A 448247-nucleotide genomic window follows, 5' to 3' on the forward strand; every position below is an offset into this window, starting at 1 on the left:
GGCCGCTGCTCGGCAGGCGTGTTGGCGAGGTCCCACACCTCCCGTTCGAGGAACAGCGAGTCCTGCGGATGGATGCCCAGACCCTCGCTGTAGGGGATGTACATGGCCTCGGCCGCGCGCTCCCACGCCTCGGCCTCGCCGACGCCGAGTCCGGTGCGGTCGACCAGCTTCACGTAGTCGTCGGGGTAGCTCTCCCGGATCTCGCGCACGACCTTGGCCGCGTAGCGGAGGTTGTAGCGCGCCATGACGTTCGTGTAGAGGTTGTCGTTCACGACGGTCGTGTACTCGTCGGGCCCTGTGACGCCGTGGATGTGGAACGTCTCGATGCCGTCACCGGCATCCGTCTCCTCCACCAGGCGTGTCGCACGCCAGAAGCCGAGCGTCGCCCACAGCCGCGCCGTCTCGATCGCGATGTCGGCACCCTCGCGGCGGAGGAACTCCTCGTCGCCCGTTGCGCGCACGTACTTGCCCAGTGCGAAGCTAATGTCGGCGTTGATGTGGTACTGCGCGGTGCCTGCGGCATAGTACGCCGAGGCCTCCTCGCCGTTGATCGTGCGCCATGGGAAGAGCGCCCCGGCCTCGTTGAGCTGCGCGGCACGACGACGAGCGGCCGGCAGCATCTTCACCCGCGCGCGCAGCGCGTTGTACGCCCACCGGGGCGAGGTGTAGGTGAGGAAGGGGAGCACGTAGATCTCGGTGTCCCAGAAGTAGTGGCCGCTGTAGCCCGAGCCGGACACGCCCTTGGCCGGCACGCCGGCGCCATCGGCACGGGCGGATGCCTGCGCGAGCTGGAACAGGCACCACCGTGTGGCCTGCTGCAGGTCGTCGCGCCCGCCGATCTGCACATCGCTGCGCTCCCAGAACGCGTCGAGCCACTCCCGCTGCCGCGTGAAGACCGTCTCGACGCCCTCGTCGGCAGCCCGGTCGAGCGAACGACGGCAGCGGTCGACGAGCTCCCGCGGAGGCACGCCGCGCGAGGTGTGATAGCTCACGAGCTTGGTGACCGTGATCGGCACGCCCGCCTTCGCCTGCACGCGGAACACGTTCTTCGCGATGTCGGGCTCGACGAGCGTGCGGGCGTTGTACGCGTTCTCGGTCTCGACGATGTGGTCGGCGACGACGGCGACCGTCATCCCGGAATCCGCGACGCGATACGACAGCGCGGGCGCAATCCGTCCTGCCAGTGCTCGGCCGGTTCCAGCACGCGGTCGGCGATCTTCTCGGCCTTGCGAGGGTCGAACGCCGCCGCCTTCGTGCCGATCGGCGTGCCCGCGTACACCCCGGCGCCGTCCTGCCGGTTCAGCAGCTGACAGCTGATCGTGACCGGTGCGTCGGAGTTCTCCACGACGACCTCGAGCCGGAGGACGGCGAGGTGGCGCTCCTCGAAGCTCACGATGCGCTCGTCGCGCATCCGCACCCGCTTGCCCGACGGCGTCTCCCACACCACATGGCGCTCCAGGACGCCGGTGCGCAGATCGAGGGTGCGCCGGTACTCCCGCACGTCGGCGTCGTCGAGCGAGATCGGTTCGTCGTCGACGTACACGCGCATGACCTTGGCATCGGGGGCGTTGACGATCGTCTGGCCGACCTCCGCGAAGCCGTAGGCCTGCTCGGCGTGCCGAATCGGCCAGGTCTCATGCAACCCGTTGATGAACGTGCCGTGCTCCTGGGCGCCGCGACCCTCGATGTGATTGCCCCGAAGGCCGAGGTAGCCGTTGCCGACGGAGAACAGCGTCTCGCCGACGCCCTCCTCCGAGTAGTGCGTGTCGATCAGGCGCCACGGGTCGACGGGGAAGCGGTCGCGATCGATCATGCGGTCTCCGGGATGTCGGTGCGGGAAGCGGGGAGGAGGACGGCGAGGTCGTCGACGACCACGGTGGCGCCTGCCGAGTGGAGGGCGTCGGCACCGGCGCCGCGGTCGACGCCGACGACATCAGCGAAGCCGGCTGCCGCGGCGGATGCGGCGCCCGAGGTGGCGTCTTCCACGGCGACGGAGCGCGAGGGGTCGACGCCGAGGGCGACGGCTCCGGCGGCGAACATGTCGGCGGCGGGCTTGGATGCGAGACCGTCGCGCTCGGCGACGACCCCGTCCACGACGATCCGGAAGAAGGAGCGGATGCCCGCGGCGCCCAGAACCTCTTCGGCGTTCTTGGAGCTCGACACGACGCCCAGCGGGATGCCGGCGGCGTGCAGGCTCTCGACGAGCGCGAGCGAGCCGGGGTACGGGGCGATGCCCTGACCGCGCAGCGACGCCGCGAACGCAGCGTTCTTGCGGTTGCCGATGCCGCACACCGTCTCGGCCGACGGCTCATCGTCGACCTGACCCCACGGCACTTCGACGTTGCGGCTGCGCAGCAGACTCGCGACGCCGTCGTAGCGCTTCTTGCCGTCGACGTAGTCGTAGTAGTCGGCATCGGTGTACGGCGGGGTGATGCCCCATCGCGCGAACACGTCGTCGAACACGGCCTGCCACGCCCGCATGTGGACCTCGGCCGTCGGGGTGAGGACGCCGTCGAGATCGAAGAGCACGCCGTCGGCGTGGAACAGGTCGGGCAGTGCTTCTGGCACAGAGCCTCCAGGGAGAAGGGCGATCAGCGGGCCGGCACCTCTCCGTGCCACTGTGCCAGCGTAATGCGGTCGCACGCCATGGGGTAACCCCCGCGGGAGGGTCAGAGCATCGCAGCGGTCTGGCGTGCGATCTGCAGCTCCTCATCGGTCGGCACGACGAGGACCGTCACGGCCGACGCGTCGGAGGAGATCCGGCGGATGCCGCGCTCACGGGCTTCGTTCCTCGCCTGGTCGATCTCGATGCCGGCGAACCCGAGCGTCGCCATGGCGGCCGCCCGCACGGGGCCGCATTCTCGCCGACACCGGCCGTGAAGGAGATGACGTCCACTCCCCGAGCTGCGCGATGTACGCGCCCGCATAGGCGCGCAGTCGATGCACATACACATCGAACGCGAGTGTCGCGGCGTCGTCTTCCGCCTCGATGCCCGCGAGGATGTCGCGCATGTCGCTGCGACCGGCGAGGCCCGCCAGACCGCTGCGCGTGTTCAGGAGCGCGTCGAGGTCGTCGATCGAGAGGCCGGCACGGCGCGAGAGGTGCACGAGCGCTGCGGGGTCGATGTCGCCCGACCTGGTCCCCATCACGAGTCCCTCCAGCGGGGTGAGTCCCATCGAGGTCTCCACCGACCGACCGCCGTCGATGGCGGTCACGGACGCGCCGTTGCCGAGGTGGAACACGATCTGCTTGAGCCCGGCGAGGTCGCGGCCGAGGAACCCTGCGGCCGCCTCGCTCACGTACTGGTGGCTGGTGCCGTGGAAGCCGTAGCGTCGCACCCGGTGCTCTGCGGCGAGCGCTGCGTCGATCGCGTACGTGTATGCCGCGGGCGGGAGCGTCTGGTGGAACGCCGTGTCGAACACCGCGACATGCGGCACCCGGTCGAACACGGCGCGCGCCGCGCGGATCCCGGCCAGGTTCGCGGGGTTGTGCAGCGGCGCGAGCACCGCCAGCTCGTCGATCTGCCGCTCCACATCGGCGTCGATCGGCGTCGGCGCGTAGAAGCGGGCCCCGCCGTGGACCACGCGATGCCCGACCGCGACCGGAGGATGTTCGTCGAGCGAGGGTCCGCGCTCGGCGAACTGCTCCCGCATGACCTCGAACGCCGTGGCGTGATCGGGGACCGGACGCTCGCTCCGATAGGTCGCGTCGAGCATGGTCGGCGCGGCCTCCGCCCCGCCCGCCGGCCGCACGGTGTGGGCGACCGGGCTCGCTTCCTGACCGATGCGCTCGATCAGTCCGCTCGCGAGGAGATCCTCCTGCTCGATGTCGATCAGGCTGTACTTCAGCGAGGAGGACCCGCTGTTGATGACGAGGATCGCACTCACGCCGCATCTCCCTGCGCCTGGATCGCCGTGATCGCGACCGTGTTGACGATGTCGTCGACGAGAGCGCCGCGGGACAGGTCGTTGATGGGCTTGTTGAGTCCCTGCAGCACGGGTCCGATCGCGACCGCTCCCGCGGAGCGCTGCACGGCCTTGTAGGTGTTGTTGCCGGTGTTCAGGTCCGGGAAGACGAAGACGGTCGCCCTCCCCGCCACGGCGGAGTCGGGGAGCTTGGCCTTGGCGACCGCGGCATCCGCCGCCGCGTCGTACTGGATCGGGCCTTCGACAGGCAGTTCGGGCGCGCGCTCGCGGACGAGGGCGGTCGCGGCGCGGACCTTGTCGACGTCGGCGCCTGACCCGGATTCCCCTGTCGAGTACGACAGCATCGCCACGCGCGGATCGATGCCGAACTGGCGGGCGGTCGTCGCCGACGAGATCGCGATGTCAGCCAGCTGCTCGCTCGTGGGGTCGGGGATCACCGCGCAGTCGCCGTACACGAGGACCCGGTCGGCGAGCGCCATCAGGAAGACGCTGGAGACCACGTTCACGCCCGGCTTGGTCTTGATGATCTCGAACGACGGCCGGATCGTGTGCGCGGTCGTGTGCACGGCGCCCGACACCATGCCGTCGGCCAACCCGAGGTGCACCATCATCGTGCCGAAGTACGACACGTCGGTCACGGTGTCCGCGGCCTGGGCGAGAGTGATGCCCTTGTGTGCGCGCAGCCGCGCATACTCGGCGGCGAAGCGCTCGACCAGCTCAGGGTCGGTCGGGCTGAGCACCTGCGCCGCGCCGATGTCGAGGCCGAGCTCCGCGGCACGCGCGCGGACGGATGCCTCGTCGCCGAGGATCGTCAGGTCGGCCACCTCGCGCGCGAGCACCGTGGCAGCGGCGCGCAGGATGCGATCGTCCTCTCCCTCCGGCAGCACGATGCGACGACGGTCGGCTCTGGCCCGCTCGATGAGCCCGTACTGGAACATCAGCGGCGTGACGACGTGCGCCTCGGCGAGCCCGAGCTGTTCCGTGAACTCGGCGATGTCGACGTGCGCCTGGAAAAAGGCCCAGCGCCCGGTCGTAGCGACTGCGCGAGTCGGCCGAGATGCGCCCACGGGTGCTCATGACGCGCACGGCCGTGTCGTAGGTGCCGAGGTCGGTCGTGATGATCGGCACCGAGGATGCGAACCCGTCGAGCAGCTTCACGATCGGCTCCGGCAAGGGGAAGGGGCCGTTGAGGATGATGCCGGCGATGCGCGGGAACGTCCCCGACGAATCGGCCAGGAGTGCGGCGAGAAGGACCTCGGTGCGATCCGCCGGAATCACGACGACCGCTTCTTCCGTGAGCCGCGGCAGCACGTTCACCATCGACATCCCCGCGACGACGATCGTCAGCGCCTCTCGCGTCAGCCGGTCATCGTCGCCCTTGAGCAGCGTTCCGTCGACGGCGGCCAGGATGCCGCGGATCGAGGGGCGACCAGCGCGCGGTCCTCCGGGATGGCCCACACCGGGGTGCGCTCGTGCGGGAGGGCGGCCCCGACGGTCTCGATGATGGCGTCGAGGGCGTCGGGGTCTGCGCGGTTCACGGCCACGGCGAACAGCTCCGCACGTTCCTGCGTGAGCTCGGGCAGGGCGAGCGCGGCGATCTGCGCGACGGCAGCGGCGGAGCGAGCCGTCGTGGTGCCGAGCTGCTCGGCCTGGCGCTGCTGGTCGCGGCCGCTGAGCACGAGGAGCACGGGCGAGCCGAGGTTCGCGGCGATCCTCGCGTTGAACCCGAGCTCGGCGGGACTCGCGACATCCGTGTAGTCGCTCCCGATGATGACGACCGAGTCGCACTGCGCTTCGACCGCCTTGTACCTCGCCACGATGGTCGCCAGCGCGGCCTCCGGGTCGGTTCGCACGTCGTCGTAGGTCACGCCGATGCAGTCCTCGTAGTCGAGGTGAACGCCGTCGTGGGCGAGCATGAGCTCGAGGATCTCGTCGCGATCGGTGACGGATCTCGCGATCGGGCGGAACACCCCGACCCGCGGCGATACGCGCATCAGGGCGTCGAGCGCCCCGAGGGCGATCGTGGACTTGCCGGTATGGCCTTCGGCCGAGGTGATGTAGATGCTCTGCGCCACGGCTTCAGCTTAGGCGCGGCAGCCTCGGCCCCAACCCGACGTCACCGGGACTATTGCTCGACCGTCACTCGCACGGCCCCGAGAGCGCGGCGACGACCGCCGTCGCATCCGCCTGGAATCGCGCGTAGTAGTCGCGATCGGTGTTGACCTGCACCCGGTGGATCGCGTGCGAGGGTTCCATCGACTGCCAGGCCGGCACCCGCCCCAGCCGTTCGAAGAACAGGGTCGTCGCCGTCGCGGGATCCATCCGCTGCTCGACGCTCCCCCACCAGTCCTGCTGTTGGAACAGCCCGATGCTGGACGTACGCGATCCGTCGGGGTTCGTGAACCCGCGCGTCTCCCAGTCGCCGTAGTCGATGTTGCGGAGGCTGCTCTCGCCCATCGCCGTCATCACCCCGAGGACCTGCCCCTCCCGGGAGTACCCGAGCGCCGCCGCCGTGCGGACGATGGTCGCCGCGTTGTCGAGCTGTGCGCCGCTCCAGCCCTCGATGCCCGCCTCAGGGAGCGTCTGCGGCTCATCGACGCACACGGGTGCCGGATCGTGCGCGAGCCCCCGCGGGATGAGCACCAGCAGGCCGCCGAGCACGGCGACGGCGCCGATCGACAAGAGCACGCGCTGCAGGGTCTTCCTGCGGCGCGCGCGGATCGCGGCCCGCTGCCGTGCGCTCGGACTCCTCCGTCGTGCGGTGCTCCGGCGGCGCGCTGCCGGCTTCTTCGCTGCGCCCTTCTTCGCCCCGGTGGCGCGCGTCGCCCGTGGAGCAGCGCGTCCCGTCGTCATGGTGCCGGCGCTCCACGATCGACGCGGGGGCGGCGGCCGATCAGCGCGGCGAGCCCCCGCCGACCGCTCCGAACAGGTGCCCCTGCCAGGAGATCCCCTCCGCGACGCCGAACACCCCGGCGATCATCGAGCCGCCGTAGAGGGCGACGACGACCACGGCGATCACGGCGTACAGGATGCGGTGTGCCACGCCCCCGGCGAACACGCGCATCACGACGTAGCCGAAGTACCCGAACACCAGCCCCGACGCGCCGACCGTCAGCGTGCCCGGCGCATTGACGATCCAGGTGCCGAGGCCGCCGACGACCGCGACGATCGCGGTGACGGCCCAGAATCGGCGGGCGCCCTCGACCGCGACCAGGCACCCGAGCACCAGGAACGGCACCGAGTTGGCGATCAGGTGCTGCCAGTTCGCGTGCAGGAGCGGACCGAGCACGATGCCCCCGAGACCGGACACATCCCACGACCGCAGTCCGAAACCGGTGAAAGAGCCCGGCAGGATCGCATCGGCGAACTGCACGCCCCACATCGCGACGAGCAGGAGCACCGGCGAGGCGAATCGGCCGAGAGGATGCGCCGGTCTCGGAGTGGGGGTGGCGGTCACCGGACGATTGTCGCAGGTGCGCCCCGGAGGAAGCTGCGTGTCGCGCGCCCTCGTCCGGGCAAAGAAAATGACTCTCCGCGCACCCAGCAGAGCCCGGTTACCCTTGCTGCGTTTCCGCCCTGGGGGAATTGGCCTGGATGCCGCCACGCGGAGAGCCGTCTCCTATCCTAACCCGATGCGTCCGGTGCTTTCGCACAGCACCCGGTCCGGCCCCGGAACCTCAAAGGAACCTGCCAGAGCGGCGGCCGCCGCACCGGGTTACGATCGAGTAACGCGCATCGCAGCGCCGACGCGAGAGGGAACGCATGCCAGAGAACGCCCCCCTGAACCCGGTGATGATCGACGCCGACACCTTCGCCGCGCAGACGTCTGCGATCCTCGGCTCCATCGGTCAGGTGATCGACGGGAAGCCCGATGCCGTGCGCAGCGCCCTCGTGTGCCTTCTCGCCGAGGGGCACCTGCTGATCGAAGACGTCCCCGGTGTGGGCAAGACGATGCTCGCCAGGGCCCTCGCCGCCAGCGTGGACGCGACGGTGCGCCGCATCCAGTTCACCCCCGACCTGCTCCCCGGTGACGTGACCGGCGTCTCGGTGTACAACCCGGTCGACCGGGAGTTCGAGTTCAAGCGCGGCGCGGTGTTCGCCCACATCGTGATCGCCGACGAGATCAACCGCTCCTCGCCCAAGACGCAGTCCGCGCTGCTCGAGGCGATGGAAGAGGGACAGGTCACGGTCGACGGCGCGACCCATATGCTCCCGACGCCCTTCCTCGTGGTGGCGACCCAGAACCCGCTCGAGATGGAGGGCACGTACGCTCTTCCCGAAGCGCAGCGCGACAGGTTCATGATGCGCATCTCCATGGGGTACCCGGATGCCGCTGCCGAGGCGCTCATGCTCCGGCAGCGCGATGTCGTGAATCCGCTCGCAGCCGTGTCGCCCGTCGCCGATGCGGCGTCCATCTCGCAGCTCATCGCGTGGGCGCGCTCGGTCCACGTCGCCCCCGCGCTCGAGGACTACACGGTCGCTCTCGCACAGGCCACACGCTCCGACCCGAACCTGCACCTCGGCGCGAGCCCGCGGGCGACGTTGCAGCTGATCAGAGCAGCGAAGGTCTGGGCCGCCCTGGACGGGCGCGACTTCGTCATCCCCGACGACATCACCGCCCTGCTCATCCCCGTGCTCGCGCATCGCCTACTGCCGGCGCGCGGGGCCCACCGCGCCGGGGCGCAGCCGGTCGAGGCCGCGCTGACCCAGATCGTCGAACGGGTGCGGGTGCCCGTCGCCACGCGCTCCTGACCGAGGACCCCATGCGACGACGCCGATCCCTCACCCTCCGCGGAACCGGTGCGCTCATCGCCGCCCTCGGCTGCCTGATCGCGGCCAACATCCTCGGCACCCGCATCCTGCTGTACATCGGCGTGCTGCTGGCCGCCCTGACGCTGTTCTCGCTCCTCGCCGTCCGTCTCCCCCGGCGCTCCGGAAAAGTCACCCGCCAGATATCCACCGATCTGCTCACGGTGTCGGAGACCTCACGGGTGACCGTGCGGCTCACTGCGGGCCCTGCGGGTGCCGCGGGGACTGTGGCACGACGTGCTGCCCCCGGCCGTCTCGGGAGACTCCGGCGGAGAGTACCCCTCCGAGACCGGGCAGCTCAGCTATCCGATCACCGGCGTCCGCCGTGGGGTCTGGCCCCTGGGTCCGCTGCTGCTGCGCACCGTCGATCCGTTCGGGCTCGCGCAGCGCGAGCAGGCGTTCGGCGACACGCGGAGCATCACGGTCGTACCGGAGGTCTTCGCCCTGGCGCCCCTGGCCGTGCGGGTCGGTGCGGCGGGCGGGACGGCGCACACCTCGTCGACACGGCTCGGGCAGGGCAGCGACAACCTGTCGCCGCGCGGCTACATCCCCGGCGACTCGATGCGTCGCATCCACTGGCGGGCCACCGCACACCGCGGCCAGCTCATGGTGCGCCAGGAGGAAGAGGAGTCCAGCCCCGACGCCGTCGTCGTGCTCGACCGCAGCAGCCGCCACTGGGACGCGCCGGGCGCCGACGCCGACCCCGCGTTCGAAGCAGCCGTATCGCTGTGCGCCTCCGCGGCCGTGCATCTCGCAGCGGAGGGCTACAGCGTCGATGTGATCGACAGCGCCGGGATGCTGCTGGGGGCGCTGCGCGGGCATGAGGACGACCGCGACGGTCTGCTCGTGGCCCTCGCGATGGTCGCTCCCCGCGGCGAGAGCCGCGACCTGGCGACGCTGATCGGAGGTTCCCCGCCCGGGCCGCTCGTCTTCATCACGGGCCGACTCGACGAAGAGGATGCCGCTCTGCTGCGTCCGGCCGGCGCCGCTGCCCCGATGCTGTTCAGCACCGAGCTGCTCCCCGGAGCGGCCGAGGCGTCGTCTCCGCACGGCTGGACGGTGGTGCCGCTCGGGCCCGACGTCGCCGAGGCCTGGGAAGAGGCCGTCTCGGCACGGATCGGGGTGGGCGATGTTCCGCGCTGAGCAGTCCGCACCGGCAGCGGCAGCGCCCGCCGTGGGGTCGCCGCGATGGCACCGCGACCGCGAGGAACGGTACGGTGTCGTCGCCCCGGCCGCGCTGGCCGCCGTGGCCACCATGGTGGCGATGTGGCCCTACACCTCGGTGATCTCTCCTGGCGCATGGTCGTTCGACGTCCTGCTCGTCGTGATCGCCGTCGCCGGTACCGGAATGCTGCTGCGCCGCCTGCTGCGCCGACGCGCCCCCTGGCTCCGCGACGTCGGCACGTTCGCCGGACAGATCGTGGTCGCGGTCGCCGTCGTGACGCTGCTCATCGCCGGTGACACCGCCTTCCTGGGGATCATCCCGACCTCGACGACGATCGCCCTGTTCGGAGCGCTCGGCGCGGCGGCGGTCGAAGCGGTCGTCTTCGGCTCCGCCCCCTGGACGCCTCGCCCGCACTCGCGGCCGCCATGAGCGTCGGCTTCGCCGTCGTCGCGATCCTGATGGATCACCTGGTGGCGCATCGCTCTGCGGTGCTGGCCGCCCTGCTCACCGGCAGCATCGGCGCCGTGCCGATGATCGTCACGCTGGGCGAGACCAACGTCGTCTGGTTCGTGCTCTTCGGCGTCACCGTCCTCCTCCTCTTCCACTTCACGGCACGCCGCCATCCGGAATCCCCCGACGCTCATCCACCCCGGTCGCCGTCGCGGTCGGCGCCGCCGCGCTGGTCACGACCGTCGCGATCGCCCCAGCCCTGCCCCTCGCGACCAGCGTGGCCGGCACGGGGGTCGGTGTGACGGTCGACGCGTCGCTGCGTCTGGGCGACGACCTGCGCCAGCCCAATCCGGTGGAGGTGCTGACCGTCGCGGCGGAGACCGACACCGCTCCGTACCTGCGGCTCACGACGCTCTCGCGTTTCGACGGACGCGTGTGGCAGCCCGATCAGGGGGATCTGCAGTCGCAGGACGACGGGTTCGGCGCACCGGAATGGACCGAGGACGTCGCGACGGAGGAGGAGAACACCTCCATCCGGGTGCTGCGCATGTCGAGCTCCTGGCTCCCGGTGCCGTATCCCGCCACGGATGTGCAGGGGCTCAGCGGCTCCTGGCGGGTCTCGCCCGACAACCGCACCCTCTTCTCCCGCAGTGCGGATGCCGTCGGCAACGACTACACGGTCACCTCATCGCGGCTCGCCCCCACCCTGGAGCAGATCCGTGCCGTCGATGCCGCAGCTCCGGTGAGCGACCCCGACACGGAATCGGTCGAGCTGCCCGGAATCGTCGATGAACTCGCCGCCGAGGTGACCGCGGCCGCGAGCACCGACTACGACCGGCTCATCGCCCTGCAGAACTGGTTCCGCTCGGACTTCACCTACTCCCTCGAGACCCCGGTGGAGGAAGGCTTCGACGGCACGGGGGCCGAGGCGGTCGGCGCGTTCCTCGAGGAACGTTCGGGGTACTGCGTGCACTTCGCGGGAGCGTTCGCCCTCATGGCGGAGAGCCTCGGCATGCAGGTGCGCATCGTCGTCGGCTACCTTCCCGGCTCGCTCACCGACGAGAAGCGCGGCACCGAATCCGTCTTCTCGGTGACCAGCGACCAGCTGCACTCCTGGCCCGAGGTCCGCTTCCCCGGCATCGGCTGGATCCCGTTCGAACCCACCGCCTCGCTGGGCGTTCCGACCGCCTTCAGCCCTGGCACCACCGAGGGCAGCGACCCCGGGAGCCCCGCCACGCCCGCACCGACCACGGCGCCGCAGACGGAAGAGACCTCGGGTCCGGAGATCGATCGGAACGATGCGGGCGGCGACTCCGCCAGCGGCGACGAACTGCGCACACTCGATCCGGCACCGGTGCTGTTCACGACGCTCGGCGCGGTGGCGCGCTGCTCCTCCCGGCGGCCATCCGCGTCGTCGAACGTCGGGGGCGGATGCGCAGGGCGCGCCGCGGCGACCCGGCAGCTGCCTGGGCCGAGATCCGCGACACGCTGATCGACCTGCAGCTGCCCGTGTCCGATGCGGAGACCCCGCGGGTGCGGGCCGCCGGGCTCGTCGACGACAGTCACGTGGATCCCGGGGCGATGCGTCGCCTGACCGATGCTGTCGAGCGGGCGAACTACGCCAGATCCGGTGACACCCCGACCGACCTCTCCCCGGCGTTGCGCGAGGTGATCGTGCAGCTGCGCCACAGTGTGGATCGTCCGACGCGTGTGCGGGCGACCTTGCTTCCCCGATCGCTGTACGCACCCCGCGCCGCCGAACCCGGCGTCGCGGTGTGACCTCTGCCCGTCAGCGAGCGTTCACGGTCGCGGCGCTCAGGCCGCGTGTGCGGTGCACGCGACGGCGTCGCAGGCTTCGCACACCACGAACTGCGAACGGCACGACGGGTCGGGGCAGTTCGCGGTGCGCTTCGTCGCCGCTCCGCACCCTGCGCACTCCCCGATGACCCGTGCATGGTCGGAGAAATCGACGGAACCGCGGCCGTCGAACACGTACAGCGACCCGTCCCACAGACCGTCGTCGCCGTACTTCTCGCCGTACCGGACGATGCCGCCCTCGAGCTGGTACACCTCGCCGAAGCCGCGCGACGTCATCAGGCTCGACAGCACCTCGCAGCGGATTCCGCCGGTGCAATAGGTGACGACGGGCTTGCCCTTGAGGTCGTCATAGGCGCCGGAGTCGAGAAGCCGCACGAAGTCTCTGGTGGTGTCGGTGTCGGGAACCACCGCGCCACGGAACCGACCGATCTGCGCCTCGAGGGCGTTGCGTCCGTCGAAGAAGACGACCTCGTCGCCGCGCTCCTCGATCAGGCCGTGCAGCTCCTCCGGGGTCAGTCGCGCGCCGCCGCCCACCACTCCGTGCTCGTCGACGCGCAGTTCACCCGGGGCGCCGAAGGAGACGATCTCTTCACGCACCTTGACGCTGAGCTTGGGGAAGTCGACGCTGCGCCCCTCGGCGTCCACGCCCGTCCCTTCACTCCATTTGATGTCGGCGTCAGCGAAGGGGGCATACGAGCGAAACGACCGGCGCCACTTCTTCACCGCGTCGAGGTCACCGCCGAGCGTGCCGTTGATCCCGTCCTTCGAGATGAGCACGCGCCCACGCAGTCCGAGCGCCTCGCCGAGGTCGCGTTGCCAGACACGGACCGCCTCGGGGTCGGGGAGAGGGGTGAACGCGTAGAAGAGGACGATCTTGGGGGTTGCCACCTAGGGATCCTACGTCGTGTCTCCGTGACGGTCGGCATGCGCCCGCCGAGATGCGCATCGGAGCCGCTCGGGGCGATTAGGTGACATCGCGTCTCAGGAAGAGGACTCCCCCGCCGAGCAGAGCCGAGGCCACCCACCCGCCGGCCACCAGCGCAGCCAGGGAGCCGTCGAGGCGGACCTCCGGCGCGATGCCCACGGCGGTGACATCGAACGGGAAGGCCTGGAGCATCGAGAGGAGGGGCAGATAGACGGCCCCCGCCCCCACAGCATCGCCAGGAGCACCGCCACCGCCATCGACATCGCGGCGACGAAGAGTGCCACGAGGTGGGACTGCACGACGAGTCCGATGCCCATCCCCCACAGGCCCGCGACCGCGCCGACCACGAGGGTGGATCCGACGGATGACCAGTTCACCGGGACCCCGCCCATCGCGACCGCCAACGCCACATGCCCGCCGACCACGCCCGCGAGAGCGACGAGTGCGCCCCCGACCGCAACAGCCGGCAGCCTGGCGAGGAGGAGCACCCAGCGCGGCTGCACTGTGAGTCGCTGCGCGATCACGCCGTCGCGCCGGTCGATCGTGTAGCGGAAAGAGCCGTAGACCGCCGCGAGCACGGCGCCGTAGGTCGCGAGCACGACGCCGAACGGGGCGGCGAGCGCCTCGCGGAGGTCGGCCGGCGCACCAGCGAGTTCGGGAGGGATACCGGCCGCCACCGACAGCGACACCACGAACGCCGCCGCGGCTGCCCCGAGGAGCACGACGTCGCCGCCGAAGCCAGCGGCCTGCGCACGAAGCGCCCGACCGATCACGCGACTCTCCTGCGTCCCAGAACCCACGCGCCGAGGACCAGCGCGATCGTCCACACGAGTCCGACGCCGAGAGCAGGCACGAACTCGAGCAGGCGACCCTGGTAGCCGGGGACGCTCAGAGCGACGAGGGCGAGCCCCGGCGAGAACTTCGCCACGTCCGGGGCCGTGCGCATCATCGCGAACTCCACGGCCATCGGAAAGACCAGGACGATGCCGGCGGTCAGATAGTAGTTCCGGGTGATCCAGCCGATGGCTCCTCCGATGAGAGCGCCGAGCACCGCACCGCACACGGCGCCGACATAGATGCGCCACGCGAGGGGGGTGAGCACGAGCGTCGACCCCTCGGGGATCAGGAGGAACAGGACGAGGACCGTCCACAGCGCGAAGATGCCGACCGACAGCGCGACGGCCACGAGAGCGCCCGCGATGAGCTTCGCGGAGAAGGCCCGACGGAAGCCGACCCCCGTGAGCGTCCGGTCCATCGAGTCGTAGTAGTACTCGCGGGTCACGGCGTACGCACCGACGAACGCTGCGGAGATGACGGACCAGGCGAGGGGCTCCAGCAGTCGGGTGGTGGCCGCAGCGGAGTCGAGGCCGGCGAGGTCGAACCGCGACCCGTCGGAGAAGAGCACGAAGAGGGGCATGAGGAGAGCGATGAAGTAGACCGCGATGACGGAGGTCCCGCTCACGGCGCGCAGAACCTCGCTGCGGACCGCGCCCCTCATGCGGACGCTCCTTCGACGAGCTCGAAGTACTTGCTCTCGAGCGTGTCGGTGTCTCGCGTGACGAGGTCATCGAGGCGTCCGGAGAAGAGCACACGCCGTCGGATGATGACGACCTCGTCCACCACGTGTTCGAGTTCGGCGAGCTGGTGGCTGGCGATCAGCACGGTGCCACCACGTTCGGCGAAGTCGCGGAGGAAAGCACGCAGCCAGCGGATGCCGTCGGGGTCGAGGCCGTTCGCCGGCTCGTCCAGCACGAGCGTCCGCGGCGAACCGATGAGGGCGGTCGCCAGCCCGAGCCGCTGGGCCATGCCCGTCGAGAAGGTCTTCACCCGACGTCGGGCGTCCGCCGTGAGCCCCACTTCCTCGAGCACCTCGTCGACGCGGCTGCGAGGTGCACCGCACGCGAGCCGGCAGATCTCGAGGTGGCGCCGCGCCGAGATACCGGCTTCGAAACCGAACCCGTCCATGTGCACACCGACGTGCGATGCCGGGTCGGCGAGAGCCGAGAACGCCACGCCGTCGATGAGGGTTTCGCCGCTCGTCGGCGCGAGCAGACCGACGATCGCCCGCAGCGTCGTCGACTTGCCTGCGCCGTTCGGCCCCAGGAGCCCGACGATCGTGCCCCGCGGTACGGCGAACGACAGCTCGTCGACCGCGATCCGGCGCCCGTACCTCTTCGTGAGCCCTCTGACTTCGATTGCGTGATCCTTCATCCTCATCCCTTCCTACTTCTCACTCCCCGGGAGCGACAGCGGCATCGTGACGCCCGTCGTCCAGAGGGTCTGCCACAGGTTGCGCACGCCGAGTCCGATCCGTGCCTGACCGGCGGACGGCAGGGTGTCGTTCTCTTCCGCGACTTCCAGCCGTGCGACGACCACCGCCGGGACCGACACCCCCGCGGCCGTCACCGGGAGCAGCGCATCGAGCGGGACCTTCGTCGGTGTCGGGCGCCGGGGTCGAGCGATCGCCGTGCCGACCTGATCGTTCGCGAGGATGCCGCTGCTCATCAGGACGACGTGCGCGCCCGCCGGCACCTCGACGTCGACGTTCTGCGCGGCTTGCACGAGGACCACATGGTCGTCGCGTACGACGAAGCCGAGCGTGGCCGTCACTGGAACAGGGATGAGGACGCCAGCCGTCACGACGCTCGCGACCAGCAGGGCGCTCACCGAGATCACGCGGAGCCGCGAGACGCCCGATCGGAGGACACGGAGCAACGCCCTGGCGAGGAGGGAGACCGCCGCCAGGACGACCACGGACTCCAGCGCGACCACCAGCACTCCGAGGATCGGCCCGCCCCCGGCGAGCGCCCGAACCGCACGGGCGACCGCGAACAGCACCAGCACCGCGGGTGCGACGAGACTGGCGAGTCCGAACGGGATGCTCCACCACCTCTCCAGACGCAGGTTCGACCGACGCGCGCCGAACAGGACACGGGCCAGGAGATCCGTGCCGTCGCGCATCGCGCGGACGCGGAGGTTCGGTTCGTCCACGGCGCTCATGAGCGCGATGTACCCGTCGAAGCGCACGAACGGGATCAGGTTGAGGAGGACCACGCCGACGCAGGAGACGGCGACGAGCAGCAGCGCCTCGTGGACCGCGGGTTGCGGGAGCATGACGGCGACGAGGAGCGCGACCGCGGCCGCGACGGCGTGCACCGCCGGACCCGCGAGCGCGACCGCGACGCGCTGCCTCCGGTCGCGCAGACGCCAGCCGTCCGTCACATCGACGAAGAAGGCGGGCGTGAGGTAGAAGAGCATGAAGCCCGCCCTGCGCGCCGTCCCGCCGAACCTCGTGAGCATGAGTCCGTGGGCGCACTCGTGGAGCAGCGTCAGGAGAGACAGCACGACGACGACGACCACAAGGCCGGGGAGAGCGATCGGCCGGGTGAGGACGTTCCGCAGTTCCGCCGCCTGAGCGATCGCGGCGAAGACTCCCCGCCCAGGAGCACGGCGACCGCCCAGAGGAGCACGCGGGGTGGGACCGGGACGAGCAGGCGGTTCATGCCGCGGAACAGGCCCGGAGCACGGAGGGTCGCGACCTGGAGGGTGAAGGGTGGTCGATAGCTCAGCCGACCGGGTGGGAGTTTCGCCTCAGCCCCGAGGAACCCCGCGGCGCTGAGGCGTCGGATCAGGTCCCCGAAGCTCTCCTCCGACTCCGACGCGGCGAAACGGGCGTGCAGATCACGGAGCGCGGTGTCGCCGTCCATCGCCGTCAACATCTCGACCATCGCGCCGGATACTCTCGCCGAGGGCACGCCGTGGAGCGTCGCGATCCACCCCTCTCCCTGCGCAGCCTCCTCGAAGACGACACCGGGGGCGAGGCGCGGGCGCGCGTCGGCCGTGAGGGGTGGCGCCTCGGCGGACGCCCGACGGCGAGCGAACCCGATCCCCGGCACGGTCACCCCTCCCCTTCCGCGGACCCCGCCCACGACGTCGTGAGCAGGAGGATGTCCACGCCGTGCGGGGTCCGGACCGGCGACACCTCCGGGTGGGCGAAGCCCGCATCCACGAGCTCGCGCGTGAGACGTTCGTGATCGAGCAGTCGCAGACGGCTGGTGAACACCGTCACCTCACCCCCGGGCACCACGTCGGAGACGCGCACCCAGTTGACCAGTCGCGCCGCACCGCCCTCCTCGATCTGCTGCGAGAAGAGATAGGTGTCGTCTCCGGCGGGCCCGGGCACCACGACCTCCTGGTCTGCCGACGTCAGGAGGCTCTGTGCAGAGGCGCCTCCTGCGACGGTGAAGGCGAACACTCCTCCGGCCGCGAGGTGACGTCGTACGTTCGCGTACAGCAGCGACCTCCCGGCACGGTCGAGCAGCGTGATGGATGTCGCACCGATGACGATGAGCCCGAATCGCTGCGGCAGCGAGAAGTCGCGCATGTCCGCGACGACGCACTGCACTCTGTCGTCGTCTGGCAGAGCGCGACGAAGGTGGGAGAGCATGTCGTCGGAGAGGTCGACGGCGGTCACATCCTTGCCGGACCTCACCAGCGGAATGGTCACCCTCCCGCTGCCAGCGGCGAGATCGAGGATCGGTCCCGCCGCGTCGCGTGCGAGCGCCAGGATCTCTCGGATCTCTGCGCGGTCGGGACCGACCAGCCGGTCATAGAAGTCGGTGCCCGCACCGGCGTACAGGTCCTGTGCTCGGGGAGATGCCCCCTCCCTTCCCAGGCGCGCCGCTACGGTTCGGGTTATCGAATCGGGAACTCGCATTTCGCCTCTCTGTGTGGAACGGGGTGCGGGCGCATGGGGCACCCGCACCCCTTCTCTCAGGTCGCGATCGCGGCCGCACCGCCGATGATGGCGATGATGTAACTGACGTGCTGCCACCATTCGAGGGGCGCGTCGATCTGTTCGAGCTCCTGGAACTCGAGCGTCATCGTCTGCACTGTGAACCTCCTCGGTCACTTCTCCGGTCTCGCTCCTACGTCAGGGCGAGGATTCCGATGATCACGCCCACGGCAAAGCCCCGGATGTAGTCGTCGGTGTCGTTCAGCGCTTCCATGGCCTCGAGTTCGGTGAACTCGAGCGTCGACATCTCGGCGTGCATGTGTACCTCCTTCCCTCTATCGATTCCCGCCGGGCGACGGCGTCACGTGGCGGCGGCGGCACCGATGCCGATGAGTACCAGCGCACCGATCACGCCTTGATAGAAGCTCTCCCAGCTGAGGGCTTCCATCTCGTCGAGTTCTTGGAAGCGGATCCGCTTCTCACCCTTCGTGTTCATTCGTTTCACCTCCTCGCAGATTCATCGAAGGCCGGCGATCGCCACCGACCGGTCGTGGGCTCCAGTCGGAGTCGCGAAGCAGATCGCCGAAATCGTCCGCCACGAGACCAGGGAGCATGGGGTGACGGTCTCCCCACGCCCTCTCCATGGCCTCGGCGATGCGATCGATCTCGGATGCCGTCGGTCGCGGCGCACGCGGGATCCCCCAGCGTTCGATGAGGGTCGCGATGCCCGACGGCGGGTCGAGGGGTGCCGCCATCCCGCACGCGACGCTCCGCCAGAAGAGTTCGAGGCTGTCCCGGTCGCCCCACCGCACGTCTCCCGCGCAGATCCGACGCCAGACCGCAGCGATGACGGTCGCCGTGGCGACCATCTTCCGCACCTCCAGGTGAGACGCCACCTCGTTCGCCGCGTACCAATGTCTGGCGCTGTACGGATCAGGTCCTCGCAACGCGGCAGTGCGCTGGGTGGCTGCGCTCAGGCGCGCGAGGCGCAGTCTTCCCGCCGCGGAACTCGTGTCGCGGGTGGCCGACTCCAGCAGCGCCCTCCCCAGGGCGACGGCATCCGTGTGCTGCCTGATGCTCCTCCGCGGACTCGTCGATGCGCCGGCCAGACGGAGGAAGGCCTCCATGACCCCCTCGCCGACCGCGAGGGGTGCGAGCGTGGCCAGGGCGCACGGATCGAGAACGGCGTGGCGCGGCGTGAGCGCGCGTCCGACGATGAGACGGTGACCGTGTTCGTTCTTCAGGATGCCCACGCTGTTCGTCTCCGACGAGGTGCCGAGCGTCGTCGGCACCGCGACGATGTCCACGGGCGGCGGAGCATCGGGGACGAACGTCAATGCGGCGCTCGATGCGTGTCCGAGGGTGTAGTCCAGCAGGCGTCCCCTGGCGGCCGCGAGCGCGGCGATCTTGCCGGCGTCGAGCACGCTGCCTCCTCCCACAGCCACGATCACGGCGGGCGGCCGGTGGGCGATCTCCCGTGCGATCGCGACCACGGTCGTCGCATCGACCGATGACGCGTCCACTCTCGACTCGCGTCGCATGTGCGACGAGAGACGCCAGAGGGAGGGCCGCGTCCGCGACCACGAGCGTCTCGCGACCCGCAGTCAACCTCTTCGTCATACGACGCGCGACACCGGCGCCGTGCCACAGCGTCGGCACTCGTCCCCCGAACGCCGTGCTCATACGGACGCCTCCCGCACGCGCGAGAGCCCGGCGCGCACGGCAGCCTCGGTGTCGCGCAGCTCGCTCGCCGTGAAGCCGTACGGCGGAATCAGCTCGATGGCGCTGGGACCCGGCTGCACGAGGACGCCGTTGTCTGCGATGGCCGAAACGACGCGAAGCACCTGGGTTCCGGAGAGCGGGCTTTCATCGGCATTGCGCAGTCCGAGCCCCACGAAACAGCCGCGTCCTGTCACCTCCGTGACCATGCCGTCCGCGGTCAACGACATGGCCAGGTCCCGCAGCTCGGTCGCGAGCGCGCGAGTGGTCGCCGTCACGTCGATGCGGTGCAATTCGTCGATCACCGCGAGGATGGCCGCCGCGCATGCCGGTGTCCCCGCTTGGGTCTCGCCGTGCACGAACGTCCATCCGCCGCGCACGAACGCAGACGCGATGCGGGGTCCCACGAGGAGCGCCGCCGCCCCCATCACACCGTTCGTGAGCGCTTTCGAGAGGATAAGGACATCGGGTGCGGCCTCCCATCCGTCGGTGGCGAACATGGTCCCGGTCCGTCCGAAGCCCGTCGCGACCTCGTCGGCCACCACCAGGAATCCGTGCTGCTCCCGCAACGTGAGGAGACGGCGGATGAAGGTGTCGGACAACGCGTACGCCCCGCTTCCGAGGACAGGCTCGACGACGACCGCCGCGACCCTGGATCCTTCGCGCGTCAGCAGCGTCTCGAGCTCGTCTCCGTCGTCGGTGTGAGTCACGTGCCGCATGGATCGGCGGTCGACGGAGTACGCGGACTGGAGGAGGTCGTCGCCGCTCAACGCATGACTGCCGTACATGGTCCCGTGGTAACTGCCTCGGAGTCCGACGACGATCGTGCGGGATCCGGCGCCCTGGTGCGCCCAGTACTGTCGTGCCAGTTTCATCGCGGCGTCGTTGGCGGCTCCGCCCGAGGTGGAGAAGATGATGCGGCTGTACCGACGCGGGTTCGCGAGCTCGATGAGTGCCTCGGCGGCAGCCTCTGCATATCGATGCGGTGCACGGAACAGCGACAGGTACGACGCGTCGTGCGTCGCCTTGCACACGGCCTCGGCGACGGCCGGATTGCCGAAGCCCAGCGGCACGTTCCACAGCCCGCTCGTGGCGCAGAGCCGCGTGGACCCGTCGGCGAACTCGATGCGGTGTCCGGCGGCACCCACGGCGATCCGGTCGGGCGAGAAGGTCGAGTCGGCGGGGAGCATCGACGTCCAGAGTGTGTGCGGAGCGCTCACTGCTCGACCCCGTCCGCCCGATACGAAGCGCCTGTTCGTCGGCCGAGGTGGACGTCGAGCGCGGTGAGGGCCTCACGGCAGAGGTTGCGCGCCTCAGACGCCGACACGCCGAGCTGTCGCGCCGTCCGCTCTGCTGCGACCTCCAGAGTGCTCGATGTCTGAGTGGCGGCGACCACCATGGCTGTCGGTCGTGACAGCAAGCGGCGGCGCAGGGTCGTCGTGTCTGCGAGCACGAACACGTCTGCGGTCTCGATGAGGAACGGATCCGCGGTGAGTGGTTCGGCGTCTGCGAGGTGATCTTCGAAGAACGCCCCGCCGAAGCCGGAGATCGTGGCGGCCCCGTTCGCCAGGCGGAGCATCTTCATGAGGTCCGTCGCGAGCAGGTACCGTCCGACCCACTCGCGCGCCGCCAGATCGGAGGCGAGCACATCGGCGGGCACGGCACCCGCCAGTGAGGCGGAGCGGGCTACGGGGTGGCGAGCAGGGTGGGAAGGTCATCGACCCTGCCGACGACCTCGCCGCCGATGCCGAGGCCGATGGCGCCGTCCCGATGCACCCTGATGGCGCTGGGCGTCACGAGTTCCGTCGGGTTCGTGAGGGCGCTGCGATCCGCGAGGAGCACCCGCGGATCGAGCAGCGCCGAGGGGAAGACTCCCGTGCGACGAGCGAGGTCCGCGTCGGCGAGAAAGGCCTGCCAGCCGGTCTCGTCGACCATGCTCACCGCCGTGGGACCGACGATCTGGACGAAAGCCGCCGCGACGTAGTCCTGCAGCTCGACGCCGCGATCACCGATGAACAGCTCGTCCCCGGCGTCGCTCAGGATCCCGCTGTAGCGGATCGCGGCACCCTGCCCGTCATACGCGCCGCACTCCACCGGCAGGAGCACCGCGTCGTCGGGACCGGCCACGCCCTCGACATTCTCCGTCGCGGCTCCGGGCTCGAGGAGGAACACCCGCGCGTAGTCGCGCCTCTCTCCCGTGATCCACTCGCGGAGCGCCCGCGCACCCTGTCGTTCAGTCTCGACCGCACGCCCGTCTGAGCGCATCAGGCAGCGTCCCGCCGGCGCTGGACGAGGTCGAGTCCCGCCGCCGCGAAGCCGTCCCGCACATCGTGCACCATCTGAGCGACGCTGCCCACCCCTGTGTCGAGCTCGGATGCGAGCAGTGCCGATGCCGCGGACTCGTCGGCCGTCGCGATGAGACATTCGGCCGCGCGAGCCGTGCCGGAATCGAGGGGAAGCGTCTGCCGCTCACGGGGTCGGCCAGTAAGTACTCCCCGTGTCGGCGGCGAGGAGGAAGGGTGCCTCGGGAGACAGGACGGAGGGGAGGCCGCACCGTGGTCGAGCGCCCGCACCAGGTGCCCGCCGAACCCCGAGACGATCGGTCGCCGCGGCGCATCGTCCCACCGTCGCAGCAGTTCGAGGAGCGCGGCGTACCGTCCGATCCACGGCCGGTCGTCGAGGTCTGCCGCGAGCATGGCCGGATCGACGATCCGTGCGAACGCCCGGCCGGGCCCGGCGCCGACGGCTGCGGACGCCTCGATGTCTGCCCGCTCATCGCCGACCCGGCCGAGCGGGAACCCGTCCACCCCGTCCCGGTACTCGCCGGCGGCGGACACATGGACCCGCACCAGCGCATCCCGTGCGGGGTCGGCGCCGACGAACAGCGCCCGCGCGTCCAGGAGCACGTGACGGTCGAGTAGCTGATCGACGAAGATCCCGCATTCCCTCGCGGTGTCGGCATCGCTGAGGAATGCAGCGACGCCCTCCGCGCTGCGCTGCCGGATCACGGTCGGACCGCCGATCGACAGGAACGGGGTCGCGACGTAATCCTGGAGTTCGACCGCGAGACGGCCGTCGACGGCGATCATGTCGCCCGGACGCCGGAACCCTCCGAGATATCCGACCATCCTCGGGTCCTCCTGCTGCGCCGTGTGGGAGGGCGCGAAGATCACGTCGGCGGGTTCGGCGATCTGCAGCACCGCTTCCGCGTGCGCGACCGATTCGAGGAAGAAGGCCGTTCCGTCCAGCAGCGCGCGTCTTCCGCTGACGTACTGCTCGAATGCCGTCGTCGTGCGATGGCCTGGCCGCGACGTCGTCGTCGAACTTCCCTGCATGCGTCCCCCCGAAGGTCCCGATGCTCGCGCATCGTCCTCGTGTGAGGTTAAAACGTCTGCGTCCGACATGCAATATGTTACATCTCGCAGGCGCGAGGGTCCGGGGCGGCCGTCTCGGGGCCCTGTCACGTCACGCCCGGGCGATCGGATAGGATGGACAGGTTGTTCCTTGGTGACGTGTCCGAGCGGCCGAAGGAGCACGCTTGGAAAGCGTGTGTTGTGCAAGCAACCGCGGGTTCGAATCCCGCCGTCACCGCCAGAAAGTCGAGAAGGGCCTCCGCATCAGCGGAGGCCCTTCTCGTTTGTCGGCCGTCCCGCCGTCAGTCGTCGAAGCGCACGCCGTAGATCTGCCCGCCCGGCTCGGCGGGGAGACGCGTCATGCCGAGGCGCTCATAGAACGCGGCGGCTCCGGCGTTGTTCGGGTCGATGCCCAGGTGCAGGCCGCGCACACCCCGCCGGGTCAGCTCGGCGAACAGCGTGTCCATGAGAGCGCGCCCGAGTCCCTGGCCCTGGGTCTCGGGGAGCAGGTCGATGTGCAGGTGGGCGGGATAGTCCGCAGCGTTCGGCTCGATGCCGGGCGCGCGCCCGTAGCCGTAGTCCACCATGCGGTCCTCGCGTGTGACGAGGTCGCCGGGTCGGGGGTAGCGCTCCTGCCGCGTCGGCCACCATTCGTCGCGGAACCATGTGTAGAACGCATCCGTGTCGTCGGTCGCGACGATGTAGCCGATCGTGCGGTCGTCGTCGCTCTCGACCACCCAGGCGAGGTCGGGATGCCGTTCGGCGTATGGCACGGCGAACAGGTCGCCCCAGAGTTCGTCATCGGAGAGGATGCCGGTCGCGTCTCCCCCGGCGTCGGCCGTCTTCACGCAGATCTCGTACAACGCGGCGCGGTCGGCGGGGCGATAGGGACGGATGCGCGACACGACGAACTCCTCTGGCTGGACGGGTCCGATCAGCCTATCGGCGCTTCGACCTCGGACTTCGTGCGCTGCACCCAGGGCAGCAGCCAGGCCGCGAGCACCAGGACGACGCCGGCGCCGACGAGGGCACCCCGACGGTGTCGCTCGCCCAGTGCACCGACAGGAACGTGCGCGAGAGCGCCATCGCCAGCACCCACACCGCCCCCGCGATCGCCATCCACACGCGGGGGAAGAGCACCCACAGCACGAGCGCGATCGTGGCGGCGTTCGCCGTGTGCCCCGACGGGAACGAGCCGTAGTCGCTCACGACCAGCATGTCGTCCGGTCGGGCGCGGCCGAAGATCGTCTTGAGCAACTGCACGGCTCCCGCACTCGCAGCGAAGCACACGGCGGCGAACACCGCACCCCGCCACCGCCGGGCGAGCACGAGCACGAGGATCGTGAGCAGCGGCACGCCGAGGATCGCGACCCAGCCGCCGCCGACCCAGTTCAGCGCGAGAGCGAAGTCGAGCATCCACTCGGCCCGCGCACCGGCGATGGTCTCGTTCCACCAGTGGTCGAACCCGGGCGTCTCCGGGTAGGCGAACACCACCACGGCGCCGAGAGCCGTCGCGAGCGCGAGGAGGCCCACCCCCCACCACAGCAGCGCGCGCCTGTTCATCGTCCCATTCTGTCGGATGACCCCTGAACGGTCAGGGAGTGAGCATGCCCACCGTGCGGGGGCGCACGACCAGCCACAGCGAGAGGATGCCGATCGCCGCGCAGCCGACCATGACCGACGCCATGGTCGTGGCCGTGATCCCTGCGCCGTGGGAGAGCCAGCCGACGACGGGCGAGATGAGTCCTGCGACGCCGAAGTTCGTGGCGCCGATGATCGATGCCGCGGTACCAGCGGCCTTGCCGTGTCGATCGAGGGCGAGCACCTGCACGTTCGGGAACGTGAAACCGCATGCGGTCATGAAGACGAACAGGGGCACGACCGTTCCCCAGAGCCCGAGCCCGAGCTGATCGGTGACGATGATCGCCACGGCGGCGAGCAGCAGCACGGCGGTCGAATAGGCCATGACCCATTGCGGACCGAATCGGGCGGCGAGTCGGGACGCGGTCTGCACCCCGACCACGACGCCGAGCGAGTTCACGGCGAACAGCAGACCGTACTGCTGGGCATCGAGTCCGTGCGTCTCCTGGAACAGGAAGGGCGAGGCGGAGAGGTACGAGAACAGACCCGAGAAGGTCATGCCGCCGATCACGAGCACGCCGAGGAACACCCGGTCGGTGAGCACGGAGCGGTACCGCTGGAGCATGGTCGCCCCACCGCGGTCCTGTCGGCGCGCCACGGGCAGCGTCTCCGGGACGAACAGGATCGTGCTCAGCAGCATCACGATGCCGTAGGCCGCGAGCACACCGAAGATGCCGCGCCACGGCATGAGTGTCAGCAGCCAGGATCCGATGAGCGGTGCGATCACCGGCGCGACACCGGAGACCAGAGCGAGCCGGGAGAGCATGACGACCAGACGCCGACCTCCGAACAGGTCGCGCACGATGGCCATGGCCACCACGCCACCGGCGGCCGCGCCGACGCCCATCAGCACCCGCGCCGCGCTGAGCAGACCGAGGTCAGGAGCGAATGCCGCGCCCACGCTCGCGAGGACGTGCAGGGCCGTCACCACGATCAGCGGCACCCGACGGCCGACCTTGTCGCTCAGCGGACCGACCACGAGCTGACCGAGGGCGAAGCCGATCATCGTGCCGGTCAGGGTCAGCTGGATGGCCGCCGCCGTGGTCTGGAAGTCTTCCTCGAGCACGGGGAAAGCCGGAAGGTACAGGTCGATCGTGAACGGACCGAGCGCCGTCAGCGCGCCCAGCAGGATGATGTAGAGCGTCCGGCGGCCCAGGGAGATCGCGTCTCCGGGGTGCAGCATGATCGGCGCGGTGGCCGGGTTCGCGCCCAGAGTGCGGATCGCGCCGGTAGGCGTCGAGGTGCGGATGCTGCCGGTCGCGGTGCGCTCGACCGGCGGGATCGCGGTTGCGTCGACGGAGGGCTCCGACGGTACGGCAGGGGTGGAGTCAGTGCGGGGAGCGTCGGACACGACGTCCTTCCAGAGGTCGGGGATCCACGGCTCGAATCGATTCGCCGCGGGGAAGACCCCATGCTACCGCCGTCTCACCCTCTCCCCCGGTCCACGGAGGCGATCCTCAGCGCGCGATGCGGTCCAGCCCCTGCTCGAGGTCGGCGATCAGGTCGCCGATGTCCTCGATGCCGACGGAGAGCCGCACCACGTTCTCCGGCACCGCGAGTTCGGTGCCGCGCACCGAGGCATGGGTCATGTCCGGCGGGTAGCCGATGAGCGACTCGACGCCGCCCAGCGACTCGGCCAGCTGGAAGAGGGTCGTGCTCTCCGCGAAGGCGCGTGCGGCATCGGCGCCCGCGGCCAGTCCGAGCGAGAGCATCCCGCCGAATCCGCTCATCTGCTTCGCGGCGATCTCGTGGCCGGGATGCGAGGCGAGGCCGGGGAAGAACACCTGCGCGAACTCGGGGCGAGCCGCCGCCCACTCGGCGATCGCCTGCGCGTTCTCGGAGTGCTGGCGCATCCGCAGCGCCAGCGTCTTGATGCCGCGGGTGGTGAGCCAGGCGTCGAGGGGCGCCGACACGGCGCCGACCGCGAACTGCTGGAACTTCACCTGATCGAAGAACCGGTCGTCGCGGAACACGACGGCGCCGCCGAGCACGTCGGAGTGCCCGCCGAGGTACTTCGTGGTCGAGTGCACGACCAGGTCGGCGCCGAGCGCGAGCGGTTGCTGGAGTGCGGGTGACGCGAAGGTGTTGTCCACCACCACGAGCGCACCGGATTCGTGCGCGATCTCGACCGTCAGCGCGATGTCGACGACCTTCAGCAGCGGATTGCTCGGCGTCTCGAGCCACACGATCTTCGTCTCCGGCCGGATCGCCGCGCGCAGCACGTCGACGTCGGAGAGCTCGACCGTCGTGGTCTCGATGCCCCAAGGCGCCAGCACCTTGGTGAGCAGCCGATAGGTGCCGCCGTACACGTCATTGCCGAGCAGCACGTGATCGCCGGGCTTCAGGATGCCGCGCAGCAGCGCGTCTTCGGCGGCGAGGCCCGATGCGAACGACAGGGCGCTCGCTCCACCTTCCAGAGCCGCGAGCTGCGTCTCGAGCGCGGAGCGCGTGGGGTTGCCCGCACGGTTGTACTCGTAGCCCTCGCGGAAACCGCCGATGCCGTCCTGCACATGCGTGGACGACTGGTAGATCGGCGGGATGATCGCGCCCGTGGTCGGGTCGGCGGCTTGTCCCGCATGGATGGCACGAGTGGCGAAGGCGTGGTCGGACATGAGTCTCAGCCTACGTCTGCGACCACCACGGCGACCGCCCCTGTTACGCCCGGCGTCGAGCGCGGCACCCGCACCGCCGCCGATGTCAGCGCGACAGGTACGCCAGCAGATCCTGTCGGGTGAGCACGGTGTGCGGCTTGCCGTCTTCCGTGACCAGCAGCGCATCGGCATCGGCGAGCGCGGCCCTGGCCTGGCCGACGGTGGCGTGGATGCCGATGAGCGGAAGCCGCTCGCCGACGTGCGATCCGACCGCGTCCGTGGCACTCGCCTCTCCGCGGAACAACAGATCGAGCAGCCCCTTCTCGTCGACCGTTCCGACGACCTCGCCCATCATGACGGGCGGCTCCGCACTGAGCACGACCAGTTGCGAGACGTCGTACTCGGTCATCATGCCGATCGCCTCCAGCACGGTGTCTGTGGGATGGGCGTGCACCAGATCCGGCATGCCGGCTTCCCGCCGAGGAGCGCGAGCGGCGAGCACGTCGGCGACGGTCTCCCCTTCTTCCACGTCGCTGAAGCCGTACGAGCGCATCCATCCGTCGTTGAAGATCTTGCCGAGGTAGCCGCGTCCGCCGTCCGGCAGGAGAACCACCATCACGGCGTCGGCCGGCAGCCCACGTGCCACGCGCAGCGCCGACGACGGCCATGCCACTCGATCCGCCGACGAGGATGCCCTCCTCACGGGCCAACCGGCGCGTCATCGCGAACGACTCGGCGTCGCCCACCGCCACGATCTCGTGCGGCACGGTCGGATCGTAGGCGCCGGGCCAGATGTCCTCCCCCACGCCCTCGACGAGATACGGGCGTCCCGTGCCGCCGCTGTAGACGCTGCCTTCGGGGTCGACGCCGACGATGCGCACCCGTCCGTCCGACACCTCGCGGAGGAACCGCCCCGTCCCGGTGATCGTGCCGCCGGTGCCGACTCCGGCCACGAAATGCGTGATCTGTCCGTCGGTGTCACGCCAGATCTCCGGACCCGTGGTCTCGTAGTGGCTGCGCGGACCGTTCGGGTTCTCGTACTGATTCGGCTTGAACGCACCGGGGATCTCCCGCGCGAGACGGTCGCTCACGCTGTAGTACGACTCCGGGCTCTCGGGGGCGACCGAGGTCGGCGTCACGACGACATCCGCGCCGTAGGCCCGCAGCACATCGATCTTGTCCTCGCCGACCTTGTCAGGGAGCACGAACACGCACTTGTAGCCGCGCTGCTGCGCCACCAGCGCCAGCCCGACGCCCGTGTTGCCGCTGGTGGGTTCGACGATCGTGCCGCCGGGCTTCAGATCTCCCGCGGCCTCTGCGGCGTCGATGATCCGTGCCGCGATCCGATCCTTCGACGAGCCGCCGGGGTTCAGGTACTCGAGCTTCACGAGCACGGTGCACGCGATGCCCTCTGTGACGTGACGGAGTTTCACGAGGGGCGTGTCGCCGACGAGATCGACGATGGAGTCTGCGTACTTCATGACTTCAGGGTAGACGCGCGGATGCCGCGACCGGGGCTGTGTTGCGCCAGCCGCGAACACGAGCGTGAAAAGTGAAATGTTACCGTGATCGGGTGGCGGGAATCACACCGAGCGCAAGCTCGCGAAGGAGTGCGTCCCCATGTTCTCGAATCATCATCCGTTCTGGATACGAGCAGCGGCCGTCGGAGCGGTCGGGCTCGTGCTCGCCGCCGGGTCGACCACGGCATCTGCCGCGGCACCGGACCCGGGACCGGCCAGACGCATCGCCGCAGCCCCGCACGACGGCCGAGGAGAACCCCTGATCGTGGCTCATCGGGCCGGAACGGCCGACTATCCGGAGAACACCGTCGAAGGCATCCGAGGTTCTCTGCGCGACGGTGCCGACGCCATCTGGGTCACCGTGCAGCTCTCCCGAGACGGCGTGCCGGTGCTGTACCGGCCCATCGACCTGGCGGCGAACACGAACGGGTCGGGAACCGTCTCCGAGAAGACCGCCGCCGAGCTGACCACGCTCAATGCAGGCTGGAACTTCCATCCTCGCGGGTCGGAGGAGACCCCCTACCGCGATGCCCCTGCGCTTCTCCCGACGCTCCGACAGGCACTGGACGACATCCCCGCAGACCGTCTCGTCTTCCTCGACCTCAAGCAGGCCGACCCGGCCCCGCTCGCCGACGCGGTCGTCGCCGTCCTGCGGAGCGTCGGCCGCACGGAGAACACCGTCATCTCCTCCACGGATGCCACGGCGACGGGACGAGCTCGCCTGGCCGGCGACGTCCAGGTCGCCGAAGACCGCGACACGACACGGGAACGCCTTCTCGACATCGCACTGGCCCACGAATGCCCGTCGCCACCGGCTCCGGGCACCTGGTTGGCGTTCGAGGACCGTCGAAAGGTCACCGTCAGCGAGACCTTCACCTTGGGCACCGCGAGCAGCGATGTCGAGATCACCCCGTGGGATCGCGAGGCCGTTCGCTGTGTCGACCCGGCGAACCGCGTGAACACGATGGCGATCGGGGTGGCGGATGAGGCACGATATCGAGAACTCGCACGCCTCCACGTGGATGCCGTGCTCGTGGACTCCCCCCGAGATGCGGTGGCGTGGAAGAGGAAGCACACCCGCTGACACCGACGACGCCGCGACGACCATCTCGAGTCGTCGCGGCGTCGTCGTCGAGGATCCCGACTCGCTATCCCTTCGTCGATCCGGCCAGCAGACCGCGGACGAAGTAGCGCTGGAGCGCGAAGAACACGATCAGCGGCACGATGATCGACACGAAGGCGCCTGCCGTGAGCAGGTACCAGCCTTCGCCACGGCCGGTGATCTCGGCGAGCACCTTCGTGATCGGCGACGCGGCTCCGTCGGCGAACACCAGCGCCACGAGCAGGTCGTTCCACACCCAGAGGAACTGGAAGATCGCGACGGACGCGATCGCGGGCATCGTCAACGGCAGCACCACACGGAAGAAGATCTGCCCGCGCGAGGCGCCGTCGACGCGCGCGGCCTCGATGATCTCGCCGGGGATCTCCGACATGAAGTTGTGCAGCAGGTAGATGGCCAGCGGCAGGGCGAACATCGTGTGCGCGATCCACACCTGCGCGTAGCCACCGGCGACATCCAGCCCCAGCGTCACCTGCACGCCGAACAGGTTGATACCCCGCGAGAACGACGACAACAGCGGGACCAGGGCCATCTGGATCGGCACGATCTGCAGTGCGAACACGAAGATGAACAGGGCGTTGCGCCCCTTGAATTCGATCCATGAGAACGCATAGGCGGCCATCGCGGCGATCATCAGCGGGATGAGCGTCGCGGGGATCGTGATGACGATCGAGTTGAAGAACGACTCCAGGATCGTCAGCTGCGTGGTGCCGGACTGCAGCACGGCCGCATAGTTGTCCAGCGTCAGCTGCGGGTTGGTGAAGACCGTCCACCAACCCGTCGTCTCGATCGCATCCCTCTCGCGGAACGACGAGATGAAGAGCCCGAGCGTGGGGATGGTCCACACGACCGCGATCACGATCGAGGCGACCGACGCCCACGGCCGGCTGAGACGCTTGCGCGCGCGGCCTGCTGAGGCCTCGAACCGGCCGGCGGTGGTGATCGACCGAGTGCTGGCTGCGGTGTCTGAGTTCACGGTGTCAGTCATCGGATCTCCCGCTGCTTCTTGATCTGGCGTGCGTTGTAGATGACGATCGGCAGCACCAGGATGAACAGGATGACGGAGAGCGCGGCACTGCGCCCCGCCTCGAACTTCGAGAACTGCGTGTACATCTCGTTCGCCAGCACCGAGGTGCCGTAGTTTCCGCCGGTCATCGTGCGGACGATGTCGAAGACCTTCAGCGAGGCGATGGAGATGGTGGTGAGGACGACGATGAGCGCCGGACGGATCGCCGGGATCGTCACCGACTTGAAACGCTCCCAGGCATTCGCGCCGTCGAGCTCTGCGGCTTCGAGAAGCTCGGCGGGCACACCCTTGATCGACGCGGAGAGCACGACCATCGCGAATCCGGTCTGCACCCAGATCAGCACGACGATGAGGGCGAGGTTGTTCCAGGGACCGTTCAGCAGGAACTGCTGAGGTTCGCCGCCGAACCAGACCAGGATCTGGTTGAGCAGACCGATCTGCTCGAACTCCGGGCCGCGGTACGCGTACACGAATCGCCAGATGATGCTCGCGCCGACGAACGAGATCGCCATCGGCATGAACACCAGCAGCTTGTAGATCTTCTCGCCGCGGGTCCGGTCGATGAAGACGGCGTAGGCGAGGCCGATGATCGTCGAGAGCGTCGGCACGAGCAGCACCCACACGATCGTGTTGATCACGGCCGTGACGCCGTCGGACTGGGTGAAGATCCAGAGATAGTTGGAGAAGCCGACGAAGTCGCTGCCGGTCGAGTTCCAGAACGACGCGTACACGGTCTGGATCGACGGGAGGATCAGTCCGGCGAGCAGCAGCAGCATCGCGGGAGCCATGAAGGCGACGAGCTGGATCAGGTATCCCGCGCCTTGACGGGATCGGTAGTCGAGGAAGAAGAACAGTGCTCCGACGGCGACCGCCACTCCCATCGCCCAGTAGTAGGAGTTGAAGAACCACATCACCGCGAGCGGGATGAGCAGGCACATCGCGAGGCGGATGCCGGTGTAGAGAGCACCGCTGCGCGGTGCGATATCGACGAGCAGCAGGATCACCACGACGACCACCGCGAACGCGATGACCACGGCGAGGGCCTGGAGGATCGGCGGGAGTGTCCCGATCCATTGGAAGAACACAGTCGCGTTCATGGATTCCCCTTCAGGAGACGGAGCTGATCAGCGGTCGGCGCGACGATGCGCTGACCGGGTGTGAGAAGGAGGGCCGCCCGTCCGGGCGGCCCTCCTCATCCGATCAGCTGGACGGCCAGCCGGTCTGGATCTGCGTGAGGACCTCGTCGGTGGAGGTGCCGTTGATCCAGGCGACCATGCCCTTCCAGAAGGTGCCGGAGCCGACCGCACCCGGCATCTGGTCGGAGCCGTCGAAGCGGAAGGTGACCGAGTCGTCCTGGAGGAGCTTGATCGACTCCTGCAGGATCGGGTTCTCGACGACGTCCAGGTCGACACCCTTGTTCGCGGAGGTGACCCCGCCCAGTGCCAGACGGCTGTTCGCCCACTCCGGGCTCGAGAGGTACTCGAGCACCTTCTGCGTCGCCTCGGAGTCGCTGAACGCGCCCACGATCTCGCCACCACCGGTGATGAACGTCTCGTCCGGGCTCTTGCTCGGCAGGAGGAACGCCCACACGTCGCCGTCTTCGGCGACATCCGTGCCCTCAGGGAAGAAGCCAGAGAGGAACGACGCCTGGTGGGTCAGCGCGCACTCGCCGCTGGCCACCTTGGGAGCCACATCACCGAAAGCCGTGGAGTTGATCGAGCGCACGTCACCGAAGCCGCCGTTCACGTACGCCGGGTTCAGCAGGATCTTGCCCGTCTCGTCGAAGGCCGACTTGATCTGCGGGTCCGTGAAGGGGATCTCGTTCTTCACCCACTGGTCGTACACGTCGGCGCCGGAGTTGCGCAGCACGAGGTCTTCGATCCAGTCCGTGCCAGGCCACCCGGTGGCGACGCCCGATTCGAAGCCGGCGCACCACGGTGCGGCACCGCTCTTCTCCTCGATCGTCTGGGTGAGGGTCAGCAGCTCTTCCCAGCTGGTCGGCTGCTCGACGCCCCACTCGGCGAACTTCTTCGGCGAGTACCAGACCCAGCCCTTGACGCTCGCCATCAGCGGCGCGCCGTAGAACGTGTCGTCGTAGGTGCCGAAGTCGACCCATCCCTGGGTCCAGTACTCCTCGGCGTTCTTCTTGACGGCCTCCGGAGCGGGCTTCAACAGGTCACGCGACGCGTAGTCCGCGAACAGACCCGGCTGCGGGAAGATCGCGATGTCGGGCGGGTTCCCACCCTGTGCGCGCGTGCCGAGCTGCGTCTCGAAGTCCTGGCTGCCCTCGTACTTGATCGTGATGTCGTTCTCCTTCTCGAAATCCGCCCAGGATTCCGCGAGGAGCTTCGCCTCGTCATCGACGATCGTGCCGTAGATCGTGACGGTGTTGTCTCCGCCGCCGCTTCCACCGCCCCCTTCCGGCGCCCCTCCGGGAGCTCCGCATCCGGCGAGCGCGATGCCCGCGACCCCCAGCAGGGCAAGTGGCGCGTAACGCCGGGAACGCTGTGACAGAGCCATGTGAATTCTCCTCTTCGAGTACAGGGTCCCGTGCGTCTGACGCCACCCCGCGGCATCGTTCGGGAACCGATTCCAGGCCAACATACTGTTGTACCGCCGCCCGGCACAACACGCGAGGGTCACAAGCTCACAACCATTCGGCGCCGTTCTCGAGCTCCGATGGGAGCGCTCCCTCGAGAGCCGTGTGGAACCGGTTCCTTTTTCGCGCACCACGGACTACGCTGTCACCCGGCGCGCTCAGCGCCGCCCCACGCAGGCGTGATCAGGTCGAGGAGGACCGGATGAGCACGATCGCGGATGTCGCGGCGCGCGCCGGGGTGTCGAAGGCCACGGCGAGTCGCGCCCTGAGCGGACGAGGCTACGTCTCGGAAGACACCCGTGCGCGGGTCGAGGGTGCGGCGCGCGACCTCTCCTACGTCGCCCATTCCTCCGCCACGAGCCTCGCGACCGGGCGGACCCAGACGGTGGGCGTGGTGATGCCGCCGGTGGATCGATGGTTCTTCGCGGAGTTGCTCGCCGGCATCCAGGATTCCCTGTTCGCACTCGACTACGACCTCGCGCTCTACGGAGTCCCCGAGGGCTCGCAGACGAGGGAGCGCATGTTCGAGAGCGTGCTGCCCGGTCGACGCTTCGACGGGATCATCGCCGTCGGAATCCAGCCGAGTGCGCACGAACTCGAGCGCCTGCAGCGCACGGCGCGCCCTCTCGTGAGCGTGGGCCCGTACAGCGAGGGGTCGAGCGCCGTCTCCATCGACGACACGGCTGCCGCCCGTATCGCCACCGAGCACCTGATCGAGCTCGGGCACAGCCACATCGCCTTCGTCGGCGGATCGACGGATGCGGCAGAGCTGAGCTTCGGCGACGCCAGGCGGCTCGATGGATATCACGGCGCCATGCACGCGGCCGGCCTCTCCGATCACGCACGGGTCGCCGGGTCCGCCCCGACCATGCCCGGCGGCTACACGGCGACGGCCGGACTCCTCGGGGACCGCCGGAATCGCCCCACCGCGATCGTGGGGGTGTGCGACGAGGCGGCGATCGGCGCGATCATCGCGGCTCGTCGACTCGGGATCGCGGTGCCGACCGAGCTCAGCGTCGTCGGCATCGACGACCACGAGCATGCCGACATGTTCGCGCTGACCACGATCGGCCAGTCACCCAGGGAGCAGGGACACGAAGCCGTCCGGCTGCTGGTGCGGCGCATGGAGCAGCCGGAGGCTCCACTGGAACACGTCGCCGCGGCATCCGCTCTCGTGGTGCGCAACTCGACCGCTCCCCCGCGCTGACTCCGGGGCGGGAATGCACGAAGGCCCCGGGCGAACCCGGGGCCTTCGTGAAGAACGCTGAAGCGTGATTACTTGAGGGTAACCGTCGCGCCGGCCTCTTCGAGAGCAGCCTTGGCCTTCTCGGCGGTCTCCTTGTTCGCGCCCTCGAGCACGGCCTTGGGAGCACCGTCGACGACAGCCTTGGCCTCGCCGAGACCCAGCGAGGTGAGCTCGCGGACGGTCTTGATGACCTGGATCTTCTTGTCGCCAGCAGCCTCGAGGATGACGTCGAAGGAGTCCTTCTCCTCTTCAGCCTCGGCAGCGCCTGCGCCACCCGCAGCGCCGGCGACGGCGACGGGTGCAGCAGCGGTGACCTCGAACTTCTCCTCGAACGCCTTCACGAAGTCGTTGAGCTCGACGAGGGTCAGGCCAGCGAACTGCTCGAGCAGCTCCTCGGTGGAAAGCTTCGCCATGATGTATCTCCTAGATAGATGGGGTTGTTGTACGAGAACGTCGGACGCTTACGCGGCCTCGGCGGTCTCGAGCTTTTCGCGAAGCGCGTCGATGGTGGCCGCAGCCTTGCCCATCGTCGCCTTCATCATGCCCGCAGCCTTCGCCAGCAGAACCTCACGGCTCTCGAGCGAGGCGTACTTGTTGACCTCGTCGGCGGTGAGGGCGTTGCCCTCGAAGATGCCGGCCTTGATCACGAGAAGCGGGTTGGCCTTGGCGAAGTCACGCAGAGCCTTGGCGGTGGCGACGAAGTCGCCGTGCACGAACGCGACAGCCGACGGACCCTTGAGGTCGTCGTCCAGCGCGGAGATGCCAGCCTTGTTGGCGGCGATCTTGGTCAGCGTGTTCTTCACCACGGCGTACTCAGCGTCCTGACGGATGCTGTTGCGCAGCTCCTTGAGCTGGGCAACCGTCAGACCGCGGTACTCGGTCAGCAGAACGGCAGTCGAGTTCTCGAATGACTTCGTGAGCTCGGCGACCGATGCATCCTTCTGCGCCATGGTCACTCCTTGGTGTGTACGAGGCGCCGCACGGTGGTGTGGCGCCGACCTGGACCACCTGCACAACAGAAAAGCTCCGGCGCAAGCGCACGGAGCTTTGGAAAGTTCGTGTCCTGCGCGGGCCCCTGCTGAGCAGAGCTTCGATCCTGCGTGCTCGCGCACGCACGATGACCAGCGGTCTTCGGTTACCCATACTCTACCCCACGCCCTTCCTTCCCCCAAATCCCCGCCCCGTCCCGTCCCTCCCTTCCCCCGCCCCTCCCCGCCGAGTGCACGGGGTATTGACGAGCGCACGGGGTATCGACGTCGACTCCCCGTGCACTCGGCAACAAGTCGTGCGCTCGGCGAGACGTTTCGGTGCGCAGTACGAAGTGCTCGGCGAGAGACTCGGCGCCGAGGGGGGTGCGGCGAAGACGGGAAGCTCGGGGACGGGTATAGGAACAGGGTCAAGGCGGGGAGATGTTGAACGCAGCGAGACGAGCGGCGAGGGCGGCGGGCGTCCTGATGTGCTCGGCTCCCCATCGGGCGAAGCGCCATTGTGTTCGACCGCGGATCCAATCCTCCCGCTGCTTCTCGGCGAGCAGCACCTGGTCGAGAGAGCGCCCCGATCGCATCGCCTCGTCGAGGTACTTCGTCTTGCCGTCGAACTCCCCGAAGCTTCTGACGTCGGCGAGCCCGAAATCGACGAGATAGCGACTGCCATCAGGGCCATCGATCGGCACCTGCAGTTCGGGCGCAGCGAACCCGAGCGTGTGCAGGTGCAGCCGGCTCACGCTCTCGCCCGGGAGTTGCGCCCGCCCGTCGGCGAACGCCGCCACCCAACGGGCCCGACGGATCCCTCGCGCTCCGGTCGCCTCCTCCAGCCTGCCCGCGAGGCCACGGCGCCAGGACAGGACGGCATCCATGTCCCACCCCGCTGCCGCAGGGCCATCTGTCGTTCTGCGGCATCCGCGAGCGCCACGGCGGCCCCCACGGGCAGGAAGCGCACGGCATCGAAAACGGTTCGTGACAGCGAGGTGCATCGGATGCCGGCGCGCACGACCACATCCGATGCCGGGAGCGGCGCGACATGGCGGAGCACATCGGGTGCGCTCGATATCCGCCTCGGCGTCGGCGTCGTCATGTGCACCCGCGCGAGCCGTACCCCGTGAAGCGGCAGATCCCAGAGCACGGCAGCCGACGAGTGCGACATGACCGCCGAACCCCGCGCGTCACGGGCCACCGCGATCACATGCGCGAGATGCTTCTCCTCTGCCCAGAGCGCCGTCCGGTCGACGGCATGCATGAACCATCCGCGCCGGATGCCGACGAGTGAACCGTCCGCCAGCGCGGCCGCGATCCGCCGGTCCGTCCATCCGTTCCGGAGAAGGTCTCTCCGCGAGCGGACGAGCTCGGACAGGACGGGCGCAGACGAGGTCATGCCTCATGGTGCCTCTCGCCGCCGTTCCGTCTCACGTCGTCCCCAACCTCCCGATCTTCTCGCGCTCCAGCCTCGTCCGTGGAGGACGAGTGGCCACGCCCCGAGTGCACCGGATGTTCCCCAGCGCACGGGATACGCACGCGAATACACCGTGCGCTCGACAGGAAGCCGTGCGCTCGACAGGAAGCGGGCGGCAAGCGGAACGGGAAGGGCGGGGGCGGCGTGTGAGGGAAGGAGGGTCGGCGGACGGGGTTAGGGTCGAAGAGTGAACCCGGAACTCGCAGCACGCATCGTCGCGGATTCACGCGACCGCGTGGCGTGGTTGCGGGCGCGATCTCGGGGCATCACCGCGACCGACGTCGCGGGTCTCACCTCCGAGAAGTCCATCGCCAGGGCGGCCGACTCGAAGCTCGGCGGCGGCCCCCGCTTCGGCGGCAACGCGTACACCGATCACGGTCGACGGCGTGAGCCCGAGATCGCGGCCTGGGTCGCGGCGACGCACGGCATCCTCCCCTCGTCCGCCCTCTTCCGCGCCGAGGTCGAGCATCGTCACCTCGCCACGCCCGACGGCATCGCGGTCGACGCGGACGGACGTGTGAAGCTCGCCGAGATCAAGACCACGAACAAGGCCTTCCGCGGCATCCCCCGCACGTATCTCCGCCAGGTGTGGTGGCAGCAGCATGTACTGGGAGCCGAACGCACGCTGTTCGTCTGGGAGGAGCACGTCGACTTCGCCCCGGTCCACGACGAGCCGCGCTGCGTGTGGATCGACCGCGACGACCGTGAGATCGCGAAACTCGTGGCCCTCGCCACCGACCTGATCGACGAGCTCTACCGCCGCACCACCGGCCAGCAGGTCCCGAGCCGGATCGTGGATGCCGCGGCGAGCCGTCGCGAGCAGCTCCGTGAGCGCGATGCCTTCCGCGCGCTGGCCCTCGCCGACTGATCGAGCGCCCGACCGGCACCGCACCCCGCTCAGGTACAGGTGTTGTTGCCGCCGAGACCCAGCAGGCCACCGACCGACAGCGTGCGCGTCACAGCCGGCGATGCCCATGACGTCCCGGAGTAGATGCTGTCGACGCGCACCGTGTTGGTCGAACCGAGAAGGCTGCCCAGGAGCGTGTTGAGCAGCCCGGAGCTGATGGTGGCCGAATAGGTGTACGGCCCCGTCCCGGTCTGCGTGACATTGGTGTTGTCGACCACCACATTGTTGATCGACAGCCGCTGCTGCACCTTCTGATACGGCGACGTCCACGTGATCGTGAAGCCCGTGAAGGTGCCCAGGAAGTTCGTGACCGTGCACGAGGTCACCGTGGGCGTCGAGAGTGTCGCCGCGGTGAAGGAGCCGGAGGCGTACTCGCTGTCGGTGAAGGCGGCATCCGTCAGCGGCACAGAAGGCGCGGACGCGATGCCGACGAGCACGGCGACTCCCACCAGGCCCGCAGCCAGACGTGCGCGTGTCGGCCGGCTCATGGTGCACGCTCCTCGTCGGGTGCCGCTCTTCCGCGACGCCGTAGCAGCAGGGACGCCCCCAGAGCACGAGTGCCGCACCGGCGGCGACGGCCCACGGGGCGCCCGGTGGCATTCCGGTGGTCGCGAGGCCTCCGTCCGCCCCGATGCTGACCGTCTCCCCGCGCCCTGTGCGAGCACACGGACGTCGGTGCTGCCGGAACCGTCCGCAGGATCGAGGACGATGTCGAGCCGGACGTGCGCGGTCTCGGTGTCCGCGATCTCGGCGAGCGGCACCTCGACACCGTCACGCGGGATGCTCCATCCGGTGCGCAGCTCGTCCGCGCCGCCCGGACACCCCGCCGGGGTCCACGCCTGCGAGCACAGGGAGATGTCCAGGAGGAGTCGGGCGTCTCCCCTGGCGCTGACGGCGATCCGCACCACCCGGGATCCGGGGCGCTCGCACTCACCGCGACGTCCCAGCGCACGGGCTGACCAGGGAGGAGACCGGCTGCCGCCTCCCAGTCGGCGACCGAGACGAGACGCAGCACGGATCCCTGGATGACCTGCGTCGACGGCGCCGCCCATGCGGTCGTCGGCAGCGCCGCCAGGACGACGGCGAGCGATGCGGCTGCGAGCACGCGTCTCATGGCCCGTTCCCGTCGACATCGACCCCGCTCCGACCGGATCGGCGCGGCCAGAACGCCCACACCACCAGCGTCGTGGCCGCCACCGTCAACGAACCCAGCACGACGGGGTTGCCCATGCCCGCGACGATCAGCGCGATGCCGGGAACCGCGAACAGCACCGTGCGCACGGACGTGACGGGGTACGGGAAGGGGTCGTCGGCGGCGTTCGCATCCCCTCGCATCGTGATGATGCGTTCGTCGGCGGCCGCACCGGGCGCGATCGTCGTGACGCGGTGCGTCACCGGAAGCTCGCCGTCGCGATCCACGGTGACGACGTCGCCGACCTCGATCTCGCTCGCGGGCACACGCTGCACGACCGCGACGGCACCGGCGGGGATCGTCGGCGACATCGAGCCGGTGCGGAACATGATGAGCGTGATCTGCGCGGTGAAGGCGAGCACGACGAGCAGGATGCACACGGTGCCGGCGATCGCAGCCAACCAGAGCAGGATGTCACCGAGGATCCGGCCGGGGCGCACCTGAGCACGGACGGGGGCCGAACCGGCGCCGGGACCCATGGCGGGCGATGGCGCGGACTCCCGCAGGCTCCGCCGTGTCGTCGGGATCGTCATCTCCTCCTCCTCTCCTCGGCGTCCGCGCTCCTGTCGATGAAGCACCCCGCTACGACGAGGTTCCCTGGATCTGCCAGGTCTGGGCCATCGTGAGCCCCTGGGCCCCATTGGGTGCGGTGCTCGGGAGCGTGACAGCGAAGCAGTAGTTGACCTGGGCCGCCCCGTTCGCGGTCACGACCTGCGCCGTCGATCCGGCTGCCGTCATCGCCGAGCCGTCGGCGACCACCGAGGTTCCCCCGGCGTAACTGGTCGACGTGCAGCTCGTGCCGGAGATCGTGCGCACCCCGTAGGTCAGGTAGGTCGCGAGCCCCGTGCCCGTCGGTGTTCCCGCCGTCAGCTGCAGCGTCCCGGCAACCGACGGGTTGGCCGTCTTGACGCTGAACAACGCGTAGGTCGTGTTGCCAGGCGCCATCGCGGTCGGAGCGAGCTGGAAGTTCAGCGCGGCCGCTGTACCGGTGGTGGCGTGACTCGAGAACGTGGTCCCGTCGACCGCACCGACGATGTCGAACTTCCCCGCGATGAAGTTCGCGGAACCGAACTCGGAGTCGTTCCATGCGGCGAGAGTCGCGGCCACGCCGATCCCGAGCACGAGTCCGCCCGCGAGGACGGCTCGCAGCCGAAGGGAGTGCAGCCGACGTCTCTCCCGCCCCTCTCTGCGGGTGACCATCGCGGACTCAGTTCGTCGAGGTCGCCGTGAACTTCCAGGTGGCGTTGGTCACCAGGCTGGGCTCCAGCGCGGCATCCGCCGTCACGGCGATGCACAGCTGCACCGCCGTCCCCGGGGCCGTCGCGGTGGCGCCTGCGGTCAGCGGCACCGTGGTGGCTCCGGTCTGGGCGTCCAGCGTCGCACCGCTGGCGATCGGGGTGCCCGTCGCCGTCGTCGCATCGCAGGTCGCCCCTGGCGCGAGCTGGTAGATCGCATAGGAGAGGTGGTCGGAGTTCGACGAGGCGGCGGCGTCGGCCGTGGTGCCGTCGGCGACGAGATCCGCCCCGGATGTGGTGCCTGCAGCAAGCCGCACCCAGAACCCGGCGTAGACGGAGTCGGTGGGCGACATGTTGTCGACCACGTCCGCCGGGAGGCTGAAGTCGAGCGTCGCCGCCGTGTCGCCGTCGTCGGTGTTGTGATCGGCATAGGTGGTGCCGTCGGTCGAGCCCTGCAGGTTGAACGCGCCGGCCGTGAACGTGCCGTTCGCGAACTCGGAGTCGTTCCACACCGCGAGGGTGACGGCGGTGCCGACCCCGAGCACGAGTCCTCCGGCGAGCACCGCCAGGACTTTGCGTTGGGTTGCCTTGGTTGCCATGTCGCTTCCCCCTCAGGAATCCGTGAACCACGTGAATGCCTGTGTTCCGGGTCGCTCCTCGACGGTTCGCATCCGCGTGTTTGCGCCATCCTCTCCCCGGCCCTCGCGCAGAACAAGGCGATTTCGCGCACGACCTTCGTCCATCGCGCGCAGTTCGACGCACTCTCCCGATTGTTGACGTTAATCAACGATCGCCGTATAGTTGACCCAGTTCAACCATCCTGTGTGCGCGCCAGAGCTGTCGCAGCATCCTCCCCGCGACTCACGAAAGGTCCCGCATGCCCACGGACTCTCCCGTAAAGATGACGCATCGCCAGGTGCTGGAGGCCCTCACGGGCCTCCTGCTCGGCATGTTCGTGTCGATGATCGCGACCACGGTCGTCTCCACGTCGATGCCCGTCATCGTGCACGACCTGGGCGGCGACCAGGCCGCGTACACCTGGGTCATCACGGCCACGCTCCTCACGACCGCGATCTCCACGCCGATCTGGGGCAAGCTCGCCGACCTGTTCAACCGCAAGCTGCTCATCCAGATCGCGATCGTCATCTTCGTCGGTGCCACCGCCGCGGCCGGATTCGCGCAGGACACGAACACGCTCATCGCCTTCCGCGCCATCCAGGGCATCGGCGGTGGCGGCCTCGCGGCGTTGAGTCAGGTCATCATGGCCGACATCATCAGCCCCCGCGAACGCGGCAGGTACATGGGGCTGTTCGGCGCCGTGATGGCGGTCGCCACCGTCGGAGGCCCGCTGCTCGGCGGATGGATCACGGACGTCGCGAACTGGCGCTGGAACTTCTTCGTCGCGCTGCCCTTCGCCGTCGCGGCCCTGATCATCCTGCAGAAGACTCTGCACATCAGCACCGAACGCACCCGCAGGGTGTCGATCGACTATCTCGGCATCGTGCTGCTCTCGGCTGCCGTCTCGCTGATCCTCATCTGGATCACCAACGCCGGATCGACCTTCGACTGGTGGGGCACCGAGACCGCGCTCATGGTGGGCGGCGCGATCGTCGCCGCAATCGCCTTCGTGATCGTCGAGCTCAAGGTGCGCGAGCCGCTCATCCCGCTCACGCTGTTCCGTGGGCGCACGTTCACCCTTTCCGTGCTCGCGTCGATCTCCATCGGCGTCGCGATGTTCGGCACCTCGGTGTACCTCGCGCAGTACATGCAGCTCTCCCGCGGCGCCACGCCGACCGAGGCCGGCCTCATGACCTTGCCGATGATGGCCGGACTCCTGATCTCCTCCATGGTCATCGGGCAGCTCGTGACCCGCTTCGGCAAATGGAAGGGCTACCTGGTCCTCGGCTCCGTGCTGCTGATCGCCGGGTCGGTCATGCTGTCGACACTGCACTACGACACGAACTTCGTGCTCGTCTCGATCTACATGTTCGTGATGGGCGCCGGCGTCGGCATGACGATGCAGAACCTCGTCCTGATCGTCCAGAACGTCGCGAAGCCGAGCGAGATGGGTGTCGCGAGTTCGGGCGTGACGTTCTTCCGGAGCCTGGGCGGCACGATCGGCGTCTCCGTCATGGGCGCCGTGCTCGCGAACAGCCTCACTGGCCTCTTCTCCGACGGGAAGGAGCGCCTGGGAGCGGCGATCGCGAAGCTCGGCGAGAAGGGCGCGGAGGTCGCCGCCCAGCTCTCCAGCGGAACGCTCCCCGAGGTCAGACTCCTGCCGGAACCCGTGCGCTCGATCGTCGAGGACTTCTACGCGCAGGCCATCTCGCACGCGTTCCTGATCGGCATCCCGCTCGCCGTGATCAGCCTGGTCGCGATCCTGTTCCTGCCGAACCGCCCCCTCACGACCATGACCACGACCGAGCGCGCACAGGCGGATGCCGCGAAGAAGAGCACGGTGGAAGATGCCGCCGACGTGGCGATCGCTGATGCGGCGGCCGTCTCCGGTGCGACGACCGGGAGCGTGGCTGCGGTCGGCCGGTCCGGCGACGGCCGCACGGATGCGGCGTCCGATGCCGGACGCTGAGCACGTCTCCGACACACCCGAGGCGCGGGCCGCTGCGGTCCGCGCCCTCGAGGCGGAGTTCGGCGAGCTGATCACGCACTTCCGCCGCGTGATCACCGAGAACGCGAACAGGGTGAGTCCCGGCATGCTTCCAGGCGCCTACAAGATCTTCACCACCATCGCGCGCTGCGAGAAGGCGACGGTCTCGACCCTGTCGGAGCGGATGCTCATGGACAAGGGGCAGGTCAGTCGCACCGTGCGCGAACTCGCGGAGCTCGGCCTGGTCGAACGCTCCACCGACCCGGTCGACGGCCGCTCCTTCCCCCTCCAGGTCACTGCCCTGGGCGAGGAGCGGCTCGCGGCTGCGCGCCTGCCTCAGGAGGGCAAGCTCCTCCGCACGCTCGAGGACTGGAGTCTCACCGACATCGGCAATCTCACCCGGCTGCTGCACGCCCTTGCGGCCGGCGTGACGCCCGCCTCTTCCGCGGCGGAGTGACCGGCCGGCGACCGAGCACCTGACGAGCCTCGGCCGCGATCTCCTCCGCGATCGTGTCGAGCAGCTCCGAGCGCAGATTCCACTGCTGCCAGAAGAGTTCGACCCGAAGCGCCGGTCCCCCAGCGGCACGAGTCCGGCGGACTCCTGCATCACGGGAAGCATCCCCCATCCGAGCCCGAGCTCGACGGCGAGCGCGTAGTCGTGGGAGGCCGGGACGTAGTGTCGCGGCACGCCGTCCTGGTTGACCGACATCGCCCGCAGCCATTCGTGCTGCAGGGTGTCCCGCCGATCGAAGTCGACGAACGGCGCGGATGACAGCGCCGTCGCCGTGACTCCGTCCGCGAACCAGCGCTCCGCGAAGGCGGGCTCTGCCATCGCGCGGTACTCGAGCACGCCGAGGGGTGTCACGGAACACCCGGCCACCGGAGTCTCCTCGCTGGTGACGGCGGCCATCACGGTACCCGATTCCAGCAGCCGAGCGGTGAAGTTCTGGTCGTCGCGGTGCAGATCGAAGTCGATGCCGTGCCCGGCCGACAGCCGGGCAAGAGGGGCGAGGAACCACGTCGCCATCGAATCGGCGTTCACGGCGAGGGGGATGCTGATCCGACGGGCGCCGTCGGCATCGTCGATCCCACACCGACGAGCGCGTCGTGTTCGAGCAGGGCGACCTGCCGCGCCAAGCGGACGACGGCCTCCCCTGCTTCCGTCAGGCGTGCCGGCTTCGCGCGGACGACCAGGATGCGACCGAGCTGCTGCTCGAGCGTCTTCAGCCGTTGACTCACCGCCGAAGGGGTGATCCGCAGCCGCCGAGACGCCGCATCCAGGGTGCCTTCGTCGACGATCGCGGCGAGCGTGGCGGCCAGATGCGGATCGATTCTCACATAAGCGATGCTAATGGTTCGGTAGGAATCTTTGCTTCTGCTGATGCGTCTCGGTTCCTAGGCTGGAGTCATGCTCACCGTCCTCGCCGGCCTCGGCCTCGGCCTCTCCCTGATCGTCGCCATCGGCGCGCAGAACGTGTTCGTGTTGCGGCAGGGGATTCGCCGAGAGCACGTGGTCGCCGTCGTCATCATCTGCGCGCTGTCCGATGCCGCCCTGATCGCGGCGGGCGTCGCCGGACTCGGGTTCGTGCTGTCGGCGGCGCCCTGGCTCGTGGTCGTGGCCCGGTGGGCGGGTGCGCTGTTCCTGGCGGTCTACGGCATCCTGGCCGCGCGTCGCGCCTGGCGTGGTGGCGAAGAGCTCCGCGTGGACGGAACCGACGTCGCGGACACCGGCTCATCGACGCTCCAGAGCCCGACGACGACGCTCCCCCGCACGAGGCTGGCACCGGTCATCCTCACCACGCTGGCACTCACCTGGCTCAATCCGCATGTCTACCTCGACACCGTGCTGATGCTCGGCTCGATCGCGGCCACTCACGGAGACGAGCGCTGGTTGTTCGCCGGAGGGGCGATCGCGGCCAGCATCCTCTGGTTCACGGCGCTGGGCTTCGGCGCCCGCTACCTGGGCCGGTGGCTGCGCACTCCTCGGTCGTGGCGGATCCTCGACGCCGTGATCGCGGTCATCATGATCTCGATCGCGATCAGTCTGGTCGTCCCGGTCCTCGGCGGGTGACGGACGTCAGGCGTCGTCGATCTGGGACAGACGCGCCCGGATGAGGCTCTCGAGTGCCTCGGTCGGGATCGGATGCTCGGGCTGGAAGCGGATCGTCCCCTTGTCGATCCCGATCCCCGGATGCTCCTCGAGGGCGCCGGTCACCGCGGCGACCGCATCCTGACTGAACGGATAGACGCCGATGTGCTTCTTCGCCCGCATCACCGACAAGAGGGGCTTGCCCCGGTGCACGAGGGCTGGCATGCCGTAGCCCTTGCCCTGCTCCGCATCCGGCGCCTCCCGGCGCGCGATCGCGTAGACCCGATCGATCGCTTCGCGATCTGCCTGGTTCTGTTCTGCGAGGTAGTCGTCGATGGTTCCCACGATCGCATCCTGGCACTGTTCGTCGAGCAGGTCGAGGGTCCCGGCGGATCAGGCGCCGTCGAGCGGACGCATGATGCGCGTGAGGAACCGTCGGGTGCGCTCCTGCTGCGGCGCGCGGAAGAGCTCGTCCGGAGGGCCTTGCTCGACGACGACGCCGTCGTCCATGAACAGCACCTGATCGGCGGCCTCGCGGGCGAAGCTCAGCTCGTGAGTGACGACGGCCATCGTCCACCCTTCGTCGGCGAGTTCCTTGATCACCAGGAGCACCTCGCCGACGAGCTCGGGGTCGAGCGCGCTGGTCGGCTCGTCGAAGAGCAGCAGATCGGGCTTCAGGGCGAGCGCGCGTACGATGCCGACGCGCTGCTGCTGTCCGCCCGAGAGCTGATGCGGGCGGGCATCGGCCTTATCGGCGAGTCCCACCCTGTCGAGCAGGGCGAGCGCCTCGTTCACGACCTCGGCCTTGGGCCGCCCCTGCACCCGCCACGGACCCTCGATCACGTTCTCGAGGACCGTCAGATGGGGGAAGAGATTGTGGTGCTGGAACACCATCGCCGAACGGTCCCGCAGGGCGAGCCGCTTCTGCTTCTGCTCGCGGGGTCGCGGCCTGGCGTCCGATGAGAAGTCGAGGTCGGGCCCGCCGGCGACCACGATGCTCCCGGCATCCGGGGTCTCGAGGCCGTTGAGCGCGCGCAGCACGGTCGTCTTGCCGGAACCGCTCGGACCGATGAGCACGACGACCTCGCCACGGTGCAGTGTCAGATCGATGCCGCGCAGCACCTCGTTGTCACCGAAGCTCTTACGCAGGCCACGGGCGGTCAGCAGCGCATCCGTGGTGTTCTCAGTGGGCGACACGGCTGTCGAGCCTCCTCTCGAGGGCGCTCTGACCGAACGACAGCACGAGACAGAACACCCAGTAGACCAGCGCGGCGGCGAGGTACACGATCATGAACTCGAGCGTCGTCGCGGCGATCTGCTGCGCGACTTTGAACAGTTCCGTCACCAGGATCAGCGATGTGAGGGACGTGTCCTTGACGAGCGAGATGAACGTGTTCGACAACGGCGGCACCGACACCCTCGCCGCCTGCGGCAGGATGATGCGCGTGAGGGTGCGCGTGCGGTTCATGCCGACCGTGTACGCGGCCTCCCACTGCCCCTTGGGGACGGAGAGGATGGCGGCGCGGACGACTTCGGCGCCGTAACCGCCGACGTTGAGCGACAGGGCGATGATCGCGCTCGGCCACGGATCGAGCGTGATCCCTATCGACGGCATGCCGTAGAAGATCACGAACAGCTGCACGAGCATCGGCGTTCCGCGGATCACCGAGATGTAGAACCGGGCGACGCCCGAGACGACCGGATGCACCGAGATCCTCATCAGCGCGACACCGACCGCGATCACGAGCCCCAGCACGAACGACAGCAGCGCGAGTGGAACCGTCGCCGTCAGACCCGCCCAGGCGATCGGCCCGAGCGAATCGAAGAACAGCTGCCAGGGGCTCTCCATCGACTACTGGGTGACGTCTTCGCCGAAGTACTTGTCGCTGATCTCCGCCAGCGTGCCGTCGGCGCGGAGCTCCTCGAGCGCGCCGTCGACCGCCTCGACGAGCGCCTCCTTGTCCTTGGTGAACACGAAGGCCTGCTCGCCCGCCTCATCGGTCTCGGCCGCGATCTTCAGACCGGTCGGGCTGTTCGTGGTCTCGTAGTCGAGGAACGTCAGCTTGTCGTTCACGGTCGCGTCGACGCGCCCCTGACGCAGCAGCTCCACCGCCTGTGCCCATCCCTCGACGGCTTCGACCTTGGCACCCGAGTCGGTGGCCAGCTCGTACCAGTTGCTCGTGAGCGACTGGGCCGTGGTCTTGCCCTCGAGGTCGTCGAAGGACGAGATCGAGTCGTCATCGTCTGCCACGACGATCACGCCGGGCGAGACCGTGTAGGGCGCGCTGAAGAGGTACTTCTCCTCACGCTCGTCGTTGATCGAGACCTGGTTCGCGATGACGTCGAAGCGTCCGGCATCGAGGCCGGCGAAGATCGCATCCCACTGTGTCTCCTGGAACTTCACCTCGAGACCCAGCTTGTCGGCGACGGCCTGGATGATCTCGACGTCGAAGCCGGTGAGGTCACCGGAGCCGCCGTCGTCGTGAAAGCTGAACGGGCGGTAGGTGCCCTCGGTCGCGACCGTCAACGTACCGTCCTGCACGAGCCCGAAATCGGGGCCTTCTTCGCTGCCGGAAGTGTTCGCGGGGGTGCTCGACCCGCTGCAGGCGGTGAGCGCGGCTGCAGCGACGACGAGTGCGGTGACGGCGATGAGACGACGGGACATGGACCCTCCTGGGGTGAGATGCGCGGGTGCGAGTTTACGCGACGGCCGCGGGAACCCCCTCACAGTACGCGGGATCGCGGCGGTTCGACGCATCCGATGACGATTCGTTTCCGAGGGTCGCGCGGACGCAGAAACGCCCCCGGGGTGAACCCGGGGGCGTTTCAGCGAGTCAGACTCAGATGGAGTTGACGTCCAGCGGGATGCCGGGGCCGAACGTGGTCGACACCGCACCCTTCTGGATGTAACGGCCCTTGGAGCTCGACGGCTTGAGGCGGACGATCTCCTCGAGGGCAGCGCCGATGTTCTCGTTCAGCTGCTCTGCGGTGAAGGAGGCCTTGCCCACGACGAAGTGCACGTTGGCGTGCTTGTCGACACGGAACTCGATCTTTCCGCCCTTGATCTCCTCGACGGCCTTGGCCGGGTTCGGAGTCACGGTGCCGGTCTTCGGGTTCGGCATCAGACCACGCGGTCCGAGCACCTTTCCGAGACGACCGACCTGACCCATGAGCTCCGGCGTGGAGACGGCGGCGTCGAAGTTGGTCCAACCGTCGGCGACCTTCTGGATGAGCTCGGCGCCGCCGACCTCATCTGCACCTGCGGCGATCGCGGCCTCGGCGGCGGGGCCGGTGGCGAACACGATGACGCGAGCGGTCTTACCGGTGCCGTGCGGCAGGATGACGGTGCCGCGCACCATCTGGTCGGCCTTGCGGGGGTCGACGGCGAGCTTCAGCGCGACCTCGACGGTCGAGTCGAACTTCGACGAGCCGGTCTCCTTCGCGAGGGCGACGGCCTCGGTCGGGGTGTAGAAACGGTCTGCCTCGATCTTCTCGGCGGCAGCCTTGTAAGCCTTGGACTTGGTAGCCATGATTATTCTCCTCAGCCCTCGACCGTGATGCCCATGGAACGGGCGGTGCCGGCGATGATCTTCGAGGCGGCCTCGATGTCGTTCGCGTTCAGGTCGGCCTGCTTGGTCTCGGCGATCTGACGGACCTGGTCCTTGGTGATCTTCGCGACCTTGACGGTGTGGGGGGTCGAGGACCCCTTCGGCACGCCTGCGGCCTTCTTGATGAGCTCCGCAGCCGGCGGGGTCTTCAGGATGAACGTGAAGCTGCGGTCCTCGTAGACGGTGATCTCGACGGGGATGACGTTGCCGCGCTGCGACTCGGTCGCGGCGTTGTACGCCTTGCAGAACTCCATGATGTTGACGCCATGCTGACCGAGCGCGGGGCCGATCGGCGGCGCCGGGTTGGCTGCACCGGCGTTGATCTGAAGCTTGATCAGGCCGGTCACCTTCTTCTTCGGTGCCATTCTCTTTCCTTTCGTCGAATCGGATGCCGGAGCATCCGTTTCTCCCACGAGTCCGGCATCTCCGGACCGTGGTCGCTTGCACACGCCGAAACGTCGCACAAACCACACAAGTATACCCGATCGGAGCGACGTGCTCGCGCGCCGCCTCCCGCCCTCACTCGCTCCCCATGAGGGGCCAAGACACGCCCCGTCTGTCGCATGCAACACGGCGTTTCCTGACCCCTCACCAGGGCCGCAGACATGAGAACGGCCGCCCCGATAGGGACGGCCGTTCTCGTGAGGACTGGTGTCAGACCATCTTGGTGACCTGGTCGAACGACAGCTCGACCGGGGTCTCGCGCTCGAACAGGGAGACGAGGACCGTGAGCTTGCCGCTCTCGGGCTTGATCTCGCTGATCGAACCGGGAAGCCCCGCGAAGGAGCCCTCCTTGATCGTGATGGTCTCGCCGACCTCGAAGTCGACCTCGGCCGGCAGCGGACGGGCGACGGCGACGCCGCCCTTCGATGCGATGTTCTTGGCCGTCGGAACGTCCTTGACCTCGACGAGCGACTTCAGCATGTTGAAGGCCTCTTCGAAGCGCAGCGGCGTCGGGTTGTGCGCGTTGCCCACGAAGCCCGTGACACCCGGGGTGTGACGCACGACCGACCAGGTGTCTTCCGTGAGCTCCATGCGCACCAGCACGTAGCCGGGGATGCGCACGCGGGTGACCATCTTGCGCTGGCCGTTCTTGATCTCGACGACGTCTTCCATCGGGACCTCGACCTGGTAGATCTCGTCCTCGACCTCGAGCGTCGACTTGCGCTGCTCGATGTTGGCCTTCACCTTGCGCTCGAAGCCCGCGTAGGAGTGGATGACGTACCACTTGCCCGGGAGCATGCGCAGGTCCATGCGGAAGGCCTCGTACGGGTCTTCCTCCGCGTCTTCGTCGGACTCGTCGTCCGAGGAGTCCTCGCCGTTCTGCTCGTCATCGGCACCCAGCTCGGGTCCGTCGTACGGGGTGACCTCTTCGGCCGCGGCCGCGTCGAGGTCGGCGGCCTCTTCGGCCACCGATTCGTTGAGGACCTCAGCGGCGGCCTCAGACTCAGCCGCTTCGTCCAGGTTGAGAGCGTCGTTCACGATGGCGTCCGCCTCCGGGTCGTCGATGTCGATGTCGATGTCTTCCGTGTCATCCTCATCGCCGTCCTCGTCTTCGACGTGGACCGCGACGTGTTCGGCCGAGGTGGCCGAGAGCTCTTCCTCGGCGAGGACGTTGCCCTCCTGGGCTTCGTCTTCCTCGCTGGACTGCTCTGCGGCGGTCGCCCAGTCGGCGTCGTCGGAATATCGTTCAGACACGTTGCTTCTTCTCCATAGCTGCGGCGCGAGCCGCGGGGGTCATCAGCCAGGGATTCCGAACACCCAGTGCGTCACGAATGCGAACAGAGTGTCCAAGCCGTAGACGATGCCCATGACGATGATCACGAAGACGAGCACCACCAGGGTGAACTTGAACAGCTCCTTGCGAGTCGGGGTGACGACCTTGCGGAGCTCGGCGATGACCTGGCGGATGAACAGGGCGATGCCCCCGAAGAACCGGGAGAAGGGGTTGCCCTTCTTCTCGCGGGTGGCGCCGGCCGCGACGACCTCGCCGCGCGGTTCGTCCTGATCCATCCTGAATGTACCTTTCGTGTGTCAGCGTTGCGCTGACGCGCAGGGCGGACAGGAATCGAACCTGCAACCTGCGGTTTTGGAGACCGCTGCTCTGCCAATTGAGCTACCGCCCTAGAGGCCGGAAGGCCTCGTGGGTGTCTTCCACTCTGCCACCGAATCTGCGATCGGGAGACCCCAGGCACGGCGAAAGAATGCAGAAAACAACTGCTCCACAAGCATACGGCATCGATCCGATGCTGCCGAACCGGAACCGGAATACGCGTTGTTGCTAGGCTCGGCGAGCGGGAAACAGGGGGAAGGGGCGCGTGTGAGCGCGGATGTGCAGCAGTTCCAGGTGGATCTGCGCGGAGTCGTCGACCTGCTCAGCAGGCATATCTACTCCAGTCCTCGGGTGTACCTGCGAGAGCTCCTGCAGAACGCCCGTGACGCGATCACCGCCCGCCGCGAGGTCGACGGCGGAGGCGGATGCATCCGGATCACCCCGCTGACCGCCGAGACGGGCGAATTCGTGCTGCGAGACGACGGCGTCGGTCTCACCTCCTCAGAAGTCGCCGACCTGCTGGCGACCGTCGGTCGCAGCTCCAAGCGCGACATCTTCGACCTCCCGCGCAGCGACTACCTCGGCCAGTTCGGCATCGGGCTGCTCAGCTGCTTCATGGTCGCCGACACCATCGTGATCCGCTCCCGCAGCGCCCGTGGCGGCGCCTCGGTGGAGTGGACCGGGAGCGCCGACGGCACCTTCCAGGTGGTCGAGATCGAGGAGGAGCTGCCGATCGGCACCAGCGTCCACCTCGTGCCGCGCTTCGACGCCGACGAGCTGCTGCGTCCAGCCGCGGTGCACGAGCTGGCGACCACCTTCGGCGAGTTCCTGCCGGTCCGCCTGACGGTCGACACCGCTGCGGGCGACATCGACATCACCAGGGATCCTCCCTTCCTCGACGCCGCGACCGACCCCGATGCGGCGGTGCAGTACGGACGCGATCTCCTCGGCGCGAGCCCGCTCGACGTGATCGAGCTGAGCGAACCGGCCACCGGCACCCGTGGTCTCGCCTACGTCCTCCCCTATGCCCCTCCGCCCGGCGCACGCCAGGCGTCGCGCATGTACCTGGGGCGGATGCTGCTGGCGGAACGCGTCGACGACGTGCTCCCCGAGTGGGCGTTCTTCGTGCGCGCGGTCATCGACTCCGCGGGCCTCGCCCCCACTGCCAGCAGGGAGTCCCTCGTCGAGGACGCAGCGCTCGAACGCGTGCGCGAACAGCTCGGCGCCGGCATCCGCCGTTGGGTCCTCGAACTGGGGCTGCGCGAACCGCATCGCCTCGCGCAGTTCGTCGCGGTGCACGAGGTCGGGCTCAAATCGCTCGTGCGACACGACGAGGAGCTCGCGCACTTCATCTCGCGCTGGCTGACCGTCGAGACGACGCACGGCACCGTGCGCATCGGCGACCTCGTGCAGCGCTACCCCCACGTCCGCTACGCACAGAGCGTCGACGAGTTCCGGCAGGTCGCCGGCATCTCGCCGTCCGACGAAGTGCTCGTCAACGGCGGGTACCTCTACGACGCCGACCTGATCAGGATGCTGCCGGACCTGTACCCGCATGTCACGGTGGAGCAGGTCGACGTCACCGGCGAGCTCGACCGTCTCGATCCGCCTCCCCTCGACGACCGCGATGCCGCCGTCGCCCTGGAGACCCGGGCCGGCGCCGTGCTCGCGGCATCCGAGTGCTCCGTCGTGGTGCGCGCTCGATCGACCGCCCCGACCTCTCGGGGCTCTACGTCGCCGACCCCGAAGTGCTCCGGGCCATCGACCGCAGCCGCACCAAGGGCATCACCGGCGCCCTGTGGGGCGGCGTCCTGGACCGCATCGACCAGACGCGATCCTCGGCGCGCGAGGAAGACCTGCGCGCGCGACTGTGCCTGAACTGGTCGAACCGGGTCGTCCGCGCACTCGTCCGCGTGCAGGACGACGCCGTGTTCGCCCGCACTGTGCAGCTCCTCTACATCCAGGCCCTGCTCGCGGGGCATCATCCCCTCTCCGACGCCGATCGCGCACTGATGACCACCGCGCTCGCCGACCTCGTCTCGCTCTCGGCCGGGCTCGAAGGGGATCAGCTCCCTTTCGGGGACGCCCGCTGACACTCTCCACCGAAGGGTTCCGTCCATGGCACGTCCGAAGAAGCGCTTCCAGCAGCTGATCGAGGAGATCGATCGCACGCCCTGGGGACGGGCCGAGCAGGCCCTCGTCGCGGACGCGGTGGCGCTCGCCGTCGAGATCGGCGATGAGCGCCTCGAGTACGAGGCGCGCATGCGGCAGACCGCCTCGGCGAACATGGGTGGCGCGACCGACGTGATGCTGAACTCGTTCGCATGGTGCCTGGCACATCACGACGCCGACCCGCAGCGTTTTCCCGCGGACCTCGACAACGGCGGCGCCGACCTGATGTGGCAGTTCAAGTGGATGGCGTCTTCGCTGCGCTCCTCCCCCGCGTTCTCGCAGGAGCAGATCGCCGCCGTGCTCGACGACATGGAGGCGCACTACCGTGCCGCGGGACTCGGCGTGAGCGGTGTGCTCACAGCCCGGTTCGAAGACGCCTGGGATGCCGGGCGCATGGACGACGCGGAAGCGCTGCGCGTGCAGCTGGAGACCACGCCTCGCGACGACCACAGCCACTGCGATGCGTGCGGACGCAGTCAGATCGCCGGGTTCTACGCGGACACGGACCGCGACGCCGAGGCGATCGTGCTCGTCGAGGAGATGATCGAGGGCGGGTTCTCCTGTGGCGAGGAACCCGAGCACGCGCTCTCCCGCGCACTGCTCCCCTACCTCCGCGCCGGACGCTTCGACGAGGCGAAGACCGCACATCTGCGCAGTTACCGTCTGGCCAAGGACAACCCGGACAACCTGCGTATCGTCGCGAACAACATCGTCTTCGCCGCGGTCACCGGCAACGAGGCACGCGCCCTCGCGCTGGTGGAGAAGCACATCGCCTGGCTCGCGCACGACGGGCTGAACGTCGACGCGCACTTCGCCGCCCTCGCGGCCCTCGCCGTGGCACTGGACCGCGTCACCGCTGCCGGACACGGCGACACACCGGTGCGCGGCGCGGAGTCCCCGGCGCTGGTGCCGTTCTTCGGCGCGCACGACGGCGCGTGGAGCGCCTCCGAACTCGCAGCGACGGCGTGGACCGCGGCCGAGCGCATCGGCGCGGCGTTCGACGAGAGGGACGGCACCGACGGACATGCGCGCAGCCTGGAGCGGATGCGGGCCCTCGCCGGCGAGCAGTACGACGTGCCGATCCGGTCCGACGCCTTCGTCGCCCCCACCACCTCCGCCGTCCCCACCGATGCGGACGCGTGGTTCGAGCGCGCGATGCAGCTCGCGCAGTTCGGCGCCGAGCACGAAACGCTCCAGGCTCTCCCGCACGCGCTCGAGGTCGAGGACCCGGCGAAGCGGGCTCAACTGCTGTCCATGCGCCTCGGCATCCTGATCGCACTGGAGCGGGCGGACGAAGCCCTCCAGCTGCTCCCCGAGCGCATCGCCGCGCTGCGGGCGGCCGGCCTCGACGCGCAGGCCGACCTCGAGCAGCGCCTGGGGCTGGCGACCTTCGGCCTCGACACACCGGAGGCGACGGCCGCTCTGGAAGAGGCCATCGCCGCCGCCGACGACCTCCCCGCCTGGTCACGCGGCGACCTCGCGATCAGCCGCGCAGCCCTGCACCTGCGCTCGAGCGAGCCGGATGCCGCACTGGATCACGCCGAGGTCGCGGCCCGATCGTTCGCCGAGGCGGAAGACGCACGACTGACCAACACCACGACGTTGCTGGCCATCTCGGCGGTGCTCAGCAAGGGCGACCTCGAGGCAGGATCCTCGCTCCTCGATCGCCTTCTCGCGCAGGACGACCTCAGCAGGGGGCATCGCGCGCAGGCGCTGCAGACGCGCGCCAGAGTCCGCGGCGGCACGGGTTCGTACAGCGAGGGCGCGGTCGACGCCGATGAGTCCTGCCGTCTGCTGGCCGACCTCGGCGCGACGCGGGCGCTCGGTGAGGCGCACCTCCTCGCCGGCGCCCTGTGGGAAGACGCGGACGACCCGGAGAAGGCGGTCTCCCGCTACCGCCTCGCCACCAGGATCGCCGGTGAAGAGGGAGGCGATGCGACCGGCGTGGACTTCCGCCTCGCGCGCGCATGCTGCGCGTCGGCGACGCGGAGGAGGCGGCCGAGCTCTTCGGTGACGTGCTGCAACGCGAGGAGGAGGCCGAGGCTCCTGCCGGCTCTCGCGCGATGACGGCGTCTATGCTCGCCCGTGCCCTGAGCGCCGCCGGCGAGTTCGGGCAGTCCGTCGGGGGCCCACGGCTATGCCTCCGAACTGTTCGGTCAAGCGGAGGAGCACGCGGATCAGGCGATGTCGATGACCGAGCAGGCCAAGATCCTCGCGCGTTTCGAGGAGCACGACGATGCGATCGCCCTGCTCGAGTCGGCTGCGGAGATCGTGCGGCGCGCGCCGGACGCGGTCGGCGCACTCACCGAGGTTCTGCACAGCCTGGGACAGGCGTACGGCGGACGCGGCGATGAGCGGGCGTTCGCGCTCTTCGACGAGGTCGCCGCCCTCGCACGGCAGCACGAGGCCGAATGGCTGCTCGCCGATGTGACCGACTCGCGGACGCGCCCTGGCCGAACTCGGCCGCGTGGACGAGGGCGTCTCCGCTGCCCTCACGGCCGCCGACGGATTCGCGGCACTCGGCGACCTGGGCTCCGCGGGAGGCTCGGAGCTCTTCGCCGCGCGCGTCCTCGCCGGCAACGAGCGCTCAGCCGACGCCGTACCCGTGTACCGCAGCGCGATCGAACACGCGGCAGGCCACCCTCCGCTGCACCAGGTCGCTTCGCTCGAGCTCGGCAACGTGCTCGAAGCACTCGGGCGCCACAGCGAGGCGGCCGAAGTGCGTGCCGTCGTGGAGAGCTGAGCGCCCGCTCAGAACAGCTGCCGCCAATTCGCCTTGGCGAGGTCGAGGAGCTCGTCACCGCGGCCCGACATCACGGTGCGGATCGCATACAGCGCGAAGCCCTTGACCTGGGCGGCCTCGATGGCGGGCGGCATGGACAGCTCCTGCCGCTCTGTGACCACGTCGAGCAGGGCGGGGCCGTCGTGCGCGAGCACCTCTCGCACCGCATCGGGAAGATCCTCGCTGCGCTCCACACGCCGTGCGAAGATGCCCATCGCCTCGGCGATCGCCGCGAAGCTGGGGTTGTCGAGGCCGGTGCCGTAGGTCACGAAGCCCGCGGCCTTCATCTCGAGCTCGACGAAGTTCAGCGAGGAGTTGTTCACGACGATCGTCTTCACCGGGAGCGCGTTCTGCGTGAGCGTGAGCAGCTCGCCGAGCATCATCGCGAGTCCGCCGTCGCCGGCCAGGGCGACGACCTGCCGGTCCGGATGCGCGACCTGGGCGCCGATGCCGTGCATCAGGGCGTTGGCCATGGATCCGTGCGTGAACGACCCGATCAGGCGGCGCTCCTCGGTCATCGACAGGTAGCGCGCTGCCCACACCGTCGGGGAGCCCACATCTGCGGTGAAGATCGCGTCGTCAGCGGCGTGCTCATCCAGCAGCCGCGCAAGATACTGCGGGTGGATCGGGCGCTTGGACTTGGCCGGGACCGCCAGCTCGTCGAGCTTCTTGCGCGTCTTGCGGTAGTGCGCGACCGCGTCGTCGAGATGCCCACGGTCGTCGTTCCTCGCAATCCGCGGCAGCAGTGCCTCCGCGGTGGCACGCACGTCGCCGACCAGCCCCAGGTCGAGGGGATGCCGTTTGCCCAGCTGCGCCCCGCGGATGTCGACCTGGATCGTGGTCGCGCCGTCCGGATAGAACTGCTCGTACGGGAAGTCGCTGCCCAGCACCAGGAGGGCATCGGACGCCTCCATGGCTCTGAATCCGGATGCGAAGCCGAGCAGGCCCGTCATCCCGACGTCGAAGGGATTGTCGTACTCGATGAACTCCTTGCCGCGCAGGGCATGCACGATCGGTGCGCCGAGCTTGTCGGCCAGGGCGACGACCTCGTCGTGCGCGCCCTCGACCCCGGCACCGGCGAGGATCGTGACGCTCTTCGCCGCGTTCAGGAGCGTCGCCGCCTTCTCGAGCTCTGCACCGCTGGGGACGATCACGGGGCGAGCGCGTTCGATCACGACGGCGCGGTCGTCGGCGATCTCGGCCAGCGCGACGTCACCGGGGATGACGAGCACGGCGACACCGCGCTCCTCGATCGCCGCCCGCATGGCGATCTCCAGCAGCCGGGGCATCTGCTTCGGATCGGCGACGTACTCGACGTAGACGCTGCACTCTCGGAAGAGCTCCTGCGGATGCGTCTCCTGGAAGTACCCGGTGCCGATCTCGGTCGTGGGGATGTGCGCCGCGATCGCCAGCACGGGGACGCGCGACCGCTGCGCGTCGTACAGGCCGTTGATGAGGTGCAGGTTGCCGGGACCGCAGGAGCCGGCGACGACCGCGAGCTCTCCCGTGGTGGCGGCATCCGCCGCGGCGGCGAACGCGGCGGACTCCTCGTGCCGGACGTGAACCCAGCGGATGGTGCCGTCCTTGCGCAGCGCATCCGTGAAACCGTTCAGCGAGTCACCCGGGATGCCGTAGACACGGTCGATCCCGTTGGCGTGCAGAGTCTTGACGATGTTCTCAGCGACGTTGGCCATGCTCCGACCCTACGCCCGGTGCGCTCGTGCAGGGCGGGGCTGCCCATGCCTCTGCGTCCTGCTGCGCCGCCAATGGCAGACCCCGCAGGCAGGCGGCCGTCGTGCCGCAGACGAAACGCGTGCGGCTCTTCGCCTCTGCGCGTGATTGCGGCATGCGCCAGCCCCGCGTGCTGTGGACACCCTCCCCACGCGTGCTGCCGTGCAGAGGGAGACATGCAGCAGGTGAGGAGCCAAAGAACGCCGCCTCCTGAGACCGGGAGGCGGCGTTCTTCGACTCTTCAGGGCGAGAGCCTCAGCCGACGCGGATGAGCTTCTTGTTCACGAACTCGTCCGCGGCCAGGTGCCCGAGCTCACGGGAGGTGCCGCTGCGCTTGATGCCGCCGAAGGGCAGCTCGGGGCTGTCCGCCAGGACGAGGTTCACGTAGACCATGCCCGCCTCGATCCGGTCGGCCACACGCTCGGCCTGCTCGGCGTCGGTCGTGAAGACGTACGACCCGAGGCCGAACGTGGTGTCGTTCGCGAGAGCCACCGCGGCGTCCTCGTCCGCGACGCGGTACACGACCGCAGCAGGTCCGAACAGCTCCTCGCGGTACACGTTCATCTCGGGGTGACGTCGGCCAGCACGGTCGGCGCGAAGAAAGCGCCCTTCCGCGTGCCGCCGGTGAGCAGCGTCGCGCCCTGCTCGACGGCCTGGTCGATCTGCTTCTGCAGGTTCTCGGCGGCCGCCTCGGACGAGACCGGACCGAGCACCGTGTCGTCGAGCATGGGGTCTGTCGCCTCGACCGCCGCCATCGCCGCCGTGAACTTCTCGGCGAAGGCGTCGTACAGCTCGTCGACGATGATGAAGCGCTTCGCCCCGTTGCACGCCTGCCCGTTGTTGTCGAGGCGCGCATCGACCCCCGCCTGCACCGTGGCGTCGAGATCGTCCGTGGAGAGCACGATGAACGGGTCGGACCCGCCCAGCTCGAGCGCGACCTTCTTCAGGTTGCGGCCGGCGACCTCGGCGACAGCGGCACCTGCGCGCTCGGAACCGGTGAGCGAGACGCCCTGCACGCGCGGGTCGGCGATCATGTCGGCGATCTGCTCGTTCGTGGCGAGGATGTTCTGGTACGCGCCCTTCGGGAAGCCCGCATCGTGGTAGATCGCCTCGATCGCGCTCGACGACTCCGGGCACTGCGGCGCGGGCTTCAGCAGGATCGTGTTGCCGACGATCAGGTTCGGCGCCGCGAAACGCACGATCTGATACGCCGGGAAGTTCCACGGCATGATGCCGACGAGCGGTCCGAGCGACGAGCGTCGGATGATCGCCGACCCGTCTCCGAGGATCTTGATGGGCTGGTCGGCCATGATGTCTTCGGCCTGGTCGGCGTAGTACTCGGCGATGTCCGCGGCGAAGTCCACCTCGCCGAGCGCGGCCTCGCGGGGCTTGCCCATCTCACGCACGAAGATGTCGGCCAACTCCTCGCGCCGTTCACGGTGCAGTTCGGCCGCGCGCCGCAGCAGGGCAGCCCGGTCGGCGACCGTGGTGGAACGCGACCACTCGCGGTGCGCCTCGTCGGCTGCCGCGACGGCCTCCTCGATCTGCTCGTCGGTGAAGGTGTCGAAGGACGCCAGCGTCTCTCCGGTGGCGGGGTTGATGACGGCGTAGTCGGTCATGACGTGTCCTCTCAGGAGATCGGGATCAGCGTGTACTTCGTGGACAGGTACTCGTGAATGCCCTCGAAGCCGCCCTCGCGACCGACACCCGACTGCTTGACGCCGCCGAACGGAGCCGCCGCGTTGGAGACCACACCGACGTTGAGACCCATCATGCCCGTCTCGAGGCCGTCGATCATCCGCTGACCGCGCTGCAGGTTCTCGGTGAAGACGTAGGAGACGAGACCGTACTCGGTGTCGTTCGCGAGGCGCACCGCCTCCTCCTCGGTCTCGAAGGTCGCGATCGCGAGGACCGGTCCGAAGATCTCCTCGCGGAGGATCGCACTGCCCGCCACGACGTCGGTCAGCACGGTGGGTTCGTAGAACGACCCCGTGCCCTCGACAGCCTTGCCGCCAGCGAGCAGCGTGGCGCCGCGCTCGACGGCATCGTCGACGAGCTCGCCGGCCTTCGCCACGGCATCCGCGTCGATGAGCGGACCGATCGCCACGCCCTCTTCCGTGCCGCGGCCGATCTTCATGCCGTTCACGCGCTCGGTCACGCGCTTGGCGAACTCGCCGGCCACGTCCTTGTGCACGATGAACCGGTTGGCGGCTGTGCAGGCCTGTCCGATGTTGCGGAACTTCGCGGCCAGCGCACCCTCCACGGCCTTGTCGAGGTCGGCGTCGTCGAACACCACGAACGGCGCGTTGCCGCCGAGCTCCATCGACACGCGCAGCACACCCTCCGCCGCCTGGGCGATGAGCTTGCGGCCGACCTCGGTCGATCCGGTGAAGGAGAGTTTGCGCAGACGCGGGTCGGCGATGATCGGCGCCGACAGCGCGCTCGACTTCGAGGTCTGCACGACGTTCACGACACCGGCGGGGGAGCCCGGCCTCTTCGAGGAGCTTCGTGAAGTAGATCGTCGTCAGCGGGGTCAGTGCCGGGGGCTTGATGACGACGGTGCAGCCGGCAGCGAGCGCGGGCGCGATCTTGCGCGTCGCCATCGCGAACGGGAAGTTCCACGGCGTCACGAAGAACGACGGTCCGACCGGACGCTGCGACACGACCATGTGGCCGGTGCCCTCCGGGTTGATCCCGTACCGGCCCGAGATGCGCACGGCTTCCTCGCTGAACCAGCGCAGGAACTCGCCGCCGTAGACGACCTCGCCACGGGCCTCGGCGAGCGGCTTGCCCATCTCGAGCGTCATGAGCAGCGCGAGGTCTTCCTTGTGCGCCTGCACGAGGTCGAACGCCCGGCGGAGGATCTCGCTGCGCACGCGCGGCGCCGTCGCAGCCCACGCATCCTGAGCGGCGACCGCGGCGTCGAGGGCGCGGATGCCGTCGGCGGGGGTCGCGTCGGCGATGGTCCGGATCACGGCGCCGGTCGCCGGGTCCTGCACGTCGAACGTGCCGCCGGTCTCGCCGTCGATCCACTCGCCGCCGATGAAGAGGCCGGTGGGGATGCTGTCGAGCAGCGCCTGCTCGGTCTGAGTGCTCATGGGTTCTCTTTCCGTGAGGAGGATGGGGCTGGGGGTCGGGTCAGCGGCGGCGTCGGCTGGGCGGGGCATCGATGCTCAGCGTTTCGCCGCGGAAGAAGGCGGGGCGTCGGACCGCGTTCCAGATCATCACCGCGATGCCGACGACGATGATGAGCATCCCGAGGATGAAGACGATGCCGACACCCCCGATCTGCGAACCCGAACCGTAGGCGGGGTCCATGGAGTCGATCAGCGTGGTGAAGAAGAGCACCGCGAGGATCGCTCCGCCGACGAGCGGGAACAGGAACGTGAAGAAGAAGTTCCTGGTGGAGTCGAACCACTGCTTGCGGAAGTACCAGACGCACGCGAAGGCGGTGATGCCGTAGTAGAAGCAGATCATCATGCCGAGCGTGAGGATCGTGTCCCACAGCGTGTCTTCGCTGACGACGCGCATCACGGCGTAGAACGCCGACGCGACGATCGCCGAGACGATGGTGGCATATCCGGGGGTGAAGAAGCGCGGGCTGACCTTCGCGAACGACTTCGGCAGCGCGCCGTAGTGTCCCATCGCGAGCAGCGTGCGTGCCGGTCCGACGAAGGTCGACTGCAGTGACGAGGCCGAGCTGGTGAGCACCGCGAGCGAGACCAGGAAGGCGAGGGGGCCGAGGATCGGACCGGAGAGGTGGAAGAACACGTTCTCCTGGATGTCCTCGTTGCCGAGGCCGAGGGCACCCGTGCCGACGCCGGCGAACATGATCATCGCGACCGCGAGCAGCAGGTACAGCGAGACGATCGTGAGCACGGTGACGGTGGCCGCGCGGCCCGGGGTCTTCTCCGGATCCTTCGTCTCCTCGTTCATGGTGAGGGTGACATCCCAGCCCCAGAAGATGAAGATCGAGAGGGAGAGTCCGGCCGCGATCGCGCTGAAGGACGAGATCGCGAACGGGTTGAACCAGTTCAGGTCGAACGGCTGGTAGTCGAATCCGTTCCCGCCCACCGCCTGCACGATCGCGGCGATGGCGAAGAACACGAGCACGAGGATCTGGAAGCTGACGAGCCAGTACTGCAGCTTCTGCGTCGTCTGCATGTCGCGGTACGAGATCCAGGTCGCGCCGAGCATGAACAACAGGCAGACGCCGATGTTGATCCAGGTGACGCTCGCCAACCCGGCGATGTCGGGGTTGCCGGTGATCTGCGAGATCAGCAGGAAGAGGAAGTCGACCGCGATGCCGGCGAGATTCGACAGCACCAGGATGGTGGCGACCACCAGTCCCCAGCCCGCCATCCAGCCCACCCAGGGTCCGAACGCCCGCGCGGCCCAGGTGAAGGATGTTCCGGAGTCGGGCATCCGGTTGTTCAGCTCGCGGTAGCCGAAGGCGACCAGGAGCATCGGGATGAAGCCGACCAGGATGATCGCCGGAATCTGCGCACCGACCGTGGAGGCCACGGGTCCGACGGCAGCGGTGAACGTGTACGCAGGCGCGATGCACGAGATGCCGATCACGACGGCGCCGATCAGGCCGACCGTGCCGGCGCTCAGACCCTTCGTGGAGATGCCGGTCGTGACGCCGGATTCGGGCTCCGTCGCCCGGTTGGTGCTGCTCATCAGCGGTCTCCTGCTTCGTTGCGGGTGCGCGGGACGACGATCATGGGTACGGGGAGCTCGTGCAGCATCTTCGCCGCCGTGGAACCGAGGAAGAGGCGACGCGGCTGGGCGAGCCGACTGGATCCGACGAGCACGACTTCACCGGGGAGCCAGGAGAGATGTGCGACGGCGTCCTCCACGGAGTCGCCCGGCGCCTTCTCGACGGCGGCGCTGCGTCCGTCCGGCAGCAGCTCGGATGCGACCGCGAGGACCTCCTGCGCATGCGTGTCGCCGACCGTGCGGATCGCGCCGGTGTCGAGACCGGGCGGTACGTCGAACGGCACCAGCGACACGAGCCGGAGATCGACCCCGCTGTCGCCGGCGAGCGCCACCGCCTCGTCGAGCAGGGCGTCGGCGCCCGGGCGGGAACCGACCGCGACGGTCACCCGCGGGATCACGTGGTCGTCTTCCTGGGCGGTGCCGACGGGCGCGAGCGCGACCGGGATGGTCGACGAGTGCAGCAGCTCGGATGCGACGCTGCCGAGCCGGTGACGCCCGAGGATCCCTCCCCGGCCGCACCGATCACGATCAGCCTCGCATCGAACTCCTCGCCCGCGGAGATGAGCCCCTCGGCGAACGACTCGGAGAATCGCACGTGGCCGCTGCGCGTCAGCTCCTGCGGGAGGCGGACGACGGCGTCGGAGAGCCATGTCCGCGCCTGCGCCTTGATGTGCTCCTCGTAGGCGCGCTCCGGCGGGACGGCCGCGCTGCGTGTGCCTTCGTTGGGCAGCACGATGACCAGGTGGAGCGTGGCTCCGATGCTGCGCGCGATCCGGGCGCCGAGGGCCGCGGCATCCGCTCCCGCGTCCGTCGCCGTGTATCCCACGACGATCGAGCCGGTCATCAGCCGATGCTCTCGACGGCGCCGGCGTCGCGACTCGCGTCGACGATCTGGGAGGCGACGAGGTGCCCCATGCGGATGGCCCCGTCGACGTGCTGGTACCCGGCACCGGCCATGTCGCTGCAGGCGAAGTGGATCGGGCCGACCGCCGTGCGGAGGTCTGGTCCGTACCGGTGGAGGCCGCCGAGGTCGAAGCTCGCGGCATAGGCCCCGCGGGTCCATTCCTCGCTGCCCCAGTCGCTCTCGTAGTACACGACCGGGTTCTTGGCCTCGGGGCCGTAGTAGTGCGACAGCGACTCGAGGATGCGCTCTTTGCGCTCCTCCGCCGACAGCTCGAACACGCCGTCGGCGTTGGCGTCGGACACGAAGCCCACCAGGGTGCCGCGCTCGTCGCCGTGGTTCGTGTTGTCGTACGCCTCGTGCGAGAGCTCGTACGGGCTGAACGCGGTGCCGCTCAAGCCCTGTTCACGCCAGAACGGCCGGTCGTAGACCGCGTGGACCTTGATGACGAAGCCCATCGAGAGATGCTGGTGCAACTGGTGCTGGCGGCGCGGGAGGGGCGGCACGAACGAGATGCGGTTATACAGGATGGGCGCGTGGGCGAGGATCGCGTGGCGGGCGCGGACCGTGATCTCGTCGGTCGTGGCCACCACGCCGGCGTCCGACCACTCGAGGCTGCGGACCGGCTGATTCAGCAGCACGTCGTCGCCCAGACGCTCGGCCAGGCGCAGAGGCACCTGCTGCAGACCCCGACGACGCGCTCGTCGAGGATGAAGTCCGCGTCGACGAGGTTCGAGTACGACCCGGCCGACGCCGCCATCAGCAGCGACTGCAGCAGCGAGAACGCGTGGGTCGGCTTGGTGAGCATCGCGGATCCCGTCGCGAAGGCCAGGTTGCGCACCGCTTCGTCGTCGTCGGTCTGCTGGCGCAGCCAGGCATCCCACGAGATCGAGTCCCAGTCGGCGGCGTTCGGGTGCTCCCACGGCTTGTCCGGGTCGATCTCCGCGACCAGCGCGTCGAGGATGTCGGTGATCCGGGCGATCTCCGCCTCGGTCTCCGGCGCCACGGGGAACATCTCGCCCGTGAAACGGTGCGCCTGTCCGTCCGGACCGACGTACACGCTGTCGCCCTCCCGGTAGCGGCTGTAGGTCTCGAGCCCGAGCTCCTCGATCGCCTCCTTCAGCGCGTCCTGATCGGGCGATACCCACTGGCCGCCGATCTCGAGCATGGCGCCGTCGATGACATCGGTCCACAGGCGCCCGCCGACACGGTCCCTCGCCTCCAGCACGGCGACCGACAGGCCGGCCTTCCGCAGGTCGTTCGCCGCCGTGAGCCCTGCGGCTCCGGCGCCGACGATGAGCACGTCGCGAGTGATCTCAGCCATCTGCAACTCCTTCGTTGGGGGAGGTAGTGCCGGTCGCGACCCGAAATCCCCCGATCAGGGTCGCGACCGGACGTAAGGGGTCAGGCTGCGGCGAGCGCAGCGGTGACGACGTCGAGACCCTCGTTCAGCAGGTCGTCGCCGATCGACAGCGGAGGAAGGAAGCGGATGACGTTGCCGTACGTTCCGCAGGTGAGCACGATGACGCCCTGGGCGATGCACGCCTTCGCGACCGCGGCCGTGAGTGCGGCGTCCGGTGCCTTGGTCTCGGGGTCGACGAACTCGGCGGCGATCATCGCGCCGTGACCGCGGACGTCGCCGACGCGCGGGTCGTCCTGCTGGATCGCCGCGAGACGGTCCGTGAGGATGCTGCCGATCTCACGCGCCCGCTCGATCACGCCGTCGTTCTCGAACACATCGATCGCGGCGAGCGCCGCCGCACAGGCGATCGGGTTCCCGCCGTAGGTGCCGCCCAGACCACCGGAGTGCGAGGCGTCCATGATCTCGGCGCGTCCGGTCACGGCGGCGAGCGGAAGGCCGCCGGCGATGCCCTTGGCGGTGGTGATGAGGTCGGGCTCGATGCCGAAGATCTCACTCGCGAACATGTGGCCGGTGCGGGCGAAGCCGGTCTGGACCTCATCCGCGATGAACACCACGCCGTTCGCGCGGCACCAGTCCACGATCGCCGGGAGGAACCCGTCGGCTGGGACGATGAAGCCGCCCTCGCCCTGGATCGGCTCGATGATGACGGCAGCGAGGTTGTCGGCGCCGATCTGCTTCTCGAGCTGGAGGATGACGCGGGCCGCGGCTTCGCCGCCCTCGAGCCCGTCGCGGAACGGGTACGACATCGGCGCGCGGTAGACCTCGGGGGCGAACGGGCCGAAACCGCTCTTGTACGGCATCGACTTGGCGGTGAGCGCCATGGTCAGGTTGGTGCGGCCGTGGTAGCCGTGGTCGAAAGCGACGACCGCCTGGCGACCGGTGTGCTTGCGGGCGATCTTGATCGCGTTCTCGACCGCCTCGGCACCCGAGTTGAACAGCGCGCTCTTCTTCGCGAAGTCGCCGGGCGTGACGCGGTTGAGTGCTTCCGCGACGCCGACGTACGACTCGTACGGCGAGATCATGAAGCAGGTGTGCGTGAACTGCGCGGCCTGGGCGGCGACGGCCGCGGCGACCTTGGGGTGGGCGTTGCCCACCGTGGTCACGGCGATGCCGGAGCCGAGATCGATGAGCGAGTTGCCGTCGGCGTCGACGACCACTCCGCCGCCCGCCGCGACGGCGGCGATCGGCACGGTGTGGCCGACACCGGCGGCCACGGCATCCGCCTTGCGCGCCAGGATCTCGGCCGAGCGGGGTCCGGGGAGGTCGGTGACCAGGCGACGCTCCTGCGGGAGGTCGGGTCCGCCGAGAGGGACTGCGGGGGCTGCGGTGTCGAGGAGTGCCATGTTCGCGAGCGTACGTCCGGGGCCGAGGCCCTCGCACTCACCGACCCGTACAATCTAGGAGACGGTTTCGCCACTCTGTACATTCGGGAGGATCTCGATGGTCACCACCGACCAGCCGACCCTGCGCGCCCTGCTCCGTCGACGAGATCTCGGCCTCACGCTCGTGCCGCGCGAGAGCGACCTGGCGGAGGGAGCGCTCGACCGCCCGCTGCGCTGGGTGCACAGCTCCGACCTGGCGGACCCGACGCCCTTCCTGTCGGAAGACCTGGCGTTGTTGACCACGGGGACCCAGTTCGACGAGGCGGTCGACGTCGACACCTACGTCGGTCGCCTCGCCGACCGGGGTGTCCTCGGGCTCGGATTCGGCACCGACGTGCATCGCTCCGGGATCCCGGACGAACTCGTCGCCGCATGCGACGCCCACGAGATGCCGTTGTTCGCCGTGCCGTACCGCACTCCCTTCATCGCCGTGGCCCGCGCCCACTCCGAGGCCATCGCCGCTCAGGCCTATGCGCGGCGCTCCTGGGCGCTGGACACCCAGCGTGCCCTCGCGCTCGCGGCGCTGCGTCCGAGCGGACTCGACGCCACCATCGCCGAGCTCGGGCGGCGACTCGGGGTCTGGGCCGGGATGTTCGATGCCGCGGGGGCCGCCGTGACCTCGCACCCGCGCGACAGGCTCGACGCGGACGTGCTCGACGCGCTCGGCGAGCGGGTGATGGAGATCCTCACCCGCGGGTTGGAGGCCGGGCAGTCGCTCACCCTCGGCGAGGACACGTTCATGCTCTTCACCGTGGGACGCGGCGGCCACCTCCGCGGAGTGATCGCGCTGGCCATCGATGCGCTCGACCCCGAGGCGCGATCCGTCGTCACCTCGGTGATCGCCATGGCCGGACTCGCGATGGAGCAGAGCGAGCAGCTCGCGAGGAGCCGTCGACGCCTGCACTCGCAGCTGCTCGGGTCGTTGCTCGCCGACGACCCCGCTCTCGCCAGAAGGGTGCTGGGCAGTCTGCCCCCTGCCCCGATCGTCGTCGCCGTCGCCGCAGACGCCCCGGCCGGTCCGCTCACCGATTGGTGGGAGAGACACCGCGCCGAGCACGGGACCGCGGTGTTCCTCGCCGAGTCCGAGGACGGCGTCACGATGTGCGTGTCGGCCGACGACGAAACCCTGCTCGACGAGGTGGCCGCGCGGTTCGGCGTCCGCATCGGCGCCTCCGACCCCGACACGTACGACTCGTTCGGCCGCGCGCACGCACAGGCGCTCACGGCGTTGCGGCAGCAGGGGGTGCACGGCGTCGCCCGGTACGCGGACACGGTGGGGTCGAGCATCCTCACGGCGCTCGCCACGGATGAGGCGCGTCTGGTCGCGGAGTCTCGGCTCGCCCCGTGCGCGAACACGACGCGCGCACCGGGGCCGAACTCGAACGGTCGCTGCGCACCTGGCTCGAGCACGACGCGAGGGCTGAGTCCGCGGCCGCCGCGCTCGGCATCCATCGGCACACCCTGCGCTCCCGCATCACGCAGGCCGGCACGCTGCTCGACGTCGACCTGTCGACGTTCCCCGCCAGGGCCGAGCTCTGGACCGTGTTGCAGACCGCCCGCGACTGACCCGCGCCCCCTCCCCCGGGTGCACGGCATCCTGCCGGGTGCACGGCGTGTTCCCGTCGTCTTCCCGTGCGCTCGGCAGCACCCCGTGCACTCGCGCGGGGGCGGGCGCGGGCGGACTAGCTCGGGGCGTGCGCCTCGAGGAACTCGTACACGTCGGTGGTGTCCACACCGGGGAAGGCGCCGGTCGGCAATGTCGCGAGCAGCGTCCGCGGAGTCTTCACGTTGGGCCAGGAGTTCTCGCGCCAGCGCTCCTCCAGGTCGGCCGGGGCCCGGCGGCAGCACACCTCGACCGAGTGCTTCGAGACGCCGCGATGCGGGGTGTCGCGCCCCACGAACCATTTCGTGTCGTCGAAGCGCACGCCGACGCTCACGGAGTGCAGGCCCTCGCTCGAGGACTCGACCCGGGCGGTGCACCAGTACGTGCCGTTGCCGGTGTCGGTGTACTGGTAGTACGGGTTGAACCGGTCGTCCTCGTCGAACACGACCCGCGAGGTCCACCGGCGGCAGCACATCTGCCCCTCGATGGCACCGAGGCGGTCGGTCGGGAAGTTCACGTCGTCGTTCTCATACGCCTTCGTGATGGTCCCCGACTCGTGCACCTTGAGGAAGTGCACCGAGATGTCGAGGTGGCGGGTGGCGAGGTTGGTGAAGCGGTGCGCGGCCGTCTCATACGACACGGAGTAGGCGTCTCGTAGATCTTCGATCGAGATCGCCCTCCGCTGCTTGGCGTCTTTCAGCGCAGGCACGACATGCGACTCCGGGATGAGGAGCGCACCGGTCAGGTAGTTGGTCTCGACGCGCTGCCGAAGGAACTCGGCGTAACTGCGCGGCTCGGAGTGCCCGAGGATGCGACTCGACAGGGCCTGCAGCACCGCGGTGCGAGCATCGCCCTTCGCCGGCACGCTGCTCGACAGATACAGTCGCCCGTTCGCGAGGTCGGCGACGCTCCGGGTCGTCTGCGGCAGGTCGGGGGCGTAGTGCAGGGTGAAACCCAGATAGGCCGCGATCTCGGAGGCCGTGCGCTGGGTCAGCGGGCCACCGGGGTGTCGGACCGCAGCGAGGATCTCGGCGGCCTTCTCCTCCAGGTCGGCGAAGTGATTGTCCTGCCGCCGCATCAGGTGTCGCAGTTCGACGTTCGCCCGCCGCGCTTCCTCCGGGGTCGCGGCGCGCTCGTCTTTGAGCCTGTCGATCTCTCCGTGCAGCGCGAGCAGCGCCTTCAGCGCATCCATCGGCAGACTCTTCGCGATGCGGAACGGCTCGATTCCGAGCGCCTGGAAGGTCTGCCCCTTCATCGCACGCTCCAGGGCGATCTCGACCGCGCTGCGCTCGTCGAGCGGCTCGCCCTCCAGCAGCGCCTCGATCGTGACGCCGAGCGCCCTGGCGATCGCCTGCAGCTGCGTGAGCTTCGGCTCGCGCTTGCCGGTCTCGATCATCGACAGCTGGCTGGGTGCCCGGTCCACGGCCGATGCGAGGTCATCCAGGGTCATGCCCTTCGCCGTCCGGAGCTGGCGGATGCGGCGACCGATCGTGAGGGCATCGGTCTCTTCTGCAACGTCGACGGTGCTCATGGGGCCGATTCTGTCACAGAAACAGAATTTCGAGCGATCTTCTCTGTGATATCGGTCGCCAAGGCCTCAGATCTTCACCCACAGTGGAACCACGCCACTCCGGCACAGCCGCCGGATCCACCGAGGAGACACCATGACGAACACCGCCAACACCCCGACGCCCCGCCCCGCCGGTCTGCGAGCCGGCGACCAGGTTCAGACGGCCGCCGAACTCCGGGAGGTCTGGGACACCGACCCCCGCTGGGACGGCGTCGAGCGCACCTACAGCGCCGAAGACGTCATCCGCATCCGCGGCTCGGTCAGGGAGGAGTCGACCCTCGCGCACCGCGGCGCCGACAACCTCTGGAATCTCCTGCACACCGAGGACTACGTCAGGGCGCTCGGCGCCTACACCGGAGGCCAGGCCGTGCAGCAGGTGCGCGCAGGGCTCAAGGCCATCTACCTCTCCGGGTGGCAGGTCGCCGCAGACGGCAACCTCGCGGGTCAGACCTACCCCGACCAGTCGCTCTACCCCGCGAACTCCGTTCCGGCCGTCGTGCGCCGCATCAACAACGCCCTCATCCGCCAGGACCAGCTCGAGCACGCCGAGGGCGAGACGACGCAGGACTGGCTCGCGCCGATCGTCGCCGATGCCGAAGCCGGATTCGGCGGACCTCTCAACGCCTACGAGCTCGCGCAGTCGCTCATCCAGTCCGGTGCGGCAGGCATCCACTGGGAGGACCAGCTGGCCAGCGAGAAGAAGTGCGGCCACCTCGGCGGCAAGGTGCTCGTGCCGACGCAGCAGCACATCCGCACCCTGAACGCCGCCCGCCTCGCGGCGGACGTCGCCGGCGTGCCGACCGTCATCATCGCCCGCACGGATGCCCTCGCCGCCGACCTGCTCACCAGCGACGTCGACGAGCGCGACCAGCAGTTCACCACCGGTGAGCGCACCACCGAGGGGTTCTATCGGATCCGCCCCGGCATCGAGTCGGTCATCAGCCGCGGACTCGCCTTCGCCCCCTACGCCGACCTGCTGTGGGTCGAGACGGGCGAGCCCGACATCGCCCTCGCCCGGGAGTTCGCCGCCGCGATCCACGCGCAGTTCCCCGGTAAACTCCTGGCCTACAACTGCTCACCGAGCTTCAACTGGAAGCGCCACCTCTCCGACGCGGAGATCGCGACCTTCCAGCAGGAGCTGGCCGATCTGGGCTACAAGTTCCAGTTCATCACCCTGGCCGGCTTCCACGCCCTGAACCACTCGATGTTCGACCTCGCCCGCGGCTACGCCGAACGCGCCATGAGCGCGTACGTCGAGCTGCAGGAAGCCGAGTTCGCCGCCGAGGCGGACGGCTACACCGCCACCAAGCACCAGCGCGAGGCGGGCACCGGCTACTTCGACGTCATCTCCACCGCGCTCAACCCCGACAGCGCGACGCTCGCCCTCGCCGGCTCCACCGAAGCCGCGCAGTTCCATTGATCCCCGCCGCCTTCTTCGCATCGCGACGCACACCGAAGGACTTCAGATCATGACCACTCCCACCGCTCCCCCGACCACGGCTCCCATCCAGACGACCCAGCAGGGTCCGGCGATCGAGGTCACCGGACCCCTCCGCGACCGCTACGACGAGATCCTCACCCCCGAGGCGATCGCCTTCCTCACCGAGCTGCACCACCGGTTCGCGTCCCGCCGTCACGACCGGCTCGCCGACCGGATGCGCCGCCGATTCGAGATCGGCAACGGACACGACCCCCGCTTCCGCGACGACACCGCGCACATCCGCGAGGACCGGGACTGGCGCGTCGCCGGCGCCGGCCCCGGGCTCGAGGACCGCCGCGTCGAGATCACCGGGCCCACCGACCCGAAGATGACGATCAACGCGCTCAACTCGGGTGCGCGGGTGTGGCTGGCCGACCAGGAGGACGCCACGAGTCCGACCTGGAAGAACGTGATCGAGGGTCAGCTCTCCCTCCACGACGCCATCCGCGGCGAGCTGTCGTTCACGTCACCGGAGGGCAAGGAGTACCACGTCACGGCCGAGCGCACCCCACGATCGTGATGCGCCCTCGCGGCTGGCACCTGCCCGAGAAGCACATCGCCTTCACGGACCGCGCCGGCCGTCGCACCTCGGCATCCGCCTCCCTCGTCGACTTCGGTCTGTACTTCCTGCACAACGCGCAGGCGCTGATCGAGGCCGGCCGCGGGCCGTACTTCTACATCGCCAAGCTCGAGTCGAGCGAAGAGGCGAAGCTGTGGGACGACGTCTTCTCGTTCAGCGAGGAGTACATCGGCATCCCGCACGGCACGATCCGGGCGACCGTGCTGATCGAGACCCTGCCTGCGGCGTTCGAGATGGACGAGATCCTCTACGAGTTGCGCGACCACTGCGCCGGCCTCAACGCCGGACGCTGGGACTACATCTTCTCGATCATCAAGAACTACCGAGGTCGCGGAGCGCGCTTCGTGCTTCCCGACCGCAGCGAGGTCACGATGACGGTGCCGTTCATGCGGGCGTACACCGACCTGCTCGTGCAGACCTGCCACAAGCGGGGAGCCTTCGCGATCGGCGGCATGAGCGCGTTCATCCCGAACCGCCGCGACCCCGAGGTGACGGCGCGGGCCATCGAGAAGGTCTCGGCCGACAAGAAGCGCGAGGCCGGCGACGGCTTCGACGGCACGTGGGTCGCGCACCCCGACCTGATCCCCACAGCTCAGGCCGAGTTCGACGCGGTGCTCGGCGAGCGCCCCAACCAGGTCGACCGGCAGCGGGACGATGTCCACGTCGAGGCGCGCGACCTGCTCGACCTGCACATCGGCCGTCCGATCACCGCCCAGGGCGTGCGCGACAACGTGTCGGTCGCCATCCGCTACCTGGAGGCCTGGCTGCGCGGACTCGGCGCCGTGGCGATCGACAACCTGATGGAGGATGCGGCGACGGCCGAGATCAGCCGCTCGCAGGTGTGGCAGTGGATCCACCAGGACCGCACCACGCAGGACGGCACCCCGATCACGGCGGAGTACATCGAGGGGCTGATCGCCCAGGTGCTCGCCCAGGCGACCCGCAGCCACGGCGACCGCTATGACGACGCGGCGGAGATCTTCCGCGAGGTCGCGCTGCAAGAGGAGTTCCCCACGTTCCTCACCCTGGGCGCATACAGCCGGTTCCTGGTCGACGAGGACTGAGCGCGCGGAAGAGCCCCCGGGCCATGGCTGATGCTGTGACCCGGGGGCTTCCGTGTCCGGAGCCGGCGCGGGCACGCGGGCGTAGCCTGGAAGCATGACCGACGTCTGGGCGGACATCGCCACCGAGTTCCTGCACTTCTACCCGCGCGGGCGGCGGCTGCTCACGGTGGCCGGGGCGGATGCCGAGCGCTCGCGACAGGCGGCCGACGAACTCGCCACCGCACTGACGGCGTCGGGACAGCACGTCGTCCGGGAGCACTCTCCGGAGGGCGAGGAGGGCGAGCTGCGCACCGTGGTCAGCGCGTTCCGGGAAGGACCGAAGAGCGACGACGTCCTGCTCGTCTCGGGCCCGGCCGCCCTGATCGGCGAACGCACCAGGGGCATGTGGAACTACGCGCTGTGGCAGTTGGCGGGCGACGAGCCGCCGCACACCGTCGCGGGTTCGATCGTCGATGTCTCCGACCCGGCCCACCCGAAGCGTCGGTTCGCCGACTACTGCGCGCTGCCGGCCTCGTACGGCGCCTGACGCACTCCCGCGACGTTCACCGGAACGACGCGGCCACCGAGTTGCGGTGGTAGTCGAACACGATGCTCGTGCGCGTGGAGGCGACGCTGCTCTGCGCCGAGAGGTGCTCGAGCACGAATTCGCGCATCTCCGAAGAGTCGGCGACCGCGATGTGCAGCAGGAAGTCGTCGTCTCCGCCGAGGAAGAACACCTGGATCACCTGGGGCAGCACCCGCACGCGGTCCGCGAACTCGACGATGCTCTCCCGCCGGCCACTCGGACGCAGCGTGACGCCGATGACGGCTTGGAGTCCAGCGCCCAGCATCCGCTCGTCCACGCTCGCGTGGAACCCCGTGATGACCCCCGGTCGACGAGGGCCCGGAGCCGGGCATGGGCGGTCGACGGCGCGACGCCGAGGCGACCGGCGAGTTCCGCGTTCGTCATGCGTCCGTCTGCTGTGAGAAGCTGCACGATCCTCGCGTCGATCGCATCGAGGGCCGGGGCCCGAACGGTGTTCGGCTCCGCGGCGTCAGAGGTCGTCTCCATACGAAGCATTATTCAGGATCTTTCGCCCTGACGAATGATCTTCACTGATTCTGTTGTTCCATCGATGTTTCTGCGATCCTGGGTGCCGACCCGCGCACATCACCCTGGAGGATCAATGAAGATCGGCGTCCCCACCGAGGTCAAGAACAACGAGAACCGCGTCTCCCTCACTCCCGCCGGCGCCGACCGCCTGGTGCATGAGGGCCACCGCGTGCTCGTGCAGTCCGGTGCGGGTCTCGGCTCGCGCATCACGGACGACGACTACCGCGACGCCGGTGCCGAGATCGTCGGAACCGCAGCCGAGGCCTGGGGCGAGGCCGACCTCGTCATCAAGGTCAAGGAACCCATCGCCCAGGAGTACGGCTTCCTGCGCGATGACCTCACGCTCTTCACCTACCTGCACCTGGCCGCCGACCGCGCGCTCACCGAGGCCCTCGTCGCGGCGGGCACCACCGCCGTCGCCTACGAGACCGTGCAGCTGCCCGATCGCAGCCTGCCTCTGCTCGTGCCGATGAGCGAGATCGCCGGGCGGCTCTCGGTCACCATGGGGTCCTACTCGCTGCTGCGCTCCCAGGGCGGTCGCGGGATGCTGCTCGGCGGCATCGCGGGAACTCCCCGCGCCAAGACCGTCGTGATCGGCGGCGGCGTCGCAGGCGAGCACGCCGCGGCGAACGCGCTGGGCCTCGGCTCGAAGGTCACCGTGATCGATGTCTCGCTGCCGCGCCTGCGCGAGCTCGAGCACCGCTACGGCGGCGCGCTCGAGACGCGCGCCTCGAGCCGCTACGACATCGCAGAGGAGCTCAAGACGGCCGACCTCGTGATCGGGTCCGTGCTCATCCCCGGCGCGGCCGCCCCCAAGCTCGTGACCGACGACATGGTCGCCACGATGAAGCCCGGCTCCGTCCTCGTCGACATCGCGATCGACCAGGGCGGATGCTTCGAGGGGTCGAAGCCCACCACGCACGACGATCCGACGTTCGCGGTGCACGACTCGATCTACTACTGCGTCGCGAACATGCCCGGCGCGGTTCCCGAGACGGCGACGCGGTCGCTCACCAACGCGACGCTGCCCTACGTATCGGCGATCGCGGGCAAGGGCTGGGAGCGCGCGGCGTCCGAGGACGCGGCGCTCGCGAAGGGCCTGAACGTGCAGGGGGGACGCATCACCCTGGACGCCGTCGCGCAGGCGCACGGCCTCTCCGCGGGCTGACCTTCCGAACCCGAAAGAACCTCGGATCTTGGCGGCATCCCACACCTCGCCGTACCCAGCGACCCGAGTACGCTCGTAACCGTGACCGAACGCGCTCCTCTCTCTCGCAAGCTGTCCGCCATCGCCGAGTCCGCGACCCTCAAGGTCGACGCCAAGGCCAAGGCCCTCAAGGCCGAAGGCAAGAACGTCATCTCGTATGCCGCGGGCGAGCCCGACTTCGCGACACCGCAGTTCATCGTGGATGCTGCGGCCGAGGCCCTGGCCGACCCGGCGAGCTACCGGTACACCCCCGCGCCCGGACTGCCTGCGCTGCGCGAGGCGATCGCCGCGAAGACCCTCCGCGACTCCGGTCTCGAGGTCTCTCCCAGTCAGGTGATCGTCACCAACGGCGGCAAGCAGTCGGTGTACCAGGCGTTCCAGGCCGTGGTGAACCCGGGCGACGAGGTGCTGCTCCCCGCGCCGTACTGGACCACTTACCCCGAGGCCATCCGCCTCGCCGACGGCACCCCCGTCGAGGTGTTCGCCGGAGCGGACCAGGAGTACAAGGTCACGGTCGCGCAGCTCGAGGCCGCGCGCACCGCGCGCACCACCGCGCTCGTCTTCGTGTCGCCGTCGAACCCCACGGGCTCGGTGTACACCGCCGACGAGACCAAGGCCATCGGCGAGTGGGCGCTCGAGCACGGCATCTGGATCATCAGCGACGAGATCTACCAGAACCTCACCTACGAGGGCGTCAAGGCCACCTCGATCGTCGAAGCCGTCCCCGAGGTCGCCGGTCAGACGATCCTCGTCAACGGCGTCGCGAAGACCTATGCCATGACCGGATGGCGTGTGGGCTGGATGGTCGGACCCGCCGACGCCATCAAGGTCGCAGGCAACCTGCAGTCGCATCTCACGAGCAACGTGAACAACGTCGCCCAGAAGGCCGCGATCGCCGCTCTCAACGGTCCGCAGACCGAGGCAGAGCAGTTCCGCGAGGCCTTCGACCGTCGCCGCCGCCTCATCGTCTCGGAGCTGTCGAAGATCGAGGGCCTCGTGGTGCCGAACCCGCTCGGCGCGTTCTACGTGTACCCCGACGTGCAGGGCCTTCTCGGTCGCACCTGGGGCGGTGTGACGCCGACCACCTCGCTCGAGCTCGCCGACCTCATCCTCGACCAGGCGGAGGTCGCGGTCGTCCCCGGCGAGGCGTTCGGCCCCTCCGGCTACATCCGTATGTCGTATGCGCTCGGCGACGACCAGCTCCTCGAGGGCGTGCATCGGTTGCAGCAGCTGTTCGCCTGAGCTGCTGCACCTCGCCCGAGACCCGTGCGAGGGGCGCATCGACGATACTGGAGGCATGGACGACGGCGAGGCAGAGGGTGAGCGGATGCCGGTGACTCTGCGGGTGGCCTTCGCCATCCTGATCACGGTGACCGTTCTGGTCTTCTTCCTCTCCCTCGTGGTCGCTTCCTTCCTCTGGTACTGGGGAGGAGAGTGGCGACAGTTGCTCAGCGTGCTCCCCTTCGTCCCGGTGGTCGTCTACACGACCATCACCGTGCTCGTCGCAAGACGAACATCGTGGGCCCGATACGCGACCCTGCTGTTCCCGCTCCCGCTCGCGCTCTACGTTCCGGCGGCAACGGCCACGACCTGGGAGTTCCCGGTCGGCCTCGCGGCCCTCGCTCTCACCACTGCGGCGGTCGTGTTGATCTTCCTCCCGTCTTCTCGTCCCCACTTCGGCAGCGGGATGCCTCAGTCCTCGGGGTGGAAGCCGATCAGCCAGCGGATGCCGTAGCGGTCGACGAGCGTGCCGTCGTAGTCGCCCCACGGGCGCTTCTGCAGCGCGTCGATCACGCGACCGTCGGCGGCGAGCGCGTCGTACCAGTCGGTCAGCGTCAGCGCATCGGCCGTGCCGAGCAGCGACAGGAACATGCCGCCCATCTGCACCGCGTCGTCGTCGGCGCCGGCGTCGGCTCCGGCGAGTTCGACGAGTCCGCTCAGCTGTCCGTGCGCGACGGCATCGCCCGGCCCATCATGCCGGCCGGCCGTCGCGTAGTCGAGCAGCTGCAGCTCACCGCCGAACACCGACTGGTAATGACGCAGCGCCTCCGCGGCGTTGCCGGGGAACAGCAGGTACGGGATCAGTCCGCTCATGCCGCGAGCGTAGCGCCACCGGCCGACGTCGGCCACCGAGACCAGCACGACGAACGGCCGCCACCCGAAGGTGACGGCCGTCCGTTGGCACGCGATCAGGCGACGGGGATCGCCGCGTACAGCACCCATGTGAGCGCGAAGCCTGCCACGCCCAGGACCGTGGTGAGCGGAGTCCAGGTGCGCAGGCCGTCCTTGACCGAGAGGCCGAGGTACCGCGTGACCACCCAGAAGCCCGAGTCGTTCACGTGGCTGAGGCCGAGCGCGCCGTAGCCGATCGCGACGGCGAGAAGCGCGGTGTGCACGGTGTCGAGCCCCATCGCGGCGACCGAGGGCAGCAGAAGCCCTGCGGTCGTGGCGATGGCGACGGTGGCCGACCCTGAGCGGCGCGCATGATGAGCGAGATCAGGAAGGCCGCCAGGAGCAGCGGCATCCCGCTCGAGGCGAGCACATCGGCGACCGCGCCGCCGATGCCGGTCTCGGTGAGGACGCGGCCGAAGGCTCCTCCGGCTCCCGTCACCAGGATGATGACGGCGGCGGCGGGCAGAGCAGATTCCATGACCTCGCCGAGGTGCGCCGCCGACCAGCCACGCCGGATGCCGAGCAGGTACATGGCTGCGGCGATCGCGACCATGAGGGCGAAGATCGGCTGACCGATCATGCTGAGGAAGCCGTTCCAGAACGACCCCTTCTCGAACAACGGGGCCACGGCGGTGCCGAGCATGATGAGCACGAGCGGCAGCAGGATGAGGCCGAGGACCGTGCCCGCGCCCGGAGCCTTCTCGCCCTCGCCGAGCCCGCCGCTGAGCGTGGACCGGTCGGTGCCGAAGTTGTCGTACATCTCCTTCGTGGCTGCGAGCATCGCGAACTCACGGGTGTTGATCCACTTGGCGACGAGATACGACAGCACGCCGAGCGGCACGGAGATCGCGAGCGCGAAGATCGTCACCCAGCCGATGTCGGCGCCGAGGATCGCGGATCCGCCGACGATGCCGGGGTGCGGGGGCACCGCGACATGGACGGCGAGCATGATGCCAGCGACCGGGAGCCCGAACTTGATCGGGTTGAGCCCTGCCACCTTCGAGAAGGCGAACACGATGGGGATGAGGATGATGAAGCCGGCGTCGAAGAACACCGGGATGGCGAGGATGCCGGCGGCGATGACGAGCGCGATGCCGACCCGCTTCGGGCCCAGCCAACCCGTGAATCGCCCGGCGAGCGACTCGGCGCCGCCGGAAAGCTCGATGATCTTGCCGAGCATGGACCCGAGGGCCACCAGCACGGCGACCGAGCCGAGAGTGCCGCCGACACCGGCGATGATCGCCTGGATGACGCCGAGCTGCTCGGGCGTATCGCCGTCGGCGGGGATCGTGGTGAGCGGCAGACCGGCCGCGATGCCGACGATGATCGACACCAGGATGAGGGCGTAGAACGCCTGCATCTTGAACCGGATGATGAGCAGGAGCAGCAAGCCGAGGCCTGCGAGGCCGATCAGGATGAGGATCGGAAGAGGAAGCATCTCTGGATCTCTTCTTTCAGTGAGGGCGCGACGTCGCGCTCAGGACAGTCGTTCGGGTGCGACGACGCGGATGACGGCAGAGTCGTCGAGGGCGCCAAGGCCCTGCGCTTCGCCGAGGAGGAACAGCTGCTCGGCCGCGGCGGCGACCGGCGTGGAAAGGTGTGCACGGCGGGCGGCATCGCCCACGATGCCCAGGTCCTTCACGAAGATGTCGAGGCGGCTCAGCACCTCGGCGCCTTCGGGGTCGTACGCCTCGAGCGCACGGGGGCCGCGGTTGCCGAGCATGAAGGAGTTCGCCGCTCCCGCGGTGAGCGCATCCAGCGTGCGGGCGCGGTCGAGACCCAGCGCATCGGCGAGGGCGAGCGCTTCGGCGGCAGCGGCGATGTGCACACCGCACAGCAGCTGATTGACGGTCTTCAGAGCCTGCCCGTCGCCGGGCTTGTCCCCCACGATGGACAGCGTGGACGCGAGCTGCTCCAGCACGGGGCGCGCGGTCTCCACGGCGGCGGGGGTCGCGCCGACGACGATGAGCAGATCTCCCTCGCCTGCACGCACGGGGCCGCCGGACAGCGGTGCGTCGACGAGCTCAGCGCCATGGATGGCGAGCTGCCGGGCGATCGCCTCGATGCCCTCGGTGCCGACGGTGCTGGTGAGGATCACGACCGCACCATCGGCGAGATGCGTGGCGAGTCCATCGTCTCCGAAGAGCAGTTCGTCCAGCTGGGCACCGGTACGAACGGCGACCAGCACGGCGTCGGCACCGTCGACGGCCTCGGCCGCCGATGCGGCGGGCGTGACGCCCGCTTCCGCGGCGAGGGCGATGCGTTCGGTGGCGATGTCGAAGCCGCGTACCGTGAAGCGCTGGGCGAGGCGTACGGCCATCGGCAGCCCCATGGCGCCGAGTCCGATGACAGCGACGGTGGTTGTCATGATTGTCCTTCCGGGTGGGTTCCATCGTCGCCTGCGAGAGTGGCGACGACCGTGACGAGGGAGTCCGCGTCGCCGACGTTTCCGGCGAACACGACGTAGGGGATGCCGACGGCGGGGCCGGTCTCCGGCTGCCACAGCGAGACGAGACCAGGGAGCATGGGCCCCAATACGGTCGCGCGACGGATCTCGAGGGCCTCGCTGGCGACGTCACTGAGGTGATCCCGCCCTTCGCGATGACGAAACGGGGAGGGGCGATCGCGAGCACGCGGCGCACGAGGTCGACCACTCCGCTCGAGACGCGACGGGCGATCGCGAGGCTCTCATCCCCGTCGGCACCGGTGACGAGCTCGCGCGTCGTGTGCACGATCACGCTTCCCTCGTCCAGCGCAGCCGCGGCGGCATGCGCCTGCTCCTCGAGATGCGCCTCGCGGTCGGGGCCGATGAGCGCCCGCACATCGAGCTCGATCGTGCGCGTGTTCGGGCGCGCGGCCTTCAGCGCGTCGAGCTGTGCGGTGGTGAGCGGCACGTGACTGCCCACCACGACCAGCCCGCCGCGGTCGTGGGCGAAGGGGATGTCCTTCGCGCGCATCGGCGCGGCGATCTCCTGCCCGATGTGGGCACGGACGTAGGGCGGTCCGACGCGGAGCAGCACGTTCTTCTCGCGGAGGCGATGCAGTGCGAGGGCGACGGTGCTCATGTCCGCTTCCTCGACGACGTCGACGGCGACGACGGCGCCTTCGGGCAGAGCGCCGAGGAACGCGATGACGGCGTCCACTCCCGCCCGGATGGTGCCGATGTGCAGGCCTGCCACCACGGAGGCCGGGATCTGTCCGCCGGTCTTCTCCGCCACCCAGTCGCGCAGATCGGAAGAGCGGTAGCCGAAGGTGGCATCCGCGGCGAACGGGGTCTCGCCGACCGGGGTGGCCTCGCCGTCGGTGACCCAGTAGTGGACGGAGTCGACCGTGAGCCGACCGGCGTCGGGGAACGCGGGGATGAGCAGCGTAAGCGAAGGAGTCCGCCCGGTGCGCGCCGCGACCTCTGCCGAGAGGACATCGGTCTCGAGTGGGAAATGCCCCCGGAGAGTGGAGTCGCTTCGGGAGACGAAGGTCACGTGGCGGCCCTGGGCGTCGGCGGCGTCGAGCGCCACCGCGACGATCTCCCGGTTGCGCGCAGCCGCGGCGTCTTCGTCGAGCGATCGGGTGTTCGTGAGCACGTAGACGGCGGATGCGCCTGTCGCGAGAGCCTCGTCGAGATCGGCGCGCTCCCATCGGGTGAGCACGGGAGATTCGCGACCGACTGCGTTCCGGTCGGGTCGTCGTCGAGCACGATGAGCACGTCGGTGGGATCGACCTCGGCGCGCACGTCGGCGGCGGTGACCTCGAGCGGTGCGGGCAGGGGCGCCAGCAGGTCGTCGATGTGCACTCGAACTCCTTCGTTCCGGGAGATGGTCCGTGGCTGGGGACCACGGACCTGGGGGATCTGCATCGTTATCCGATATCAGATATCGATGAGCGTACCTCAGCATCGCGCCCATCGCCAAAACGGCACAGCGACGCGGATGGCGCGTTGTCAGCGGCCGTGCACGTAGTGCAGCAGGTCGTCGCGGGTCTGCCTCATGTGGCTGCGCATCGCCTGACGGGCGGCCGCGCCGGAGCCCGTGCGCATCGCCTCGAGCACCGCGGCGTGCTCGGCCAGGGCGTGCTCGCGGATGTCGGGGACGGCGCTGGTCTCGCTGCGCGTCGCCTGCAGCATGGTCGTCAGCGGGCGCATCGAGGCGACCAGGATGCGGTTGTCCGCCGCCCGGATGATCACGTCGTGGAAGGCCAGATCGGCGGCCACGAATCCCTCGACGTCGGCCCGATCGTGCGCTGCACGCATCTCTTCCAGCAGCGACTCCATCTCCGCGAGGTGCGCGTCCGACCGCCGACCCGCCGCGAATTCCGCTGCGCCGGTCTCGAACATCATGCGCATCTCGAGCATCTCCACGGAGGAGCGCTCGCGGGCGCCGGCGCTCTGTGCGTGCCGGACCACCGCGTCGAGGCCCGTCCACTCGTCAGTGGGCGCGATGCGATGCCTGGTCCCGGGCACCGCGACGATGACGCCCTGCGCCTGCAGCAGCCGCACCCCTTCGCGCATCGTGAGGCGCGACACCCCGAACTGCTGGGCGAGCTCCCCCTCGGGGGCAGCGGTTGGCCCGCCTCGAGCCGGCCGGCGATGATCTCGTCGAGCAGACCGTCGACGACGGCCTGCGTCCGCGAGACCCGCTCGACCTTGGTCACAGGTCGACGCCCACCAGCACGGGCTCCGGCTGCAGCACCAGACCGAATTCCGCATGGACGCGGCTCTGGATGAAGCGGGCCAGCTCGGCGACCTCGGCGGACGTGGCCCCTCCGCGGTTCGTCAGTGCGAGCGCGTGCTTGGTCGACACCGACGCACGGGACCGCGGGAGCTTGAATCCCTTGCGGATGCCGGCCTGCTCGATCAGCCAGGCGGCGCTCACCTTGACATCGGAGACAGTGGCGGGCTTCGACAGCGGCACCTGCCCGTCGTACGAGGCGAGCGGGATCACGGTCACCGCGTCGAGGTCCGGGGCGACCGGCCACCGTGGGCACTCCGGAGGGAGCGCCGTCGCCACCGCGGCCGTCACGATCGCATTCTGGAAGAACGAGCCGACACCGTGGGTGTCGGGGTCGCTCTCGTCGAGCAGCATGCCCTTGGAGGCGCGAGTCGCGAGGATGCGCTCGCGCACCCACGCCAGCGGAACCGGGGCCTCGTCGACGAGACCGAGCGCACGACGCAGCTGCTCGCCGCGCACGATCCGCTCGTTCGCGACCACGAGGTCGACCGTCGCGGAGAGGATCACGGCGCGGCGCAGCGGCACGCTTCCGTGGTGATGCTTGAGCACCGAGGTGCGGAATCCGAGTCCGAGTTCGGCGGCGGGAACGGTGGATATCTCGCCGGTCGCCTCGTCGATCAGCTCGACCTCGACCAGGGTCTCCTGGATCTCCTGCCCGTATGCGCCGATGTTCTGCACGGGCGCCGCCCCGACCGTCCCGGGGATGCCGCTCATGGCCTCGAGCCCCGCGTAGCCATGCGCGACGGCGTAGGCGACCAGGTCGTCCCACCCGTGCCCGGCCTGAGCGCGCAGGCGGATCCGCCCCTGATGCGGGGACGGCAGCTCTTCGACGCCCTCCGTGCGCACGCGGATGACGGTGCCCTCGAAGGGATCGTCCCCCACGAAGAGGTTCGATCCGCCGCCGAGCACGAACCACTCGTCGCCGCGTCGCCAGGTCTCGCGCAGAGCCTCGATCAGCGCCGGGGTCGTCGTCGCGTCGAGCATCCGCTCCGGCGCCGCACCCGTGCGGAGCGTGGTCAGCTCGGAGAGCCGTACGGGTTCGATCTCCTGCATCACAGCGCCCTCATCAGACGGCGATGCGCAGCTGCGCCTTGACGAGCACGGTCGTCTCGTCGAATGTGACCTTGAGGTCGATGCGCGCCACCTCGTCGTCCACCGCACCCACCGTGGCGGTGACGTGGATGTCGGCGCCGTGGACGGGATCGACCACGACCGGCTTCGTGAAGCGCACGCCGTAGTCGAGCACGCGCGTCGCGGGGTCGAGCGCCGCGATCACCACGGACGAGGCGATGCCCATCGTGAGCATGCCGTGCGCGAGCACACCCGGCAGGCCGACCGACGCGGCCACGTCGTCGCGGTAGTGGATGGGGTTGAAGTCTCCTGAAGCTCCTGCGTAGCGCACGAGCGACTCGCGGGTCACGTGCACGGTGCGCTCCGCGAGCACGTCTCCGACGGTGTACCCCATCAGGCGGCCTGCCCTTCGACGGTGTTCTCCTCGGCCCCGACGAGCAGCACGCTCGTCGCGGTGACGACGTGAGCGCCCGCCACGTCGGAGATCTCGGCCTCACTCGTGATCATCGCGTTGCCGCCCATCATCCGGATGCCGGTGACGCGCAGCTGCCCCGTGAGCTCGTCTCCCGCGACGATGGGCCGGCTGTAGGTGAAGCGCTGCTCGGCATGGATGGTCCGCGCGAGCACGATGCCGGAATCCTCCTGCGCCAGCAGCTGCTGGAGCGTGAGGTCTTGGATCACCATCGCGAAGGTCGGTGGAGCGACCACGTCGTCGAAGCCCAGCGCGCGTGCCGCCTCGACGTCGAAGTGCTGCGGGGCGTCGGCGAAGACGGCGCGCGCGAACTCGCGCACCTTCTCACGGCCGACGAGGTACGGGGCCGTCGACGGGAACTCCCGGCCGACCAGTTCTTGGTTCACTGCCACCCCTCGATCCTACCGAGGCCCGACCGACAGTCCGCCGCGAAGGCGTCCGCCCGCCTCCGAGGAGGAGACGCGATCCCATGCTGGAATATCTGTGACATGTAACATGTCAGCTGTCGTAAAGTGAACCCACATCACACGGACATCGAGGATCGACTCCTCGCCCAGACAACGAACGGGAGCACGGATGCGCGCAGTCGTCTTCACGGCGGAGGGGCAGCTGTCTCTCGAGGAACGGCCCACTCCGACCCCCGGCTTCAAGGAGATACTCATCGCCACCGCTGCCGTGGGGATCTGCGGGACCGACACTCACGTCCTCGACGGCGAGTTCGAGGGGACGATCTTCCCGCTCGTACCGGGACACGAGGCGACCGGCACCATCGTGGCTCTCGGTGAAGGCGTCAACAGCGGCGTCTTCGACTTTCAGATCGGCGACCACGTCGCCGTGAATCCCAGCACGACCTGCGGCGAGTGCGAGTACTGCCAGAACGGACACCAGAACCTCTGCCGGTTCTGGAACGGGCTCGGCGTCGTCGCCTCCGACGGAGCCGCACAGCAGTTCTTCACCGCCCCGGCGGGCAATGTCCACAGACTGCGACCGGACACCGACCTGTTCGAGGCGGCGCTCATCGAGCCGCTCGCCTGCGCGATCAGAGGATGGGACGTGCTCCCCCGCCGTCTGGGTGACCACGTGCTCGTTTACGGCGCCGGAACCATGGGACTGCTCATGGCGCAGTTGGCGCACCGTGCCGGGGCAGCGACCGTGACGATCGTCGACCTCAACGAGGCGCGGCTGCAGACGGCGGCGGAGTGCGGCATCGAGCTGCGCTACACGAGCGCCGATCACGCCCGACGTGACAAGTGGGACGTGGTGATCGACTGCACCGGCAGTATCGCCGCGATCGAAGACGCTCTCACGCGGGTCAAGCCGGCCGGCTTCTTCCAAGACTTCGGCGTCGCGCCCGCAGACCGCTCGGCGCGGTTCTCCCCGTTCCGCGTCTACCGCGACGAGATCTCCATCGTCGGCACGATGGCCGTGCTGAACTCCTTCGGACGCGCGGTGGAGCTCTTCGAAGCCGGTGCCATCAACGCCGCCGCGATGATCAGCCACTCCTTCACCCTCGACGACTACGAGTCGGCCCTCGACATGTTCCGGCGCGGCGAGGGACGCAAGCTCCAGATCCGCCCGAACGACACCGCCTCCCGAGTGCTGCGGTGACGCTGCCCGCTGCACCCCGTGGAAGGACGCGCGATCGGGGGATGCGCAAGATCGTGCAGGCCGTGATCGTCGTCGCCCTCATCGCGTTCGTCGCCGTAGGCACGAAGGTGCTGCCGATCGACGGCGACAGCGCGCCCGGCCCCTCGGCATTCGACCCCGCGACCTTCGGCGCGACGCAGTTCCCGAAAATCGAGGACTTCGTATCCGCCCACGCCGTCGAGGCGAAGGAGCTCGCCGACGCGATAGCCGCCGACCTGGCGGACGCCGCCGAGAAGTACGCCACGACGGGCCCGAGCGGTCCCGTGTACAGCGTCGAGATCACCGGCGTCGTCGGCCAGGCCGACGCTGGGATCGCCCCGATCGCGGTGACGGGCCTGTCGCCGGACCTTCAGATCCGCGTGCAGTTCGGACCCGCCGTGAACGGCACCGACCTCCGCGACGTCGCCGGCGACATCGAGTTCGGACAGTTCAGGAACCAGATCGAGTATCAGAACGCCGCAGCCGCCATCAACGACGAGCTGAAGGCGAAGACTCTCTCGTCGATCGATGTCTCGTCGCTATCCGGAAAGACCGTGACCGTCGTCGGAGCCTTCACCTTCGTGAGCCCGACCGCCTGGTTCGTCACGCCGGTCGAGGTGCAGACCGAATGAGCGCTGAGACCGACGGTGTCGTGCTCGAAGCACGCGACATCACCAAGACCTACGGCGGCACGAAAGCTCTCAAGGGCGTGAACTTCACCGTCCGCCGGGGCACGGTCACCACGCTGTTCGGCGAGAACGGCGCCGGCAAGTCGACGCTGATGAAGATCCTCTCCGGGGTCGAGCAGCCGACCTCCGGCGAGATCCTCCTCGATGGGAAGCCCGTCGTGCTGTCCTCCGCGGCCGAGGCCCGGGATCTCGGCGTCTCCATCATCCACCAGGAGCTGTCGCTCGCCCCCAACCTCTCCGTGCGGGACAACATCTTCCTCGGGCGCGAACTTCACGGGCCCTTCGGGGTCGACTATGCCGAAGAGGAGCGGCAGACGAAGGCGCTCCTCGACGACATGCGCATCGGCGTCGATCCCGACACGCTCGTATCGGACCTGCGCGTCGGCCAGCAGCAGATCATCGAGATCGCTCGCGCCCTGTCGATCGACGCGCGCATCCTCATCATGGACGAGCCGACCTCGGCGCTCACCGCGGCCGAGGTCGAAGTGCTCTTCGGCATCATCAACAGCCTGCTGGCGCGCGATGTCGCGATCGTGTACATCTCCCACCATCTCGAAGAGGCGCTGGAGATCACCGATCACGCGGTGGTCCTCCGCGACGGTGTGATGACCGCTCGCGGCGAGCGCGCGGACATCGACCTGGCGTGGATCGTACGGACGATGGTCGGCGACGGATTCGACCTGGGTACGCCGCCCACCGGTTACGCGTTCGGCGATGTCGCGCTGCGTCTCGACGGTCTCGTCGTGCGCGACAGGGAGAACAGCGATCGCGCGGCCGTCGACAGAGTCGACCTCGAGGTGCGATCCGGCGAGATCGTCTGCCTCTACGGTCTGATGGGGGCAGGTCGCACCGAGATGCTCGAGGCCGTCGCCGGCCGAGAGCCCATGGCATCCGGGGACATCCTGCTGCACGGGCGCTCCGTCCTGCCCCTGTCCATCGCCGAGCGGATCGCCGCGGGCATCGGACTGGTGCCCGAAGACCGCCAGCGGGACGGCCTGGTCCAGACGTTCGACGTCGGCGCCAACCTCACGCTCGCCAGCGTGCAGCGCAGCATGTCACGCGGAACGATCTCACGCCGACTCGACACCGAGCGTGCCAACGCGCTGATCGCCGCCGTCACGGTCAAGACGCCCGGGCCCGACCTGCCCATCGGAGCCCTCTCCGGCGGCAATCAGCAGAAGGTCGTGATCGGCAAGATCCTCGCCACTCGACCGACCGTGATGCTCCTGGACGAACCGAGCCGCGGTATCGACGTGGGCGCGAAGGGCGAGGTCTTCCGCCTCCTCGCCGGCAAGGCGCGTGAAGGACTCGCGGTCGTCTACTCCACTTCCGAGGTCGGCGAGTGCTTCAGCATCGCGCACCGCATCATCGTGATGCGTCGCGGCCGCATCTCCGCCGAGTTCACGCCGGAGGCCACCAAGGACATGATCATGGCCGCCTCCGGTGAAGCACTGACCTGAACCACTCGATCGGATCCGACCATGACGACCACCATCATCCGGAATGCGCGTGCATTCTCGCTCCCGAAGCTGCTCCTCGAGGGCAGGGCGTTTCTGGCGCTGCTTCTCGTCATCGTGGTGTTCTCCTCGCTGACGCCGAACTATCTCACCGTCGCGAACCTGCTCACCATGGCCTCCCATGTCGCCATCTACGCGATCCTCGGCCTCGGCATGCTCGTGGTCATCCTCAACGGCGGGATCGACCTGTCGGTCGGGTCGACGCTCGGCTTCTCTGCCGTGATCGCGGGGTTCCTCCTCAGCGGCGTTCCGCTGACGTTGTTCGGAGTGGTCCTCTACCCGAGCGTCCCGGTCACCGTGTTCCTCGCGTGCGGAGTCGGCGCGCTCGCCGGTCTCGTCAACGGCATCCTCATCGCGCGGTTCAAGGTCGCACCCTTCGTCGCCACACTCGGAATGCTCTACGTGGTGCGCGGGCTCGCGCTCCTCATGACGAACGGCCTCACGATCAACGATCTCGGCGGAGATGCCGAGCGGGGTAACACCGGCTTCGACTGGCTGGGCTTCAACCGCATCCTCGGCATCCCGGTCGGCGTGGTGATCATGGCGGTCCTCGCCCTGGTGCTCGGTTTCGTCCTCGGACGCACCCGGTTCGGCCGCTGGCTGTATGCCTCGGGCGGCAACGAGCGGGCCGCAGAGCTCTCGGGCGTGCCGGTGCGAAGCGTGAAGGTGCGCGTGTACGTGATCTCCGGCGTGTGCGCTGCGATCGCCGGCTTGATCCTCGCCTCGACGCTCACCAGTGCGGGGCCGACCGCTGGGCAGTCGTACGAGCTCACGGCGATCGCCACGGTCGTCATCGGCGGCGCCGCGCTCACGGGCGGCCGCGGGACGGTTCGCGGAACCCTCCTCGGCGCTTTCGTGATCGGGTTCCTCTCGGACGGCCTCGTGATCGTCGGCGTCTCCGCGTACTGGCAGATGGTCTTCATGGGCGCCGTGATCGTCGTCGCGGTGCTGTTGAACACGTTGCAGTACGGGCGGCGGCGCCGGACGAACAGCGTCTCGCCGCAACCGCCCGCTTCTCCGTCCGGTCAGGATTCCGCGACGCGATCCGTCTCGAACCCCTGATCGACCGAACCGGCATCCGCCTGCGCTGTCGGCCCCAACCAGAAAGGACACACCCCATGATGAGAAAGAAGGCTCTCGCCGCCCTGGCCGTGGCCGGAACGCTCGCGCTCGGCTTATCCGCGTGCACGTCCGACCAGAAGCAGGCCGGACCGGTATCCACTGACGGCAAGGGCGGCCTCATCACCGTCATCGTCAACGACCCGGCGAACCCGTATTGGAAAGCGGAGGGCGATGCCGCGGCCGCGAAAGCGAAAGACCTCGGGTACACCTCCGTGGTGGGCGCGCACAAGGGCGACACGAACACCGAGAACACCCTCATCGACACCGCGATCGCCAACAAGTCGGCCGCGATCATCCTCGATCCCGCCAATGCAGACGGCTCCGTCGCGGCGGTGAAGAAGGCCGATGCGGCCGGAATCCCCGTCTTCCTCGTCAACGCCGAGATCAACCAGTCGGGGCTGGCGAAGGCTCAGCTCGTCTCCAACAACGCGCAGGGCGCCGCGCTGGGCGCGCAGGAGTGGACCACTCGCATGCAGCAGGCCGGCAAGTACATCGAGCTGCTCGGTGCGCCGTCCGACAACAACGCGCAGACCCGATCCAACGGCTTCGGGACGGTGTTGTCGCAGTACCCGGGCCTCGTGAAGGTGGGCTCAGACGTCGCCAACTGGGATCGGACGGAGGGTCGGAACAAGACGCAAGCGCTGATGCAGGCGAACCCCGATATCAAGGGCATCATCTCCGGCAACGACGAGATGGCGCTCGGCGCGATCGCAGCACTGAAGGAGGCCGGCCGCGAAAAGGGTGTCGTGGTGGGCGGTTTCGACGGCAGCCCAGACGCCGTCGACGCTGTCGAGTCGGGCGAACTCGCCTACACGGTGCTGCAGCCTGTCACCGTTTTCGCCGCGAAAGCCGTCGAGCTCGCCGACGACTTCCTGAAGACCGGGAAGGCCCCGAAGACAGAGAAGCAGTCGTTCGACTGCATCCTCATCACCAGCGACAACGTCGACAAGATGACCGGGCCGTTCACCTACACGGAGTGAGACAGTCCGTTCGATCGCGGATGCGGGACGGAGTCACACTCCGCCCCGCATCCGGAAGGAAGGCAAGATGAGCTACATCGTCAACGACCCGACCGACTTCGCGGAGGAATCGGCAATCGGGTTCTTCGCCGCACATCGTGACCGCGTGCGAGCGGTCGAGGGCGGCGCCGTGCGCCGCTCGGGCACACCTCAGGATCAGGTCGCCGTGGTCATCGGCGGCGGATCAGGCCACTACCCGGCATTCGCCGGACTCGTCGGACCAGGTCTCGCACACGGCGCCGCGATGGGCAACGTCTTCGCGTCGCCGAGTGCACCGCAGGTCCGCTCCGTCGCGGCCGCTGCGCACGCAGGGGCGGGAGTGCTGCTCTGCTACGGCAACTACGCGGGCGATGTGCTCAACTTCGACCAGGCCCAAGAGGAGCTGCGCGCGCAGGGCATCCCCTGCCGCTCCGTCGTCGTCACGGACGACGTGTGCAGCGCCCCACCGGCAGAACGGGGACGACGCCGCGGCATCGCCGGCGATCTGGTGGTGTTCCGGGCGGCGGCCTGGGCCGCTGAACAGGGGCGTGATCTCGATGCCGTGGCGGAGTTGGCGGCGCGCGCGAACGACCGCACTCGTTCCTTCGGGGTCGCATTCAGCGGATGCCGTCTCCCGGGTGCGAGCAAACCCCTCTTCACCGTGCCGGATGGGTGGATGGCGATCGGCATGGGCATCCACGGCGAGCCCGGAATCGACGTGCGGCCACTCCCCACGGCGCGAGAACTCGCTGAACTCCTCGTGGCCGGCTTGCTCGATGAACGACCGGAGGGCATCGAGGAGGTCCACGACCAACGGGTGGCGCTGGTGCTGAACGGACTCGGCGCCGTCAAGGCGGAGGAGCTGTTCGTCGTGTACGCCGACGTCGTCCGACTGCTCGAGGGCAGCGGCATCCGGATCATCGACCCCGAGATCGGCGAGTACGCGACCAGCTTCGAGATGGCAGGCCTGTCCCTCACCCTCGCCTGGCTCGACGAGGAGTTGGAGGAGGCGTGGCGTTCCCCCGCATCCACACCCGCGTATCGCAAGGAGTCGCTGCCCGCATCCACGGACGTCGACGACGAGACCCCACGCGGAGGTGCCGCCGGCGCTTCCGAGGAGATCCCACCCGCGACGGCGAGGTCACGACGCGCAGCGGTGCTCCTGCAGGAAGCCCTCCACGCGATCCGGTGTCGCATCGACGCCGAGGCGGACGCCCTCGGACGCCTCGACGCGGTCGCCGGCGACGGTGACCACGGAATCGGGATGCAGCGAGGTTCTCGCGCCGCCGATGAGGCCGCGACACTCGCTCTCGATCGCGGAGCGGGCGCGGGTACGCTCCTCGCTCGCGCAGGCGATGCGTGGGCGCTCCGCGGCGGAGGCACATCAGGAGCGTTGTGGGGTGCGGGGATGCGGGCAGCGGGCGAGTCGCTCGGCGACGACGCCCTCCCCGATGCCGCGAGGCTGGCCGACGCCCTCGACGCTGCGCGCGCCGTCGTTCAGGAGCGTGGGCACGCTGTGCTCGGAGACAAGACCCTCGTCGACGCACTGGTGCCGTTCGTGACCACCCTGCGCGCGGGCGCCGCCGCCGGTCGAGGCGTCGCCCGCTGCTGGACCGAGGCGGTGCAGGCTGCCGAGACCGCCGCTCAGGGCACCGCGAATCTGCAGCCGCGCCGCGGCCGTGCGAGGCCGCACGCGCAGAAGAGCGTGGGGTCGCCCGACCCCGGAGCGATCTCGTTCGCTCACGCGATGGCCGCGGTGTCGGCCGTCATCGACAAGAAGAAGGGACGAACATCATGACCGCATGGCGCGTGGTGATCGGCAGTGACGATGCGGGGTTCACCTACAAGGAGGCGTTGAAGGCCGACCTGGAGCGTGACCCCCGAGTGGCCCAGGTCATCGATGTCGGCGTGGACGCCGACGGGCACACGCCGTACCCTCAGGTGGCGATCGCCGCGGCGGAGTACGTGCGAGCAGGCGACGCGGACCGTGCCGTGCTGGTGTGCGGAACAGGACTCGGAGTCGCGATCGCGGCGAACAAGGTGCCGGGCATCCGCGCCGTCACCGCCCACGACAGCTTCAGCGTCGAACGCAGTGTGCTCAGCAACAACGCCCAGGTGCTCACCGTCGGACAGCGGGTCATCGGCCTGGAGCTCGCCCGTCGGCTCACGAGGGAATGGCTGGGATACGTGTTCGACGACTCCTCGCCGTCCGCGGCGAAGGTCGCGATCCTCGATGACTACGAGCAGTCAGGACGCTGTGACTGACGACGGGCTCTTCGCTCCTCCCGTGCTCCTCGGGGTGAACCTCAAGCTGTACATGGACACGGCCGAGAGCAGGGAGTGGCTCCGCGCCGTGGCGCAGATCTCCCGCGACACCCCCGCACTCCGCAGTGGGCGGGTCGGACTGTTCGTGCTCCCCTCGCTCCCCTCGCTTGCGGTCGCGGTGGATGCCCTGAGCGGGACCGCCGTCGAGGTCGGCGCGCAGGACCTGCACTGGACGGATCACGGCGCCGTCACAGGAGGAGTCAGCGGTGCCGATCTCGCCGATGCGGGCTGCCGTGTCGTCGCGGTCGGGCACGCGGAGCGGACCAGTGTGTTCGGAGAGGACGACACGATCGCTGCCCGCAAGGTGTCCGCGGCGGTGCGCAACCACCTCATCCCCTGATCTGCATCGGCGAGCTTGCGCGGGGCACACCGCACGACGCGGCGGCAGCATGTACACGACAACTCCGCAGCCGTCTGGCCACCCTCGCCGAAGATGAAGGGGCAGAGATCCTCGTCGCCTACGAACCCGTCTGGGCGATCGGACGTGCAGACGCTGCCGACGCCGCGCACGTGGCCGTCGTCCTCGGCGCGCTGCGCGAGATGCTGACGGCCGAGGCCAGAGTCCACCGTTTCCGATTGCTCTACGGAGGAAGCGCGAAACCGGGCACCCTCACCGAACTCGGAACCATCGTCGACGGACTCTTCCTCGGACGTTTCGCCCACGACCCCGCCGCGCTCGCGCGGATCGTCGACGAAGCTGCGGCGTGCACACCGCGCGGAGGCCGGAGATCGTGACCCCGGTCGAGCACCTCGAGCTGCCGCTCCTGCACGGCACGCGCGCCCGCGTGAGTCGTCGGAGCGCGCGACAGGGAGCGATCGCCGACGCCGTCGTGACCGCCGGGACGATCCGGATAGATGAACTCGCGGCACGATTCGACATCAGCACGATGACGGCGCATCGTGATCTGGATGAACTCGAACGACGGGGGTTGCTGCGCAAGTCCCGCGGGATCGCGACGGTGACGTCGACTGCCCTCGTCGAGTCGAGCGATCTCTATCGAGCCGGACGAGAGCTCGCGGAGAAGGAGGCCATCGCGATGTCGGCCCTCGAGTTCATCCATCCCGGCCAGGCGATCTTCCTCGACGATTCGACCACTTCCCTGCATCTGGTGCCCCATCTGGCGGCGAAGCGGCCGCTCACCGTCATCACCAACTCCCTCACGATCATGAATGCCCTCCGCTCAGCCGGAGGGATCACGGTGATCGGCCTCGGCGGGGAGTTCCACAACTGGTGCAGCGCGTACATGGGACGAGCGACCACCGACGCGATCGCCGCTCACCGCGCCGACACCGTGGTGATGTCGACCTCGGCGATCATCGACGACATCGCCTTCCATCAGACGCCGAAGACCATCGACGTCAAGCGCGCCATGTTCGACGCCGCCCTGACGCGGATCCTCCTCGCCGACCACACGAAGTTCGAGAAGCGGGCCCTGCACGCGATGCTCCCGCTTGCAGCATTCGATGCCGTCATCGTCGACGAGGGGACCGACCGGCGCCACATCGGTCATCTCCGAGAGGCGGGAACACGGGTGATCGTGGCACATCAGCGCTCCCCCCTCCGCTGAGGGGAACGTGCGATCGCGCGAGGACTCAGGCCGCTCTCGCCGGCACGGTTCGTTCAGCCGCGGGTGCGTCCGCGAACCGCCTTGATCGCCATCTGGACGGCGATGACCACGAGGTATGCCGCGAACAGCATGTTGCCGAGCGTGGGGTCGACGATCGTCGCGAGCCAGGCGCCGAGGGCGGTCGTGGTGCAGGCGGAGACCCCGATGAGCAGGGCGGCGAGCAGATCGACGTTGCGGTTGCGGAGGTTCCCGACGGTGCCGGAGATCGCCGTGGGGATCATCATGAGCAGCGAGGTGCCCTTGGCGACCAGGTCGCTCGTGCCGAAGGCCAGCATCAGCACCGGGACGACGATCACACCGCCGCCGACGCCGATGAGGCCGGCGAGGATGCCGGTGCCGACGCCGACGGCGACGAGCGCGACACCCGTGAACCAGGTGAGTTCGAAGGCGGCATCGCGCGAGGGGATCACCAGGAACAGACTGACGATCACCACGAGGAGGAAGCCGACGAAGCCCCAGCGGAGAGCGGTCTGCGAGATGCGCGGCAGCAGTCGCGTCCCGATCTGCGCGCCGACCACGGCCCCGGCTGCCAGGATGATCGCCGGGATCCAGGCCACCGAACCGGTCGTGGCGTAGGAGATCACCCCGACGCTCGCGGTCGGCACGATCGCGGCGAGCGAGGTTCCGGCCGCCAGCCGCTGGTCGAAGTGGAGCAGGAGCACCAGCAGGGGGACGATGACCGTGCCGCCGCCGACGCCGAACAGCCCGGACAGGAGGCCCGCGAGGAGGCCGATCCCGATGAATGCCGTGTAGGCGCGAGGCCCTCGTGCGGGGGCCTGTACGTCGCTCACCGGATCAGCCTACTCGCGGCCTCCTCCCCGCTCGAACTCACACCTCGGAGTCGGCCTTGATCGGTACGGCGATCGACTCGGTCAGAGCCTGCTCGTACCGACGCTGCCGGCGCCGCAGCCACAGCCCGCCGACGATCAGGAGCGCGAGCACCCCGTAGGCGATCGCCGCGAACGGCTGCATGACCAGAGTGCTGAGGTCTCCTTGGCTGAGCTGCAGCGCCTTGCGCAGCTGCTCCTCCGCCATCGGCCCGAGGATCATCCCGACCACCAGAGGCGCGACCGGGTAGCCGTACCTCCGCATGAAGTAACCGAGGATGCCGACGACCAGCAGGATCACGATGTCGGACGGCGAGCTGTGCAGCGCATATGCGCCGAAGGCGGCGAACAGCAGGATGCCCGCATAGAGATACGGACGGGGGATCTGCAACAGCTTCACCCACATGCCCACGAGCGGCAGGTTCAACACGATCAGGATGACGTTGCCGATGTACAGGCTCGCGATCAGCGCCCACACGAGATTCGACTGGCTCTCGAACAGCAGCGGTCCCGGCTGGATGCCGTACGACTGGAACGCCGTGAGGATGATCGCCGCGGTCGCGGTGGTCGGCAGCCCGAGCGTGAGCAGCGGGACGAGCACGCCCGCCGCCGCCGCGTTGTTGGCGGATTCCGGGCCGGCCACGCCCTCGATCGCTCCACGTCCGAACTCGTCACGGTGCTTCGACAGCTTGCGCTCGGTCGCATACGACAGGAACGTGGCGACATCGGCTCCCCCAGCCGGGATCGTGCCGATCGGGAAGCCGATCGCCGTGCCGCGCAGCCACGGCTTCCACGACCTCCGCCAGTCGGCCTTCGTCATCCAGGACCGCCATCCACGTGTGACGGGGATCACGTCGACGCCGCCGTGCCGCAGCCGCGCGGCGATGTAGAACGTCTCACCCACCGCGAACAGGCCGACCGCGACGAGGACGATGTCGACGCCGTCCGACAACGCGGGGAGCCCGAGCGTGTACCGCTGCTGGCCCGAGAGCCAGTCGGTGCCGACGAGCCCGAGGAACAGGCCGACGCCGAGGGAGAGCATGCCTCGTGAGATCGAGCTGCCGATGAGGGCGCCGACCGTGATGAAGGCGATGACGATGAGGGCGACGTAGTCTGCGGGTCCGAGGTTCACCGCGAACTGCGCGAGCAGCGGGGCCAGCAGCGTCAGCCCCAACGTCGCCAGGGTGCCGGCGATGAAGGAACCGATGGCCGCGGTGGCGAGCGCGGCGGCTCCGCGCCCGAGCCTGGCCATCTTGTTGCCCTCGATCGCCGTGACGATCGAGGCCGACTCTCCGGGGTGTTGAGGAGGATGCTCGTCGTCGAACCGCCGTACATACCGCCGTAGTAGATGCCCGCGAAGGTGATGAGCGCCGCGGCGGGATCGAGCGTGTACGTCAGCGGAAGCAGCAGCGCGACCGTCATGGCCGGTCCGATGCCCGGCAGCACTCCGACCGCCGTGCCGACGAAGACGCCGAGGAACGCGAACGCGAGGTATTGCGGCTGCAGTGCCGTCGCGAAGCCCTCCAGGAGCAGGGTCCAGCTGTCCATCAGAACATCCTTCCGAGCCAGCCGAGAGCAGGACCCCACGGCAGCGACAAGCCGAGCAGCCCGCCGAACACGACCTGGATCACGAGGGCCACGGCGATACCGATCATGAAGGCCATCCACCAGCGCTTGGCGGCGAGCGACCAGGCGACGCCGCCGAACAGCAGAGCGGCCGCGGGCGCCCACCCCAGCGGCTCGATCAGGAGCAGGTGAGCGACGACGAGCCCTGCCAGCTTGGCGAGTGTGACCCAGTCGGTGGGAAGGGTCTCGTCGATGTCCTCCGCCTCCTCCGCGCCGCCGCGTTCACCGCGCAGGACACCGACCAGCACCGCGACGGCGGAGGCGAGCAGGATGACCGAGACGAAGATCGGGAACACGGTCGGGCCGGCCTTCATGCCGACCGGGACATGGATCAGGAAGATGCCGACGACGGCGAAGACGCCGAGCGCGACCATGATGGCGGCGAACACCAGTTCGCCGACGGGGACGGAGGACGCTGATCGTGCGGGTCGGCCGTCCAGGCCGACCCGCACCCCCTGCTCCTCGGTCCCCGGTGAGGTGGGGACCGTCATGTCACTGCACCAGCCCGATGTTCTTCAGCGTCGCGGTGACCTCGTCGATGTTCCCCGTGAGGAATCCGTCGAATTCCTCACCCACGAGGAACGCGTCGGTCCACCCCTTCGTCTCGAGCTGCTCGGTCCACGCCTCCGAGTCGTGCAGCTCGGTGATCACGCGCACCAGTTCCGCCTTCTCCCCGTCGGAGATGCCGCCAGGGGCGATGACACCGCGCCAGTTCGTGAGGACGACGTCGTAGCCCTCCTCGGTGATGGTCGGGACGTCGGGCAGCTGCGGCACCTGCTCCTCGCTCGATACGGCCAGCGCCCGGAGCGCACCGCTCTCGATGTGCTGCGCGAACTCTCCGACACCCGAGATGCCCGCCGCGACCTTGCCGCCGATGAGCAGCGGCACGGCTTCACCACCGCCGGAGTTCGGGGTGTAGTTCAGCTTCTCCGCGATCTCCGCCCCGTCGAGGCCCGCCTCCTCGAGCATGAGCCCGGCGAGGATGTGATCTGCGCCGCCCGCGGAGCCCCCGGTGATCGTGACCGCCTGACCGTTGTCGGCGATGTCCTCGACGAGGTCTTCGAGCGTGTCGTACTCCGAATCGGCAGGGACGACCACCACGAGCGGCTCGTCCGTGAGCCGGGCGATGGGCGTGGTGTCCTCGATCCGCACGGCGGAGGCGTTGGTCTCCACCGCACCCACCATGACGAGTCCCATGACCATGAGAGTGGCCGGGTCGTTCTCGTTCGCGAGCTGTGCCAGCCCCACGGTGCCGCCCGCGCCGCCCACGTTCGTGACGGGAGCCGAGTTCACCACTTCGTCCTCGGTGAGCACCTGGGAGAGTGCTCGGCCGGTCTGATCCCATCCGCCACCCGGATCGGCGGGGACGACGATCGACACATCCGTGACGGTCGCGGTCTCGGCCTCGTCCCCACCACCGTCCGTTGCTGCGCCGCCCCCGGCGCACGAGGTGAGGGTGAGTGCGGCCACCGCCGCCAGGGCGGTCAGGGCTCCGATGCGTGCGTTCTTCATGTGCGCTCCTCCTTGAGCGTTCGTGAATGCTGTGGATCAACAGTGGAAGGCGGTGACGTCGCGCTCAAGCTTCGGAAACCATTGGTCGCAGTTACGGAACTATTGGTCGCGAGCAGTGCCCTCCCCTGCTCGCACCCCCTGCGTCGGACGACGACAATGGTCAGGTGGCCTCGAAGATGACGCTCCGTGTGCAGCTGTTGGTGCTGCAGGCGTTGATCGTGTTCCTGGTGACCCTCGCGACCGGCATCGTGGCTGGCGCGTTCCAGGAGCAGGCGCTCCGCGAGGCCTACAAAGACCGGATGCAGGCGGTCGCACAGTCGATCGCCGCCCTTCCGGCCGTGCAGTCGGCCTTCGACGACGCCGATCCCGCCGCCGCGATCCAACCCATCGCCGAGGTCATCCGTGAGGCATCCGACCTCGCGTACGTCGTCGTGGCCAACGAAGACGGCATCCGGTACTCCCACCCGAACCCGGCGCGCATCGGGGAGAAGGTCTCCACCGACCCGTCGATACCGCTCTCGGGCGAGATCTACGTGGGCACGCAGACGGGGACCCTCGGCACCTCCTGGCGCGTCAAGGTCCCCATCCGCGACGACGAGGGCACGGTGATCGGCACCGCATCCGTCGGCATCCTGGAGTCCGAGCTCAACGAGGAGTTCAGCGCGAACCTCGTGTGGCTGATCTCGGCGATGCTGGCCGCCGCCGTGCTCGGGGTGTTCGGTTCGGCGTGGGTGACGTCCGTGATCCGGCGCCGCATCTACCGGCTCGAGCCCCACCAGATCGCCGCGCTCGTGAAGAACCAGGAGACCACGCTGCACGGTCTCAGCGAGGGCGTGATCACGGTCGACGACAGGGGACGGATCACCCTCGTCAACGATGCGGCCGCGCGCTTCCTCGGCACCGACGCGGCCGACCTCGACGGCGCCTCCGCCGCCGAGGTCCTGGGAGAAGAGCTGGCGACGGTGCTGCGCGAAGGCGAAGCCGCGGGGCGCCCGGTGATCGTGGGCTCGCACGTGCTGGTCGCCCGGAGCACCGGAAGCGAAGCCGAGGACGGCGGCGTCGGGGCGACGCTGCTGCTCCGCGACCACACGGAGCTCCACGACGTCGTGCGCCGCGTCGAGGCCGCCGACGCCATCATCGCCTTCCGCCAGCGCTTCGGCATCCCCAAGGGCCTCAGCGCCGAGACGCTGGAGCGGGTGTCCTCCGCGCTGGCCGCACGCACCGACGCCACGGCGACCGAGATCGGCGACGACCTCGACATCTCCCGGGTCAGTGCGCGTCGCTACCTCGAGCACCTGGCCAGCTCCGGCAGGGCCACGCGCTCCCTCGACTACACGACCAAGGGCCGACCGAGCACCCGATACGGCTCCATCGACGCCGTCTGAGGGTCATCCGACTATGGGACGCAGTCCCGTTCTGTGCGACACTGGATCGCATTCGACGACGACGTCGGCCACCCGGATCGAAGGAGATCTCATGGTTCGCAGCACCTATCCCGACGTGGAGATCCCCGACATCTCCATCCACGACTTCCTCTTCGGCGACCTCGACGACGCCGAGCTCGACACGGTCGCCCTCGTCGACGGCGCGAGCGGAGCCACCACCACGTACCGACAGCTCGTGGGCCAGATCGACCTCTTCGCCGGCGCCCTCGCCGCCCGGGGCGTCGGCGTCGGCACCACGGTCGGGGTGTTGTGCCCGAACATCCCCGCGTTCGCGACCGTGTTCCACGGCATCCTCCGCGCCGGGGCGACGGCCACCACGATCAACTCCCTCTACACCGCGGAGGAGATCGCGAATCAGCTCACCGACGCGGATGCCACCTGGCTCGTGACGGTCTCTCCACTGCTTCCCGGAGCACGCGCTGCCGCCGAGAAACTCGGCCTCCCGGCCGACCACCTCATCGTGCTCGACGGCGCCGAGGGACACCCCTCGCTGCCGGCGCTGTTGGGGGAAGGACGGCCTGCTCCCGATGTGACGTTCGACCCGGCCACCCATCTCGCCGTCCTCCCCTACTCCTCGGGCACCACCGGGCGCCCCAAGGGGTCATGCTCACCCACCGGAACCTGGTGGCCAACGTCTCGCAGTGCCGTCCGGTGCTCGGCGTCGAGGCGAGCGACCGCGTGCTGGCCGTGCTCCCCTTCTTCCACATCTACGGCATGACGGTGCTGCTGAACTTCGCCCTGCGCCAGCGTGCAGGACTCGTGACAATGCCCAAGTTCGACCTGCCGGAGTTCCTACGCATCATCGCCGAGCACCGGACGACCTGGGTGTTCGTCGCTCCCCCGATCGCGGTCGCTCTGGCGAAGCATCCGATCGTCGATCAGTTCGACCTCTCGTCCGTCAAAGTGATCTTCTCGGGCGCCGCCCCTCTCGACGGCACCCTCGCGGCCGCCGTGGCGAACCGGCTCGGCTGCATCGTCACGCAGGGCTACGGCATGACAGAGACGAGCCCCGCCGTGAATCTCACCTCCGAGACGCGAGACGACGTCGACCGTTCGGCGATCGGTCCCCTCGTGCCCAACACCGAGGCGCGACTGGTCGACCCGGAATCGGGCGAAGACGTGGCGACGCCCACGGAGGGCGCCAGCGAGCCGGGCGAGCTGTGGGTGCGCGGTCCGCAGGTCATGGTGGGGTACCTCAACCGCCCCGACGCCACGGCCGAGATGCTCGACGCCGACGGCTGGCTGCACACCGGCGATGTCGCGACCGTCACCCCCGACGGCATCTACCGCATCGTCGACCGGCTCAAGGAGCTCATCAAGTACAAGGGGTACCAGGTCGCCCCCGCAGTGCTGGAGGCCGTGCTGCTCGAGCACCCCGCCATCGCCGACGCCGCTGTGATCGGCGCACTCGACGAAGACGGCCAGGAGGTTCCGAAGGCGTTCGTGGTGCGGCAGCCGGACGCCGACCTCGACGCGGATGCGGTCATGGCGCACGTCGCCGCCCACGTCGCGCCGCACGAGAAGGTGCGACAGGTCGAGTTCATCGACGTGATCCCGAAGTCGAGCTCCGGGAAGATCCTCCGCAAGGACCTGCGCCTCCGCTGACGTCGGACGTGCGGGTCCGGACCGGACTGCGCTCAGTCGCCGTCGAGGAGCTCGGCGTACGTCTGCAGCGGAACCGGCTTCACCGGCAGCTGTGCGGCGAAGCGACCGGCAGCGGCGACCGTCGTCCCGCGCGCCGCGGCGACGGCACCAGCCACGGTCGTCTCGCAATACCGCCCCTGACAAGGGCCCATTCCGGTGCGACAGCTGAGCTTCACCGCATCGACGGTGTCGGCATGCGGGTTCGCCTGCAGGAAACCGTCGATGTCGGAGCGCGGGATCGCCTCGCACCGGCACACCGTGGTGGCCGGTGTGGCGAGGGCCGTGAGGCCGGGGCGTTCCGGGGCGAACATCCGCTGCACGACCGCCGCGAATCTCCGCGATCTCCGCAGGTCACGCTCGAGGGCCCTGGACCGTACGGCGGTCACGGGGCGGCCCAGACGTGCGGCGATGACCGCCGCCGCTGCGGCCCCCTCGGCGCGCGACTGCTCCGCGCCGGACACCCCGGTGGGCTCGCCCGCGGCGAAGACCCCGGGGACATCCGTCTCGAAGTCGCGGTCCACGGCCACGAGCCATCCCCCGCGGCGGAATCCCAGCGCACCGCGCACCCGAGTTGACGCGCGAGCTCGGTGGAGGCGTGGAAGCCGTAGCCGAGCACGACGGTCCTGGCCGGAACCTCACGTTCGGGGCCGCGTACACGCCACGCCCGATCGGCTCTCGCGACACGGATGCCGCCCACGCCCCCGTCGCCGAGGATCGCGGTGGGAACCGTCGCCGTCCTGATCCGCACGCCGCGTCGCACGAGGGTGAGCACGCAGCCGGCGAGCTCGGCCAGAAGTCGCGCATGCCCGGGAACGGCCGGAGCGGCGAGGAACAGCTCACGCAACGAGGGCAGTCCCCTGGCGAACACCACCTCCGTCACCTCGGCCCCCGCACGCGCCAACTGGGCAGCCACGATCAGCATGAGCGGATGCGACCCGGCCAGCACGACGGGCCCGGCGGCACGCAGGTGCTGGGACTTCAGGAGCCCCTGCGCCGCACCGGCCATCAGCACCCCCGGCAGCGTCCACCCGGGGAACGCGACCGGCATGTCGTACGCACCTGTCGCGATGAGCAGTCGCCTGGCGGGTGCGCGCCGTGCGCCCTGCGGCCCCGCGACGAGCACCTCGAACTCGTCGCGGCCGGTCGACCGGGTGTCGAGGATCCCGAACACGGTCGACTCGAACCACCACTCGACCCCTGGCGCGTCGGCGGCGTCGGCGAGCAGCCGAGCTGCCCACGGATAGCCCACCGGTGAGCGCACCGGCTCGCCGAACTCCGCCGGAGGCTGCCGGAAGATCTGTCCGCCCGCGGCGCGCTGCTCGTCGATCACGAGCGTGTGCAGACCCTGCGCGGAGGCTTCGACGGCGGCGGCGAGACCCGCCGGTCCCGCCCCGACGATGACGAGGTCGTACGGCTCGGAGCTCATACGTCCGTCCGCACGTCCATGCCCTCGCGGACCGTGGTCAGGCATGTCCTGGTGAGGGGCGCATCGTCGACGGTGACGGCGCACTCGAAACAGGTCCCCATGTTGCACAGCGGCGCACGCCGCTCGCCGTACCTCCGGGCGAAGGTCCGCTCACCCGCCGCGAGCATGGCCCCGGCGACGGTCTCGCCGGCAGCCGCGATCACACGGCGACCGTCGACGGTGAAGGCCACGTCGCACCGACGGGGTGCGGTGCGTTCGGCGAGGGGTTCGTTCTTCATGCCATGACTCCGAATCTGTCCGGCGCGTACGGCCGGAGGTCGACCTGGGGCGCCCGCCCGGCGGCGAGATCGCACAGCGCGCGGGCGAAGCTCGGTCCGAGAGTGAACGCCGACCCCCGGTGGCCACGAACATCCCGGGCACCCCGGCACCTCCCGACCAGCGGGAGCTGGTCTGGCGTGATGGTCGTGGTCCCCGCCCAGGAGCGGACGACCGGGAGTCGCGCGGTACCGGGGACCACGCCGATCGCTGCGCGGGCGTTTCCGACGATGGACTCCGCCAGCAGCCGCGGGCGCACCTCGAGATCCGGCGCTCCCGCCCTCCGGCCGAGGGCGGCAGGCCAACCGCCCCCGATCAGCACCGTCCCCTCCTTGGTCTGCTTGAGCGACAGTTTCGTCCCGGCGTGCTGCACCAGGTGGTCGATGAACGGCGCGGTGGGCGCGGTCACGCTCATCATCAGGGCGAGCGGGATGGTCGGCAGCTGCGCTCCGGCGATCTCCCCCACCTCGGTGGTCCACACGCCCGCCGCGATCATCACGGTCGTGGCATGGACGTGCAGCTCGCCTTCCGGACCGCGCGCGGTGACCCTCCAGCCGCCGGCGTCGCGCTCCAGCGCCGTCACCCGGGTGTGCGTGCGGACGTGCGCCCCTCGCCGCACGGCGCCGCGGACGAGAGCGGGACCGGCGATGCGGGTCTCGGCCTTGCCCTCCAAGGGGCAGTAGGCGGCGGCGACGACCGAGTCGGACAGGTACGGCGCGACCCGACGAGACTCGTCTCCGTCGAGCAGCGACACATCCAGGCCCCACTCCTGCTCGAGGCCGACCTTGCGTTCGAGCACCGCGACCTGCTCCGCGGTCTCCGCAAGCATGAAACCACCGCGTTGCACGACGCCGACCGACTCGCCGAGCTCATCGCCCAGCCGCGTCCATGCCTCCGCCGCGTGCAGGTGCAACGGCATGGCCGCGGCAGCCGTGCGCGCCGACTCCCAGCCGTTCTCGACCATCCGGTACTCGAGCTGGAAGTGCAGGCTCCCGGCGTTCTGCCCCGAGGCGTGCTGGTTCAGCTGATCCTTCTCGAGCAGCAGCACGGAGGCGCCCTCGCCCGCCAGCATCCAGCTCAGCGCGCCGCCCAGCAGACCGCCGCCGATGACGACCGCGTCGTACCGCACGGTCACGACAACGGCACGGTCGTGATGCCGAGCCCCTCCAGCGTCGCGCGGACCCGGTCGACCTGCTCCTCCGAGAGCTCGAGAAGGGGGCGGCGCACGAAGCCCGCCGGCACGCCCTGCAACCGCAGTGCGGTCTTCATGATCGCCTGCTGGTTTCCGAACTGCGCGCCGTAGTCGGGGCCGAACCAGCTCGTCATCACCACCCGGTCGCGCGCGCCGAGCTCGATCGCGCGCGCACGGTCTCCTGCGGCGAGCGCGTCCCAGAATCCGGGGTGATCGCGTCCGAGCGGAGCGCCGGAGCCCATCAGTCCGTCCCCGTGCCCGAGCGACACGAGGTCGGCGCCCAGCGCGTTCGTGGGGACGCCGAAGTAGCGGACCCGATCCTCGACGAGGTACATCGCGTCGAGGAACGCCCGGAAGTCCCCCGTGGAGTTCTTGATCGCCACGACGTTCTCGATGTCTGCGAGCTCACCGAGCAGATCGGGGCTCAGGTCGACGATGCATCCGCGCGGCCAGTTGTAGACCGTGAGGGGAAGCGTCGTACCGTCGGAGATCTCCTGGTAGAACGCCACGATCTCCTCGCGGGTGGGCACCATGTACGGCGGCGGGGTCACGAGGATCCCGTCGAGCCCCGCCTCTTCGGCGGCGTGCGCGTGCCGGATGGCCTCGGCCGCCGTGAACGCGTTGCATCCGCCGATCACACGCATGTCCGCGCGGAAGCGGCCGCCGAGCGCGAACAGCTCCGCCCGCTCGGCCTCGGTCATGCTGAACCACTCGCCCGAGGTCCCCGCGAGGATGACGCCGTGCATCCCCTGCTCCGCGAGCCACTGCATCTGCCCCTCGAACGCGGTCGCGTCCAACGCGCCCTCACGGGTGAAGGGCGTGGTGATCGCGGGGATGTACCCGTGCCAGTCGACGGTGTTGCGGTCCATCTGTGTCTCCTTCTCCGACTCGGCCGCTTAAGCGACGGGCATGTCCTGGGCGTGGTGGTGCACGATCCGCCAGCCGCCCACGTCGCGGCGCACCACGTCGGTGACGCGTACCCGTTCGACCAGTCGATCGTCGTCGGCCGGGCGCACCTCCAGCTCGTAGCGGATCACTCCGGTGTCGCCGAAGTCGCTCGTCACGATCCGGGTGGGCACGACGCGCGGCAGGCTTGCACGTCGCTCTTCGGGAGAGACGGCGGGTCCGCGCAGCTGGTCGAGTTCGGCGATGCCGTGCATGAGCGTCGGCCACGGCGTCTCCCACACGGTCACGTCGGCGGCGAGTCGCGCGTCGAAGGCCGCGCGATCGGCGAGGTCGCGGTACAGGTCGAGGACGAAGCGCTCGAGGTCCGTCTGGGTGGTCATGCGTCTTCCTTCATCGAGTCGTGCAGCAGGCTGTCGCGCAGCGGCGCGAGGCCCATCGGCCCGAGCGCGAGAGCCCGGGTGTGGAAGTCGAGCGCCGAGGCCCCGCTCGCGGTGCGGGCCTCGTCCCAGAGCTTGGCCCCGACCTTGAACGCGAGCGCCTGACCGGGCCAACCGAGGTAGCGGTCGACTTCGAAGCGCGCGGTCGCCGGGTCGACGAGGCCGTAGTGCACGAGGAAGTCCCGCGCGATCTCGGGCGTCCACTCGGTGCGGTCCGTGACCTCGTTGCGACGTACCGGACGACCGGTGTGCAGCCCGATGTCCGCGACGATCCGCACGGTGCGCCACAGTTGACCCAGCAGCATCCCGAGGCGCTCGGCCGGGGTGCGCAGCAGCCCGAGCTCGTCCGACAGCGCCTCGGAGTAGTGGGCCCACCCCTCCGCGTAGCCGTGGATCTCGCACAGGTAGCGCTGCCACGGGTGCAGCGACGTGTTCGCCCTGTTGACCGCGTGCTCCAGGTGGTGCCCCGGCACGCCCTCGTGATGCAGGCTCGTGAGCTCCTGCCAGGTCGGCACCGAAGTCGCACCGGCGGGGAGCGTCCATACGATCTTGCTGCGGACCGAACCGTCTGGTGCGCCTGGGGTGTAGTACACCACGCCTTTGGCCGCCCGCGGCACCACGATGTCGACCTCGCGGATGTCGGCCGGAAGGAGGAAGGCGGTGCCGTCCACCCGCTCCAGCGTCCAGTCCAGGCGGTCCCGGAGCCAGCCGACGACGTCGTCCGCATCCACACGGCTGCCGGTGTCGGTGGCGAGCATGCGGGCCGCCTCCACCACGTCGGCCTGACCGGAGACCCCGACGATCTCTCCCGCGACCGTGCGGGCGGCGCGCCACAGGCGTTCCAGCTCGCTCCAGCCGTAGTCGTACACCTCGTCGAGATCGAGCGTGGTGCCGAGGAAGCTCTGCGCCGTGGCGCGGTAGACGGTCTCCCCACGGCATCCTGCTGCGGCGCGGCGGGGAGCAGCTCCTCGCGCAGCATCCGTTCGAACTCCGCCATGGACGCGGTGGCGGCCTGCGCCGCCCGGTCGAGCGCGGACCGTCGAGCAGGAGACAGCGCTGCCCTGCGGAGGGAGCCGAAGTAGTCGACGCCGTCGGGGTCGATCCACCCGGCCACCTGATCTGCGACCTCGTGCACCTGCCGGGCGGCAGCGACGCCCGTCCCGGAGAATTCTCCCCGCTCCCCGCTGACCGCGCCCATCGCAGTCGCTCCTGCAGCTGGGTGATCGCGTGGGGCACAGCGGCCAGCCGCTCGATCACAACGTCGCCCGAGGCATCGTCGGCGACCTCGACGTCGTCGAAGGCCTCGCGGATCTGGTGCACCGGTGTCGCGAGCGGGGCGAGCAGTCGGGCGGAGAACCCGGTGTCGAACAGCGCGACGTCGCTGTCCATGCGCTCGCGCAGAGCGGCATGCAGCCCCGCGTCCTGCGGTGCCGGCTCCACGGCGGCGAGCTCCGCCCGAGTGCGCGCGGCCAGGTCTCGTCGCTCGACAGCCCAGGCAGCGCTGAAGTCCGGCAACCGGTCGCCCGCGGCGACGCCGAGCGCCTGTGCGGCGGTCGGCTCGTGCGCCGCGAGGGCAGCCACGTAGGCGTCCGCGATGCGGATGGTCGGACGAGTCATCGCGGGGCCCGGTCGTCTCGCACCACGACGCCGCCCTGCATCACCCAGTCGATCCCGCGGAGCGCGGCGACGTCCGACGTCGGGTCGGCCGCAGTGACGATGAAGTCCGCGCGGGCACCTTCGCGGATGACACCGAGGTCGTCGGCGCCGAGCAGCTCCGCGGCATGCGAGGTCGCCGACCGCATCACGTCGAGCGACGTCATGCCCGCGTCCACCATGAACTCCATCTCGCGCACCGTGGCGGTCGTCCCGTCGAAGGCCGCGGCCGGGGGCATGTCCGTCCCCATCGCGATGCGCACACCGCTGGCGATCGCGTTCTCCAGGCTCTCCCAGTGCCGGGGCCCCGCGCCGAGCGCACGCTCCTTCATCCAGGCGGGCACTCCCTGCGCGTCGAAGAACTCCTCGCAGCGGCTCACCGTGATGGTCGGCACGTACCAGACGCCGCGCTCGCTCATCAGGTCGGTGACCTCGCGGGTGAGCTCGTACCCGTGCTCGACGCAGTCCAGTCCCAGCTCGATCGCGCGGCGGAGAGTCTCGGACGGCCCCACGTGCGCAGTCACCTTGCGACCCCAGTCGTGCGCGGTCTGGATGACGGCAGCCATCTCGTCGTCGGTCAGCTGCGGGGTGTCGATCTGCTCGTGCTCTCCGGCGATCCCGCCTGAGATGCAGACCTTGATCAGGTCGGCTCCGTGCCGGATCTGCAGCCTCGTCAGGCGCCGGAGGTCGTCGGCACCGTCGCCCTCGAGCGCATCCGACTCCCAGCCGTGTCCACCGGTGCAGCACAGGGCGTGGCCCGCCGTGTAGAGGCGCGGTCCGGCGACGATGCCCGCGTCGATGCCTCGGCGCAAGGCGAAGTCGAGGTAACGGCTCTCGCCGACGAGCCGCGCGGTGGTGACGCCGGCGTGCAGGGTGCGCCGCGCGCTGTCCGCCATCACGAGCAGCAGGTCGGGGTCGCCCTTCGAGGCGATCGCCGCACCGGCGGTGCCGGGCAGCGCGAGGCCGAGGTGCACGTGCATGTTGATGAGCCCGGGGCTGAGCACGCGCCCCGAGAGGTCGACGACACGGGCGTCGCCCGCGTCCAGCGTGCCGGTGGCTCCGACGGCCGCGATCCTGCCCTCGGCGTCGACGAGCACGTCGAGGTCGTCGTGCAGGCGGTCGGAGCGTCCGTCGAAGATCCGCGCCCCGGTGAGGAGGATGCGGCGGTCCTGGTCGATGGCGATCATGCTTCTCCTCCTCGGGTGGGAACCGTTCCGGTCCCCGCCAGGTCTTCTTCTCGGCCGGGCAGCTTCTTCGTGGTCCCGATCTCCGGGATCGCCTCGATGAGACGCTGCGTGTACGGATGCTGCGAGTTCTGCCACAGCTGCTCGCTCGGTCCGCGCTCGATGATCTCACCCGCGTACATGACCGCGGTCTCGTCGGCGATCGCACGCACGAGCGACAGGTCATGCGAGATGAACAGCATCGCCATGCCGAGGTCGCGCACGAGGTCCTGCAGCAGCTCGACGATCTGCGCCGAGGAGAAGGCGTCGAGTGCGGTGACGGGCTCGTCGGCGACCACCACGCTGGGCTTCGCGGCGAGCGCGCGCGATCGCGAGGCGCTGGCGCTGGCCGCCCGAGAACTGCGCGGGGTAGCGCGACGCCGCGGACTCGTCGAGGCCGACCAGACGCAGCAGACGTGCCACCTCCGCGGCACCGGCCGCGCGGTCGAGTGCGGTGGGGGCACCGTCCAGCAGCTGCGCGCCGATCGAGCGGCGCGGGCTGAGCGAGGCGTATGGATTCTGGAACACCATCTGCAGGCCGCGGTCCCTGCGAGGACGACGCCGCATCGTCAGCGGATGCAGCGACTCCCCCTCGAAGCGCACTGCACCGGAGGTGGGGCGATCGATGCCGACGGCGACCCGGGCGAGCGAGGATTTGCCGCACCCCGACTCGCCGACGAGTCCGACGATCTGACCGCGCTCGACGGTCAGCGAGACGCCCTTGACGGCGTGCACAGGGGCGCGCCTCGCCGACGATGGGTGACGACGACGTCCTCGATCTCCAGCGCGCTCATCGTGCCTCTCCTCGATGGGTCCGCTCGGCCGCGAGCGACTGCGCGCGCGAGGCGATCAACGCCCTGGTGTACTCGTGCGACGGGGTGTTGAGGATCTCGTTGGTGGCGCCGTGCTCGACCACCGTTCCGTCCTTGAAGATGTAGGTGCGGTCCGCGATCGCGCTCATGACGCCGAGATCGTGAGTGATGAAGAGCATCGACACCCCTGTCTCGCGGGCGAGCCGGTCGAAGAGGCGCAGGATGCCGGCCTGCACGGTGACGTCGAGCGCCGTGGTCGGCTCGTCGGCGATCAGCAGCCTCGGCTCGCACGCGAGGGCGATCGCGATGGCGGCGCGCTGCCGCATGCCACCCGAGAACTGGTGCGGGTAGGCGGTGATCGCCTGACGCGGGTCGCGGATGCGCACCAGGTCGAGCAGCTCGATCGCGCGCCGCCGTCGCCTGCTTCTTGCTCACACCGGTGTGGTGGATCAGGTGCTCGGTGATCTGGGTGCCGATGCGCAGCAGGGGTGCAGCGCCGCCGTCGGGTCCTGGAAGACGATCGAGATGCGGTTTCCGCGCACCTCGTCGAGCTCGCGCGTGCTGAGGGTCAGCAGGTCGCGCCTCTCGAACATCACCTTCCCTGACGCGGTCGCGCCCTCGGGCAGAATCCCCATCACGGCCGACGCGGTCATGCTCTTGCCGGAGCCGCTCTCGCCCGCGAGGCCGACGACCTCGCCCTCGGCGATGCGGATGTTCGTGTCGTGCACGAGCTCGACGTGCCCGTCGGGTGTCGGCATCACGACGGAGAGGTCCTCGATCGAGAGGAGGGGCGCGGCGGTCATCGCTTCCTCGCATTCCGGGAGCGCGGGTCGAGGTAGTCCTGGATCGCGTCGCCGAGCAGGTTGAAGGCCATCACGATCGTGAGGATCGCGAGGCCGGGGAACAGGCTGATCCACCAGTTGGCGAGGTTCTGCGACCCCAGAGCGATCATCGCGCCCCACTCCGCTGCCGGGGGTCGAGGCCCGAGGCCGAGGAACGAGAGCGCCGCGAGCATGAGGATCGCGTTCCCCAGCTCGATCGTGGCCATGACCAGCGCCGGACCTGCACTGTTGGGGATGACGTCCTTCACGATCGACTTCATCGTCGTCGACCCGAGAAGGCGCCCCGAGAACACGTACTCCTGCTCCCGCACGCTGAGCACGGAGCTGCGGATGATCCTGGCGTACAGCGGCCACGACACGATCACGAGCGCGAGCACGGCGTTGCCGACACTCGGCCCGAACGCGGCGGCGACCGCCATCGCGAGGATGATCTGCGGGAAGGCGAGCACGAGGTCCGCCACACGCATCAGCACGTTGTCGGCGGCCTTGCCGAAGTAGCCGGCCGCGAGCCCGACGGTGCCGCCCACGAGCAGCGAGAACACGACGATGGCGAGGGCGAGCGGGAGCGAGAGCTGCGCGCCGTAGATGACGCGGGTGAGCACGTCGCGACCGAGGTCGTCGGTGCCCATCCAGTGCTCGGCGGTGGGCTCCTGCAGGAACGGACCGCTCGTCTCGAGCGGGTCGTACGGCGAGATCACGGGCGCGAGAAGCGCTGCGAGCACCCACGCGGCGATGACAGCGGTCGACACCACGGTCACCGGGGTCCAGAACGAGGTCCGCGGAGTGAACCTGCGGCTGCGGAAGAAGCCGCGTCGGCGTGGCTCCTTCGCCACGGCGAGCCGGTCGGAGGACAGGATGGTCATTTCGCTCCGATCCGGGGGTCCACGATCGTGTACAGCACGTCGACGAGGAGGTTGATCACCGTGTAGACCACGGCGATGAAGAGCGTCACGCCGAGGATCGCCTGCAGGTCGAGCGAGAGTGCGCTCTTGTAGGCGTACTGCCCGAGCCCCGGCCAGGACAGCACCTGCTCGACGAGGACGGCGCCGCCGAGCAGCGAGGCGAACATCAGGCCGGTCACGGTGAGCACGGGCAGCAGGCCCGCCTTGAAGACGTGCCGCCAGGTGATGGTGCGACGCGGCAGGCCCTTCGCGGTGGCGGCGCGGATGTATTCGGCGTCCAGCACCTCGATCATCGCCGACCGCACGAACCGCAGCAGCCCGGAGACGGTGAGCGCTGTGAGGATGCCGACCGGGAGCACGAGGTGCCATACCGCGTCGGCGAACACGTCCCACTGCCCGGCCAGGACGGCGTCGAGGCTGTACATCCCGGTGACGGTGGGCGGTGGGTCGTACTCGTTGCTCAGGCGACCGCCGTTGGGCACGACGCCCAGCACGTAGAAGAAGACGTACAGGGCGACCAGAGCCAGCCAGAACGGAGGGGTCGACAGACCGACGAGGGACACTCCGCGGATGCCGCCGTCGACCGCCGATCCCTTGCGGGTGGCGGCGATCATGCCGAGGGCGACGGCGATGACGATCGCGAGGATCATCGCCGGCAACGCGATCTCGAGCGTCGCGGGGATGTACTGCGCGAGGTCCTGGGTGATCGGCCGATGCGTCTGCTGCGAGACGCCGAGGTCGCCCTGGAACAGGTTCATCATGTAGCGGCCGTACTGCACCCAGACGGGTTGATCCAGGCCCCACTTGCGCTCGAATGCGGCGCGCAGCTCGGGATCGTCGTACGCCTGCTGGGACAGGTTGGCCGCCGCGGGGTCGCCGGGCACGATGGTCATGAGCGCGAAGGTCACCACGGTGACGCCCCAGAGCAGGATGATCGCGCTGATCAGCCGTCGGCCGATCATGTGCAGGAGAGCTGGCATTGCTCGTTCGCCTTCGGTGAGGGAGAGAACCGGAGGTCGGCCGCCCGAAAGGAGCGACGGGCGGCCGACCGGGGCGGGTTACTTCGCGGCGATGGCCGCGAGGTCGACCGTCCATCCGGCGGGCGTGTAGTCCGCGCCGACCAGGTTGGCGGTGGCGACCACGATCCCCGCGTTGTTGGCGAGCACGACGTACGGCGAGGTCTCGTTCATGACCTTCTGCCACTCGATCATCGCCTCGGTGCGTCCCTCGGGCGTCACCTCGGCGTTGACGGCGTCGCTCGCTTCGACGGCACGCGGGTCGGCACGCTCCGTGGTCCAGCCGACGCGGGTGGAGGTCGAGGCCCCCGGTGCCATGTTGTTCACGAGCGAGTCGGATGCCGGGTAGTTCAGGCTGTTCGGCGAGAAGTTGATCTCGTTCTTGCCCTCGGACTGCGACTGCAGGAAGACGTTGATGGGCTGCGGCTGGAGTTCGATCTCGATGCCCGCCTTCTTCGCGTCCTGCTGCACCTTCGTGACGATGGTGCCCAGATCGACACCGCGGTAGGTGATGGCCGGATAGATCAGGTCGACCTTCGGGGCGCTGATGCCGGCCTCCTCCAGGAGCGACACGGCGGCGTCGATGTCCTGTGGCTGCACCTCGGACTCGTCCAGGGCGCCGCCGAAGGCGGGCGGCACCAGACCTGCGGCGGCGGTGGCCCCTTCGCCGAAGAGCTCCGCGATGCCTGCGCCGTCGACGGTCGCGCGCAGCGCGGCGACGAAGGCGGGGTTGGAGCTGATCTCCGATACCGCGGGGTCCTGGTTCAGGCTGAGGAAGTACGAGGTGTCGGCGACGCCGGAGACCTGCAGGTCGTCGGAGAGCTCGGCTGCCTGGGGGCCGGAGAGGTCGAGCGCGATCTCGTCGGCCTTGGCCCGCGAGATCGTGAGCTTCTGGTTCTGCACGTCGACGTTCTGCACCACCACGCGGGAGTACGCCGGAGCGTCGCCCCAGTAGTCCTCGTTGGCTTCGAGGACGACCTTGGAGCTCGCGTCGTAGCTCTTGATCGCGTACGGACCGGAGCCGAGGCTGAACTCGTCGAGCTGCGTGCCGATCCCATCGGTGGTCGCGGCGTCCGCTGCATCGGTGGCGCCGAGCTTCTCGGCGGCCTCGGCGTTGAGGATGCTGGCGGCCGGCATCGCGAGGACGACCGGGACGTTCGGGTTCGGCGTCGGGCTGGTGACGACCACGGTGTCGTCGCCCTCGGCGGCGAAGCTCAGACCCTGCACCGTCTGCGACGACGAGCCCTGCAGGTTCTGCAGGCGGGTGAGGCTGAAGACGACGTCGTCAGCCGTGACCGCGGAGCCGTCGGCGAAGGTGGCGTCGGGGTTCAACGTGAACGTCCAGGCGGTGCCGTCTTCGGACTGCTCCCATTCGCTCGCGAGTTCGGGCACCACGGTCGTGACGTCGGAGCCTTCGTAGGTCACGAGCGTCTCGTACAGTGCATGCACGATGATGTTCCCGGTCTGCTCGTAGACGAATCCGGGGTCGAGCGTCTTCAGGACGAAGGAGGTGTCGACCGTGAGCGTGCCTCCCCCACTTGCAGCAGCGTTGTTCGATGAAGCTGAACAACCGGAAAGGGCGAGCGCAGCCACGACGAGCGAGGACGCCACGGCAAGGGGTTTCGCGAAGGATGAGTTCATCGTCGATACTTCCTGTGATCAAGGGGAAAGACGCAGTAGAGTGCTGGAGTGTTGGTCCGGTGGCTCGTGCGCTTCGGGAGCGGATTTCAATCTGATCGAGATTTTCAATGCGATTAAAAGATACAATCACATTGAAATCGAACGCGCAAGACGGACCCCGTTCGATCGAAAGGACCGATGAACCACGTGCTCGGCGAACGCCTCAAATCCCTCAGAGCCGCCAAGGGTCTCACCCTCCGGCAGCTCTCCGACCTCTCCGGACTGTCGGTGAGCATGCTCAGCCAGATCGAGAGCGGATCCGCGGATCCGAGCCTCGGCTCCCTTCGCAGACTCGCGCAGGTGTTCGAGGCCTCGATCGCGACGCTCTTCAGCGATCCGGACGCACCCAATGTCGCCGTGAGCCGACCGGGCGCACGCCACCGCCTCAGCGGATCGGATGCCGGTTTCGTCTACGAGCGGCTCACGCCCGGTCGCGGCGACCTCGAGGTGCTGACGGCCGACATCCCTCCGGGAGCCGCGAGCTCCGAGCATCCGTGGGGGCACCCGTCGACGGAGTGCGCCTATGTGATCAGCGGCGAGCTGACCGTCGAGATCGCCGGCGAGACGCACACGATCGCCGCCGGTGAGTCGATCACCTTCGACTCCCGTCAGCCCCACCGCTACCTCAACGCGAGCGATGACACGACCTCGATCGTCGTGTCCGTCACTCCCCCGTCGCCCTGATCCCTCGAGGTTCACACCGCAGGAACACGAAGAAGCCCGCCACCCCGAAAGGGGCGGCGGGCTTCTTCGTGAGTGAGATCCTTACTCGGACTTCTTCTCGACAGCGTCCTCGGCGGCAGCCTCAGCTGCTTCGCCCTCGGCCTGCGACTCGGCACCGGCGTCGGCAGCCTCCTCGGCGGGAGCCTCGTCAGCGGCGGGAGCCTCCTCTGCGGGAGCCTCCTCGACGACCTCGGCGGGCTTGTCCGCCTTCTCGGCCTTCGGAGCAGCAGCCTTCTTGGTCGACTTCGCCTTCGGGGTGACGGGCTCGAGGACGAGCTCGATCACGGCCATCGGAGCGTTGTCGCCCTTGCGGTTGCCGACCTTCGTGATGCGGGTGTAGCCGCCCTCACGGTCGGCGACGAGCGGCGCGATCTCGGAGAACAGGACGTGCACGACTTCCTTGTCACCGATGACCGACAGCACGCGACGACGCGCGTGCAGGTCGCCACGCTTGGCGAAGGTGATCAGACGCTCGGCGAGCGGGCGGAGGCGCTTGGCCTTCGTCTCGGTCGTCTTGATCGACTTGTGGGTGTAGAGCGCCGCTGCGAGGTTGGCAAGCATGAGGCGCTCGTGTGCGGGGCCGCCTCCGAGGCGGGGACCCTTGGTGGGCTTGGGCATAATCGTCTAACTCCTGGTCAGGATGTCGGGTTTCAGAAGGACTCGTCTTCGCTGCCGCCGTAGAAGTGGGCGCCGTCGAAACCGGGCACCGAATCCTTGAGCGACAGACCGAGCGAGATGAGCTTGTCGCGCACCTCGTCGACCGACTTCTGGCCGAAATTGCGGATGTTCATGAGCTGCGTCTCCGAGAGGGCGACGAGTTCGGAAACGGTGTTGATGCCCTCGCGCTTCAGGCAGTTGTACGAACGGACCGACAGATCGAGGTCTTCGATCGGCATCGACAGCTCGCTGGAGTTCACAGCCTCCACCGGCGCCGGGCCGATCTCGATGCCCTCGGCCTCGACGTTCAGCTCGCGGGCGAGGCCGAACAGCTCGGTGAGCGTCTTGGCAGCCGAGGCGACGGCGTCGCGGGGGCTGATCGCCGACTTGGTCTCGACGTCGAGGACGAGCTTGTCGAAGTCGGTACGCTCCCCGGCACGGGTCGCGTCGACGCGGTAGCTGACCTTGAGGACCGGCGAGTAGATCGAGTCGATCGGGATCTGACCGGCCTCGGCGTACTCGTTGCGGTTCTGCGTCGCGGAGACGTAGCCACGGCCACGCTCGATCGTGAGCTCGAGCTCGAACTTCGCGGTGTCGTTCAGCGTCGCGATGACGAGCTCGGGGTTGTGCACCTCGACACCGGCGGGAGCCGAGATGTCTGCCGCGGTGACTTCGCCCGCACCGGTCTTGCGCAGGTACGCGGTGATGGGCTCATCGCGCTCCGACGAGACGACGAGCTGCTTGATGTTGAGGATGATCTCGGTGACATCCTCCTTCACGCCGGGGATGGTGCTGAACTCGTGCAGCACGCCGTCGATGCGAACGCTGGTGACAGCAGCACCGGGGATCGACGACAGCAGGCTGCGGCGCAGCGCGTTGCCGATCGTGTAACCGAAGCCGGGCTCCAGAGGCTCGATGATGAACCGGCTACGGTTCTCGACGATCATTTCCTCGGTCAGTGTGGGACGCTGTGCAATAAGCACTCTGTGTTCCTTTCGATCACATGCCCGCTATATGACATGTGGTGGGGTGAGGTTTTGAGTTGTGGAAGTCGATGCCCGTACGCGGGCGACGAGCCGCTCGAACCCCGAGGGGTCGAGCGGCTCGGCACGCGTATCAGACGCGGCGGCGCTTCGGCGGGCGGCAGCCGTTGTGCGCCTGCGGGGTGACGTCCTGGATCGAACCGACCTCGAGGCCTGCGGCCTGCAGCGAGCGGATCGCGGTCTCGCGGCCGGAGCCCGGACCCTTCACGAGGACGTCGACCTTCTTGACGCCGTGCTCCGCAGCCTGGCGGGCAGCCGACTCGGCGGCCATGCCGGCGGCGTACGGGGTCGACTTGCGGGAGCCCTTGAAGCCCACGCCACCCGACGATGCCCAGGCGATGACCGCGCCGGACGGGTCGGTGATCGAGACGATCGTGTTGTTGAACGTCGACTTGATGTGGGCCTGGCCCAGCGCGATGTTCTTCTTTTCCTTGCGGCGCGGCTTGCGCGCGGCGGCCTTGGGTGCAGCCATGAAAGTGTTCTCCTAGTCCCTGGGGCCGCGCTTAGCGGGCCTTCTTCTTGCCTGCGACGGTGCGCTTCGGGCCCTTGCGGGTACGGGCGTTGGTCTTGGTGCGCTGACCACGGACCGGGAGACCACGACGGTGGCGGATGCCCTCGTAGGAGCCGATCTCGACCTTGCGGCGGATGTCTGCGGCGACCTCGCGGCGCAGGTCACCCTCCACCTTGTAGTTGCCTTCGATGTGGTCGCGGAGGGCGATCAGCTGGTCGTCGCTGAGGTCCTTCACGCGGATGCTCTCGTCGATGTCCGTCGCCTTGAGGATCTCGACCGAGCGGGTACGGCCGACGCCGTAGATGTAGGTAAGGGCGATCACCACGCGCTTGTCGCGCGGGATGTCAACGCCGGCAAGACGTGCCATGCGGTTCTCCTGGGTGTTGTGGAGGTGTGGAACAGGATCGGTGCCCGGGCCTCCGCCCGAGGTGTCCCCCGCTTGCGCGGGTTCTGATCCTGCCGTTATGTATTCAGTTGTGAGATGTGCGCGAGCGATGCCGCGCAGCGGGGGACTCAGCCCTGGCGCTGCTTGTGACGCGGGTTGCTCTTGCAGATCACCATGACGCGGCCGTGACGGCGGATCACCTTGCAGTGATCGCAGATGGGCTTGACGCTGGGGTTGACCTTCATGATGTTTCCTGTTCGCTGTCTTCGTACCGCCCCGGTCCGGGGCAGGCCGTTACTTCTCGACCGATCAGCGGTAGCGGTAGACGATACGGCCGCGGGTCAGGTCGTAGGGGCTGAGCTCCACGACCACACGGTCCTCGGGGATGATGCGGATGTAGTTCTGCCGCATCTTGCCGGAGATCGTTGCAAGGACCTTGTGTCCGTTGCTGAGCTCAACGCGGAACATCGCGTTGGGCAGAGCCTCGGAGATCACGCCCTCGATCTCGATGACACCGTCTTTCTTAGCCATAGCCTCGCTGACGCTTCTGCAGACCGGTCGATCTGCGGTGGGTGATTGGATTGTGGTGCTGCGCCGACGGACACGCCGAATCAAGGCACAAAGCACCAAAGATCTATGTTAGACGCTCTGGAGGCATCCGGCAACTCGAACGCCGGTGCGAGCTGCCCGGCTCAGCCGAGCAGCTTCTCCATCTCGGTGATCTCGCCGGCCTGCAGGTCGAGGCGCTTGCCGTTGACCTCGACGGTCGGCGTGCCGGCGATGTCGTTGGCCTTGGTCTGGTCACCGACGAAGTCCATGTAGGTCCCGTCCGCGATGCAGTCCGCGGCGGCTCCCCCGCCCGCCTGCTCGGCGAAGGCCGCAAGCTCGTCGTCGGTGAGACCTGCGGTGTTCTCTTCCGGCTGGTTCGCGAACAGGAGGTTGAAGTAGTCCAGCGCCGCCTCCGGCGCCTTCTCCGCCACGCAGTACACGGCTGCGGCCGCGCGCGTCGAGTACTTGGTGTTCTGCGAGTAGCGGTCGAGGATCGAGATCGGGTGCAGGTTCAGCGTGATCTTGCCGTCGGCGGCCGCGGCCTGCAGCTGCTCGCCGTACTGCTTCTCGAAGTCACCGCAGATGGGGCACATGAAGTCGACGAACGTGTCGACCTCATCCTCGCCGTCGCCGAAGGAGATCGCGCCGGTGTCCTCGTTGATGATGTCGCTCTTCGGGGCAGCGCCGGGCGCGGTCGCCTGGTTGTTGAGGAACACCACGAGTCCACCGATCGCCACCAGCACCACGACCACGGCGATGGAGACGCCGATCGCGAACCAGTTGGTGTTGCTCTTCGCCGCTGCCATTACTTTCCGATCTCTCGAGGCTCGACCCCGAACGGGGCGAGTCCGGCTCTTCCACCATCGGGCGCGGTGAGCACCCAGATACCACCATCATGCAGGGCGACGCTATGTTCCCAATGAGAGCCGTCTGTGCCGTCGACGGTCGTGACCGTCCAGTCGTCGTCTTCGATGAACGTCGCATCGCCGCCTGCTGTCACCATCGGCTCGATGGCGAGCACCAGGCCCGGCTTGACCTCTTCGCCGCGGTCCGGAGTGCGGTAGTTGAAGACGCTGGGTGCTTCGTGCATCTTCCGACCGATGCCGTGGCCGACATACTCGCGGAGGATGCCGTACGGCTCGCCCGAGACCGCCGAGGGGCCCTGAGCTTCGATGTAGTCCTGGATCGCGGCCCCGATCTCATCGATGTGCGCCACGGATGCCATCGCGGCGATACCGGCCCACATGGAGCCCTCGGTGACACGCGAGAGCTCCTCGCGCTGCGCCACGAGCTCAGGTCGCTCCGGGTCGGGCACGACCACCGTGATCGCGCTGTCACCGTTCCACCCGTGGTACTGCGCTCCGCAGTCGACGGAGACGATATCGCCAGGCTGCAGGACCCTGTCGCCGGGGATCCCATGGACGACCTGCTCGTTGACCGAGATGCACGTCGTGTGGTGATAGCCCCGCACGAGCTGGAAGTTCGACTCCGCCCCGCGCTCGAGGATCGTCCGGTTGGCGACCGCATCCAGCTCGAGCGTGGTGATCCCGGCGGTGATCAGCGGTCGCACCGCGTCGAGCGCTGCCGCGGTGATGAGTCCGGGTTCGACCATAGCTCGCAGTTGAGCCGGGGTCTTGTAGATCGACCGCCGGAACATCTCAGGCTGCGAGGCGCAGACCGCGCGCGGCGAGAGCCTTGGCGATCCGCTCGGTGATCTCGTCGAGGCTGCCGACGCCGTCGATCCGGTCGACGATGCCCTTGGCCCCGTATACCTCGAGGATCGGCGCGGTCTCGCGCTCGTAGATGTCGAGTCGATGGCCGATCGCCTCGGGGGTGTCGTCGGACCGCCCCTGCTCCGTCGCGCGGAGCGACAGGCGGGAGAGGCTCTCCTCGCGCGGTACGTCGAGGAGGATGACGGCGTCGAGCGCCTCCCCCCGCTCGGCGAGGAACGACTCGAGGTGCTCGACCTGCGCGGTGTTGCGCGGGTACCCGTCGAGCAGGAAGCCCTGCGCCGCATCGGGCTGGGAGAGCCGGTCGCGCACGATCTCGCTCGTCAGCTCGTCCGGAACGAGGTCACCCTTGTCGAGGATGGCCGTGACCTGCTGGCCCAGCGGCGTCCCCTCCTTGATGTTCGCGCGGAAGATGTCGCCGGTCGAGACGACCGGGATGCCGTAGGACTCCGCGATGCGCACGCCCTGCGTGCCCTTGCCTGAGCCCTGCGGGCCGACGATGAGAAGACGTGCGGTAGCTGTCATCGGAGAAGCCCTTCATAGTGACGCTGCTGCAGCTGAGCATCGATCTGCTTGACGGTCTCGAGACCGACACCCACGATGATGAGGATCGACGCGCCGCCGAACGGGAAGTTCTGGTTGGCGCCGACCGTGGCCAGCGCGATCAGCGGGATGAGGGCGATCAGACCGAGGTACAGCGAACCGGGAAGCGTGATGCGGGTGAGCACGTAGTCGAGGTACTCAGCGGTCGGACGCCCGGCACGGATGCCGGGGATGAACCCACCGTACTTCTTCATGTTGTCGGCGACCTCGACCGGGTTGAAGGTGATCGCCACGTAGAAGTACGTGAAGCCGATGATCAACAGGAAGTACGCCGCCATGTAGACGGGGCTGTTGCCCGTCGTGAAGTGCGTGCTGATCCAGGTGACCCACTCGGGCGGCGTCGAACCGTCCTGCGGAGTGTTGAACTGCGCGATGAGAGCCGGGATGTACAGCAGCGACGAGGCGAAGATCACGGGGATCACGCCGGCCATGTTCACCTTGATCGGGATGTAGGTGTTCGTGCCGCCGTACGTGCGACGACCGACCATGCGCTTGGCGTATTGCACGGGGATGCGGCGCTGCGACTGCTCGACGAAGACGACCAGTCCCATCACGACGATTCCGACGAGGAGCACGAGGAGGAAGATCTCGAAGCCCTTGGTCTGCCAGATGAGGCCCATCGCGCCGGGGAACGTCGCAGCGATCGACGTGAAGATGAGGAGGGACATGCCGTTGCCGATGCCGCGCTCGGTGACGAGCTCGGCGAACCACATGATGAGGCCGGTACCGGCGGTCATCGCCATGATGATGAGCAGCTGTGCCCACCAGACGTCGTTCGTGAGCAGCTGCTGGCAGGCGGCGAGATCCGTCGACCCGAACAGCTGCCCGCTGCGCGCCACGGTCACGAGGGTCGTGGACTGGAGCAGCGCGAGGGCGATGGTGAGGTAGCGCGTGTACTGGGTCAGACGAGCCTGGCCGGCCTGACCCTCTTTGTGCAGCGCTTCGAAGTGCGGGATGACCACGCGGAGGAGCTGCGTGATGATCGTCGCGGTGATGTAAGGCATCACACCGAGGGCGAAGATCGACAGCTGCAGCAGTGCGCCACCGGAGAAGAGGTTGACGAGTCCGAGCAGACCTTCGGTGCCCGCGTTCTCGGCGAGACATGCCTCGACGTTCGGGAAGTTCACGAACGGAGCCGGGACGTTGGAGCCCAGTCGGTAGATCGCGATGATGGCGAGGGTGAAACCGATCTTCCGACGCAGGTCTGGAGTGCGGAAGATCCGCGCGATGGCGCTAAACAAGGACGTTCCTCCTGAAAAGGTTGCCGATTCCCGAAGGACGGCTGAAAGACCAGGGTAACGCAAACCGGGGTTGCCGAATCGCGTCACCGATATCCAGGCCGCGGGATGCGGCGCCGGAGCCTGGGCTCGAGGTGTGCAACCACAAGAGGGGCCGGAGAATCTCCGGCCCCTCTTGTGCTGCGGTTACTTGACGGATCCGCCTGCCGCCACGATCTTCTGCTCGGCAGAACCCGAGACCTTGTCGACCGAGACGGTGAGCTTCACGGCGATGTCGCCGCCTCCGAGAACCTTGACCTTCTCGTTCTTGCGAACGGCACCCTTGGCGACCAGGTCACCGATGGTGACCTCGCCACCCTTCGGGTACAGCTCCGCGAGCTTCTCCAGGTTCACGACCTGGTACTCCACGCGGAACGGGTTCTTGAACCCGCGCAGCTTCGGGGTGCGCATGTGCAGCGGCATCTGCCCACCCTCGAAGCCGACGCGAACGGTGTTGCGCGCCTTGGTGCCCTTGGTACCACGACCCGCGGTCTTGCCCTTGGAGCCCTCACCACGGCCGACGCGAGTCTTGGCGGTGTTGGATCCGGGGACCGGACGCAGGTGGTGCACCTTCAGCACGCCGGGGCGGGACGCGGGAGCATCCTTCGCCGGCGCTGCCTTCTTGGCGGCGGGCTTCTTAGCAGGAGCCTCAGCCTTGGCGTCGGCCGCGGAGGTCTTGGCCGGAGCCTTCTTCGCGGCCGGCTTCTTCTCAGCCGGCTTCTTCGCGGCGGCAGCCTTGGGAGCTGCAGCCTTCTTCGTGGCCTTCTCAGCCTCGACGGCCTCGTTCTTCTCAGCCATTAGTCGATCTCCTCAACCTTGACGAGGTGTGCGACGGTCTTGACGTAACCGCGCGTCTGCGCGTCGTCGGGGCGGACGGTGGTGTCACCGATCCGCTTCAGACCGAGGCTGCGCAGCGTGTCGCGCTGGTTCTGCTTCTCGCTCACCTTGGACTTGATCTGCGTGACCTTCAGTCGCGCGGCCATCAGGCACCTACCTTCTGTGCGGCGATGGCGTCGGCCTCTGCGCGCACGAGGCGTGCAGGGGCGACCTGATCGAACTCGAGGCCACGACGAGCGGCGACCGCACGAGGCTCCTCGAGCTGCTTCAGGGCGGTGACCGTCGCGTGCACGATGTTGATCGTGTTCGACGAGCCGAGCGACTTCGACAGCACGTCGTGGATACCGGCGCACTCGAGCACGGCGCGGACCGGACCACCGGCGATGACACCGGTACCGGCAGCGGCCGGACGGAGCAGGACGACGCCTGCGGCGGCCTCACCCTGCACCGGGTGCGGGATGGTGCTACCGACGCGCGGGACGCGGAAGAAGTTGCGCTTGGCCTCTTCGACACCCTTCGAGATCGCCAGGGGGACCTCACGGGCCTTGCCGTAGCCGACGCCCACCAGACCGTTGCCGTCACCGACGACCACGAGGGCGGTGAAGCTGAAGCGACGACCACCCTTCACGACCTTCGAGACGCGGTTGATGGTGACGACGCGCTCCAGGAACTGGTTGTCTCCACGGTCGCGCGAGTTGCGGTCGCGGCCACCCTGGTTGCGGTCACCGCGGCCACCGCGGCGGCCATCACGCTGATCGCGAGCCGGCTCTGCCTGCGTGGTGCCGGCAGCCGTCTCGGAAGTGGCAGCAGCCGCTTCGGTCACTTCGTTCTCCTTGTTGTCACTCACAGTGCCAGACCCCCCTCGTGGGCGCCGTCGGCGATGGCGGCGACACGACCAGCGTAGCGGTTGCCGCCACGGTCGAACACTGCCTCGGAAACGCCAGCGGCCTTCGCACGCTCGGCGAGGAGCTCGCCGACCTTGCGGGCCTTGGCGGTCTTGTCACCCTCGAGCGAGCGCAGGTCGGTCTCGAGCGTCGAAGCCGACGCCACGGTGTGACCCTTGCTGTCGTCGACCAGCTGCACGAAGACGTGGCGGGCCGAACGGTTGACGACGAGACGCGGACGCGCCTCGGTGCCGACGACCTTCTTGCGAAGGCGGGCGTGACGACGCGCGCGGGCGTCAGACTTTGACTTGAGAGCCATGGTTACTTACCACTCTTTCCGGCCTTGCGACGCACGTTCTCGCCGGCGTAGCGCACACCCTTGCCCTTGTACGGCTCGGGCTTGCGGATCTTGCGGATGTTCGCAGCTGCCTCACCGACAGCCTGCTTGTCGATCCCGCTGACGGTGAGCTTGGTAGTTCCCTCGACCGTGAGCGTGATGCCGGCGGGCGGGTCGATCAGGACCGGGTGCGAGAAGCCGAGGGCGAACTCGACCGAGCTGCCCTTCTGCTGCACGCGGTAACCGGTGCCGACGACCTCGAGACCCTTGGTGTAGCCCTGGGTCACGCCGATGATGTTGTTGTTGATGAGCGTGCGGGTCAGGCCGTGAAGCGACCGCGACTCGCGCTCGTCGTCGGGACGGGAGACCAGAACCTGGTTCTCCTCGACCGCGACCTCGATGGGGTTGGCCACCGTGAGGGTGAGCTCACCCTTGGGGCCCTTCACCGAGACCACGCGGTTGTCGACCGAAACGGTCACGCCCGCGGGAACGTCGATGGGAAGTCGTCCAATACGCGACATTTCGAATTACCACACGTAGGCGAGAACTTCTCCGCCCACGCCCTTCTGCTCAGCCTGACGGTCGGTGAGGAGACCGGAGGAGGTGGACAGGATGGCCACGCCGAGACCGCCGAGGACCGTGGGAAGCTCGGTGGACTTCGCGTAGACGCGGAGACCGGGCTTCGAGACGCGCTTGATACCAGCGATCGAGCGCTCACGGTTGGGGCCGTACTTCAGCGTCAGCGTGAGGTTCTGTCCGACGCGGGCGTCAGAGGTCTCCCAGCCGGCGATGTAGCCCTCCTGCTGGAGGATCTGAGCGATGTTCGTCTTGAGCTTGCTCGACGGCAGAGTCACGGAATCGTGGTGCGCCGAGTTCGCGTTACGCAGACGGGTCAGCAGATCTGCGACCGGGTCTGTCATTGTCATTGTTGTTTTCCTTTGTTCATGAGGTTCCGGCTGCCGTTACACGACAGACGGCCTGCGATGACACGCAATCTTCAATTGTACGTGCACATCGACGGGCTCAGTGACATGAGACCACTGAGCCCGTCAGAGGCGTTACGCCTGTGCGTCTTCCGAGCGGAACGGGAAGCCGAGGTGACGGAGCAGCGCCCGACCCTCGTCATCCGTCTTCGCGGTGGTGACGACGGTGATGTCGAAACCGCGAACCCGGTCGATCTTGTCCTGATCGATCTCGTGGAACACGCTCTGCTCCTGGAGACCGAAGGTGTAGTTGCCGTTGCCGTCGAACTGCTTGCCCGAGAGACCGCGGAAGTCGCGGATACGGGGCAGGGCCAGCGACACGAGACGGTCCACGAACTCCCACGCGCGGTCACCGCGGAGGGTGACGTGCGCGCCGATGGCCTGACCCTCGCGCAGCTTGAACTGCGCGATGGACTTGCGGGCCTTCGTGACGATCGGCTTCTGGCCGGTGATCTTGGTGAGGTCGTCGACCGCGCCATCGATCACCTTGCTGTCGCGAGCTGCCTCGCCGACACCGGTGTTCACGACCACCTTGACCAGTCCGGGGATCTGCATGACGTTCGCGTAACCGAACTCTTCCTGCAGAGCCTTCTTGATCTCGCTGTTGTACTTCTGCTTCAGGCGCGGCTGGATCTTGCCAGCCGGCGCGGCAGTGTCGGTGCTCATCAGAGGTCCTTACCGCTCTTCTTCGCGTACCGCACGCGGACGGTGCGCTTGACGCCGTCCTTGGTCTGCTCCTCGACCCGGTGGCCGACCTTGGTCGGCTTCTTGGTCGAGGGGTCGACGAGTGCGACGTTCGAGATGTGGATGGAGGCTTCGACGGTCTCGATGCCTCCGGTCTTGGTGCCACGCTGCGTCTGTCCGACGCGGGTGTGCTTGGTGACGTAGTTCACGCCTTCGACGATGACGCGGTTCTTCTCGGCAAGGACGTCGAGGACCTTGCCCTGCTTGCCGCGGTCGCCGCCACGCTCCTGCGTGGCACCGGTGATGACCTGAACCAGGTCACCCTTCTTGATCTTCGCCATGATTAGATGACCTCCGGCGCCAGCGAGACGATCTTCATGAACTTCTTGTCGCGAAGCTCACGACCGACCGGACCGAAGATACGGGTGCCACGGGGCTCCCCGTCGTTCTTCAGGATCACTGCGGCGTTCTCGTCGAACTTGATGTAGGAGCCGTCCGGACGACGGACCTCCTTCTTGGTGCGGACGATGACCGCCTTGACGACGTCGCCCTTCTTGACGTTGCCACCGGGGATCGCGTCCTTGACGGTCGCGACGATGGTGTCACCGAGACCGGCGTAACGACGCTTCGAGCCGCCGAGCACGCGAATCGTGAGCAGCTCCTTGGCGCCGGTGTTGTCGGCGACCTTGAGTCGGGATTCCTGCTGGATCACTTGGCCTTCTCCAGAATCTCCACCAGGCGCCAGCGCTTCGTGGCGCTCAGCGGGCGGGTCTCGTTGATCAGGACCAGGTCGCCGATGCCGGCGGTGTTCGCCTCATCGTGCGCCTTGACCTTCGAGGTGCGGCGGATGACCTTGCCGTAAAGCGGGTGCTTCACGCGGTCTTCGACCTCGACCACGATGGTCTTGTCCATCTTGTCGCTGACGACGTAGCCGCGACGCGCCTTGCGGTAACCGCGGGCAGCGGTGTCGCGGACGTCGTGCTCGGACGACTCGTGTCCTGCGGCCTGCGTCTCCGCAGTCGCTTCCTTCTTGGTGGCCATCACTCAGCCTCTTCCTTCACGGCGTCGTCGGCGGAGTCCGCCTTCTTCGCCTTCGACTTGGTCGCCTTCTTCGCGGGAGCCTCGACCGGAGCGGGCGTCGCACGGATGCCCAGCTCGCGCTCACGGATCACCGTGTAGAGACGTGCGATGTCGCGCTTGACGGCGCGGATGCGGCCGTGGCTCTCCAGCTGGCCGGTGGCCGACTGGAAACGGAGGTTGAACAGCTCCTCCTTGGCCTTGCGCAGCTCCTCGACGAGGCGCTGGTCTTCGAATGTGTCGAGCTCTGCCGGAGCGAGCTCCTTGGTGCCGATCGCCATTACGCGTCGCCCTCCTCGCGCTTGATGATGCGTGCCTTGAGCGGCAGCTTGTGAATTGCACGGGTCAGAGCTTCGCGAGCGAGCTCCTCGTCGACACCCGCGACCTCGAAGAGGACACGGCCCGGCTTGACGTTGGCGACCCACCACTCGGGCGAACCCTTACCGGAACCCATGCGGGTCTCGGCAGGCTTCTTCGTGAGCGGACGGTCGGGGTAGATGTTGATCCACACCTTTCCACCACGCTTGATGTGACGGGTCATCGCGATACGAGCGGACTCGATCTGACGGTTCGTCACGTAAGCGGGGGTGAGAGCCTGGATACCGTACTCGCCGAAGGAGACCTTCGTGCCGCCGGTGGCCTGACCCGAGCGACCCGGGTGGTGCTGCTTGCGGAACTTGACCTTACGGGGGATGAGCATTATGCCGACGCTCCTTCTGCGACAGGTGCCTCGTTACGCGGGGCACGGCGGCGGTCGCCACCACGGTCGTCACGACGAGCCTTGGGTGCGTTGGCCTGCTCGCGAGCGAGCTCCTTGGCGGTCAGGTCGCCCTTGTAGATCCAGACCTTCACGCCGATGCGGCCGAAGGTGGTCTTCGCCTCGTAGAAGCCGTAGTCGATGTTCGCGCGCAGCGTGTGCAGCGGCACACGACCCTCGCGGTAGAACTCCGAGCGGCTCATCTCGGCGCCGCCGAGGCGGCCGGAGACCTGGATGCGGATGCCCTTGGCGCCGGCGCGCTGAGCGCCCTGCAGACCCTTGCGCATCGCACGACGGAACGCCACGCGAGCAGAAAGCTGCTCGGCGATGCCCTGTGCGACGAGCTGAGCGTCGGCCTCGGGGTTCTTGACCTCGAGGATGTTCAGCTGGATCTGCTTGCCCGAGAGCTTCTCGAGGTCGCCGCGGATGCGCTCGGCCTCGGCCCCACGACGACCGATCACGATGCCCGGACGGGCGGTGTGGATGTCGACGCGGACGCGGTCACGGGTGCGCTCGATCTCGATGTTCGAGACACCGGCACGGTCGAGCTGCGTCTTGAGCAGGTTGCGGATCTTGATGTCCTCGGCGACGTAGTCGGCGTAACGCTGACCCGGCTTGGTCGAGTCAGAGAACCAGCGCGAGACGTGGTCCGTCGTGATACCGAGACGGAAGCCGTACGGGTTTACCTTCTGTCCCATTACTTGCTCGCCTTCTTGTTGCTGTCGCCCGTGGCGGCCGGAGCTGCCTCAGGCGTCGAGAGCACGACCGTGATGTGGCTCGTGCGCTTCTTGATCTGGAAAGCGCGACCCTGTGCACGAGGCTGGAAACGCTTGAGCGTCGTGCCCTCGTCGACGTACGCGTTGGCCACGTACAGGTCCTGCTCGTCGAGGAACTCGCCGTCGCGATCTGCCTTGACCTGTGCGTTGGCCATGGCCGACGCAACAAGCTTGTAGATCGGCTCACTGGCGCTCTGCTGAGCGAACTTGAGGATCGCCAGAGCCTCCTGGGCCTGCTTGCCCTTGATGAGCGCGACGACACGACGAGCCTTCTGAGGGGTCACGCGGATGTGTCGCACGCGTGCGATCGATTCGACCATTAGCGGCGCCGCCCCTTCTTGTCGTCCTTCTCGTGGCCGCGGAAGGTGCGGGTGGGCGCGAACTCGCCCAGCTTGTGACCGACCATGGTCTCGGACACGAACACAGGGATGTGCTTGCGTCCGTCGTGGACCGCGATCGTGTGACCCAGCATGGCCGGGATGATCATGGACCGACGGGACCAGGTCTTGATGACGTTCTTGGTGCCGGCTTCGTTCTGCACGACCACCTTGCGAAGCAGGTGATCGTCGACGAAGGGGCCCTTCTTAAGACTGCGAGGCATCTTCTCTTACTCCTACTTACGCTTCTTGCCGGCGTTACGACGACGCACGATGTACTTGTCGCTTTCCTTGTTGGCGTGACGGGTACGACCCTCAGCCTGGCCCCACGGGGAGACGGGGTGACGACCACCAGAGGTCTTGCCCTCTCCACCACCGTGCGGGTGGTCGACCGGGTTCATCGCGACACCACGCACGGTCGGGCGGACGCCCTTCCAGCGCATGCGGCCGGCCTTACCCCAGTTGATGTTCGACTGCTCGGCGTTGCCGACCTCGCCGATGGTCGCGCGGCAGCGCGCATCGACGTTGCGGATCTCGCCCGAGGGGAGACGCAGCTGGGCGTAGGGGCCGTCCTTGGCGACGAGACGGACGGATGCACCGGCCGAACGTGCCATCTTCGCGCCGCCGCCGGGGCGGAGCTCGATCGCGTGGATGACCGTACCCGTGGGGATGTTCTTCAGCGGGAGGTTGTTGCCCGGCTTGATGTCAGCCCCGGCACCCGACTCGACGATGTCGCCCTGCTTCAGCTTCGCCGGAGCGAGGATGTAGCGCTTCTCACCGTCGAAGTAGTGCAGCAGCGCGATGCGCGCGGTGCGGTTGGGGTCGTACTCGATGTGAGCGACCTTGGCGTTGACGCCGTCCTTGTCGTTACGACGGAAGTCGATGACGCGGTACTGGCGCTTGTGGCCACCACCGATGTGACGGGTCGTGATGCGGCCCTGGTTGTTGCGACCACCGGTCTTCGAGAGCGGGCGCAGCAGCGACTTCTCCGGCGTCGATCGAGTGATCTCGGCGAAGTCAGCCACCGACGAGCCGCGACGGCCCGGGGTCGTGGGCTTGTACTTGCGAATAGCCATTATTGTCCTTATCCCCCGGATCAGCCGATTGCCGTGAAGATGTCGATGGTGCCCGACTTCAGGGTGACGATGGCGCGCTTGGTGTCCTTGCGCTTGCCGGTGCCGAAGCGGGTGCGACGAGCCTTGCCGACGCGGTTGAGGGTGTTGACCCCAGCGACCTTGACGCCGAAGATCTTCTCGATGGCGAGCTTGATCTCGGTCTTCGAAGCACGCGGGTCGACGAGGAAGGTGTACTTGCCTTCGTCGATGAGCCCGTAGCTCTTCTCGGACACGACCGGCTTCAGGATGATGTCGCGCGGGTCCTTGTTCAGGGCCGTCTGGAGAACAGATGCCTGCTCGCTCATGCGGAGACCTCCTGGTTGGCGCCGGACTTGGAGGCGATGAAGCCCTCGAGCGCGGCCTGGGTGAAGACGATGTCGTCGGAGACGAGCACGTCGTAGGCGTTGAGCTGGTCGAACGACAGCAGGTGCACGTTGCCGAGGTTGCGCAGGCTCTTGAGCGCGAGCTCGTCGCCGCGCTCGATGACGACGAGGACGTTCTTCGACGTGGCGACCTGGGCGAGGAAGCCCGCAGCAGCCTTGGTCGAAGGCGTGCCCTCGGTGCCGAACGTGTCGATCGCGTGCAGGCGGTCGCCGCGGAAGCGGTCGCTGAGCGCACCCAGGAGGGCGGCGGCGATCATCTTCTTGGGCGTGCGCTGCGAGTAGTCGCGCGGCTTGGGGCCGTGCACGATGCCACCACCGGTCATGTGCGGCGCGCGGATGGAGCCCTGACGGGCGTTACCCGTGCCCTTCTGCTTGAAGGGCTTGCGGCCGGCACCCGAGACCTCGCCACGACGCTTGGTCGAGTGCGTGCCCTGGCGAGCCGCCGCGAGCTGCGCGACGACGACCTGGTGGATGAGCGGGATGTTCGTCTTGACGTCGAACAGCGCGGCGGGAAGCTCGATCGAGCCAGCCTTCTTGCCGTCTGCCTTGAGGACGTCGAGCGCGAGAGTCGAGTCAGCCATGATCAGGCACCCTTCACTGCGTTGCGGACGTAGACGATGCGACCACGAGCACCGGGGACGGCGCCCTTGACGAGCAGCAGACCCTTCTCGATGTCGACGGCGTGCACCGTGAGGTTGAGGACGGTCACGCGCTCGCCACCCATACGGCCGGCCATGCGCATGCCCTTGAAGACGCGGCTCGGGGTCGACGATGCGCCGATGGAACCGGGCTTGCGGTGGTTGCGGTGCGAACCGTGCGAAGCCGAGACGCCCTTGAAGTTGTGGCGCTTCATGACACCGGCGAAGCCCTTGCCCTTGCTCGTGCCGACGACGTCGACGAGCTGGCCGGCCTCGAAGGTGCCGTCGACCGTGAGCTCCTGGCCCAGGGTGTAGTCGCCGGCGTCCGCGGTGCGGATCTCGGTGACGTGACGGCGCGGCGTGACGCCGGCTGCCTCGAAGTGCGCGGAGAGCGGCTTGTTCACCTTGCGCGGGTCGATCTGGCCGTACGCGATCTGCACGGCGTTGTAGCCGTCCTTCTCGGGCGTGCGGACCTGGGTCACCACGTTGGGCGCCAGCTCGATCACGGTGACGGGAACGAGCTTGCCGCTCTCGTTCCACACCTGGGTCATGCCGAGCTTCGTGCCCAGCATGCCCTTGGAAATCTTGGAGTTGATGTCAGCCATGTCGAACCTCAGAGCTTGATCTCGATGTTGACATCGGCCGGGAGGTCGAGACGCATCAGCGAGTCGACGGCCTTGGGCGTCGGGTCGACGATGTCGATCAGACGCTTGTGGGTGCGCATCTCGAAGTGCTCGCGGCTGTCCTTGTACTTGTGCGGCGACCGGATGACGCACACGACGTTCTTCTCGGTCGGAAGGGGCACGGGTCCGACGACGGTCGCGCCCGCACGGGTCACGGTGTCGACGATCTTGCGTGCGGACGTGTCGATGACCTCGTGGTCATACGACTTCAGGCGAATGCGGATCTTCTGTCCCGCCATTGTCTGCTCTCTCTCTTTAGGCGTCTTACCGTCCGGGACCGGGTGGCCCTGGGGCATTGGACGCACGTCGGCGCTGTTCGCGCCTCGGCACGAGAACGGCTCTCGCGAGTCGATCTGCTGCACCACTGTTCTTCTGTCAGCCGGACGCCGTGAAGCGTACGGATGCCGACGTCCGCCGCGCACGGCAGAACCCTCGTCGTGAGGGGTGTCGGGGTGTGTTCTGCTACCCGCGGCCTAGAACCCTGCACCCTCCCTGAGGGGGCGCCGTCTATGCACTGCCCTGGCAGTGATCCGGCGCACGCAGAGCGGCGCCGAAATATCGAACCTGTCTATTCTGCCATGGCCGATTTCACTTCTGCAAACCCGGGCGTGTCGCGCCGCCGGGAGCGAGGGCCCCGACGCCCGATTCCCGAGTCAGATCGCAGGAGATAGCGGGGCGAGGCATCCCCATGCCTCGCCCCGCTTGGGGAGGGCGTTCAGTGCGAGGGGGCACACCGAACGCGAGTAGCCCGGCGTGAAGGGACGCCGAACTCCTCGACTGAAGGCGCGACGGAAGACCCGCCGCGCAGGCAGGGAGACGCTCAAGCGCACAGAGTGCGCGCGTCGCACGATGATCCCCAAGATCGTTGTCCCCAGTTTCAACGCGGAAAGCCGCGTGCTTCGGGAAACCGAACCCCTTCGGCTTCCCCGACCGCAAGATCCCCAGGCGGTCGAGACGATCCTACTCGATACATCGATGAATTCGCCACATCCGCGGCGCTTGCCGCCGAATGGTCTTCCGCACACGCACAAAGCGGCGACCCACCCCGAGGTGGATCGCCGCTCAGATCAGGTGCAGCTCGTGCTACTCGTTGCCGACGGCCTTGTCCGCGCTGTCCCGGATCTCATCGATCTTGTCGGCAGCACCGGGGGCGATCTTCTTCGCGAAGTCGGCGACGCCGTCGAGGACCTTGTCGCTGATGTCCTCCGCCTGCTCGCTCTTGACCGCGTCGGCGATCTTGTCCTTGTTCTGCTCGTAGAGGTCTTTGCCCTTGTTGACAGCGTCCTCGATACCCATGTGAATCCCCTTCTGACGTGAATGCCGTCGACCGGAGGTCGACCACACTCATTGTGCATGTCCGTCACGGCGAAGGGAACCCTCGGGGTGTCATCGCGTCATACGACAGCGGGGCCGGACCCGAAGGCCCGACCCCGCTGCGAGGAAGCAGATGCTTACTTGATGATCTTCGTGACCGTACCGGCGCCCACGGTGCGTCCACCCTCACGGATGGCGAAGCCGAGGCCCTCCTCCATGGCGATCGGCTGGATCAGCTCGACCGTCATGTCGGTGGTGTCGCCGGGCATGACCATCTCGGTGCCCTCGGGCAGCGAGATGACGCCGGTGACGTCGGTGGTGCGGAAGTAGAACTGCGGGCGGTAGTTCGTGTAGAACGGGTTGTGACGGCCACCCTCGTCCTTGGACAGGATGTACGCCGTGCCCTCGAAGTCGGTGTGCGGCGTGACCGAACCCGGCTTGACGATGACCTGACCGCGCTCGACGTCCTCACGCTTGGTGCCGCGGAGCAGCAGACCACAGTTCTCGCCGGCCCAGGCCTCGTCGAGCTGCTTGTGGAACATCTCGATACCCGTGACCGTGGTCTTGACGGTCGGACGGAGTCCGACGATCTCGACCTCGGAGTTGATGGCCAGCGTGCCACGCTCGGCGCGACCCGTGACGACGGTTCCACGACCGGTGATCGTGAAGACGTCCTCGACGGGCATCAGGAACGGCTTGTCACGGTCACGCTCCGGGTCCGGAACGCTGTCGTCGACAGCCTGCATCAGGTCCAGGATCGCCTGGGTCCACTTCTCGTCGCCCTCGAGGGCCTTGAGAGCGGAGACGCGGACGACAGGAGCGTCCTCGTCGAAGCCCTGGCCGGCGAGCAGCTCGCGGACCTCGAGCTCGACGAGCTCCAGGATCTCCTCGTCGTCGACCATGTCGGACTTGTTCAGCGCGACCAGCAGGTACGGAACGCCGACCTGCTTGGCGAGCAGCACGTGCTCACGCGTCTGAGCCATCGGGCCGTCGGTGGCGGCGACCACGAGGATCGCGCCGTCCATCTGAGCCGCACCGGTGATCATGTTCTTGACGTAGTCGGCGTGGCCGGGAGCGTCGACGTGCGCGTAGTGGCGCTTCGGGGTCTCGTACTCGATGTGCGAGATGTTGATGGTGATACCACGCTGGCGCTCTTCCGGCGCCGAGTCGATGGAAGCGAAGTCACGCTGCACGTTGGTGTCGGACGGGTACTTGTCAGCAAGCACCTTCGAGATCGCTGCGGAGAGCGTGGTCTTGCCGTGGTCGACGTGACCGATCGTTCCGATGTTGACGTGCGGCTTGGTCCGCTCGAACTTGGCCTTAGCCACTGGGTCCTCCTCAGGACGTCGTTGTAAAGGTGACCGGGCACTGGTTTGCGACCGGTTCTCTACGGGTTAGGTTCTCAGTTTAGTAGAGAGGGAATGTGAAGTTGTAGGTGACCTGGGAGCCGGACCGGAGCCCGGCTCCCAGAAGAGCGATTACTCGCCCTTGGTCTTCTGGACGATCTCGTCGGCCACAGCGCGGGGTACCTCAGCGTAGCTGTGGAACTCCATCGAGTACACGGCGCGGCCCGAGGTCTTCGAGCGCAGGTCGCCGATGTAGCCGAACATCTCGGACAGCGGGACCTGAGCACGGACGACCTTGACGCCGGCGGCGTCTTCCATCGACTGGATCTGGCCACGACGCGAGTTCAGGTCGCCGATGACGTCGCCCATGTACTCCTCGGGCGTGCGGACCTCGACGGCCATCAGCGGCTCGAGCAGCACGGGGTTGGCACGACGAGCGGCCTCCTTGAAGCCCATGGAGCCCGCGATCTTGAACGCCATCTCCGAGGAGTCGACGTCGTGCGCCGCACCATCGACGATGATCGCCTTGACGCCGACCATCGGGTAGCCCGCGAGGACACCGACGTTCATCGCGTCCTGGAAACCGGCGTCGATCGACCCGATGTACTCACGAGGGATGCGACCACCGGTGACGGCGTTCTCGAACTCGTAGGTCTTCTCGGAGTCGAGCTCGAGCGGCTCGATCGTGAACTGGATCTTGGCGAACTGGCCGGATCCACCGGTCTGCTTCTTGTGCGTGTAGTCGTGCTTCTCGACGGCCTTGCGGATCGTCTCGCGGTACGCCACCTGCGGCTTGCCGACGTTGGCCTCGACGTTGAACTCGCGCTTCATGCGGTCGACGAGGATGTCGAGGTGCAGCTCGCCCATGCCCTTGATGGTCGTCTGACCGGTCTCGGGGTTGAGCTCCGTACGGAAGGTCGGGTCCTCTTCGGCGAGCTTCTGGATGGCGACACCCAGCTTCTCCTGGTCGGCCTTGGTCTTCGGCTCGATGGCGACCTCGATGACGGGCTCGGGGAACGTCATCGACTCGAGGACGACCGGTGCAGCCGGGTCGGTCAGGGTGTCACCGGTCGTGGTGTCCTTCAGGCCGATGACCGCGTAGATGTTGCCGGCGGTGACCGAGGGGACCGGGATCTCCTTGTTGGCGTGCATCTGGAAGATCTTCCCGATGCGCTCCTTCTTGTTCTTGGTCGAGTTGACGACGGGCGAACCGGAGTCGAGGTGACCCGAGTAGACGCGAACGTAGGTGAGACGACCGAAGAACGGGTGCACGGCGACCTTGAACGCGAGGGCCGCGAACGGGTCGTTCGCGTCCGGGTGGCGCTCGATGATCGTGTCGTAGTCCTTCGGGTCGTGCGCCTCGATCGAGCCCACGTCGAGCGGGTTCGGGAGGAAGTCGACGACCGCGTCGAGCATCGGCTGGACGCCGCGGTTCTTGAACGCGGAGCCGCAGAGGACCGGGTAGATCTCGCTGGCGACAGTCAGCTTGCGGATCGCGCCCTTGATCTCGGCCACCGTGAGCTCTTCGCCACCGAAGAACTTCTCGAGCAGCGCGTCGTCGGTCTCGGCGACGGTCTCGAGGAGCTGCTGGCGGTACTCCGCCGCCTTCTCCTTGAGGTCGTCCGGGATCTCCTGGATCTCGTAGGAGGCACCCATGGTGACGTCACCCTTGGAGTCACCCGCCCACACCAGCGCGCGCATCTCGATCAGGTCGACGACACCGATGAAGTCGCTCTCCGCGCCGATCGGCAGCTGGATGACGAGCGGCTTGGCGCCCAGACGGTTGACGATCGTGTCGACGGTGAAGTAGAAGTCCGCGCCGAGCTTGTCCATCTTGTTGACGAAGCAGATGCGGGGGACGTTGTACTTGTCGGCCTGACGCCACACGGTCTCGGACTGGGGCTCGACGCCCTCCTTGCCGTCGAACACGGCGACGGCACCGTCGAGGACGCGGAGCGAGCGCTCCACCTCGACCGTGAAGTCCACGTGACCGGGGGTGTCGATGATGTTGATCTGGTTCTTGTTCCAGAAGCAGGTCACGGCGGCAGACGTGATCGTGATGCCGCGCTCCTTCTCCTGCTCCATCCAGTCGGTGGTCGAGGCGCCATCGTGCGTCTCGCCGAGCTTGTGGTTGACGCCCGTGTAGAACAGGATGCGCTCGGTCGTCGTGGTCTTGCCGGCATCGATGTGCGCCATGATGCCGATGTTGCGGACCTTGCTCAGGTCCGTGAGCACGTCTTGTGCCACAGGAGTGTCCTTATCTTTTGGAGCAGTCGTACTGCGAAGAGGGGGTGCCCGCCCCTCGGCGGGTGGCCGAGGGGCGGGCGAAGCTGTTTACCAGCGGTAGTGAGCGAACGCGCGGTTCGACTCGGCCATCTTGTGCGTGTCCTCGCGGCGCTTGACCGCGGCACCCAGGCCGTTCGACGCGTCGAGGATCTCGTTCTGGAGACGCTCGGTCATCGTCTTCTCACGGCGGCCCTTCGCGTAGCTGACGAGCCAGCGGAGAGCGAGCGTGTTGGCACGGTGAGGCTTGACCTCGACCGGAACCTGGTAGGTCGAGCCACCGACGCGGCGGCTGCGGACCTCGAGAGTCGGGCGCACGTTGTCGAGCGCCTTCTTGAGCGTGGCGACGGCGTCCTGACCGTTCTTCGCCTCGACACCGCGGAGGGCGCCGTAGACGATCGACTCGGCCAGCGACTTCTTGCCGTCGACGAGGATCTTGTTCACCAGCGAGGTGACGATCGGTGCGCCGTATACCGGGTCGTTGACGACGGGGCGCTTGGGGGCTGGTCCCTTACGAGGCATCTAACTCAACCCTTCTTCGCGCCGTAGCGGGAACGAGCCTGCTTACGGTTCTTGACAGCCTGGGTGTCCAGGGCGCCACGGACGATCTTGTAACGCACACCGGGGAGGTCCTTGACACGACCGCCACGGACGAGCACGAGCGAGTGCTCCTGCAGGTTGTGGCCCTCACCGGGGATGTACGCGGTGACCTCGGTGCCGTTGCGGAGCTTCACACGAGCGACCTTGCGCATCGCCGAGTTCGGCTTCTTGGGCGTGGTGGTGTAGACGCGGGTGCAGACCCCGGCCTGCTGCGGGTTCGACTTGAGCGCCGGCGCCTTGGTCTTGGTGACCTTGGGCGAGCGACCCTTGCGAACCAACTGCTGAATGGTTGGCACGTTCTCTCCTCATAGTGCTGCACGGTGACAGCGTGATGGGTTTCACATCATGACCCACCGGCACGCCGGATTCGACGAACTTTTGGTGTGGTGGGTATGCCGTGGGGGCGGACCGGCATGGTGCCGACGCCCAGCGCGCACGTCGAGACGTGCACACACCTGATCAAGTGTAATGCCGCGTAACGTGGCGGTCAAATGAGCGTGCCCCGTGAGGCGGCCCCTTCCGCGCCGGACGCGCCCTCAGGGCAGGTCGGGATCGAACGGCGAATCCAGGGACTGGGTCAGCTCTGCGAGAAGCGCCTCGATCTGCGGCTCGACGTGCTGCGAGATCGCCGCCTGGATGTGGATACGGTGCCGCAACAGGATGCCGCAGATCTCTCGCCCGACGAGGTTCGCGTACTCGTCGGCGAGGGCCACCTCCTGGCGCAGAGCGATCTTCGCCTCCTCCGTCAGCGGCGGCAGCGCCGGCAGCTCTGCGGCTGAGTCGTCGGCGAGTCCCGCGATCGTGAACAGGAAGGGCGCACCCGGCACCGGGTCGGGATCCAACGGCAACCCGTCGAACTCGGGGTCGAGGTCTTCCGCCGGGCGGTAGCTGCGGGCACGGTTGCGCGCGGCCTGCTGATCGAGTTCGCGCTGCAGCATCGGCAGGTTCCTGGCGGTGTAGTCCGCGACGGCGTGATCGACGATGGTCTTGATCCGCGTCGAGAGCCCGTGCTGCACGCCGTGCGGGGTGTTCGCCCCGATGCCGGCCGCGGAGAGGATCGGCGACCCGAGGCAGCGCCGGCACGGCGCGACGCGACCGCGGTGGGTCGCCGGCTCCCAGCGCGGCACCCAGCGCAACCAGGCCTCGACGGCCTGGTCCACCTGCGTCTCCAGTGAGCGCTCCACCCCACCAGCGTACGGCGCGGCGCCCATCGTGGTGACGATTTCCCGCCTCGGCGAGGCGGTCGCCGATTCCGCACCGACGATCAGCCGAGGTGTGGACGATCGTCCGACTCCGTGCCACGGAACAGTCCGCAGATCGTCGCCGCCTCGGTGGATCGGCTGGACGCCGGATCCGGCGCGGTCACTCGTCTTCGTCGCGCTCCCAGGGCCAGCGCGGATGCTGGGCGCGTGTGCGACGCAGAGCGATGCCGCCCCAGCTCGCGACGAGCCCGGCCACGACGAGGACGACGCTCGCCCCACCGCGCACGAGGTCTCCGACCACCGAGGTCGCGATGACGAAGCCGGAGCCGAGCAGCACCACGATCCACACGACCACCAGGTGTGCGAGAGCGGTGAGAAGGGCGATCGTGATCGTCGCCCCGAACGATGGCCGGTCGCGACGGAGGGTCGACCACAGCGTGAGCGCGAACACCGCAACGGCGACCGCCATCCCGATCGCCCCCGGGGCCTGGCCCAGACCCGGCACCGCGATGATGTCCGTATCGGTGGCCACGCTCAGCGCCCCGAGCCCGAAGAGCGCGAGGGCGAAGAAGCTGATCGTGGCGAGGACCACCGCGAGGACAGCCGAAACCCCCGCGGACTCGGGCCCGCGGGGGTTCGGCGTGGAGGAGTCCGTGACTACCTCGACAGGGTCGGACCGGCTTCGAGGGTGCGCTCGTATTCGCGCTGCGCCTCGGCGTTCAGCTCGGTCTTGCGTGCACCGCTGCGGGAGACCCAGGCGCCGAACCAGATGGTCAGCTCGCGGGCGAACACGAAGGCGGCGATGGCCAGGGGCGCCAGCAGCTGCTCGCCGGCGAGTTCGAGGCCCTCCGACGCCGTGAGCTTCCAGAACGGCGCCTCGAAGAGCTGCCCGAGGATGTGTCCGGCGTAGGCGATGACGCCGACGATGATTCCGAAGACGACCCAGAGGCCCCAGCGACCGCGGTTGATGATCGCGCCCAGCAGCCAGAAGCCGAGGAAGAAGACGACGACGGGCGTCCAGTAGCCCCACGTGGTCAGCGGTGCGAGCGCCTCCTGGCCGATGTTCTCACCGTTCACGTCACCGGCGATCGCTCGGAGGCCGAGGGCCGTGCCGAGGTACAGGATGGCGAAGACGAGCGTGGCGAGGAGGCCGATGAGGCCTGCTGTCCCTCGGTTGCCCCGATCGCGCGGCGGCTCGGGGGCCTGGACGAAGATGGGCTGCGGCTGCGCTGCGGCGGTAGCGGCGACCAGTGGCTCGGAGGGGACGATGCGAGTGTCGGAGTCGTCGCCGTACGGGGTGTACGCCGCGTCGGCCATCGCCGAGTCCTGGTGTCCGTACCGGTCGGGATCCGTCGCGGGCGCAGCGAACACCGAGGTGGCGTCGGCGTCTCGGGATTCGTCGGCGCGAATCCGGGGTTCCTCGGCCACGACCGGGGAGACGGCAGGCGGCGGCGACGCGAACGCCCGGGTGGTCACGCTCGGCGGCCTCGAATGCAGCGAGGTCAGGATCGACCGGCCGGTCGGCGGCGACATCGTCCTGCTCGACCTTCGGCGCGTCGGAGGCACCGGGGACATCCGCACCCGCTGCGGCGGCGGCGTCGAGGCCGGCGTTCGCGCTGCCGACGACGTCGTCTACGTCAGCCGGCTTCTCGGGCTGGGAACGTCGGGGTCACTCATGGGGTGCGCCTCTCATCGGAAATGTGCATTGCGAGGGTATCGCTCGGCGGACCGTCGCTCCCGCAGGCGTGCCGACGTGTCGTCATACACGGGAGCGGGCGGTCGCGTCCCCTCAGGGAAGCGCGTCGCGCAAGGCGTCGCCCGCGAACTCCGCGAGCGTCGGCAGGATCGGCAGCGAGAGCCAGATGAGCGCTCCGATGACACCGACGCAGACGATGCCCGCGAACCAGCTCATCACGAGATTGCGCCCAGCGACACGTGCCATGGTCTCACGGTACGACCGCAAGGCTGCGCGGCCGGGGAGCAACGCCGGGAGTCATCCCCACGGTGCGTTCAGCGGGTTGCGCGGCCGCGGAGACGCCAGAGCAGCCAGAGCCCGGACACGGGGATCAGGAGGAGCCCGAGCACGAGGAAGCCCATCCAGAACAGGTCGTACCACGCCGGCAGCAGCGGGTTGACGACGGGCGGCGTTCCGGTGCCGGACGAGCTGCCTCCGGAGTCGGACGCGGCGAACGTGACCATCGTGGTCACGAGGAGGAGGGAAAGCCCGCCCACCACGAACGGGATGACGATAGCCACGACCTTCTCCCAGGTCTTCCAGAGCGGGCTCAGGCTGACCAGCACCGCACCGACGAACCAGCCGAGGACGGGCAGGACGAACCCGCCGAAACTGAGCGTCAACGCGGCCGTGATCGCGAAGCCGCGGGTCGACGTCGTCGGCGGACGAGGTGCAGACGGCGCGGCGACGGGCGGAGCGGTGACGATCGTGACGGCACCAGGTACCTCGTCCTGCGCCTCGCGTGCGATGGCCACGGGGTCGCCGAGCCGCGCGATCCGCAGCGCGGTGGCTTCGGCGTCGAGGCCATCGAGCTCCTCGACGATGCCCCCGCGGATCTCGGACGCGACGCCGTGGGGCAGTCCCCGCATCGCCTGGTCGAGCCGCGCGAGGTAGTCGTCGCGCAGAGCGTCTGCGGTGGTCTCTGTCATGATCGTCCCTCTCCGACGATGCCCGTGACGACACGGGCGAACGGTGCCCACTGGGCGCGGAACCGGTCGAGCTGCTCGGTCCCGGCCTCCGTGAGGCGGTAGTACTTGCGCACGGGCCCGCTCTCAGACGGGAGGTCGAAGGTGCTGACCCATCCGTTGTCCCGCAGCCGTCCGAGCAGCGGGTAGAGCGTTCCGATGCTGGCGATCAGTCCCGCGCTCGTGAGCGCTTCGGCCAGCTGCCAGCCGTACATCGGCTCGCGCGCGAGCAGGCCGAGCACGCAGTACTCCACCACCCCTTTGCGCATCTGTGCGCCGATGTCAGCTGTCATGCATCACAAGGTAGCATGCGATGCACGTTACCGCGACGGCGGATGGCGCGAGAGCACACGAGGGTGCTGGTCAACCCTTCGTCGCGCCCGCGGTGAGTCCGCCGACGATGTACTTCTGGAGGAAGAGGAACAGGATCATGACCGGGATCGCCGCCATCACGGCACCGGCCGAGAACGCGGACCAGTCGGCGTAGCGCGGGTTCGCGACGAGCTTGGTGAGTCCGACCACGAGCGTCTGCTGTTCGACATCCACGAGCATCACGCTCGCGATCACGTACTCGTTGACCGTGCCGATGAACGACAGCAGCCCGACGACCGCGAGGATCGGTGCGACCAGACGCAGGATGATCGTGAAGAAGATGCGAGCGTGGCCGGCGCCGTCGATCCTGGCAGCCTCGTCGATCTCCTTCGGGATGGTGTTGAAGAAGCCGTACATGAGGTAGGTGTTCACACCGAGGGCACCACCGAGGTACACGAGGATCAGTCCGGTGTGGGTGTTCAGCCCGATCGCCGGGAACCAGTCCCCCAGCGTCGACATGAGCAGGAAGATCGCGACCACGGCGAGCAGCTGCGGGAACATCTGGACGACGACGATCGTGACGAGCCCGACACGACGTCCGGCGAAGCGCATGCGGGAGAAGGCATATGCGGCGCAGGCTCCGATGAAGACGGTCACGGCTCCCGTGACCACGGCGATCAGCAGCGTGTTCAGGAACCACTGGCCGTAGGGGTTCTGCGGATCGCTCAGGATGCGCACGTAGCTGTCGATCCCGACCGCCGAGAACAGCTGGTTGGATCCGGTCAGCGTTCCCTTGGGGTTCAACGAGGCCGAGACGACGTACAGCAACGGGAACAGGGCGAACGCGCTGACGACGATCGCGACCAGGTGTCGCCATCCGGTATCGGCGAACCAGGCGCCGAAGCTGCGGCGGCGCGGGGCGAGGGTCTTCTCATCCCCGGCGGAGCGAGGGGTGGCGGGGCCGGCGGTGCTCATGTCAGTTCAGCTCCTCGAGGGCCTTGGTCTTTCGGAAGCTGATGATCGAGATCGTCGCGACCACGACGAAGATCAGGATCGTGAAGGCAGAGGCGAGGCCGTAGTCGCGGGTCTGCCCGGTGAACGCGACCTTGTAGACCATGGAGATCAGGATGTCGGTGTGCCCGACCGGGATCGACACGTCGCTGAAGCGTGGACCACCCTTGGTGAGCATGTAGATCAGGTTGAAGTTGTTGAAGTTGAACGCGAACGACGAGATCAGCAGCGGCGCGACCGTCACCAGCAGCAGGGGCAGCTTGATGCGGCGGAAGATCTGCCACGGATTCGCGCCATCCATCACGGCCGCCTCGTTCACGTCCTCGGGGATTCCCTGCAGCGCCCCCATGCAGACCAGGAACATGTAGGGGAAGCCGAGCCACAGGTTCACCAGCAGCACGGACACCTTCGCCAGTGCCGGATCGGTCAGCCACGGGATGGACGCCCCACCGAAGATGACCTGGTTGATGAAGCCGAAGCTCTCGTTCATCATCCCTGCCCAGACGAGCGCCGACAGGAACGCCGGGAACGCGTACGGGAGGATCAGGATGATCCGATAGCCGTTGCGGAACCGCATCTTGGTGTTGTTGAAGACCAGCGCGAGGAGCAGGCCGAGGAAGAACGTCGTGGCGACCGAGATCAAGGCGAACGCGAAGGTCCAGAGCGTGACCGAGATGAGCGGCCCGCGGATCGACGAGTCTGTGACGGCCCGCACGAAGTTGTCGAAGCCGACGGTGGTCTGCCACCCGGGCAGCAGCTGCTCCCCAGCATCGGACGTGAACGCGCCGTCACCCGTGTCGGAGTAGACGGTGCCGGTCGTGGTGTCGGTGATCGTGTCGGCATTCGCGTCGTACGCGAGCGTCGAGACGTAGAGATAGCCCTTCTGGCCGTCCGGAGCGCGGAGGCTGCCGTCGTTCGGGTCATCGCTGAACGGAACCGACAGCTTCTCCAGCTCTTCCGAGAGCGTGAAGACGGTCGCGAGCGGAAGAGTGGTCCAGCCGTCCGTCGCGACGGCCTTGCCGCCCTCGAACTCGGCGTCGACCTCTTCCAGCGGCTGCTCCGCGGTGCCGACGAGCGCATCGCCGGAGTCGGGGTCGGTGACCAGCAGGCCGTAGGTGCCGAACTGCTCGACGACGGTGACGGGGAAGGTCGGCGAATCCTCGACCCGCTCCTGCGCTGAGGCGAGGAGCGAGGAGATGGCCTGCTCCTTCGTCCCGTTGTGTCCCGTGCCGTAGTTCGTGAAGCCGATGTAGCCGGTGTAGAGCAGGGTGAAGACCTGGAACACGATCAGGAAGATGATGCCCGGTGTGAGGTACTTCGCGGCGATCCGCCTGCGGGAGAAGTAGATGTAGTTGACGAGCACGGCGACCGCGACGACGATGCCGAGGATCAGCCACTCCTGGTGCAGGAAGAGCACGAACGCCGCGTACAGCGCGATCGCGTCGACCACGGCCAGGAGCAGGATCTTCAGGAGCATCCAGCCGACCGGTCCGGATGCGGCTTCCGCGATCTTGGCGGCCTGCCTCTGACGTCGGGTCGGAGGAGCGATGCGCTCTTCGGTGTCTGTCATGTCGTCCTCGTCATGATCCTGCCGGGGCGAGCGGTGGACGCCCGCCCCGGCAGGGCCAGTGTGCTGTCTGCTACTTGATCGCGGCGGTCACGTCGTCGACGAGCTTCTGCCACGTCGTCGCCGGGTCCGCGCCGTTGATGATCGCCGCCTCGGCGACACCCCAGAACTGCCAGACCGCACCCATGGCAGGGATGGCGGGCATCGGCACCGCGTCGGCGCCGACGGCCTGGAAACCGGCGATGATCGGGTCGGAAGCCGCCGTGTCCGCTGCGGCGGTCAGCGCGGGCAGGACGTTACCGGCCTTGAAGAGCTCGAGCTGCACATCTTCGGTGCCGATGTAGTTGACGAGGAAGTCGTTCGCGGCGACCTTGTTCTTCGACTCGGAGCTCACGAAGAAGCCCTTCACGCCGGCGAACGGCGAGGCGGTCTCGCCCGTCGGGCTCGGGATCGGGTCGATCGCGACGTTGATGCCGGCCTCCGTGGCCGCGCCGACGTTCCACGGACCGGTCAGCCAGAAAGCGGCAGTGCCATCGAGGAACTGCTGCTTGGCGATCTCGCCGTCGATGTCGGTGTTCAGCACGCCCGCAGCGCCCTGCGCACCCAGCCAGTCGGCGAAGGCGAAGCCGCCTTCGCTGCCGAGCTGCAGGTCGGTGGGGTCGTAGCTGCCCGAGTCGTCGGTGCCGAAGACGGGAGCACCGAACGCGGTCTGGAACGGGTACAGGTGATACGGGTTGCCCTCGGACCCCTGCTCCACCACGAACGTGCCCTTCGAGACCATGTCGTCGAAGCTGGTGGGTGCCGCGGGCACGAGATCGGCGTTGCGCAGCACCGCGATGTTCTCGACCGCGTACGGGAGCATGTAGACGGTGCCGTCGTAGGTGGCCGCCTGCAGCGCGACCGGGAGGTAGTCCCCGGCGCTGTCGCCGAGCTCGATCGGAGCGACGACGCCGTTGGTGGAGAGCTCGCCCAGCCAGTCGTGCGCCCCCATGACCACATCGGGGCCCTTGCCGGTCGGCACCTGCTGGATGAAGTCGTCCTTCATGTCGTCGACGGACTTGCCGACGAGGTCGACCTTGACGCCGGTCTTGTCTTCGTAGGAATCAGCCGCGCCCTGCAGCGCATCGACGCGCTCCGCATCGACCCAGACGACGAGCGTGCTGCCGTCCTTCGATCCCGAGTCGTCGCCGCCGCTGGTGCCCGCGGAGCAGCCGGCAAGCGACAGAGTCGAAACGATGGCGATGGCGCCTGCGGCGACGATGCCCCTCTTGTTCACCTTCATTGGTGTGTGCCTCTCTCAATGCTGTTGGCCTACATGGACTGCAAGCGCTTACAGTATGCATCGAAATCATGGGACTTTGCAACGAGCAGGAGTTGCGATATCAACCTGTGACCGAGTGATTTCGACGATCGCCGAGTGAAAACGCTTCCACGACTCTGGAGAATCGACAGGCTCGATACACTTCCTGTATGGCTGACAGTTCCTTTGACATCGTCTCGAAAGTGGATCACCAGGAGGCCGAGAACGCCCTGAACCAGGCACGCAAGGAGATCGAGCAGCGCTACGACTTCAAGGGCACCGGCGCGTCGATCGCCTGGAGCGGCGAGAGCATCCTGATCATCGCGAACTCGGAGGAGCGGGCCAAGGCCGTGCTCGACGTGTTCCAGTCCAAGCTGATCAAGCGCGGCATCTCCCTCAAGAGCCTGGAGTCGGGCGATCCCTTCGCCAGCGGCAAGGAGTTCCGCATCGTCTCGACGCTCAAGGACGGCATCTCCTCGGAGAACGCGAAGAAGATCAACAAGATCATCCGCGACGAGGGCCCCAAGGGCGTCAAGAGCCAGATCCAGGGAGACGAGCTGCGCGTGCAGTCCAAGAGCCGCGACGATCTGCAGTCGGTCATCGCCCTGCTCAAGGGTGCGGACCTCGACCTCGACCTGCAGTTCATCAACTACCGCTGAGGCTGCATCGCCGACACTGACGGCGATGACCCCCATCCGGCACAGATCGGGTGGGGGTTTCTCACGCCCTGCACAGGTGTGTCATGCTACCTTTCACCATATTGCATTCCGATATTTGGGTTGCAGTGCTCAAGACTGGATTCGGTCGCCTCGCTGCGGCTGACGACGTGATCGTGGGATGACGCACTGCCGGTGTACGGCTGGGCGATTTCGGGAATCGCGAGGGCCGACCCTCGTGGGGACGAGGCCACGGCAGTTCCATGCGTTCACGTCTTCCGCGGCCGGCGGATGTCCCGTATCCGCCGGCCGCAAAACCACGAGAAGAGAACAAGAAGAAGGAACCCGTTCGCCCCTTGTTCCGCGCCCCCACGCGGATCACGGAGTCGAATGGGCGTTATCGGCATCCGATGCGACCTCATGACGTACTCGCCCTCCGGGCGGATCGGGGGCGCTCGGGATGAGAAGGGCTACTGGGGGCAGATCCATGGGCAGTATCGGATCGACGAGCATCGGCGAGAGCAAGCAACTCCTCGCCGAAGAGGTTTTCCACCACGTGGGGAGACTGATCATCGACGGCACATTGGCAGGGGGCGAGCGCATCCGCGACGTCGACGTGGCGGAGGAGTTGCACGTGTCGCGCACACCCGTCCGCGAGGCGCTCCAACGCCTCGAGAGACTCGGGTTGGTGACCATGTATCCGAGCAGGTACACCGAGGTCACGGAGGTGACTCCTGACTCGATCGCGCAGTCGCTGGACTTCGCGGGCTATCAGGCGGGTATCGCCGCGCGACTGGCGGTGCCGCGTCTCTCCGCTGCGCAGCGCGAGCACGTCGGCAGGCTCATCACCGCACTGCCGGCCTCTCTGGAGAATCCGGCGACGACCTGCCAGGCGCGGTGGGCTGTGTTCTCCTACCTGGCCGACCGGAGCGGGAACACGCAGCATCGGACGCTGATGGAGGACGCGAGCATCGTGCTGTTCCGGAACCTCCGCGACTGGGTGGTACCGGCAGCGGACCGCGGTCGGATGCGCACGGTGTACGCGGACTTCGCCGACGCGGTGGGACGCGGAGACGGCGACGCGGCCGAACGCCTCGTCAGGGCGATGTACTGCCTGTGAGCGACCTCACCAGGTGGCACGCCAGCCCGTGACCCAGCGCTCGAGGCGTCGGTAGGCATCCTCCCGCGCCTCGTGCCGGGAGAGGAAGACGTCGTGCAGGGCGCCGTCGATGCGTTCGACCGTGACGCTCGGACCGAGCCGGAGCGCCGCGCGGGCGATGTCGTCGACGACGAGCACGGAGTCCGCGGAGGTGATGTCGTCCGACCACCGGGTCGGGGGAACGAACCGCGCCGACAGCAGCACGCACACCGGCGCGCTGATCGACAGCCCCGCTGCCACGGTCTTGTGACCCGACAGGATCGCATGCAGCCAGCCCGCATACACCGCCATGGTCTGCACAGGGCGCCAGAGGGGATTAACCTCCATCGGATCGTCCGGATCGGCGACCTCCTGCTGCGCCCGCGAGTAGAAGCCGAGGTCGACCTGGGGCGCTGCCTCCAACGGACGGATCCGCGCCTGCAGTTCGACCATCGGTGCGATCGCGGCACGGGCGGGCGCGAACTGGAACTCCAACCAGGGGCTGTTCAAAATTACCGCATCCACCGCATCGGGGTGCCTCGACGCCCAGAGGCTCAGTGTGAGCCGCCCGTCGAGTGACCGAGCAGGACGAGACGACGGGTCTGCAGGGACTCCCCGCCCGCACGCCCCATCGCCTCGAGCGCGGCGGCGATGTCTTCGTCGTAGGTGGCGAGATCCGCGACATACCCCGGCGTCTGCCACTCGCGCAGGCTACGACCGTACTTGCGCAGATCGAGCGCGTAGAAGCGGGCGCCTCTGGAGGTCCAGAAACGCGCCAGCCGCTTCTGGAAGAAGTAGTCGGACCACCCGTGCACGTACAGCACATCGACGCCTTCGAGCAGGGGTCCACGGCCGCGCACGTGCTCCCACCAGCCCGGCTCGACCGGAAGCGCACGGACCAGAGTGGCCATGACAGGACCCTGCTCGTCGGCGCCCAGGTCGAGGGTGAGCTGCTCGAACTCGTCGCCGAGCACATCCGGGATCCAATCGGCCATGCGTTCCTCCCCGTCGCCGCCAGGCTAGCCGACGCGGCCGCCGGGGGCAGGTGACACGGCTACTCGCCGCGCGAGACGCGCACCATCTCGTCGCGCGGGACGACCTTGACGCGCGCCCGCTCCGCCGGCGCGCCGAGGGCGATCTCGTGCTCGTCGAGGCGGTGCCATCCGTCCCAGGTCGGTCCAACGAACGCCGCGCTCACGCAGGAGTTCGACGACCGACTCCTCCGAGGGGTCTTCCGGGTGCCACCAGGAGCCCTGGTCGTTGATGATGTGCCGCACGGTCTCCATCGCATCGGACTTCGTGTGCCCGATCAGACCCACGGGTCCGCGCTTGATCCAGCCGGTGGCGTAGATGCCGGCGACGCGCTCGTTGGAGTCCTTCGCGAGCACCTGGCCCTCGCGGTTCGGGATCACGCCGTGCTTCTTGTCGAACGGCACCCCCGGCAGCGGCGAGCCGAAGTAGCCGATCGCGCGGTACAGCGCCTGAAGCGGCACCTCGCGCATCTCGCCGGTGCCCACCGCACCACCCTGACCGTCGGGCTTCGTGCGCTCGTAGACGAGGGCTGCCACGCGTCCGGCATCGTCTTTGCGGACCTCGACCGGGCGCGCCCAGAAGTGCAGGTGCAGACGGCGCGACGCGGAGCCCCCCGCGTTGTTCACCGAGTCGCGCTTGCGCCACGACTGCAGGATGCGGTCGATGACCATGACCTGCTTGTTGCTGGCGACGGCATCTCTCGCTGCGTCGTCGTAGTCGAAGTCCTCGTCGTACACGACCATGTCGACATCGCGCAGCTCGCCGAGTTCGCGGAGCTCCAGAGGCGTGAACTTCACCTGAGCAGGACCGCGACGTCCGAACACGTGCACATCCGTGACCGCGCTGGCCTGGAGACCCTCGTAGACGTTGGCCGGCACCTCGGTGACCAGCAGGTCCTCGGCGTGCTTGGCGAGCATCCGCGCCACGTCGAGCGCGACGTTGCCGTTGCCGAGCACTCCGACGGACGCGGCGTCCAGCGGCCACTCGCGCGGAACATCCGGGTGCCCGTCGAACCAGCTGACATAGTCGGCCGCACCGTAGGACGCGACCGCGTCGATGCCCGGGATGTCCAGCGTCGTGTCGCGGATGGCGCCGGTCGCGAAGATCACGGCGTTGTAGTGCTTCTTGAGGTCGTCGAGAGTGATGTCCTCGCCGAAGCGGACATTGCCGAACAACCGGATGTCACCGCGATCCAGCACATCGCGCAGCGCGGTGATGATGCCCTTGATGCGCGGGTGGTCGGGGGCGACGCCGTAGCGCACGAGCCCATACGGCGCCGGGAGCTGCTCGAAGAGGTCGATCGACACGTCGAACTTGCGCTCGGCCTTCAAGAGGATGTCCGCGGCGTAGATGCCCGCGGGTCCCGCGCCGACGATGGCCAGTCTGAGCTTGGTCATGGGAGGTCCTTTCGTATGCCGACGCAGCCGGCGGGCCACCAGAAGGCGCCCCGCACCGGTTCAGCTGGAGCGTTCGGCGAGGGTCTCAGCGAATCGGGTCAGCGCCTCGCGCACCGTGCCGCGCGGGAGCGGCTCGAGGGCGTCGACGGCATCCTGCGTCCAGGAATGTGCGAGTTCGAGGGTCTTCTGCGTCACCGCGTGATCACGGAGCTCGTCCAGCGGCCCGTCGAGGATCGCCGGGTCCGCACCGTCGGCGATGAGGGCGACCCCGTCGTCGATGCGCGCGGCGAGGTCGACAGACGCGGCATCGCCCTCGGCCTTGAGCAGCAGATACGGCATCGTCGGCACACCGGCGCGCAGGTCGGTGCCCGGGACCTTGCCCGTCTCCTCGGGTTTCGCCGACAGGTCGATCACGTCGTCGAGCAGCTGGAACGCGACGCCGATCTTCTCGCCGTACACCCGGAGCGGCTCCTCGAACGCGGTCGGAGCGTTCGAGAAGATCACGCCGCCCTGAGTGGCAGCGGCGATCAGCGACCCCGTCTTGTCGGCGAGCACCTGGATGTAGAACGCGATCGGGTCGTCGTCGGGCTGCGGACCCAGAGTCTCGTGCATCTGCCCGAGGACCAGACGCTCGAACGTGTCGGCCTGAAGACGGATGGCCCGCTCGCCCAACCGCGACATCAGCTGGCTGGCACGGGAGAACAGGATGTCGCCGGTGAGGATCGCGATGTTGTTGCCCCAGACCGCGTGCGCGGCGGGCACCCCTCGACGGCGGTCGGCGCCGTCCATCACGTCGTCGTGGTACAGCGAGCCGAGATGCGTGATCTCGAGCGCCTTGGCCACGTCGACGACCTCGGGGTGTTGCCGTCACCGAGCTGGGCGGCGAGAAGCGTGAGCACGGGACGGATGCGCTTGCCCCCGCCTCGTAGAGGTAGCGGCTCGCGGCATCGGCCAGGGGATCGGCGACGCGCACGTCGTCGGCCAGCCCGGTCTCGACGAGCTCGAGACCCTCTTCGATGGCGCGCGCGACCTTTCGGGCGGCGGGGCCGATGAAGACGCGGTCGCTGAACCCGAGACGGCTCGCCAGCCGCGAACCCGGGGCGATGGGGCTCGAAGTCACGTTCTCAGCCTACCTGCGTCGTGTGCGGCGATCGCGCCGGACGGATCACGAGGGCTTGCGCGCTCTGTGCAGGGCGACGATGCCGAACGACAGGTTGCGGTAGGCGACGTCGGCCCATCCCGCTTCGCGGATCCACGCGGAGAGCTTCTTCTGGTCCGGCCACTCGCGGATCGACTCGTTCAGATAGTCGTAGGCATCGCCGTTGGTGCCGGCGACGCGGGCGACCCGGGGAAGCACCTGCGCGTTGTAGAAGCGATAGGCGCTGCGGAAGAGCGCGCCGGGCGGCGTGGAGAACTCGTTGATCACGAGCCGGCCGCCGGGCTTGGTCACCCGGTACAGCTCACGCAGCGCCTTCTTCGGATCGTTCACATTGCGCAGCGCGTACGACATCGTCACCGCGTCGAACTCGGCATCGGCGAACGGGAGATCCGTCGCATCCGCCTGGACGAAGGAGAGATTGCGCATGGCGCCGTGCCGACGCTCGCCCTCGGCGAGCATGCCGGGCGAGAAGTCGGCGGCGACCACATCGGCCCCACTGCGCGCGAGCGATGCGGACGACGATGCGGTCCCCGCGCCGAGGTCGAGGATCTTCTCCCCGGTTTCGGCGCGACGGCGCGCGTGGTGGCGGCGCGCCACAGGACGTCGTTGCCGAAGGTCATGGCCGTGTTGGTGCGGTCGTACCCTGCGGCGACCTGGTCGAACATGCCGCTCACGCGGGCGGGGTCCTTGCCGAGATCGGCGCGGTTCTTCTCGTTCGGGGTCACGGATTCAGTCTAGGCGCGAGGCCCAGCGCCTCGAGGCGGTCGAGCCACGGATCCGCGGTGGCGTCGTCGAACGGGGCGACCTGGGTGCGCACCCGCTCCTCGAGGTCGAGGGCGAGATCTTCGAGGTGCGTCATGACCTCGACGGGGTAGCCGTACCGGACGCTGTGCTCCGCCCATTCGTCACGGTCGTCGACCCAGGTGCCGCGTGCACCCTCGACCCGGACGACGTCGAGGTCCATGTCGATGCCGGTCGCCAGCAACGGGTCGTCCGACCACCGGATCTCCCAGCCGAGGTCGATGTAGACGCGCATGCCCCGGGGATGACGCCGGTTCACGGTCACGGCATGATCCGCACTTGCCGGCACCAGGGTCACGTTCGGACCCGCCGCATGGAACTCCGCACCGGGACGGATGCTGTGCCACCCGATCGGCTGGCCGATCCAGTCGCCCCACCCATCCGCCCCGAGATACACGCACTCGTGGCGCCAGTGCGGCGACCCGTCCCACTTCCGCCACTGGAAGACCATCTCGGTGCCGGGTGCGGGGCGCGCGTCGCTCATCCGTTCACCCTACGACTTAGGAGTTCCGGGTCGTCGACGCGGCATAGGCTGGACCCGTGCACACCACCCACCTGGTCGTGGAGACCCGCGAGATCGACCCGGTCGAAGACCTTCTGGCATACGCCGACCCCGCCCGTCCGCTCGCCTGGCTCCGCCGCGGGGACGGGATCGTCGCGGTCGGCGAACCCCTGACGGAGCTGCGCCCCCGCCCCGCGGCCGGCACGGCCCGCACGGAAGCGCTCGCCACCGTGTGGCGCGGGATCTCGGCCCTCGCGGAGATCTCCGACCCCGTCGGCCTCCCCGGCACCGGTCTCGTCGCCTTCGGCGCCTTCACCTTCGACGAGGAGTCAGCAGCCGACAGCGTGCTCATCGTGCCGACGCGGGTGCTCGGCCGGCACGGCCACCGTTTCTGGGAGACGCGCATCCGACTCGCGGCCGACACCGGGCCTGCGGCGGGGCTCGCCTCGCACCCGTACGGACCGCATTGGGCGGGCACGGTCGGGCCAGGAGCGCAGAGCCCGCAGGGCTATCAGGACTCCGTGCGTCGAGCCCTGACGCGCATCGGCGAGGAGAGCTGAGCAAGGTCGTGCTCGCCCGCGACCTCACCGGGACGATCCCCGCCGGGTCGGACCTGCGCCGCCTCGTGCGTGCCCTGTCGACCGGCTACCCCGACACCTGGGCGTTCGCGGTCGACGGGCTGATCGGCGCGAGCCCGGAGACCCTGGTCACCGTTCAGCACGGCACCGTCACCGCCCGCGTGCTCGCCGGTACGATCGGGCGCGGCGCCGACGCGGATGCCGACACCGAGGCGTCGACGCACCTCGCCTCCAGCACCAAAGATCTCGACGAGCACCAGTACGCGGTGCAGAGCGTGCTCGCCTCGCTACGCGCGCACACGAGGGTGCTGGCTGCGAGCGAGCAGCCGTTCCTGCTGAAGCTGCCGAACCTCTTCCACCTCGCCACCGACGTGGAGGGCGAGCTGGCCGACGGAGAATCCGCGCTCGACCTCGTGCACGCGCTCCACCCGACCGCCGCCGTCGCCGGGACGCCGACCCCCGCGGCCATCGCCGCGATCCGGGACCTCGAGCCCTTCGACCGCGGACGATACGCGGGGCCGGTGGGGTGGGTGGACGCCGAGGGCAACGGCGAATGGGCCATCGCGCTGCGCTGCGCCCAGTTCACTGCAGGAGAAGACGCCATCGGGGTCACCGCGTACGCGGGAGCCGGAATCGTCGCCGGCTCCGACCCGGAGAGCGAACTGCTCGAGACGCGGGTGAAGTTCCGTCCCCTGGTCGACGCCCTCGCCTGAAGCGGCTCAGCTGGCGGCGAGGCGCTTCTTCTCCGCCTCGACGTCGAAGTCGGCGGCGGGCCACTGCGGGTCGATGTCCTCGAGCGCCGCGAGCAGCAGCAGCTCCTGCACCGCGAGCCGCGCATACCACTTGGCGTTCGCGGGAACCACGTGCCACGGGGCGACCTCGGTCGAGGTGCGGTCGAACACGGTCTGATAGGCGTCCATGTACTGCGGCCACAGCATCCGCTCGTCCACATCGCCGGGGTTGTACTTCCAGTGCTTGTCCGGGCGCTCGAGGCGCTCCATCAGACGCTCCTTCTGCTCCTCCGGCGAGATGTGCAGCATGACCTTGACGATCCGGGTCCCTGACGCGGCCACACGCGCCTCGAACTCGTTGATCGCGTCGTAGCGGCGCTCGATCTCGGCAGGCGGCGCGAGCTTGCGAACCCGTCCGATCAGCACGTCTTCGTAGTGCGAGCGGTCGAACACGCCGATGAAGCCGGGCTCGGGCAGGCGCTTCTCGACGCGCCACAGGAAGTCGTGCGCGCGCTCCTCCGCGGTCGGCGCCTTGAAGGCCGCCAGCGCCACGCCCTGCGGATCGACGCCGCCGACGACATGCCTGACGATGCCGCCCTTGCCTGCCGAGTCCATCGCCTGGAGCACCAGGAGCACCGAATCCTTCGCCGTGCCGACCCGGCTCTCGGCGAACAGCCGCTCCTGAAGCTCGTTGAGGTCGTCGAGTCCGGCGGCGAGGTCGGCCTGGCCCTGCGATTTGCCGTGCGTGTACCCCGGCTTGCCGTCGGGGTCGAGGTCGGCGAGGCGGAAACCGCTGCCGACACGGAGCGTCTGCGTCCAGGAGTGCGCGTTCATACGCACATCCTGCCAGTCACCGCGACAGCGGTACCTCGATGATCTGGCGTCCGCCGCGGGGCGAGGTCAGCGCCTGGTCGAGCGCCGTGCGCGTCGAGACCCGCTGGTACTCCCACCCGTACGCGAGGGCGAGGTGCTCGAGGCGGACCGTGTGCGGGGTGTAGAACGCGCGATCGAGATCGGTGGCGCGCGCGGACGACGCGACTTCGAGCGAATCGAAGATGGTTCCGCCGCCGTCGTTGCCGACGATCACCTGGAGCCGCGGTTCGGTCTCGTCGGGCGGGAGGAGGAGAGCGCCGACATCGTGCAGGAAGGCGAGGTCGCCGAGCAGCACCCTGGTCACCCCGGGTGCTCCGGCCGCCTGACTGGCGAGAGCGATGCCGGTCGCCGTGGCGATCGTGCCGTCGATGCCGGCGAGACCGCGGTTGGCGTGCACCGGGACCTTCTTGCCGCCCAGCACCTGATCGGCGACCCTGACCAGCCGTGACGAGCCGAACACCAGTCGATCGTGCGGCCAGGTGGCGCGCCACACGGCATCGACCAGGAGCTCGCGGTCGAGCGGGCGCCGGACGGCATCGAGCTCGGCCTTGACGGCCTCCCGACGAGCGGCGAAGTCGGTGGAGGCGAGCCCCTCGGGGTCTGGCGCTTTCTCGCTCAGGTCGACGACCTCGGCCGTGGAGGCCTGGAGCCACGCGCCCAGCCAGTCGCGGTCGGGGGCGCCAGGAGCGACGGAGACGGCGCCGACGCCGCGGGTGCGGTGGTTGAGGTCGAGTGCTTCGCCGCCGCGACGCCGGGCGACGACCTCGACATCGGTCCGCGACAGGAGCGCCGTGACCTCCCGGCTGAGGGTGGGATGGCCGAGCACGACGACGCGCTCGATGCGGCGGCCGAGATCGTCGCGGGCGAGCAGCCGCCGGTAGCCGTGCACGAGCTGGCGCCCGAAGCGGGCCCCGCTCACGATCTCCGCGATCAGGGGCCAGCCGCCCGCGTGGGCGAGCTCCTCGGCATCCGGCCCCGCATCCGCGCCGGCGACCACGACGGTGCGCGGCCCGCGTTCGAGCACCAGCGGCTCACCCGTCGGGGGCATGGCGCATCACCGGCAGCCACCCCCACGGTGGTCAGCGTGCCGGACAAGGGCTCCCGCGAGGGAGGTTCAGGTGCACGGGACCCGCGACCGCCGGCAGCCCGTGCTCGACCTCGCGCACCCCATCGCCGCCGCGACCGCACGCTCGCCGAGCCCCGACCAGTCGCCGTCTCCCGGCACGGGGGCATCGACCTGATCGCGCACCCACGGGTGGAAGAGACCGTCTTGGAGCGTGGCCTGGTTCGCGCCGACCCCGCGCAGCTCGGGCGGTCGGTCGGCCGTGAGCAGGAGCAGCGGGACGCCGGCGTGGAAAGCCTCCATCACGGCAGGCAGCAGATTGGCGACGGCCGTCCCCGAGGTGCAGATGACCGCCGCGGGCACACCCGTCTCGCGGGCGATGCCGAGCGCGGTGAAACCGGCGACGCGCTCATCGATGCGGACGTGGACCCGCACGTGGCCCTCTTCCGCGAGACGCACCGCGGCGAGCGCCAGCGCCTGCGACCGGGAGCCGGGAGACAGCACGAGGTCGCGCACACCGTGGGCGACGAGGTCGGCGATCAGGGATGCCGCGGCATCCATGGCCGGCGATGAGGTCACGGGCGCTGGTCCGTGGCCGGCGGCTCGTCGGTCTCGTCATCCAGGCGGGCGAGCTCCTCCTCGAGCCGGCGGATCCGCGCGTCCTGCTCCGTCTTGCTGATGCTGCGCAGGAACGCGGGGTCATCATCCGGAGCGATGACGGGGCGGGTCCCGGAATCGTTCGCGCGGCGACGGCCGATCACGAACCACAGGATGCCGCCGATGACGGGCAGGAGCACCACGATGAAGATCCAGGCGGTCTTGGACACGCCTCGGTGCCGCGTCGCCGGCTGCACCGCGCAGTCGACGATGCTGTACACCCAGAACACGGCGGCGAGGAAGCCGCCGATGATCAGTAGTCTCGCCACCCCTCCAGTGTAGGCGTGCCGACGCCGTACCGGCCCCGGAGCGGACAGAGGCGCCGTTGCTAGACTGCGCGGGAAATGCTGCCCACATCGCCGGATCGGATACCGCGAGCGCGGGACGAGCGGCTGCTGATCGCCCGGATCATCACCGCCGTCGGCCTCGCGCTGCTGCTCGTCGTCGGCGCCTGGTCGACCTCGCACGGCACGGCCGATGTGCACGACGACGCTGTGCCTCGCGGCCGGCGTCTCGGACCCGACCTCCACCGCATCAGGCACGGGCACGGCCACCGCGACGGACACCCTTGCGGTCGACGCGGTGTCATCCGACGCGGCGCTGTGCGTGATCGCGGCGCTCTGCGTCGTCGCGCTCGTGCTCCTGTTCCGTCGACTCGTCGATCGACGGCGTGGCCTCCGCCTCGCGCACGCACCCCGGACGACGGCACCGCCGCGTGCCGGTCCGCACATCCTCGTTCCCGCTCTCACCCTCGCTCAGCTCTCGATCTCCCGCACCTGAACCGCGACGCGCGCATCGAGCCGCCTCGGCGGCATCCCTTCCCCGTCGTATCCCGTGTGTCTGGAGACCCCATGAAAACCTCTGTCAAAGCGACGCTGATCACCATCGCCGTCGTCATCGTCCTTCTCATCGCCGCCATCGTCATCGCGCTCTCGCAACGACCGTCATCCCCCTCTGCCGACGACGGAGATGCTCCCACGCAGCCCATCCGCACCGATTCGCACGTGCTCGACGACGGCGGCGCGGACGCCGTGACCGTCGTCGAGTTCCTGGACTTCGAGTGCGAGGCGTGCGGCGCGTTCTACCCCGTCGTCGAAGAGCTTCGCGACAAGTACGCGGGCGACATCACGTATGTCGTGCGGTACTTCCCCCTCCCGGGGCACATCAACTCCACGCAGGCCGCGATCGCCGCAGAGGCGGCTGCCCAGCAGGATCGCTTCGAGGACATGTACCACCGGCTGTTCGAGACCCAGTCGCAGTGGGGCGAGAACACCGAGGAGACGCCCGAGGTGTTCCGGGCCTTCGCCGCCGACCTCGGGCTCGACCTGGCAGCCTACGATGCGGCCGTCGCCGACCCTGCCACGGCGGAACGTGTGCAGGCCGACAAGACCGACGGCGAGGAGTTGCAGGTGAACAGCACGCCGACGTTCTTCGTCGACGGCGAGCAGGTCGTGCTGCAGGACTGGGACGACCTGGAACAGGCCATCGAGAAGGCGATCAGCGGCTGAGGAGGCACGCCGGCTCAGCCACCCTCGGAGACCGAGGCCGTTGAGCCGGCAGCCTCGGGCGACAGCAGCACGTCAGCGAGCCGGCGCCGCGCATTCCGATACCTCCCCTCGCCGTGGACGCGGGGATGCCGATGATGCGTGCCGCCTCTTCGAGCGTGAAGCCTTCCCAATGCACGAGTCCGATCAGATCCCTCAGGTCGTCCGGGAGCCTGCGGACCGCATCACGCACGTCGCTCGCCTGGGCGTCGTCGTGTGTCTGTGGATGGGTGGCCAGGTGGCTCCGCAGTCGCTCCGCGAGCTTCCACCGCCGCACGGATGCCCGTTCGGCGTTCGCGAGGATCCTCCTCGCGACCCCGAACAGCCACATCCGCGCCTCGATGTCGTCCTTCGGCAGGTCGTCGATACGACGCCATGCCGTGAGGATCGTCTCGGACAGGAGATCGGCGGCGTCAGCGCTCGCCGTTCTCCGTTCGAAATACGCCAGCAGATCCGGCGAGCACGCCGAGATGCAATCGAGGGCGCGGGCTCCGGCACCCCCTCCCGACACCGAGTTCACCGGCCCTCCTCCGTGCAGATCGCCTGTCCGCTCGAGGCGATCATGTTGTCCGGCCGCTCGGGGTCGAACCCGCGCTCCTCGAGCTCGGTGATGACGACGTCGTTCACCGCGCGCGACATGGCCATCTGCGCGATGACGTCGTCGACTGTGGGGAGTGTGGTGCGGCCCGATTCGATCCATGAGCGGGCGGTCTCGATGGCTTCGGGCTGCCCTTCCAGTCGACGCTCCCACTGCGCGGGATCGGCCGCCGCGACGACGTCGGTGTCCCGGAAGATGCTCTGGATCGCCACGCGCACCTCGGGGTTCTCTGCCGCGATCTCGCCCACCCGCCTCGCATTCGATCCCGCTGGGCAGCACGTAGGTGAACGTTCCGTCCGGCGCCTCCGCCCACGGCCGCCAGAGGCCTGTGGCCGCGGCCGCCGCGCCGCCCGCCAAGAGGAGGGCGATACCACCGGCGGCCGCGATCGCTCCGACACGACGGGACCGAGTTCTTCGACCACGCGTTCTCATCGCGACCGAGAGCCTCGCCAGCTCCCATTCCAGCTCCGGCGTTCGCGGCGCGATCAGCTCGCTCGCGACGTGCAGCGCGCGGTCCAGATCGTCATCCCCGATGCCGCGCATCTCGTTCTCCTCGGTTCGCTCCATACCTGTATATGTGCAGCACAGGACGAAACGTCCACGACCACCCCGAAACGGTGGGAACGCCGGATGTGCACGCCCGATACGCTGAGACCAGAATCAGGGAGAGGGCCCGGACGACCATGGAACTGACGTCGATTCTGCAGGGGACGCACAACGCTCGAGAGCTCTCCGGGTTTCCGCTCACCGGCGGAGGAACGCTCGCATCCGGCCTCCTCTTCCGCTCGGACGCGCTTGCCGCGCTCACCGACGAAGGGATGCAGGAACTCGTCGACCTGCGGATCGGCACCGTGATCGACCTGCGCACCGACGGCGAGCGCGCTCGAGCGGCGGATCGCCTGCCCGACGACGGGAGCGTGACGCTGCTGCCGTTGCCCATGCAGGGCGGCGCCATGGACGAGATGGTGAAGCACCTGCTCCCATCGGCGCGCGGTGCCGGTCTCTCCGTCACCCAGGTCGCTGAGGCGCTGAAGCAGGTGCCCACCTTGGAGCAGCTGTACGTCTCGATCCTGGAGGGCAGTGCCACGCCGTTCGCGACCGTGGCTCGCACCGTGCTCGCCGCATCGCGCACCGATCGCCCCGGCGTCCTGTTCCACTGCACGGCAGGCAAGGATCGCACGGGCCTCGCCGCGGCCATCCTGCTGTCGGTCGCCGGGGTGCCGCGCGAGGTGATCGTCGAGGACTACACGCAGACCGAGAAGAACCTCGCCCTCGGACTCGCGGATGCGCTCACCCTCCTCATCACCTCCCTCGGCGTCCCCCTCACGCCAGGGCTGAAGACGCTGGCGACCGAGTCGCCCGCGTCGGCGATCGAGGCGGCACTGGACTGGATCGCCGCGAACCACGGCGATGTCGCCGATTATCTCCGCAGCGGCGGCATGGACGACGCCGAGATCGCCGATCTGCGTCGGGTGTTGCGCGGCGAGTGAGAGGGCACTGCACCGCACGGTGACGCCCTCGCTACGCTGAGCGCATGACAGAGCAGCGCTCCCCCGGACCGCGCCGCGCCGTCGCCGTCATCCGGCGGATCCCGGCGACGCTGACCATGGTGCTGCTGATCCTCGTCGTCGGGGTGGTCTGGCACGGGCTCTGGGCACCGTTCGAAGACACGCCGCTGTTCCCGACCGTGGCCTACGGCTTGCCGAACCTCGCTGCCGGAATGTGGTGGACCCCGCTGACGGGCACGTTCTTCGTCAACCAGCCATGGGTCTACGTCTTCACGATCGCCGGTTTCTGGGGCATGGCCTACCTGGAGTTCCGCCGCGGGTCGAGGGTCGCGCTCGCGTACTACGGTGTCGGGCAGCTCTTCGCCATCTTCGCGACCGCCCTCCTGCTGCTCGTGCTGTCGCAGTTCCCGTGGGCATGGGCCACCGAACAGGCGCAGGCGCTCGATGTCGGAGCGTCCGGCGGCACCATGGCGTGCATCGCCGCGGCCGTCGGCCTGTTCCGCCCGCCATGGCGGGTGCGCGCCTGGCTCATCCTGCTCGGCTTCGTGTTCATCGCGATGCTGTTCTGGGGCAAGGTCGCCGACCTCGAACACCTGCTCGCGGTGCTGCTGATCCTCGTCGTCGATCGCACCCTGCGCGTGCGGCACACGACCGTCCGTGAGCAGAGGCTGATCGCGGTGGTCTCGATCCTGGTCCTCGGGGCGGTCGAGATCATCACCACCTTCGTTCCGACGGACGGACCGTTCGGGCCGACCGATCCGGCGTCAGGCGGCTTCATCGACCTCGCGATCGACCTCGTGGTGATCCTCGTGCTCGTGAACGGGCTTCGTCGCGGTCGGCGCTGGACCTGGGTGCTCGCCCTCCTGCTCGGACTGTTCAACGTTCTGGTGGCGGCGCTCGTGCTGACCCTCATCACGGTGTTCAGCCAGGCCCAGCTCGACCTCCGCTGGGACGGCGAGACCGAGCTCGCGCTCGCGAACGGCTTCCTCTGGCTCGTCATGCTCATCTATCTGGTGGGGGCGTCATGCGTTCCGCGCACGGCGCAGGGCGAAGCTCGCGCTCCAGCCGGCCCCGACGACGGATGACATGAAGCGGGAGCTGCGCACGCATGGGGGCGGCACCCTCTCGTGGATGACCACGTGGGAGGGCAACAGCTACGCCAGGGTCGCCGGCGGCATCGTCGCGTATCAGCGCCGCAACGGCGTCGCGCTCGCCCTGGCAGACCCGATCGGACCGGCGGATGCGCGCGCCGAAGCCGTCGCCGACTTCATCCGCACCGCCGAACTCGCCGGGCTCGTCCCCTGCTTCTTCAGTGCGGATGAAGCCACGCGCCCGCCGTCCCGTCCACGTGGCGCAGTCTCGTCGTGGCGGATGACACGATCGTCGACCTTCCTGGACTGGAGTTCACCGGCAAGCGGTGGGGTCCCGTGCGCACCTCGCTCAACCGGGCGGGGCGCGAGGAGATGACCTTCCGCCTGACGCAGCTCAAGAAGGAGCCCTGGGGCGTACAGCAGCAGTTGCGCGGGATCTCGGAGGCGTGGGTCGGCGACAAGGATCTGCCGGAGATGCGGTTCACGCTCGGAACCCTCGACGAGGCGGAAGACCCGGAGGTGCGCCTCGCCCTGGCGATCGCTCCCAACGGCGACGTCGACGGCTTCCTCTCCTGGCTCCCCGTGTACGGCGGCGACGGCGCGGTGCGGGGCTGGACCCTCGACCTGATGCGGCGACGCGAGGGCGGCTTCGGCCCGGTGATGGAGTTCCTGATCGGCTCGTCGGCGAAGCAGTTCTCCGAGGAGGGAGCGCAGATCATGTCGCTCTCCGGCGCCCCGCTCGCCCACGACTACCCTCCGGACGCGGGCGTGATCGCCGCGCTCAGCGAGCGCCTGGCCGATGCTCTCGAGCCGGTGTACGGGTTCGGGTCGCTGCACCGTTTCAAGCAGAAGTTCCACCCGCGCTACGAGACCATGTACCTGCTGTTCCGCGACGAGAGCGACCTCACCCGGATCGGCGGGGCGCTCACGCGGGCGTTCCTGCCGGATGCGACGCTGCGGCAGTTCGCCGGAGCAGGGCTCGAGCTCGTGCGTGGAGGGAAGGACTGAGGGTCAGCGGACTCTCCCCTCTCCCCGGTCGCGCCCCCTAGCCCACCGCATCCGCGAACTCGTTCGGCGCCTCGCCGGAGCGTGCCGCCATCGGACGCGTTGCGGTGTTCGCGATGTGCGCACGACTGACGACGACCAGCGCGACGATCATGAGCGCGACGCCGAGCCAGTACGGCGCGGCATGGCTGACCAGCGCGTACAGCGCTCCCGCGATCAGGGGAGCCACCGTGCCCATCGCCGCGTTCAGCGACTGGGTCGCACCACCGAGCCAGCCCTGCTCGTCGTCTCCGACGGCATTGGACATCGCTCCGTCCATCGCAGCCTGCGAGGCGCCCTGCCCCGCGGCGAGCATGAGGGCTCCGACGATGAACACCCAGGGCTGGGCGAAGATCGAGGCGACGATGGCGAGAGCCGCGAGGCCGATCATCTGCGCGACGATGCCGCTCACGATCACTCCCCGCTCGCCGATGCGCGGAAGCAGGATGCCGAGCAGCACCCCCTGGATGAGGATGTCGATGATGCCGACGGCCGCAGTGAGGAGTCCGATCTGCGTCGGGCCCCACTGCACGGCGTCGAGCGCGAGGACGCTGAAGTTGTTCACGAAGAAGCCGAACGGCAGCGCGAGCAGGCCGAAGCCGATCAGCAGCCCACGCAGTTCCGTGCGACCGAACGCGTCTGTGAAGACCGCGAACGGCTGCACGTCGCGCAGTCTGATCGATGTGATGCGGTTGCCGGGCTTGAGGCTCTCCGGAAGCAGGAAGATGCTGAGGATCGCGATCGTGAGGGCGACGGCGGCCGTGAGGAACACGGGGAGCTGGATGCTCACGGCGGCGAGGAGTCCGCCGATCGCCGGACCGATCATGGTGCCGATGCCGGAGAGGGCGCCGAGGAGCCCGAAGCGCTTCGCGCTGCTCTGGCGGAGTGATGTCGGCGAGGTAGGCGAAGAGGGCGGGGAGGTCTCCTGCCGTCAGGCCTTGGATGACGCGGGCGAGCACCAGGATCCAGATGGCGCCGCCGATGCCGAACAACGCCATCGAGAAGGCGGCGCCGAACGCGGCGACGATGATCACGGGCCGGCGGCCGAAGCGGTCGGACAGGCGCCCGAGGAAGGGTGCGGCGAGGAAGGCGCACAGCCCGTTGACCGCCTCGAGCACTCCGACCCAGATGGCGAGGTCGCTCTCCTGCGAGACGTACTGCAGCACGACGAACGGGAGGACGGGGAGGACGACGGTCATGCCGATGACCGTCAGCATCGTCAGCACGATGAGCATGATCCAGGCGCGGTTCTGATCGCGTCGAGTGAGGTGTTGAGGTGAAGTCATACCGAAAGTGTAGTGATACCAGTTTTGGTGTCAAGCCAGTTTTGGAGTTGGTTCACGCTATGCTGGGCGCATGACGAACACGGAGCCACTCGGACGACGCGAACGGAAGAAGGCCGCGACACGGAAGACGATCTCCGACGTCGCGACGAGGTTGTTCCTGGAACGCGGCTTCGACGACGTGAGCATCCGCGAGGTCGCCGACGCCGCCGACGTCTCACCGACGACGGTCTTCGCGCACTTTCCCCAGAAGGAGGCGCTCGTCTTCGACGAAGACGACGAGCAGCGCGACCGCCTCGTCTCCGCCGTGCGCGATCGCCCCGCAGGGAGCACGATCAACCGCGCGATCCACGACTTCTACGCCGCGGAACTCCGCATGAACGTCGACGAGCACGGCGACGAGGTCACCCGTACCTTCATGCGCTTCCTGAACGAGACCCCCGCGCTGCGCGACTACGCGGCCAAGATGTGGCTCCGACACGAGGACGCCCTCTCGGACGCCATCGCCGACGAACTCGGAGTTCCGGAGCCCACGGCCGAGATCCGCGTGTACGCGCGCTTCATCCTGCAGATGCAGCTTCTCGTCAATGAGAACGACGATCCGTTCGCCACCCTGGAGGCAGGGTTCGTCATCCTCGAGAACGGCTGGGCTCCGGTCGAGAGCGGATTCGCCCCCTCACCGAAGCACTGACGAACGCGCGCGAATCGCCGTCAGTCCTCGCGGGGGCGACGACGCAGGCTCTTGACGTCGGTGCGCCGCTGCTTCGCCTGCAGCCGACGCTCCTTCGACCCCCGACTCGGCTTCGTCGGCCGGCGCGGCGCGGCCGGGGACGCAAGGCCTCGGCCACCAGGGCGACCAGCCGATCTCTCGCGGCATCCCTGTTGCGCAGCTGTGCGCGGTGCTCGGAGGCGGCGATCGTCAGCACTCCTCCGACCAGGCGTCCGCTCAAGCGGTCGAGGAGGCGGACCCGCTGCGAGGGCGACAGTGCCGCCGAGTTCGCGGCATCCCACACCAGCTCCACGCGGGAGTCCGCCGTGTTCACCCCCTGCCCTCCGGGACCGGAGGACCGCGAGAAGCGCCACGACAGCTCCGCCTCGGGGATCGTCAGACCCGCCGAGACGCGCAGTCCTGGACGATGGGCGGAGGGCATACCTCCATCATCCGGCCTCGGAAGCACGAGGTCGACCCGCACCACCCGAGAGAGTTGGACGCGACGGCGGGAGTCGAACCCGCAACGCCATCAGGTATGAACTGAAGCCCGGGACCGCCCGGATCGCCGCGATGGGAATGACGTTACCCGGCCGTGACCTGACCCGCCAGGACCGTTGCCTGAGATAACCCTATGAGTCTGCGGATGACGCGTTCCGGTCACCCGAGGTCTTCCGGAGCGGGGGCGTCCAGCGCACGCCGCAGCCGCTCGACGGCCTCCCGCAGCTCGGAACGATGCGGGTCCGACAGCGCGACCGTGTACTCGACCCCTTCGGGGATCCAGAGCAGCGCATACATCGCCTCACGCCAGTCGGAGCCGCCGAAGGGCCACCGCGTCCGATCCTGTCCGGCGGCCGAGGCCCCCTGCGACCACGGCCCGAAGCGGTCCTGCATCTCGGCGAGGGGCAGGTCCATCACCGCTGCGGCCTCGACCTTCTGCGGCGACCACGACGACGCGATCAGCACGCGCTCCTCGATCTCCTCCTCGCTGATCTCCCGACGGGCGAACAGCACGCGCGTGTGCTCGACCGCGACGATGCGGTCGACGCGGAAGGTGCGCCAGTCCGCGCGATCGAGGTCCCAGCACAGCAGGAACCACTTTCGCCCGGCGGGAGCGAGCGCATGCGGCTCGACGCGACGGATGCTCTCGCGCCCTTCGCCGTCGACGTACCGGAGGCGCAGGCGCTCGGTGTCACGGGTCGCGAGAGCGATCTCGCCGAGCACCTCGGGTGAGACCACCGGCCCGTCCCCGATCCGCGGCGCCTGCACGGATGCGGCGAGCGCGTTCACCCGCTGACGCAGCGCCGACGGCAGAACCTGCTCGAGCTTGGCGAGAGCCGTGAGCGTGACATCGGGGCCGCCCACCAGTTGCTGGGTGGCGGCGACCCGGAGCCCGATCGCCATCGTCACGGCCTCGTCGTCGTTGAGCAGCAGCGGCGGCACCGCGCTCCCGGCCTCGAGCCGATACCCTCCGGCCGCTCCCGGCGACGACTCCACGCGGTATCCGAGGTCACGCAGCCGGTCGACATCGCGACGAACGGTGCGTTCGGTCACGCCCAGCCGCGTCGCGAGTTCTGTCCCCGGCCAGTGCCGGTGCGTCTGCAGCAGGTTCAGCAGTGCGAGTGCGCGGGAGGTGGTGTCGGTCATGCGCCTCAGAATGCCAGACATCGCGGACAGGATCTGTCCGCAGTGGTTTCTACGCTCTCCCCATGAACGATTCCCTCATCGAGACCGAAGGCCTGACCAAGGTCTTCACCGTCAAGAAGACGCCGGTCAACGCCGTGACCGACGTCTCCTTCACCGCCGTGCGCGGAGAACTCGTCGCCTTCCTCGGACCCAACGGCGCCGGCAAGTCGACGACTCTGCGGATGCTCACCACGCTCATCCCGCCCACCTCCGGAAGCGCGCGCGTGGTCGGGCACGACATCCACACCGACGCGGCAGGAGTCCGCGCCCGCATCGGGTACGTCGGTCAACTCACCAGCGGCAGCTTCTCGCAGCGTGTGCGCGACGAGCTGCTCAGCCAGGGCGCCTTCTACGGGATGTCGAAACGCGACAGCATCCGCCGCGCCGACGAGCTGATCGCCTCGCTCGACCTCGCCTCGTTCGCCTCGCGGACCGTGCAACAGCTCAGCGGCGGCCAGAAACGTCGACTCGACATCGCCCTCGGACTCATGCACGCGCCGCCGCTCATCTTCCTCGACGAGCCCTCCACCGGACTCGACCCGCAGAGCAGGGCCAACCTCTGGGAGCACATCCTCGATATGCGCACGCAGCACGGCACCACGGTCTTCCTCACCACGCACTACCTGGAGGAGGCCGACCGGTACGCCGAGCGGGTGATGGTCATGGACAAGGGACGCATCATCGCCGACGACGACGCCGCCTCCCTCAAAGCCACCCTCGCCGGCGACGTGCTGACCTTCGGCTTCGCGGATGCCGCAGAGGCAGCGAGCGCCCGCGCCGTGGTCGCCCGCCTGAGCGCTGCCGACGTCACCATCGACGGCCCCTCGGTCTCGCTCGCGGTGCCCGACGGCGACCGACTGCTTCCGGTGGTCGTGCGCGAGCTCGACGCCGCGGGCATCCAGGTCCGCCGCGCGACGGGCGTGCCGCCGACGCTCGACGACGTCTTCCTCGCCCTCACCGGTCGCACGCTGCGCGAAGCCGGCGAAGGGACGGATGCCGCGGAAGAGGCATCCGACACGGAGCCGGCACCCGCCGCCCCCGAACCCCGCACGACAGGAGTCCGCTCATGACCACCACCGACACGCTCGTGCGACCGAACCTCGCGCGCGACACCAGGAACGTCCTGAGCCGCGAGCTCAAGCCCGTGCTCCGCGATCCGTTCACCCTGATCTTCAGCCTGCTGCAGCCGCTCGTCTTCCTCGGCCTGTTCGCCCCGCTCCTCATCGGCGACTCGGGGCAGCCGGCCGGAGAGACCCTGGCCTGGTTCGTTCCGGGAGTGCTCGTGATGATCGTGCTCTTCGGTACCGGGGCGACCGGATCGAATCTGCAGTACGAGATGATGACCGGCTCTCACGAGCGCACACTCGTGGCCCCGCTCGCGCGCTCCTCCCTGCTGGTCGGACGTGCGCTGAAGGAGATCGCGCCGATCGTGGTGCAGGCGCTGGTGATCGTGTTGATCGCCTGGCCGTTCGGGTTCGCGGCCGACATCCCCGGTCTGCTCATCGGGCTGGCACTGCTCGCCGTGTTCGGGGTCGGCCTTGGATCACTGTCGTACTCCCTGGCACTCGCCACGAAGGATCGGGAGTGGCTGTTCTGGGGTGTGCAGCAGTCGCTGATCTTCCCCCTGCTGATCCTGTCGGGGATGCTTTTGCCCCTCGATGCGGCCCCCGACTGGATGCAGGTCGTCGCCTCGGTGAACCCCGTCAACTGGGTCGTGCAGGCGGAACGCGCGCTCTTCGCGGGAGACCTCGGTGACGCGACCGTGCTCTGGGGATGGGTCTCGGCACTCGCCGTCGCGGTCGTCGGCCTGGTCGTCGGGGTCAGGGCCATCCGTCGCAGCAGTTGAGACCTGCGCGAGTGCCGCCGCGACCGAGCCCGGGCGCGGCGGCACTCGCGAGTGCCGCCCGGGGTTGACCGGTGACGGGCGGACCCTTGAAGGCGGCTCAGCGCCGAAGAGAGTCGTGGAAAGGGTTGGGCTCGAGGGTGTAGTCGGTGGTGGGATCGGCCCAGGTGCCGCCGTCGGAGGGTGCCCGCCGCCCGCGCACGGCGGCGAGCGCGCGTCACCGGCGCTCCGATCGCGAGCGCCGTCGTGCCCCGCACCGTGCGGTCCTCGCCACCGAGGACGCTCGCCCGGTGCCAGGCCTCGTGCAGCGAACCGCCCCTGGCAGCCGCCACACGGCGCGCGGGAAGGGCCCCGAACGCCGCAGCGCCACGAGCCGCTCGACCCGCTCCCACCAGGTCGACTCCGCCTCGGGATGGAAGTAGTTGTCGCGCAGCCAGTCGGGATGCGGATGCCGGAACCGACCGGCGACGACCTCGCTGCGGCCGCCCAGCAGACCACTGCCGACGAACACCGTGTTCAGCAGGCTCTTGCTCACGCCGAACGAGTCGAGGGCGATCACGGGCACGCCGAGGGCGGTGGCCTCGATCGCGGCCGTGGAGCTGACGGTGACCAGACCGGCAGCGGTCTCCAGCGCCGTGGCCATCGGCTCGTACGAGTAGACGAGGTTCTGCGGTCGGCGATGCGGCAACAGGTCCTGGTAGGGCTCGCGTTCGAGGTGCGTCTCCGACTCGCCCGGCCGGGACCGCAGCTTCACGACGACGCGGCGACCCGGCTCGGCCTGCGCCGCACGGACGAGCGTGGCCGCGATCTCGGCGCGCTCCGCACGGGTCGCGGGAACCAGTGCCTGTGCGGCGAACACGATGTCGGTCGCGGGCGGCCGCACCGGAGTCATGGGGCCAGGATGTTCGGCGACCGCGACACCTCCGCCTCCCCGACGACCGCTTCCACACGGACCCGCTCCGGTCGCAGCATCCGCTGTCGCCGTCGGGCGAACGGGAGGGTCGCGAGCGCCGTCGGCACCTGCACGCCGATGCGTCGGCCGAGCTCCTCGAACGCCCGCACCTCGCGATGCGAGTGGAGGATCAGCAGGTCGGTGTACCTGCGGTAGTCGAGTGCACCGCGTTGCGCGGGGATGGCCATGCCGGGAAGCCCGGAGACGGTGACCGGCCGGTGCTCCAGCGCATCGATCATCCGTCCCATCAGTCGCACGAACGGGCCGCGACCGGCGAGCACGACCACATCGGGGCGCTGCCCTGCGAGCCAGCCGGCCGCTTCCGCGAACGAGACGCGGGTCACGTCGTCCGGCCCGAGAGCCGTGCCGGCGAGGGCGGTCCGCTCCTGCGCGGCGCTGACCGTCAGCGGGGTGCGTACGAGCAGCAGGTGCGGCCGCAGACCGGGGACGGTGCCCAGCAGCGCCGCCGACCACTTCACGAACGAGTCGGCGTCGGCGATCGCGACGACCCGGATGCCCGCGGCGTCCGTCATGCGGGTACGCGGCGGAGTTTCGCCATCGGGGCCTGCTCGCTGTCGAACACGCGCTTGACCCCGTCGCCGACGGCGCGCTCGATCACTCGGATGTCGCGGACCAGGTGCTCGAGACCCGTCGGCTCGAGCGATGCCGCGTGATCGGAGCCCCACATCGTGCGGTCGAGGGTGATGTGCCGTTCGACCGCGACGGCCCCCATCGCCACTGCCGCGAGGGAGATCTGCAGGCCACGCTCGTGTCCGGAGTAGCCGACAGGGATGCCGGGATACCGGTCGCGGAGCGTCGCGATCACGCGCAGGTTCGCCTCCTCCGGCTCGAGCGGGTAGGTGGAGGTCGCGTGCATCAGCACGACACGGTCGGTGCCGAGCGTGTCGAGCGCGCGGTCGATCTGGGCGATGGTCGACATCCCCGTGGAGAGGATGACGGGCTTACCGGTCTCGCGGAGAGCGAGCAGCAGCTCGGTGTCGGTGAGGCTGGCGGAGGCGACCTTGTGCGCGACCACGTTCAGGTCTTCGAGGAACTCGACGCTGGGGACGTCCCACGGCGAGGCGAACCAGTCGAGTCCGAGCATCGTGGCGTGGTCGCCGATCGCGACGTACTCGTCGTGGCCGAACTCGACGCGGCGACGGTAGTCCAGGTAGCTCATGACACCCCAGGGCGTCTCCCGGGGCACGTCACGCATGTGCTCCGGCGTGGAGATCTCCGGCGTGCGCTTCTGGAACTTCACGGCGTCGGCGCCCGCGCGGGCCGCGACGTCGATCAGACGCTTCGCGATGTCGACGTCGCCGTTGTGGTTGAGGCCGATCTCGGCGATGACGTAGGCCGGGCGGCCGCCGCCGATCACTCGCGAGCCGATGCTGACAGTCATGGTTCCTCCGGTCGTCCAACGCGGGTGCGATCCCCTCCCTCCTGACTACGGGCCGAGGGTGAACGCCGGGCGAAGACCGGGTTACCGATGTCGGTCAGCTCGACAACACCCGTTCGATCAGCTCGCACGGCGCCGTCGCCACCACGACGCCGCAGCACGACCCTGGCCTCCTCGCGCACGAGGGGATGCGCGTCGGCGACGGCGACCGGCCACCCCACGATCCGCATCGCCGGCAGATCGTTCACGTCGTTGCCGAGGTAGGCGATGTCGGCGAGAGCCACCTCGTTCTCCCTGGCCCAGTCGCGCAGAGCCGTCTCCTTGTCGTCGATGCCGTGCAGCACGGGCACGCGGAGCTTGGTGGCACGGGCACGGACGACGGGGTTGACCTCGGTCGAGAGGATCAGCAGCGGGATGCCGGCACGACGCAGCAGCGCGACGCCCATCCCGTCCTCGCGACTGACGCGCACCCGTTCGCCGCCATCCGCGTCGATGATCGCGGTGTCGTCGGTGTGCACGCCGTCGAAGTCGGTGACGACGGCGTGCACCGGGATCGGCTGCGGCGACTCGTACAGGTGTGCCAGCGCCCTGGCGATGCGGAGCTGTTCGGCATCATCGATCTCGATCGCGGTCCACTCCGGCACCGCCGCGATGCGGATCCGACCGAAGAAGCGATGCCTGTGCGTACGGAAGCCCTCGGCACGGAACACGTAGAACGCGCCGGTCTCGAGATAGTGCGGCTCTCGATCCTGTCGGCGTGGCCGCCGGTCGGCCTCATGGTTGACGGCCTCCGCCGAGCGCTCTTCCCCCTCTCGCCAGAGGAAGCCATAGGTCTCGTGCGCGGAGAAGACGCTGTCGGCGCGGTCCGCCCGCACCTCGTCGACGGCCGCGGAGAGCGCCTCGCTCGGGATGAACGGCGACGTCGCCTGCAGGAAGGCCACGGTCTCGACCCGGAGACCCGCCGTCTCGAGCTCGTCCAGCGCGTGCAGAAGCGCGCTCTCCGAGGTCGCGGTGTCGCCGGACAGCTCGGCAGGGCGACGGACGACCCGCGCCCCGGCCGCCGCCGCGACCGTCGCGATCTCGTCGTCGTCGGTGGAGACCACGACCAGATCGATGCCGGCCGCCGTCGCCGCCGCCCCGACCGCCCGCGCGACCAGGGGAAGGCCACCGACCCGCTGCAGGTTCTTGCGGGGCACCTGCTTCGAGCCGCCGCGTGCGGGGATGATCGCCACCGTGAGGGGCCCGTGCTCGTCCATGTCCTGCATCCTCGTCATCGTCCTCGTATCGCGCGCCAGGCCTGCCCGACGCGTCGCCGCGCACCCAGGGCGTTGAGGCGCCACTCTCGACCCTGCCCACTCCGCCGGCCGGACGCAACGCACGGCGCAGCGCACTCTCCGTCGGCGCGCCGGGCAGCTGCAGTTCGGCGAGGCGACGCGGGGGAAGTATCGATCCCGTTCCCGCGGGTCGAGTCCGCGCAACAGCTGCTCCGCACGGCCGCGCAGGTGTCCGGCGATCACGGGCTGCATCGCATACCCGACCGCGTCGATCAGCAGCTGCAGTCGAGCAGGATCCGCGTATGGCGACGCCTCGCGCGTGAGGGCGTCGACCAGGACCGCGGGGATCCGATTGCTGTTCTCGTACGGCGTCAGCGCCGCCAGCACTGTCTCGCTGCCCGCGGAGCCGATGGCGCGACCGAAGAGAGTCTGCACGGTGGGGAGCGCCGTCGAGAAACCGGCCACGACGGCCAGGGCATCGAGGCGTTCGGCGAGCAGCTCCGCCGCCAGCGGGCCCCGGTATTCGACGAACTCGACACCGTGCGCGACCGCCTGCGCGCGCACCGCCGCGGTCACGAGGGGAGGCGCCGCCGGGTGCGGCTTGAAGACGATCCGCTCCGGCGACCACCGCACCGCACGCTCGATCAGCCGACCCTGGAGATCGATCTCCTGCGCACGCGTCATCAGCCCGAGCGCCGAAAGGTACTGACCGAGCACGAGCACGGTCGTCGCTGCACCCTCTCCATCGACGGGATCGCCGGGGTCCGTCTCGTGCAGCGCCGCGGCGAAAGACGCCGACGACACCGGCACGACCTCGGCGCGAGGGGAACCCACCAGAGGCCGCACACCCGGCACGACGTCGGCATGCACGACACGTTCGACACGCGCGGCGACCGGGTACGGCAGGCGTACCCGCATCGGCGAATACGTCATGAGCCCGTCTCCGATGACCGTGATCCGCGCGTGGGGGAACACCGTCATGAGCGTGCGGGCCGGCGCGACCTGCGGGCTCTGCACGAACAGCTCCAGCTCGCGCGGATCGAGGCGCCATGCGCGGGCGAGCAGCCGCTCGAGCAGGGGCAGGTCGCCGTCGGCCGGCTCCCACGAGCTCGGATGCACCGGGCCGAGCAGCTCCTCCAAGGGCTCCATGCGATCGAATCGGCCGCGCAGCGATGCCAGCACCGGATCCTCGCCGATGCCGGTGGCGGTCTCGGGCACCCGCGACGAGGTGAACGGCACGAGCAGCCGCTCGACACCGGAACCGAGAAGGCCCTGGTCGATCGCGGCGGCTGCCGTGGCGAGTCCATAGGCGCTGTGGAGCGCGAAGACCTGCGTCACGATGCTCGTCCGGCTTGACGGAGGATGCGAGCGAGCACCCGGCGCCGCGATCCGTCGAAGCGCGCCAGCACAGACGCGACCTCGGCGGCGGGGAGCCGGTGGAGCATGTCCCTGATGCCGGAGCGCATCTCGGCCCGCACGCGCGGGGCCATCCGCCGCGCCCGCACCAGGTGATGGGAGCTGAGCGCGAGCGCGGTCCACACGACCTTCGGCAGGAAGCGCTCGACGCGTCGGGGTCGCGCTCGACCACGGCGATGACCTCGTTCATCGCTCGGGCGAAGTCGAGCTGCCGCCTGTCCCTGACCTGGGTGAGGGAGGTGCCGACACCCCGCCGATACAGCAGCGCGGGCGCGTCGACCACCGCGAACGACTCCGTCTGCAGGTGCAGCCGCCAGATCCAGGGGCGGTCCTCTGCCGTGAACAGCCCCCTCGGGGAAGTCGGCCAGACCGCGGTCGATCAGGCGGCGGTGGAAGATCCCCGCCCACGCGTAGGGGTAGTCGACCATGGTGGACTCGGTCTCGGGCAGGATCGCCTCCCGGGGCGGCATGACCCGCTCGCGCCAGGGGCTCGGCGCACGTACGAGCGTCCGCTGCATGCCGGTGACCCTGACATGATCGGTGCGGAGGAAGTCGGCATCCGATTCCCGCAGCCGCGACGCCAGCACCTCGAGCCGTCTCGGCTGCATCCAGTCATCGCCGTCGACGAAGCAGAACGCATCGCCCTCGACATGCGCGAGGCCCTGGTTGCGTGCCGTCGCGAGACCTCGTGCCGTCGGGTTGCGCACCACCTCGGCATGCGGAAACCGCTGTGCGTACTGCCGCATGAGCATGCCCGTGTCGTCGCGGGACCCGTCGTCGATGGCCACGAGCTTGAGCGCGGACGCATCGTCGAACTGTCGCGTGAGCGTCTCGAGCGTCGTCCCGATGTACTCGCCGGCGTCCTTGGCGGGAAGGATGACGGTGACGAGGGGTGTGCGCACGGAACTCCTGGGGCAGACGGTGTCCGGGCATCGTGCCAGGCGTTCGTTGCCGGACGGCATCGCGGAGGTGAACGACCGGTGTCGGCGGACGGCGCGCCCCCGAAGACAGACTGAGGTGTGACCCCGTACCCGAACGGGGCCACACCTCCCAGTGCATCGCACTGCCGAACGCCTGACGTTCGGGGAAAGGGATCGCCGATGACGATCCCCTCCGTCTCGAGTTCCGCTGACCCCCATCAACGGACCTCGCGACGATCTCGTCGCCGCGCCCATCCCCCAGAGATGGTCGCGGCGGCACGGTAACATGATACATGTCAGAAGCTGTGAGTCTGAACGAATGCCGACAGTGCGCGCGTCGCCGCACGGCAGGTTCGCGCGAAGGCCGCATGTCGGCGACGATGGGAGCATGCTGTGGCCCTTCGGATCGACCTGGCGCCCGGTGCGGCAGAAGAGACGCGACACCGTCGATCTGCGTTGGCTGAGCGCCAGGACCTGGACCAGGCGCTGGTACCCGCAGGGCATCGATCTGGGCGAATGGCAGGGGCGACGGACTCTGGCCGTGAGCTGGTTCCGGCAGGATCTCGCCGGGACGCACCTGGCCTCCCGTGTGACGCTCGTCGACCTCGAGCGCTCGCGGCACCTGGACATCCTGCTCACCGTCCCTGGCGACGGCGACGGCGACGGCGATGGGGACGAGCTCGAGCCCGCGCCGATCCACGCCGGCGGACTCGCCTGGTTCGAAGACAGGCTCTTCGTCGCCGCGACGCGACGCGGCATCTGGGAGTTCGACCTGTCCGACATCCGCACGGTGCGCGGAGCCGTCGCCCAGCGCCTCGCCGGCGCGCGTCCACGCGGCGGGCGGACGACCGCCCTCGTCGCCGTGCGCACCCGCGTGCATGCGGTCCCCTGCGCTGCTCGTACCTGGGGCGGGTGTTCGACGACGCAGGCACCCTCTGCCGCGCGTCCTCATCGGCGAGTACCTCCGGGACGACACCGGGAGGATCGGCGAGTTCACGATTCCCGACGCCGGGAGCGCGGGATTCGCCGAAGAGGATGTCTTCACCCCGGGAATCGCGCAGATGCAGGGCGCCGTCCGCTGGGCGGACCGCTACTTCGTGTCGCAGTCGGATCATCTGCGCCCCGGCGCCCTGTGGAGCGGTCGACGCGACGCGCTGCTCAGGGAGCGCATCCGTTGCCGGTCGGGTGCGAGGATCTGGCGCTCGACCTCGACGCCGGACTCCTCTGGTCTCTCGGCGAGCACCCCTGGCGCCGGGTGGTGCGCGGCATCCCGCTCGCGCGACTGGGCGTCGACGGCGGGCACACAGAGTCGACCGAGAGGCGAACGTAGACTGGAGGGGTGAAGAAACCCGCGCCGATCCTCGTCTACACCGTGCTGCGGCTGCTGGCGTTCCTCGTTCCGCTCGCGATCCTCTGGGTGTTCTTCCCGATCTTCCGGGAATTCTGGTGGCTCGCCGCGATCTTCGCCGCGCTCATCGGCATGAGCATCTCGATGCTGTTCCTGCGCACGCCGCTCACCGACGCCTCCGCGCGACTGCAGGAGCGCCGCGAGAGCCGCACCTCGGGCGGCCAGGCCGATGCGGATGCCGAGGACCAGGCGATCGACGACACGAGCACGTCCGTCGACGAAGACCCCGGTCCTGACGGTTCGGCTCGGACTCAGCCGACGAACGCCCAGAACAGCGCGCCGGCGTAGAGCAGCGCCGTCAGCGATGTGAGCGCGAGCGCGGTGACGAGTTCCTTCGGCTGGCGGTAGGTCCAGACGATGAGGATCGCGGGCAACCCGGCGAGGAGCGCCAGCAGCGAGAGCCACGCGATCGGGAACAGCAGCGCGAGGAACACCGCGATCGCGAACGGAGCGAGCACGAAGAGTGTGAACAGCACCTGCGTGGCCCGACGGCCGATCAGCACCGTGAGGGTGCGCTTGCCGACCTCGCGGTCCTGATCGATGTCGCGCAGATTGTTCGCCAACAGCACGGCGCATGCGAACAGACCGGCCGCGATCGCCCCGAGCCAAGCCTGCTGCGGCAGTTCGAACGCCTGCACCCAGGTGGTGCCGAGGGTCGCGACGAGTCCGAAGAACACGAACACGAACACCTCGCCCAGCCCGTAGTAGCCGTACGGTCGCTTGCCCCCGGTGTAGAACCAGGCGGCGACGATGCACGCGGCTCCGACGGCGAGCATCCACCACTGCCCCGTGCGCACCACGATCGCGAGTCCGACCAGTGCCGCGAGCGCGAAGAACACCAGCCCGATGACCAGCACCGTGCGCGGCGCCACCCGCCCTGACGCGGTGAGTCGCGCGGGCCCGACGCGGTGGGCGTCGGTGCCGCGGATGCCGTCGCTGTAGTCGTTCGTGAAGTTCACGCCGATCTGGAGCAGCACCGCGACAGCGAGGCACGCGAGCGCGATGACCCAGTGGAACTCGGGTCCTGTGCTGCGGGCGGCGCCCGTGCCGATGACCACCGGGGCGATCGCGAGCGGCAGGGTGCGCAGGCGCGCCGCCCCGATCCAGTCGGACACCGTGACCGGCCCCGCTTCGACGACCGGACGCTTCGCGGGGTTGCCGCTGGTGCGGGCCGGGGTGCGCTTCGCGCTCGGGGTCTTCTTCTTGCGCTGTGAGGATGCTGCCACCCACGGAATCCTAGTGGCCGCACCGATGGCCGACCTCCGCGGGCCGCGGGATCAGGTGTTCGGGTTGCTGTCCTTGCCGTCGAGCCAGAGCGTGTTCGACGCATCGCCGTGCGCTCCGCCCGTGCCGACGTGCTTGTCGCTGATCTGCGGACCCTTGGTGATCACGTGCACGAGCGCCATGGCGTGCCCCTGACCGAGCTGGTAGTCCTCTTTCAGCCACGCGACGATGGGCGCAGCCTTGGTCGTCTGGTCGAACCCCTTCTCGGTGGCGCGTTCGATGAACTGCCGCGGAGTGAGGCCGGTCTTGGTCTCGATGTTGTCGAGGTATGCCTGGAAGGACATGTGTGCTCCTGTGCTCAGTCTTCGTCGAGGAAGGTCTGGATGATGGTCGCGGACGCGTGGATGCCGATGATCGTGAGGACGCCGTCACCCACGTTGGTGAAGCGGTGCGGGACGTAGGCGGGACCGGTCGCGGTGTCTCCAGCCCTGGCGACCAGAGTCTCGTCGCCGACGGTGATCGCGGCGACACCCTCGATCACCACCCAGGTCTCAGGATAGGGATGCCAGTGCAGTCCCGGACCCTCGCCCGGGTGGTTCTCCACGAAGAAGTAGGAGACGGCGGCGCCATGGTCCGCCCCGACGAACCGGCGACTGCGACCGGAGCCGATCCGGATGTCACCCGCGGCGACGACCACGGAGGGAGATGGTGTGCTGTTCATGGCTTCAGTCTCGACAGCCTCACGGACAGTCCCTAGAGTTTCGATGTGGATCGAAACATGCCGCCGATCGAGGGCGTCGAGCATCCCGACCACCGCGTCGAGTTCCACCTGAGCCCCGGCGACATCGAGGCCGTGCGGTTCGGCGTCTCCCCCGGTCACGAGCTGGCGCACGCGGTACGGGCACTCCGGCGCCCTGCCGCCAACCCGCTGCAGTGGGGATGGCTTCGGACGGTGCGCGACAGGCTTCCGCGTGACGACTTCGCGCTGCTGTCGACCGTGATCGGCGACGACGGCTACCTGCCCGACTTCCTGACGACCGCGCCGCGCTGGGACCTGACTCCGGAGGCCGAGCTCGAGGGACTGCGCGCCACGCCTGTCGAACCGATGCGCGTCGACTTCGGCAAGATGGTGCTGCGCTCGACCGGAGCCCGGCAGCAGGCGCTTCGCGAGATGCAGGCGCGTCCGGTGCGGGCACGCGCGATGATCGCCGACGCCTGGGCCGGGGTGTGGGATGCCGCGCTCGCCCCGGTATGGCCGCAGCTCGAACGCCTGCTGCGAGCCGACATCGCGGTCCGCGCCCAACGGATCGCGACCGGAGGCATCGCCGGGATGGCCGGAGAGCTGCACCGGCAGGTCACCTGGTCGGAGGGCGCGGTGCGGGTCTCGCTGCGGCGCCACAGCGAACAGGTCGACTGCCGGGGAAGCGGCCTGGTGCTGGCCCCCTCTGTCATGTCCTCCTGGGGTTGCATGGTGCTGACCGAGCCTCCGGCGCAACCCACCCTGTTCTACCCGGCCCGCGGCGTCACCGCGGGGTGGGCCAGGGACACGGCCGACATCGCCGATGCTCTCGGCGCCCTGCTGGGACCAGCCAGAGCGGGGATCCTGCTCCGAGCGGGTACCGCCAGGACGACATCGCAGGTCGCCCGGGATGCCGGCCTCGCAGTATCGACCGCGTCGCATCACCTCGCCGTGCTCCGCGGAGCAGGGCTGGTCGCGAGCGAGCGCGCCGGCACCAGGATGCTGCATCTGCGCACCCCGCTGGGCGAGGCGGTGGTGGGCGCTGTGCTCTGACTACTCGGCCGAATCCACCGGGATGATCGGGCGGTGCTCGTAGTAGGTCTGCAGCACCACGGTCGTACGGGTGCTGACGTTGGCGGCGAGGCGCACATCACGGACGAGTTCCTCGAGCGCCCGCGGTGACGCGACACGGACGAACAGCATGTAGCTGGCGTCGCCGGCGATGGAGTGGCAGGCCTCGATCGCCGCGAGATGTTCGAGGAGGTCGGGGGCGTTGTCGGGCTGCGCTGGGTCGAGCGGGGTGATCTCGATGAAGGCGGAGAGCGGAGTGCCCACCTGCTCGGGGTCGAGGATCGCGCGGTATCCGGAGATCACTCCCCTCGTCTCCAACCTGCGCAGACGCGACTGCACCGCGGAGACCGATAGCCCGACGGCGTCGGACAGCTGAGAGAGGGTGGCGCGGCCGTCTCGGGAGATCGCGGCCAGGATCGCGCGGTCGACAGAATCATCCATAGCTGTAAGATTATCGTCAGGATTCCGTTTATGCAGGAATCTTTCCGTTGAATACTCCGATCGGAGGTCCCGATGTCCCTTCTTTCCGCCAACAGTTCCGCTGTTCAGGCCATCGTCGGCGAACCCGAGGTCGTCGAGGATGCGTCGACCGCTGAGCAGTCCGCCGCGTGGGCGCAGCTCAAAGACGCCGCGATCGCGATCCGAGAGATGCAGATCAAGGACGGCTCGATCCCGGATGCCGCGCACCACGCCGCCGCCCGTGACCTCGTCGGCGCCATCACCGCCGGTATCCGCGCCCTCGCCCCGGCCTTCCCGCATGACGCGGAGTACCTCGCCACTTCCGTGGTCGACTTCGATCGGTGGGCATCCGAGGACTTCGGCGTGCCGGACTTCCTCGACTCGCTGATGGCCTTCCAGCCGCAGCAGAACCGGGTCGACGGCATCCGCCACCTCGTCGTCTTCCCGATGTACACGCAGAACGGCTCGAGCGACCGCCTGGTCGAAGCTCTGATCGTCGAGACGATCTGGCCCGAGTTCATCGCGGCTCTCGAAGCCGGCGACTACGGCAACAAGCTGTTCGTCTCGCTGCGACTCGTCGACTTCACGCCCGGCTACGACACGAACTCGGCCGTGCTGTTCCCCGAGACCGTCGCGATGCGCGAGATCCCGACCTTCACCTGGGGGGCGATCTTCCAGGACCGTGAGGCGGCCCGCTACCGTCGCGTGGTGCGCGCCGCCGCCGAGATCACGAACCTCGACCTGCCGGAGCGCGCTGCGGCGATGCTCGACGACCAGCAGGTGGCCGAGAAGACCTTCGTGATGTGGGACATCATCCACGACCGCACCCACATGCGCGGCGACCTCCCGTTCGACCCGTTCATGATCAAGCAGCGGATGCCGTTCTTCCTCTACTCGCTCGAGGAGATGCGCTGCGACATGACGGCGTTCCGCGAGTCGGTGAAGATCGAGCGCGCCCTCGCGGCGCGCATCGAGGCCGGCGAAGAGCTCACCGCGACCGAGCAGGAGATGCACGACTACGCGCACCTCGTGCAGTACGCCGTGATCTTCGACCGCATCTTCCGCTTCGCGATCACGGGCACCCGGACGCGCAACTACGACGCGGTCGGCGGGCAGCTGCTGTTCGCGTGGCTGCACCAGCGCGGCGTGCTGCACTGGACCGACACCGCCCTGGCGTTCGACTGGGAGAACGTGCCGGACGCCGTGGTGGCCCTGGGCGACGCGATCGACGACCTGTACTGGCACTCGATCGACCGCCCGAAGGTCGCGCACTGGCTCGCGGCATACGAGCTCGTCCGCGGCACCCTCACACCTCATCCGGCATCGCAGTGGGCTCGCGGCCTGTCGGACGAGATCCTCGCCGGAGCGCCGAAGGGCTACACGGACGCGGTGATGGACGACGAGTTCCCGCTGTCGATGTTCTTCGAGACCCTCGACAAGAAGATGAAGCCGGTCATCGAGTCGACCGTCGGCATCCGCGGCACGGACGACTGACCAGTGCGCGCATCGCGCGCGCTCCCGATGTGACGCTGGGGCGCACCGCGCTGCGGCCGGAACCTGTTCTGCGGACTCTTCCGCCGGTTTCGGCCGCAGACGCCCCTCGATCCGGAAGAGTGGAGCACATGGCTGCACACACCGACGAGAGACTCTCCGACCGCACCGTGCTCCTGGCGGGTGCGACCAGCGCGTCCGGCCTGGCCGCGACGCGCGCACTCGTCGCCGCAGGCGCCCACGTCGTCGCGACCGGCCGTTCGACGCACCGGCTGCAGGAGCTGGCGGACGCCGGCGCACAGGTGGTGGTCGCGGACGCGACCTCGCTCGAGGAGATGACGGCCCTGGCCCAACGGATCGACGCGGTCGACGCGGTGATCCCGCTGGTCGGCGGGTGGCGCGGCGGGGGCGGCCTCGCGGGGCAGTCGGACGAGGACTTCGCCGCACTGCTGCCGGCGCTCGACGCCGTCCGCGCGACGAGCCGGGCGTTCGACGACGCACTCCGCGCATCCGGTGCAGGGCGGTTCGCGATCGTGTCGTCCACCGCGGTCGGTCGCCCCCTCGCCGGAGGGGCGAACTATGCCGCGGTCAAGGCCGCGAGCGAGGCGTGGGCCAGGGCGGTCGCCCAGGGCTACACCAAGGCTGCGCGGGATGCCGCCGAACCGCTGCGCGCCGCGGCCGTCGTGTTCCGCGCCAAGACTCTCGATCCCGAGGCGCTGGCCGCCCGCATCCTCGCGCTGTGGATGACGACGCCGCCGCCCTCAACGACCGGGTGATCGACCTCGACTGAGCACGACCGCCCTCCGGTCACCCCGCGTGGCCCGACGATCAGCCGAGGGCGCGACGATCCGCGGACGCCATCCCGCGAAAACCTCGGGGAATGGTCGTGGCCTCGGCGAATCGTCCGTCGCTCAGCGGGACTCGGGGGGCATGCCAGGGACGACCGGCGGGGCGTCACTCCGTCGGATGCGGTCGGACGGAGATGACGACTCCTCTTCGACCCCTGCACCGGAATCGCCGTGGTCGTCGCCCTCATCGCTCGTCTCGCCGTGGTCGACGTCCTGCTCCGGCGCCTCGGCGTACAGCTCGGTGAGCTTGCGGTACGAACGCGTGAAGAACGCCAGCGTGGCGGCCACGACCATGATCAGTCCGGCGAACAGGCAGATGAGCGCGATACCGCGGGCTTCGCCTTCGCCCAGCAGCCAGCCCCACTGCTGCCGCCCCGCGGAGGTGTTCATGTACGGGATGATCAGGAACTCGGCGATGGGCGCGATCAGGAACGCCGTGATCGGCGCCGCCGCGGCCTCCATCGCCGCCGCCACACCGAACACGCGACCCTGCCGCTCGAACGGCACCACCTTCTGGATCACCGTCTGCTCGGCGGCCTCGACCGGAGGCACGAGCGCCATGTAGGCCCACATGCCCACGACATACAGCGGCCACCACTCGCGCAGCATGAACACCGACCCCAGCAGCCCCATGGCGATGACGACGAGCAGCATGGTGCGCATGGGCTTGGGCCCGAGGCCGAACTTCGCCACGAGGCCGCCGCCGATCAGGAATCCCGTCGAGGCGAAGGCCAGCGCGAAGCCCCACGTCTGCGCATCGAAGAGCGTCAACCCGTACGGGTCCATGAGCGCCATGTAGACGCCGCCGATGAGGTTGTTGAACGTCGAGAAGATGATCAGCGCGAACAGGCCTGGCGCAAGCCGGATGGCCCGCACGCTGCCGCGGAAGTCGAGGGCGCTCGACGCATCGGGGTCGGGCTGCGGCGTCCCCTCCGGAATGCGGATGAACAGCAGGTGCGCGAACGTCAGCGCCATCGCGGCGATCGCGATCGCGAGCGTCCACCCCATCCCGAGGAAGCCGATGGAGAGCCCGGAGAACACGCTCGTCACGAGGAAGGCGATGCCCTGCACGGTGCCGACCAGACCGTTGGCGTTGGCGCGCTTCTCTTCGGGGATGAGCAGCGTGACGGTCGTGGACAGCGCGATGTTGCGCAGCTGCTCGATCACTCCGCCGAACAGGATCACGCCGGAGAACACCCAGAACCACGGCCCGCCCAGATCGAGCAGAGCCGCCTCGGGCTGCCACAGATACAGCACGCCGGCGACGAGGAAGGCGACAGCCGAGATGACGCTCGAGATCACCATGACGGTGTGCTTGCGGTTGCGGTCGACGATCGTGCCGAAGGCCATGGCGAAGAACGCGACGAACAGCATGTAGGCGCCGCCGATGACCCCCGTCGCCAGCACGGACTGCGTCTCGATGTACACCCAGAACGTGAGGGCGAACCAGAGGAAGCTCGTCGTCACGTTCGCGATGAGCGTGTTGACGAGGACGTTGCCGAAAGCCCTCTTCGCTGCGGTGCGCTCCATGGGTTCGAGGGTAGGGCGGGCCGGGGACATCCGGTAGGGCAATTAGGCTGGGGAGGTGAGCATCCAGCATGATCCCGCGATCCGCGGCTTCGCCAGTGACAACTACTCCGGAATCCACCCCGAGGTCCTCGCGGCCATCGCCGCCGCGAACGGCGGGCACCAGAGCGCATACGGCGAGGATGCCTACACCGTCCGCCTGCAGGAGGTCTTCCGGGCGCACTTCGGCGACGACGTCGAGGCGTTCCCCGTCTTCAACGGCACGGGTGCGAACGTGACCGGCCTGCAATCGATGCTGCCGCGCTGGGGCGCGGTCATCGCGGCGTCCACCGCGCACATCAACGTCGACGAGGCGGCCGCGCCCGAGAAGATCGGCGGGTTCAAGCTGCTCACCGTTCCCACCGACGACGGCAAGCTCACTCCCGAGCTCATCGACCGGGAGGCATGGGGCTGGGGCGACGAGCACCGCGCCCAGCCGCTCGTGGTCTCGATCACCCAGTCCACCGAACTCGGCACCGTGTACACCGCCGAGGAGATCCGCACGATCGCCGACCACGCGCACGAGCGCGGCATGAAGCTGCACCTCGACGGCGCACGTCTGTCGAACGCGGCCGCCGCCCTCGACCTGCCGCTTCGGGCGTTCACCCGGGACGCCGGGGTCGATGTACTGACCTACGGCGGGACCAAGAACGGCGCCATGCTCGGCGAGGCGATCGTCGTGCTGAACCCCGGTGCCGCAGACGGACTGAAGTTCTCGCGCAAGTTCAACATGCAGCTCTCGTCGAAGATGCGCTTCGTGTCGGCACAGCTGATCGCGCTGCTCGAGGGCGACCTGTGGCTGCGCAACGCCCGGCACGCGAACGCCATGGCGGCCCGACTGCGCTCGGAGATCGAGGACGGCATCGCAGACGGATCGATCCGGGGCGTCGAGTTCACCCAGCCCACGCAGTCCAACGGCGTCTTCGCGACGCTGCCGGAAGGCGTCGCCGACAAGCTCCGCGACGTGTTCCGCTTCTACGACTGGGATGCCGCCCGCCGCGAGGTGCGCTGGATGTGCGGCTTCGACACGGAGGAGTCCGACGTCGACGCGTTCGTCGCCGAGCTCTCCAAGCTCACCACCGCCTGAGCGCTCACCACGGCCTGAGCTCAGACCCGGCGGTCAGGACTCCACGACGCGGGTGAACTCCTCGCGCGTGGTGTGCAGGTGTGCGCGCATCGCGGCATCCGCGGCCTCGGCGTCGCCGCGGCGCACCGCATCCAGGATCTGCTCGTGCGCGTGCCAGCTCGACTCCTTCACGAAGTCGAAGCTCATGAGGTCGACCGGCTCGAACATCCGCACCCTGGCCTCCTCGACCGCATCCCGCACGAACGAGTTGCCCGACGCCTCGGCGAGCGCGATGTGGAAGTCGGTGTCGGCGATGCGCGACTCCGCCTTCGTGACCGCGTCCGCGAGGTCGCGCTGCGCCTGCGCCATGGCCTCGAGGTCGGCGTCGCTGCGACGCGTCGCGGCCAACGCCGCCCCACCGGACTCGACGATCGCACGGAACTCGGTGAGCTCCCCGATCTCGGCCGACCGGGTGCGCACCTCTTCGCGGATGAGCCTCGGATCGAGCGCGGCATCCTGCACGAACGCCCCGCCGGACGCCCCGCGCGAGATCACGATCTGACCGCTCCCCTCCAGGATGCGCAGCGCCTGCCGCAGCGTCTCGCGCGAGACCCCGAGCTGCTCGGCGAGCTTCCGCTCAGGGGAGGCGGTCACCCGGTCGGATGCGACCGAGCGCCATCTCGCGGCGGAGGAACCCGGCGACGGCCTGGTACCCGGACACGGGCTGGAGCACGGCACGGGAGAAGTCGTGCGGCGCGTCGTCACGCTCGCTCATCCGTGCTCCTCCGATCACAGGGGAAGTCCGGGGCGGTCCCGCCCCACGACCTGCTTCCCCACGAAGAAGTCAAGCACATCGGCGTCGCCGTGCCCGCCAAGGCCGCTCGCCCCGAAGAAGCTCTGCGCCGAGTCTGGGGCCATGTCGAGCACACTCGTGCCGTTGACCTTGACCTCGCCGGCGATGAGTCTCTCGCCCAGTGCCGCAGCGGCCGGTTCATCCGCACCGAACACGTAACCGGCGAGTCCGACCTGACCGGTGTTCGCGAGGGCGACCGCCTCGTCTTCGTCGGCATATCCGCCCACGAGGAGCATCGGCCCGAACACCTCGTCCGGGAGACCGGACCCGTCGAGCACCGCCACGGTGGGCTCGAAGAACCATCCCCGCGTCGGCACCTGCGACACCTGCAGCACCTCGGCACCGGAAGCAGCCAGCCGCTCGCGCTGCGCGATGAGTTCGTCTCTGCGCGCCGCGAAGGCCACGGGACCGACCTCCGTCGTCTCGTCGATGCTCGACCCGATCGTGCGGCGTCCGAACTCGGCGATCAGGCGTCCCGCGAGTTCGTCGCGGCGCTCGCGGTCGACCAGCACCCGGCGCGGCGCCTCGCACCACTGGCCGGAGAGCTTGAGGACGCCGTCTGCCAGCGACCTCGCCGCCTGATCCAGGTCGGCATCCGCGCGGACGATCGCGGCGTTGTTCGAACCCAGTTCCAACTGCAGCCGGGCGAAGCGCGGGGCGGCCGTCGCGGCGATGGCACGACCGGTCGGCGTCGAGCCCGTCATCGAGATGGCTGCGATCCGCTCATCCGCCACGAGGGCGCGACCGACACCGCCGCTGCCCTGCACGAGGCCGACCACGCCGTCGGGGATGCCGGCCTCGTGCACACCCTCCAGCAGCAGCTGGGCGCTCCAGGGCGAGAACGACGAGGGCTTGAGCACGACCGGGGCTCCCGCGGCGAGCGCGAACGCCGTCTTCTTCACGGCCATCGCGCTCGGGGCGTTCCACGGCAGGATCAGAGCCGTCGGACCCCATGGCACTCGACGAAGACGCACACCGCCCTGGTCGGACGGCAGCTCGCGCACATCGCCGACCGCGACCGCCCGCCGCGCCGCGTCTCGGAGCGTCGCACCGTTCGCCCCGCCGAAGAGCCGGGTGACCGCGATCGGCACCCCGCTGTTGAGGGCGTCGAGGTGTGCGATCTCCTCGGCGCGCTCGTCGAGCCAGTCCGCGAGGGCCGTGAGTTTCTCGGCCCTGCGCTCCGGAGCGAGGCCGCGCCACCGCGCGTCGTCGTGCGCCTCCTGTGCGGCCGCCACCGCACGATCGACCTGGTCGAGCGAGCTCGATGCCGAGGCCGCGAGCGCCTCGCCGGTGTTCGGGTCGAGCAGCCAGGTGCCGTCGCTCTCCGGGCTCTCTTCGGCGACGCCGCCGATCCAGGTGCGCAGGGCGGGGTAGGTCATGTCAGATCCGATCGAAGTAGCGGTGCAGGTCCCAGTCCGTGACGCGAGACATGAATGTGCTCCACTCGTGGTCGAGGAGCACCTGCTGGTGCGAGATGAGTTCGGGGGCCAACAGGTCCTGCACGAGCGGGCTCTCGACGAACAGGACGCTCGCCCGCCGAGGATCCGTCGGCATGGCGTCGTCACCGGGCAGGTCGTAGGCGCTGCCGACCACGGCGTCGCCGAGCACGGTCTTCTTCTCCATACCGTCGCGGGCCGAGGCCAGGACTCCGGTGAGGGTGAAGTACGGATTGGTGTCGGCGCCGGGCAAGCGGAACTCGAAGCGCAGCGCCTTCGCGGAATGCCCGACCACACGCACGGTCGTGGTGCGGTTGTCGAACCCCCAGGTGCGCCCGCTCCCTGCCACGTCGGAGGAGTTGCTGCGCCGATAGGAATTCACGGTCGGCGCGTACCAGGCCATCAGCGCGGGTGCGTGCTCCAGGGCGCCGGCGATCGCCGACCGCATCCGTCCGCTGAGGCGATCCGATGCCGACTCGTCCCAGAACACGGCGGTGCCCTCGTCGTCGACGAACGACACATGCACGTGGCATGAGGAGCCGGGCTGGTCGTTGAGAGGCCGGGCCATGAACGTCGCCGACATGCCGGCGCGCGCCGCGGTGTCGCGCACCGCCAGTTTGTACAGCGCGTGCCTGTCGGCCATCTCCAGGGGATCGCCGTACTCGAAGGTCATCTCCCACTGCCCGAGTCCCCATTCGCTCTGCGCGGCCTCGACGAGGATGCCGCTCGCGCGAAGGTCGGAGCGCAGCTTCTGGAAGAACGGCTCGTAGAGGTTGCCCTCGTGGATCATGAAGTCCGACGGGGTGAGAGTCGTCGGATCGAGGTCGCGGAAGCCGGAGCGTCGCAGCTCCCGAGGGTCGTTGCGGAACAGGTAGAACTCCAGCTCGGTGCCCGCGAGCGGGGTGAGCCCGAGCTCCCGGATCCGCGCCAGCTCCTGCTTCAGGATCACGCGAGGTGAGATGGGCATCGGCTCGTGCGTGTGCACGTCGACCGGGTCGGCGAGGCAGATCGCGACACCCTCGAGCCAGGCCGCGGGGCGGAGCGTCTCGAGGTCGGGGATCAGCGTGACGTCCGGCACCCCGTTGTGCATGCCGCACAGCGCGAACCTGTTCGCATCGATCAGCTCGAGTCCCTGATCGATGTCCCACGCCCAGGCGCACGTGCAGATGTCGACGCCGTTCTCGACCACGCGACCGAAGCCTTCGACCGGGATGCGACGGCCGACCAGCCGGCCCTGCATGTCGGGCGTGGCCACGATGACCGTGCGGATGCCGGCCGCCTCCAACTCGTCGGGCGCGAGGCGCACATCGTCGATCATCGCGTCAGCCACCCTCCGTCGACGGGGAGCTGGATGCCGTCGATCCAAGACGCCTCATCGCTGAGCAGCCAGGATACGGCGGCGGCGATGTCGGAGGGCAGGCCGACGCGGGGCACGAGCAGTCGCTGCTTCATGAACTCCAGCGCCTCGTCGCTCGTGACGCTCTCATAGTCGAAGAAGTCGGTGGCGATGGGGCCCGGGGCGACGCAGTTCACCCGGATGCCCTTCGCCGCGAGCTCCACAGCGAGGGCCTTGGTGAGCATGGGGACGCCGCCCTTGCTGGCGTTGTAGTGCGGCTGCGCGGTGCCGGTGCTCGTCACGACGACCAGGGCCTCGACGGTCGACAGGTTCACGATCGCGCCTCCGCCGGACGCGGCGATGAGCGGCGCGACCTCCTGCGCGACGAGGAACTGCCCCTTGAGGTTGATGTCGAAGACGAAGTCCCAGGCCTCCTCGGTGAGGGTCTCGAACGAGTGCTCCGTGACGACTCCGGCGTTGTTGACGAGCAGGTGCAGCGAGCCCCACGTCTCGCGGGCGAGGTCGACCGCCGCCCGGATCTGCTCCCGCGAGCGCACGTCGACCACGGCCGAGATCGCGCTGCCCCCGGTCGCCTCGATCAGGCGCACGGTCTCGGCCGCCCCCTCGGCGGAGACGTCGGTGACGAGGACGCGCGCACCCTCGCTCGCCAGACGGAGCGCCGTCTCGCGTCCGATCCCGGAGCCCGCTCCGGTGAGGAAGGCGTTCTTCTCTGCGTGTCGCATTTCTTCTCCTGTTCTGCGTCGCCTAGGCGACGTTCTGCGTCTGGGAAGCGGCGCCGTGCGCCGCATATGCCTGTGCCCGGTCGACCAGCCACCCGAAGATCGGGTCGCCGTCGAACGTCTCGGGATGCCACTGCACCCCGACCACCGGACGCCCCTCGAGCTCGATGGCCTCGACCACCCCGTCCGGCGCCCAGCCGGTCACGATCACGCCATGCCCCGGCACGTCGACCGCCTGATGGTGGAACGAGTTGACGCGTGTGCTCTCGCCGTAGAGCGCGTGTGCCACGCTGCCGGCGGAGAGTCTCACCTCGTGCACACGATGCGCGCGAGGGTAGGCGTAGGAGCCGTGCGACTCGCCCTCGCCCGGAGCGAGATGCTGGCGCAGCGTGCCACCGCGGACGACGTTGAGCAGCTGCGCGCCGCGGCACACCCCGAGGAGCGGGAGCCCGCCCTCGATCGCGGCCTCGATCAGCCCGGCCTCGAACGCATCACGCTGCGGATCGACCAGCGGGGTGAACGGACCGGGCACCTGTCCGTACAGGCGGGGTCGACGTCGTCGCCTCCGACGATCACGACGCCGTCGAGTCGTTCGACGAGCTCGGCCGGTTCGGCGTCCATCGGCAGATGCACGGGGAGGCCGCCGGCGCGGAGCACCGAGGTCGCATACTCGCTGAGGTACGCCTCGAGCGGTGCGTCGGCGAAGCCGTGCGGTGCGCCGATCGCGGCGCCGCGCAGGCGTCGTCCGGAGACGCCGATCAGGGGGCGGGGCAGGGCGGGGGTGTTGATGATGTCCATCCTTCGAGTGCGGGCGTGCGGAGCGGGCGGTTGCGAGGTCAGGCGTTCTCGTCGAAGCGGCGCACGATCTGGGCGTACGCCTCCGGGGCCTTCACGCGCATGATCGCCGCCTGTACGAGGCCGATGACCGGGGCGATCACCACGACCGCGACGAGCGTGATGCTGATCGGACCCCAGACCGGGTTGCCGTCGGCATCGACATCGCTCACGAGCAGCGGGAAGTTGGCCGCGATCAGCACGGCAGAGACCGCGAGTCCGACGAATCCGAGGGCGGGGGCGATCACGGTGTGCCAGGGGCTCCGCAGCGCCCTGGTGCGGGCGAAGTAGACGACCACAGCGAGGCAGGTCACCGCCATCAGGATCACGATGGCCAGGGTGCCGATGCCCGCGAACCAGGAGAAGATGTTCTCCGGCGCGAAGCCGATCAGGGCGAGCACGATGATCGCGATGCCGGAGGTCGCCACCTGCACGATCGACGCGACGTGCGGCGAGCCGTGACGGCCGTGCACGGCCCCGACCCGGTCGGGGAGCAGACGCGCATTGGCCATCGAGTGGTGGTAACGGGTCAGCACGTTGTGCAGCGACAGGACCGCGGCGAACATGCTCCCGAGGAACAGCACCGCGACGGCGATCGACCCGATAGGTCCGAGGTACTGCTCGGTGACGCGGGTGATCAGGGTGGTCGGGTCGGCAGCGGCTTCGTCGATCACCGCGCCCTCCCCGACCCCGACCACGATGGCCCAGGCGGCGAAGGCGTAGAACACGCCGATCACGATGGCCGAGGCGTAGGTGGCGCGAGGGATCGTGCGCTCGGGGTCGCGCACCTCGTCGCGATACACGACGGTCGACTCGAACCCGATGAAACTCGCGATCGCGAACATGAGTCCGAGCGCTGGGGCGCCGGAGAGCACGTTCTGCAGCAGGAACGAGCCGAAGGTCACACCGTCGGCCCCGCCCGTGAGGAGGATCACCACGCCCAGCAGCACCACGATGCCGATCTCGGCGAGCAGCACCACCACGAGCACGCGCGAGCTGAGCTCGATCTGCCGGTAGCCGAGGGCGCCGACGAGCGCGACCGAGGCGAGCGTGAGCAGCCACCACGGGATCTCCGGACCCCCGAGGAGGACGATGCTGGAGCTGATGGTCGCACCGAGGTACGAGAACACCGCGATCTGGACGGTGGTGTAGCAGACCAGCGCCAGGTACGCCGTGGCCAGACCGGGTGTACGGCCGAGCCCGTGGGTGGCGAACACGAAGAAGGATCCCGCTTTGGGGAGGTAGCGGCTCATCGCCGTGAGGCCCACCGAGAAGAGCAGCAGGATCACGGTGGCCACGAGGAACATGACCGGGAACCCGATGCCGTTGCCCACGAGGTAGCCGATGGGGACGAGTCCCCCGACGACCGTGAGCGGTGCAGCGGCCGCGATCACCATGAAGGTGACGGAGACCGCCCCGAGGTTCCCGCGGAGACTGCGCTCTGTGGGCTGTTCCGTGCCACGAGACGTCGTTGTCGAAGCATCCATGTCAAGCATCCTTTTGCCGATTGGACTAATGGTCTACTTTCTAGCCCATTAGATTCGACGGCGCAAGAGTCGACGGTGAGATCGGTACGACGCCCCTCGGCGGAGGCGCGGAGGAGGGGGTGTCAGCGGAGGAGGCCGAGGCTGGCGAGCGCCTGACGGATCAGCGTGCCCCTGCCGTTCTCCATCTCGGCGGCGACGGCATCCGACCCCGCGGCCTCCGGCGAGAACCAGGTGACCTCCAGCGCGTCCTGACGCGGTTCGCACGTGCCGGTCACCGGGACCACGAAGGCCAGCGACACGGCGTGCTGCCTGTCGTCGTGGAAAGCGCTCACGCCAGGGATCGGGAAATACTCCGCCACCGTGAAGGGCAGCGGCTGCGGCGGCAGCAGCGGGAAGGCCATCGGCCCGAGGTCGTTCTCGACGTGCCGGAACAGCGCATCGCGGATCGTCTCGCCGAACCGGACGCGCCCGGACACGATCGTGCGGGTCATCTCACCCATCGGCGTCGAGCGCAGCAGTATCCCGATCTCGGTCACCTGCCCCGAGCCGTCGGTGCGCACCGGGATCGCCTCGACATAGAGCATGGGCAGTCGGCGCCGCGCCTCTTCGAGCTCGAACTCGCTCAGCCAGCCGGGGTTCGCATCCGGAACGGGCGGGTTCGCATCCCGGAAGCCTCCGAGACCGTCGTCTTCGGGCTCCGGCTCGGGATCAGGTGTGCGGACCGCCATGTGTCCTTTCTACCAGCCACCTCCCCCGATCGACACCGGCAGCACGTCGGCGGCCCCTGGCAGGATGGCGGTGTGAGCGAGAACCTGACGATCGACGACAGCGCGACCCGGTGGTCGCACCTCGACCGCGACCGGATGCCGCTGCTGGTGCTGCTGCACGGGTACGGGGCGGATGAGCACGACCTCTTCGGACTCGTCCCCCATCTCCCGAAGGGGATCGCCGTCGCATCCGTCGCGGCTCCTCTCGCACCGCCATGGCCCATGCCTGGGCGCTCCTGGTACGCGATCGAGGGACTCGACGGTCGCAGCCCCGGGGCGGTGACCGTCGCAGCCGAGGCGTTCCTGCGCTGGCTCGACGACGTCGCGCGAGACGCCCCCTCGGTCGCGCTGCTCGGGTTCTCGCAGGGTGCCGCCGTGTCGCTGCAGGCCTTGCGCCTGGCACCCGACCGTTTCGGCGCAGTGGTCGCCTTGAGCGGATACGCCGCGTCGGGCGAGCTTCCGGGCGATGAGGCGCTGGCCGAGCTGCGACCGCCGGTGTTCTGGGGCCGCGGCACGCACGACGATGTCATCCCGCCCGCACTCGTCGAGCACACGGCGCAGTGGCTGCCCGCGCATTCCGACCTGTCCGGCCGGGTGTACACGGGGCTCACGCACAGCATCTCCGAGGAAGAGCTCGCCGACGTGCACCGCTTCCTCACGAAGTGGATCGAGGGGATCGCGAAGGACTGAGCCGGTCCGGCGTTCGGCGACGGCACCGCTGCGCACCCTCCGAGGAACGCGGTGCCGCCGCCGAGACGGTCTTTCAGGAGCGGACGAGGATGGTCGCCTCGATTCCCCAGCCGAGCGGCTCCGCCCGCTCCCACGTCCATCCCGCAGCCGCTGCCAGTTCACCCAGCCGCTCGCTGGAGCGGAACGGCGCGCCGGTCATCGCGAAGCCGACGATCCGGTGCTCCTCGGCATCGGGGCTGAGCGCATCGGGCCTGCTCGACTCGAGGAGGACCACCCGCGACGCGTGCGGGGCGAGCTCATCGAGCAGCGTGACCGCCTCGGCATCGGTCCGGTGCGCGAGGGCGAGGGCGAGCACGGCGACCTCGACCGGACGGCCGTCCCACACCGTCGCGGCGTCACCCGCGTCCTCGACGATCGCGTCACGCACCAGGCCGTGCTCGTGAAGCGCGATGTCGATGCCGCCCCGTGATCCGTCCTCGAAAGCGCCCACGACGGCAGGAGCGCCTGGACCGACGACGAGCAGGCCGGAGACGTCGTCCCACATCGGGTCCGCCACGAAGCCGTCGAGCAGATACGCGAGCCGGCCGGCATCCTCCACGAGAACTTCGACGTGCGTGGCATCGGTCTGCGCCTGCGCCGCAAGGGTGTCGCCGTGCGCCCGCTGCCACGGCGAGACGCCGTCGCGCAGCGCGTGATCGAGGTCGCGCAGTGCCAGCACGGCCTCTGCCTCCAGTCCCTCGAATTCCTCGCGGTGATGCTCCTCGAGCAGCTCCTCCCCGAAGCGCCCGAGGGAGAGCGCGTCGACATCCCCGGCGATCACCTCGGCGGAGGTGAGGATGCCGCGCAGCGCGTCCAGCGACCGCGGGGCCACCCCGAGTCCCCGGCGAGCGTCGACAGCGGGAGCGGGCCGTCGGCCAAGGCATCCACCACGCCCAGCCGGACGGCCGCTCTGACGACGAGCCAGGGCACGGGAGACGCCGGCTCGACCACCGGGGATCCTCCGGCGCCGATGCGTCATCCCCCACCGACGCCGTCTCCGCATGCCAGTAGCCGGTGATGTTCAGGCGATCCTTCGCGAGTCCCCTCTCGCGCTGCAGGAAGCGTCGCACCGGCAGCAGTGCACGACTCTCCGCGGCGGCCCAGGCGTAGCCCTCGCCCTCGGTCGGAAGCACGAGGTTGCGGACGGCCTCCTCGAGCGCCGCCGCGTCGCCGCCGGGCGCGGTCACCCAGGTCACGGTGTCACCGGGACGGACGCTCAGCTCCTGGCGGGCGGCATCGTCCTCGACCAGCAGCAGTACATGCGCCACCGCGTCGGTCGGACGCTCGTCGAGGAAGCGCCCGACCGCGGGGAGGCCGGTCTCGTCGGCGATCAGCACGATCCAATCGAGCTCCTCCGGCAGCCGCAGCGAGGACTTCGGCCCCACGAAGGAGAGTTCGTCGCCGATCGCGGCCGATTGCGCCCAGGACGCGGCGGGCCCGTCGCCGTGCAGTACGAAGTCGAGCGCCATCTCGCCGCCGCCGACATCCACCCAGCGCGGCGTGTAGTCGCGGGCGAGCCGGTTCTCGGCGGCGGTCCACTCGATGCCGTGCGGGAGCTGGATAGGGAGCGCCGAATCGAGGTCGCCGTCCGCGGCGAAGATCAGCTTTATGTGGTCGTCGAATCCCGGGGCCGCGAAGGCCCGGTGGACGTGCCCGTCGACAGTGGCCTCTCCCAGCCCGTCTCCGCCGACGACGATGCGCCGCATCCGAGGAGTGATCTCCTCGATGCGGCGCACCGCCACGCGGCGCACGACCAGCGGATGGGAGGTGAATGCGCGCTGTGCCATCTCAGCCGAACAGCTCCTCGATGATGTCGAGCAGAGCCAGCGCCTCGTCGTAGTCGCCACGGGCGACCCAGTACGGCAGCACGTAGGCGGCGTCGTCCTGGAACGCCGGGAGCGCGGCGAGGACCGGGTTCTCGGACAGCGTGTCGATGTCGCCGATGTCGGTGTTGAAGCCGGTGATGAAGACAGTCGGCTGCGTGATGACCTGGCCGACCTGCTCGGTCGACAGCTCGAACGAGTCGCCGCCCGGGGTGTAGGGCTCGTAGCCGCCCTCGGCGAAGAGCGGTGCGGCCTCGATGCCGACGGCGTCGAACACCACGGGAAGGCCCATGTCCTCGCGGGCGACGTACACCGTGCCGTCGGGGAGGATCGAGAGGAAAGCGGAGGGAGCGGTCGGGACCGTGATGTTCGCCGCGACCTCGTCCACGCGGTCCTCGTACGCCGCGAGCGCCTCGTCATAGAGCTCGCCCTTGCCGAAGACGTCCTCGGCGAGGAACGAGTACTGGTCCTGCCATGTCGCCTTGTCTCCGCTCACCAGAACGGTGGGCGCGATATCGCTGAGGTCGTCGTAGGCATCGGTGGCGAGGAACAGCGGGAAGCCGATGCCACCGCCGACGATCAGGTCGGGCTCGAGCGCGAGGATCGCCTCGAGGTCGAAGCCGTCGCCGCTCCAGGTGATGAACTCGGTGCCCTGCTTCTCGGCATCCTCTGCCCAGAAGTCGGAGAACGACGCCTCGTAGCCGAAGTCCTCGGAGGTGAGCGCCGCGACCGGCACGTCGAGGTCGTAGAGGTAGCCGGCGAGTGCGTAGTTCAGCACCACGACCTTCTGCGGATCGGCGGGGACGGTGACCTCGCCCTGCTCGGTGGTGACGACGCGGGTCGTCGCCTCTTCGGATGCGCCGGCTCCCGACTCGGGGGCGGGATCGGCGGCGCACGATGCCAGGGCGAACAGGGCGACCACGGGGAGCGCGGCGAGAAGGCGGAAGGATCTGGACATGGAGAGACCTCGGGTTCGACGGGTGCAGGGACCGGCGGGCAGGCGACGGACGGCGCCGCTCGGGTAAGGTAAGGCTATTCTCACTAACCGGTCGAATCGTGACGCATGCGACATCGACGCGGACGGATACGACATGTCTCGGAGGGGAACCGCGTGCGATCCACCGCCCTCGCCGGCACCGTCCCGGAGAACTCGATCCGTTTCCTCGGACACGACACCCATGAGCACGACGAGCCGCACGTCGTCTACGTGGTGACGGGGTCGGCCGTGCTGACCGTCGACGGCGTCGACATCCCGCTCGGCCGGCACGAGGCCGCCTGGCTGCAGCCGCACATCCCTCACGCGGTCAGGGTGCGCGAGGGCGGGACGGTCCTGGGGCCGATCCTCGAGGATGCCGCATCGCCCGCGACGCGCGTCCGCGTGCTCGGTGTGGTCCCCGCACTCGTCGACGTCATGACCACCGCGCTCGTCGCAGCGCCCAGCACCGATGAGCAGATCCTGCCGTTCCGCCGGGCGATCGCCCGCGTTCTGGAGACCGTGTCACGCCCGTACTTCCCCGTCGTGTACCCCGAGCATCCGGCCGCCAAGCGTCTCGCGAAAGATGCTCTGCGTCTGCCTCTCCCCCTCGACGAGCTGTCGGCACGCCATCGGATGAGCGCCCGCCAGGTGCAGCGCATCTTCGTCACGGAGACGGGCTGGTCGTTCTCGCGCTGGCGGGGTCGGGCTCGCATGAATGCCGCGGTCGCGCACCTGGTGGGGGCGGCGACCTGACCGCGGCAGCACGGCTCTCGGGTTTCCGCACCAGGTCGGGGCTCGTGAAGGCCCTCAGCCGAGAGACCGGGATCCCCTCCGACCGCCTCACTGCCGATGCCCGCGGCGCCCTCACCGACGCCTGAACCGCACGGCGCGACGGTCGGAAGCTGTTAGCGTTTCGGCGTCCAGAGGAGCCCCATGACCACCGCCACGCGCACCGAGCCGGCCACCGGATCCGGCGTTCGGCAGACGCGTACCCGGCGCCGGGTGTTCGGACTCGTCGTCTCGCTGTTGCTCCTCGCCGTACTGTGTGTGCTGAGCGTGGTCGTGGGGTCGGCCGCGCTGCCGCTCGACGTGGTCTGGAAGGCGTTCGTGGCACCGGACGGATCGGTGAGCCAGGTCACGGTCACCAGCGCCCGCGTCGACCGCACGGTGCTCGGCCTCCTCGTGGGCGCCGCGCTGGGAGTCTCGGGGGCGCTCATCCAGGCTCTCACCCGGAACCCGCTCGCCGATCCCGGCATCCTCGGGGTGAACGCCGGAGCGGGCTTCGCGGTCACGCTCGCGGTGGCCTTCCTCGGGATCACCCGGATCGACCAGTACCTGCCGTTCGCGTTCGTCGGCGCCATCGCGGCGTCCGCTCTCGTCTACCTCGCTGCCGGCGCCGGTCGTGGTACGGGGTCTCCAGTGCGTCTGACGCTGGTCGGTGTGGCGTTCGCGGCTGTGCTCACCGGGTTCTCGCACACGCTCGCCCTCATCGACACCGAGACGTTCGACCGGATGCGCTTCTGGGGTGCGGGCACGCTCGCCGATCGCCCGAGCGGCACCATCGACGCGATCCTCGTGCCGATCGCGGTCGGACTCCTGATCGCGGCGTTCTGCGCGCGTCCGCTGAACGCCCTCGCACTCGGTGAAGACACCGCGCGGGCCGTCGGGGTACGGCTCGGCGTCACACGGGTCGCGATCATCCTGGCCGTCGCGCTCCTGTGCGGCGCGGCGACGGCGGCCGTCGGACCCCTGGTGTTCGTCGGACTGGTCGTCCCCCACGCCGTGCGATGGATCACCGGACCCGACTGGATCTGGATCACGCTGTACTCCGCCATGCTCGCGCCCGCCCTGGTGCTCGGCGCCGACATCCTCGGACGGATCCTCGTGATCCCCGCCGAGCTGCAGGTCGGCGTGATGCTGCCGCTGATCGGCGCGCCCGTGCTCATCGCGCTCGTCCGCGGCCGGAAGGCGAAGGCCCTGTGAGCGCGACCCTCGTCCTGCGCGCGGGCCCCCTCTCGGTGCGCACCACCCGCCGGATGCTGCTGGTGTGCGCGACGCTCATCGCGCTCTCCCTCGGCCTCGCCGTCTGGGCGATGACGCTCGGCAGCTACGGAGTGAGCGCCGGTGAGGTGATCGGCGCCTTCCTCGGACAGTCCGAAGGTGCGGTGCGCAAGGTCGTCATCGAGTGGCGGGCGCCCCGGGTGGTCGCGGCGCTGCTGTTCGGCGCGGCGCTGGGCATCTCGGGCAGCATCTTCCAGTCCCTCACCCGCAACCCCTGGGCAGCCCGGATGTGATCGGCTTCAGCACCGGCTCGTACTCGGGCGTGATCCTGATGATGCTGACCGGCGCGACCGGCTATGCCGCCTACGCCGCCGGGGCGCTGATCGGCGGCGTGCTGACCGCGACGATCGTCTACCTGCTGGCGTTCCGCCGCGGCATGCAGGGGTTCCGGCTCATCATCGTCGGCATCGCGATGGGCGCGCTCCTGCAGTCCCTGAACACATGGTTCAGCACCAGGGCCGACGTCGACCTCGCGCTGCGTGCGGCCGTCTGGGGCGCGGGATCCCTCGCGGCGGTCGACTGGACCACTCTCGGGTTCGCGGCGATCGCGATCGCCGCGGTACTGCTGTGCGCACCCGCCGCTCAGCGCCGGATGCGACGGCTCGAGCTGGGCGACGACGCCGCGGCCATGCTCGGCATCCCCCTCGAACGCACGCGCGGCATGCTCATGCTGCTCGGGGTGGCCGCGATCGCCGCGGTGACCGCCGCCGCGGGGCCGATCGCGTTCGTGGCCCTGGCCGCCCCGCAGATCGGGCAGCGGCTGACCGGGCGCGGCACCTCGGTCGACCTCGTCGGGGCCGCGCTGACCGGGTCGGTGCTGCTGCTCGTCGCGGATGTGATCGCCCAGCATGCGATCCCCGACGTGACCCTGCCGACCGGTGCCGTGACGATCTGCATCGGCGGCCTCTATCTGCTCGTGCTGCTCACGCGCGAGAGCAGGCGCTTCACCGGAGGAGGACGACGATGACACGACTCGCGACCGAGGACCTGCGCGCCGGCTACGGCGGACGCGGGGTGCTCGTCGGACTCGACGTTCGGATCCCCGATGGCGAACTCACGGTGATCGTCGGGCCGAACGCCTGCGGCAAGTCGACGCTGCTGCGCGCGCTTGCCCGGCTGCTCCCCGCCACCGGAGGCCGCGTGCTCCTGGACGGCGGCGACATCACCCGCCTGTCGACGAAGGAGGTGGCACGGCGGATGGGTCTACTGCCGCAGAGCCCGCTCGCCCCCGAGGGAATCACGGTCGCGGACCTCGTCGGACGCGGCCGCTACCCGCATCAGAGCGTGCTCTCGAGTTGGTCGGCCGACGACGAGCGGGCGGTCACGGAGGCCATGGCGGCCACGAACGTCACCGACCTCGCCGAGCGCAACGTCGACGAACTCTCCGGTGGACAGCGCCAGCGTGCCTGGATCGCGATGGCGCTGGCCCAGGAAACCCCGATCCTGCTACTGGACGAGCCGACGACGTTCCTCGACATCGGGCATCAGATCGAGGTGCTCGAACTCGTCACCCGGCTGCACCAGGAGGGGCGGACGGTCGTCGTGGTGCTGCACGACATCAACCAGGCCGCCCGCTACGCCTCGCACCTAGTCGCGATGAAGGACGGGCGCATCGTCGCCGAGGGCGCACCGCGCGACATCGTCGATGCGCGGCTGCTCACCGAGCTGTTCGACCTGGAGGCGCGAGTGATCGCCGACCCCGATACCGGTGCACCCGTCGTGCTCCCCGGTCGCTGAGACCCAGCTCCGACACGCCCGGGTTGCGCAACGGCGACACGCCCGGGTATCGTCGGGGAGTCCTGTCCGCCGTGTCTGGAAGTCCTTTGATCTGATCCGTCGCCTCCGCGCTCCTCTTTCCGCGCGCTGACCCGACGATCGCCGACTCCACGGCAGACCCTCCCCACCGCATTCCGTGATGCGTTCACGGCCCGGCAGGGGCTCGGTGTCAGTGCACCCTCGCACTCGACAGGAGACACTCATGTCAACCCCCACCACCCTTCACGCGTCGGTCGTCCTCGACCGGCTCACCTTCACCCGGCCGGACGGATCGGTCGCTCTCGACGGCATCTCCGGAGCGTTCGGCTCCGGCCGCACGGGCCTCGTCGGTCGCAACGGCGCCGGCAAGTCGACGCTGCTCCGTCTGATGGCCGGGCAGCTCGCTCCGACCTCGGGCACCGTCACGGCCTCCGGCGAGGTCGCGTACCTCCCTCAACAGTTGACCCTCGACGTCGACCGCCGCGTCGCCGAGCTTCTCGGGGTGTCCGAGGCGCTCGACGCCGTGCGTGCCATCGGCGCGGGCGACGTCGATCCCGCGCACTTCGACGCGGTCGGCGACGACTGGGACATCGAGGCGCGCGCCGAGGCGTCGCTGGCGGAGGCCGGCCTCGCCCCGGAGTTCCTCGACCGCAGGGTCGGAGAGCTGTCCGGCGGCGAGGCGGTGCTCGTCGCGATCGCCGGCATCCGTCTGCGCCGCGCACCGATCACCCTCCTCGACGAGCCGACCAACAACCTCGACCGCGACGCCAGGGCGAAGCTCGCGGCGATGGTGCGCGCCTGGAAGGGAACGCTCATCGTCGTCAGCCACGACCTTTCGCTGCTCGAACTGATGGATGAGACCGCCGAGCTGTACGCCCAGACGCTGAGCGTGTTCGGCGGTCCGTACTCCGAGTGGCGGGCGTGGCTGGATACGGAGCAGGATGCCGCGAAGCAGGCAGAGGTCGCCGCCGCCCAGGCCCTCCGCAAGGAGAAGCGCCAGCGGATCGAGGCCGAGGTCAAGCTCGCTCATCGCGCCCGCATGGCGAAGAAAGCACAGATCGAGAAGCGGGTGCCGAAGATCATCGCGCACGGCCGGAAGATGGCCGCCGAGGTGTCTGCCGGCAAGCTCCGCACCGAGGTCGGCGCGAAGGAGGACGCGGCGCGTTCGATGCTCGACGAGGCCGGTCGGCGCGTGCGGTCCGACAGCTCGATGAAGATCGAGCTACCCGATCCGCAGGTCTCACGCACCCGCCGCATCGCCGAGATCGGCGACGCGGAGCGCACCTGGGTGATCCAGGGCCCGGAGCGCGTCGCCCTGATCGGGCGGAACGGCGCGGGGAAGACGACGCTTCTCGAGCGGTTGGTCGCGAGCGCGGCAGTCGTCTCGTCGGAGTCCGCCGCGATCACCCCGGAGGCGGATGCCGGCACGGACTCGGCGGCGGAGTCGACGAGCAGCGAGCGCCCGATGCTCGTCGCCGAAGCCCGCACCGACCAGATCGGCTACCTGCCGCAGCGGGTCGACGGCCTCGACGAGGATCGTTCGGTGTTCGAGAACATCGCGGCTGCGGCACCGCACATGCCGGAGAAGGAGCTGCGCAACCGGCTCGCACGGTTCCTGATCCGTGGGGCGACGGCCGAGCGACCGGTCGCCTCGTTGTCCGGCGGCGAGCGCTTCCGGGTCGCCCTCGCGAAGCTCCTGCTCGCCGACCCCGCGCCGCATCTCGTGGTGCTGGACGAGCCGACGAACAACCTCGACCTCGACACGGTCGACCAGCTCGTCGAAGCGCTCCGCGCCTACCGCGGCGCTGTGCTGATCGTGAGCCATGACGACGCGTTCCTCGCACGGCTCGACCTCGACCTCACGCTCGAGATCGACCAGGAGGGAGCCTTGCGCGAAGTCGTCTGACGGCCCGGTCGCGATGCACGTCGCGGCCCCGATGTCGGTGGCAGGAAGCATGATGGAGGGATGAGCGATGTGCTCGACCGCTTCACCCCCGCCACGCAAGACTGGTTCCGGGGGCGTTTCCCGCGCCCACGCCGGCGCAGGCGGGCGCGTGGAATGCCATCTCCGCGGGCAAGCACGCGCTCGTGGTCGCGCCCACGGGCTCGGGCAAGACCCTGTCCGCATTCCTGTGGGCGATCGACAGCGTGTTCCGCGAGCGCATGGACGAGGCGGCCCCTCCGGCGAAGGGCGATCCGCGCACGCGCATCCTCTACATCTCGCCGCTGAAGGCGCTCGGCGTCGACGTCGAGCGCAACCTCCGTTCCCCGCTGATCGGCATCGGTCAGTCGGCCCGGCGGCTCGGCGTGCCCGCGCCCGCTGTCACCGTCGGGGTGCGGTCGGGCGACACCACGTCGAGCGATCGACGCAAGCTCGTGTCCGATCCGCCCGACATCCTCATCACGACCCCCGAGTCGTTGTACCTCATGCTCACGAGCCGCGCGGGCGAGACGCTGCGCGGCGTGCACACCGTCATCATCGACGAGGTGCACGCCGTCGCGGCGACCAAGCGCGGTGCCCACCTCGCCGTGAGCCTTGAGCGTCTCGACGCCCTCCGCCGCGCGAACGGCATCGACGCACCCGCACAGCGGATCGGGCTCTCGGCGACGGTCCGCCCCATCGACGAGGTGGCCCGGTTCCTCGGCGGCGCGGCGCCGGTCGAGATCGTCGCACCGCCGGCGTCGAAGACGTTCGAGCTCGGTGTCGTCGTGCCGTTGGACGACATGACCAATCCACCGCCGCCTCCCGGTGTCCCCGGCGAGGCAGCGGACGCCGAGTACAGCGAGGTCACCGGGTCGGTCTGGCCGCATGTGGAGGAGGCGATCGTCGACCGCATCCTGCAGAACAATTCGACCATCGTGTTCGCCAACTCCCGTCGCCTGGCCGAGCGCCTCACAGGGCGCTTGAACGAGATCTACTCGAGCGCATCGGCGTCGAGCTTCCGGCGGCGACCGTGCCTGCGGCCATGATGGCGCAGGCGGGAGCGACCGCAGGTGCCGACCCCGTGCTCGCCAAGGCCCACCACGGCTCGGTTTCGAAGGAGCAGCGGGCGCAGGTCGAAGAGGAGCTCAAGTCGGGGGTGCTGCGGTGCGTCGTCGCGACGAGCAGCCTCGAGCTCGGCATCGACATGGGCGCGGTCGACCTCGTCATCCAGGTCGAGGCTCCCCCGTCGGCCGCTTCCGGCCTGCAGCGTGTGGGTCGCGCCGGCCACCAGGTGGGCGAGATCAGTCGCGCCGCCCTCTTCCCCAAGCACCGCGGAGACGTGCTGCACACCGCGATCGTCACCGAGCGGATGCTGGCGGGCAAGATCGAGGCCATCCAGGTGCCGCGCAATCCGCTCGACATCCTGGCGCAGCAGACGGTCGCCGCGAGCGCCCTCGGCGCCATCAGCGTCGAGGAGTGGTTCGAGACCGTGCGCCGTTCCGCCCCCTTCCAGTCGCTTCCGCGATCGGCCTACGAGGCGACGCTCGATCTGCTGGCTGGCCGCTTCCCCTCCGACGAGTTCGCCGAGCTGCGGCCACGACTGGTGTGGGACCGCGATGCCGGCACTCTCACCGGGCGCCCCGGCGCTCAGCGCATCGCGGTCACCAGTGGCGGCACGATCCCCGACCGCGGACTGTTCGGAGTCTTCGTCGCCGGCGAGTCGACGGGCGCCAGGGTGGGCGAGCTCGACGAAGAGATGGTCTACGAGTCTCGGGTGGGCGATGTGTTCACCCTCGGCACCACCAGCTGGCGCATCGCCGAGATCACCCACGACCGCGTCAATGTGATCCCCGCATACGGCCAGCCGGGAAAGGTGCCGTTCTGGCATGGCGACGGCATCGGGCGTCCGTTCGAGCTCGGTGAGGCGCTGGGGGCGTTCTCGCGGGAGGTGTCGTCCGCCGTCCCCGAGAAGGCGCAGCAGCGGCTGATCGACGCGGGCCTCGACGAGCAGGCACGTGCGAACCTCATGGCGCACCTCACCGAGCAGCGCGAGGCGACGGGCACACTCCCCACCGACCGCACGCTCACGGTCGAGCGCGGCCGCGACGAGGTCGGCGACTGGCGCGTGATCCTGCATTCCCCGTACGGCATGAAGGTGCACGCGCCCTGGGCGCTCGCCATCAACGCCCGCGTGCGCGAACGGCTCGGCGTCGAGGGTCGGCGGTCGCGAGCGACGACGGCATCATCGTGCGGATCCCGGATGCCGAGGCCGAGCCGCCTGGAGCCGAGCTGTTCGTGTTCGACCCGGAAGAGCTCGAGCATGTGGTCACCCAGGAGGTGGGCGGTTCCGCCCTGTTCGCCTCACGGTTCCGCGAGTGCGCCGCACGCGCCTTGCTCATGCCGCGCATGAACCCGAACAAGCGCACCCCGCTCTGGCAGCAGCGACAGCGGTCGGCGCAGCTCCTCGAGGTGGCGAGACGGCATCCGACGTTCCCGGTGATCCTCGAGACCCTGCGCGAGGTGCTGCAGGACGTTTACGATCTCCCGTCGCTGCGGAAGCTGGCGACATCGATCGCCGACCGCCGCATCCGGCTGGTCGAGACCGAACCGGGCCAGCCGTCGCCCTACGCGCGAGACCTGCTGTTCGGCTACGTGGGCGCCTTCATGTACGAAGGGGACTCACCCCTCGCCGAGCGCAGGGCGGCCGCACTGTCGGTCGACCCCGCGCTGCTCGGCGAGCTCCTCGGCACCGTCGAGCTGCGTGAGCTGCTCGACCCCGACGTGATCGCCCAGTTCGAGCGCGAGGCCCAGCGCCTCGACTCCGATCGCAGAGCGCGCGGGCTCGAGGGGGTCGCCGACCTCCTGCGCATGCTCGGACCCCTCGACGCCGAAGAGGTCGCCCTGCGCCTCGACCCCGCGAGCATCGCCGGCGAGACGAGCGAGACCGTCGACGCGGCCACCGCCTCCGCCCTGCTGGACGAGCTCGTGAGCGCGCGCCGGGCGATCCCGGTGACGATCGCCGGCGCGCACCGTGTCGCCGCGATCGAAGACGCTGGGCGATTGCGCGACGCACTGGGCGCCGCACTCCCCACCGGGATCCCCGTGGCCTTCCTGGAACCGGTCGCCGACCCGCTCGGCGACCTGATCGCCCGCCACGCGCGCACGCACGGCCCGTTCACGACGGATGCCGTCGCCACGAGGTTCGGCCTCGGCGCCGCAGTGGCCCGGCACACCCTGCAGCGGCTGGAGACGACCGGACGGCTCACGAGCGGCTACTTCCTGCCGGAGGCTGCGGGCAGCGGCGACGCGATCGAGTGGTGCGACTCCGAGGTGCTGCGTCGGCTCAGGATGCGCTCGCTCGCGGCGATCCGCGGTTCGGTCGAGCCGGTGTCTCCCGAGGCATACGCGCGCTTCCTCCCCGACTGGCAGCACATCGGCCGACCGCTCGAGGGCGTCGACGGGGTGCTCAGCGTGATCGAGCAGTTCGCCGGAGTGCCGATCCCCGCGAGCGCGTGGGAGTCGCTCGTGCTGCCGTCCAGGGTGCGCGACTACTCCCCGCCCTGCTCGACGAGCTCACGGCCGCCGGCGAGGTCATCTGGTCCGGACACGGCACCCTTCCGGGACGTGACGGCTGGGTCTCGATGCATCCCGTCGACCTCGCGCCCTTCACCCTTCCCGAGCGCGAGGCCGAGATCGCTCCCGATTCGCTGGAGTCACGGATCCTCATCGCACTCGACGTCGGCGGCGCCTACTTCGCGAGTCAGCTGAAAGAGATGGCGGCGGCCGAGAACGAGCAGTCCGTGCTCGAGGCGCTGTGGTCGCTCACGTGGTCGGGCTACGTCACCAACGACACCTTCGCCCCGATCCGCTCGCTGCTGGCCGGCGGCTCCCAAGCCCACAAGGTGAAGCGCAGGGCTCCGCGTGCCCGCACCTATCGGGGCATGTCGCTCACGGGTTCCGCTGCACCCCGCCCCACGTCGATCGGCGGACGCTGGTCGATGCTCCCCGCCCTCGAAACGGATGCCGCGCGCAGGGCCACGGTCACCGCCGGCCTCCTGCTCGACCGCTACGGCGTGGTCACCCGCGGCGCCGTGCAGGCCGAGGGCGTTCCCGGTGGTTTCGCCCAGGCGTACCGCGTTCTCGCCGGGTTCGAAGAAGCAGGGCACTGCCGCCGCGGCTACGTGATCGAGAAGCTCGGCGCCGCACAGTTCGCCGCCTCCGGCACGGTCGATCGGTTGCGCACCTACGCCGGGCTCGCCGATCCACCACCCCGGCATGCCGTGACGCTCGCGGCGACCGACCCCGCGAATCCCTACGGCGCGGCGCTCGGATGGCCCAAGCTCGACGGCGTCTCGCACCGGCCGGGGCGCAAGGCGGGAGGACTGGTCGTGCTGGTCGACGGCGCCCTCGTGCTCTCCCTCGAGCGCGGCGGCCGCACCGTGCTGTCGTTCAGCGACGACGAAGAGGTGCTGCGGGCCGCCGCCGCCGACCTGGCCGCGACGGCGCGCACCCGACGCCTCGACACCCTGACCGTCGAGAAGATCAACGGCGAGGGTGTGTACGGCACCCCGCTCGCCGTCGCCCTACAGGAGGCCGGATTCGTGGCCACTCCGCGCGGCTTCACCCTCCGCAAGGTCGTCTGACTCTGCACCTACGCTGGAAGCCATGATCCGAGAGTTCGCCGCCGGCATCCGCACCCTGCTGCGCGGGTTCGGATTGTGGCGCACCCGGCCGGGGCTCATGGTGCTCGGGCTGATCCCCGCGATCATCGCCCTCGTCGTGCTCGCGGCCGCTCTCGTCCCACTGGTGATCGGTCTGCCGACGGTCTCATCGTGGCTGACGCCGTTCGCGGAGGGATGGCTCGAGCCGTGGAAGGGGCTGCTGCGCGCCGCGGTCGGTTTCGTGGTGGTGGCCGCAGCCCTGGCGCTCGCCAGCGTCGTCTTCAGCGCCCTGACCCTGACGATCGGCGACCCGTTCTACCAGCGCATCTGGCACGTGGTCGAGCTCGATCTCGGCGAGGCCCCGCCTGCCGATGGTGGCAGCTTCTGGACGACCCTCGGCGAGGGGCTGCGACTGGTGCTGCTCGGCATCCTGATCGCGATCGGCGTCCTGCTGATCGGACTCATCCCTGCCGTCGGCGGTTTCCTCGGACCCGTCGCCGGGGTGGTCCTGACCGGGCGGCTGCTCGCACGCGAGCTCACGGGACGCGCCTTCGACGCCCGCGACCTGAGTCCGGCCGACCGGGCCGCGCTGTTCTCCGGCAGCCGCGCACGCGTGCTCGGCTTCGGTGTCGCGACCCAGCTCTGTTTCCTGATCCCCGGCGGAGCCGTCGCCGTCATGCCGGCCGCGGTCGCCGGGAGCACGATGCTCGCGCGCGACATGCTCGCCCGCACCGTGATCGTCGCACCGGCCCCGTCGCCGCACCCCGTGTCGCCGCGCCCCGAGTCGCCGCACCTCGAGTCGCCTCCGCCTCCGCCTGCCGCCGCCGCCGACGGGACGCCCTGATGCCCGAGGGCGATACCGTCTTCCGCACCGCACGGCGTCTCGACGAGGCGTTGGCCGGCGCAGATGTGACGCGCTTCGACCTGCGCGTGCCACGGTTCGCGACGCTCGACCTCACGGGTCAACGCGTGCACGCCGTCGTGCCCCGCGGGAAGCATCTCCTCGCCCGCATCGGCGACAGCACGCTTCATTCCCATCTGCGCATGGACGGTGCCTGGTTCGTGTATCGACCGGGTGAGAAGTGGCGGCACCCGTCGTTCAAGGTCCGGGCGATCGTCGGAACGGACGAGCACGAGGCCGTGGGCGTCGACATCGCCGAGATCGAGGTCGTCCCCACCCGAGACGAGGATCAGCTCGTCGGCTACCTGGGGCCGGATCCCCTGGCCGACGATTGGGATGCCGCGGAGGCCATCCGACGACTCGGCGCCGACACGCGGAGCATCCACGTCGCTCTCCTCGATCAGCGCAACGTCGCGGGGTTCGGCAACGAATACGCCGCAGAGCTCCTGTTCCTGCGCGGGATCCTGCCGACGCGGCCGACACCCGAGGTCGACGTGCCCGCCCTCCTCGAGCTCGGAGTGCGCACCATCCGCGCCAACCGCGACCGTCGCCACCGGACCTTCACCGGCATCGATCGCCCTGGTCAGGGCACTTGGGTCTACGGCCGCGCCGGGCGCCCATGCCGCCGCTGCGGAACCCTCATCCGCCGTGGCGAGCAGGGCGCGGATCCGACTCGCGAACGCATCACGTTCTGGTGCCCGGTCTGCCAGCGCTGACACCGCGCCGCTGACACCTCGACCGCATCGGTCACTCGCAGCGGCGCCCGTGCACCGGCGGGGCGTCCGCCGGCGGGGTCCCGACCTCCTGAACGGTGTGACCGCTGCAGGCGCGGGTCGTCATGCGGGCCTGCTCGATGCGGGGAACGACGAACCAGAGCATCGCGTCGCGCAGAAGGCACCAGCCGGCCAGGTACCACTGGCCGTTCGTGGGGGCGAACATCACGGGCTCGACCTCACGTGCGGCCGTGGCACCGGCGAGGGAGGTGCAGCGGATCCTGCGCCGGCGACAGGGTGACCGGCGGCAGGGATGCACTCGACGCCAATCCGTACCCACCACCGGGTCCTGGGCGCGGCGAGGTCTCGCTTCACCGTCCGCACCGATACCTCGAACTCGGTGGCGAGGCGCTCCGCCTCGTATCCGCGCGTGCCGTTGCGGCGCAGCATCTCCGTGAGGGCATGGAGCCGGTCGGATCACTTCACCGTCGGGGCCTCGTGGAATTCATGACAGGAGTAGTGCGATACAGCTGTCCGGAGCGGCTGCGAGCATCGAGGCATGACGACAGAAAGTCGGAACTCGACCATCATCCTGATCGCGGGCCACTGGCTCGGTGCGTGGGCCTGGGACGAGGTAAGGGAGCGCCTGGTGTCCCTCGGCGCTCTCGCGATCGCCCTCACGCTCCCCGGTCTCGGCGGAGCGGCCCGTGGTGCTCGTGGGCCACAGCGGGGCCAACGCTCCGCTCAGCATCGTGCTCGACCGGCATCCGGAGGCCGTGCTCCGCAGCCCGTCGAGCTCACGAACGAGGTGCGCCGCCGAGTCCCCACCACCCTGGTCTGCTGCTCCATCCCCAGCGTGCAGCTGCTGGAACTCGCACGAGCCGGGCACCCCATGTTCGCCGAGGTCGATGCCCTCGGCGATCTCGAGGTCATCGACCTCCCGACCGGGCGCTGGCCGATGTGGAACCGTCCTGAGGATCTCGCGAAGGTGATCGGTTCCGCGGCGACCTCAGCGAACTAGGGCACGCAGCTGCACCACGCTAACAGCCCGATCGGGTTTCACCGGAACGCCATGATCGTCGCAGGAGTTGTCTAGTCCGGGGGGATCGACTTCGCGCGCTTCGCTCGATCTGCTTCTTCTCGTACTTGACGTGCAGTGAGCCAGCGGGTGGCGAAGCCGAGCATGATGACGCCTGTGATCGCGGCGGGCCATGCGAGGGGTACGGGTACATATTGCAGGCACAGCATGAGGGCGACGGGCATGCTCACAAGGCCGGCGATGAAGATGGCGGGTGGGGAGTTGGTGCTCATCCTCGGCGGAACACCGCTGTTCTGAGCAGATCCCTCCGGCGGCTGCTGTTCAGCATTGGATGAGTCCACCGACGGTCCCTCCGAGGAATCCACCAACGCCAGCAAGTGTTGCGCCAGGCACACACCCCGTTTCGATTCCGACCACGCATCCCGCGATCACTCCGCCAGCCATCGTGCCAATCGCGGTCTTTCTCACGCAGTCCCAATAGTTACCCGCGCGAGGTGTGATGACTGATCCGTCCGTCGCCGCCCCCGCTGGAGTAAAGGTGAAGGTGAGTGTGCCCCCTTCTTCCATGGCCCAGGCCCCATCGACCGTTTTGCCGGAGCTCGTGGTCAACGTGGTCGGGAATGCGCTGCTCTCCCCTGTGGTGTTCGAGTGGATCGCAACAATGTCTCCGTGCTGCTGCAGTGTCAAGTCGCTGCCGAGTCGATATGACATGGTCACACTGGCACCGGTTGTCGATTCGATCTCGAACTCGTATGCCCCCGGAGCCAGCGCGGCTTGTTCAAGGGAGACCTCGGCGCTGGTCGGCATCTCCGTCGCCTGCGCCATAGGCGCAGCAATCACGCCGACCAAAAGCGATACAGCGACTCCAGCGATTGCATGTGAGTAGATCTTCATGATGCGAACCTCCTATTTTTCGCAGGACTCCAACCGTATAAAATGTTACCTGTTACTGTCTGTCCCCTCTTTGGGGGACAGAGCCTCCCACCGCATTCCCTACATCCATCCGAGGGAATGAATCCGCCCCAGCCGTGGTTGTTGATATATCCGGAGAACTCCGGAGCACGGGAGGAATCGTGGGCAAGAACTACGTCGACATCGAGAACGACCAGGGCGCGACGCTGCGGTACCGCAAGCACGCGAACGGCCGAGGTCTCGTCGCGCATGGCGCGAAGGTGCATCCGAAGGCGCACATCGAGGCGGGTGCCTACATCGAACCGGGTGCGCGCGTCGGGGCCGGGGCGACCATCGCCCGCGGGGCCTGGATCGACGAAGACGCCGTGATCGGCGAGGGTGCGTTCGTCGACGCCCACGCGCACATCGGTCAGGGAGCCGCGATCGGCGACCACGCGTACGTGGGCGTTCGCACCGACGTCGGCGCCGGAGCACGCATCGTCCGCGGCGCCAGGATCGGCGACGACGAGACCGTCGCCGCAGGTCTCACGATCGCGACGGACCAGAAGGGCCTCTGGCTCGCAGCCTGACCGCGCCGCGTTCGGCGTGATCGCACTCCGCTCACCGCGCCTCGCAGCCTGACCAAACCGCCACGCGGTGACTACAGCAGTCGCCGCTCCGACGCCCAGGCGGTGAGTTCGTGCCGCGACGAGAGCTGCAGCTTGCGCAGCACGGATGACACGTGGGTCTCGACCGTCTTGATCGAGATGAACAGCTCGGAGGCGACCTCTTTGTAGGCGTAGCCGCGGGCGATCAGCCGCATGACCTCCTGCTCGCGCGCCGAGAGACGGTCGAGTTCATCGGTCGCAGTCGCGGTCTCGCCCGCCACCGCCCCGAACGCGTCGAGCACGAACCCGGCGAGTCGCGGCGAGAACACCGCATCGCCGTCGGACACGGCATGCACCGCCTTGCTGACCTCGATGCCCGACGATCCCTTGGTGATGTATCCCCTCGCCCCCGCGCGGATCACCCGCACGACATCGGCCGCGGCATCCGACACGCTCAGCGCCAGGAACCGTGCCGCGGTCGACCCCGAACCGCGGATCACGGCCTCTCCCCCGGTCGCGTCCTCGCCGGGACCGCCCGGCAGGTGCACGTCGAGCAGCACCACATCGGGCTGGGTGGCGCCGATCACGGCGATGGCGGACGGCACGTCCGCCGCCTCACCTACGACGTCGACGCTCGCATCGAGATCGGCACGCAGACCGGAGCGGAAGATGGAGTGGTCGTCGACGATCACGACGCGGATGCTGTCAGCCACGGTTCTCCTCCCGAGTGGATGCGGGGCGAGGGGCCGATCTCTCGCCGTGGGTGCCCGAGGTGATGCTCAGATGCACCTCGGTGCCGTGCTCGTCGCTGCGCACGGCTCCCGATCCACCGGCGCGACGCATCCGGCCGATGATCGACTCCCGCACCCCGAGTCGATCGCTCGGCACGTCATCGAGCGAGAACCCGGCACCACGGTCACGGATGAACACGTCGACGCTCGTCGCGCTGCCCTCGATGTAGACCGAGATCTCGCCTCCCGCGTGCCGCGCGGCGTTCAGGATCGCCTCTCGTGCCGCTGCCGCCAACTCGCCGCTCGCGCGTTCGGCCGAGAGGCCGGCCGAGACGACGTCGATGCGCACGGGGTAGTCGAGTTCGAGCGCCCCCGCATAGTCGCGCAGATCCGTCGGCAGGTCGCTGTCGGCCGGGGCGTCGCCGTCGTACAACCAGGCCCGCAGCTCGCGCTCCTGCGCCCGTGCGAGCCGAGCGGCCTCGCTGGAGGCCCCGGCCCTGTTCTGGATCAGGGCGAGGGTCTGCAGCACCGAATCGTGCAGGTGCGCGGCCATCTGACTGCGCTGCTCCTCCCTGATGCGGCGGACCCGCTCACCGGAGAGCTCGCGCCAGCGGGGTATCAGCGCCGACGAGGCCACGGCCGCGAGCCCCGCGAGAGGGAGGAGCACCAGCGCAACGCCTGACCGAGCGACCGGCCAGGAGAGCAACACCGTGAACAGCAGCGCGAGCAGCAGGATCGAGACGACCCGCACGGTCAACGTGTGCCGCGGCCCACGGGCCGTATCGGTGCGGTCGACGAGGGTGGCCCACAGCCCGGCACCGGTCGCGAGCGCGGCAGTGCCGCCCACCACGACAGCGGCCAGGGTCGGCGGGATCGACCCGCTCAGCCAGTCGCTGCCCCCACGCCAGGCCAGCACGACGAGCATCCCTACGGCGGCAGGGGCGAGCAGCAGCCAGGCCACCGGTATCCGCCTCGTCGGGGCGCTCTCGCCCTCGGCCCACGGCGTGAAGACCCAGCACCAGGTATAGAGCAGGATGCCGGCGCCACCGCAGAGGGTGAGCGCGATGAACAGCGCCCGCACCAAGCCCACGCGCACGCCGAGGTGACGCGCGAGACCAGCACTCACGCCGGCCACCAGGCAGTCGCGATCGCGGGTCAGCGGCGGGCGTGGCGGCGCCGCCACGCGCGGAGGTCGCGCAGAAGCGTGCGCCGAAGAGGACATGACGCCATCCAATCATCCGCCTGCCCTGCCCGGGTCCTCCCTGGCGCAGAATCAGGGGTCGCTCAGGGGTTCCCCCCATGGCAGCGAGCACACGCTGCCGCCAGGATCGAAGCATGACGATTCCGACCGCGCCACCACCCCCTGCCGACCACGCCGCTCCGGCCACCGGCACAGCGGGCACCGGCATCCCCGTGGCGCCGAGCGATTCCTCCTCTGGGTGGCCGGTCTCGGCGTCGCACGGACCGAGGGCTGGCTGGGGGTGTGGCGGCAGGCATCGCCGCACGACTGCGGATCGACCCGCTGATCGTGCGCGGGGTCCTCGTGGTCGCGGCGCTGTTCGGCCTTCCGGTCATCTTCCTGTACGCCGCAGCCTGGGCGCTGCTGCCCGACGTCGACGGCCGCGTGCACGTCCGCGACCTGCTGCGTCGCGACTACCAGCCGGTGCAGTGGGGAATCCTCGCGATGGCGGTCATCGGGCTGTTCCCGACCGCGCCGCTCGCCGGCCGCCTCTTCGGTCTCGGCTACGACGGCTGGTCCGCCCTGTCCTTCCTCAGCTGGATCGTCGGGCTCGTGCTCGTCGCCGTCCTGCTGTTCCTGATCGTGCGTGCTGCGAGCCGCACCCCGGGTGCTTCCGCGCCTGATCTGCCGATGGCTTCCGCAGATCAGGCGGCCCCGGCCGCGTCCGTCCCCCTCGGCGATTCGGGTGTCGCCGAGAGGGCGGACGCCACACTTCCGTATGGCGCGTACACGGTGGCCGGTGAACCCGTCGCGGAGCCTTCTGCGGGCGGCACCGACGCCGACGCCGATGACGCCGGGAGCCCGAGCGTATCGAGAGATGACACGATCCCCGATGTGCCCCCGGCCCCCTTCACCGCCGCCACTCCACCCGCGCCTCCGGCTCCCCTGCCTCCCGGCTCGCACGACCCGGCCGCGCTCGATGCCTGGCGTGCCCAGCACGCTGCCTGGAGGGAACAGGACCAGGCGTGGCGACGCCAGCAGCAGGACGTCGAGCGCGCCGCCCGCGACCAACTGCGCCGCGAGCGTCAGGCCGAAGCAGCGGTGTTCGCCGCAGAGGCCACGGAACGCCGCCGTATCCGTCGAGCGTCGAACCCGCGGGCCGGGTTCGCCTTCACCGCGACGATGATCGGCCTCGCCATCATCACGGGTGCCGCAGTCGGACTCGGCGCGGGCGCAGACACGGTCGGCGGCGCGCTCGGCCTCCTCGCCGCGGCCCTCATCCTGGCCCTCGGGATGGTGGTCGCCGGTGCCTTCCGTCGCCGCAGCGGCTTCCTGGCCTTCACCACCGTCGTCACCCTGGTCGGCGGGCTCATCGCCGGCGGGTTCGCCGCCTTCCCCGGACTCACGCTGGCGAACAGCGTGGTGATGGGCAACGACGGGCCGGCGCACATCCGTCAGCCCTTCGGCGATGTGTTCCTGACGCTGAGCCCCTCCGGCGAAGCCGCAGAGCCGATCGTCTTCGACAAGGGAACCGGCACGGTCTACATCTTCGTGCAGCCCGGAGTCGAGCTCGACCTGCGAGCCACCGTCGACACCGCGACGGCGCGCTGGACGCGGGTCGACGCCACGAACGAGGAGATCCTCGGTCACGGCACCTGGCCCGCCAGGGCGCAGGACGGAGGGTCGGTGATCTCCGAGAAGATCACCGCGGATGGCGCCCCCGTGACGACGGTGCAGCGCGTGACCATCCATCAGACCAGCGGCGAGATCGCCGTGACCGTCGTCGAGCCCGAGAAGGAAGACCAGCGATGAGCACCACGACCACCGATGCGACCACGCCACCACGCACCCGCTGGGCGGCCATCATCTGGGGACTGCTGTTCGCGACCATCGCCGCCGTCGCGCTGGGCCAGCTCGCCGACGCGACCCGCCGTGAGACGATCGCGGACGCCCTGATGGGCATGACACCCCCATGATCACCACGCTCCTCCTCCTCACCGCCGGCGTGCTGCTGCTCGTCGGCGGCGCCGCAGGGCTGATCCGCCGTGCGCAGCGCACGCTGTCGGCGGCGGCGTCCGATGAGCGACGAGAAGTGCCGAGTCCGCTCGCCGAGTAGCCTTGACCCCATGGCGAATCAGGGAAGACGACCCGCGAAGGGCGCCGGGCGCGGCACACCGGTACGCCGGAACAAGGCCGCCCCGGCCGAGCGTTTCCCCCGCAGAAGCCCAAGAAGAAGACCGCCAAGGTCGTCTTCGACGCCCCACACCCGGAACCCGAGGCACCGCGCACCTTCCGACTCGGCGCGGTGCCCGGTGCGACTCCGGGCAAGTGGATCGACGCGTGGAAGCAGCGGATGCCCCATGTGCCGCTCGAACTCGTCCCGATCGAGGCCGCCACGCAGCGCGCTGCCCTCGACGAGGTCGATGCCGCTCTGGTGCGGCTGCCCCTGACGGACGAGTCGCTGCACATCATCCCCCTGTACGACGAACTCCCGGTGGTCGTCGCCGCAGCCGACTCGCACCTGATGGCCGCGGAGGAGCTCACGGCCGCCGACCTGGCGGGCGAGGTCGTGATCGGCCTCACCGACGACGTGCTCGGGGCTCCCGACCTGCCAGGGACGACACCGGCGCGCTTCGCCGCGCTGCCGACCGACCAGGCGATCGCGGTCGCGGCATCCGGTGTCGGCATCATGATCGTGCCGATGTCGCTCGCCCGGATGCATCACCGCAAGGATGCCGATCACCGTGTCCTCGCCGACGGACCGACCTCGACGGTCGCTCTCGTCTGGCCGCGCGAGCGCACCACGCCCGACGTCGAGACGTTCGTCGGCATCGTCCGCGGTCGCACCGCGAACTCCTCCCGGTGACCGGCGACGTTCGTCGCGCTCGTTAGAATCTCCTGATGGCCTCGCTCCTCTACGTCCTGCGTGCGCCCCGAGCTCGGGGCGGCGGATGCCGAGCACGCATCGTTCCGGCGGGCACTCGGCGTCGACGTGGTCGACCGGCTCGACCTGCTGCAGACGCCGCTCGAAATCGCGCGGGTACGCGGGTACGACGGGGTCGTGGTCGGCGGGTCTCCGTACAACGTCTCCGACACGCAGAAGTCCGCCGAGCAGTTGCGTGTCGAGGCCGACCTGCGCACCCTGGCCGACGCGGCCATCGACGCCGAGGTCGCCGTGTTCTTCACCTGCTTCAGCATCGGCGTCGTGACCCGCATGCTCGGTGGCGAGGTGGTCACCGACACCCCGGAGCCCGCGAGCGCCACCGTGATCGACGTGACCGAAGCCGGCGCCGCCGACCCCGTCTTCGGCCCCAGCGGCCCGGCGCTCACGGTCTTCACGGCACACAAGGAGAGCGCGGAGAGCACCCCGCCCGGTGCCGTGCTGCTCGCCACCAACGAGGTGTGCCCTGTGCAGGCCTACCGTGTGTGGGCACGCACCTCTACGCGGCCCAGTTCCACCCGGAGCCCACTCCCCGCGACTTCGCCGACCGGATGACGTTCTACCGCACCACCGGCTACTTCGACCCGGAGGAGTTCGACGCGGTGCAGCAGCAGGTGCTCGCGGCTTCCGTGACCGAGGGCGCGGCGCTCCTGCGGCGATTCGCGCAGACCTTCGCCTGAGTCAGCTGTCGGCCGAGCCGCGCAGCAGGGCGACGCGCTCGCGCAGGTACGCCTCCAGCGGCATGTAGCCCCCGGCGGCGCTCCAGCGCACCGACGGCACCCCGTCGACCAGTGCCAGCGGGCCGGACGAGCCCCGGCATCCACGGCATCGACGTCGATCACGCTCCACCCCACGTGCACGACCTCACCCTCGTCGAACCCGCCGCGCAGAGCCTCCGCCCGGCGCTCGGCACGCTCCCTCGCCGATTCGGCCGTGTAGCCGCGGCGTCCCGGGTCTGCGGCCCGCAGCACCTCGGCGGTCGCCAACGCGTGGGTCTCGGTCAGCAGCAGCACGCCCAGGTGCCAGGCCTCTCCGACGCGCACGATGCGTCGCCCCCGCCAGCGCGATTCGCGCTGCTCGCCCAGGCCTTCCGTCGGCGCGCCCGCGAGGTTCCCCACGGCCGCGGTCAGCTGAGCCGACGCCGTCGTCACAGCTCCCCCTGCACGGACTCACCCGCGCGCGGAGGACCCACGACCTCGGCGCGATCGCCGTGCAGGGTCATCCCGATCAACGGGTACAGCAGCACGGAGAGCATGCCGGCACCCACGAGTGCGGCCGCCGTTCCGGTATCGAGCATGTCCTGGTCGACGCCGATCGCCGTGACCGCGACGATGATCGGCAGGCCCGTCGCCGCGAGCAGTCCGAGCGCCGCACGGTCGCGGACGCTCATGCCCTGCGGAGCCGACAGCTGCGCCGCCGCACCGCGGATGACGAGCAGCGCGATCAGGAAGATCGGCACGAGGGCGAGTGCGGCCGGCGAGGTGAGCAGCGCCTGCAGATCGAAGGTCACGCCCGTGTAGAGGAAGAAGATCGGCACCAGGAAGCCGAAGGCGATCGCCTCGATCTTGCTCTCGACCTGCTCCGCCGACTCCTTCGGCGCACGCGCCATGATGATCCGCCACACCGCGCCCGCCACGAACGCGCCGAGCAGCATGTCGAGATCGAGCATCACGCTGAGGCCGACCAGAGCCGCGATCAGAAGGATGACGAAACGCACCCCGAACTGATCGGACGTGTGCAACGTGGCTCGGACGATGCGATGCAGCCGCCCGTGCGGAACACGGTGCGCGAGCAGGACGGCGAGACCCGCCAGCACCACGAAGGCGAGCAGCACGGCGGTGGCGATGGGGGTGGTCCGGGTGCTCAGGAAGATCGAGATCGCTATCAGCGGCAGGAACTCCCCGACCGCCCCGACCGTGCTGATCGCGCGGCCGAACGGCGTGTCGAGCTCCCGCGCATCGCGCAGTATCGGCATCAGCGTGCCCAGCGCCGTGGAGCTGAGGGCGATGCCGACGACGACCATCCCCTCGCCCGGCGCGAAGAAGAACCCGAGCCCGATGCCGAGCAGCACGCTGAGGAGCCACCCGAGCGAGGCCCGAGCGAGGGGCTTCCCCGTCACCTGACGGAAGTCGATCTCGGTGCCGGCGACGAAGAACAGCAGCGCGAGCCCGAAGTCGCTGAGCTTCTCGAGCAGCGGCCCCGGCTCGACCCATCCGAGCACGGCAGGACCGACGAGGATGCCGAGCACGAGCTCGAACACCACGATCGGTACGCGGACGACCGGCCGGACACCCCGGGCGAGCAGGGGCGCGGCGACAGCCAGCAGGGGGATCAGCACCAGGCCGAGGTCGCTCGCTTCCACGAGACTCAGAGTAGCGAGTGGGCTCCCGCGATTCGCCCCCCGGTGTGCATCCACGGCAGAATCGATGCACACCCTCGAGGAGCCCCCATGTCTCAGCCCGACACCGCCCGCCTGCTCATCGCCTGCGACGATCAGCCCGGCATCGTCGCCGCCGTGGCCGGTGTGCTCGCCCAGCACGGGGCGAACATCATCTCGCTCGACCAGCACTCGACCGACTCGGAGGGTGGACGGTTCTTCCAGCGCACCGTGATCCACCTCGACGGCCTCGCCGCCGCACGTCCCGCCCTCGAGGCCGACATCGCGGTCGTCGCGGAGCGTTTCGGCATGGAGTGGTCGCTGCACGACGTCGCCCGGCGCAAGCGCGTCGCGATCTTCGTGTCGAAGTACGACCACTGCCTGATGGAGCTGCTGTGGCGCACACAGCGCGGCCAGCTCGACATCGACATCACGATGGTCGTCTCGAACCACCCCGATCTCGCCGAGTCGGTCCGCTCGTTCGGTGTGCCGTTCGTGCACATCCCGTCCGGCGACAAGGCGGCCATGGAGGAGCGTCAGCTCGAACTGCTGCGCGGCAACGTCGACCTGGTGGTGCTCGCGCGCTACATGCAGATCCTCACCGACGACTTCATCACCCGCCTCGAGGCACCGGTGATCAACATCCACCACTCGTTCCTGCCCGCGTTCATCGGCGCGAACCCGTATGCGCGAGCCAAGGATCGCGGCGTCAAGCTGATCGGCGCGACCGCGCACTACGCGACGGCCGACCTCGACGAGGGCCCGATCATCGAGCAGGACGTCACCCGCGTGACCCACTCGGAGTCGGCGGCGGAGCTGCAGAGCCGCGGCGCCGACGTCGAGCGTCTGGTGCTCGCCCGCGCGGTGCAGTGGCATGCGGAGGACCGGGTGATCGTGCACGGCAAGTCCACGGTCATCCTCTAGACGGAGTCCCCCGCGGTTCCGGTTCTCCTCGATACCCTCGTCGAGTTCGGTCGAGGATGCGGATCAGCGGGCCCGGCCTTCCGGCACCCCCGCCACGAGTTCCGCGAACATCTCGGATGCGGTGTCGTATCGGGCGAGCGGGGCGGCCTGGCCCATCCACAGGGATTGCAGCTCACCGAGGTTCTGCTCCCCCGCCGCGGTGCGGAAGCGACCGGTGAGCCAGTTCTGCATCGGGAAGGGGGCGATCGTGCCGCTCGCCTCGATCGCCCGCACCGCACGGTTGCGCGTGCCGCGAGCCAGGCGCCCGCTCATCGCCCGGGAGCACGGTCTCGTCGGCCGCTGTCGAGCGGATCGCATCGCGATGCGCCGCGGTCGCAGCCGACTCGGCGGTCGCGAGGAATGCCGTCCCGACCTGAACTCCGGCCGCGCCGAGCGCGAATGCCGCAGCGACTCCGCGCCGGTCGGCGATCCCCCCGGCGGCGATCACGGGCACGTCGACCGCGTCGACCACCTGCGGGATCAGGGCGAACGTGCCGACGAGCGACTCCTCGGCCGGACGCAGGAACGACACGCGATGCCCCGCCGCCTCCGCTCCGGTCGCCACGACCGCATCCACTCCCGCTTCGGCGAGCGCGACCGCCTCCGCCACGGTCGTCGCGGTGCCGAGGATCCGGATGCCGCGGCCATGCGCCTCCGCGACGACGGCGGCAGACGGCACCCCGAACACCACGCTGAGCACCGCGGGCTCGATCTCCCAGATCGCGTCGAGCTGCTCGTCGAGCGAAGGGACGTATCGTTCGGGGCGGGCAGGCAACTCGACGCCGACCGCCTCGTAGAACGGCTGGAGCGCCTGCGCGAAGATCGTGTGCTGCGGGTTGGGCTCGACCTCATCGCCGCGAGGGAGCCAGATGTTCACCGCGAACGGCCGACCGGTCAGGGCACGCAGCTCGGCCTCGGTGGCACGGATGCGGTCGCCGTCGTAGCCGTACAGACCGAACGAGCCGAGTCCGCCCGCATCGCTCACCGCGGCGGTGAGCCTCGTCGAGGACAGCCCGCCGAACGGGCCGAGGATGAGAGGGTGCTCGATGCCGAGCAGGGCGCGAAGTTCGGTCATGCCTCCGACGTTACGCCCGCGGCGTACCCGCGCGGTCGACCGTGACGATCGGGGGTGACGTCTCGGTGCTACCCTCGCTGCAGGAGGGAGCGCGCACATGAGCGAGTGGTTCGGGCAGATGCTGAGCTTCGTCGCGACCGCGCTCGGCCTCGTCTCGATGCCCGACGCCGCGGCTCTCGGCCTCGCGATCGCCCTCCTCGCCGTGACGGCCCTGACGCTCGCGATCGTGCTGAGCGTGCGACCGGAGGCCTCTGCCGACTCCCCGCATCCGTTGCGGGCGATCGACGTCGGCACGCTCCTCACGCAGAGCGACCCCGATGCCGCTGGTCACCCCCGCCCTCGGGCGCCGGGAGTCGCGACCGCCGCGTAGTCCGTTCATTCGGGACAGCGCGGCCTTCGCCGACCCTCCCGACACCACGAACGGACACTTCCATGGACCTCTTTGCCTTTCTCCCACTCGCCGCCCTCCTCGATGCCGCCTATGGTGCGCTGACCGGACTCTCCGACCTCCTCACCCCCGTCGCCGGGGCATCGGCCGCGGCACTCGCCGTCGTGCTCGTCACCCTGATTGTGCGGGCACTGCTCATCCCTGTCGGCATCTCCCAGGCCAAGGCCGAGCAGACCAGAGCGCGCCTCGCCCCGAGGCTGCGTGAGCTGCAGCGCCGCCACAAGAAGAACCCCGAGCGTCTGCAGAAGGAGATGATGGCGCTGTACCGCGCCGAGAACACCTCTCCCTTCGCCGGCATGCTGCCGGTGCTGGCGCAGGCCCCCGTCGTCGGCATCCTCTACACGCTGTTCCTCCGCCCCGAGATCGCCGGGCACCCGAACGAGCTCCTCGCTCACGACCTGTTCGGCGCCCCGCTCGGCACGAGCCTGGTGTCGGCGCTCTTCGGCGGGACGGCGACGCCCGCGACGTTCCTCGTGTACGGAGTGCTGCTCGCCGTGATGATCGCGGTCGCCGAGGTCACGCGCCGGGTGTTCCGGCCCACGCCGGTCGAAGGCGACGACTCACCCCTGAACTCCCCACCATGCTGCGCGTGGTCTCGGCGATGCACTACCTGACGGCCGTGTTCGCCGCGTTCGTCCCGCTCGCTGCGGCGCTCTACCTCACGGTCACGGTGGTGTGGACGCTCGTGCAACGCGTCATCCTGCGCCGCCGGCATCCGCTGCCGACGCCTGCGGTCAGTCGGGCAGCGGTATCGGCGCGGTGAAGGGTCCGGAGGGGCCGCCGTCTCGGCGGTCCCTCCGGACACCGAGCGTGGTGCCGACGCTCGCGGCGATCACGAGGGCAACGGCGAGCATGCGCAGCGGCGTGGCGTCCTGCCCGAGGATCAGCCAGCCCGCCAGAGTGGCGAAGGCAGGTTCGAGGCTCAGCAGCACGCCGAACACCCGCTGGGGAAGACGTCGCAGCGCCGCGAGTTCGAAGCTGTACGGGATCACCGAGGAGAGCACAGCGGTGACCGCGGCGAGCAGGAGCAGCTGCGGGTCCATCGCGACCGTGGCAGCCGCCGGGACCCCGACCGGGATCAGCAGCACGGCGGCGACCACGAGTCCCATGGCCAGACCGCTGTTCCCCGGGATCAGCGCCCCGACGCGTGCGCTCATCCGGATGTACATGACCCAGAACCCCGCGGCGATCAGGATGAACACGACGCCGAGGGGGTCGAGGGGTTCGGCCCCGATGAGACCGTCGACCCCCAGGACGACCATGCCCAGCAGGGCGACTCCCACCCATGCGGCGTCGGCGAGGCGGCGTGTGAGCACGGCGGCCAGCACGAGCGGTCCGAGGAACTCGATCGCCACCGCGGGGCCGAGCGGTATGCGGTCGATCGCGGCGTAGAAGAAGCCGTTCATCGCGGCCAGCGAGACGCCGAACAGCACGGCGGCGAGCCACTGCGCGCGTCCACCTCCCGGGTCTCGGCCGCACGATGACGACCAGCAGGAGCGCCGCGATGGCGACCCGCAAGGAGGTCACGCCCCACGGCCCCAGCACGGGGAAGAGCTGTGCAGCGACCGCCGCACCGAACGGGAGGGAGAGGCAGGATCCGATGACGAGTGCCACCCCGACGAGGGGGCCGGAGGCGGCGGGCTTGTGCACCAGACAAGCTTAGGTCGGCGCCCGGCGCCTCACCCGCCAGGGGTACCGCGTCGGCGGCCCCGCGTCAGAGGGCCTTCCCACCCGTGACCGCGATCACCGATCCCGAGGTGTAGGACGACTCCGTCGACGCGAGGTACACGTACGCCCCCGCGAGCTCTGCCGGCTGCCCCGCCCGACCGAGGGGCGTGTCGGCACCGAATGTCGCGAGTCGCTCCGCGTCCCACCCGGTCGCCGGGATGAGCGGAGTCCAGATCGGGCCGGGAGCAACCGCGTTGACCCTGATCCCCCGGGGACCCGCCTCTTCGGCGAGCGCCTTCACGAAAGCCACCTGGGCGGCCTTGGTCATGGCGTAGTCGATGAGTCCCGGCGAGGGGTTGAAGGCCTGGACGGATGCCGTCACGATGATGCTGGCGCCCGGCTCGAGGTCGGGGTACGCCTCGCGGGCGGTGAACAGCAGCCCGGCAAGGTTCGTGTCGAACACGCGCCGCATCCGCTCCGTCGACAGGGTCTCGAATCCCTCGATGTCGTGCTGGTAACCGGCGTTGAGCACGAGCACGTCGAGTCCGCCGAGGGCGCTGCGTGCATCGGAGACGACGCCGGTCGCGAAGGCCTCGTCGCGCAGGTCTCCCGCGAATCCCGCCCCGGTGCGCCCCGCCTCGCGGACGAGGGCGAGCGTGTCCTCCGCATCGTCCTGCTCCTCCGGCATGTGCGCGATCGCCACGTCGGCGCCCTCGCGTGCGAAGGCGATCGCCACCGCCCGACCGATACCGGAGTCGCCGCCGGTGATGAGCGCGCGACGGCCCTCGAGGCGTCCGTGGCCGGCGTAGGTGTTCTCACCGTGATCCGGCTCTGGCCTCGTCTGCTCGGTGAGTCCCGGCTGATCCTGCCGCTGGTCGGGGAAACCGTCCTCACGGTGCGCGTGCCGGGGATCCGTGGTCTCGGGGTCGGGGGTGGTGTCCGTCATGTCCGCTCCTCGTGTCGCTGGTGCCCGTCTCGATGGGTGCTCCCGAGCCTGTCTCGACCCCCGCTCTCCGCGGCAGGGGGTTGACAGCCCTGGGTGCCGCGACCGTCCGCGGTCAACCCCTGCATGCGCCGCCACCGCGACCCGTACCGTGGGGAGGGAGGACAGGAGGATGAGATGAGCGATGTCACGATCTTCGCGCCGTCACCGACACTGACCATCACGGTCGAGGACCACCCGCAGGGAGCTGAGATCCACGTGCACGCGGGCGGCCAGGGCGTCTGGCAGGCACGGATGCTGCGCCGGCTCGGGGTCACGGTCACGATGTGCTGTGTGCTGACCGGCGAGGTGGGGCGCGTGCTGCGACACCTGCTGGAGGACGACGAGGGCATCGAGGTGGTCGCGGTCGAGCGCGACGGCCGCGGATCCGCGTACGTCCACGATCGCCGGGATGGGGGCCGGGTCCCGATCGCCGAGGAGGAGGGCGACCCCATCGGCCGTCATGCCCTCGACGACCTGTACGGCGCGGTGCTGCACAACGGCTCCGACTCCCGGGTGATCATCCTCAGCGGACCGGCCGGCGAAGAGGCGCTCCCCGCCGACATCTACCGCCGTCTCGCGCTCGACCTGAGCGGGGAGGATCGCCTCGTCGTCGCCGACCTCGCCGGCGAGCGCCTGAGCGCCGTGCTGGACGGGCATGCCGACGTCATCAAGGTCAGCCATGAGGAACTCATCTCGGACGGCCTCGCCGCCGACTCCTCGATCGAAGCGCTCGCCCAGGCCATGCGCGAGCTGCGCACCCGCGGCGCGCGCACCGTCATCGTGACCAGAGCGGGCGAATCCCTGCTCCTGCTCGATGATCAGGGCCTCGTCGAGGTCTCGCTTCCCCGTCTCGAGGAGAACGAGCATCGTGGCGCTGGGGACTCCCTGACCGCCGGCGTCGTGGCGGGCCTCGCCCGGGGGAGTCGGCCAGGCAGGCGATCTCGTTGGGCGCCGCCGCCGGGGCGGTGAACGTGACCCGCCATGGGCTCGGCACGGGCGACCCCGACGCCATCCTGCGGCTCAGGGAGGGCGTCGCCGTACGCGAACTCGACGATGCCGGCAGCCGCCCCACCAGCCGTGTGAGTCCGGACGCACTCGCCGCCCTGGCCGAACCCGCCGAAGAGGAGACCTCATGACCCGCGCGCTCATCACGAACGACGACGGCATCGACGCTCCCGGCCTTGCCGCACTCGCGCACGCGGCACGCAGCGCCGGCCTCGAGATCGTGATCGCCGCACCCGTGCGGCAGTCCAGCGGTGCCGGCGCCTCGATCATCGCCGCCGAGGAGGACGGCCGCGTCCGGGTCGACACGCGCACGCTCCCCGGTCTCGAGGAGGTCCCCGCCTACGCGGTGCACGGCGGTCCTGGGCTCATCGCACTGATCGCCGCGCGCGGGGCGTTCGGCGCCGCCGTCGACCTCGTGCTCTCCGGCGTGAATCACGGCGCGAACGTCGGTCGCGCCATCCTGCACTCGGGGACCGTCGGCGCGGCCCTCACCGGTGGACTCAACGGCGCCAGGGGCATGGCCGTGTCGCTCGACGTCGGAATGCACCCCGAGGAGTTCCACTGGGATGCGGCCGCCGCGGCCGCGATGCGACTGCTCCCCGGGCTCCAGTCGGCGCCCGAGCGCACCGTGATCAATGTCAACGCGCCGAACAGTGCCACCACACGCGGCTTCTCCGAGGCCTCGCTCGCCCCCTTCGGCATCGTGCAGACGACCATGGCCGAAGCCGAGGAGCACTACATCCGACTGGCCGTCGAGGAGCTGCCGAACACCCCGGAAGAAGGCAGCGACGCGGCTCTCCTGGCTGACGGCTGGGTGACCGTGACGGGCATCGACGCGATCATGTCCCGTCCATTCGCCGTCGAAGGACTGTCGGACGTGGGGCGGATCGGCGCGGACTAGACCGGTGGTGTGACCGGGACCTCGCCGGAACCGGGTTCCTCTCCCGCCTCGGCCGGCTCGGGCACGAGGTAGAGGCCGCTCGGCGCGTTCGCGGTGAAGGCGAGCGCTTCGATCCACGCACGGTTGATCGAGGGCTGGCGGCTGCCGAAGTACTTGAAGACGAGGGAACTCCCCGGCTGGATCCACACGGTCGTGCGTCCGCCGCCGACGCTCGCGTCTTCGCGCCAGCTGAACGGGAACGGCTCGCCGCGCCGCAGCTTTGCGGTGATCACGAGCTGGAGGTGCGTCAGTGCGCGATCCTCGATCTCGGTCTTCACTCCGCCCTCGTAGATGAACTTGCCCATCTCGGAACACTCCTCCGTCGATCCACTGTTAACCCGACACGGCGCTGTCGGAATCGTCCTCCTCTGAGTAGCGTAGGCCCATGGGCATGCTCTACTACCACAGCGCGGAGAACCCGATACAGATCGACGATCTGGCTCTGGCTCACCTCAAAGTGGTGATCGCGACCAAGCTACGGAGGAACGAGAGCTTCACTCTATCCTGGCGGCATCCGGAAGGACATCCGGTAGGGCGTTCGACGATCTGGCTGCATCCGTCGATCCCGCTGCGCTTCGTCTTCGACGAGCCGGAGCCGCCGGAGCTCCGCCCCGAATGGATCGCGGCGATGGCCAACTCGGCCAACTCCAGTGGCGGCATCACCCTGCTCACCGCCGACATGATCCCGCACGGCGCGACCGCCGGCGGGGAGACTGAGGAAGCGGACATCGCACCCGTGTGAAGTCAACCCCCTCGGCGGCGTCGCTTCGGAGGCCTAACGTCGTAAGCCCGACGCCGAGGAGGGCATGCCATGACCGAAGAACGACACATCGACGACCGCCCTGACGAGGGCTACACACCCACGACGACGCACGCCGAGTGGGGTGCGGGAAACCCTCGCCTGCGCATCACCAGAGACGACGAGCGCACCGAGTTCGCGATCGAGGCCGACACCGTGCGGATCGGGTCCGCCGAGGGGAACGAACTCCGCCTGGAGGGGACCGACCCCGTGCACGCGACCATCACGCACGACGAACGGGACGAGTACGTGGTGACTCTGCACGGCGAGGGCGAGATGAACTCCAACCCCGGCGCCGACGCGACGCATGCCGGCGAGAGCACCGAGACGCTGCGCACCGGGTCGCGGTTCACCGCCGGCCCGTGGGAGTTCGTCTTCGCGCGCGACGAGTTCGCCGACCACGGGCGCCCTTACGGCGGACGACTCGGGGGCGAATACTCCGACCAGCCGCTGCAACCGCCGCGCCCGGACTATGCCGACGACGCCTCCGACGGAGCGGACTCGACCAAGGGTCCCTGATCCTGCGCCGCCCGCTTGTCAATCCCCCCGGGCGCAGCGCCGAGACGTCATAGCCTCGGCGACACGGACAGACACACGACAGGGGAAGCCGATGACCATCACCCGCGACATCATGACCACGAGCCCACGCTGCATCGGAGTGAACGATTCCCTGAGCATCGCGGCATCGGTCATGGCCGACCTCGACGTCGGAGCGCTGCCGATCTGCGGCGAGGACAGCCGCCTCAAGGGCATGCTCACCGACCGTGACATCGTGGTGGGGGCCATCGCCCTCGGGATGGATCCGGAGACCACTCCGACCGCCGCACTCGCCAAGGGCACGCCCATCACCGTCGACGCGGACGACGACATCCACGTCGCACTGGATCGCATGCAGGAGCACCAGGTCCGTCGCCTCCCGGTGATCGCCGACCACCGGCTGGTGGGGATCGTGAGCCAGGCGGACATCGCCCGCTCGTTGTCTGCGGCCACGACCGGCCGGACCGTGGAGGGCATCTCGCGGTGAGCACGACGGAAGACTCTCCCCTGGATCACCTGAGCGAACTCGCGCAGAAGCGCGGCCTCCGCGTGTGCGTCGCCGAATCGCTCACCTCCGGCCGACTGGCGAACACCGTGGGTGCGGGTGCCGACGCCTCGGAGTGGTTCGCCGGGGGATCGTCGCGTACTTCACCGATGTCAAGGAACGGGTGTTGGGGCTGACGCCGGGGACCGACCCCTGTTCGTCCGCCTGCGCCGAGCAGCTCGCGACCGGGGCGCTGCGTCTGTTCGACGGCGACATCGCGGTGTCGACGACCGGTGTCGGCGGTCCCGACCCCCAGGGAGGTCACGAGCCGGGGACGGTGTATCTCGGCTGGGCGACCGCGGAGGGCGTCGGGCATCGTCGGCTGGCGCTCACGGGCGCACCGGACGACGTGCTGGACACGAGCGTCGAGGCCGCCGTCCGGCTGCTCGCGTTCCACGCCGAGGCGCTGCGACCCGCGGGACCCCGCCGAGGCGGCTCGCACCCGGAGCAGACCGCCGCTCAGTGACCGGGCACCAGCCCCACCCGCAGCGGTGCGCCGGGAGCCGCCGCTTCGACCAGAGCCGCATCGACGTCGAGCAGCGAGCGCACCGCACCGACGGCGTCGCCGAACGGGTAGGCGCGGCCGCGGCCGGCCAAGAACGCGACGGCCTCGGCCAGATCCGTCCCCGTGTAGTTGTGGATGCCGGCGACGGTGACCAGCCGTCGCACGATGCTCTCCGCGTCGAGCGGGACGGGTTCGGCGGGGAACACGCTGCCCACCAGCACGACAGTGCCGCCGACGGCCACGCCATCGAGCGCCTGACGCACCGCGTGTCCGGAGGCTTCGATCACGACGTCGGGGTCGCGGTCGAGAGCCGTGGCCCCGAACAGCCCCGCGAACGCTCGGCGATCGACGTTCGGGTCGAGGACCTCGACCGTCGCACCCTGCTCGGCCGCGATCGCCGCGGCGGAGAGCCCGACCAGGCCGGCGCCGTGCACGCGGACCGCCGCGCCGTCGAGGTCGCGATCGCGTGCAGCCCTCGCCACCGCGGCCCACGCCGTCGCGGTCGCACAGGACGCGGGGGCGAGCACGGAGGCCGGCAGCGCCTCGGGCACGCGGACGATCGCGGTTCCTTCCCGCAGCTGCACGTGGCTCGCGAACGCGCCAGTGAGGTCTCCGTGCGCTCCGACGCGGTCATGCCGTACTTGCCCAGCGTGCGGCACTTCTGCGGCATTCCCTGCGTGCAGCGGTCGCAGTGCGCACACGACACCGTCACCGACCACACCACCCGGTCGCCGATGCGCAGGGAGGTACCGTCGACCGTCGTCGCCCCCGCATCGCCCGTGGCGATCACCCGGCCCACGCTCATGCCCGAGCACGAGGGGCGTCGGCGCATGGCGGCGACCCTGCACAGTGTGCACGTCGGAGCCGCAGATCGTCGACATCTCGACCGCCACCAGCACGTCGCCGTCGGCCAGTGCCACTCCGGGAACGGCGATCGTCTCGTGCGGGTGGCCCTCGCCGATCCAGACCATGGCGGTCGCCGCCGGGCGCAGAGCGACGTCGCGACGGTGACCGGGGGACGGATCAGCAGCGTTCCCATGCCGACCTCAGGAGGTCGCGACGAGCGGAAGCAGCTCGCGCTGGACGAGAGCCGGGGCGAGAGCGGTGACATCGCTCAACACGGCATCGGCTCCCGCCGCGCTCAGTGCGGGTCGATCGTGCGCGCCCGTGAGCACACCGGCGACGAATCCCGCACCGGCCCTGCGCCCGGACTCGATGTCGCTGACCGTGTCTCCTGCGATGGCCACGGCAGCGACAGACGAGGTCTGCGTGCGCAGCAGTGCCGTGAGCACGAGGTCGGGTGCCGGACGCCCGCGCCCTGCGTCGACGGGTGACAGCGCGAGGTCGATGAGGCCCTCCCACCCGAGGCCCGTGATCAGGACGTCGCGGGTCACGGGGCGAACCCCGTCGTGAGCACGACGGTGAGTCCGGCATCCTTCAACCCCTGGATCGCGTCGGCCGCACCCGGGATCTCGGCGACACCCTGCTCGGCGACGATCTCGGCGTAGGCGTCCTCGAACGCGGCGGTCGCACGGGCCGCCGCCGCGCGGTCACCGGCTGCGAGATACGTGAACACGTCGATCTTGGACTGCCCCATGGTCTCGCGGACGTACTCGAGGGCTTCGCCCCACGGCATCCGGTCAGCGACGCCGGTGCGCTCGGCCGCCCGCTGGAACGCCTGTTCCACGACGCCGTCGTCGCGCACGGTCGTCCCTGCCATGTCGAGGACGACGAGTTCGAGGGGAGTGATCATGATGTTCCTTCCATTGCTGCTGCCCACCCGAAGGCGGCGGCGAGGTTCTCTTCAGCCAGACCGAGGCCGGTCGTCATCCCGATGCCGGTCGTCGCGGCGAGCACGAGCACACCGTCATCGCCCCGGTCGATCAGGAACTCCTGGGGCCCCTTGGCGTACACGCCCTGCCAGCGCTCGATCACCCGGGGCGGCGGCGCGTCGAACAGCGCCTCCGCCTCGGCGAGGAACGCGGCGAACGCCGTCTCGGGCTGGAACGGCGCCGGCGCGGCCGATGTCGCATGCGAGTCGCCGATGATGAGGGTGCCGTCGGGGAGTTGCGTGTACATCTGGTTGAGGTCGATGGCGGCGAGCTCAGGGCGCTCGGCGTGCAGACGTTCGCGGAGCACCGCGGTCTCGAAGGTGTCCGCGAAGCGGCCGTACCGCACGAGAGACCAGCCCGTGAGCAGCGGCGCGGCGAGCGGATGCGGGAACGAGACGGCGGCCCGCACCATGTCGAGCGCGCAACGGTCGACATGGTGCCGCCCGCCACGTCGGGCAGCAGTTGGTCGATGTCGTGATTGACGGCGACGACGACACCGCCGCAGCTGATCGATCCCCTGGTGGTCTCGACGTGGCCCGCCCCCACCGCTGTGACAGCGGTGCGGAAGCGGAAGTCGACGCCCAGCGCCGCGAGGTGCCGCACGATCGCGGCGGCAGCGGTGCGGGGGTCGGTCTGCAGATCGCTCTCGATGTGCGCGCCGCCGACGAGCCCCTCTGCGCGCAACGGCGCGAGGCGCAGGAGTTCGGATGTGTCGAGCATCCGTATGCCGCCGTCGCGTGCCGCAGCTTCGAGCACCGCGATCTCGTCGTCGTGCCGTGCGGCGACCATGGTGCCGGATTCGCGCAGCCAGAATCCCGCATCGCGGGCGAGCCGCAGCCACAGCTCCCGCGAGAGGTCGGCATAGCGCCGCGCCTCTCCTCCCTGCGCAGCGATGCACAGGTGGCCGAAGTTGCGGATCGTCGCCCCGACCGGCGCATCGGTGCGATCGAGCACGATCACGCGCAGCCCGCGACGGACGGCGGCATAGGCCGCGCCGAGCCCGACGATGCCGGAGCCGACCACGACCACGTCGGCCGCATCGACGGCGCGGGTCACTTGAACACCTTCCGCATCCACATCGCGAGGCCTTCGACAACGAGCACGGTGGCGAGGATCATCAGCACGATCGCGGTCACGGTCTCATACCGCGAGCCCTGGCTGGCGTTGAGCAGGTAGTACCCGACGCCGCCGCCGCCCACGATGCCGAGGATCGTCGCGGCGCGGATGTTCGTGTCGAGCATGTAGAAGCTGTGCCCGATGAGCGCCTGCATCCCCTGCGGCACGGTGGCGGAGGCGTAGGTCTGCAGTCGGGTCGCTCCGACGGCTCGGAGGGCCCGCTCCGGTCCACGGTCCACCTCTTCGAAGGAGTCCGCGATGAGTTTGCCGAGCAGGCCGATGCCTCCGATCGCCAGCGCGATGACGCCCGCCTGGGCGCCGAGACCTGTGATGACCACGAGCACGATCGCGAGGATCAGCTCGGGGATGCCGCGGATGCCGACGAGCAGCAGTCGGGCGGTGCCGCGCGCTCCGGGGTTCGGGGCGACGTTGCGGGCAGCGAGCGAACCGAGCAGGAGCGAGGGGAGCAGGGTGAGCACGGTCGCGGCGAGCGCGATCGCGATGGTCTCGCGCATCGCCTGGAACATGGCGCTCGCGTCGTAGTTGCCGAACGACGGCGGCCAGAACCTCGCAGCGACCTCCGGCAGCTTGGCCCAGAAGGTGAAGAGGTCCATCCAGTTGATCTGGCTCACGACGACGCTGCCGATCACGACGAGCACGGCGACGACGCCGGCGATCGTGTGGCGCACACGCTGGGCGGTCCACGGGCGCCGCACGGCTGTCTGCGGAGATGTCGCCCAGGCAGGACGGTCTGTGGACGCCGGAGTCGTACGGTAGCCGAGACGCGGGTGCAGCAGACGGTCGATCCACGAGCGGGTGTGCTTCTGCTCGCCGAGCATCGCGCCGCGCACCATGCTCGAGACGATCTCCATCACGATGCAGAGGATGAAGATCACCAGCGCGATCCCGAGTCCCTTGCCGTAGTTGAGCGACTTGAAGGCGTACGACATCTCGAGGCCGAGGCCGGCGACGCCGACGTAGCCGAGGACGACGCTCCCCCGCAGGTTGATGTCGTTGCGGTGCAGCACGGTCGCCACCCAGCTGGGCAGCACCTGCGGGAGGATGCCGGCCGTGAACTCCTGCATCTTCGATCCACCGGCGGCGCGGATCGCGAGGCGAGGTCCTTCGTCGATCTGCTCGATGGCATCGGCGAACATCTTGGAGATCATCCCGATGGAGTGGATGCCGATCGCGAGAATGCCAGGGAGTGTTCCGAGCGAGAACATCAGCACGAATGCCATCGCGAGCACGACGTCGGGCAGTGCCCTGGTGAGCACGCCGATGAACCGTGCGGCGGCGCGCCAGCCGTTCCCTGGCGTGGTGTTCGACGCGGCGAGGTAGGCGATCGGCACCGACAGCACGGCGGCGAGCAGGGTGCCGACGAGCACGAGTCCGACCGTGAGCGCGATCAGCCACGCGAGGTCGGCGGGTTCGGGAAAGGAGAGTCCGCCGACGCGGGCCATGAAGTTCTCGGCGTTGCCCCAGCTCTGCACCATCGCCGGGATCGAGATGTCGACGTCGCGCACGGCGATGATGCCGAGCACGACGAGGGCGACGAGGGTCAGCGATGCCGCGATGCGCTCCGGCGACACCGGTCGCTTCGGCGCCCGGTCCGCGACGCCGCCCGGCTCAGGGCCTGCAGGCCCGCCGGTGGGGTCGGGGCCCCCGCCTCGCGTCGACGCCCCTGTCGGCGCACCGAGAGTCGTCATGATGCGGCCACCTGCGCTGCCGCCTCGACGAGTTCTTCCTGCACCGCGCGGATCTCGGCGGTCGTCGTCGCGACGCGTCCGTAGATCTCCATGACCTCCGCCTTCGTGAGGTCGCCGGTCGGGGTGTCGAGCACGACCTCCCCGTGGCGGAGCCCGACGATGCGGTCCGCCCAGGAGATCGCGAGGTCGACCTGGTGCAGGCTGCACACCACGGTGAGTCCTTCGTCGGCGGCGATCTCACGGATCAGAGCCATCACCTGTTCGCTCGACTCGGGGTCGAGCGAGGCGACCGGCTCGTCGGCGAGCAGGATCGCCGGCTTCTGCATGAGCGCACGGGCGATGGCGACGCGCTGCTGCTGCCCTCCCGACAGGGTGTCGCTGCGCTGATAGGCGCGGTCGAGCAGCCCGACGCGGTCGAGGTGCTCGAGCGCCGTGAGCTTCGCGGAGCGCGAGTAGCCCCACAGCCCGAGGCGGGGGCCGCGCACGCCCGACAGCGAGCCGGTGAGCACGTTCTCGAGCACCGTGAGCGAGGGGACGAGCTCGAACTGCTGGAAGATGAACCCGACGCTGCGGCGGAGTTCGCGCAGGGCACGTCCCTTCAGGGTGGGAACTGCGGATCCGAGCACCTCGACGGCACCGGAGGTGGGCGTCTCGAGGCCGTCGAGGTGGCGCAGCAGTGTCGACTTCCCCGAGCCCGAGAGCCCGAGGAGCACGACGATCTCGCCGCGGGACACCTCGAGCGAGACGTCGCGGAGCGCCGTGGTCGTCCCGAACGTCTTCGTCACGCCGTCGAGTCGGATGAGGGCGTCGGATGCAGTCATGTCAGGTTCCTGGATCTTCCGGTGTTCGGGGGCGAGCGGTCGTCGTGCAGGCGGTCGAGGCGTCGAGCGAGGGATGGCCGTCGAGCGGGCGGAACGGAGCGCATGCCCCCTCCGCCCGCTCGGCGACCGGTCAGAACGTCATCAGCTCTGGCACTGCTCCGCTTCGGTCTCCTTGCAGATGTCGCGGATCAGGTCGTAGTACGCGTCATCCACCGGCTTCGTGGCGTAGAACACGCTGCGGAAGGCGTCGGTGTCGGCACCGTCGATGCCGGCGGCGATGATGTCGTCGATCGTGATCTCGGAGAGGCCGTCGATGAGCTTCTGGGAGACGTCGTCCGGAAGCGTGGACGAGTAGACCAGCGGCGCACCGGGGACCATCGTCTCGTCGATGACCTTCACCTTGTCGGACTTCTCGACCTCGGAGTCCTCGGCGAAACCGGCCTCGCACTCGACGCCCTCGCCCACCTTGGTGACGCTGACGTCGTGCTTGCCCGCGAAGACCGGTGTGATGTCGGTCTTGGGGTCGATGCCCGCCTTGAGGAGGTTGTACGACGGGAACAGGTAGCCGGACGTCGAAGACGGGTCGACGAAGCAGACCTTCTTGCCCTTGAAGTCGTCGATGCTCTTGATGTCGCTGCCCGCGGGGACGATCGCCTGCGAGTAGTAGCCGGGCTCCTGGCCCTCGGCGGTCACGATCGAGGAGATCGGGGTGAGCTTGGCGCCGTTGTTGGTGGCCGTCACGTACGTGAACCCGGAGAACGACGCGACGTCGACCTTGCCGGCCACCGCGGCCTCGATGAGGGCGGCGTAGTCGGTGGACTCGTGGTACTCGACGGTCTTGCCGGTGATCTCGGCGATGTAGTCCATGAGCGGCTGGTAGTTGGTCTCGGTGTCGACCGAGTCGGGGACGACGCCGAAGACGAGAGTGTTCTCGTCGACCGCGAAGCCGCCTGCAGCGGACGACTCGTCGGTTCCCGGGGTGCCGGTGGCCTCCGCGGTGCCGGCACAGGCCGCGAGACCGAGGGCGAGGAGCGCGACGCCGGCGAGGGCGGGGAGAGCGCGAAGCTTCATGAGGACCTTTCAAGGGTGTGAGGGCTGATCCACGGAAGACTCTCTCAGGTGAAGGAGCGAGATATGTACCTAACTCGGAAGAGTTCAGGGCCCGTTCACCCGGCATTCGCCTGAATGAACACTCCTGGAACCCACACGCCTCGGGACCCGCTGACCAAGTAATGTACCTATGTGGCTGAAGCTGTGTACACCCAGATCGCCGAGGACCTCCGCGCGCAGATCGCTGCGGGGGAACTCCGCCCCGGCGACGACGTTCCGACCGAGGCCGAACTCGCCGTGCGGTGGCGCACGTCTCGCGGTCCGATCCGCAACGCGCTGGCCGCGTTGCGGAGCGAGGGCCTGATCGAGACGAGTCGCGGACGGCCCGCGCGCGTGGTCGCGCGCAAGGCGAATCAGGCCGTCGACGTCTCGGTGCCGTTCACACGATGGGCACGCGAGTTGGGCGTGACCCCGGGAGCGCAGACGCAGGAGCTCAGCCTTCGACGCGCCGGCGACGGGGCGGCGGCCCTCGGCGTCGCGGTGGACGACACGATCGTCAGCGTGGTGCGTCTGCGCCTGCTCGACGGACGCCCGACGATGCTCGAACGGCTGACCTACACCGAGGTCGCCGGTCGCCGACTCTTCGACGTCGACCTCGATCAGGTGTCGATCACGGAGTACCTGGCGTCGGTGGGCCACCCGATCGTCACCCTGCAGCACGTGATCGACGCGGTCGCCGCCGACGATCAGGATGCCGCGCTGCTCCGCGTGCCCCGCGGCACGCCGATCCTCCGCCTCACCCGCACGTCTCGGGACGCGGAGGGGCGGATCTTCGAAGCCTCCGAGGACCGGTATCTGAGCGAGGTCGTGCGGTTCACGGTGGCCGCATCCGGGATCTCGACGGACGGGCACTACATGCGCGCGGTCGGGGCGTAGCGGCACGGGCGCTCGGGCACGGCGCAAAAAAGCGCCCGTTAACGCAGAAGGCGATCGCGAGCGCGCAAGTGTTTCAGAAGCCAGAAAGACCGCGCCCGCGATCGCAGCGCTGGGGACGCTTTATCTGGGGAACCTCCAGAATAGGGAGGGAGGCGGCTGGCCCTGAAGAGTCGAACGTCGAGACTCTTCTAGACTTTCGTCTAGGGTCTATCGAACGCCGAAAGTGCGTGCTCGCCCACTCTAGAGCATCAGACGACGGGAAGTCGGGCCGACACGACCCAATGCCCGTCCACCTCTCCGGCGCTGAACTCGCCACTTGCGCCCATGACGCGTTCGGCCATGCGCCCGAGGCCGGTGCGGCTCGAGGAGAGTTCGCGGCGCGGGGTCGTCGGCAAGGGACTGCGCAGGGTGAGGTGCGCGACCTCGTCGTCGACGGACAGGAGGATCTCCACCTGCCCCTGGCCGGCGTACTTGAGGATGTTGGTGGCCGACTCTCGCGTGATGCGTGCGAGCACGATCTCGACCGCGCGCGGGATGCGCTCGTCTCGAGGGTCGCCTTCGCGGACCACCGAGTGTCCGGCGGCTTCGAACTCGCTCTGCGCTTCGTCGATGGCCGCCGCGAGGTCTCCCGTCTGCACGCTGGACGACTGCGGTCCATCGTCGGCGAGTTCGATCACGAAGCGGAGGTCCGTCATCGCCTTGCGCGCGGCGACGCGGATCGCTTCCTGCGAGTCGGTGCTCGTCTGCGGGTCTTCGAGCATCTGCACGTGCAACGCCACCACCGTGAGGTGGTGCGCGATGCTGTCGTGCAGCTCACCGGCGATCCATCGTCGCTCGGCGAGCACTGCTTGGCGTTCCTGTTCGGCACGCTCCTCGAGCTCCCGCTCGAGACGACTGCCCCTGGCGAAGGCGAGCCGCAGGGCGAACCCGACAGCTCCCGCCACCGTGGCGAAGACGAGGTAGAGGGCGACGTTCACATTGGCTTCAGCGTCGCCGTTGGCGACGAGCGCCGCTGCGACCAGGAACGCGCCGGTGTAGGAGAGGATCAGTGAAGTCCACCCCAGCCTCATGACCAGTCCAGCCGCGACAGCGGCTGCGGTCAGTACCTGGAGTTCCGATCCGGGGATGAACGAGAGTGCGAACACGACGCCGAGGGCGCATGTCGCGATGAGCGGCTTCCAGAGATAGAGCGCGAACGCCGCGGTGGACGCCACGCTCACGAGGAGCGCGACCGGGTTCACACCCGGTGTGGTGAAGAAGCCGATGACGTCAGCGGCGATGGTGATGGTGACGATCACCAGAACGACGATGCGCTCGATCGCACTGAGCTTCTCGCCTCGGGTCAAGCGGAGACTGTCCGCGGATTCCCGGGTCGACTGGTCGAAGGCCATGCTTCACTATCTCCTATTCGCCAGCTAATCTAGCTGTGGAGACCAAAGAACTTGCCAACCTGCTGCCAGAAAGTCATAACGTTCACCTCCATTTTCTAACTGTTCGTCGATGTCTGTATTCATCTTCTCGGCGATCCGCGGCGAGCACATCTGTCTCACGTCTAGAGCTTTTTGGCCAAAGGTCCACATCGTGTGTGCCAGCCGCCCGCGCCGTTAGGCTTCCCTCATGCAGGAAATCCGTGTAGTGATCGTCGACGACGATCCCCTGGTGCGCTCGGCACTGTCGCATTTCGTCTCGCGCGACCCGAACATCACGGTGATCGCGCAGGCGGAGGACGGCGTGGAGGCCATCTCCACCGTCGAGCGGGAGCAGCCCGACGTGGTGATGATGGACGTGCAGATGCCCGAGATGGACGGCATCGAAGCGACCGGGGTGATCGCCGAGCGCTGGCCGCACGTGCGCGTTCTCGCGGTGACGACGCTGGACGGGAGCGACACCGTGCTGCCGATGCTGAGTGCCGGCGCCTCGGGCTACCTGCTGAAGGATTCCAGCGCCGAAGAGATCGTCACCGGTGTCCGCGAGGTGCACAGCGGTGCGAGTTCGCTGTCACCGCGGATCGCGTCGATGCTCATCAAGCACGTCCGCGACTCCACCCCCGTCGCTGCGGATGCCGACGCCCTCGAACCGCTCACCGAGCGTGAGGCCGAAGTCCTCCAGTGCCTCGCGAAGGGCATGTCCAACGCCGAGATCGCCAAGACGCTGATCGTCTCCGAGGGCACCGTGAAGGCGCATCTCGGGCGCATGATGGCCAAGTGGCACCTGCGCGACCGCGTGCAGATCCTGGTCACCGCCGCGCACGCCGGGCTCGTCAGCTTCCGCTGACCTCTCCCCCGCCCGCGCCGCGCAGCCGCCGTCACATCGCCAGCAGAACGATCCCCGCGACGACGACGAGCGACGCGCCGATCCGCCGCCACGGCTTCGACTCCCGCAGCACGAACACCCCGAACAGACTCACCAGGACGACGCTGACCTCGCGCAGGGGCGCGACGAGCGCGACCGGGGCGATCTGGATGGCCGTGAGCACCAGGATGTACGACAGCGGCGACAGGATGCCGAAGACGAGGATGCGGCGCCACTGGGTGCGGCCGAGCGCCCACACCGCGTTCCATCTCCGACGGACGGCGATCGAGTAGAAGGGCACCTGGAGCAGGGTCGTGCCGACCATGAAAGCCACCGGCGACAGGTTCCAGGTGCGCACCGCGTGCGCATCCCAGATCGTGTACACGGCGATCGCGACCCCGTGAGCAGGCCGAAGAGGATGCCGGGGTCGATGCGACCGCGACGACCGGAGCCGCCGCGGTCGACCAGGCCGATGGCGACCACGCCGACGATCACGGCCGCGACCCCGATCAGCGCGATCGCCGATGGGCGCTCCCCGAGCAGGAGGACCGCCACGATCACCGACAGGAAAGGGCCGGTACCGCGCGCCGTCGCATAGACGGTCGAGAGGTTCCCCTCGCGATACCCCCGCTGCAGCACGGTCATGTACGCCACGTGCAGCGCCGCCGAGACGCCGACGCCCAGGGCGAAGGACCCCAGGTCGTCGGCGCCGAGTCCGCCGGTGAACGGCACGGCGCCGATCCACACGAGCGTGCTGGCGACCGCGCCCCACCAGAGGAACGGCGCGCCGGCCCTGCTGATGCCGTGCGCGATGACGTTCCATGCGGCGTGGGCGATGGCCGCCCCGAAGACGAGGACGAACGCGAGCGGAGACACGACGAGACCCTTCCGTCCGGCGCGCGGCGCGACGAACAGGGTCCTCCGGGCTTTTGTCCTGTCAGATGACGGCCCTCCTGCGGAGGAGGACCGTGGCGCCGCTCGGACCAGACGGGCGCGAACCCCGGAACCCTAGGCGCTATCGGGACCACCCTAACGCGCCAGGATGAACGCACGGCAAACGAGGGCCCCGGCCACCCTCGGCGGATCGGAGGGCAGGACACCGCGACTACGCTCGAAGCACGCCCGTCTCCAGGAAGGCACGTCATGCCCGTCACTCCGGTCGCCCTCGCCCACGCCGAGGACCTCGCCGACTTCGTCTCGGATTCACCCTCGAGCTATCACGCGGCGGCAGAGGTCGCCCGACGGCTCGAAGACGCCGGGTACACGCGTCTGAACGAGGAGGACGCCTGGCCCGCACAGGCCGGCGGACGGTTCGTCGTGGTGCGCGACGGCGCGACGATCGCGTGGGCCGTACCCGAAGACGCCTCGGCGACGACTCCCGTGCAGATCTTCGGCGCCCACACCGACTCCCCGGCTTCAAGCTCAAGCCGCAGCCGACCACCGGGTCGCGCGGATGGCTGCAGGCGGCGGTCGAGGTGTACGGCGGACCGCTGCTGAACTCCTGGCTCGACCGCGAACTACGACTCGCGGGGCGGCTCGCCCTCGCCGACGGCCGCGTCGTGCTCGCCGACACCGGCCCCCTGCTGCGCCTCCCCCAGCTCGCCATCCACCTCGACCGCGGCGTGAACAACGGCCTCGCGCTCGACAAGCAGGTCGAGACGCAGCCCGTGTGGGGACTCGGCGACGCGAGCGAGGCCGACATCCTCGCCGAACTCGCATCCTCCGCGGACGTCTCCGCAGCCGAGATCCGCGGATACGACGTGGTGGTCGCCGACGCCGCGCGCGGGGCGGTGTTCGGAAAGGACCGTGCGTTCTTCGCATCCGGTCGCCTCGACGACCTCGCCTCCGTGCACGCCGGCGTGGTGGCCCTCGCCGCGCACGAGGCGAAGGCCGGAAGCCCCATCGCCGTGCTCGCCGCCTTCGACCACGAGGAGCTCGGGTCGGCATCGCGCTCCGGTGCAGCCGGCCCCTTCCTGGAAGACGTGCTCGAGCGCCTGTACGCGGCGCTCGGCGCCGACTCGTCGGCACGGCGTCAGGCCTACGCGTCATCGTGGTGCCTGTCGAGCGACGTGGGTCACTCCGTGCACCCCAACTACGCCGCCAAGCACGACCCCGTGGTGCAGCCGGTGCTCGGCTCCGGCCCCATCCTCAAGCTCAACGCCAACCAGAGGTACGCGACGGATGCCGTCGGCACCGCGTCATGGCGGACCTGGTGCGAGCGTGCGGGAGTCGTCACGCAGGAGTTCGTGTCGAACAACAGCGTTCCATGCGGCTCGACCATCGGACCGATCACCGCGACACGCCTGGGCATCCGCACGGTCGACGTCGGCATCCCGATCCTGTCGATGCACTCCGCGCGCGAACTCGCCGGGGTCTCCGACCTGCACGACCTCGCCCGCACCGCGCAGTCGTTCTTCGCCGGCTGATCGACGCGGGAGCGATCCGCTCCACGAAGTCCGCCCTGCGAGGTCACGGCAGTGCCAGGATGTGACCATGACGGACATCACGCCGGGACTCATCGAGCGCGCGGGCATCGAGATCATCCCCGAGTCGGAGCGCACCGCGAAGCCCCGCGACCTCTTCTGGCCGTGGTTCGCGGCGAACGTGTCGGTCTTCGGCATGTCGTACGGGTCGTTCGTGCTCGGTTTCGGGATCTCGTTCTGGCAGGCCACCGTCGTGTCGGTCATCGGCATCGTGGTGTCGTTCCTGCTGTGCGGGTTGATCGCGATCGCGGGCAAGCGCGGCTCGGCGCCGACCATGGTGCTCTCCCGCGCGGCCTTCGGCGTGCAGGGTCAGAAGGTGCCCGGCATCGTGTCGTGGCTGACCTCGATCGGGTGGGAGACGTTCCTGGCGATCATGGCCGTGCTCGCCACCGCCACCGTGATCACGCAGCTCGGCGGTGACGGCGACAGCATCGCGCTCAAGATCATCGCGACCGTGATCGTCGCCGCGCTGATCGTCACCGCATCCGTGCTGGGCTACCACACGATCATGAAGCTGCAGTCGGTGCTCACGTGGGTCACCGGCGTCGTGACCGTGCTCTACATCATCCTCGCGGCGCCAGAGATAGACCTCGCCGCCGTGATGGCCCGCCCCGACGGCGGCATCGGCCAGGTGATCGGCGCTCTCGTCATGGTGATGACCGGGTTCGGGCTCGGCTGGATCAACATCGCCGCCGACTTGTCGCGGTACCAGAAGCGCACGGCATCCGACGGGGCCATCGTCGCGTGGAACACGATCGGCGGCTCGGTCGCCCCGGTGATCCTGGTGGTGTTCGGCCTGCTGCTCGGCGGCTCCGACGAGGAGCTCATGAACGCGATCGCGGCCGACCCGATCGGTGCGCTCGCGTCGATCCTGCCGGTGTGGGTGCTCGTGCCGTTCCTGCTCACGGCCGTGCTGGCGCTCGTCTCCGGCGCGGTGCTGGGCATCTACTCGTCAGGGTTGACGCTGCTGAGCCTCGGCATCCGCATCCCGCGCCCGTCCGCCGCGGCGATCGACGGAGTGATCCTCACGATCGGCACGATCTTCGTCGTGTTCTTCGCCACCGACTTCCTCGGGCCGTTCCAGAGCTTCCTGATCACGCTCGGCGTTCCGCTGGCCTCCTGGGCGGGCATCCTGATCGCCGACATCCTCCGCCGGCGGAAGGACTACGACGAGGAGGCACTCTTCGACAGCCGGGGTCGCTACGGCGCCTGGGACTGGACCTCGATCGTCACGATGGTCGTGACCAGCGTCATCGGGTGGGGCCTGGTCGTGAACAACTTCGCCGAAGACGCCGCGTGGAACAACTGGCAGGGCTATCTGCTGTTCCTGATCGGCGGCAGGGACGGCGAGTGGGCATACGCGAACCTCGGGGTGTTCTTCGCACTCGTGCTGTCGTTCCTGGTCACGTACTTCGCACGAGCCGCCAAGATCCGCCGCCAGGAGAACGTGTGAGCTCTTCTGCGCCGGGTGAACCCTGGCTCGTGGTGATCGATCCGCAGGTGATCTTCGCCTCCCCCGACTCCGCGTGGGGTTCGCCGTTCTTCCCCGAGGTCGTGCCGCGCATCCGCGCACTCGCGGACGCTTTCGGAGACCGGGTGCTGGTCACGCGGTGGATGCCCACCGCCGACCGCACCACCTCGTGGGGAGACTACTTCGCCGCCTGGCCGTTCGCGGACCAGCCGCCGGAGGATCCGCTGTTCGATCTCGTCGACGACGCCGCCGGACTCTCCCCGCACGCGAGCATCGACCTCCCCACGTTCGGCAAGTGGGGTCCGGAGCTCGAGGCGGCCGTCGGACACGGCGCCCACGTGGTGCTCGTCGGGGTCTCGACCGACTGCTGCGTGATCTCGACGGCCCTCGCGGCTGCGGACGCGGGCGCTCATGTGACGGTCGCGGCGGACGCGTGCGCGGGTTCGACGGCCGAGAACCACGCGGCCGCGCTGCACGTCATGGGGCTGTATCCGCCGCAGATCACGATGAGCGACACGGCCGGGATCCTGTCGACCATCGGCCGGTGACGATCCTCCGCGACGATCGGCGGAGGAGGCGACGATCTGCGGAGGAATCGGCCGAGATCGTCCGGGAATCGTCATCGACCCCGGGAATCGTCACGGCGCCTCGGGCCGCGCACGTCGCACGCGGAGCCGGATCCCCGCAGACCCCACGTGCGGACCGTCAGCGCCACGACGACGCACCCCGCGACGAAGGGCACACCGCCGGCGACGAGGAACCCCGCCGACAGCCCCCACGTCTGCACGATGCCGCCGACGACGACGGCCCCGACGGTCTGCCCCGCCGCGACGATGACGAGGTACAGCCCGGAGACCCGTCCGCGGATCGCCGGGTTCGTCGACAGCTGCACGAGCGCCTCGGCACTCGTCGCGAACATCACGCGCAGCAGCGACAGCACGACCACCGACAGCACGAAGACCGCGTCGATGCGTGCGAACGCCGTGCCGATCATCGCCGCCGCGAACAGGACGGCTCCCGTGACCACCACGGGAACGCCCACCGTCCGCCGCCGCGTCGACAGCACAGCGCCGAGCAGTGCCCCGAACGCCCCGGCCGCCATGTACAGGCTGTACCCGCCCGGACCGGTGTCGAACCCGACGTCTCTCGCCGCGGCCGCGAACAGCACGTTCTGCGTCATGCCGAAGGTCGCGACGAACACCATGAGCACGAGCGGCCACCGGATGCCGGGCTTGCGCCACGCGTAGCGCGCCGCCGCCGTGATCCCGGTGCCGAGTTCCGGCACACGCACGAAGCGCGGGATCTCCGCGGCGCGCAGGCGCGTCAACGCGGTGAAGGACAGCACCGCGAGGACCGCGGAGATCGACAGCGCCCACGGCGCACCGAAGAGGATGAGGACAGCGCCGCTCGCCGAGACGCCGCCCAGCGAGGCGGTGTGGAACGCTGCGGCGTTGATGCCGATCGCCGTCTGCAGCCGCTCTCGGGGACGACCTGCGCGATGAGGGCCGAGCGTGCCGGGCCCTCCACCACCGCCGTGAGCCCGCCGAGGGCAGCCGCCGCGTAGATGTGCCACAGCATCAGCGCATCGAGCTGAGCCAGCACGGCGAGCGCGATCATGACGCCGGCCGCCGTGCTGTTCGCGATGCGGATGACACGCAGCCGCGGGAAGCGGTCCGACAGCGACCCTCCCCACAGACCGAAGAGCAGGATCGGTGCGAACTGGAAGGTGACGGCGAGGCCGACAGCGGCGACGCTGCCCGTGAGCTCGAGGATCAGCCAGTCCAGCGCGATGCGCGAGACCCACGCTCCGATCGATCCGACGAGCATCGAGACGAAGACCCAGCGGAAGCTGCGGACGGCGAGCGTGGCGCGGACGTCTTTGCGGCCGCGCTGGACGATCACGGGGATGGGAGAGGTGTCGGGAATCGGGGTATCGCGCGTCATCGACATGATGCGTCCAGGCTAGGGAGGACTCGACCTCTCCATTCAGACATGTCATGATCGCCATATCACTCATTCGAAAGGTGAATGATGTTCGACCCCCAGCTGCTGCGCACCTTCGTGGCCCTCGCCGAGACGCGCAGCTTCACGCGCGCAGCCGAGCAGCTGCAGACCAGCCAGTCGACGGTGAGCCAGCAGATCCGCCGTCTGGAGCGCGCCGCGGGCAGGACGCTCGCGGTGCGCGACACCCGCACCGTCGAGCTGACCGACAACGGCGAGGCGATGCTCGGCTTCGCGCGGGTCATCCTGAGCGCGCACGACGCCGCCGCCTCATACTTCGACACGTCGGCGATGCGCGGTCGCCTGCGCTTCGGCTCGGCGGACGACCTCGCCCTCACGGAGCTGCCGGCGATCCTCCGCGAGTTCCGCCGCCTCTACCCGCAGATCGACCTCGTGCTCACGGTGGGACAGAGCCCGGCGCTCGCCCGCCGTCTGCGCGCCGGTCAGCTCGACCTCGTGTACGTCAAGCAGGAACCGGGACTCCCGACCGGCCGCCTCGTCCGCCGGGACCGGCACGTCTGGGTCGCACACGAGAGCACCCGGCTCGACCCTGGGGCCCCTGTCCCCCTGATCGCCTACCCCGACCCGAGCCTGTCGCGTGCCGCCGCTATCGAGGCGCTCGCGTCCATCGGCCGCAACTGGCGCATCACCTGCAACGTCCGCGACGTCAACGGGGCTCTCGCCGCCGTCAGGGCCGGCATCGGCATCGCGGTGCTCCCGCGGGCGATGGTGCCGACCGACCTCGTGCCCGTGAGCCCCACCTTCGGCCTGCCCCGCCTCGGCGAGATCGACTTCACGCTGTTGACGAATCCTCGCGCAGCAGGCGGCCCCGTCGACGCGCTGAGCGCCGCCATCGTCGGGCACTCCGGCGACTGAATGCCCGAGACGTGAGAAGGGCCGTGACGATCTGCGGAGGAGGTGACGTTCTGCGGAGGAATCGACGAGGTTGATCGGGGAATCGTCGCCAGTTCCGGGAATCGTCGCCAGTCCCGGGAATCGTGGCCAGTCCCGGGAACCGTCGCCAGTCCCGAGCCCCGTCCACCGATACGATGCCTCAGGCCGCGGCGCGGACCGCCGCAGCGATGTCGGCAGGAGACCCCTGCCAGGGCGCCCCATGACCCGGCAGCACCCAGGAGGCGGGCAGGTCGGCCAGCCGGTCGAGTGAGGCGAGCGCGTCGTCCGGCGCATCCGTGAAGGGGGCGGGCTGCGCTCCGGTCCGACCGGTGAGCACGTGCCGCGTGGTGAGCGCATCGCCGACGAAGACCGCGTCGGCGACCGGGATGTGCACGGCGATGCTGCCCGGCGAATGCCCCGGCATGCCCACCACGACGGGAGCCCCCGGCAGGTCGAGCACATCGCCGTCGGCGACCTCCACGACGTCGTGGACGTAGTGCGTTCGGAGGGCGTTCTTGCGGAGCCCGTAGGCGAAGAACCCCAGGGTGGGTGCGAGTCTCGCCGGTCCCATCGGGGTCTTGGGCTTCTCGCCCGTGCGCACCCGGTGGCTGTCGGCCGCATGGATGAACACCGGCACACCCGCCTCCCGGCGCAGACGCTCGGCGAACCCGATGTGGTCGCTGTCGCCGTGGGTCAGCACGAGGCCGCGGACGTCGGACAACGGCCGTCCGATCTCGTCGAGTTCGCGCTGCAGGTCGTGCCAGTGACCAGGGAGACCGGCGTCTACCAGGGTGATCCCCTCCGGCAGGTCGACCAGGTACGCGGCGACGATGTCGTTGCCGATGCGGTGCAGATGCGGGGCGAGCTTCATGGGGGATCCTCTCGGAGTGTTTGCGATGGCTACGTTACGTAGCTATGGCTATTGTCAATAGCCATCCAGAGAGGACGCGCATGCCCACACCGGAACGCACATCCCTCGAGGAGATCGTCGCGGCAGGACGCGAGATCCTCGAGATCGCCGGCCCCGCAGGCCTGACCATGCAGGCCGTCGCCGCACGCGTCGGCGTGCGCGCCCCTTCGCTGTACAAGCGGGTGCGCGATCGCGACGCCCTGCACGCCGCCGTCGCCACGGCATCGGTCGACGCCCTGACCGTGCGCCTCGACGACGCCGCCGCCGACCTCACGGCACTCGCCGACGCCTACCGCGCCTTCGCCCACGCCCACCCCGAGGGGTTCCGCATCATGTTCACCGCGGCCGTCCCCCGCGATGCCCTGGAACGCTCGGCCGCCCCCGTCATCCGCGCATGCGCCGCCGTCGTCGGCGAGGACGACGCCCTCGACGCGGCCCGCCTCTTCACCGCATGGGCGACGGGGTTCCTGCAGATGGAGCTCTCCGGCGCGTTCCGCCTCGGAGGCGACGTCGACCGCGCGTTCGACTACGGCCAACGTCGGCTCCTCGCCGGCCTCGCCCGCTGAGATCCCGCTCGACGGACTCTGCGGCGCCACGGATTGCTGCCACACTGTTGCCTGGAGGGGTCCATGAGCATCGACGCGCACACCGCAGAGTCCGCACGCCCGAAGAAGGCGCGGAAACCCTGGCACCGGACGAAGGTCGCCCTGGGGATCATCGTCGCCGTCGCCGCGGTGATCGCGATCATCGGATCCATCACGCCGTGGCCGTCGGCGATGATCATCCGCGCGGTGTTCACCAAGGGCGGCGATGAGACCGCCGCCGAGATGGACAGGCACGTGCCCGACACGAAGCTCGACGTGCAGAAGGACATCTCGTACGGCGATGACGGCACGGACACCACGATGGATGTCTTCCGCCCCGCATCCGCCACGGGAGCACTGCCGACCGTGGTCTGGATCCACGGCGGGGCCTGGATCTCCGGCGCGAAGGAGAACGTCGACCCGTACATGCGCATCCTCGCCGCCGAGGGGTACACGACGATCGCGGTGAACTACACGATCGGACCCGAGGGCGTCTATCCACTCGCCGTGCATCAGCTCGACGCGGCACTCGCGTACATCGACGAGCACGCCGACGAGCTCGGGGTCGACCCGCAGCAGATCGTCCTCGCCGGCGACTCGGCCGGCGGACAGCTCGCGAGCCAGATGGCCACTCTCATCACGAATCCCGCCTACGCCGAGATCATGGACATCACGCCGTCGCTGAAGCCGGAGCAGGTGGTGGCGACCGTGCTCAACTGCGGGGTGTACGACCTGGCAGCCCTCGCGCAGCTCGACGGCATCGCCGGATGGGGATTCAAGTCGGCGATGTGGGCGTACTCCGGCACGAAGACCTGGGCGGAGGACTCGACCGGCGCCACGATGTCGACCATCGACTGGGTCACCGCAGACTTCCCGACCACCTACATCTCCGGCGGCAACGGGGACGGACTCACCTGGCTGCAGTCGATTCCGATGGCGAAGCGCCTGGATGAGCTCGGCGTCGACGTCACGACCCAGTTCTGGCCTGCCCCGCACGAGCCGCAGCTGCCACACGAGTACCAGTTCCACCTGGACCTGCCGGATGCGCGGACGGCTCTGCAGAAGACCGTCGAGTTCCTGGACGCACAGACCACCCGCTGAGTCTCAAACATTTCACGCCTGTGACGATCGCCACAGAAGTGATATATTCAGCGCATGCACACCGAGAATGAGCGCGCCCTCGAGTCCGGGATCGTCACCGATCTGTCAGGGCGGATGACCTACGGGGCGTACCTCGCGCTGGACCAGCTGCTCACGGCGCAGCACCCGGTGAGCGAACCGCAGCACCACGACGAGATGCTGTTCATCATCCAGCACCAGACCACCGAGCTGTGGCTCAAGCAGCTCCTGCACGAGCTCTCCTCCGCGCGCGAACTGCTGGCTCGCGACGACCTGCGTGAGGCCCTCAAGCGCATCGCCAGGATCAAGCGCATCCAAGACGTGATGACGCAGCAGTGGTCGGTGCTCGCGACCCTGACCCCCACCGAATACGCCCAGTTCCGCGGGGCTCTCGGCAACTCCTCTGGCTTCCAGTCCGTGCAGTACCGGGCGGTGGAGTTCGCCCTCGGAAACAAGAACGAGAAGATGCTGAGCGTCTTCCGCGACCACCCGGCCAACCTCGCCCTGCTCACCGTGGAGTGGGAGAAGCCGACCCTGTACGACGAATTCCTGCGCTTCGCCGCCCGCCGGGGGCTCCCGATCCCGACGGAGATCCTCGAGCGTGACGTGCGGGAGCCCTACCGGGAGACACCGGAGCTCGTGCCGGCGATCCGCGAGATCTACCAGGACCCGAGCCGCTATTGGGACCTGTACGAGGCGTGCGAGGACCTCGTCGATCTGGAGGACAACTTCCAGTTCTGGCGGTTCCGGCACCTGAAGACCGTCGCCAGGACGATCGGCATGAAGGTCGGCACCGGCGGCTCCAGCGGCGTCGGCTTCCTGCAGCGCGCACTCGATCTGACGTTCTTCCCCGAGCTCTACACGGTGCGCACCGAGATCGGCAGTTGATGCGTTCCGTGACGTTCTTCGACGGTTCCGGCTGGCGCGCGGGCGTCGTCGAGGCCGTCGACGGGCGCGCGCGGCTGCGTGACGATGTTCCGTCGACCGGGCTCACGCCCCTCGACGGCGTGATCGTCGGGGGCTTCACCGACCACCATGTGCACCTCCAGCTCGTCGACCATGCCCAGCTCGCCGGGTCGCGCCTGGGCCGCGTGGTCGACCTCGGCGGCACCCCCGACGTGCTGCGCACGCTCGCCGCGCACAGGGGATCGGTCGCGATCGGCTTCGCCGGGGCGTTCCTCACCGCGCCCGGCGGCTACCCCTCCGATCGCTCGTGGGCTCCGAAAGGCTCGGTCCGCGAGATCGCCGACGCCGACGCCGCGGCAGAGGCCGTCGCCGAGATGGCCGATGCCGGGGCCTCGCACATCAAGGTCGCCCGCAACAGCGTCGCCGGCCCGGTGCTCTCGGACGACCTGTTCCGCACGATCGTCCGGCTCGCGGCACATCGCGGCCTGCCCGTCGTCGCCCACGCGGAGGGACCGTGCGAGGCGCCGCAGGTGGCCCGGCTCGGAGCAGCCCTCCTCGCACATGCGCCCTTCACGGAGCGCCTCGATGACGAGGAGATCGCACGCCAGGCGGCCTCGGTCTCCTGGATCTCGACGCTCGCCATCCACGACGGCCCCGAACGGGGATCGCGGTCGACAACGTGCGACGATTCCACGCGGCAGGAGGCGCCGTGCGCTACGGCACCGACATGGGCAACGGGCCGATGCCCGTCGACCTGAACCCGCGCGAGGTCGCCGCCCTCCGCGAGGCCGGCCTCGACACCACTGCTCTACTGCGCGCGCTCGCCCCGTCGATCCGCTCGACCCCGGCTCCGTCCTGCTGCTGCTCCCCACGCGACCCCGGCGTGCGCAGACCCCCTCGACGCCCGCCCCTCACCCCCGCAGACCTGAAGGTGTGACATGACCGATCCCCGCGACATCTCCCTGCTCGACACGGCCCGTTCCCTCGATGCGGCCGATCCGCTGCACGCGCACCTCGACGCGTTCGCCGAGGCGCCAGGCGTCACCGCCTACCTCGACGGCAACTCGCTCGGCCGCCCGCTGCGCGACATCCCGGAGAAGCTCGCCGCCTTCGTGCGGGACGACTGGGGGACCCGCCTGATCCGCTCCTGGGACGAGCAGTGGATGGCGCTGCCGATGGAGCTCGGGGACCGCATCGGCCGCGTCGCTCTCGGTGCTGCCGCAGGCCAGACCGTCGTCGCCGACTCCACCAGCGTGCTGATCTACAAGCTCATGCGCGCCGCCGCGGCCGCCGACCCCGCCCGCACCGAGCTCGTGATCGAGGCGGGGAACTTCCCCACCGATCGGTTCCTCGCCGAGGGCGTGGCCGCCGAGACGGGCATGACCCTGCGCTGGCTCGAGCCCGACCCCGTGTCGGGAGTGACGGTCGACGATGTCGCAGCGGTCGTGACGGAGCGGACGGCTCTCGTGTCGCTGAGCCACGTGGACTACCGCTCCGGCGCTCTGGCCGACATGCCCTCCATCACCGCAGCCGTGCACGCATCTGGCGCCCTCATGATGTGGGACCTCTGCCACTCGGTCGGCGTCGTGCCGATGCAGCTCGACGAGTGGGGCGTCGACCTGGCCGTCGGCTGCACGTACAAGTACCTGAACGGCGGACCGGGCTCCCCCGCGTTCGCCTACCTCCGACGCGGGCTCCAGGGTGTGCTGCGTCAGCCGATCCAGGGCTGGTGGAGCGCCGCGGACATCTTCGCGATGGGTCCCGAATACGTGCCGTCCGGCGACATCCGCCAACTGCTCAGCGGCACCCCGCCGGTGACGTCGATGCTGGCGATGCAGGGCATGCTCGACCTCATCGAGGAGTCCTCGATCGAGGGCGTGCGGGCGAAGTCGCAGTCGCTCACCGACCTCGCCGTGCGGGCGTACGACGAACTCCTCGCGCCGCTCGGCGTGCGCCTGCTCAGCCCGCGCGATGCCGCCCTGCGCGGCGGCCATGTGACCATCGGTCACCCCGATTTCCGCGACGTGACCCGACGACTCTGGACGGACGGGATCATCCCGGACTTCCGGTACCCCGACGGCATCCGCCTCGGCCTCTCCCCCTTGAGCACGTCGCACCTGGAGACCGTCACGGGGTCATCGCGGTTCGGGACGCCCTGGAGTCCGGTGACTTCTGAGCGTGCAGCCGCGACCGTGCTGGACGACATCGATGCACGGCCCGGCAGCACCGCGTCGCTGCTGCGCACCCTGGTCGGCCTCTTCCTCCGGCCGCTCGGCGGATGGATCTCCGCGGCCGATCTGGTCGCGCTCGCGGGCGACCTCGGCATCGAATCGGCTGCGGCACGCACCGGCATCGCCCGACTGAAGCAGAAGGGCCTGCTGATCGCCGAACGCTCGGGGCCGATCGGCTATCGGCTCAATCCGGCCGCCATCAGCATGCTGGAGCGGGGCGACAGACGCATCTTCCGGATGCGTGAGATGACGGACGCCGACACCTGGTGCCTGGTCTCCTTCTCGATCCCCGAGAGCGCCAGGAGCATCCGCCACCAGCTGCGTCGACGCCTGCACTGGATCGGCGCAGGGGTCGTGTCACCCGCGCTGTGGATCTGTCCCGGTCACCTGCAGGCGGAGGCTCTGCAGATCCTGGAGGAGCTGGACGCGCGTCGATGGGCGACGCTGTTCCAGGCATCCGCCCCGTCGTCGCTGGCTCCCTCGTCGAGGCCGCGGCGCAGTGGTGGGACCTGGCTGCGCTGCGCGCCGAGCACCTCGCGTTCCAGGAGTCTCTGACGACGCTCCCCGACGATCCGTTCGCCGCGTACGTGCAGCTCATCGATCGCTGGAGGGTGCTGCCCTACACCGACCCGGGGCTTCCTCCCTCGATGCTGCCGGCCGACTGGCCCGGCCGACGCAGCTTCGACGAGTTCGCCCGCCTGTCCGCGCACCTGGCGGGTGCGGCCGAGGAACACGTGCGCGCCCGCGTCGGCGGACGCGCACACGTCGCCTAGATGGCGCGACCGGCGACCTCCGCGAGGAAACCGGCGACGTGCTCCTGCAGTCGCAGGATGCGCAGGTCGCGGGCGAACTCGCGGTCGAAGCCCTGATACGCCAAGGGCGGCAGGATCCGCACGTTGCGGTTGCAGCCGAACTCGGCGCAGGTGAGGACGCCGACGGAGTCGCCCTTGCGGCCCGCCGCGCCGGCCTTGCGCGCCACGAACAGCTGGACGTCGTTGCGGAGCGTGACGTCTTCGCACCACGAGCACTGCGCGCGGGCGATCACCCGCTGCTCCGCCCGCTGCAGGAACACGCCGACCGGAGCGTCGTCGATCCACGTGACGACATAGGCCCGCCGGGGCATCTTCGGGTCGACCCAGCCCAGGAAGTCGAGCCGATCGAAATCGATGTCGGCGAACCCGGCGGGCAGGGTCAGGTCGGAGACCTCCTTGCGGGAGGCGTTGAGGAAGGACGCGCGGATATCGCGCTCGTCGATGGGACGCATGAGAGAGGTGCTTTCGGGGTGAAGCCCACGGAGGGCGAATCGATGGCGGAAGGATCCCGACGCGACGCCGGGTACGACTCGACACCGGCGACGGGGGTCCGCCTCCGGTGAGTCCTCAGCCTCTGTCTGCGGCGCGGGAAGCGCCTGCAGCTCCGCTCTGCGCCCCGAGGGCGCTCATCGACGACAGCACCCGGCGAGCCTACACCCGTTTGTTTCACTCCGTGTCGCCCGGCCTGGGCAGCGGCAGACAGGCGACTTAGTCTTTCCGGAACGTCGAACAAGAAGGAGACCGCCGTGTCCACGCCGCTGAACCGCCCCTCGCCCCTCCCGGTGCGTGAGCGTGCGGCGTGCATGTGCAGCCACGGCGACCGGTGCTCCTCTTTCGCGCCCGGTCACGCGCTGCACCTGATCCAGGCGCGGATCGCCTCGGCGACGCCCGCCGAGTGGGTCGACGCTCTCGTCGAGTCGGCGGACGCTCACACCGGCGACCTCGTCGTGCGCACGCTCGACGGAGACGTCCACGCACTGTGGAACGCCTCCGGCGCCGCACTCGAAGCGGCGCCGGGCACCCCGTCGCACTGCACGGGCGCTACGGGGTCCTCGCGGTCGGACGCACCCAGTTCAACGTCGCCGCCCTCTGACGGCCCCGCGCGGCGAACAGGTCTCGCCGCTCAGGCACCCGCCATCATCATGTTCTTCATCGCCATGCAGGCGTCCATGCACGCCTGGCACGCCTGAGCGCACATCCGGCAGACCTCGCTCATGTCGGCGTGCTCCATGCACTCGTCCATGCAGGTCTGGCACATCGCGATGCAGGCGTCCAGCATCGCCATCATCGACGCCGGGGTCATGCCCTGCATCCGCATCATCGAGCGCATCATCGTGTTGCACATGTCGGCGCAGTTCATGCACGCGGGGGAACAGTCCATCATCTGCGTCGAGCACACCGTACAGGCCTGCTCGCACGCGGCACACGCATCCATGCACGCCTGCATGACCGACATGTCCATCATCTGCATGTCGGGCATCGACTCCATGTTCTTCGACATGGCGCCCATCATCATCGAGTCCATCGCACACCGCTTCCGTGAGTAGAGACCGGCGGGCAGGACCACCCGCCTGGCGCCAGGCTAGTCGCTCGCGGGGACTCGCGTCGATGGGCGGGACGCTGACATGGCCCGCGCCGATTGTCAATCCCGTGGCTGCTTCCGCGCCCGCATGCGAGGGTCGGGATCAGTCGAATCCGACCCATGAGAGGAGCAGGACATGAGTGCTGCAGACGACATCAAGAACGCCGCCGAGAAGGCCTCCGGAAAGGTCAAGGAGGGCGTCGGAAAGCTCACCGACAACGAGCGTCTCGAGGCCGAGGGCCAGGCCGACCAGGTGAAGGCTTCGGCCAAGCAGGCCGGTCAGAACGTGAAGGACGCCGCCGAGAAGACCGGCGACAGCGTGCGCGACGCGTTCGACAAGAAGTAGGCGCCCGGTCCCGGACGCCGAAAGAGGTGAGGCCCGCCGATGGGCGGGCCTCACCTCTTCAGGATCAGACCTTCAGTGTCAGACCTTGCGGCTGCCGCTGATCGCTCGGATCAACCAGGCGATCACGGCGATCGCGAGGAGGACGAGCCCGACCCACAGAAGGAACTGGAGCGACTGCACCAGTCCTCCGGTGATCGCAAGGATCACAGCGACGACGATGACGATGATTAGGAGGATGTTCATCGGTCTTTCCCTTCTTTCGGGGCGCAAGCGCCCGACTGCGGTGACCCAACGGTATCCACGAATGGACATCTCGCAGAGGGGGTTGACTTCCACCCTCCGAGTGCGCGAAAGGACGAGCACATGCCTGGACGACGGAACAATTCGCTGAAGGACCCCGAACTCTACGAAGAGCTGCGCGATGACGGCGCCTCGAAGGAGAAGGCCGCACGCATCTCGAACGCGGCCGCGAAGGAGGGCCGCAGCACGATCGGCCGCCGCGGAGGCGAGCACGGCGACTACGAGGACTGGACCGTTCCCGAGCTGCGCGAACGCGCGAAAGAGCTGGGGCTCACCGGCTACAGCGGCAAGCGGAAGTCCGAGTTGATCTCGGCCCTCAGGAATCACTGAGGCCCCGGATGGCGCGTTTCGGCGTCGAGGAGGAGTTCCTCTTCCTCGATCAGCACTCTCTGGTGCCCGTGACTCTCGCTGCCGGCACTCGGGAGCGCATCACGCGGCTGCGGACCGGCGGCGAGGTGACGCAGGAGTATCTGACCTCCCAGATCGAGTGCCTCACCGAGCCGGTGTCGACGGCCGCCGCCGCCGAGGAGCAACTGCGCCACCTCCGCGGACTCATCGGCTGGCACGCGCAGGAGCAGGAGGCGATCGCCGCGGGAACGGGCACGGCCTTCGCCACCACGCACACCTCGGCCGTCTCGCCGTCCGCTCACTACGACGAGGTCTCGGAGCAACTCGGGCACCTCACCCGCGACCACGAGGTCAACGGACTCCACGTGCACGTCGAGGTGACCGATGACGAGGAACGCGTCCGCGCGCTGAACCGCGTGCGGGGATGGCTGCCGGTCCTGCTCGCCCTCACCGGGAACAGCCCGTTCGCGAGCGGCCGCGACTCCGGGTTCGCCAGCTGGCGCAGCATCCTGATCCGCAGACTCCCGACCTCGTGGTCTCCTCCACGGTTCCACGACTTCGACGACTACTCCACACATGTGCACAGGCTCATCGGCCTCCGCGCGATCACCGAGACCTCCTCGTTGGCCTGGGCCGTGCGGATCTCGGAGCGGTATCCGACCGTCGAGGTGAGGGTGTTCGACGCCCAGCTCACCGCAGAGGACTCCGTGCTCGCCGCGCTCCTCGCACGGGCGCTCGTGCTGACCACGGACCAGCCGCAGACGGACGTCGGCGTCGACGGCATCGACGCCTCGCTGTGGACGGCGGCGCGCCACGGGATGAGCGCCCGGCTGCTCGACCCCGCCACGGGCGAGATCGATGACGCCTGGGCTATCGCCGATCGGATGCGGGGGTGATCGCCCCCGCCCTGCACGAACTCGGAGACGACGACCGGGTCGGCGCCGCGCTCGACCTGCTGCGCGCTCGCGGAACCGGTGCAGAACGGCAACGCCGAGCCCTCGCCGACGAGGGGACCCGCGGACTCGCACGACTTCTTCGTGCGGGCACTCCCGCACCGGACCCGACCCCTCGATCCGACCCGCTCCCGGAACCCCACCAGGAGCCGGTGCCGGCTCCCTGAACCGCGGGCCGTGCGTCCGAGGCCGGGAGTAGTGTCGGCGTGTGCCATCCTTCGCTCCGCTCCAGCGCCTCGTGATCTCGATCGCGGTGCTCGCCTCGTTCGTGACCTTCCTCGACGGCACGGTCGTGAACGTGGCGCTGCCCGCGATCAGCCGCGAGCTCGGCGGCGGCATCACCACGCAGCAGTGGGTGGTCGACGCGTACCTCATCACGCTGAGCGCCTTGATCCTGCTGGCCGGCTCGGTGTCAGACGCCTACGGCCGTGTGCTGGTGATGCGCATCGGACTCATCGCGTTCGGCATCTCGTCCATCGCCGTGGCCGCCGCCTTCGATCCGCTCATGCTGATCGTCGCCCGCGCGGCGCAGGGGGCGGCGGGAGCCTTGCTCGTCCCGAGCTCCCTCGCGCTGATCACGGCGACCATGCGGGCCGATGTGCAGTCCAGGGCGATCGGGGTGTGGACCGCGTTCACCACGGGCGCCCAGCTGGTCGGACCGCTGCTCGGGGGCCTGTTCGTCGACTTCCTCTCTTGGCGGTTCGTGTTCCTCATCAACGTCATCCCGATCGGGGTCACGCTGATGCTCCTCGCCCGGCTCCATCTTCCCGAGCATCCGCGAGGCATCAAGGTCGACTGGTGGAGCGGCGCCCTGTGCGCGATCGGCCTCGGCGCCGTCGTGTTCGCACTGATCGAACAGCCCAACCTCGGCTGGCAGTCACCGGCCATCTGGATCCCCGCGGTCCTGGGCGTCGTGCTGTTCGCGCTCTTCCTGCTGCGTCAGCGGCGCTCGGCGTCGCCGCTCATGCCGCTCTCGCTGTTCCGCGTGCGGGACTTCGGGTGGGGCAACCTCGCCACGCTCTTCGTCTACGCCGCGCTGTCGTTGAACGGCTTCGTGGTCGGCGTCTACCTGCAGCAGGGCGCGGGGCTGAGCGCGACCGCGGCAGGACTCGCGAGCCTCCCCATGACGATCCTCATGATCCTCATCAGCTCGCGCGCCGGACAGTGGGCCGGCAGGTGGGGACCCCGCATCTTCATGACGGTGGGCCCGCTGATCATGGCCGTCGGTGCGCTGATGCTGCTCCTCGTCTCCGCCGACTTCGACTACTGGTGGCAGGTGCTGCCCGCGATGATCGTGATGGGCCTCGGCCTCTCGCTCACCGTCGCCCCGCTGACCGCGGCGATCCTCGGCGCGATCGACGAGAGTCGTTCCGGCATCGCATCCGCCGTGAACAACGCCGTCTCCCGCGTCGCCGGGCTGCTCGTGGTGGCGATGCTGTCGACCATCGTCGGCGGCGCGCTCGATCTCGACGGGTTCCACAACGCCGCGTGGGTCACGGCGGCACTGCTCGTGGTCGGCGGCGTGGTGTCGTGGATCGGCATCCGCAGGAATCCGGCGGAGGCCGTGCCCGCAGACGTGGTCGCCTCGGGGCCGGACACGCATTGACGGTGTCGGTGACCGCGCGCAGACTGGACGCATCCTCGCCCCGCACCCGGAGGTCACCGTGAGCAGCGCAGAATCCACCCTTCCCCCGTCGTCGACGCCGCGACCTGGCGCAGCGAGCTCGACCGGCTGCGCGTGCGCGAGAAGGCCGCGACCAGGGAGCTCGACGCGATCGCGGCACAGCGACGACGGCTGCCGATGGTGGAGCTGCCCGACTACACGCTCGTGGGGGCAGAAGGACCGGTCCGCCTCGCGGACATCTTCGACGGACGTTCGCAGCTCATCGTGTACAACCACATGTGGTCGGACGGCAGCGAGTGGCAGTGCCCCGGCTGCACCGGCTTCACGTCGCAGTTCACACGCCTCGACGTGCTCGAGCGCTACTACGACGCACGCTTCGTGATCGTGACCAACGGTCCGATCGAGGAGGCTCTGGCCTACCGTGAGCGCGTCGGGAATCGGATGGACTGGTACTCGAGCGCCGCGAGCACCTTCGGCGCCGACGTGGACGCACCCCCGAACGCGGGGTTCGGCGTGAACGTCTTCCTGCGCGACGGCGACACCGTGTACCGGACCTGGCACACCGAGGGCCGCGGCACCGAGAGACTCAGTCACCTCCAGGGCCTGGTCGACCTGCTCCCCTTCGGGCGGCAGGAGCAGTGGGAGGACTCCCCGAGGGGTGGCCGCAGCACCCGACCTATGCCCAGGGCATGGGGTCGAAGGAGATCGCGGAGCTGTACGGAGCGAAGAGCTGATCGCGGCGGCACGGGCCGCCCTGCTCTCGTGCGCCGCCGTCGTGCTGGTCGCACTCGGGGGCTGCGCGGCGACCTCGACCATGGACTCCGTCGTGCTTCCGCCCGCCGGTGCCGTGCCCGACTATCAGCTGGGCGGCTCGTACGAACCGGCATCCGAGGTCGGCATCGTCGGGAGAGACCGGAGCGCGGACCCTGCACCGGATGTGTACTCGATCTGCTACGTCAACGGCTTCCAGACCCAGCCGGGCGAGCTCGACACCTGGCCCGAAGACCTGCTGCTCCACCGCGACGGCGAGGTCGTGTTCGACCCGGACTGGCCGGACGAGGCCGTGCTCGACACGGCGAGCCGCGGCGCGCGGGAGCGGATCGCCGACACCGTGACCCCATGGATCGAGGGCTGCGCGGATGCCGGCTTCGACGCGGTCGAGTTCGACAACCTCGACTCGTACACCCGGTCGGCAGGAGCGCTCACCCTCGACGACAACCTGGCGCTGGCCGCGCTGTTCGTCGATGCCGCCCACTCGTCGGGGCTCGCCGCGGGGCAGAAGAACGCCGCAGAAGACGCCGCCGTGCTGCACGAGCGCGCCGGCTTCGACTTCGCGGTCACCGAGGAGTGCGCGGCCTACACGGAGTGCGATGCCTACACCGACGTGTACGGAGACCACGTGATCGACATCGAGTACACCGACGAACTCCCCCGCCCGTTCGCCGAGATGTGCGACGACGACACCTCGCCCGCCTCGATGGTGCTCCGCGACCGCGAACTCGTCACCCCGGAGGACGACGACCACGTGTTCGAGATCTGCCCCTGATCGATCGCGACCGCTGCGTCTCCTGCCCTGCGCAAGCGCGCGCGTCAAGTCCCTGGTTCCGAGTCGACTCTGCCCGCAGGATGAGACTCCACACCGATTTGGGAGCCAGAATCATGACCATCTCCGCCCCGGCGACCACCTCCGCTACGGCCCTCCCGTTCCGCGACAGAGGGCCGGTGAGCCGTGCCATCATCACGCACCTCACAGACGACGATCACGAGGTCACGGACCACACCGCTCTCGCCGCCGACGCCGTCGCGTCGAGTGCCGACATCGTGCGCGACGACGACCTCCAGCTCGCGCTCTTCGTGCTCTACGCCTCGGCCTACGGGTCGCTCCCGCAGCTCGATGCCGACCGGGAGTGGGACCCCGCGCTCCTGGCGACACGGCGTGTGCTCGAGGCCGCCTTCGAGCAGGCTCTGCGCGCGAGCGTGCCGATGCCGGAGCTTCCGGAGCCGACCGTCGACGCCGTCGGCCGCGCCCTCTTCGCTCTCGCCGCGGCTGACACCGGGCCGAGCCTCTCCGCCACGTCGCGCGCAAGGCGACCAGGGAGCAGGCGGAGGAGACGTTCATCCTGCGGTCGGTGTACACGCTGCGGGAGGCGGACCCGCACTCCTGGGCGATTCCGCGCCTGCAGGGCCGGGCGAAGGCCGCGCTCGTGGAGATCCAGGCCGACGAGTACGGCGGAGGACGACCGCAGCGCGTGCATGCCGAGATCTTCGCGAGGGCCATGCGCGGCGCCGGCCTCGACGACACGTACGGAGCCTACGTCGACGACGTGCCCGCGATCACTCTCGCGTCGCACAACATGATGTCGCTGTTCGGCCTCAACCGACGGCTCGTGGGCGCGATCGTCGGTCACCTGGCGGCATACGAGATGACGTCGTCGATCCCGTGCAAGCTGTACGCCGATGGGCTGCGCCGCCTCGGGTTCGGCGACGACGTCACCGAGTACTTCGACGAGCATGTCGAGGCGGACGCGGTGCACGAGCAGATCGCCGCGCGCGACCTCGCCGGCAGCCTCGCCGAGGATCACCCCGACCTGCTCCCCGACATCCTGTTCGGCGCGGCCGCCTGTCTGACGGTCGACGGCTGGGCGGGCGCGCACACGCTGGAGTCCTGGGCGGCTGGCTCCTCGGCACTGCGGCCGCGGGTGTCGTCATGAGCGGCAGGGAGCCGGTGACCATCACACCGTATCCCGACGGTCCTCTGCTGGTGCGGGGCGACGTCGAACTGCGCACCAGCGACGGTGAACCGCTCCCGCCCCACCGACGCACCGTGGCCCTGTGCCGCTGCGGACTCTCGGCGATCAAGCCGTTCTGCGACGGCACCCATAAGGCGGCGGGGTTCCGCACCGACGACTGAGAAGGGGCGCGCTTCCTGCAGATCGCCCCTTCCCCGTCAGTCGCGCTCGTCGACCTCTCTGCCGAGCCGCTGCGAGATCCACACCGGGAGGAAGGACGCGACGATGACGACCGTCGCGACGACGTTGACGACGTTGGCCTCGTTGGGCCTGGCCATCTGGTTCATGATCCACAGCGGGAGGGTGTCGACGCCGGGCGGGGCCGTGAAGATCGTCACGTACACCTCGTCGAAGCTGAGGGCGAAGGCGAGGATGGCGCCGGCGATGAGCGCACTGCGGAACTGCGGCAGCGTCACCAGCACGAACGTCTGCCACGGGCTCGCCCCGAGATCCTTCGACGCCTCCTCGATGCCGGGGTTCATGCGCCGCAGCCGCGCGAGCACGTTGTTGAACACCATGACGATGCAGAACGTGCCGTGGGCGATGATCATCCCGTAGAAGCCGACCTGGATGCCGATCGGCTCGAGCAGCTGGTTGTAGGTGTTGTTCAGGGCGACGCCCGTGACGATGCCGGGCAGGGCGATCGGCAGCACCACCAGGAGGTTCACGGCACGCTGACCGAAGAACGAGTACCGCTGGAGCGCGAACGCCACGAGCGTGCCGAGGATGACCGCGATCACCGTCGCCCCCGCCGCCACGAGGATCGAGTTCAGGAGTGCGGCGCGCACGGGCTCGCTCGTGAAGGCCTTCCCCCACCATTCCAGGGAGAACCCGGCGACCGGCCAGCTCACGATGCGGGCCGCGTTGAAGGAGTTGAGCACCACGAGCGCGAGCGGGATGTACATGAACGCGAGCACGATCGCGACGATGACCCCGAGGACGATCTTGGAGGTGCGGGACAGTCTCAGCATGTGCGACTCACATCCTTTCCAGGGCGCCGGTGCGCTGCACGCTCACCAGGTAGATGACGACGAACGCGATGGGGACCAGCGAGTAGGCGGCCGCCAGCGGAGGGTTGAGGTTGATGTTCGACGCGATCACGCTGCCGATCATCTGCGTGTCCCCTCCGACGAACCGCGCGACCAGGTAATCGCCGAGGCTCAGCGAGAACGTGAAGACCGAACCGGCGATCAGCGCCGGCTTGATGAGCGGGAGCACCACGGCGACGATCGTGCGCCACGAGCCCGCGCCCAGGTCGGCCGATGCATCGAAGAGGTTCGGCGGCACCTGGCGGATCGCCGTATAGACCGGCACCGCCATGTACGGCAGCCACAGGTAGGTCAGGGTGAGCACGACCGTGAAGACCGTGAACCCCGGGCCACTGAGTCCGAACGGAGCGAGCAGCCAGTTCGCGAAGCCCTGCTCGGTGAAAGTGATCCGCATCGCGAGCACCTTGACCAGGTATCCGGCCCACAGCGGAAGCGTGATCGAGACGGCGAGCAGCGCACGCAACCACGGCGAGGCGACCTTCGCCATGAAGATGCCGAGCGGCACGGAGATGAGCACCGCGAGCACCGTGACGGCGAGCGCGATCCCGAGGGTGCGCAGCGACGTCGACAGGTAGGCGGGGTTCACGAAGAGCTGCTCGAAGTTGCGCAGCGTGAAACCGGGCTTCACCTTCGAGGTGAAGGGGTCGGTGATCCAGAAGGCGGTCACCAGGAGCATGACCAGCGAGAAGATGTAGATCCCGATGAGCCAGGTCATCGGAAGAGCGAGGAGCCCGGCGATCCGGAGGCGGCGCTTCATGTCGATCCCGTTCGTGAGTGCGGAAGATCTGCGGGGGCGAGGGGCGGGCCGTGCGACCCGCCCCTCGATACGGCTCAGCCCTTGACCGAGAGCCAGGCGTCGGTCCACTGCTGGAAGTTGGTGCAGGTGACGTCGGTGCGACCGTCGATGCACTGCTCGATCGGCGTCGTCCAGAACCACACGTTCTCGAAGTACTCCTCGTCGGTGGCGTTGAAGTAGTCGCAGTGCGCCTTCGCCTCGTCGCTGGTCTCGCAGAACGCGGCGTTCGCCGGCGCCATGCCGAAGTTCATCGCGATCGCGCCGTTCACCTCGGGCGAGGAGGAGTAGTCCATCCACGCGTACGCGCAGTTCGGGTTCTTCGACTCGGTCGCCAGCATCCAGGCGTCCGACCATCCCGTCGAGCCCTCCTCGGGAAGGATGCTCTTGAACTTGTCGTCCTCGGTCAGCTTGCGCAGCACCTCCCAGGAGGTGCCGAGAACCGAGGTACCGCCGGCGAACGAGGTGATCTGCGCCGCGGGGTCGGACCAGTACTCCGAGACGAGGTCGTTCTGCTGCTTGAGCAGGTCGACGGCCGCGGCCAGCTGCTCCTCGTCGAGCGCATACGGGTTCGTGATGCCGAGGTCGGGCTCGTGCGCCATCAGGTACACCGCAGCGTCGGCGATGTAGATGGGCGCGTCATAGGCGATGACCTTGCCCGCGTAAGGGCTGTCCTTCTCCCACGCGACGTCCCAGCTCGTGGGCTCCTCGGTCACGACCTCGCTGTTGTACTGCAGGATGTTCGCGCCGCGTCCGATCGGGATGCCATAGGACTTGCCGTTGATGGTGTCGTAGATCTGTCCCTTCATGCCCTCGACGATGTCGTCGCCGAAGTTCGGGATGAGCTCGAGGTTCAGCGGCTGCACGTCGCCACCGGCGATCAGGCGGAGGCTGGCGTCGCCGGATGCCGAGACCAGGTCGTAGTCCCCGGTGCGCATGAGCTGCACCATCTCGTCGCTCGTGCCCGCGACACGGCGGTTCACGACGCACCCCGTCTCTGCGGTGAACGCATCGCTCCAGGCCGGTTCGACGAACCCGCTCCAGGCGACGATGTTGACCTCGCCCTCGTTGTCGCCGAGCTCCTCCATCATCGCGATGTCGGGGACGTCGATCTGGAGCTCGCCGGAGCCCTCCGAGGTGGTGTCTTCGCTGCCGGAACAGCCGGACAGTGCCAGGACGGCGACGGCCGCCATCGCCGTGGTGGCCAGGATCTTCTTACGCATGGATCGCTCCTTCGTGATCGGTGCTGCGGGGTGCTTCTTCAGGGGTTCGGGTGCTGCGGTGTGTTTCAGGGAAGCCGCGCCGCGTGGTCCGGAGACCAGACGGCGCGGACGCGGTGCCCTCGGCCGAGGTCGTCCTCGGCGGAGTGTCGGGAGTTGGGTCGTTCGGCGATGAGGTCGATGCCCGCCTCGGTCGAGACCAGGTAGCGCGTGGCCGGTCCGGTGTAGACGACCTCGCTGACGGTGCCGGCGAGCGACACCTCGCCGGTGGCCGCAGGCGCATCCGCACCCGTCAGCCGCATCCGCTCGGGACGCACGCTCATGGTGCGACGGTCCCCGGTGAGGCTTTCGGCGAGGTCTCCGCCGATCAGGTTCGACAGGCCGAGGAACCGGGCGACGAACTCGGTCTGCGGACGCTCGTATACGTCGCGCGCGGTGCCGATCTGCTCGATGCGGCCGCCGTTGAACACCGCCACCCTGTCGCTCAGGGTCAGCGCCTCCTCCTGGTCGTGCGTCACGAAGATGAAGGTGATGCCGACTTCGCGCTGGATCTGCTTGAGCTCGATCTGCATCTGTTCCCGCAACTGCTTGTCGAGCGCACCCAGCGGTTCGTCGAGCAGCAGCACCTGGGGGCGGAGGATGAGCGCACGGGCCAGAGCGATGCGCTGGCGCTGGCCGCCGGAGAGCTGATGCGGCAGGCGGTCGGCGACGTGGTCGAGGCGCACCTGCTCGAGTGCCGTGTGCACTCGAGCGGCACGGGCGCTCTTGCCTTCACCGCGCACGCGCAGGCCGTAGCCGACGTTGTCGGCGATGGTCAGATGCGGGAAGAGGGCGTAGTCCTGGAAGACGGTGTTCACCGGCCGGGCGTGCGGGGGCGTGCGGGTCACGTCGACCCCGGAGAGGTGGATGCTGCCGCGGGTGACGTCTTCGAAGCCGGCGATCATGCGCAGCACGGTCGTCTTGCCGGAGCCCGAGGGGCCGAGCATCGACAGGAACTCCCCGGAGGCGACATCGAGGTCGAGCTCGCGCACGGCGGTGAACTCGCCGAACGCCTTCGTGACTCCGCGGAGGGTCACCGTCCCGTCCGGACGGGCGGCGTCGGGGGATGCTGCGGGTGCTGCGGGGGCCGTGGCGATCATGTCGCGCTCCTCGGATCGTCGTCGAACTCGGAAGATTCACCAAAACATATAAACCCAGAGGTAATATGTCAACAACGACTTTCTTGGGTATCGTGATCGAGGAAGGGAGAATCGCAGCATGGCATCGAGCACCACGACGCATCCGACGCACGCTTCTGCCACCCCCTCCCCGACCCCGAGCACCAGCAGCCGCACCGACTCCAGGGCGCGCTGTTCCAGCCGATCGGCGACGAGGGCAGGGCCGAACTCGTCGAGCGCCGACTGGTCGATGCGATCACGCGTGGCCACCTCCGTGCCGGCGAGCGGCTCCCCTCCGAGGCCGACCTCAGCAAGAGCCTCGGAGTCGCTCCGACCGTGCGCGAGGCGCTGCTCGCGTTGCGCGGTCGCGGCCTCGTCGTCACCCGTCGCGGGCGCAACGGCGGCAGCTTCGTCGCCGCACACGCCGACCCGCTGACGTTCGCGCGGGAGGCCGTGCGGCGCACCTCACGCCTGGCGCTGCGCGACCTCGGCGCGCACTACGCCGCCATCACCGGCGCGTGCGTCCGGCTCGCCGCTCGGCGCGCCGACCCCAGCGAGACGCAGCGGGTGCGGCGGCGCATGGAGCACATCGAGGAGCTCGACGCCGAAGCGCAGCGCCGCCTCCTCGACGACGTGCAGATCGAGATCGTCGCGCTGAGCCAGTCGGCCCGTCTCACCCGGGAACAGATGAAGCTGCAGGCGGAGCTCTCGCCGTTCCTGCGCCTGGTCGCGCACGAGACCGAGAACCTTCGGCGGCAGGGCGCCCACCTGGCCGCCGTGATCGACGCCGTCGAGGCCGCCGACCCCGATGCCGCCGGAGCGAGGACCGAACTCATGGTCGCCGAGACCATCGACGCCCTGATCCGCATCCAAGCGACCGGCTAGACCCCCAGGACCCGCATCGACGTGCACAGGAGGACGCGATGAATGCCGCAACAGACACCACCCTCAACGCCGCAGCCGCGATCGTGGAGGACTACTTCTCCACGCCCGTCCGCGCCCTGGTCGACTGGGTGGAGCCCTTCGCCGCCCAGGTCTCCGACGCGCGTTCCGGGGGCCCGCTGACGCGCTCGAAGATCGACGCGCTCGTGCAGCCGCACGCACTGAAGACGCTCGCACTCCCCGGAGTGCCCGTGTACGGATCGGGGTTCATCGCAGCCATCGACCTGCTCTCCGATGCGCACAGCCACCTCGCCTGGTGGCAGGGCGAGGATCGGCGACAGCTCGTGCTCGCGTCGCAGTCGCTCAACAAGGAGAACATCGACTACAGCGCGCTCGAGTGGTTCCGGGTGCCGATGGCGACGGGCGACCCGCACGTCGCGGGACCCTACGTGGACTACCTGTGCAGCGACGAGTACACGATCACCATCGCGGTGCCCGCCGAGGTCGACGGCTTCCGCATCGGGGTCGCCGGGCTCGACCTGCTGGTGTCGGCCGTCGAACAGGACCTGACGCACCGCTTCGCCGCCCTCGGGAGCGAGGTGACCCTGACGAACGGCGTCGGTCGCGTCGTCGTGTCGACCGATCCCCGTTGGGCGACCGGCGACTCGGTGCGCGGCAGCGGACTCGCCGAACTGCCGCGCGTCGCGTGCGCGGGTGTCGCGCTCGACGTCATCGTCGATCCGGGGTGAGCGAGGCGGAGTGAGGATGCGGACGTCGGAGACCCCGGGCACCATGGGAGCATGACCGACGGCTACGACCCGGACTTCCTCGAGACGACACTGCCGCTCCCCCAGCCCTCGCAGCCGGTACGGGCGCTCCCCTACCCTCGGTTCAGCGTGCTGTTGGATCCGGTGCGCCGGCTCGCGGCCGTGACCGCGGTCAACATCGACGGCGCCCTTCTTCGCGACCTGCCGCGCACCGGCGAGTGGCGCCTCGACGAGCGCGCTCCGGCCGAGGAGCAGACCGGGCCGGCGGTGTATGCCGGGAACGACCTCGACCGCGGTCACCTCGTGCGCCGGCGCGACCCGGGGTGGGGCGAGGTCGCCGAAGCCGGGGCTGCGAGCCGGGCGACTTTCTTCTACCCCAACGCCGCACCGCAGGCGGCCGACTTTAACCAGTCGAAGGAGCTCTGGCTCGGCCTCGAAGACCACGTGCTCGCCTACGCCGAGGCGACGGATCAGCGCCTGTCGGTGTTCACGGCTCCGGTGCTCGCCGATGCCGACCCGCCCTATCGGGGCATCCGCATCCCGCTCCGGTTCTGGAAGATCGCCGCCTGGCACGCAGCCGACGGCCTCGCCGCTGCGGGCTTCGTGCTCGATCAGTCCGACCTGGTCGACGTGCGCGAGACGACTCTCGCGATCCCTCCCCTCGGGTCGTTCCGCACGTTCCAGGTGCCGATCGCCGACGTCGCCGCCCTGACCGGCATCGACCTGGGGCCGCTGGTCGACGCGGATGCCCTCGGCGCCCGTGGCGCACGTGACTCCGGATGGCGGGCGCTCGAGTCCTCGGGCGACATCGTGCTGTGACGCAGGTGCGGGCGTGACTCATCGAATCCGCGCGCGAAGAGACAGATCGCGAGTTCGCGCTGTAGATTTAATATAACTATTCGGCGCAGGGGGACGGTCCACAGTGCTCTACAAACAGGTCTACGAGTCGTTGCGAGAAGCGATCACTCAGGGAACCTACCCGGTCGGCGACAAACTGCCTTCCGAGGCCGAGCTCTCGAAGCAGTTCGATGTGAGCCCGATCACCATCAAGCGCGCGCTCGAGCTGCTCCGCACCGACGGCATGATCATGCGCCGCCCCCGCATCGGCACCGTGGTGACGAGTTCGGCCCCCACGATCGCTCGCGCCGGGGCGAATCCGGAGAGCTCGGCGCGTCTGATCGGCTGCGTCCTGACGAGCTTCGACGACACCTTCGGCAACAAGATCATCGAGGGCATCCTCGCGGCTGCCGGCGCCGACACGCACGTCATCATCAAGCGCTCCGGCGGCGATCTGTCCGAGGAGGACGCCTGCATCCGGGCCCTCGTCGACGCGGGCGTCGAGGGGATCATCCTCCTGCCCAGCTCATCGGAGTACATCCCGCCGGCCGCGCTCGAGCTCGTCACGCGACGGTTCCCCGTGGTGATCCTCGACCGCCTCTTCGACGGCATCCCCGTCTCCGCCGTGTGTTCGGACAACCTGGGCGGCGGACGCACGGCGACCGAGCACCTGCTCGGGCTCGGGCACCAGACCGTCGGCTTCGTGAGCTCGGCGAGCCACGTCTCCTCGAGCGACGATCGACGCAACGGGTACATCCACGCGCACGCGACGAATCACCTCCCGCTCGAGAACCGTGCAGAGCTGCACACCATCGGCTCCACCGTCCCCGGGAGCACCGACACCGTCGAAGACGACATCGAGCGTCTGGTCGAATTCGTGCGAGAGCATCCGGACATCACCGGATACGTGGCGGCGGAGTACAACATCGCCCTGATGATGCGCGAGGCCTGCGACCGCATCGGACTGCGCATCCCCGAGGACATCTCCGTGGTCTGCTTCGACCACCCCGACGCCTTCTTCGACACCGGGATCTTCCGCTTCACGCACATCCGTCAGGCGCAGCGCGACCTGGGGATCAAGGGCGTGGAGTCCGTGCAGCGCCAGCTCTCCACACCGCACGCGATCGAGAAGGTCGTCCTGCCGACCGAGCTCGTGCTCGGCGCCTCGACCGCCGCCCCTCGCCCCTGACGCACGATGCCCATCGTGCTGCGAGTGCAGCGCGACGGGCATCGACGAGACGACAGGGGACTATTCGGCGGTGCGAGCCGCCCCGACCGTCACCGCATCGGCTCCCTCGGCACGAGCTTCGAGCCGGGCACGTTGCTCGACGGCGAAGATCGCGCTGAGCGCCGTGGAGTACGGGATCCACTCCGCCGGCGCCTCCGACCAGTCATTGCCCGGACGCAGCAGGCCGTCGACCTGCCCGTTCGCCCACAGGACGTCGGTGCTCGCCCGCAAGAAGCTCTCCAGCAGCACGCGCTCGTCCTCGAAGCCGTCCTCACCCGCCAGCACGGCGAGGAGCTCACCGAGGTAGCGGTAGTAGACGCCCTTGAACAGCCCTTCGTCGCCACCGTCGCCCTCGTCGCGGAACACCGTACCGTCGCTGAGCTCCCGCACGGCGGTGACCGCGGTCTGCACCGCCCGTTCGAGGTAGCGGCGCTCCCCGTCGCGGCATACAGTTCGACGGCGGCGCCGACGTAGAGCCCCTGGTTGTACGTGAACCGCCACTGCGCGTCGACGGCTCCGTCGTCGTTCCGGTTGATCCCGTCCTCGACGAATCCGTCGTCGCCGACGAGGTTCGTCGTCAGCCAGTCGAACGCGGTCCGCGCATACGTCAGGGAATCGCGAGAAGCATCCACGCGGCTGAGCCGCACTCCGAGGATGGCCAGCGGCCCGTTCGCGGGGGTGTTCTTGTACGCGAGCTGCTGCTTGCGCCACGCGAGGCTCCAGCCGAGGGTCTCGTTCCATCCCTCGGCGACGACATGGTCCCAGATCGCGATGGCCTCATCGAGGTACCGCTGCTCCCCTGTCGCCGCATGCATCCGCTCCAGCGCGAGCGCGAACCAGAGCATGTCGTCGAAGTAGTCGTTGAAGAGCTGGCCGCCGTTGCGTTCGATGATGTTCGCTCTGGCGCGGTCTGCCTCCGCGAGCCAGGCACGGTCGGCGGTGCGCGCCCACGCATCGACTCGCGCATCGATCACGTGAGCGAGCCACCAGTAGTTGAACACCTCGGTGTTCCCGCGATCGTGCGGGTGGCTGTTGGCGAGGTACTGCGTGCCCGCCACCCCGAAGAAGTGGTCGAGGCTGCGCTGGGCGACGTCCGCATGTGCGGACCAGGTCTGCGCGGGAGTGCTGGTCATGATTCCTTTTCCTGTGTCGCGGAGGCGACGTGCGGGTGGTCGGGCGACGAGCCGCGAGGTCGCCGCCCGACCGGGTGGAGCGGGCGGATGCCGGCCTAGCGGTTCTTCGCGAGGATCTGATCTCCCTGGGTCTGAGCGTCCGACAGCGCCTGCTTCGCGGAGATCTCACCGGAGAGGAAGCGCTCGAGCGCCGGCACGAGGGCCTTGCCCTCGACATCCGAGAAGCCCTGGACGTTCGGGCGGGCCTGGGCGTAGTTCATCGTCTCGATGAACGCCGCGTAATGCTCGTCCTCAGTGAAGTACGGGTCGTTCGCGGCATCGATGTTGGCGGGGATCCAGCCCGAGATCTCACCGAATGCGACGCCGTTCTCGGCCTCGGTCGTCCACCACTTCATGAACTCCCACGCACCTTCGGCGTTCTTCGCACCCTCGGGGATGACGAGCCCGAAGCCACCCGTGTAGGCACCGGTGTCACCATCCGGGCCCGCGGGAGGCTGGGCGACGCCGTAGGTGAGTCCGTCCACCTTGTCGAGAGTCGACAGCGCCCACGGCCCGTCGAGCTTCATGGCGGTGCGTCCCTCGGCGAAGGCGTCGCCGGTGTCGCCGAAGCCCTGCTCGTAGACCCCCGCGTCGAGCAGACTCTGCCAGAAGTCGAGCACCTCGAGCCCCTCGGGGCTGTTGAACGCGGTCTTCGTCTCGTCGTCGTTCAACAGCTCTCCGCCCGCCTGGGCGAGATACATGCTGAACAGACCGGGATCGCTGAGGTCGAAGCCTGCTTGGGTGAGCTTGCCGCCGTCGCGCACGGTGAGGGCCTCAGCCGCGGTGCGCAGCTCATCCCAGTTCGTCGGAGCGGTCACCCCTGCGCCATCGAGGAGCGACTGGTTGTAGATCAGAGAACGGTTGTCCACGAGGAGGGGCAGGCCGTACAGCTTGCCGTCGACCTCCATCTCGCCGAGCGCCGGCTCGTAGAAGACACCGGTGTCGATGTCGTCTTCCTTCACGAACTCGTCGATCGTCGCGAGTGCGCCCTTCGGCGCATAGAGCGAGGTCTGATAGCGGTCCCAGAGCACCACATCCGGCACCTGCCCGCCGGCCAGCGCGGTGAGCAGCTTCTCCTCGACCAGCTCCTGCGGTACATAGCTGACCTCGTACTCGTCCTGCGAATCATTGAATCGCGCGGCCTGCTCTTCGAGCTGCTTCACCTGGTCGCCGGACCAGGACCCCCACATGACGACGGGTTCGGGGCCGTCGCCCGCGCCGGTGTCGCCGGCCGAGCAGCCGGCCACGGTCACCGCCAGTGTCGCCGCGCCCAGCAGGGCGAGGGCTCGCAGATGCTTCTTCATCGAAATCTCCTTGGTGGTTCGGATGGTGTTCGGGTGTGCTGAGGGAAAGTGCGGACAGGGATGCGGGTGCGACCGACGAGAGCTACTTCGTCCCCACGTGCGCGACGCCCTCGATGATGTAGCGCTGGGCGAAGAGGAAGACGAGGAGCACGGGGAGGCTCGCGACGACCGTGCCGGCCATGAGAGGGCCGAAGGCGGTCTCGTAGTTGTTCACGAACGATGCGAGTCCGACCTGGACGGTCATCATGTCCTGGCTGTTGAGCACGATGAGAGGCCAGAGGAAGTTGTTCCAACCGGCCTGGAAGCTGATGATGCCGAGCACCGCGAGCCCCGCCTTCGCCAGGGGGAAGTAGATGATCGCGAAGATCCGGAACTCGCTCGCGCCGTCGATCCGCGCGGCCTCTCCGAGTTCATCGGGCAGCGTCTCGAAGAACTGCTTCATGAAGAACACGGCGAACGCGCCGGCGGCTCCGGGGATGATGACGGCCCAGTAGGTGTTGATGAGCCCGAGTCCGCCCTGGCCGAAGACGTCGTTGCCGCCGGCGAACGGGATCGAACGCAGGATCAGGAACGACGGGATCATGGTGATGATCCCGGGGATCATGAGCGACGAGAGGAAGACGGCGAACACCGCCGCGCGGCCGCGGAACCGCAGCTTGGCGAGGGCGTATCCGCCGAGAGCTCCGAAGAAGATGTTCGTCGCCGCTCCGCCGACGCCGAGCACGAGGGAGTTCACGAAATAGCGCCCGAACGGCACCTCCTCGAACACCTGGAGGTAGTTCTCGATCGTCGGGTTCGCGGGAATGAGGTTCAGAGCGCCGGAGAGGATCTCGGTGGCCGGCTTCAGCGATGTCGAGATGGTCCACACGAGCGGGGCGACCGTGACGATGCTGATCAGCACCACACCGACGTACCAGCCGATCGTGCCGAGGCGTTGCCGGGGTGTCTTGCGTCGGGTCGTCGGGATCGGACGCATGGCGGTGCTCGCCGCGAGCGCCGTCTCCAGTGCCCGACCGCCGTTGAGCGTATTGGTCATCAGACGCCCTTCCTGTTCGTGAGCTTCGCGTTGAGCAGGGAGAACACGAGGATGATGAGGAAGAGCACGAACGAGAGGGCGGATGCGTAGCCCATCTCGAGGGCCCCGAAGCCCTTGTTGTAGATGTAGTAGACCATCGTGACGGTCGAGTTCCCCGGGCCGCCCTTCGTCAGGACGTACGCCTGGTCGAACACCTGGAAGGCCCCGATGATGAGCAGCGTCGACACGAGGAACGTCGTGCGGGTGAGCGATGGCAGCGTCACGTATCGGAACTGCTGCCAGGAGTTCGCGCCGTCGAGCCGCGCCGCCTCGTAGAGCTCGCCGGGTACGCTCTGCAGTCCCCCGAGGAAGATGATCATGTTCGCGCCGAAACCTGCCCAGACGCTCATCATGACGATCGCGATCATCGCCCACTGCGATTCGTAGAGCCACGCCGGGCCGTCGATGCCGAACCAGCCGAGGACCACGTTCAGGAGTCCGTTCTGCGGGTTCAGCATCCAGAACCAGATGGTGGCGGTCGCGACGGTCGACGCGACCACCGGGATGTAGAAGAGCGTGCGGAAGAGGCGGACCGCGCGGTGCCGTCGGTTGAGGAGCATCGCCGTGCCCAAGGCCACGACGAGCCCTGCCGGCACGTAGAGGACCGTGTAATAGGCGGTGTTCCGCAGAGCGATCCAGAAGAACGGGTCGACGGCGATCTCGGCGTAGTTCTCCAGGCCGAGCCATTCGAAGTCGCCGACGATCGCATAGTCGGTGAAGCTCAGCACCAGGGCCATCACGATCGGCAGCGCCATGAACACGAGGAACAGGACGCCGGGCACGAGGAGGAACAGCCAGGCGTTCCGCGTCATCTGCCTCGCGGACGGGTTGCCTCCTCTGCGGCGGCGAGGCTCTGCCGCCTCGGTCGGCTGCGTCGGGGACGCTCCCGGTGCGGGCCGCGGCGGTGTCGCGGTCGGCGCGCTCATGCCGGTCGCGCTTCCGTGAGCGGGCGACGCACCACGGTGCGAAGCCCTGCCACATCGAGCACGAGTTCGCAGAACATCGCGTTTGCCCAGGAGAACCAGGGCCGCGTGTAGACCTCGGGGTCGGTGGCGAGGAACGACTCGTGCATCAGACCGGTGCCGGCATCCGTCTCGAGCAGCAGACGGATGATGCGCTCCTTCTCGTCACGGTCTCCGGTCGTGAGTCCTTCCACGCACAGCGCGATCGGCCAGATGTGGCCGTCCGGCGTGTGCGGGCTGCCGATGCCCCGCGCGATGGTGCCCGACGCGAGCGCACCGGAAACGTAGGTGGGATTCGCCGGGCTCAGCAGGAAGCCGCGCGTGGCGAGGTAGAGCGGGTCGTCTGTCCCGCACCAGCCCAGAAGAGGCAGGGAGAGCAGGCTGGGCACGTTCGCGTCGTCGGTGAGGAGCATCTCGCCGCGGCCGTCGATCTCGTAGGCGTAGATGTCGCCGTGCCCCGCGACAGCGGTCACCGCGTGCTCCGCGATGCCGCGCTCGATCTCGGCGCGGAGGTCACGTGCGCTCCCTGCGAGGTCGCCGTCGTCGAGGACCTCCCTCGCGATGACCTCGATGTGGGAGAGCTCGACGACCGCGAACATGTTTCCCGGCACGTTGTACCCGTGCGTGCAGGCGTCGTCGCTCGGACGGAAGGCCGACCACGTGAGACCCGTCGGTACGGTGGCTGCTCCGAGCCCGTCACGAACGAGGGTGTCACTGGGCGGGCAGTCGAATCGCTGGAACCGGTAGCGGGAGCGGGCGTCGTGGTCCTGCTCCGTGCGCCAGAGCGCGATGATGCGACGAGCGGCATCCGCGAACGCCGCCCCGAGATGGTCGGTCCGTCCGGTCGCGCTCCAGAGGTCGTGAGCCAGCTGCACCGGGTAGCAGAGCGAGTCGACCTCATACTTGCGCTCCCATACCCAGGGCGACTGCTCGGTCAGGTCGGACTGGTGTCCGGCGCCGTTCGGCTCCGCGTTGAAGGCGTTGGCGTACGGGTCGAGACGGATGTACTCGATCTGGCGACGGGACACGGCGGCGATCATGTCGGAGATGCCCGAATCCTCGGCCGCGAAGTGCAGATACGGCGCGAGCTGAGCCGTCGAATCCCGCAGCCACATGGCCGGGATGTCACCGGTGAGCATGAAGAGCGTGCCATCCGGCATCTCCGTCAGTGTCGTCCCCAGAGTGTTCGCGAAGCAGCGAGCGAAGACGTCGGCGATCGCCGGATCCACTCGGTCCTCGACGCGCTCGACGACGGACTGGACGAAGGCCGAATGGGTGTGAGCCACGGTGCTCCTCGGTAGATGTCAGGACTCGCCCAGCACTGGACGACACGGCCGAGTATAGGACGAAAATCGGAATCCGTCTATTAAAAGCTATAAATATGTAGATTGCGGAGTCGGCAACGCCGGAAGGCTTGCGCACCCGCCAGGACAGGGATAGCTTGACCGCATTCAATATGTTTATTCCTGGAGGAGATTTCAATGAAGAGACCCACCATCCTCGCCGGAGCTGCGCTGCTCGTCGGCGCTCTCCTGGTGCCCCAGCCGGCCCAGGCGCTCACCGCGCCGCAGGCCGACGACGCGTTCAGCGACTTCGTCGATGTCTACTGGGACGACAGCGCGAACTACTTCTTCACCTACAGCGATCACCAGATCCATCCCGAGCATGCACACGGACCGCAGGGCGGGCTCTACACCGACTACTGGTGGGAGGCGCAGCTCTGGGAGATGGTGATGGACGTTTATGAGCGCACGGGCAGCGCCGAGTCGCGGCAGATGATCGACGACGTCTACGACGGCTTCCAGACGCAGTACCCCGATTTCCGGGACAACGATTGGAACGATGACATCGGCTGGTGGGCCCGGGGAGCCATCCGGGCCTTCGAGCTGACGGGCGACGTCGAGTACCGCGACGACGCGATCGAGATGTTCGACTTCATCGCCCAATACGCCGACACCACGTACGGCGGAGGCATCTGGTGGAAGAACGTCGACATCGGCGACGGCGACCGCAACGAGAAGAACGTCGCGACGAATGCGACCGCCGTCTACACCGCCATGAGGATCTACGCCGCCACCGGCGATGTCGCCTACAAGACGACGGCCCAGAGCCTGTTCAGCTGGCTCGACGCGAACTTCTACGTGAACGGCAAGCTCCGTGACCACATCGAGGGCACGGGGCAGTTCGTCGACTGGGACTGGACCTACAACCAGGGCAACTACGCCGGGGCCGCACTCGAGATGTACCTCGACTCCGGCGACCCGACGCAGTTGGCGCGGGCTGTCGCCGCCGTGGACTGGGCGGTCGACAACCTGACCTCGTCAGGCACGTTCCTGCGCGAGGGCGTGGACGACACCGGCGGATTCAAGGCGATCCTCACGCGCAACATCCGCGCCCTCATCGACGAGGGCGGTCAGACCCAGTACGAACAGGTGCTCACCGACAATGCGACGCAGGCGGCGAACCACCTGAACAGCGCGGGCATCGGAGCCTACGACTGGACCGCCCCCGCACCGGAGCTGAGCGCCTCGGCCACGCAGAGCCTCGCGGCGGCCGCGAGCGTCGCCATCATGCATCAGGCCGCACCCGACGGCTACACCGGTCCCGTCGAGGGCACGCGCACGTACGAAGCCGAGAACGCCGAGCGTTCCGGGGTGATCTCGGAGAGCAGCCAGAGCGGGTACAGCGCCCGTGGTTACATCGGAGGGTGGATCGGCGACGGCTCCGGCGTCACCTTCCACGCGAACGTCGTCGATCCCGGCACCTATGAGCTCCGGTTCCACTACACGGCGGCTGCCGGGAACGCGGTCAGAGCGCTGACGGTCAACGGGACTTCGATCTCGGTCGCCTTCCCCGGAACATCGAGCTGGGGAGACTGGCAGACGAAGACGGTCAGCGTCCCGCTCGTCTCCGGATACAACCGGATCGACCTTCGGATGGATGCCGGCAGCGGCAGCACGAACTACGTCAACCTGGATCGGATGATCCTGGCGAACTGACGGTGCCGCGTGGGCGGCCGATCACACGCCGGCGCGCACGCCCTCCAGCGCGGGGTAGTCGGTGTACCCCTCCGGGGTGCGACCGTAGAACAGTTCGGGCCGCGGTGCGTTGAGCTCCGCGTCTTCGCGCCAGCGCTCGACCAGGTCGGGGTTCGCGATCACGGGACGCCCTGCGGCGACGGCATCCGCCCACCCGTCGGCGACGAGCGCCTCGGCCGCCTCCCGGGTCGTGTCGACGGCGAAGCCGGTGTTCGCGATGAGGGGTGCGCCTGCGGTACGGCGGATGTGCTGGATGAGCTCGCCCGTCGGGTCGATGTGGAGCACGTCGATGAAGGCGAGACCGAGGGGTGCGAGCCCCTCGGCGACAGCGGTGTACGTCGCCAGGACATCCGCGTCGTCCTGCTCCAGGACACCCTGGATGTCGTGCTGTGGCGAGAGACGGATGCCGGTGCGGTCGGCGCCGACGGCAGCCGCCACGGCCGCGGCGACCTCGATCGCGAAGCGGGCGCGGTTCTCGGGCGATCCGCCGTAGCGGTCGTCACGGACGTTCGACACGGGCGACAGGAACTCGTGGACGAGGTACCCGTTCGCCCCGTGCACCTCGACGCCGTCGAAACCCGCGGCGATCGCGTTGCGTGCGGCCTGCGCGAACTGCTCGACCACCACGGGGATCTCGTCGAGGGTGAGCGCATGGGCCACGGGAAGATCGGCCTTGCCCACCGGCGTGTGCGTCTGCCCCGGAGCGGCGAGAGCACTGGGCGCGACGACCCGCGGCTCCCCGAGATCTCCGGATGCCCGACTCGACCGCCGTGCATGAGCTGCATCACGATCGTTCCACCCGCGGCATGGACCGCGTCGGCGACCGGACGCCATCCGTCGATCTGCGCGGCCGTGACGATGCCCGGCTGGCCCGCGTACGACTTGCCCTCCGCTGCCGGCCAGGTGCCCTCGGAGATGATGAGGCCCTGCTCTGCGCGCTGCCGGTAGTACTCCGCCATCGTCGCGGTGGGCACGCCGTCATCGTCCGCACGCGTGCGGGTGAGCGGCGCCATCACGACGCGGTTGGACAGCTGCAGGGCGCCGAAGACGGCCGGTTCGTAGAGACTCACAGTGGGAGGTAAGCCGCGCGCAGCCCCTCGTATTCCCCTCAGTTGCCCCCGAGGGCGGCGAGCAGGTCGGCGAAGTGGTCGAGGTCGGCGGCCGTCCATCGGCGGAGCCGCTCCCCGATGCGTCCCTCATACTGCGAGCGGGCAAGGGCGACGCGCTCCTGAGCGAGATCAGTCGCCACCAGCACTCGCGCGCGCCGATCATCGGGGTCCTGCACGCTCTCGACGAGTCCCAGCTGTTCGAGCTGACGCACCTGGCGGCTCACCGCCGACTTGTCGGTCTGCAGGCGCTCGATGATCGCTCCGGCGGATGTCGCCTTGCCGCTCGCGATCGATGTCAGCACCTGGTAGCCGAGCGGCTGCAGGTCGGGGTGCACGGTCGCTGCCGCCTCGCGCCAGCTCACCCGGATCCGTGCGAAGAGCCGCCCCAGTTCGTGCTCGACCCTGGTGACGGCCTGGTCGAGGTCCGCGTCTCCCAGCCGGTCGGCATCGACGGCGGATGCGGGGGTCTCGGCAGGGGCGTCGGAGGAGGCGCTCATGCTCGCCAGTGTACGGCGAAGCCCCGCTGTCGATCGTGACAGCGGGGCTTCGGCTCAGACCTCGGAGAGCAACCGGAAGACCTTGGAGGCCGCGTGGATCTCCTCGGCGGTCAGCTCGTCGATCACGGCCTGCAGCCGGGTGCCGTACTCTCGGCGCACTTCGGCGAGCGCGGTGCAGGCGTGCGGGGTGGCCGTCAGAACCCGAAGCCGACCGTCACGTTCGTCGGGCCGGGACTCGAGCAGCTCCAGTTCCTCGAGCATCCGCACCTGGCGGCTGATGACCGACTTGTCCATCTCGAACCGCTCCGCCAGTTCGTGGGCGTTGGCGGTGCCGGCACGGGCGATGAAGGTCAGCAGCTTGTAACCGGCGACCTGCAGGTCGGGGTGCACGCGCGCCGCCGACTCTCTCCAGAGCGACCTGGTCCTCGCGAAGATGAGGTTCAGGTCGGCCTGGAGATCACCGAGCGCACTGTCGACATCCGTCGAGGCGACCGCTCCCGGGGGCAGCATGTCAGCGGTCCTGGTCCCGATCTTCGCGCTCGAGCACACGCACCGAACCCGTCGTGGGCGATGCGCCCGCGGCAGTCTCGATGCGGATTGCGCCCGTCGAGAGCGACGCTCCGACCTCGGCCTCGGAGACCTCGATCACCGACTCCTCGGCCTGCTCGAGCATCTGCTCGGCGGCGTTCTTCGTCGACAGCGGCTTGTTCTTGATGAACGCGATCGCGATGATGGCGATCACGGCGAGCGGGATGGCGATGATGAACGCGTCGGCGATGCCGTGGCCGTATGCGCCTTCCACAATCGCGCGGATCGTGTCGGGCAGCTGTCCGACCTTGGGGACGTCACCCGAGGCGAGGTGCTTCAGCGCCTCGACCTCGTCAGGCGTCGTCGGCGTGAAGCCGTCGAGCGCATCCGTGATGTAGTTCGCGACGCTCGTTGACAGCAGCGACCCCATCACGGTGACGCCGATGGTGCCGGCGATCGTGCGGAAGAAGTTCACGTTCGACGAGGCCGCACCCAGCTGCTGCGGCGCGGTGTCGTTCTGCACGATGAGCGTCAGGTTCTGCATGACCATGCCGAGTCCGGCGCCGAGGACGAACATGTAGACCGCGACGAGCGGGAACGGGGTGTCGTAGCGCAGGGTGGCCATCAGGCTGACGCCGACGGTCGCGAGGACAGAGCCGGTCAGCATCCAGCCCTTCCACTTGCCGAAGCGGCTGACGAGCTGGCCGATGATGATCGACGCACCCATCTGGCCGATGATCATCGGGATGGTCATGAGGCCGGACTCGGTGGGCGTGGCGCCACGGGCCAGCTGGAAGTACTGCGCGAGGAACACCGAGGTGGCGAACATCGAGACGCCGATGGCGATCGAGGCGATGACCGACAGCGTGAAGGTGCGGTTGCGGAACAGCGACATCGGGACGATCGGTTCCTTGACGAAGAACTCGACTGTGATGAACGCGGCGATCGCGACACCGGCGGTGACGATGAGCATGATGCTCGTCGAGGAGTCCCAGTCGAACTGGTTGCCGCCCATGGAGACCCAGATCAGCAGCGTCGAGACGCCGACGGCGAGCAGCACGATGCCGAAGTAGTCGATCGACACCTTGCTGTCGCGCTGGGGCTTCGGCAGGTGCAGGGTGAACTGCAGCAGCACGAGCGCGAGGATCGCGAACGGGACGCCGACGAAGAAGTTGGAGCGCCAGCCCCACACGTCGGTGAGGAGTCCGCCGAGCAGCGGGCCGCCGATGGTGCCGAGGGCCATGATGCCGCCGACGACGCCCATGTACTTGCCGCGCTCGCGCGGCGAGATGATGAGGGCCACCGCGATCATGACCAGCGACATCAGACCGCCGACGCCGATGCCCTGGATGACACGGACCGCGATGAGCATGTTCGTGTCGGTCGAGAAGCCGGCGATCACCGTGCCGACGGTGAAGAGGATGAGGGAGATCTGGACGAGGACCTTGCGGTCGACCAGGTCGGCGAGCTTGCCCCAGATGGGGGTGGAGACGGCGGTCGCCAGAAGGCTCGCGGTGATGACCCAGGTGTACTGGGACTGGGTGCCGCCGAGGTCGGCGATGATGACCGGCATCGAGGTGGACACGACCGTGCCCGAGAGCACGGCGACGAACATGCCGACGACGAGGCCGGAGATCGCGGTGAAGACCTCGCGGGCCGAGCGCGTCGTCTCGGGAATTGCGGATGGGGTGTTTGTCACGGGGTTGACGCTCCTGCGTAGAAAGTTGATCGAGGTCAACCATACTCCGATAGTTGCGAAAGCGCAACTATCGGATTTGTCCCTCTCCCCGGCCATACACGAGCCACTGCAAGCGTTCCTTCCCGCTCCTCGTCATCGCTCATCCGGCTTCCCCGTCCAAGGGTCGCTCGGTGCTGTCGATGCCCTTGAGCGCGTCGAGGAGCGCTTCGTCGAGGTCGAGTGTGTGGAGGACTCGCATGAGGGTGCTGAGCTTTGGATCCGGGATGTGGGTGGGGTCAGGAGTGGCTTGCTCGAGGCACCGGTATGTCGGAATGGAGCAGTCGATCTTCTCCGCCATCTCTTCCTGGGAGAATCCGCCGGCGTTCCGAAATGCTCGTAATTGCTCGGCGACCAGCGCCAGAACGCGCGATGGCATCAGCGGCCTCCCCCGTGTTGCACGACCAAGAGAGAGCGCATGATTTCATGCGCTCCTCAGGAAGTCCAGAAGCTGCGTCTTCTGGACTTCCTCGAATGAGGACGAAGGATGAAGACATGTTGCTACGAGTCGCAGCTTTGGAGAGCATTCGCGCCGGCCGAGTGCTGTCTTGTCGGAGACGATGGGTTGAAGGGGCCCGCAGTCCCCTCCGGCACGACGAATGGACCTGACATGCAACGGCAACCGGCAAACCCGAGCGACCTTCTCGCCCAGCGGAATGAGCAGGAGGCGATGATGTATGACGCTGATGCTCGTATCTACGAGCTCGCGACGCCGGCCTGGCCCGCACGGCTTCTCGATTTCCCGCTCCACGTCCCTGTCTCCTATGTGTGGACAGGTTTCTGGAGCACCCCAGATGGTCAGCGCGCACCCGGCCGGCCTGCGGTCACGATCGCGACAGCGAACCGCTCCGGTACCGCAATGCTCCTCGAGCGTCTTGGTCTTGCCCACCCCCTGACAGTCTCGACAGGTCACACCGTGCGCTTCCTCGGGCGCCCCACGGTGCGCGAGGAAATCTTCAATAGCGACGGCACCGGTGATGCGCTGGCAGTGTTCGAGGACGAAGACACCACAGTGGCCGTCGTTGCTCGTTCCCTCACTGCCCTGCCACCCCAGATCACGGTCCGACCTATGGGTGACCGCGATGGGCTCGTGGAGGAATGGAAAGCACTGTGGGGTCCATACCCCACAGCTAAGAAGTGAGGACTGTGCTCCTCACGAGAAGGAGGAACGATGAAGATCCACAAGTCAGCTGTCAGTGCCGCAGGAGCGACACTGTTCGCATTGGCTCTCTGGGTGCCGACGGCAGCGCAGGCAACCACCACTGGCCCCATCGACGTGGTCGACGAGACCGAATCGCCGGTGACGCTCGCTCCCATGACGATCGACTGCGAGACGTTCAGTGAGAGCGATCGACAACGAGCGATCAGCGAGGGCATCAACCTGTGCGGGGCACTGTCAGGTGATGGCTCGACAAACGCCGAGAAAGCACAGACCGTGGGAGACTGCGGCGTCTCATCAATCTACGTCGACCGGAACTCGGGCGGAAACCTGCGGATCTCCTACGGCCTGCACTCCACCGCAGGTCCGATCATCGCCCGTTCAGTCACCGCAACCTGGGGACCATTTGACACCGGATCAAACTACGACCTAGGCCCTGTCGGGCAAGAAAGCTACTCCAACTCCCTCACCGGCGCCTCAGTCCCTCGCGGCGCCATAGGCGGCGGCACCCTCCGCGGTAGCGTCACCATCGCAGGGTGGACCTTCACCTGCGACATCGTCGCCGACGACCCCGTCCACCCACTCAACCCCTGACCGGGGATGTGTTGAGACAGGAGCGCGCCCCACGCCTGGCCGTATTGCGGGTGCGAGGCGCATTCTCATGATCGAACACCTGGATCCCGATTCGCGTCAGCACGGGTCGGATCACGATAGCCACGCTCCTCTACGTTCGCTCAGTACACCGTACCCATCGCGTCGCGCACCTGCGCGAGCGTGGCCTCCGCCACCGCTGCGGCACGCGCATTGCCCTGCCGCAGGACCGACTGCACAAGACCCACGTCCGCGGCGAGCTCTCGGCGGCGCTCCCGAAGCGGTGCGAGGAATTCGTTCACCGCAGCGGCCGTCACTGCCTTCAGTGCACCGCTGCCTCCATCCCCGATGCTGCCCGCCAGCTCCTCCGGCGAAGTATTCATACACAGAGCGGCTGTCGACAACAGCGCCGAGACTCCTGGGCGCAGTCCGGGATCGAACGTGATGCGTCTCTCGTGATCCGTTCGCGCGCGACGGATGACCGCTACGGTCTCATCGGGCGTCATCGACAGGGCGATCGCGTTGCCGTAGCTCTTCGACATCTTCCGGCCGTCCAGACCCGGCACTTCCGGAGCGGCGGCGATCAGCGGCTCAGGAACGGGGAAGGTCGCCCCGTACCGCTCGTTGAACCTCCGGGCGATCACCCGTGTCATCTCCACGTGCGGAAGATTGTCCTTCCCCACAGGAACGAGGTTGCCCTTGCAGAAGAGAATGTCCGCAGCCTGGTGCACCGGGTACGTGAGCAGCAGGCCGCTCAACGCACGGCCTGAAGCCTCGGCCTCCGCCTTGACAGTCGGGTTCCGATGCAACTCCGCCTCCGTGACGAGGCTGAGGAAAGGCACGAGCAACTGGTTCAGAGCGGGTATCGACGAATGCGTGAAGATCGTCGTCCGCGCGGGATCCATCCCCGCGGCGAGATAATCGAGCACCGCCCCGTAGACGTTCTCCCGCACATTCGCCATGGTGTCCCGGTCCGTGATGACCTGATAGTCGGCCAACACGAGGAACGTCTCCACACCGCCCTGCTGCAGACGCACGCGCTCTTCGATGGTCCCGAAGTAATGCCCCAGATGTAGCGGCCCGGTCGGCCGCTCGCCGGTGAGCACCCGGAATCTCTCCGGGTGCTCACCGACGGCAGCCGAGACTTCCTTCGAGCGCTGCGCAGTGGCGATGAATGACTCCATGTGTCTCTCCCAGATGATCGGGAGCCACACGGAGTTCTCTGGTGCTGCCACGAACTGCCGTGCAGCCCGTGAACATGCTTCAACCGGCCGCTATCGCAGCCACCACCATGCGGAGCGGTTGAAGTTCATGGATCGATGCTATCGCGCTGTTCGGTCACAGCGTCAGGGCGAGAGACGATGCAGGTCGCGCGGGAAGAGTGTCACCTCACGGATGTTCGACGCCTCGATCAGGCGCGACACCCAGCGCTCCAGGCCGATCGCGAAGCCACCGTGCGGCGGCATGCCGTGGGCGAACGCCGACAGGTAGGCGGCGTAGGCATCCGGGGACTCGCCGCGCTCCTCGATGGCGGCGATGTAGTCGGAGTGCCGGTGCAGCCGCTGCCCACCGGTGACGAGCTCCAGGCCGCGGAAGATCAGGTCGAAGCTATTGCTCCACCGCGGGTCGTCGGGCTGCGGGTGCGTGTAGAAGGGCCGCTTGCGCATCGGGTACCCCTCCACCGCGAGCACGTCGCTGCCGTGCGTCTCCCGTGCCCACTCGCCGAGTGCGCGCTCGTGCGAAGGCGCCAGGTCGGGTTCGTCGTCGGGAGCGCCGACCAGTTTCAACGCATCGCGGAAGTGGATCACGGGGATCTCGTCCGGGATCGCCGGGAGCGCCACGTCGAGGCGCTTGAGCGCGTCGGGGGTCTCAGCGCGCATGCCGTCGACCATCCCGCGCAGCACCTGGTGCAGCACGGTGAGCACATCGCGGTGGTCACGGATGAACCCGAGCTCCGCGTCGAGCGACACGTACTCGGCGAGGTGCCGCACGGTGTCATGAGGCTCCGCGCGGAACACCGGCCCCGTCTCGTAGACGCGCTCGAAGACGCCGACGAGCTGCTGCTTGAAGAACTGCGGGCTCTGGGCGAGGTAGGCCCTCGAGCCGAAGTACTCGACGGGGAAGACGTTCGCCCCCGACTCGGTCACGCTGTCGACGAGCTTGGGCGTCTGGATCTCGGTGAACCCCGCGGCGTCGAGCGTGCGCCGGAACCCACGCAGGCTCGCCGCCGCGAGTTCCCATTTCGCGCGCTGCACCGGGTGCCGCCAGGTCACCGCGGCGTGGTCGAGCACGGTGGGAAGAGCCGCATCGAGAGCAGGGCGCCACAGCTCGACGACCGGAGTGCGAGCCGGCTCCGAGAGCAGGGAGATCATGGGCGCCGTCACCTCGATGCCGCCGGGGGCGTGCGGGTTCGCCGTCGCCGTGCCGTCGATGCGCACGACGGTCTCCTCGCCGGGGAGCCCCTCGGTGGGCACCTCCCCGGGCGGAGCACGACCTGCGCGAGCCCCGAGCGGTCGCGGACGATCAGGAACGACACCTTCGCGAGCTCGCGGCGGCGATGGACGTGACCCATGAGGGTGACTCTCGCGCCCGGAGGCGCGTCGGGAAGGTGAGCGGCGAGCGTGCGGGCGGGGTCGGATGGCGACATGATTCCTCCAGGTGGCGAAAGCCCTGGAGGTGCGGGCGGGGGCTAGATCGCGGTGCCACCACACCTTCGCCGATCGCTCATCGGCCTCTCGTCGATCCGCCGGACGCGCGGGAACTGCCTGCCCGAGGGCGGAGGGGCGTCACTTCCTCGCAGATACCGCGGCCATCGTAGCATCGCGGTCGGAGTCGGCTCCTCCCGCGCCTCACTCACGAGCACGGCGGCCACGCCGGCCGCGCACAACCCGAACCCGAGGACGGTCACCGGGGTGAGGGGCTCGCCGAGGAGGGCGCCCGCCGCCGCGGTCGTGGGCGCGATCAGGAAGAGCAGTGCGTTCAGCGCCGTGATCCCGACCCGGCGCAGCAGCCACCAGTAGAGGCCGTACGCCGCGAGCGTCGGGAACGCCGCGGCGAATCCGGCGGCGAGCCAGAACGACGCGGAGGCCGGCGGCACGAGGTCGCCCGAGACCACGGCGACGAGGATGAGCGCCGCCGCTGTCGCCGTCACGTGGATGGTCAACGTGACGAGCGTTCCCGTGCGCGATGCGGACCGCCGCTGCAGGAAGGTGCCGACGATCAGGCAGGCCATCGCCGCGGCCGGCCAGAGATAGGCCGCCGGATGCGCGCCGGAGCCTTCGAGCTGGGAACGGACGACGAGCACGACACCGACCGCACCCGCCAGGAGCCCCGCCCATTGTGCTCCGCGTACGCGCAACCCGAGCAGCGGCCCGACGAGCACGGCGACGACGAGCGGCTGCACGGCGTCGATCAATGCCGTCGTCCCCGCTGCGACCCCCGAGGCGATGGCCGCGTACACCGCGGTGCAGTAGCCGAACTGGGCGAACAGTCCGATGAGCGCCTGGCGCCGGACGTCCGCACTCGTGACGCCGCGCGCCGCACGGGTGAGCCCGACGACGACGAGCAGGACAGCGGCGAGCGGGACGAAGCGCCAGACGAGGAGCGCCAGCGGCGAGATCTCGGCGGGGGCCATGGCGGGTACGAGGAAGCCGGAGCTCCAGCTCAGGACGAAAGCTGCGGATGCGGCTACCGTGACGCCGACCCGAAGTATACCGATCTGTTTACTCATCGCCATCACTATACAGGTTGGTATACTTCTTGTCATGGCCGTCCCCGTTCCCGAACTCTCCCCGCTCACTCCGGGCGCCTCCCGCGTGCTCGACGCCGCATCGCAGCTCTTCTACGAGCGGGGCATCCATGCGGTGGGGGTCGACACGATCGCGGACGCGGCAGGCGTCACCAAGAAGACGCTGTACGACCGCTTCGGCTCCAAAGAGGCGCTGGTCGTCTCGTACCTGCAGCACCGCGACGCCCGATGGAGGGCGCACGTGGCCGAGCACCTCTCCCGCGTGCCCGAACCCGGAGCCGACCGGGTGCTCGCCGTCTTCGATGCAGCGATCACATGGTCGGACGAGAACAGCCCGAAAGGGTGCAGCGCGATCAATGCGCGCGCCGAGATCGGCGACGGGCACGACGGACACCCCGTCTTCCCCGAGGTGGCTCGACAGAAGGCCTGGCTCCTCGACCTGTTCACGTCGCTGTGCCGTGAAGCGGGCTGCGCGGATGCCGTGCTCACCGCGCAGGCGATGATGCTGCTGTACGAGGGCGCGATCGTCACGGTCGGCATGGAGACGTTCGCCCAGCCGTTCGAGGTGGCCAGGCGCCTGGCGGTCTCGATGCTGGAGAACGACGGCGCGGCACGACGCGACGAGGTCGAGCCCACGCACCGCGGAGGATCCGCGGGAGCAGTCGTGTGAGCTCCGGGTCGCCGTATCGAGGAGGCCTCGTTCTCCGCTAGCTCGTTGAGGATGACACCAGGTCGTCCCATGCGGCATCCGCCTGCTCGGCCGACACCCCACCCTGCTCGAGCAGCGTCGGGTACTGCCCGTACGCGTCATCGATCGACGTGCACGCCGCCTGCACATCGACGCTCAGAGCGTCGCCGGCCAAGTGCGTGACCTGCGAGCAGCCGGTCAGAGCTGCGACGGCGAGCGCACCGGTGGCGAGGAACAGGGGAGACGGCGTCTGGGCGGCGCACACCCCGAGAGTACCGAACCGACTGGACCGGGGTTGATCTGCGCCGAGTCAGCGTCCCGGCTGCACGAACCACGCTGCCTCGCCGGGAGCGAGTTGATTCGTGAATCCCAGCCCCGAGGAGGTCAGGATGCACTCCCCACCCCCATCTCCGTTCCAGATTTCGTCCCCCAGGTTTGCGACCACACGGATGTCCGCGACCGAGAAGTCCAGCGTGTCGTCGCGGGATGAGTTCCAGTGAAGCGGGCCACGATCGAGTGCGTGCGCACGGCGCTGACGAATCGCCGTCGTGTAGAGAGAAAGGAACGACTGGTCGTCACCGACCTGCTCCTGTCGCGCGAAGCTCGCCCACTTATGAGGCTGCGGCAACCACGATGCTCCCGACCGGCTGAACCCGAAGGCAGGTCGGTCCGATGCCCACGGCAACGGCACCCTGCTGCCGTCACGGCCGACGACGCGCCCTGCGGAGCGTTGGAACGTGGGGTCTTTTCGCGCGGAGTCGGCGATCTCCGCCTCCGGAAGCCCCAGCTCCTCCCCTGGTACACGTAAACGGATCCGGGCAGAGCCATCACGACCGCGGCGGCGGCGCGCGCGAGACGCTCGCCGCGGATCGGATCCATCTCGGCGATGTCCGTCGGATTCAGACCACGCCCCGGCCTCGGCGGATGTGACGCACCGAGCCGGGTCCGGACACGGACAACGTCGTGATTCGAGAGGACCCACGACGGCGATGCACCGACATCGACCATCGCCTCGATCGCCTCGTCGATGCGGGACCGAATCTCGTGAGCGTTCCACGTCGCCTCCAGCAGATCGAAGTTGAACGCCTGATGGAGCCGTCCGGGGGCTACCCATTGCGCCAGTGCTGCCGGGGGGCTCGCCCACGCCTCCGCAACGAACATGACCTGGTTTCTTCGACGCTCCACGTGCTGACGCCAGCCTTCGAAGATCTCGAAGACCCCGGGCTGACGCCAGTAAGGACGGCTGGCGAACGGACTGTCATCCGTGAGCTCGGCGTCGGGGAATTCCTCATCCTTGACGAGACCATGCGCGACGTCGATGCGGAAGCCGTCGATCCCGCGATCGAGCCAGAAGTCGAGGACGCCGAGGAAGTCGGCTCGGACATCGGCAGACGACCAGTTCAGGTCCGCCTGAGTGCGGTCGAACAGGTGGAGATACCACCAGTCGTCCGGCCACCGCCCGTCGTGCTCGCGCACTCTCGACCATGCACTGCCGCCGAACTCCGACTCCCAGTTGTTCGGCGCAGCACCCTGGTCGGATCCAACGCCGCGGCGGAAGTGGAATCGGCTGGCGGCAGCGCTCGACGGACCCTCGTCGAGAGCCTTCCGAAACCATGCATGGTCGGTGGAGACGTGGTTCGGAACGAGGTCGATCAGAACGCTGATCCCTGCCGCGTGTGCATCGCGGACGATCCCGTCGACATCGTCGAGCGTTCCCAGAACCGGATCGACCGCGCAATAGTCCGCCACGTCATATCCGCCGTCCCGCTGCGGGGACGCATAGAAGGGGGAGAGCCAGATGGCACTCACCCCCAGATCGACCAGGGCCGGCAGGCCCGCCCTCAGCCCGGCCAGGTCGCCGATCCCGTCACCGTCGCTGTCGAGGAAGGAGCGCGGATAGACCTGGTAGATCACGGACCAGTCCGCGTCGTACGGATGACCCTGCGCCTCTCCCCGCAGGGTCATCGTGCTGTGCCCGCGGGGAGGACCTCGGCGATCCAGGCGGCAGCGAGCGTGTCGAACCCGGCAGCGGTGGGATGCACGCCGTCGAAGGCGAGGTCCATCGGTGCGCACGCGCTCATCTCCATCGCGGACTGCGCGTCGACGATCGCAGCACCCACGCGTCGTGCAGACGCGCGTTCCACCTCGATCTTCGGGCCGAGATCGTCGATCAGCCACTCCCCTTGGCCTGGAGCGACCGGAAGCAGGAACGGCGTCATCACGACCACCCGGGCGACACTGCGGAGACGGTCGACAAGCGCGTCGAACGCCGCAGTGAACGCCTCGAGAGGCACCGGCGCATCGCTGTCGTAGCGACGCCACGTGTCATTGACGCCGACCATGATCGACACGAGATCGGGCGCGAGCTCGATGCAGTCGGATTCGACTCGCCTCAGGACGTCGGCAGCCTGGTCTCCGTTCACTCCGCGGTTGAGAACCTCCACGTCGAGCCCCCGTTCGGTCACGGCGTGAGCGATCCGGCTCACATAGCCGTCGCCGGTCGGAGGGCCCCCTGTCGTGCGGCCGGAGTCGGTGACGCTGTCTCCGAGGAAGACCCACCGTTCGCGAGCGGTCATGCGCGATCATTCCTCGTGCCGAACACGCGCCGGACAGCCTCCAGGAAGCCGAGTCCGTGGTGGGTGTCCGGGAGCAGCGACGACCCCTCGGTCCATTCGTTCCACGCGTTCACGGTGATCACAGGATGCGCGACCCCGTGCGCTTCGACGAACTGGGCGGCGCGGCGCAGACCCGCCTCGAACTCGTCGGGAGTCGGATCCCAGATCGGCATCCACGGATACTCTCCGCGCACGAAGGGCACGGACTGATCGGTGCGTGGGCTGGGATCCCATCCCACGGTCACGTTGGGGTGGAAGGGCACAGGCAGGGATTCTGCGTACTTCTCGTACTCCGCGAACGCCGTGTCCCGCAGGAGGGCGATGTCGGCGTGGTGGAGATCGAAGTCCTCGACGTCGGCATGGTGCACCCAGACGTACGACGATGCCGATGCGAAGTCGAGCTCGAGGAGCGCCTCCGCCGGGTCATCGATCATGACGGCCGCCGGCAGCACGCCGAATCCCCAGACGACCGCGTCCAGGTGCAGTCCGGCGTGTCCCGCTTCGATGCAGCGGTCGCGGAACGACGCGAGCGCATCGGCTGTTCCCTCGATCCCGCCGAGTCCCTCCAGCAGGTTGCCGATCTCGTAGATCGAGAACCACGGCTTCCCGTCGACCTTGAGGTAGTTCTCCTGAGAGAAGTAGTGCTCGATCACATGATCGACCATCCGGTCGAAGGCTTCCCGGTCGATGGCCCCGTCGAGCATCAGCGGCGCGTCCAGCGTCGTCGGATCATGCGACGGGAAGTTGTCTCGCAGTTGATGATTCGCCCACATCAGGGCGAACTCGACATCGTTCGCGTTCGGTGCGCCGAGGAGCCCCCTGTCGAGCGCTCCGTTGAGGTACGGCCCATCGCGATACCAGTAGAAGTCGACGAGGAATCCGTCGACGCCATAGTTGCGTGCGAGCGCGATCTGCGTCGCCGCGTCGCGAGGATCCGCCTCGTCGAGTTCTCCCAGTGCCGAGACGCGGGGCTGACGATGGCCGGAGAAGCGCGGCTTCGCCGCACGCAGCAGCTCCCACTCCGTCCAGTTCTCGCCGAACCACACATCGTTGCGAGGGTCGGCGTGCCAGTCCGGGAAGTAGTAGGCCAAGATCTTCGGGCGCGACAAGGTTTCTCTCCTGTTCGGGTGATGAAGGGCTGATGCTGGTCGGATCCTGCGCGTCACCACGGCGCGCGGGATCCGTCTGGCTTGCGAAGAAGGGGGATCCTCCAGTCGTGCGGTGACCGGGACGCATGGCGCACCGCTTCCTCGTCGATCTGCACCCCGAGCCCCGGCCCGAGCGGCAGAGCGAAATGGCCGTCCTCCATCTCGAACACGGCGGGGTCCTCGACGAGCGAGAGGAATCCGGTACGTGCGCCGTACGAGGAGTGGATCAGCTGTTCCTGAAGCAGGAAGTTGGGCACCGCGAAGTCGAGGTGGAGTGCCGAGGCGAGCGCGATCGGCCCCAGCGGACAATGCGGGGCGAGAGGGACTCCGAACATCTCCGCGAGCGCTCCGATGCGACGAACTTCCGATATGCCTCCGGCATGGCTGGGGTCAGGCTGAGCCACTCCGAGTCCCGCCCGGAGCAGAGGATCGAACTCTGCCCGCGAGTAACGGCGCTCGCCGGCGGCGATGGGGATGGCCGTCGATTCGATCACCGCCTTGAGAGCGTGCTCGTGTTCCGGCGCGATGGGTTCCTCCGCGAACAACAGGCCGAAGTCGGCGAGGTGCCGCAGCACCCGGATGGCGTCGGCCGGAGCGAGCTTGCCGTGGAAGTCGACCGCGAGATCGACGTCGCCGCCGATCGTCGCGCGGACCGTCGAGACCCGATCCACGACGTCGCGGATCTGGGCGGGAGACGCGAAGGTGTCAAGAGGACCGGCGGCCGGCGCGATCTTCACGGCTGTCATCCCGCGACCGACGGCGGCAGCGGCCTCGTCGGCCAACTCGGGAAGAGTGTCGCCGTGCACCTGGGCGTATGCGCGCACCCTGTCTCGCACATGTCCACCCAACAGCGCGTGCACCGGTTGCCCGTAGGACTTCCCGGCGATGTCCCACAGGGCCTGATCGATTCCGGCGAGCGCCGCCTGCGCGATCGCGCCTCCGTTGTAGAACTGCGAGCGGCCCAGCGTCTGCCAATGGTCTTCGATGCGCAGCGGATCGAGTCCGATGAGGTATTCGAACGCTTCGCTCACGGCGGCAGCTACGGTCGACGCGCGCCCCTCGATGATCGGCTCGCCCCATCCCACGATGCCGGCGTCGGTACCCACTCGCAGGAACTGCCAGTTCGGCCCGACTTGGAAGAGTTCGAAGTCAGTGATCCTCATGAACCCGCCCTCCCCCAGATCGATGCCCCCGAGTCCACGACGACGGTCTGCCCCGTTATGCCTTGCGCGTCCGCAGAGGCGAGGAAGGCGACGGTCGCAGCGACGTTCTCCGGGGTGGTCGCCCGCCCAGCCGGCGACGTCTCTCGCCACGATCGCCGGACGCTGTCATCCAGAGCAGCCCAGGCCTCCGTCTCGACGACGCCGGGGGCCACCGTGTTGACGCGAACCCGGCCCGCGAGGTCCACTGCCAGTTGACGGGCGAGTCCCACCATGCCCGCCTTCGCGGCCGCGTATGCAGGGACGCCGGGAAAACCCTGGACCGCGTGGATCGACGATGTGAAGACGATCGCGGCGTCGGTCGATCGAACCAGTGCGGGCAGCGTCGCCTTCACCGCGAGGAAGGCCGAGCCGAGATTGAGGTCGAGCTGTGCGCTCCACGCGTCAGGGGTCCCGTCGATCGGCGCGGCCTCCGTTCGACCTGCGTTGTGGTGCAGCACGTCGAGACCACCGCCGAAGGCGACAGCCTGCTCCGTCGCCGCGACCCACTCGTCTGGTCGAGTGACGTCGAGACGGATCGCGACCGCGGAACGTCCGCCGATGGAGGCAGCGAGAGCTTGTGCCGCTTCGAGGTCGATGTCGGCGATAGCCACCCGTGCGCCCTCATCGACGAAGCGCCGACACACTGCCGCCCCGATACCGCTGGCACCTCCCGTGATCAATGCGGTTCTTCCGTGAAAGCGTGCGATACCGGTCACTTGACGCTCCCTCCGAGGAACCCGGAGATGATCCGGCGCTGGGCGAACATGAAGAGGATGAGAAGCGGTGCACTCGTGAACACCGCATGCGCGAAGATCAGGTTCCAGTTGAGCTCGTACTGGTTGGCGCTCGCGAAGTTGAACAGTCCGAGCGGCAGAGTCGCGTTGACGGGATCCGGCAGCAGGAAGTACGCGTAGAAGAAGTCGTTCCAGATCCCGAGAGCCAGGAACACACCGGACGTGAGCAGAACCGGCCGCAATGACGGGACGATGATGTGCCAGAAGACACGGAGAGTTCCCGCGCCGTCGAGCTGCGCGGCTTCTTCGAGCGAGTACGGGATGGCCTTCACGAATCCGGTCATGAGGAAGATGGCCACCCCCATGTAAGCCCCGCAGTAGAAGAGGACCAGACCGACCGGTCCGCCGTACAGGCCCGTGGCCTGGAGCACACGGATCGTCGTGATGATCGACGGGGGAAGCAGGATCCCGGCCACGGCCACGTAGTAGAGAGCCTGGATCGTGCGCGCCTTCCCTCGCGCGAAAACCCATGCCGCCATGGCACCGAAGAACAGGGTGAGCAGGATCGCCGGAACGGTGATGAGGATGCTGTTCAGCAGTCCCATCAGGCCGTTCCCGTCGGTCACCACACGCGTCAGGTTCTCCCAGAGCACGAAAGGTTCAGGGAAGTCGAGCGACACGCGTTTCGCCTGTTCGCCCGACTTCGACGCGGTGACGAGAGCGAGGTAGAAGGGCATTCCGATGAGCACGATCACGCCGACCCACAGCACGAGATCGAGACCGACGGATCGTGTGATCCGAGCGCGGCGCGCGGACGTCATTGTTCGATTTCCCTTCGACGGAGGTAGGCCACGAGTGGGATCGCGATGACGACGATCACGACGAACAGCAGCAGCGTCATCGCGGTGGAGCGTCCGAACGCACCGAACCCGAACTGTTGGAAGACGAACATGTTCAGCACCTGGGTGCTGCCGCCTGGACCGCCCTGAGTGGTCGCGAGGATCACGTCGATGCCGCTGAGCGCGCCGATGACGGTGAGGACCAGATTGATCGTGAAGGCCGGGGCGAGCAGCCGCCAGCGGACCGAGAAGAACGTCTTCCAATACCCCGCGCCGTCCAGAGTCGCCGCTTCCGTGTACTCCTGCGGGATCGCCGAGAGACCAGCGAGATAGATGAGCGCGCTAAGGCCGAAGAACTTCCACGCATGGATCGCCGCGAGCCAGACGATCGTCCATTCCGGCGACCCGAGCCACTCCACGCGCACCTCGGTGCTGCTCAGAAAGGACAGGACCTCGTTCAAGACGCCTTCGTAGGAGAGTATTCCTTTGAAGATGTAGCCCGCCGCGAGCGGCGACAGGAGCACGGGGATGAAGATGAGCACCCGCATCGCCCGGTGCGCTCTGGTGGGTCTCTCCAGACCGAGCGCGAACGCGAGAGCAAGCACGTTCTGGAAGATCGCCACGCACACGGCGTAGACGAGGGTCACGCGGAGCGCCTGCCCCAGCGCCCCTCCGCTCATGAGGCTGGTGAAGTTGTCGAAGCCGACGAAGTTCACGTCCGGCCGGAATGAATTCCAGTCGGTCCAGGCGTACACGAAGTTGAGTGCGTTTGGCACCACGTACATGAACAGCAAGAGTGCGAGGGGGATGACGAGAAGCAGCGTCTGCGAGCGCCGCGCGCTGTGAGCGCGACGAGGTGTGCGGTGAACCACAGTGTTCCGTTCTTCGGACCGGATGGGGCGCACAGCGCCCCATCCGGTGCACCACTCAGAAGCCGGGGATCCCGGCGATCTTCGCGTTGTCCACGAAGGTCGTCTGCATCTGCGTCGCGACCTCCTCGGCTGTGAGCGAGCCGATCAGGAGTTGCGAGATCAGGGTATCGAGGCCGGACGGGCTCGAGAGCGCTCGCATTCCGTCGCTCGGGATGCCGTCTCCTGTGAACGACGCAGCGACCTCCTGCTGGAGCGGCGAGACACCCTCGGGATCGGCGACTCCGTCGATCACCGACGGCTCTTTCGTCATCTCCAGGTACTGCGGGTAGCCGTCACCCGTGGTGACCCACTCGATGAAGTCGCGCGCGGCAGACTCTTTCGCCTCGTCGCCGGTCTTCGCAGCTTGGATCGAGGTGAGGTTGGATGTCTGCCACATCACCTTGCCCGATTCGTTCGGCAATCCGAAGAAGCCGAGGTTGTCGGTGTCGCCCGTCAGCGACGGCAGCATCCAGGACGCCTGGATCACCATTGCGACGTCGCCGCTCTGCAGCTTCGCCGCCTGGTCCGCGAACGTCGCGGTCTTCCAGTCCGCGTTCGAGTATCCGTCGTCGACGAGGGACTTCTCCCACTCCAAGGCCTCGATGACCGCGTCGCTGCTGTCGTAGCCGGCTTCGTTCGCGTTGAGGTCATCGACGAATCCGGCATCGACAGCGTCCGTCAGCGCTGTGATGTACGGCAGCTGCAGGGTCCAGGTGTCACCCCCGGCGATCGCGACGCCGTCGATACCCTGCTCCTGGAAGGTTTCGAGCGCAGCCGCGAACTCCTCCGCGGTCTCCGGAACGTCGACGCCCGCCTCGGCAAACACGTCTTTGTTGTAGAAGACGCCGAAGACGGACGGGAACCCGGTGGTTGCCGTGTAGTGGACTCCGTCGAGGGTGCCGGAGTCCGCGAGACCGAACAGCGTCTTCGAGACGAACGGCATATCGGACAGGTCCTGGAGGTTCTTCTTCGCGTCGAGCTGGCTGAGGAACAGGTTCGACGACTGCCCGAAGAGGATGTCGGGACGCTGCCCCGTGGTCCACTTGGTCATGACGTTCGCCTCGAACCCGTCGGGGATGGTCACGAACTCCATCTCCACGCCGCTCTCTTCCGCGTAGGCGTCGAGAATGTCTTTGGTCGCCTGTGGCGTCGACTGGGCGCCCCAGACGGTCAAAGTGGTGGCCTCGTCGCCAGCGGGCTGGTCGCTTGCGCACGCGGAGAGTGACGCGGCAGCGACGCCGACCACCGCCAGTGCGGTCAAGCTCTTTCCGTACTTCAATGCGGTGCCTTTCATCGGGAGTCGTCTTCGACTCGTGAGTGCGGAACATTGGTGAACCGTTTCACCGTATGCTAGCTCACAGAGGTTCGCAACCGCTAGCCTGATGTGAATCTCCAGACGAAGAGGACACCATGACGAACGCGACGATCCGCGATGTCGCACACGCGGCAGGAGTCTCCGTCGGCACCGTCTCCAACTTCCTCAACGACACCAAGCCCATCGCACCAGACACCCGACAGCGGATCGAGGAGACGATCGCTCGTCTCGGCTTCGTGCCCAACAACGCGAGCCGTGTCATGCGCGGCCATCGGAGCCTGGCTATCGGGCTCATCGTTCCCGACTCCCCCGATCCGTTCTTCACGGATCTGGCCAGGGGCGTCGAAGACAAGGCTCGGGAGTCCGGCTACGTGGTCGTCGCCTGCAACACCGACGGCATCGACGCCAGGGAGATCAGCTACGTGCGGGCCCTGACGGAGATGAGGGTCGCCGGCGCGATCGTCATGCCGACGTCGCTGGCGACGGTCGCCCCCCACCTGCAGCGGCTCCGGCAGTCGGGTGGACGATTCGTCCTTCTCGGAGAAGCGTCCTCGGACATCGATGCCTGCACGATCGCCTTCGACGACTTCGCCGGCGGGCGGGCTGCGGCAGACCATCTGCTGGCCCTCGGCCATCGCGAGATCCTGTTCGTGGGCGGGCCGGGCGGCGAACGCCAGATCTCAGAGCGCCTGGCCGGAGCACGCGCAGCGCTGGAGGCCGCTGGACTGGACCCCGGGCGATGCAACGGATCGACGCCGCCGGCTCCAGCATCCTGCAACGGACCGAGGTCGGCGACCGCATCCTCGATCTTCCACAGCGCCCCTCGGCGTTGTTCTGCGCGAACGACTCCCTCGCACTCGCCGTGCAAGGCGCCCTCCTGCGCCGCGGGGTCCTCGTGCCCGACGACATCGCCATCGTCGGGTACAACAACATCGACCAGACGCAGCTGTCCCCCATTCCGGTGACGACCATCTCCACGCCGCGATACGACATGGGAACCCTTGCCGCCTCGCTGCTGCTCGCCGAGTTCGACGCAGACCACCGGCATTCCCACACCGTCATGGACACGCACCTCGTGGTCCGGGAATCGACGACCGCGAGCCCCACCCGCTAGGCGGGACTCGCGGACGTCGTGCGGACTATCGGATCAGACGTACTCGATCTTCGGGTCCCAGTTCGTCACGTCGAAGTAATGATCGTCGTTCTGCGCAGCGATGAAGTAGATCGCATCTCCGGCGTTCACGTCTCTCTCGAGGTCGAAACCCACCTCCGCGCTCGAGTCCCCCGGCATGGCCTGGGGACCCCACAGCACATCCCCCAGGTACGACGGCACCTCTCCCCCCGCAGCGATCGTGAGCGTCGTCCCGTCTCCTCCCTGTCCTGGCTGCGCCAGGGACGCCTTCCCACTCACCCGCACTCTCCCGGCCTTCGGTGCGAACCACTTGACCACCGCATCATGGGGCGCCTGCGGGCTCAGCGCACCGGCGAAGGCGAGCGTGTACGGCTCGTCACCCACCCAGCGGTTGTTGGTGGAGTCGGCCTTCATGTTGGTCAGATAGAGCGTCGATGACGAACGCCTGTCGCGCTGGAGGTAGGCCCAGTTGTTCGCGCCCTGAGTCAGAGCGAACGCCGTGGCGAGTTGCGTCGTGGTCGGCACGACCGGGGGCGGCGACGCGGGTCCACTCACTCCTCCGGAAGCGAGCGGGACGGCTGTCGCACTCGACCGCACCTCATCACCGGTGACGGCTCGCACCGCGTACGACGCGTCGCTCCCGTGCCCTGCCCCGAACCAGAACGTTCCTCGCGAGACCTTGTCGATCACTGCACCGTTCTTCACGATCTCCACATACGACACCCACGACGTCGCCGAGGCCATCGTCCAGTTGATCTCCGTGCCGCTCGCGCCGAGGTAGTTCGACAGGGTCTTCGTCGCGGCGGTCGGGGCCGCCGGCGCCGTCGTCTGCTGACCGGATCCCGGATAGTCCGTGAGATTGAAGAGGAGGATCTCCCCCTCCTTCAGCGCTGCGATCGGCACACCATCCGTCATCCACTGCGCGCCCGTCTTCGTCTGCGCGAAGCCGGGCGTCTTCCACATCCTCAACGCATAACTGTGAGTCGGCAGCAGGCCCTTCGGATGAACCGTCACCGCACTGCCGAAGTACGGCGTATAGCTCGAGAAGGTGAGATAGGACCGCTTCTGATCACCCGAGGATCGCTGGAGCACGTAGGTGTGGTCCCCGCCCACCACGGGAGGACGATAAACCTTGACCCAGCGGCCCACCATTCCCTGATCCGTGAGCCATCGTTGCAGCGCGATGTACTTCCGGGTGCTCTCTGCGACGGATTCGGAATACTGCGTCACCTGGCTGAACCCTGTCGCGATCGACGGCTCGGACGCGAACGTGTGAGAGATCTTGTCGATCGGCAGCTTCAGAGACTGGTAGTAGCCGGAGTAGTGATGCGCGTTGCCGTCCGTCGTCTGCTGGCTGTCGCTGAACCGGACGGCCCCCATCAGAAGTGTCTCTCCTCCTGAGGCACACCCGTCGATGGTGGCATCGCTGTGGCCGTCCTTCACGGATTTGAGCAACCCGAGAAACGCCTGGGACTGCAGGAGCATGGTGCTCTCGTCGCCCCCTGCCGGCCAGGACGGCATCCCGTCGTAGCGCCATCGGTACCCGCCCCAGTCCGCTTGCGCCGCGTCCGCTTTCGCCCGCGCCCACGCGGCCGCATCGCCGTTCGCGAGGTCGAGGTGAAGCCCGTAGAACGTGGCAGACGATCCGTTCACGAGCCAGTTCGGGTGTGCATCGAGCACCTCCGACCCACGATCGATGTGCCAGAACGGCATCCACATCTTGAGCTGGATGCCGGACTTTCTGACGTAGCTGCTGAGAGCGGTGATGTCGTCGCTGGCGAGTGCAGGCTTCCAGTCGCCCTTCCTGTCGTACCAGTTGTCGTCGATGTGCACGAGACCCGCGCCGATGTAGCGCGTGTAGTTCGCGGAGGCGACGGCGTTGGGCAGCTGAGGTGCGGAGCGCCACTGCCAACCACCACTGGGAACGATCGATCGGGTGTAGTCCCAGAGGTAGCGGTATGTGTAGTCGCCGATGGCGTTCCCGAGGTCATCGACATCGCCGCTGGCCACACCGAGCGTGACCAGCGGGAGTTCGATCGAACCGTTCGCCGGGATGCTCAACGCCGGTGTGTAGGACTGGACGACGGCACTGAGACCGGTTGTCTGACTGACGATCTGGCTCACCCAGTGCCCGTTGTAGTCGAAGGTGAACCACAGTCGATCCTTCGTCGCGACGTTCTCCAGGGCGAAGAACGTGTCGTAGATCGAGGTGCCGTTGCTGTACGAGCCCAGACCGGGAGTCGTGTGCCCGTCCACCTCGATGATCTCTGCCTGGTCATGAGAGTCGAACGCTCGGCTGTAGCTGGAGGTGAGCGGCACCTCCTTCAAGATGCCGGAGCCGGTGAAGTTCCCACCACCCGTCATGTAGGAGAGGGTCGTGCCGGCAACCGCGCCGCCGAGAAGGGAGTGCGTGAGGAAAGCAGGGTTCGTGAGGGTGGACGCGCTGCCCGAGACATTGTGGATGATGGTCCGCTCGGCGATGACGCCCGTCTCCGGGTACACGGTGTAGCTCCGGGTGACGGTGAGACCGCTCCGCACGAGAACGAGATCGAGTCGGACGGATCCATCGGGCTGATTCTGCGACGACTGCGCCTGCAGCCCCCAGCCCCCTGACCCGCCCCCGAGCACCGTTCCGTTCCAGGTGAACAGGAACTCCTGCGAGTTCGACGCTCCGCCGACGAAGTCGGTCGTTCCCGCGTTCGAGACCAGGGATGTCATCCGGAACACACCGCCGACCAGGGAGATCTTCTTGGTGATCGCGGCCGTCCCGAGCGTCCAGCTGTTCGTGGCCGCGTCGAACTCGACGATCACATCCGACGCGGCCGCGGCCGGATTTGTGTGCGGAGAACTCCACCCCACCATGGACGCGACGACAATTCCCGTCGCGCCCAACATGAATGTTCGCCTGCTCAGAGGCGGCGCCTCGCCCCGAGTGCCGCACACGTCCCACGCTTCGCTCATCATCGAGCCCTTCCTCTCACACGGTGAATCGGTTCACCACATGGTGACGGCTCCTGCCCATAAGGTCAAGAGGCAGATCATTGCGGCGGAGATGCGCGAGCGGGTGTTGAGCGCGATCGACGGGCTCGGCTTCGTCCGCACCAACGCGGCCCGCTCCCTCGTCACCGGGCGAGCCGACACCGTCGGATTCGTCGTCCTGGCACGAGTGATGCTGGAGCAGGACCCGGGAGTCGCCGCGCCGGCTCTGTGAGCCGTCGCGACACGCCACCGGGCGAGGCCGCGGCAGGGCGAGAGCCCGCCGACCGCGGCGCGCGATCCGGCCACGACCACGCGCCCGGGAGTACCGTGTCAGCGTGTCGACAGATTCACGCCGCGGACCGTCCTCCCTTGCGCCCGCCGCACTCGACGCGTCGATCGGCGACATCGACTGGACCGTCCCGCCCGACGGGGCCCGGCGCCGGCGGTTCCCGGCGCCGAGCGGAGACCTGGCGGTGATCGAAGTCGGGGATCCCACTCACCCCCGCGTCGTGCTGGTGCCGGGGGTCACGGGTTCGAAGGAGGACTTCACCCTGATGCTGCCCCTGCTCGTCGATGCCGGCTACTTCGTGCAGTCCTTCGACCTCGCAGGGCAGTACGAATCGCACGCGGCCGGCGCCGATGCGACATACTCGTCCGAGCTGTTCATCGGCGATCTGATCGCCTTCCTCGAAGCGGGCGCACCGGCGCATCTGCTGGGGTACTCGTTCGCCGGCACGCTCGCGCAGCTCGTCACGGTCCGTCGTCCCGAGCTCGTCCGCTCCCTCGCGCTCCTCACCGCTCCCCGGGCGTCGGGAACGTCTTCGCGAGCATGAGGTGGCTCGGGCCGCTCGCACCGGTCACGAGCCCGCGTCGAGGCGCCGGGCTCATGATCTGGGGCATCGTGACGAACAAGAACCGCGTCCCTCCTCGCCGACTCGCGTTCGTGCGGTCGCGCTTCGCGCTCACGAGCCGGCGCAGCGTCGACGAGATCATCGGCCTGATGATGGCGACCCCTGACGTCCGCGAAGGCGTGCGCACGCTCACGATGCCGAAGCTGGTTGCGACCGGAACGCACGACCTGTGGCCCGTCGCCGCGCACGAACGGTACGCCCGCGAGATCGGCGCCGACTTCCGCGTCTATCCGACCGGTCACAGCCCGAGCGAGACGACGCCGCACCAGTTGACGGCCGATCTGCTCGCCCTCTACGCCCGCGCTCCGGGCTGATTCACGCGCCCGTCGTCGGTGCCGCAGCGTCACGTCGGGCCTGCCTGCGCCGGTGCGGCGCCTCCTGCGGCAGATGCAGGCGCACCGTGGGGAGCACGAAGCTCAGTCGCCGTCGCAGCGAGGCCCAGTCCTGGAACGGTCGCGCCGAGACCTCGACGACGAGCCCTCTGTCGCGAAGCACGGTCATGCCCGGTCGGACATGGAACGACAGGTCGAAGTCGTCATGGATGTTCTGCGCGTCGCGATGCACCTCGCCGCTCAGGGTCCTCCACGTCTCGGCGCGCATGGCCATGTTCGAGCCGAACAGCGGCGCGTGCCCGAGCAGCGGCGTGAGCACCGTGTACATCCCGCCGATGTAGAGGTGCTCGCCCACCCAGTGCACGAGCGGGGTCGAACCGTAGAACCGCGGATCACCGGTGACGAAGTCGAGGTCGTCACGCTCACGGAAGGCACGCTCGATGCGGGCGACCCAGTCCGGTCCCGGCCGGGAGTCGGCATCCAGCCGCGCGATGATGTCGCCCGTCGCCGCGTCGTACCCGCGGCCGACGCCCGGGGGATCCCCGGCACCGGTTCCGTCACCACCCGCGCCCCGAACCGCTCGGCGACGACGACGGTGTCGTCCGTGCTGCCGTTGTCGACGACGACGACCTCGTCCGCGGGACGTGTCTGCCGCTCGACGGCCGCGAGACACACCTCCAGCAGGCGGGCATCGTTGCGCACAGGGATGACCACGGAGACGGACAGCGGGAAGACGGTCGTCATCGTCCTCCCTTCCGCGCCGTCGACCGACGGAGACACAGACAGTCTCCATCGCGCAGACCCACGCATGCAGGATTGAGCCAGGAGCGGCGAGCGCGGTCTTCGCGAACGCGGTCGCTCCCGCTCAGCCGCAGAACGCCGCGGTCGAGTCCTTGAGCTGCTCGATGGCCTCGATGGTCTCAGGCGCCGTGAGGTCGGTCATCCCGCCGATCTTCTCGGCGCCCGAGCGGATGAGATCGCCCAACTGGCCGTCGACGTTCTGCGCGAGGCCGTCGAGCGACGCGACGAGGTCATCCCGCGCGGCGTCGGCCTGCTCCGCCGACACCTGGCCCTGATCCAGCAGCGACTGATACTGCCCGTACGCCTCGTCGATGGTCGTGCAGGTCGCCTCGACATCGATGCCCATGGCGTCGCCCGCCAGCTGCGTCACCTGCGAGCATCCCGCGAGAAGGCCGATGGCGAGGACGAGAGGGAGGACGACGATTCGGCGCATGCCCCGAGGGTAGCCGGGCTTGCTGGGGCGAGCCTGGTCGTCCTGGGCGCAGGCCCGACCTGTAGTGTCCCCTTCATGCGTCTCTTCAGCGGGCTCCTCCTCTGGCTCGTCGCGACCGTGAGCGGCGTGATGGGCGCCGGCTGGTTCAGCCTCGCCGGACTCGGCTGGTCGGGCGGTTTCATCACGAGGAGCTACTGGGACGACGAGAGCGGTATCGGCGTCGCGTTCGGGATCTTCGGCCTGGTGGTGTGGCTCGGACTCCTCGGCGCTTCCTTCGCGGTGCTGCGCGGCGGCGCCTTCCCGGCGACCAGGGGCATGCGCATCGCGTCTGTCGTGCTGACCATCGTGAGCGTCGTGGCGGTCGTGACGGTGTGCGCGCTCGCGATCGGGTGGCCGGAGCCGCCCAGCGAGTTCCCGACCCCGCCGTGGAACCGCGCTTGAGCTCACAGGGTCGGGCGCGGCGCACACCCACGGGCAGGAGGCGGATTCCGCCCCCTGCCCGTAGACCTGCCGAGCCGCTATCCGCCCGCGGTGACCAGCGTGAACGGCACCGTCGTGGCGTTGCCCGCCACGTCGTACACGACCAACGTGTTCGCACCGGCCACGGCGCCGAACGCCCCCGGCTTCACCGCATTGAGGTCGGACCAGACGTTGTCGGTGAGGTCCTTCGTCACACCGTTCAGCGTGAGGCGATCGATCTTGCCGGCGTCGTTCAGCTTGTACGAGACGAGGCTGTAGGTCCCGTCCGCGCCGACCGTGAACTGCGCCCCCGTCTTGACCGTGACGGTGGGAGCCATCACGTCAAGCGTGAAGGTCACCGTGGTGGCGTTGCCTGCCACGTCGTACACGACCAGGGTGTTCGTCCCGGCCACGGCACCGAACACGCCGGGCTTCACGTGGTTCAGGTCGGACCAGGTGTTGTCGGTCAGATCCTTCTCGACCCCGTTGAGGGTCAGCCGATCGATCTTCCCCTCATCCTGGAGCTTGAACGACACCCGGCTGTAGACGCCGTCGCGACCCACCGTGAACTCCGCGCCGCTCTTGACCGTCGCCACGGGGGCCGTGGTGTCGGTCTTCGCCGCCGTGACGGTGAGGTCGCGGAGGCGTCCGAAGTTGTCGAACGAGCCGAAGCCCACCCGACCCTCGGTGAACGTCTTGTCGTTCGCGGTCAGCAGCGGGGTGTCGAGCCCGTCGACGTAGACGGCGATGTCGCCGCTGTCGGCGCACCGGACCAGGCGCACGTCGTGCCACTCCTCGTCGGTGACGGCCGGCGGCGCCCCCACGGTCCCGTCCCACTGGTCGTCGATCCGCTCACGGTCGGCCTTGTTCACCTTGAAGATGCCGTTGTGCGGGTAGATCGAGTTGTCCTGCGAGAGGTGCGCGTAGTAGTACTCCGTATCCGACTTCCAGCCGAACACGAGGATCACATCACGGTTGTTGACCGACGCCTTCTCGTCCAGCCGCACCTCTCCGGTGAGGTCGAACGATCCGAGTTCCGGCCCCTCGGTGAGGACCGCGTACTCGAACGGACGTCGGATGCCGTCGTTCGGGTTGGTCCCCGCCTCGGTGAGCACGATCTGGTCGCCGGGGAAGTCCCACTTCGCGGGTGTCCGCGGCGCCCAGTCCTCCTCCGACATGACGTCCGAGATGACCAGGCCATCCGGGGTGCAGGTCGGCGGGGTCGGCGGTTCGACCGGCGGCACGGCGTACAGCGCGTACTGCGCGGCGACCTGCTCGGCGGTGGGAACCGTGTCGAGCAGCATGATGTCGTCCATCCGACCGTTGAACGGGTTGGCCTCACGCGTGTTCTGCGGGAAGCTGCCGCCGATCTTGATCCCGGCCGGTGCGGTGTCGGATGTGGATCCCGCACCCCACGGATTGGCCGCGGTGTACTTCCCTGCGAGCTCCTCGCCGTTCATGAACAGCTTCATCTCGCCCGCGGCGAAGTCGAAGGTCGCGGCGAGGTGCACCCACTGCCCCTTCTTGAGGATCTCGTTCCACGGCAGGTCGGCCGCGAACGTCCACGACCCTGCACCGTCGACGCGGCGCCCGAGCGCCACGAGCTTGAGCTCGCCGTCGACCGTGATCACCTCGAGCAGCGCCCGCACCGCGTGTCCGTCGGAGGTGCCGGTGAGCACGCCCGCGAGACCGATCGCGTTGTACACGTCGTCGGGGTTCGCCGTGCCCGAGTTCAGGGCCGGGTGATCGCCGGTCGGCTTGAACCAGCCCATGACAGAGGCCTTGTCGGTGCCGGCGAACGCGTCGAGCGAATCGACGCCGTTCGCGTCGTAGACGCCCGCCTTCCAGTCGTCGTTCGATGCCGTCCGCGGACTCATCTGCTGCGTCTGCAGCGCCTCTCCCGCACCGGGGTAGGCGCGGTCGGCCACGCGCATCTCCACCCCGCCGTTGATCAGCGAGATGTCGGTGCCCGAGCGCCCCTGGTCGACCTCGACGGTCGGCTTCGCGGCATCCGGGTGATCGAAGTCGTGGTGCGTGACGACGTTCGGCGCGAGCGCCGGCAGGACGAACGGGTTGGTCGGCTCATCGACCTCCCGCGCGCCCGTCACCTTCCAGATCTTGCCGTTGGCCTTGGAGACGAGGTAGAGCTCGCCGTCGGCGTCGGACCCGAATCGCAGGTCGACGCGCTTGTCGCCGACCAGCTCCTGGAACGTGGTCTCCTCGCCATCGGCGAAGACCCGCAGCTCCTCGATCGTGGCGAGGTCGTCGATGTCGCCGTCGTTGCGCACCATCTCATCGGCGTCGGTCGACAGCACCCAGCCACGGACGAGGTCGGTGAACAGGTAGCGACCCTGCAGTTCGGGGATGTCGCCGCGGTAGACGAATCCGCCGTTCACGGCCACCCCGGCGTCACCGGTCTGACCGGGGTCTCGGTTGTGATCGTAGGCGGCAACCGGGTAGGTGAACCCGTTCTCGGCATCGTCCTCCGGCAGCGGGAAGATCTGCCGGTTGTCGGCCAGGAACGACCCCTCGCGCACCGACCAGCCGAAGTTGTCGCCCGGTTCGACGGCATAGACCGACTCGACCTGCCACTCGCCGATGTGCGCGAGATACATGGTGTGGTCGCCCTCGGTGTCCCAGCTGATCCGGTGCGGGTCGCGCATGCCGACCGCGTAGATCTCGGGCAGCGCATCGGCGTCGTCGACGAACGGGTTGTCCGCCGGCACGCCGTATTCGCCGTTCTCGCTGTCGTCACCCGTCGGGTTCACGCGCAGGATCTTGCCCTGCGGTGTGGCGAGGTCCTGCGGGTTGCCGTTGCCGACGCCGTTGCCGCCGTCCCCGACGAGGATGTAGAGGTTGCCGTAGTCGGCGTCGCCGTCCTCGACGGTGGGGTTGAACGCGATCTGCTGCACGGTGTGCACGCGACCGGCGAACGGGATGCGCATGACCTCGCGGTGCGTGCCGGCGAAGGTCTCGGCGGATGGATCGCTCGCCTTCCACTCGGTGATCACGCTGTGGAACGCGGTGGTGCCGAACGCGGGGAAGTCGGGGGTGTCCTCCGTCAGCGCCGTGCCGCCCTCGGTGTGAACGGTGTAGAACAGACCGTTCTCGGCGAAGTCGGGGTGGAATTCCGCGGACCCGAGACCCGTGCCCAGACCTGCACTGTTGTGGAAGTTGTCGATGAACTCGTTCCGCACGTTGAGGTACGGCACGTACTCGCCCGACTCCTTGTCGACCAGGTACAGGATGTCGTTGTTGTCGGGCACCATCAGCCGGCCGGAGTCGTCGGGCACCTCGTCGAGGTGCGTGATGCGGTTGTGCCGCACCAGCCGCTGATCCTGCGTGGCCGGGGTCGTCTGCGACTTCGGCAGCTGCGCGAGCTCGGTCACCTCGATGCCGAGGTCGGCGAGCGCGGGGTCGGGGAGCGGGTTGAGCAGCGGCTCATTGGCCGTGCCGCCGGGGGCGCAGTCGCCGGGGTTGCCGGTGGCGATCGCGAGGTTCTCCCCGTGGTGTCGACGGCGACGTCGTCGAGCAGCAGGCGTCCGGTGCTCGTGGCGCCGTTCTTCCAGAAGAACCGGTCGAGCGCGCCGTTCACCGCCTGGCGGAAGCCGAACTGCTGCTCGGTCCCCTCCGGGAGTCGCGTCTGCTCCTCATAGGCGCCGCCCTGGCTGTACACGGTGACCTTGTCTGCCGCGTTGTCGGCGACGATCCACACGCACTGCCACGCGTCCTTCGACCACACGCCGGCCGGCTTGAACGCTCCGCCGTCGCGCACGCGCAGCACGTCGTCGTTCTGGTTGTTCACGTAGGCGCGACTGTTCACGTAGTCGTTCGGCGCATCCACGTCGGTGAGGCCGAACGAGGTGTCGACGCTGCCGGTGCGCAGGAACCGGAAGAAGAGCGTTCCGGTGGTGCCCTCGGCGATGGCCGGGATCGCGCGATACGACTGCTGACCGCCTCCCACGGACTCGACGACCTGGTTGTTGCCGTTCAACGGGTCGGCGATCACCCGGGGAGCCGCGGACGACGTCCAGCCGTCCTGCCCGTTCAACGCGACACGCTGGTACGCCTCGAAGTCGATCAGCTCGGTGAACGGCTCGGCCGCAGCCGCGGGGCCGCCGTGAGCAGGGCTCCGACGACGGCCACCGCGGCGACCAGCGCACCCGTTCGTCGCACGCCGAAGGACCGAGGAGGAGGTGCTGCCGATCGAGTGTTCGAGCTCGCGGGGCGCATGATTCGTTCGTGCATCAGAGACCTCTCAACGTCGTCGTCGTGTGGTGTCGTGCCGATGGTCGTGCTCCTTCTCCGGGGCGGCACTGCAGCGGGGAAGGCGTGGAGCGGTACAGCAGGTCGGGGCGTAACCGCTTTCGCAAGCGCTTCCGCCAGATGGACGAGAAGGGCGGGAGGAGGCAGTCGCTGCCTCCTCCCGCCGGAGGTTCATCCCGCGTCGGGGACGGCGGGCTTGCCGCCGAGATACAGCGCGGCGAGGGTCGGATCCGCGAGCAGCTCGGATGCCGGACCCGAGATGTGCACCCGGCCGAGGTCGAGCACGCACCCGATGTCGGCGGTCTCGAGCGCCCGCCGCGCGTTCTGCTCCACGAGCAGCACGGCGGTGCCCGCATCGCGCATGCGCACGATCTGCTCGAACACCTTCTCGGTGGTCTTGGGGTCGAGGCCCATCGACGGCTCGTCGAGGAGCACGACCTTCGGGCTCACCATGAGCGACCGCGCGAACTCGACCTGCTTCTGCTGTCCGCCCGAGAGCAATCCGGCGAGCTGCTTCCACCGCTCCCCCACGATCGGGAAGAGGTTCTGCACGAACTCGACCCGCTCCTGGATGACCTTCTGATCCTTGAGGGTGAAGGCGCCGAGCATCACGTTCTCGCCGACCGTCATCTCCCGGAACACGCTGTGCCCCTGCAGCACGTGCGCGAGTCCGTGACGCAGCATCGACTGCGGCCCCTCGCCGGTGATGTCGCGGCCGTCGACGCGGATGCTGCCCGACCGGGGCTTGAGCATGCCGCTGGCCACCTTGAGCACGGTCGACTTGCCGGCGCCGTTGGGTCCGACGAGGCAGACCACCGATCCGGGCGGCACCTCGACGGTGAGTCCGCGGAGCACGAGGGCCGCACGGCCGTAGCCGGCTTCGATGTCGCGCAGCTCCAGCAGGTTCTTCGCTTCAGACTCCAAGGTAGGCCTCCAGGACTCGCGGGTCTTGCTGGATGATCTCGGGCGTTCCCTCGGCGATCTGGCGCCCGCGGTCGAACACCACGACGTGGTCGCACAGGCTCATGACCATCTCCATGTTGTGCTCGACGATGATGAACGTCTTGCCCTCCTCGTTGAGCTCGCGCACGAGCGTGGCGATGCGTCCGATCAGCGCCGGGTTCACCCCACCGGCCGGCTCGTCGAGCATGATCGTGTCGGGCTCACCCATGAGCACGCCCGCCAGCTCCAGCAGCTTCTGCTGGCCGTAGCTGAGGTTGCGGGCCTCGGCGTGCTCGAGGTGGTCGATGCCGACGCGTCGCAGCCAGCCGCGCGCCCGCTCCAACTCGTCGGGATCGTGTGCCGAGCGCAACTGCTGGCGGATGCTCGTGCTGCGCACCGCCACGAGCAGGTTCTCCATCACGGTCATGCGCGGGAAGACCCGGCACAGCTGGAAACTGCGGCCGATGCCGGCGCGGGCGATGCGGTCGGGCGACTTGCGGGTGATCGCCTGCCCCCGGTAGCGGACCTCGCCCGAGTCGGGCTTGATCATGCCGGTCACGCAGTTGAAGAAGGTGGTCTTGCCCGAGCCGTTCGGCCCGATCAGGCCGTTGACCTTGCCCTCCTGGAAGGTGACCGTCGCCCCGTCGACGGCGGTGACGCCGCCGAAGGACTTGGTCATCTCGACCGTGCTCAGGCTCTCGAGCGTGCGGGTGGACTGTGCCGTTGGGGCGTTCATGACGACGTCTCCTTCGTCGAGGCATCCGCTGTTCGGGCCCTGTTCTGCTCGAGCAGCTCGCCGGCGGTGACCTCGCGGATCGACGCGGCGTTCGAGGACCGGGTGAACAGTCCCTTCACGGCGGGGATGATCCCGTCGGGCATGAAGAGCACGACGATGCCGAGGAGGATGCCGGTGGCGATGAGGTGGAACTGCGTGTCGCCGAACTCGAGCTTGAAGTACTCGAGCGCGATGCCGACGACGACGGCTCCGAGCAGCGGTCCGAAGAGGTTGCGCACTCCGCCGAGCAGGGCCATCAGCACCATGTACGAGCCGATGAGGATCGAGAACTGGAAGATGGGGTCCAGGTCGCCGAACCACAGCGCGTAGAGTCCGCCGCCGAGCGAGACGAACAACGCCGACAGGACGTAGGCGATCAGCTTGTACCGCGTGGTGGGCACGCCGAGCGCCTGCGCCTTGTCCTCGTCTTCGCGGACCGACTTGAGTGCGGTGCCGAACTTGGACCGGTCGATGATCCACCACACGACGAGGGCGAAGGCCAGCAGGCCCGCGAACAGGTAGTAGAAGATGCGGTGGTGCTCGGGCCGCAGCACGTCGAACGGACGCGGGACGTTGAGCCCCTCGGAGCCGCCGGTGACCTCGCGCCAGCTCTGGAACACCAGCAGCATGATGAGGACGAAGGCGATCGACACGATCACGAACGAGGCGCCGCGCACCCGGAGGGCGGCGATGCCGATGGGGATCGCGATGATCGAGACGAGCACCGCCGCGAGGATCCAGGCGACGAATCCCGGCAGATCCAGGTACTTGATGAGCAGCCCGGTGCCGTATGCGCCGAGTCCGAAGTAGGCGGCATGCCCGAGGGAGATGTATCCCGTGAAGCCGCCCATGAAGTTCCACCCCGTCGACAGCACGGCGTAGTTGAGGATGACGACGCCCGCCGACAGGATGTACGGGTTCGGGGCGATCAGCGGGAAGGACAGCACGAGCGCGGCGCCGACCACGAGCAGGACGAGGCCCACCCATCTGCTCGACTTCCGCCGCACGGGTGCGGGCGGGGCGACCACGACCGTCTCGGTGGCGATCGGCTCTCTGCTAGAAACGCTGGGCAAGACGACCTCCGAAGAATCCTTGCGGACGGAACATGAGCGTGGCGAACAGCGCGACGTAGAAGACCGTCTGCGCCCACGTCGGTCCCAGTGGGAGCTGGAGCAGGCTCTGCGCGACCCCGAGGACGAGGGCCGCGATGGCCGCTCCGGGGATGCTGCCGAGTCCGCCGACGACGATGATCGCCATGAGCGGCCCGATCCAGTGCCAGTGCAGCGAGGGGTAGATCGTGGCGTCGAGCGAGAGCGCGGTGCCGCCGATCGCCGCCGTGGCGAGTCCGAGTCCGAATCCGTAGCCGGCGACCCGGTCGGTGTTGATGCCGACCAGGCGTGCGGCCTCGGGGTGCTGGATCGTCGCCCGCAGCGCCTGCCCGAACTTCGTGTACTTCAGCAGCACGAACAGCAGGGCGAGGGCCACGGCCGCGAGACCGAACGCGATGAGCTTCACCACCGGCACCTGGGCGCCGAAGAAGTCCAGACTCGCACTCGCGTACGGCAGCGGGATGCGGCGCTGGGTGCCGGTGAAGAAGAACCCGAGCGCCCCCTCGATGATGAGCGCCACCGCGAAGGTGAGCAGCACCGACATCATGGTCAGCGTCAACGGCTTGAGCCTCGACACCAGCAGACGTTGCATGACGACACCGGTGAGGAAGAACAGCGGGACCGTGACGACGAGCGACACCAGCGGGTCGATCCCCGTCTCGCGGTTGAACCACCACGCGAGGTACGCCGCGAGGATCAGGAAGGCGGAGTGCGCGATCATGACGACGCGCATGATTCCGAAGTACAGCGTGAGCCCGGCCGCCAGGAGGGCGTAGAGCCCTCCCAGCAGGACGCCGAGGATCAGGCTTTGCAGCAGCAGTGCTCCACTCACGTGCGGATCACCACGTCGGCTTCGGGAACAGGAAGTCGGCTTCCTTGACGTCTTCGGGCAGGACGATCAGGATCTCGCCGTCGATCCACTGCTGGATGAGGTGGGCGCCGGTGGGCTTGCCCGTCTCGTCCCAGCTGAGGGGTCCGACCACGGTCTCGACCTCGTTGTCGCGCAGCCAGTCGATGAGCTCCTGCTGGCAGTCGCCCTGCTCGGCGCATCCGACGGCCTCGACGGCGGCGGCGACGACCTGGCCGGTCGTGTACGCGTTCGCCTCATCCTCCGACGGCGGGTTGCCGTGCATCTCGGTGTACTTCTCGACGAACTCGATGTTGCTCGGGAACTGCGACTTGGGCGAGTACCCCGTCGGCGCCAGGATGCCCTCCGTCGCGCCGCCGATGGCTGCGGCGAACTCCGGGTTGGTCGGCGCGGTCGAGAACGCGGCGAGCTCGGGCTGATAATTCAGCTGCTGCAGCGCGATGATCAGGTTGACCGCGTCCTGGTACTGCGTGCCGCCGATGACGATGTCGGCGTCGGACTGCGCGATCTTCGCGGCGATCGTGGAGAAGTCCGTCGTGTTGGGCGGGTAGACCTCGTTCACGAGGATCTCGACCCCGGCTTCTTCCAGCTTGTCCCTGAGGCCGTAGGCGGTGCCCTGGGCGAAGGGGTCGTCCATGGCGGCGACGGCCGCGGTCTCCGGGCGCTGGTCCTCGGGGAGGGCCAGCAGGTAGTCCGCGAGGTTGTTGTAGTGGTCGTTGGCGATCGCGGGCGCGGCGTAGAAGAGGTTGTCGAAGCCCTGCTCGAAGACCTCCTCCGCGGCTCCGGCCGGCTCGACGAAGAGCATGCCGTACTCCTGCGCGACCCGGGCGGACGGGACGACGAGCCGGGTGGAGAACGGACCGAACACGAGGTCGACGCCGTCCTGCGCGATCAAGGACTCGTAGTCGGAGACGACGCGGTCGGCGTTCGACTGGTCGTCGAGGATCTTGAGCTCGACCTGACGACCGAGGAGGCCGCCGTTCTCGTTGACGATGTCGCGCCAGGCCTCGTAGCCGCGTTCGACGCCCTTGCCCGGCTCCGAGAAGTCTCCGGTGAGCGGGAGGGAGATGCCGATGACGATCGGATCGTCGGAGCCGCCACCCCCTTCGCCCTGGTCTCCGGTTCCGGAACAGGCCGAAACCGTGAGCGCGGCGATCGAAAGCGTTCCGATCGCGGCAGCGATCCGTCGACCGTGTCTGGGTGCAGTCATCCGAGTCTCCTACGTCATCGTAGCGAAAGCGCTTTCGTAAGCGCTTCCGCCACTATAGTGGGAGGGAAGAACGAAGAGCAACCTACAGCGCAATCAGCGTCGATCTTGCTCCTCAGGGGGAGGCTTCGTGAAGCGTGAGGGCGCGCCACGACTCATCGATGTGGCCGAAGCCGCCGGCGTCTCCCTGGCGAGTGCGTCGAGAGCGATGTCCGGCGGATCGGGGATCTCGCCCGAGGTCGCCGAACACGTCCGCGGCATCGCCCAGGCGCTCGGCTACGAGCCCAACATGCATGCGCGCGGCCTCGCCGGGGGCTCGTGCCCACCATCGGACTCGTCGTGCACGAGATCGGCGACCCCTACTTCTCCGACATCGCCAGCGGCGTGATCCGCAGTGCGACGCAGCAGAACCGATCCGTGCAGATCGCTCAGGCCGACCGCACGCCCGACAGCGAACTGGCCCAGGTGAAGTCGCTGCTGCGACAGCGCATCGGCTCCATCATCATCGCCGGCTCCGGGTACGCCGACCCCGCGATCGAGCAGCCGATGGCGGAGGCGCTGCTGGACTTCACGGCCGCGGGAGGACGCGTCGCGGTGATCGGCCGCCACCACCTCCCCGTCGATGCGGTGCTCCCCGACAACCATCGCGCCGGCGTCTCCGTCGGACGACACCTCGCAGATCTCGGGCATCGCCGGATCGGCGTGGTCGCAGGGCCCCCGAGCTGAACACGGTGGCCGATCGCATCGCCGGGCTCCGCGAGGGCACCAGCGATCCTGGCGTCGAGCTCACCGTGGTCTCCAAGGCGTTCACGCGCGAGGGCGGCATCGCCGGTGCGCGCGAGCTGCTCGACCGGGGCCTCACGGCCATCGTCGGGCTCAACGACGCGATGGCCATCGGCATCCTCAGCGAACTGCGCCAGCACGGCATCCGCGTGCCGGAGGAGATGTCGGTGGTCGGCTTCGACGACATCGCCGTCGCGCCGGACGTGGCGCCCGCGCTCACCACGGCGCGCATCCCCATGCTCGAGATGGGTCAGCACGCGGTCTCGCTCATCCTCCGCCCGGCGAGCGACGAGGCGCGGACCATCACGACGGCGCATGAACTGATCATCCGCCAGTCGTCGGGGCCTCCTGGCCTGACCGCGGCGCGGATATCATAAAGGTCGACCAATCGGAGCCGCCGTGACCACGACCTTGGAGACGCTCGTCTCCCGCCTCGTCGCCCTCGCCGTCGAAGAGGAGGGCTCCTCGGCGCGGCGCCTGCCGCCGGAGCGCGAACTCGGCGATGCACTGGGGATGAGTCGCGGGGCGCTGCGCGAGCACCTCGCCGTGCTCGAGCGCCTCGGCTTCCTCCACCGCACCCAGGGTCGCGGTACGTACATCGACGCTCCGGGCGACGACTTCGTCCGCAGCTACTTCACCATCGCGAGGGAACTCGGCTACCTGACCGACAGCCAGTTCGCCGAATCGCGCGTGCTCCTGGAAGAGGCCGTCGCCGAGGCCGCCGCCGCACGCGCGACCGCGATCGACGTCGCCCACCTGCGCGAACTCGTCGATCAGATGGTCGCCGCGACGCGGTCCGGCGACCACGAGGCGGCCTTCGAGGCAGACGTCGCGTTTCACCGGAGCCTCCAGAGCATGGTCGACAATCCGGTGCTCCGCCTCATCCACGAGGGGCTGAGCCACGTGCTGCGCGAGACGATCCGCGTGCGACGGCTGGATGCGGTCGCCGTGGAGACCCTGGACGCCGACGGCGTCCTGCGCACGGACAGCGTCCACTACCCGATCGTGGACGCGCTCGAGGCCGGAGACGCCGAGGCGGCGCGAGCCGCGATGCGCGAGCACTTCCGCAACTGGCAGTCGCTGCCGATCGCCGCACACCGTTGAGCACGGGATTGGTATAACCAATCTTGACATGCCCGCTTCGCGGTCGTATTCTGATCCACAGATTGGTTAACCAATTCTCAGATCATCGGCCACACGGACCAATGGAGGTCAGCGAGTCATGCCGGACACCGCCGCAGCAGTCACATTCGTCGGGTTGGGTGCGATCGGACTCCCCATGCTCCAGCGCCTCGTGGACGGCGGGATCGACGTCACCGGCGTCGACCCCTTCCCCGGCGCCCGCGAACGCGCACAGGCGGTCGGAGCCGCGACGGTCGGGGCCATCGGCGACGCACCTGCGGCCGCGGTCGTGGTGGCGATGGTCGCGACCCCCGACCAGCTCGACACACTCGTCGACCAGGCCCTGGCCGCCGGAGCCGTGCGCGGACAGCTCTGGGCCGTGATGAGCACCGTCGGACCCGAGGCCGTCGTCTCGGCCGCCGCACGACTGACCGACGCCGGCGCCGCGGTGGTCGACGCCCCGGTCACCGGCGGTGTCGCGCGAGCTCGCACCGGCGAACTCACCATCTTCGCGTCCGGAGCGGAAGCGTCGATCGCCCGCCTCGAACCGGTCCTCTCGCGGTTCGGCGCCGTGCGCATCGTCGGCGACGAGGTCGGGCGCGGACAGGCCATCAAGGTCGTCAACCAGCACCTCTGCTCCGTGCACATCGTGGCCGCCGCGGAAGCGCTCGCTCTGGCGACGGCACTGGGACTCGACCCGGCCGAGGTGCTGCCCCTGCTCGAATCCGGCGCCGCCGGATCCTGGATGCTGTCCGACCGCGGCCCACGGATGCTCGAAGGCACCGACGTCGAGGTCACCAGCCAGATCAACATCTTCGTCAAGGACTCGGGACTCGTGTACGACGCCGCCCGCGCCGCCGGAGCCGAGAGTCCCCTGCTCGACGCCGCACGCGAGCGCTACCTCGCCGCCCAGGCAGACGGCCTCGGCACGCGCGACGACTCGCGCGTGATCGAGACCTACCGCCGTCGCTGACGGCCACCACCACTCACCGCCCTGTTCAAGGAGGAACACCCATGGTCAACATCACCCGTCCCCCGGCGCGCACACCGCAGCGCGACAACCCCGTCAAGGTGTCGATCGCATCGATGATCGGCACCGCCGTCGAGTCATACGACTTCTTCATCTACGGCACCGCGTCGGCCGCCTACTTCGGCTCCGTCTTCTTCCATGCCGAAGACCCGATCGTCGGCGTGCTGCAGTCGTTCGCGGTGCTGGCTGTCGGCTTCTTCTTCCGCCCGCTCGGCGGCTACCTCGCAGGACATTTCGGTGACCGCATCGGCCGCAAGACGGTCCTGCTGGCATCGCTCATCGTGATGGGCGCCGCCACCTTCCTCGTCGGGCTGCTCCCGACGTACGAGATGGTGGGAGTCCTCGCTCCGATCCTGCTGATCCTCCTGCGGGCCGTGCAGGGGATCGGCTTCGGCGCCGAATGGGGAGGCGCGGTGCTGATGGCCGTCGAACATGCCCCGGCGCAGCGTCGCGGGTTCTTCGGCTCCGTGCCCCAGATCGGCATCCCGGCCGGGCTGCTCCTCGCGAACGGCACCTTCCTGGCCTCGAACGCCCTGTTCGAGGGTGACTGGGTGTGGCGCGTGCCCTTCCTGCTCTCGATCGTGATGGTCGCTATCGGTCTCTGGATCCGCCTCGGCGTGAAGGAGTCCCCCGAGTTCGAGAAGATGAAGCAGGCCGGAGAGATCCACAAGCAGCCCGCCCTCCAGGTGCTCAAGCAGGACTGGCGACTGGTGTTGCGGATCATCGGACTCCGTCTGGCCGAGACCGGCGGCTACTACATCACCACCAGCTTCGTGCTCTCGTACGTCGGGCTGGCCGCGATCAGCGACTCGCAGTACGTGCTGTGGGGAACCATGATCGGCTCCGCACTCGGACTCGGATCGCACCTCCTCTACGGGGCGCTCAGCGACCGGATCGGGCGCAAGCGCGTCTTCCTCATCGGCGCGATCTTCACGATCCTGTTCGGCATCCCGATGTTCCTTCTCATCAACACCGGCGCCGTGATCATGATCATCGTCGCGGTCGCCCTGAGCCTGCTCTTCAGCCACGACCCGATCTTCGCGGTCGAGTCGAGTTGGTTCAGCGAACTCTTCTCCCGGGATGTGCGCTCGTCCGGCATCTCGCTCGGCTACAACGGCGCGTCGATCGTCGCGGGTCTGCTTCCCTTCCTCGCGACGGCACTCTACGCCGGCGTGGGATGGCTCGGCCCTGCTCTGCTCTTCGTGGCCCTGGGCATCATCTCCACGTCCGTCGCAGCCGTCACCCGAGAGACGGCTCCCATCCGCGTCGGCGACGCGACCCCACCGTCCGACGTCGCCGTCGCCGTCGCCGCCCCTGCCACCGAAGGAACCCGATGACGACCGCCACCGCATCCGACCGCGCGCGACGCATCCGCGACAGCGCCCACCGCATCCGCCTGAACGCCCTCCACATGGGTGAGGTGCAGGGACAGGGCTACGTGGGCCAGGCGCTCGGCGCCGCCGACGTGCTCGCCGCGGTGTACCTCGACCAGCTGCGCCACCGCGCGGACGACCCGCACTGGGACGACCGCGACCGGTTCCTGCTCTCCACCGGCCACTATGCGATCGCGCTCTACGCCGCACTGGCCGAGGCGGGCGTCATCCCGCAGGAGGAACTCGACACCTACGGCTCCGACGACTCGCGTCTTCCCATGTCGGGGATGGCGAGCTACACCCCCGGCATGGAGATCTCCGGCGGCTCGCTCGGCCATGGCCTCACAGTCGCGGTGGGCATGGCACTGGGCCTTCGCCACCAGGGCAGCGATGCCCGCGTGTTCACCTTCCTCTCCGACGGTGAGCTGAACGAGGGATCGACGTGGGAGTCAGCGATGGGCGCTGCCTCGCATCGGCTCGGCAACCTCACCGCGCTGGTCGACATGAACGCGCTGCAGGCCGACGGCCCGACCGCCGACGTCCTGTCCCTCGAACCCGCCGAGGACAAGTGGGCGTCGTTCGGCTGGCGCACCCAGCGTGTCGACGGCAACGACCCGGAAGCGATCCTCGCCGCGTTCGACGCGATAGACGACCGCGACCCGGTGGGCGCACCGCAGGTGATCCTCTTCGACGTGAAGGTCGGCAAGGGCGTCCCCCTGTTGGAGGACCGCGAGAAGAACCACTTCATGCGCATCGACGAACACGAGTGGGCGATCAGCCGCGAGCAGCTCATCGCCGGCTACGAAGGAGCGAACAGATGACCACCCCCACGAAGCCGAAGCTGAAGACATCGGCGATGATCGCGTCGTTCGCCGAGCCGGGGCAGAAGACGGCGTCCGCGCCGTTCGGCGAAGCGCTCGCCCGACTCGCCGACACCGACCAGCGGGTCGTCGGCCTCAGCGCCGACCTGGCCAAGTACACCGACATGCACGTCTTCCGCGACGCGCACCCCGAGCGGTTCTTCCAGATGGGCATGGCCGAGCAGCTGCTCTTCGGCGCTGCCGCCGGCATGGCGGAGGTGGGGCTCATCCCCTTCGCCTCGACCTACTCCGTGTTCGCCTCTCGCCGCGCGTACGACTTCATCGCCCTCGACATCGCCGAGCCGAACCTCAACGTCAACGTCGTCGGGGGCCTTCCCGGACTCACCACCGGGTACGGACCCAGCCACCAGGCGACCGAGGACATCGCGATCTTCCGCGGCATGCCCAACCTCACGATCGTCGACCCCTGCGACTCGGTCGACATCGCGCAGGCGGTGCCGCAGCTCGCCGCATCCGCGGGGCCGACCTACCTCCGCCTGCTCCGGGGGAAGGTGCCGACGATCCTAGACGAGTACGACTACTCCTTCGAGCTCGGCAAGGCCAAGGTCGTGCGTCCGGGCAACGATGTGGTCTTCGTCTCCAGCGGCCTGATGACGATGCGCGCTCTGCAGGCTGCGGAGCGTCTCGCCGCACACCGGATCGACGTCGCCGTCGTGCACACCCCGACCATCAAGCCGTTCGATGAGGAGACGGTCCTGCGCGAACTCGACACCCCGCGGCTCGCGCTCACCCTCGAGAACCACACCGTGGTCGGGGGCTGTTCGAGACGGTCGCCTCCGCCCTGGTGCGTCGCGGAGCCACCCGCCGCGTCGTGCCCGTCGCGTTGCCCGACCGCTTCCTCGACGCGGGAGCCCTGCCGACGCTGCACGAGCGCTATGGCCTCGCGACCGATGTGATCGTCGATCGCGTCATCGAGGAGCTCCGCGCCGCGGACTGACCGACGCTCAGGAGCTCCCGACCGTCGAATCCAGCTTCGCCATGACCTGGTTGATGGTGAACGAGGCCGACTCCTGTCGGGCGGGGAACTCGGCGAGAGTGCCCAGCATCTTCGCGACGTACGCCTGCGCGGGGATCATCAGGAACACGTGGTCGAGCACCCAGTCCCAGTACGTGTTCGACGTGATGTCGGCGCGTTCGAAGGGATCCGTCCGGAGGTTGAAGAGCTTCGGGAAGCGCAGCTCGATGTAGGGCTCCTGCCAGACCTGGAGGGTGCCCGCGGCGCGCTGCTCGAGGAACACGAGCTTCCAGTTCTCGAAGCGCAGCGCCGTGAGGTCTCCGTCGTCCGAGACGTAGAAGAAGTGCCGCCGTGGACTGTGCTCGGCGGCCCCCGTGATGTAGTCGAGCTGGTTGTGCCCGTCGAGGTGCACCTTGTAGTCGGTGCCGTGCAGCGCCGTGCCCGACTTCAGCCGCTCGGCGATGTCATCGTCACCCACGGCCGCCAACAGCGTGACGAACCAGTCGTTGTGGCTCACGATCCCGTTGAGCGTCGTACCGGCGGGGATGCGTCCCGGCCAGCGGACCATCGCGGGGACGCGGTAGGCGCCTTCCCAGTTGGAGTTCTTCTCGTTGCGGAACGGGGTCATCCCGGCGTCCGGCCAGCTGTTCATGTGCGGGCCGTTGTCGGTCGAGTACATGACGATCGTGTTCTCAGCGAGCCCGAGTTCGTCGAGCAGGTCGAGCAGGCTCCCGACGACATCATCATGATCGAGCATCGTGTCGTGGTAGTTCGACTGCCAGCGCCCTGCGCGTCCCTTGCTCTGCTCCTTCGTGTGGGTGCGGAAGTGCATATGCGTCGAGTTGAACCACACGAAGAAGGGGGTGTCGTCCGCGGCCTGGGTGCGGATGAAGTCGGCGGCGGCGTCGCGGAACTCCTCGTCGACCGTCTCCATGCGCTTCTTCGTCAGCGGGCCGGTGTCCTCGATCCGTTGCGTCCCGTCCTCTCCCGCCCACGAATGGATGACACCACGGGGACGGAACCTCTCGCTGAAGCCGGGGAACTCCTCGTCGGTCGGGTAGTCCGGATGCTCCGGCTCCTCCTCCGCGTTGAGGTGGTACAGGTTGCCGAAGAACTCGTCGAAGCCGTGGGCGGTCGGCAGATGCTCGTCGCGGTCGCCGAGGTGGTTCTTGCCGAACTGACCCGTGGCGTACCCGTGGTGCTTGAGCGCGTCGGCGATCGTGGGGTCCTCGGGCTGGAGCCCCAGCTTCGCACCCGGCATGCCCACCTTGGTGAGTCCGGTGCGGTACGGGTTCTGTCCGGTGATGAAGGCGGCACGACCGGCGGTGCAGCTCTGCTCGCCGTAGTAGTCGGTGAACTTCACGCCCTCGTCGGCGATCCGGTCGATGTTCGGCGTCCGGTAGCCCATGAGCCCGTCGGAGTACGTGCTCAGGTTGGCGATGCCGATGTCATCGCCCCAGATGATGAGGATGTTGGGCTTGTCAGCCATGCCTGACTCCTTGCGTCGACCGATGAGGCGGGCGGTTGCCCTCGGTCGAGCCAAGCATTCTCCGCGCCCCGCGCGAAGGGGCCCTCACTCGGAGCGGGTGAGGCGGAATCCGATGTGGGACATGCCGGTGTCTTCGGCCTGCGGCGAGCGCGCGGCCGGCCGGAACCGCAGACAGTAGTCCGGCGAGCAGAGGTGCGAACCACCCTTGAGGACACGGCGAGGGATGGCGGGGAAGCCCTCCTGCGCGCTCGCCGCCGCCAGCAGGTTCGTCCGCTTGCCCTGGTCGACGGGAGTGTCGGACAACCGGATGTGCCTCGGCGTGTAGAAGTCGGTCGTCCACTCCCACACGTTCGCGATCATGTCGTAGAGGCCGTAGCCGTTGGGCGGGTAGGAGCCGACGGGAGCCGTGCCGCCGACGCCCTGGTTGTCGTAGGGGAAGCGTCCCAACCAGGAGTTCGCCTGGGCGACGCCGCCGGGATACGCCTCATCGCCCCACGCGAAAGCCGTGCTCTCCTGTCCCCCACGCGCCGCGTACTCGTGCTCGACCTCGGTGGGAAGTCGCATCCCGGCCCAGTCGGCATAGGCGACGGCGTCTTCGAACGCGATGTGGACGACGGGATGCTGGAGCAGCTGATCGATCGAGGAATCGGGTCCGAACGGTCGACGCCAGTGCGCCCCCGGCTGCCATCGCCACCAGTTGCGCCAATTCCGCAGGTCTGTCGGGCCCGCGGTCGGCGTGAACACCATCGAGCCGGGGACGAGATCCGCGGGGTCGGCGCCGGGGAAAGCGGCGGGGTCGAGCGGACGTTCCGCGACCGTCACGTATCCGGTCGCGTCGACGAATTCCGCATACTGCGCGTTGGTCACCTCGTACCGGTCGATGAAGAACGATGCGACTTCACGCTCGTGCACCGGCCGCTCGTCGGGGTAGAAGTCGTCCGACCCCATCAGGAACCGGCCGGCGGGGATGTGGACCATGTCGCGCGAGTTCGTCACGGGACTCAGCGTAGTCACCGGGTGCGGTTCGGTGGCCGGTGGACCTCTGGAAGGATCGTCCCATGATCACGATCCACCTCCGCTACGAGATCGACCCCGACAAGCTCGACGACTTCACCACGTACGGGCGGACGTGGATCCGACTCGTCGCCAAGCACGGCGGCACCCACCACGGGTACTTCATGCCGAGCGAAGGAGACAGCGACGAAGCGTTCGCCCTGTTCACCTTCCCCTCCCTGGCGGCGTACGAGACCTACCGCACGGCATCGCGCACCGACCCGGAGTGCATCGAGGCGTTCGAGTTCGCCCGCACCACGCGGTGCATCCGACGGTACGAGCGTCGCTTCCTCAGCCCCGTGTTCGACTGATTCCTCCGCAACCGATGCCCGGCGACGCTCAGTCGAGGTGGAAGTACTCCTCCCACACGTCCAGAGCGCCGTCGGGTCGACCCCGCTCGAAGTACGGTGCCATCGATGCCTGCCACCGGGTGTTGACCTCGCGGCGGGCCACCTCGGATTGCGCCCGTGCGAAGTCCTCGGTCTCCAGATAGCCGATCACGATCCCCTCGTCGCGACGGATGAACAGCGAGTAGTTCGTCCACCCGGCTTCGGTCAGAGCGGCGAGCATCTCGGGCCAGACCTCGGCATGGTCGCGGAGGTAGTCGTCGACACGACTCGGGCGGAGCCGCATCGTGAAGCAGACCCGCTGGATCGTCGGAGACGCAGCCGCACTCATCGCACCACCGGTTCCTGCTGCTCGGACGCTCCCGCGCCGTAGCGCTCCTCCTCGATCTCCTTCAAACTCCGACCGCGCGTGTTCGGAGCCCAGATCGCACCGACGAGAAGTGCGACGGCGAGGAAGCCGATCATGATGAGACCGACGTTGGCGACTCCGGTCGTCGCGAGCAGCACGGGGAAGAAGTAGCTGAGGAAGCCGATGGCGAGACGCGCAGCGAAGAAGAGCAGACCCTGGGCGCTCGCGCGGTACGGGGTGGCGAACAGCTCGCTCGCCCACAGCCCGTAGAACGCCTGCGCGCCGATGCCGGCCGACAGGCCCCAGAGCACGGCGAACGTGATGAGCGTGGCGGTCCCCGGCTCACCGAAGACGAGCGCCATCCATCCGAGGATCCCCATCACGGCGCCGATGATGTAGAGCAGACGCCGCGACATCCGGTCGGCCAGCATCATGAAACCGAAGTAGGTCGCGATGACGGTGCATCCCCACACCAGCACCTGCAGGAGGTCCTGCTCGACGACGCTCTCGACTCCGGCGGCCTCGTAGACCCGGGGCATGAAGATACCGGCCTGACCGGCGACGATCCCCCAGAAGCCGTAGATCCCGAAAAGGAAGAGCAGGGCGGTGATGTTGACCTTCTTCGACAGCAGGGCTCCGAAACCGCGCCCCGTGCGAGAAGCCGTTCCGCTCTTCACCTCGTTCGCGCTCTTCTCCTTCTGGTCCTTCCACAGCTGAGACTCCGGCAGCCCCTGCCTGACCCACCAGACGACGGCGGCCACGACGAAGAGATGGAGGAAGATCATCCGGCTGCCGAAGAGCTCGAGCGGCGCGAGCAGGGCGGCGAGCGCGAACCCGACCAGCGGCCCGAACGACCACGCGAGCTGCGCCGTGCCGACGTGCTTCGCGCGGTTCCTCGACGGCGCCTGTTCGGCGATGTAGGTCCAGGACGCGGGGACTCCGGCCCCGACGGCGATTCCGGTGATGATGAACCCGAGGAACAGCATCGGCACGTTCACGGCGAACGCCGCGAGCAGGACGCCGATCATGAACACGACGAGGTCGTACGTGTAGATGAACTTGCGGCCGAGACGGTCGCTCAGCGGGCCGCCGAGCATCGCGCCGATGGCCGCGCCGAAGGCGTTCGCGCTGAAGGCCGCGAGCAGCCCGGCGGTCAGATCGGTGAACCCGAGTTCTGCCTGCCAGAAGCCGAGGCTGGTCGCGATCGCGATGATCGAGCCGGCTTCGATGTAGTTGGACATGGCGACGGCGATGGTGGCACGCCATCCCGTCGTCGAGGTGCTGCCGATCTTCACGGTGTTCTCCTTCGGAGGTGGCCCTGGCAGGGCCGTCGGGGGGTGAGGTGGATTGCGGAGGATGCGATCAGCCGACCGACACCTGCCGGAACTCGATGCCGAGCAGATTCGCCGCAGCGCGGAAGTCCTGTGCCCGGTGTCCGGTCGACAACGCCCAGTGGTGGTCGACCCCGCTTGCACTCCAGGCATCGACCCACTCGCCCGGGTGGCACCCGAAGTCGACACGGGAGGTCGTGTTGCCGATCGCGAGCAGCGGGCCGGGGACCACTTCGCCCTCGGAGGCGACGAACACATAGCTGCCGTCCCGCTCCTGGCCGACGCCGAACGTGGTCACCGGTCCCTCTCTGACGTCGAACTCGACGCTCACGCCCCACCCGCGCTTGCCGTGATAGATGCCGAGTCCGCGCAGCAGCGGGTCCCGCTGGCTGATCGCCAGGTGCGCCGGACCGTCGTGGCCCATCTCCACGACGCCGTCGAAGAAGTTCAGGGCCTGGATCTCGGTGAACGATCCGCCCGCGCCGATCGTGTCCGCCACCAGCATGGCGATGCTGTTGCGGAGCTCGTACTCGCCGGCCATCGGGACCCCGCGCGCTGTCAGCAACGACGCGCCGAGGATCATGCCGGCGCCCAGACGCTCGTGCTGCTCGCCGTTGAGGCCGCGGTGGTAGTAGGCCATCGAGTCGAGCTCGAAGTCATCGACCAACCGGTCGAGTCCGACCGACACCTTCGCACCCCAGGCCAGGTCGTCTTCATTCACGGATGCCTCGTCGAGGACGAAGACCTCCTTGGCGAGAGCGATGCGCTCGCGGGTCTCACCGTCTGTGACGCCTTCCACGCGCACCCGCAGGTCGTCGAACTCGACCACCTCCACGTGCGAGCCGAACTGGGTGGACACCGAGGTCAGGTCCGTCGAGACGTCGAGCATCCCCGGATACAGGTGTCCCATGAGTCCATGACGCGCGTGACGCAGGGTCGCGCGGACGTCCGCAGCGGCGATCCAGCGTTCGATGCGCGCCCACGCGCTCTCATCGCGCAGGTATCCCGAGACCGAGCGGAACTCGATACCGCCGCGCCGGAAGACGTTGCCGACCTCGGGCACCGCGCACTGTCCGCAGTACGCGAGCCACTGGCCGGTGTCGAAGGTCGCATGGTCCATCGATTCCGTGGGCTGCAGGTCGATCACCAGGACCGGGGCCCCGGAGCGCTGTGCGATCGGGAGGACCATCGATGCCGTCAGATACGTGGTGAGGAAGACGACGATGAGGTCCGGGTCCGCGAGGCGGAGCTTCTCGGCGGCGGCGGCGGCATCTTTCGCGTCCGAGATGAAGCCCACATCGGTGACCTCGGCATCCAGATTCTGGAAGCGCTCACTGACATAGCGCGACGACGCCTGCAGCTGAGGGAGCAGGTCAGGGAACTGCGGCCAGTACGCTCCGAGACCACCGGCGACGAGGCCGATCCTGGTCTTACGACGGTTCTTACGGGGAAGCAGTTCTGCGATGCGGGCACGACGAACGTCGCTCATGGTGATCTCCTGATTCTTGAGGGGAAGTGTCGGGGGTCCGGGTTAAGGCTGGACCAGGCGGAATTCTGCGCCGAGGAGGTCGGCGAGAACCTCGATGTCTTTCGCGAGATGGCCGACGGCCATCGACCAGTGGTGAGTCGAGCCGGACTGTGCCCAGGCGTCGGTCCAGTCGCCCGGATCGCACCCGAAGTCGACCCGCGTGGTCGTGTTGCCGATCCTGATGGCGGGCCCCGGTACGGCTGTGCCCTCCGACGCGATGAATCGGAGGCGGCCATCGTGCAGTTCGCCGATCGAGAACTGGGTCACGGGACCGGGCCGCACGGTCGCTTCGACGGACGCCCCGCCCCCGGACTTGCCGTGGAACACCTCGAGGTTGCGGAGGACGGGACGGTCCGAGGTGATCGACGCGTCTGCGGCGTCGTTGTGGCCGAGTTCGACGTGGCCGCGGTCGAAGTCGAGCGCCTGTCCTTCCGTGAACGTGCCGCCGCCACCCAGCTGCCCGGTGATGAACATCGCGATGCCCGCACGCAGCTCGAACTCGGTGACGGTAGGAACGCCGCGGGTCGACAGCAGCGTCGCGCCGATGGGGAACGCCGTGGCCAGTCGACTGTAGATGTCGTCGGAGTTGCCCATGTGGAAGTAGGCGAGGGTGTCGAGGTCGTACTCCTCTATCAGGCGATCGAGGGCGACCGAGACGCGCGCCTGGAAGCTGATGTTCTCCAGGTCTGCTTCCTCGTCGACGGCGAACACGCGGTGCACCGTGGTCAGCGCCGCCTCGGTCTCGGCGTCGGTCACTCCGTCGTAGAGGCGGCGCAGGTCGTCGAGTTCGAGGATCTCGACGTGCCCCCCGAACGTGGAGTACGTCGACGTGATGTTGGAGGCGATGTCGAACATCCCCGGGTACAGGTGGCCGAGCAGACCGTAGCGACCGCGGCGCAGGTTCGCCACCACCCCGGTCGCTCGCACGTAGCGGCCGATCTTCGTCCAGGCGCGCTCGTCGTCGAGGTATCCGGACACGCTCCTGGCCGGGAGACCGAGGCGCTCCAGCGCCACGCACATCTCCGGGAGGCCGGCCGACCCGGCATAACCGAGCCAGTCCCCCGTGCCGAAGTTCGCGTGGTCCATGCTCCGCCCCGGCTGCAGACACACCAGGAGCACGGGCGCGCCCCCGTACTTGAAGATCGGCAGCACCTGGGCGCTCGTCATGTAGGTCGAGACGAAGAGCACGATCAGGTCGACGTCGGCCTGTCGGATGCGGTCGGCGGCAGCCGCGCCGTCGACCGGATCGGACACCACACCGAAGTCGGTGACGGTCGCTCCGATCCCCTCGATGCGGTCGGCGATGGTCGACGCGGATGCGCGCACGGTGTCGAGCAGTCCGTCGAACTGCCCCCAGTAGACGCCGAGACCGCCGGACACGAGTGCGATCTTCGGCGTCCCGTACGTGACGCGGGAGAGCGGTTCGGGAGCGATCACAGGAAAGGGATGCGTGGTCATGAGAGTCCTCGATGGGTCGGGGTGTGGTCGGCGGTCGGAACGGTCTGGTCACTCGACACTCTTCTTCCCCCTTCGGCTGAGCAGGATGTTGATGAGCACCGAGACGACGATGATCGCGCCGGACACGACGTCCTGGATGTACGAGTTGACGCCGAGCAGGATCAGGCCGTTGCCGATGATCGCGATGAAGATGACGCCCAACAGCGTTCCGAGCATCGACCCTCGACCCCCGGCGAGCGCAGTGCCGCCGACGACGACCGCGGCGATCACATCGAACTCCAGTCCGGTCGCCGCACCGCTGTTACCCGAGCCCAGACGGGCGGTCAGAAGGATGCCGACCACCGCGGCGAGCAGGCCCGTGATCGCGAAGACCGCGATGCGCGTGCGGGTGACATGGATGCCGGAGAGCATCGCTGCGCGCGCATTGCCGCCCACCGCGAAGACCGAGCGGCCGAAGCTCGTGCGGGTCGAGACGAAATAGAAGATCACGAAGAGCACGAAGAAGACGACGACGGGCGTGGGCACGGGACCGATCGAGCCCGCGAGCACGTCCATGAACTCGCTGGTCTCGACGGGGACGGGCAGGGCGTTGGTCATGAATTGCGCGAGCCCACGGTAGGCGCTCCACAGGCCGAGCGTGACGATGAACGACGGGATGCCGAGCACCGCCCGCAGCCAGCCGGCCAGCCCGCCGACGACGAGACCGCCGATGAGCACGGCGACCATGCCGCCAGGGAGTCCGATTCCCCAGGGGCCGGCCATCTCGGCGAGCATGACCGACCAGAAGGCCACAGCCGGCCCGATGCTGATGTCGATCTCGCCGGAGACGATGACGAGGGTCGCGCCCCATGCGACGATGCCGACCGTGGCCGCGTCGCGGAGGATGCTCCAGACGTTGTTCTCGGTCGCGAACCCTGGGGCGACGACGGAGAGGATGATCACGAGCACGATGATCGCGACCGCGAGCCCGATCTCGTTGATCCGCTGGGTGTTGAGAGCACGCAGGAACGGCACGCCATGTGTCGTCCCCGGTGCGCCGGGGGTGAGTGTGCTGGTCATGAGGTGTCCTTCGGGTATGGGAGAGCTCAGTGCTCGGCGATGGCGCTCGAGAGGATGGCATCGATGTCGATGTTCGGCGCGCGGTGCTCTTCGACGATCCGTCCGCCGCGGAGCACGACGACGCGGTCGCAGACGGAGGGCAGCTCCTCCATCTCGCTGGAGACGAAGACGATCGACTTGCCGGCGGCCGCGAGCTCCCTGATGAGCGCGTAGATCTGCGCCTTGGCCTCCACGTCGACTCCCCGTGTCGGCTCGTCGAGCAGAAGGATGTCGCTCTCGGCATGCAGCCAGCGGCCGATGATCGCCTTCTGCTGGTTGCCGCCGCTGAGAGTGTCGATCTCGGCTCTGGCGCTGGACGTCTTGATGCGCAGACGCTCGATCAACGCGGTCGCCGATGCGGCCATCTTGCGGGGCGAGGTGAATCCGCCTGCCGAGACCGCTCGCCAGTCGGACACCAGCATGTTCTCGTCGACGCCGAGCTGCGGGAAGATGCCGTCCTGCTTGCGGTTCTCCGGAGTCATGCCGACGCCGCTGCGCAGCGCGATGCGGTGTCCCCGGCCGGTGAGGTCCCGGCCGTGCACACGCACCGTGCCCGACGCCGGCGCGGTGACGCCGTTGACGATCTTGAGCAGTTCGGTCCGACCGCTTCCGAGCACCCCGGCGATCCCGAGCACCTCGCCCTTCCGGACACTCAGGGAGACCCCGTGCAGGAACGGCGCGTCGTGGATGTCCGAGACATCGAGCACGACCTCGCCGAGTTCTGTCGGAGCCTCCGCCACGGGGGCGAACTGCTCGACGGCGTTCCCGATCATCATGTGCACCACCTCGCGCGTGTCCACGTCTGCCAGGGGCCGGGTGTCGATCAGGCGACCGTCGCGCATCACGGAAGCCGTGTCCGCGACCTGCCGGATCTCGTTCAGGCGGTGGCTGACGTAGAGGACGGCGACACCGCTGGCGGCGATGGTCTGCACGGCGTCGAGCACCCGGCCGACCTCTGCGGCCGCGAGCGAGCTGGTCGGCTCGTCGAGGATCAGCAGCCGCGGCTGGTCGTGGATGGCCCTGGCGATCTCGACCAGCTGCTGGTCGGCGACGCTCAGATCGTCGACAGCCTGTCCCGGCTCGATGTCGAGGTCGAGACGTGCCAGCGCGTCGCGGGTCGCGGCGTGCATCCGCCGGTAGCTCAGCGCTCCCGCGGCGGACGGCCACCGTCCCATGAACATGTTCTCCGCGACGCTCATGCTGCCGATGAGGGAGAGTTCCTGGTAGACCGTGCGGACCCCGAGCCGATGCGCGCCCTCGACGCCGCCGGCGCCGAGCCGCTCGCCGCCGAGGACCACGTCCCCGCTGTCCGGGGCCTCGGCCCCGGACAGCAGGCGGATGAGCGTCGACTTTCCCGCGCCGTTCTTGCCGAGCAGTGCCCGGACCTCGCCCCGACGGATCGTGAAGCTCACGTCGTCGAGCGCGACGACGGGGCCGTAGTGCTTCGATGCGCCGATGACTTCGGCGACAGGCTCATCAATTGCCATCATTGTGCTCTCCCGATCGGTGATGAGGGTTTACGGGATGCCGTCCGGGTGCGTCTCCAGCCATTCGGTCCCCTGCTCGGGCGTCGTGTAGACGTCGATAGGCACCGGCACCGAGTACTCCTGCGACTCGCCGTCGAGGATGGCGATGGCGGCAGCGATCGCCGCCTTGCCCACGGCGATGCCCGAGACGTCGATCGAGGCTTTCAGGATCGTGTTGTCGACGAGGGCGTTCGCGAGGTCGGCCGTCATGTCGGATCCGAACACCACCGTCGTGCCGGCGAGCCCCTTGTTCTCGACCGCTTTCACCGCGCCGATGGCCGCGCCGCCGGATTCGCCGTAGAAGGCGTCGATGTCGGGGTTGGCTGTGAGGATGTTCTCCGCCACGCCGATGGACTCGGTCGGATCGGTCCCCTCCTGGTTCGCGACGATCTCATAGGCGATGCCGCGGTCGGTGAGCGCCTTCTCGAAGCCTTCGCGGCGGTCGACGCACACCTCGACGAACTCGCAGTTGAGCACGGCGATCCGAGGGTCGGCGACGGCGTTCGCCTCGAAGTAGTCGGCGGCCGCCTCTCCGGTCTTGTACCCGAACTCGACCGGATCGCCGAAGGCATACGCCTTCACGTATTCCTCGGCGTCGGCCTCGTTGATGCAGGTGTTGTAGCAGACGACCGGGATGTCGGCGTTCGAGGCGTTGCGCAGCGCTGGCGCGGAAGCATCGGCGGAGACCGCCGACAGCAGGATGGCGTCGACCTGAGATGAGATGAGCGTGTCGATGAAGGCGGACTCCTTGGAGGCATCCGCCGCGGCGTTCGTCTCGACGAACTCCACCTTCTTGCCTGCTTCTTCGGCACCGAGTTCGACGCCCTTCTTCACGCCGGCATAGAAGCCCTGCGTGTCGAGGTAGATCGCACCGATCTTGAGGGTGTCGTCTTCAGCGCCGCCTCCTCCTCCGGCCTGTCCGGCGCAACCGGTCAAGGCGAGACCGAGGACGAGGACGGCGGCTGCCGCCGCTCGGATTCTTGTTGCTGTGAGATCCACGATGATCCCTTCCGCGTCGCGTGCGACGCTTCAAGCTCTCTTCACCACAGCCACATCGGTGCGGTATAGTCCCTGAAACTGAAACGTCTCAGGTGGCGGCCCCAACTTTATGCTCAGGGCGGGAAGCTCGTCAAGCGGGCGGCCCGAAATAGTCGCCATCACGGCCTGAGAACCGCGAGAAGACAGGAAACACGATGTCACCAGAGTTGTTGACCGACACGTCCCGCACGATGCGCGCCCTCGTGCTGCACGGCAAAGAAGATCTGCGCTTCGAGAGGAGGGATGTCCTCCGGCCGGGTCCGGGCGAAGTACGTGTCGAGATCGGCTCCGTCGGCGTGTGCGGGTCCGACAAGCACTTCTACCTCGAAGGACGGGCCAGCAGCGATATCGTCTCCGAGCCGCTGGTGCTGGGCCACGAGTTCGGCGGGCGCATCGTCGAAGTGGGCCCGGGCGGCGATGAGGCGCGCGTGGGGCAGCGCGTCTCCGTCGAACCGCTCATGGCGGACCCCCTCTCGCCTCAGGCACGACGCGGGAGCTACAACCTCGACCCCGGCCAGAGGTTCTTCGGCGTTCCGGGCACCGACGGGGCTCTCCAGCAGTACTTGAACGTGCCCGCGGAGAACGCCTTCGACATCCCCGACTCCATGAGCGACGACGCCGCCGCGATGGTCGAGACGATCTCGGTCTCCCTCAACGGGGTCCGCAAGGCAGGCGTCTCGGCCGGAAGCCGCATCCTCATCACCGGCGGCGGACCGATCGGCCTCTTCGCCGCACAGCTGGCCTTCCTCCAGGGAGCCTCACGTGTGGTTCTCGTCGAGCCGCAGAGCGAGCGCCGCGCGAAGGCGGCGAGCTTCGGATGCGAGGTCTCTGCCGACCTCGCATCCGTCGACGAGCTGTTCGACGCCGTGATCGAGTGCACCGGGGTCGGAGTCGTCCGGCACGACAGCTGCCTCAAAGTCGCGCCGGGCGGCCGAGCGATCTTCATCGGTGTCGGCGCCCAGGACGCCTCCATCCCGATGCCGGCGATCATCGAGCGAGAGGTGTCGGTGCAGGGCGTCATGAGGTACGCATTCACCTGGCCGACGGTCATCGATGCGGTGGCGACAGGGCGGATCGACGCGGACTCCCTGGTGAGCCGCACACTCCCCTTCGATCGCGCGATCGAAGCGTGGACGGTTCCGCTGACGACGGAGGTCAAGACGATGATTCACGTGAATCGCTGATCGCGGGCGGTAGGTTTAGGGACGGTCCGGCGGGTACGTCGTCGGCGTGGACAGCGGCGCTGGCGGGCGGCGACCGCATTTTCTGGAGAGCACGTGAACACTGAGCGACAACCGGATCAGATCGATGTCGCGCGATTGGCCGGCGTCTCCGTCGGCAGCGTGTCGACGGCGATCAACCGACCGGACCTCGTCTCCGAAGCGATGCGCCGCCGCGTCCAGGCCGCGATCGACGAGCTCGGCTACGTCCCGAACCGTTCCGCCGCCACGCTCCGGCGCGGCGGCGCCAGCCGCGTGCTCGGGCTCATCATCCCCGAGGTGACGAACGCGTTCTACGCGGCGATCGCGGATGCGGTCGTCGATGCCGCCGACCAGCACAACTACGCCGTCTCGTTGTGCGTCACCCACGAGGACCCCGCACGCGAACGGCGTCACTTCGAGTTGCTGGCGCAGCAGCGCGCCGCCGGTGCGCTCGTGGTCCCGATCAACCCCGAAGCCGAGCGGCTCGCGATGCTGCGCAGCATCGGCACGCACATCGTCCTCGTCGACCGCCTGATCGACACCGCCCAGGGTGCTCGGTCGCCGTCGACGATGTACACGGCGGCAGGCTGGCCGTCGAGCACCTGCTGAGCACACCCGGCACGGGGGTCACCCTGATCAACAGCCACCACTCGATCACGCAATGCCGCGACCGTTACGAGGGTTCGCTCGCTGCCCTGCGGGACGCCGGACGCTCCGAGGGCGAGCTGGTCGAGATCATCGTCGACGAGATGACCGTGGAGGCGGGGATAGCGGCCGCGGAGCAGATCATCGCGAGCGGTGCCCCCCGACGGATCTTCTGCATCAACGACCAGCTGGCGACCGGAGTCCTCGAGGGTCTTTCCCGGCACGGCATCTCCGCCCCGCGCGACGCTCGTGTCATCGGCTACGGCGACCTCGGCCTCGACGGGCGGCACGCGCTCTCCACCATCGGGCAGCCGAAGCAGTCGATGGGTCTGGACGCCGTCGAGCTGCTTCTCGACGAGCTCGACGACGGCTCCCACCACGTCCACTCCGCGAAGGTCATCACCCCGCAGCTGATCGCTCGCGAGTCGACCGCATCGATCGGCAGTCGATGACGCGCTGACCGCGCCTCAGGCGGCCACCGCGGAGGGGACGGCAACGACCGTGTCGAAGCGGCCGCCCGACGCGATGCGGACCTCGTCCTGGCCGGGCAGGCGGATCGTGCCCTCGACGCCCGTCGGCACCGAGAGGGAGTAGCGGATCCCGTCGGCCACGCGCTCCCAGGACCCCTCGATCAGACCGTACGGCGAGTCGAACGCGAGCCGAGCGTGGTCGAGGTCGCCGCCGGGCTGCGGCGCCCAATCGATCCTGCGATAGCCGGGAGCCGCCGGCGACAGTCCGCCGATCACCCGGTGCATCCAGTCGGCCACGCTGCCCAGGGCGAAGTGGTTGAAGCTCGTCATCTCCCCCGGGTTGATGGTCCCGTCCGGCAGCATGGAGTCCCAGCGCTCCCAGATCGTGGTACCGCCCATCCTGACCGTGTACAGCCACGACGGGCACTCGGTCTCGAGGATCAGGTCGTACGCGGTATCGACGTGCGCGGTCGCGGTCAGTGCATCGCTGATCACCGGAGTGCCGGCGAAGCCCGTGGCGATGCGGTTGCCCGCTTCGCGGACCAGCGCGGCCAGGCGGTGACCCGCCGCCTCTTCCTCGGCCGCACTCAGGAGACCGAATCGGATCGCGAGGGCGTACGCGGTCTGCGCGTCGGACGTGAGCGTGCCGTCGGGCCGCACGTACTCCGCGCGGAATGCGTCGCGGGCCTCGTCGGCGACCCGCGCATAACGGTCGGCGTCGGCCGCGAGCCCGAGGAGGCGTGCCGTGTCGGCGAGTCGCCGCGTCGAGAACGCGAAGTACGCGGCGGCGACGAGGTATCGATCGGTGCGGGCGTCCGCGGGGTCGTGCGGCGGCGCGGCGGGGTCGAGCCAGTCGCCCAGCTGATGTCCGTCCCGCCAGAGCCGGGAGGGTCCGGACTGCGCGATCATCCGCTCGACCCAGGCGCGCCCGCTGTCGTACTGCCGGCGCAGCACGTCGAGGTCGCCGAACCGCTCATGCAGGGTCCACGGCGTGAGCACCGAGACGTCGCCCCACACGGCCCCCGTGCGGATCGGGTTCCACGTGGGACCGCCGGGGATCACGGGGACGAACCACGGGATGGTCCCGTCCGGCAGCTGCTCCAGCGCGACGTCGGTCAACCAGTTCTCGAGGAACCCCGCGGAGTCGTACAGGAACGACGCGGTCGGGGCGAACACCTGCACGTCACCCGTCCATCCCAGGCGCTCGTCGCGCTGCGGGCAGTCCGTCGGGATGCTGAGGAAGTTGCCGCGCATGCCCCAGCGCACGTTCTCGTGCAGCCGGTTCAGGTCGGGGTTCGAGGTCTCCAGCCAGCCGGTGCGTCGCATGTCGCTGTGGATGACCCGGGCGACGACGTCGCCCTCCTCGATCTCGTCGAGCCCGGTCACGGTCGCATACCGGAAGCCGTGGAAGGTGAACTTCGGCTCCCAGATCCGCGCGGGTCCGCCGTCGAGGGTGATCGTGTCGTGGGCGGCGGCCAGACGCAGCGGACGGATGCCGAGCTCGCCGTCTTCGAGCACCTCGGCGTGCCGCAGCTCGATCGTGTGCCCCGCCGCGCCGAGCACCCGCACCCGCAGCCGGCCGACGAGGTTCTGCCCGAAGTCGAGCAGGTGGGTCGTCGTGTCGATGCGGGAGACCGTCACCGGCGCGAGCTCCTCCGTGCACCGCACCGGCGGCAGGACGGGGCGACGAGCGTCCGCGGGTCGCGGTGTCCGACGCGCACGGGCGTCCATCCTTCCGCCTCCGCTCCCGGCGTCGACCAGCCGGGCTGCTCGGCGCGGACATCGTGCTTCTCGCCGTCGTAGAGCCCGGACACGAGGATCGGGCTGGGGGCCGCCGACCAGTCGGCGTCGGTCGCCACGGTCGTGCGGCTGCCGTCGTCGTGGGTGATCTCCAGCTGGGCGATGAGGGCCTGATCGGTGCCGTAGAGGTCGCGGTACCCGCCGTTGAAGCCGAGGCGTCCGCGGTACCACCCGTCGCCGAGCCAGGCGCCGAGGGTGTTCTCACCCTCGGTGAGGTGGCCTGTCACGTCGAACGTCCAGTACACGAGGCGCTCGTCGTACTTCGTCCAGCCCGGTGAGAACTCGTGGTCGCCGACCCTGGCGCCGTTGATCTCCGCCTCGTACAGGCCGTGGGCCGTGACATACAGGCGCGCACGGGCGATGGGCCGGTCGACCGTGAAGGTGCGGCGCACGAGCGCGGGGCGGCGCTCGGTGTCGGGCGCCTCAGGCCAGCTCGCGCCGACCGGAGCGGCGACCCAGTCCGTGGGCTCCAGGAGTCCGGTCTCGGCCTCGGCCGCGTCGCTCCACGGGGACCACGCGCCATCCGCACCGCGGACCCGGACCCTCACCTGCACCCGCTCGCGGGACTCGAGCGGCTCGAACGGCCAGGCCACCAGCACCTGTTCCGCGTCGGAGCCCGAGGCGACCACGACATCGCCGTCCCGTGTGCACTCGAGCTGCCACCCGTGCTGCGTCCACCCCTCCGGCGCCTGCGTGCGCCACGAGATGCGCGGGGTGCGCGAACCGAGGCCGAGGGCGTCGTCGACGTGCTCGAAACGAGGGAGGGAGACCTTCACTGTTGACCTTTCAGGGGTACGGGCGCTCATCCCTTGACCGCTCCGGCCGTCAGGCCCTTCTGGATGCGCTGGTTGAGCACGAGGTAGATGATCAGCAGCGCGAACACGTTGATGCTGATCGCGGCGAACAGCGGACCGTACTGGGTGGTGCCGAACTGACCGTTGAAGTTGAGGAGTCCGACCTGCAACGTGCGCAGGTTTCCGGAGTTCGCGAAGGTGAGCGCGATGAGCAGGTCGTTCCAGAAGAAGAAGAACTGCACGAGCCCGACCGTGAACAGACCGTTCTTCATCATCGGCAGGGCCACCGAGAAGAACTGCCGGTAGATGCTCGCGCCGTCGAGGGTCGCGGCCTCGAACACCTCGCGCGGGATCGCCCGGAAGTAGGTCGCCATCAGGAACACCGTCAGCGGCATGCCCGTCGCGGTGTACGTGATGATGAGGGGCCAGAGCGACCCGGTGAGCCCGAGCTGGAAGTAGGTGCTGAACAGCGGCAGCAGGATCATCTGCGTCGGCACCATGATGCCGGCGAGGAACACGATCAGCACACCGCTGCGTCCCTTCCACACGAGCACCTCGAGCGCGAAGGCGGCTGCGGTGCCGAGGAGCAGCATCAGGAAGAGCGAGGGCAGCACGGTGATCGCGCTGTTGAAGAGCGACTGGCCGAGCCCGGCCGTGTCCCACGCGATGACGTAGTTGTCGAAGTTCCACTGCTCGGGCAATGCCCACGTCGGCGCCTCGAGGAACTCGCGCTGCGACTTGAACGAGCCCAGCAGCAGCCAGATCAGCGGGTAGCCGACGACGACGAGCAGCACGGCCACGAGGATCGCGATGGGGGCCTTGCGGAGGATTCTCGTCGCGCGGCGGGATGCGGTCATCGAGGTGCTCATGCCACGCCTCCCTTCTTCGCGGTGCGCGCATTGGCGCGGAAGATGAACACCGTCACCACGAGGCAGATGATGGTGAGCAGCATGGCGATGGTCGAGCCGTAGCCGTAGTTGCCGTACGTGAACGCGTTGTCGAACATCGAGATGGTGAGCGGGCTCGTCGAGGTGCCCGGCCCGCCGTTGGTGAGGGCGAGCACGCTGTCGAACACCTTCAGGGTGCCGTTGATGGAGAAGATCAGCGACGAGACGAGCACCGGTGCGGAGAGGGGCAGCACGATGTGGCGCACGAGCTTCCAGCCGCTCGCCCCGTCGAGGCGTGCCGACTCCAGCACGTCTTCGGGGATGTCGATCAGGCCCGCGTACAGCAGCACACCGTAGAAGCCCATCGAGCGCCAGATGTCCATGATCGCGATCACGATGAACGCACTGCCGCCGTCGCCGAACCAGTCGACGGGGACGCCGCCGAGGCCCGACAGCACCGAGTTCACGACGCCCTCGGTGGGGGCGATCGAGAAGAGCTGCTGGAAGAGCAGCGCCACCGCCACGGTCGGCATGACCACGGGGAAGAACACGAGGGTGCGGACGATGCCGGAGGCGCGCTTGAGCGCGAACACGTAGAGGAGGGAGAGGAGGTAGCCGAGCAGAACCTGGCCGATCGTGACGACGACCGCGTACTTCAGGGTGAACAGCAGCGCCGCGTGCACCTCGGAGTCGCCGATCAGGCGCGCGAAGTTGTCGAAGCCGACGAACTCGAACCCGATGATGGCGTTGCCCTCGAACAGCGTGTAGCCCATCGACCACACGACCGGTATGAGCATCACCACCGAGTAGATGAGCAGGGCGGGACCGAGAAGGATGGCGATCGCCTTGCGATCGCCCAGCACGTTCTGCATACGTTCTCCTGAAGGATGAGGGGGCGGCGTTCGGGTCGCCGCCCCCTCGGGGCTGTTACTGGTCGAGGTCCGCCTGGACCATCGACATGAAGTCCTCGGCGGAGACACTGCCGCTGATGAGGGGAGCCGCGTTGCGCTGGCTGGTCGTGGTGGCCTCCGCGGAGAAGAGCGCCTCGAACCACAGCACGGTGGTCTCGGTGTCGGCCACCTGCTCCTGCACCATCTGGGTGAGCGGCGGCACGTCGGAGACCTCGGTGTTCAGAGCGAAGCCCGAGACACGGTTCTCCTGCTCGAGCGCGACCGAACCGTAGTTCTCTGTGATGCAGCTCAGCCACGCCTCGGTGTCGTCGTTCACGGCCTTGGCGTTCATGGTGATCGGCAGTCCGACGTTGGCGGCCAACTGCGAGCGGTCGCCCTTGCCGCCGTCGACGCCGGGGAACGGCATGAAGCCGACGTTCTCGGCGCCGATCTGGTTGGTTTCGGGGTCGTTCGCCTGGCTCAGGAACCACGAGCCCATGTAGAACATCGCTGCGGAGCCGTTCAGGAACTGGTTCTCGCTGGTCGCCATGTCGATGCTGCCGACGCCCTGACCGAAGTAGCCCTTGGTGCCGAGGTCGGCGATCGCCTGTGCGGCCGCGACGTACTCGGGGTCGGTGAGCTTCGCGTCGCCGTCGGCGACCTTCTGGAGCGCATCCGGTCCGAGGTCGCGGAACAGGTAGCTGGAGATCAGGCGCGTGATGGGCCAGCCCTGCTCGCCGCTGGCCGAGAACGGCTGGATGCCCGCGGCGTCGAGCGTGTCGGCGGCGGCGACCAGGTCGTCGAACGTCTGGGGCTCGTCGATGCCCTGCTCGGCGAAGATCTGCTTGTTGTACCAGATGCCCTCGACGTTGTACTCGAACGGCAGCGCGCGGAATCCGCCGTACAGGTTCTCGATCGTGGAGATGGCCGCCGGCTCGATGTCGTCGATCACGTCGAGGTCGGTGAGGAGTTCCTCGAAGTCGGCGACGTTGCCCGAGTCGGCGAGTGTCTTGGTCAGGGCGGGCGCGTTGCCGGCGCTGAACAGCACGGGCAGGTCGCCCTGTCCGGCCTTCAGCTGCAGCTGCTGGTCGAGGTTGGACTGCGGGACGGTCTCGACGTCGAGCGGGAGCGTCTCTCCTTCGGCGGAGCACGCGCCGCCGGCGAGCGTCTCCAGGACGGCGGGAACCTCGGTGTTCTCGACGTTCACGAACAGGGACAGCGAGTCGGTGCCCGCCGTCGATCCGCCACCGCCGCCACAGGCGGTGAGGGCGAGGGCCGATGCTCCGGCGATCGCGGTGAACGCACCGCGCCTCCAGAGCTGTGCTGTGGTCAGCTTCATTCTTTCCTCCTTGAAACGGGCGAGCCGCGTTGATCACACACTTGAAGCGCTTCAGATAGTACGCTTGAAGCGCTCCAAGACGCAAATGCAGAATCGATGACGAACGGACACGCATGACAGGCTCCTCCCCCGACACCGGACGACCCCGGCCCGTGATGGCGGATGTCGCTCGGCACGCGGGAGTCGCCCTCGGCACCGTGTCGAACGTGCTCAACAACCCGCAGATCGTGGCGCAGGAGACCAGGGAGCGGGTGCTCCGGGCGATCGACGAACTCGGGTTCGTGCGCAACAACGCGGCGCGCTCCCTCGTCACCGGACGCGCCGACACGGTCGGTTTCGTGATCGTCGACGTCGGGAACTCGTTCTTCGTCGAGATGGCGCGAGGCGTCGAGGAAGAGCTCGACGAGCACGACATCCGCCTCCTGCTCGCCAACAGCGACGTCGACCTCGCGAAGCAGGATTCGTACATCGGCGTCTTCGAAGAGGCCAAGGTGGCAGGGATCCTCCTCGCCCCGCTCGACGCGCCGCTCGACGCCGCCCGCGCCGCACGGCATCGCGGCATGCCCGTCGTGCACGTGAACTGGCCCGGCGACGAAGACTCCTGCGGCGTGGTCGTCGACGAAGAGCTGGGCGGCTACCTGGCGGCAAGGCACCTGCTCGACCAGGGCCTTCGTCGCCTCGCGTTCGCCGGCGGGCCGTTCTCGCTCTCCGCGATCGCCCAGCGCCACACCGGCGCACGTCGAGCCGTCGCCGAGGTCGACGGCGCCGATCTGGAGACGATCGAGACGCACAGCATCACCGTGCGGGGAGGGTACGCGCTGGGCGAGCAGCTCAGCTCCCGCCCTGCGGCGGAGCGCCCGGAAGGACTCGTGTCCGCCTCGGATGCGCTGGCGGCCGGAGCGATCCAGACCCTGCAGCTCGCCGGGGTCCGCGTCCCGGCGGACATCGCCGTGGTCGGCTACGACAACAACCACTTCGCGCAGGACAGCTCCGTGCCGATCACCAGCGTCGGACAGCCGGGACACGAGATGGGCCGCATCGCCGCCCAGGTGCTCTACGAGGAGATCTCCTCCCCGCCGAGCACCGCCACCGCACGATCACCCTCACCCCCACGCTGTTCCCTCGCACGAGTTCCGCCGCGGTCTGAGTCCGGGCGGGGACACCCCTGTCGCGTCGCACGGAAGCCCGCGGAGGCCGGGAGAATGGACGACATGTCCGCGAGATCCCGTCGGCCGCTGCTCACGTCCGTGCGCCGCCTGCTGCACACCGACCCCTCGGCCGTCGCGCACACCGAGGCCATGCCGGTCATCGACGAGCGCACCGTCCCTCGCGTGCTCGATCTGGCGACCAGGATCGGCGAATCGATGTTCGCGGTCGGCGCCTCCGCCCATGAGGTCACGCTCGCCATCACACGGGTGTGCGACGCGTACGGGATGAAGGGCGTCCAGGTCGACGTCACCTACAACTCGATCACCGTGTCGTTCCACCTGAGCGGCGAGGTCTGGCCAGAGACGCTGGTCCGCGTCGTGCGGGTGACGGCGCCGGACCACGCGAAGCTGCAGCGCGTGCAGGCGCTCGTCGCCGACATCGATGACGGACTCGACCTCGAGTCGGCCCGCACGGCCTTCCGGGTGATCCGTCGGATGCCGTTCCGCTACCAGCAGCCGGTCGTCATCGTGGCACGCGCGCTGCTCGCGGTCGGAGTGAGCATCATGCTCGGCGCCTCCCCGCTCATCGTGGGTCTCACATTCGTGGCCGCACTGTGCGCCGCCCTGACCCAGGCCGGTCTCGCGCGACTGCGCGTCCCCTGTTCTTCAGCCAGATCGCGGGAGGCTTCGTGACCACCGTCGTCGCGGTCGCCGTGTCGGCGCTCGGGGCCGCTGGGATCGAGCCTTTCGTCGGCATCCGCCCGTCGATCATCGTGGCGTCGGGCATCGTGCTGATGCTGGCAGGTCTCACGGTCGTCGGAGCCGCGCAGGACGCGATCGACGGCTTCGCCCTCACCGCGGGCGGACGCATCCTCGACCTCACGATGCAGACCCTCGGAGTGGTGATCGGCATTCTCGTCGGGCTCGAACTCGGAAGCGTCCTGGGCTTCACGATGGACCTCCCCGACGACCCTGCGCCGTTCGGCCCGCTCCTCGGCCAGTTCGCCGGGGCGATCATCATCGCCGTGGCCGTGGCCGTGTTCAACGGCGCGGGAATTCGGATCATCCTGGTGAGCGCGTTGCTGAGCGCCCTCACCATCGCCGGATATTCGGGGCAGTCGCGCTCAACCTCCACTCCGCTGCGGCGAGCGCGCTCGGCGCCCTCCTCGCGAGCGTCGTCGGAATGCTGATCGCCCGCAACCTGCACGTGCCGTCGGTCGCGGTGACGACCGCGGCGATCGTTCCCTGGTTCCCGGTGTGGCGGTGTTCCAAGGACTTCTCGAGATGGTGCACGCGGCCGGCACCTCGACCGGGATGCTGTTCGCCGGCGGATCGCTCATCGACGCCGCCGTCATCGGCATCGGCCTCGCCTCCGGCGCCTCCCTGGGCCTGTATCTGGGGACCCCCATGCGCGCGACCCTCGCGAGCGTCGCGAAGACCCGCGCGCGGGTGCGTCGCTGACGACGGACCGGCGACTCCGCCCCGAGCCGACCGCCCGGCACCCCCGACCGAGTTGAGCAATATGCTGGCTCATCGTAGAATATTCGGTGAATTCTGGCGGGCTGACGGGCGCCCGTTCGACCACCTGGTGCAGGATTCTGCGTCCTCGGGTGCGGTGCGCTCCTCAGCGGCTGATGCTGACCTTGATGGGAGTGTTGAGATGTTCACGATGCCCGATCCCCGATTCGAGCTCAGGAAGATCACCGATACCGAGTGGCTGATCCTCGATCACCGCTACGCAGCCGACGACTCACGCCGTACCGTCGCCTGCGTGTATCAGGTCGACGCGGTGGAGGTCGAAGCCGTATGGCTGCGCGACCTCCCGCTCGCGAGCTCGTACATGTCCGCGGCCGACGTGCTCGAAGACGTGCAGCGGTTCCACTCCGGACGCCGCGCCGAACGCCCGGTCCCCATCCCGCACCTGCCTCCCCTCGCCACCGCCTGACGACGGGCTTGTCAACCCGCTCGCCTTCCTCGGCTGCACCCCCCACGATCGTGGGATACACGAGAGGAGCGCGACATGAGCAGCAACGACCGGAACGACATCAGCACCGAGGGGTCGCCCGGCCCCGAGGAGAACGACAACCTGGGAGCCGAAGACGGCAAGGGCACTCCGCCGACCGTCCCGCCGACCGATGGGGACGACGCGGACGGCGATGTCCTTGCCGACGACCCCGAAGACGGATGAGATCCGTGGGGCGACGTCGACTCGCGTGAGGTGAGCAGCGGGGGTCAGAGCAGCGAGGTGCCGACCTCACTCCCTGTCGACGATTGGCTGGCGGAGCTCGGCGACTCGACCGGCGCTCCGGGAGGCGGCGCGGCCTCGGGAATCCTGTTGGGCGTCGCCGCGTCCCTCTTCAGGATGGTCGCGGCGTACACGCCCGACGACCCCCGCGCAGCGGCATCCGCGGGTCGTCTGGTCGAGCTTCGCGCCGACGCGCTGCGCGCAGCCGAGGCCGACGGTGCGGTCTCCGCGGACTTCGGAGCGGCCCTCGGGCTCGCTCCGGATCACCCGGATCGCGACGTGCGAGTCCGCGAATCCGCGCTCGGCGCCGCTCACTCCGCAGGGAGAATCGGTCGTGTCGGGGTCGAACTGATCCGCGAGATGAGGCTGCTTCGCGAGATCGGGAACCCTCATCTGAGTGCTGACCTCGCCGTGGGCGCCGCCGCGCTCGCCTCGGGGATCGCCGGAGCATCGGTCACCCTCCGGGCGAATCTCCGCACGGCCCGCGCACACCACGCGTCACCGACGGCGTTGAGCGAGATCGGCGCCGAGGCCTCTCGACTGTCGCACGCGCAGCAAGAAGTCGAGCAGTTCAGCGCGGCCCTCTCCTCGGAGTTCGACGACTGATTGTGGGCCCGGTCGCGCGTCCTGTCAACGGGAAGGCGCAGGACCGGCTCTGGAGGAACACTGGTCGCCCACCCACCGCGAGAGGAAGCCCCTATGTCCGACCCGCAGAACGACACGAACGACGAACCGGCCGTCGAGGCAGAAGGCATCGATCCGGATATGCCGTCGACCGACGACGCAGACGAAGAGGACGACGATATCGACCTCGCCGAGCTTCCGTAGCGAAGACCGCCCCGGCACTGTGCCCCGGACTCTCGGAAAAAGTTCTGACCCCTCGCGTCACCTTTCCGACCCCTCCGACTCCTTCTTCATGTATCGACCCATGGTCGTCCGAATCGAAGGGGAGTTGGATAGATGGAAAAGACAGAGGCGCGAGTGCCGGGGAATGGTCTGTCGCGCAGGACGGTCCAGAACATCTGGGTCGGACCGTTCACCTTCACGGCCGTGAACCCCGCGTGCCAGGCATGACCGGCACGGGAGACGAGCGATGAGGAGCACGAAGAGCGCGATGCGCGCGGGGCGGTGGGTCGCGGGCGCACTGCTCGCACTCGGGGCCGTCGTCGCCCCCGTCGGACTCGGCGCGGCCACGGCGGCGGAGGTCGAACCCGGGGATGCGGTCTACATCGGCAGCAAGCAGGGGTACGGCGGTACCGGGGTGTTCCCGATCTGGTCTGACGGCGTCCAGACCGGCGACCCCGACTACTGGGCGTACTGCATCGAGCACGACGTCTCGGCACGGACGGGACTCGTGGGAACCGCCGGCGACATCGACAGCTACCTGGGCAGCAACCACTTCACCGACCCTGCTGTGGCAGGGAAGGTGCTGTGGGTGCTGGCGAACAGCTATCCCGCGGTGAGCCTGGAGGAGTTCGGGGCGGCTGCCGGCGTGCCGGCGATCACGCGGAACGATGCCATCGAGGCCACCCAGTACGCCCTCTGGCGGTACACCGACCTGACCTTCGATGCCGCATGGGCGTGGGAGACCCCCGACTCGGAGGCCGCCTACTGGTACCTCGTGAACGGCGCGAACGCGAGCCCAGGGCTCTCCCCGAGGACTTCGAGGTCACCGCCGCCGTGACGGCGCCGACCGTGGCGCAGACGGCCGGGACGCTGGTGGGGCCGTTCGTGGTGAACACCAACCAGACGTCGGTCGCCGTCACGGTCGACCCTGCGGTGTCGGTCACCGACGGCAACGGGACAGCACTCGACCTGAGCGCCGTCGCCGATGGTCAGGAGCTCTACCTCGACCTTCGCGGCGGCACGGCGGCAGGAAGCGCCACGGTGCAGGTCGCGGCACAGGGGTCGAGCAGCACCGGCACGGTGATCTCGGTGCCGAACACCCCGGGTGGGACGCCGACCGCGGCCGACCACGCGCAGTCGATCATCCTCGTCGCACCCGACACGACGAAGACGACCGCGGAAGCCACCGTGCAGTGGACCGCTCAGCCGGGCGCCGCCCAGCCCGCCATCGGCACCTCGCTGGTCGACGCCGCCGACGGCGACCGGGTGCTGGACTGGAACGGCGGAACGGTGATCGACACCGTGGCCTATCAGGACCTGGTGCCGGGGACCACGTACACGCTCTGGGGAGAGCTGATGCGCAAGTCCGACGGCCAGCCCACCGGCATCACCGGATCGACGACGTTCACGCCCACCACGCCGGAGGGCTCGGTGGATGTGAACTTCATCGTGCCGGAAGGGTTCGACGGAGAGGTGCTCGTCGCGTTCGAGGCGCTCTTCGAAGGCGCGGAGGCCTCCGGCGAACCGCTCGCGGTGCACCAGGACATCGACGACGCGGCGCAGACCGTCACGGTGGAGGCGGCACCGGTCGTCGTCTCCCCGACCCCGACGCCCGCAGCCCCGACGACACCGACGACCGGAGGCGCGGGGAATCTCGCCGCCACCGGCGGCACGGTTCCGATCGCGGCCACCGCTGCCGCCGTGCTCGCCCTCCTCGCCGGTGCGATGCTGACACGGGTTCGCCGGCGCGGAGCCGGCGTCTGACGTCGGCCGCGCTGCGAGGGCAGAGGCGGGGAGATCCGTCTCCTCGCCTCTGCCCTCACCCCGTTCCGCTCGGGGCGAGTCGGCTGTGCCGCTCATCTCCGAGCCTGGGACGACCCCTTTCGGGGGTCTCGTATGACCTCCGCATCACTTCCGCTTCGGCGGGCACTTCCGAAGGGAGCTCACGTGCACGGTGACGGGAGCGCGGCGCGGCGCGTGCGCCGGGCTGCGGTCGTGGACGAGTCCGTGCTCCAGCGCACGCGCGTGGGGCAGCTGTTGGCTCAGGACCTGCGGTTGGAGGTGGTCCACGCCACCGCGACGCTGAGTCAGTTCCTCGCCTGGATCGAGCGCACCGACCGCACCCGCTGGCCGCACCTGCTGGTGATCGCGCTCGACCTCCATTCCGGATCCTCGCGCGATCTGAACGTCATCGCGGCGCTCCGAACCGCCGGCATCCGCGTGCTCGCTCTGCTGTCGTCGCGTAGCCGTGCCCTCACGAATCAGCTGGTCATGTCGGGCATCGACGCGGTGGTGGCGACCTCCGACGAGGAGGACGCGTTCCTCGCGGCCGCGCAGACGGTGTTGAGCGGTGGGTCGACGATCAGCGCCGGCGCACGCCCACCGGCGCCCGGATCCGAGGGCACTCCCCGTTGAGCAGGCAGGAGGAGCGCGTGCTCGCGCTGTACGCATCGGGTCTGACGATCGCCGAGGTCGCGGAGCGGATCGGCGTGCGGCACGACACCGCGCGCAAGTATCTGCAACGCGTCCGCGACAAGCTCTCGATGCCGGGGCGCCCTGCGCGCTCGAAGCTCGATCTCGCTCGGATCGCGTGGGCGGAGGGGTACGTGCTGACTGTCTCCGCACCTCCGGAGGCGTCGGGTCCACCCTAATATTGAAGGCACATTCAAATCTGATCGATCGCGGGAATCACACTGCGGTCGACTGCTCGTCGGAGATGAGCGGGCGTTCTTCTGGAAAGGGAAGGCGTGGAAGATTCTCGTGGGGACGCCGAGCTCCTTCGTGCACTCCGAGAAGGCGATCAGGCCGCGTACGCAGCCCTGTGGGAACGCCATGTCGGCGCCGCGCTGCGGTACGCGCATCGACTGCTCCCGTCCCACCCCGAAGACCTCGTCTCCGAGGCCTTCGTCGCCGTCTACCAGCAGGTGACGACGACGAGCGCAGGACCGCAGTTCGCGTTCCGCTCGTATCTGAAGGCCGTCATCCGCAACACGGCGATCCGGTGGCGGAAGGAAGCCGAGCACATCGACGACACCGTCGAGGCGGATCAGGTCGACTTCCGGGACGCGCTCCGCATCGTCGAACGCAGATCGAACGCGCATCAGCTCCTCGGAGCGTTCCAGGCGCTCCCCGAACGGTGGCAGCGGATCCTGTGGCTGACCGAGGTCGCCGAGATGCCCCGCCCGGAGATCGCGGTCGAACTCGGCATCAAGCCGAACGCCGTCTCCGCCCTGCAGCGCCGAGCCCGCACAGGACTCAAGGTGCACTGGCTCACGGCGCAGGTTCCGGCGGGGCTGCGCGACGACGAGGCGCATGCCGCGCGCCTCTTCCCGCGCCATCTCGCGGAGCCGCAGGACGCGACCGTGGCGCAAGAGGTCGCCGACCATGTGTCGTCGTGCGACTCGTGCGGCGAGCTGCTCCTCACTCTGCGCAGCGACGCCCGACGTCTGCACGGGGTCACCCTGTCGGCGGTCGGCTTCGGCGCCCTGGGTGTCGTGGTGCCGTCGGCCGGCGCCTTCGCTCCCGGCACGGCCGCGGCCGCCGTCGCGATCCTCGCCACGGGCGCCGGGGTCGGCGTCACGACTCTTCTCGCCGGCGGGGTGGGCGTGCTCACCGCCGGCACGCTCCTGCTCAGCACCCTGCTGTTCCCCGGTGGTGCGCCGATCGCCGCCGCGCCCGCCGTCGCGGAGACCGACACCACGTCCGCCGTCGAAGCGCCCGCTCGTCCCGGCGCGGGTGCCCCGGCCGGCACGGATGCGACGCCGGCGCCAGTCCCGGCCACACTCCCGCCGACTTCGCGCACCGGCCGCTGGAACGACGATCCGACGATCGACTCCGTCGACCTCGTGAACGACCCCGACGCCCCCGTGCCCCTCAGCCCCACACGCCCGGGGACCGCGCCGGGGACGACCCCTGGCCCGGGAGAGAGTCCCGGTTCGACGCTGAGCCCCGGAGTCTCGACGCCCGCCACGCAGTCCGGATACCTGGCGCCGGTCCTGACCGGGGTGGCCACGCCCGGCTCCGCCGTCGGGGTCGACGTCGACGGCGCCCGCTACACGCCGGAGGTCGCACCCGACGGGGCCTGGTCCTTCGACCCGCGCGCCCTCGAACTCGCTGCCGGCACGTACGACTACCAGGCGTGGGCCTTCGATGATGCAGGGCAATCTCCTGCGACGGCGGGGAGCTTCACGATCCTCCCCATCGTGATCGAGGGTTTCGAAGACATCGTCGGCACCGAAGACATGCAGATCGCGGAGGCGAGCACCACCGGCCTGGTGATCGCCGCCACCGGCCCCGCGAACGGCTCGATCTACATCACCACGATGCAGGGGCACACGGCGATCTTCCCGCTCGACGACACCGGTCACGCCGTGAAGCGACTGCGGATGCACTCCCGCGGCTGGTACTGGTTCACCTTCCGCGCACTCGATGCGGACGGGTTCTGGGGACCAGCGGAGGAGCGTCCGCTCGACGTCTACGACCCCGACATCATCTTCGACCCGTGGGGACCGGGACCGGAGGAGATGACCTTCGAGGTCGTCGACCCCTGAGTCGGCCCGTACCGGAAGGCTCGCTGCGCAGACCGGATGTGCACAGTGCGGCGGCAGGCCCGCCCGGATCAGCGTTCTGCACATTCACCCGCCTCGCGGGAGGCCGCAGAATGAATCCATGCCTCCTCTCGACATGCGCGCCGTCGTCTATGACCGCACCGGCGAGCGCCCGGTGATCACCCGCATCCCGACGCCCGAGTGCCCGCCCGATGGAGCCCTCGTGCGGGTGGAGGCGACGGGGTGTGCCGGTCGGACTGGCACGCGTGGCGGGGACACGATCCCGTCGCGCTCCCGCACGTGCCAGGGCACGAGTACGCCGGCGTGGTCGCCGAGGTCGGAGCCGAAGTGCGGGGCTTCGCGCCGGGCGATCGCGTGACAGCTCCCTTCGTCAACGGGTGCGGGCGATGCGAATGGTGCCGTTCCGGGCAGGCGCAGGTGTGCCCGGACCAGACCCAGCCGGGTTTCACCCACCAGGGCTCTTTCGCCGAGTACGTCGTGGTCCGCGCGGCGGACACGAACCTCGTCGCGATCCCCGCCAGCGTCGACGCCGTCGCCGCGGCGTCGCTGGGGTGCCGTTTCGCCACCGCCTATCGGGCCGTCACCGCGCACGGTCAGGTCAGCGAGGGCACCGAGGTCGCGGTGTTCGGGTGCGGCGGAGTCGGCCTGTCGGCGGTCATGATCGCCACGGCTCTCGGCGCGACCGTGACGGCCGTCGACGTCTCTCCGGCCGCACTGGAACGCGCCCGCGCGCTCGGTGCCGCCCACACGGTGGATGCGAGGGACGCCGACACGGAGGAGGCGGTCGGTCGCGCGACGGGCGGTGGCGCGCACGTCACGATCGATGCGATCGGATCCGCGACCACGGCGCAGACGGCAATCCGCAGTCTGCGGCGCCGCGGCACGCACGTGCAGGTGGGCCTCATGTTCGGCGACGACGAGGCAGCGGCTCTGCCGTGGGGCCGCGTGATCGCCTGGGAACTGAAGATCATCGGTTCGCACGGCATGCCCGGCGCGGACTATCCCGCGCTGCTCGATCTGGTCAGCGACGGACGGCTGCGACCGGACCTGCTCCTCGGCTCGGTCGTCGACCTGGAGGGCGCCATCGACGCCCTGGTCGCGATGGACGACCCGCAGTCGAACACGGGGATCGTCGTCGCCCGCGTCGATGCGGGCACGGCGATGTCAGCGAAGGAGCGCGCATGAACGGCGCGGATCCTCTCCCCGCCTGCAGGACCGCGTCGTCGTCCTGATCGGCGGCGGCTCCGGCATCGGGTTCGAGGTCGCCCGCCGCGTGATCGCGCTCGGCGGCTCCGTGGTCCTCGGCGGGCGGACGCCGTCTCGCCTGGAAGCGGCATCCGCGCGTCTGGGCGAGGGGGGCACGGTGGCAGACGGTGGACACGTCGGATTCCGCATCGGTCGAGGCCTTCTTCGCGTCGATCCCCGTGGTCGACGGCATCTTCACGACAGCCGCCGAGTACGTCGTCGGACCGATGCGGGACCTCGATCCGACCGACGCGGCCTCGCCCTTCGAATCGAAGTTCTGGGGCCAGTACCGCGTCGTCCGCGCTGCGCTGGATCGACTTTCGTCCGACGCGTCGATCGTGCTGATGTCGGGAGCCGCCAGCGTGCGACCACCGGCCGCCGCCCCCGCCTACGTCGCCGCCAATGCCGCGATCGAAGGCCTCGCGCGCGGCCTCGCGGTGGAACTCGCCCCGATCAGAGTGAACGCCGTGTCGCCCGGGACCATCGACGGCAACCTGTGGGCGAATCGCGACGAAGCCGTCAGAGCGGCCTCATTCGCACAGTTCAGCGCCGACACGGTGCTGGGCCGACCCGGGCGGGAAGGCGAGGTCGCGGATGCCGTGATCCACCTGCTCACGAACGGCTACACCACCGGTTCCACCCTCTACGTCGACGGCGGATACTCCCTGCGCTGATCCGACCTCGTCGGCGTCACCTCGGCCAGAACTCGGTCTCCGACTCGGCGCTGGCTGCGAGACGGAGCAGCCGCTCCTGGATCTTGATGACATCTGCGGGCGAGACGAAGCGGAGCAGTGCGTTGACCCCCGCGTCCAGTTCGCGGGTCACGAGCACCGCCCTGGTCACATCGCGAACGGCCTCGAGGGTGCTGTCTCGCAGCGGCCTCACGTTCAGGCCCGCGAGCTCCGGCGAGATCACGGTCGGCATCGCGTGCCAGATCGCGGCGTCCACTCGCCCCCGGAGGACTGCGGCCGGGGCCGACACGAACCGCCAGTCGACGAATTCGACGTCGCGGTCGGCGAACTCGGTCTCGGTGAGCAGCTGATGGTCGTGCGACGCCCGGTCGATGCCGACGCGCAGCCGGCGCCCCCTGACGGGCTTCGGGCCCTCGACGACGACGAGCGATCCAGGTGAGTAGAACGTCGACTCGCCGAGGTCGAGCGATCGGAGACCGGGGAAGTCGTCCCGGTGGCGTTCGAACGCACCGGCCGACGTCACGACGGCATCGGCGCTTTCGAGGTGGAGTCGCTCCAGCCGGCGACGAGCACCGGCGAGCGCACTGACGACGACCGGAACACCCTGTCGCGCGAGGGGTTCCTGCAGTGCTTCCAGAATCCCGTGCTGCTCCACCGGACCCGGAGGCGGCATGATCAGGGAGAAGTTGCCGAGCTGCGCCTCGCGCCACAGCTGCCCGACGTTGCGCGAGACGACGAGCGTGCCCTGGTGTCCGTGCGACGACAACGTGACCGCCCCGCTGTCCTGCAGGCTGCGCAACGCCTTGACCACGGTTCCGGCCCCGGCACGCGACGTGTGTTGAAGATCCTGCACCGTGGGGATGCGCTGACCGACCTCGCGTGTCAGCAGGACCCGCGCGAGGACGGCTCGGACGTCGGCTTTCGATGTCGAGGAGGCGGGCGGCATCCCCCATTCTGACGCCACTGCGTGGCCGTCGCCATCCGAACGGCCGTCGCGTCCTGCCGCACGGTCACATCCCGAGCTTGCCGGGATTCAGGATTCCGTCGGGGTCGAGCGCGGACTTGAGCTTCTCGAGCACGGGGAAGCCCGTCCCCAACGAACGAGCCACCCACGCTTGACGTGCCAGGCCCCCGCCGTGGTGGTGGGAGACCTCGCCGTCGTGGGCGATCACGATCTCCATCGCCGTCGACCAGATCGCCTCGAGGCGGGCCAACGCGGTCTCGTCGTCGTCGGCACGGCCGAGCAGGATCAGGTAGAGCGAGGAGCCCTGGTCGTACACATGCGAGAAGTGTCCGAGCACCTCGTCTGCGAACGGTCGGAGCGCCTCCTTCATCTCGGCGTACATCGCCGGCAGCCGGCTCCACATGTTCGCCACCTCGACCGTCTCTGCATAACCGCCCTTCTCCGCGAGGAGTCGCTCCACGGTGGAGAAGTCGAACCGTCGTCCGAGCCAAGCCTCCACGGGCCCGCTGCCGATCGAAGATCCGCCGCACGCCTCGGCGATCCGCGAGAGTTCGGCGAACTCCGCGCGGGCGACGCTCTCGACGCCCTCCGCGCCGAGGAACAGCACCGGCGCATCACCCTCCCGATCGGGAGCGGCGTGACGCGCCTCGTCCGCGTCGTAGAACCGCACGAGGAACGGCCGCAGCCCGGCCTGCGACATCTCTCGCATGGCGTCGATGCCCGCCGCCACGTTGGGCATGGTGAACGCCTCGATGAAGCGCGCCTCAGGAACACGGAAGACCTTGAGCGTCACCTCGGTGACGATCCCGAGGGTCCCCTCCGAGCCGATCAGCAACTGCTTGAGGTCCGGCCCCATCGCCGCACGGGGGCGTTGACCGAGACGTGCGATCGACCCGTCGGCGAGAACGCACTCGTACGACACGACCAGGTTCTCGATCCCGCCGTAGCGCGACGAGAACTGCCCGGTGGCCCTGGTGGCGATCCAGCCGCCGATGGTGGACCGATACAGCGACTGAGGGAAGTGGTTGAGCGTATAGCCCCGCTCTCCGAGCCAGGTCTCCAGGTCGCCGCCCATGACCCCTGCGGGGGCCGTGACGGTGGCGTCGGTCTCATCGAGGACGGGCTCTCCCCCGAGGCCGGAGAGGTCCATCACGATTCCGCCGTGCATGGGGAGCGGCTGTCCGGTGACGGAGGATCCGAGGCCGCGCACCGTGAGGGGCGTCGCGGAGGTGCGGGCGATGTCGACGACCTCGACGATCTCGCGGACGGTGCTGACGCGGACGACGACGTCCGGTCGATGCGGGTGCCGATCGAGCTTCTGCCAGACGGTCGACACCGGCCAGGTGTCATGACTGGCGGCGTCGAGAGCGACCGCGGCGGTATCCACCGCGCGCTCCCCCAGCGCATCCAGCAGTGCGTCGGTGGCATTGGTCGTGGTCATTGCGGGTCTCCCTGTCGGATCGTGCGTGCGCCTGGCGCCCGCTGCGGCACCGACGACCGTGTCGGCGCGGAGCGAACGCGAGAGCGAGCTCATGCGTTCACCATACACAGAGTTGAATATTCCGTCTACTGAATTCTCCTCGGCTAAATCCTTGTTTTCTCGACAAATCTCTGCGTACTATCAATCATCAAGATTCTGATCAATGCAGATTGGCACCCGACAATGACGACTGAACCTCTTCTTGAAGCGCGCGATGTGACGAAGCACTTCGGCGCGGTGCAGGCGCTGCGCGGCGCGAGCTTCCGGATCTTCCCCGGCGAGGTGGTCGCGCTGATGGGCGACAACGGCGCGGGCAAGAGCACCCTCATCAAGACGATCTGCGGCGTGAACACGCCAGACACGGGCGAGATCCTCTTCGAAGGACGCTCGATCGCCGGCTGGCACCCGAAGGCCGTGCAGGCACTCGGCATCGAGACCGTGTATCAAGACCTCGCCCTGGCGCCGGATCTCGACACCCCTTCCAACCTCTTCCTCGGACGCGAGCGTCTGATGCCGGGGATGCTGGGGACCCTCGGTGTCTTGGCGCGGCGGTCGATGCGCGAGGAGGCCGGCAAGGTGCTGACCGACCTCAACGTGAAGATCAAGGACGTCCGGGCACCCGTGAACAACCTGTCCGGAGGTCAGCAGCAGAGCGTCGCCGTGGCCCGCGCCGTCACATGGGCGGACAAGCTCGTCATCATGGACGAACCGACCGCAGCGCTCGGAGTCCCTCAGACGCAGGCCGTGCTCGCGCTCATCAGACGGGTCAAGGAGTCCGGACGTTCGGTCATCCTCATCAGCCACAGCTTGCCTGATGTCATGCAGGTCGCCGATCGGGTCGAGGTGCTGCGACTCGGTCGCCGCGTCGCGCAGCTGGTCACCGCAGAGACGAACGACGCACAGATCGTCGGCGCCATGACCGGCGCCTGGACGCAGGAGGCCGCAGCATGACCACAGACACCACCACCCTGCCGGACGCCGACGACGACACCACACGCCGCCGCTTCCGGATGCCTCGGCTGCTGGGCTCGGCGACCGACATCACCGCGATCCTCATCCTCATCGTCATCGTGTTCGCCGTGCTCGATCCGCGGTCGTTCTTCACCCCGCAGAACTTCACCCAGATCCTCATCAACGCCGCACTGCTGCTCGTCATGGCGGTCGGCGCCACGTTCGTGCTCATCACCGGCGGTGTCGACCTCTCGGTCGGATCCGTCCTGGTGTTCTCGGGCGTGATCGCCGGCAAGGTCATGGAGTGGTTCGGCAGCGCGGGGTGGGGTGCGAGCATCGCAGGAATCGGCGCCGCCCTGCTCGCCGGCACGGCCTGGGGATGCGTGAACGGACTCGTCATCACCAAGCTGCGTGTGCCGCCGCTGATCGCGACGCTCGGCTCGTACGGCGCGGCCCAGGGACTCGCCCAGATCATCACCAACGGCAACGACATGAAGAACATCCCCACGGAGCTCGTCGACACGATCGGGTTCGGTCGCATCGCCGGGATTCCGATCCTGGTGATCATCGCCGTGCTCGTGGCGGTGATCGGTGGACTGATCCTCTGGGCGACCCGGTACGGCCAGCGGACATACGCCGTCGGATCGAACGCCGAAGCGGCCAGGCGTGCGGGCATCAACGTCGACCGCCACCTGCTCAAGGTCTACGCGATCGCCGGCATGCTGGCAGGACTCGCCGGGATCCTCAGCTACGCGAAGTTCGGCACGACGACGCTCGCCGGACACGCCACCGACAACCTCAACGTGATCGCTGCCGTCGTGATCGGCGGAACCAGCCTCTTCGGCGGGGTCGGCACGATGATCGGCACGGTGGTCGGAACCCTCATCCCCGCCACACTCGCGAACGGCCTCGTCATCGTCGGCCTGAACAGCTTCTGGCGGGACTTCGCCGTCGGCATCGTCCTCGTGGCCGCCGTCTATCTCGACCAGCTGCGACGACGATCCCGCAAATAGCCCATCCACCCGATCAATGACATCCACCGAGGAGAAACCATGAACGCAACACGCAAGGTCAGTGCCGTCCTTGCCGCGACCACGCTGGTCGTCGCGCTGGCCAGCTGTTCCAGCGGCGACGCAGGAGACGGTGACGGCGGAGGGGAAGAGGGAGACGCCTATTCGATCGCCCTCATCCCCGGCGTCGCCAACGACGCCTACTACGGTTCGGTCGCGTGCGGCGTGCAGGCCGTCGCCGACGAGAACGGCGCGACCGTCGACGTGCAGGCTCCCAACAGCTTCAGCCCGACCGACCAGATCCCGATCCTGCAGTCCGTGATAGCCACGAGTCCCGACGCCATCATCATCGCCCCCACCGACTCGAAGGCTCTCTACGCGCCGCTGCGCGAAGCCGTGGAGGCCGGCATCACGGTCGTCCTCGTCGACACCACTCTCGACGACCCGTCGATCGCGGTCTCACAGGTCAGCTCCGACAATGAAGAGGCCGGGAAGGTCGCCGCCGAGACTCTGGCCGAGGCGCTCGGCGACGAGACCGGCTCGGTGATCACGGTGAACCTCACGGCCGGCGTGACGACGACCGATGCGCGCGAGGCCGGCTTCGCCGAGGCCATCGCCGGGGTCGACGGCCTCGAGTACCTCGGGCAGCAGTATTCCAACAACAGCGTCCAGACGGCGGAGTCGATCGTGTCGGCGGCCATCGCCGCGAATCCCGATCTCGTCGGTGTGTTCAGCACCGCCGCATTCAACACCGAAGGCGCGGTCGCCGCTCTCAAGTCCGCCGACATGCAGGACACCGTCAAGGTCGTCGGCTTCAACGCGAACCCTCCGGGGATCGAGCAGATCAGCAACGGAGACGTGTTCGCCCAGGTCGTGCTCAAACCCTATGACGAGGGTGTCCAGGCGGCCGAGCAGGCGTTCAACGCGCTGAACGGCGACGAGGTCGAAGAGGTCATCACCACCGGAGCACTGGTGGCGACCGCCGACAACCTCGACGATCCTGAGATCCAGAAGTACCTCTACAGCTTCGACTGCCCCGCCTCCTGACCCCACCCTGTGGGCCGGTGCTCGCGGGCACCGGCCCACCGATGAAAGGATCCCCATGGATTCCCGCACTGGCAAGAAGATCCGCCTCGGCCGTCTGCTGAACCCCTCGACCCAGCGCGGCGTGGTCGTCGCCGCCTCCCACGGCGTGATGAGCGGCCCGCCGTCCGGCCTGAAGACCAGAGCCGAGATCGCGGACGTCTTCGCTCAGATCGATCTCGCCGACGGTGTCATGGTGTCTCCCGGGATGGTGCCGCTGACGGAGGACTTCTTCGTCGGTCGGGGCCGCCCCGGACTGGTCCTCCACCTCGACTGGAAGAACCACGGACGCCGCATCTACACCCCCGGCACGGACGGACGCAGTGAGGGTGTGCTCGCACAGCTCGCGACCATGGAGGAGGTCGCGGCCTCCGGTATCGACGCCGTGATGACGTACCTCTATCTCGGCCAGCGCGACAGCACTCTCGAGCGTGCGGAGATCGAGCGCAACGCCCGCATCGTCCGCGACGCCGAGCGGCTCGGCCTCGCCGTCATCATCGAACCCCGGTCCGCGCTCGAGGCAGAGGGCGACGAGGCGTTCTCCCCGAGGTGCTCAGCCTCTACTGCCGCATCTCCGCCGACATCGGCGCCGACATCGTCAAGGTGATCTGGAACGGTTCGGTGGAACGCTTCGCCCCCGTGGCACAGACGTGCTTCGCCCCGATCCTCGTCGCCGGTGGCCCCGGCGGAGAATCCCCGGAGGAGACCTTCCAGCTCGCAGCCGATTCCATCGAGGCCGGTGCCGCCGGAGTCATGTTCGGTCGCCGCGTCTTCCGCGCGGAAGACCCGGCCGGCGTCCTCGCGGGTCTGCGCCAGGTCGTGCACCACGACGTCCTGGTCTCCGAGGTCTCGGTCTGACGGATGTGGTTCCTCGGCATCGACATCGGCACCACGCACGTCAAGGTCGTCGGTGTCACCGCTGAGGGGGTCGAGCTCGATCCCCTCAGAACCCGCACCCCGGTGAACCTCATCGACGGCGCGACCTTCCACGAGGGCGGCGAGATCTGGGACTGTGTCCGAGACCTCGTCCGCGCGTACGCGCATGGGCCCGTGCAGGATGTCGGCGGAGGACTCCTCGCCGGTGTCGCGGTCGGATCCTTCGGCCAGGAGGAGTCCTTCCCCGTCGACGACCACGGAACCCCGTTGACGGGGTCGCGGGCCTGGTGGGAGCGCTGGCCGGAGCGAACCCTGCACGCCGCCGCCGTGGAGCACCTCGACTCCGTGGAGCATTTCCGCACCTCGGGCATGCGCTTCCGCGACAACCAGTCCCCCGACCGCATCGCACGCCTGCGCGCCGACCACCCCGATGTCTGGGCGCACACGCATCGCTGGGTGGACTTCGGCGCCTTCGTCACGTTCCAGCTGAGCGGCCGATGGGCGCTCAGCTCCACCCAGGCGACGCACAGCCAGTTCTTCGACCTCCTCACTCTGGAACCCGACCAGGCCAGCCTCGATCTCGTCGACATCGAGGCCGGTCTGTTCCCGGAGATCGCACACCCCGGCACTCGGATCGGCGCCTTGCTCCCTGATGCGCTTCCCGGAGTCCCGATCGCCGACGGCGCCGCCGTGTACGTCGGAGGTCATGACCAGGTGATGGCCGCATATGCGAGTTCCGTCCACGACGGGGCATCCGCCGTGGACGCCATCGGCACAGCCGAATACGTCATGCTCACCAGCGGCGCGTTCGCGCTCGATGAGCGCCTGCATGCCTTCGGCGCGGACGTCGAACGCGGATGGATGCCGGACCAGTACGTGCTCGGGTGGGGCCTGCCGACGGGGAAGATACTCCAGCAGCTCGCGGACAGATTCGTCGACGGGGACTTCGACCGCCTGATGGCCGCCATCGATGTCGACCTCCCTTCGCCTCCGCAGGTGCACCTCCGCGTGAACGACCTGCACGGGCGCGCGGAAGACCTCTTCGACGTCGAGGGCGTCGAAGAGCGGACCAGGCCCGACGACATCGTGCGCGCATGCCTCACCGATCTGTCCGTGCAGATCCGCGACACGGTGCGGACGATGGCCGCGATCGCGGAGGCGCCTCTGGACTCCATCGCCCTCACGGGCTCGCTGTTCCAGCGCTCTGAACTGGTGCGTCACCGTGAACGCCTGTGGAACCTGCCGTTGCGGGTGAGTCCGCTGCGGGAGGCTGCGGCCGTCGGCGCCGCCGAGCTCGCCCGAGCATCACACACCCGCGCCACCTCGACCGTAGGAGACCGCATCGCATGAAGGTCGTCATCGCCTCCTGAACCCCGCCATCGAGAGGCTGCTCGTCGTGGACGAGAACCGTCCGGGTGCAGTGCATCGGCTGATGCGCAGCGAGACCCTCGCAGGAGGAAAGGGCGTCAACGTCGCGCGCGTGCTCGCCCAGCTGCAGACACCGGCGTTCGCCCCTGTCGACGACGGCGAACACGTCGAGGTCTCCGCCGTGCTCGTCGGTCCGCTCGGAGGTCCGACCGGTGATCTCCAGGCCGAGCTGCTCGCCGCCGAAGGGCTGGTCTCCCGGACCACATCGGTCGACGGATGGACGCGCGTCAACGAGATCCTCGTCGACGAGTCACGACCCGACGGCGCCACGGTGTACAACGCGCAGGGCCCGACGATCAGCTCGCACGAGACGTCGGAGCTGCACGACCTCGCCATGTCGTCGCTCGATGGCGCGGCGATGCTGGTGTGCACCGGCAGCCTGCCTCCGGGGATCCCTGCCGACTTCTACGCCACCTGGATCGACGCCGCTCGTGCACGTGGCATCCGCACCCTCCTCGATGCCCACGGGGCGGCGCTCCGTCATGGCGCCGCCGCAGCGCCGGACATCATCAAGGTCAATCGCGACGAGATCGCCGACCTCGCAGCCGGAGAGGGGTCGACCAGGCGGAGCTGATACGCGGGTGGCGCGCGCGGGGAACCGAAGCGGTCATCATCACCGACGGTTCGAAGCCTGTGCGTGCGGAGATCGCCTCCACCTCCTGGGCCATCGATGCTCCGACCGTAGCGACGCGCAGCGCGGTGGGCTCGGGGACGCATTCACCGCGGGACTCGTCTGGAGCATCGTCGCCAGGTCCACCGCGTCGTGGCCGACCCATCTGGCACTGGGTGTGGCGTGCGGAGCCTCGAATGCGGCCAGCACCTTGGCCCGGCTGTCGGATGAGATCCCGCCGCGGAGTCTCCTCGACCAGGTGCGGCTCCGCGACGTCGGTCCGTCAGAGCCGCGTAATGGATCGGCCCGCTGAGCGTCTTCCTTCTGGGGGATATATCGCCACTGCTCGACATGCCCCTGCGAGAGGCCTGATCCCGTGACGCGAGGATCGGCGCCCTCGCCCGCAGCTCCGATCATGACGCGAACCAGGAATCCATGTCTCGCACAGCCCGACCCCCACGCCTGCACCCGACAGCCGGACGACGCCGCCTCTCACCGTGGTGGGGCTGCGCGGTGGCGACCGTGGCCGGGCTGGGGGCGATCGGCATGGCTGTCGCCGCGTGGTTCGTGCAGTGAGCACCGCCTCGCCCTGGCGGGCGCTCGCGACCCGTCAGCGGGACCCGAGGTCGGACTCCCGCGGCCCGAACGCCGCGAGGAACGTGTCGACGCCGTCTTTGACGGGCTGATCGAGTTCGGATTCGGCGAGCGTGCGCCCGCCGAATCCGCTCGCCGACAGGGCATCGTCCGTCACGAGGGACATGAACTGCCGTGCGGCGCGGGGTGCGTCCCGTAGTCGCAGGTATCCGGACGTGGACAGTTGCGCGAGCTTTCCGGCGAGCGCGTCGATGGTGCGCGCACGATTCGAGTCCCTGATCCCGTCGAGCAGTTCCGGGAATCGCGTCCGCTCCGCGAACTGCAGGCGCATGAGCGCGGCGCCATGGGCGTGCGAGACGCAATCGACGAGGGCGCGGCCCAACCGCTCGAGCTCTTTCCGAAGATCCGTGGGCGTCAGATCGAGCGAGGCGATCACCTCGAGCACACGGTCGTTGGCCTGCTGCGAGCCGTGCTTCACGGCTGCGGTGAAGAGCGCCTGTTTGTCGCCGAAGCGATTGTAGACAGTGGGCTTGGCGACCCCCGCGTTCCGCGCGATCTCGTCGACGGTGCCGTCGGTGAACCCGTCCCGCCCGAAGACGATCAGTGCGGCCGCGAGGATCGCCTCGCCCTTGTCCACGCGTGATCCGGTCGCCGTCTTCATGTCCTCAGTGTACTTCGCGGTCGCACGGACTATACGTGGGAGTACAGTTGTACTCATGCGTACAAAAACTCGTACTGACACGTCAACCAGGCCTCCCGCTTCTCTCGGCGCCACCGCAGCCGTCCTCGTGCCCGGCGGCGTCCTCGCCGTGTTGAGCACCACCGTCGTCGGCGTCGCCGTCCCCGATCTGGTGTCGGAGTTCGACGCCGGTGTGGACGCCGCACAGTGGGTGACCACCGCATTCCTCCTCGCCGCGGGTATCGCGATCCCCGTCAGCGGCTGGGCGAGCGTCCGCTACGGCATCCGCGCCACCTGGCTCGTCGCGGTCGGCTTGTTCACCGTCGGGTCGCTGATGTCCGCGTTCGCCGGCGACTTCGGTGCGCTCACCGCGGCCCGGGCGGTCCAGGGTCTGGGGGTGGCGCGCTCGAACCCGTCATGCTCACCGCCCTGGCGCAGCTCGCGGGGCCGGAACGCATAGGTCGCGTCATGGGCAGCGTGGCCGCCGTGATCTCGGTCGGGCCTCTCGCCGGCCCCGCGCTCGGCGGCATCGTCATCGACTCGCTGGGGTGGCGCTGGACGTTCCTGTTCACCGCCGTCATCGCCGTCATGGTCTTGCTCGGCTCGCTCGTCGTCCTGCGCGGGCAGGCGCGCGACACGATTCGGTTGGACTTGCCGGGGTTGCTGCTGCTCGCACTCGCCACCATGCTCGGGCTGTACGGACTGTCCCGCGGATCGTCGGCATCCGGCTTCGACGGCATCACGATCGCTGCCCTCGCCGCCGCCATCGTGCTCCTCGTCGGATTCGTGCTCTGGGCGCGACGGCGGGGCGACCGGGCGATCGTGAACCTCGCGACCTTCCGCGCCAGAGGATTCGGTCCTGCGGTGACCGTGATGGCGCTCATGGGCGCGGCCATCTACCCGCTGTTCTTCGGGCTCCCCCTCTACTACACGGGCGTGGCCGGGCTCAGTGCGACGGCGGCCGGCCTCCTGATGCTCCCGTTCGGACTCGGCACCCTGATCGCGATGCCCGTCGCCGGGCGCCTCAGCGACCGTGTCGACGGCCGGATCCTGGTCTGGTCCGGCGCCGGGCTGGGAGTCGCGGGTTTCCTTGCGCTGCTCACCACGGGAGCGTCCACTCCCCTGTGGCACTACGCGGGAATCGCCCTCGCGATCGGCATCGGCCTCGGCTCGATCGGAAGCCCGACCGTCTCGACGATCTACCGGGTCCTGCCCGCACCCCTCATCCCGTCCGGAAGCACGATCCTGTTCGTCGTGAACCAGCTGGGTGGGGCGCTCGGAGTCGCCGCGCTCGTCGTGCTCATCGGCGCGGGCGGGTGGTCTCCCGAGGTCGGCACCGCACCATTCTGGCTACCGGTCTCCGCCCTCGTCGCGATCGCGCTGACCGCGGCTTGGCTTCGCCCCCGTCGTGCGCTCCCCTGATCGAGGAGGACGCCCGGGGGCGCCGGGCGTCTTCCTCACTCTGCGACGTCGAGCCACTCCTCGATCGCAGTGACCACCTTCGGGTCATCGGGCTCGGTGCGAGGACGGAAGCGCTTGACACGTCCGTCCGGGTGCACGAGGAACTTCTCGAAGTTCCACGTCACCTTTCCCGCCTTGCCCTCGTCGTCGGCGACCGTCGTCAGCTCCTTGTAGAGGGGGTGCGCCCCTCTGCCGTTCAGCCGGACCTTCTCGGTCATGGGAAAGCTGACACCCCACGTCGCCGAGCAGTACTCGGCGATCGCCTCGGAAGAGCCGAGTTCCTGAAGGAACTGGTTGCTGGGGAAGCCGATCACGGTGAACCCCCGCTCCGCGTAGGTGCGCTGGAGCTGCTCCAGCTTCTCGTACTGCGGGGCGAGCCCGCACCGCGAAGCGACGTTGACGACGAGGGCCACCTTGCCGTCGGAAAGCGAGCCGAACGTCGTCGGTGCTCCGTTCAGGGTGGTCACGGGGATGGGGTTCAGCTCCATGGTGTCTCCTTTGGGTGTCATGAGGTCTGCAGCGCAGACTCCCGTCCTGCGTCAGAGTGGACGTCGTCCGGGGGGAACGCCTTCACGCTCTCGCGGAGCGCGCTCAACCGGGCCAGGAGGTCACGCGCCTCGTCGGCTTCGACGCCGAGAGCACGGGCGATGCAGTCTTCGAGCCACCCGAGCTCATCGCGGATCGCCAGGCCTCGAGCGGTGGAGCGCACCAGCACCCGGCGCCGGTCCGCCGCGTCGACCGAGCGCTCCACGAGACCTGCCGTCTCCATGCGTGTCAGCAATCCCGTCACGCTGCTGGAGTCCAGGTGCAGGTGCTCGGCGATCTTCCCGGCGGTCAGCTCGCCCTGGTCCCACAGCACCGCGAGCAGGACCACTTGCTGATAGCTCAGCCCCCACGGCGCGAGGAGGTCTCGATACAACCGGACCGTCGCCTGCGTGGCCGTGTACAACGCGTGGCAGAGCGAGTCGTCGAGCGCGTGCGGCGTCATGTCGAAAGCCTTGCACACAAGAACTTTGCATACAAGAGGAATCCGAGACACCGAGGCAGATCCTGATTCGTTACACGCCCGCAACACGAGAGGTCTGTCGCCGTAATCGGACAGTGTCCATTATGGAGAACACGTTCGATCGCATCCCTCGAAGGAGCTCGCCATGAGCGACGTTGCCGCCACGCTCGACCCCGGTTCGACCGACATCCTCGGCGCTGCGAATCAGCCGATCCTCTGGATCTGCGCCGTCGCCGTCTTCGCCGTGATCGCCCTCCAGACCGTCATCTACTTCTTCGCCGTACGCAGAGCAGCACCGGCCGTCGGGATGTCGGAGACCGACGTCAAGACCTCGTTCCGGTCCGGCGCCATCGCCGCGATCGGCCCGTCGCTGGCGGTCGCCCTCATCGCCATCACGCTGATCAGCGTGTTCGGCACACCGGGAGTCCTCACCCGCATCGGATTGATCGGCTCGGCGGCCTTCGAAGTCGCCGCCGCCGGCATCGCGTCCGGCACGCAGGGCGCAGAGCTCGGCGGCGCGGGCTACACGCAGGCCGTCTTCGCGACGGTCCTGCTGTGCATCGCCCTCGCCGGGGCAGGATGGATGCTCGTCACGCTCATCGCGACGCCGCTGCTCAAGCGTGGCAACCGCAAGCTCGAGTCAGGCACGAGCGCGAGAGCATCCGCCGCGATGGCGATCATCCCGACCGCCGCTCTCTTCGGAGCATTCGGGACCTTCGGCATCCAGCAGTTCCAGAGAGGCCTCGCCGCCACGATCGTCGTCCTCGCCAGCGGCGCGACGATGGGCGTCTGCCTGTGGATCGCGAAAGCGACCGGCGCCTCGTGGCTGCGGGAGTGGGCACTGGGCATCTCCTTGGTCGTCGGCATCACCGTCGGCGTCCTCGTCAGCAAGGCGGGCATCGCATGACCGCCACGGACCGCACCCCTGGAGGTTCACCGATGACCGATGACAGCGCGAGCGTCGCCTGGGCGGCGTTCGACAAGACGACCTCCCGCTGGGGTCGCCTCACGATGATCGCCGCCATGATCGTCATGATCGGAGGCCCCGCCATCGTCGCCGCCCAGCTCGGCGTCCAGCCGGTCGCCGTCCTGAGCGGGGTGCTGGCGATCGCCGTGGCGTTCGGCGTGATCTGGTTCATCGAACCGCTCTCGTACTTCCCGATCCTCGGCCCAGCGAGCATGTACCAGGCGTTCATGATCGGCAACATCTCGAACAAGCTGCTGCCCTCCGCGATCGTCGCCCAGTCCGCCATCGGCGCCAAGCCCGAGACCAAGCGCGGACAGCTCGCGGCGGTGCTCGCGATCTGCGGCGCCGCGGCCGCGCACCTGATCAGCCTGCTCATCTTCGTCGGCATCCTCGGCACCGTGGTGCTGAATGTCATCCCCGCCGACGTCGTCACGTCGATCCAGACGTTCGTCCTGCCCGCGGTCATGGGCGGAGTGGTCGTGCAGATGATCGCCGGCAATCCGCAGCCGCGCATCCTGACCATCGCCGTCGTCGTCGGACTCGTCGTGCAGCTGGTGCTCACACCGCTGTTCCCGATCCTCGCCGCGTTCGGCATCGCGATCTCGGTGGTGGCCACCATCCTGTTGTCGCTCTTCCTGCCGCGAGGCATGAAGACCACGCCCGCCACAGCCGATTCCACCGCGCAGGACGCGGCGTGACCGAGAACACACAACGAGAGGAACAGAAGATGACGAGCGCAGAGACGACGACATCGGTGTCGGCCGTGAAGCCCATCGTGGACGAGCTCGCCCCGAGGTTCACGCGGCTGAGCGACGAGATCTGGGACCACCCGGAGCTCCGTTGGGAAGAGCACCGGTCCATGCAGAAGCAGATCGAGGCCGCCGAGGAGTTCGGCGCGCGGATCACCCGCGAGGCGGGCGGCGTTCCCACCGCATTCTCCGCCGAGTGGGGCTCGGGGGCGCCCGTGATCGGCTTCCTCGGCGAGTACGACGCTCTGGCATCGCTCAGCCAGGAGGCGGGCTCTGCGGTGCGCGCGCCCGACACCGCGAGCGGCACCGACGCGGGACACGGCTGCGGGCACAACCTCCTCGGCGCAGGATCCCTGCTGGCTGCGGTCGCGACAGCCAGACAGCTCGCCGAGTCCGGCCTGCCCGGCACCGTGCGCTACTACGGATGCCCCGCAGAAGAGGGCGCGGCCGGCAAGACCTTCATGGTCGCCGCCGGCGCGTTCGACGACGTGGACGCCGCCGTCACCAACCACCCGGGCGACAGCATGTCGGCGGATCAGTGGAAGTCGCTGGCGTACACGCAGGCGTATTTCCGGTTCCGTGGCATCCCCTCGCACGCGGGGGCCGCGCCCCAGTTCGGTCGCAGTGCGCTCGACGCCGCAGAGCTCATGAACGTCGGGGTCAACTTCCTGCGCGAGCACATCGACGACTCCGAGCGCATCCACTATGCGTTCACCGACGCGGGTGGACCGTCCGCCAACGTGGTCCAGCCGACCGCCGAGCTGTATTACATCGTCCGCTCCCCCACGGTCGCCCGGATGCGCGCCCTGTACGAGCGCGTGGTGAAGGTCGCTCAGGGTGCCGCGCTCATGACCGAGACCGAGCTGGAGATCGAGTTCGACGGCGCCTGCGCAGAGCTGCTGCCCAATCGCACGCTCGAGGAGAGGCTGTACGCGAACGTGGTCGAGCTCGGCGGGGTCCCGTTCGACGACGCCGACCAGGAGTACGGGCGCCGCATCGCGGAGGGTCTTCCCGAGGGCGCTGAGCGCAACGCCCGGCGGCTCCGCGGTCTCGCACCGGACACGCCACCCTACTTCGACGGCGTGTTCCCGCTCGCCGACCCGAACCGGCGAGGGCAGATGACCGGATCCACCGACGTGGGCGATGTGAGCTGGGTGACCCCGACCGTGCAGATCATGGCGGGGACCGCGGCACTGGGCACACCGCCGCACTCGTGGCAGATGGTCGCGCAGGGAAGAGCCCGGCGGCGCACAAGGGCATGATCCACGGCGCGACGGCGATGGCGGCCACGGCGTTCGACCTGCTGACCGACCCCGCCCTGCTGCACGCCGCGAAGAGCGAGTTCGACGCGATCATCGCCGAGACTCCCTACGACCGCCCCATTCCCGAGGGCGTGATCCCCCCGTCGCTGCGCCCCGGCTACCGACCGGCCTGACCTCGAGCGACCACATCGGGTCCCGCGCTGTGAGCGCGGGGCCCTGTGTGCATTCTCTAGAGTGGGTGTGCGAGGAGGGAGCTCGGATGAGCATGCAGGACCAGCTCCGGTCGCAGCGCGTCGACAACGACGACCCGCGCGTGCTGCGCACCCGCGCCAAGCTCACCTCCGCTTACCTCGCCCTGCTCGAGCAGCAGGAGCACCCGATCACCGTCACCGCCGTGGTCGAGCGCGCCGGCGTCACACGCTCCGCCTTCTACACGCACTTCCGCGGAACCGGGGACCTGGCCATCACCGCCCTGAGCGAGTTCAGCGATGCGCTCGTGGTCCTGGCCCGAGCGGCCGTGGTCGACGGCCGCTCCAAGCGCGAGGTCAACTCACGCCTGGTCTCGGACCTCACGCGCTTCATCGAACGCCGACGCGACGTCTACCGGACGCTGCTGTCTTCCAGCGACCAGTTCGCCACCGCGATGATCGAGGTCTTCGCCGATCAGGCCCTCACGACCCTGCGCACCCGCCGACACGTCCACGGCGACCCGGAGGTCACCGCGCGCTACATGGCCCATGGGCTGATGGGCGTGCTGACCTGGTGGCTGCAAGCCGACGAACCGCTCTCCGCAGACGCGCTCGCCGCCGCGATCTCCGACATCGCGCCCGCCGACTTCTTCGACTGAAGCATCTGCCGCTTCCGCGTCCGGCGACGCTCCCTGGCGCGTGTTTCACCCCTTCCGAAGGGTGCCAGACATCGAACAACTCGTCACGAAGCCGACAGGAACTCGAGAGCGCACGGAACATGCTCGCACGTAGCAACGACCACCTACGGCGACAGCAACACACCACATCGGAAGTCGAACGGCGCCTCGCACACCTCCAAGCGCAACTCCACGCGCGCGGTAGCGACCCCACCGCACTTCACGAAACCGAACAATTCGCGGCGACCCTACGCGGTCGGCTGACCGAGCTGCAGTGGTTTGCGCACGGAGGGCTACTGGGGCGGCGGTGCGATGGCGAAAAGAAGCAGCGAAAGCAACGACGGGCCAACGGTCGCGAACAGGAGCACTGCACCCCCCACGAGGAAGCCAGCGAGCGCGAAGCCCGCTCCACGCAAGTTGCCGTCCGCCCTGGTCACCTTCCTCGACACGAGCGCAAACGCAATCGCCGCGCACGCCAGCGCCGTTCCCAACAGCCAGAGCCCACTTGCCAGCACCGCCGCAATCGCGAAGATGCAGCTGGCGAAGGCGTTACGGTCGTATTGGCCTTTTCGTTGAACTTCCACGGCTACCCTTCTTCGTGTGTGCCCAGTGATCAACCGTCAGACTACTGGGCACACACACGCTGGTTTAGTACGTAGTGGTCCAGCCGCCACCCGCGTTGACGCGCAACGACAAGTAAAGGTCCTCAGCAAGACTGCCGGAACTCCAATAGCCGTGCAGGGTGGCTACGGCAGGCTGAGATGAGGTGGAGTTCGCTCGAATCAGCGTGAGCGACTTATTCGACACTGACCCAAATGTGGCACTGATATCTTCGTCGCGGAGGTTCGAGATGGATCCGCCGCTCGCTGTCTGCTGATAGTTCGCGTAGAAGCTCAGAGTCGCATAAGCCGCGGAGTGGCTGACCTTGCAGTTGCTCGAGGAGGCCCAACCAGCCCCCGAGTAGACGGTGCATCCGGAAATTGTGCGAGCCGACAGGTCCGTAGTCGGCGCCGGTTGCGGGATCTCCAGTGCGGTCACACCGACCGACCCGTCGGCATACTTGAGTACTGTCTCTTCGAATCCGTCTCGGATCTGTGTCGTCGAAGACACGGGCTCCTCGCCCGCCTTCAGCGCGTCGATCATGCTGCCTGACTCCATCGACGCGATGAGTGCGTCTTGCGTATCGGCGTCCACCCCGTACTCCGTGAAGAACGCTCGCACGTCGGGGGTGTCATAGGGAGATTCGGTTGCCCCTGCAAGCTGAGGTGTGCCGAGCGCCATCACGAACGCCACACAGAGCGCTCCACAGATTCGGGATTTTCCCTTCGCAATCATCTCTTTGGTCCCTTTCCTTAGTAGTTCTGGGTTGTGGTCGCCGAGGCGCCGGTGACCCAGAGGTTCAGCGTGCACGTCTTGCTGCCGATCGGGTACGCACCGTTGAACTGTGTGGTCGCCTTCGCGTGGGCCGTCGTACCGGTCGCTGTGACGATGCTCAGAGACGGAGTGTCGGCGGTACCACCAACCGCGTGTACGTACGGGGAACTGACCGAGTGAATCGTTGCCGTGTTCGCGTTGGTTCGCGTGTAACTTGCCCGGAATTCCATGCTCAGCCAAGCGCCATTTGAACCGACCACGGCGCAGTCGTAATATGACGCCCACCCTGAGCCCGAGGACGTCGAGCCGCAGGACCCTACGCTTCTCACAGAGATCCCGGTGGTCTCGCTCTCCTCCGCTCCGGGCATCTGCACCTTGGATACGGATATCGAGCCGTCTGCAAATTCTGCGCGCGTGACGTTCCATCCGTGGATCTCCGAGGTGTGGACCTCGACGGGTTTCGCACCAGACATGGAGTCGATCTCCCCGCCGCTGTTGTACTCGGCGATGAGTTCGCGTGCGGTCTCAGGAGCTACCCCGTTCTGCACGAACCAGTCGTACTGATCCTGGTCTACTTCCGAGGCGGTGAGGTGCGATTGCGCGCCACCTCCGATTTCGTGGCGATATGCGTCCATGCATGTCTGACCTCTTTCATTGGGTGATTGTGTTGCCGCAGCCACCGTGGGAACGCCTGCTTCGATGCGCGTGTCGGCCCATTTATTGGACATGGCACCGGGGCTATTCCACCACCGACCTACGCGTTGGGATGCGGCTCTTGGGACCAAGCATGGATCAGCAGCCCGATTTGTGGCTGTCCCCCAAATGGAGGACAGCCGCAGGCGCCTGCCGCGCCTGATTTCATTACAGCCACAATGACGGGCCAATCACCCTCGACTGAATACTCAGTGCATACTGGAATACAACGAGAGACTTGGGGAAAGACGCCGAATCAACGAATTGCGTCGTGAGACCGAGCGATCTCCTTGGCCGTGTGCTCAGCGATTCTGTCGGAATCGACCTGGGTTTCATTCTGATCCGATATGTTTGCCTCTCCGGGCGCTTGGCACCGTGGGCCGCCGACAGTCGGGGCTGGGTGGATGCGTCGCTGCCGACGCACCCGCCCAGAGTATTCGGGCCTCCTCAGGGCAATGTCAGTCCCACCGCGTGGGCGCGGTAATTTCGTCGTTCACAAGAACCACCCGATGTCGCTCCAGCCCGGGAGCTGTGCGAGCAGAAACACGGCCCCCATGAGCACGAGTGACAGTCTGGCCAAGACCACTGCTACCAACCCACAGACGTCATCTCGTCGGCCGTGTAGAGGACGTCGGTGACGTTCTGCTGCTCGTTCTCGTGATTCTTGGGCGAGGCGACGCCTTCTGCAAGCCAGGCGACGGCCTGGCGCATGTCGTCGGCGGTCACGGCTCCCCCGATGTCCACGATCGGGCATCCGAGTACGTCCGCGGCCGTCGCGTTTCGAGCGCGCAGGGCTTCGAGCGCACCAGACAGTGCCCCGCCCACCAGGATGTAGCCGAGGCCGTTGCCGATGAGCAGCATCCAGGTGCATCATCGTCTGCCTTATGCCCGTCATCAACAAAGGTGCTCCTCTTCGGATGCAGAAGAACGCGTGCGAGTTGATGAAGGATGGTGACCAGGGACTGTCAGGTGACCCATATCGGCTCGTCACGGCGACCGTTGGTGTCCCGTTGATCCAACGGGACACCAACTGATCTGCGTACCCGGCATCTCGGGGATGAACGCGAGGACAACGCCAGCCTCAAGGAGTAGGTCCTGTGCTTGCTGAAACGCCTTTCCACTCTCCTTCTCCGGCACCCTCGTCCCGCGGGTGAGAATGTATAGCCCGTGCGATTCACCCCGCGACCGCGTGCGGGAGTGCGAGGGCCACCAGGCTCACCACGAACCTGCCGGGTTCCTCGTGCATGCAGAGGTGCGCCGAGTTCTCGAACCAGACGACGTGCTTCGCCGGCGCCTCCACCCGCTCGATCCAGCGTGCGACGGGAGGCGTCGGTGTCGTCCAGTCGTGGCGGCCCAGGAACTGCAGCATCGGCACCTCGAACGTGAGCTGATCGCGTGCGTCGAAGCCGAGCACCGCGGGAAGGACGCCGGGCATCGTCACCTGCTGCCCCACGCCGATCAACTCCAGTTCGTCGTCGGTGTAGTACGGCGAGAGTTCCTGCGACTCCATGAAATACGCGGCGTCGGATCGGTACGCCGACAGTGCGCCGTAGTGCTGCGCCCAGCGGCGGCAGGTGACGATCCGCTCGGGCGTCAGCGGCTCGCTCCCGGGATACTCCCCGAGGGCGGTGAGTTCGGCGACGGCCTGCTCGTTCTGGTCGGCGATCGCGCTCCGCATCGCGAACCCGAAGCTCTCCACCTCGTTGTCGGGCCCGGAGATGACCTGACCGACACCGATGTACGCCCAGAGCAGGTCGGGTCTCCGTTGCGCGAGCGTGAGGCCGATGATGGTTCCCCAGCTGTGCCCGAGCACCCCGACCTTCTGCACGCCCAGCTCCCCCTGGAGCCAGGCGATCAGCTCGACAAGATCGTCGACGTAGCGGTCGACGCGCAGATCCATCCCTTCGGTCGCACTCCCGGCGGACCTGCCGCTCGCGCGCTGGTCGTAGTTGACGACCGTGAAGTAGTCTTCGACGCCTCTCTGCCAGATCCACGACGAGGGCAGCGACGGAAGGGCCGGCCCGCCGTGGCAGACGATGAGCACGGGGTTCGCCGTGCTCCGACCGCGGATCGAGACGAACTGCTCGACGCCGCCGAGCTCGACGAAGGTCGTCCGATCGATCGCATCCGGGTTGGGGATCCGGCAGAGATCCGCGATCACCGCGCGGCCCGTGTCTTCGCTCATGTCCGTAGCTTAGGGAGGATGGCGGACGCCGGGCTGCCGTCAACCCCCTGACGGTGGCGACCACGCAGGCGTACGGTCGCGGAACCGAACGAAGGAGAGACGATGAGCGACCCGCAGAACACCCACGGCACGCCCGGTCCCGACGAGGAGGCCGATACGGCTTCCGGCGGATCCCCGGACGACACCCCCGACACCGACCAGGTGCTCGAGGAGGAGACCACCGACGAGGACGGGAAGCCGCTCGAGAACCCGTCAGGCGGCTGAGCGGTCCGAGGCGATGCCGTCGGGTAGCATTGCCGGGTCCGTGCGAGAACGAAGGAGGTGCACCGGTGAACGAATCGACGTGGGTGCTCCCCTCCGGGGTCACGGTCGGACGATAGGTCGTCCGGGAGCGCCTCAGAACAGCTCCCGAAAGGTGCGATCATGCACTTCACCTCCCCACACCTCCTCGCCCACGGCGTCGTCGAACGTCATTTCACTCTCGGCGACATACCCGGCATTCTGTGGACGCCGTCATCCACTCCCGCCCCGCTGATCCTGATGGGGCATCCCGGTGGACTGGAGGGCATGCATCCGCGCCTGTCGGCGCGTGCCCTCGCCTCGGCGGAACTCGGATTCGCGACCGCGACCATCGAACTCCCCGGAGGCGGCGAGCGCCCCGAGATCCGGAGATGGATCGGGCGCGGGCCGACCTGCATCAGGCGCTGCGGTCGGGGTCTCCGCTCGGCGACATCGTCGAACGACTGGTCCTGCCCCTCGTCGAGCAGGCCGTGCCGGAATGGCAGCGCGCGCTCGACGCCCTGCTCGGACTCCCCGACATCGGCGGGCCGATCGGCTACTCCGGTGGTCCCATCGCCGTGGGCGTGCGACTTGCCGCCGTCGACCATCGCATCGCCGCGGCGGGCCTGTTCGCGGGCAGCTATGTTCCGCGGACGACGTTCGACGAAGCCAGGACCATCACGATCCCGCTGCACGTCCTCCTCCAGTGGGACGACGAGGGCAACGACCGGCAGCTGGCGCTCGACCTGTTCGATGCGTTCGCGTCGACCGAGAAGACGCTCTATGCGAGCCTCGGCGGGCACCGCGGCGTACCCCCGCAGGCAGGAGAGGATGCTGCCCGGTTCTTCGCCAGGCACCTCGCACCGCGGGAGGACTGAGGGTCGAGAGCGAAGTCCGTCCCCTGCAGGAACGGATCGGCGCGCCGGGACTCGCCGGGCGATCCGGTACGACACCACCGTCCGGACAGGAGCAGAGAGCGTGTCACCCGTCCATGAGCTCGCGAAGCAGGGCTTCGGATTGCTCTCCACTCCGAGGTCGCGGGTGGATCTCGACCGTCGCTCGCAGAATCCGCCCCGTATAGGGGAACCGGCCGTCGTAGTCGCGGACGACCGAGGCATCCTGATCGCGTCCGCACTGCGCTGAGCCCATGAAGAACCGCAGTTGCGGCACCCAGGAGACGTCGGCGTCCGCCGGGGTGCTCGTCACGTCCGTCCCGACCCGGATCGTCGCCGAGCGACCCTCCGTCAGGACGAGGGTCGCCTGCACCTTCCGCGCACCGACGTGTTCGCCGCGCGCGAGCGAGACGGCGGTGACGGCCTCCAGCGCGTTCACCGCGAACGTCAATCGACCGTCCCGCACATACAGACTCACTCCGCCGAACCTGTCGCCCATCGCCAGCAGCACTCCCTCATCCGCGCCGCCGACGGGCGAGAGATCGACCTCGACCGAGAAGTCGTGCCCGGAGATCGCGGGCGCGGCGGCCTGCGGCACCGGGGTCATACCGGGCACCAAGATCCAGCGGGTGCGATCGGGGTGTTCCGCGAACAGCTGCGACTTTCCCCGGTTGCCGAGCGGGAACACCTGGTTCGCAGCGGCCTGTTCGTTCCACAGCTCGATGAGCTTCACCAGCCGCTGTGGATGTCGGGCACTCAGGTCGGTCGTCTCTGCGGGGTCGGCGTCGAGGTGATAGAGCTCCCACCGATCATCCGCGAAGTCGTCGCCCTGGCGGTGGAACGTGACCGCTTTCCAGCCGTCGGCGAGCAAGGCGCGGTGCCCGGCGACCTCGAAGTACTGCGGTGCGCGCTCACCGAGGGCATCCGTCGCGGTGAACGTCGGGACCAGCGAGCGTCCGTGCAGCGGCATCTGTTCGATGCCCCGCACCGTCGAAGGCGGCTCCACGCCGGCGAGCTCGAGAACGGTCGGCACCAGGTCCGTCACGAACGACCGGGTGTCATCATGCATCCCGCGACGGGACACCGGAGCACCGGAGATGATGAGCGGCGAACGCGTGCCTCCGGCGTGCACCGTGTGCTTGTACCGTCGGAAAGGGGTGTTCGACGCCTGCCCCCACCCGGCCGGGTACTGGTTGTAGTAGCGGCCGGTGCCGATCGCGGCGAGATCCACCTCGACCGCGCCTTCCGGAGCATCGTTGAGCACCGCCTCCTCGCTCAGGGCGCCCAACGGCCCGCCGGCATTCGTCGCTCCGTTGTCCGACAGCACGACGACGAGTGTCTCGCCTTCGGGGTCGGCGGCCGCGATCGCATCCAGCAGCCGCCCGAGTTCGGCATCGGCGTGTTCGAGATGGGCGGCGTACGCTTCCATCAGCCGTTCTGCGACGTCTCGCTCTTCGGCGGTCAACGACTCCCACACCGGGATCGCCGGATCCGCCTCGGGAAGCACGGTGTCGACCGGGATCACACCGAGCTCACGCTGCCGCTCGAAACGACGGCGGCGCTCCTCCTCCCATCCGTGGGCGAACGCACCGCGATATCTGTCGAGATACTCCCGCGGAGCGTGGTGTGGGGAGTGCACCGCCCCGAAGGAGAGCATCGCGAATGACGGGTCGTCCGGACGCGCGTACCGGTGATCCGTGATCCATCGCACGGCCTCGTCGACGATGATCTCCGAGATGTGCCGACCACCATACGCTGCCAGGTCGACGAACGAGTTGTCCTGCACGAGCTCGGGGCGGAACTGGTGCACGCGACCCGCGAGGAAGCCGAAGAACCGATCGAACCCTCTCGCCAGCGGCCATTCGTCATAGGGTCCGCCGGGGCCGGATGCCGCGTTCGGACTCAGATGCCACTTCCCGAACAGTCCCGATGCGTACCCTGCGTCCTTCAGCAGCAGCGGGAGCATCGCAGCCGACGACGGTATCGATCCCGTGTATCCCGGATCGCCCGAGGCGAACTGCACGATCGTGCCCATGCCGACTGCGTGCGGATTGCGACCCGTCAACAGCGCGGCGCGGGTGGGCGAGCACAGCGGCGTGACGTCGAAGCCGGTGTAGCGGAGTCCTTCCGCCGCGAGTCGATCGATGTGCGGTGTGCGGATCGACGATCCGTAGCAGCCGAGATCGGAGTAGCCCATGTCGTCGAACAGCACGACGACGACATGGGGACGACGGGAGTCAGCTGACATCGTCGACGTCCACGATCGCTCCCTGCCCCCGCAGCACCGCCTGTACGCGTGCGATATCGACCGCTCTGGGCTGCACCTTCGAAGCGATGGCGACCGCCGCCGCGACCCCGGCACCATGACCGATGGCCGCGCAGGTCGCGCCGACGCGCATGGATCCGAGCGCATCACGGTCGACCGACACGCACCGACCGGCCGCGAGCAGGCCATCGATCTCGCGGGGCACCATCACCCGGTAGGAGATGTCGAACGGCTCGGGAACGAACATCGAGTGCGTCCCGACCTGCTTCTCGGTCGGGTGCACGTCGATCGGCCAGCATCCGACGGCGATGCTGTCTTCGAAGCGTCTCGCCGCACGGACGTCGTCTCCCGTCATGACGACCTCTCCGACCAGGCGCCGCGTCTCGCGCACCCCGATCTGAGTACTCGTCTGGATCAGCTTCGCGTTCTCGAACGCCGGTACCGAGGAGGTGAAGTAGTCGACGATACGGCGCGTGTCCTGTCGTCCCTCGATCTCGGCACGGCTGAGTTCGGCAGCGACCGAGGCGTCGCCCACGATGCGTGTCGAGTTCACCCAGACGAGATCGCGGTCCAGCCCGCCGAACCAGGGACCGCCGTATCGGGGCAGCTCGCCCCGCTCCGCCGCCCTGGCCATCGCCGCGCTGTCGACGACGATGTCCAGACGCGAACTGGAGTACTCGGTGAGGATCGGATCCCGCAACACGCCGGCCTCCGGCCCGATCGGCAGGAGCGTCGGCACGTCGTGACGCACGGTGGGGTCGGGTTCCGCACCGGATAGACGGAACGACATCGTCATGGGTTGCAGGCTGTCGGACTTCGTCCACTCCGCGCCGCTGCGCTCGATGAAGTCTCCGTCTCCGGTGCAGTCGATCGTGACACCGGCGAGAACCGCTCCGCGACCGTCCTTGTTCTCGACGAACGCGCCCACCACGCGGGGGCCCTCCATGATCGGCGTCGCGCCCCACGTATGGAACAGCATCTCGACGCCCGACTCCTGCAGCAGCTCGTCGGCGACGCGTTTCATGACCTCGGGCTCCGTGTTGATCACGAAGCCGTTGTCGAAGCGCGCGCCGTCCTGCTGCTCGGCGCGCTCCACCCACTCGCCGCCGATGCCCGCGACGCAGCGCGAGTACGGGCGCAGCCAGGAGTTGAATCCGGCGAGCGTGAGCACCATCCCGGCGGTCCACATGCCACCGAGGAATCCGTGCCGTTCGAGCACGAGCGTGCGGGCCCCGGCGCGTGGCGCCCACGGCCGCGGCGACGCCGGCCGGACCACCGCCGATGACGAGCACGTCGACCTCGGCGATGACCGGTATCTCCCGTGCGGACTCTGTGATCTTCTCGGACATCTTCTTCAACCCTTCGATGCGCCGGCCGTCATCCCGCTGACGAGATACGGCTGGAGGAACCAGTAAACGACCATGACCGGAAGGATCGAGATGAGGCCCGCGGCCATCAGCTCGCTCCAGTTGATCTCCACGTCGCCGATCATCGACGCGATGCCCTGGGGGATCGTCCAGTTGTCGCGTGAGAGCAGAAGCGTCCTCGCGAACAGCAGGTCGGTCCACGCCGAGGTCGCGGCAAGTCCGAAGCAGGCGGCCAGACCGGGGACCGAGACAGGGAGGATCATCCGCCAGAGGATGCCCCATCGAGTGCACCCGTCGACCATCGCCGCCTCGTCGATGTCGCGCGGAATGCCGTCGAAGTATCCCTTCAGTGTGAGCGCCGTCAGGGGTGTGATCGCCGCGGTGTTGGTGAGGATCACCGCCATCGAGGTGTCGAGCATCCCGAAGGTCTGGAACAGCACGAAGAACGGCAGCGCGAGGAGCGTACCGGGGAGCACGCGCCCCATGAGGAAGGAGTATGCGACGAACTTCTGCCCCGGGACCACGAACCGCGACATGGCGTACGCCGCCGTGACCGAGACCAGCGTGCTGAGCAGGGCGGCGCCGATCGTGACGATCCCCGACTGCACCAGCCACTTCAGGATGGCCGATTCGGCGAACAGCTGCACGAACGCGTCGAAGGTGAACGGCTTGCCGATGGGGATGAGCGCGGGGTTGCGGGAGAGCACCTCCGACGTCGGCAGGATCGCCGTCACGAACATCCAGTAGATCGGGAAGAACATGAAGACGATGAGCACGATCATGGCGATGAACGGCCAGTTGATCCATCGGCGACGACGACCCACCGGTCGTCCGATGGCTGTCGAGTCGAGAGTGGTGGTGGTCACAGGAATCCCTCCAGAGCGCCCTTGCTGTTGCGCTTGAGCAGCACCGCGACGAGGACGCCGACCAGGACGAAGGTCACGACACCGAGCGTCGCGGCGTTACCCATGTCGAAGTCCTCGAACGCCAGGTTGAAGACACGGACGGCGACCGTCTCGGTCGCCCCGTCGGGTCCGCCCTGCGTGGAGCCGTAGATGAAATCGAAGTCACGGAACGAGTGCATCGCACTGAAGATCGTGGCGACGAGGATGAACGGTGCCAGGCCGGGCAGCGTCACCCAGCGAAGTCGCGCCCACCAGCCGGCGCCATCGACCTGTGCAGCCTCGTACTGCTCGCGCGGGATGGACTGGAGCCCGGCGAGGAGCATGAGCGTGAAGTACGGGATCGCCTTCCAGCTGGTCGGGAGGATCACCGCGAGGAGCGCGAGAGCAGGGTCCCCGAACCAGTTGACGTCGGTGTCGATGAGGCCGAGGGTACGCAGCATGTAATTGAACACGCCGTAGGTGGGCTGCATCATCCAGACGAACGCGATCGTCGCCGTGATGCCGGGCACGGCCCACGGAACCAGCGCGAGAGTGCGCATCACGCGCTGCCCCGGCATCCTCTGATTGAGCAGCAGCGCGGTGAAGAGACCGGCGATGAACGGAAGCAGCGTCGAGCCGATCACATAGACGATGGCGACGCCGAAGCTGCGCCAAGTGTCAGGGTCGCTGAGGACTTCGCCGTAGTTGACCAGACTCAGCGGTGCTTCGAAGATCGCTCCGAGCTTGCCGAGTTTGATGTCTCGCAGGCTGATGCCACCGAGCAGCAGCAGGGCGAAGGCGAGGGAGCCGACGACGGCGATGAGGCTCGGAGCGAGATACCCGAGCACCACCACCTTGCGTCCGAACGCGCGGCCACGCCGGGCCGCCTGTGGGCGACCCGGCGCGGACTGCGCGTTCCAGGGAACGGGCGGAGGTCACGGCGTGAGTCCTGCGTTCGTCAGCTTCTCGTCGAGGTCCGCGAGCACATCGGCGGTGGGTGCATCGCCCTGCAGCAGCACGTGCAGCTGGGCGCCGACGACATCGGCGAACTTCGCGTAGTCGGCACGCACGCCCTGAGCGCTCGTGTCGATGATCGGTGCGCTGTTCTCCCACGCTTCCACGATCGGAGCGGTGAGCGGGTCTTCGAGCAGGGCATCGGCGGAGCCGGGGCGCGCCGTCGGGCTTGTCACGATCGTCGCGTACTGCTCGAGCGATTCCTTCGAGATGACGAACTCGAGGAACTTCTCGGCCGCAGCCTTGGTGTCGTCGTCGAGGTCGGAGGCCATGGAGAAGCCGTGGCTGATGTCGCCGGGGTTGACCTCGAAGGGCGCCTTGGCGATCTTCAGGGAGTCGACGAGCGCGGGGTCCGCCGTCGCCTGCACGGTCGAGTAGTAGAACGGCCCCTCGATCATCATGGCGCTGTTGCCGTTGAGGAAGGCCTCCCGCTTGGCGGCGAAGTTCGTGCCGACCGGGCTGTACTCGGTGCCCAGTTCGCGCCAGACGTCGAGCGCTTCGACGACATCGTCCGAGGCGAAGCTCCACTCGCCGTCATCGATCCACTCGGCCCCCCTCCCAGCGGTGAACACCAGTGCGTCGCGGACGAAGTTGGCGGTGTTGTCGTCGGTGATGGCGTAGCCGAATGCGTCTCCGGGCAGATCGGTGACCGCTTTCGCCGCGGCCACCAACTCCTCATCGGTCGTCGGCACCTCGACGCCCGCCTCGGCGAGCAGCGCTTCGTTGTAGAAGAGCGTGTAGCCGTAGTCGACCGTCAGGACGCCGTACGTCGTATCGTTCCACTCCATGGCTCCCTGAGACTCCGGCCACTCTGCGGGCACGTCCGTCTCGGCGACGAAGTCGTCGAGCGGCTCCAGGAAACCGGCCTCGGCCCAGGCGGGCAGGCTGCTGATAGGCGTGGGCACGTGGATGATGTCGGGACCGGCGCCGGCGACCGCCTGGGTCGTGACCGTCGAGATGTAGTCGGCATAGGCGATCTGCTGGATGTCGACCGTGATGCCCGGGTTCGCTTCCTCGAACTCGGGGATGATGGTGTCGAACCACACTCCGGTCTGCTCGGTGTGCGCCCAGGTGCTCAGCGTGAGCGTGACGTCTTCGGCGGTGGCGTCGGGATCGACGTCGGAATCGGCAGGGGCGGAGCATGCGACCAGACCGGTCGCGAGCACGGCTGTCACGGCAATGGCAGGGATACGTCGTCGTTCCATGGGTGGTGCCTTTCTGTGTTTTCGGGCGGGTTCAGAGTTGCGGCAGGATGAGGGTCTTGAAGACGCCGGCGCGACCGGCGGTGTCGATCGCCTCGCCGCTGTCCGCGAGGGGGAAGCGGTGCGAGATCAGCGGCTCCACCCGCACGCGGCCGGTCGCTACCAGCTCGATCGCAACGGGGAAGCAGTTCGCGTACCGGAAGACGCCGGTGATGACGAGCTCCTTCTCCTGGATCCAAGATGCGGGGATGTCGAGGCCCTCGGAGGCGCCCATCCCGACCAGGACCGCCACCCCTGCCCGTCCCAGACGCGCGATGCCGTCACGGGCGGCGCGACCGTTCCCGGAGCACTCGATGTGCACGTCGAACTCGGCATCCAGGTCTGCGAGCTCGCCGGCGGGCACCGTCGCATCCGCGCCGAGCTCGGCTGCGAGGCGGAGCTTCTCGGGATCGATGTCGGTCACGGTGACCTGGCTCGCACCGAAGGCGCGGGCGGTCTGGGCCGTGAGCAGCCCCACAGGACCCGCTCCGGTGACGAGCACCCGAGCGCCCGGTGCGATGGCCGCCTTGCGACAGGCCCACACCGAGACGGCGAGCGGCTCGACGAGGGCTCCCTGCTCGGTGGAGACGTTCTCGGGGAGCGAGAAGGCGTAGTCCGCGCGGATCGCGACCACACTCTGCAAGGTGCCGTCGACCGGCGGCGTCGCATGGAAGATCACGTCGGGGCAGAGGTTGTAGCGACCGGTACGGCACTGCTCGCAACGCCCGCAGGGTACGCCCGGCTCGATCGCGACGCGGTCGCCGACGCGGTGGGAGGTGACTTCGGCGCCCAGGGCGACGACCACACCGGCGGTCTCATGTCCGAGCACGAGAGGCGCCTCGACGACGTACTGACCGATCCGCCCGTGTCGGAAGTAATGAGCATCGGAGCCGCACACGCCGACGGCCTCGACCCGGACCAGAACCTCGTCGGCGGCGAGCTCGGGCACGGTGCGCTCTTCGATGACCATCCGTCCGACGTCGGTGAGAACAGCAGCGCGGTTGGGCGATTCATACGGCATGAGGTCGGGTTCTTCCTTGGACTCGATCGGGAGACGAAGCTGTCTGCCGCCCGAGTCTAGGAAGGGGAAGCGGAGGCGGGATAGCCACGCTGACACCTCTTGATGGTACTTCCTTGCCGTGATTAGCCGATGAAGCACGAACTTGAGTGCAGAATGCACCAGATATGGCGCTATCGTTGTGCGCAGATCGGAGAGCACATGCAAAGGATTACCGTGCCGGATCGCCTCGACACCCTCACCGGAAACGCTCTCAAGGCGCCGCCCTTCCGTGAGGTGATCCCCCGCGACCCCGGTGCCTCGTTCCGCTGGCACGAGCACGATTATCCGAACCCTCTCGCCCGCTGGAATCGTCATCCCGAGTACGAGATCCACCTCATCCGACACGGCGCGGGACGCTACATCATCGGCGACGCCGTCGGCCCGTTCGGAGCAGGACAGCTGTTCTTCGTCGGATCGAACCTGCCCCACGATTGGATCAGCGACCTGCGACCGGGGGACGTCCTCCCCGGTCGCGACGTGGTGCTGCAGTTCGACCCCGCATGGTTCGAGCGCCTCCGGGAGGTGGTGCCGGAACTGGGCGACATGTCGGCTCTGCTCGCCCGGTCGCGTCGGGGCATCGAGTTCCGCGGTGAGACGGCTCGCGAAGGAGCCCGACTGCTCGAGAGCATCGGCTCGCAGTCGGGTGCCGCCGCGATCGCCGACTTCCTCTCGCTCCTCGCCGCGCTGAGCCGCGCACCGTCGGGCGACTTCCGCACGCTGAGTTCCCGCCCGGTCGATCACGGTATGAGTGACGACCCCTCCGACGTGGTGGCATCGGCTCTGGACTACATCTTCGCGAATCTGGACTCGGAGCCGCGCCTCTCGGTCGCGGCGCGCATCGCGAACATGTCGGAGTCAGCGTTCTCCCGCTACTTCAAGAACGCCAGCGGACAGACGTTCAGCGGCATGGTCAAACGCCTGCGCCTGACCCAGGCCTGCCGCCTCCTCGTGCACACCGACGCCACCGTGGCCCAGATCGCGCAGTCCGTCGGATACTCGAACCTGTCGAACTTCAACCGACGCTTCCGCGACGAGTACGACATGACGCCCTCCGACTACCGCCGCACCCGTGTACGCGCTGGGCTCTCGGCTGTCCTGATGGACACCGCGAACCTCTGACCGACCGGGTGCACGTGCACCGGTGGAGCGGATGCCGCCGCGTCATCGGCTCGACGGTCCAGATACGTTCGCACGTGTATCAGTGCGTCACGCGCTCGCGATTCGAAGGAACCAGCTCGCACGGTTCGATTCGCCCGGCGCAAGTCTTTGGAGATCTTCGTGCGAGTTGAACGCGTCCGGCGGACAGGTCTGCGGTTCGATCGCGATGCCGCGGCGTGCAAGAGACGCGGACGGCACGTCAGCGGTGAACACCTGCAACCATCGGAAACCCTCGTCGACGCTGAGCTCGATGGTGAAGCCGTCTTGAGCAGTCACTCGAACCACCGCCAGCCCGTCATGTCGAGCCAGACGGCCGTATGCACGGCTGAAGCGCTCACCGCCGATGCGCCGAGGTGTGACGAAATCGCTGGTCGCGTCGGTCGGGCGCGGCGGCATCGGTCGCTTGGTGAGCGGATCGCTGTCAGAGCTGACGGATGCCTCGACGTGAAGCATCCACTCATCATTGACCCCGCCGCCCGCCATGAGGTAGGGGTGGAACCCCAGCCCGAAAGGGGCTGTGCCGCGGCCCATGTTCTTCCACTCCGACTCGCAGCAGATGCCCTTCTCGTCCAATCGATAGGTGACACGGAGGTGCATCTCGAAGGGGTACCCGGGCTTGTTCCCCAGAGTGATCTCGTGCGTCACGCTCGCGGCGTCGACGGCGACCCGCTGCCAGCTGGCGTCGAAGACGAACCCGTGCAGTGAATGCCCGAAAGCGGGCTCGTTGACCGGGACACGCTGCTCGAGATCGTCGTATCGGTAGCGCGAGTCGATGATGCGTCCGGGCCAGGGAGCGAGGACGGCCCCGTGATGTCCCTGCGTCCAGTCAAGTTCGGGCGGAGCACTGAGCAGCGGTCGTCCCTCGTGTTCCACGCTGCGCAGCGTGCATCCGTCCGACTCCACTCGTGCGCTCCACGCTCCGGCGGAGATACGCGTCTCAGCCATTGTCCGTGTCGTCGCGCCTCAGTCCCATCGCCACGCGCGTGATGGCGGCCGCGGTGCGCCTCGCCTCTTTTCCGAGCTCGTTGAGGCGATCGTGCATGCGATACCGCGGCCCGTACACCGAGACCGCGGCGAGCGGACCGCCGTTCTGGTCGAGGACGACGGCGGCGATCCGCTCCACATCGTCCGAGCGAGGAATCCAGACGAAACCTCGCGTGCGGGCGAGTTCATACTCTCGCGCCCACGTTTCGGGCGTGAGGCGAACCTCGGGATGCTCCACCGGCGCGCCGACGAGGTCGTCGATGATGCGGCGTTGCTCGCTCACCGACAGAGTGAACATCAGCGCGCGACCGGCGGCCGTGGCATACAGCGGCGCAGCGTTGCCGACGTGAGGGACCATCCTGAAGGGACTGGACGGGTCGTACTGATCGAGGCTCACCGTATAGTCCCCCTGGCGGACGGTGAGGATGACGGTCTCCCCGACCCGGTCCCGCAGTTCGGTGAGCAACGGACGTGCGAGATCGCTGAGGTTGTACTGACGCCGAAAGCCCTTGGCCAAACCGAGGACTCGACCAGTGAGAGCGACCTTCCTGTCCTCCCGACGAAGAAGATAGCCGGTCTCCACCAGAGTCGCGACCAGTCTCGACACAGTACTCTTTTGAATTCCGGTCAACTCCGCAAGTTCGGTGACGCCCATTCCGTGCGGGGTCTCTGCCACGGCCTCGAGCAGTTCCAGCCCCCTGACGAGTGCGCGATGTCGGTTGTCCTCACTGGTCACGGTGTCAATGCCCCCTGAGTCTCGCAACATCCGCGCGCATGCCGGAGAGTGCGGGCCGATCGTCGAGCCCCCCGACTTCGGCGATCGCCGTGGCGAATGGCGATGCGATCGCGAATGCATCCGATCGTGGCACGAATCCGAGTTCCTCGGCCGCTTTGGTCATGCTGAGTCTGCCGAATCTGTTCGCGCTCGTCGCGTTGTAGATGTCGAACCCCTGTCGGTCGGAGGTGATCAGCAGGCCCAGCATGTCGACGAAGTCGTCGGGAGCCAGATAGTCGCGCAGCATCCATCCGGCATCGGGTGCCGCGAGCTTCGCGGGATCCTGGAACGCGCCGATACGCAGCGCGACGAACGAACGGAGATCCTCCGCGCTCACGGCGAAGGCGCCGAGGGCCTCTCCGAAGCACTTCGTGACGCCGTACAGATCGTCCGGCTGCACCGGATCCGACTCGCGGATTTGCCCGTCGGTGTAGCCGGTGACGGTGTGGACGGAGGACGCGTAGATGACGCGGGGAACCTTCGCAGCGACGGCGGCGGCGACGACGTTGTACGTGCCGACGATGTTCGCGGGCAGCAGGTCTTCCCACAGGGTGGACGGGCTGCGCTGACCTGCGAGATGGAGCACGGTGTCGATACCGTCCATGACCCCGCGGAGGTTCGAGATGTCCGCGAGGTCGACCTCGACGACGCTGCCCAGCGCCCGCTGCTCGGCGTCGAGAGTGCCGGGCAGGTCGAGCAGGGTGAACTCGTACTCGTCTGCGGTGGCGCGCACGAACGCCGTGGCGATGCTGCCGGCCGCGCCGGTCACCAGCACCCGGTGCCGGTCGGGCGTCACCGGCTGCTCCCCGCGAGCACGGCCACAACGCTGTGTGCCGCCACATCTGCCGACACGTTCCACCGCTCGTCCGTGCAGTTCCAGTAGACATCGAGCACGTCACCATCGAGTGCATACCGGACGTGGGTGATCGGGCCGAAATCGACGAGCGAGAACGCGCCGCGGAAGAACAGGTCGCGGTGGCGCTCGCGGATGGCGATGAGTTGCGCCACGTGCGCGGCGTATTCCGGCATGTCTCGGACGTCACGTCGCGAGCGGTGCAGGGCGACGTCGAAGATGAGGTTGTATGTGAGCGCGTAGTTGAGATGATCCCGCCATCCCGTGCGCTGGTCGTGCACCAGCCTGTTGCTGACGACGGGTTCGGGGTACACCGTGCGGAAGAGTGCCGGGAAGGCCTCCGGTCCGTCGGTGAAGGCGAAGCCCCATCCGTGGTGATAATTCAGCAGGGAGATCATGCCGTCGGCCATGCCCTCCGATCCCAGCGTCTTGGCATCCGCGGCCTCGCGCAGCCCCGCCAGGGTGCGGGCGCGCTGAAGCGACTCCACGCCGACGCGCGTGCCGTGATCGTGCGATGCGTCATAACAGGGCCAAGCTGCCAGGTGATAGGCGGTCTGATCGAAGAAGATGTCGTCGGCGCCGAGGGCTGCCTGAGCGCTCGCGACCTCGGCCATCCGGTTGCGCCACCGGGGTGCGCCGTGGCAGGCGATGAGGAAGGAGCCGGGTGCGAAATGGCGCAGTGTCTGAGATTCGCGGGCGAACGCGTAACCGACGACATAGTCGAGTCCGGCGGCGTCCTTCTTGGTCACCTCGGCACCGTGTTGCGCCGCGAAGTCACTGGTGCGGTCGATGAGGTTTCCATTCGCGTAGAGGGATATGAAGCCGCCCCTGCTGCGGATCTCGGCGATCGCGCGTCGCAGTCCTTCTGCGCCGCCGAGCGCGTCATCCGGTTCGTATTCCGGGTACCCGCGGTCGAAGCCTTCCTTCCACCAGCCGAAGAGCAGGATGCCATCGAGTCCGACCTCGCGGCCGGCCTCGAAGACCTCGAGCAGATCTTCGTAGCGGTAGAGGATCTGTCCGAATTGGTGCTTCATGATGATGCGCTGCCACCCCTGCATCGGTTTCGTGGAGGGATGGGGCCCGGTGTACCAGGTGTCCGCCCAGCTGCGGTAGCGCGCCGCGCTCGCGGCCCAGTCGTCGTCGACGGCGAGGATGACGGGCGGGAGAGTCCCGATGGATCGACCGAGCGGTGCCACCGTCGTCAACCACAGTTCGCCCTCTTCGCCGCGTGGCGGCACGCCCGTGCTCAGCAGTGCGCTGCTGAAGTCCGGGTCGTGGCGTCCCATGTAGAGGAAACCCTCATCGAGTTCCACGCCGTGCCAGGGCATCGTCATGTCGCCGGGGTATGCCACGGCTTCCCACACCCCTGCGCCGTCGTCGACCATGTACTCGGTATGGGCCCGGTAGAGGGTGGTGCGGGGGTTCTCGATCCGGCGACCGAGCCCGTGCGCGCGATAGACGACTTCGTCGTCGGAAGCTGTCGCGGCATCGAGTTCAACGACGGGAAGGGCGACCTCTCGCACGATGCTGCCGTCGTGCGACTCGAGGGAGGCGGTGAACTCGAAGGCACCGTCCGCTGTTCGGATCTCGACGGAGAACGAGACGTCGAGGACGATGCCGTCGGTCGATGTCAGACGGTCATAGCCGAGGGTGACCCCCTCTGCATCGCGCGTCACCGTCGGCATCTGGTCTTCGGAGTGGACCGTCAGTTCGCGGTGGTCCCCCTTGACCGCCGTCAGCGTCCAGAGCCGTCCGCGGGGACTCGTGAGCCGGCGGGAGCCGACCTGGATCGATGCACGGGCATCGGTCACAGTGAGGGTGAGTGGGCCGGCTGACACATCGTGTCGCTTCATCGCGTGCATGCCGTGGATACTAAGGACGGCTGCGCCCTATCGGCAACCTTGTTCCTGATATGGCATGTCCGAACGGGACATTGCCGTATCCGGAACGTCTTTGCCGTAAATGAATCTGTTGCCTAGCGTGGCGGCACACGTCGAGGAAGGACGCGGACATGGACGTTCAGCATCACGCTCCGATGCGGTCGCGAATAGCGCCCGGGTACACGCAGAGCGATGCGATGCCGCCGGTGCCCTGGCACGATCCCTCCGGCGTTCGGATCACCCGGGTGTCCGCGACGATCACGGCGCCGGACGGCGTGAACCTCGTCATCGTCCGTGTCGACACCGGGGAGCCCGGTTTGATCGGCTGGGGGTGCGCCACGTTCACGCAGCGGGCGTTCGCGGTGGCCGAGATCGTCAACACCTATCTCGATCCGTTGCTGCGCGGCCGCGACATCTCCGACATCTCCGACATCTGGCAGACCACGACGCTCGACGCATACTGGCGTGGGGGTCCTGATCTCGGCAGTGCTCTGGCTGGTGTGGACGAGGGACTCTGGGATCTCGCAGGAAAGCGACTCGGCGTGCCCACCTGGCATCTGCTCGGCGGACGCGTCCGCACGGCAGTCGAGACCTACACGCATGCCTCCGGGCGCGACTTCCAGGAGCTGGCGGATCAGGTCTCGGCCTGTCGCGATGCGGGGTATCGACACGTGCGATGCCAGATGACCGTCCCCGGCCAGTCCACCTACGGCGCGGCTCAGGCCGATCGTGCGCACTCCACCTGGGATCCCGAGGCGTACATGCGCCTTGTGCCGAACATGTTCGCGCAGCTGCGTGAGCGATTCGGCGACGAGCTCGAGATCATCCACGACGTTCATGAACGCGTCGATCCTCACCAGGCGGTACGCCTCCTCCGCGCCGTCGAGGAGTACCGGCCGTTCTTCATGGAGGATCCGGTCGCGCCCGAAGACGTGGACTGGCTGCCTCGTCTTCGCGCCCATGTCTCCACGCCGATCGCACTGGGAGAATTGCTCAGCGACATGCAGACATTCGTGCGCATCGTCACCGAGCGCCAGGTCGACTTCGTCCGTTGCCACATCTCGGCGATCGGCGGTCTCACCCCCGCGCGCAAACTCGCGACACTGGCAGAGCTGATGGGTGTGCGGACGGCCTGGCACGGTCCGCGTGACGTGTCGCCCATCGGGCACGCCGTGGCGCTGGCGCTCGACCTTTCCTCGGGTGCTTTCGGCATCCACGAGCACTTCGAGTTCTCACCCCAGACGATGGAGATCTTCCCCGGAACACCGACGACGTCCGACGGGATGATCGCTGCCAACACCGCGCCAGGACTGGGAGTGGAGTTCGACGAGGACGTCGCGCGAAAGCACCCACCCGTGTCGGCATCCACCAACTGGCACTACAGCCGCGTGCGCCGCCGCGACGGCTCATCGCAGCGTCCCTGAAACACCCACACTGACCCCTGCAAGAAGAAAGTAGGAAGCAATGAAGCGTCCTCTCGTCACCCTGGCCGTCGTTTCCGTCGCCGCTCTCGCCCTGACGGGCTGCGGCACCGGAGGGACGGTGAACACCTCGTCGTCGTCGGACCCGATCTCCACGGACATCACCGACGAAGAGGTGGTGCTCAAAGTCGCCTACGCCAGCGACCCACCCATCACTCCACTCACCGAGGGTTTCACGAAGCTGCACCCGAATGTGACTTTCGACCTGGTGCAGACTCCGTTCGCCGACTATCAGACCAGCCTGAAGCTCTCTCTGAGCGGCGACGACACCCCTGACATCGTCCAATACAGCCCGGGGCCCATGCGATCGATCGTGCCGGCGGGGCTCGTCGAGAAGCTCGACGAGTACGCCGAGGCGTATGGCTGGGCCGACACGGTCTCACCATCCCTGTTGGGGATGCTGACGTCGAATGAGGATGCGACGCAATACGGAACGGGCGATCTGTATGCCGTGCCGGGCGCTATCCAGATGATCGGCGTCTTCTACAACAAGTCGCTCACGGAGGCCGCGGGCGTCGACGGTGCGCCGGAGACGCTGGCCGAATTCGAGAATGATCTCGATGCGGTCAAGGGATCCGGCGTCACGCCGATCGCGATGCCCGCACTCGGGATCGGCGGATTCCAGCTCTGGGGCGCGCTGTCGAACGTGCTCGCCGATCCAGCCGTCTTCAACGAGTGGGTGTACGGAAACGACGGCGCCACGCTCCTCGAAGACCCGGGCTTCGTGGATGCGGCGGCGACGATCACCGAGTGGTCGAATGCCGGATACTTCCCGAACGGCGCCGCGGCCGTCGCCGACGCCGACGCGATCGCTTCGTTCAGCGCGGGAGACCAGGCGTACTTCGTGACCGGCAACTGGAACACCCAGCTGTTCCAGGAGGCTCTCGGTGACGACCTCGGATTCTTCTTGATGCCGGGCGAGACGGAGGACGCGCCGGCAGTGGCCACGGGGTCGGGCTTTCCGTACTCGATCTCCGCGAAGTCGCAGAACAAGGATGTCGCAGCGGCGTTCCTCGACTACGTCGTCAGCCAGGAGGCGGCGGGCGGCATCTATGAAAGCGGCTTCATCCCGGTCACCCCGGATGGTGCGATCACGTCGGACGACGTACGGGGCCAGCTGCAGTCGGACTACGAGACCGTGGTCGCAGACGACGGCATCGCGCCGTTCGCGAACTGGGCGACGAGCTCGATGATCGATGTGCTCACCAGCGGAGCCCAAGGTCTGATCTCGGCTGATGTCACCCCCGAGGCGTTCGTCGAATCGCTGCAGGCCGACTGGGAGTCGAACCGACCGTGACGATCACGCAGACGCGGGGTGGGCGTGCCGACGCAGTGCGCCCACCCCGCAGGCGCCGCTGGCGCGGCGCACGCGCCTACTTGTACGTTCTGCCTGCAGCGCTCGTGTACGTCGGGTTCTCGCTGTGGCCCGCACTGAATACGGTGTACTACTCGCTATTGGAATGGGACGGGCTGAACCCCGGGACATGGGTCGGACTCGAGAACTACATCAGCGTCTTCACCGATGAGGCGTTGCTCTCCTCCATCCAGCACAGCCTCGTGCTGATCCTGTTCTTCGCTGTCCTGCCCATCATGATCGGCTTGCTGCTGTGCGGTCTCCTGATGGGCAAGGGAACGCGGGGGATGACGGCCTTCCGCATCATCTACTTCCTGCCGCAGGTCGTCCCGCTCGTCGCCGTCGGTGTGACATGGCGCTGGATCTATTCCGACACCGGCATCGTGAACACCATGCTCCGCAGCGTCGGCCTGGGGTTCCTGGCGCAGCCGTGGCTGGCTCAGCAGTCGACGGCGTTGATCGCCATCGGACTCATCGGCACGTGGTGCATGACAGGACTGTGCATGATCCTCTTCATCAGCGGTGCGCAGAAGATCGATTCTTCCCTCTACGAAGCGGCCGCGATGGATGGTGCCGGGGCCGTACGGCGCTTCGTTTCGGTGACGCTGCCGGGGCTTCGGGGGGAGATCTCGATCGCGGCGGTGATCACCACGATCGCCGCGCTCGCGAGCTTCGACCTCGTCTACGTCACGACGGGCGGCGGCCCCGTGAACGCCACGACCATCCCGGGGCTCCTCGTCTACCGGCTCGCCTTCAGCTACAACGACGTCGGCACCGCGGCATCCCTCGCGATCGTCCTCACGATCCTGATCCTCCTTTTCGTTGCACTGATCCGCCGCCTCACCCGGGAGAAAGCATGAAGTCCTCCGCACTCACCCTCACCGCCCGCCATCTCGTGCTGGTGATCTTCGCGGTGGCGTTCCTCATCCCGTTCGTCGGCATCGTGCTGGCCGCCGTGCAGTCCGGACAGGTGAACGGATTCGCGCTTCCCGAGGCATGGGAGTGGGGCAATTTCGCCCGTGCCTGGGAAGAGGGGCACTTCAGCGATCTGATGGTCTCCAGCCTCATCATCGTGTCACTCGTGGTGCCGACGGCGATCGTGCTCTCCGTGCTCGCCGGCTACGGCCTGGCCGTGATCCGCCCGAAGGGGAACACCGTCATCACGAGCGCGTTCGTCGTCGGGCTGACGCTGCCCACGGAGTTGGTGGTGATCGCGCTGTACTACCAGCTGGGTTCGCTCGGGCTGACGAACAACTACATCGGCATCGCCCTGGCTGAGGTTGCGCTCTTCCTGCCGTTCGGGGTGTTCTGGATGAGCACCCACTTCTCGGGCATACCGCGGGAACTGGTCGAATCGGGCCGGATCGACGGCGCGAGGGACTTCCGGGTGTTGTGGTCGTTGCTCATGCCCATCTCGTGGCCCGCGGTCACCACTCTGGCGGTGCTGCTCTTCGTCTGGGCATGGAACCAGTTCCTCATCGTTCTCGTGCTGATGCAGAGCCCGACCAAGCGCACGGCCACGGCAGGGCTGGGATTCTTCGTCGGAGAGTTCAGCACCGACGTGCCGCTGCTCGCGGCGGCATCCCTCATCGTCATCACGCCGGTCATCGTGGTGTATCTGATCTTCCAGCGCAGCTTCGTGAACGGGATCACGCAGGGCGCTGTGAAGGGGTAGTGCGGAGCGCCTGATCGACCGCGCACGGCGAGGTCAGAGGTGTGAACTCGCCGTGCACCGGATCTGGCCCGGCCCAACCGGAAGGGTGTCGACGGGTCCTAGCGCGCCAGAGGCGGAGTGGGCTGCCATGCTGGTGGTATGACGTCCAGGGCGGGTCTGTGATCAACTGTCGTTCATCCGCACCGTATTGAATAGGCATCGGAAAGAGGCAACCCCATGCGATCTTGGCTGCTCTTCATAGGAAGCGTCGTCGCGGCCCTGATCCTCCTCGCGCTGCTTGCGACCGGCTTTCCGTCAGCATCACCGATCATCTTCCTCATCGGTACTCCGATTGTCGTCGTCGGTGCAGGCTTGGGAGCCAAGTTCGTCCAACGGAGGATCGCTGCGCGCCGTCAGAAGCACGTCGGCGGGCACGCCTGATCGCTGATACACGGGGACTCGGATTCCGGGCCCCCTTTTCTGTGCCTGATCGAAGGCCGTCGGGGAAGTGTAGCCCTGGGGCTACAAGCCGACGGAGGCCTGGGTCGACCACCGGGCCGCCAGGCACGATGGTCGCGGAACCCTCTGGCGACGAACCGTCGCCAGCCCGAAAAGGAGACGACAATGCCCCGCACGCTCGCACAACGCCTGACGGTGTCGCTGCCGCTTGTCGGCGTCGCTCTCCTGCTGGCCTCGATGCTTCTCCCGGTTCAGTTTGCGGTCGCCGCGTGGGGCCTTGCGATGATCGCATTCCTCACGGCCCTTGCCTGCGCCCTGACGGCTCAGCTGCGGCGGCGAACGGACTGAATCGACTCACTCGAGCGAGTCGCCATCGCGCCGAGAATCAGACTTGGTGACCGGCGCGCTACCGCGCCTGCACCGCAAGCACGACGAAGGCCCCGCATCCCGGTCGTTAAGACGGGAGTCGGGGCCTTCGTGGTGGCGGTGACGGTGGGATTTGAACCCACGGTAGGGGGTTACCCTACACAACTTTTCGAGAGTTGCACCTTCGGCCGCTCGGACACGTCACCGCGGAACAGCTTACGCGACGAGCGGCGAGCGCGCGAATCGAACGGTCACCAGGCGGAGGCGACCTCGGCGTGGGTGCGGAGGATGCTCTCGGTCGAGCCGGCGGGCGCTCGTCCGATGCCGCACTCGGTCGCGACACCGAACGCGGTCGTGAACGGGGCCGCGGCGGCGATGCGGCGCTGTGCTCCTTCAGGGCCGTCTTCCCGGTGGACGAGTCCCAGGTACAGCTCGTCGACCGGGGCGAGGTCGGCGAGCGGGGCGAAGTACCCCTCGTCGTCGCGCTCGATCGGCACCGGCAGGTGCAGCCAGGTGAGCGGGCGGCCCGAGGCGGCCATGACCGCGTTCGCGTAACGCACGAGGTTCGCGGCATCCGTCGGTTCGAAGAAGTGCTTCTCCCCCGCGTCGCCGTAGCAGAGGTGCACTCCGACCTCGACGTCGCCCGGCACGGCGTCGACCAGGGCGGCCAGGCGCGACACGAGACCGTCGAACGGGTCGCCCGGCCACCACGCCTCCATGACGGCGCCGTATCCGGCCGCGCGTTCGATGATGCCCATCTCGCTCGCGACGTCCCACTGCACGGCGAGGTCGTCATGCGGGACGGCGGCAAGGATAGCGTCGAGCTCGCGCAGGATCGCCGCCGTGTAGCCGGGCTCGATCGCGGCACGGTCGTCGCCGCGGAAGAAGGAGGAGATCACGGCGAGGGGTGTCGGCAGCGACACCTGGAACCGCACGTCAGCGGGAACCGCACCCTCGGCACGGAGGCGCGTGAACACGGCGTACGACTCGATCGCTGCGGATGCATAGCCGAGCGAGGGCAGCTGGATGCTCGCCGCCTCCACGCCCTCGCCGATGCGCAGGCCGCGCGCGTCGATGCCCGCCGGGAACGGGATGGGCTCCGCACCGACGCGCTCGATACCCTCTGCCCGGCCGATCACGTCGGGCTGGAACATGATCCAGTGGAACCGCTTGCCCACTTCTCCGTCGGGGATGCGACGGAGCCGGTCGCCCAGCATCTTCGCGGCCGTGCGGATCGTGGTCTCGGCGTCGTCGTAGTTCACGCTGCCCACGAGGAGGGCACCCTGCGGCTGAGTCATACCCTCAGAATATCGGCGTGGACCGCGACGTTTTCCCCGGTCGCTGCTCCGACACGACCCTGCACCACGGGTTAGGATTGCCTAAGAACCCGCCGCCTGTGGGGGCAGCGATGACGGGAAGGATGCGCAGCGTGGGATTCATCACGTCGGAGGCCCTGGCCGAGACCGGATACGTGGTCCTCGACGATCACTCCACCCCGGTCGACCCCGCCGAATGGAGCGACCTCGAATACGTCGGGTGGCGTTCGTCCGGCATCACGCGCTTCGCCCCGCTCACCAGCTATGCGGGCGACGTCGACTGCAACGGCTTCTGGAATCACACGCCACCGCGCACCGACAAGGGCGGCGTGTGGGTCGACTCCCAGGTCGCCATCGCCCCCTCCCTCCAACGCCTCGCACAGGAACCCGGAGCCGGCGTCGGACGCTGCCGGGTGATCGAGCTGCAGCCCAACGAGTACGCCGACGCGATCTACAACCTGCACCAGGACGACAACAACCGCCTCAACGAAGAGGGCACCGGCTGGGTGGTCCGCGCGTTCTTCAACCTCTCCGACGATGACGAGTCGATGCTGATCCTGCGCTCCGACCGCTTCGACCCGGCGACCGAGATCCGACTGTCGCTGCACGCGGGCTCCCGCATCGTCGTCGACACGCAACGCTTCTGGCACGCGGTCTGGCACCGGGGCGCCGCGCCGCGCTACGCGCTCATCACGTCATGGACCAGCGGACCGGAGCTCGACGCGTACATCGCCGCGAACCACGGCGACCCGCACCCGCCGACGATCGACCTCGACGCGCCGTTCGTCGACGCGGCACAGGTCGAGATGCACCGCCGGATCGAGGAGCGCCGCCGGGCGTTCGAGGCCCAGGGCATCGTGATGGAGCCGCCCGTCGACATGAGCGTCTGACCCCTCGCGCTCAGACCGTGCGACCGCGCTCGATCCGCACCACGCGGTCGACCGTGCCCGCCGGCGGAGGCACGTGCGAGATCAGCAGCACCGACTGGCCACCCGTCGCCTCGAGCAGGTCGCGCAACAGGGCGTCGGAGGCGTCGGGGTCGACTCCGGCGGTCGGCTCATCGAGCACCAGCACCGGGAACCCGCGCAAGAGCCCCCGCGCGAGCGAGATCCGCTGTGCCTGGCCGCCCGAGACCAGGGCACCACGATCGCCGACCCGTGCATCGAGGCCGCCGCGCTCGCGGACCCACTCCCCCAGCCCGACGCGGTCGAGCACCTCGAGCAGTTCGTCGTCGGTCGCACTGTCACGTGCGAACAGCAGGTTCTGGCGGATGTCCTCGTCGAACAGCTGAGGGTGCTGTTCACACAGGCCGATCACGCGACGCAGCGCCGCGCCGGAGAGGTCTGCGGCGTCGCGCCCGTCGATGCGGTACTCGCCCTCCACGCGCAGGAAGCCGACGAGCGCTGCCGCCAGCGAGCTCTTGCCGGCCCCGCTGGGCCCCGCCACCAGCACCCGCTCGCCCGGATCGAGGTCGAGGTCGACACCCTTCAGCGCAGGAGCACCGCCCGGCCAGTTCGCCCGCACATCGCGCAACCGCAGCGCGGGAGCTTGCGCGAACTCGACCTCCTCCCCCGCGTCGGTCCGCAGTTCGACCGGCATCCGCTCAGGGAGCACGTCGACGATGCGCTCCGCGCTCGAACGCACGCTGCGCCACGAGGCTGCGGCGATCGGAACCGCCCCGAAGATCTCGAACACCACCATCGGCACGAGCACGGCGACCGCGAGCCACGGACCATCGATCGTGCCGTCGGCGAGCCCGGGCGCGGCGGCGGCGAGCGCCCACACCGACGCGGCACCAGCGACCGCCGACACCACGCCCGCGGCGACGGCCTGCGCGAGGGATGCGCGATCGACCACCCGGCGCAGCGCGGCGTCGGCGTCGGCGATGCGGGCACGGCCCTGCTCCTCCACGCCGTAGGCGAGGAGGACATCGAGGCTGCCGAAGTAGTCGACCAGCGCGGCGGAGAGCTCCGCCCTCCGTGCGGACACCATCGACTCCGCCTTCGATCCGAAGAGCCAGCCCAGCCCGATCGCCGCCGCCGCCGCGATGAGCAGGCAGACCGCGAGAGTGAGCGCGGCAGCGGGCGAGACGAATGCCAGGAATCCCACGGCCCCGACCGCGACGAGCGGCGACGCCGAGGGGTTGGACCACGCGCAGCGGCAGATTCTGCAGGTTCTCGACATCGTCGACCAGGGCCGCGAGCACCTGACCACGGTCGGTCGACCCCAGGCCGGCCGGCGAGAGCGGGATCAGCCGCCGCACCATGTCGGCACGGGTCGAAGCGAGCTGACGCAACGCGGCGTCGTGTCCGCTCAGGCGCTCCAGATATCGGGTGACGGCGCGGGTCACCGCGAAGAAGCGCACCCCGACCACGGCGATAGACAGCGGCACGAGCGAGTCGACGATCGAGGCGCTCACGATCAGCCAGCCGCTCACCGCGAGCAGACTCACGGCGGCGGCGGCCGAGAGCAGCCCCCACACCTGGGCCGGGAGGAAGCGTCCCGTCGGCGGTTGTGCGAGGCGGAGGACACCCCGGATGCGCTGCGTCCGCGCCTCCCCGCTCATGCGCTCACCCCCAGCGCCACGACCCGGTCGGCGATGTCCCGCGCAGACCGACGGTGCGAGACGAGCAGCACCGTGGCCCCGGCATCCGCCCTCTCCCGCAGCGAGCGCCACAGCCGCTCCTCGGTCGCAGGGTCGAGAGCACTCGAGGGTTCGTCCAGCACGAGCACGCCTCCGCGTCCGGCGGCCTCCCGGTACAGGGCCCTGGCCACGGCCACGCGCTGCGCCTGCCCTCCGGAGAGCCCCGCGCCCTGCACGCCGAGCACGAGTCCGGGGTCGATGCCCTCGGCACAGGCGGCGTCGAGGGCGGCACGGACGTCGGCGGCATCGGGGTCGTCATCCCCCAGCGCGACGTTCTCCGCCACGGTGCCCCGCAGGAGTCCGGGACTCTGACCCGCCCACGCGAGCCACGCCGACGGCGCGAGTCGCCGCACATCGAGTCCGGCGTAGGCGGCCGTCCCCTCGAAGTCGCTCGCACCCCGCAGCGCCGCGAGCAGACTGGACTTGCCCGACCCGCTCGGCCCCTCGATCAGGGTGACCGTGCCCGGTTCGGCCGTGAACGAGACGGGCGGCAGGTCTCGCACCCGGAGCCCCTCGACCACGAGCACCCCGCCCGGCACCACCTGTCGGGCGGTGTCGCGGATACCGGATGATTCCGCGGCGATCCGTCCGGTGTTCCCGTCCGACATCCGTCCGGCGTCTCCCCGCGCATGCTCGGCGTCGAGCACCTCGAACACGTCCTCAGTCGCGGCGACGCCCTCTGCGGCCGCGTGGAACTGCACGCCCACCTGGCGGATGGGCAGGAACGCCTCAGGGGCGAGCAGCAGCACGAACAACCCGACCTCGAGCGTCAGGTCGCCCGAAAGCAGCCGGAACCCGACCGACACCGCGATCAGCGCCACGGCGATCGAAGCCAGCAGCTCCATCGCGAATCCGGACAGGAACGAGAACCGCAGCACCTTCATGGTCTCGCGGCGGTACTCGTCGGCGGTGACCTCGATGCGGTCGGCCGCTCGCCGGTCGCGGCCGAAGAGCCGCAGAGTCGAGAGTCCCTGCACGGTGTCGGCGAACCGGGCCGCGAGGCGCTGCAGCGTCTGCCACTGTCGCGCCTGCACCGTCCGCGTCGCCATGCCGATCAGGATCAGGAACAACGGGATCAGGGGCAGCGTGATCACCGCGGTGAGTCCGCTCGGCCAGTCCTGCCACCACATCACCGCGACCAGCACAGGCGTCGCGATGACGGTCAGCACCAGCTGCGGGATGTAGCGGGCGAAGTACGCATCCAGCGCCTCCAGGCCGTGGCCGGCGGTGACCGCGAGCGCCGTCTGGTTCCGCTGCGCCAGCCACCCCGGCCCGAGCCGACCGACCGCCGCGACGAGCGCCGCCCTGAGCTGCATCCCTGTCTTCGCCGCCGCACGCGTGCCCGCCGCATCCGACGCCGCGATCAAGAGTCCCCTCGACAGGGCCGCCAGCAACAGCCAGAGGAGCGACCCCGAGACGTCGCGTCCGGCGATGGCACCCGTGATCGCGTCGGTCAGCAGCCACGCGAACGCGATCGTGACGGCCGTCTGCACGACGCCGATCGACGCGGATGCCGCGAGGAACCCCCTCGCGGCACCCGCGTACTTCAGCAGTCTCGGATCGACGGGTTTCACGCGTGCGCCGGAGCCCCCTCGATGGAGGTCCGGGTGACGCGCTTGCGGAAGACCCAGTAGGTCCAGGCCTGGTACGCGATCACGAGCGGCATCGCGATCAGGGCGGTCCAACTCATGATCTGCAGCGTATACGGGGTGCTGGAGGCGTTCGCGATCGTGAGGCTGTACGCGGGGTCGATCGTCGACGGCATCACGTACGGGAAGAGCGCGGAGAACAGCATCACGACCGCGAACATCACCGTGAGGATGCCGGCGAAGAACGCCCAGCCGTCGAAGCCACGCACCGAGAGCACGATCGCGGCGATCAGCGACACCGCGGCCACGGCGCCGGCGCCGACGACGAGCCACAGCAGCGGCGCCTCACGTCCGGCCGCGATCATGATCGTCCACAGGACGGTCGCCGCCGCGACGATCACGGTCGGGATGGCGGCGCGGGCCGCGAGCTTGCGAGCGTCCTCGTGCACCTGCCCATCGGTCTTGAGCGCCACGAACAGCACGCCGTGCAGGAAGAACAGCAGCAGCGTGGTGACCCCCACGAGCAGCGCGTACGGGTTCAGCAGCGAGAAGAAGCCGCCGACGTAGATGTGGTTCTCGTCGATCGCGACGCCCTGCACGATGTTGCCGAACGCGACACCCCACAGCAGCGCCGGCACGACCGAGCCGAGCACGATCATGCGGTCGAAGCCCTGCTTCCACTTGCGGCCCTCGCGCTGGTGACGGTACTCGAACGAGACGCCGCGCAGGATCAGTGCCAGCAGGATGAGCAGGAGCGGCAGGTAGAAGCCGCTGAACAGCGTCGCGTACCACTCGGGGAACGACGCGAACAGCACAGCTCCCGCCACGATCACCCAGGTCTCGTTGAGGTCCCAGACCGGGCCGATCGTGTTGATGACCTGACGCCGCGAGACGTCGTCCTTGCCCAGGAACGGCAACGACATGCCGACCCCGAAGTCGAACCCGTCGAGCACGAAGTACCCCACGAAGAAGAAGGCGACGATGAAGAACCAGAGCGTTGCGAGATCCATGATGCTCCTCCTTCTCAGTAGACGACCGACGGCAGCTGGGCCGTCTCGTCGTGCGGCTGTTCTTCGGTGTCAGGGCCCTTCTGCGCGGCCCGGATGATGAGCCGGATCTCGACGACGGCGAGCGCGGCGTAGATGGCCGTGAAGGCGATGAGGGAGATCAGCACCTCGAGTCCGGAGACGCCGGGCGAGACGCCGTCCTGCGTAGTCATGAGACCGAACACGATCCACGGCTGCCTGCCCATCTCGGTGAACACCCAGCCCATGATGTTGGCGGCGAGCGCGAGCGGGAACGACCAGATCGCGAGCTTCCACATCCACGGAGCCGGGGGCTTCTTGGCGCCCTTGCGGGTGAGCCAGAGGCCGGCGACCGCGACGAGAGCGGCGGCGATGCCGAGACCGATCATCCAACGGAACGCCCAGTAGGTGATCCACAGGATCGGTGCGAAGTCCGTCAGTCCGGTCGACGCGTAGGTCTGCGCGTACTCGGCGTTCAGGTCGTTGATGCCGTGCACGCAGGCGTCGAGGGTGTGCGTCGACAGCAGCGAGAGCAGATACGGCACACGTATCGAGAACAGCTCGGAACTGCCGTCGGGGGTGCCGAGCGTGAAGATGCTGAACGAGGCGTCCGGCCCGCAGACCGTGTTGAAGGTCGCCTCGGCCGCCGCCATCTTCATCGGCTGTGCCGCGTACATCGCGAGACCCAACTGGTCGCCGGTGAGCACGACACCCGCGGTCGAGACGATCATGGCCCACAGCCCGAACTTGAGCGAGATGCGCATGGTGTCGAAGTGCTGGCCGCGCGAGAGGTGCCAGGCCGAGACGGAGATCACGACACCGGCGGCGAACATCAGAGCACCGAAGATCGTGTGCGGGAACGCGGCGAGTGCGACCGGGTTGGTCAGCAGCGCCCAGAAGTCGGTGAGCTCGGCCCTGTTGGTCTCGGGGTTGAACGTGTACCCGACCGGGTTCTGCATGAACGCGTTGGCCGCGATGATGAAGTACGCCGACAGGATGCTGCCGATCGACACGCACCAGATCGTGGCGAGGTGCAGCTTCTGTGGGAGTTTGTCCCACCCGAAGATCCACAGACCGATGAAGGTCGCCTCGAAGAAGAAGGCCAGGAGTCCTTCGAATGCCAGCGGGGCGCCGAACACGTCGCCGACGAAGCGGGAGTAGTCGGACCAGTTCATGCCGAACTGGAACTCCTGCACGATGCCGGTGACCACGCCCATCGCGAAGTTGATGAGGAAGATCTTGCCGAAGAAGCGGGTGAGGTGGAGGTACTGGACCTTGCCGGTGCGCACCCACGCGGTCTGGAAGATCGCGGCGATCAGGGCCATGCCGATCGTGAGCGGTACGAACAGGTAGTGGTAGACGGTCGTGAGCCCGAACTGCCATCGGGCGAGCGCGAGCGGATCAAGCCATTCCATGCACGATTCCTGTTCTGTGAGACTGCGTCGTCCGATGACGCAGCTGCTCGGTGTGGGCGTTCAGCCGGGCGGAGGTGTCGCGCAGCTGCACGGTGCAGTCGGAGGGGAGCACGGCTTCCTGCACGCGCTCGGCAGCGAGCGGCCCGCCGGCCTCGTTCAGCACGCTCTGCATCAGGCCGAGGTGCACCTGGCACAGCATCGGCCGGTTCTCGGGCAGCCCTGCCGCGTGGGGGCACGGGCTGAGGTCGACCGTGAGCCGATCGCCGTCGACGATGGGCTCGAAGCCGCTCTCTTCGAGGTGCTCGACCAGGGCATCGAGCTGATACGTGGCCTCGCGTCCCAGGCCGGAGGCTGCACCGGGGTGGATGCTCCGCAGCAGGTCTCCGCGACGGGCGGCGGCCTTGGCCTTGTCACGAGCGACCGGGCTCGAGGCGCCGGGGTCTCCGGTGGCGGCGCTGTATAGCGTGCGGGGACGCCCCCTGGTGGTGCGGTGCTCGATCGTCGGGATCACGTATCCGCCCTCGATCAGCCGCTGCAGGTGCTCGCGCACCGTGTTGGCGTGCAGGCCGGTGGCCTCGCACAGATCGCCGATCGAGAGTTGACCGCCCGAATGCGTCTGACCCGCTTCGAAGAGCAGGTGCAGGATGCGCACCCGGGAGTAGCTCGAGATCGGCCCGCAGACGGACCCGCCGTTGGACATGACACCAGTATCGCGCGGGGTCGGCGGTTTGCGGAGGACGCGGGCCGTGAATAATCACCTGGTCGATAGGGATGTCCGATCCCGGCGATAGCCTGGGGGCATGGCCACCCGGAAACCAGCTCCCCCTGCGTATGTGTGCACGGAATGCGGGTGGACGACCGCCAAATGGGTGGGGCGCTGCGGCGAATGCCAGCAGTGGGGAACGGTGCAGGAGCAGGCGGCACAGACCGGAATCCTCCGTCGGGTCGGACCCGTCGCCCCGAGCGCCGACCGCACTGCCCGACCCATCACGCAGATCACCACGCAGGACGCTCCTCGACGCAGCAGCGGCGTCGGCGAGTTCGACCGCGTACTCGGCGGCGGCATCGTGCCGGGTGCCGCGATCCTGCTCAGCGGCGAACCGGGCGTCGGCAAGTCGACCCTGCTGCTCGAGGTCGCCGCTCAGGCCGCGCGCGGTGGACGACGCGTGCTCTACGCGAGCGCCGAGGAGTCGCCGGGCCAGGTGCGTCTGCGCGCGGAACGGACGGGCGCGCTGCACGACGAGCTGTATCTCGCAAGCGAGACCGATCTGGCGACCATCCTCGGCCACATCGACGAGGTGAAGCCGCAGCTCGTGATCGTCGACTCGGTGCAGACCGTGTCGTCATCGCTGATCGACGGGGCGGCGGGGCAGCCGAGCCAGGTGCGTGAAGTCGCGGCGACGCTGATCCGCATCGCGAAGGACCGCGACCTGCCCATCATCATCGTCGGCCACGTCACGAAAGACGGGCAGGTCGCGGGTCCGCGGGTGCTCGAGCACCTCGTCGACGTCGTGTGTCATTTCGAGGGCGACCGGCAGACGTCGCTCCGCTTCATCCGCGCCCTCAAGAACCGTTTCGGTCCGACCGACGAGGTCGGCTGCTTCGAGATGACCGGCGACGGCATCGCCGAGGTGCCCGATCCGTCGGGTCTCTTCCTGTCGCAAGGTGCGACAGAACCGGGGACGTGCGTGGCGATCTCCCTCGAGGGCCGTCGCGCCCTCCCCGTCGAGGTGCAGGCGCTCACGGTTCCGAGCAATGCGCCGAACCCGCGCCGCATCGTGCACGGCCTCGACTCGTCGCGCGTGGCCATGGTGCTCGCGATCCTCGAACGTCGTGCCGGCGTGCCCACCGGCAGCCTCGACGTCTACGTGTCGACGGTCGGGGGCGTGCGCTTCACCGAACCTGCGGCCGATCTGGCGATCGCGATCGCCGTGGCCGGTTCGATCCAGCAGATCTCGGTGCCGCGCACAGTCGCGGCGGTGGGTGAGCTGAGTCTCGCGGGAGAGATCCGACCGGTGACCCAGGCGGCCCAACGGCGCTCCGAAGCGGCCAGACTCGGCTACGAACAGGTCGTCGACGATCGGTCGAAGACGCTTCGCGCCGCCCTCAGCGACGTCCGCGCGCGCAACACCTCGCGCCGTTCCGATCGCGACATCCCGCCGTTCTGATCGGAACCCCCGCTCCTCAGGCGTCGAGGGCCTTCAGCAGCTCGGCGGGCTCGGCCTGCATCGGGTGCGGGCCGGCGATGTCGAGGAAGACCGTGGTGATCGGGTGCGCGGCGAGGAACTTCCGCAGCCAGTCGGCGGTGAAGATGCCGACACCGGGTGGGAGGTTGGCGGGCTTGTTGTTCGCATCGCTGAACAGCAGCAACGCCAGGTCGCCGGTGTTCGGGTCGCGGTAGGTCCATACCTCGCCGCTGTCGAGCGGGTTGTCGCGGGCGCCCGGCTTGATCAGCGGGACGACGGTGGTGCCGTTGCGGAGCGCGAGGGCGACGGCCGCGACGTCCTGCTTCTCGAGGGCCTGCGCCAGGGCTTCCGACCGGAAGTCCTCGGGTGCGGGCTTCTTCTTCGAGGTCTTCGCCTTCTTCGCTGCCATGTCTCCAGCTTATTCACGGCGCCTGGGGCTCGCGCGAAATCCGGCCGCGGATACGATTGGGGCCCTCTCGAGTCCTCCATTGGGGACTGGGGTACTCGAGAGGGCCCTCGGACTCTCGAGCGGCGATGTCGAAGCGCTGGGGACGCTGTAGTTCGACGCCACTGGGGATGGCTTGTGCCGCATGATGCGGAGAGTCATCTCAATGGTATCCCAAAGAACGTCGACTGTCAGCATCAGACGCCCCTGCGAGCCGACCTCGGCTCATTCCGTGTGCGAAGAGCCGCAGCGCGACGGAATTCGAAGCCTGCCGACGGCGATCGCTTCGAACTCGGGGGCAGCTAGTACAGCAGGATCTGCGCGGTCGTGAGGCTCGTGAATCCGCCGATCGAGACCTCGACGTGGTACGACGCGCCCCCACCGGGCGCGCGCTGTCGGTTCTCCTGCGCGCAGGTCTCGACGCTGGATCGCGTACGGTCCCAGGTGACCGGGTCCTTGCTGGTGACCGTCGTCCCCGCCGCGAGCGTCGCGACCATGCTGCTCGGGTTCTCCTGGCAGTCGGTCGAGCGCCACCAGACGTCGGAGCCACTGGACACGGTGAACACCTGCGTCGTCGAACCGACGTCGATGGTGCAGTCCTTCGTCCCCTTGTTGGTGAGCGAGATCGACAGCTTCGGCATGACCCCTGCGGCATAGGTCTCGGCGTCGGTGACGGCCGTGACTTCGACGTCCTTCGCCTCGCACGCCACGATCGCCGGCGTCTCCTCGGCGGAGGGACCGGGCGAGGGGAGGCGGCATCGGTGGTCGGTGTCGTCGAGGGCGACGCCGAGGGTGAGGCGGACGGCTTCGAGTCGCATCGGCGGCCGCCCACGGCCGGGCGATCAGGAGCCATGCCCCGACGCCGACGACAGCCAGGAGCAGGACGAGCCCGAACACGACGACCAGACGCCGTCGACGGTAGACGGCGGCGGAGCGACGGGGCATGCCTCCAGGCTAAGCGATGCGGCGCGTGCACCCTGGGAGCACGACGGGCAGTCGTGGTCTGCGCGGGGCGCTCAGAGCACCTTGAGCATGCGGGTGTTGCCGAGCGTGTTCGGCTTGACGTGGGCGAGGTCGAGGAACTCCTCGACACCGGCGTCTCCGCTGCGCAACAGCTGGGAGTACACATCGGGGTCGACGACCTGCTCGCCGATGGGCGTGAAGCCGCGACGGGCGAAGAAGTCGACCTCGAACGTGAGGCAGAACAGGCGCGAGAGACCGAGGCTCCTGGCCGTCTCCTCCAGGCGGTCGACGATCGCTCGACCGACGCCGTGGTGCAGCCAGTCATCGCGGACCAGCAGCGTGCGCACCTCGCCCAGGTCTTCCCAGATCACGTGCAGTGCGCCGCATCCGATCAGCACCCCGTCGGCCTCCGCGACGACGAACTCCTGCACCGCCCCGTAGAGCACCGCCAGATCCTTGCCGAGCAGGATGCGCTGCTCCACGAGGGGCTGCAGCAGGTTGCGGATGTCGATGATGTCGGCGCTGCGCGCCGGACGGACGGTGTACTCGCTCACGGGACAAGCCTAGAACCCGCGGCTGAGCGCACCCCTCAGCGGCGAGCCGCTCTGCGAGATCCCGGGCGGCGGACACGGGAAAGGGGCGGATGCCTCAGCATCCGCCCCTTCCGTGATTCAGGCCGGCTCACTCCCCGCTGGCGACCGCCAGGTCGGGAGTGCCGGCGATCGCGCCGCCACCGGTGTTGACGCCGACCGCGACCTTCTCGCCGCGGGGGCCGTGCTCGAACAGGAACTGCCCGTCCTTCGCATCGACCTTGACGTGGTCGCCCGGGTTGAGCTCGCCGTGCAGGATCTTCTCGGACAGACGGTCCTCGACCTCGTGCTGCATCGCGCGACGCAGCGGTCGGGCGCCGAGCGCCGGGTCGAAGCCGATCTCGATGAGACGCTCCTTGGCCGCCTGCGACAGCTCGATCGTCATGTCGCGGTCGAGCAGGCGATCGCCGAGACGCTTGGTGAACAGATCCACGATCTGCACCAGCTCCTCCTTCGACAGCTGCGGGAACACGATGATGTCGTCGACGCGGTTCAGGAACTCGGGCTTGAAGTTGCGCTTCAGCTCCTCGTTGACCTTGCCCTTCATCCGCTCGTAGGTGGTGGAGTTGCTGCCCTCGATCTGGAAGCCCACAGGTCCACCGGCGATGTCACGCGCACCGAGGTTGGTGGTCATGATGATCACGGTGTTCTTGAAGTCGATCACGCGACCCTGACCGTCGGTGAGGCGACCCTCTTCGAGGATCTGCAGCAGCGAGTTGAAGATGTCGGGGTGAGCCTTCTCGATCTCGTCGAAGAGCACCACGCTGAACGGCTTGCGCCGCACCTTCTCGGTGAGCTGGCCACCCTCTTCGAATCCGACGAACCCGGGAGGGGCGCCGAACAGACGCGAGACGGTGTGCTTCTCACCGAACTCGCTCATGTCGAGCGAGATCAGTGCGGCTTCGTCGTCGAACAGGAACTCCGCGAGAGCCTTGGCCAGCTCGGTCTTTCCGACACCCGTGGGGCCGGCGAAGATGAACGAGCCCGACGGGCGCTTCGGGTCCTTGAGACCGGCGCGCTGGCGACGGATCGTCTTCGAGAGCGCCGCGATGGCCTCTTCCTGACCGATGACCCGCTGGTGCAGGGCCTTCTCCATGAAGACGAGTCGGCTGGACTCCTCTTCCGTCAGCTTGAAGACGGGGATGCCGGTGGCCTGTGCGAGCACCTCGGCGATCAGGCCCTCGTCGACGACCGCGGAGGTCGCGACGTCGCCCGCACGCCACTGCTTCTCGAGACGCAGGCGCTCGGCGAGGAGGCTCTTCTCCTCGTCGCGGAGGGATGCGGCCTTCTCGAAGTCCTGCTCCTCGGAGGCGATCTCCTTCTGCTCGCGCACGGCGGCGATCTTCTCGTCGAACTCCCGCAGCTCGGGCGGGCTCGACAGGATCGACAGACGCAGGCGTGCGCCGGCCTCGTCGATCAGGTCGATGGCCTTGTCGGGGAGGAACCGGTCGGAGACGTAGCGATCGGCGAGGTTCGCCGCGGCCACGATGGCACCATCGGTGATCTGCACCTTGTGGTGCGCCTCGTACCGGTCGCGCAGGCCCTTGAGGATGTTGATCGCGTGGGGCAGCGTCGGCTCGTTGACCTGCACCGGCTGGAAACGGCGCTCGAGCGCTGCATCCTTCTCGAAGTGCTTGCGGTACTCGTCGAGCGTGGTCGCGCCGATCGTCTGCAGCTCACCACGGGCGAGGAGCGGCTTCAGGATGCTGGCCGCATCGATCGCGCCCTCGGCGGCACCCGCACCCACGAGGGTGTGGATCTCGTCGATGAAGACGATGATGTCGCCACGTGTGCGGATCTCCTTGGTGACCTTCTTCAGGCGCTCCTCGAAGTCACCGCGGTAGCGGGAACCGGCGATGAGCGAGCCGAGGTCGAGCGAGTAGAGCTGCTTGTCCTTCAGCGTCTCGGGCACGTCGCCCTTGACGATCGCCTGGGCGAGGCCCTCGACGACGGCGGTCTTGCCGACGCCGGGCTCCCCGATCAGGACCGGGTTGTTCTTGGAGCGACGGGAGAGGATCTGCATGACCCGCTCCGCTTCCTTCTCGCGCCCGATGACCGGGTCGAGCTTGTTGTCGCGCGCCGCCTGCGTGAGGTTGCGTCCGAACTGGTCGAGCACGGCAGACCCGCCCTGGGCGCTGGACTGCGTGTCGTTGGTCTGCGCGCCGACGGATGCCGGCTCGCGGCCGGGGGCGCCGGAGAGCAACTGGATGACCTGCTGACGGACCTTGTTGAGGTCGGCGCCGAGCTTGACGAGCACCTGAGCGGCGACGCCCTCGCCCTCACGGATGAGTCCGAGGAGGATGTGCTCGGTTCCGATGTAGTTGTGGCCGAGCTGCAGGGCCTCGCGGAGGCTCAGCTCGAGCACCTTCTTGGCGCGCGGCGTGAACGGGATGTGGCCGGTCGGCTGCTGCTGACCCTGGCCGATGATGTCCTGCACCTGCTCGCGCACGGCGTCGAGGGAGATGCCGAGGCTCTCGAGGGCCTTGGCGGCGACGCCTTCACCCTCGTGGATGAGACCGAGCAGGATGTGCTCGGTTCCGATGTAGTTGTGGTTGAGCATCTTCGCCTCTTCTTGGGCGAGGACGACCACTCGACGGGCTCGGTCCGTGAATCTCTCGAACATGCTGTGACTCCTTATTCGCACGTGTTGTTCGACACTGGCGAAGACGCGTGAAGCGCTTGTACATCGAGAGTAACCACCACATCGGGCCGGTATGCCCGTGTTCGCCGTGGGCATACCGGGGGTTGACCCAGTTATCGACTGTCGTTATGTTAACGACAGTCGATAACAACGGTCCCCACGGACCGACCGGAGGGGACATCGTGAACGAGCTCCACCTTCGACCATCGGCCGCCGCCGTGCTCGAGATCGGGCGGCGGTTCGCGCACGACACGGAAGGGCTCGTCTGATGACCACCACCGCCACGACCCCCACCCGCTCCGAGAAAGCGGATGCCATCACCGTGATCCTCTACGCCGCCGTCGCGCTGATCACGGTCGGCCTTGCCACCGTGCTCCGCGTCGGCGGCACGTTCCGTGAGACGGGGTCGCGTGGACGGTCCCGATCGACCAGCAGCCGATCTCGGCGACGACGGACTCCGGGACCATCTCCGTCGAGGGACTCGCCGACGAGGCGTTGGTCATCGCCGCCGACGTGAACGCGGTGTCGACCATGGCGATCATCGCGGCCATCGTCCTGTGGGCCCTCGCCGCGATCGTGGTCATCGCCGCGGTGACCCTGGTCGCCTGGAACTTCCTGCGCGGGCGGTTCTTCGTCCGCCCGAACGTCCGGGCGTTCACCGCGATCGGATGGACGCTCGTCGGCGCACCGATCCTGATCGTGATGCTGGAGACCACGGGGCGCAACGGCGTCACCGCAGCGCTCGGCATCGGCGACGGGGAGCCCGCGCATCCGCTCGAGTTCTGGACCATCGCGCCCTTCTTCGCGACCGGGGTGACGGTCGGGCTGATCGCCGTCGCGTTCCGCCGCGGCATCCGTCTGCAGCAGGAGAAGGTCGCGCTCGAGAAGGAAACGGAAGGACTCGTCTGATGCTCTCCTTCGGATCGGCGGAGATCTGGCCCTCACTCCTCTTCATCGCGATCGGGCTCGCCGTGATCGCCCTCGTCGTCCTGATCCTGGTCTGGAACGGACGCCGGCGGGGCAGCCGCACCATCGCGCTCGACGCCGCGCTCACCCTCTCCGGATGGTGGATCCTGCTCTCCGTGGTGAGCGCCGTGATCTTCATCGTCAAGGCCTTCACGGTCGACTGGGCCGAACTCCACGGAGAGACCTACGTGTACGTCGGATGGCCCGACAGCCTGCCCTGCTCCGAATTCGGCGACACCGCCACGACCATGCTCACCTGCCGGGGCGAGAGCCTGTCGGAGTTCACGGTCACGAACGCCTCTCTCGGACTCCGGCTGCTCGCGGCCGCCGCCCAGCTGAGCACCCTCGCCCTCACCACGATGCCGGCCGTGATCGTCGCCATCATCTGCTTCCACACCCTGCGCGGACGGGCGTTCTCGCACATGGTGGCGCGGGCTCTCACCGGTGGCGCCATCGCGGTCCTGGTCTTCGGGGTGGCGGCCGACCTCCTCGGCGGCATCGCCGCCACGACCGGTCTGCGCGAGGTGTTCACGCCCGGCAGCGAGTGGTACCCGTCTGCCTATCAGCTCACCGTGACGCCCTGGCCGTTCGCCGGCGCGCTCGCGCTCGTCGCGCTCGCCGCCGTCTTCCGACAGGGGATGCGCCTCGATCAGGACAGGGCGCGCCTGCAGCAGGAGACCGCGCGTCTGCAGAAGGACACGGAGGGGCTGGTGTGAGCCCTGCCGACAGCGACGACGAGTTCACGGGCATCCACTGCCGACTAGACGAGCTCCTCGCCGACCGGGGGATGACGCTCACCGAGCTGAGCGCCGCGGTGGGGGTGAGCATCGTGAACCTGTCGGTGCTCAAGAACGACCGCGCCCGCGCCATCCGCTATTCCACGCTGCGCGCGATCTGCGAGGCCCTCGACTGCGAGGTCGGCGACCTGCTCGTGCTCGCCCCGCGCTGACACTGAGGCAGATGTCTGCGTATACGCGTATGCTTGTCTGCATGCGCACCACCCTGAACCTCTCCGAAGCTCTCGCGACCGAGGCGAAGGCCCGCGCCGCCGCCGAGGGCCGAACCTTCACGAGCTTCATCGAAGAAGCCCTGCGGGAACACCTGGCGAAACGCCGACCCACTGCGACCGTCGAACCCCTGCCGACCTTCGGCGACCCGCGCACGTCACGATTCCTCGTCGACATCGATGACCGCGACGCCCTGTGGGAGGCACTCGAAGAGGCACCGATCCGATGATCGTGCCCGACGTCAACATCCTCGTCTACGCGTTCCGCGCCGACTCCGCAGAACACCAGACCTATGGCCCGTGGCTGAACGAGGCACTCGCCCACGAGTCGATCGGAGTGTCGGACACGATCCTCAGCGGATTCGTCCGCATCGTCACCCACCCCCGGATCACCACCGCCCCGGCACCGATCGACGCCGCGATGGCCTTCACCCGCAGCCTCCTCGCCGCCCCGCGCACGCAATGGCTCACGACAGGACCCCGGCCTGGGACCGGTTCGACGCCCTCGCCGCAAGCGATCGAGGCATCCGCGGGAACCTCGTCCCCGACGCGTACATCGCCGCCGTGGCCCTGGCGAACGGCGCACGCCTCGCGACCCGCGACCGCGGCTTCGCCCGATTCCCCGACCTGAGATGGTTCGATCCGGGTTCGGACATGCCGGAACGCGGCGCGCGCTGAGCGCACCGCGTCATCGTTCGTCATATCCGCTCAGGGAATTCTCAGGGAGTCATAGCGTTGAGCCTCATGGCGTGCACTCGGCGCGCCGCGATTCTGGAGTCCCCTCAATGAGCACCACCGCACGCGCCCAGAAGGCGCCTGATACCCGCGGACCGGTCCGGAAGCTGCTGACCTCGTTCGGCTTCCAGATCCTGGCCGCCCTCGTCCTCGGTGTCGCCGCCGGCCTGATCGGCCGTCAGCTCGGCGCCACCGCCGAGAACCCGAACGGCCTCTCCGCGACGCTGGACACGATCGGCAGCTCGTACGTGACGCTGCTGCGCGCCGCCGTCGTCCCCCTCATCTTCACGGCCATCGTCGCGAGCATCTCGAACCTGCGTCGCGTGCAGAACGCCGCGCGCCTCGCCGGCCAGACCATCCTCTGGTTCGCGATCACCGCGTTCATCGCCGTGATCATCGGCATCGGCCTCGGTCTCGTCATCCAGCCGGGCAACCGGGCCGGCGAAGGCCTCGAGACGGGCGACCCCTACACGGTGGGCACGTGGTGGAACTTCCTCCTCGGCCTCATCCCGCAGAACTTCCTCGGCCTCACGGTCAGCACCTCGCCGGGAGCGGTCGACGGCACGTTCAGCTCGAGCGTCGGATTCAACATCCTCCAGGTCATCGTCGTCGCCGCGGTCGTCGGCATCGCGGCGCTCAAGGCCGGCAAGAAGGCGGAGCCGTTCCTCGTCTTCACCGAGTCGCTGCTCAAGGTCATCCAGCGGGTGCTGTGGTGGATCATCCGCATCGCCCCGATCGGCACCTTCGGCCTCATCGGCTCGGCCGTCATCAAGTACGGCTGGGAGAAGCTCGCGGCCCTCGGCTGGTTCGCCGCCGCGATCTACATCGGCCTCGCGCTCGTGCTGTTCGTCGTCTACCCGATCCTGGTGCGCACGCACGGCCTGTCGATCAAGCAGTACTTCTCGGGTGTGTGGCCCGCGGTGCAGCTGGCCTTCGTCAGCCGCTCCTCGATCGGCACGCTGCCTCTCACGGAGCGCGTGACCGAGCGCAACCTCGGTGTGCCCCGCTCCTACGCGTCGTTCGCCGTGCCGCTGGGCGCGACCACGAAGATGGACGGCTGCGCCGCGATCTACCCGGCCATCGCCGCGATCTTCGTCGCACAGTTCTTCGGCATCGAGCTGAACTTCGTGCAGTACCTGCTGATCGTGATCGTCTCGGTCGTCGGCTCCGCGGCCACCGCCGGCACCACCGGCGCGGTCGTCATGCTCACCCTGACGCTGTCGACCCTCGGTCTGCCGCTCGAGGGCGTCGGCCTCCTGCTCGCGATCGACCCGATCCTCGACATGGGCCGCACCGCGGTCAACGTCGCGGGCCAGGCGCTCATCCCGACGATCGTCGCCAAGCGCGAGGGCATCCTCAACGAGGACCTGTACAACGCACCGCGCGAGGGACTGCCCTTCGCCGATGACTCCGGCGACGACGACGCCCCCGAGGCGGATGCCTCCTCCGACAAGGAGCCGGTCGCCGCGCGCTGACCGTCGTCCGGCCTCACGCAGAGCGCCCCGTCCCTTCCGGGGCGGGGCGCTCTCATCCCGGCTAGGCCCGGCCGGGCTGGCGCGTCGCGCCGCGGGTGTCGAGCGCGAGCTCCTCCGCATCCATCGCCGCGATGAGTTCGCGCATGACCTCCTCGTCGAGGTTCCCCGCGTCGCGCTCGGCGAGCAGGATGTCACGTCGCACCTGCAGCCATCCCCTCGACAGGGCGACGAGGTCGTCGTACGACGGCCGGCTCGCCGCGTCCTCCATGCTCTGCGCCTCGTCGGTGTCTTTCTCGACCCGTGTCATGCGCCGGGTGAAGGCGTCGAACACGCGGAGGTCGACCTCGCCGTACTTCGCCTCCCATTCGACGCGCTTCTCGGCGAGGAACTCCTTCCCGGCCTCGCGGCTCTTCGCACGCACCTCGGCGAGAGCCGCCTCGTCCTCTTCCTCGTCGACATCGCTGGCGATGCCGAGTCCGCGGATGAGCAGCGGCAGGGTGAGCCCCTGCAACAGCAGCGTGCCGACCGTGACGATGAACGCGACCACCACGATCGCGTGCGACGCCTCGGTGTCGAGCGTGGCGAGGTCGGCTGCGGCGACCGCGATCGCGAGCGTCACCACGCCTCGCATCCCCGCCCACGAGATGACGGCGTTGTCCTTCCACGAGAGCTGCAGACCCGCCATCCGCTCGCGCACGATGCGGGTGCGCAGTTCGTCGGCGCTGTGCTCGCTCCACCGGCGCGATGCGCGGTGCCTCTTCTCGAACTCCCCGGATTGCACCCCGCGGTCCCAGCGCTCCAAACGGCGGCGGTCCTGGAAATTCGCCCAGGCGCTGGTCGGGTAGATGTACAGCGGCCGCACGATCAGCACCACCAGCAGGACCGCTCCCGAGAGCAGCAGGATCGGACCGACCGACTCGCTGCCGAGATCGCGGAGCACCCGAGGGAACTGCAAGCCGATGTACGCGAACACGAAGCTCTCCAGCAGCAGGTCTGCCGAGAGCCACAGCGGCTTCTCCTGCTGGCGCGTCGTGTAGTCGGTGCGCGGGGAGTTGTAGCCGACGTAGAGACCCATCGCGACGACCGCGAGCACGCCCGATCCCAGAAGATGCTCGGCGATCGCGTACGCGCCGAACGGGGCGAGGAGCCCGAAGGTGCCGATCACGACGGCATCGTTGATGCGCATGCGCAGCTGATGCAGCACGACCCCGAAGACGAGACCGACGGCCACCCCGATGCCGACCGCGAGAAGGAACTGCCAGATCCCGTCCCACACCGAGACCGTCGCACCCGCGATCGTCAACGAGGCGAAGACGCGGTACAGCGTGAGCGATGTCGCATCGTTGATGAGGCTCTCACCCGACAGCACGGTCATGATCCGCCGAGGCAGCCCGAGGCGGCGTCCGATCGCCGCAGCCGACACCGCGTCGGGCGGAGCCACGATCGCGCCGAGCAGCAGTGCGCCGGGAAGAGTCAGCGACGGCAGGATCCACCACGCCACGAAGCCGACCGCCACCGCCGTCAGCAGCACGAGCCAGATCCCGAGCCGCCGGATCTGCGGAAGGCTGCGCTTGAAACCGACGAACGACACGTCGAGCGCGGCGGAGTACAGCAGCGGCGGCAGCACCAGGCTCAAGAGCACATGTCCGTCGATGTCGAGGTCGGGCGCGAACGGGAGGAAAGACGCGGCGAGGGCCAGCGTCGTCACCAGCAGCGGCGCCGGCCACCCCGGGAGCGTGCGAACGCGGCCACGGCGACCGCACCGACGAGGACGTAGAAGATGCCGGCTTCCATGAGGGAAGCGTATCGCCGCGCGTGGGATGCCGAGCAGGGCGTCAGCGTGGGCGGGGGTCCCTCCGCGGCGACGTGGCCGACTCGTCGCCCGAGAGGGACTCGCGCAGATCGGCGTTCTCGTCCTGCAGCTCGAGCACCCGGGCGATGCCGGCGATGTTCAGACCGTCCTCCCGCAGGCGCGCCGCGCGCAGCAGTCGGGCGATGTCGTCGTCGCTGTAGCGCCGCGTGCCGCCATCACTGCGCGCGGGCGCGACCAGTCCCCTGCTCTCGAACAACCGCAGCGTCGCCTCGGGGAGATCGACGAGTTGGGCGGCCACAGCGATGCCGTAGAGCGGTGTGCGGGAGTCGCGGTGCGTCATCCTGAGAGATTCCTTAAACCAGGTTGCGAGATCGTCGGCAGTTGTTCTATAACAAATCTACAGCACAGATGCAGATCATCCGCATCTGCTCACCGCCCATCCGGGCCTCACGAAAGGAGACATCATGGCACTCACCTTCGACCCGTTCAGCCAGCTCGACCGCTTCGCAGCGAGCGTGCTCGACACCGTTCGCGCACCCCGGTTGATGCCGGTGGATCTGTATCGCGACGGCGACCGGTACATCCTGCATGCCGACCTCCCCGGTGTCGATCCCGGATCGGTCGACGTCGATCTCGACGGAGGCCAGCTGACGATCCGTGCCCAGCGCACCGCCGACACCAGGGAAGGCGTCCGCTGGCTGGCACGTGAGCGCGGCGCAGGCTCGTTCCTGCGTCAGTTCTCGCTCGGGGACGGCGTCGACCTCGACGGCATCAGCGCCTCGTACGAGAGCGGCGTCCTCTCGGTGATCATCCCGGTGAGCGAGCGCGCCAAGCCGCGCAAGATCACCGTCGAGTCCGCGGAGCAGCGGCAGGCGATCGACGCCTGACCCTCGAGGGGGCGGCGACCGCCGCCCCTCCCCTTCGCCGGCCCGCCCGCACAGCGCTCGTCGCCCGATCGGGGAATGCCGGAGAGCGCCGGCGGGTTGTCCCTCGGGATGAATGACGTCGCCCTCTCCGTCCTCGACCTCGTCCCGGTGCGCACCGGCCAGACCAGCTCGAGGCCATCGCCGCCTCCCTGTCGCTCGCCGAGACCGCCGACCGCCTCGGCTATCGCCGCTACTGGTTCGCCGAGCACCACAACATGCCGGCCGTGGCGTCCACGACGCCCCCGGTCCTGATCGCCGCGTCCGCCACCCGCACCTCGCGCGTCCGTCTCGGCTCCGGCGGGGTGATGCTGCCCAACCACGCACCGCTCATCGTCGCCGAGCAGTTCGCGGCGCTCGAGGCCATCGCCCCCGGCCGCATCGACCTGGGCCTCGGTCGCGCCCCCGGCAGCGATCCCGTGATCACGCAGCTGCTGCGCGGCTCGGGCACCACGAGCGACGTCGAGCAATTCCCGCGCCATGTGCAGGACATCGCGGCACTCCTGTCCGCCGAGGGTGCGGCCCTGCGCTTCACCTCGGGCGGCGAATACACGGTGCGAGCGACGCCCTCTGCGACCGGCGTCCCCGAGGTGTGGCTGCTCGGATCGAGCGACTACTCGGCCCAGCTCGCGGCCTCCCACGGACTGCCCTACGTGTTCGCGAACCACTTCTCGGGGCAGGGTCTCGAGCGTGCACTCGACCTGTACCGCACCGGCTACCGTCCGAGCGAGGAGCACCCGGAGCCGCGCACCTTCCTCACCGTGAACGCCGTGGCAGCGCCCACGCAGGAGGAGGCGGAGGCTCGGGCGTTGCCGCAGCTGCGGATGATGGCCCGTCTGCGCCTGAACAAGCCGCTGGTCGCCCTCGAGACCGTCGAGGAGTCCCTCGCCGCCGCCACGGATGCGGCGACCGACGACGTCGTTCACGCGGCCCGCTCCCGCTGGTTCGTCGGCACGGGCGAGTCCGTCGCCGGCGAGGTGGCCGCGTTCGCGGAACGGTACGGCGTCGACGAGGTCATGTTGTCGCCCGTCGCCGGTGCGTACGAGTCCGAGCCGAAGGATGCACCGGCCGGTCGCGCCCAGACCCTGGAGCTCGTCGCCGCCGCATCCTGAGCATTGTCAAGCCCTGGTCTTCCCCGGTGGGGAGGCGTACTCTCGGCCGCAGAGAGGGGTTCGACGATGAGCACCAAGACACTCGCACTCTGGGTCGCGTACGGCACGAACGGCGTGGTCGGCAGCATCCGCCACGACGACGAGGGCTACACCGTCACCATGGTCGGCGCGGACACGACGACCGGAACATATCCGAGCCTCGCCTCCGCGAAGGGCGCCCTGCATTCCCATATGGCGCCCGGCAGCGACTGGCCGCGCTTCCAGGAGCACTGAACCACGGCATCCGCCTGACCGAGCTGGGCGGTCAGGTGGATGACGTCAGGCTTCCGGCTCGCCGGAGAGGATGCCGCGCAGCCAGTCGCGGGCCTCGACGAACACGTCGTCCGAGTAGCGGTCGGGGTACTGCACGATCTGCCGGTCGGCGCGCGGATACGACCCGAGGAACACGACACGAGGGCTGAACCGCCGGATGCCGAGCAGCGCGTCGGCCATACGCTCGTGCTCGATGTGCCCGTCGGCGTCGATGACGAAGCGGTAGCGTCCGAGTTCGTCGCCGATGGGGCGGGACTCGATGAGCGAGAGGTTGATGCCGCGCGTCGAGAACTGCTCGAGCATCTCGAGCAGCGACCCGGGGTGGTCGTGCGGGAGTTCGACGATCAGCGAGGTCTTGTCGGCGCCGGTGGGTTCCGGCGACCGCGTCGTGCGCGTGACCAGGACGAAGCGGGTCACAGCCTGGGCGTTGTCGCCGATGCCCTCCGCCAGCACGTCGACGTCGTAGTGGTTCACGATGCCGGGGGCCGCGATGGCGGCCTGCGCGGGCAGCGTCCCGTCGAGCACGCCGATCGCCGAGGCGACGTTGCTCGCCGCGGGCACGTGCGAGTGCGACGGGAGATGCTCTCCGAGCCAGCCGTGGCACTGTGCGTACGCGACCGGATGCGCCGCGATCACCTCCACCTGGTCGAGCGTCGTGCCGCGCGGGGCGACGAGCACGAAGTTCACCCGCACGAGGTACTCGCCGATGATGCGCAGACCAGGGAGCGTCGCAAGAGCGTCCTGGGTGGTGGAGACGCCGCCCTCGATCGAGTTCTCGATCGCGATCATCGCCGCGTCGCTTCGACCCGCGAGCACGTCGGCCAGAGCCTCGCCCACGTTGTGCACGGGACGCCAGTCCTGACCACGGGCTTCGGCCACCTGGTCGAGCGCCGCTTCCGTGAACGTTCCAGCGGGTCCCAGATAGCTGTAGGTGCGGCGTTCAGTCACGGGTTTCACCTTAGCCCTCGGCGACCGTGCCGGTGTTCGGGTGACTTCTCGGATGCGATCGCGCGTCTCAGGGGGCAGACTGAGAAGATGACCAGCCGTGCCGGCCTCCCCGCGGAGGAAAGTGACCTGATCGATGTCGACGAGCTGATCGCCGCGTACTACGACCGCGCGCCGAACCCGGAAGTGGCGTCGGAGCGGGTCGTGTTCGGCACCAGCGGCCATCGCGGTTCCTCCCTGTCGAACAGCTTCAACGAGAACCACATCCTCGCCACGACGCAGGCGATCGTGGACTATCGAGCCGCTCAGGGCATCACAGGTCCGTTGTTCCTCGGGCGGGACACGCACGCACTGTCGCTGCCTGCCGAGCGCAGTGCGATCGAGGTGCTGCTGGCGAACGGCGTCGATGTGCGCGTCGACTCCCGCGACGCGTGGGTTCCCACGCCGGCGTTGAGTCACGCGATCCTCACCCACAACCGCGGCAAGGCGGCCGACGACCCCACCCGGGCCGACGGCATCGTCGTGACCCCGTCGCACAACCCTCCGCGCGACGGCGGCTTCAAGTACAACCCGCCCCACGGCGGCCCCGCCGACACCGACGCGACGGGGTGGATCGCCGACCGGGCGAACGCGCTGATCGCCGCGGGACTCGAGGGCGTCGAGCGGGAGCGCTTCTCCGACATCGACTGGGATGCGCTCACCGGATACGACTTCCGCGACGCCTACGTGCGCGACCTCCCGTCCATCATCGACATCGACGCGATCCGGAACGCCGGGGTGAGCATCGGGGCCGATCCGCTCGGCGGCGCCTCGGTCGAGTACTGGGCGCTCATCGCCGAGATGCACGGCCTCGACCTCACGGTCGTGAACCCCGAGGTGGATCCGACCTGGCGCTTCATGACGCTCGACTGGGACGAGAAGATCCGCATGGACCCGTCCTCGCCGTCGGCCATGGCGTCGCTGGTCGCGAAGAAGGGCTCGTACGACGTGCTCACCGGGAACGACGCCGACGCCGACCGGCACGGCATCGTGACTCCGGACGCCGGACTCATGAACCCGAACCACTACCTCGCAGTGGCGATCGACTACCTGTTCTCTCACCGGGAGGACTGGCCGCGCGATGCCGCGATCGGCAAGACGCTGGTGTCGTCGATGATCATCGACCGCGTCGCCGAATCGCTCGGTCGTCGGCTGCTGGAGGTTCCGGTCGGGTTCAAGTGGTTCGTCCCCGGACTCCTCGACGGCTCGGTCGCGTTCGGCGGCGAGGAGTCCGCCGGAGCCTCCTTCCTCCGCAGAGACGGTTCGGTGTGGTCGACGGACAAGGACGGCATCCTGCTGTGCCTGCTCGCCGCCGAGATCATCGCTGTCACCGGCAAGACGCCGTCGGAGCGCTACGCCGAGCTGGAGCAGGCGTTCGGCGCCTCCGCATATCAGCGGGTCGACGCCCCGGCCACGCCCGAGCAGAAGACGACGCTGGGCAAGCTCGCGCCGGAGGCCGTGACCGCGACGACTCTCGCGGGCGAGGACATCACCGCGAAGCTCTCGCACGCGCCGGGCAACGGGGCGGCCATCGGCGGCCTCAAGGTGCAGACCGAGCATGCCTGGTTCGCCGCGCGTCCCTCCGGCACGGAAGACGTCTACAAGCTGTACGCCGAGAGCCTGCGCGGACCCGAGCACCTCGCCGAGGTGCAGGCCGAGGCCCGCGCCGTGGTGTCGGCCGCACTCGGCGACTGACCCGATCGCTGCGACGACGATCGTCGGGGAAGCGACCTGGCCGCTCCCCGACGATGTCGTCAACGCCGGATGTAGGTCTCCGCCTGCTTCTTGACCGCCTCGCTCACCGCGCCAGTGCCACCGAGGATCACGATCCGCTGCGGCTTCAGACGCGCCAGCTCCGCCGAAACCACCGCAGGCAACGCACCCGGCTCCGTCAACAGCACCGGACCACCGAGGTGACCCGCCGCCGCCGCACCCGCCAACGCATCAGGAAGTCCCGGCCGCTCGCCAGATACACGACCGGCACACCCGCGGTCGGGAACGACGCCTGCGACACCGCGACCGCCGTCTCATACCGACCAGGCCCCGACTGCCGCGAGACCCCACCCGACGTGAACGCGCCTGCCTGCTTCTTGACCGCCTCGCTCACCGCGCCAGTGCCACCGAGGATCACGATCCGCTGCGGCTTCAGACGCGCCAGCTCCGCCGAAACCACCGCAGGCAACGCACCCGGCTCCGTCAACAGCACCGGACCACCGAGGTGACCCGCCGCCGCCGCACCCGCCAACGCATCAGGGAAGCCTCGGCCGCTCGCCAGATACGCCACCGGCACACCCGCGGTCGGGAACGACGCCTGCGACACCGCGACCGCCGTCTCATACCGACCGGGCCCCGACTGACGCGAGACCCCACCCGACGTGAACGCGCCTGCCTGCTTCTTGACCGCCTCGCTCACCGCGCCAGTGCCACCGAGGATCACGATCCGCTGCGGCTTCAGACGCGCCAGCTCCGCCGAAACCACCGCGGGCAACGCACCCGGCTCCGTCAACAGCACCGGACCACCGAGGTGACCCGCCGCCGCCGCACCCGCCAACGCATCAGGGAAGTCCCGGCCACTCGCCAGATACGCCACCGGCACACCCGCCGTCGGGAACGACGCCTGCGACACCGCGACCGCCGTCTCATACCGACCAGGCCCCGACTGACGCGAGACCGCGGCTGCGGGCGCCGTCGGGGTCACGGCTGCGGACGCGCCAGACGCCGCCGAGGAGCCGATCGCGTTCGTCGCCTTCACCGTGAACGTGTACGCCGTACCGTTCGTCAGACCCGCGACCGTCGCCGTCGTCGCCCCCGTCGTCGTGGCCGTCTTGCCACCCGGCGACGCCGTCACGGTGTAGCCCGTGATCGCGGAACCGCCGTTCGAGGTCGGCGCCTTCCACGACACCGTCGCCTGACCGTCGCCGGCCACCGCCGACACCGCGGACGGCGCATCCGGAGCCTTCGCCGCGCCCTTCGGTGTGACCGCCGCTGAGGCGGCAGACGCTGCCGAGGAGCCGATCGCGTTCGTCGCCTTCACCGTGAACGTGTACGCCGTACCGTTCGTCAGACCCGCGACCGTCGCCGTCGTCGCCCCCGTCGTCGTGGCCGTCTTGCCACCCGGCGACGCCGTCACGGTGTAGCCCGTGATCGCGGAACCGCCGTTCGAGGTCGGCGCCTTCCACGACACCGTCGCCTGCCCGTCGCCGGCCACCGCCGACACCGCGGACGGCGCGCCCGGCGCCGTCGAGGCCTTCAGCGTGGTGAACGAGACGCGCGGCGACTCCGCGCCGGCACCGACCGCGTTGACCGCGGTCACGGACACGGCGTAGGTGGTCTGCGCGGTCAAGCCGGTGAGGGAGAAGGACTCCCCCGTGACGGCGATCTCGCGCACGAGCGCACCGCCGGTGTAGACCCGCACCGAGTACCCGGTGATCGGCGAGCCCCCGAGGCGGGCGCGGTCCAATCGAGCTGGGCGGACGTCTCCTGCACCTTCGACGCGACCGGCACCGTCGGCGTCTTCGGCACCGAGGGCTTCGCCGTCACCGTCAACGTCGCGATATCCGTGGTCTTCGTCGTCCCGCCGGACGTGAAGACCGCGCGCACCGCTGTGCCGGAGTCGGCGATCGTCCCGGTCAGTGCGAGCGTCGAGTCCGTCGCGCCCGCGATCGTCGTGAACGTCGAAGCCCCCTTCTTGCGCTTCTCCCAGCGGATCGTCGGTGCCGTCGCGCCTGAGGCCGCGGCTCGGAAGGTCGCGGTCTCGCCATCGATCACGGTGACGTCGACGGGCTGTCGCTGAATCGTGAACTCGTCGCTGATGGACTGCTCCGGCGTACGCGGTGCCTCCCCGGAGGCGAGAGCGCGCATCTGCAGCGGGACGTTCACGGTCCCGCCGGCGGAAACCTCGACGGTGTCCGCTTCGCTCAGCGTCTTCTTGCCGTCGAACCACGTCGTGCCGGTCGCGGGCGAGTACACGTACAGTCCGTACGACCCCGCCTCCACCGGAGGGAGCGTGTAGTTCCCCGACTCATCCGTGATGGTCTCGATGTCGAGGATCCCTCCCCCTGGCGTCGCACCGAACATCTCGGTCAAGGGCGCGAAGAACGCGCCGATTCCCGAGGCCGGCAGGGCCGCGAGACCCACGGTGGCCCCCGCGAGCGGATTGCCGTCGGCGTCGGAGACCCCGCCTGTGACGACCCCGCCGAGGCGCATGGACGCGTCGACGCCCGTCACCGGCTTGCTGGCGACATCGACCTTCGTCGCGGATGCGGAGGTCGTGGCATCCTTCCACCACTCCTCGACATAGAGCCCGTTCCAGTTCGAGAACCTCACGGTGTACGCGCCGTTGGCGAGGGCCGGGGTGCGGTAGGTGCCATCGCTGGCGGTGGTCGCAGAGGCGACGCCCTCCCCCGCGGCGTTCCAGACGTAGACCTGGATGCCGGGCAGGGGTTCGACGTGTTCTCGGCGGTCGCCTTGCCGCTCAGCCGCTGCCCCTTGGCGAGCGCGAACGTGATGTCCTTCAGGTCGGCGCCCGCGAGGGTGATGCGGCGCGTCGAGGTCGAGTAGGTCGTGGAGGCGTCTGCCGCCGAGACATCCCAGGCACCGGGCGAGCCGACCACGATGCGGTAGGACCCGTCGGCCTGGGTGCGGCCGTACACCGTCGAGTACGTGACGAGCGACTGCGCCCGCACGGACTCCCCGGACACCGGCTCACCGGTCGCGGCATCGGTCACACGGCCGCTGACCGTCCAGCCCGCTGCGTGGTGATGTCGAGGACGGTCGGCTTCCCGGCGACGACGGTGAACGGCGTCGTCGTCTCGCGCAGTGCGTCGCCGTTCGCGGAGTACCCGGATGTGCGGATCCGATACGCCCCCGGCTCGACGGAGAACCCGAACTGTGCACCGATTCCGGGGGCGGAGTCCACGTAGTTCCACCACTCGCCCTCCTGGCGCTCGATCGTCGCATCGACGCGCGCGATGTCCGATCCGTCGGTGGTACGCAACGCCCCCGTGACGTTCAGGTTCTTGCGCAGATCGAAGTCGACCCCGGTGAAGACCTTGCCGGGGACGACCGTGATCGGCGTGGCCTGCTCCGAGGAGCCGTCGGCGTTCCAGTAGTCGCCGTTGACCGAGGCGATCCAGGTGCCCGCGAGTCCGGAGACCTCCCACTTCACGGCGGATCCATCGGTGATCGGCACCGCCATGGAGCGGTAGTCGGAGCCGTCCTGCCGGCTCAACGACACCCAGTACGTCCGACCCGCGACGCCGGTGACGGTTCCGCTGATCGTGCCGCCGAGGACGGCGGTGACGTCGGCGCGGAACGTCGCGTCGAGGCCGAGCTCGATCACGACCGCGGCCGGGTCGCTCGCAGTGGCCCCGTACCACACGTCGACCACGCCGCTGGTGCCGGAGGTGATCTTGACGACGTAGTTCTCGCGGTTCAGCCCCTTGACCGTGTAGCGACCCTGCGCGTCCGTCGTCGCCGTGGCGACGGGCTGGTCGGTGTTGTGCGCGGCGAACACCGAGACCGTGGCGCCCGTGACCGCAGCACCGCCCGCGAAGGAGACCGTGCCGGTGATCGAGCCGCCCTTCACGGCGACGAAGTCGATGCCGTCGTATACCGCGCCGTCGGTCGTCGCACGCACGAGATCCGCCTCGGCCGCGCTCCTCTTGCCGTCGTACCACTGCTGCGGGGTCCCCACGGTGCCCGCGTGGCTCAGGCCCACGGTGTACTCGCCGGCCGGCAGGATGTAAGACGAGTACGAGCCGTCGGGACCCGTCACCATGGAGGCGACGTTGTTGCCCGCCTGGTTGAACCAGATCGTGTCGCCTTCTCGTGGCGTTCCGTCGGCATTGGTCGACGTGCCGGTGATGCGCACGCCGGCCGCCACGGCGGCGTTGTAACCGGTCAGCGACCCGGACGCCGATGTGACGGTGATCGTCCCGGCGTTATCCCAGCTGCTGACGCCGGGCCAGTAGGTGGGCGGCCCCGAGCTGTAGAAGCTCAGGTCGAACGTGCCTGGCACGACGTTGAGGAGGGTGTACGTGCCGTTCGCTGCGGTGGTCGCGGACCGGGCGAGATTCCCCGACGTCCACGGGCGCGGGTTGAGACTGACACCGGCGCCTTCGACCGGGTTCCCCTTCAGGTCGCGGACCGTGCCCGAGATCGTCCGGGAGCTGATCGTCACGGCGATCCCGATGCTGGTCACCGCGCCGTTCACGACGATCGGCTTCGCGGTGTCGTAGGTGCTTCCTCCGTAGTATGCCTCGATGCCCAGGCCGTACCCCGTCACCGATGCGCGATATGTGCCCTTCGGAACCGTCACCGACCAGGAGGTCGAGCCGGTCTTGATCGAGAGCGGGATCTCGAACTGCGCGTTCTCCGCCGACAGCTGGAGCCGGGTCTCGGTGGGCGAGAGCGGACCGGTGACCGTCACGGTTCCGGACACGGCATGTCCTGCGACGAGCGCGACGTCTCCGATCGTGGAGACGGCCGCCTCGGGCTCGAGGACCCACCGGCCCTCCGGCCAGTTCCCCGGGATGATCTTGCGGTCGGTGCCGATCATCCCGGTGACGTAACCCGCGCCAGGGGTCACCAGGAGGGCGAACGGACGCGCCGTGTCGACGTTCAGCGTGAAGGTGCCGTTCGCACCGGTCGTGATCTGGGCGAGCTCACCGGGACCGTCGCCGAAGATGGGCTCCGCGCGGAGGTTCACTCCGGCCGCGGGGGCACCTGCCGGGGTCACGAAGCGTCCGGAGACGGTGACCCTGACGACCTCGCCGTACGTGGATTCGGGCAGGTCGGCCGCTGTCGCCGATGCATCCGTGACACGCGCCTGCGTCACGGGCGTGTCCGCACTCGGCGGCACGGGGGTGGCGGCCTCGTCGGAAGGTTCCTCAGAGGAGGAGGTGTCGCCGGGCTCGGTGCTGACCTGGGCTCCATGCGCCGCGGAGACGACAGCGGGATCGTCGCTGACCAGGTCGGGGGCCGCTGCGGTGACGACCGTCGACGTCGACGGCGCGGACTCGCCAGCGACGGCGGGAACCGCGGAGGACGCGATCAGGGCGAGAGCGGTGAGCACGACCCCGCCGGTGCGGAGCATGCGGGACCAGGGCCCCCGGTGGGAATCGGACACCACGGCACGGCGGTGCGAACGGACATGACTCACGGACAATCTCCCCTAGATCGAGCGAAGCCGGCTCAGTCCATTCGATCGAACAACCGGTATTCTGCGCTGATCGTAGCAGAGGGCGAACCATACGTCGGATGAACATATTCCGAAGGACACAACGCCGTGTCCGCGCCACATCGGACGGAGGGCCGACCATCCCGATCCTGCGACCTCGGAGCCGTCTCGCGCCCCGCCGTCACGCTCCAGCGCGTGCGAGCAGGGCGCCGGCCTCGCGGAGCCAGCGCGAGGGATTCGCGAGGGCCTCGTCGGACGACCCGGCGATGTCGGTGAGAGATGCGGATGCGGCGAACAGCGCGGTGTCGGCATCCGCGGTGATGCGCCCGGCGGCGAGCATCGCGCGCGCCCCGCCGCAGCGGCGAGGCCGGCGAGGAACGAGGGCACCTTGCCGTCACCGGACTGTCCGTCGTAGGAGCCTTCGCCGGTGATGACGACGTCGGCATCGGCGATCGCGGCGGCGAGGCCGATGAGCTCGGCCACCTCGGCAGCGCCGGGAGCGAGCACGCCGCCCCACGCGACGAGCGCGGCGCCGGTGCCTCCGGCTGCGCCGTTGCCCTCCCCGCCGGGTCGACACCCAGAAGGTCGGCGAGGCGGCGCAGACCGTCGTCGGCTCGCGCGATGTCCTCCTTCGCGCGCAGCCCCTTCTGCGGGCCGAACACGGCGGCCGCACCCCGGGGGCCGGTGAGGGGGTTCGTGACGTCCGTCAGCACCCGCACCTCCGGCGCCGCCCGCATCCCCGTCAGATCGACCGAGGCGATGTCGGCGAGGCCACGCGCGCCCCGCGCGATGGGGACGCCGGACGCGTCGAGGAACCGTGCCCCAGCGCCGTCAGCATCCCGGTGCCGCCGTCTGTCGAGGCGCTCGAGCCGATGCCGACCACGAGTCGTGAGACACCGCGGTCGAGGGCATCGGCCATGGCCTGTCCCAGACCCGTCGTGTCGGCGTCCCACGGGCGCAGTTCGTCGAGCAGCTCGATGCCGGACGTCGAGCCGAGATCGACGACGGCGGTGCCGCCCGGCGCCTCGTCTGTCGGCGGCAGCAGGAGCCAGGTGGTGTCGATCCGCACGCCGGCGGGGCCGTCGACCGCGACCGGCACGCGCACGGCACCGGGCACGGCAGCCTCGAACGCGGCCACGGTGCCCTCGCCGCCGTCGGCCATGGGTCGGTGCACGAATGCGGCGGACGGTTCGACCGACGCCCACCCTTCGGCCAACGCCGCAGCCGCATCGGCCGCCGTGATCGTCCCCTTGAAGCTGTCGGGCGCCAGCACCACCCTGGTCACGCGGCGACACCGGGGTGCTCGCACGCACGACGATCTCGAGCGGCAGAGGCCCCTGTTCCCAGTCGGCGTCGACCGTGGCCCGGAACGCCTGATAGCCGACCTCGCTCAACGGCACCCGCACGGTCGTCAGGGCGGGAGAGACATCGCCGCTCACCGGGACGTCGTCGAAGCCGCACACCGCGATGTCGGCACCGACCTCGCGCCCGGCATCGCGGATCGCCGACATGGCACCGATCGCGACCACATCGCTGATCCCGAAGACGAGTGTGCTCTTCGCGACACCGTCGGCGAGCGCGGCTGCCATCTCCGCGGCACCCGACTCCCGGCGGAAGCCCCCTCGCCGCACATCCTCGACCACACCGCCGGCACCCTCGAAGCCGGCACGGAATCCGGTCAGACGATCATCCGAGGTGCGGACGCCCTCTGCCGCGCCGAGCGCGATCGCCGAGCGGTATCCGAGTCCCGCCATCCGCCGACCGAGCGCTTCCGCGCCGGAGCGGTTGTCGATCTCGATGCGATGGTCTCCGCCGCCATCCGGGCCGAACGACACGACCCTGCCGCCCAGACGGGCGAACTCGGCGAGCTCATGCGCCGTCTCGACCTCCATCGGCTCCTGGGTGCGGGAGGCGGCGAGGATCAGGCCCCGCGGCCGCTGCCCCCGGAGCGCGCGCACGATCCGCGCCTCCCGCGCCGGGTCGCGCTCCGTGATGGCGATCGTCACGACGAGCCCGTGCTCGTCGGCGCCGCGGGCCACGCCGGAGGCGATCAGGCCGAAGTACGGGTCGGCGATGTCGGCCACGAGGAGGGCGATCACCGGCGACATGCCGCGAGCCGTCGCCTGCGCCGACACGTTCGCCGTGTAGCCGAGTGCGGCGGCCGCGGTCTCCACTCGTTCGCGGTACTGCTCGGCGACCTTGCGCTCGGAGCCGTTGAGCACGCGAGAAGCCGTCGCCAGCGAGACGCCGGCCTCGCGGGCGACGTCGTGCAGTGTCGGGGCGGGGCCCCTGGCATGACGCGGCGTGCGTCCTGGCGCCGCTCCGTCCGCGGACGCTGCGGGCTTGGTCATGACCCCGAGCCTACTTCGCGGGTCGTCATCATGCCGATCCTGAGATGTAGTCGCGCAGCGCTGCCGCCTCGGTCGCGAGGAGCGCCGGATCGTCACCCGGCACGAACTCGAGCAAGGCATCGCGGGGCGGCGACGCCGCGGCCCTCGCCTCGGCGAAGAACCTCGTCCACAGCGCGTCGCGGGCCCGCAAAGGCAGCCGCTCGCGCGCCGGCCACCACGAGAAGACGTGAGCGGCGCTGGTGCGGGCCGCCACCGCGCGGTATTCGGCCAGCACCGTGTCGACCGTGGCGCCGACCGTCGGCTGCCAGTAGGTCGAGAGCACGGGGCTGCCGACCTGATCGAGCAGACGCATCGTGGTCGGGGCCGTGTCGGCGAGGGTGCCGGAGTGGAACTCGAGCGCGAGACCGATCCCGTACTCCTCCGCCTCGGCCGCAGCCGCGTGCAGGCGTGCGACCACGGCATGCCAGTCGGCCTCGGTCGCGGCATCCGATCCGACGTGGCCGGCCCAGATCCGGACGCGGTCGGTGCCCAGCGCCTGCGCAGTGTCGAGGACGGGCGTCAGGGAGTCATGCGTACCCGCGCGGAAGTACGACCCGTACGAGGCCACCGCGAGCCCCGCGTCGACCGTGGCGCGCGCCACCTCCGCCGCCCTGACGACATCGCCGGGCGGCACGTGCACGTCGCCGCCCCACTCGATCGCCGCGAGCCCGGCATCAGCGGCGAGATCGATGATCCGTTGCGGCGAGAGCTCTCGGAACGTCACCGAGCACACCCCCGCACGGATACCTGTCACGATGTCATCCTCTCAACTCCGCGCCTCGGCTCAGCGCAGATGCGGCGAGACGGCGGCGGCGAAGGTCTCGGCCGTCCGGCGCACGACGGTCTCCGGCGCATCCGCCCAGACCTCGGCATTGAAGATCTCGACCTCGATGTCACGGTCGTACCCGGTCGCCATGACCGCACGGGTGAGCGAACCGAAGTCGATCACGCCGTCGCCCGTGTAGTGGCGCGAGAGCAGCACGTCCGCGGCGAGAGGCGTCTTCCAGTCGCATACCTGGTACGTGGCGATGCGGCCCTCACGACCGGCGCGGGCGATCTGCGCGAGCACCTGCGGATCCCACCAGATGTGGAACGTGTCGACCGCGGCGCCGACCACATCGGCGTCGAAGTCGGCGGCGATGTCGAGCGCCTGACCGAGCGTCGAGACGACCGCCCGATCGGAGGCGTACATGGGGTGCAGCGGCTCGATCGCGAGCGTCACCCCCGCCGCCTTCGCCTCAGGTGCCAGCACCCCGATCGCATCGCGCACACGTTCCCGTGCGCCGATCAGGTCGCGCGACCCCGAAGGGAGACCGCCCGCGACGAGCACCAGCACCGCCGTCGAGCCCTCGGCACCGGCGGCAGCGAGGGTCGCGGTCTCCTCGATCGCACGGCGGTTGTCGTCGAGGGCGGCGTCACGATCCGGGCCGACCGGGAGCGTGAAGAACCCGCCACGACAGTGCGTCGTGAACCGCAGCCCCGAGTCGGTGAGCATCCGTGCGGCGGTGTCGAGCCCGACCTCGTTCACGGGCTCGCGCCAGAGTCCGATCGCCTGGACCCCGGCATCGGCCGTGACCCGCAAGGCCGTCTCGAGGTCGGCATGCTTGATGGTGGCCTGGTTGATCGACAGGCGCGGGTCCGGCTCGGTCATGCCCGTCGGTCGGGCGGCTGCGCGGATGTCGGTGGCTTCCGCGGCGTTTCCTCCGACAGACGTGCTTTCTCCCTGCAGGTGCGCGTGCGGGGGCGTCGAGCCCGGCACGGCGGTCATGCGTCGACGCCGTTCAGTCGGAGCATGGCATGCCACCGCTCACGGGCGAGGTCGGGCTGCTCGAGGGCCAGCGAGGAGTTCGCGAGTTCCACGATGCGGCTCAGGTGCGGCAGGCTCCGCGCGGAGTGCAGCCCTCCGACCATCTGGAACGCCGGCTGATGGCCGTTGAGCCAGGAGAGGAAGGCGACACCGGTCTTGTAGTAGAACGTGGGGGCTGCGAAGACCTGCCGACTCAGCTCCTCGGTGGGGCCGAGGATGCGCAGGTACGCCTCGGTGTCACCGGCGTCCAGGGCCTGGATGGCCGCCGAGGCCACGGGTGTGATCGCCGCGAACGCGCCCAGCAGCGCATCCGAGTGCCCTCGCACCCCCGCCCCGCCGCCGGTGCGTTCGCCGGGCGCACGGCTTGTTGCCGAGTGCACGGCGTGTTCGGGGGAAGTCCCCGTGCGCTCGGCAGCATCCCGTGCACTCGGCGCACGAGAGGGCAAAGGAGAAGGCACGCCGGCGATCAGGCGGACGTAGTTGAAGTCGTCGCCCGTGAACATGCGCACGGAGTCGGGAAGCCGTTCGCGCACCGAGATCTCGGACTCGGCGTTCAGGAGGCTCATCTTGACACCAGCGACCTTGTCGGGGTTCTCGGCGATCACGTCGAGCAGCACCCCCGACGCCGTCTGCCAGTCATCTGCCCCGAAGTATCCCGCCAGTTCAGGGTCGAAGGCCGTGCCGAGCCAGTGCAGCACCACGGGCACCGTGGCCCTCGACAGCACCTCGCGGTAGACGCGACGGTAGTCCTCGGCACCGGTCGCGACGCGGGCGAGATGGCGCGAGGCCATGAGCACCGGGCCGGCGCCCTGCTCCTCCGTGAAGTGCAGCTGCTCGAGGTAGGCCGCGATCACCTGGTCGAGCGAGATGTGCGGCTCTGCGATGTGGTCGGTGTTGACGCCGACCACGACCGAGCCGCCCTCCTCGCGGGCGACCTCGGCGCTGCGCGCGATCAGCTCGCGGGTGGCGGCAGCGTCCAGACCCATGTTGCGCTGGGCGGTGTCCATCGCGTCGGCGACGCCGAGACCCCACGAGTACACGTTGCGGCGGAACGCGAGCGTGGCATCCCAGTCGATGTCGGCGGGCTGCCCCGGGGTGTTGTCGGCGTGCACCTTCGGCACGACGTGGGCGGCAGCGTAGGCGACGCGGCTGCGCAGAGGAGCAGAGGGGCGTGCGTAGACGCCCGAGTCGTTCAGCAGCGACATCGGCGGTCTCACCGGTCGCTCGGAGGAGCCGGAGGGTGCTCATGCGCGCCTCAATCCAGGGTGAGGGGCTCGAGCGCGATCTTGCGACCCTCGGCGCTGGAGGTGAGCCCCGCCTCGGCGAACTGCACGCCGCGCGCCGGCGAGCAGGTCGAACGGGTAGTCGGTGCCCTCGACGTAGGAGACCAGGTACTCCTCCCACTGCTGGCGGAAGCCGTTGAGGAACACGTCGTTGGTGGGCACCTGCTGCCAGTCGGCGTCGTAGTCGCGGGTGTCTTCCAGATCGGGGTTCCAGACCGGCTTCGGGGTGGCGTTGCGCGGCTGGATCTTGGCGCCGAAGAGCCCGACGACGGCCGAGCCGTGCGTGCCGTCGACCTGGAACTCGACGAGCTCGTCACGGTTGACCCGCACGGTCCACGAGGAGTTGATCTCGGCGACGATGCCGCCCTCGATCTCGAAGATGCCGTAGGCCGCATCCTCGGCCGTGGCGGTGTAGTGCTCGCCCTTCTCGTCCCAGCGGTCGGCGATGTGCACCGCCGCCTGCGCGTACACGCTCGTCACCTCGCCGAAGAGGTTCTCGAGCACGTAGTTCCAGTGCGGGAACATGTCGGTGATGATGCCGCCGCCGTCTTCGGTGCGGTAGTTCCAGCTCGGGCGCTGCGCCGGCTGCCAGTCGCCCTCGAACACCCAGTAGCCGAATTCGCCGCGCACCGAGAGGATGCGGCCGAAGAAGCCGGAGTCGATGAGGCGCTTGAGCTTCTGCAGCCCCGGCAGGTAGAGCTTGTCGTGCACGACGCCGGTCTTCACACCGGCCTGCTGCGCGAGGCGCGCGAGTTCGAGGGCCTCGTCGAGCGATTCGGCGGTGGGCTTCTCTGTGTAGATCGCCTTGCCGGCGGCGATGGCCCTGCGGATCGCGGACGCCCTGGCCTTGGTCACCAGGAAGTCGGCGTAGATCTCCCACTGCGGGTCGGCGAGTGCGGCATCGAGATCGGTCGTCCAGTCGTCGATGCCGTGCTTCGCGGCGAGTTCGGCGAGCGTGGCCTCGTTGCGGCCGACGAGGATCGGCTTGACGGTGATGCGGGAACCGTCGGGGAGCTCGATGCCGCCCTGCTCACGGATCGCCAGGATCGAGCGCACCAGATGCTGCCGGTAGCCCATACGGCCGGAGACGCCGTTCATGATGATCCCGATCTCGCGGGTGTTCGCCTGTGTCATGGTGTTCCGTTCCTGTCGCGGGACGCTGTCCGTGCTTCCCGGAGACGAGATTGGAAAGCGCTTTCCCAGATCATGCCATGAGACTCCGACCGATCGCAAGCACGGCGCGCTCCCCGATGCCGATGGTCGCGCCCATAGCATGTTCACGTGAGCACGCACGATCTTCCCGAGGTGCGCACGGAGGCCCTCGGCGCCGGCGTCGTCAGACGCGCCACGACCCTCGCCGACGGCCGCGACCTCTTCTATTACGACGACCCCGACACCGCACTCGGAGCCGATCGCGCCATCGACCTGCGCACCCTCGACGCACGCCCCGACACGGCCACGATGCGCCTCGACGTGCTCACCGGCGACTGGATCACGGTCGCCGCGAACCGTCAGAACCGCGTCATGATGCCGAGCGCGGATGCCGACCCGCTGGCACCGCAGACACCGGGCAACCCCTCGGAGGTCCCCGCGCGCTACGACGTCGCCGTGTTCGAGAACCGCTCCCCCACCTTCGGCCCGGCCCTCGCCGAGGCCGTCGACGCGGCGCCGTCCGCCGCGAACGCGCCGCGCGGCCTGGACGACCTCGCCGCCCTCGGCCTCGCCCGCACCCGCGCGGCCGTCGGACGCTGCGAGGTCGTGTGCTTCAGCCCCGAGCATTCCGGCTCGTTCGGCACCCAGTCGGTGACGCGCGCCCGCACCGTGATCGAGGCCTGGGCCGATCGCACCGCCGCGCTGTCGCAGCTGCCAGGGGTCGAACAGGTGTTCCCCTTCGAGAACCGAGGCGAGGAGATCGGTGTGACCCTGCCCCACCCGCACGGGCAGATCTACGCCTACCCGTACGTGACGCCGCGCACCGCGCGCGTGCTCGAGTCGATCGATCGGACCGCACCCGACCTGTTCCACCGGATCCTCGAATCCGAGCAGGCCTCGGAGCGGGTCGTGTTCCGCGGCGAGCACTGGACGGCGTTCGTGCCCTTCGCGGCCCGCTGGCCTCTCGAGGTGCACCTCATGCCGCACCGGCACGTGCCCGACTTCTCCGAGACGACGGATGCCGAGCGCGACGAACTCGCCCCGCTGTACCTGCGTCTGCTCCGCGGCGTCGACGCCCTGTACGAGACGCCGACCCCCTACATCGCCGCCTGGCATCAGGCCCCCGTGCACGTCGGCCGCGACACCGTGCGCCTGCATCTGCAGCTCACGAGTCCGCGGAGGGCCGCCGACAAGCTGAAGTACCTGGCGGGGTCGGAGGCCGCGATGTGGGCGTGGGCAGCGGAGGTCGCACCGGAGCAGGGTGCGGCACGTCTCCGCGAAGCCGTCGAACGCGCGTCGCAGGACCCGCGCATCGAAGCGGACTCGGCATGACCGGCGCCCTGGACGCCGCGTCAGCGCTCTTCCGCGAGCTCACCCGGCGCGAGCCCGACGGCCTCTGGTCAGCGCCAGGGCGCGTGAACCTCATCGGCGAGCACACCGACTACAACGACGGCTTCGTGCTGCCGTTCGCCATCCCCCAGCGCACCGTCGCCGCGGTCGGCCTGCGCGACGACGACCGGATCCGTGTCGCCTCGGCGTTCGCCGACGAGCCGGTGTCGGTCGGCCTCGACGAGCTCGACCGGGTGTTCCCCACACCGTCGGGCCTGCCCCCGGCCATCCCCGAATGGGCGGCGTATCCGCTCGGGGTCGCCTGGGCCCTGCGCGCGGCGACGGGGGTGCCGGGGCGCGGCGTCGACATCGCGATCACGTCGGACGTGCCCGTGGGCGCTGGACTCTCGTCCTCGGCGGCGATCGAGGGTGCGACCGCCTCCGCGCTGAACGAGCTGTGGCACACCGACCTCGACGGCACGACGCTGGCCCGCATCGGACGGCGTGCCGAGAACGAGGCCGTCGGCGCCCCGACCGGGATCATGGACCAGATGGCCTCGATGCGGGGGCGCCCGACACGGCGATCTTCCTCGACTGCCGCACGCTGCGCGCGGAGCGCGTGCCGCTGGGCGTCGCCGATGCCGGCCTCACGATCCTCGTGATCGACACGCGTGTGAAGCACGCGCACTCGACGGGCGGGTACCGCGAACGCCGAGCCTCGTGCGAGCTCGGCGCCTCCCTCCTGGGCGTGCCCGCCCTGCGCGACGTATCGGTGGCCGACCTGCACCGAGCGCGGGAGCTGATGGACGATGTGACGTTCCGGCGCGTGCGGCACGTCGTCACCGAGAACCAGCGCGTGCTCGACACCGTGCGGACGCTCCGCGAACGGGGCGCTCGGGCGATCGGCGGACTGCTCATCGCCTCGCACGCCTCCCTGCGTGACGACTTCGAGATCTCGACCCCCGAGCTCGACACCGCGGTCGACGCCGCGCTCGCCGCCGGCGCCCTGGGTGCACGCATGACCGGAGGCGGTTTCGGCGGCGCCGCGATCGCCCTGATCGACGCGGATGCCGTCGACGCGGTCTCCGACGCCGTGACCGCGGCCTTCGCGGCATCCGGATTCGTCGCTCCGCACCTGTTCCCGGTCACCCCGGCGGCAGGACCGCAGCGCGACGCCTGAGAGAATGATCCTTCGGGCCGCGACGTCTCCGCGGCAGGAGAGGAACGCAATGTCTTGGATCGTCACCGGCGGCGCCGGCTACATCGGTGCGCACGTCGTACGGGCCCTCGCGGAGGCCGGACTCACCCCGGTCGTGCTCGACGACCTCTCCAGCGGCGTGCCGTCGTTCGTGCCGCACGGTGTGCCGTTCGTGCGGGGCAGCATCCTCGACCGCGACCTCGTGGAGCAGACGCTGCGAGAGCATGAGGCCGATGGCGTCATCCACGTCGCCGGCTACAAATACGCCGGCGTCTCGGTGCAGCGCCCTCTGCACACCTACGCCCAGAACGTCGAGGGCACCAGGATCCTCCTCGAGGCCATGCAGGCCGGCGGCGTCGCGAACATCGTGTTCTCCTCGTCGGCAGCCGTCTTCGGCACGCCGGAGGTCGCGCTCGTCGAAGAGGACACCGCGAAGAAGCCCGCCAGCCCGTACGGCGAGTCCAAGCTCATCGGCGAATGGCTGCTGCGCGACCAGGCGATCGCCACCGCCGACTCCGAAGTACCGCTGCGGCACACCTCACTGCGGTACTTCAACGTGGTGGGCTCCGCCGATCCGGCCGTGTACGACGTCAGCCCGCACAACCTCTTCCCGATCGTGTTCGAAGCGCTGCTCGCGGGCAGGACGCCGAAGATCAACGGGGACGACTACGACACCGCCGACGGCACGAACGTGCGCGACTATGTGCACGTCGGCGACATCGCGGCAGCGCACGTGGCGGCCGCGCAGCGCCTTGCCGATGGCCGTCCGATCGAGGCCGCCTACAACCTCGGCTCCGGCGACGGCCTCAGCGTGAAGCAGATCATGGATGCGGTCGCCCGCGTGACCGGCATCGACTTCACGCCGGAGGTCGGCCCCCGTCGTCCCGGCGACCCCGACCGGATCGTGGCCACCGGCGAGCTCGCCGCCCGCGACCTCGACTGGACCATGCGCTACACGGTCGACGAGATGGTGCGCACGGGGTGGGAGGCACGGCAGGCGGCCCGCCCCTGAGGCCTCACAGGTCGCGGGTGCGGATCGGGTAGAGCCAGAAGCACAGCCACGCGAGGGCCGTGAAGCACAGGGGGATGACCGCGAGCATCAGTCGGATGCCGCCGTCGACCCCCCGGCTGCGCATCGCCGAGGGTCGCGTCGAAGCCCGATGCGGTCAGCACCGTCGCGGCGACGATCGCCTGCAGCACGACCGAGCCGCGCACCACGAAGCCGTTCACTCCGAAGTAGGCGCCTTCGCGGCGGTGACCTGTGCGGACGGCATCCTCGTCGATGATCTGCGCGAGCACCACCTCGAGCAGCTGCAGCAGTCCACCGACGCCCACGCCGACCGCGACGCCGACCAACGCCGCCCCGAGCACGTTCGACGGCGCGAGGTAGCCGAGCACGGCCGCGCCGAACACCGCGACGCTCCACAGCAGCGCGGTGCGCGGCGACGTGCGGCGCACCACCGCACTCCAGAGCACGATCGAGGGGATCGCGGTGACGAAGATCGCGCCGAGCAGCAGACTCCCCTCGCCCTCCGCCGCGTGCAGCGAGTAGCGCACATAGAAGGGGATCGCGGCGAGGATCACGGCGATGGAGGTCTGCACGAAGAGCGATCCGAGCACGTAGGGCACGAAGGCGCGGTTGCGGAACGTGTACCTCAGCTGGTTGCGCCACCGCATCGCCTCGCTCGCCGCCTCGGGCACCCGGCGCTCGATCATCCCGCCGAGGAACGACCACACGAGCAGCACCAGGCACACCGCTCCGAGCACGAGCGCCATGCCGGGCCAGCCGATCGCGCTGTAGAGGGCGGGAGCGCCGGCCGTGCCGAGCACCATGCCGAGGATCGCGAAGATCTGCCGTGGCACATTGCCGCGGGCGCGCTCCTCGGTCGTGCGGAAGATCTCGGGGAACAGCGCCGAGATGTTGAGCACCACGACGACGAACGCGATGTCGTAGACCGCGACGACGACGAGGAACCACGCGATGAGGCCGGCGACGGGGAGCTCCGGCGGCATCCACACGAGCGCGAACGCGACGACCAGCGGCACGATGCCCAGGCCGATCCATGGGATGCGACGCCCCCACGGCGTGCGGAGCCGGTCGGAGATCGCGCCGACCACGGGGTTCAGCACCGCGTTCAGGATGCCGTGGGCGATCATCGCGACTGCCACCCACCCGGCCGGCACGGCGAGGTGCGACACATAGAAGTAGACGACGAAGGCCGAGAAGGTTTGGGCCATGAGCTGCGTGGGGAACCCGGAGGCTCCGAAGGCGATGGTCTGCGCCCTGGTCGGGGCCGCGTCGAGACGGCGGTCGCGCAGGCGCTCGGACAGCGTCGTCATCGGTCGGCTCTCCGCTGCAGTTCGCGCAGATCTCGCCAGCCGATGCGCACGAGCCCTTCGTCTTCGATGGCCTGGAGCACCGCGGGATCACCGAGCAACCGCAGCTCGTAGCCGCGCTTCGCCGCGGCGAAGTCGACCGCCGCCCGCAGCTCGTCGTCGTCGACCATCGGGTGCAGGTAGATCTCGGTCACCCCGGCGGGCACGGCCCTGAGCAGCCCGATGAACCCGTCTCGCACCTGCTCGTATGTCTCCTCGTCTGATGTTCCCTCCCCGCACAGCTCGAAGGGATGCGACCACAGCCGGTCGATGATCTCGACACCGGCCGCGTCGGCGGCCGCGGCTGCTTCGTCGAGGTTGGCCTGCAGTGCGGCGACGTCGCCCACACCGTCGGCGCTGCGGGGAAGGCGGAACGGGAGACCGTTGCGGGCGGCGAGGTCGAACACCGTGGGGAGGAAGTCCCGGCCGGTGACGAGGCCGTAGACCGATCCCATGTGGTTGTCGAGGTGCGTCACGTCGACCCCGGCATCGAGCGCCGCCTGCAGCTGCGCGGCGATCTCGGCCGCGACGTCGTCGTCGGATGCCGTGCGCTCGACCGACGCGACGTCGACGGGGAAGAAACCTGCTCGATCGACCAGGGTCGTCTCCGTGCCGGTCAACGGGCGCCAGCGGTACCGGCTCCACTCGCTTGTGAGCACGAGATGCACGCCGACGTCGAGGTCGGTGCGGGATGCCGCGAACGCGAGGGCTTCGGGAGACCATGCGCACGGGACCATGACCGTTGTCGAGTCGATCCGGCCGGAGGCGAGCAGGTCGACGATCGCGGTGTTGGCCGCATGGCACATCCCGAAATCATCGGCGTTGATGATGACCGCCCTGGCGCCCGGGGTGAGTCCGAGGCGGTCTGCGAGATCGGAGGGAGCGGTCATCGGGGGTCCTGTCGGGTCAGAACGGCGGGGGTTTCGGGGGTGGGGGATCGCGCTCAGCGGCCGGGTTTCGCCGCGGGAGTGAGGATGCGGGTGAACAGGGCGCCGCGGAGTGCGGCCGCGGCCTCACCGACCGCGCCGACGAGCGGGGCCTCGGGGCCGAAGGAGGAGACGAGGAACCGCAGGGGCAGCTGTGCGGAGTACTCGCCCGCGACGCGCCGGATCGCGGCCACCATCTCGGGGTGGGCCGCCGTGCCGCTGAGGATGAACGCCTCGGGGTCGAGCACCAGGCTCACGCTGCCGGCCACGAGGACGATGCGTCTGCCCACCTCGGCGACGATACGCAGCGAGGCCTCGTCGCCCCGGCGGCTGCTTCGAGGTGCTCGGCGAGCGACATGTCGGCGTCTCCACCCGCAGCCAGAGCGAGATCCCCGACGACGGCGTCGCTCACGACCGGCGCCCCGATCGGGATCGGTGTCTGCGGCAGGTACATGACCTCGCCGGCGACGCCGGAGAATCCACGGTGCAATGCGCCGTCGATCACGATGCCGGCGCCGAGACCGTCGTCGAGGAGCAGCAGGGCGAAGCTCGCCAGGTCGGCGCCCGCTCCGACCGTGAGTTCGGCGAGTGCTGCGAGGTTCACGTCGTTCTCGATCCGGACGGGGCACTCGAGGTCGGCGGCCAGGGCCGCACGGAACGCGCCGCCGTCGGGGCCGAGGTCGTCGCGGATGCCGCCGTCCGCCGTGACGATGCCCGGCACGCCGATCACGGCGAGATGCACGGCGCCCTTCGCCGCCCTGAGAGTGTGGCGACAGTGCTCGACGAGCCCGATGATGTGCGCGACGCGGTCTTCGTTCGCGGGGAACGCCGCATGATGCTCGGCTCGCACCGCTCCCCCGGCATCGACGAGGGCCACATGGGCCGCGTGGTGGTCGACATGGACGGCGGCGGCGAACCCGAGCCGAGGATGCAGCCCGACGCGTCCGGCCGCGGGTCCGCGCGTGTCACGGTCGACACCGGCGGCCGCGACGGCGCCCGCTGCCTCCAGCATCCGCAGCACCTGGGTGACGGCCGTCCGCGAGAGCCCCGTCGTCGACATCAGCTCTGCGCGGGTCTGGGGGCCGCTGCGGGCGAGCGCTTCCAGGATGGCGCGGCCGTTCAGAGTGCGGAGCAGGCCCTGCGGTCCCGCGAGTGGTCTGGACATGTGTTCCCTGGGGTCTGGTCCGTGCGCCGATGCCCGCCAAGCATGCCACATCGGGTCGCACCCGTCGACACTTCGCGTCGCACTCATCGCCGGGAGCCGGTCGATGGTCGGTCCCCTCTTCCGGGCGGGAAGGCGGCGACATGGCGTGCTCGATTTGACCTTCCCGGTCTCGGCGTTTACATTACAGAACGGTAACGGTCGCGCTCGAGGGGGGATCGACCCGCCGCGCACACCTGCTTTTCCCGGAAGGACCCCGTCACGAACGCCCTGCCACCCGAGCACGCTCACGACGCCTCGGACGCTCCCGCAGAACGCCCTGCCGCACCCCGACCGCTGTTGCGGCGAGACCTGCGCACCAGCGCGACCGCCGACCCGCAGCCTCAGCGCGAGACCGCCGACCCGCAGCCTCGCCGCGCGGTGCACACTCCCGACGAAGAGGTCGCCCCGTCGCCGCAGCCCGCCGCGACGGAAAGGCCCGAGTCCTCGAACCCTGGGAAGCGCCCCCACGGAAGGCACCCCGCGCCCGCACACCGCGCGCGCGGCGACCGTGGGCCAAAGCCAAGGCACTCGGAGCCACCTTCGCGATCGGCGTGATGGTCACCGGAGCCGCTCTGCCCGCACTCACCCCCACCGGCGATGCGTCCGCCGCTGCGACCAAGTCCGCCGTCTCCGCCGTCGATGTCGCGCAGTCCTACACGTCGGCCGACGACATCCGCGCCGAGATCGCTCCACGGGGAACTTCTCCGCGACGACGCCGGAGGAGATCAAGGAGACCCGGTCCCGTGCCGTCGCCGCCGCACTCGCTGCCGGCATGCCGCTCGGGAGCGCGGTCGACATCCCCACCGCCGATCGCATCGTCATGCCGATGGCCGACGGCACCTACTCGTTCACCGACGGCTTCGGCGCCTCGCGGCCGGGCCGATCGCACCTCGGCCAGGACTTCGCCGCACCGGTCGGCACGCCGATCAACGCCGCCATGAAGGGCTGCGTCTCCCGCTCGACCGAGAGCTATCAGGGCTATGGCGTGACGATCCAGATCGAGAGCATCGTCGACGGGCAGGCCGTGAGCACGGTCTACTCGCACATGACGTACGGCAGCCGAGCGGTCGAGGTCGGCGACTGCGTGGAAGAGGGCCAGTACATCGGCGACGTCGGATCGACCGGCTATGTGTTCGGCTCCTGCCTGCACTTCGAGGTCCACATCAACACGGTCGCCATCGACCCCCTGCCGTGGATGCGGGATCACGTGAGCTGAACGGACGCGCGACCCGCCGGGTCGCGCCGGCTCCGTCCCGGCCGCCCTAGGGTGGAGGGATGAGCCCGCTGGTGATCCGCGACGCCCGTATCGAAGACGCCGAAGAGGTCGCCGACGTGCACGTCCGCTCCTGGCAGGCCGCCTACCGCGGCCTCATCGAGCAGGCCGTGCTCGACGGCCTCTCGATCGACGAGCGGGCCGCGGGGTGGCGACGCATCATCGCGCAACCGCTGCCGACCGGACTCGGACTCCTGATCGCCGAGCGCGACGGACACGTCGTGGGCTGGGCGTCGATCGGGTCAGGCCGCGACCCCGACGGTCTCGCCGACGGAGAGGTCTACGGCATCTACGCCGACCCCTCGGCCTGGTCGACCGGGGCAGGGCATGCGCTGCTCGAGGCGGCCGAACATCGGATCGCCGCAGCGGGCCACACTCGCGCCTACCTGTGGGTGCTCGACGGCAACGATCGTGCCGATGCGTTCTACGCCCGCCACGGGTGGGAGGAGGACGGGGCGATCAAGATCGAGGAGCGCCCGCAGCTCACCCTGCGTGAGCACCGCCGGGTGAAGACTCTGTCTCCCTGACCGACGAACCCCCTCAGTCGAGCGCGCTCATCACGTGCTTGATGCGCGTGTAATCGTCGAACCCGTACTGCGACAGGTCTTTGCCGTATCCCGAGTGCTTGAACCCGCCGTGGGGCATGTCCGATACGAACGGGATGTGCGTGTTGATCCACACGCATCCGAAGTCGAGATCGCGTGAGAACCGCATCGCCCGCCCGTGATCGGTGGTCCAGACCGAGGCGGCGAGCGCGTACGGCACGTCGTTCGCGAGCTCCAGCGCCTCGTCGTCATCGGTGAACGACTGCACCGTCAGCACGGGGCCGAAGATCTCGCCCTGTACCACCTCGTCGTCCTGGTGCACGCCCGTGACGATCGTGGCCTCCCAGAAGTAGCCGCGATCGCCCTGCCGCCGACCTCCGGTCTCGATCTTCGCGTGCGCGGGGAGACGGTCGATGAATCCCTGCACCTGGGCGAGCTGCGCCGCGCTGCTGAGCGGACCGTAGAGCACGCCTTCCTCGCGCGGACCACCCGTGCGCGCATGACTGCGCGCACGCGCCACGAGTGCTGCAACGAGTTCATCGTGTCGGGAAGCGTGCACGAGCACCCGTGTCGCCGCCGTGCAGTCCTGTCCTCCGTTGAAGAACGCCCCGGCCACGATGCCCTCCACCGCCTTGTCCATGGCGGCATCCGAGAACACGATGGCCGGAGCCTTGCCGCCGACCTCGAGGTGCACACGCTTGACGTCGTCCGCCGCCGACCGCGCGACAGCCATCCCCGCCCGCACCGACCCGGTGATCGCGACCATCTGCGGGGTGGGATGCTCCACCAGCGCGACGCCGGTGTCGCGGTCGCCCAGCACCACGTTCAGGGTGCCCGCCGGCGTGTGCCGTGCGACGATCTCGGCCAGCAGGAGCGTCGTCAGCGGCGTGGACTCCGCCGGCTTCAGCACGACGGTGTTCCCGGCGGCGAGCGCGGGTGCGATCTTCCACACCGCCATGTTCAGCGGGTAGTTCCACGGCGTCACCTGGCCGATCACGCCGATGGGCTCTCGGCGCACGAACGAGGTGTGCCCGGCGAGATACTCCGCGGCGGCGCGCCCCTCGAGGCTGCGGGCGGCACCGGCGAAGAACCGCAGCTGGTCGATCGACTGCATGATCTCGTCGGCGACCAGGGTCGCGCGCGGCTTCCCCGTGTCCTGCGACTCCAGGTCGGCGAACTCCTCGGCCCTGGCCGCCATCTCCTCGGCGATGCGGAACAGCGCCAGCTGTCGATCGGCCGGGGTGGTGTCGCGCCAGAGCGGGAACGCGGCGGATGCCGCGGCGTAGGCGGCATCCACGTCGCCGCGGTCCGAGATCGGAAGCTCGCCGTAGGCCTCTTCCGTGGCCGGATCGAGCAGCGGCATCCGCTGCGTACCGGTGACGGGAACGAATCGTCCGCCGATGAAGTTCTGCAACGGCGCGGAGGTCTTCAGAAGAGTGCGAGACATGTCGACATGCTAGCGCGTCCAATGCGGAATCTGAAGACGAATCCGAAGTTGACGACTGAATCAGTTGCATAAGTCGATTCAGACTGACAATATCGTCACATGAGCACGAAACCCGCCCAGCCTGCCCTGGATGACATCTCGAAGCGCATCGTCGAGCTGCTCCAGGAGGACGGCCGTCGACCCTATGCGGAGATCGCGCGCGAGGTCGGACTCAGCGAGGCCGCGGCGCGGCAGCGCGTGCAGCGGATGACCGAGGCGGGCATCATCCAGATCGTCGCCGTCACGGATCCGATGCAGCTCGGCTTCCACCGCATGTCGATGATCGGCATCCGTGTCTCGGGCGACCCTCGCGCGATCGCGGAGGAACTCACCACGATCCCCGAACTGGCCTACGTGGTCGTCACGCTCGGCACCTTCGACATCCTGGTCGAAGCGGTGTGCGAGAACGACGAGCACCTGATCGACCTCATCGCGACCCGCATCCGCACCATCCCCGGCGTCGCGCACACCGAGAGCCTGCTCTACGCGGGGCTCTACAAAGACCTCTACAACTGGGGAACGCGCTGAGGCGCCCCCTTTCACATCGGAGTGAACATGGGCACCACCGTCTTCGAACGTCAGCCGCCACCGCAGGGGGTCGTCGACCTCTCGCTGCGTGACACGAGCCTCGGCGTCTTCTGGCTCGACGACGTCGAGCGTCCGACGCACCCGCCGTTGCAGGGAACCGTCCGCACCGATCTCGCCGTGGTCGGCGGCGGCTACGCGGGGCTGTGGACCGCTGTGCGCGCCAAGGAGCGCGACCCCGGACGGCGGGTCGTCCTGCTGGAGGCGTCGCGCATCGCCTGGGCGGCATCCGGACGAAACGGCGGCTTCTGCGAGTCGAGCCTGACGCACGGCCACGAGAACGGCGTCACGCGCTGGCCGGAGGAGATCGACCGGCTCGAGGAGCTCGGACACGCCAACCTCGACGGCATCGAGGAGACGATCGCCCGCTACGGCATGGATGCCGAGTTCGAGCGCACGGGGCAGCTGGCCGTCGCCGTCGAGCCGCACCAGGTCGAGTGGTACCGGGACGAGCCGGGCTTCCTCGACCGCGAGGCCGTGCAGGCCGAGGTGCACTCCGAGACCTTCCTCGCCGGAGACTGGGACCGCGACGGCTGTGCCATGGTGCACCCCGCCAAGCTCGGCCTGGAGCTCGCTCGAGTGGCGGCCGACCTCGGTGTCGAGATCCACGAGCACAGCATCGTGCGCGCCATCGAGGGCGATGGATCGGGCCAGATCACGCTGGTCACCCCGAACGGCCGCGTGGTGGCCGATGCCGTCGCGCTCGGCACCAACGTCTTCCCCTCGCTCCTCAGGCGCAACCGCCTGATGACCGTGCCGGTCTACGACTACGTGCTGATGACCGAGCCGCTCTCGACCGAGCAGCTCGCCTCGATCGGATGGTCGAACCGCCAGGGACTCGCCGACAGCGCGAACCAGTTCCACTACTACCGGCTCACCGCCGACGACCGCATCCTGTTCGGCGGCTACGACGCGATCTACCACTTCGGCGGCAAGGTGCGCACGGAGTACGAGGACCGTATCGAGAGCCACCGCAGGCTCGCCTCGCACTTCTTCACCACGTTCCCGCAACTGGAAGGGCTGCGATTCACGCACCGCTGGGCAGGGGCGATCGACTCGTCCAGCAGGTTCTGCGCATTCTTCGGCACCGCTCGCAAGGGACGCGTGGCGTACGCGACCGGCTTCACAGGACTCGGAGTGGGGGCTGCGCGCTTCGCCGCCGACGTCATGCTCGACAAGCTGTCGGGCGAGGAGACCGAGCGGACCGAGCTGCGGATGGTGCGCGAGAAGCCGATCCCGTTCCCGCCCGAGCCCGCCGCGTCGATCGGCGTGAACCTGGTGCGCGCGGCCATGAACCAGGCCGACCACAACGAGGGCAGGCGCAACCTGTTCCTCAAGACCCTCGACGCGCTCGGCATGGGTTTCGACTCGTGACCGGCCTCGCCGCCGGAGCCGGGGTGGATGCCACGACCCTGGTGCTCTCGCATGAACCGCTGCCGGCCGACGAGGTCGTCGACGGCGCGCCGATGACCGCCGCCCACACGCTCTCGACGCTCGGCGGGGTCGAGGTGGGCATCTGGGAGATGACGCCCGGCACCGCGACCGACACCGAGGCCGACGAGGTGTTCGTCGTCCTGTCGGGCCGCGCCACGATCGCGTTCACCTCGTCCGGGCTGCCTGATCTCGAGGTCGGTCCCGGGTCGGTCGTGCGCCTCGCCGAAGGTATGAGGACCACGTGGACCGTCACCGAGACGCTCCGCAAGGTCTACATCGCCTGATCGACCGCACGCGTCACACACCAGCGACCGGGCCCGCCCTCCACCGTCGACACCGAGAGGTTCGCAGGTCCCGCCACGACGTGGTCGAGGTCGGCGCCGAGCGCGTCGAGCAGCAGCAGGATCGTCACACCGCTGGTGACGACGAGCACCTCGTCTCCGTCGTCGGCCGCGCGGTCCAGCGCGGCGAGCGCCCGGGCGACGACCGCATCCGGATGCTCGCCGCCCGCGCTCGCCGACAGCTCGGTCAGCACGGCGCGCAGCGGATCGGCGGCGTCTCGATGATGCGCGAGGCGCCGCGCCAGCGTTGCGCTGCGCGCACCCTCCAACGTCCCGAAACAGGCCTCGCGCCACCCGGCGTCCTCCCCGCAGCGCGCTCGCGGGGCACAGCGCGCGGGCCGTCTCGCGGTGCCGGAGGCCGTCCGCCGACACCGCAGCGTCGAAAACCACGCCCTCCGCGGCGAAGCCCTGCCGGCGCGCTGCGCCCTGCGCGCGACCGTCGGGGGTGAGCGGAGCATCCGCCCATCCCTGCATCCGTCTCGCCGCGTTGAGGAGGCTCTCGCCGTGCCGGACCAGCCAGACGCGCGTCACGAGACAGGGACGGGAACCGAGTCGATCAGCAGGCGCGTGTAGTCGTGCTGCGGGTGCTCGAGCAGCCGTTCGGTCGGGCCCGCCTCGACGATCTCCCCTCGGCGCATCACGATGGTCTCGGCGCACACCTTCCGCACCACGGCGAGGTCATGGCTGATGAAGAGCAGAGTGAGGCCCTGGTCCCGCCTGATCCCGGCGACGAGGTCGAGCACCTGGGCCTGCACCGAGACGTCGAGGGCACTCGTCGCCTCGTCCATCACGAGCAGCTCGGGCTCCACGGCGAGCGCCCTGGCGATCGCGACCCGCTGCCGCTGACCTCCGGAGAGCGTGCGCGGACGAGCGGTCAGGTGCTCCTCCCCCAGACCCACCGCGGTGAGGAGTTCGAGGGCGCGGTCGGTGGCAGCGGCTCCGGTGCGCCCGGTGTGCAGCGTCAGGACGTCTTCGATCGCGCGTCCGGCCGGGATCCGCGGGTCGAGCGAGAGGTACGGATCCTGGAACACCATCTGCACGCTCTTCGCCCGCTCCAGTCGATCGCGTCGACACGGGGATGCCGGCCATCGCGCGGCCTCCGATGCGGATCTCGCCCGCATCCGGCTCTTCGAGTCCGACGATCATGCGCGCGAGCGTCGACTTGCCCGACCCCGACTCGCCCACCACGGCGAGAGAGCCCCCACGCGGGATCACGAGGTCGGCGTGCACCACGGCGGCGACGGGAGCCCTGCCCCGCCGCCGGTACGTCTTCCCGACGCCCGACACGAACAGTTGCGCACCCTCGCCCCGCGACTCCTCCGACGGTCCCGACGTCGCAGGCGGCACGGAGGCCGCGGTGACGCCGCCGGAGATGCGCGGGGTCGCGGCGACCAGACGCCGCGTGTACTCCGCCCGCGGGTCCACGAGAACATCGCGGGCGGGCCCTTCCTCGACGACGACGCCGTCCTTCATGACCACGAGTCGGTCGCACAGCGACCCCGCGAGGTTGAGGTCGTGGGTGATGAAGAGCATCCCCATGCCGTTCTGGGCACACAGGTCCCTCAGCACCTGCACGATCTCGGCCTGAGTCGTCACGTCGAGGGCGGTGGTCGGCTCGTCGCAGACCAGCAGCTGCGGAGCGGTGCTGAGCGCGCCGGCGATCATGACCCGCTGCAGCATCCCGCCCGACAGCTCATGCGGATGCTGCCCGAGGTGGTCGTCCGGCGCCGGGAGCCGTACCGCGGCGAGGAGCTCGACGGCCCGCGCACGAGCATCGTCCTTCGGCCACCCCTCGCACAGCCGCAGCGCCTCGGTGACGTGATCGCCCACCGTGCGCATCGGGTTGATGCCCGCGCGTGGATCCTGGAACACCATCGCGGCCCTGTGCCGGCGGATCTCCTGCCGATCGACGCCGGCGGTGAGCGGCGACCGCCCCTCCACCTCGACGGCGCCTCCGACTGCTGCACGGTCGGGCAGCAGGCCGAGGACGGCCCGCGCGGTGAGCGACTTCCCTGAGCCCGACTCCCCGACGAGCCCGACGGTCTCCCCGGTGCGACCTGCAGGGTGATGCCGTGCAGCAGCCGGGTGCCGTTCGGCAGATCCAGGGTCAGGTTCCGGATGTCGAGCAGCGGGGCGCCGACGAGATCGGTGTCTGGAGTGTTCATGCGGGGATCTCCCCTCCGATGCGGTCGGACAGCTCCTCGCCGATGATGTTCACGGCGACGACGACGATCACGACGATGACGGCCGGCGCGATCGCCGGGAGGAACTGGCCGGAGGCGATGCCGGACTGCGCCTCGTTGATCATGCCGCCCCAGTCCGCCGTGGGCGGTTGCACGCCGAGGCCGAGGAACGAGAGGCCGGCGAGCTCGGCGAGCACGTATCCGAAGTTCAGGGTCGACTGCGCGCCGATGATGGGCGTGACGTTGGGCAGCACGCGACGCAGCGCGATCCATGCGCCCCCGAAGCCCTGCACCCGGTACGCGGCGACATAGGGCCTGCTGCGCTCCGCCGCCACGAGCGACCGGGTCAGCCGCGCCACGAACGGCGCATACGCGATGCTCATGGCGATCACCGGTGCGACGAGCCCCTTGCCGAACAGGGCGACGGCCATGATCGCGATCAGCAGCGACGGGAACGCGAACAGCACATCGAACACGCGGCCGAGCACGGCGTCGATCCACCCTCCGCGCCATCCGGCCAGGAGTCCGAGGAGGATGCCGAGGACCGTGGAGAACACCACGACCGCGAGCGGACCGATCAGCGCGGTGCGGCCGCCCCAGATGATGCGGCTGAGGGTGTCGCGCCCGAGCGCGTCGGTGCCCAGCCAGTGCGCGGCCGACGGCGGTGCGTAGAAGGCCGTGAAGTCGACGGCATCCGGGTCGTAGGGGGCGATCCAGGGCGCGAAGATCGCCGACAGCGTCACGACGGCCAGCACGATCGCACTGAGCGTGAACAGGAACGGCGGACGAGGGATCCGCGGCGAGCGGAGCACGCGCACGGCGAGGGTGGGGGTCGGGGTCGTCATCGGGCACCAGCTCCAGCGGCGGATCGCGGATCGATCCAGGGTTCGAGGATGTCGACGATCGCGTTGATGACGACGAACGCCGTCACCACGAGCAGCACGATCGCCTGGACGACGGGAAAGTCCAACCGGTCGACGGACTGGACGAGGAGCGAGCCGATCCCGGCGAGACCGAAGGCGGCTTCGACGATCGAGCTCGCCACGATGAGGCCGGCCACCAGCACGCCGCTGACCGTGAGGATCGGACCGAGCGCGTTGCGCAGCACGTGCCGGCGGACGACCACCGTCTGCGTCACGCCACGGCTCACCGAGACCTCGACGTGCTCGCGCCCGAGCTGCTCGACCATCGCGGACCGCGTGACCTTGCCGACCAGCACGATGAACACGATCGCCAACGCGATCGACGGCAGCACGAGGTGGGAGACCATGTCGGGGAACCCCTCACCCGATCCGAACGACGGAAACCAGCCGAGCTGCACGGAGAACACTGCGATCAGCACGATGGAGCCCACGAACGACGGGATGGCCCCGAGCACCGTGAGGCCGATCAGGACCACGCGGTCCACGACCCTGCCGCGGTTGAGGGCGGCCACCGCACCGAGCACCAGCCCGACGACCGCGATGATGGTCCCCGCCATCACGACGAGCGTGAGCGTCACAGGCAGGCGCTCGCCGATGACCACGCTCACGTCCTGCCGGAACTGGAGCGAGCGGCCGAAGTCGCCGCGCACCACCCCGCCGATCCAGCGCAGGTACTGCTCGACCGGCGACCTGTCCAGCCCGTACTGCGCCGTCACCTCGGCGATCGCCTCCGGACTCGGCTTCCGCCCTCGGAGGAGGAAGCTCACCGGATCCCCGGCACCAGGAAGCGCGAGAAGAAGACGAGCAGCGACGCGAGGAAGAGCGTCAGCAGCAGGCCGCCGAGCTTCCCCGCGACGCGTCGTGCAGCACCCATCGTCAGCGGGCGCCGATCTCTGCGGCCCACGGATAGTAGAGGAACGCCATCGACGGGGACACACCGGTGATGCGCTCGCCCTGGAACAGGGGCAGCGGGCCGGTGGAGATCGGCAGCCACGGGAGCTCGGCGTTCGCGATCTGCTGGGCCTTCGCCGTGAGCTCGCTGCGCGCCGCCGGGTCGTCCGTCGCGATGGCCTGACTCACGACCTCGTCGAACTCGGGGTCGCTCCAGCCGCCGTAGTTGCTGAACTCCCCCGTGCGCAGCACCGAGTACATCTCGAGGGCGTCCGGGCTGGAGAGGTACCAGCTCGTGTAGAAGAGGTCGACTCCCTCACGGGCACTCGGGTCGGAGAACAGCGCCGTGTACGCGGCAGGGCTCACCGACTCGATGTTCACCTTCAGCCCGATGGACTGCGCTGCCGCCGCCGTGGCCTGCGAGATCACGGCGAAGTCGTTGCCGATCGGCGCCGTGACGTAGGTGAGCTCCGCGCCCTCGGCGCCGGCTTCCGCGATGAGCTTCTTGGCCTCTTCGAGGTTCTGCTCGTAGTGCGTCACGTCGTCGAACGCCGCCGTCCGCGCGGCGTCTGAGGCAGCCCGCCACACCGCCTCCGTGGTGAACACGTCGGTCACCTCGCCGACCCCGCGCGCCGCGGCCTGCACGATGCCGTCCCGGTCCATCGCGAGGAGCAGCGCCTTGCGCACCCGCAGATCCCCGAGCGGACCGTCGAGGTCGCTGATGACGAGATTGCCGACCGCCGTGGAGGCCCCGAAGAGCGGATCGCCCTTGCCCGATGCCTCGAGCTGCGGCACCGCCTCGATCGGGATCATCCAGCTCCCGTCGACGCTGCCGGATTTCAGTGCGTTCACCCGCGCGGTGGAGTCGCCCATGAACACGAACCGCACTTCGCCGGAGCGCGCCTTCAGGGCGTCGTCCCAGTAGTCGTCGTAACGGGTGAGGGTGATCGACTCCCCCGACTCCCAGCCGGTGAACGAGAACGGCCCTGTGCAGTTGACCCCGCCGGTCGAGTTGCCGTAGTCGGCGCCCTTCTCGGCGAGGGTCGCCGCCGACTCGATGACTCCGGCCGACCCTCCCATGGACAGGTTGAACTGCGAGTCCGGACCGGACATCGTCACGGTCACCTGGTGGTCGCCGGTCTGCGAGATGTCGACGACGTTCTGGTAGACGGAGAACCACGACGACCCGACCGCGGGGTCGAGGTGGCGCGACATCGAGGCGACGACATCCGCCGCCGTGAGGGGTGTGCCGTCGTGGAAGGTGACGCCCTGGCGGATGTCGTACACCCAGGTCTCGGGCGTCGGATGCTCGAACGACTCCGCCAGCGAGGGCGTGAGCGAGAAGTCGGGGTTGAGGCGCAGCAGCGACTCGCACACGTTGGCGAGCACCTGGTTGTCGGCGTAATCGAACGCGTAGGCGTAGTCGAGCGAATAGGGCTCGGCGTAGCTGGCGAACGTGAACGAGTCGATGTCGCCGCTGGGCGCGGCGGTCGTGTCGGTGATCTTCGCGTCGATGGTTCCCTTGTCGTCGTCGCCGCCGTTCGATGCGGCGGGGCTGCACGCGGCGAGCGCGACGACGGTGAGGATGCCGGTGAGCGCGGCGCCGGTGCGGATGAGACGGCGGGTGCGGAGCGAGCGGTGCATCAGGACTCCTTGGGGTGAGAGGTGTGGTGAGCGGTGCGGGGTTCGAGGGATGCGGTGTGCACGGGTTCCCCCTCGATCCAGGTCGAGGTGACCCTGGTGCGGTACAGGTCTTCCGGGGCGACGGCGAACGGGTTCGGGTCGAGCACGACGAGGTTCGCGAGGTAGCCTTCGCGGATGCTGCCGGTGTCGTGGTCGCGCCGGTTCACGTAGGCACTGCCCGAGGTGTAGGCGGCGAGCGCCGTCTCGAGGTCGAGGCGCTGATGCGCGCCGCCGAGGGGCGGCTGGGTCGACTCCGGGTAGGCCCGGTTGACGGCGATGTGGATCGCGGCGATGGGGTCGGCGCTCGAGACCGGCCAGTCGCTGCCGGCGGCCAGGCGCACGCCGGCCCTGGCGAAGTCGCCGAACGGATACTGCCGTGCCTCCTGGCCGTCCTGCAGGAACGGCAGCGTCAGCTCGTCCAACTGGTCTTCGTGCGTCGCCCACAGCGCCTGCAGGTTGGCGACGGCGTCGAGGTCGGCGAAGCGGGCGACGTCGGCCTCCGCGACGATCTGGAGGTGAGCGAGGTGATGGCGTCCGACCGGGTCGCCGTTCACTTCGCGCGCGGACTGCAGGGCGTCGAGCGCCTCGCGCACCGCACGGTCGCCGAGCGCGTGCATGTGCACCTGCTGTCCTGCGGCATCCAGGGCGATGACGTACTCGCGCAGCCGCTCGGGGTCGATGAAGCTGAGGCCGTGGTTGCACGTGTCGTGACCGGTCTCGTCGCGATAGGGCGTGAGCATCGCCGCCGTCTGGTTCTCGGCGACGCCGTCGACCATGATCTTCGTGGTGCCGAGGTCGAGTCGGCGATCCGGGTGCGCCGCCGCCGCAGCCTCGCGTCGGGCGACCATGCGCGCGACCTGGTCGACGCCCCCCGTCGCGCACCCACCACTGCGCGCCGACGACGTGGACCGCGAGGGTGCCCTCGTGCAGCGCGCGCTCGTAGGCCGAGATCGGGTCGGCGATGCCGGCGACGTCGGCGCCGACCATCGCGTCCTGCCAGCCGGTGATCCCGAGGGCGATGAGCTCCTCCTGCGCGCGGAGGAGTCCCTGGTAGGCGAGTTCGGTCGACGTCGCCGGGCGCACGTGCGCGAACAGGTCGCCGGCGCCCTCGTGGAAAGTGCCTGCCGGGTGACCGTCGGCCTCGCGCACGATGCGGCCGTCTTCGGGGTCGGGCGTCTCGGCCGTGACGCCCGCGCGTCGGATCGCCTCGGTGCTCGCCCAGGTGCTGTGGTGGTCGCGGCTCTGCAGAAGCACCGGCCGGCCGCCGGTCGCCTCGTCGAGAAGGGCGCGGGGCGGGTTCCCCCGGGGAAGTGGTCCATGCTCCAGCCTCCGCCGAGGATCCACTTCTCGGCGGGGTGGGCCTCGGCGTAGGCGCGGATGCGGGCCGCGGTATCGGCCGCGTCCTCGGCGTCCGACAGGTTGCACTGCAGGAGTTCGATGCCGCCGCCGACCGGGTGGATGTGCGCGTCCTGGAATCCGGGGCTGAGCAGTGCGCCGTCGAGGTCGATCCGTGCCGCGCCAGGGGCCACCACGGCATCCACCTCGCTCTCGGGGAGGACGGCGGCGATGCGTCCGTCGCGGACGACCACTGCGTGGTGCGGGAGCGGTGCACCGCTTCCGGTGAACACGGGACCCCCGTGGAAGATGAGTTCGCGCGACATCCTGCGCCTTTCTTCGTCGTCGAAGTTGCCGGAACGCGATAAAGCTATCCATCGCCATCACTCCTGTCAACACTGTTGTCAGCATCGTGGCGAAACTTCTATCCTGCAGAGAGCGAGCGTGCCTTCTCGTGGCACGATGGAGCGAGGAAGACCGGAGACACGATGGCGAACAGCAAGGCCCCCACCCGCGTGCGGCTCGACAGCGCGATGATCATCGACGCGGGGAAGGAACTCGCCGCGACCGGGACGGCATCGATCTCGGTGCGCGACCTCGGAAGTCGGCTGGGCGCCGACCCCACGGCGATCTATCGCCACTTCGCCAGCAAGGACGCCCTGATGAGCGCGCTCCTCGACGAGCTCAACGGCGAGGCCGCCGCCTCGGTCGACCTTCCGGTCGAGGACTGGCGCGGGCGGCTGCGCATGCTCAGCGAGGCGACGCTGACCCTGTTCACGCGCTACCCGGCCATCGGCTCCGAGGCCACCACGCTCACCACGCACGGCCCCGGCGAGCTCGCAGCGATCGAACTCATGCTCGATGCGTTCCACCGCGCGGGCCTGCGCGGGCAGGATCTGGTGCGCCACTACGCCCTGCTCGCCTCGCACGTGCTGGCCGGCGCGGCGGGGATCGCACGGGCACACGCCGGGCGTGACACCGACGAGGTCGACAGTCCCTGGATCGACTCTCCCCTGCTCGCCGACCCCCGGCAGTTCCCGCTGATCGCCGAGAACGGCATCCTGCTGTCCGAGCTGCAGGATCGCGAGCTGTTCCTCCTCGGCGTCGACGTGATCGTCGAGTCGGCCGCCCGCACGGCGCAGGGGTCCTGACACGCGGACCTTGCGCCGAAGCTGGTTTTGTTGCAAAACTACTTCCGCCGCTCACGGTGAGCGGCGGGAGGAAGAGATCGATGAAGATCATCGTCATCGGCGCCGGCATCGGCGGACTCGCCACGGCGATCAGCCTGCACGAGGCCGGCCTGCGCGACGTCACCGTGTTCGAGCGCAGCAGCGCCATCCGCGGACTCGGCGTCGGCATCAACCTGCTGCCGCACGCGATGCGCGAGCTCACCGAGCTCGGCGTCGCCGACACGATCGCCGCTGCCGGCGTCACCCCCACCACCCTCAGCTACTTCACCCGCCGTGGACAGGCGATCTGGAGCGAGCCGCGCGGCCTCGACGCCGGGTACCACTGGCCCCAGCTCTCGGTGCACCGCGGTCGCCTGCAGCTCGCGCTGCGCGATCTCGCGGAGGCCCGCCTCGCCGAGCCGATCCGCCTCGGGCACCGCCTGATCGCCACCACGTCGAACCCCGACGGCACCGAGACGGCGAGGTTCGCCACCGACGACGGCGAGGTCGAGGAGACCGCCGACGTGATCATCGGCGCCGACGGCATCCACTCCGCCCTGCGCGCCCAGCGCTTCCCCGACGAGGGTGCTCCGCCGTGGAGCGGACTCACACTGTGGCGCGGCACTGCCCGCATCCCCGCGTTCCTCGACGGACGCACCATGATCATGGCGGGCGACGGCGAGCAGAAGTTCGTCGCCTACCCCTGTCGGAGACGGATGCCGACGGCCGCATGCTCGTGAACTTCATCGCCGAACGTCGAGTCGGCGGCAGCGGCGACGCCGACTGGAACCGCGCGGTCGACCCGGCACCGATCGCCGAACTGTTCCGCGGCTGGAACTTCGACTGGCTCGACGTGCCGGCGGCCATCGCCGCGGCCGACGAGATCCTCGAGTATCCGATGGTCGACCGCGATCCGCTGCCGCGCTGGACGTTCGGGCGCACCACCCTGGTGGGCGACGCGGCGCACGCGATGTACCCGAACGGATCGAACGGCGGGTCGCAGGCGATCCTCGACGCCCGCACGCTCGCCTTCCACCTCGCGGGCGCCGACCACTCCCCGCGGGGATCGACGACGCACTCGCCCGCTACGAAGAGGCCCGTCGCCCCGCGATGACCGCGCTCCTCGCCGGCACGCGGGCCACAGGACCCGAGCGGGTGATGCAGCTCGCGCACGAACGCGCACCCGAGGGCTTCGGCGACATCGACGAGGTGATCCCCCTCGCCGAACGCCGACGGATCGCGACCGATTACAAGGTCGCGGCCGGCTTCCTGCCCGAGTTGCTCAACGAGCGGCCCTCGCTCACCCCGGCACGCGACGACGCTGCGGCGCCGGAGACCGGGGTGCGCGCGTGACCGCGCTCGACGCCGCCCGGCTCGCCGCGGTGATCTCCCCGCTGCGGCGAGCGCTGCTCGCCGCGACCCGCGCGGAAGCCGACCTGCCCGAACTGTCGGATGCGCAGATCGACGTGCTGCGCGCCCTGCCGCACGGCACGAGCAGGGGTCCGGCGGAGATCGCCGCGCAGTTGCGGCTGAGTCGCCCGACCGTGAGCAACCTCCTCGGCGCGATGGAGACCGACGGACTGGTCGAGCGCGGCCCCGATCCCTCGGACGGACGTCGCGTGGCGGTGCGCGCCTCCGCACGCGCACGGGAACTCTTCGACCGCTTCGATGCGGTGAACACGGCCCTGGTGACGCGTGTGAGTCGCGAGCTCGACGACGCGGACCGCGCAGCACTCGACGCCGCATTGCCCGCGCTCGAGCGCCTCTGCGCCGTGCTCACCGACCCGGATGCTGCCCCCTCCACGACACACGAGGACGTCCCGTGAACACTCCGCACGATCAGCTCCCCCTTCCGACGCTCGAGGCCGCCTTCGATGTCACGGTTCGTCTCGGCCCGCTGGAGGACCACGGTGCGACCAGTGCCGGCCATCGCCGGGTCGTCCCGATCCTCGGCGGGCGGATCACCGGCATCGTCGAGGCCGAGATCCTTCCGGGCGGTGCGGATTGGCAGCTCGTGCGTTCGAACGGCACGATCGAGATCGACGGACGCTACTCGGCGCGCACCGCATCCGGCGACCTCCTGCTGCTGCATGCGAGAGGGGTGCGCACCGGATCACCGGAGGTGCTGGAGCGACTCGGACGAGGAGAGGACGTGGATCCCACCGCGTACTACTTCCGCACGACGGTCGCGATCGAGACGGCAGCGCCCTCCCTCGTCGACCTCCAGCGACAGCTCTACGTCGCGGCCGCCCAGCGCCGCACCGACGCCGTGCACTACCGCGCCTATCGCGTCAGCTGATCCCGCGGGCGCTTTGGAATCGCGTGAGTGGTCCCATCTCCCTCGGGAATGGAGCCATCCACGCGATTCGAACTCGCGTCACGTCGCGCGCAGCAACGGTCGCACCGACGCATAGGCGTCGGAGACGTCGCGCGTCGGCACGTCGTAGACCCGGGCGATGCCTGCGGGGCCGAGGTGCCGCGGCCAGCCGGGGTCGCCATCCGCGATGAAGGCGACGGCAGCCCCGTGCACCTCGTCGGCCAGCTCCTGCGGCGGGTTCGGTCCGGCGAGCGGCTCCATCGCGGGACCGTCGAGGCAGTCGAAGAAGAACGGCACGTCGAGGCAGTGCTCGGCGAAGCCGAAGTGCCCGGACGGCCACGAGAAGCGGTAGAGCCAGGTGGGCGCAGAGCCGCGGTCGGCGACGACCTTCAGCAGCGCCGTGCGGAACATCCGGTCGGTGAGCAGCCGGCCACCGACCCGGGCGTTGCCGAGCCCGGTGATGTCGGCGTTGGCGGCGAGATACGCCCGCCGCACGCTCTTGGGCAGCCCGAGCTTGTTCAGCAACAACGACCTCGGCACCCAGCGCAGCTTCTTCTCGGAGCCCGCGAAGACCATCGTGAACTCGTCATCGGTCGCGCCGAGCACGAGCGGCTTGTCGGCGCCGATACCGGCGCGGAGAGCCTCGCGCGTGGAGCGCGGCACCAGATCGCCGTCGACGGTCGGCCCGAGGGGAGCCCCTCGTCGATCACGCTCCCCAGAGACGCGGGGCCGAGCTCGGTCGCCTTCTTCTGGAGCTCGAGGATGCGTTCCTCCGACAGCGAGGAGAAACCGGCGACGGTCGGCGCGACCCCGGCCGCGGCGGCGAGCCCGCGCCCGAAAGCCTCTGACCGCTCACCGCCCACATCGGCGAGTGCGCCCGAGATCGCGTAGACCCCGTGGAACAGGTGCTGCGCCTTCTCCATGCCGAGGAGGGTCAGCACCGCACCGCCGCCGGCCGACTGCCCGGCGATCGTGACGCGCGCCGGGTCTCCGCCGAACATCGCGATGTTCTGCTGCACCCACTCGAGGGCGAGCAGCCAGTCGCGCACACCGCGGTTGGACGGGGCATCCTCGATCCAGCCGAACCCGTCGAAGCCCAACCGATACGACAGAGACACCGTCACGACGCCGTCGCGGTTGAAGTTGCGGCCGTCGTACCAGGGGCTGGCCGGTGACCCGGCGAAGTACCCGCCGCCATGGATCCAGACGAGGACCGGAAGTCCGGAGCCCTGCTCGGCGCGGGTCGGGTCCGGGGTGAAGACGTTGACGTTCAGCGTGCTGTCGCCCTCGATGCTCGGCTCGGGGATGAGCGTCACGCCCGGATCGCCGCGCTGCGCCGTGGCTGCGAACTCGAGAGCGTCGCGCACACCCTCCCACGGTCTCTTCGGCACGGGGGCCTGGAACCGCAGCGCACCGACCGGCGCCTCGGCGAACGGGATGCCGAGGAACGCGGACGATCGTGGATTGCCCCGCCCACCCGTGGTCGGGCGCCAGCGTCCGCGCACCCGGCCGGCGGCGGTAGCCACCTCGACGAAGTCGGCGGTCGTCTCGAAGTCGGTATCCGTCATCACAGCATTCTCCTGCTCGTTCCTGGTCATCAGCGCACTCCCTTGATCGGCGCGGTCGCGACGGCGGCGAGGATCACGAACACGATCGCGAAGACGAACAGCATCGCGTAACCGCCCAGGGCCGTGATGATGACACCGCCGATCGCGGGGCTCAGCGCCTGCGGCACGTTGGTCGCGACGTTGAGGATGCCGAGGTCTTTGCCGGCCGAGACGCCCTCGTTCGGCAGCACCTCGGTCATGAGCGCCGCATCCACCGACATGTAGAGCCCGAAGCCGACACCGTTGATGATGCTCATCAGGACCATGCCGGTCATGTTCGGCTGCAGCAGCGGCATCGCCAGCGCCGCCACCATCACCACGGATGCGGCGTAGATGAACACCTTGCGGCGACCGACCCTGTCGCTCCACCACCCGGACAGCGCGATCGCGATCAGCGTCGGGACGAAGGCCACGAGGGTGAGCGTGACGACGGCGCCCTGGGCGTCCGCGAACGGCAGGCCGATGTAGTCGGTGAGCATGTACAGCTGGTAGGCGCTGACGACGAAGTAGCCGAGGATCAGCAGGAACCGCGCGGCGAACGCCCACGCGAAGTCGGGGTGACGGCGCGGGTCGATCCAGAATCCACGGAAGAACGCACCCCAGCGGAACGCGTCGACCGCCGCGTGCTTCGATGACCAGTCCCGGTTCACGAGCGCGAACAGCAACGCCGCCACGATCACGGCACCGCCGAACACCGCGTAGCCGATGCCGATCTGCGCGGCGAAAGCACCGGCGAGCATGATGCCGACCGTCATGCCGACCTGCGTGCCGAGCCCGATCATCGCGCTCGCCCCGCCGCGCTTCGACCGCGGGAAACGGTCGGCGGTGATGGCCGTCAGCGGGGCCTGGAAGAAGTTCAGCGCCACCTGGATGATCACCCAGAACACGGTGATCCAGAGGATATCGCTCAGCGAGCCCATGCCGAACAGGAAGATGCCGCCGATGATGGCGCCGAGCACCATCCACGGCACCCGGCGTCCGAACCGCGAGCGCGTGCGATCGCTCAACGCTCCGACGATCGGCTGCGCGAACAGGGTGAAGACGAAGGAGATCGTGGTGACGACGGCGAGGTTGCCGACCTTGTTCGCCTCGTCGATCATCAGCACCTGGCTGGGGAGGAGGATCGCGATGAGCCCGCCATAGGTGGCGAACAGGGTCAGCGAGGCGATCAGCAGGCTGGGCAGCAGACGTCGATTCGCGGGCGGGCTCGCCGCCGGCTCCCCCGCTGCGGGCGGGAGAGAACGGATGGTGCCGGTCGGCGCGAGTTCGGCGGCGGGATCGAGAGGGGGAAGGGACATGGCCGTTCCTCGTTGAGCGGTCGCGGGCTAATACCAAACATCGTTCGGGATTCGACTCACATGCTCGCAGATCGCGGTTCACCGCCGCAAGTCATTCACGAACGTTGTTCGGTTTTTGTGATCCGACCGTGACGGTTACCCTGGAGCCATGGCGACACGAGGGGCATATGCGAAGGGCGTCGCCAAGCGCGAGGAGATCCTCGAGGCCGCCCTCGCCGTCGTCGCCGAGCACGGCTACCGCAAGGCGTCGGTCCGAGATCGCCGACGCCGCCGGGCTCAGCCCCGCGGGCCTCCTGCACTACTTCGGCAGCAAAGAGGAGCTGTTCGTCGCGATTCTCCGCGCCAGAGACGACCGCGACGAGCAGGAGCATGCGGGCGAAGACGCCTCCACCGCCTTCCTCGCGGTGATGCGCCACAACGCCTCCGTCCCCGGACTCGTGCAGCTCTACGCGCAGCTGGCTGCCGAGGCGGGAGACCCGTCGCATCCCGCACACACGTACTTCCGTGAGCGTACCGAACGGGTCGAGGCCTTCACGCGCGCCCAGGTCGCCGCAGATCAGAGAGCGGGCCGCCTGCGCGACGACCTCGACCCCGCATGGGTGGTGCGCACGCTGCACGCCTTGGCCGATGGACTCCAAGGCGCGTGGATGCTCGACCCCTCACTCGACATGGCCGCCGAGATCGAGCAGTTCCTCGCGCTGCTGCGCCCGGCCTGACGGCTCCGGGTCAGGCGAGCGTCGTCGCCTCGGCGTGCGGCATCCGGGCCGTCATGATCCGGACGGCCTCGGGGTTGTCATCCACGAGCACGGCGTCGCGTCCGAGCGCCGAGGCCACCGCCCCCGCCGTCCCGCTCCCCGCGAAGAGGTCGAGCACCCGGTCACCCGGACGACTCGACGCCGTCACGATGCGCCGGAGGATCCCCTCGGGTTTCTGCGTGGGATAGCCCGTCTTCTCGCGCCCGGTCGTCGGCACGATCGTGTGCCACCAGACGTCGGTGGGCAGCTTGCCGCGTGCGGCCTTCTCAGCCGTGACGAGTCCGGGCGCCATGTACGGCTCGCGGTCGACCTCGTCGGAGTTGAAGACGTACTCCCGCGGATTCTTCACGTACACCAGGATCGTGTCGTGCTTGGTCGGCCAGCGGCTGCGCGACTTGGCGCCGTAGTCGTACGCCCAGATCAGTTCGTTGAGAAAGCAGTCCCGCCCGAAGACCGCGTCGAGCATGACCTTGGCGTAGTGCGCCTCCCGGTAGTCGAGGTGCAGGTACAGCGTGCCGTCGTCGGCGAGCAGCCGCCACGCCTCCTCGAGCCGCGGCATCAGGAACGCTCCGTAGTCGTCGAAGCGGTCGTCGTACGCCCGCAGCATCCCGCGCACCCGCTCGTACGCGTGGCCGTGGAACCCGTGGCGCACCTCGGTCTCTCCGGACGGGGGTGCGGAGTCGGCGGCGACCGGGGTCGGAGCGTCCGATTCGGCAGGAGTCGTCCCCGACCCGGCAGGTTCGTCGTGGGGTGCCGACGCCCGACGCGCGGTCACGACCTGGCGCTCCTGCGTGCGTCCGGTGTTGAACGGCGGGTCGAGGTACACGAGCGTGAACGATCCGGACGGCAGCGTCGCCGCGACGGCGAGGTTGTCCCCCTCGATGATCGTGACCGCCCCGAGAGCCGGATGCGGTGTCACGGCACCCGATGCAGCCACGCGTCGGTGGCGAACTTCGACGCGACGAGCGCCTCGGCGTCGGCGTACTCGTCGGCGCTGATCGACCCCGACTCGGCGTCGGTCAACGAACGGAACGTGTCCTTGAACCGCTCGATGATCTCGGCGCGCTCGAGTCCGGTCTGGCTCCGCAGAGGGTCGACGCGCTTCGCCGCAGACGCGGTGCCCTTGTCGCTCAGCTTCTCGCGTCCGATGCGCAGCACCTCGGTCATCACCTGACCGTCGATGTCGTAGGAGAGGGTCGCGTGGTGGAGCACACCCCCGTTGGCGAGACGCTTCTGCGCGGCGCCGCCGATCTTGCCGGTGGGGCTCGCGATGTCGTTCAGCGGCTGATAGACGGCATCGATGCCGAGGGACCGCAGCGCCTGCAGCACCCAATCGTCGAGGAAGGCATACGAGTCGGCGAACGTCATGCCCGCCACCAGGGATGCCGGCACGTACAGCGAGTACGTGATGATCTGCCCCGCGGCCATGAGCATCGCCCCGCCGCCCGAGATCCGCCGGACGACGTCGAATCCGTGCTTCGCCGCGCCTTCGGGATCGACCTCGTTGCGGTACGACTGGAACGACCCGATCACCACGGCCGACTCGTCCCACTCCCAGATGCGCAGGGTCGGACGCCGTCGCCCCTCGCCGACACGGGCGGTGAGCACCTCGTCGAGGGCGAGGTTCATGCGCGGTGAGACGGCCTTGTCGTGCACGATCTCCCAGTCGAAGTCACGCCAGCCCGGAGCAGTCACGAGCGCACGGCGCACGGCCGTCCCCACCGCCTCCGGCGTGAAGCCGAGCAGCTGCGCACCGTCGGGGAGGGCACCGCGCACGGCGGCGGCGATCGCGGTCGCATCCGACTCGACGGGCAGCCCGTTCACAGCCTCGTCGATGTCGCCCAACGCCGAGTCGGGCTCGAGGAAGAAGTCTCCTGCGAGGCGGAAGCGGACGATCCTGTCGTCTTCGATGTCGAGGTCGACGACGACGAGCTTTCCCCCTGGGACCTTGTATTCACCGTGCACGCCTCCAGCTTAAGCCGCACGGCCCGTCATCCGGCGGGTCAGCCGCCGAGGACGACGACTCTCTCCCCGGCACGGATGGGCGTCGAATAGCGGTTGCCCGGCGGGGGCAGGGGGCACACGAACTGGTCGGAGAACGCGCACGGCGGCAGATAGGCGCGGTTGAAGTCGATCACGGCCGTGCCGTCGTCGCCGGGCTCATCGACGGGGAGGAACCGGAAGCGGTACGTCTCGAGCCCGTTGGTGCCGTCGGCGAAGACCGCGTTCAGGGCTCCCTGCCCGTTGCGCGTCACGGTCAACGTCTGTGCGGCGCCCGCCAGCTCGAAGCGCAGCCGACCGGCCACCGGCGTCTCCCGTGCGGCGCCGTCGACCGACGTGATCACGATCCGCTCGTCCGGCGTGTGCTCGAAGACCGCGGGCAACCGCCACCGCTCGTCCGGTGCATAGGCGTCGATCGCGGTGAACCACTCCCGCTGCGGTCGTGCAGGGTTCAGCACCCGGAGGGCCACGGCGCCGTGACGGTCGAACACACGGAGCTCACGACGCCCGATGCGCAGCGTCTCGGCCCCCGCAGCGTCACGGTCGACCCCGCCTGCCCGAGCTCGCTGCCGCGGAT

General features: G+C 68.8%; 458 protein-coding genes, 4 tRNA genes, 1 other RNA gene and 53 pseudogenes (2 of these 516 cut by a window edge). 203 read left to right on the forward strand and 313 right to left on the reverse strand.

Annotated elements, in window-relative coordinates; genetic code table 11:
- The 7 genes and pseudogenes from G4G29_RS15165 to ffs all read right to left on the reverse strand — a co-directional run.
- Positions 1 to 1813 (reverse strand): annotated as a pseudogene (locus G4G29_RS15165) (glycosyl hydrolase family 65 protein) (it extends 693 nt beyond the left edge of the window).
- Positions 1810 to 2568, reverse strand: a complete 759-nt coding sequence (locus tag G4G29_RS15170) for an HAD-IA family hydrolase (protein WP_183150698.1) — start codon at positions 2566 to 2568, stop codon at positions 1810 to 1812. Before G4G29_RS15170 ends, G4G29_RS15165 begins: the two are co-directional and overlap by 4 nt.
- 101 nt (positions 2569 to 2669) lie before the next feature.
- A pseudogene (locus G4G29_RS15175) lies at positions 2670 to 3888 on the reverse strand (acetate kinase).
- Positions 3885 to 6002, reverse strand: a pseudogene (gene pta / locus G4G29_RS15180) (phosphate acetyltransferase). The pseudogenes G4G29_RS15175 and pta overlap by 4 nt, the downstream one beginning before the upstream one ends.
- A 64-nt stretch (positions 6003 to 6066) precedes the next feature.
- Positions 6067 to 6780: a hypothetical protein gene (locus tag G4G29_RS15185; protein ID WP_183150699.1), complete on the reverse strand. Its 714-nt coding sequence runs from the start codon at positions 6778 to 6780 to the stop codon at positions 6067 to 6069.
- Between the two features lie 40 nt (positions 6781 to 6820).
- Positions 6821 to 7384: a rhomboid family intramembrane serine protease gene (locus tag G4G29_RS15190; RefSeq protein ID WP_244632067.1), complete on the reverse strand. Its 564-nt coding sequence runs from the start codon at positions 7382 to 7384 to the stop codon at positions 6821 to 6823.
- Between the two features lie 63 nt (positions 7385 to 7447).
- An RNA gene (ffs, locus tag G4G29_RS15195) (signal recognition particle sRNA small type) lies at positions 7448 to 7544 on the reverse strand.
- 145 nt (positions 7545 to 7689) lie between these two features.
- On the opposite strand from ffs, the gene G4G29_RS15200 reads away from it, so the two are divergent.
- The 5 genes from G4G29_RS15200 (at position 7690) to G4G29_RS22490 (ending at position 12130) form a co-directional block, all read left to right on the forward strand.
- Entirely contained in the window at positions 7690 to 8679 is a 990-nt protein-coding gene (locus G4G29_RS15200; RefSeq protein ID WP_183150700.1) for a MoxR family ATPase, read from the forward strand.
- A gap of 270 nt (positions 8680 to 8949) precedes the next feature.
- A complete protein-coding gene (locus G4G29_RS15205) occupies positions 8950 to 9879 on the forward strand; it encodes a DUF58 domain-containing protein (protein WP_244632068.1) in 930 nt (309 codons plus the stop codon).
- Positions 9866 to 10330, forward strand: coding sequence for a hypothetical protein (locus tag G4G29_RS22480; RefSeq protein ID WP_244632069.1), 465 nt, complete (start codon positions 9866 to 9868; stop codon positions 10328 to 10330). Before G4G29_RS15205 ends, G4G29_RS22480 begins: the two co-directional genes overlap by 14 nt.
- Positions 10331 to 10529: 199 nt before the next feature.
- A complete protein-coding gene (locus G4G29_RS22485; RefSeq protein ID WP_244632608.1) occupies positions 10530 to 11843 on the forward strand; it encodes a DUF3488 and transglutaminase-like domain-containing protein in 1314 nt (437 codons plus the stop codon).
- The gene (locus G4G29_RS22490) at positions 11783 to 12130 is read left to right on the forward strand and encodes a DUF4129 domain-containing protein (RefSeq protein WP_244632070.1); all 348 of its coding nucleotides are present in this window, start codon (positions 11783 to 11785) and stop codon (positions 12128 to 12130) included. Before G4G29_RS22485 ends, G4G29_RS22490 begins: the two co-directional genes overlap by 61 nt.
- Positions 12131 to 12166: 36 nt before the next feature.
- Here the strand turns inward: G4G29_RS22490 and G4G29_RS15215 are convergent, their stop codons facing one another.
- The 15 genes from G4G29_RS15215 to mpaB (G4G29_RS15265) form a co-directional block, all read right to left on the reverse strand.
- On the reverse strand, positions 12167 to 13057 hold the full coding sequence (locus G4G29_RS15215; protein WP_183150701.1) for a rhodanese-related sulfurtransferase: 891 nt from the start codon (positions 13055 to 13057) through the stop codon (positions 12167 to 12169).
- Positions 13058 to 13150: 93 nt separating this feature from the next.
- Complete coding sequence (locus G4G29_RS15220; RefSeq protein ID WP_244632071.1) at positions 13151 to 13867, reverse strand: hypothetical protein; 717 nt, start codon at positions 13865 to 13867, stop codon at positions 13151 to 13153.
- On the reverse strand, positions 13864 to 14592 hold the full coding sequence (locus tag G4G29_RS15225; protein ID WP_183150702.1) for an ABC transporter permease: 729 nt from the start codon (positions 14590 to 14592) through the stop codon (positions 13864 to 13866). The genes G4G29_RS15220 and G4G29_RS15225 overlap by 4 nt, the downstream gene beginning before the upstream one ends.
- A complete protein-coding gene (locus G4G29_RS15230) occupies positions 14589 to 15305 on the reverse strand; it encodes an ATP-binding cassette domain-containing protein (protein ID WP_183150703.1) in 717 nt (238 codons plus the stop codon). The genes G4G29_RS15225 and G4G29_RS15230 overlap by 4 nt, the downstream gene beginning before the upstream one ends.
- 12 nt (positions 15306 to 15317) lie before the next feature.
- Positions 15318 to 16439, reverse strand: a complete 1122-nt coding sequence (locus G4G29_RS15235) for a site-2 protease family protein (RefSeq protein ID WP_183150704.1) — start codon at positions 16437 to 16439, stop codon at positions 15318 to 15320.
- Positions 16424 to 16996, reverse strand: coding sequence for a hypothetical protein (locus G4G29_RS15240; RefSeq protein ID WP_183150705.1), 573 nt, complete (start codon positions 16994 to 16996; stop codon positions 16424 to 16426). Before G4G29_RS15240 ends, G4G29_RS15235 begins: the two co-directional genes overlap by 16 nt.
- Positions 16993 to 17811, reverse strand: a complete 819-nt coding sequence (mpaM, locus tag G4G29_RS15245) for a daptide-type RiPP biosynthesis methyltransferase (RefSeq protein WP_183150706.1) — start codon at positions 17809 to 17811, stop codon at positions 16993 to 16995. Before mpaM ends, G4G29_RS15240 begins: the two co-directional genes overlap by 4 nt.
- Positions 17812 to 17867: 56 nt before the next feature.
- A complete protein-coding gene (mpaA3, locus tag G4G29_RS24150; protein WP_309491588.1) occupies positions 17868 to 17978 on the reverse strand; it encodes an MpaA3 family daptide-type RiPP in 111 nt (36 codons plus the stop codon).
- Positions 17979 to 18022: 44 nt separating this feature from the next.
- The gene (mpaA2, locus tag G4G29_RS23540; RefSeq protein ID WP_258566874.1) at positions 18023 to 18148 is read right to left on the reverse strand and encodes an MpaA2 family daptide-type RiPP; all 126 of its coding nucleotides are present in this window, start codon (positions 18146 to 18148) and stop codon (positions 18023 to 18025) included.
- Between the two features lie 42 nt (positions 18149 to 18190).
- Positions 18191 to 18325: an MpaA1 family daptide-type RiPP gene (mpaA1, locus tag G4G29_RS23545; protein WP_258566875.1), complete on the reverse strand. Its 135-nt coding sequence runs from the start codon at positions 18323 to 18325 to the stop codon at positions 18191 to 18193.
- Positions 18309 to 19352, reverse strand: coding sequence for a daptide-type RiPP biosynthesis dehydogenase (gene mpaC, locus G4G29_RS15250; protein ID WP_183150707.1), 1044 nt, complete (start codon positions 19350 to 19352; stop codon positions 18309 to 18311). The genes mpaA1 and mpaC overlap by 17 nt, the downstream gene beginning before the upstream one ends.
- 156 nt (positions 19353 to 19508) lie before the next feature.
- Entirely contained in the window at positions 19509 to 20768 is a 1260-nt protein-coding gene (gene mpaD / locus G4G29_RS15255) for a daptide-type RiPP biosynthesis aminotransferase (RefSeq protein WP_183150708.1), read from the reverse strand.
- Positions 20765 to 21208, reverse strand: coding sequence for a hypothetical protein (locus tag G4G29_RS22495; protein ID WP_244632072.1), 444 nt, complete (start codon positions 21206 to 21208; stop codon positions 20765 to 20767). Before G4G29_RS22495 ends, mpaD begins: the two co-directional genes overlap by 4 nt.
- Before the next feature lie 26 nt (positions 21209 to 21234).
- On the reverse strand, positions 21235 to 21813 hold the full coding sequence (gene mpaB, locus G4G29_RS22500; protein ID WP_244632073.1) for a daptide biosynthesis RiPP recognition protein: 579 nt from the start codon (positions 21811 to 21813) through the stop codon (positions 21235 to 21237).
- Positions 21813 to 22883, reverse strand: a complete 1071-nt coding sequence (gene mpaB, locus G4G29_RS15265) for a daptide biosynthesis RiPP recognition protein (RefSeq protein ID WP_244632074.1) — start codon at positions 22881 to 22883, stop codon at positions 21813 to 21815. The genes mpaB (G4G29_RS22500) and mpaB (G4G29_RS15265) overlap by 1 nt, the downstream gene beginning before the upstream one ends.
- A 171-nt stretch (positions 22884 to 23054) precedes the next feature.
- Between mpaB (G4G29_RS15265) and G4G29_RS15270 the strand changes: the two genes are divergently transcribed.
- Positions 23055 to 23142: transfer RNA gene (locus tag G4G29_RS15270), tRNA-Ser, on the forward strand.
- 61 nt (positions 23143 to 23203) lie between these two features.
- Here G4G29_RS15270 and G4G29_RS15275 read toward each other — a convergent pair.
- The 5 genes and pseudogenes from G4G29_RS15275 to G4G29_RS15295 form a co-directional block, all read right to left on the reverse strand.
- Positions 23204 to 23806 (reverse strand): GNAT family N-acetyltransferase, encoded by a 603-nt coding sequence (locus tag G4G29_RS15275; RefSeq protein ID WP_183150709.1) that lies wholly within the window; start codon positions 23804 to 23806, stop codon positions 23204 to 23206.
- Between the two features lie 34 nt (positions 23807 to 23840).
- On the reverse strand, positions 23841 to 24464 hold the full coding sequence (locus G4G29_RS15280) for a phosphatase PAP2 family protein (protein WP_244632075.1): 624 nt from the start codon (positions 24462 to 24464) through the stop codon (positions 23841 to 23843).
- A 31-nt stretch (positions 24465 to 24495) separates the two neighbouring features.
- The gene (locus G4G29_RS15285; protein WP_183150710.1) at positions 24496 to 25893 is read right to left on the reverse strand and encodes a multidrug effflux MFS transporter; all 1398 of its coding nucleotides are present in this window, start codon (positions 25891 to 25893) and stop codon (positions 24496 to 24498) included.
- Between the two features lie 106 nt (positions 25894 to 25999).
- A complete protein-coding gene (locus G4G29_RS15290) occupies positions 26000 to 27154 on the reverse strand; it encodes a cystathionine gamma-synthase (protein WP_183150711.1) in 1155 nt (384 codons plus the stop codon).
- A gap of 85 nt (positions 27155 to 27239) precedes the next feature.
- A pseudogene (locus G4G29_RS15295) lies at positions 27240 to 28614 on the reverse strand (cystathionine beta-synthase).
- A gap of 139 nt (positions 28615 to 28753) precedes the next feature.
- Here G4G29_RS15295 and G4G29_RS15300 point away from each other — a divergent pair.
- Positions 28754 to 29737: a glycerophosphodiester phosphodiesterase family protein gene (locus G4G29_RS15300; RefSeq protein ID WP_183150712.1), complete on the forward strand. Its 984-nt coding sequence runs from the start codon at positions 28754 to 28756 to the stop codon at positions 29735 to 29737.
- A 64-nt stretch (positions 29738 to 29801) separates the two neighbouring features.
- Here G4G29_RS15300 and G4G29_RS15305 read toward each other — a convergent pair whose 3' ends face one another.
- From G4G29_RS15305 to G4G29_RS15315, 3 genes are all read right to left on the reverse strand, one after another.
- Positions 29802 to 30761 (reverse strand): carbohydrate ABC transporter permease, encoded by a 960-nt coding sequence (locus G4G29_RS15305; protein ID WP_183150713.1) that lies wholly within the window; start codon positions 30759 to 30761, stop codon positions 29802 to 29804.
- Positions 30758 to 31897, reverse strand: a complete 1140-nt coding sequence (locus tag G4G29_RS15310) for a sugar ABC transporter permease (protein WP_202045291.1) — start codon at positions 31895 to 31897, stop codon at positions 30758 to 30760. The genes G4G29_RS15305 and G4G29_RS15310 overlap by 4 nt, the downstream gene beginning before the upstream one ends.
- A gap of 103 nt (positions 31898 to 32000) precedes the next feature.
- Positions 32001 to 33320 (reverse strand): extracellular solute-binding protein, encoded by a 1320-nt coding sequence (locus G4G29_RS15315; protein ID WP_183150714.1) that lies wholly within the window; start codon positions 33318 to 33320, stop codon positions 32001 to 32003.
- Positions 33321 to 33601: 281 nt separating this feature from the next.
- Between G4G29_RS15315 and G4G29_RS15320 the strand changes: the two genes are divergently transcribed.
- Positions 33602 to 34606, forward strand: coding sequence for a LacI family DNA-binding transcriptional regulator (locus G4G29_RS15320; protein WP_183150715.1), 1005 nt, complete (start codon positions 33602 to 33604; stop codon positions 34604 to 34606).
- Between the two features lie 68 nt (positions 34607 to 34674).
- On the opposite strand, the gene rplL is transcribed toward G4G29_RS15320, so the two are convergent.
- From rplL to G4G29_RS15340, 4 genes are all read right to left on the reverse strand, one after another.
- Complete coding sequence (gene rplL / locus G4G29_RS15325; RefSeq protein ID WP_017201501.1) at positions 34675 to 35058, reverse strand: 50S ribosomal protein L7/L12; 384 nt, start codon at positions 35056 to 35058, stop codon at positions 34675 to 34677.
- Positions 35059 to 35106: 48 nt separating this feature from the next.
- Entirely contained in the window at positions 35107 to 35595 is a 489-nt protein-coding gene (gene rplJ / locus G4G29_RS15330; protein WP_183150716.1) for a 50S ribosomal protein L10, read from the reverse strand.
- A 446-nt stretch (positions 35596 to 36041) separates the two neighbouring features.
- Positions 36042 to 36368, reverse strand: coding sequence for a hypothetical protein (locus G4G29_RS15335; protein WP_183150717.1), 327 nt, complete (start codon positions 36366 to 36368; stop codon positions 36042 to 36044).
- Entirely contained in the window at positions 36365 to 37015 is a 651-nt protein-coding gene (locus tag G4G29_RS15340; protein WP_183150718.1) for a hypothetical protein, read from the reverse strand. Before G4G29_RS15340 ends, G4G29_RS15335 begins: the two co-directional genes overlap by 4 nt.
- Positions 37016 to 37280: 265 nt before the next feature.
- Between G4G29_RS15340 and G4G29_RS15345 the strand changes: the two genes are divergently transcribed.
- On the forward strand, positions 37281 to 37961 hold the full coding sequence (locus G4G29_RS15345) for a YqaJ viral recombinase family protein (RefSeq protein ID WP_183150719.1): 681 nt from the start codon (positions 37281 to 37283) through the stop codon (positions 37959 to 37961).
- A gap of 29 nt (positions 37962 to 37990) precedes the next feature.
- Here G4G29_RS15345 and G4G29_RS15350 read toward each other — a convergent pair whose 3' ends face one another.
- The 4 genes from G4G29_RS15350 to G4G29_RS15365 form a co-directional block, all read right to left on the reverse strand.
- On the reverse strand, positions 37991 to 38908 hold the full coding sequence (locus G4G29_RS15350) for a hypothetical protein (RefSeq protein WP_183150720.1): 918 nt from the start codon (positions 38906 to 38908) through the stop codon (positions 37991 to 37993).
- Between the two features lie 202 nt (positions 38909 to 39110).
- On the reverse strand, positions 39111 to 39725 hold the full coding sequence (locus tag G4G29_RS15355; RefSeq protein WP_183150721.1) for a signal peptidase I: 615 nt from the start codon (positions 39723 to 39725) through the stop codon (positions 39111 to 39113).
- A gap of 49 nt (positions 39726 to 39774) precedes the next feature.
- Positions 39775 to 40392, reverse strand: a complete 618-nt coding sequence (locus G4G29_RS15360; protein WP_183150722.1) for a SipW-dependent-type signal peptide-containing protein — start codon at positions 40390 to 40392, stop codon at positions 39775 to 39777.
- Between the two features lie 7 nt (positions 40393 to 40399).
- Positions 40400 to 41026: a SipW-dependent-type signal peptide-containing protein gene (locus tag G4G29_RS15365; RefSeq protein WP_183150723.1), complete on the reverse strand. Its 627-nt coding sequence runs from the start codon at positions 41024 to 41026 to the stop codon at positions 40400 to 40402.
- A 278-nt stretch (positions 41027 to 41304) separates the two neighbouring features.
- Between G4G29_RS15365 and G4G29_RS15370 the strand changes: the two genes are divergently transcribed.
- Both G4G29_RS15370 and G4G29_RS15375 read left to right on the forward strand, forming a co-directional pair.
- Positions 41305 to 43014 (forward strand): MDR family MFS transporter, encoded by a 1710-nt coding sequence (locus G4G29_RS15370; protein WP_183150724.1) that lies wholly within the window; start codon positions 41305 to 41307, stop codon positions 43012 to 43014.
- Complete coding sequence (locus G4G29_RS15375; RefSeq protein ID WP_183150725.1) at positions 43001 to 43489, forward strand: MarR family winged helix-turn-helix transcriptional regulator; 489 nt, start codon at positions 43001 to 43003, stop codon at positions 43487 to 43489. The genes G4G29_RS15370 and G4G29_RS15375 overlap by 14 nt, the downstream gene beginning before the upstream one ends.
- Before the next feature lie 581 nt (positions 43490 to 44070).
- Here G4G29_RS15375 and G4G29_RS24155 read toward each other — a convergent pair.
- The gene (locus G4G29_RS24155; protein WP_345941093.1) at positions 44071 to 44370 is read right to left on the reverse strand and encodes a LysR family transcriptional regulator; all 300 of its coding nucleotides are present in this window, start codon (positions 44368 to 44370) and stop codon (positions 44071 to 44073) included.
- A 70-nt stretch (positions 44371 to 44440) separates the two neighbouring features.
- On the opposite strand from G4G29_RS24155, the gene G4G29_RS15385 reads away from it, so the two are divergent.
- The gene (locus G4G29_RS15385; RefSeq protein WP_183150726.1) at positions 44441 to 45103 is read left to right on the forward strand and encodes a LysE/ArgO family amino acid transporter; all 663 of its coding nucleotides are present in this window, start codon (positions 44441 to 44443) and stop codon (positions 45101 to 45103) included.
- 6 nt (positions 45104 to 45109) lie between these two features.
- Here G4G29_RS15385 and G4G29_RS15390 read toward each other — a convergent pair whose 3' ends face one another.
- From G4G29_RS15390 to G4G29_RS15430, 9 genes are all read right to left on the reverse strand, one after another.
- Complete coding sequence (locus G4G29_RS15390; RefSeq protein WP_183150727.1) at positions 45110 to 45466, reverse strand: DUF1801 domain-containing protein; 357 nt, start codon at positions 45464 to 45466, stop codon at positions 45110 to 45112.
- A gap of 48 nt (positions 45467 to 45514) precedes the next feature.
- Entirely contained in the window at positions 45515 to 46318 is an 804-nt protein-coding gene (locus G4G29_RS15395; RefSeq protein ID WP_274601184.1) for an amino acid ABC transporter ATP-binding protein, read from the reverse strand.
- Entirely contained in the window at positions 46305 to 46970 is a 666-nt protein-coding gene (locus G4G29_RS15400) for an amino acid ABC transporter permease (protein WP_183150728.1), read from the reverse strand. Before G4G29_RS15400 ends, G4G29_RS15395 begins: the two co-directional genes overlap by 14 nt.
- 3 nt (positions 46971 to 46973) lie before the next feature.
- On the reverse strand, positions 46974 to 47786 hold the full coding sequence (locus G4G29_RS15405; protein WP_183150729.1) for an amino acid ABC transporter substrate-binding protein: 813 nt from the start codon (positions 47784 to 47786) through the stop codon (positions 46974 to 46976).
- A 175-nt stretch (positions 47787 to 47961) separates the two neighbouring features.
- Positions 47962 to 48651, reverse strand: a complete 690-nt coding sequence (gene rplA, locus G4G29_RS15410) for a 50S ribosomal protein L1 (RefSeq protein WP_017829144.1) — start codon at positions 48649 to 48651, stop codon at positions 47962 to 47964.
- Positions 48652 to 48662: 11 nt separating this feature from the next.
- A complete protein-coding gene (gene rplK, locus G4G29_RS15415) occupies positions 48663 to 49094 on the reverse strand; it encodes a 50S ribosomal protein L11 (RefSeq protein ID WP_053097443.1) in 432 nt (143 codons plus the stop codon).
- A 289-nt stretch (positions 49095 to 49383) separates the two neighbouring features.
- Positions 49384 to 50427, reverse strand: a complete 1044-nt coding sequence (gene nusG, locus G4G29_RS15420; RefSeq protein WP_183150730.1) for a transcription termination/antitermination protein NusG — start codon at positions 50425 to 50427, stop codon at positions 49384 to 49386.
- A gap of 42 nt (positions 50428 to 50469) precedes the next feature.
- Positions 50470 to 50742, reverse strand: coding sequence for a preprotein translocase subunit SecE (gene secE, locus G4G29_RS15425; RefSeq protein WP_183150731.1), 273 nt, complete (start codon positions 50740 to 50742; stop codon positions 50470 to 50472).
- Positions 50743 to 50782: 40 nt separating this feature from the next.
- Positions 50783 to 50855: transfer RNA gene (locus G4G29_RS15430), tRNA-Trp, on the reverse strand.
- Between the two features lie 194 nt (positions 50856 to 51049).
- Here G4G29_RS15430 and G4G29_RS15435 point away from each other — a divergent pair.
- From G4G29_RS15435 to G4G29_RS22510, 4 genes are all read left to right on the forward strand, one after another.
- Complete coding sequence (locus tag G4G29_RS15435) at positions 51050 to 52660, forward strand: HSP90 family protein (RefSeq protein WP_244632076.1); 1611 nt, start codon at positions 51050 to 51052, stop codon at positions 52658 to 52660.
- A 50-nt stretch (positions 52661 to 52710) separates the two neighbouring features.
- Complete coding sequence (locus G4G29_RS22505; protein ID WP_244632077.1) at positions 52711 to 52875, forward strand: hypothetical protein; 165 nt, start codon at positions 52711 to 52713, stop codon at positions 52873 to 52875.
- A 25-nt stretch (positions 52876 to 52900) separates the two neighbouring features.
- Positions 52901 to 55021 carry a hypothetical protein gene (locus G4G29_RS15440; RefSeq protein WP_244632078.1) on the forward strand — a complete coding sequence of 707 codons (2121 nt, stop codon included), beginning with the start codon at positions 52901 to 52903 and terminating at the stop codon, positions 55019 to 55021.
- Positions 55022 to 55421: 400 nt separating this feature from the next.
- Complete coding sequence (locus G4G29_RS22510) at positions 55422 to 55697, forward strand: hypothetical protein (RefSeq protein ID WP_244632079.1); 276 nt, start codon at positions 55422 to 55424, stop codon at positions 55695 to 55697.
- A gap of 8 nt (positions 55698 to 55705) precedes the next feature.
- Here the strand turns inward: G4G29_RS22510 and poxB are convergent, their stop codons facing one another.
- The 8 genes and pseudogenes from poxB to gabT form a co-directional block, all read right to left on the reverse strand.
- The gene (poxB, locus tag G4G29_RS15445) at positions 55706 to 57430 is read right to left on the reverse strand and encodes a ubiquinone-dependent pyruvate dehydrogenase (protein WP_183150732.1); all 1725 of its coding nucleotides are present in this window, start codon (positions 57428 to 57430) and stop codon (positions 55706 to 55708) included.
- A gap of 292 nt (positions 57431 to 57722) precedes the next feature.
- Positions 57723 to 59086: pseudogene (locus tag G4G29_RS15450) on the reverse strand (NAD-dependent succinate-semialdehyde dehydrogenase).
- A gap of 11 nt (positions 59087 to 59097) precedes the next feature.
- Positions 59098 to 60565, reverse strand: a pseudogene (locus G4G29_RS15455) (NAD-dependent succinate-semialdehyde dehydrogenase).
- A 40-nt stretch (positions 60566 to 60605) separates the two neighbouring features.
- On the reverse strand, positions 60606 to 62150 hold the full coding sequence (locus G4G29_RS15460) for an APC family permease (RefSeq protein ID WP_183150733.1): 1545 nt from the start codon (positions 62148 to 62150) through the stop codon (positions 60606 to 60608).
- Positions 62150 to 62587, reverse strand: coding sequence for a universal stress protein (locus G4G29_RS24160; protein ID WP_309491589.1), 438 nt, complete (start codon positions 62585 to 62587; stop codon positions 62150 to 62152). The genes G4G29_RS15460 and G4G29_RS24160 overlap by 1 nt, the downstream gene beginning before the upstream one ends.
- On the reverse strand, positions 62584 to 63033 hold the full coding sequence (locus G4G29_RS24165; protein WP_309491590.1) for a universal stress protein: 450 nt from the start codon (positions 63031 to 63033) through the stop codon (positions 62584 to 62586). Before G4G29_RS24165 ends, G4G29_RS24160 begins: the two co-directional genes overlap by 4 nt.
- Positions 63033 to 64414: pseudogene (locus G4G29_RS15470) on the reverse strand (NAD(P)/FAD-dependent oxidoreductase). The gene G4G29_RS24165 and the pseudogene G4G29_RS15470 overlap by 1 nt, the downstream one beginning before the upstream one ends.
- 80 nt (positions 64415 to 64494) lie before the next feature.
- On the reverse strand, positions 64495 to 65856 hold the full coding sequence (gene gabT / locus G4G29_RS15475) for a 4-aminobutyrate--2-oxoglutarate transaminase (RefSeq protein ID WP_183150734.1): 1362 nt from the start codon (positions 65854 to 65856) through the stop codon (positions 64495 to 64497).
- A 97-nt stretch (positions 65857 to 65953) separates the two neighbouring features.
- On the opposite strand from gabT, the pseudogene G4G29_RS24170 reads away from it, so the two are divergent.
- Together G4G29_RS24170 and G4G29_RS22520 are read left to right on the forward strand one after the other, a co-directional pair.
- Positions 65954 to 67069, forward strand: a pseudogene (locus tag G4G29_RS24170) (PucR family transcriptional regulator ligand-binding domain-containing protein); the annotation flags it as partial.
- A gap of 170 nt (positions 67070 to 67239) precedes the next feature.
- Positions 67240 to 67461: a helix-turn-helix domain-containing protein gene (locus tag G4G29_RS22520; RefSeq protein WP_244632080.1), complete on the forward strand. Its 222-nt coding sequence runs from the start codon at positions 67240 to 67242 to the stop codon at positions 67459 to 67461.
- A 116-nt stretch (positions 67462 to 67577) separates the two neighbouring features.
- On the opposite strand, the gene G4G29_RS15485 is transcribed toward G4G29_RS22520, so the two are convergent.
- The gene (locus G4G29_RS15485) at positions 67578 to 69029 is read right to left on the reverse strand and encodes a helix-turn-helix domain-containing protein (RefSeq protein ID WP_183150735.1); all 1452 of its coding nucleotides are present in this window, start codon (positions 69027 to 69029) and stop codon (positions 67578 to 67580) included.
- A gap of 133 nt (positions 69030 to 69162) precedes the next feature.
- On the opposite strand from G4G29_RS15485, the gene aceA reads away from it, so the two are divergent.
- From aceA to G4G29_RS15500, 3 genes and pseudogenes are all read left to right on the forward strand, one after another.
- On the forward strand, positions 69163 to 70488 hold the full coding sequence (aceA, locus tag G4G29_RS15490) for an isocitrate lyase (protein WP_183150736.1): 1326 nt from the start codon (positions 69163 to 69165) through the stop codon (positions 70486 to 70488).
- Positions 70489 to 70537: 49 nt separating this feature from the next.
- Positions 70538 to 72192: pseudogene (gene aceB / locus G4G29_RS15495) on the forward strand (malate synthase A).
- Positions 72193 to 72286: 94 nt separating this feature from the next.
- On the forward strand, positions 72287 to 72718 hold the full coding sequence (locus G4G29_RS15500) for a hypothetical protein (protein ID WP_183150737.1): 432 nt from the start codon (positions 72287 to 72289) through the stop codon (positions 72716 to 72718).
- 16 nt (positions 72719 to 72734) lie between these two features.
- On the opposite strand, the pseudogene G4G29_RS15505 reads toward G4G29_RS15500, so the two are convergent.
- Positions 72735 to 73252, reverse strand: a pseudogene (locus tag G4G29_RS15505) (Lrp/AsnC family transcriptional regulator).
- Positions 73253 to 73358: 106 nt separating this feature from the next.
- On the opposite strand from G4G29_RS15505, the gene ald reads away from it, so the two are divergent.
- The 3 genes from ald to G4G29_RS15520 all read left to right on the forward strand — a co-directional run bounded on the left by ald (position 73359) and on the right by G4G29_RS15520 (position 76227).
- Positions 73359 to 74453, forward strand: coding sequence for an alanine dehydrogenase (gene ald, locus G4G29_RS15510; RefSeq protein WP_183150738.1), 1095 nt, complete (start codon positions 73359 to 73361; stop codon positions 74451 to 74453).
- An 81-nt stretch (positions 74454 to 74534) separates the two neighbouring features.
- Positions 74535 to 75734, forward strand: a complete 1200-nt coding sequence (locus tag G4G29_RS15515; protein WP_183150739.1) for a pyridoxal phosphate-dependent aminotransferase — start codon at positions 74535 to 74537, stop codon at positions 75732 to 75734.
- A gap of 55 nt (positions 75735 to 75789) precedes the next feature.
- Entirely contained in the window at positions 75790 to 76227 is a 438-nt protein-coding gene (locus G4G29_RS15520) for a hypothetical protein (RefSeq protein WP_183150740.1), read from the forward strand.
- Here G4G29_RS15520 and G4G29_RS15525 read toward each other — a convergent pair.
- The 11 genes and pseudogenes from G4G29_RS15525 to G4G29_RS15560 form a co-directional block, all read right to left on the reverse strand.
- Positions 76185 to 76715: a VOC family protein gene (locus G4G29_RS15525; RefSeq protein ID WP_309491591.1), complete on the reverse strand. Its 531-nt coding sequence runs from the start codon at positions 76713 to 76715 to the stop codon at positions 76185 to 76187. The two genes, G4G29_RS15520 and G4G29_RS15525, sit on opposite strands and share 43 nt — an antisense overlap.
- Positions 76682 to 76945 (reverse strand): hypothetical protein, encoded by a 264-nt coding sequence (locus G4G29_RS22525; protein ID WP_345941184.1) that lies wholly within the window; start codon positions 76943 to 76945, stop codon positions 76682 to 76684. The genes G4G29_RS15525 and G4G29_RS22525 overlap by 34 nt, the downstream gene beginning before the upstream one ends.
- Positions 76828 to 78102, reverse strand: coding sequence for an SLC13 family permease (locus G4G29_RS15530; RefSeq protein WP_244632081.1), 1275 nt, complete (start codon positions 78100 to 78102; stop codon positions 76828 to 76830). Before G4G29_RS15530 ends, G4G29_RS22525 begins: the two co-directional genes overlap by 118 nt.
- A gap of 39 nt (positions 78103 to 78141) precedes the next feature.
- A complete protein-coding gene (locus G4G29_RS15535) occupies positions 78142 to 79032 on the reverse strand; it encodes an NAD(P)-dependent oxidoreductase (RefSeq protein ID WP_183150741.1) in 891 nt (296 codons plus the stop codon).
- Positions 79029 to 79190 carry a hypothetical protein gene (locus G4G29_RS24175; RefSeq protein WP_345941096.1) on the reverse strand — a complete coding sequence of 54 codons (162 nt, stop codon included), beginning with the start codon at positions 79188 to 79190 and terminating at the stop codon, positions 79029 to 79031. The genes G4G29_RS15535 and G4G29_RS24175 overlap by 4 nt, the downstream gene beginning before the upstream one ends.
- Before the next feature lie 110 nt (positions 79191 to 79300).
- Positions 79301 to 80245 (reverse strand): annotated as a pseudogene (locus G4G29_RS15540) (four-carbon acid sugar kinase family protein); the annotation flags it as partial.
- Positions 80140 to 80454: a hypothetical protein gene (locus tag G4G29_RS24180; RefSeq protein WP_345941097.1), complete on the reverse strand. Its 315-nt coding sequence runs from the start codon at positions 80452 to 80454 to the stop codon at positions 80140 to 80142. The gene G4G29_RS24180 and the pseudogene G4G29_RS15540, both read right to left, overlap by 106 nt.
- A gap of 147 nt (positions 80455 to 80601) precedes the next feature.
- The gene (locus G4G29_RS15545; protein ID WP_183150742.1) at positions 80602 to 81183 is read right to left on the reverse strand and encodes an FCD domain-containing protein; all 582 of its coding nucleotides are present in this window, start codon (positions 81181 to 81183) and stop codon (positions 80602 to 80604) included.
- Between the two features lie 124 nt (positions 81184 to 81307).
- Entirely contained in the window at positions 81308 to 82441 is a 1134-nt protein-coding gene (locus G4G29_RS15550) for a UDP-N-acetylmuramate dehydrogenase (RefSeq protein ID WP_183152860.1), read from the reverse strand.
- A gap of 13 nt (positions 82442 to 82454) precedes the next feature.
- The gene (locus G4G29_RS15555; protein WP_183150743.1) at positions 82455 to 82853 is read right to left on the reverse strand and encodes a MaoC/PaaZ C-terminal domain-containing protein; all 399 of its coding nucleotides are present in this window, start codon (positions 82851 to 82853) and stop codon (positions 82455 to 82457) included.
- Positions 82853 to 83323: a MaoC family dehydratase N-terminal domain-containing protein gene (locus G4G29_RS15560; RefSeq protein WP_183150744.1), complete on the reverse strand. Its 471-nt coding sequence runs from the start codon at positions 83321 to 83323 to the stop codon at positions 82853 to 82855. Before G4G29_RS15560 ends, G4G29_RS15555 begins: the two co-directional genes overlap by 1 nt.
- Before the next feature lie 184 nt (positions 83324 to 83507).
- Here G4G29_RS15560 and G4G29_RS15565 point away from each other — a divergent pair, with 184 nt between their 5' ends.
- From G4G29_RS15565 to G4G29_RS15605, 9 genes and pseudogenes are all read left to right on the forward strand, one after another.
- Positions 83508 to 84539, forward strand: coding sequence for a zinc-dependent alcohol dehydrogenase family protein (locus G4G29_RS15565; RefSeq protein ID WP_183150745.1), 1032 nt, complete (start codon positions 83508 to 83510; stop codon positions 84537 to 84539).
- Between the two features lie 41 nt (positions 84540 to 84580).
- Positions 84581 to 85189 (forward strand): DUF2291 family protein, encoded by a 609-nt coding sequence (locus tag G4G29_RS15570; RefSeq protein WP_183150746.1) that lies wholly within the window; start codon positions 84581 to 84583, stop codon positions 85187 to 85189.
- Entirely contained in the window at positions 85186 to 86706 is a 1521-nt protein-coding gene (locus G4G29_RS15575) for a sugar ABC transporter ATP-binding protein (RefSeq protein ID WP_183150747.1), read from the forward strand. Before G4G29_RS15570 ends, G4G29_RS15575 begins: the two co-directional genes overlap by 4 nt.
- Before the next feature lie 21 nt (positions 86707 to 86727).
- Positions 86728 to 87825, forward strand: a complete 1098-nt coding sequence (locus tag G4G29_RS15580; protein WP_183150748.1) for an ABC transporter permease — start codon at positions 86728 to 86730, stop codon at positions 87823 to 87825.
- Between the two features lie 56 nt (positions 87826 to 87881).
- A complete protein-coding gene (locus tag G4G29_RS15585; RefSeq protein WP_244632082.1) occupies positions 87882 to 88865 on the forward strand; it encodes a D-ribose ABC transporter substrate-binding protein in 984 nt (327 codons plus the stop codon).
- A 67-nt stretch (positions 88866 to 88932) separates the two neighbouring features.
- Positions 88933 to 90681: a dihydroxyacetone kinase family protein gene (locus tag G4G29_RS15590; protein ID WP_183150749.1), complete on the forward strand. Its 1749-nt coding sequence runs from the start codon at positions 88933 to 88935 to the stop codon at positions 90679 to 90681.
- Positions 90678 to 91148 carry a ribose-5-phosphate isomerase gene (locus tag G4G29_RS15595; protein WP_183150750.1) on the forward strand — a complete coding sequence of 157 codons (471 nt, stop codon included), beginning with the start codon at positions 90678 to 90680 and terminating at the stop codon, positions 91146 to 91148. The genes G4G29_RS15590 and G4G29_RS15595 overlap by 4 nt, the downstream gene beginning before the upstream one ends.
- Before the next feature lie 52 nt (positions 91149 to 91200).
- A pseudogene (locus G4G29_RS15600) lies at positions 91201 to 91943 on the forward strand (triose-phosphate isomerase family protein).
- Entirely contained in the window at positions 91913 to 92776 is an 864-nt protein-coding gene (locus G4G29_RS15605) for a DeoR/GlpR family DNA-binding transcription regulator (protein ID WP_244632083.1), read from the forward strand. The pseudogene G4G29_RS15600 and the gene G4G29_RS15605 overlap by 31 nt, the downstream one beginning before the upstream one ends.
- Positions 92777 to 92829: 53 nt before the next feature.
- Here G4G29_RS15605 and G4G29_RS15610 read toward each other — a convergent pair whose 3' ends face one another.
- The 4 genes and pseudogenes from G4G29_RS15610 to G4G29_RS15625 all read right to left on the reverse strand — a co-directional run bounded on the left by G4G29_RS15610 (position 92830) and on the right by G4G29_RS15625 (position 96801).
- A complete protein-coding gene (locus G4G29_RS15610; RefSeq protein ID WP_183150751.1) occupies positions 92830 to 93627 on the reverse strand; it encodes a sulfite exporter TauE/SafE family protein in 798 nt (265 codons plus the stop codon).
- A 37-nt stretch (positions 93628 to 93664) separates the two neighbouring features.
- A pseudogene (locus G4G29_RS15615) lies at positions 93665 to 95211 on the reverse strand (tripartite tricarboxylate transporter permease).
- Positions 95211 to 95780, reverse strand: coding sequence for a tripartite tricarboxylate transporter TctB family protein (locus G4G29_RS15620; RefSeq protein ID WP_244632084.1), 570 nt, complete (start codon positions 95778 to 95780; stop codon positions 95211 to 95213). The pseudogene G4G29_RS15615 and the gene G4G29_RS15620 overlap by 1 nt, the downstream one beginning before the upstream one ends.
- Position 95781: 1 nt before the next feature.
- The gene (locus tag G4G29_RS15625; RefSeq protein WP_183150752.1) at positions 95782 to 96801 is read right to left on the reverse strand and encodes a tripartite tricarboxylate transporter substrate-binding protein; all 1020 of its coding nucleotides are present in this window, start codon (positions 96799 to 96801) and stop codon (positions 95782 to 95784) included.
- Between the two features lie 164 nt (positions 96802 to 96965).
- On the opposite strand from G4G29_RS15625, the gene G4G29_RS15630 reads away from it, so the two are divergent.
- Positions 96966 to 98186, forward strand: a complete 1221-nt coding sequence (locus G4G29_RS15630) for a PAS domain-containing protein (RefSeq protein WP_183150753.1) — start codon at positions 96966 to 96968, stop codon at positions 98184 to 98186.
- Positions 98187 to 98277: 91 nt separating this feature from the next.
- Positions 98278 to 99851 (forward strand): annotated as a pseudogene (locus G4G29_RS15635) (AMP-binding protein).
- A gap of 32 nt (positions 99852 to 99883) precedes the next feature.
- Here G4G29_RS15635 and G4G29_RS15640 read toward each other — a convergent pair.
- The 14 genes and pseudogenes from G4G29_RS15640 to G4G29_RS15705 form a co-directional block, all read right to left on the reverse strand.
- Positions 99884 to 100276 carry a (2Fe-2S)-binding protein gene (locus G4G29_RS15640; protein WP_183150754.1) on the reverse strand — a complete coding sequence of 131 codons (393 nt, stop codon included), beginning with the start codon at positions 100274 to 100276 and terminating at the stop codon, positions 99884 to 99886.
- Entirely contained in the window at positions 100273 to 101316 is a 1044-nt protein-coding gene (locus tag G4G29_RS15645; RefSeq protein WP_183150755.1) for an FAD-dependent oxidoreductase, read from the reverse strand. Before G4G29_RS15645 ends, G4G29_RS15640 begins: the two co-directional genes overlap by 4 nt.
- Positions 101313 to 101594 carry a (2Fe-2S)-binding protein gene (locus G4G29_RS15650; RefSeq protein ID WP_183150756.1) on the reverse strand — a complete coding sequence of 94 codons (282 nt, stop codon included), beginning with the start codon at positions 101592 to 101594 and terminating at the stop codon, positions 101313 to 101315. Before G4G29_RS15650 ends, G4G29_RS15645 begins: the two co-directional genes overlap by 4 nt.
- Positions 101591 to 102766, reverse strand: coding sequence for an FAD-dependent oxidoreductase (locus G4G29_RS15655; RefSeq protein WP_183150757.1), 1176 nt, complete (start codon positions 102764 to 102766; stop codon positions 101591 to 101593). Before G4G29_RS15655 ends, G4G29_RS15650 begins: the two co-directional genes overlap by 4 nt.
- Positions 102763 to 103692, reverse strand: coding sequence for a dihydrodipicolinate synthase family protein (locus tag G4G29_RS15660; protein WP_183150758.1), 930 nt, complete (start codon positions 103690 to 103692; stop codon positions 102763 to 102765). Before G4G29_RS15660 ends, G4G29_RS15655 begins: the two co-directional genes overlap by 4 nt.
- 27 nt (positions 103693 to 103719) lie before the next feature.
- Positions 103720 to 104109, reverse strand: a complete 390-nt coding sequence (locus G4G29_RS15665; protein WP_183152864.1) for a nuclear transport factor 2 family protein — start codon at positions 104107 to 104109, stop codon at positions 103720 to 103722.
- Positions 104106 to 105272: a DUF885 domain-containing protein gene (locus G4G29_RS15670; protein WP_183150759.1), complete on the reverse strand. Its 1167-nt coding sequence runs from the start codon at positions 105270 to 105272 to the stop codon at positions 104106 to 104108. The genes G4G29_RS15665 and G4G29_RS15670 overlap by 4 nt, the downstream gene beginning before the upstream one ends.
- Positions 105273 to 105779: 507 nt before the next feature.
- On the reverse strand, positions 105780 to 107006 hold the full coding sequence (locus G4G29_RS15680; protein ID WP_183150760.1) for an amidohydrolase family protein: 1227 nt from the start codon (positions 107004 to 107006) through the stop codon (positions 105780 to 105782).
- Positions 107003 to 107245: a hypothetical protein gene (locus G4G29_RS22530; RefSeq protein ID WP_244632085.1), complete on the reverse strand. Its 243-nt coding sequence runs from the start codon at positions 107243 to 107245 to the stop codon at positions 107003 to 107005. The genes G4G29_RS15680 and G4G29_RS22530 overlap by 4 nt, the downstream gene beginning before the upstream one ends.
- Positions 107226 to 107777: an ATP-binding cassette domain-containing protein gene (locus tag G4G29_RS15685; RefSeq protein WP_244632086.1), complete on the reverse strand. Its 552-nt coding sequence runs from the start codon at positions 107775 to 107777 to the stop codon at positions 107226 to 107228. The genes G4G29_RS22530 and G4G29_RS15685 overlap by 20 nt, the downstream gene beginning before the upstream one ends.
- 55 nt (positions 107778 to 107832) lie before the next feature.
- A pseudogene (locus G4G29_RS23550) lies at positions 107833 to 108657 on the reverse strand (ABC transporter ATP-binding protein).
- Positions 108654 to 109559, reverse strand: a complete 906-nt coding sequence (locus G4G29_RS15695) for an ABC transporter permease (RefSeq protein ID WP_183150761.1) — start codon at positions 109557 to 109559, stop codon at positions 108654 to 108656. Before G4G29_RS15695 ends, G4G29_RS23550 begins: the two are co-directional and overlap by 4 nt.
- The gene (locus G4G29_RS15700; RefSeq protein ID WP_183150762.1) at positions 109556 to 110578 is read right to left on the reverse strand and encodes an ABC transporter permease; all 1023 of its coding nucleotides are present in this window, start codon (positions 110576 to 110578) and stop codon (positions 109556 to 109558) included. Before G4G29_RS15700 ends, G4G29_RS15695 begins: the two co-directional genes overlap by 4 nt.
- 78 nt (positions 110579 to 110656) lie before the next feature.
- The gene (locus G4G29_RS15705; protein WP_183150763.1) at positions 110657 to 112255 is read right to left on the reverse strand and encodes an ABC transporter substrate-binding protein; all 1599 of its coding nucleotides are present in this window, start codon (positions 112253 to 112255) and stop codon (positions 110657 to 110659) included.
- 177 nt (positions 112256 to 112432) lie between these two features.
- Here G4G29_RS15705 and G4G29_RS15710 point away from each other — a divergent pair, with 177 nt between their 5' ends.
- A complete protein-coding gene (locus tag G4G29_RS15710) occupies positions 112433 to 112978 on the forward strand; it encodes an XRE family transcriptional regulator (RefSeq protein WP_202045305.1) in 546 nt (181 codons plus the stop codon).
- 81 nt (positions 112979 to 113059) lie between these two features.
- Here the strand turns inward: G4G29_RS15710 and rplQ are convergent, their stop codons facing one another.
- The 44 genes from rplQ to G4G29_RS15930 all read right to left on the reverse strand — a co-directional run bounded on the left by rplQ (position 113060) and on the right by G4G29_RS15930 (position 142920).
- The gene (gene rplQ, locus G4G29_RS15715; RefSeq protein WP_183150764.1) at positions 113060 to 113635 is read right to left on the reverse strand and encodes a 50S ribosomal protein L17; all 576 of its coding nucleotides are present in this window, start codon (positions 113633 to 113635) and stop codon (positions 113060 to 113062) included.
- A gap of 32 nt (positions 113636 to 113667) precedes the next feature.
- On the reverse strand, positions 113668 to 114657 hold the full coding sequence (locus G4G29_RS15720) for a DNA-directed RNA polymerase subunit alpha (protein ID WP_183150765.1): 990 nt from the start codon (positions 114655 to 114657) through the stop codon (positions 113668 to 113670).
- Between the two features lie 133 nt (positions 114658 to 114790).
- A complete protein-coding gene (gene rpsK / locus G4G29_RS15725; protein ID WP_017829189.1) occupies positions 114791 to 115189 on the reverse strand; it encodes a 30S ribosomal protein S11 in 399 nt (132 codons plus the stop codon).
- A gap of 31 nt (positions 115190 to 115220) precedes the next feature.
- Entirely contained in the window at positions 115221 to 115595 is a 375-nt protein-coding gene (rpsM, locus tag G4G29_RS15730; RefSeq protein WP_017201568.1) for a 30S ribosomal protein S13, read from the reverse strand.
- Positions 115596 to 115741: 146 nt separating this feature from the next.
- A complete protein-coding gene (rpmJ, locus tag G4G29_RS15735; RefSeq protein ID WP_005050492.1) occupies positions 115742 to 115858 on the reverse strand; it encodes a 50S ribosomal protein L36 in 117 nt (38 codons plus the stop codon).
- Positions 115859 to 115922: 64 nt separating this feature from the next.
- Positions 115923 to 116144 carry a translation initiation factor IF-1 gene (gene infA / locus G4G29_RS15740; protein ID WP_017201569.1) on the reverse strand — a complete coding sequence of 74 codons (222 nt, stop codon included), beginning with the start codon at positions 116142 to 116144 and terminating at the stop codon, positions 115923 to 115925.
- Positions 116145 to 116305: 161 nt separating this feature from the next.
- Positions 116306 to 116968, reverse strand: a complete 663-nt coding sequence (locus G4G29_RS15745) for a thioredoxin domain-containing protein (protein ID WP_183150766.1) — start codon at positions 116966 to 116968, stop codon at positions 116306 to 116308.
- Positions 116968 to 117819, reverse strand: a complete 852-nt coding sequence (gene map / locus G4G29_RS15750; RefSeq protein ID WP_183150767.1) for a type I methionyl aminopeptidase — start codon at positions 117817 to 117819, stop codon at positions 116968 to 116970. Before map ends, G4G29_RS15745 begins: the two co-directional genes overlap by 1 nt.
- A gap of 1 nt (position 117820) precedes the next feature.
- Positions 117821 to 118417 carry an adenylate kinase gene (locus tag G4G29_RS15755; RefSeq protein ID WP_183150768.1) on the reverse strand — a complete coding sequence of 199 codons (597 nt, stop codon included), beginning with the start codon at positions 118415 to 118417 and terminating at the stop codon, positions 117821 to 117823.
- Positions 118414 to 119736, reverse strand: a complete 1323-nt coding sequence (gene secY / locus G4G29_RS15760; protein WP_183150769.1) for a preprotein translocase subunit SecY — start codon at positions 119734 to 119736, stop codon at positions 118414 to 118416. The genes G4G29_RS15755 and secY overlap by 4 nt, the downstream gene beginning before the upstream one ends.
- A 183-nt stretch (positions 119737 to 119919) precedes the next feature.
- On the reverse strand, positions 119920 to 120570 hold the full coding sequence (rplO, locus tag G4G29_RS15765; RefSeq protein ID WP_210274183.1) for a 50S ribosomal protein L15: 651 nt from the start codon (positions 120568 to 120570) through the stop codon (positions 119920 to 119922).
- Positions 120570 to 120755: a 50S ribosomal protein L30 gene (gene rpmD / locus G4G29_RS15770; RefSeq protein ID WP_017201575.1), complete on the reverse strand. Its 186-nt coding sequence runs from the start codon at positions 120753 to 120755 to the stop codon at positions 120570 to 120572. The genes rplO and rpmD overlap by 1 nt, the downstream gene beginning before the upstream one ends.
- Complete coding sequence (rpsE, locus tag G4G29_RS15775; protein WP_220174217.1) at positions 120755 to 121432, reverse strand: 30S ribosomal protein S5; 678 nt, start codon at positions 121430 to 121432, stop codon at positions 120755 to 120757. Before rpsE ends, rpmD begins: the two co-directional genes overlap by 1 nt.
- A gap of 20 nt (positions 121433 to 121452) precedes the next feature.
- Complete coding sequence (gene rplR, locus G4G29_RS15780) at positions 121453 to 121812, reverse strand: 50S ribosomal protein L18 (protein ID WP_183150771.1); 360 nt, start codon at positions 121810 to 121812, stop codon at positions 121453 to 121455.
- A 2-nt stretch (positions 121813 to 121814) separates the two neighbouring features.
- A complete protein-coding gene (gene rplF, locus G4G29_RS15785) occupies positions 121815 to 122351 on the reverse strand; it encodes a 50S ribosomal protein L6 (protein WP_183150772.1) in 537 nt (178 codons plus the stop codon).
- 6 nt (positions 122352 to 122357) lie between these two features.
- Entirely contained in the window at positions 122358 to 122756 is a 399-nt protein-coding gene (rpsH, locus tag G4G29_RS15790) for a 30S ribosomal protein S8 (protein ID WP_029260924.1), read from the reverse strand.
- Between the two features lie 132 nt (positions 122757 to 122888).
- On the reverse strand, positions 122889 to 123479 hold the full coding sequence (gene rplE, locus G4G29_RS15795) for a 50S ribosomal protein L5 (RefSeq protein WP_091029536.1): 591 nt from the start codon (positions 123477 to 123479) through the stop codon (positions 122889 to 122891).
- Positions 123479 to 123838 carry a 50S ribosomal protein L24 gene (rplX, locus tag G4G29_RS15800; RefSeq protein ID WP_017829200.1) on the reverse strand — a complete coding sequence of 120 codons (360 nt, stop codon included), beginning with the start codon at positions 123836 to 123838 and terminating at the stop codon, positions 123479 to 123481. Before rplX ends, rplE begins: the two co-directional genes overlap by 1 nt.
- A gap of 2 nt (positions 123839 to 123840) precedes the next feature.
- The gene (gene rplN, locus G4G29_RS15805; RefSeq protein WP_017201583.1) at positions 123841 to 124209 is read right to left on the reverse strand and encodes a 50S ribosomal protein L14; all 369 of its coding nucleotides are present in this window, start codon (positions 124207 to 124209) and stop codon (positions 123841 to 123843) included.
- Positions 124206 to 124538, reverse strand: a complete 333-nt coding sequence (gene rpsQ / locus G4G29_RS23555) for a 30S ribosomal protein S17 (protein ID WP_047524106.1) — start codon at positions 124536 to 124538, stop codon at positions 124206 to 124208. Before rpsQ ends, rplN begins: the two co-directional genes overlap by 4 nt.
- Positions 124538 to 124855, reverse strand: coding sequence for a 50S ribosomal protein L29 (gene rpmC, locus G4G29_RS23560; protein ID WP_017829202.1), 318 nt, complete (start codon positions 124853 to 124855; stop codon positions 124538 to 124540). Before rpmC ends, rpsQ begins: the two co-directional genes overlap by 1 nt.
- Positions 124855 to 125274 carry a 50S ribosomal protein L16 gene (rplP, locus tag G4G29_RS15820; RefSeq protein WP_017829203.1) on the reverse strand — a complete coding sequence of 140 codons (420 nt, stop codon included), beginning with the start codon at positions 125272 to 125274 and terminating at the stop codon, positions 124855 to 124857. Before rplP ends, rpmC begins: the two co-directional genes overlap by 1 nt.
- Positions 125274 to 126029 carry a 30S ribosomal protein S3 gene (rpsC, locus tag G4G29_RS15825; protein ID WP_017201587.1) on the reverse strand — a complete coding sequence of 252 codons (756 nt, stop codon included), beginning with the start codon at positions 126027 to 126029 and terminating at the stop codon, positions 125274 to 125276. The genes rplP and rpsC overlap by 1 nt, the downstream gene beginning before the upstream one ends.
- Positions 126029 to 126427, reverse strand: coding sequence for a 50S ribosomal protein L22 (rplV, locus tag G4G29_RS15830; protein ID WP_021201121.1), 399 nt, complete (start codon positions 126425 to 126427; stop codon positions 126029 to 126031). The genes rpsC and rplV overlap by 1 nt, the downstream gene beginning before the upstream one ends.
- Complete coding sequence (rpsS, locus tag G4G29_RS15835) at positions 126427 to 126708, reverse strand: 30S ribosomal protein S19 (RefSeq protein WP_017829205.1); 282 nt, start codon at positions 126706 to 126708, stop codon at positions 126427 to 126429. Before rpsS ends, rplV begins: the two co-directional genes overlap by 1 nt.
- Positions 126709 to 126720: 12 nt before the next feature.
- Positions 126721 to 127560: a 50S ribosomal protein L2 gene (gene rplB / locus G4G29_RS15840; RefSeq protein WP_017201590.1), complete on the reverse strand. Its 840-nt coding sequence runs from the start codon at positions 127558 to 127560 to the stop codon at positions 126721 to 126723.
- A gap of 20 nt (positions 127561 to 127580) precedes the next feature.
- Positions 127581 to 127904 carry a 50S ribosomal protein L23 gene (gene rplW, locus G4G29_RS15845; protein WP_017829206.1) on the reverse strand — a complete coding sequence of 108 codons (324 nt, stop codon included), beginning with the start codon at positions 127902 to 127904 and terminating at the stop codon, positions 127581 to 127583.
- A complete protein-coding gene (gene rplD / locus G4G29_RS15850; RefSeq protein ID WP_183150773.1) occupies positions 127901 to 128563 on the reverse strand; it encodes a 50S ribosomal protein L4 in 663 nt (220 codons plus the stop codon). Before rplD ends, rplW begins: the two co-directional genes overlap by 4 nt.
- A gap of 2 nt (positions 128564 to 128565) precedes the next feature.
- Positions 128566 to 129225: a 50S ribosomal protein L3 gene (gene rplC / locus G4G29_RS15855; protein WP_183150774.1), complete on the reverse strand. Its 660-nt coding sequence runs from the start codon at positions 129223 to 129225 to the stop codon at positions 128566 to 128568.
- Positions 129226 to 129233: 8 nt separating this feature from the next.
- Positions 129234 to 129542 carry a 30S ribosomal protein S10 gene (rpsJ, locus tag G4G29_RS15860; protein ID WP_017201594.1) on the reverse strand — a complete coding sequence of 103 codons (309 nt, stop codon included), beginning with the start codon at positions 129540 to 129542 and terminating at the stop codon, positions 129234 to 129236.
- A gap of 844 nt (positions 129543 to 130386) precedes the next feature.
- Positions 130387 to 130599 (reverse strand): hypothetical protein, encoded by a 213-nt coding sequence (locus G4G29_RS15865; RefSeq protein ID WP_183150775.1) that lies wholly within the window; start codon positions 130597 to 130599, stop codon positions 130387 to 130389.
- Between the two features lie 155 nt (positions 130600 to 130754).
- Complete coding sequence (gene tuf / locus G4G29_RS15870) at positions 130755 to 131945, reverse strand: elongation factor Tu (protein WP_017829210.1); 1191 nt, start codon at positions 131943 to 131945, stop codon at positions 130755 to 130757.
- A 150-nt stretch (positions 131946 to 132095) separates the two neighbouring features.
- The gene (gene fusA / locus G4G29_RS15875) at positions 132096 to 134210 is read right to left on the reverse strand and encodes an elongation factor G (RefSeq protein WP_183150776.1); all 2115 of its coding nucleotides are present in this window, start codon (positions 134208 to 134210) and stop codon (positions 132096 to 132098) included.
- Positions 134211 to 134297: 87 nt separating this feature from the next.
- Entirely contained in the window at positions 134298 to 134768 is a 471-nt protein-coding gene (gene rpsG / locus G4G29_RS15880; RefSeq protein ID WP_017201608.1) for a 30S ribosomal protein S7, read from the reverse strand.
- A gap of 5 nt (positions 134769 to 134773) precedes the next feature.
- Positions 134774 to 135142, reverse strand: a complete 369-nt coding sequence (gene rpsL, locus G4G29_RS15885) for a 30S ribosomal protein S12 (RefSeq protein WP_017201609.1) — start codon at positions 135140 to 135142, stop codon at positions 134774 to 134776.
- A 240-nt stretch (positions 135143 to 135382) separates the two neighbouring features.
- The gene (locus G4G29_RS15890) at positions 135383 to 136030 is read right to left on the reverse strand and encodes a spermidine/putrescine ABC transporter substrate-binding protein (protein WP_183150777.1); all 648 of its coding nucleotides are present in this window, start codon (positions 136028 to 136030) and stop codon (positions 135383 to 135385) included.
- Between the two features lie 178 nt (positions 136031 to 136208).
- On the reverse strand, positions 136209 to 136640 hold the full coding sequence (locus G4G29_RS15895; RefSeq protein ID WP_183150778.1) for a hypothetical protein: 432 nt from the start codon (positions 136638 to 136640) through the stop codon (positions 136209 to 136211).
- Positions 136641 to 136705: 65 nt separating this feature from the next.
- Positions 136706 to 137524: an ABC transporter gene (locus G4G29_RS15900; protein ID WP_183150779.1), complete on the reverse strand. Its 819-nt coding sequence runs from the start codon at positions 137522 to 137524 to the stop codon at positions 136706 to 136708.
- Between the two features lie 313 nt (positions 137525 to 137837).
- Positions 137838 to 137990, reverse strand: coding sequence for a hypothetical protein (locus tag G4G29_RS15905; protein WP_183150780.1), 153 nt, complete (start codon positions 137988 to 137990; stop codon positions 137838 to 137840).
- A 68-nt stretch (positions 137991 to 138058) separates the two neighbouring features.
- The gene (locus G4G29_RS15910) at positions 138059 to 138712 is read right to left on the reverse strand and encodes a hypothetical protein (RefSeq protein ID WP_183150781.1); all 654 of its coding nucleotides are present in this window, start codon (positions 138710 to 138712) and stop codon (positions 138059 to 138061) included.
- Positions 138709 to 139041, reverse strand: coding sequence for a PadR family transcriptional regulator (locus G4G29_RS15915; RefSeq protein WP_183150782.1), 333 nt, complete (start codon positions 139039 to 139041; stop codon positions 138709 to 138711). The genes G4G29_RS15910 and G4G29_RS15915 overlap by 4 nt, the downstream gene beginning before the upstream one ends.
- A 70-nt stretch (positions 139042 to 139111) precedes the next feature.
- Positions 139112 to 140035, reverse strand: coding sequence for a sugar ABC transporter permease (locus tag G4G29_RS15920; RefSeq protein WP_183150783.1), 924 nt, complete (start codon positions 140033 to 140035; stop codon positions 139112 to 139114).
- 1 nt (position 140036) lies between these two features.
- Positions 140037 to 141641 carry an ABC transporter permease subunit gene (locus G4G29_RS15925; protein WP_183150784.1) on the reverse strand — a complete coding sequence of 535 codons (1605 nt, stop codon included), beginning with the start codon at positions 141639 to 141641 and terminating at the stop codon, positions 140037 to 140039.
- A 70-nt stretch (positions 141642 to 141711) separates the two neighbouring features.
- A complete protein-coding gene (locus G4G29_RS15930) occupies positions 141712 to 142920 on the reverse strand; it encodes a maltose ABC transporter substrate-binding protein (RefSeq protein ID WP_183150785.1) in 1209 nt (402 codons plus the stop codon).
- A gap of 188 nt (positions 142921 to 143108) precedes the next feature.
- Between G4G29_RS15930 and G4G29_RS15935 the strand changes: the two genes are divergently transcribed.
- Positions 143109 to 143597: a YajQ family cyclic di-GMP-binding protein gene (locus G4G29_RS15935; protein WP_045264630.1), complete on the forward strand. Its 489-nt coding sequence runs from the start codon at positions 143109 to 143111 to the stop codon at positions 143595 to 143597.
- 484 nt (positions 143598 to 144081) lie between these two features.
- The gene (locus G4G29_RS15940; RefSeq protein ID WP_183150786.1) at positions 144082 to 144714 is read left to right on the forward strand and encodes a GntR family transcriptional regulator; all 633 of its coding nucleotides are present in this window, start codon (positions 144082 to 144084) and stop codon (positions 144712 to 144714) included.
- A 6-nt stretch (positions 144715 to 144720) separates the two neighbouring features.
- Here G4G29_RS15940 and G4G29_RS15945 read toward each other — a convergent pair.
- From G4G29_RS15945 to G4G29_RS15965, 5 genes and pseudogenes are all read right to left on the reverse strand, one after another.
- Positions 144721 to 145727: pseudogene (locus tag G4G29_RS15945) on the reverse strand (alpha/beta hydrolase).
- Between the two features lie 59 nt (positions 145728 to 145786).
- Positions 145787 to 147161 (reverse strand): annotated as a pseudogene (locus G4G29_RS15950) (FAD-dependent oxidoreductase).
- Between the two features lie 60 nt (positions 147162 to 147221).
- Positions 147222 to 148281: pseudogene (locus G4G29_RS15955) on the reverse strand (polyprenyl synthetase family protein).
- Positions 148282 to 148326: 45 nt separating this feature from the next.
- Positions 148327 to 148985, reverse strand: a pseudogene (locus tag G4G29_RS15960) (ubiquinone/menaquinone biosynthesis methyltransferase).
- Between the two features lie 56 nt (positions 148986 to 149041).
- The gene (locus G4G29_RS15965) at positions 149042 to 149605 is read right to left on the reverse strand and encodes a hypothetical protein (protein WP_183150787.1); all 564 of its coding nucleotides are present in this window, start codon (positions 149603 to 149605) and stop codon (positions 149042 to 149044) included.
- A 56-nt stretch (positions 149606 to 149661) separates the two neighbouring features.
- On the opposite strand from G4G29_RS15965, the pseudogene G4G29_RS15970 reads away from it, so the two are divergent.
- Positions 149662 to 150914 (forward strand): annotated as a pseudogene (locus G4G29_RS15970) (isochorismate synthase).
- 6 nt (positions 150915 to 150920) lie between these two features.
- Here G4G29_RS15970 and G4G29_RS15975 read toward each other — a convergent pair.
- The 3 genes and pseudogenes from G4G29_RS15975 to G4G29_RS15990 form a co-directional block, all read right to left on the reverse strand.
- A complete protein-coding gene (locus G4G29_RS15975; protein ID WP_183150788.1) occupies positions 150921 to 151766 on the reverse strand; it encodes a PPK2 family polyphosphate kinase in 846 nt (281 codons plus the stop codon).
- Positions 151767 to 151782: 16 nt separating this feature from the next.
- Positions 151783 to 153429 (reverse strand): annotated as a pseudogene (locus G4G29_RS22545) (thiamine pyrophosphate-binding protein).
- Between the two features lie 14 nt (positions 153430 to 153443).
- On the reverse strand, positions 153444 to 153794 hold the full coding sequence (locus G4G29_RS15990) for a PLD nuclease N-terminal domain-containing protein (protein ID WP_183150789.1): 351 nt from the start codon (positions 153792 to 153794) through the stop codon (positions 153444 to 153446).
- A gap of 208 nt (positions 153795 to 154002) precedes the next feature.
- Here G4G29_RS15990 and G4G29_RS15995 point away from each other — a divergent pair, with 208 nt between their 5' ends.
- Both G4G29_RS15995 and G4G29_RS16000 read left to right on the forward strand, forming a co-directional pair.
- Positions 154003 to 154305: a hypothetical protein gene (locus G4G29_RS15995; RefSeq protein ID WP_244632087.1), complete on the forward strand. Its 303-nt coding sequence runs from the start codon at positions 154003 to 154005 to the stop codon at positions 154303 to 154305.
- A gap of 71 nt (positions 154306 to 154376) precedes the next feature.
- Positions 154377 to 155033, forward strand: a complete 657-nt coding sequence (locus tag G4G29_RS16000) for a thioredoxin domain-containing protein (RefSeq protein ID WP_183150790.1) — start codon at positions 154377 to 154379, stop codon at positions 155031 to 155033.
- Here G4G29_RS16000 and G4G29_RS16005 read toward each other — a convergent pair.
- Positions 155023 to 155589, reverse strand: a complete 567-nt coding sequence (locus G4G29_RS16005; RefSeq protein ID WP_202045307.1) for a sigma-70 family RNA polymerase sigma factor — start codon at positions 155587 to 155589, stop codon at positions 155023 to 155025. The genes G4G29_RS16000 and G4G29_RS16005 overlap by 11 nt on opposite strands.
- Entirely contained in the window at positions 155586 to 155915 is a 330-nt protein-coding gene (locus G4G29_RS20730) for a hypothetical protein (RefSeq protein WP_202045309.1), read from the reverse strand. Before G4G29_RS20730 ends, G4G29_RS16005 begins: the two co-directional genes overlap by 4 nt.
- Before the next feature lie 435 nt (positions 155916 to 156350).
- On the opposite strand from G4G29_RS20730, the gene G4G29_RS16010 reads away from it, so the two are divergent.
- The 4 genes from G4G29_RS16010 to G4G29_RS22555 are packed head-to-tail and all read left to right on the forward strand — an operon-like array spanning position 156351 to position 159274.
- On the forward strand, positions 156351 to 157157 hold the full coding sequence (locus tag G4G29_RS16010; RefSeq protein WP_183150791.1) for a tyrosine-protein phosphatase: 807 nt from the start codon (positions 156351 to 156353) through the stop codon (positions 157155 to 157157).
- Positions 157158 to 157201: 44 nt separating this feature from the next.
- Positions 157202 to 158260: a hypothetical protein gene (locus G4G29_RS22550; protein WP_244632088.1), complete on the forward strand. Its 1059-nt coding sequence runs from the start codon at positions 157202 to 157204 to the stop codon at positions 158258 to 158260.
- Between the two features lies 1 nt (position 158261).
- On the forward strand, positions 158262 to 158642 hold the full coding sequence (locus G4G29_RS23565; RefSeq protein ID WP_274601191.1) for a phosphatidylglycerol lysyltransferase domain-containing protein: 381 nt from the start codon (positions 158262 to 158264) through the stop codon (positions 158640 to 158642).
- A complete protein-coding gene (locus G4G29_RS22555; RefSeq protein WP_274601192.1) occupies positions 158540 to 159274 on the forward strand; it encodes a DUF2156 domain-containing protein in 735 nt (244 codons plus the stop codon). Before G4G29_RS23565 ends, G4G29_RS22555 begins: the two co-directional genes overlap by 103 nt.
- Positions 159275 to 159311: 37 nt before the next feature.
- On the opposite strand, the gene G4G29_RS16020 is transcribed toward G4G29_RS22555, so the two are convergent.
- Together G4G29_RS16020 and G4G29_RS22560 are read right to left on the reverse strand one after the other, a co-directional pair.
- Positions 159312 to 160136: an MFS transporter gene (locus tag G4G29_RS16020; protein ID WP_244632089.1), complete on the reverse strand. Its 825-nt coding sequence runs from the start codon at positions 160134 to 160136 to the stop codon at positions 159312 to 159314.
- Positions 160137 to 160230: 94 nt separating this feature from the next.
- Positions 160231 to 160596, reverse strand: a pseudogene (locus tag G4G29_RS22560) (MFS transporter); the annotation flags it as partial.
- A gap of 70 nt (positions 160597 to 160666) precedes the next feature.
- Between G4G29_RS22560 and G4G29_RS16025 the strand changes: the two are divergent.
- Positions 160667 to 161284, forward strand: a complete 618-nt coding sequence (locus G4G29_RS16025) for a TetR/AcrR family transcriptional regulator (RefSeq protein WP_183150792.1) — start codon at positions 160667 to 160669, stop codon at positions 161282 to 161284.
- Between the two features lie 20 nt (positions 161285 to 161304).
- Here the strand turns inward: G4G29_RS16025 and arfB are convergent.
- The 3 genes and pseudogenes from arfB to G4G29_RS16040 all read right to left on the reverse strand — a co-directional run bounded on the left by arfB (position 161305) and on the right by G4G29_RS16040 (position 162949).
- Positions 161305 to 161744, reverse strand: a pseudogene (gene arfB, locus G4G29_RS16030) (alternative ribosome rescue aminoacyl-tRNA hydrolase ArfB).
- A 55-nt stretch (positions 161745 to 161799) separates the two neighbouring features.
- Positions 161800 to 161875: transfer RNA gene (locus tag G4G29_RS16035), tRNA-Met, on the reverse strand.
- An 87-nt stretch (positions 161876 to 161962) separates the two neighbouring features.
- Positions 161963 to 162949 (reverse strand): WYL domain-containing protein, encoded by a 987-nt coding sequence (locus G4G29_RS16040; RefSeq protein WP_183150793.1) that lies wholly within the window; start codon positions 162947 to 162949, stop codon positions 161963 to 161965.
- Positions 162950 to 163011: 62 nt separating this feature from the next.
- Between G4G29_RS16040 and G4G29_RS16045 the strand changes: the two genes are divergently transcribed.
- Complete coding sequence (locus G4G29_RS16045) at positions 163012 to 164058, forward strand: ATP-binding cassette domain-containing protein (RefSeq protein ID WP_183150794.1); 1047 nt, start codon at positions 163012 to 163014, stop codon at positions 164056 to 164058.
- Positions 164055 to 164834, forward strand: coding sequence for an ABC transporter permease (locus G4G29_RS16050; protein WP_183150795.1), 780 nt, complete (start codon positions 164055 to 164057; stop codon positions 164832 to 164834). Before G4G29_RS16045 ends, G4G29_RS16050 begins: the two co-directional genes overlap by 4 nt.
- A gap of 214 nt (positions 164835 to 165048) precedes the next feature.
- On the opposite strand, the gene G4G29_RS16055 is transcribed toward G4G29_RS16050, so the two are convergent.
- Genes G4G29_RS16055 through G4G29_RS16080 form a run of 5 tightly spaced genes read right to left on the reverse strand, consistent with a single transcriptional unit; the run spans position 165049 to position 170774 of the window.
- A complete protein-coding gene (locus tag G4G29_RS16055; protein ID WP_183150796.1) occupies positions 165049 to 165723 on the reverse strand; it encodes a DUF6716 putative glycosyltransferase in 675 nt (224 codons plus the stop codon).
- On the reverse strand, positions 165720 to 166316 hold the full coding sequence (locus G4G29_RS16060) for a DUF6716 putative glycosyltransferase (protein ID WP_183150797.1): 597 nt from the start codon (positions 166314 to 166316) through the stop codon (positions 165720 to 165722). The genes G4G29_RS16055 and G4G29_RS16060 overlap by 4 nt, the downstream gene beginning before the upstream one ends.
- The gene (locus G4G29_RS16065; RefSeq protein WP_183150798.1) at positions 166313 to 167185 is read right to left on the reverse strand and encodes an N-acetylneuraminate synthase family protein; all 873 of its coding nucleotides are present in this window, start codon (positions 167183 to 167185) and stop codon (positions 166313 to 166315) included. The genes G4G29_RS16060 and G4G29_RS16065 overlap by 4 nt, the downstream gene beginning before the upstream one ends.
- Positions 167182 to 169794, reverse strand: a complete 2613-nt coding sequence (locus tag G4G29_RS22565; RefSeq protein WP_244632090.1) for a polysialyltransferase family glycosyltransferase — start codon at positions 169792 to 169794, stop codon at positions 167182 to 167184. Before G4G29_RS22565 ends, G4G29_RS16065 begins: the two co-directional genes overlap by 4 nt.
- Positions 169791 to 170774: a glycosyltransferase family 2 protein gene (locus G4G29_RS16080; RefSeq protein WP_244632091.1), complete on the reverse strand. Its 984-nt coding sequence runs from the start codon at positions 170772 to 170774 to the stop codon at positions 169791 to 169793. The genes G4G29_RS22565 and G4G29_RS16080 overlap by 4 nt, the downstream gene beginning before the upstream one ends.
- 406 nt (positions 170775 to 171180) lie before the next feature.
- Between G4G29_RS16080 and G4G29_RS16085 the strand changes: the two genes are divergently transcribed.
- The gene (locus G4G29_RS16085; RefSeq protein ID WP_183150800.1) at positions 171181 to 172122 is read left to right on the forward strand and encodes a hypothetical protein; all 942 of its coding nucleotides are present in this window, start codon (positions 171181 to 171183) and stop codon (positions 172120 to 172122) included.
- A 9-nt stretch (positions 172123 to 172131) separates the two neighbouring features.
- On the forward strand, positions 172132 to 172488 hold the full coding sequence (locus G4G29_RS16090) for a DUF4229 domain-containing protein (protein WP_244632092.1): 357 nt from the start codon (positions 172132 to 172134) through the stop codon (positions 172486 to 172488).
- Here the strand turns inward: G4G29_RS16090 and G4G29_RS16095 are convergent.
- Genes G4G29_RS16095 through G4G29_RS16105 form a run of 3 tightly spaced genes read right to left on the reverse strand, consistent with a single transcriptional unit; the run spans position 172452 to position 174145 of the window.
- The gene (locus tag G4G29_RS16095) at positions 172452 to 173426 is read right to left on the reverse strand and encodes a 1,4-dihydroxy-2-naphthoate polyprenyltransferase (RefSeq protein WP_183150801.1); all 975 of its coding nucleotides are present in this window, start codon (positions 173424 to 173426) and stop codon (positions 172452 to 172454) included. The two genes, G4G29_RS16090 and G4G29_RS16095, sit on opposite strands and share 37 nt — an antisense overlap.
- A 51-nt stretch (positions 173427 to 173477) precedes the next feature.
- Positions 173478 to 173768: a DUF4287 domain-containing protein gene (locus G4G29_RS16100; protein ID WP_183150802.1), complete on the reverse strand. Its 291-nt coding sequence runs from the start codon at positions 173766 to 173768 to the stop codon at positions 173478 to 173480.
- Positions 173769 to 173782: 14 nt separating this feature from the next.
- Complete coding sequence (locus tag G4G29_RS16105) at positions 173783 to 174145, reverse strand: cupin domain-containing protein (RefSeq protein WP_183150803.1); 363 nt, start codon at positions 174143 to 174145, stop codon at positions 173783 to 173785.
- A 57-nt stretch (positions 174146 to 174202) separates the two neighbouring features.
- Between G4G29_RS16105 and G4G29_RS16110 the strand changes: the two genes are divergently transcribed.
- Positions 174203 to 175216, forward strand: coding sequence for a DUF5937 family protein (locus G4G29_RS16110; protein ID WP_183152868.1), 1014 nt, complete (start codon positions 174203 to 174205; stop codon positions 175214 to 175216).
- Here the strand turns inward: G4G29_RS16110 and G4G29_RS16115 are convergent, their stop codons facing one another.
- The gene (locus G4G29_RS16115; RefSeq protein ID WP_183150804.1) at positions 175217 to 175675 is read right to left on the reverse strand and encodes a winged helix-turn-helix transcriptional regulator; all 459 of its coding nucleotides are present in this window, start codon (positions 175673 to 175675) and stop codon (positions 175217 to 175219) included.
- A gap of 72 nt (positions 175676 to 175747) precedes the next feature.
- Here G4G29_RS16115 and G4G29_RS16120 point away from each other — a divergent pair, with 72 nt between their 5' ends.
- Both G4G29_RS16120 and G4G29_RS16125 read left to right on the forward strand, forming a co-directional pair.
- Entirely contained in the window at positions 175748 to 177187 is a 1440-nt protein-coding gene (locus tag G4G29_RS16120; RefSeq protein ID WP_183150805.1) for a DUF6421 family protein, read from the forward strand.
- 128 nt (positions 177188 to 177315) lie between these two features.
- Positions 177316 to 177960 carry an SDR family oxidoreductase gene (locus G4G29_RS16125; RefSeq protein ID WP_345941099.1) on the forward strand — a complete coding sequence of 215 codons (645 nt, stop codon included), beginning with the start codon at positions 177316 to 177318 and terminating at the stop codon, positions 177958 to 177960.
- A 135-nt stretch (positions 177961 to 178095) separates the two neighbouring features.
- On the opposite strand, the gene G4G29_RS16130 is transcribed toward G4G29_RS16125, so the two are convergent.
- Entirely contained in the window at positions 178096 to 179562 is a 1467-nt protein-coding gene (locus tag G4G29_RS16130; RefSeq protein ID WP_183150806.1) for an MFS transporter, read from the reverse strand.
- Between the two features lie 55 nt (positions 179563 to 179617).
- Here G4G29_RS16130 and G4G29_RS16135 point away from each other — a divergent pair, with 55 nt between their 5' ends.
- A complete protein-coding gene (locus tag G4G29_RS16135) occupies positions 179618 to 180685 on the forward strand; it encodes a low specificity L-threonine aldolase (protein WP_183150807.1) in 1068 nt (355 codons plus the stop codon).
- Positions 180686 to 180718: 33 nt separating this feature from the next.
- Here the strand turns inward: G4G29_RS16135 and G4G29_RS16140 are convergent, their stop codons facing one another.
- The 9 genes from G4G29_RS16140 to G4G29_RS16175 form a co-directional block, all read right to left on the reverse strand.
- The gene (locus G4G29_RS16140) at positions 180719 to 181318 is read right to left on the reverse strand and encodes an FCD domain-containing protein (protein ID WP_183152869.1); all 600 of its coding nucleotides are present in this window, start codon (positions 181316 to 181318) and stop codon (positions 180719 to 180721) included.
- Positions 181302 to 181439, reverse strand: coding sequence for a hypothetical protein (locus tag G4G29_RS16145; RefSeq protein ID WP_183150808.1), 138 nt, complete (start codon positions 181437 to 181439; stop codon positions 181302 to 181304). Before G4G29_RS16145 ends, G4G29_RS16140 begins: the two co-directional genes overlap by 17 nt.
- Positions 181440 to 181453: 14 nt before the next feature.
- Positions 181454 to 182896, reverse strand: a complete 1443-nt coding sequence (locus tag G4G29_RS16150; protein WP_183150809.1) for an aldehyde dehydrogenase family protein — start codon at positions 182894 to 182896, stop codon at positions 181454 to 181456.
- Position 182897: 1 nt separating this feature from the next.
- Positions 182898 to 184271 (reverse strand): glutamine synthetase family protein, encoded by a 1374-nt coding sequence (locus G4G29_RS16155; protein WP_183150810.1) that lies wholly within the window; start codon positions 184269 to 184271, stop codon positions 182898 to 182900.
- Positions 184268 to 185032, reverse strand: a complete 765-nt coding sequence (locus tag G4G29_RS16160) for a glucose 1-dehydrogenase (protein WP_183150811.1) — start codon at positions 185030 to 185032, stop codon at positions 184268 to 184270. Before G4G29_RS16160 ends, G4G29_RS16155 begins: the two co-directional genes overlap by 4 nt.
- 22 nt (positions 185033 to 185054) lie before the next feature.
- Positions 185055 to 185561 (reverse strand): gamma-glutamyl-gamma-aminobutyrate hydrolase family protein, encoded by a 507-nt coding sequence (locus tag G4G29_RS16165; RefSeq protein WP_244632093.1) that lies wholly within the window; start codon positions 185559 to 185561, stop codon positions 185055 to 185057.
- On the reverse strand, positions 185501 to 185827 hold the full coding sequence (locus G4G29_RS22570; protein ID WP_244632094.1) for a gamma-glutamyl-gamma-aminobutyrate hydrolase family protein: 327 nt from the start codon (positions 185825 to 185827) through the stop codon (positions 185501 to 185503). Before G4G29_RS22570 ends, G4G29_RS16165 begins: the two co-directional genes overlap by 61 nt.
- A 38-nt stretch (positions 185828 to 185865) precedes the next feature.
- Positions 185866 to 187350 carry an APC family permease gene (locus G4G29_RS16170; RefSeq protein WP_183150812.1) on the reverse strand — a complete coding sequence of 495 codons (1485 nt, stop codon included), beginning with the start codon at positions 187348 to 187350 and terminating at the stop codon, positions 185866 to 185868.
- Between the two features lie 122 nt (positions 187351 to 187472).
- Positions 187473 to 188078: an NUDIX hydrolase family protein gene (locus tag G4G29_RS16175; protein WP_183150813.1), complete on the reverse strand. Its 606-nt coding sequence runs from the start codon at positions 188076 to 188078 to the stop codon at positions 187473 to 187475.
- Positions 188079 to 188150: 72 nt separating this feature from the next.
- On the opposite strand from G4G29_RS16175, the gene G4G29_RS16180 reads away from it, so the two are divergent.
- The gene (locus tag G4G29_RS16180) at positions 188151 to 188807 is read left to right on the forward strand and encodes an alpha/beta hydrolase-fold protein (protein WP_183150814.1); all 657 of its coding nucleotides are present in this window, start codon (positions 188151 to 188153) and stop codon (positions 188805 to 188807) included.
- A gap of 73 nt (positions 188808 to 188880) precedes the next feature.
- On the opposite strand, the gene G4G29_RS22575 is transcribed toward G4G29_RS16180, so the two are convergent.
- A complete protein-coding gene (locus G4G29_RS22575) occupies positions 188881 to 189678 on the reverse strand; it encodes a hypothetical protein (RefSeq protein WP_244632095.1) in 798 nt (265 codons plus the stop codon).
- A gap of 169 nt (positions 189679 to 189847) precedes the next feature.
- Between G4G29_RS22575 and G4G29_RS22580 the strand changes: the two genes are divergently transcribed.
- Positions 189848 to 190657, forward strand: coding sequence for a hypothetical protein (locus G4G29_RS22580; RefSeq protein ID WP_244632096.1), 810 nt, complete (start codon positions 189848 to 189850; stop codon positions 190655 to 190657).
- Here G4G29_RS22580 and G4G29_RS16190 read toward each other — a convergent pair.
- Positions 190635 to 191627, reverse strand: a complete 993-nt coding sequence (locus tag G4G29_RS16190) for an ABC transporter substrate-binding protein (protein ID WP_183150815.1) — start codon at positions 191625 to 191627, stop codon at positions 190635 to 190637. The genes G4G29_RS22580 and G4G29_RS16190 overlap by 23 nt on opposite strands.
- Before the next feature lie 153 nt (positions 191628 to 191780).
- Here G4G29_RS16190 and G4G29_RS16195 point away from each other — a divergent pair, with 153 nt between their 5' ends.
- From G4G29_RS16195 to G4G29_RS16230, 11 genes and pseudogenes are all read left to right on the forward strand, one after another.
- Positions 191781 to 192398 (forward strand): cupin domain-containing protein, encoded by a 618-nt coding sequence (locus G4G29_RS16195; protein WP_202045316.1) that lies wholly within the window; start codon positions 191781 to 191783, stop codon positions 192396 to 192398.
- A gap of 180 nt (positions 192399 to 192578) precedes the next feature.
- Positions 192579 to 193628 (forward strand): iron chelate uptake ABC transporter family permease subunit, encoded by a 1050-nt coding sequence (locus G4G29_RS16200; RefSeq protein ID WP_183150816.1) that lies wholly within the window; start codon positions 192579 to 192581, stop codon positions 193626 to 193628.
- Between the two features lie 110 nt (positions 193629 to 193738).
- A pseudogene (locus tag G4G29_RS16205) lies at positions 193739 to 194673 on the forward strand (iron chelate uptake ABC transporter family permease subunit).
- On the forward strand, positions 194670 to 195443 hold the full coding sequence (locus G4G29_RS16210) for an ABC transporter ATP-binding protein (RefSeq protein ID WP_183150817.1): 774 nt from the start codon (positions 194670 to 194672) through the stop codon (positions 195441 to 195443). Before G4G29_RS16205 ends, G4G29_RS16210 begins: the two are co-directional and overlap by 4 nt.
- A 241-nt stretch (positions 195444 to 195684) precedes the next feature.
- Positions 195685 to 197367 (forward strand): ATP-binding cassette domain-containing protein, encoded by a 1683-nt coding sequence (locus G4G29_RS16215; protein ID WP_183150818.1) that lies wholly within the window; start codon positions 195685 to 195687, stop codon positions 197365 to 197367.
- Positions 197368 to 197549: 182 nt separating this feature from the next.
- Positions 197550 to 198431, forward strand: a complete 882-nt coding sequence (locus G4G29_RS22585) for a DEAD/DEAH box helicase (protein ID WP_244632097.1) — start codon at positions 197550 to 197552, stop codon at positions 198429 to 198431.
- Positions 198431 to 198610: pseudogene (locus G4G29_RS24185) on the forward strand (helicase-related protein); the annotation flags it as partial. The gene G4G29_RS22585 and the pseudogene G4G29_RS24185, both read left to right, overlap by 1 nt.
- Before the next feature lie 144 nt (positions 198611 to 198754).
- A pseudogene (locus tag G4G29_RS22590) lies at positions 198755 to 200592 on the forward strand (ATP-dependent helicase); the annotation flags it as partial.
- A gap of 434 nt (positions 200593 to 201026) precedes the next feature.
- Positions 201027 to 202028 (forward strand): hypothetical protein, encoded by a 1002-nt coding sequence (locus tag G4G29_RS22595; RefSeq protein ID WP_244632098.1) that lies wholly within the window; start codon positions 201027 to 201029, stop codon positions 202026 to 202028.
- 22 nt (positions 202029 to 202050) lie between these two features.
- Positions 202051 to 202890 (forward strand): EI24 domain-containing protein, encoded by an 840-nt coding sequence (locus G4G29_RS16225; RefSeq protein ID WP_244632099.1) that lies wholly within the window; start codon positions 202051 to 202053, stop codon positions 202888 to 202890.
- Positions 202890 to 203663, forward strand: coding sequence for an Fpg/Nei family DNA glycosylase (locus tag G4G29_RS16230; protein WP_183150819.1), 774 nt, complete (start codon positions 202890 to 202892; stop codon positions 203661 to 203663). The genes G4G29_RS16225 and G4G29_RS16230 overlap by 1 nt, the downstream gene beginning before the upstream one ends.
- Positions 203664 to 203694: 31 nt before the next feature.
- Here G4G29_RS16230 and G4G29_RS16235 read toward each other — a convergent pair whose 3' ends face one another.
- Both G4G29_RS16235 and G4G29_RS22600 read right to left on the reverse strand, forming a co-directional pair.
- Entirely contained in the window at positions 203695 to 203979 is a 285-nt protein-coding gene (locus tag G4G29_RS16235; protein WP_244632100.1) for a WYL domain-containing protein, read from the reverse strand.
- The gene (locus G4G29_RS22600) at positions 203886 to 204110 is read right to left on the reverse strand and encodes an HTH domain-containing protein (RefSeq protein WP_244632101.1); all 225 of its coding nucleotides are present in this window, start codon (positions 204108 to 204110) and stop codon (positions 203886 to 203888) included. Before G4G29_RS22600 ends, G4G29_RS16235 begins: the two co-directional genes overlap by 94 nt.
- 109 nt (positions 204111 to 204219) lie before the next feature.
- Here G4G29_RS22600 and G4G29_RS16240 point away from each other — a divergent pair.
- Positions 204220 to 204681, forward strand: a pseudogene (locus G4G29_RS16240) (hypothetical protein).
- Positions 204682 to 205020: 339 nt separating this feature from the next.
- Here the strand turns inward: G4G29_RS16240 and G4G29_RS16245 are convergent.
- Positions 205021 to 205593 carry a hypothetical protein gene (locus tag G4G29_RS16245; RefSeq protein WP_183150820.1) on the reverse strand — a complete coding sequence of 191 codons (573 nt, stop codon included), beginning with the start codon at positions 205591 to 205593 and terminating at the stop codon, positions 205021 to 205023.
- A 179-nt stretch (positions 205594 to 205772) separates the two neighbouring features.
- Here G4G29_RS16245 and G4G29_RS16250 point away from each other — a divergent pair, with 179 nt between their 5' ends.
- Positions 205773 to 206180 carry a DapH/DapD/GlmU-related protein gene (locus tag G4G29_RS16250; RefSeq protein ID WP_183150821.1) on the forward strand — a complete coding sequence of 136 codons (408 nt, stop codon included), beginning with the start codon at positions 205773 to 205775 and terminating at the stop codon, positions 206178 to 206180.
- Positions 206181 to 206251: 71 nt separating this feature from the next.
- Here G4G29_RS16250 and G4G29_RS16255 read toward each other — a convergent pair whose 3' ends face one another.
- Together G4G29_RS16255 and G4G29_RS16260 are read right to left on the reverse strand one after the other, a co-directional pair.
- On the reverse strand, positions 206252 to 206911 hold the full coding sequence (locus G4G29_RS16255; RefSeq protein WP_183150822.1) for a response regulator transcription factor: 660 nt from the start codon (positions 206909 to 206911) through the stop codon (positions 206252 to 206254).
- Entirely contained in the window at positions 206904 to 208151 is a 1248-nt protein-coding gene (locus G4G29_RS16260; protein WP_183150823.1) for an ATP-binding protein, read from the reverse strand. Before G4G29_RS16260 ends, G4G29_RS16255 begins: the two co-directional genes overlap by 8 nt.
- Before the next feature lie 213 nt (positions 208152 to 208364).
- On the opposite strand from G4G29_RS16260, the gene G4G29_RS16265 reads away from it, so the two are divergent.
- The 6 genes from G4G29_RS16265 to G4G29_RS23570 all read left to right on the forward strand — a co-directional run bounded on the left by G4G29_RS16265 (position 208365) and on the right by G4G29_RS23570 (position 211730).
- A complete protein-coding gene (locus G4G29_RS16265; RefSeq protein ID WP_274601247.1) occupies positions 208365 to 209921 on the forward strand; it encodes a PspC domain-containing protein in 1557 nt (518 codons plus the stop codon).
- A complete protein-coding gene (locus tag G4G29_RS22605; protein ID WP_244632102.1) occupies positions 209918 to 210085 on the forward strand; it encodes a hypothetical protein in 168 nt (55 codons plus the stop codon). The genes G4G29_RS16265 and G4G29_RS22605 overlap by 4 nt, the downstream gene beginning before the upstream one ends.
- A complete protein-coding gene (locus G4G29_RS22610; protein WP_244632103.1) occupies positions 210082 to 210225 on the forward strand; it encodes a hypothetical protein in 144 nt (47 codons plus the stop codon). Before G4G29_RS22605 ends, G4G29_RS22610 begins: the two co-directional genes overlap by 4 nt.
- A 189-nt stretch (positions 210226 to 210414) precedes the next feature.
- The gene (locus tag G4G29_RS16275) at positions 210415 to 210975 is read left to right on the forward strand and encodes a LysR substrate-binding domain-containing protein (RefSeq protein WP_183150825.1); all 561 of its coding nucleotides are present in this window, start codon (positions 210415 to 210417) and stop codon (positions 210973 to 210975) included.
- Positions 210976 to 211035: 60 nt separating this feature from the next.
- Positions 211036 to 211605, forward strand: coding sequence for a GMP synthase (locus G4G29_RS16280; protein WP_244632104.1), 570 nt, complete (start codon positions 211036 to 211038; stop codon positions 211603 to 211605).
- A complete protein-coding gene (locus G4G29_RS23570; protein ID WP_274601193.1) occupies positions 211602 to 211730 on the forward strand; it encodes a hypothetical protein in 129 nt (42 codons plus the stop codon). Before G4G29_RS16280 ends, G4G29_RS23570 begins: the two co-directional genes overlap by 4 nt.
- Position 211731: 1 nt before the next feature.
- Here the strand turns inward: G4G29_RS23570 and G4G29_RS22615 are convergent, their stop codons facing one another.
- A complete protein-coding gene (locus G4G29_RS22615; protein ID WP_244632105.1) occupies positions 211732 to 211899 on the reverse strand; it encodes a hypothetical protein in 168 nt (55 codons plus the stop codon).
- Positions 211900 to 212197: 298 nt separating this feature from the next.
- A complete protein-coding gene (locus tag G4G29_RS16290) occupies positions 212198 to 213412 on the reverse strand; it encodes a cation:proton antiporter (RefSeq protein ID WP_183150826.1) in 1215 nt (404 codons plus the stop codon).
- An 87-nt stretch (positions 213413 to 213499) separates the two neighbouring features.
- On the opposite strand from G4G29_RS16290, the gene purU reads away from it, so the two are divergent.
- Positions 213500 to 214351, forward strand: coding sequence for a formyltetrahydrofolate deformylase (gene purU, locus G4G29_RS16295; RefSeq protein ID WP_047524587.1), 852 nt, complete (start codon positions 213500 to 213502; stop codon positions 214349 to 214351).
- Positions 214352 to 214414: 63 nt separating this feature from the next.
- Here the strand turns inward: purU and G4G29_RS16300 are convergent.
- Positions 214415 to 215465, reverse strand: a pseudogene (locus G4G29_RS16300) (DUF561 domain-containing protein).
- A 97-nt stretch (positions 215466 to 215562) separates the two neighbouring features.
- Between G4G29_RS16300 and G4G29_RS16305 the strand changes: the two are divergent.
- The 3 genes from G4G29_RS16305 (at position 215563) to G4G29_RS22620 (ending at position 216676) form a co-directional block, all read left to right on the forward strand.
- On the forward strand, positions 215563 to 215835 hold the full coding sequence (locus tag G4G29_RS16305; protein ID WP_183150827.1) for a DUF6412 domain-containing protein: 273 nt from the start codon (positions 215563 to 215565) through the stop codon (positions 215833 to 215835).
- Positions 215836 to 215897: 62 nt separating this feature from the next.
- Positions 215898 to 216527, forward strand: coding sequence for a membrane protein insertase YidC (gene yidC, locus G4G29_RS16310; protein ID WP_244632106.1), 630 nt, complete (start codon positions 215898 to 215900; stop codon positions 216525 to 216527).
- Positions 216503 to 216676: a hypothetical protein gene (locus tag G4G29_RS22620; protein ID WP_244632107.1), complete on the forward strand. Its 174-nt coding sequence runs from the start codon at positions 216503 to 216505 to the stop codon at positions 216674 to 216676. Before yidC ends, G4G29_RS22620 begins: the two co-directional genes overlap by 25 nt.
- Here G4G29_RS22620 and G4G29_RS16315 read toward each other — a convergent pair.
- Together G4G29_RS16315 and G4G29_RS16320 are read right to left on the reverse strand one after the other, a co-directional pair.
- Positions 216648 to 217346 carry an EamA family transporter gene (locus G4G29_RS16315; RefSeq protein ID WP_244632108.1) on the reverse strand — a complete coding sequence of 233 codons (699 nt, stop codon included), beginning with the start codon at positions 217344 to 217346 and terminating at the stop codon, positions 216648 to 216650. The two genes, G4G29_RS22620 and G4G29_RS16315, sit on opposite strands and share 29 nt — an antisense overlap.
- A 281-nt stretch (positions 217347 to 217627) precedes the next feature.
- Positions 217628 to 218527, reverse strand: a complete 900-nt coding sequence (locus G4G29_RS16320; RefSeq protein ID WP_183150828.1) for an SDR family oxidoreductase — start codon at positions 218525 to 218527, stop codon at positions 217628 to 217630.
- A gap of 174 nt (positions 218528 to 218701) precedes the next feature.
- On the opposite strand from G4G29_RS16320, the gene G4G29_RS16325 reads away from it, so the two are divergent.
- Genes G4G29_RS16325 through G4G29_RS16330 form a run of 3 tightly spaced genes read left to right on the forward strand, consistent with a single transcriptional unit; the run spans position 218702 to position 220472 of the window.
- Entirely contained in the window at positions 218702 to 219535 is an 834-nt protein-coding gene (locus G4G29_RS16325) for a PfkB family carbohydrate kinase (protein WP_244632109.1), read from the forward strand.
- Between the two features lie 2 nt (positions 219536 to 219537).
- Positions 219538 to 219702, forward strand: coding sequence for a hypothetical protein (locus G4G29_RS22625; RefSeq protein WP_244632110.1), 165 nt, complete (start codon positions 219538 to 219540; stop codon positions 219700 to 219702).
- On the forward strand, positions 219699 to 220472 hold the full coding sequence (locus tag G4G29_RS16330; RefSeq protein ID WP_183150829.1) for a 5'/3'-nucleotidase SurE: 774 nt from the start codon (positions 219699 to 219701) through the stop codon (positions 220470 to 220472). Before G4G29_RS22625 ends, G4G29_RS16330 begins: the two co-directional genes overlap by 4 nt.
- Here the strand turns inward: G4G29_RS16330 and G4G29_RS16335 are convergent.
- Complete coding sequence (locus tag G4G29_RS16335) at positions 220469 to 220816, reverse strand: ATP-dependent DNA ligase (RefSeq protein ID WP_183150830.1); 348 nt, start codon at positions 220814 to 220816, stop codon at positions 220469 to 220471. The two genes, G4G29_RS16330 and G4G29_RS16335, sit on opposite strands and share 4 nt — an antisense overlap.
- Positions 220817 to 220896: 80 nt before the next feature.
- Here G4G29_RS16335 and G4G29_RS16340 point away from each other — a divergent pair, with 80 nt between their 5' ends.
- From G4G29_RS16340 to G4G29_RS16355, 4 genes and pseudogenes are all read left to right on the forward strand, one after another.
- Positions 220897 to 221253, forward strand: a complete 357-nt coding sequence (locus tag G4G29_RS16340) for a hypothetical protein (RefSeq protein ID WP_183150831.1) — start codon at positions 220897 to 220899, stop codon at positions 221251 to 221253.
- A 69-nt stretch (positions 221254 to 221322) separates the two neighbouring features.
- On the forward strand, positions 221323 to 221829 hold the full coding sequence (locus tag G4G29_RS16345; RefSeq protein ID WP_183150832.1) for a hypothetical protein: 507 nt from the start codon (positions 221323 to 221325) through the stop codon (positions 221827 to 221829).
- A 91-nt stretch (positions 221830 to 221920) separates the two neighbouring features.
- Positions 221921 to 222334: a CBS domain-containing protein gene (locus tag G4G29_RS16350; RefSeq protein ID WP_183150833.1), complete on the forward strand. Its 414-nt coding sequence runs from the start codon at positions 221921 to 221923 to the stop codon at positions 222332 to 222334.
- Positions 222335 to 222396: 62 nt separating this feature from the next.
- A pseudogene (locus G4G29_RS16355) lies at positions 222397 to 222857 on the forward strand (CinA family protein).
- Here G4G29_RS16355 and G4G29_RS22630 read toward each other — a convergent pair.
- From G4G29_RS22630 to G4G29_RS16385, 10 genes and pseudogenes are all read right to left on the reverse strand, one after another.
- Entirely contained in the window at positions 222851 to 223291 is a 441-nt protein-coding gene (locus G4G29_RS22630) for a zinc-binding dehydrogenase (RefSeq protein ID WP_244632611.1), read from the reverse strand. The pseudogene G4G29_RS16355 and the gene G4G29_RS22630 overlap by 7 nt on opposite strands.
- Positions 223180 to 223728 carry an alcohol dehydrogenase catalytic domain-containing protein gene (locus G4G29_RS22635; RefSeq protein ID WP_345941185.1) on the reverse strand — a complete coding sequence of 183 codons (549 nt, stop codon included), beginning with the start codon at positions 223726 to 223728 and terminating at the stop codon, positions 223180 to 223182. The genes G4G29_RS22630 and G4G29_RS22635 overlap by 112 nt, the downstream gene beginning before the upstream one ends.
- 17 nt (positions 223729 to 223745) lie before the next feature.
- A pseudogene (locus tag G4G29_RS24190) lies at positions 223746 to 223867 on the reverse strand (alcohol dehydrogenase); the annotation flags it as partial.
- A 75-nt stretch (positions 223868 to 223942) separates the two neighbouring features.
- Positions 223943 to 224290, reverse strand: a complete 348-nt coding sequence (locus G4G29_RS22640) for an HAD hydrolase-like protein (protein WP_244632111.1) — start codon at positions 224288 to 224290, stop codon at positions 223943 to 223945.
- Positions 224287 to 224649 (reverse strand): HAD family hydrolase, encoded by a 363-nt coding sequence (locus G4G29_RS22645; RefSeq protein ID WP_244632112.1) that lies wholly within the window; start codon positions 224647 to 224649, stop codon positions 224287 to 224289. Before G4G29_RS22645 ends, G4G29_RS22640 begins: the two co-directional genes overlap by 4 nt.
- A complete protein-coding gene (locus G4G29_RS22650) occupies positions 224646 to 225140 on the reverse strand; it encodes an FAD-dependent oxidoreductase (RefSeq protein ID WP_244632667.1) in 495 nt (164 codons plus the stop codon). Before G4G29_RS22650 ends, G4G29_RS22645 begins: the two co-directional genes overlap by 4 nt.
- A 95-nt stretch (positions 225141 to 225235) precedes the next feature.
- A pseudogene (locus G4G29_RS22655) lies at positions 225236 to 225805 on the reverse strand (FAD-dependent oxidoreductase); the annotation flags it as partial.
- Positions 225781 to 227553, reverse strand: a complete 1773-nt coding sequence (gene phnE / locus G4G29_RS16375) for a phosphonate ABC transporter, permease protein PhnE (protein WP_244632113.1) — start codon at positions 227551 to 227553, stop codon at positions 225781 to 225783. The pseudogene G4G29_RS22655 and the gene phnE, both read right to left, overlap by 25 nt.
- A complete protein-coding gene (gene phnC / locus G4G29_RS16380) occupies positions 227550 to 228374 on the reverse strand; it encodes a phosphonate ABC transporter ATP-binding protein (RefSeq protein WP_183150834.1) in 825 nt (274 codons plus the stop codon). The genes phnE and phnC overlap by 4 nt, the downstream gene beginning before the upstream one ends.
- 141 nt (positions 228375 to 228515) lie before the next feature.
- On the reverse strand, positions 228516 to 229445 hold the full coding sequence (locus G4G29_RS16385) for a phosphate/phosphite/phosphonate ABC transporter substrate-binding protein (RefSeq protein ID WP_183150835.1): 930 nt from the start codon (positions 229443 to 229445) through the stop codon (positions 228516 to 228518).
- A 171-nt stretch (positions 229446 to 229616) separates the two neighbouring features.
- On the opposite strand from G4G29_RS16385, the gene G4G29_RS16390 reads away from it, so the two are divergent.
- Entirely contained in the window at positions 229617 to 230360 is a 744-nt protein-coding gene (locus tag G4G29_RS16390; protein WP_244632114.1) for a GntR family transcriptional regulator, read from the forward strand.
- Between the two features lie 248 nt (positions 230361 to 230608).
- On the opposite strand, the gene G4G29_RS16395 is transcribed toward G4G29_RS16390, so the two are convergent.
- Positions 230609 to 231706 carry a histidine kinase gene (locus G4G29_RS16395; RefSeq protein ID WP_244632115.1) on the reverse strand — a complete coding sequence of 366 codons (1098 nt, stop codon included), beginning with the start codon at positions 231704 to 231706 and terminating at the stop codon, positions 230609 to 230611.
- 271 nt (positions 231707 to 231977) lie between these two features.
- Between G4G29_RS16395 and G4G29_RS16400 the strand changes: the two genes are divergently transcribed.
- Positions 231978 to 232634, forward strand: coding sequence for a response regulator transcription factor (locus tag G4G29_RS16400; protein WP_244632116.1), 657 nt, complete (start codon positions 231978 to 231980; stop codon positions 232632 to 232634).
- Between the two features lie 31 nt (positions 232635 to 232665).
- Here the strand turns inward: G4G29_RS16400 and G4G29_RS22660 are convergent, their stop codons facing one another.
- Positions 232666 to 233037: an EamA family transporter gene (locus tag G4G29_RS22660; RefSeq protein ID WP_244632117.1), complete on the reverse strand. Its 372-nt coding sequence runs from the start codon at positions 233035 to 233037 to the stop codon at positions 232666 to 232668.
- A 758-nt stretch (positions 233038 to 233795) separates the two neighbouring features.
- On the opposite strand from G4G29_RS22660, the pseudogene G4G29_RS16410 reads away from it, so the two are divergent.
- The 3 genes and pseudogenes from G4G29_RS16410 (at position 233796) to G4G29_RS16420 (ending at position 237154) form a co-directional block, all read left to right on the forward strand.
- A pseudogene (locus G4G29_RS16410) lies at positions 233796 to 235078 on the forward strand (M18 family aminopeptidase).
- Between the two features lie 67 nt (positions 235079 to 235145).
- Positions 235146 to 236588: a cytosine permease gene (locus tag G4G29_RS16415; protein WP_183150837.1), complete on the forward strand. Its 1443-nt coding sequence runs from the start codon at positions 235146 to 235148 to the stop codon at positions 236586 to 236588.
- A complete protein-coding gene (locus G4G29_RS16420; protein WP_183150838.1) occupies positions 236585 to 237154 on the forward strand; it encodes an isochorismatase family protein in 570 nt (189 codons plus the stop codon). The genes G4G29_RS16415 and G4G29_RS16420 overlap by 4 nt, the downstream gene beginning before the upstream one ends.
- Positions 237155 to 237225: 71 nt before the next feature.
- Here G4G29_RS16420 and G4G29_RS16425 read toward each other — a convergent pair whose 3' ends face one another.
- Together G4G29_RS16425 and G4G29_RS22665 are read right to left on the reverse strand one after the other, a co-directional pair.
- Positions 237226 to 238032 carry an MFS transporter gene (locus G4G29_RS16425; RefSeq protein ID WP_244632612.1) on the reverse strand — a complete coding sequence of 269 codons (807 nt, stop codon included), beginning with the start codon at positions 238030 to 238032 and terminating at the stop codon, positions 237226 to 237228.
- The gene (locus G4G29_RS22665) at positions 237930 to 238550 is read right to left on the reverse strand and encodes an MFS transporter (RefSeq protein WP_244632118.1); all 621 of its coding nucleotides are present in this window, start codon (positions 238548 to 238550) and stop codon (positions 237930 to 237932) included. Before G4G29_RS22665 ends, G4G29_RS16425 begins: the two co-directional genes overlap by 103 nt.
- A gap of 87 nt (positions 238551 to 238637) precedes the next feature.
- Between G4G29_RS22665 and G4G29_RS16430 the strand changes: the two genes are divergently transcribed.
- Positions 238638 to 239483 (forward strand): LysR substrate-binding domain-containing protein, encoded by an 846-nt coding sequence (locus G4G29_RS16430; protein WP_183150840.1) that lies wholly within the window; start codon positions 238638 to 238640, stop codon positions 239481 to 239483.
- 178 nt (positions 239484 to 239661) lie between these two features.
- On the opposite strand, the gene G4G29_RS16435 is transcribed toward G4G29_RS16430, so the two are convergent.
- Entirely contained in the window at positions 239662 to 240372 is a 711-nt protein-coding gene (locus tag G4G29_RS16435; protein ID WP_183150841.1) for an MBL fold metallo-hydrolase, read from the reverse strand.
- 80 nt (positions 240373 to 240452) lie between these two features.
- Between G4G29_RS16435 and G4G29_RS16440 the strand changes: the two genes are divergently transcribed.
- From G4G29_RS16440 to G4G29_RS22670, 8 genes and pseudogenes are all read left to right on the forward strand, one after another.
- Complete coding sequence (locus G4G29_RS16440) at positions 240453 to 240977, forward strand: TetR/AcrR family transcriptional regulator (RefSeq protein ID WP_183150842.1); 525 nt, start codon at positions 240453 to 240455, stop codon at positions 240975 to 240977.
- Between the two features lie 63 nt (positions 240978 to 241040).
- Positions 241041 to 242096, forward strand: coding sequence for an alpha/beta hydrolase (locus tag G4G29_RS16445; protein ID WP_183150843.1), 1056 nt, complete (start codon positions 241041 to 241043; stop codon positions 242094 to 242096).
- 54 nt (positions 242097 to 242150) lie between these two features.
- The gene (locus G4G29_RS16450; protein ID WP_183150844.1) at positions 242151 to 243002 is read left to right on the forward strand and encodes a tryptophan 2,3-dioxygenase family protein; all 852 of its coding nucleotides are present in this window, start codon (positions 242151 to 242153) and stop codon (positions 243000 to 243002) included.
- Between the two features lie 8 nt (positions 243003 to 243010).
- Complete coding sequence (locus G4G29_RS16455; RefSeq protein WP_183150845.1) at positions 243011 to 243778, forward strand: hypothetical protein; 768 nt, start codon at positions 243011 to 243013, stop codon at positions 243776 to 243778.
- On the forward strand, positions 243730 to 243957 hold the full coding sequence (locus G4G29_RS16460; protein ID WP_210274184.1) for a hypothetical protein: 228 nt from the start codon (positions 243730 to 243732) through the stop codon (positions 243955 to 243957). Before G4G29_RS16455 ends, G4G29_RS16460 begins: the two co-directional genes overlap by 49 nt.
- Before the next feature lies 1 nt (position 243958).
- Positions 243959 to 245196 (forward strand): annotated as a pseudogene (locus G4G29_RS16465) (aminotransferase class V-fold PLP-dependent enzyme).
- Positions 245197 to 245212: 16 nt separating this feature from the next.
- Positions 245213 to 245806 carry a hypothetical protein gene (locus tag G4G29_RS16470; protein ID WP_244632613.1) on the forward strand — a complete coding sequence of 198 codons (594 nt, stop codon included), beginning with the start codon at positions 245213 to 245215 and terminating at the stop codon, positions 245804 to 245806.
- Positions 245803 to 246024, forward strand: a complete 222-nt coding sequence (locus G4G29_RS22670; protein WP_345941186.1) for a PaaX family transcriptional regulator C-terminal domain-containing protein — start codon at positions 245803 to 245805, stop codon at positions 246022 to 246024. The genes G4G29_RS16470 and G4G29_RS22670 overlap by 4 nt, the downstream gene beginning before the upstream one ends.
- On the opposite strand, the gene G4G29_RS16475 is transcribed toward G4G29_RS22670, so the two are convergent.
- The gene (locus G4G29_RS16475; protein WP_183150847.1) at positions 246021 to 246515 is read right to left on the reverse strand and encodes an FBP domain-containing protein; all 495 of its coding nucleotides are present in this window, start codon (positions 246513 to 246515) and stop codon (positions 246021 to 246023) included. The genes G4G29_RS22670 and G4G29_RS16475 overlap by 4 nt on opposite strands.
- A gap of 294 nt (positions 246516 to 246809) precedes the next feature.
- Between G4G29_RS16475 and G4G29_RS16480 the strand changes: the two genes are divergently transcribed.
- The 3 genes from G4G29_RS16480 to G4G29_RS16490 all read left to right on the forward strand — a co-directional run bounded on the left by G4G29_RS16480 (position 246810) and on the right by G4G29_RS16490 (position 247991).
- Positions 246810 to 247253, forward strand: a complete 444-nt coding sequence (locus G4G29_RS16480; protein ID WP_244632119.1) for a hypothetical protein — start codon at positions 246810 to 246812, stop codon at positions 247251 to 247253.
- A gap of 39 nt (positions 247254 to 247292) precedes the next feature.
- A complete protein-coding gene (locus tag G4G29_RS22675; RefSeq protein ID WP_244632120.1) occupies positions 247293 to 247610 on the forward strand; it encodes a hypothetical protein in 318 nt (105 codons plus the stop codon).
- 171 nt (positions 247611 to 247781) lie between these two features.
- Positions 247782 to 247991, forward strand: a complete 210-nt coding sequence (locus G4G29_RS16490) for a CsbD family protein (RefSeq protein ID WP_183150849.1) — start codon at positions 247782 to 247784, stop codon at positions 247989 to 247991.
- Between the two features lie 78 nt (positions 247992 to 248069).
- Here the strand turns inward: G4G29_RS16490 and G4G29_RS16495 are convergent, their stop codons facing one another.
- Positions 248070 to 248234 (reverse strand): hypothetical protein, encoded by a 165-nt coding sequence (locus G4G29_RS16495; protein ID WP_017201713.1) that lies wholly within the window; start codon positions 248232 to 248234, stop codon positions 248070 to 248072.
- A gap of 120 nt (positions 248235 to 248354) precedes the next feature.
- Here G4G29_RS16495 and G4G29_RS16500 point away from each other — a divergent pair, with 120 nt between their 5' ends.
- The 8 genes and pseudogenes from G4G29_RS16500 to G4G29_RS16530 all read left to right on the forward strand — a co-directional run bounded on the left by G4G29_RS16500 (position 248355) and on the right by G4G29_RS16530 (position 254127).
- Positions 248355 to 248621 (forward strand): Rho termination factor N-terminal domain-containing protein, encoded by a 267-nt coding sequence (locus G4G29_RS16500; protein WP_183150850.1) that lies wholly within the window; start codon positions 248355 to 248357, stop codon positions 248619 to 248621.
- An 8-nt stretch (positions 248622 to 248629) separates the two neighbouring features.
- Positions 248630 to 249535 (forward strand): YbdK family carboxylate-amine ligase, encoded by a 906-nt coding sequence (locus G4G29_RS16505; RefSeq protein ID WP_244632121.1) that lies wholly within the window; start codon positions 248630 to 248632, stop codon positions 249533 to 249535.
- Positions 249532 to 249759, forward strand: a complete 228-nt coding sequence (locus G4G29_RS22680; RefSeq protein WP_244632122.1) for a hypothetical protein — start codon at positions 249532 to 249534, stop codon at positions 249757 to 249759. Before G4G29_RS16505 ends, G4G29_RS22680 begins: the two co-directional genes overlap by 4 nt.
- Positions 249760 to 249800: 41 nt before the next feature.
- Positions 249801 to 251198 (forward strand): MFS transporter, encoded by a 1398-nt coding sequence (locus tag G4G29_RS16510; protein WP_183150851.1) that lies wholly within the window; start codon positions 249801 to 249803, stop codon positions 251196 to 251198.
- A gap of 72 nt (positions 251199 to 251270) precedes the next feature.
- A pseudogene (locus tag G4G29_RS16515) lies at positions 251271 to 251950 on the forward strand (DUF899 family protein).
- Positions 251875 to 252762 (forward strand): endo alpha-1,4 polygalactosaminidase, encoded by an 888-nt coding sequence (locus tag G4G29_RS16520; RefSeq protein WP_345941102.1) that lies wholly within the window; start codon positions 251875 to 251877, stop codon positions 252760 to 252762. The pseudogene G4G29_RS16515 and the gene G4G29_RS16520 overlap by 76 nt, the downstream one beginning before the upstream one ends.
- A gap of 113 nt (positions 252763 to 252875) precedes the next feature.
- Positions 252876 to 253927, forward strand: a pseudogene (locus tag G4G29_RS16525) (iron-containing redox enzyme family protein).
- Positions 253924 to 254127, forward strand: coding sequence for a CDGSH iron-sulfur domain-containing protein (locus G4G29_RS16530; protein ID WP_183150852.1), 204 nt, complete (start codon positions 253924 to 253926; stop codon positions 254125 to 254127). The pseudogene G4G29_RS16525 and the gene G4G29_RS16530 overlap by 4 nt, the downstream one beginning before the upstream one ends.
- 36 nt (positions 254128 to 254163) lie before the next feature.
- Here the strand turns inward: G4G29_RS16530 and G4G29_RS16535 are convergent, their stop codons facing one another.
- The 5 genes from G4G29_RS16535 to G4G29_RS22685 all read right to left on the reverse strand — a co-directional run bounded on the left by G4G29_RS16535 (position 254164) and on the right by G4G29_RS22685 (position 258494).
- Positions 254164 to 254976 carry an ABC transporter permease gene (locus G4G29_RS16535; RefSeq protein ID WP_183150853.1) on the reverse strand — a complete coding sequence of 271 codons (813 nt, stop codon included), beginning with the start codon at positions 254974 to 254976 and terminating at the stop codon, positions 254164 to 254166.
- A gap of 7 nt (positions 254977 to 254983) precedes the next feature.
- Positions 254984 to 255811: an ABC transporter permease gene (locus G4G29_RS16540; protein ID WP_183150854.1), complete on the reverse strand. Its 828-nt coding sequence runs from the start codon at positions 255809 to 255811 to the stop codon at positions 254984 to 254986.
- 74 nt (positions 255812 to 255885) lie between these two features.
- Positions 255886 to 257070 (reverse strand): extracellular solute-binding protein, encoded by a 1185-nt coding sequence (locus G4G29_RS16545; RefSeq protein ID WP_183150855.1) that lies wholly within the window; start codon positions 257068 to 257070, stop codon positions 255886 to 255888.
- Between the two features lie 65 nt (positions 257071 to 257135).
- Positions 257136 to 258206 (reverse strand): ABC transporter ATP-binding protein, encoded by a 1071-nt coding sequence (locus G4G29_RS16550; protein WP_183150856.1) that lies wholly within the window; start codon positions 258204 to 258206, stop codon positions 257136 to 257138.
- Positions 258207 to 258242: 36 nt separating this feature from the next.
- Entirely contained in the window at positions 258243 to 258494 is a 252-nt protein-coding gene (locus tag G4G29_RS22685; protein ID WP_244632123.1) for a hypothetical protein, read from the reverse strand.
- On the opposite strand from G4G29_RS22685, the pseudogene G4G29_RS22690 reads away from it, so the two are divergent.
- The 5 genes and pseudogenes from G4G29_RS22690 to G4G29_RS16570 all read left to right on the forward strand — a co-directional run.
- Positions 258480 to 258560: pseudogene (locus G4G29_RS22690) on the forward strand (FadR family transcriptional regulator); the annotation flags it as partial. The gene G4G29_RS22685 and the pseudogene G4G29_RS22690 sit on opposite strands and share 15 nt — an antisense overlap.
- Entirely contained in the window at positions 258561 to 259109 is a 549-nt protein-coding gene (locus tag G4G29_RS16555) for an FCD domain-containing protein (protein WP_244632124.1), read from the forward strand.
- 38 nt (positions 259110 to 259147) lie between these two features.
- On the forward strand, positions 259148 to 259855 hold the full coding sequence (locus tag G4G29_RS16560; RefSeq protein ID WP_183150857.1) for a cache domain-containing protein: 708 nt from the start codon (positions 259148 to 259150) through the stop codon (positions 259853 to 259855).
- A gap of 51 nt (positions 259856 to 259906) precedes the next feature.
- Positions 259907 to 260692, forward strand: coding sequence for a DNA/RNA non-specific endonuclease (locus tag G4G29_RS16565; protein ID WP_183150858.1), 786 nt, complete (start codon positions 259907 to 259909; stop codon positions 260690 to 260692).
- Positions 260693 to 260795: 103 nt separating this feature from the next.
- Positions 260796 to 261899, forward strand: a complete 1104-nt coding sequence (locus tag G4G29_RS16570; RefSeq protein WP_183150859.1) for a GntR family transcriptional regulator — start codon at positions 260796 to 260798, stop codon at positions 261897 to 261899.
- An 89-nt stretch (positions 261900 to 261988) separates the two neighbouring features.
- Here the strand turns inward: G4G29_RS16570 and G4G29_RS16575 are convergent, their stop codons facing one another.
- From G4G29_RS16575 to G4G29_RS16595, 5 genes are all read right to left on the reverse strand, one after another.
- Positions 261989 to 263071: a glycoside hydrolase family 76 protein gene (locus tag G4G29_RS16575; RefSeq protein ID WP_183150860.1), complete on the reverse strand. Its 1083-nt coding sequence runs from the start codon at positions 263069 to 263071 to the stop codon at positions 261989 to 261991.
- A 95-nt stretch (positions 263072 to 263166) separates the two neighbouring features.
- Positions 263167 to 264414 carry an ABC transporter substrate-binding protein gene (locus tag G4G29_RS16580; protein WP_183150861.1) on the reverse strand — a complete coding sequence of 416 codons (1248 nt, stop codon included), beginning with the start codon at positions 264412 to 264414 and terminating at the stop codon, positions 263167 to 263169.
- A gap of 82 nt (positions 264415 to 264496) precedes the next feature.
- Entirely contained in the window at positions 264497 to 265450 is a 954-nt protein-coding gene (locus G4G29_RS16585) for a carbohydrate ABC transporter permease (RefSeq protein ID WP_210274186.1), read from the reverse strand.
- Complete coding sequence (locus tag G4G29_RS16590; protein WP_183150862.1) at positions 265450 to 266301, reverse strand: sugar ABC transporter permease; 852 nt, start codon at positions 266299 to 266301, stop codon at positions 265450 to 265452. The genes G4G29_RS16585 and G4G29_RS16590 overlap by 1 nt, the downstream gene beginning before the upstream one ends.
- Positions 266302 to 266411: 110 nt before the next feature.
- The gene (locus G4G29_RS16595) at positions 266412 to 267737 is read right to left on the reverse strand and encodes a glycoside hydrolase family 125 protein (protein ID WP_183150863.1); all 1326 of its coding nucleotides are present in this window, start codon (positions 267735 to 267737) and stop codon (positions 266412 to 266414) included.
- A 195-nt stretch (positions 267738 to 267932) separates the two neighbouring features.
- Between G4G29_RS16595 and G4G29_RS16600 the strand changes: the two genes are divergently transcribed.
- Positions 267933 to 269450, forward strand: a complete 1518-nt coding sequence (locus G4G29_RS16600; protein WP_183150864.1) for a glycoside hydrolase family 76 protein — start codon at positions 267933 to 267935, stop codon at positions 269448 to 269450.
- A 21-nt stretch (positions 269451 to 269471) separates the two neighbouring features.
- Here G4G29_RS16600 and G4G29_RS16605 read toward each other — a convergent pair.
- From G4G29_RS16605 to G4G29_RS16625, 5 genes and pseudogenes are all read right to left on the reverse strand, one after another.
- A pseudogene (locus tag G4G29_RS16605) lies at positions 269472 to 270502 on the reverse strand (alkene reductase).
- Positions 270503 to 270597: 95 nt separating this feature from the next.
- Complete coding sequence (locus G4G29_RS16610; protein WP_183150865.1) at positions 270598 to 271095, reverse strand: MarR family transcriptional regulator; 498 nt, start codon at positions 271093 to 271095, stop codon at positions 270598 to 270600.
- Between the two features lie 54 nt (positions 271096 to 271149).
- A complete protein-coding gene (locus G4G29_RS16615) occupies positions 271150 to 271605 on the reverse strand; it encodes a MarR family transcriptional regulator (protein ID WP_183150866.1) in 456 nt (151 codons plus the stop codon).
- Position 271606: 1 nt separating this feature from the next.
- Positions 271607 to 273322: an MDR family MFS transporter gene (locus G4G29_RS16620; protein ID WP_244632125.1), complete on the reverse strand. Its 1716-nt coding sequence runs from the start codon at positions 273320 to 273322 to the stop codon at positions 271607 to 271609.
- A gap of 139 nt (positions 273323 to 273461) precedes the next feature.
- Positions 273462 to 273737, reverse strand: coding sequence for a helix-turn-helix transcriptional regulator (locus G4G29_RS16625; protein ID WP_183150868.1), 276 nt, complete (start codon positions 273735 to 273737; stop codon positions 273462 to 273464).
- 291 nt (positions 273738 to 274028) lie between these two features.
- Here G4G29_RS16625 and G4G29_RS16630 point away from each other — a divergent pair, with 291 nt between their 5' ends.
- Together G4G29_RS16630 and G4G29_RS16635 are read left to right on the forward strand one after the other, a co-directional pair.
- Positions 274029 to 274499, forward strand: coding sequence for a hypothetical protein (locus G4G29_RS16630; RefSeq protein WP_210274187.1), 471 nt, complete (start codon positions 274029 to 274031; stop codon positions 274497 to 274499).
- A gap of 30 nt (positions 274500 to 274529) precedes the next feature.
- Positions 274530 to 275111: a hypothetical protein gene (locus G4G29_RS16635; protein WP_183150870.1), complete on the forward strand. Its 582-nt coding sequence runs from the start codon at positions 274530 to 274532 to the stop codon at positions 275109 to 275111.
- Between the two features lie 140 nt (positions 275112 to 275251).
- Here the strand turns inward: G4G29_RS16635 and trpS are convergent, their stop codons facing one another.
- The 3 genes from trpS to G4G29_RS16650 form a co-directional block, all read right to left on the reverse strand.
- Positions 275252 to 276292, reverse strand: coding sequence for a tryptophan--tRNA ligase (gene trpS / locus G4G29_RS16640; protein WP_183150871.1), 1041 nt, complete (start codon positions 276290 to 276292; stop codon positions 275252 to 275254).
- Between the two features lie 162 nt (positions 276293 to 276454).
- Positions 276455 to 277546, reverse strand: a complete 1092-nt coding sequence (aspS, locus tag G4G29_RS16645; protein ID WP_244632127.1) for an aspartate--tRNA(Asn) ligase — start codon at positions 277544 to 277546, stop codon at positions 276455 to 276457.
- 251 nt (positions 277547 to 277797) lie between these two features.
- On the reverse strand, positions 277798 to 278838 hold the full coding sequence (locus tag G4G29_RS16650) for a DMT family transporter (protein WP_183150872.1): 1041 nt from the start codon (positions 278836 to 278838) through the stop codon (positions 277798 to 277800).
- A gap of 34 nt (positions 278839 to 278872) precedes the next feature.
- On the opposite strand from G4G29_RS16650, the gene G4G29_RS16655 reads away from it, so the two are divergent.
- The gene (locus tag G4G29_RS16655; RefSeq protein WP_183150873.1) at positions 278873 to 279526 is read left to right on the forward strand and encodes a TetR/AcrR family transcriptional regulator; all 654 of its coding nucleotides are present in this window, start codon (positions 278873 to 278875) and stop codon (positions 279524 to 279526) included.
- 37 nt (positions 279527 to 279563) lie between these two features.
- Here G4G29_RS16655 and G4G29_RS16660 read toward each other — a convergent pair whose 3' ends face one another.
- The 9 genes from G4G29_RS16660 to G4G29_RS16700 all read right to left on the reverse strand — a co-directional run bounded on the left by G4G29_RS16660 (position 279564) and on the right by G4G29_RS16700 (position 288287).
- Entirely contained in the window at positions 279564 to 279809 is a 246-nt protein-coding gene (locus G4G29_RS16660; RefSeq protein WP_183150874.1) for a hypothetical protein, read from the reverse strand.
- A gap of 119 nt (positions 279810 to 279928) precedes the next feature.
- The gene (locus G4G29_RS16665) at positions 279929 to 281509 is read right to left on the reverse strand and encodes an alpha-amylase family glycosyl hydrolase (RefSeq protein ID WP_183150875.1); all 1581 of its coding nucleotides are present in this window, start codon (positions 281507 to 281509) and stop codon (positions 279929 to 279931) included.
- A complete protein-coding gene (locus G4G29_RS16670) occupies positions 281506 to 282120 on the reverse strand; it encodes an SGNH/GDSL hydrolase family protein (protein WP_183150876.1) in 615 nt (204 codons plus the stop codon). Before G4G29_RS16670 ends, G4G29_RS16665 begins: the two co-directional genes overlap by 4 nt.
- Positions 282117 to 283268, reverse strand: a complete 1152-nt coding sequence (locus tag G4G29_RS16675) for a glycoside hydrolase family 99-like domain-containing protein (protein WP_183150877.1) — start codon at positions 283266 to 283268, stop codon at positions 282117 to 282119. The genes G4G29_RS16670 and G4G29_RS16675 overlap by 4 nt, the downstream gene beginning before the upstream one ends.
- 53 nt (positions 283269 to 283321) lie before the next feature.
- Positions 283322 to 284470 (reverse strand): galactonate dehydratase, encoded by a 1149-nt coding sequence (gene dgoD / locus G4G29_RS16680; protein WP_183150878.1) that lies wholly within the window; start codon positions 284468 to 284470, stop codon positions 283322 to 283324.
- Positions 284467 to 285225, reverse strand: coding sequence for an SDR family NAD(P)-dependent oxidoreductase (locus G4G29_RS16685; RefSeq protein ID WP_183150879.1), 759 nt, complete (start codon positions 285223 to 285225; stop codon positions 284467 to 284469). Before G4G29_RS16685 ends, dgoD begins: the two co-directional genes overlap by 4 nt.
- Positions 285222 to 286064, reverse strand: coding sequence for a carbohydrate ABC transporter permease (locus tag G4G29_RS16690; RefSeq protein WP_183150880.1), 843 nt, complete (start codon positions 286062 to 286064; stop codon positions 285222 to 285224). Before G4G29_RS16690 ends, G4G29_RS16685 begins: the two co-directional genes overlap by 4 nt.
- Positions 286061 to 286867 (reverse strand): sugar ABC transporter permease, encoded by an 807-nt coding sequence (locus G4G29_RS16695; protein ID WP_183152876.1) that lies wholly within the window; start codon positions 286865 to 286867, stop codon positions 286061 to 286063. Before G4G29_RS16695 ends, G4G29_RS16690 begins: the two co-directional genes overlap by 4 nt.
- 142 nt (positions 286868 to 287009) lie before the next feature.
- Complete coding sequence (locus G4G29_RS16700; protein ID WP_210274188.1) at positions 287010 to 288287, reverse strand: ABC transporter substrate-binding protein; 1278 nt, start codon at positions 288285 to 288287, stop codon at positions 287010 to 287012.
- A gap of 116 nt (positions 288288 to 288403) precedes the next feature.
- On the opposite strand from G4G29_RS16700, the pseudogene G4G29_RS16705 reads away from it, so the two are divergent.
- Together G4G29_RS16705 and G4G29_RS24195 are read left to right on the forward strand one after the other, a co-directional pair.
- Positions 288404 to 289066 (forward strand): annotated as a pseudogene (locus G4G29_RS16705) (LacI family DNA-binding transcriptional regulator); the annotation flags it as partial.
- A pseudogene (locus tag G4G29_RS24195) lies at positions 289015 to 289422 on the forward strand (substrate-binding domain-containing protein); the annotation flags it as partial. The pseudogenes G4G29_RS16705 and G4G29_RS24195, both read left to right, overlap by 52 nt.
- Before the next feature lie 33 nt (positions 289423 to 289455).
- On the opposite strand, the gene G4G29_RS16715 reads toward G4G29_RS24195, so the two are convergent.
- Positions 289456 to 292335: a hypothetical protein gene (locus G4G29_RS16715; protein WP_210274189.1), complete on the reverse strand. Its 2880-nt coding sequence runs from the start codon at positions 292333 to 292335 to the stop codon at positions 289456 to 289458.
- A gap of 106 nt (positions 292336 to 292441) precedes the next feature.
- Here G4G29_RS16715 and G4G29_RS20740 point away from each other — a divergent pair, with 106 nt between their 5' ends.
- From G4G29_RS20740 to G4G29_RS22700, 3 genes are all read left to right on the forward strand, one after another.
- Positions 292442 to 292651 carry a LacI family DNA-binding transcriptional regulator gene (locus G4G29_RS20740; protein WP_202045320.1) on the forward strand — a complete coding sequence of 70 codons (210 nt, stop codon included), beginning with the start codon at positions 292442 to 292444 and terminating at the stop codon, positions 292649 to 292651.
- A 103-nt stretch (positions 292652 to 292754) separates the two neighbouring features.
- Positions 292755 to 293252, forward strand: a complete 498-nt coding sequence (locus G4G29_RS22695) for an alpha/beta fold hydrolase (RefSeq protein ID WP_244632128.1) — start codon at positions 292755 to 292757, stop codon at positions 293250 to 293252.
- A 53-nt stretch (positions 293253 to 293305) separates the two neighbouring features.
- On the forward strand, positions 293306 to 293644 hold the full coding sequence (locus G4G29_RS22700; protein WP_244632129.1) for a hypothetical protein: 339 nt from the start codon (positions 293306 to 293308) through the stop codon (positions 293642 to 293644).
- A 1-nt stretch (position 293645) separates the two neighbouring features.
- Here G4G29_RS22700 and G4G29_RS16730 read toward each other — a convergent pair whose 3' ends face one another.
- The 3 genes and pseudogenes from G4G29_RS16730 to G4G29_RS16735 form a co-directional block, all read right to left on the reverse strand.
- Positions 293646 to 294335, reverse strand: a complete 690-nt coding sequence (locus G4G29_RS16730; protein ID WP_274601195.1) for a glycosyltransferase — start codon at positions 294333 to 294335, stop codon at positions 293646 to 293648.
- A pseudogene (locus tag G4G29_RS24200) lies at positions 294254 to 294472 on the reverse strand (glycosyltransferase); the annotation flags it as partial. The gene G4G29_RS16730 and the pseudogene G4G29_RS24200, both read right to left, overlap by 82 nt.
- A 55-nt stretch (positions 294473 to 294527) precedes the next feature.
- Entirely contained in the window at positions 294528 to 294896 is a 369-nt protein-coding gene (locus G4G29_RS16735) for a hypothetical protein (protein ID WP_183150885.1), read from the reverse strand.
- Positions 294897 to 294971: 75 nt separating this feature from the next.
- On the opposite strand from G4G29_RS16735, the gene G4G29_RS16740 reads away from it, so the two are divergent.
- Positions 294972 to 295337, forward strand: a complete 366-nt coding sequence (locus G4G29_RS16740; RefSeq protein WP_183150886.1) for a hypothetical protein — start codon at positions 294972 to 294974, stop codon at positions 295335 to 295337.
- Positions 295338 to 295414: 77 nt separating this feature from the next.
- Here the strand turns inward: G4G29_RS16740 and G4G29_RS16745 are convergent, their stop codons facing one another.
- The 7 genes from G4G29_RS16745 to G4G29_RS16770 form a co-directional block, all read right to left on the reverse strand.
- Positions 295415 to 298744, reverse strand: coding sequence for a PQQ-dependent sugar dehydrogenase (locus tag G4G29_RS16745; protein ID WP_244632130.1), 3330 nt, complete (start codon positions 298742 to 298744; stop codon positions 295415 to 295417).
- Positions 298741 to 299406, reverse strand: a complete 666-nt coding sequence (locus G4G29_RS22705; protein ID WP_244632131.1) for a hypothetical protein — start codon at positions 299404 to 299406, stop codon at positions 298741 to 298743. The genes G4G29_RS16745 and G4G29_RS22705 overlap by 4 nt, the downstream gene beginning before the upstream one ends.
- A gap of 386 nt (positions 299407 to 299792) precedes the next feature.
- Positions 299793 to 300545, reverse strand: a complete 753-nt coding sequence (locus G4G29_RS16750; protein WP_183150887.1) for an ABC transporter ATP-binding protein — start codon at positions 300543 to 300545, stop codon at positions 299793 to 299795.
- On the reverse strand, positions 300535 to 301299 hold the full coding sequence (locus G4G29_RS16755) for an ABC transporter ATP-binding protein (RefSeq protein ID WP_183150888.1): 765 nt from the start codon (positions 301297 to 301299) through the stop codon (positions 300535 to 300537). The genes G4G29_RS16750 and G4G29_RS16755 overlap by 11 nt, the downstream gene beginning before the upstream one ends.
- Complete coding sequence (locus tag G4G29_RS16760) at positions 301296 to 302411, reverse strand: branched-chain amino acid ABC transporter permease (RefSeq protein ID WP_244632132.1); 1116 nt, start codon at positions 302409 to 302411, stop codon at positions 301296 to 301298. The genes G4G29_RS16755 and G4G29_RS16760 overlap by 4 nt, the downstream gene beginning before the upstream one ends.
- On the reverse strand, positions 302395 to 303279 hold the full coding sequence (locus tag G4G29_RS16765) for a branched-chain amino acid ABC transporter permease (RefSeq protein ID WP_183150889.1): 885 nt from the start codon (positions 303277 to 303279) through the stop codon (positions 302395 to 302397). Before G4G29_RS16765 ends, G4G29_RS16760 begins: the two co-directional genes overlap by 17 nt.
- Positions 303280 to 303286: 7 nt before the next feature.
- Positions 303287 to 304525, reverse strand: coding sequence for an amino acid ABC transporter substrate-binding protein (locus tag G4G29_RS16770; protein ID WP_202045322.1), 1239 nt, complete (start codon positions 304523 to 304525; stop codon positions 303287 to 303289).
- A 205-nt stretch (positions 304526 to 304730) separates the two neighbouring features.
- Between G4G29_RS16770 and G4G29_RS22710 the strand changes: the two genes are divergently transcribed.
- From G4G29_RS22710 to G4G29_RS16800, 8 genes and pseudogenes are all read left to right on the forward strand, one after another.
- Complete coding sequence (locus G4G29_RS22710; protein ID WP_244632615.1) at positions 304731 to 304910, forward strand: hypothetical protein; 180 nt, start codon at positions 304731 to 304733, stop codon at positions 304908 to 304910.
- Positions 304841 to 305248 carry a substrate-binding domain-containing protein gene (locus tag G4G29_RS22715; protein ID WP_244632133.1) on the forward strand — a complete coding sequence of 136 codons (408 nt, stop codon included), beginning with the start codon at positions 304841 to 304843 and terminating at the stop codon, positions 305246 to 305248. Before G4G29_RS22710 ends, G4G29_RS22715 begins: the two co-directional genes overlap by 70 nt.
- A 5-nt stretch (positions 305249 to 305253) precedes the next feature.
- Positions 305254 to 305682 (forward strand): substrate-binding domain-containing protein, encoded by a 429-nt coding sequence (locus G4G29_RS22720; RefSeq protein ID WP_244632134.1) that lies wholly within the window; start codon positions 305254 to 305256, stop codon positions 305680 to 305682.
- Positions 305683 to 305704: 22 nt separating this feature from the next.
- A complete protein-coding gene (locus G4G29_RS16780) occupies positions 305705 to 306409 on the forward strand; it encodes an FCD domain-containing protein (protein WP_244632135.1) in 705 nt (234 codons plus the stop codon).
- A gap of 118 nt (positions 306410 to 306527) precedes the next feature.
- Entirely contained in the window at positions 306528 to 307400 is an 873-nt protein-coding gene (locus G4G29_RS16785) for an NAD(P)-dependent oxidoreductase (RefSeq protein ID WP_183150890.1), read from the forward strand.
- Between the two features lie 41 nt (positions 307401 to 307441).
- Entirely contained in the window at positions 307442 to 308794 is a 1353-nt protein-coding gene (locus G4G29_RS16790) for an MFS transporter (protein WP_183150891.1), read from the forward strand.
- Positions 308791 to 309651 (forward strand): transketolase, encoded by an 861-nt coding sequence (locus G4G29_RS16795; RefSeq protein ID WP_183150892.1) that lies wholly within the window; start codon positions 308791 to 308793, stop codon positions 309649 to 309651. The genes G4G29_RS16790 and G4G29_RS16795 overlap by 4 nt, the downstream gene beginning before the upstream one ends.
- Positions 309648 to 310648, forward strand: a pseudogene (locus G4G29_RS16800) (transketolase C-terminal domain-containing protein). The gene G4G29_RS16795 and the pseudogene G4G29_RS16800 overlap by 4 nt, the downstream one beginning before the upstream one ends.
- Before the next feature lie 7 nt (positions 310649 to 310655).
- On the opposite strand, the gene G4G29_RS16805 reads toward G4G29_RS16800, so the two are convergent.
- Complete coding sequence (locus G4G29_RS16805; RefSeq protein WP_183150893.1) at positions 310656 to 312155, reverse strand: arylsulfatase; 1500 nt, start codon at positions 312153 to 312155, stop codon at positions 310656 to 310658.
- An 84-nt stretch (positions 312156 to 312239) separates the two neighbouring features.
- Positions 312240 to 313133, reverse strand: a complete 894-nt coding sequence (locus tag G4G29_RS16810) for a formylglycine-generating enzyme family protein (RefSeq protein ID WP_183152880.1) — start codon at positions 313131 to 313133, stop codon at positions 312240 to 312242.
- Positions 313134 to 313213: 80 nt separating this feature from the next.
- On the opposite strand from G4G29_RS16810, the gene G4G29_RS16815 reads away from it, so the two are divergent.
- A complete protein-coding gene (locus tag G4G29_RS16815) occupies positions 313214 to 313519 on the forward strand; it encodes an NIPSNAP family protein (protein WP_183150894.1) in 306 nt (101 codons plus the stop codon).
- A 28-nt stretch (positions 313520 to 313547) separates the two neighbouring features.
- Here G4G29_RS16815 and G4G29_RS16820 read toward each other — a convergent pair whose 3' ends face one another.
- From G4G29_RS16820 to G4G29_RS16850, 7 genes are all read right to left on the reverse strand, one after another.
- On the reverse strand, positions 313548 to 313886 hold the full coding sequence (locus tag G4G29_RS16820; protein ID WP_183150895.1) for an L-rhamnose mutarotase: 339 nt from the start codon (positions 313884 to 313886) through the stop codon (positions 313548 to 313550).
- Positions 313883 to 315199: an MFS transporter gene (locus G4G29_RS16825; protein ID WP_183150896.1), complete on the reverse strand. Its 1317-nt coding sequence runs from the start codon at positions 315197 to 315199 to the stop codon at positions 313883 to 313885. The genes G4G29_RS16820 and G4G29_RS16825 overlap by 4 nt, the downstream gene beginning before the upstream one ends.
- Before the next feature lie 67 nt (positions 315200 to 315266).
- On the reverse strand, positions 315267 to 316724 hold the full coding sequence (locus G4G29_RS16830) for an L-fucose/L-arabinose isomerase family protein (RefSeq protein ID WP_183150897.1): 1458 nt from the start codon (positions 316722 to 316724) through the stop codon (positions 315267 to 315269).
- Between the two features lie 42 nt (positions 316725 to 316766).
- Complete coding sequence (locus tag G4G29_RS16835) at positions 316767 to 318221, reverse strand: L-fucose/L-arabinose isomerase family protein (protein WP_183150898.1); 1455 nt, start codon at positions 318219 to 318221, stop codon at positions 316767 to 316769.
- Between the two features lie 48 nt (positions 318222 to 318269).
- Positions 318270 to 319280 (reverse strand): ABC transporter permease, encoded by a 1011-nt coding sequence (locus G4G29_RS16840; protein ID WP_183150899.1) that lies wholly within the window; start codon positions 319278 to 319280, stop codon positions 318270 to 318272.
- 26 nt (positions 319281 to 319306) lie between these two features.
- On the reverse strand, positions 319307 to 320809 hold the full coding sequence (locus G4G29_RS16845) for a sugar ABC transporter ATP-binding protein (RefSeq protein ID WP_210274190.1): 1503 nt from the start codon (positions 320807 to 320809) through the stop codon (positions 319307 to 319309).
- A 27-nt stretch (positions 320810 to 320836) separates the two neighbouring features.
- Positions 320837 to 321844, reverse strand: a complete 1008-nt coding sequence (locus G4G29_RS16850) for a substrate-binding domain-containing protein (RefSeq protein WP_183150901.1) — start codon at positions 321842 to 321844, stop codon at positions 320837 to 320839.
- Positions 321845 to 322053: 209 nt separating this feature from the next.
- On the opposite strand from G4G29_RS16850, the gene G4G29_RS16855 reads away from it, so the two are divergent.
- The 3 genes from G4G29_RS16855 (at position 322054) to G4G29_RS23590 (ending at position 324182) form a co-directional block, all read left to right on the forward strand.
- Positions 322054 to 323067, forward strand: a complete 1014-nt coding sequence (locus G4G29_RS16855) for an alcohol dehydrogenase catalytic domain-containing protein (RefSeq protein ID WP_210274191.1) — start codon at positions 322054 to 322056, stop codon at positions 323065 to 323067.
- 93 nt (positions 323068 to 323160) lie between these two features.
- Positions 323161 to 323694: a LacI family DNA-binding transcriptional regulator gene (locus tag G4G29_RS23585; protein ID WP_183150903.1), complete on the forward strand. Its 534-nt coding sequence runs from the start codon at positions 323161 to 323163 to the stop codon at positions 323692 to 323694.
- Positions 323691 to 324182 (forward strand): substrate-binding domain-containing protein, encoded by a 492-nt coding sequence (locus G4G29_RS23590; protein WP_274601249.1) that lies wholly within the window; start codon positions 323691 to 323693, stop codon positions 324180 to 324182. Before G4G29_RS23585 ends, G4G29_RS23590 begins: the two co-directional genes overlap by 4 nt.
- A 15-nt stretch (positions 324183 to 324197) precedes the next feature.
- Here the strand turns inward: G4G29_RS23590 and G4G29_RS22730 are convergent, their stop codons facing one another.
- Genes G4G29_RS22730 through G4G29_RS16885 form a run of 5 tightly spaced genes read right to left on the reverse strand, consistent with a single transcriptional unit; the run spans position 324198 to position 329910 of the window.
- Entirely contained in the window at positions 324198 to 325841 is a 1644-nt protein-coding gene (locus G4G29_RS22730) for a family 78 glycoside hydrolase catalytic domain (RefSeq protein ID WP_244632136.1), read from the reverse strand.
- A complete protein-coding gene (locus G4G29_RS22735; protein WP_244632137.1) occupies positions 325838 to 326776 on the reverse strand; it encodes an alpha-L-rhamnosidase N-terminal domain-containing protein in 939 nt (312 codons plus the stop codon). Before G4G29_RS22735 ends, G4G29_RS22730 begins: the two co-directional genes overlap by 4 nt.
- Before the next feature lie 26 nt (positions 326777 to 326802).
- A complete protein-coding gene (locus tag G4G29_RS16875) occupies positions 326803 to 327663 on the reverse strand; it encodes a carbohydrate ABC transporter permease (protein WP_183150904.1) in 861 nt (286 codons plus the stop codon).
- Positions 327660 to 328553, reverse strand: coding sequence for a sugar ABC transporter permease (locus tag G4G29_RS16880; RefSeq protein ID WP_183150905.1), 894 nt, complete (start codon positions 328551 to 328553; stop codon positions 327660 to 327662). The genes G4G29_RS16875 and G4G29_RS16880 overlap by 4 nt, the downstream gene beginning before the upstream one ends.
- A 55-nt stretch (positions 328554 to 328608) precedes the next feature.
- Positions 328609 to 329910 (reverse strand): extracellular solute-binding protein, encoded by a 1302-nt coding sequence (locus G4G29_RS16885; RefSeq protein ID WP_183150906.1) that lies wholly within the window; start codon positions 329908 to 329910, stop codon positions 328609 to 328611.
- A 155-nt stretch (positions 329911 to 330065) separates the two neighbouring features.
- On the opposite strand from G4G29_RS16885, the pseudogene G4G29_RS22740 reads away from it, so the two are divergent.
- The 13 genes and pseudogenes from G4G29_RS22740 (at position 330066) to G4G29_RS16945 (ending at position 340636) form a co-directional block, all read left to right on the forward strand.
- Positions 330066 to 332248, forward strand: a pseudogene (locus tag G4G29_RS22740) (threonine/serine exporter family protein).
- A 94-nt stretch (positions 332249 to 332342) separates the two neighbouring features.
- Entirely contained in the window at positions 332343 to 332519 is a 177-nt protein-coding gene (locus G4G29_RS22745) for a hypothetical protein (RefSeq protein ID WP_244632138.1), read from the forward strand.
- 208 nt (positions 332520 to 332727) lie between these two features.
- Positions 332728 to 333003 (forward strand): hypothetical protein, encoded by a 276-nt coding sequence (locus tag G4G29_RS16900; protein ID WP_309491593.1) that lies wholly within the window; start codon positions 332728 to 332730, stop codon positions 333001 to 333003.
- Between the two features lie 75 nt (positions 333004 to 333078).
- Positions 333079 to 333246 carry a hypothetical protein gene (locus G4G29_RS16905; RefSeq protein ID WP_183150908.1) on the forward strand — a complete coding sequence of 56 codons (168 nt, stop codon included), beginning with the start codon at positions 333079 to 333081 and terminating at the stop codon, positions 333244 to 333246.
- Positions 333247 to 333303: 57 nt separating this feature from the next.
- Positions 333304 to 333909, forward strand: a complete 606-nt coding sequence (locus G4G29_RS16910; protein WP_210274192.1) for a cyclodeaminase/cyclohydrolase family protein — start codon at positions 333304 to 333306, stop codon at positions 333907 to 333909.
- 93 nt (positions 333910 to 334002) lie between these two features.
- Complete coding sequence (locus G4G29_RS23595) at positions 334003 to 334131, forward strand: hypothetical protein (RefSeq protein WP_258566908.1); 129 nt, start codon at positions 334003 to 334005, stop codon at positions 334129 to 334131.
- A 265-nt stretch (positions 334132 to 334396) separates the two neighbouring features.
- Complete coding sequence (locus G4G29_RS16915; protein WP_183150910.1) at positions 334397 to 334987, forward strand: thioester domain-containing protein; 591 nt, start codon at positions 334397 to 334399, stop codon at positions 334985 to 334987.
- An 11-nt stretch (positions 334988 to 334998) separates the two neighbouring features.
- Positions 334999 to 335913, forward strand: coding sequence for a VaFE repeat-containing surface-anchored protein (locus G4G29_RS16920; protein ID WP_210274193.1), 915 nt, complete (start codon positions 334999 to 335001; stop codon positions 335911 to 335913).
- A gap of 183 nt (positions 335914 to 336096) precedes the next feature.
- On the forward strand, positions 336097 to 336564 hold the full coding sequence (locus G4G29_RS16925) for a response regulator transcription factor (RefSeq protein WP_183150912.1): 468 nt from the start codon (positions 336097 to 336099) through the stop codon (positions 336562 to 336564).
- Between the two features lie 17 nt (positions 336565 to 336581).
- Positions 336582 to 336800, forward strand: a complete 219-nt coding sequence (locus G4G29_RS16930; RefSeq protein WP_183150913.1) for a hypothetical protein — start codon at positions 336582 to 336584, stop codon at positions 336798 to 336800.
- Between the two features lie 96 nt (positions 336801 to 336896).
- On the forward strand, positions 336897 to 338699 hold the full coding sequence (locus G4G29_RS16935) for a sigma-70 family RNA polymerase sigma factor (protein ID WP_183150914.1): 1803 nt from the start codon (positions 336897 to 336899) through the stop codon (positions 338697 to 338699).
- 133 nt (positions 338700 to 338832) lie between these two features.
- Positions 338833 to 339902: pseudogene (locus G4G29_RS16940) on the forward strand (zinc-dependent alcohol dehydrogenase family protein).
- A gap of 188 nt (positions 339903 to 340090) precedes the next feature.
- Entirely contained in the window at positions 340091 to 340636 is a 546-nt protein-coding gene (locus G4G29_RS16945; RefSeq protein WP_202045324.1) for an SDR family oxidoreductase, read from the forward strand.
- Between the two features lie 16 nt (positions 340637 to 340652).
- On the opposite strand, the gene G4G29_RS16950 is transcribed toward G4G29_RS16945, so the two are convergent.
- Positions 340653 to 341600, reverse strand: coding sequence for a YhfZ family protein (locus G4G29_RS16950; protein WP_183150915.1), 948 nt, complete (start codon positions 341598 to 341600; stop codon positions 340653 to 340655).
- Between the two features lie 64 nt (positions 341601 to 341664).
- A complete protein-coding gene (locus G4G29_RS16955) occupies positions 341665 to 343152 on the reverse strand; it encodes an FAD-binding oxidoreductase (protein ID WP_244632139.1) in 1488 nt (495 codons plus the stop codon).
- A 129-nt stretch (positions 343153 to 343281) separates the two neighbouring features.
- On the opposite strand from G4G29_RS16955, the gene G4G29_RS16960 reads away from it, so the two are divergent.
- The 8 genes from G4G29_RS16960 (at position 343282) to G4G29_RS16990 (ending at position 349632) form a co-directional block, all read left to right on the forward strand.
- Entirely contained in the window at positions 343282 to 344049 is a 768-nt protein-coding gene (locus G4G29_RS16960) for an ATP-binding cassette domain-containing protein (protein ID WP_183150916.1), read from the forward strand.
- On the forward strand, positions 344046 to 345062 hold the full coding sequence (locus G4G29_RS16965; RefSeq protein WP_183150917.1) for an ABC transporter permease: 1017 nt from the start codon (positions 344046 to 344048) through the stop codon (positions 345060 to 345062). Before G4G29_RS16960 ends, G4G29_RS16965 begins: the two co-directional genes overlap by 4 nt.
- A 39-nt stretch (positions 345063 to 345101) precedes the next feature.
- Entirely contained in the window at positions 345102 to 346106 is a 1005-nt protein-coding gene (locus tag G4G29_RS16970) for an ABC transporter substrate-binding protein (RefSeq protein ID WP_183150918.1), read from the forward strand.
- Between the two features lie 55 nt (positions 346107 to 346161).
- Positions 346162 to 346749, forward strand: coding sequence for a hypothetical protein (locus tag G4G29_RS16975; protein ID WP_202045326.1), 588 nt, complete (start codon positions 346162 to 346164; stop codon positions 346747 to 346749).
- The gene (locus G4G29_RS20745; protein ID WP_202045328.1) at positions 346692 to 347000 is read left to right on the forward strand and encodes a hypothetical protein; all 309 of its coding nucleotides are present in this window, start codon (positions 346692 to 346694) and stop codon (positions 346998 to 347000) included. The genes G4G29_RS16975 and G4G29_RS20745 overlap by 58 nt, the downstream gene beginning before the upstream one ends.
- Before the next feature lie 3 nt (positions 347001 to 347003).
- Entirely contained in the window at positions 347004 to 348368 is a 1365-nt protein-coding gene (locus G4G29_RS16980) for an FGGY family carbohydrate kinase (RefSeq protein ID WP_183150919.1), read from the forward strand.
- A 46-nt stretch (positions 348369 to 348414) separates the two neighbouring features.
- Positions 348415 to 349020: a PfkB family carbohydrate kinase gene (locus G4G29_RS16985; RefSeq protein ID WP_183150920.1), complete on the forward strand. Its 606-nt coding sequence runs from the start codon at positions 348415 to 348417 to the stop codon at positions 349018 to 349020.
- Between the two features lie 471 nt (positions 349021 to 349491).
- Positions 349492 to 349632 (forward strand): hypothetical protein, encoded by a 141-nt coding sequence (locus G4G29_RS16990; protein WP_183150921.1) that lies wholly within the window; start codon positions 349492 to 349494, stop codon positions 349630 to 349632.
- Positions 349633 to 349666: 34 nt separating this feature from the next.
- Here G4G29_RS16990 and G4G29_RS16995 read toward each other — a convergent pair whose 3' ends face one another.
- Complete coding sequence (locus tag G4G29_RS16995) at positions 349667 to 350311, reverse strand: TetR/AcrR family transcriptional regulator (RefSeq protein WP_183150922.1); 645 nt, start codon at positions 350309 to 350311, stop codon at positions 349667 to 349669.
- Between the two features lie 55 nt (positions 350312 to 350366).
- Between G4G29_RS16995 and G4G29_RS23600 the strand changes: the two genes are divergently transcribed.
- Positions 350367 to 350789, forward strand: coding sequence for an MFS transporter (locus G4G29_RS23600; RefSeq protein ID WP_183150923.1), 423 nt, complete (start codon positions 350367 to 350369; stop codon positions 350787 to 350789).
- On the forward strand, positions 350747 to 351751 hold the full coding sequence (locus G4G29_RS17005) for an MFS transporter (protein ID WP_183150924.1): 1005 nt from the start codon (positions 350747 to 350749) through the stop codon (positions 351749 to 351751). Before G4G29_RS23600 ends, G4G29_RS17005 begins: the two co-directional genes overlap by 43 nt.
- 35 nt (positions 351752 to 351786) lie before the next feature.
- On the opposite strand, the gene G4G29_RS17010 is transcribed toward G4G29_RS17005, so the two are convergent.
- Positions 351787 to 352278, reverse strand: a complete 492-nt coding sequence (locus G4G29_RS17010) for a glutathione peroxidase (protein ID WP_183150925.1) — start codon at positions 352276 to 352278, stop codon at positions 351787 to 351789.
- 17 nt (positions 352279 to 352295) lie between these two features.
- Positions 352296 to 352778: a MarR family transcriptional regulator gene (locus tag G4G29_RS17015; RefSeq protein ID WP_183150926.1), complete on the reverse strand. Its 483-nt coding sequence runs from the start codon at positions 352776 to 352778 to the stop codon at positions 352296 to 352298.
- A gap of 163 nt (positions 352779 to 352941) precedes the next feature.
- On the opposite strand from G4G29_RS17015, the gene G4G29_RS17020 reads away from it, so the two are divergent.
- The 5 genes from G4G29_RS17020 (at position 352942) to G4G29_RS17035 (ending at position 356621) form a co-directional block, all read left to right on the forward strand.
- Positions 352942 to 353703, forward strand: coding sequence for a DUF5058 family protein (locus tag G4G29_RS17020; protein WP_183150927.1), 762 nt, complete (start codon positions 352942 to 352944; stop codon positions 353701 to 353703).
- Between the two features lie 32 nt (positions 353704 to 353735).
- Positions 353736 to 354461: a hypothetical protein gene (locus tag G4G29_RS17025; RefSeq protein WP_183150928.1), complete on the forward strand. Its 726-nt coding sequence runs from the start codon at positions 353736 to 353738 to the stop codon at positions 354459 to 354461.
- 29 nt (positions 354462 to 354490) lie between these two features.
- Positions 354491 to 355774 (forward strand): amidohydrolase, encoded by a 1284-nt coding sequence (locus G4G29_RS17030; RefSeq protein WP_202045330.1) that lies wholly within the window; start codon positions 354491 to 354493, stop codon positions 355772 to 355774.
- Positions 355771 to 355947, forward strand: coding sequence for a hypothetical protein (locus G4G29_RS20750; protein ID WP_202045332.1), 177 nt, complete (start codon positions 355771 to 355773; stop codon positions 355945 to 355947). Before G4G29_RS17030 ends, G4G29_RS20750 begins: the two co-directional genes overlap by 4 nt.
- A gap of 86 nt (positions 355948 to 356033) precedes the next feature.
- Positions 356034 to 356621, forward strand: a complete 588-nt coding sequence (locus G4G29_RS17035) for a TetR/AcrR family transcriptional regulator (protein ID WP_183150929.1) — start codon at positions 356034 to 356036, stop codon at positions 356619 to 356621.
- A 311-nt stretch (positions 356622 to 356932) separates the two neighbouring features.
- On the opposite strand, the gene G4G29_RS17040 is transcribed toward G4G29_RS17035, so the two are convergent.
- From G4G29_RS17040 to G4G29_RS17060, 5 genes are all read right to left on the reverse strand, one after another.
- Positions 356933 to 357223 carry a hypothetical protein gene (locus G4G29_RS17040; RefSeq protein WP_183150930.1) on the reverse strand — a complete coding sequence of 97 codons (291 nt, stop codon included), beginning with the start codon at positions 357221 to 357223 and terminating at the stop codon, positions 356933 to 356935.
- Between the two features lie 64 nt (positions 357224 to 357287).
- Positions 357288 to 357932 carry a hypothetical protein gene (locus G4G29_RS17045; protein WP_210274194.1) on the reverse strand — a complete coding sequence of 215 codons (645 nt, stop codon included), beginning with the start codon at positions 357930 to 357932 and terminating at the stop codon, positions 357288 to 357290.
- Positions 357933 to 357991: 59 nt separating this feature from the next.
- Positions 357992 to 358741 (reverse strand): DUF5626 family protein, encoded by a 750-nt coding sequence (locus G4G29_RS17050; RefSeq protein ID WP_183150932.1) that lies wholly within the window; start codon positions 358739 to 358741, stop codon positions 357992 to 357994.
- Between the two features lie 553 nt (positions 358742 to 359294).
- Complete coding sequence (locus G4G29_RS17055) at positions 359295 to 359567, reverse strand: hypothetical protein (RefSeq protein ID WP_183150933.1); 273 nt, start codon at positions 359565 to 359567, stop codon at positions 359295 to 359297.
- Positions 359568 to 359880: 313 nt separating this feature from the next.
- Positions 359881 to 360891 carry an alpha/beta hydrolase gene (locus tag G4G29_RS17060; RefSeq protein WP_183150934.1) on the reverse strand — a complete coding sequence of 337 codons (1011 nt, stop codon included), beginning with the start codon at positions 360889 to 360891 and terminating at the stop codon, positions 359881 to 359883.
- Between the two features lie 102 nt (positions 360892 to 360993).
- Between G4G29_RS17060 and G4G29_RS17065 the strand changes: the two genes are divergently transcribed.
- Positions 360994 to 361155 (forward strand): hypothetical protein, encoded by a 162-nt coding sequence (locus G4G29_RS17065; RefSeq protein WP_183150935.1) that lies wholly within the window; start codon positions 360994 to 360996, stop codon positions 361153 to 361155.
- Between the two features lie 407 nt (positions 361156 to 361562).
- Positions 361563 to 362048, forward strand: a complete 486-nt coding sequence (locus G4G29_RS17070) for a hypothetical protein (RefSeq protein WP_244632140.1) — start codon at positions 361563 to 361565, stop codon at positions 362046 to 362048.
- A gap of 103 nt (positions 362049 to 362151) precedes the next feature.
- Here the strand turns inward: G4G29_RS17070 and G4G29_RS17075 are convergent, their stop codons facing one another.
- From G4G29_RS17075 to G4G29_RS17100, 6 genes are all read right to left on the reverse strand, one after another.
- On the reverse strand, positions 362152 to 364311 hold the full coding sequence (locus tag G4G29_RS17075; RefSeq protein WP_183150936.1) for an arylsulfatase: 2160 nt from the start codon (positions 364309 to 364311) through the stop codon (positions 362152 to 362154).
- Positions 364301 to 365605 carry an FAD-dependent oxidoreductase gene (locus G4G29_RS17080; protein WP_274601196.1) on the reverse strand — a complete coding sequence of 435 codons (1305 nt, stop codon included), beginning with the start codon at positions 365603 to 365605 and terminating at the stop codon, positions 364301 to 364303. Before G4G29_RS17080 ends, G4G29_RS17075 begins: the two co-directional genes overlap by 11 nt.
- 78 nt (positions 365606 to 365683) lie before the next feature.
- The gene (locus G4G29_RS17085; protein WP_183150938.1) at positions 365684 to 366562 is read right to left on the reverse strand and encodes a carbohydrate ABC transporter permease; all 879 of its coding nucleotides are present in this window, start codon (positions 366560 to 366562) and stop codon (positions 365684 to 365686) included.
- A complete protein-coding gene (locus tag G4G29_RS17090; protein ID WP_183150939.1) occupies positions 366559 to 367434 on the reverse strand; it encodes a sugar ABC transporter permease in 876 nt (291 codons plus the stop codon). The genes G4G29_RS17085 and G4G29_RS17090 overlap by 4 nt, the downstream gene beginning before the upstream one ends.
- An 81-nt stretch (positions 367435 to 367515) precedes the next feature.
- A complete protein-coding gene (locus tag G4G29_RS17095) occupies positions 367516 to 368799 on the reverse strand; it encodes an extracellular solute-binding protein (protein WP_183150940.1) in 1284 nt (427 codons plus the stop codon).
- Between the two features lie 31 nt (positions 368800 to 368830).
- Complete coding sequence (locus tag G4G29_RS17100; protein WP_183150941.1) at positions 368831 to 369856, reverse strand: NAD(P)-dependent alcohol dehydrogenase; 1026 nt, start codon at positions 369854 to 369856, stop codon at positions 368831 to 368833.
- 213 nt (positions 369857 to 370069) lie between these two features.
- Here G4G29_RS17100 and G4G29_RS17105 point away from each other — a divergent pair, with 213 nt between their 5' ends.
- Positions 370070 to 371014: an AraC family transcriptional regulator gene (locus G4G29_RS17105; protein WP_202045334.1), complete on the forward strand. Its 945-nt coding sequence runs from the start codon at positions 370070 to 370072 to the stop codon at positions 371012 to 371014.
- Positions 371015 to 371101: 87 nt separating this feature from the next.
- On the opposite strand, the gene G4G29_RS17110 is transcribed toward G4G29_RS17105, so the two are convergent.
- From G4G29_RS17110 to G4G29_RS17125, 4 genes are read right to left on the reverse strand one after another with little or no spacing between them, the layout of a single operon-like run.
- Positions 371102 to 371998 carry a galactose mutarotase gene (locus G4G29_RS17110; protein WP_183150943.1) on the reverse strand — a complete coding sequence of 299 codons (897 nt, stop codon included), beginning with the start codon at positions 371996 to 371998 and terminating at the stop codon, positions 371102 to 371104.
- Positions 371991 to 372893, reverse strand: coding sequence for an IclR family transcriptional regulator (locus G4G29_RS17115; RefSeq protein ID WP_309491594.1), 903 nt, complete (start codon positions 372891 to 372893; stop codon positions 371991 to 371993). The genes G4G29_RS17110 and G4G29_RS17115 overlap by 8 nt, the downstream gene beginning before the upstream one ends.
- Positions 372778 to 373608, reverse strand: a complete 831-nt coding sequence (locus G4G29_RS17120) for an NAD(P)-dependent oxidoreductase (RefSeq protein WP_183150945.1) — start codon at positions 373606 to 373608, stop codon at positions 372778 to 372780. The genes G4G29_RS17115 and G4G29_RS17120 overlap by 116 nt, the downstream gene beginning before the upstream one ends.
- The gene (locus tag G4G29_RS17125; protein WP_210274195.1) at positions 373605 to 375527 is read right to left on the reverse strand and encodes a DUF6259 domain-containing protein; all 1923 of its coding nucleotides are present in this window, start codon (positions 375525 to 375527) and stop codon (positions 373605 to 373607) included. Before G4G29_RS17125 ends, G4G29_RS17120 begins: the two co-directional genes overlap by 4 nt.
- Before the next feature lie 263 nt (positions 375528 to 375790).
- On the opposite strand from G4G29_RS17125, the gene G4G29_RS17130 reads away from it, so the two are divergent.
- The 6 genes from G4G29_RS17130 to G4G29_RS17155 all read left to right on the forward strand — a co-directional run bounded on the left by G4G29_RS17130 (position 375791) and on the right by G4G29_RS17155 (position 380841).
- On the forward strand, positions 375791 to 376969 hold the full coding sequence (locus G4G29_RS17130; RefSeq protein ID WP_210274196.1) for an enolase C-terminal domain-like protein: 1179 nt from the start codon (positions 375791 to 375793) through the stop codon (positions 376967 to 376969).
- Positions 376970 to 377009: 40 nt separating this feature from the next.
- On the forward strand, positions 377010 to 378323 hold the full coding sequence (locus G4G29_RS17135) for an extracellular solute-binding protein (RefSeq protein WP_183150947.1): 1314 nt from the start codon (positions 377010 to 377012) through the stop codon (positions 378321 to 378323).
- Between the two features lie 80 nt (positions 378324 to 378403).
- Positions 378404 to 379240, forward strand: coding sequence for a sugar ABC transporter permease (locus G4G29_RS17140; RefSeq protein WP_244632142.1), 837 nt, complete (start codon positions 378404 to 378406; stop codon positions 379238 to 379240).
- Positions 379237 to 380055 carry a carbohydrate ABC transporter permease gene (locus G4G29_RS17145; protein WP_183150948.1) on the forward strand — a complete coding sequence of 273 codons (819 nt, stop codon included), beginning with the start codon at positions 379237 to 379239 and terminating at the stop codon, positions 380053 to 380055. The genes G4G29_RS17140 and G4G29_RS17145 overlap by 4 nt, the downstream gene beginning before the upstream one ends.
- Positions 380056 to 380271: 216 nt before the next feature.
- Complete coding sequence (locus tag G4G29_RS17150; RefSeq protein WP_183150949.1) at positions 380272 to 380475, forward strand: hypothetical protein; 204 nt, start codon at positions 380272 to 380274, stop codon at positions 380473 to 380475.
- Between the two features lie 183 nt (positions 380476 to 380658).
- A complete protein-coding gene (locus G4G29_RS17155) occupies positions 380659 to 380841 on the forward strand; it encodes a hypothetical protein (protein WP_183150950.1) in 183 nt (60 codons plus the stop codon).
- 133 nt (positions 380842 to 380974) lie between these two features.
- Here G4G29_RS17155 and G4G29_RS17160 read toward each other — a convergent pair.
- A tRNA-Ser gene (locus tag G4G29_RS17160) sits at positions 380975 to 381065 on the reverse strand.
- A 45-nt stretch (positions 381066 to 381110) separates the two neighbouring features.
- On the reverse strand, positions 381111 to 382157 hold the full coding sequence (locus tag G4G29_RS17165; protein ID WP_183150951.1) for a hypothetical protein: 1047 nt from the start codon (positions 382155 to 382157) through the stop codon (positions 381111 to 381113).
- Positions 382158 to 382288: 131 nt separating this feature from the next.
- Between G4G29_RS17165 and G4G29_RS17170 the strand changes: the two genes are divergently transcribed.
- Complete coding sequence (locus tag G4G29_RS17170) at positions 382289 to 383065, forward strand: hypothetical protein (RefSeq protein ID WP_309491595.1); 777 nt, start codon at positions 382289 to 382291, stop codon at positions 383063 to 383065.
- 10 nt (positions 383066 to 383075) lie between these two features.
- Here G4G29_RS17170 and cydC read toward each other — a convergent pair.
- The 5 genes and pseudogenes from cydC to G4G29_RS17195 all read right to left on the reverse strand — a co-directional run bounded on the left by cydC (position 383076) and on the right by G4G29_RS17195 (position 389548).
- Positions 383076 to 384741 (reverse strand): annotated as a pseudogene (gene cydC, locus G4G29_RS17175) (thiol reductant ABC exporter subunit CydC).
- Positions 384738 to 386393 (reverse strand): thiol reductant ABC exporter subunit CydD, encoded by a 1656-nt coding sequence (gene cydD / locus G4G29_RS17180; protein ID WP_183150953.1) that lies wholly within the window; start codon positions 386391 to 386393, stop codon positions 384738 to 384740. The pseudogene cydC and the gene cydD overlap by 4 nt, the downstream one beginning before the upstream one ends.
- Complete coding sequence (gene cydB / locus G4G29_RS17185; protein WP_183150954.1) at positions 386390 to 387418, reverse strand: cytochrome d ubiquinol oxidase subunit II; 1029 nt, start codon at positions 387416 to 387418, stop codon at positions 386390 to 386392. The genes cydD and cydB overlap by 4 nt, the downstream gene beginning before the upstream one ends.
- A gap of 14 nt (positions 387419 to 387432) precedes the next feature.
- On the reverse strand, positions 387433 to 388848 hold the full coding sequence (locus tag G4G29_RS17190; RefSeq protein ID WP_183150955.1) for a cytochrome ubiquinol oxidase subunit I: 1416 nt from the start codon (positions 388846 to 388848) through the stop codon (positions 387433 to 387435).
- Entirely contained in the window at positions 388835 to 389548 is a 714-nt protein-coding gene (locus G4G29_RS17195) for a helix-turn-helix domain-containing protein (RefSeq protein WP_183150956.1), read from the reverse strand. Before G4G29_RS17195 ends, G4G29_RS17190 begins: the two co-directional genes overlap by 14 nt.
- 100 nt (positions 389549 to 389648) lie before the next feature.
- On the opposite strand from G4G29_RS17195, the gene radA reads away from it, so the two are divergent.
- A complete protein-coding gene (gene radA / locus G4G29_RS17200; protein ID WP_183150957.1) occupies positions 389649 to 391016 on the forward strand; it encodes a DNA repair protein RadA in 1368 nt (455 codons plus the stop codon).
- A 16-nt stretch (positions 391017 to 391032) separates the two neighbouring features.
- Here the strand turns inward: radA and G4G29_RS17205 are convergent, their stop codons facing one another.
- The 4 genes from G4G29_RS17205 to G4G29_RS17220 form a co-directional block, all read right to left on the reverse strand.
- Entirely contained in the window at positions 391033 to 391443 is a 411-nt protein-coding gene (locus tag G4G29_RS17205) for a dehydrogenase (RefSeq protein ID WP_183150958.1), read from the reverse strand.
- Between the two features lie 338 nt (positions 391444 to 391781).
- Positions 391782 to 392297: a hypothetical protein gene (locus tag G4G29_RS17210; protein WP_244632144.1), complete on the reverse strand. Its 516-nt coding sequence runs from the start codon at positions 392295 to 392297 to the stop codon at positions 391782 to 391784.
- Between the two features lie 198 nt (positions 392298 to 392495).
- Positions 392496 to 392996 (reverse strand): amino-acid N-acetyltransferase, encoded by a 501-nt coding sequence (locus tag G4G29_RS17215; RefSeq protein ID WP_183150959.1) that lies wholly within the window; start codon positions 392994 to 392996, stop codon positions 392496 to 392498.
- Between the two features lie 127 nt (positions 392997 to 393123).
- Positions 393124 to 395655, reverse strand: a complete 2532-nt coding sequence (locus G4G29_RS17220) for an ATP-dependent Clp protease ATP-binding subunit (protein ID WP_183150960.1) — start codon at positions 395653 to 395655, stop codon at positions 393124 to 393126.
- Between the two features lie 286 nt (positions 395656 to 395941).
- Here G4G29_RS17220 and G4G29_RS17225 point away from each other — a divergent pair, with 286 nt between their 5' ends.
- The 7 genes from G4G29_RS17225 to G4G29_RS17255 all read left to right on the forward strand — a co-directional run bounded on the left by G4G29_RS17225 (position 395942) and on the right by G4G29_RS17255 (position 399855).
- On the forward strand, positions 395942 to 396190 hold the full coding sequence (locus G4G29_RS17225) for a hypothetical protein (protein ID WP_183150961.1): 249 nt from the start codon (positions 395942 to 395944) through the stop codon (positions 396188 to 396190).
- On the forward strand, positions 396169 to 396582 hold the full coding sequence (locus tag G4G29_RS17230) for a hypothetical protein (RefSeq protein WP_183150962.1): 414 nt from the start codon (positions 396169 to 396171) through the stop codon (positions 396580 to 396582). Before G4G29_RS17225 ends, G4G29_RS17230 begins: the two co-directional genes overlap by 22 nt.
- Positions 396582 to 397355, forward strand: a complete 774-nt coding sequence (locus G4G29_RS17235) for a hypothetical protein (RefSeq protein WP_183150963.1) — start codon at positions 396582 to 396584, stop codon at positions 397353 to 397355. Before G4G29_RS17230 ends, G4G29_RS17235 begins: the two co-directional genes overlap by 1 nt.
- Complete coding sequence (locus G4G29_RS17240; protein ID WP_183150964.1) at positions 397352 to 397588, forward strand: helix-turn-helix transcriptional regulator; 237 nt, start codon at positions 397352 to 397354, stop codon at positions 397586 to 397588. Before G4G29_RS17235 ends, G4G29_RS17240 begins: the two co-directional genes overlap by 4 nt.
- Before the next feature lie 41 nt (positions 397589 to 397629).
- The gene (locus tag G4G29_RS17245) at positions 397630 to 397875 is read left to right on the forward strand and encodes a CopG family transcriptional regulator (RefSeq protein ID WP_183150965.1); all 246 of its coding nucleotides are present in this window, start codon (positions 397630 to 397632) and stop codon (positions 397873 to 397875) included.
- Positions 397872 to 398276: a hypothetical protein gene (locus G4G29_RS17250; RefSeq protein ID WP_202045338.1), complete on the forward strand. Its 405-nt coding sequence runs from the start codon at positions 397872 to 397874 to the stop codon at positions 398274 to 398276. Before G4G29_RS17245 ends, G4G29_RS17250 begins: the two co-directional genes overlap by 4 nt.
- A 154-nt stretch (positions 398277 to 398430) precedes the next feature.
- Entirely contained in the window at positions 398431 to 399855 is a 1425-nt protein-coding gene (locus tag G4G29_RS17255; protein WP_183150966.1) for a dicarboxylate/amino acid:cation symporter, read from the forward strand.
- Positions 399856 to 399916: 61 nt separating this feature from the next.
- Here G4G29_RS17255 and G4G29_RS17260 read toward each other — a convergent pair whose 3' ends face one another.
- Together G4G29_RS17260 and G4G29_RS17265 are read right to left on the reverse strand one after the other, a co-directional pair.
- Positions 399917 to 401563 (reverse strand): sodium:proton antiporter, encoded by a 1647-nt coding sequence (locus G4G29_RS17260; protein WP_244632145.1) that lies wholly within the window; start codon positions 401561 to 401563, stop codon positions 399917 to 399919.
- A gap of 127 nt (positions 401564 to 401690) precedes the next feature.
- On the reverse strand, positions 401691 to 402008 hold the full coding sequence (locus G4G29_RS17265) for a MerR family transcriptional regulator (protein WP_183150967.1): 318 nt from the start codon (positions 402006 to 402008) through the stop codon (positions 401691 to 401693).
- Positions 402009 to 402132: 124 nt separating this feature from the next.
- On the opposite strand from G4G29_RS17265, the gene G4G29_RS17270 reads away from it, so the two are divergent.
- From G4G29_RS17270 to G4G29_RS17280, 3 genes and pseudogenes are all read left to right on the forward strand, one after another.
- Entirely contained in the window at positions 402133 to 402555 is a 423-nt protein-coding gene (locus tag G4G29_RS17270; protein WP_183150968.1) for an Hsp20/alpha crystallin family protein, read from the forward strand.
- A gap of 108 nt (positions 402556 to 402663) precedes the next feature.
- Positions 402664 to 403703, forward strand: a pseudogene (locus tag G4G29_RS17275) (LLM class flavin-dependent oxidoreductase).
- A gap of 66 nt (positions 403704 to 403769) precedes the next feature.
- Positions 403770 to 403976, forward strand: coding sequence for a methyltransferase (locus tag G4G29_RS17280; protein WP_183150969.1), 207 nt, complete (start codon positions 403770 to 403772; stop codon positions 403974 to 403976).
- Between the two features lie 45 nt (positions 403977 to 404021).
- Here G4G29_RS17280 and pheA read toward each other — a convergent pair whose 3' ends face one another.
- Positions 404022 to 404972 carry a prephenate dehydratase gene (gene pheA / locus G4G29_RS17285; RefSeq protein WP_183150970.1) on the reverse strand — a complete coding sequence of 317 codons (951 nt, stop codon included), beginning with the start codon at positions 404970 to 404972 and terminating at the stop codon, positions 404022 to 404024.
- 78 nt (positions 404973 to 405050) lie between these two features.
- Between pheA and pgm the strand changes: the two genes are divergently transcribed.
- The gene (gene pgm / locus G4G29_RS17290) at positions 405051 to 406694 is read left to right on the forward strand and encodes a phosphoglucomutase (alpha-D-glucose-1,6-bisphosphate-dependent) (RefSeq protein ID WP_183150971.1); all 1644 of its coding nucleotides are present in this window, start codon (positions 405051 to 405053) and stop codon (positions 406692 to 406694) included.
- Between the two features lie 59 nt (positions 406695 to 406753).
- Here the strand turns inward: pgm and G4G29_RS17295 are convergent, their stop codons facing one another.
- The 11 genes and pseudogenes from G4G29_RS17295 to G4G29_RS17345 all read right to left on the reverse strand — a co-directional run bounded on the left by G4G29_RS17295 (position 406754) and on the right by G4G29_RS17345 (position 418793).
- Positions 406754 to 406939, reverse strand: a complete 186-nt coding sequence (locus tag G4G29_RS17295) for a cell wall-binding repeat-containing protein (protein WP_183150972.1) — start codon at positions 406937 to 406939, stop codon at positions 406754 to 406756.
- Positions 406891 to 408414, reverse strand: a complete 1524-nt coding sequence (locus G4G29_RS17300; RefSeq protein ID WP_183150973.1) for a cell wall-binding repeat-containing protein — start codon at positions 408412 to 408414, stop codon at positions 406891 to 406893. Before G4G29_RS17300 ends, G4G29_RS17295 begins: the two co-directional genes overlap by 49 nt.
- Entirely contained in the window at positions 408339 to 409325 is a 987-nt protein-coding gene (locus G4G29_RS17305) for a carboxypeptidase regulatory-like domain-containing protein (protein WP_183150974.1), read from the reverse strand. Before G4G29_RS17305 ends, G4G29_RS17300 begins: the two co-directional genes overlap by 76 nt.
- On the reverse strand, positions 409322 to 409726 hold the full coding sequence (locus G4G29_RS17310; RefSeq protein WP_183150975.1) for a hypothetical protein: 405 nt from the start codon (positions 409724 to 409726) through the stop codon (positions 409322 to 409324). Before G4G29_RS17310 ends, G4G29_RS17305 begins: the two co-directional genes overlap by 4 nt.
- Entirely contained in the window at positions 409723 to 412095 is a 2373-nt protein-coding gene (locus tag G4G29_RS17315; protein WP_183150976.1) for a carboxypeptidase-like regulatory domain-containing protein, read from the reverse strand. Before G4G29_RS17315 ends, G4G29_RS17310 begins: the two co-directional genes overlap by 4 nt.
- Positions 412096 to 412360: 265 nt before the next feature.
- Positions 412361 to 413464: pseudogene (locus G4G29_RS17320) on the reverse strand (glycerate kinase).
- Between the two features lie 76 nt (positions 413465 to 413540).
- Positions 413541 to 414650: pseudogene (locus G4G29_RS17325) on the reverse strand (LacI family DNA-binding transcriptional regulator); the annotation flags it as partial.
- Positions 414559 to 415323 carry a TIM barrel protein gene (locus tag G4G29_RS17330; protein WP_244632146.1) on the reverse strand — a complete coding sequence of 255 codons (765 nt, stop codon included), beginning with the start codon at positions 415321 to 415323 and terminating at the stop codon, positions 414559 to 414561. The pseudogene G4G29_RS17325 and the gene G4G29_RS17330, both read right to left, overlap by 92 nt.
- Positions 415324 to 415353: 30 nt before the next feature.
- Positions 415354 to 416220, reverse strand: a complete 867-nt coding sequence (locus tag G4G29_RS17335) for a sugar phosphate isomerase/epimerase family protein (protein ID WP_183152885.1) — start codon at positions 416218 to 416220, stop codon at positions 415354 to 415356.
- A 113-nt stretch (positions 416221 to 416333) separates the two neighbouring features.
- Positions 416334 to 417581 (reverse strand): dihydrodipicolinate synthase family protein, encoded by a 1248-nt coding sequence (locus G4G29_RS17340; protein WP_183150977.1) that lies wholly within the window; start codon positions 417579 to 417581, stop codon positions 416334 to 416336.
- Between the two features lie 50 nt (positions 417582 to 417631).
- Positions 417632 to 418793: pseudogene (locus G4G29_RS17345) on the reverse strand (Gfo/Idh/MocA family oxidoreductase).
- Between the two features lie 147 nt (positions 418794 to 418940).
- On the opposite strand from G4G29_RS17345, the gene galT reads away from it, so the two are divergent.
- The 3 genes and pseudogenes from galT (at position 418941) to galE (ending at position 422350) form a co-directional block, all read left to right on the forward strand.
- The gene (gene galT / locus G4G29_RS17350; protein ID WP_183150978.1) at positions 418941 to 420143 is read left to right on the forward strand and encodes a galactose-1-phosphate uridylyltransferase; all 1203 of its coding nucleotides are present in this window, start codon (positions 418941 to 418943) and stop codon (positions 420141 to 420143) included.
- A pseudogene (gene galK, locus G4G29_RS17355) lies at positions 420140 to 421320 on the forward strand (galactokinase). The gene galT and the pseudogene galK overlap by 4 nt, the downstream one beginning before the upstream one ends.
- Before the next feature lie 49 nt (positions 421321 to 421369).
- Entirely contained in the window at positions 421370 to 422350 is a 981-nt protein-coding gene (gene galE / locus G4G29_RS17360) for a UDP-glucose 4-epimerase GalE (RefSeq protein WP_183150979.1), read from the forward strand.
- Here the strand turns inward: galE and G4G29_RS17365 are convergent.
- Genes G4G29_RS17365 through G4G29_RS17375 form a run of 4 tightly spaced genes read right to left on the reverse strand, consistent with a single transcriptional unit; the run spans position 422290 to position 425805 of the window.
- Complete coding sequence (locus G4G29_RS17365) at positions 422290 to 423678, reverse strand: MFS transporter (protein WP_244632147.1); 1389 nt, start codon at positions 423676 to 423678, stop codon at positions 422290 to 422292. The two genes, galE and G4G29_RS17365, sit on opposite strands and share 61 nt — an antisense overlap.
- Positions 423675 to 424604, reverse strand: coding sequence for a polysaccharide deacetylase family protein (locus tag G4G29_RS17370; protein WP_183150980.1), 930 nt, complete (start codon positions 424602 to 424604; stop codon positions 423675 to 423677). Before G4G29_RS17370 ends, G4G29_RS17365 begins: the two co-directional genes overlap by 4 nt.
- A 53-nt stretch (positions 424605 to 424657) precedes the next feature.
- Positions 424658 to 424930: a hypothetical protein gene (locus tag G4G29_RS22750; protein ID WP_244632148.1), complete on the reverse strand. Its 273-nt coding sequence runs from the start codon at positions 424928 to 424930 to the stop codon at positions 424658 to 424660.
- Positions 424894 to 425805: an ROK family transcriptional regulator gene (locus tag G4G29_RS17375; protein ID WP_244632149.1), complete on the reverse strand. Its 912-nt coding sequence runs from the start codon at positions 425803 to 425805 to the stop codon at positions 424894 to 424896. The genes G4G29_RS22750 and G4G29_RS17375 overlap by 37 nt, the downstream gene beginning before the upstream one ends.
- Before the next feature lie 811 nt (positions 425806 to 426616).
- Between G4G29_RS17375 and G4G29_RS17380 the strand changes: the two genes are divergently transcribed.
- Together G4G29_RS17380 and G4G29_RS17385 are read left to right on the forward strand one after the other, a co-directional pair.
- Complete coding sequence (locus G4G29_RS17380; protein ID WP_244632150.1) at positions 426617 to 427060, forward strand: M23 family metallopeptidase; 444 nt, start codon at positions 426617 to 426619, stop codon at positions 427058 to 427060.
- 59 nt (positions 427061 to 427119) lie between these two features.
- A complete protein-coding gene (locus G4G29_RS17385; RefSeq protein ID WP_183150981.1) occupies positions 427120 to 427644 on the forward strand; it encodes a GNAT family N-acetyltransferase in 525 nt (174 codons plus the stop codon).
- 13 nt (positions 427645 to 427657) lie between these two features.
- On the opposite strand, the gene G4G29_RS17390 is transcribed toward G4G29_RS17385, so the two are convergent.
- Positions 427658 to 429109 carry a gamma-aminobutyraldehyde dehydrogenase gene (locus G4G29_RS17390; RefSeq protein ID WP_183150982.1) on the reverse strand — a complete coding sequence of 484 codons (1452 nt, stop codon included), beginning with the start codon at positions 429107 to 429109 and terminating at the stop codon, positions 427658 to 427660.
- A gap of 99 nt (positions 429110 to 429208) precedes the next feature.
- On the opposite strand from G4G29_RS17390, the gene G4G29_RS17395 reads away from it, so the two are divergent.
- Genes G4G29_RS17395 through G4G29_RS17405 form a run of 3 tightly spaced genes read left to right on the forward strand, consistent with a single transcriptional unit; the run spans position 429209 to position 431451 of the window.
- Positions 429209 to 429676: an Lrp/AsnC family transcriptional regulator gene (locus G4G29_RS17395; RefSeq protein ID WP_183150983.1), complete on the forward strand. Its 468-nt coding sequence runs from the start codon at positions 429209 to 429211 to the stop codon at positions 429674 to 429676.
- 27 nt (positions 429677 to 429703) lie between these two features.
- A complete protein-coding gene (locus G4G29_RS17400) occupies positions 429704 to 431107 on the forward strand; it encodes an FAD-dependent oxidoreductase (RefSeq protein ID WP_183150984.1) in 1404 nt (467 codons plus the stop codon).
- On the forward strand, positions 431104 to 431451 hold the full coding sequence (locus tag G4G29_RS17405; protein ID WP_183150985.1) for a cupin domain-containing protein: 348 nt from the start codon (positions 431104 to 431106) through the stop codon (positions 431449 to 431451). Before G4G29_RS17400 ends, G4G29_RS17405 begins: the two co-directional genes overlap by 4 nt.
- On the opposite strand, the gene G4G29_RS17410 is transcribed toward G4G29_RS17405, so the two are convergent.
- From G4G29_RS17410 to G4G29_RS24215, 9 genes and pseudogenes are all read right to left on the reverse strand, one after another.
- Positions 431439 to 431966, reverse strand: coding sequence for a histidine phosphatase family protein (locus tag G4G29_RS17410; protein ID WP_183150986.1), 528 nt, complete (start codon positions 431964 to 431966; stop codon positions 431439 to 431441). The two genes, G4G29_RS17405 and G4G29_RS17410, sit on opposite strands and share 13 nt — an antisense overlap.
- A gap of 69 nt (positions 431967 to 432035) precedes the next feature.
- Positions 432036 to 432542, reverse strand: coding sequence for an ATP-binding cassette domain-containing protein (locus G4G29_RS23605; protein WP_274601197.1), 507 nt, complete (start codon positions 432540 to 432542; stop codon positions 432036 to 432038).
- Positions 432543 to 432648: 106 nt separating this feature from the next.
- Positions 432649 to 433500: pseudogene (locus G4G29_RS23610) on the reverse strand (ATP-binding cassette domain-containing protein); the annotation flags it as partial.
- Between the two features lie 169 nt (positions 433501 to 433669).
- Positions 433670 to 434536: an ABC transporter permease gene (locus tag G4G29_RS17420; protein ID WP_183150987.1), complete on the reverse strand. Its 867-nt coding sequence runs from the start codon at positions 434534 to 434536 to the stop codon at positions 433670 to 433672.
- A complete protein-coding gene (locus tag G4G29_RS17425; RefSeq protein WP_309491596.1) occupies positions 434533 to 435381 on the reverse strand; it encodes an ABC transporter permease in 849 nt (282 codons plus the stop codon). Before G4G29_RS17425 ends, G4G29_RS17420 begins: the two co-directional genes overlap by 4 nt.
- Positions 435382 to 435490: 109 nt before the next feature.
- Positions 435491 to 437149 (reverse strand): ABC transporter substrate-binding protein, encoded by a 1659-nt coding sequence (locus G4G29_RS17430; RefSeq protein ID WP_183150988.1) that lies wholly within the window; start codon positions 437147 to 437149, stop codon positions 435491 to 435493.
- Positions 437149 to 438036 carry an amidohydrolase family protein gene (locus G4G29_RS24205; protein WP_345941187.1) on the reverse strand — a complete coding sequence of 296 codons (888 nt, stop codon included), beginning with the start codon at positions 438034 to 438036 and terminating at the stop codon, positions 437149 to 437151. Before G4G29_RS24205 ends, G4G29_RS17430 begins: the two co-directional genes overlap by 1 nt.
- Positions 438037 to 438130: 94 nt before the next feature.
- Positions 438131 to 438613: pseudogene (locus tag G4G29_RS24210) on the reverse strand (amidohydrolase family protein); the annotation flags it as partial.
- Positions 438517 to 438849 (reverse strand): annotated as a pseudogene (locus tag G4G29_RS24215) (amidohydrolase family protein); the annotation flags it as partial. The pseudogenes G4G29_RS24210 and G4G29_RS24215, both read right to left, overlap by 97 nt.
- 162 nt (positions 438850 to 439011) lie before the next feature.
- Between G4G29_RS24215 and G4G29_RS17440 the strand changes: the two are divergent.
- From G4G29_RS17440 to G4G29_RS17455, 6 genes are all read left to right on the forward strand, one after another.
- Complete coding sequence (locus G4G29_RS17440; protein WP_183150989.1) at positions 439012 to 439674, forward strand: TetR/AcrR family transcriptional regulator; 663 nt, start codon at positions 439012 to 439014, stop codon at positions 439672 to 439674.
- An 80-nt stretch (positions 439675 to 439754) separates the two neighbouring features.
- The gene (locus G4G29_RS22755) at positions 439755 to 440432 is read left to right on the forward strand and encodes an FAD-dependent monooxygenase (RefSeq protein WP_244632151.1); all 678 of its coding nucleotides are present in this window, start codon (positions 439755 to 439757) and stop codon (positions 440430 to 440432) included.
- Positions 440423 to 440806: an FAD-dependent monooxygenase gene (locus tag G4G29_RS22760; RefSeq protein WP_244632152.1), complete on the forward strand. Its 384-nt coding sequence runs from the start codon at positions 440423 to 440425 to the stop codon at positions 440804 to 440806. The genes G4G29_RS22755 and G4G29_RS22760 overlap by 10 nt, the downstream gene beginning before the upstream one ends.
- The gene (locus tag G4G29_RS22765; protein WP_244632153.1) at positions 440803 to 441045 is read left to right on the forward strand and encodes a hypothetical protein; all 243 of its coding nucleotides are present in this window, start codon (positions 440803 to 440805) and stop codon (positions 441043 to 441045) included. The genes G4G29_RS22760 and G4G29_RS22765 overlap by 4 nt, the downstream gene beginning before the upstream one ends.
- Positions 441042 to 441518, forward strand: a complete 477-nt coding sequence (locus G4G29_RS17450; RefSeq protein ID WP_183150990.1) for a MarR family transcriptional regulator — start codon at positions 441042 to 441044, stop codon at positions 441516 to 441518. The genes G4G29_RS22765 and G4G29_RS17450 overlap by 4 nt, the downstream gene beginning before the upstream one ends.
- Positions 441515 to 441991, forward strand: coding sequence for a DUF3237 domain-containing protein (locus tag G4G29_RS17455; RefSeq protein WP_183150991.1), 477 nt, complete (start codon positions 441515 to 441517; stop codon positions 441989 to 441991). The genes G4G29_RS17450 and G4G29_RS17455 overlap by 4 nt, the downstream gene beginning before the upstream one ends.
- Positions 441992 to 442069: 78 nt before the next feature.
- On the opposite strand, the gene G4G29_RS23615 is transcribed toward G4G29_RS17455, so the two are convergent.
- The 3 genes and pseudogenes from G4G29_RS23615 to G4G29_RS17465 all read right to left on the reverse strand — a co-directional run bounded on the left by G4G29_RS23615 (position 442070) and on the right by G4G29_RS17465 (position 444914).
- Complete coding sequence (locus tag G4G29_RS23615) at positions 442070 to 442672, reverse strand: hypothetical protein (protein ID WP_258566916.1); 603 nt, start codon at positions 442670 to 442672, stop codon at positions 442070 to 442072.
- A gap of 140 nt (positions 442673 to 442812) precedes the next feature.
- Positions 442813 to 443607 (reverse strand): annotated as a pseudogene (locus tag G4G29_RS23620) (carboxylesterase family protein); the annotation flags it as partial.
- Positions 443607 to 444914, reverse strand: a complete 1308-nt coding sequence (locus G4G29_RS17465) for an MFS transporter (protein WP_183150992.1) — start codon at positions 444912 to 444914, stop codon at positions 443607 to 443609. The pseudogene G4G29_RS23620 and the gene G4G29_RS17465, both read right to left, overlap by 1 nt.
- A gap of 128 nt (positions 444915 to 445042) precedes the next feature.
- On the opposite strand from G4G29_RS17465, the gene G4G29_RS17470 reads away from it, so the two are divergent.
- Positions 445043 to 445630: a TetR/AcrR family transcriptional regulator gene (locus G4G29_RS17470; protein ID WP_244632154.1), complete on the forward strand. Its 588-nt coding sequence runs from the start codon at positions 445043 to 445045 to the stop codon at positions 445628 to 445630.
- A gap of 10 nt (positions 445631 to 445640) precedes the next feature.
- Here G4G29_RS17470 and G4G29_RS17475 read toward each other — a convergent pair whose 3' ends face one another.
- The 4 genes in view from G4G29_RS17475 to G4G29_RS22770 are tightly spaced (at most 38 nt apart) and all read right to left on the reverse strand, a layout consistent with a single transcriptional unit that may run on beyond the window.
- On the reverse strand, positions 445641 to 446606 hold the full coding sequence (locus G4G29_RS17475; RefSeq protein ID WP_183150993.1) for a site-specific DNA-methyltransferase: 966 nt from the start codon (positions 446604 to 446606) through the stop codon (positions 445641 to 445643).
- Positions 446585 to 447634, reverse strand: a complete 1050-nt coding sequence (locus G4G29_RS17480; protein WP_183150994.1) for a biotin/lipoate A/B protein ligase family protein — start codon at positions 447632 to 447634, stop codon at positions 446585 to 446587. Before G4G29_RS17480 ends, G4G29_RS17475 begins: the two co-directional genes overlap by 22 nt.
- A gap of 38 nt (positions 447635 to 447672) precedes the next feature.
- A complete protein-coding gene (locus G4G29_RS17485) occupies positions 447673 to 448161 on the reverse strand; it encodes a DUF1684 domain-containing protein (protein WP_244632155.1) in 489 nt (162 codons plus the stop codon).
- Positions 448122 to 448247 carry the 3' portion of a hypothetical protein gene (locus tag G4G29_RS22770; RefSeq protein ID WP_244632156.1) on the reverse strand. 162 nt of this gene lie beyond the right edge of the window, so only the last 126 of its 288 coding nucleotides appear in the window; the start codon falls outside the window, past its right edge; its stop codon occupies positions 448122 to 448124. The genes G4G29_RS17485 and G4G29_RS22770 overlap by 40 nt, the downstream gene beginning before the upstream one ends.

It is taken from the genome of Microbacterium sp. Se63.02b (assembly GCF_014171575.1).
Classification (GTDB): domain Bacteria; phylum Actinomycetota; class Actinomycetes; order Actinomycetales; family Microbacteriaceae; genus Microbacterium.

Excerpts from the sequence above, each read along its gene's own strand:
- G4G29_RS15185 (WP_183150699.1), bottom strand. The coding sequence starts at position 6,780 with ATGACGACGGGACGCGCTGCTCCACGGGCGACGCGCGCCACCGGGGCG.
- G4G29_RS15200 (WP_183150700.1), top strand. The coding sequence starts at position 7,690 with ATGCCAGAGAACGCCCCCCTGAACCCGGTGATGATCGACGCCGACACC.
- G4G29_RS22480 (WP_244632069.1), top strand. The coding sequence starts at position 9,866 with ATGTTCCGCGCTGAGCAGTCCGCACCGGCAGCGGCAGCGCCCGCCGTG.
- G4G29_RS22490 (WP_244632070.1), top strand. The coding sequence starts at position 11,783 with ATGCGCAGGGCGCGCCGCGGCGACCCGGCAGCTGCCTGGGCCGAGATC.
- G4G29_RS15225 (WP_183150702.1), bottom strand. The coding sequence starts at position 14,592 with ATGAGGGGCGCGGTCCGCAGCGAGGTTCTGCGCGCCGTGAGCGGGACC.
- G4G29_RS15230 (WP_183150703.1), bottom strand. The coding sequence starts at position 15,305 with ATGAAGGATCACGCAATCGAAGTCAGAGGGCTCACGAAGAGGTACGGG.
- mpaM (WP_183150706.1), bottom strand. The coding sequence starts at position 17,811 with ATGCGAGTTCCCGATTCGATAACCCGAACCGTAGCGGCGCGCCTGGGA.
- mpaA3 (WP_309491588.1), bottom strand. The coding sequence starts at position 17,978 with ATGACGCTCGAGTTCCAGGAGCTCGAACAGATCGACGCGCCCCTCGAA.
- mpaA2 (WP_258566874.1), bottom strand. The coding sequence starts at position 18,148 with ATGCACGCCGAGATGTCGACGCTCGAGTTCACCGAACTCGAGGCCATG.
- mpaA1 (WP_258566875.1), bottom strand. The coding sequence starts at position 18,325 with ATGAACACGAAGGGTGAGAAGCGGATCCGCTTCCAAGAACTCGACGAG.
- mpaB (WP_244632073.1), bottom strand. The coding sequence starts at position 21,813 with ATGCGCTCAGACGGGCGTGCGGTCGAGACTGAACGACAGGGTGCGCGG.
- mpaB (WP_244632074.1), bottom strand. The coding sequence starts at position 22,883 with ATGCAGGGAAGTTCGACGACGACGTCGCGGCCAGGCCATCGCACGACG.
- G4G29_RS15280 (WP_244632075.1), bottom strand. The coding sequence starts at position 24,464 with ATGAACAGGCGCGCGCTGCTGTGGTGGGGGGTGGGCCTCCTCGCGCTC.
- G4G29_RS15290 (WP_183150711.1), bottom strand. The coding sequence starts at position 27,154 with ATGTCCGACCACGCCTTCGCCACTCGTGCCATCCATGCGGGACAAGCC.
- G4G29_RS15300 (WP_183150712.1), top strand. The coding sequence starts at position 28,754 with ATGTTCTCGAATCATCATCCGTTCTGGATACGAGCAGCGGCCGTCGGA.
- G4G29_RS15305 (WP_183150713.1), bottom strand. The coding sequence starts at position 30,761 with ATGACTGACACCGTGAACTCAGACACCGCAGCCAGCACTCGGTCGATC.
- G4G29_RS15310 (WP_202045291.1), bottom strand. The coding sequence starts at position 31,897 with ATGAACGCGACTGTGTTCTTCCAATGGATCGGGACACTCCCGCCGATC.
- G4G29_RS15315 (WP_183150714.1), bottom strand. The coding sequence starts at position 33,320 with ATGGCTCTGTCACAGCGTTCCCGGCGTTACGCGCCACTTGCCCTGCTG.
- G4G29_RS15320 (WP_183150715.1), top strand. The coding sequence starts at position 33,602 with ATGAGCACGATCGCGGATGTCGCGGCGCGCGCCGGGGTGTCGAAGGCC.
- rplL (WP_017201501.1), bottom strand. The coding sequence starts at position 35,058 with ATGGCGAAGCTTTCCACCGAGGAGCTGCTCGAGCAGTTCGCTGGCCTG.
- rplJ (WP_183150716.1), bottom strand. The coding sequence starts at position 35,595 with ATGGCGCAGAAGGATGCATCGGTCGCCGAGCTCACGAAGTCATTCGAG.
- G4G29_RS15340 (WP_183150718.1), bottom strand. The coding sequence starts at position 37,015 with ATGACCTCGTCTGCGCCCGTCCTGTCCGAGCTCGTCCGCTCGCGGAGA.
- G4G29_RS15355 (WP_183150721.1), bottom strand. The coding sequence starts at position 39,725 with ATGACGATCCCGACGACACGGCGGAGCCTGCGGGAGTCCGCGCCATCG.
- G4G29_RS15360 (WP_183150722.1), bottom strand. The coding sequence starts at position 40,392 with ATGGTCACCCGCAGAGAGGGGCGGGAGAGACGTCGGCTGCACTCCCTT.
- G4G29_RS15365 (WP_183150723.1), bottom strand. The coding sequence starts at position 41,026 with ATGGCAACCAAGGCAACCCAACGCAAAGTCCTGGCGGTGCTCGCCGGA.
- G4G29_RS15370 (WP_183150724.1), top strand. The coding sequence starts at position 41,305 with ATGCCCACGGACTCTCCCGTAAAGATGACGCATCGCCAGGTGCTGGAG.
- G4G29_RS15375 (WP_183150725.1), top strand. The coding sequence starts at position 43,001 with ATGCCGGACGCTGAGCACGTCTCCGACACACCCGAGGCGCGGGCCGCT.
- G4G29_RS15385 (WP_183150726.1), top strand. The coding sequence starts at position 44,441 with ATGCTCACCGTCCTCGCCGGCCTCGGCCTCGGCCTCTCCCTGATCGTC.
- G4G29_RS15400 (WP_183150728.1), bottom strand. The coding sequence starts at position 46,970 with ATGGAGAGCCCCTGGCAGCTGTTCTTCGATTCGCTCGGGCCGATCGCC.
- G4G29_RS15405 (WP_183150729.1), bottom strand. The coding sequence starts at position 47,786 with ATGTCCCGTCGTCTCATCGCCGTCACCGCACTCGTCGTCGCTGCAGCC.
- rplA (WP_017829144.1), bottom strand. The coding sequence starts at position 48,651 with ATGGCTACCAAGTCCAAGGCTTACAAGGCTGCCGCCGAGAAGATCGAG.
- rplK (WP_053097443.1), bottom strand. The coding sequence starts at position 49,094 with ATGGCACCGAAGAAGAAGGTGACCGGCCTGATCAAGCTTCAGATCAAC.
- secE (WP_183150731.1), bottom strand. The coding sequence starts at position 50,742 with ATGGATCAGGACGAACCGCGCGGCGAGGTCGTCGCGGCCGGCGCCACC.
- G4G29_RS15440 (WP_244632078.1), top strand. The coding sequence starts at position 52,901 with ATGGCACGTCCGAAGAAGCGCTTCCAGCAGCTGATCGAGGAGATCGAT.
- poxB (WP_183150732.1), bottom strand. The coding sequence starts at position 57,430 with ATGGCCAACGTCGCTGAGAACATCGTCAAGACTCTGCACGCCAACGGG.
- G4G29_RS15460 (WP_183150733.1), bottom strand. The coding sequence starts at position 62,150 with ATGAGCAGCACCAACCGGGCGACGGAGCCCGAATCCGGCGTCACGACC.
- G4G29_RS24165 (WP_309491590.1), bottom strand. The coding sequence starts at position 63,033 with ATGACCGGCTCGATCGTCGTGGGATACACGGCGACGGACGCGGGAGCG.
- gabT (WP_183150734.1), bottom strand. The coding sequence starts at position 65,856 with ATGGCACTCCTCGACACCGCAGCCCCCGCAGTCCCTCTCGGCGGACCC.
- G4G29_RS15485 (WP_183150735.1), bottom strand. The coding sequence starts at position 69,029 with ATGAGCACCGTCGACGTTGCAGAAGAGACCGATGCCCTCACGATCGGT.
- aceA (WP_183150736.1), top strand. The coding sequence starts at position 69,163 with ATGACGAACACCGCCAACACCCCGACGCCCCGCCCCGCCGGTCTGCGA.
- G4G29_RS15500 (WP_183150737.1), top strand. The coding sequence starts at position 72,287 with ATGACCGACGTCTGGGCGGACATCGCCACCGAGTTCCTGCACTTCTAC.
- ald (WP_183150738.1), top strand. The coding sequence starts at position 73,359 with ATGAAGATCGGCGTCCCCACCGAGGTCAAGAACAACGAGAACCGCGTC.
- G4G29_RS15520 (WP_183150740.1), top strand. The coding sequence starts at position 75,790 with ATGGACGACGGCGAGGCAGAGGGTGAGCGGATGCCGGTGACTCTGCGG.
- G4G29_RS15525 (WP_309491591.1), bottom strand. The coding sequence starts at position 76,715 with ATGGGTGCTGTACGCGGCGATCCCCGTCGCCTGATCGCGTGCCAACGG.
- G4G29_RS15530 (WP_244632081.1), bottom strand. The coding sequence starts at position 78,102 with ATGCTTCCTCTTCCGATCCTCATCCTGATCGGCCTCGCAGGCCTCGGC.
- G4G29_RS15535 (WP_183150741.1), bottom strand. The coding sequence starts at position 79,032 with ATGACAACCACCGTCGCTGTCATCGGACTCGGCGCCATGGGGCTGCCG.
- G4G29_RS24175 (WP_345941096.1), bottom strand. The coding sequence starts at position 79,190 with ATGCTCCCTGGTCTCGTCTCGCTGTGGCAGCCGGAGACCGGCCCCGCC.
- G4G29_RS15550 (WP_183152860.1), bottom strand. The coding sequence starts at position 82,441 with ATGCAGGAGATCGAACCCGTACGGCTCTCCGAGCTGACCACGCTCCGC.
- G4G29_RS15555 (WP_183150743.1), bottom strand. The coding sequence starts at position 82,853 with ATGGGGTACACCGTCGGAGACGTGCTCGCGGAGCGCACCGTGCACGTG.
- G4G29_RS15565 (WP_183150745.1), top strand. The coding sequence starts at position 83,508 with ATGCGCGCAGTCGTCTTCACGGCGGAGGGGCAGCTGTCTCTCGAGGAA.
- G4G29_RS15570 (WP_183150746.1), top strand. The coding sequence starts at position 84,581 with ATGCGCAAGATCGTGCAGGCCGTGATCGTCGTCGCCCTCATCGCGTTC.
- G4G29_RS15575 (WP_183150747.1), top strand. The coding sequence starts at position 85,186 with ATGAGCGCTGAGACCGACGGTGTCGTGCTCGAAGCACGCGACATCACC.
- G4G29_RS15580 (WP_183150748.1), top strand. The coding sequence starts at position 86,728 with ATGACGACCACCATCATCCGGAATGCGCGTGCATTCTCGCTCCCGAAG.
- G4G29_RS15585 (WP_244632082.1), top strand. The coding sequence starts at position 87,882 with ATGATGAGAAAGAAGGCTCTCGCCGCCCTGGCCGTGGCCGGAACGCTC.
- G4G29_RS15590 (WP_183150749.1), top strand. The coding sequence starts at position 88,933 with ATGAGCTACATCGTCAACGACCCGACCGACTTCGCGGAGGAATCGGCA.
- G4G29_RS15595 (WP_183150750.1), top strand. The coding sequence starts at position 90,678 with ATGACCGCATGGCGCGTGGTGATCGGCAGTGACGATGCGGGGTTCACC.
- G4G29_RS15620 (WP_244632084.1), bottom strand. The coding sequence starts at position 95,780 with ATGACGGTCCCCACCTCACCGGGGACCGAGGAGCAGGGGGTGCGGGTC.
- G4G29_RS15625 (WP_183150752.1), bottom strand. The coding sequence starts at position 96,801 with ATGAAGAACGCACGCATCGGAGCCCTGACCGCCCTGGCGGCGGTGGCC.
- G4G29_RS15645 (WP_183150755.1), bottom strand. The coding sequence starts at position 101,316 with ATGAGCTCCGAGCCGTACGACCTCGTCATCGTCGGGGCGGGACCGGCG.
- G4G29_RS15650 (WP_183150756.1), bottom strand. The coding sequence starts at position 101,594 with ATGAAGAACGAACCCCTCGCCGAACGCACCGCACCCCGTCGGTGCGAC.
- G4G29_RS15660 (WP_183150758.1), bottom strand. The coding sequence starts at position 103,692 with ATGGACCGCAACACCGTCGACTGGCACGGGTACATCCCCGCGATCACC.
- G4G29_RS15665 (WP_183152864.1), bottom strand. The coding sequence starts at position 104,109 with ATGACCACCCAGACGGACCTCGAGCGCTTCGTCCTCGACCTGTACCGC.
- G4G29_RS15680 (WP_183150760.1), bottom strand. The coding sequence starts at position 107,006 with ATGATCGCCATCGACCAGGACCGCCGCATCCTCCTCACCGGGGCGCGG.
- G4G29_RS22530 (WP_244632085.1), bottom strand. The coding sequence starts at position 107,245 with ATGCTGTTCATCTCGCATGACCTGTCGCTCGTGCGTGCGATCGCCGAC.
- G4G29_RS15695 (WP_183150761.1), bottom strand. The coding sequence starts at position 109,559 with ATGACCATCCTGTCCTCCGACCGGCTCGCCGTGGCGAAGGAGCCACGC.
- G4G29_RS15700 (WP_183150762.1), bottom strand. The coding sequence starts at position 110,578 with ATGCCAGCTCTCCTGCACATGATCGGCCGACGGCTGATCAGCGCGATC.
- G4G29_RS15705 (WP_183150763.1), bottom strand. The coding sequence starts at position 112,255 with ATGAACTCATCCTTCGCGAAACCCCTTGCCGTGGCGTCCTCGCTCGTC.
- G4G29_RS15710 (WP_202045305.1), top strand. The coding sequence starts at position 112,433 with ATGAACCACGTGCTCGGCGAACGCCTCAAATCCCTCAGAGCCGCCAAG.
- rplQ (WP_183150764.1), bottom strand. The coding sequence starts at position 113,635 with ATGCCCAAGCCCACCAAGGGTCCCCGCCTCGGAGGCGGCCCCGCACAC.
- rpsK (WP_017829189.1), bottom strand. The coding sequence starts at position 115,189 with ATGGCTGCACCCAAGGCCGCCGCGCGCAAGCCGCGCCGCAAGGAAAAG.
- rpsM (WP_017201568.1), bottom strand. The coding sequence starts at position 115,595 with ATGGCACGTCTTGCCGGCGTTGACATCCCGCGCGACAAGCGCGTGGTG.
- rpmJ (WP_005050492.1), bottom strand. The coding sequence starts at position 115,858 with ATGAAGGTCAACCCCAGCGTCAAGCCCATCTGCGATCACTGCAAGGTG.
- infA (WP_017201569.1), bottom strand. The coding sequence starts at position 116,144 with ATGGCTAAGAAAGACGGTGTCATCGAGATCGAGGGCGTGATCTCCGAG.
- G4G29_RS15745 (WP_183150766.1), bottom strand. The coding sequence starts at position 116,968 with ATGGCAGCGGCGAAGAGCAACACCAACTGGTTCGCGATCGGCGTCTCC.
- map (WP_183150767.1), bottom strand. The coding sequence starts at position 117,819 with ATGTTCCGGCGGTCGATCTACAAGACCCCGGCTCAACTGCGAGCTATG.
- G4G29_RS15755 (WP_183150768.1), bottom strand. The coding sequence starts at position 118,417 with ATGACAGCTACCGCACGTCTTCTCATCGTCGGCCCGCAGGGCTCAGGC.
- rplO (WP_210274183.1), bottom strand. The coding sequence starts at position 120,570 with ATGGCTGAGAAGAACGAGGCCGTCGAGGCTGAGAAGGCCACGAAGAAG.
- rpmD (WP_017201575.1), bottom strand. The coding sequence starts at position 120,755 with ATGGCCGCGCGACTGAAGGTCACGCAGATCAAGTCCAAGGTGAGCGAG.
- rplR (WP_183150771.1), bottom strand. The coding sequence starts at position 121,812 with ATGGCTCTCAAGTCAAAGTCTGACGCCCGCGCGCGTCGTCACGCCCGC.
- rplF (WP_183150772.1), bottom strand. The coding sequence starts at position 122,351 with ATGTCGCGTATTGGACGACTTCCCATCGACGTTCCCGCGGGCGTGACC.
- rpsH (WP_029260924.1), bottom strand. The coding sequence starts at position 122,756 with ATGACAATGACAGACCCGGTCGCAGATCTGCTGACCCGTCTGCGTAAC.
- rplE (WP_091029536.1), bottom strand. The coding sequence starts at position 123,479 with ATGAGCACCGACACTGCCGCGCCGGCTGGCAAGATCCAGCCGCGCCTG.
- rplX (WP_017829200.1), bottom strand. The coding sequence starts at position 123,838 with ATGGCGAAGATCAAGAAGGGTGACCTGGTTCAGGTCATCACCGGTGCC.
- rpsQ (WP_047524106.1), bottom strand. The coding sequence starts at position 124,538 with ATGGCCACCAAGAAGGAAGCGACTGCGGAGACGCAGGCCGCAGGACAC.
- rpmC (WP_017829202.1), bottom strand. The coding sequence starts at position 124,855 with ATGGCGATCGGCACCAAGGAGCTCGCTCCGGCAGAGCTCGACACATTC.
- rplP (WP_017829203.1), bottom strand. The coding sequence starts at position 125,274 with ATGCTCATCCCCCGTAAGGTCAAGTTCCGCAAGCAGCACCACCCGGGT.
- rpsC (WP_017201587.1), bottom strand. The coding sequence starts at position 126,029 with ATGGGACAGAAGGTAAACCCGTACGGCTTCCGTCTCGGTATCACGACG.
- rplV (WP_021201121.1), bottom strand. The coding sequence starts at position 126,427 with ATGGTCGAATCGATCGCACGCGTGCGACACATCCGCGTGACCCCTCAG.
- rpsS (WP_017829205.1), bottom strand. The coding sequence starts at position 126,708 with ATGCCTCGCAGTCTTAAGAAGGGCCCCTTCGTCGACGATCACCTGCTT.
- rplB (WP_017201590.1), bottom strand. The coding sequence starts at position 127,560 with ATGGCTATTCGCAAGTACAAGCCCACGACCCCGGGCCGTCGCGGCTCG.
- rplW (WP_017829206.1), bottom strand. The coding sequence starts at position 127,904 with ATGAGCGAGCAGGCATCTGTTCTCCAGACGGCCCTGAACAAGGACCCG.
- rplD (WP_183150773.1), bottom strand. The coding sequence starts at position 128,563 with ATGGCTGACTCGACTCTCGCGCTCGACGTCCTCAAGGCAGACGGCAAG.
- rplC (WP_183150774.1), bottom strand. The coding sequence starts at position 129,225 with ATGGCTGACATCAACTCCAAGATTTCCAAGGGCATGCTGGGCACGAAG.
- rpsJ (WP_017201594.1), bottom strand. The coding sequence starts at position 129,542 with ATGGCGGGACAGAAGATCCGCATTCGCCTGAAGTCGTATGACCACGAG.
- G4G29_RS15865 (WP_183150775.1), bottom strand. The coding sequence starts at position 130,599 with ATGGGTATCGAGGACGCTGTCAACAAGGGCAAAGACCTCTACGAGCAG.
- rpsG (WP_017201608.1), bottom strand. The coding sequence starts at position 134,768 with ATGCCTCGTAAGGGACCAGCCCCCAAGCGCCCCGTCGTCAACGACCCG.
- G4G29_RS15905 (WP_183150780.1), bottom strand. The coding sequence starts at position 137,990 with ATGGCACGTGTCGCTGGGCGCAATCTCGTGATGAGCTGGTTCGCGGGC.
- G4G29_RS15910 (WP_183150781.1), bottom strand. The coding sequence starts at position 138,712 with ATGACAGAGACCACCGCAGACGCTCTGCGCGACGACTACCTCGCGCGG.
- G4G29_RS15915 (WP_183150782.1), bottom strand. The coding sequence starts at position 139,041 with ATGACAGCTGACATCGGCGCACAGATGCGCAAAGGGGTGGTGGAGTAC.
- G4G29_RS15920 (WP_183150783.1), bottom strand. The coding sequence starts at position 140,035 with ATGAGCACCGCCGGCCCCGCCACCCCTCGCTCCGCCGGGGATGAGAAG.
- G4G29_RS15925 (WP_183150784.1), bottom strand. The coding sequence starts at position 141,641 with ATGACAGACACCGAAGAGCGCATCGCTCCTCCGACCCGACGTCAGAGG.
- G4G29_RS15930 (WP_183150785.1), bottom strand. The coding sequence starts at position 142,920 with ATGAAGGTGAACAAGAGGGGCATCGTCGCCGCAGGCGCCATCGCCATC.
- G4G29_RS15935 (WP_045264630.1), top strand. The coding sequence starts at position 143,109 with ATGGCTGACAGTTCCTTTGACATCGTCTCGAAAGTGGATCACCAGGAG.
- G4G29_RS15940 (WP_183150786.1), top strand. The coding sequence starts at position 144,082 with ATGGGCAGTATCGGATCGACGAGCATCGGCGAGAGCAAGCAACTCCTC.
- G4G29_RS15965 (WP_183150787.1), bottom strand. The coding sequence starts at position 149,605 with ATGAGCGACGCGCGCCCCGCACCCGGCACCGAGATGGTCTTCCAGTGG.
- G4G29_RS15975 (WP_183150788.1), bottom strand. The coding sequence starts at position 151,766 with ATGAACGCGCACTCCTGGACGCAGACGCTCCGTGTCGGCAGCGGTTTC.
- G4G29_RS15995 (WP_244632087.1), top strand. The coding sequence starts at position 154,003 with ATGTGCACGACGACGCTGTGCCTCGCGGCCGGCGTCTCGGACCCGACC.
- G4G29_RS16000 (WP_183150790.1), top strand. The coding sequence starts at position 154,377 with ATGAAAACCTCTGTCAAAGCGACGCTGATCACCATCGCCGTCGTCATC.
- G4G29_RS16010 (WP_183150791.1), top strand. The coding sequence starts at position 156,351 with ATGGAACTGACGTCGATTCTGCAGGGGACGCACAACGCTCGAGAGCTC.
- G4G29_RS22550 (WP_244632088.1), top strand. The coding sequence starts at position 157,202 with ATGACAGAGCAGCGCTCCCCCGGACCGCGCCGCGCCGTCGCCGTCATC.
- G4G29_RS23565 (WP_274601191.1), top strand. The coding sequence starts at position 158,262 with ATGAAGCGGGAGCTGCGCACGCATGGGGGCGGCACCCTCTCGTGGATG.
- G4G29_RS16020 (WP_244632089.1), bottom strand. The coding sequence starts at position 160,136 with ATGATCGGTCCGGCGATCGGCGGACTCCTCGCCGCCGTGAGCATCCAG.
- G4G29_RS16025 (WP_183150792.1), top strand. The coding sequence starts at position 160,667 with ATGACGAACACGGAGCCACTCGGACGACGCGAACGGAAGAAGGCCGCG.
- G4G29_RS16040 (WP_183150793.1), bottom strand. The coding sequence starts at position 162,949 with ATGACCGACACCACCTCCCGCGCACTCGCACTGCTGAACCTGCTGCAG.
- G4G29_RS16045 (WP_183150794.1), top strand. The coding sequence starts at position 163,012 with ATGAACGATTCCCTCATCGAGACCGAAGGCCTGACCAAGGTCTTCACC.
- G4G29_RS16050 (WP_183150795.1), top strand. The coding sequence starts at position 164,055 with ATGACCACCACCGACACGCTCGTGCGACCGAACCTCGCGCGCGACACC.
- G4G29_RS16055 (WP_183150796.1), bottom strand. The coding sequence starts at position 165,723 with ATGACTCCGGTGCGGCCGCCCGCGACCGACATCGTGTTCGCCGCACAG.
- G4G29_RS16060 (WP_183150797.1), bottom strand. The coding sequence starts at position 166,316 with ATGACGGACGCCGCGGGCATCCGGGTCGTCGCGATCGCCGACGCCGAC.
- G4G29_RS16065 (WP_183150798.1), bottom strand. The coding sequence starts at position 167,185 with ATGACTGTCAGCATCGGCTCGCGAGTGATCGGCGGCGGCCGCCCGGCC.
- G4G29_RS16085 (WP_183150800.1), top strand. The coding sequence starts at position 171,181 with ATGCTGTGGCCCTTCGGATCGACCTGGCGCCCGGTGCGGCAGAAGAGA.
- G4G29_RS16100 (WP_183150802.1), bottom strand. The coding sequence starts at position 173,768 with ATGTCCTTCCAGGCATACCTCGACAACATCGAGACCAAGACCGGCCTC.
- G4G29_RS16105 (WP_183150803.1), bottom strand. The coding sequence starts at position 174,145 with ATGAACAGCACACCATCTCCCTCCGTGGTCGTCGCCGCGGGTGACATC.
- G4G29_RS16110 (WP_183152868.1), top strand. The coding sequence starts at position 174,203 with ATGCCGCCGATCGAGGGCGTCGAGCATCCCGACCACCGCGTCGAGTTC.
- G4G29_RS16115 (WP_183150804.1), bottom strand. The coding sequence starts at position 175,675 with ATGGATGATTCTGTCGACCGCGCGATCCTGGCCGCGATCTCCCGAGAC.
- G4G29_RS16120 (WP_183150805.1), top strand. The coding sequence starts at position 175,748 with ATGTCCCTTCTTTCCGCCAACAGTTCCGCTGTTCAGGCCATCGTCGGC.
- G4G29_RS16125 (WP_345941099.1), top strand. The coding sequence starts at position 177,316 with ATGGCTGCACACACCGACGAGAGACTCTCCGACCGCACCGTGCTCCTG.
- G4G29_RS16130 (WP_183150806.1), bottom strand. The coding sequence starts at position 179,562 with ATGGAGCGCACCGCAGCGAAGAGGGCTTTCGGCAACGTCCTCGTCAAC.
- G4G29_RS16145 (WP_183150808.1), bottom strand. The coding sequence starts at position 181,439 with ATGAGCGAGCGTGACGACGCGCCGCACGACTTCTCCCGTGCCGTGCTC.
- G4G29_RS16150 (WP_183150809.1), bottom strand. The coding sequence starts at position 182,896 with ATGACCTACCCCGCCCTGCGCACCTGGATCGGCGGCGTCGCCGAAGAG.
- G4G29_RS16155 (WP_183150810.1), bottom strand. The coding sequence starts at position 184,271 with ATGATCGACGATGTGCGCCTCGCGCCCGACGAGTTGGAGGCGGCCGGC.
- G4G29_RS16160 (WP_183150811.1), bottom strand. The coding sequence starts at position 185,032 with ATGCGACACGCAGAGAAGAACGCCTTCCTCACCGGAGCGGGCTCCGGG.
- G4G29_RS22570 (WP_244632094.1), bottom strand. The coding sequence starts at position 185,827 with ATGGACATCATCAACACCCCCGCCCTGCCCCGCCCCCTGATCGGCGTC.
- G4G29_RS16170 (WP_183150812.1), bottom strand. The coding sequence starts at position 187,350 with ATGGATGCTTCGACAACGACGTCTCGTGGCACGGAACAGCCCACAGAG.
- G4G29_RS16175 (WP_183150813.1), bottom strand. The coding sequence starts at position 188,078 with ATGGCGGTCCGCACACCTGATCCCGAGCCGGAGCCCGAAGACGACGGT.
- G4G29_RS22580 (WP_244632096.1), top strand. The coding sequence starts at position 189,848 with ATGCCAGTAGCCGGTGATGTTCAGGCGATCCTTCGCGAGTCCCCTCTC.
- G4G29_RS16190 (WP_183150815.1), bottom strand. The coding sequence starts at position 191,627 with ATGTCCAGATCCTTCCGCCTTCTCGCCGCGCTCCCCGTGGTCGCCCTG.
- G4G29_RS16200 (WP_183150816.1), top strand. The coding sequence starts at position 192,579 with ATGACCACCGCCACGCGCACCGAGCCGGCCACCGGATCCGGCGTTCGG.
- G4G29_RS16210 (WP_183150817.1), top strand. The coding sequence starts at position 194,670 with ATGACACGACTCGCGACCGAGGACCTGCGCGCCGGCTACGGCGGACGC.
- G4G29_RS16215 (WP_183150818.1), top strand. The coding sequence starts at position 195,685 with ATGTCAACCCCCACCACCCTTCACGCGTCGGTCGTCCTCGACCGGCTC.
- G4G29_RS22595 (WP_244632098.1), top strand. The coding sequence starts at position 201,027 with ATGCATCCCGTCGACCTCGCGCCCTTCACCCTTCCCGAGCGCGAGGCC.
- G4G29_RS16225 (WP_244632099.1), top strand. The coding sequence starts at position 202,051 with ATGATCCGAGAGTTCGCCGCCGGCATCCGCACCCTGCTGCGCGGGTTC.
- G4G29_RS16230 (WP_183150819.1), top strand. The coding sequence starts at position 202,890 with ATGCCCGAGGGCGATACCGTCTTCCGCACCGCACGGCGTCTCGACGAG.
- G4G29_RS22600 (WP_244632101.1), bottom strand. The coding sequence starts at position 204,110 with ATGCTGCGCCGCAACGGCACGCGCGGATACGAGGCGGAGCGCCTCGCC.
- G4G29_RS16245 (WP_183150820.1), bottom strand. The coding sequence starts at position 205,593 with ATGAAGATCTACTCACATGCAATCGCTGGAGTCGCTGTATCGCTTTTG.
- G4G29_RS16260 (WP_183150823.1), bottom strand. The coding sequence starts at position 208,151 with ATGTCCTCTTCGGCGCACGCTTCTGCGCGACCTCCGCGCGTGGCGGCG.
- G4G29_RS22605 (WP_244632102.1), top strand. The coding sequence starts at position 209,918 with ATGAGCACCACGACCACCGATGCGACCACGCCACCACGCACCCGCTGG.
- G4G29_RS22610 (WP_244632103.1), top strand. The coding sequence starts at position 210,082 with ATGATCACCACGCTCCTCCTCCTCACCGCCGGCGTGCTGCTGCTCGTC.
- G4G29_RS23570 (WP_274601193.1), top strand. The coding sequence starts at position 211,602 with ATGACGTTCTACCGCACCACCGGCTACTTCGACCCGGAGGAGTTCGAC.
- purU (WP_047524587.1), top strand. The coding sequence starts at position 213,500 with ATGTCTCAGCCCGACACCGCCCGCCTGCTCATCGCCTGCGACGATCAG.
- G4G29_RS16305 (WP_183150827.1), top strand. The coding sequence starts at position 215,563 with ATGAGCGAGTGGTTCGGGCAGATGCTGAGCTTCGTCGCGACCGCGCTC.
- yidC (WP_244632106.1), top strand. The coding sequence starts at position 215,898 with ATGGACCTCTTTGCCTTTCTCCCACTCGCCGCCCTCCTCGATGCCGCC.
- G4G29_RS16320 (WP_183150828.1), bottom strand. The coding sequence starts at position 218,527 with ATGACGGACACCACCCCCGACCCCGAGACCACGGATCCCCGGCACGCG.
- G4G29_RS16325 (WP_244632109.1), top strand. The coding sequence starts at position 218,702 with ATGAGCGATGTCACGATCTTCGCGCCGTCACCGACACTGACCATCACG.
- G4G29_RS16330 (WP_183150829.1), top strand. The coding sequence starts at position 219,699 with ATGACCCGCGCGCTCATCACGAACGACGACGGCATCGACGCTCCCGGC.
- G4G29_RS16335 (WP_183150830.1), bottom strand. The coding sequence starts at position 220,816 with ATGGGCAAGTTCATCTACGAGGGCGGAGTGAAGACCGAGATCGAGGAT.
- G4G29_RS16340 (WP_183150831.1), top strand. The coding sequence starts at position 220,897 with ATGGGCATGCTCTACTACCACAGCGCGGAGAACCCGATACAGATCGAC.
- G4G29_RS16345 (WP_183150832.1), top strand. The coding sequence starts at position 221,323 with ATGACCGAAGAACGACACATCGACGACCGCCCTGACGAGGGCTACACA.
- G4G29_RS16350 (WP_183150833.1), top strand. The coding sequence starts at position 221,921 with ATGACCATCACCCGCGACATCATGACCACGAGCCCACGCTGCATCGGA.
- G4G29_RS22635 (WP_345941185.1), bottom strand. The coding sequence starts at position 223,728 with ATGCGCCGACGCCCCTCGTGCTCGGGCATGAGCGTGGGCCGGGTGATC.
- G4G29_RS22645 (WP_244632112.1), bottom strand. The coding sequence starts at position 224,649 with ATGATCACTCCCCTCGAACTCGTCGTCCTCGACATGGCAGGGACGACC.
- G4G29_RS22650 (WP_244632667.1), bottom strand. The coding sequence starts at position 225,140 with ATGGTGCGGGCCGCCGTCTCGTTCCCGCATCCGCTCGCCGCGCCGCTG.
- phnE (WP_244632113.1), bottom strand. The coding sequence starts at position 227,553 with ATGACGACTCTCGGTGCGCCGACAGGGGCGTCGACGCGAGGCGGGGGC.
- phnC (WP_183150834.1), bottom strand. The coding sequence starts at position 228,374 with ATGACTGCATCCGACGCCCTCATCCGACTCGACGGCGTGACGAAGACG.
- G4G29_RS16385 (WP_183150835.1), bottom strand. The coding sequence starts at position 229,445 with ATGAAGCTTCGCGCTCTCCCCGCCCTCGCCGGCGTCGCGCTCCTCGCC.
- G4G29_RS16400 (WP_244632116.1), top strand. The coding sequence starts at position 231,978 with ATGCAGGAAATCCGTGTAGTGATCGTCGACGACGATCCCCTGGTGCGC.
- G4G29_RS16415 (WP_183150837.1), top strand. The coding sequence starts at position 235,146 with ATGACGGACATCACGCCGGGACTCATCGAGCGCGCGGGCATCGAGATC.
- G4G29_RS22665 (WP_244632118.1), bottom strand. The coding sequence starts at position 238,550 with ATGACGCGCGATACCCCGATTCCCGACACCTCTCCCATCCCCGTGATC.
- G4G29_RS16430 (WP_183150840.1), top strand. The coding sequence starts at position 238,638 with ATGTTCGACCCCCAGCTGCTGCGCACCTTCGTGGCCCTCGCCGAGACG.
- G4G29_RS16435 (WP_183150841.1), bottom strand. The coding sequence starts at position 240,372 with ATGAAGCTCGCCCCGCATCTGCACCGCATCGGCAACGACATCGTCGCC.
- G4G29_RS16440 (WP_183150842.1), top strand. The coding sequence starts at position 240,453 with ATGCCCACACCGGAACGCACATCCCTCGAGGAGATCGTCGCGGCAGGA.
- G4G29_RS16445 (WP_183150843.1), top strand. The coding sequence starts at position 241,041 with ATGAGCATCGACGCGCACACCGCAGAGTCCGCACGCCCGAAGAAGGCG.
- G4G29_RS16450 (WP_183150844.1), top strand. The coding sequence starts at position 242,151 with ATGCACACCGAGAATGAGCGCGCCCTCGAGTCCGGGATCGTCACCGAT.
- G4G29_RS16475 (WP_183150847.1), bottom strand. The coding sequence starts at position 246,515 with ATGCGTCCCATCGACGAGCGCGATATCCGCGCGTCCTTCCTCAACGCC.
- G4G29_RS22675 (WP_244632120.1), top strand. The coding sequence starts at position 247,293 with ATGCACTCGTCCATGCAGGTCTGGCACATCGCGATGCAGGCGTCCAGC.
- G4G29_RS16490 (WP_183150849.1), top strand. The coding sequence starts at position 247,782 with ATGAGTGCTGCAGACGACATCAAGAACGCCGCCGAGAAGGCCTCCGGA.
- G4G29_RS16495 (WP_017201713.1), bottom strand. The coding sequence starts at position 248,234 with ATGAACATCCTCCTAATCATCGTCATCGTCGTCGCTGTGATCCTTGCG.
- G4G29_RS16500 (WP_183150850.1), top strand. The coding sequence starts at position 248,355 with ATGCCTGGACGACGGAACAATTCGCTGAAGGACCCCGAACTCTACGAA.
- G4G29_RS16505 (WP_244632121.1), top strand. The coding sequence starts at position 248,630 with ATGGCGCGTTTCGGCGTCGAGGAGGAGTTCCTCTTCCTCGATCAGCAC.
- G4G29_RS16530 (WP_183150852.1), top strand. The coding sequence starts at position 253,924 with ATGAGCGGCAGGGAGCCGGTGACCATCACACCGTATCCCGACGGTCCT.
- G4G29_RS16535 (WP_183150853.1), bottom strand. The coding sequence starts at position 254,976 with ATGCTGAGACTGTCCCGCACCTCCAAGATCGTCCTCGGGGTCATCGTC.
- G4G29_RS16540 (WP_183150854.1), bottom strand. The coding sequence starts at position 255,811 with ATGAAGCGCCGCCTCCGGATCGCCGGGCTCCTCGCTCTTCCGATGACC.
- G4G29_RS16545 (WP_183150855.1), bottom strand. The coding sequence starts at position 257,070 with ATGCGTAAGAAGATCCTGGCCACCACGGCGATGGCGGCCGTCGCCGTC.
- G4G29_RS16550 (WP_183150856.1), bottom strand. The coding sequence starts at position 258,206 with ATGATCGCCACGGCCCCCGCAGCACCCGCAGCATCCCCCGACGCCGCC.
- G4G29_RS16560 (WP_183150857.1), top strand. The coding sequence starts at position 259,148 with ATGAATGCCGCAACAGACACCACCCTCAACGCCGCAGCCGCGATCGTG.
- G4G29_RS16565 (WP_183150858.1), top strand. The coding sequence starts at position 259,907 with ATGACCGACGGCTACGACCCGGACTTCCTCGAGACGACACTGCCGCTC.
- G4G29_RS16575 (WP_183150860.1), bottom strand. The coding sequence starts at position 263,071 with ATGACCAGCACTCCCGCGCAGACCTGGTCCGCACATGCGGACGTCGCC.
- G4G29_RS16580 (WP_183150861.1), bottom strand. The coding sequence starts at position 264,414 with ATGAAGAAGCATCTGCGAGCCCTCGCCCTGCTGGGCGCGGCGACACTG.
- G4G29_RS16585 (WP_210274186.1), bottom strand. The coding sequence starts at position 265,450 with ATGACCAATACGCTCAACGGCGGTCGGGCACTGGAGACGGCGCTCGCG.
- G4G29_RS16590 (WP_183150862.1), bottom strand. The coding sequence starts at position 266,301 with ATGACGCGGAACGCCTGGCTGTTCCTCCTCGTGCCCGGCGTCCTGTTC.
- G4G29_RS16600 (WP_183150864.1), top strand. The coding sequence starts at position 267,933 with ATGAAGAGACCCACCATCCTCGCCGGAGCTGCGCTGCTCGTCGGCGCT.
- G4G29_RS16610 (WP_183150865.1), bottom strand. The coding sequence starts at position 271,095 with ATGAGCGCCTCCTCCGACGCCCCTGCCGAGACCCCCGCATCCGCCGTC.
- G4G29_RS16615 (WP_183150866.1), bottom strand. The coding sequence starts at position 271,605 with ATGCTGCCCCCGGGAGCGGTCGCCTCGACGGATGTCGACAGTGCGCTC.
- G4G29_RS16625 (WP_183150868.1), bottom strand. The coding sequence starts at position 273,737 with ATGCCATCGCGCGTTCTGGCGCTGGTCGCCGAGCAATTACGAGCATTT.
- G4G29_RS16630 (WP_210274187.1), top strand. The coding sequence starts at position 274,029 with ATGATGTATGACGCTGATGCTCGTATCTACGAGCTCGCGACGCCGGCC.
- G4G29_RS16635 (WP_183150870.1), top strand. The coding sequence starts at position 274,530 with ATGAAGATCCACAAGTCAGCTGTCAGTGCCGCAGGAGCGACACTGTTC.
- trpS (WP_183150871.1), bottom strand. The coding sequence starts at position 276,292 with ATGGAGTCATTCATCGCCACTGCGCAGCGCTCGAAGGAAGTCTCGGCT.
- G4G29_RS16650 (WP_183150872.1), bottom strand. The coding sequence starts at position 278,838 with ATGAGTAAACAGATCGGTATACTTCGGGTCGGCGTCACGGTAGCCGCA.
- G4G29_RS16655 (WP_183150873.1), top strand. The coding sequence starts at position 278,873 with ATGGCCGTCCCCGTTCCCGAACTCTCCCCGCTCACTCCGGGCGCCTCC.
- G4G29_RS16665 (WP_183150875.1), bottom strand. The coding sequence starts at position 281,509 with ATGACCCTGCGGGGAGAGGCGCAGGGTCATCCGTACGACGCGGACTGG.
- G4G29_RS16670 (WP_183150876.1), bottom strand. The coding sequence starts at position 282,120 with ATGACCGCTCGCGAACGGTGGGTCTTCCTCGGAGACAGCGTCACCGAC.
- dgoD (WP_183150878.1), bottom strand. The coding sequence starts at position 284,470 with ATGAGGATCACTGACTTCGAACTCTTCCAAGTCGGGCCGAACTGGCAG.
- G4G29_RS16690 (WP_183150880.1), bottom strand. The coding sequence starts at position 286,064 with ATGACGTCCGCGCGCCGCGCTCGGATCACACGATCCGTCGGTCTCGAT.
- G4G29_RS16695 (WP_183152876.1), bottom strand. The coding sequence starts at position 286,867 with ATGTACGTGGTGCCAAACGCACTCAACTTCGTGTACGCCTGGACCGAC.
- G4G29_RS16700 (WP_210274188.1), bottom strand. The coding sequence starts at position 288,287 with ATGAAAGGCACCGCATTGAAGTACGGAAAGAGCTTGACCGCACTGGCG.
- G4G29_RS16715 (WP_210274189.1), bottom strand. The coding sequence starts at position 292,335 with ATGTTGGGCGCGACGGGAATTGTCGTCGCGTCCATGGTGGGGTGGAGT.
- G4G29_RS20740 (WP_202045320.1), top strand. The coding sequence starts at position 292,442 with ATGGTGACGGCTCCTGCCCATAAGGTCAAGAGGCAGATCATTGCGGCG.
- G4G29_RS22700 (WP_244632129.1), top strand. The coding sequence starts at position 293,306 with ATGATCTGGGGCATCGTGACGAACAAGAACCGCGTCCCTCCTCGCCGA.
- G4G29_RS16735 (WP_183150885.1), bottom strand. The coding sequence starts at position 294,896 with ATGCGCCGAATCGTCGTCCTCCCTCTCGTCCTCGCCATCGGCCTTCTC.
- G4G29_RS16740 (WP_183150886.1), top strand. The coding sequence starts at position 294,972 with ATGCGTCTCTTCAGCGGGCTCCTCCTCTGGCTCGTCGCGACCGTGAGC.
- G4G29_RS16755 (WP_183150888.1), bottom strand. The coding sequence starts at position 301,299 with ATGAACGCCCCAACGGCACAGTCCACCCGCACGCTCGAGAGCCTGAGC.
- G4G29_RS16770 (WP_202045322.1), bottom strand. The coding sequence starts at position 304,525 with ATGACTGCACCCAGACACGGTCGACGGATCGCTGCCGCGATCGGAACG.
- G4G29_RS22710 (WP_244632615.1), top strand. The coding sequence starts at position 304,731 with ATGTCCGGCGGATCGGGGATCTCGCCCGAGGTCGCCGAACACGTCCGC.
- G4G29_RS16785 (WP_183150890.1), top strand. The coding sequence starts at position 306,528 with ATGCCGGACACCGCCGCAGCAGTCACATTCGTCGGGTTGGGTGCGATC.
- G4G29_RS16790 (WP_183150891.1), top strand. The coding sequence starts at position 307,442 with ATGGTCAACATCACCCGTCCCCCGGCGCGCACACCGCAGCGCGACAAC.
- G4G29_RS16795 (WP_183150892.1), top strand. The coding sequence starts at position 308,791 with ATGACGACCGCCACCGCATCCGACCGCGCGCGACGCATCCGCGACAGC.
- G4G29_RS16805 (WP_183150893.1), bottom strand. The coding sequence starts at position 312,155 with ATGGCTGACAAGCCCAACATCCTCATCATCTGGGGCGATGACATCGGC.
- G4G29_RS16810 (WP_183152880.1), bottom strand. The coding sequence starts at position 313,133 with ATGGTCCACATCCCCGCCGGCCGGTTCCTGATGGGGTCGGACGACTTC.
- G4G29_RS16815 (WP_183150894.1), top strand. The coding sequence starts at position 313,214 with ATGATCACGATCCACCTCCGCTACGAGATCGACCCCGACAAGCTCGAC.
- G4G29_RS16820 (WP_183150895.1), bottom strand. The coding sequence starts at position 313,886 with ATGAGTGCGGCTGCGTCTCCGACGATCCAGCGGGTCTGCTTCACGATG.
- G4G29_RS16830 (WP_183150897.1), bottom strand. The coding sequence starts at position 316,724 with ATGAGCGACGTTCGTCGTGCCCGCATCGCAGAACTGCTTCCCCGTAAG.
- G4G29_RS16835 (WP_183150898.1), bottom strand. The coding sequence starts at position 318,221 with ATGACCACGCATCCCTTTCCTGTGATCGCTCCCGAACCGCTCTCCCGC.
- G4G29_RS16840 (WP_183150899.1), bottom strand. The coding sequence starts at position 319,280 with ATGACCAGCACACTCACCCCCGGCGCACCGGGGACGACACATGGCGTG.
- G4G29_RS16845 (WP_210274190.1), bottom strand. The coding sequence starts at position 320,809 with ATGATGGCAATTGATGAGCCTGTCGCCGAAGTCATCGGCGCATCGAAG.
- G4G29_RS16875 (WP_183150904.1), bottom strand. The coding sequence starts at position 327,663 with ATGAGCACCTCGATGACCGCATCCCGCCGCGCGACGAGAATCCTCCGC.
- G4G29_RS16880 (WP_183150905.1), bottom strand. The coding sequence starts at position 328,553 with ATGCAGAACGTGCTGGGCGATCGCAAGGCGATCGCCATCCTTCTCGGT.
- G4G29_RS16885 (WP_183150906.1), bottom strand. The coding sequence starts at position 329,910 with ATGAAGCTGACCACAGCACAGCTCTGGAGGCGCGGTGCGTTCACCGCG.
- G4G29_RS22745 (WP_244632138.1), top strand. The coding sequence starts at position 332,343 with ATGGTGCACGCGGCCGGCACCTCGACCGGGATGCTGTTCGCCGGCGGA.
- G4G29_RS16900 (WP_309491593.1), top strand. The coding sequence starts at position 332,728 with ATGCCCGATCCCCGATTCGAGCTCAGGAAGATCACCGATACCGAGTGG.
- G4G29_RS16905 (WP_183150908.1), top strand. The coding sequence starts at position 333,079 with ATGAGCAGCAACGACCGGAACGACATCAGCACCGAGGGGTCGCCCGGC.
- G4G29_RS23595 (WP_258566908.1), top strand. The coding sequence starts at position 334,003 with ATGTCCGACCCGCAGAACGACACGAACGACGAACCGGCCGTCGAGGCA.
- G4G29_RS16915 (WP_183150910.1), top strand. The coding sequence starts at position 334,397 with ATGAGGAGCACGAAGAGCGCGATGCGCGCGGGGCGGTGGGTCGCGGGC.
- G4G29_RS16950 (WP_183150915.1), bottom strand. The coding sequence starts at position 341,600 with ATGCCGCCCGCCTCCTCGACATCGAAAGCCGACGTCCGAGCCGTCCTC.
- G4G29_RS16955 (WP_244632139.1), bottom strand. The coding sequence starts at position 343,152 with ATGAGCTCGCTCTCGCGTTCGCTCCGCGCCGACACGGTCGTCGGTGCC.
- G4G29_RS16960 (WP_183150916.1), top strand. The coding sequence starts at position 343,282 with ATGACGACTGAACCTCTTCTTGAAGCGCGCGATGTGACGAAGCACTTC.
- G4G29_RS16965 (WP_183150917.1), top strand. The coding sequence starts at position 344,046 with ATGACCACAGACACCACCACCCTGCCGGACGCCGACGACGACACCACA.
- G4G29_RS16970 (WP_183150918.1), top strand. The coding sequence starts at position 345,102 with ATGAACGCAACACGCAAGGTCAGTGCCGTCCTTGCCGCGACCACGCTG.
- G4G29_RS16975 (WP_202045326.1), top strand. The coding sequence starts at position 346,162 with ATGGATTCCCGCACTGGCAAGAAGATCCGCCTCGGCCGTCTGCTGAAC.
- G4G29_RS16980 (WP_183150919.1), top strand. The coding sequence starts at position 347,004 with ATGTGGTTCCTCGGCATCGACATCGGCACCACGCACGTCAAGGTCGTC.
- G4G29_RS16990 (WP_183150921.1), top strand. The coding sequence starts at position 349,492 with ATGTCTCGCACAGCCCGACCCCCACGCCTGCACCCGACAGCCGGACGA.
- G4G29_RS16995 (WP_183150922.1), bottom strand. The coding sequence starts at position 350,311 with ATGAAGACGGCGACCGGATCACGCGTGGACAAGGGCGAGGCGATCCTC.
- G4G29_RS23600 (WP_183150923.1), top strand. The coding sequence starts at position 350,367 with ATGCGTACAAAAACTCGTACTGACACGTCAACCAGGCCTCCCGCTTCT.
- G4G29_RS17005 (WP_183150924.1), top strand. The coding sequence starts at position 350,747 with ATGCTCACCGCCCTGGCGCAGCTCGCGGGGCCGGAACGCATAGGTCGC.
- G4G29_RS17010 (WP_183150925.1), bottom strand. The coding sequence starts at position 352,278 with ATGGAGCTGAACCCCATCCCCGTGACCACCCTGAACGGAGCACCGACG.
- G4G29_RS17015 (WP_183150926.1), bottom strand. The coding sequence starts at position 352,778 with ATGACGCCGCACGCGCTCGACGACTCGCTCTGCCACGCGTTGTACACG.
- G4G29_RS17020 (WP_183150927.1), top strand. The coding sequence starts at position 352,942 with ATGAGCGACGTTGCCGCCACGCTCGACCCCGGTTCGACCGACATCCTC.
- G4G29_RS17025 (WP_183150928.1), top strand. The coding sequence starts at position 353,736 with ATGACCGATGACAGCGCGAGCGTCGCCTGGGCGGCGTTCGACAAGACG.
- G4G29_RS17030 (WP_202045330.1), top strand. The coding sequence starts at position 354,491 with ATGACGAGCGCAGAGACGACGACATCGGTGTCGGCCGTGAAGCCCATC.
- G4G29_RS20750 (WP_202045332.1), top strand. The coding sequence starts at position 355,771 with ATGATCCACGGCGCGACGGCGATGGCGGCCACGGCGTTCGACCTGCTG.
- G4G29_RS17035 (WP_183150929.1), top strand. The coding sequence starts at position 356,034 with ATGAGCATGCAGGACCAGCTCCGGTCGCAGCGCGTCGACAACGACGAC.
- G4G29_RS17050 (WP_183150932.1), bottom strand. The coding sequence starts at position 358,741 with ATGTCCAATAAATGGGCCGACACGCGCATCGAAGCAGGCGTTCCCACG.
- G4G29_RS17055 (WP_183150933.1), bottom strand. The coding sequence starts at position 359,567 with ATGCTGCTCATCGGCAACGGCCTCGGCTACATCCTGGTGGGCGGGGCA.
- G4G29_RS17060 (WP_183150934.1), bottom strand. The coding sequence starts at position 360,891 with ATGAGCGAAGACACGGGCCGCGCGGTGATCGCGGATCTCTGCCGGATC.
- G4G29_RS17065 (WP_183150935.1), top strand. The coding sequence starts at position 360,994 with ATGAGCGACCCGCAGAACACCCACGGCACGCCCGGTCCCGACGAGGAG.
- G4G29_RS17070 (WP_244632140.1), top strand. The coding sequence starts at position 361,563 with ATGGATCGGGCGCGGGCCGACCTGCATCAGGCGCTGCGGTCGGGGTCT.
- G4G29_RS17075 (WP_183150936.1), bottom strand. The coding sequence starts at position 364,311 with ATGTCAGCTGACTCCCGTCGTCCCCATGTCGTCGTCGTGCTGTTCGAC.
- G4G29_RS17095 (WP_183150940.1), bottom strand. The coding sequence starts at position 368,799 with ATGGAACGACGACGTATCCCTGCCATTGCCGTGACAGCCGTGCTCGCG.
- G4G29_RS17100 (WP_183150941.1), bottom strand. The coding sequence starts at position 369,856 with ATGCCGTATGAATCGCCCAACCGCGCTGCTGTTCTCACCGACGTCGGA.
- G4G29_RS17110 (WP_183150943.1), bottom strand. The coding sequence starts at position 371,998 with ATGGCTGAGACGCGTATCTCCGCCGGAGCGTGGAGCGCACGAGTGGAG.
- G4G29_RS17115 (WP_309491594.1), bottom strand. The coding sequence starts at position 372,893 with ATGCATTCGCGATCGCATCGCCATTCGCCACGGCGATCGCCGAAGTCG.
- G4G29_RS17125 (WP_210274195.1), bottom strand. The coding sequence starts at position 375,527 with ATGCACGCGATGAAGCGACACGATGTGTCAGCCGGCCCACTCACCCTC.
- G4G29_RS17135 (WP_183150947.1), top strand. The coding sequence starts at position 377,010 with ATGAAGCGTCCTCTCGTCACCCTGGCCGTCGTTTCCGTCGCCGCTCTC.
- G4G29_RS17145 (WP_183150948.1), top strand. The coding sequence starts at position 379,237 with ATGAAGTCCTCCGCACTCACCCTCACCGCCCGCCATCTCGTGCTGGTG.
- G4G29_RS17150 (WP_183150949.1), top strand. The coding sequence starts at position 380,272 with ATGCGATCTTGGCTGCTCTTCATAGGAAGCGTCGTCGCGGCCCTGATC.
- G4G29_RS17155 (WP_183150950.1), top strand. The coding sequence starts at position 380,659 with ATGCCCCGCACGCTCGCACAACGCCTGACGGTGTCGCTGCCGCTTGTC.
- G4G29_RS17165 (WP_183150951.1), bottom strand. The coding sequence starts at position 382,157 with ATGACTCAGCCGCAGGGTGCCCTCCTCGTGGGCAGCGTGAACTACGAC.
- cydB (WP_183150954.1), bottom strand. The coding sequence starts at position 387,418 with ATGGATCTCGCAACGCTCTGGTTCTTCATCGTCGCCTTCTTCTTCGTG.
- G4G29_RS17190 (WP_183150955.1), bottom strand. The coding sequence starts at position 388,848 with ATGGAATGGCTTGATCCGCTCGCGCTCGCCCGATGGCAGTTCGGGCTC.
- G4G29_RS17195 (WP_183150956.1), bottom strand. The coding sequence starts at position 389,548 with ATGTCCAACGGCGGGTCCGTCTGCGGGCCGATCTCGAGCTACTCCCGG.
- radA (WP_183150957.1), top strand. The coding sequence starts at position 389,649 with ATGGCCACCCGGAAACCAGCTCCCCCTGCGTATGTGTGCACGGAATGC.
- G4G29_RS17205 (WP_183150958.1), bottom strand. The coding sequence starts at position 391,443 with ATGGCAGCGAAGAAGGCGAAGACCTCGAAGAAGAAGCCCGCACCCGAG.
- G4G29_RS17210 (WP_244632144.1), bottom strand. The coding sequence starts at position 392,297 with ATGCGACTCGAAGCCGTCCGCCTCACCCTCGGCGTCGCCCTCGACGAC.
- G4G29_RS17220 (WP_183150960.1), bottom strand. The coding sequence starts at position 395,655 with ATGTTCGAGAGATTCACGGACCGAGCCCGTCGAGTGGTCGTCCTCGCC.
- G4G29_RS17225 (WP_183150961.1), top strand. The coding sequence starts at position 395,942 with ATGACCACCACCGCCACGACCCCCACCCGCTCCGAGAAAGCGGATGCC.
- G4G29_RS17235 (WP_183150963.1), top strand. The coding sequence starts at position 396,582 with ATGCTCTCCTTCGGATCGGCGGAGATCTGGCCCTCACTCCTCTTCATC.
- G4G29_RS17245 (WP_183150965.1), top strand. The coding sequence starts at position 397,630 with ATGCGCACCACCCTGAACCTCTCCGAAGCTCTCGCGACCGAGGCGAAG.
- G4G29_RS17250 (WP_202045338.1), top strand. The coding sequence starts at position 397,872 with ATGATCGTGCCCGACGTCAACATCCTCGTCTACGCGTTCCGCGCCGAC.
- G4G29_RS17255 (WP_183150966.1), top strand. The coding sequence starts at position 398,431 with ATGAGCACCACCGCACGCGCCCAGAAGGCGCCTGATACCCGCGGACCG.
- G4G29_RS17265 (WP_183150967.1), bottom strand. The coding sequence starts at position 402,008 with ATGACGCACCGCGACTCCCGCACACCGCTCTACGGCATCGCTGTGGCC.
- G4G29_RS17270 (WP_183150968.1), top strand. The coding sequence starts at position 402,133 with ATGGCACTCACCTTCGACCCGTTCAGCCAGCTCGACCGCTTCGCAGCG.
- G4G29_RS17280 (WP_183150969.1), top strand. The coding sequence starts at position 403,770 with ATGAGCACCAAGACACTCGCACTCTGGGTCGCGTACGGCACGAACGGC.
- pgm (WP_183150971.1), top strand. The coding sequence starts at position 405,051 with ATGACCAGCCGTGCCGGCCTCCCCGCGGAGGAAAGTGACCTGATCGAT.
- G4G29_RS17315 (WP_183150976.1), bottom strand. The coding sequence starts at position 412,095 with ATGCTCCGCACCGGCGGGGTCGTGCTCACCGCTCTCGCCCTGATCGCG.
- G4G29_RS17335 (WP_183152885.1), bottom strand. The coding sequence starts at position 416,220 with ATGACCGAGCCGGACCCGCGCCTGTCGATCAACCAGGCCACCATCAAG.
- G4G29_RS17340 (WP_183150977.1), bottom strand. The coding sequence starts at position 417,581 with ATGTCGCTGCTGAACGACTCGGGCGTCTACGCACGCCCCTCTGCTCCT.
- galE (WP_183150979.1), top strand. The coding sequence starts at position 421,370 with ATGTCTTGGATCGTCACCGGCGGCGCCGGCTACATCGGTGCGCACGTC.
- G4G29_RS17365 (WP_244632147.1), bottom strand. The coding sequence starts at position 423,678 with ATGACGACGCTGTCCGAGCGCCTGCGCGACCGCCGTCTCGACGCGGCC.
- G4G29_RS17370 (WP_183150980.1), bottom strand. The coding sequence starts at position 424,604 with ATGACCGCTCCCTCCGATCTCGCAGACCGCCTCGGACTCACCCCGGGC.
- G4G29_RS17375 (WP_244632149.1), bottom strand. The coding sequence starts at position 425,805 with ATGTCCAGACCACTCGCGGGACCGCAGGGCCTGCTCCGCACTCTGAAC.
- G4G29_RS17380 (WP_244632150.1), top strand. The coding sequence starts at position 426,617 with ATGCCGCTCGGGAGCGCGGTCGACATCCCCACCGCCGATCGCATCGTC.
- G4G29_RS17385 (WP_183150981.1), top strand. The coding sequence starts at position 427,120 with ATGAGCCCGCTGGTGATCCGCGACGCCCGTATCGAAGACGCCGAAGAG.
- G4G29_RS17390 (WP_183150982.1), bottom strand. The coding sequence starts at position 429,109 with ATGTCTCGCACTCTTCTGAAGACCTCCGCGCCGTTGCAGAACTTCATC.
- G4G29_RS17395 (WP_183150983.1), top strand. The coding sequence starts at position 429,209 with ATGAGCACGAAACCCGCCCAGCCTGCCCTGGATGACATCTCGAAGCGC.
- G4G29_RS17400 (WP_183150984.1), top strand. The coding sequence starts at position 429,704 with ATGGGCACCACCGTCTTCGAACGTCAGCCGCCACCGCAGGGGGTCGTC.
- G4G29_RS17410 (WP_183150986.1), bottom strand. The coding sequence starts at position 431,966 with ATGCTCCGCTCACCCCCGACGGTCGCGCGCAGGGCGCAGCGCGCCGGC.
- G4G29_RS23605 (WP_274601197.1), bottom strand. The coding sequence starts at position 432,542 with ATGGTGTTCCAGGATCCGTACCTCTCGCTCGACCCGCGGATCCCGGCC.
- G4G29_RS17420 (WP_183150987.1), bottom strand. The coding sequence starts at position 434,536 with ATGACGACCCCGACCCCCACCCTCGCCGTGCGCGTGCTCCGCTCGCCG.
- G4G29_RS17430 (WP_183150988.1), bottom strand. The coding sequence starts at position 437,149 with ATGCACCGCTCGCTCCGCACCCGCCGTCTCATCCGCACCGGCGCCGCG.
- G4G29_RS24205 (WP_345941187.1), bottom strand. The coding sequence starts at position 438,036 with ATGGTCGCCCGACGCGAGGCTGCGGCGGCGGCGCACCCGGATCGCCGA.
- G4G29_RS17440 (WP_183150989.1), top strand. The coding sequence starts at position 439,012 with ATGGCGAACAGCAAGGCCCCCACCCGCGTGCGGCTCGACAGCGCGATG.
- G4G29_RS22755 (WP_244632151.1), top strand. The coding sequence starts at position 439,755 with ATGAAGATCATCGTCATCGGCGCCGGCATCGGCGGACTCGCCACGGCG.
- G4G29_RS22760 (WP_244632152.1), top strand. The coding sequence starts at position 440,423 with ATGCTCGTGAACTTCATCGCCGAACGTCGAGTCGGCGGCAGCGGCGAC.
- G4G29_RS22765 (WP_244632153.1), top strand. The coding sequence starts at position 440,803 with ATGACCGCGCTCCTCGCCGGCACGCGGGCCACAGGACCCGAGCGGGTG.
- G4G29_RS17465 (WP_183150992.1), bottom strand. The coding sequence starts at position 444,914 with ATGTCCCTTCCCCCTCTCGATCCCGCCGCCGAACTCGCGCCGACCGGC.